We start from the raw sequence: 461373 nt of genomic DNA, 5'->3' as shown, positions 1-461373 counted from the left end.
AAATTACGATTGCGAAATTACACTTTTTATTTTATATAGCAAAATATTTTAGCAAAAAATTATCAAAATTCAATTTCTTCTTTCATATTGTCACTTTTGTTTGACATAATGCACATGAAAAGGCTATTTTATTTCACTTTTTCCACAACTGTCCGTATTCCTTTTATTTTTTCACCTTTAGTCTGATTAATAACTATATTAACTTTACTACGAAGTACTGCTGCATAGCAAAAACGATCCTCTATATCAATTCGACCAATTTCATTTCCTTTCAATCCAGCCTTTTTACATAGGAAGCCAAGAATATCACCTTTGCTAATTTTATCTTTTTTTCCCTTACCTATATAAATAGTAGCCATCAAAGCAGGAAAAACTTCAAATTTAGCATGTTCCTTTCTAAAAGCAACCGTTTCTTCCGGAATTTCATACTCCTCGACTTCTTCATCAACATAGTCTGGTACGACTTCACCAGGTCCCAAAAGGAAAAATGCTTTTCCTTTTGCTTCCCAACGAGCAGTTCTACCTACACGATGTATATATCCATCCTCTGATTCAGGAATATGATAATGTACAATATTATCAATATTAGGAATATCTAGACCTCGACTTGCTAAATCTGTAGCCACTAAAATATTAACAGAACCATTACTGAACTTATATAATGCAGCTTCACGTTGCTTCTGTTCAAGACCTCCATGAAAGAAACTCGTAGAAAATCCTTGTTCTTGAAGATATTTTACCGTTCTCTCAACAGAATCACGATAATTCAAGAAAACAATTGTACTTTTTCCTTTAAAACTACTAAGCAAATAAGCCAAAGTTTGTAATTTATCTTTTTCTGGGCTATCTACCTTATAAATACGAACACGAGCAGGTACTTGTTCTTCGTCCTGCAAATAATTCAAGGTTTTAAATCGAGTATTTATAATATGCTGTTCACGCATCTCTTCAGCTGGGGTAGCACTCAGCAAAATCTGTCTGGCCTTTTCTGGTAATTTACTAATGAGGTTCTGCATTTCTTCATGAAATCCCATTTCAAGACATTTATCAAACTCATCAATTATGATAAACTTGACAGTATCAGATAAGAAATTACCTTTATCCAAGTGGTCATTCAACCTACCAGGCGTTCCAAAAAGAATTTGTGGCTGCACTTTACGCATCATACGATGCTCATCCATCGTTGGACGTCCACCATATACTGCCATGCTACGAAGTCCACATTTCATATTATTCAACACCGTAGACGACTGGAGTGCCAATTCTCGTCCAGGCACAATAATAACAGCCTGCACTTCATTACAATCTTCAGAAACCAATTGAGTTAAAGGAAGAAGGTATGCAAGAGTTTTACCAGAACCCGTTGGTGATAAGATTGTGATATTATCACGATGATGGAGTACAGCATCTATAGATTCTTCCTGCATGGCATTAGGAGTAATACCTAATTTATTAATTATCTCTTGAATTTTCATTTTCTTAATATTTTATCAATTTCCTCAAATTCTTTACCCATATTCAAATTAAGATAAATCGTATAAAGTGGTACAGCCCAACGGTTTTCCATATCGGGAGCCAACTTTCGAAATGTTTGAAAATAAGGTAAAGCCTTACTATAATAACTCTTAATACTCTTGAGTTCTTTCCATTTACTTTTCCTGTTATTTTCCAATTTCAAGGCTTTATTATAATAAGCTAGTCCAGCATTTAGATATGCATCTTTTAAAGTATCATTAATTTCTATCAATTGATTACAAACTTGAACGCACTCATCATAGCGCCCGATATTCAACAAAATTGTACTTTTTGCAAAAAGGAACACTTGATTTTTCGAATCAACAACTAACGCAGAGTCCACTACTGCCAATGCCTTTGCACTATTTTTCTCTACATCACAATAATAATCAATCAATCGAGGAAAGAAAAAAGAAAAAGTAGGATACTTTTTAAATCCTTCGGTCAGAGTACTTACATACCTAGCTGTATCATTTTCTTCTTTATAGGTTTCAGCCAAATATTGAAGCATATATTCATAATGAGCAGTATCTTTTAAAGCCCAATAAGTATGTTTCAACGTTTCCTTTGACTTACCCTCCTTATAAGCACAATAGGTTGCCCAATAAGCTGCTTGTGGAAGCAGTTTATCATTTGTAGCATATTTATAATGACTAAACATCTGAAGGTCGGAGCATTTTAGATACTCATCAAAGAATTCATATGCCTGTGCATATTTTTGCTTATAAGTGAAATACGCACCACCATTATACAGATTTGGCCTAATATGATCTAAAAACTCTGCATGTCGTTCTCTATATTTCAATTTTACTCTTCCTTTTTTATCAGGTAAACTCTCGATAGAATCAAATTTTTCCAAAACAGAAAACAGTTTCAACGTCAAGTTAAAAAGTTGGACTGTATCATATTTTTCTTTCAGATAGAGCTTTTCATTACCTTGAATATATTGCAACTTTAAAGCATCATATAAAGTTAGCCATACTTTTTCATTCGATTTATTTGCACTATCCTTCAAAAGATTTTCCATAGAAGCAACAGCCTTATCTAGATCTTTTCCAGACTTAATTTGGTCTTGCGCTTCATTTATTACCTTTTTCTGTGCCATACCAGTTGATACACAGAAAACATTGATAAAAATAAGAAATATTACAATCTTTTTTATAACTATCATCTTTAATATACTCTATAATAAAGGGTTCTTTGCAAAATTATAAAAAATATCCCAAACTATTCGTATCTTTGCATACAAAAAAAATAAACAATGAAATATCTTTTTATATCAGACATTCATGGCAGTAAACCACAACTAGAAAAAGCATTGAATTTTGGCAAGAAACATCAATGCGATATGATATGTATAGCAGGTGATATTCTTAACTACGGTCCCAGAAATAGAATTCCGGAAGGTATTGATGCTCCTGGAATCGTGGAACTACTCAATAAAAATGCTGACCAAATAGTAGCCGTCAGGGGTAATTGTGACTCAGAGGTTGATCAAATGCTACTCGATTTTCCTATGATGTCAGATTATTTACTTATTGTAGACGAAGGAAAGAAGATTCTTATTACCCATGGACACATATATAATCAAGAAAAATTACCAAAAGGAAAATTTGATGCAATAGTATATGGTCATACTCATATTTGGGAACTTAAAAAAGTAAACAATATGGTCATATGCAACACTGGAAGTATTACTTTTCCAAAAAATGGTAATGTACCAACCTTATGTACTTATGAACATAACGAAATAAAGACATTCTCCTTAGAAACAGAAGAATGTCTTCAAACCATATCGATTTAACACATATAGACTTCGGTGGTTAGCCAAGGTATTTCATCAGTAACTTGGCATTTCCACTTTGTCTAATCTTCATAATACTTTTTTCTCTAATTTGACGTACACGTTCACGGGTTAGTCCCATTTCTTCTCCTATCTCCTCCAACCCTTTTTCAGGGCCACCAATACCAAAACAATCCTTAACGATTTTCAACTCTCTGTCTTTCAGAACAGACTTTAATACCCCTTCCATATCATTCTGCATTGACTCATAGTCTACCTGACGGTCAGTCCTAGAATCATCACCTGAAGAAAGCATATCAGACATAGAATTATCATCATCATCAGAAAAAGGTGCATCAATACTCATTTGGTGAGAATCCGCATTCAAACTCTTTTGAATTTTATCTGCATCGATTCCGGTCAATGTAGCAAGTTCATCAGCCGATGGCCTACGATTATGTTCTTGTACAAATTTTGCAGTAACCTGATTTATTTTGCTGACTGCACCTACTTGATTTAACGGAAGTCGAACTATTCGGCTCTGTTCTGCAATAGCTTGCATGATGCTCTGCCTTATCCACCAAACTGCGTAAGAAATAAACTTGAAACCACGAGTTTCATCGAACTTTTCAGCAGCTTTAACTAATCCAATATTACCTTCATCTATCAAGTCTGTCAATGTCAATCCCTGGTGTTGGTACTGTTTGGCAACTGATACTACGAAACGTAAATTAGCTTTGACAAGTTTTTCCTTTGCTCGATCTCCGGCTCGCCCACCTTTTCTAATCTGTTGTGCCAATTCAGTCTCTTCATCAATAGACACCATCGGTTCACGACTGATTTCAGCTAAGTATTTATCTAGAGCCTCACTAGATCGATTGGTAATACTCTTGCTAATTTTTAATTGTCTCATAAAAAATCCTCTTACCTAGTTTTTGCTAAATATTGTACAATTATAATTATAACACTAAACTACATGCAAAAATTGTGCTAAAACATAAAAATAATTACAAAATCTCGAATTATCTATAGAAAATTAAACTAAATTACGATATTGTTGTAACTTTGCACTTAATTTATGGAAGAAAGACTTTGGACTATAGACTACATCAAAGTAATGCTAACAAACTTTTTGCTTTACTTTGCCTTTTATTTGCTTACCCCCCTTCTCCCTATTTATTTAAGTGAAGAATATGGGGCTACAAAAGATACAATAGGAATTATATTGTCAGGATACACATTAGCAACACTTATCATTAGGCCGTTTAGTGGCTTTCTTATCGATAACTTTCCAAGAAAAAAGATTCTTCTAATATGCTTAGCTTTTTTCTTTATCTGCTTTGCTGGTTATATCGCAGCAAGTACTCTTTTGATGTTTGGTATTATTCGCACCTTACATGGTGCTCCTTTCGGAGCTTCTACTGTATCCAATAGTACCTGCGCTATCGATATATTACCATCCAGTAGGCGAAATGAAGGTATAGGTCTTTTCGGTTTAAGCAACAATTTAGCTATGGCTATTTCGCCTAGTATAGGTATTTATATCTATAAAATTGTTGGCAATTTCAATATTCTATTTTGGATAGCATTATTTATTGCTGGAACAGCTTTAATTACAGCCTCATCTATTAAGATTACAACAAAACCTATAGTCCATCAGAACATGAAATTATCACTAGACCGTTTTTTTCTTACAAGAGCGTGGATAATGGCTATTAATATTTCGTTGTTTGGATTCTGTTTTGGTATTTTATGTAATTACCTTGCTATTTTTAGCAAGGAAGAGCTCCATATAACCACAGGAACTGGAACATATTTTGCATTACTTTCCATTGGACTTTTTGTGAGTAGACTTCAAGGAACAAAATCACTGAAAAAAGGAAAGCTCACCCATAATGCTGGTATGGGCATGATACTCGCATCAGTGGGATATCTACTTTTTGTTAGCATACATAATCCGATAGCTTATTATATATCGGCCATACTTATTGGTTTAGGTAATGGACACATGTATCCAGCATTCCTTAATATGTTTATAAGTATAGCTCACCACAACGAAAGAGGAACTGCCAACTCTTCAATTCTTACAGGTTGGGACATTGGATTCGGACTTGGAGTTTTACTGGGGGGTATCATTGCTGAACATACTAGCTACGATGTTGCATTTTGGATTGTTGCAGCGTATAATATAATAGGTGTAGTTTTATTTTATACCTGCACGAGAAACAACTTTCTTCAAATCAACCTAAATTCCCAAAATCATTAATTTGCCTCAACTTACTTATAATCTCATTCTTTAAGCAAGAATTCTAGGAATAGATTGTATATAACAAGCGATCACCACGACAAAAATACAAATCAAAAGAAACTATTCTATTGTCACTTTATTTCAAAACAAAAGGCTTGACAATATAAACTCAGCAATAAAATAACCTCATTGAAAAAAATCCCAATGAGGTTATTTTTTATGTTACCATGACCTCGAATAAAAGTTGGTCATAATGTATAGAAAATTATCTTAAATTATCTTCAAAGAACTGACTAATCTGACGGAGCAAATGATTACGAGAGTTACCTCCTCGAATACTATGATTTCTGTTCGTATACAGAACTTCTTTAAAATCCTTATCTGCTTCAACCAAAGCTTCCTCATATTCGAAAGTATTCTGCGGATGTACATTATCATCTGCAGTACCATGACAAATCAACAAAGCCCCATGTAATTTATCAGCTTGTTGAATAGGATTTGTGTCGTAACCTGTTGGATTTTCCTTAGGTGTACGCATATAACGTTCAGTATAAACGGTATCGTAAAAGCGCCAATCAGTTGGAGGGGCAACAGCAACACCTGCTTTAAAGACTCCACGACCTTCACTCATGCTCATTAGAGTATTAAAACCTCCAAAACTCCATCCCCAAATACCAATGCGATTAGCATCTACATAAGGAAAAGTTTGCATATATAGAGCAGTTTCTACTTGATCCCTTGATTCCAACTCACCTAATTTCAAATAGGTACACTTTTCAAAATCTGCACCACGACCTCCAGTACCACGACCATCTACACAAACGATAATATAACCACGCTGAGCTAGATACATATCAAAAGCTCCGCCTTGCCCCATACTTCCCGAGTTCCACGAATTCATCACTTGCTGGCTTCCTGGCCCAGAATACTGGAAAAGAATTACAGGATATTTCTTTTTTGCATCGAAATTTGCAGGTTTGACCATCCAACCATCTAAGCGTACTCCCTCTGATGTCGTGAATGTAAAAGGTTCTTTCTTAACCCATCCATACTCAGATATCTTAGTTTTTAATGTAGAATTATCTTCTAAAATATCTATAACTTTACCCTGACGCGTACGAGAAGTAAATACGAATGGTGTATTATAATCGCTCCAAATATTGATGAAATATTTGAAATCACCAGAGAATATGGCAGAGTTTTCACCTTCCCTTTCAGATAAACGATCAATTTTTCCATTAGCATGGGCCACATAAATTTGTCGATCATGAGGATTCAACTTGGCTGCTTGATAAAAGACATCGCCACTCTTTGAATCATAACCATATACGGCAGTTACATCATAATTTCCCTTTTCGACCTGACGAATCAGTTTACCATTTATGTCATAAAGATACAAGTGCATATAGCCACTACGATCACTTGGCAATAAAATATGGTTACCATGAATTTCTATGCCTTCCATAGCCTCCTCTTTTACATACTTTGGCACTTGCTCCTGTATAAGCAACTTACTAATACCTGTAAAAGGATTAACAGCATAAAGACGTAAATCATCCTGATGACGATTGAAAGTATAAATTACAATTTTTTTCGCATCATTTGTGGCCTTTATACGTGGCATATAACCATCAGCATCCATAGGAACATTTAATGGAATAGAAGTCTTTGACTTTAAATCATAACTCCAAGCTGATACCTTAGAATTATCTTCACCAGCCTTAGGATATTTATAACTGTAAAGACCAGGATAAATACGAAACTCTTCTATTTCAGGCATTGAGCCCTTGTACATTTGCAGCGAATATTGCTTTACCTGTGATTCGTCAAATTTTAACCAACAGATTCTAGTCCCATCAGCATTAAAAACCAATGCTTTATTATATCCAAATTCCTCCTCATTAACCCAGTCTGGGAGTCCATTGATGATATCATTAAATTTACCATCATTTGTTACTTGAATTTTCGAAGCTGATGTCAAATCACTAACAAAAATATTATTTTGGTATACATAAGCAATATGTTTGCTATCTGGCGACCATACAGGAATTTGTTCTCTTCCTTCCGCGGACAATTTTATTAGCTTTTTTGTTGAAACCTCATAAATATAAAAATCTGCAGTATAAGAACGACGATAGATATAATTCGTATTTGTACGAATTAAAAGATACTTACCATCAGGACTAGGTATATACCCATCGAAATTATCAATCTTGTCACCTATAGCCTGAGAAACATCAAACAGAACCGCAATCTGTTTACCTGTTTTAAACGAATAACGTTGAATTTGTCTACCATCCTGACTAATTTTCGCATAATCTCCAGAACCCTTAATAGGAATAATACCAGATACATATTCCGCTGCAAAATCACCTGATGTAATAGACTTCAAATCAAGCTGCTTAACCGCAAAAAGATTTCCTGCAGTCATTACCATAAAACCTAATAAAATGAATATTTTTTTCATCAATGCAATACTTTTTCTACTGCAAAAGTACGAAAAAATTAATAAAATACGCAAAAATGAACAAATGTATTATTTAAAATCAGAATAATCTTCTGATTCCAATAATTTTCCAACCGTTACATTTTTATGCTTTTTCATATAGCGATCAACTATAACCGTATAAGGAGTAGTAAAGACCTGCCTACCTACGGCTTGATTAACAACCCACATAATTTTACCCATATGAAGGTCTCGCTTTAACTGAGGTAACGATTCAAAATTACTAATACGATAAGCACTTAATAAATAAAAACAAAACGCATCAGGAACGATAAACGAACGGTTCATAGATGCAGTCTGCACTGGAGTATAATATTTTTTATACAAAGGATAACTACCTCCCATATATTTATCCAATGAAATACCGATAGATTCCTCTCCCACAATCACACTCTGATCTAATGCACCTATCTGAGCATACACTAAAGGCTTCTTTAACGTAGGAAGCCACTCATGCAACTTTTCATACGTATCATTAAATTGCTGGTTAAGATCATCCATATTAGCATATTGAGTTTCTGCATCAGACAAAAGTGTCTGAAGCACAGAATCTTGATAAAACATCAAAAATTTATGGCTAATATTAGGATCATTAACTTCACCTAATTGTAAGACCTTTTCTAATAAGGTACGAGTTTCCATAGGATACTCTGTATTCATTTGCTGAAGGGCAGAAAAATCACCCGTGGTAAGATAACGACTTTCTAGACGATCATAACGCTTAATTTCTATTTGCGCATTCTGAACGTCCTCTATGTTAGGCTTAAGTTTAAACTCACATGCCACACAAAGAATTGTTACCAACAGCAATATGTAATATACCTTCTTCAAATAACAATTTTTAATTATATATCTGCAAAAGTACTAAAAAATCTTTTAAATGCAAAACAATAAGCTAAAAAAAATAAATTTTTCGCGTTTAATATCCCTATTACGTTTAAATATATAAAAAAAGCTTGTTAATTAATTCGTTAAACATTTTTCCCAACTTTACAACCTTGCGTAACTCCCGTTTTAATGAGATGATTGTGCAATAAGTTAGTAAACTGATAATTTTTTAATCCCCATTTGGGGGCTATAAGCAGTTCTGCAGGAGACTGACTTACGAATCTTTCCAATACTATATCATTACGCAGATACTGAATATACGAGGATATCAACTCAATATATTCGTCTACAGAATAGACATGAAAAGGGTGCTCTTGATATTCATGAGCAAGAATTGTGCCACGAATTATTTGCATTTGATGTATCTTCAAAATATCAATCGGCAAAGACGAAATGACAGATGCTTGACGGATACTCTCTTTCGCATCCTCACCTGGCAATCCTAAAATAATATGAGCTCCAACCGTGAGGCCAAGCTGATGACTCTTTATTATTGCTCGCTTACTACACTCAAAATCGTGTCCACGATTTATTCGCTTTAAAGTCTCATCATTTGTTGTTTCAACACCATATTCAACAAGTACAAATGTACGCTGATTTAATTCTGCTAAATATTGTAAAAGTTCATCAGAAACACAATCCGGCCTTGTACCAATAACTATACCTACAACATCAGGCACTTTAAGCGCCTCCTCATACATAGCTTTTAAATGTTCTAGAGTATCATAAGTATTAGTATATGCCTGAAAATAAGCTAGATATTTCATATCTGGATACTTTCGAGCAAAAAATTCTTTTCCGTCTTCCAACTGTTCTGTAATGGTTTTACTACGATGACAATATGACGGATTAAAGGTACGGTTGTCACAATACGTACAACCGCCCGTAGATATTCTACCATCGCGATTAGGACAAGAAAAACCTGCATCTATAGATATCTTTTGAACACGATACGGGAATACTGTCCTAATCCAATTTCCAAAGTCGTTATAATATTTCACTCTTTATTTTACTTCGATTACAACTGGAGCTTCATTATCTTCCTTCCAGTCTTTCAGCCATTTATACCATTCCTTTTCATTCTTAAAGCCAAAATTCTCATTAGCACTAGTATAAGCTAACTTATAACTTATCTTGTTGTCTGACGGTTTAATCACATAAGTCAAATCATTAACATTGGCTTGTTTTTCACTTTCGAGATACTTCATAGGTACATAAATACCTAGACCTACTGTTTCTAACTTATGAATACCATCATCCTTACCGGTTGGCCAATCCATACCATAGCAACCTCTAAGTCCCGCTTTATCTGAAAATTCTGTAGAATTCTTAACGTTAATAAGACCTGTAGAAAAGCGATAATTCGAAACATCCTTATCAAAGAATACATCACAGTCAAAATCTCGATGCCCTGCATATATGGTATAACGAATTATGGCTGTCACAGGTTTCAATCCTGGAGCAGGTGTCCATCCCTTATCCTCAACCTCTACAATAGCACGCAGAGGGCCTTCAGAGATAACACGTTGAGTACGATACTTTACATGATCCAGCATTAGACTCTTAGAGCCATCCCAACCACGAAGGGCACCCAATCCATAAGTATTACCAACCCAAAGTACATCGTCACCAGAACCAGCCTTTAACTGTTCTTCAGAAGGATAAAATTGTGTATCATAAACCACTAATCCTTTACGTGTCTTACCATATATATCCATAGTCTGACGATGATCAAAGTAAACCCGAAGTGCTATTAATTCACTCTCAAAACATAGGCCATGAGAATGTACATAGTGATAAGGATCTACTGTTCGCTGATCAAAAGTGATACTACGTAAATAAATATCTTGCTTATTTTTCGCTAATTTCTTGTTTCTACTTGGCAAACATAGCTCTGCAAATGTACGCTCAGGATATTGATTTTGTGTACCCTCCTGAAATAACTTTATCTGGTAAGTTTTGGCCTCTTTTTTATCTAAGTTCACGAGGAAGCAAAGTTCATCATTGGTCATATCAACGTTGATATCATCCAACTGAGATGGAATCTCCTTTCCATCGACAGTTACTACCGCTTTCTGAACATCACCATATTTAGCCAAACTTAAGACTACAGGAACATCTTTACGTTCTTTTTTAGTAGGATTTGATACCTTTACCGTTAATGATTGCTGCCCCATTACCTGCATTGAAAACGCAGACAAAAAAGCCAAACTTAAAATTTGATTTTTCATTGAATTATTAGTTTTTGTAGATTTCTGAATATTTTTTTCTGCCTAAAACATAGTACTGCCACAGTATAGAAAAATCAGATTGACCATCAATCTGTTTTACTACCCTTGATTTCTGAATAACGTCTCGATCCTTGTCAAAATCATGACGCCATTTACGAAATGCTAGACGAGCCTTAACGATAGCCTTGAAATCCTTAAAATTACCTTTTAGAATTAAAGTTTCAAACGCTGCAAGGTAATCCAAGAACAAACGCATAAACATAACTTTACGCAAATCGCTTTGAGGAACATTCTTATAAAGCATTGTAAGATTGTTTCGAAAATTTAAAAACGTCTTCATTGGATTACTCTTGGGCAAAGTTCCTCCACCTACATGATAAACATAACTCTCTGGCTCACAATAAATTTTTTTACCCAAAAGACGCAATCGCCAACATAAGTCAATTTCCTCATTATGCGCAAAAAAACGTCCATCAAATCCACCAACTTGCCAGTAATCAGATGAACGAACCATAAGGCAAGCACCTGTAGCCCAAAAAATTTCTTGTCGATAATCGTATTGTCCCTGATCTTTCTCAACAGTATCAAATATACGACCTCGACAATATGGGTAACCATATTTATCTATAAGTCCACCACTAGCCCCAGCATATTCGAATGCATCTTTATCATACTCCGCAAGCAGCTTAGGCTGACAAGCTGCAACTTCTGGATGAGCATCCATCAATTCTATCAATGGTTCCAACCAATGATGAGTGACTTCTACATCGCTATTTAGCAAAACATAATAATCTGCCTCAATCTCTTGAAGACAACGATTATATCCTTCTGCGAAGCCATAGTTCTTCTCCAATCGTAAAGTGTTTACCATCGGATAATGGGCTGTAATAAACTCTATTGATTCATCTGTCGAAGCATTATCAGCTACCCAAATATCCGCATCCATTCTAGAATAATCTATTACTGTTGGCAAATACTGTGCTAGCATTTTCAGCCCATTCCAATTTAAAATAACTATGGCTACTTTACTTTTCATATTATTATGCTAAAATTTCAGCTTTCAAAGCCGTTTTATCATGATTAAAATCACCTAATCGAACCTTAATCAATTGGTTATCAAAATCTTCTTTAGCTAAGGCTGGTGATAATTCAACTCGAATATAATTTTTGGTAAAACCATGCATAGCTTTTCCGACTGCAGATTTTTCAAATAATACCTCAGCCTCAGTACCTATATAATTAGAATAAAAATCTTGTGTTTTCTTATCACTTAAAGCAAGCAATTCCTTAACACGACGTTTCTTCTCCTTATCATCTACGACATAAGGAATAGAAAGCGCACTAGTACCAGGTCGCTCACTATATGGAAAAACATGTAATTGCGTTACAGGTAAACTTTCTAAAAAACGATAACATTCTTCAAAATATTCAGGTTTTTCCCCTCTACAACCTACCATTACATCCACACCTATAAATGCATCAGGCATAAACTTTTTAATAAGCTTTATTTTATGAGCAAACAAAGCACTATCATAACGACGATGCATAAGCTTCAAGACCTCATCACTACCACTCTGCAATGGAATATGAAAATGCGGCATAAAAGCCCTACTTGTAGAGCAATACTCTATTAATTCATCATCACAAAGGTCTGGTTCGAGACTACTAATACGAAAACGCTGAATTCCTTGTACTTGATCAAGTGCCTTAACCAAATCCAAAAAAGATTCATTCGTTGTTTCACCAAAATCTCCGATATTAACACCCGTCAACACTATTTCCTTTCCACCCTCTTCTGCAGCCTCCTCTGCTTGTTTTACCAATGAAGCTATTGAAGGATTCCGCGAGAAACCTCTTGCATAAGGAATAGTACAATAAGTACAGAAATAGTTACAACCATCTTGCACCTTTAAAAAATACCGAGTACGATTACCGCGAGAACAACTTGGTTGGAAAGTTTTAATATCTTTAGTTCTTACACTATGATAACTATGCAAGTGTTCAGTATCCGTCGATTCTGAACGGTTCACCGACATATCAGAAGTCAACTGACCTGTAAAAGCATCATTGAGATATTGGATAAGATTAGCTTTTTCATTGCTTCCCAAAACTAAATCTACACCATCTATTTTACTTACCTTTTCTGACTCTAACTGAGCATAACAACCCGTTACCACTACGAAAGAGCCTGGATTCTCTCGTACCATACGATGGATTTGTTGGCGACATTTATGGTCTGCCATTTCTGTCACAGAACATGTATTAATAATACAAATATCCGCTTTCTCTCCTTTTTTTGCAGCATGAACTCCCATATCTTGAAGCATCTTTCCAAAAGTAGATGTTTCTGAAAAATTGAGTTTACAACCTAATGTATAATACGCTGCAGATTTACCCTGAAATGCACTAGTATCTATCATAAATGCAAAAATACAACAAATGAAGAATATAACCAAAGAAAAAAACAAAAAAAGCCGCTGAAGACAATGTCTCCAGCGGTGTCTCAAATTTTCTGTTCGTGAGTAAAATTACTCAGCAGCAGCTGAATCAGTTGCAGCTGAATCAACAGCTACAGAATCAGCAGCTGAATCAACAGCTACAGTGTCAGAATCAGCACCTGCTGCAGGAGCCTGCTTACCATCGTTACAAGATGCAAAAGAGATAGCTGCGATAGCTACGAACATTAAAACTAATTTCTTCATTTTCTTTGCTTTTTTAAATCTGTAAAACAATCATTTGTTTATTAAAACGTTGCAAAGATAAGTATTTTTTAAATACCACGTACATTTTTTATAGACTTTTTTTAGGTGTTACCTGTAACTTTTTTATAACTTCTTAATTATCAACAACTTACCTACTCTAAACAAATGTTAAAACATATTTTCCATTTTGTGTACCTTCACAAAACGATTTATGGGAGGAACTTTAGAAATAAGTTCCTCCCATAATTTATCTAATGCTTGGGATTATTTTAATACTCACCCCATGCCTTAATATCTATATCATCAAGACTAATAGTACAGAATGCATTAATGAATGCACTTGCCAATCGGCTATTAGTAATCAAAGGCACATTCAAGTCGATAGCAGCACGACGAATCTTATATCCATTCGATAACTCACGAGAAGTTAAGTCTCTTGGTATATTTACGACCATATCTATTTCACGATTACGAAGCATATCAAGTGCTTGAGGTTTATTATCCTCATCTGATGGCCAATATACTAATGTATTCTCGATATTATTCTCGAAAAGATATTTGCTGGTACCTGGAGTAGCATACAATTTATAACCATGTTCTACTAAAACTTTAGCAGCATCAAGCATTTCAGCCTTCTGCTTAGCACCACCAGTAGACAACAAAATATTTTGCTTTGGTATACGCTGTCCTACACTCAACATACTCTTCAGAAGAGCAGTATTAGAATCATCGCCTAAACAACCTACTTCACCAGTTGAATTCATATCTACACCCAACACTGGGTCAGCTTTCTGCAAACGGTTGAAAGAGAATTGACTTGCCTTTATACCTACATAATCCAAATCAAAGAGATTCTTACTTGGCTTTTCTACAGGAAGACCTAACATAACTTTAGTAGCAAGTTCTATGAAGTTAATCTTCAGCACCTTACTTACAAATGGGAAAGATCGAGAAGCACGAAGATTACATTCAATAACCAAAATATCGTTATCACGAGCCATAAACTGGATATTGAAAGGACCACTAATATGCAATTCTTTGGCAATCTGTCTACTTACTCGTTTTATACGACGAACTGTTTCAACATAAATCTTCTGTGGAGGGAACTGGATTGTAGCATCACCTGAATGAACACCAGCAAACTCGATGTGCTCACTAATTGCATATGCCAAAATTTCACCATTCTTAGCTACAGCGTCCATCTCTATTTCCTTAGCATGCTCAATGAACTTACTAACCACAACAGGATGATCTTCACTAACATTAGCAGCCAATTGCAAGAAACGCTTCAACTCATCTTCATTAGAGCAAACGTTCATCGCTGCACCAGAAAGAACATAAGAAGGTCTTACCAATACAGGGAAACCTACTCGCTTAACAAATACGTCAATATCATCCATACTTGTCAATGCACTCCACTCTGGCTGATTAATATTATTCCTTGTCAACATAGCGGAGAACTTCGCACGGTCCTCTGCATTGTCTATATCTTTGGCAGCTGTACCCAAAATAGTAACATGCTGCTCATCAAGATACATAGCCAAATTATTAGGAATCTGACCACCAGTACTAACGATCACACCATGAGGAGCTTCAAAATCTATAACATCCATGACACGCTCAAAAGTCAATTCGTCGAAATAGAGACGGTCACACATATCATAATCTGTACTTACGGTCTCAGGATTATAGTTAATCATTACAGAACGATAACCTTCCTTGCGAATTGTATTCAAAGCCTGAACACCACACCAGTCAAATTCAACAGAACTACCAATACGATAAGCACCACTACCTAGAACGATAATAGACTTCTTATCATTTTCATAATTGATATCACTCTTTACACCGGCATAAGTAACATACAGATAATTAGTCTGAGCTGGATATTCCGCTGCTAGCGTATCTATCTGCTTTACTACAGGAAGAATACCATAGGTCTTACGAAGATTTCTAACAACCAACTGGGCCTTATGCATATTATGAATTTCCTGTTCCAAGCCAACAGCACGTGCTATCTGAAAATCTGTAAAACCATATACCTTAGCTTGACGAAGCAAATCCTTATCCAAGACATTGATAGAAGTACACTTTTTGAGTTGCTGATCAATATCGATGATATGCTTCAACTTTTCTAGGAACCACTTATCAATCTTGGTTAAATCGTGAATCTGATCGACAGTATATCCCTTTTGCATAGCCTTAGAAATAACAAAGACACGCTTATCTGTTGGATCTTGAAGAGCAGCATCAATATCTTCAATTTCAAGCTCTTTATTTTCTACGAAGCCATGCATACCCTGACCGATCATACGAAGTCCCTTCTGAATAGCCTCCTCAAATGAGCGACCTATGGCCATTACCTCACCCACAGACTTCATAGAAGAGCCCAACTCACGATCTACACCACGGAACTTAGAAAGGTCCCAACGAGGTATTTTACATACGACATAGTCTAAAGCTGGTTCAAAAAAAGCAGATGTAGTTTTGGTTACAGAGTTCTTTAGTTCAAACAATCCGTAGCCCATACCCAATTTAGCTGCAACAAAAGCCAAAGGATAACCTGTCGCTTTTGAAGCCAAAGCTGAAGAACGACTCAAACGAGCATTAACTTCTATTACACGATAATCTTCACTATTTGGATCGAATGCATACTGTACGTTACACTCACCAACTATACCTATATGGCGAACTATCTTGATTGAAAGTGCACGTAATTTATGATATTCACTATTAGTCAAAGTTTGGGATGGAGCAATAACAATACTTTCACCTGTATGAATACCAAGCGGGTCAAAGTTTTCCATATTACATACGGTAATACAGTTGTCATATCGGTCACGTACCACTTCATACTCTATTTCTTTCCAACCCTTCAAGCTCTTTTCTACAAGTACCTGTGGTGAAAAAGAGAAAGCCTTCTCTGCAAGGATATTTAATTCCTCTTCATTATCTGCAAAACCAGAACCTAAGCCACCCAAAGCATAAGCAGCACGGATAATAACAGGATAACCTACTTCCTTTGCAGCTTTTCTTGCTTGCTCAATATTTTCACAAGCCTCACTTTTAATGGTCTTAACATTGATTTCATCAAGTTGTTCTACAAAAAGTTCGCGGTCTTCCGTGTTCATAATAGCTTGTACAGGAGTACCAAGCACCTTAACATTATATTTTTTCAGAACACCACTCTGCTCTAATTCAACACCACAGTTCAAAGCTGTTTGCCCACCAAAAGAGAGCAAAATTCCATCTGGTTTTTCTTTCTGAATAACACGTTCTACAAAATATGGCTGAACAGGCAAGAAATAAATCTGATCAGCAACACCTTCAGAAGTTTGGACAGTAGCAATATTTGGGTTAATCAATACAGTTTCAACCCCTTCCTCACGTAAAGCTTTGAGTGCCTGAGAACCAGAGTAATCAAACTCTCCTGCCTCACCAATTTTGAGCGCACCAGAACCTAAGAGGAGAACCTTTTTAATATTTTCGTCTTTCATTTAATGATTTTCTTACGATAAACTTTTAAAAAATTCACTAACACATTACCAAGGGATTACTTTCCCAACTCGTCCACAAACTTGTCAAACATAAATTCTGTATCAATCGGACCAGCACAAGCTTCTGGATGGAACTGACTACTAAACCAAGGATTTGTCTTATGTCGAACACCCTCATTAGAGCCATCATTCATGTTAACAAATAATTCTTCCCAATCAGCACCAAGAGTCTTTGCATCTACAGCATAACCATGGTTTTGCGTCGTAATATAACAATTATTTGTACCAACAAGACGAACAGGCTGATTATGACTACGATGGCCATATTTCAACTTATAGATGGTTGCGCCACCAGCTTTTGCCAATAATTGATTACCCATACAAATACCACAGATAGGTTTACGACTAGCACTCATCTGCTTACGAATGATTTCGACCGCATCATTACACATATCAGGATCACCAGGTCCATTAGCCAAGAATAAGCCATCAAAATCCATATCAGTATAGTCATAATTCCAAGGAACACGAATTACTTCTACACCTCTATTAATAAGACAACGTATAATATTAGCCTTTACACCACAATCTACAAGAACTACCTTTTTACCGGCACCTTCATTGTATCTTATGATTTCTTTGCAACTCACCTGATCTACAAAATTTACACCTTCATACTGTGCGTCTGGGATATTATCAGGATCATCATCAAAAATAATCTTACCCATCATCACACCATGCTCACGAAGCACCTTTGTCAGCTCACGTGTATCAATACCAGTAATACCTGGAACATGCTCACGTTTCAACCATTCGCTAAGACTCTCTGCTGCATTCCAATGACTATAGTTCTGACTATAATCACTAACAATAAGAGCTGAAGCGTAAATTTTGTCACTCTCCATAAATGTAGGAAGACCATTTTTCTCAAAAGAGAACTCTGGTACTCCATAATTACCTACCAATGGGAATGTAAGTGTCATCAACTGGCCAGCATATGAAGGATCCGTCAAACTCTCAGGATAACCCATCATTGCGGTGTTAAATACAACCTCTCCGGCAACAGGAGCATCATAACCAAAGCTCTTGCCGTGGAATTTTGTACCGTCTGATAAGACTAAAGTTACGTTTTTCATTTATCTCGTTTAAATTCTAAATTTTATTCGTTTTGGTAGACTTTCTCAACGTAGTTGACAAAAGCTAAATTGCAATTTTTAGTACCTCCAGGAGTTGGGTATTTACCCGTAAAGTACCAATCTCCCTTATGATTTGGTATCGCAGAATGAAGTCCTTCTATACTCTGAAATACTAATTCTATAGGGGTTGTTACGCCATCAGGTCTAAGCATTTCAACAATCTTCTCATTAATCTGCTCTATTGTAAATGGTTTATAGATACCACGGACAGCATTTTGCATATCTTCCTTTGGCTTTTTAAGCTCATTTTGACAATCATGATAAACATTTTCAATTACATACTGCATATGATTATCTTTCAATAATTCAATAGCAGCACGGAATACACAAAATTCTTCCAAATGAGGCATATCTATACCATAATAGTCAGGATATCTTATTTGAGGTGCAGAACTTACCATTATCATTTTCTTTGGATGTAAACGATCCAAAATACGTAGAATACTTTCTTTTAAAGTCGTACCACGGACAATACTGTCATCAATAATAACTAAGTTATCAGTATATGGTTCTATTGAGCCATAAGATACATCATATACATGACTAGCCAAATCGTTTCTTGATTCACCTTCAGAAATGAAAGTACGTAACTTAATATCTTTCCATGCCACTTTCTCCGAACGAACAAATTCTCCAAGAATCTGCTCTAATTCTTGATGCGTTGGCTGATGATCAAGTGATTCTATAGCTTCTAGCTTCTTCCTGTTCAAATACTCTTTAAAACCGTCGAGCATACCATAGTAAGCAACTTCCGCCGTATTAGGTATATATGAGAATACAGTATGCTTAGTATCATAATTCACAGCTTTCAGAATTGGCTCAGTAAGTTGTTCTCCCAACTTCTTACGCTCTTTATAAATATCTGTATCAGAACCTCGACTAAAATATATTCGTTCAAAAGAACAAGCCTGCTTTTCTTTAGGCTCTAATATTTTCTGAATAGAGCATTCTCCCTTTTTATTGACCATCAAAGAAGTACCAGGCTCCAATTCCAAAATTTCATCACATTCCAAGTCAAAGGTTGTCTGCAGCACAGGACGCTCACTTGCCAAAACAATAATCTCATCATTCTTGTAATAGAAAGCCGGGCGAATACCCCATGGATCACGCATAGCAAACATCTCACCAGAACCAGTAAGACCACATACTACATATCCTCCATCAAAATCTTTCATCGTTGTTTTGAGGACATTGCTCATATCTACATGATCTTCGATATAACTAGTAATTGCTGTCTTTTCTAAGCCCTTACTTTTGGCATCAACAAAATTTCGCTCAACTTCTCGGTCTAGCCTATGCCCCATCAATTCTAACAATATATATGTATCACTATAAATACGAGGACACTGACCCTGTTCTGTAAGCTGATCGAAAATTTCATCAACATTGGTCATATTGAAATTTCCACAAAAACAAAGATTTTTTGCACGCCAATTATTTCTTCTCAAGAAAGGATGAGTATATTGAATACCGCTTTTTCCTGTAGTAGAATATCTAAGATGCCCCATAAAAACTTCTCCTGCAAAAGGAAGATTTTCCTTTGCAAAAGAAGCATCTGCCAACTGCTCTGGAGTTACATCTTTATAGTTATCCTTGAGATTACCAAAAATTTCAGTAATCGCATTACTACCCATAGCCCTTTCACGGAACATATATTCCTTACCTGGTTCTGAGTTTAATTTAACGCATGCCATACCAGCACCTTCTTGACCACGGTTATGCTGTTTCTCCATCATCAGATAGAGCTTATTCAGACCGTACATCCAAGTGCCATATTTTTGTTGATAATACTCAAGAGGCTTAAGTAGTCTTATCAAAGCTACGCCACAATCTTCATGTAATGGTTCCACTTCTAAAATTCCTATTTTATTAATATAATCTTGTTCTATTACGTATATATACAGACGGAGCCTGCTACTCTACGGTAACAGACTTCGCTAAATTTCTTGGTTGATCCACATTCTTACCTTTACAAACTGCTACGTGATAAGCCAACAACTGCAGAGGGATAGTAGCAATTAATGGCTCTAAGCATTCCAAAGTTTCTGGTAATTCTATAACCTCATCTGCAATTTTGGATATAGTATCATCGCCCTTTGTAACCAATGCTATAACTCTACCTTTTCTTGCCTTAACTTCTTGAATGTTAGAGAGTATTTTCTCATACATCTCATTATGAGTTGCAATAACAACACAGGGCATATCTGAATCTATCAAGGCAATAGGACCATGCTTCATCTCTGCGGCTGGATAGCCCTCAGCATGAATATAGCTGATTTCCTTTAACTTTAATGCCCCCTCAAGAGCAACAGGATAACTAAAACCACGTCCTAAATAGAGAAAGTTGCGAGCATAGGTGAATGTCTGACTCAATTCTGCAATTCTATCATTTTCCTGAAGAACTTCTCTGATCTTATCAGGTATTTCACATAAACCTTTTATTATACATTTATAATCTTCATCACAGATAGTATTCTTTTCACGAGCTATACAAAGTGCCAACAATGTCAACACCGTAACCTGTCCTGTGAATGCTTTTGTTGATGCTACTCCTATTTCTGGACCTACATGTATATAGGTACCTGTATCCGTAGCCCTAGGAATACTAGAACCTATGGCATTACATACACCATAAATAAAAGCTCCTTTTTCTTTTGCCAACTTTACAGCCGCAAGAGTATCAGCAGTTTCCCCACTTTGCGATATTGCAATAACAACATCGTCGGAAGTCACAACTGGATTACGATATCTAAATTCTGATGCATATTCTACTTCTACAGGTATACGACAATAGGTTTCTATCATCTGTTTACCTATCAAAGCAGCGTGCCAACTTGTACCACAAGCAACTATAATTATTCGTTTGGCACTAAGCAACTGTTTTTTATAATCGATTATAGCACTTAACGTAACTTGTTGCTTATCTAGGCTAATTCGTCCACGCAAACAGTTAGTAAGGCATTCTGGCTGTTCAAATATTTCTTTTAACATAAAGTGAGGGAAACCACCTTTTTCGATTTGCCCTAACGCTATATCTACTGTTTTTACCTCGGGATTTAAATCTACATTGTGAATATCAACAACCTTTAAAGGCTCTCCCAAACGTAAAACCGCAATATTACCATCCTCCAAATATACAACTTGATCCGTAAATTCTACTATAGGACTAGCATCAGAACCTAAAAAGAATTCTTGATTATCCTTTCCTATGCCTACAACAAGAGGAGACTGTTTACGTGCTGCTATAATTTGATGGGGATTATTCTTGTCTAGAATAGCAATTGCATAAGCACCAATAACTTGCTTCAAAGCAACTTGAACGGCAGAAAGAAGATCCAGATTCTTTTTTATCTCAATAAACTCTATCAATTGTATTAAGACTTCAGTATCAGTTTCTGAACGAAATTCAACCCCCTCAGCTATAAGATTTTTCTTAATCTCAGCATAATTCTCTATAATTCCATTATGAATTATAGCTAATTTTTTTGATTCTGAATAATGAGGATGTGCATTCGTTGAAGAAGGTTCTCCATGAGTAGCCCATCTTGTATGAGCTATACCAACTTTACCTGTTATATCCTTATCGCTGCAAAAATTTTCTAAATCATCAACTTTTCCTTTTGTCTTATAGACATTAAGATCGTCATTTGAATTAATCAATGCTACACCAGCCGAATCATAGCCTCGATATTCTAAGCGTTTCAGACCCTTTATAAGAACAGGATAGGCTTCACGATTTCCTAAATATCCAACGATTCCGCACATATACTCTATTTTATCTAAATATATTAACTAATAATGAAGATAACGAAGTCACAATTCCTACTACCGAAAACCAGATAGATGTTGTACTTCCTATACTAGAACTTCTTGCCTTCACCTTATTCGGTTCAACATATAAAATATCATTTTGCTGAAGATAAAAATAAGGAGAATTAATCAAATTTGCATCATTTAAATTCAAACGATGAATACTCTTCTCACCATTAACATCTTCTCGAATAAGCATTATATTATTTCGCTTACCATATATTGTAAGATCACCCGCAGAAGCGATAGCTTCAATAACACTCATCTTCTCTGTTGTAACAGGTATTACACCGGGCCGACTTACCTCACCGATTAGAGTTACACGATAGCTGGCCATTCTGACTGTAACAATCGGTTTTTCTGAAGATGCCAAATATGGAGCAACTTTTATTTTAATCAAATCCTCACATTGGGTCTTAGTAAGACCTGCTACATGAATTCTACCAACAACAGGAAAATTAATATTTCCATTATTATCCACCAGATAAGCTTGCAAAAAGCCACTACCACCCGATTCACCAAGTTGGCCACTTGTACCAACAGTATTAGAAACAGAAAGATTAAATGGAGCTGATGCAAGTGGATCTGAAGTTATTACCGTAATAGTCAACTGATCCTTAGGCATAATTTTTGCATCATAAAGCATCTTTGATGCGGCAAGACTAATTTCGTCGGCATTTTGAAAATAAGCTACTTGTCTACTCATTGAACAACTGTTCAAAAAAAGCAGCAAAGTGAACATAGCCACGAAGAAACTTACCTGTTTTTTCATACCTCAAAGATAAATCATTATAATCTCTGCAAAAGTACTGCTATTTTTTTAAAAAAACAAATCTTTTTATTGAAAATATTCTTCTATATACGATAAATGAAAGCAAATAAAACTTATCCTTTACAAGACGTCAAAAAAAGAGCAGGATAAATATTACCCTGCTCCTCTATTACTTTTACAGCTCTATATTAATAGAACTTAAAGTATCTACGTGCATTGTTGTAAGAGATGTCCTCTACCATACGAGCAAGAGACTCTTTATCATTAGGAAGTAGACCATTCTCTACATCATTACCAAGAATGTTACAAAGAAGACGACGGAAGTACTCATGACGAGGATAGCTCAAGAATGAGCGAGAGTCTGTCAACATACCTACGAAACGACTCAACAAACCAAGAACTGACAAAGAATTAATCTGACGGGTCATACCATCAAGTTGATCATTAAACCACCAACCAGAACCAAACTGAATCTTACCAGGCTCTGAACCATCCTGGAAGTTACCAAGCATAGTTGCAATAACTTCATTAGCACATGGATTCAAAGTATAAAGAATGGTACGTGTCAACTTACCTTCCATATTCAATTCATTGAGGAAATGACTCATAGCTGCAGCAGTAGTAAACTCACCAATAGAATCGAAACCGGTATCAGCACCAAGCTTGTTATACATTAATGTGTTATTATCACGAATAGCACCATAGTGATACTGCTGTGTCCAACCTGCATCATAATCCATCTCACCACAAACTTTCAAGAACGCATGTTTGTACTGACGTATTTCCAATACAGAAAGTTGCTGACCACGAAGAGCCTTTTCGAAAATTGTTTCTATCTGAGAATCTGTATAAGGCTCATCATAGAACTCCTCGATACCATGATCGCTCAGTTTACAACCATTTTCAGCAAAGAAGTCATGACGCTTCTGAAGAGCATCTACCATTGACTTAAAGCTATTAACATCAATACCACTAACTTCAGACAAGGTCTTCATGTATGCTGCAAATTCAGGCTTTTCAATATTCATAGCCTTATCTGGACGCCAAGCAGGAATCATCTTAATTTCGAAACCACTCTCACGTGTCATCTTATGCCAACGAAGGTCATCTACAGGATCATCAGTTGTACATACGCACTCTACATGATAGTGACGCATCAAGCCACGTGCACTAAACTCTGGTAATTTTAATTTTTCATTACACTCGTCAAAGATTTCACGAGCAGTAGCTGGGCTCAACAATTTATCAATACCAAAAGCAGTTTTCAACTCAAGGTGAGTCCAGTGATAAAGTGGGTTACGGAAAGTATATGGAACGGTTTCAGCCCATTTTTCAAATTTTTCCCAGTCTGAAGTATTTTTGCCTGTACAATAATCTTCAGAAACACCATTAGAACGCATAGCACGCCACTTATAGTGATCACCGCCAAGCCAAAGTTCTGTAATGCTATTAAATTTGTAATCCTCAGCTACCATCTGTGGTACAAGATGACAGTGATAGTCGATAATAGGCATCTTAGCCGCATGATTGTGGAAAAGATCCTGCGCTGTTTTAGTATCAAGCAGGAAATTTTCATCCATAAATTGTTTCATTTCTTATCTTTTTGTTTTAAGAGTTTAATAATTCTGTTAGCCTTTAAGTTATTATGGGCAAATATACTGATTTTTTTTGGTATATGTACGGATTTTAACTATCTTTGCAAAGATTTTCTACGAAAACGATAACGTAGATTATTCTTCTGGCAAATATGTCTGGTATTATTTATATATGTGATAAATTATGAATTTAACGAGAAACGACAAGGTACTACTTATTTATACAGGTGGCACAATAGGTATGGGAAAAAATCCTCTTACAGGCGCTTTAGAGCCACTAGATTTTAAACATTTAGTAAAAGCTATGCCTGAAATTTCTTCAGTAGATACCGAAATTGACGTTTATCAGTTTACATCTCCTATAGATTCTTCTGACATGAATCCACGTGTTTGGGCACAAATCGTAAGAATAATCTCCGAGAAATATAATGATTATGATGGATTTGTCATTTTGCATGGTACCGACACAATGGCCTATACCGCATCTGCACTTTCATTCATGCTTGAAAATCTTACAAAACCAGTCATATTAACAGGGAGCCAGTTGCCAATGGGACAACTTCGCACTGACGGACGAGAAAATGTACTAACAAGCATAGAAATAGCTTCTGCTCATCATGAGGATGGCACTCCTATTGTTCCTGAAGTTTGTATCTACTTTAACGGACGACTTCTTCGTGGCAACAGATCTACAAAATTCAATGCTGAAGGTTTTAGTGCATTTGAAACCTATAACTTTGGACATTTAGGTGAGGCGGGTGTGAACATACACTACAATGAAAATATTATGCTCAAGCCTGATTATAGCAAGAATATGATACCTCATATTTCCATGGATCCGAATGTCATCGTTTTCTCCCTATTCCCTGGTATACAAGAAAAAATTTTCCATCCCATTCTTGAAGCAGGCGATATCAGAGCTATTGTCATGAGAAGTTTCGGAAGCGGAAACGCACCTCAAAGTGAATGGCTGATAAAAATGCTTAAGAAAGCAACCTCGCGAGGTATCATTATTATGAATATTAGCCAATGCTCTGAGGGCGCGGTAGAGATGAATAGATATGAAACTGGATATCAGCTAAAAGAAGCTGGTGTAATTAGTGGGTATGATAGCACTGTCGAAGCAGCTGTAACCAAACTCATGCACCTCCAAGCTAGATTTAACGATCCACATATTATCCGCACATGTATGTCAAGAGCACTCGCTGGCGAAATAACTCTTTAAAACAAATTATCTAACAATATACTTATAATGCTTTTACAATGCTTGACAACTACATAATGTCATCAAGTATTGTAAAAGCATTTTAAATATTTGTCAATACATCAAAATTGCTAAATAATAACCCTTGTTTTATGATAGTTTTCCCTAAATTCACTAGGGCTACAATTTTTTTTCTTCTTAAAAATACGATTAAAATTACTCAAATTATTAAAACCACATTCTGTGCAAATTTCATTCACACTCTTATTCGTATCCAATAGTAGTCGAGAGCTCTTGCTTAACCGCATATCAATAATATAATCGCTTAGTGTAGTACCTGTATGTGCTTTAAAAAATCTAGAAAAAGCACTTGGTGCCATACCAGCCATATCTGCAAGCAATGCGAGGCGAAGATCTTCTGTATAATGATTAGCAATATAGTCCTTTATCGTCATAATGATACAACTATCTGTCTCCATTGCTACTTTAGCATCACTTGAAGAAGAAAGCATTCGCGCTGTATCACACTTAGAAAGTTCATACAATATTGTAAGGAACTGATTAACAGAATAAAAACCATCTTTTATTGAACTTATTTTATCTAACAAAGAATAAACGCCAACAATAGCAGACAACGGAAAGCACAATCCTCTTTTTGCTTTTTCCATCATTAGCCTTATACTCTTATATGGATTTCTATTCAATAACGAATCTGTTTCAAAATCTAGATCAAATTGTATAGTTATTTCACGAATATCCTCACTTTTACAGTGATACAACTCCCAAACATGTTCTAATTTTGGTGACGTAATCAAAACCAAGTCATAATCTCCTATAACTTCTTGAGAATCACCAACTATACGACGCATTCCTGAAGCATTAGCTACAAAATTGAGTTCAAAAACTTCATGATTATGTATAGGATAAGTAAACTCCATCTTGTGACGATCTGCGATATAAAGAATATCACTTCCCACAAGTGGAGTTACTTCATGTATTACGCGATGTTGTTTATCATCCATACGCGATAATTAAATATTTTTTAAAAAGGCAATGCCTTTAATATATCGTGCATTTTTTGTTTCGTTGTAATCGTTGTTGGAACAAGAGGCAATCTCAATTCATTCTTAATTAGCCCCATGTCATTAAGAAGGGCTTTAACACCTGCAGGATTACCCTCAACGAACAACAAACTATAGAGTTCGGTAAACATATGATGAATTCTTCGAGCAGGCTCATATTCACCTTTAAACTCAAGACGTATCATTTTAGAAAAAGGTTTCGGTACAGCATTTCCAATTACAGATATTACACCAACAGCACCACTTGCTACCATAGAGAATGTCAATGCATCGTCACCACTAATAACATCAAAAGTATCAGGTTTATTCTTGATTATCTCATCAACCTGCTCTAGACTTCCACTAGCTTCTTTAATAGCTATAATGTTAGAAAAGTCTTTTGCCAAACGAACCGTAGTTTCAGGCTTCATATTCACTCCTGTGCGACCTGGAACGTTATACATAACTATAGGAAGTGGACTAACTTCTGCAATAGCTTTAAAATGCTGATAAAGACCTTCTTGAGATGGTTTATTGTAATATGGACATATACTTAAAATACCATCAATGCCACTCCAGTCGCTGTTTTTTATTTCCTCAACCACAGCAGCAGTATTATTTCCACCACAATACTTAAGGATAGGGATTCTACCATTATCAACCTGTTTTATTACCTCTGTAATTTTATCTTTTTCCTCACTTGTTAAACAAGGAGCCTCACCTGTTGTAGCAAGGATACAAAGAAAATCTGCACCATTTTCGATTTGGTACTCTACTAGGCTTCTCAGAGATTGGTAATCTACCGACCCGTCTTCATTAAAGGGTGTAACAAGGGCTATTCCTAACCCTTTGAAAATGTTCTGTCCCATATTATAGTTCCTATTACAAAATCGCTTGCAAAAATACAACAATTATATCAATTCGCAAAAGAAATTAAATATTTTCTTTCAAAACAAACGTTTATAATCGTTTTTTGTTTAAATTATGAATAATTTCGCTTCTATCAACAATCTATTTGATTAATGGCTACCTATGTAAAGGAATAGCATTCCCAACAATACAAGAGCCAAGTCTATAATCTTAGATTTCAAGTTCTTTTCATGGAATAACCACGCTCCAAATAAGAAACTAACAACTACACTACCACGCCTAACCATCGATACAATCGAAATCATAGCACCATCAAGGCTTAACGCATAGAAATAGACAAAATCTGCAGCACTTAAAAATATTGAAATAAAGACAATACACCAATTCCAATGAAATTTAGTTTGAGGGAAAAGTGGTTTTCCACCTCTAAAACGAGCAAATGGACGAAAAACGGCTATTAGTAAAACTACTCCCATCATCAGCATTTGGTAAAAATTATACCAACTCTGAACCATCATCTTATCAAGACCGACTCCTCCATTTTCTGGGCTAGCCATAAGATATTTATCATATAAACCACTAATAGCACCTACTATAGCAGACAAGACAATACAAAAAATCCAAACATTATGTTTAAAGTCTATTCCTTCTTTCTTGCTACTTCTACTCAGCATGAAAAAAGAAGCTACTGCTAAAAAAACACCTATCCACTGCCATATATTCAGTTGTTCCTGAAAAATCAACAAAGCCCCCACCAAAACCATAACTGGACGAGTAGCATTGATTGGCCCATAAATCGTTAGTGGCACATGCTTCATGCCGAAATAGCCTAATATCCAACTTGTAAGCACGATAATACTCTTCAAAACTATATAGAAGTGATCTGACAGACTGCCTGTAGCCACATGAAAGATGCTACCATCAAGAAAGCTACTAAAATAAGACATACCTATAAAAGGCATAAAAATTAAAGTTGAGAACAACGTGTTAAGAAAAAGCACGGTGATCACAGCATTACCCTGCAAAGCCTTCTTTTTGAAGGCATCATAAAATCCCAGCAATGTGGCTGAGAGAAAAGCTAATAATAACCACATGATTAAAAATTATCTATTATGCAAACCTACTCTGAGGTTACCTATCAATATTCTACTTTCTCTAAAAACAAAGCATTTCCTGGCATAGACTCACCAGCTTTACTACGATTTCCTTCATGAAGAATAACCCGCAAATCATCTAGCGTGATCTTATGACGTCCAAGAAGAAATAATGTACCTACCACAGCACGAACCATATTACGTAAGAAGCGGTTTGCGGTAATCGTAAGATACCAGCTAGTAGGAGAAGTCTGAACCCACTTGCATTCTGTTACATCGCACAAAGTTGTTTTATTGTCTGCACCTGCTTTACAAAATGCTGCAAAATCTTGATGCTCCATAATTATTTTTCCTCCTTCATTCATCAAATCAAAGTCGAGAGGATAATGAGTCTCCAAAGAATAAAAGCGCAAAAAAGGATTTTTGTCTGTATGAATATAATAATGATACGTACGCCATTTTGCAGAAAATCGCGCATGCATATCAGACTCAACAGGATAAACATCACTCACAGAGATATCCCTAGGTAAAATGCGATTGATACGATAAACAATTTGTTTGCACTTACTTTCATCTAATAGAGGAAACTCTTCTTCTGAAAGTTCAAAATGGGCAGCCATCTGTCTCGCATGAACCCCAGCATCAGTTCTACCTGCTCCTACAACTTCTATTTCAAAATCATTTGACTTTAATAGTAGAAAACTTCGAAGAGACAAAGCTAATGCGTGTTGTAGCTCAGCCTGAACAGAATTACCATTTGGTTGTATTTGCCATCCATGATAATTGGTACCATCATAAGCAAATATTATAAAATATCTATGCATATGGTTGCAAAGGTAATATTATTTTTTGATTAATACAAATTTCTTAATAGCCATATAAAAAGACAAAATCGCAACATAGAGTAAAAAGACTTGAAATTTACTTATATACACATGGTTTATCATGGCTCCAGGAAGAGAAGCAACAAAAGATACTACTTTATTTAATATCTCTACCATTTCTTCAACTACAATATACAACTTTTGAGCAAAAACAGTAAATGGAAGCAACAGATATACCCCTAACATTCCATAAAGAATTATGGTTGATAATGGAATTACTAACAAACTTAAAAAAATCCCATAACACGACCACTGTCCAAAATAATACAAGGTTAATGGTAATGTCGCAATTTGTGCAGATAACGAAACAAGAAGTATACTTCCTACTTTATTATGAATATTTGGCGTCAAAAGTATAATACCCATTACTGCCATACACGACATTTGAAATCCAACATCAAAAAGTGACTGAGGATTACATAGGAGCATTAATATTGCAGCAAAAGACAAGCTATTAAGAGAAAAGCCTTTTCTATCGGCAATATGCATGAGCATACATAATGAAAGCATTATAGCTGACCGAACTACAGATGCTGACATACCTACTAATATTACAAATGCCCATATTGCCAAAAGTATAAACAGTTGACTTTGCCAACGATTTTTGGGAAACAAAAGCAAGAGTACACCTATTAAAATTGATAAATGTAACCCTGATAGTGCTAAAAGATGAGAACTACCTGCTGCAGAAAAATCATTTTTTTGCTCTTTACTCAAATATGATTTATCTCCCAAAGTCATTGCTGCGATAATAGCAAAACTTGGTGAATAATCATGATTGCTAATATGTAGCAATAATTTATGACGTAATTTTAAAGCATACACACGAAGTCGCATTAATCCACTTACGGCAGATAGCGATACGCTTGCTTTTATCCAGTTATCCTTATAAATAAAAGCGCCATCATATAATAATGCATGCACTATTACCCCATCACCCTCATGAATACGTCGCCATTTCTCCAGCAACCGATCTCGAAGGATACTAATATTAAAAGTCTGACCTACGTTTTGCCCATCCAACACTAGAAGCTTTGTTCTTACAACCTTACCATGTATAGAAGGTTCCTGAGCTACTATAGCTTGACAATAATCAAGCTGGTCATATTTTGTGCTAAATAGTTGATTCTGTTGTAGACACATTCTCCAACCTGCTACAGAAAAAGCCAAGAGAAATATCAAGAGACTTTGTGCTAATTGTAATTTTCGACAAAAGCTCAAGACAACAAAACCAACTGAACTCACCAAAACGATAAGCATCCATACTTCAGTGGAAACACCCCTTCCCAGATAATCTGCAAGATAAATACCAACTATTATAAATAATAGTACTCTGAGAAGGGGACATTTTTCTATTTCAGATTCTTCCATTATTTAATGATTATCCCCCTTGTAAGAAAATAACATTTTTAGTTATCTTCCTCTTCCCTATTATTTGTCGCCAACACTTTAAGATGATAATGACTTCCGTCAAAATTAACGCTCATTACCTTGGGTCTGCTATTGGAATCTTCAGGACTTAAAGCCAAAGCCACATGTCCCATGGTTCGTCTTAGATTTACTTCGACACATTCATTAATTCCATATTCTTCTGCAGATTCTGAAAGTGCATACACCATCATATCAACTCCAAATACACCAACATACACATTTTTAAGCTCTTTTTGCATAACTTGGATAATACGATTTTGAATATCAATCAACCTATCTTTACTAATATAAGGTTCCATCATCTTTATTTTTTGACTTTCAGAAGCCAAAACATTACCTACATATGCACCATTCACTGTATCAAACAAAGACAATCCACAATATTCGATATGACCATCAGCATGCGCTTCGAACTCCATACCAAAATCCTTTACCCTAGAATACATAGGTTCTACAGCAATTCCACCTTGTTTGCGTATAACATTATCTGCCCATCTTAACTGCAGTTCATCACCATCAATATGAAAACGAATACCACGACCACTAGAACTCCAAGGAGCTTTTAACACACTTTTCTTCATTTGGGAAGTCACTTCCTTAACACTCTCCAGAGAGAAACAATACTTTGAGTATTTTTGTAAATGCTCGACTGCCCACTCTCTACTACTTACCTTTCTAATTTTCTCCAAAGTAGTATCACTTGGAAGATAATGCGCAAGTTGCGGACATTTTGTCTGCAATTGGTACTTCAAAGATAAGTCCCATCCCCAGGCACAAACCTGCAAATTCTTTTCCCCTACAATTTCATCAAAATGTTCAGATAGTTGATCAATTGTAAGAAATTCAACGACTATGCTATATCCTAATCTCTTGACACGTTGAATAGCTAAGTCGATATCATCAACCAATACCAAATCACCTTCTTTCGCCCATAATGCAGGAATAAAAGCTAAATCAGAGCGTAGTTCCCTTGCAGCATGTGGAGCTGTAAAACCTTTCTTGTTAGCTGCCAAAGCTAGATCATGCTCCGGATTGAATATATGTAATGTCATAATCATCTTTATTTAGAATGCAAAGGTAACAATTTCTGCGCAGAAAAATACTATCTATAATAAAAAAGAAAACACCTGGAGAATTGATATATCCTTATCACTTTCAAAATTTAACTAGTAAAAATTATACAAAGTGAAAAGAAAACAATTATTTTCTTTTTTTAAAAAAGTAAATAAATTTGGTCGCTTATTTTTTTGATAGCTTTACAAACAACGAAGAATAAGATTAGTTAAAGTTTTACAAATATTTATTTATTCGACAAAAACTATCTTGGGAGTGATCTTAGCATGGTTAAAACTAAGAACAAATAGCACTAAAAATTAAGCTCAGATAACTGAGTACAACAAAAGGATGTTAGCCGAGAAGGCTGATATCCTTTTATTTTTATTTCAAATTCACTAGTGTCCCGTTAAAACGAGACGATTTAAATATAAGTTATTAAAATATAATGATTTAGACTCGATATTTCTTGTACACGATTTGAATTGACTAACTTTGCTGTCTTTATCAAAGAAGCGTGTTACATGAATGTCGGAAAGATCGTATTCGCACAGATTATGCAGTTCATACCTCGTAGGGAATTCAATGATATTGTTGCCAAGTACAGAGGCAATTACAGGGTGAGAAACCTCACCTGCCATGACCAGTTGCTGGTTATGTGCCTGGCTCAATATGCTGATAAGAATAGTCTGCGCGATATAGAGGCAAGCCTGAATGCGTTGGCTGTTACCCATAAGCTCTATCACTGCGGTATTAGCTATGCCGTTCCTCGCAATACTTTGGCTAAGGCGAATGAGCTCAGAGATTGGCATATCTATGCGGAATTGGGGCAAGTCCTTATCAAAAAGGTGCGCCCGCTCTATGCGAAGGATAGCTTCAGACTTGACATTGACAACATGGTCTATGCGTTCGACAGCAGTACCATCAGTCTCTGTCTCAAACTCTGTCCTTGGGCAAAATTCAGAAAGAAGAAGGGTGGCATAAAACTGCATACCCAGCTTGATTTGAGAGGCAATCTCCCAGTATTCGTGCTTTTGACCAAAGCATCGGTTCACGATGTTAACGCTTTGGATGAAATCTGTGTCGAGATGGGAGCTATCTATCTGATAGACAAAGGGTATGTGGACTTCAACAGGCTCTTCAATGTCATCCACAAGAATGGCGCATTCTTTGTAACAAGAGCTAAGGACAACATGCAATATGAGATTGTCAAGTCCATGCCTGTTGATAAGCAGACAGGTGTTATCAGTGATGAGATAGTCAGACTTACTAAGAAAAACTCCAAGCAGAAGTACCCAGAGGAATTTCGCATGGTAGTCTATGAAGACTTTGCCACGGGAAATCTCTACCGTTTCATCACCAACCATTTGGGATACGATGCTCTTACCATCGCAGAACTCTATAGAGAGCGATGGAACGTGGAACTTTTCTTCAAATGGATAAAGCAACATCTGCATATCAAGTCGTTTTACGGAACCTCAGAGAATGCTGTCTATACACAAATCTGGATAGCAGTCTGTGCATTCCTGCTACTGGCTATAGCCAAGAAGCACATGCATATCGAGGAACCATCTCTGTATATGATTTCCCAAACTATAGGTACTATGTTGTTTGAGAGGATACCAATACCAGAATTGTTTAACAAACCTATTATTAACGTCCCAAAGGATGATGGTCAACTCGATTTATTTCGAAATCTAAAATCTTAACGGGACAGTAGTGATTTCAAATTATAAAAAAATGCCAATTCTATTTGGAAAAAATCCTTTTAATTTGTATTTTTGTAGTAGTAACAATATTCTAAAATTACAATTTAATAATATGGCAACACCACATAACACAGCATCTATAGGCGAAATTGCGGAAACTGTCATCATGTCAGGAGATCCATTACGCGCAAAATTTATGGCTGAAAATTTTCTTGAAAACGCAACTCTGTTTAACACCACTCGAAATATGTTTGGTTACACTGGCACTTATAAAGGTAAAAAAGTCAGCATCATGGGACATGGTATGGGTATGCCATCTATTGGTATATACACACATGAACTATATCACTTTTATGGAGTAAAACAGATTATCCGAGTAGGAACAGCAGGCTGCATACAACCAGGTATAAATATTGGTGATATTGTTATAGCCCAAGCAGCTTGTACTGATTCTAACTATATTAATAATTTTTTAGACATACCTGGTACATTTGCACCTATAGGAAATTTCGACCTCTTAACTGCCGCTGCCAAATCAAGTAAGGATATGAATATCCCTTACCATGTTGGCAATATACTATCTTCAGATATTTTTTATGATTCAAAAGAAAATTGGAAAAAATGGCAAAAACTAGGCATTCTAGCTATAGAAATGGAATGTGCAGCCCTCTATACTAATGCCATCGAAGCAAAACGAAAAGCACTAACTATACTTACAATTAGTGACAACATTATTACAAAAGAAGAGACAAGCAGTGAAGAACGTCAAAAAGCTTTCACCAACATGATGAAAGTAGCATTTAGTATAATATAATTCACAAAAAAGGAAACTAAAAAAGTTTCCTTTTTTAATACAAAATGGAATTATCTTTACCACACAATTAACTTTAGTTAGTATATTTCTAAAAAAAACTAAAATACAAAGAATTTGCAATATTGAGTTTGCAAATTACAAAATAAATAGTACCTTTGCAGAACAAAACAAAAAAATATCAGTACTAACAAATGGAAGAAGCTTTCTTTCGCACACACACTTTTCTACTGGAACATACCAACGCTCCTGTAAGGCGTATTTTGATGGATCAGATCAACTGGAACGACAGATTGATTGGTATCAAAGGAACCCGAGGCGTTGGAAAAACTACGTTTTTACTTCAGTATGCTAAAGAGAACTTTGCGCCCAATGACCGTTCATGTCTATATGTAAATATGAATAACTTCTATTTTCAAGGACACGGCATTGCTGATTTTGCTAAAGATTTCGTTAGTCTTGGTGGTAAAGTACTTTTAATCGACCAGATTTTTAAAGAGCCGGATTGGAGTAATCAAATAAGAAGAGTATACGATGAAAACCCTACACTTAAAATAGTGTTTACAGGTTCAAGCGTAATGCGACTCAAACAAAATCCTATACTAAAAGATATTATTCATAGCTACAATTTGCGTGGATTCTCTTTTAGAGAATTTATTAATTTGCAGACTGGTAATAACTTTCATCCTTATACTTTAGAAGAGATACTAAATAATCATGAACATATTATTAAAGAAATACTCCCTAAGGTAAGTCCAATTAAGTATTTTCAGGATTATATCCATCATGGTTTTTTTCCTTTATTTTTGGAACAAAGTAATTTTTCTGAAAATTTACTAAAGACGATGAACATGATGACAGAAGTAGATATACTTCTCATCAAGCAAATAGAACTAAAATACCTTTCTAAAATAAAAAAGTTATTTTATCTTTTAGCAGTAGAGGGACTAAAAGCCCCAAATATTAGTAAACTTGCAGACGAAATACAAACCAGTCGTGCTACAGTTATGAATTACATCAAATATTTAGCAGATGCACGACTCATTAATATGGTATATCCACCTGGCCAAGATTTTCCCAAAAAGCCAGGAAAGATAATACTACACAATACCAACTTAATGTATGCTATTTATCCTATTAAAGTAGTGAAACAAGATCAGATGGAGACATTCTTTTCTAATGCTTTATGGAAAGATCATAAAGTTAATCTAGGTCCAAGAGACACCTACATAGTAGATGATAAATACAAATTCAAAATTTGTGATGCACAAAAATCAAGTAAAATCAGATATAACACAGATACAATTTATGCCCGATACAATACAGAGGTAGGGCAAGATAATAAAATTCCACTCTGGTTATTAGGTTTTCTGTATTAAGATTGTTAAAAACAAAAATATATACATTAACATTTTATATTATAATAAAAAATGGCTAAAGAAAAAAAGTTTATCACTTGTGATGGTAACACAGCTGCCGCACACGTAAGCTATATGTTTACAGAGGTTGCTGCCATCTACCCTATCACTCCGTCATCTCCAATGGCAGAGCACGTAGATGAATGGGCTGCCAAAGGTCGTAAGAACCTTCTTGGTCAGACTGTTACAGTTCAGGAAATGGAGTCTGAGGCAGGTGCTGCAGGTGCACTTCACGGTTCACTACAGTCAGGTGCATTGACATCTACTTATACAGCTTCTCAGGGTCTTCTTCTGATGATTCCTAATATGTATAAGATTGCTGGTGAGTTGCTTCCATGTGTATTCAACGTATCAGCTCGTACACTGGCTTCTCACTCACTTTGTATCTTCGGTGACCACCAGGATGTTATGGCTTGTCGTCAGACAGGTTTCGCTATGTTCTGTTCAGGTTCTGTTCAGGAAGTTATGGATCTTTCTGCAGTTCCTCACTTAGCTACCCTCGAGAGCAAAGTTCCATTCATTAACTTCTTCGACGGCTTCCGTACTTCTCATGAGTATCATAAGATTGAGGAAATGGATATGGAAGACATCCGTCCATTGGTTAAGAAGGAGTGGATTGAGGATTTCCGCAACCGTGCACTTACTCCTGAACGTCCTGTTACTCGTGGTACAGCTGAGAATCCAGAAACATTCTTCACACACCGTGAGGCTTCTAACAGCTATTACAACGCAATCCCAGAGATTGTAGAGAAGCACTTGGCTGAAATCAGCAAGATTACAGGTCGTGAATATCATTTGTTTAACTATTATGGTGCAGAAGATGCAGAAAACATTATCGTATTGATGGGTTCTGCAACAGAGCCAGCTCGCGAAGCTATCGATTACCTCGTAAAGCAGGGTAAGAAAGTTGGTATGGTAGCAGTTCACCTCTACCGTCCATTCTCTGTTGAGGCTATCAAGAAGGCTATTCCTGCTACAGTTAAGCGCATTGCTGTACTTGACCGTACTAAGGAACCAGGAGCTGAGGGCGAACCATTGTACCTCGATGTTAAGTCTGCTCTCTACGATGACGAGCGTAATCCATTGATTGTTGGTGGTCGTTATGGTTTGGGTTCTAGCGATACAACTCCATCTAAGATTGTTGCTGTATTCAAGAATCTCGAGTTGCCAGAGCCAAAGAATCACTTCACTGTAGGTATCGTAGACGATGTTACTTTCACTTCACTTCCAGAGGAAGAGGAAATTCCAATGGGTGGCGATAGTCTCTTCGAAGCTAAGTTCTTCGGTCTTGGTTCTGATGGTACTGTAGGTGCTAACAAGAACTCTGTACAGATTATCGGTAACAATACTGATAAATATTGCCAAGCTTACTTCTCATACGACTCTAAGAAGTCTGGTGGTTTCACATGTTCTCACCTCCGTTTCGGTGATGAGCCAATCCACTCTGCTTACTTGGTAAATACCCCTAACTTCGTTGCATGTCACGTTCAGGCTTACTTGCACATGTACGATGTTACTCGTGGTCTCCGTAAAAACGGTACATTCTTGTTGAATACTATCTTCGATGGCGAGGAGTTGATTAACTTCATCCCTAACCACGTTAAGGCTTATTTCGCAAAGAATAATATCAAGGTTTACTATATTAACGCTAGCAAGATTGGTCAAGAAATCGGTTTGGGTAACCGTACTAACACTATCCTCCAGTCTGCATTCTTCCGTATTACAGGTGTTATCCCTGTAGATCTCGCTGTTGAGCAGATGAAGAAGTTCATCGTTAAGTCTTACGGTAAGAAGGGTGAAGATATCGTTAATATGAACTACGCTGCTGTTGATCGTGGTGGTGAGTACAAAGAACTTACTGTTGATCCAGCATGGGCAAACCTTCCTGAAGATGAAAAGAAGGTTGACGATGCACCAGATTTCGTTAAAGAGCTCGTTCGTCCTATGAACGCACAGGCAGGTGACTTGTTGAAAGTTTCTGACTTCGTTAAGCACAATACTGTAGACGGTACTTGGCAGAACGGTACAGCTGCATACGAAAAGCGCGGTGTTGAAACATTCGTACCAGTTTGGAACGTAGAGAACTGTATCCAGTGTAACAAGTGTTCATTCGTTTGTCCTCACGCTGCTGTTCGTCCATTCGTTCTCGATGAAGCTGAAAAGGCTAACTTCCAGGGTGCAACTCAGGATATTTTGGCTCCTAAAGCTCTCAAGGGTATGAATTTCCGTATCCAGGTATCTGTACTAGACTGCCTTGGTTGTGGTAACTGTGCTGATGTCTGCCCAGGTAAGAAGGGTGAGAAGGCATTAAAGATGGTTCCATTCAATGTTGACGCTGAAGATATGATTCAGGAAGCAAAGAATTGGGATTATTGTGTTAAGAACGTAACTTCTAAGCAGGATCTTGTAGACATCAAGCAGAGCCCTAAGAACTCACAGTTTGCTCAGCCATTGTTCGAGTTCTCTGGTGCATGTTCAGGTTGTGGTGAGACTCCTTACGTTAAGTTGATTTCTCAGCTCTTCGGTGATCGTCAGATGGTTGCTAATGCTACAGGTTGCTCTTCTATCTATTCAGCATCTGTTCCTGCTACTCCATATACAACCAACGCTAAAGGTCAGGGTCCTGCTTTCGACAACTCATTGTTCGAGGACTTCTGCGAATTCGGTCTTGGTATGGCAATGGGTAACAAGAAGATGAAGGCTCGTATTGTAGAACTTTTGAACCAGGCTAAGGAAGACGCTAACGCTACAGAAGAATACAAGGCTGCTGCAGACAAGTGGATTGCAGCTAAGGACGATGCTGAGGGTTCTAAGGAAGCTGCTGCAGAGTTGAAGCCATTAATCGCTGCTGCTGCTGAAGCAGGTTGCCCTATCAACCAGGAGCTTAAGACATTGGATCATTACCTTGTTAAGCGTTCACAGTGGATTATCGGTGGTGACGGTGCTTCTTATGATATTGGTTACGGTGGTCTCGATCACGTACTTGCTTCTGGAGAAGATGTTAACATCTTGGTACTTGATACAGAGGTTTACTCTAACACTGGTGGCCAGTCTTCTAAGTCTACCCCAATCGGTGCTATCGCTCAGTTTGCTGCTTCAGGTAAGCGCGTTTCTAAGAAGGACCTTGGTTTGATGCAGGCAACCTATGGTTACGTTTATGTAGCTCAGATTGCAATGGGTGCTGATCAGAATCAGACATTGAAGGCTATCCGTGAAGCTGAGGCTTATCCTGGACCATCTTTGATTATCGCCTACGCTCCATGTATCAACCATGGTATCAAGGGTAAAGATCCAGATGGTAAGGGCAAGCGTTCTATGAACCGTTCACAGCACGAGGAAGAGCTCGCTGTTGAGTGTGGATACTGGCACTTGTGGCGTTTCGACCCACGTTTGGCAGAAGAAGGCAAGAATCCATTCCAGCTCGATTCTAAAGAGCCTAACTGGGATAACTTCCGTAACTACTTGATGGGTGAGGTTCGTTTTGCTTCTCTTGCTAAGGCATTCCCTAAAGAAGCAGAAGAGCTTTATGCTGCTACACAAGCTAGTGCTTTGAAGCGTTACAAGTCTTATGTTCGTAAGAGCAAAGAGGATTGGAGCGAATAATTCAAAGTTTCCAAACTAGAATAGTTTTATACTAATAAATAACGAGAGGAGTTCATCACACGATGAGCTCCTCTTTATTTATTAGAGCTGAATGCTAATAAAAAAAGTGATTAGAAAATTATCCAATCACTTTTTACTAAATAAAATATTTCTAAAATTACAAATTTTACCTTGATATTATACAGGGTCTTCAGTCCTGTCATTACTAAAGAGGTTATCTGCATCCTTCATCTCTTCCTCATCAAACCAAAGTCTCATTTTTTCTTTAGCCTTAACTTTAACATCATCAGAGACCTCACCCCATATCTTTTTAACTACGTATATCAACACAGCAATGTCATCAGTAAGACCAGCAATAGGAATGGCATCAGGTATAACATCTAATGGACTGATTAAATACCCTAAAGCACCTATAATAATAGCTTTGTCCTTCATGGATACTTTATCACTTTCTAATGTATAATACAGTATTAAAGCTGCATAAACCAATTTAGCACCAGAGCGCTTTGCTATACGAGCGATTTTCTCTATAAATGCTGTTTTATTAAACTTGTCCTTATAGGACATGAAATCTGGTAATTCAGGAGCTTGCATATATGTAACAATTAAGGATTTACAATTGATAATTCAATACATCATCGATATAACGATCTATTGACGGATTAGATATTTTATTTAACTTTGTACGAATCATAACCTTTACAATACACCATTTTATCAAACAAAGAAGCAAACCAACCAAGATAGCCATAATTATTGTCCACCTACCCAATGGTAAATTATCTTCAGGAATAGTAGACATCACTACAATAGGAATAACCATTAAGATTCCCACCCAGGTATATCGAGTTCTTTCTGAGCCCTCACTATCTATAATAGCCTGCTTGTCAAAAAGATAACTATCAAGTTCAGCACGTGTAATGCCATAATCCTCCATGACAGGAAAACCAGTTCTTCCTTCACAAGCACGGATACGATTAGTAACACTATGCTCAAAATCATCCAAAATTTTATTGGTTTCTTTTAAACGCATACACCATAAAAACAAAAAAAGGAAAAAAGAAAACAGTGCCCCTATAAGCCGGGTTCTGTACCTCAAAAAAGGTGCCTGTCATTTATCTAGTCTCAGAGTTACCCCTGAGCTCAAGCATTCTACCCTCCGCAGGAGTCCAAAGACAATCGAACGGGCCGCTCTCAATCTGCGGTATACATGAACTTGCGTCCTCCAGATGACACAGCCTGATGATCACCCATCAGCTGGTGGTCTCTTACACCACCTTCTCACCCTTACCCTAACACAACAAGATAAACCTCATTAGTATTTAAGGCGGTTATTTTCTTCTGCCGACACCTACTGTCACCAATAGCTTCTACTTTCGGAAGTGGAGTGCCCTATGCCGCCCGGACTTTCCTCTCGCACCATTAAGATGCCAGCGACAGAGCCGGGACACTGCTTTCATGATACAAAGATACTAAAAATATAATACATCAACAATATTTCCTTTACATAAATACAGTTTTTAAACTCTATTAGATTAACTCTTTCACTATTTTTTATCATAAAAGCCACTTTTAATTACATATATTTAATTATCTTTTCTTTCAATAAATATAATAGACCCCCAAAAATAGCACTACAAAACACTATATATAGATAAAACAAAGCTTTTTGTACATTAATTTGCGTTAAAGTGTTAAATCGAATTGTTAAAATGGGATAAAGAAATAACCTTTTTAGAACGAATAAAGAAAAATGCTCTTATATTTGCAAACGTAAAAGGGAAAACAGATCCCATATGGATTACAAAACCAATGGAAAACAATTCCATAATCGTACAATCCAATAGGAAATATTCCTTGAGAAACATAATAAGAACAATTTAAATAATTAAAAATATGAATAAACTAGGAAATTATGTAGTAACAGGTTTGTGCATAGCTTCACTTGCTATATCTTCAACTGCATTCATTAATGCAAAAGCTGCTAGCAAATCCATGGCTCTTCCTGCAGGTCAGCCTGTTGATTTAACTTATGCTGCAGACAAAGCTCTTCCTGCTGTAGTACATATTAAATATGTACAAAATGCAAAGACAAAGACTGTAGATGTTCAGAGCGACCCTTTCGATTTCTTCGATCCATTTGGATTCTTTGGCAATCCACAAGGTGGAAATGGCGGAACACAAAAAAGACAAGTACAAACACCAAAGAAGGAAGCTACAGGAAGTGGTGTTATTATAAGTTCTGATGGATATATCGTAACTAACAATCACGTAGTTAATGGTGCAGATGAATTAACTGTGACTTTAAATGATAACCGTGAATACAGTGCAACCATCATTGGCACAGACCCATCAACAGACCTTGCTCTCATCAAAATTAACGGAAAGAATCTTCCAACACTGCCTATAGGTAACAGTGATGAATTAAAAGTTGGCGAATGGGTAATTGCAGTAGGAAACCCGTATAACCTATCTTCTACAGTTACCGCTGGTATTGTTAGCGCTAAAGCCCGTGGTCTATCTGGACAAGGGGATGGCCCTAGTGTAGCTAGTTTTATTCAAACAGATGCAGCTATCAATCCTGGTAACTCAGGTGGAGCACTTGTTAATACTAAAGGTGAACTTGTAGGTATTAATGCTATGCTTTATTCACAAACAGGTAGTTATAGTGGTTATGGCTTTGCTATCCCTACTACTATCATGAATAAGGTAGTTGATGATCTTAAAAAATTTGGTAGCGTTCAGCGTGCTATGCTTGGCATTCAAGGCGGCGACGTTCTTAATTATATTAATAGCCAAAAAGAGGCTGGTAAAGAAGTCAATCTAGGAACCAACGAAGGCGTTTATGTGGCCAAAGTTGACGAAGAAGGCGCTGGTGCTGCTGCTGGATTAAAAGAAGGTGACGTTATTATTGCAGCAGATGGTAAAAAAGTTACAAAAATGTCTGAGCTTCAGGAAATTATAAGCAAGAAACGTCCTGGCGAAAGCCTCAGCTTAACTTATTTGCATAATAAGCAAAAGAAGAGTAAGACTGTAACTTTAAAGAACGCTCAAGGTACAACTTCTGTTATTAAAGCAGCCGATCTTGATATACTTGGAGGTAATTTTAGAGAAGTTACCAATGAGCAAAAAGAACAGCTTAAGATTAATTATGGTGTAGAGGTTACCAAGATAAATAAGGGTGCCCTTCAAAAAGCAGGTATCAGTCGTGGATTCATTATTCAGAAAGTCAATGATCAACCAATCAAGAGCATCGATGAACTTCAGAAAATTGTTAAAAATGCATCTACAAGCAAAGACCCTGTCCTCTATATCCAAGGTGTATGGCCTACAGGAAAGAAGGCTTACTTTGCTGTACCTCTTGAACAAGAATAAATCAGAGTTTCTATGGCTACTGTGTAGACATAAGACGTAGCAGATTGTTACAATAAAGATAAAAAATAGTAGGTATTTAGAAAAATATCTACTATTTTTTTTGTAAAATCAACAAAAAGCAGTACATTTGCGACTACTTAAATTATATGCCATGAGACAACTAAAGATCACAAAATCAATCACTAACCGTGAAAGCGCCGCATTAGACAGATATCTACAAGAAATCGGTCATGAAGACCTTATATCTGTTGATGAAGAAGTAGAACTTGCCCAACGTATAAAAAAAGGCGATAAAAGAGCATTAGAAAGACTCACAAAAGCAAACCTTAGATTCGTGGTCTCTGTTGCAAAACAATACCAGAATCAGGGACTAAGCCTTCCTGATCTTATTAACGAAGGAAATTTAGGGCTTATTAAAGCTGCAAAAAAATTTGATGAAACAAGGGGCTTTAAATTCATTTCATATGCTGTGTGGTGGATTCGCCAAAGTATTCTTCAAGCCATAGCAGAACAGAGTCGTATCGTTAGATTACCACTAAACCAAGTAGGCAGCGTAAATAAAATAAACCGACTTGTAAATAGTTTCGAACAAGAAAACGAACGACGCCCAAGTGTTGATGAAATTGCAGACAATATCGATTTGCCCGAAGATAAAATCGCAGATGCACTAAACGTGAATACACACCATGTAAGTGTTGATGCACCATTTCAAGAAGGTGAAGACAATAGCTTACTTGACGTACTTCCAAATACGGATATACCTTCAGCAGACAGTGAGTTGGTGCACGAATCGTTACGTGAAGAAATCGCACGAGTTCTTGAAACGCTAAACCAGCGAGAACGCAATGTCGTAGAGGCTTTTTTCGGAATAGGACAAGCCGAAATGACCCTGGAGGAAATTGGTGACAAATATGGACTCACTAGAGAAAGAGTTAGACAAATTAAGGAGAAAGCTATAAGGCGACTCCGTCACAATACGAAAAATAAGTACCTAAAAAGTTATTTAGGTCAATAAAAATTATCATAAATGAAATTTATAAAATACACTCTGTTAGTAGCACTTTATGTGATATCAGCATTCTGTGCAAATGCCAAGAATAAGCAAACAACTCTTTATATGTATGGAGTTGCAGCTTCGTTTAATGATTCAACCATCTATTTTACCGATGTACAACAGGTAGATTCTGCATGGATTGAAACAAGTAATAATTTTCTTATAAGCCGAGACAATTATTCATACCAACTTAGAGATTTTCTTGCAAACCATGGTGAACCTAACAGAACATGTATTGTTTCTTTTGCAACAACAGCTAAAAAAGCTCAAAAGAAATACCAAAAAACCTTGAACAAATATCTTAATGCCAAAAAAGAAAATTTTGATGTAAGATATCTGAAGCGTGAAGATTTTGCATTCAAATCTATTGCACCTTACGAAGCTGAAGAACAAAACGCCGAAACAAAAAAAGAAAAGAAAATTAAGAAGAAAAAAGAAAATACTAGAAAACGACCAACTTTAGGAGCAAAACCTCAAGAAGGAATGCCTAATCAGCCACCTATGGGCGGCGATATGATGTAATCATACATTTGATTTTCTGCTTTAAAAAACACAAATATGAGTAATGTTTATTACTACAACATTGCTGAATATGATATCCGAATTCATTTTTCAAATACGAGATATCATCCACAATATATATTATCTTCCTTTGAGCCTTTTCGACAAGAAAAGCCCAAAGGAAAACTTTTTTTTGACTTTACCATAGACAACCATCTATGTCCTTATCCAAAGGAAAAAGTAACTCCAATTCGTACATTCGATACAGGAAATGGAAATACAACAGTAGATTTGCTCGATAATGGAGGATACCAGTATATTATTAAAGATATTGAAGGAAACAAATGTGCTTTACTCATTTCAAATAAAGACTTTTCAGAATGTCATTGCGCTTTACGTGGCACTTTTGCCATGCAGCGCTTTGGTATAAACAATGCACTGATGTTAGTATTTGCATTTGCCGGAAGCTTCCACCAAACACTTTTACTTCATGCTTCACTTGTAAGAAAAGATGGCTATGGATATGCTTTTATTGCCAAGAGCGGCGTAGGAAAAAGTACACACGTAAGTTTATGGTTGAGAAACATTGAAGGTTGTGATTTAATGAACGATGATAATCCGATTTTACGCATTATCAATGGAAAGCCTTTCATTTACGGTAGTCCTTGGAGCGGTAAAACACCATGCTATCGCAATATAAAAGCAAAATTAGGTGCAATAACAAGAATAGATCGAGCGTTGCAAAACAGCATAGAACAAGTTAGACCAGCAGAAGCCTTTGCATCCCTATTGCCAGCATGTAGTACAATGAAGTGGGATCAAGTTATTTTTCATCATACCTGCAATACAATAGCTCATATTATAGAGACCACATCTATATATACCTTACATTGTTTACCTAACGAAGAAGCTGCAATAATATGTCAGAAGATCATATCCAAGAATTGAAATTCGCAAATTCTATTTTCATTCCTGAAATCATAAAATTTCTGGAACAAGGACATACTGTTACTATTAAACTTAAAGGATATTCTATGCGACCATTTTTGGAAAATAACCGAGATAAAGCTATTCTTCGCAAACCTGACAAACTGAAAAAAGGAGACGTAGTATTAGCAGAAATTAGTCCTCAAAATTATGCTTTACACCGAATTATTAAAATAATTGGTGAAAATATTGTACTACGTGGTGATGGCAATTTAACATGTGAATACTGTAAATCGGAAAACATCAAAGGATATGCAGTAGGATTCTATCGGAAAGGAAAGAAAAATATGGACTCAACTAACAGCATGAAATGGAAATTATATTCAAAAGTATGGTGTGCACTATTTCCCATTAGACGCTATCTCCTTGCGTTCTATCGAATATTATGGATACCTCTTTTCGAGACAAAATAAGAACGTTACTAATTATATTATTATAAGCAAAACAGAAAACTAATGAGAGCAAAAAGTGGATTCTTCCTCAAAAACATATGCGGAGAAAGCATTATCATCGCTGAGGGTGCTGAAAATATCGACTTCAGCAAGATTATTAGCATGAACGAAAGTTCAGTCTATCTGTGGGAAAAAATACAGAATATAAACTTTACAGAAGAAACTTTGGCAGAATTATTAATAGAAGAATATGAAGTAAGCAAAGAGAAAGCCTTAACTGACTGTCATGCACTTATCAAACAATGGATGCAAGCCGGCATCATAGAATGCGATAATAAAGTTGAAATTACAAAGGGGTGAGTCATAATAAGACACAACCCCTTACATATTTGAATAGTATTGATTCCATCTCTATAATAAGAAAAATAAAGAGACACCAAGCACAGAAATCACAGCACCTGCAACAACCTTAAGTGTCAATTTCTGATGAAAGAAATACCAACTAGGCAAAAGAATAATAATAGGAGTTGTAGCCATCAATGTTGAAGCTATACCTGCCGCAGTATACTGAACAGCCATCAGAGAAAAACCTACTCCTAAAAAAGGACCAAATAAAACCGCTAGCAATAACATGCCCATTCCCTTATGTTCACGATGACTTTTCTTAAGCTGTGAATACTCACCACGAACCAATAACCAAATAAAAAAACATATAAAACCTGCTATACATCGAATCATATTTGCCGAGAAAGGAAGATAGTTTTCTAACTGAGGCAATAGCTCATGAGGAACACCTGCCGTATATCGATCAAGCCCTATCTTAGACAAAACTAATCCTATGCCCTGTCCCAAACCTGCACCCAAGCCAAAGAGAACTCCTTGCCAAGGCAAATTTAATTTTACTTTCTTACCTTCTCCACGGCCCAATACAGTAATTGCAATTCCCAACAATGTTACCATCATAGCAACAAGAGATTGCCAAGAAAGCTGCTGCCCAAGTGTAAACCATGCAGCAAAAGCTGCAGCCATTGGAGCTATTGTCATAAAAAGTTGACCATATCGACTTCCTATCCATATATAACTATTAAATAGACACCAATCACCAAAAAAATATCCGACAACTCCAGAAAAAAGTAACCATAACCATGTTCCTCCATCTGCATAAACAGGAAACCAAGTTCCTGTAAAAAAATACATAAAAAAAGCAGAACACAAGAATGCCAATAACATTCGCCATACATTAGAGACAAAAACACCCATTCTCTTGGTTGCAACTTCTGATGCCATTGCAGTTATTGTCCAACTGAAAGCTACACCTATTGAAATAATTTCACCTATAAATTGCATATATTTTTACTTAATATATTCGTAAACGATGCAAAGATAACCATTTTTACACTTTTGACAAAATAAATATGTACCTTGTAACAAGTAATTCTATAAAATCTGGATATAATATGAAATCAACATACTGGAATAAATTATATACTCATAAACAAAACTATGTAAAAACTAAATAAAAATATTGTTCGCGACTTCATGTAATCAGTTCGCTTTTTCGGGTATTACTACACCACCTTACATATAAATAGTTTTTTAACGGTTATGACATTATATTATCATAAAAAAAAGGTAACTTTGCAATAATATTATAATAGATACTTGTTATACATGAGAAAAATATTTATAACAATAGCTTTATTAAGTTCTTTCGAGTATGTTGGAGCACAAAATACGTTATCACTCCAATATTGCCGCAAACTAGCTCTTGATAACAACAAGCAATTACAAATATCTAAAGTTGCAGTTGATATTGCAGAAAACGTTCATAAGTCGGCAAAAACAAAATATCTCCCCAAAGTAGACGCATTGGGCGGATATGAACTTTTCTCAAAGGAAATCTCACTACTCAACGCTGATCAAAAATCAGCACTATCAGGACTTGGTTCAAACATAGTTTCTCAAATGGGAAACGGATTAACTTCTAGAGTAAGTGAACTTTTAGGCGGATTAGTACAAAGTGGCATTTTACCGGCTCAAACAGCACAGCAATTAGGACAGCAACTTGGCCAAGACCTGAATGGAGCTGCAGAAAACGGCAACACTATTGGGAATAAAGTAAAAGATGCACTACGTACAGACACACGAAATATTTGGGCAGCAAGCATCATGCTGAGACAGCCAATTTACATGGGAGGTGCAATCATTGCAGCTAATAATATCGCTAAAATTGGCAAAGATATGGCTATTAACAATATGGACAACAAACAACAAAATGTTCTCTATGCTGTAGACAATGCCTATTGGTTAACCGTTTCTCTTAAAAACAAGGAAAAACTTGCATTGCAATATCGAGAACTCCTTGGCAAATTAAATAATGATGTCCATAAACTCATCAAGGAGGGACTAGCTACAAAATCAGACGGATTAAAAGTTGAAGTAGCTGTAAATGAAGCCGACATGAATATTACACGATTACAAGATGGTGTAGCCCTAGCTAAAATGTCTCTTTGTCAACTCTGCGGAATAGATCTTAATGAAGGTATCGTACTAGAAGACGAAAACAAAAATTTTTCAGAATCTACCGAAACTAATATAGCTACGACAACTGACACAAGTTTTCAAGCTCGACCTGAGGTTAGATTGTTGCAAAATATGGTTGATATTTCAGAGCAAAACATAAAATTAACACGCGCACTATATTTACCACATATCGCTCTCACGGGCGGATATATGGTAAGTAATCCGAATATATTTAACGGCTTTGAAAAAAAATTCTCTGGTGTTTGGAACGTTGGAATTCTCGTTCAAATACCAGTATGGAATTGGTTTGATAGTAGATATCGTATACGTACCAGCAAAGGTATGACTCAAATAGCCTTATTGGAATTGAATGACGTAAAAAGCAAGATAAGTCTACAAGTTGCTCAAAGCCGATTCAAAGTTAACGAGGCAACCAAAAAACTGAATATGGCACGAAAAAATATGGAGGCTGCTCAGGAAAACTTGCGTTGTGCTAATCTAGGTTTTAAAGAAGGAGTCATGAGCGTTACTGACGTCATGAAAGCACAAACAGCTTGGGTAAAAGCCCAAACCGAAATTCTCGACTCTGATATTGATGTTAAACTCTCACAAATAACCCTCAATAAAGCTTTAGGCTTATTCAAATAGAACACTAATTAACGTACAACAGAATATAGAAAAATAAAAAATATGTCAAAAACATCACAACATAGAAATATATTACTAGCCATTGGCGGTTTTATAAGTGTAATCGTTATTGTAGGTACAATTGGATACTTCACCGTGGATAGAGAACCGACTACAATACAGGGATCGCTAGAAGTCAGCGAATATAGAGTTTCTTGTAAACTTCCTGGTCGTATCAAGGAAATTCGTGTACAAGAAGGAGAAATAGTACACAAAGGCGATACTCTAGCCATACTTGAGATACCCGAGATAAATGCACAAGAAGACGTAGCAAAAGCAACTGCTGGAGCAACAGAGGCTTTAAGTGACTTAGTTGAAGCTCCTACACGTAAAGAAACTGTAGAAGCTGCATACCAACTATATCAACAAGCAGTTGCTGCCATGGGCATTGCTGAAAAAACATTTGGTAGAACAGACCGTTTATATGCTGAAGGTGTTGTAACAGGACAGAAACGCGATGAAGCTCAGGCTGCCTATACTGCTGCTAAAGCTGCTGTTGCTGCAGCTAAATCACAGTGGGAATTAGCTAAAAATGGTGCTAGAGCTCAACAAAAAGAGGCTGCTATAGAACAAGCTAAAGCTGCCAGAAGCGCTGTTAACGTCGTAAAATCTGTATTAAAAGAAACTATTCAAGTTGCCACACATGATGGTGAAGTAAGTACTATTTATCCAAAAGTTGGTGAACTTGTTGGACTTGGAAGCCCAATTATGAGTATATCTATAATGGATGATATGTGGGGAACCTTTAATGTACGTGAAGACGAACTTAAAGGTCTAAAGATTGGAGACACTTTTACAGCATTTGTTCCTGCTTTTAACAAAGATATTAAAATGAAAGTTTATGCTATGAAGGATGCTGGATCATATGCTACATGGAAGGCAACCAAGACTACGGGGCAATACGACTTGAAGACTTTTCAAGTTAAAGCACGTCCTATAAACAAATTTGAAGGACTTCGCCCAGGCATGTCTCTTATCGTAAAAAAATAAAAAGAATGAAATGACAGAAGACAGAGAACATACATGTTTAGATAGCTCAAAGCAAAAAAAAGCTAACATTCTGCAGTGTATAGGAAGATTAGCCTATCGAGAAGCAGGATTTATTACAAAAAATCCTGTTTATCTCTTTTGTGGTGTTATCTTCCCTATCATCGTAATCCTCTTCTTTACATCACTCATGAACGAAGGCGTACCTACCGATATGCCTTGCGGTGTTGTTGACCTAGATAACACTTCAACTACTCGTGAATTAATAAGGACTTTAGACAGTTTTGAATCAACTCAAATAACCGACCACTATTCTAACGTTGCAGAGGCTCGTAAAGCCATTCAAAGAGGCGACATATATGCTTTTATCTACTTTCCAGAAGGTACAACTAGAGATTTATTGGGCAAAAGACAGCCTAAAATTTCATTCTATTATAGCAGTGTTGTCATGGTAGCAGGAAATATGCTATTTAAAGATCTAAAAACCGTAAGCAGTCTAGGTTCAGCTGCAATAGGTAAAGCCAAGCTCAATATGATTGGAAAAAGTGAAAGCGAAATTATGGCTTTTTTACAACCTACAACTGTTGACTTACACATGATTGGAAATCCATGGGCAAACTATAATGTCTATCTCAGTAGTGTCATGATTCCTGGTGTTCTTATGCTTCTCATGTTTCTTATAACTACCTATTCCATCGGAACGGAATTAAAATTTGGACTTAACCATGAATGGTTAGCTATGGCTAATAACAATATTTGGATTGCATTAACTGGAAAACTACTTTTTCAGTTTGTAATCTTCTTCTCCATAATGATGGGATATATGTGGTATTTATATGGACATCTCTGTTTTCCACATCCAGGAGGCTTAAAAGTAATAATACTTCTAGCCTTTTTGACTGTAGTAGCAGCCCAAGGTTTTGGAGTATTTGCTTTTGGTATTGCACCATCATTACGCATGTCAATGAGTATTAGCTCTCTATGGGGAGTAGTAGGGTTCTCCGCTTGTGGTGCAACTTTTCCTGTATTTGCGATGGATTCTATCATAGAAGCCGTAGCACAGCTCTTCCCATTACGTCATTATTACATGATATACCAAATGAACCTGTTTAATGGTTATCCATTATCTGATGCATGGTGGGACATAACTGCACTCACAATCTTTGCATGCCTACCAATATTAGTTACCTGGCACATTAAAAAAGCCATGGTTGAATATGTTTATATGCCATAAAGCTATGAATAAGACCGATAATAATATAATAGAAAAGTGTACAAGTTTCATAACAGACATTATCTATGTATGGTGGGTAGAATTAAAAAACATCTTCAAGGATGAAGGTGCTCTTATCTTTATGGTAGTTGTGCCTCTTGCCTATCCCCTACTATACTCATGGATATATAATAATGAAGTTGTTAGAGATGTACCTGTTGCAATCGTAGATATGTCTCATTCCACAAAGAGTAGAGAGTTTATACAAAAATTAGATGCAACACCTGATGTTAAAACAACTTATTTTTGCAATAATATACAAGAAGCTAAAGATCTTGTTGGAAAACAAGTTGTACATGGAGTTATTTATTTTCCTGAAGATTTTGAGAGAGCTATTGGTCGAGGTGAGCAAAGCCATATAGGTTGCTATTGTGATATGAGTTTAATGCTGACATACAAAGCTATTTATCAAGCTACACAGTCTGTATCACTCGATATGAATACAGAAATACAGAAACCCAAATCATTTAGTTTCACTTCTCGCGATGAAGAAATCAACACAAAACCTCTTGAATTTGATGAAGTCAATATCTTCAATACAACAGGTGGATATGGCAATGCCTTACTACCAGGTGTTCTTGTATTAATATTGCAACAAACTTTGTTATTGGGCATTGGCTTATTAGCAGGAACTGCTCGTGAAAAAAATCCAGGAAACCATCTGGTTCCTAATAGTCCACATTATAGTAGTGCTATTCCCATCATTACTGGTAAGGGTTTAAGCTACCTCATGGTATATGCCGTTATGGCTGCATATATCTGCTTATGTGTACCAAGATTCTTTCACTTTACTACTTTAATAAACAAGTGGGATTTACTTATAATCATGGTCCCATACTTATTAGCTGCAATTTTCTTTGGTCTAATGCTTTCATGTACCATTAGATATCGAGAAAATGTAATGTTACTTGTTGTATTTACATCAGTACCATTCTTATTCTTAGCTGGCGTTAGTTGGCCTCTAAGCAATATACCAGGAATCTGGCAGGGAATTAGTTGGCTAATTCCATCAACATTTGGTATTAGAGCCTTCCTTAAATTAAGCAGTATGGGAGCAGACATGTCAGATATTCAAACTGAATATCTTGCTCTCTGGCTGCAAACTGGTATTTATTTTATCGCATCTTGCTTAGTTTATCATCACCATATTCAACGAACAAAACAACCATGTGAAGATGAACAATAAAATAAACATATAAAAGAAGGTAAGCAATTACTGCTTACCTTCTTTTATATAACCTTTTGATATTAAATCATAATAAAGAGCTTCTAATTCACCTCTTGTTAGATGTTCAACACTATGTTCGATAATTCTTATAAGTTCATCACGACGATACTCCCCAGATGAACCAAATTTATTAAAGTCCATAATAAAAGACAGTATTTATTTTTTTACTTCTGGAACAGCAAACTTATCACCAGTCTGCTTAATAACCTCTCTAAAATAACTCTTAGAGAAACCTGGACGTATAGTAGGAGCTGCAATACCCTCTTTAGTCATTTTAAAGGCTCCATTTTCTTCTGGTTTTACTACCATATCATTGTATTTAACAATCATATAATAAGCCATTTTTTTCCAATCTGATAGCATCGACTGAGCCTTATCATTACTATAACTATTCAGATACTTGACTGCTTCCTCTGAACTTTTCTTATAAAGTTGTAAAGCATTTGCTTCAACTTGCTTCTGATCTTTAAAATATGAATTTTCTAGGCTGTCTCTAACTTGTTTCAGAGTTGGAAATAGCATAGAATATCTAGGATACACCATATTACTAACCCAGTTACATACCCAGAAAGCATTTTTATCAGAAAAAGTTACATCATCAGCACCGGGAGTATTATAGCACTCAGGCTGAATCGTGTTACCACAATAAATAGGAGTATACGCAATCATGTTGGCATCATCATTGCCAAACCATAGAACACCACCAATTTGACGAGGCAACCAATTGCGCATCTGACTAACAAATGTAAAACCTGTCTGCTGTGTACTTATTGGTCGCTCATTAAAATATTGCTTACCATCAACCTCAAAAGTAAGTGGACTTGGGCGATAAGGCATTTCCCAAAGACCTCCACCAATATCTTCACCATCAGCTACAGACAATGGAGTACCTTCATAGTGGTCACGCATACACATTTCCACATCCTGAACGCTTAATTTACGATTAGGCAAAATCCAAAGAGGCATATCTTCAGCATTTGCATCCTTTCCAAGAGCCCAAGGAAGCCAGCGGCTCATATCATGAAAATGATTGAAGAAACTCCAAGCACGTGCATCGCAAAAGCGTCGACCTTCAAAATCTGGGAAAGCATAGGTATTCTTCCAAGAGAAGTCCTTATCCTTACCCACATACCATCCTTTATTACGAGCAAAACTAACAACATTTTTACTATGAAGTACTTCTGTTTTATAAGCAGAGAATACACCTATTCTACTTTGGTTAGCATGAGCACAAATAGCATTATCAGGGATACGAACTGCACACCATACAACTTTATTATGTTTATCACCACCGCAGCCTTGCATCTCAAGAATCCATGCTTCATTAGGATCACAAATAGTAAAAGTTTCACCTTCTGAATAGTAACCATACTTTTCGACTAAAGAAGTCATAACCTTAATTGCTTCACGTGCTGTCTTGCTTCGCTGCAAACCAATATAAATTAAACTTCCATAATCAATAATTCCTGTAGTGTCAACCATCTCATGTCTGCCTCCATAAGTGGTTTCCCCTATAGTTACTTGAAATTCATTGATATTACCTATCACATTATAAGTTTCTGCAGCTTCTGGTATTTCACCAAGGTATTTATGAGTATCCCAATCTACAATCTTACGCATTTCACCCTTAGCATGCTTAGCCGCAGGATAATGACATAAACCTATATACATACCATAAGAATCGGCATTGTAACTACAAATCACCGACCCATCAACAGATGCAGACTTACCTACTATAAAATTTGTACATGCCATTGAGGTATATAATCCCAAAATGGCACATACAAAACTGATCAAAATTCTTTTCATATTTTGAAATCAACTAGAAAATATGCAATGCATAATTAATCACAAGCCTTAAAGCTCATATCAAGCCCCTTAACAGAATGAGTTAAAGCACCTACAGAGATAAAATCTACTCCTTGTTCGGCATAACTACGAATTGTATCAAAAGTAATGCCACCAGAAGACTCTGTTTCGTAACGATGATCAATGATTTTAACAGCTTTAAGAGTATCTTCTGGAGTAAAGTTATCCAACATGATTCGATTAACGCCACCACAATCAAGAACCTGCTGAAGTTCATCAAAATCACGAACTTCTATTTCTATTTTTAGATCAAGATTATTTTCCTTAAGATACTCATGGCAACGATTAATTGCATTTGCAATACCTCCAGCAAAGTCGATATGATTATCTTTAAGCAGAATCATATCAAATAGTCCGATACGATGATTCATACCACCACCAATCTTAACAGCCTGCTTCTCTAAGATACGAAGGCCAGGAGTTGTTTTGCGAGTATCGAGGACACGAGTACCTGTGCCTTCAAGTAACTTTACATACTTACTTGTCATGGTAGCAATACCACTCATACGCTGCATGATGTTAAGCATCAAACGCTCTGTCTGAAGCAAACTTCTAGTTTTACCAGTTACAACCATTGCAATATCACCAACTTTAACAGGAGTTCCATCAGTAATTAATACATCAACCTGCAATGTTGGATCAAAACGAGCAAATACTTTTTTTGCAATTTCTACACCTGCAAGTATACCATCTTCTTTTATCAATAAATGGCTCTTACCCACAGCATTTTCCGGAATACAACAAAGAGTTGTATGGTCACCATCACCAATATCTTCTGCAAAAGCGAGGTCGATTAATCTCTCCTCCAATTCATCTACACTTAACATAAAATCCAAGTTTTAATATTTTTTATTCTAACATTCTACCATTCCAATAAGCTCTAAGCACATGAAACTCATCATAATGTATTTCAATTTTTCCACCTAACCATTCTGTCATTGGCATTTCATCAGAAAATTCTGAATAATCTACAACAATACCATCAACAAGCGTAACAAAAGCTTGATATAATGAATGATCAGCTAACTCTACAATATGTGCTGCAAAACGACGACTAGCCATTATTTTTTCTCTACTTTCATTTTCACTGCATCTTCTGCTTTTACAACTCGAGTTAAAACTCTAGCAGATCCAAGAGACTCATCAGGAACAGATGAACCAGGAGCCGGTATATGACTAGAGTCTAAACGAGATTGCTGTAAAGAATCAGATGAAAGGTTTGTAGAAGTAATAGATTCTCGTATATGCATACGAACCATTTTTATATTATCTATGATTAACAATCGCAAAGTTGTCTCACTACTTCCCACATCATTACCTTGTCCCAACAAAAAGTAGCCCTTAATGGCTTTGATACCGACTCGATCGCGATCTTCAAGCTGTATATTGAAATGCTGACTATTTTGGATATGAAGCAATTGAGAAGCTACACTATCATTGGCAAAAGTAACTGCTAAAACGACAATGCCATCACGCATTCCGTCTTGATATAAGAACTGTGCATCAAAGTCAAAAAGTATACGGTCACCCTTATGATACGCAGAATCTACAGGTAACGAAAATGTTTCTAAATTAAAAGGCTTGTTTGGAGAAAGAATTAAAGCATTATTGCCATTCCAAATATTTGTGGTATCACCAGATGCAACATCACCATAACGTTGTAAATCATTAGCATCCGCTCCTAATGCAACACTTTCGTTTTTCAATCTATCCACAAGATTTTTATAAACATCATGAAGCAACTCTGTATGACGCGAATAATATACCATTGAACTATCAAATTCAGCTTCTGTGACATTGTACTTTTTGAGTATGGCAACACGATATGTTATCATATCGGCACCACTTCCACCTCTCTGGTTATCAGCCATTGCCTGAGCTATATGATAATCATATAAAATATCCTCCATTTCATCACTAGACAAATATTCACTAGGAATACCTGGCTTACAAGACTGCAAAAATAAAAGCAGTACAAAGAAGGAACCAACAAGCTTTAAAAATACTTTCAATGTATATAACATATTACTTATCCTCCTCTGTCACAGGATTCTTTTTATTACGCTTAGTAGAAAAAGAAGTACTTAAATCATCTAGATCTTTTCGACAAAAAAGCAGCATACTAATCACACCAACACTGACACAAGCATCGGCATAATTAAACACAGGACTAAAAAAGACAAACTCTTCACCACCCCAAAAAGGAAACCAGTCAGGCCACGTTGCTACAATCAAAGGAAAATAGAACATATCTACTACTTTACCCAACAAGAAAGAAGAATAGCCCTGACCAAATGGAACAAAATAAGATACATAATAAGGTGAAGATGCATTGAAAATCAATCCATAAAACATTGAATCAACCATATTTCCAAATGCACCTGCTAAAATAAGAGCCAAACAAACAACATAACGCAAACGCGCATTCTTTTTTATTTGCCCATACAAATAATAACCTATCAAAGATATAGCAACTAAACGGAACAAACTGAGCACCATCTTATTAAAAAAAGTCATGCCCCAAGCCATACCATTATTTTCGATAAAGTTAATATAAAACCAGTCTGTAATACGAATAGACTCGCCCAAACTCATTGATGTCTTAACATTAATCTTTATAACTTGATCAATAATCAATGAAATGACTACAATGAGTATGGCGAGCCAACCTTTATGATTTTTCAAAAAATTATTCATATTCAAATATATACATGATTCTAAATCATGCAAAGTAACTTAATCAGTGTCTTCGTGCATTTTTTGACTCCACACTAAGTGTGGCATGTGGAACTGCACGTAATCGTTCTTTCGGAATGAGCTCCCCTGTAACTCGGTCAACTCCATAAGTTTTATTCTGGATTCGAATAAGTGCGGCTTCAAGACCTTTAATAAACTTTTGTTGACGCTGAGCCATTCTTAGGAGATCTTCCTTTGATTGCACTTCAGTTCCTTCCTCCACAGCGTGATAAGTCGGAGACGTATCAGCAACATCATTACTAACGGAATTGTCTAACTGTGACATCATATCCTTATAGTCACGTCGAGCTAAAGCTAATTTGTCATCAATAATAGCTTTAAACTCTGCAAGTTCCTCATCTGAATAACGTTTTTTGGCTGTAGTCATAATAATTATTTTTATAAGGTTAATAATAAATTGGGGAGAGATCGTTTTCTCTCTCCCCCAATTATCGCATTAATATTAATCTTTTACAACTTTGATATTGATAGAAAAGTCATCAAACTCAGTTGCAACTCCATCATTATCAGCAATAGTTATACTATTGGCCAACACCTGTCCTTTAATTAATTCAGCATATGCCTCAACGGCTTTCTCTACCTCTTCTTGAGGAGCAAGAGTAATTTGGACACGATCAGTAATCTCAAGCCCAGAATCCTTTCTAATATTTTGGATTCGGTTAATTAATTCACGAGCCATACCCTCCTTTTTCAACTCCTCAGTCAATTCCACTTCAAGAGCAACTGTAAGATTACCTTCATTAGAGACCAGCCAACCTGGAATATCCTCAGATATAATCTCGACATCAGCTACATCAACAGTAATTGACTGATCTTCAAGTTCGAAGCAATAAGAACCATTCTGCTCAAGCAAAGCTATCTGTTCCTGGCTCAAAGTACTCATATGAGCAGCAACTCCCTTCATAAGTTTACCATACTTCTTACCCATAACACGGAAATTGCATTTTACCTTCTTGACGAGAATACCTTGACCCTCAACAAACTTAAGTTCCTTGACATTCACCTCATTTTTCACAAGTTCAGCTACAGCTTCGATATGAGCCTTTTGCTCATCGTTAACTGCAGGTATCATAATCTGCTGAAGTGGCTGACGAACTTTGATATTTACCTTACGACGAAGAGCAAGAACCATAGAAGTAATCTTCTGAGCGATAGCCATACGTGCCTCTAAATCAACATTAATTGCTGTCTCATCTACAGCAGGATACTGTGATAAGTGGACACTAGCCAAATTACCACCCAAATCCTTATATAATTGATCTGCGAAGAACGGCGCAAATGGAGCAACAACCTTAGCCACAGTCATCAAACAAGCATAGAGAGTCTGATAAGCACTCAGTTTGTCTTCGCTCATCTCTTTACCCCAGAAACGCTTACGATTCAAACGAACATACCAGTTACTCAAGTCGTCATTAACAAAAGATTCGATCAAACGACCAGCACGTGTAGGATCATAACTATCCAACTCCTTCTTAACATTTTTAACTAATGTATTAAGACATGAGAGAATCCAACGATCTATCTCTGGACGCTTTTCGAAAGCTACCTGTGGAGCATCTACATCAAAATTATCAACATTTGCATAAAGTGCAAAGAAAGAATAGGTATTGTAAAGAGTTCCAAAAAACTTACGACGCGTTTCATCTACACCATTAGGATCAAACTTCAAATTATCCCATGGTTCACTATTTGTAAGCATGTAAAAGCGTACAGGATCAGCGCCATACTTATCAATCATCTCAAATGGGTTGGTAACATTACCTACATGCTTACTCATCTTGTTACCCTTTGCATCAAGTACTAAACCTGAAGAAATAACATTTTTGAAGGCAACCTGGTCAAATACCATGGTTGAAATCGCATGCAAAGTGAAGAACCAACCACGAGTTTGGTCAACACCCTCATTAATGAAGTCTGCTGGATAATAAGCTGGAGGTACAGGGATACCTGTATATGTGCTATGTACCAATTCTTCTCGATACTCGGCTTCACTCTTGCCTGTAGCAGCCAAAGCCTCAGCATTCATAGCTCCCTCAAATGGGTAATGCTGCTGTGCATAAGGCATTGAACCAGAATCAAACCAAACATCAATCAAGTCACTCTCACGATACATAGGCTTACCTTCCTCATCTACCAATATTATACGGTCAATATATGGACGATGTAAATCTATCTTATCATAGTTTTCCTGACTGTAATCACCAGGAATAAAACCTTTATCCTTCAAAGGGTTAGAAGTCATAACACCTGCAGCAACAGACTTTTCGATTTCTGCATATAACTCCTCTAAAGAACCAATACATTTAGCATTACGATTTTCATCACGCCAAATATTCAATGGAGTACCCCAAAAACGTGAACGAGAAAGATTCCAGTCATTCAAGTTCTCAAGCCAATTACCAAAACGACCACTACCAGTTGATTCTGGCTGCCAGTTGATTGTTTTGTTTAACTCTACCATACGCTCTTTTTTAGCTGTATCTTTAATAAACCAGCTATCGAGTGGATAATAGAGAATTGGCTTGTCTGTACGCCAACAATGAGGATAATTGTGTACATGCTTCTCTATCTTGAACGCAGTACCTTCCTGCTTCATCTCCATACAAATGACGACATTAAGATCTTCAGCCTTTTCACTAGCTTTCTTATCCCAAACGCCATCAGGATTATATTTCGGATCGTATGAATTCTTTACATAATCACCTGCATGGTGACTGTATACATCGTTTACACAAGCCTTTACAAAATTGACATCAAGATCGTCTACTAAGTAATACTTACCCTGGAGATCAACCATAGGACGAGTTTCTCCCTTCTTTGAAATAAGATAAAGAGCAGGGATATTAGCATCCTTAGCAACCTTAGCATCGTCAGCACCAAAAGTAGGCGCAATATGTACGATACCAGTACCATCATCAGTTGTCACGTAGTCACCCAATATAACTCTGAAGGCCTCATCAGCCATTTCCACAAACTTATCGCGCCCATCCTCACTGGCAAATACCTTTTCAGGATGCGCCGCAGCATATTCATTAACAAATGAAGGTGCAAAATCGCCAATTTTTTCACAAGGCTTAACCCATGGCATTAACTGCTGATAGTGTATACCTTCAAGGTCTGTTCCTTTAAAATGAGCAATAATCTTATAAGGTACGTATTTATCACCATGCTGATATTCTGGCAGTTCGCCATCATCCGTAACTTGACCTTCAGGCTTCAAATAAGCATTAACCAAATCATTAGCCATGATGAGGGTCATCTTTTTTGCATTATATGGATTATAAGTTTGAATAACCACATAATCAAACTTAGGACCTACACAAAGAGCTGTATTAGAAGCTAAAGTCCAAGGTGTTGTTGTCCAAGCTAAGAAATAAGGAGCACCCCACTCTTTTGCATGCTTCAAACTCTGACTTTTAGTTTTCAAAACTTCCCAATCAGCTGGTTGAATAGCAAATTGAGCAGTAACAGTTGTATCTTTAACATCACGATAGCAACCAGGCTGATTCAATTCATGAGAAGATAAGCCAGTACCTGCTCCAGGAGAATAAGGTTGAATAGTATAGCCCTTATAAAGTAAACCTTTATTATAGAGTTGTTTCAACAACCACCATAGTGTTTCAATATACTTATTGTCATAGGTAATATAAGGATGATCAAGATCCACGAAATAGCCCATTTCTTCTGTCAAAGTACGCCATTCCTGAGTAAACATCATGACATTTTCACGGCATTTCTTATTGTAATCTTCTACAGAAATATACTTTTCTGAAGCCTTATTATCAATATCCTTTTTCGTGATACCTAATTCTTTTTCCACACCAAGTTCTACAGGAAGTCCATGAGTATCCCATCCAGCCTTACGATGAACCTGGAATCCTTGCATAGTTTTGTATCTATTAAAAGTATCCTTGATAGAACGAGCAAGGACATGATGAATACCCGGATGACCATTAGCAGATGGAGGTCCCTCAAAGAAAATAAATTGAGGACATCCTTCACGCTCATCAATAGATTTGTGGAAAATATCATTCTTTTCCCACTCTGCTAAAACGTCTTTATTGGTCTTAACAAGATCAAGACCGTTATGTTCGGCAAATTTCTTAGCCATGATATGATCTTTATTTATTACGTAATATTTTTTAATGAGCGCAAAGTTACACAAAAATATTTTTTTCACCAAATAATTTATGAACTACATAACTTTGCACTCTATTTGTAACTATTCATTATAGATTCTCTAAATCCTTTAACCATATTGTAGAAACGGCATCAGAAGGCATACGCCAATCACCACGTGGACTCAAACTGACACTTCCTACCTTTGGGCCATCAGGCAGACAACTACGCTTAAATTGCTGATTAAAGAAACGACGAACAAAGACTTTTAACCACTTTTTTATAGTTTCATCATCGTATTTTCCTCCAAGATCAGCCCCTTTCGTTTCTTTAACTGTATCAGAAGTAGGTTGCTCAAAAGCATGACGTGCCAGCATATAGATTTTCTTTGGACGAAAACCAAAACGCAAGAAATAATACAAGAAGAAATCATGTAACTCATAAGGTCCTACAAGATCTTCTGTTTTCTGCTTGATATTACCATCTTCATCAGCAGGTACTAATTCTGGACTTATTGGTGTATCAATGATATCTAACAACGTTTCTTTCGAAGTTTCATCAACTGAAGTCATAGCAACATAGCGTACCAAATATTTTATCAATGTTTTGGGGATACTACAGTTTACGCCATACATACTCATATGATCACCATTATAAGTCGCCCAACCTAATGCTAATTCAGACAAATCACCTGTACCGATAACCATTCCACCAAGTTGATTACTCAAATCCATCAGAATTTGAGTTCGTTCACGAGCCTGTCCATTCTCATAAGTGATATCATGCACCGATATGTCATGACCGATATCTTCAAAATGCTGCGTTACCGATTTAGCTATACTTATTTCACGAATAGTGATTCCCAAACCATTCATCAAGGATATAGCATTGTTAAAAGTACGATCTGTTGTACCAAAACCAGGCATGGTTACGCCAACAATTCCCTTTCTGTCAAGTCCCAACCGATCAAACGTTCTGCAACATACGAGCAAAGCCAGCGTTGAATCTAATCCTCCACTAATTCCTATAACAACGGTCTTGCAATGAGTATGAACCAAACGTTTGGCCAAACCCATGGTCTGAATATTAAAAATTTCCTCGCAAGATGCATTCATATCTGAAGACGTAGGAATAAAAGGATGAGCATTAACCTTTCGCTCTAACTTAAAGTCATGAATTATATCACTCGATTTAGCATCAATCGTTCGAATAGCAAATTGCCCATTCAATTCTGAATATTTGATATTACGCTGAGCATTTACATACGTACTATTGGTACGTCGTTCACTACGAAGTTTTTCCACATCAATCTGGCTTACAACCATTTGTGATGAAACAGAAAAGCGATCACCTTCTTCTAGCAATTGTCCATTTTCATATATTAGCGCATTGCCCCCATAAACTACATCTTGTGTACTTTCACCAAAACCACAACTACTATAAATATATCCAGTCATAGTACGTGCACTTTGTTGCGCCAACAGACTCTTTAGATAAGCATGCTTTCCAATTAGTTCATCACTAGCAGAAAGATTAAAAATCAAATCTGCACCTGCCAAAGCTAATTTATTACTTGGCGGTGCCGGAGCCCAAACATCTTCACAAACTTCTATACCAAACTGAACACCATCTACTGTTCTGAAGAGTTGAACATCAGGAGTAAGTTGTAAAGTATGACCTGCATAACGGATACTCATGTTTTTTAAATCCTGTGCAGAAGCAAACCAACGCTTCTCATAGAATTCGCTATAATTTGGTAAATATGTTTTTGGAACAATACTTAGAATCTGCCCTTTCTGAATAACAACGCCACAATTTAGGAGTAAGCCATTAGCCGCAACAGGAGCACCTACAATAGCGATAATATCCAATTTTCGAGTAAAATCAAGCAACATCAATATCGCATTTTCAGATGCTTCCAAAAGAAGTTGCTGCCCAAACAAATCCTGACAACTATAGCCTGTTATCGAAAGTTCTGGAAAAACAACTATTTCAACACCCTTACCCTCTGCTTGAGCTATAATACTTTCTATTTCGTGTGTATTATATTCGATATCGCCAACTTTCACATTAGGAACTGCTGAAGCGACTTTAATAAAACCGTAGTTCATATTGACATTGCTTATCATATTAACAATTCTAAATTAGCGGATTGTTACCTGAGTTGCACCATAACCATATTCTTGGAAAGAAGCATCTTGATAGGTACAATTCTTATAACGATAATTCAATTCGTGCACTAAAGCTTGACGTAGCACACCCTCTCCTTTACCATGGATAAAAATAATTTTTTGTCCTTTTTTCTTTTTATTTTCATCCATTATTTTCTTAAAGTAGTCTATCTGATAATGAAGAATATCAGCAGAATTCATACCCTGAGTAGTTTCCAAGACTTCATCTGCATGTAAATCCACAATAATTGTTCCATCATCTTTCACAGTCTTCTTTTTCTCCGTCTGCGCCACAACAGCATCGTCCTTATACATTTGAGCTTTCAAACGTTTACTGTCAATTATCAATGGACGAGCGACTTCATCATTATCAACGATTGTATAGAGTAATGAAGGCTGTTCGAAGAAATCATTTTCTTCAAAAGCATGAAACTTATAGAACTTAATAGGATCAATACGGAATTGAACATCTATTGCAGGTTTCAATAAGAACGGCTTATCCTTTTTAAAAGCCATCATTTGCATAGCAACACGACCTAAATCATTCAGATTCTCACTATTTACATCTTCTATAAAAAGTTTCATATTTGGTTCAACAACACCCTGCGCTTTCAATGTCCACGCATTACCTTCAGAAATAAAATACACATACTGAAGATAATAATTGCTATCATTAACCAAGTAACATTCAAACTCTGTTTTTTCAAATTCCTTGATATTTTTAGGAACGAATGCTAAGAAAGCAGAAAGTTTATTACCTCCCTGACGTTCCTCAACTTGCTTTTGAAAAGTAATTTCACGATCAGCCGGATCATAATCATCAACCTCCATGGACACGGCTTCATCATGAGCACTCAACATAGACTTGATACTACGACTATCATGTGCAAGTTCTGTATTAGCATGAGCTTCGGCTGCCTCACGAGCATCCATCTTTTCATTGATCATTTTACCCATGCTATAATCATCCTGCTCTACTACAACAATATCAGTAATTGGTGTTGGAATCTGAAAGCCATCTTCATCTTCTACCAATACGATATTACCTTCTTGAAAACCGGCAACTTTTCCACCACCAGTTTCTGACAAAAATCTTACTTTATCACCGATTTTAACTTTCATAACTTACCTTGATATAATTAGTAATTAAGGAATCAGCAGAGAACTATCTCCATAGCTAAGGAAACGAAACTCATGACTTAAAGCATAATCATAAACCTTTCGCCAATCTCCTTTCAAAAATGCACTAACTAAAAGAAGTAAAGTACTTTGTGGCTGATGAAAATTAGTTATAAGCATCTTAACTATCTTATATTCATAACCTGGAGCTATAATAATTTGGGTGCTGCTATGTAACGCTTCCAAATTATTTCGATCCAAATAATCTAAGATATTTTGCATAGCTTTCACAGCCGTAATTCCATCTACAAGTTTTCCATCTCGCCCATCGTCATAAGGAGTCCATTGATGGACATGCAACTCGTCTTCTGAAGCATCAGGATGATGTTCCAAATAGACACCCATATAATAAAGACTTTCAAGAGTACGAACACTTGTTGTACCAACAGCAATAGCACTACAATCATGTTCCAAAAGTCTCTCAAAGGTATGACGATGCACTACAATATACTCTGTATGCATCTCATGACCATCTATTTCTACACTTTTTACAGGTTTAAATGTACCCGCTCCAACATGAAGGGTAACCTCATCACGTACAATTCCATGTTTATCTAAGTCCGACAAAACAGAATCTGTAAAATGAAGACCAGCAGTAGGTGCAGCAACACTTCCTTTTATTTTACTATAAACAGTTTGATAAGTTGTCTTATCGCTTTCTTGAGTTTCTCTGTTCAAATATGGTGGTATTGGCAGTTCCCCGACAGCTTCAAGAATTTCAGCAAAATTTACTTTTTCAGTATTCCACTCAAAATCTACCCAGTAATTAGTTCCACCAGAATGAGTAGTCAACTTTTCTTGTTCTGGAGTCAAAGCTTCGCCACGACGAAGGGATGCTACCAACGTAAACTCATGACCATTAATGGAAAAATCACGTTTAAGAGAACCTTCTTTCCACTTTTTCAGATTACCTATCATACATAGCCAAGCACAATGACCTGTCGTTTGAAACATTAATTCATAATCAGTAGGTGCAGCAGGTTCCATCAAGAACACTTCGATTAAAGCTCCAGTTGCTTTACGGAAATGCATACGAGCCTGAATAACTCGAGTATTATTACAAACCATTAGTGCACCTTTAGGAAGATGGTTAGGAATATTATAAAATACATCTTCACTAACTTCACCATGCTTGTACAACAAAAGTTTAGAATGATCACGCTGACTTAGAGGGAATTTTGCTATTCTTTCATCAGGCAAATCATAACTATAATCACTTATTTTTATATGTTTTGTTTCCATTTCTCGCACAATTTAAAAAGTAAATAAAATTCCTTTCATCACAACATATATTAAGATAAAAGATACTACTGTCAATACCATATTGATATCATCCAAATCATATCCTGTTTGTGTATACTGACAGGATATATAATTTGCATTTGTTGAAATCCTACGATAAACATTTTTAAAGACTACATAACCTATTGCACCAGCAACACATCCCCATAAGATTCCACAAATAATATCACTTGGATAATGCATCCCCAAATATAGTCTTGTCCAGCAATTAATTAAACTCCATGAAAAAAGCGTATAATTAAGGACTTTGCTTCTTACCAAAAGACAAAAAAATATGGCAATAGACATTGTATTAGCAGCATGAGCAGAGAAAAAACTAAATTTATCCCCACTTACATTAGCAACCAAATCCAAAGAACTCTTAAATGCTGGATCATTAAGAGGACGCAACCGTCCAACCCACGGTTTAATAATACCATCAGTCATTCCGTCAGCTAAGAATACACATAGGAAAGCACAACCTATTGCCAACATAATTTGAGCCATATTCTCATTATTTTTAATAACAAGAAACAATAATGCCATATAGAGTGGAATCCATGTCAAGCCATTTGTTAATGACACAACCACTCCATCTAAAAAGAGGCTTTCACTTCCATTAAAAAATAGTAAGATTGCTCTATCTATATCTAAAAGACCATTAAAGTCCATTTCACCTTATAATAATACTAATTTCCGTAAATAAACCAAAATAGAAATAATCATATTTCTTCTATTTGTTTCGTTTCAATCCATCCTTCACGACCATCTGCTAGTTTTATACCTCTCCAATCCTTCATTGTTTTATCTGTAATATCAACATGAGTTCCTTCATGAATTACAAAAGATTGTGTACTATTTGTCGAAGGTGTCTTCATAACATTTACTGTAGGAGCAATGACTATAGCTCCGGATCGATTCAGAAGCGTCTGCTTCTGCTGAAAAGCAAACAAATTGGCCATTAGGAATAATACGATAAAGAGAATACCACCAAAGAAACCAATTTTCCTCATCAGGATATTATATGAGAACAAATATATCAAAGTAAGAACCAAAGCTACAATGATAAAACCAATAGCCATGCAAGCCCAATTGTCCACACTCGTAAAATTAACCAAAGAATGATACCATGTAACAAAAAACATTTCATTAATCGGTGTAATTTTATCGATAGTCTTACTACTTGCAAATTGAAGATTAAATCGGATATCAGCATCACCTGGTGCAAGTAAATAAGCTCGCTCATAAGCCAAGATAGCCTGAGTAAGGTTGTCTGTACGGTAATAAGAATTACCTAAATTATAATATATATCGGCAGATACTCCTCGTTTCAATATTTCGTTATAATCTTTGATTGCCTGATGATAATTTCCACGAAGATATTCAGAATCAGCAATTTTTTTACTTGCAGCATCTGCACTGCTCTTTGGCGCAGCCTGTGCAGACAATGATACCATTACAAAAGCAAAAAGCAACAACAAAGTATGAAATCCTGATTTTCTCGCTTTTTTAGAAGCTTTAAGAGAATCCTCAATATGTTCAATTGCAGTCATAGCAGATTCAAATGTCTTATTCATATTACCAGTTGGATCACCAGGAGCATAACGTTCAAACTCACACTCGTCTAAAGCACTAACAAACTTTTTAATAGTTTCACTATCCACATGATTATTCGCCAAATTATCCTGAATATTATCACGAGAAAGGGTTACTACTGGCATATTTAATTTATCACCAACATATCCCCAAAGTGCTCTTAGAACTTCATCATAAAATTCTGCCTGTCTATTTTTAAACATCAATTGACTGGCCTTCTTAAGTCGTTTACTAGCAATTTTATTTGCTCTGTTTCTACGCTTCCCTACCATATCGGCATTTTCCAACGCACGCTGACGGAAAACAATAAGCAATGCTACAAAGATACAGATACAAATAGTCAGCCAAATCGTATAAGAAGTACTGCCAAAGAAGAAATCATGCTTTTTACTAAGTTCAACAGGTCCCTTCTTTATAGCATGAATATCCTTATCGATATCTTGAGTAAAATCTGCAGAAGAACTTAAGCCACCATCACCTCGCTCTACATGAATTGTAAATGGCTGAGTCTTAATTGTTTTGTACGCATTCTGTGTAACATCATAATAAGTAAAAGTAACAGATGGAATAGTATAAGTACCTTGATTTCTAGGAACAGCCATAAAATCATAAACCATATTACCTTCCAAACCATTCGCAGTCAACTTTGTCTTATCGGTAACTTTGGGATCATAAGTATCGAAATCCTTAGGAAAATTAACTATAGGCTGCTTTATCAACTTTAAGTTACCAATACCCCCTACGACAATACGAAGATTAATAGGATTACCTGATTTCAATTCCCTTTTATCCAACTGAGCAGAGATATTAAATTTACCAACTCCACCAGAGAAATCTGTAGGACGATTAGGTAACGGATCTACAGTTATATCAATACTAGGAGCTTTTATACTCTTTTTTACTTCAACATAACCAGAACCTCCATTAAAGAAAGCCTCAAACGGATCTACACTTCTATTTTCTTGAACAACAATACCATTAAAAGTAATGCTAGGTATTGTCAGTTTTCCTGTCATTTGAGGATACATAACATACTGACTCCAAGTAACACACTTATAGGTTTTGCCTCCAACTTTTTCTAGATGAAAAGACTTCTGTTGAGGTAACTGAACCTCTTGAGAATGAAAGCCTTTTAAATCAGGCATTTTACCCTCCAATTGAGTCAAATCCACCTGAGTATATACCTTATAGGTTAGAAGTACGGGCTCCTGCTCATGAACATGTTTTTTATTCGCACTAACACGAATAAACAAGTCATTTCCAGAGATAGGAGTACCAGCAGATTGCATACGGGAAGTATTAACATTATTCTGATGCATTGAAGGCTGCTGGTTATTCGAAGATGAAACATGGCCAGAGACATGTACTGTCACGGCATGAGAATGAATACGCTTTCCGTTAACAATAGCATAAGCTGGTGGAATTTTAAACGTGCCATCCTTTGAGGCATACAAAGTATAAGTAAAAGTAACCGAAGAGGAACTACTTGTATGCCCATTAATCATCTGAAAACTAGACTGCGAAGATGTATATGGACCTGCCAGTACCTCTAATGCTCCTGGTATATTCCCTGCACGAAACTCTTCTACATCTTGCGTATTCACAGTATAAGCCAGACGAAAATTCTCTCCAGCTGCGACATGAGATGGAGCAGATACAGTTATAGATTGTGCTTTAAGTGCAATAGCATTCAAAGCACAAAATACACATAATATGAAATATCGTAAAGTCAATCTCATCCTCTAAAAATTTATATCTATGTTTAATAACATAATTCTGTTTTGCAAAATTACCAATTTTTATCCAAATTACGGCTTTTTGGCTGCGACATATTTCGCTGCATCTTCTGTTTTGTAGCTTTTTCTTGCTGGATAGCAGCATTCAAAAGTTGATCGGCATTATCCCGACTCATTTTCTGCTCATGCCGCTGATTTTGATTTTTGTTTTTATCTTGATTTTGCCCCTTCTTATTTTGATTTTGATTTTGATCTTCCTTTTTATTATTTTGATTCTTTTTATCCTTATTCTTGTTCTTATCTTTATTTTTATCATTTTTTTTGTTCTGTTGATTAGGATTATTTTTCAACAGTTTTTTACAAAGAGCGAGATTATAACGCGTCTCGTTATCGCCTGGATTATCTCGTAAACTCATTTTATAAGCATCAATTGCTTGAGCATACTGACGCTGCTTTTGCATAATCACACCTATATTATGATAGCTTTTTGAACGTCTGAAAGGATTATTTTCTATTTTACTTGCTTTTTCAAATTGTTCAACCGCCATAGAGTCTTTATCTTGTTGCAGCAAGGCACAACCCAAGTTATAAAGAGCTTGAGAGTTTGAACTATTCTTTGCCAAAGCTTTACGGTAATTAATTTCAGCCTTAGTCCATTTCTGAGCATGAAAAGCACGATTACCCATACGAATAAGCCCTCTGTCACTTTGAGCTTGTAATGACAGGGTGCAAACCATCATAACTATTAATATAATATAGCGATAACAATCTCTCATTTTCTTATTACTTCCGTTTGAAAATTTTTATATTTTTCATGAGTGGATTCTTCCTGTAAAGAACACAGATTTCTAAGATTAGCAGAAACATAACCACAATTGCTACAGCCTGAAACTGTTCATTATAATCACTATAGATGACACTATCAGTTTCACCTTTTTGTAATCTACTTAAATCATCATTCAACTGATTTTCTGCATCTTTAGTATTATCCACGTGGATATACTTTCCACTACCTGCTTCAGCAATTTGCTTACACATTTGTTCATTTACAGCAGTCATTACAGTATTACCAGAACGGTCTTTCAGATAGTCACCATTACCCATTGGAATTGGTGCACCTTTAGAATCTCCTATACCAAGGATAAACACATTAATACCTCTATCATGAGCTGCTTTAGCAGCCTCAATTGCACCACCTTCATGATCTTCGCCATCCGTAATAACGATAATAGCCTTACCCACTTTATCATTTGGAGTAAAAGCGTGCATACAAGTATTGATAGCACCTGCTATATCTGTTCCTTGCGTCTGAATAAGACTTGGTTGAATGTCTTGCAAAAACATTTTTGCAGATACATAATCGCTGGTAATAGGTAACTGAACATAAGATTGGCCTGCAAAAACCACCAGTCCGATTTGATCATTATTAAAATGATCAACCAAATTTTCTACCAGCATCTTACTCTTAGTCAATCTTGATGGAGCAACATCCTCAGCCAACATAGAATTAGAAATATCTAAAGCTATCATTGTCTCTATTCCATTACGCTTATCATGAGATATACGAGTACCCATTTGGGGACGGGCTAGCATAATAATCGCCAAGGATAATGCACCTAGAGCTAACCAAAATTTAACTGAAGGTCGATATACAGATATATCAGGCATCAATTGTGCGACCAACTCAGGATCACCAAACTTTTTTATTTTCTTAATTCTTCTGCGCCAACCTACAAAACGTATCAGAACCATGACTGGTACGAGAAGCTGAAGCCATAAATATACAGGATCGTCAAATCTAAACATAATATTTAAGGTATTCTTCTAAACCAAGTTATGCGAAGCAATATTTCAAGCAATAATATAAACACTACAGCCATAGCAAATGGCTGGTAAGCTTCATAACGCTTAGCATAATGCTTAACACTCATCTTCGTTTTTTCCAGTTTATCAATATCTTTATAGATACTCTTCAACTGAGCCGTATTAGTAGCACGATAGAAATTTCCTTCTGTCGTTGCTGCTATTTCTTTAAGAGTTTGAATATCTATATCTACAGGCATATTTACATATTGTATTCCTCCTGCAACCATCATTGGATAAGGAGCAACTTTATTTGTTCCTACACCAATCGTATAAACACGAATGCCATAGCTCTTAGCCATCTCAGCAGCAGTCATAGGCGATATATCTCCACGATTATTACTACCATCAGTAAGGAGGATTATCACTTTACTCTTACCCTTAACATCTTTCAAACGAGATACTGCGTTTGCCAATCCCATACCTACAGCTGTACCATCTTCAATCATACCAGTAGCAGCCATATCTGTACGTGCGTCTTTTAAGAGTGTAAGCAGACTGGTATGATCTGTCGTCATCGGGCATTGGGTAAACGATTCTCCAGCAAAAATTGTTAGTCCGATATTATCATTAGGACGACCAGCAATAAATTCTGCAGCTACATTTTTAGCAGCCTCTATACGATTCGGCTTCAAATCTTCTGCTAACATACTGGTAGAAACATCCATTGCCAACATAATATTTATACCTTCCACCTGTCGGTTATTCCAAGAATTATGGGTCTGAGGGCGTGCCAGTATAAAAACCAACAATATGAACGTAATACACCTTAAGAACATTGGCAGATGTATCAAACGTACACGCCAACTTTTTGGCGCATAACGATACGGATTGGTGTCTGCCATCCTTAAAGCTGGCTCACTCTTCTTACTATATAAAAAATACCATAGTATATAAGGTATCAGTAGAAGCAGAAGCAGGAAATATCCTTTACTTGCAAATTCCATCTTTTATATGTGTTCTCTTATCTAGTCATTTACATCAGTAACATGACCACATTATATATAACATAACCTAAAATAGCCAATGATGCAATAATAAGACCAGCTATCAACGATTTTAGAACAATACGGTTCTTGCGTGTTTTCACATCATCATCACTCAATTGTGGCTTTACCTTTTCTTCTGTTGGTATTTCATCCGTTTTAGTCTGATCTATAAAGTTTATAGCATTGACCAAATTTGCATCATTCTCATTAATTAAGGTTTCGTATTTAGCAAACTTCACAAGATCAGCAGTTTGGAAAAGTTCATGAAGCTCTCTAATCATAGTTTTATCTCCTGTTGCCTGAAGATGTTCTATAATTTCAGAACTTGTCATCTCCATAGCATTGAACCCGAATCGCTGTTGAATATATTCTCGAAGCGTATCCGTCAATCTTGTATAATATTCCTTCTGACCTTCCTGAGTTTCTACACGATGCTGTTTCATCTCATTGATTTCATGAAGTGCTTTCTGATGAGCAGGTACCTTCTTTACTATCTTAATATGTGTAATAACAGGCTTATTTTTTCTTAATCTATCATACAGATAAAAGCCCACTCCACATAACAACAGGAAGAGGATACTTAACCAAAACAAAGGAGCCCATTCTGCCCAAGAAAAAGGATTATCCTGTACATCTTTAGGTGGATAAAACTGATTTGGATGAATTGTATCTACAGGTACCGTAAGAACTTTCAGTGCTAACTGATTGCCTTGGTAAGATTTACCAGCGACCTTTACTTTCAAAGCCGGAATAGCATATATTTTCTCATCAAAAGAGGTCAATGTATAAGAACGTGTTATACGGGTTGATTTATCATCGACCTCAGTTGTATCATCCTTCATTTTCAATACTTCTACACCAGGAGTAATATACTGAGATGGCTTTAATGAAGGGAAGTCTACACGTTTTCCCTTGGGTAAGGTAACCCTAACATGCAAATCGGTCTGCTGTCCTATCATTATTTGGATAGAATCAATTTGCTGTTCCACCTGTACCTGAGAACTACCAGCTATAGGAGTTGATAATACAACGAGTGTAAAGATTATATGTCTATACCAATTTTTCATTTTTTTACGAGTACAATCGTCTTTAACTTCTTTGTTTAAAAAGCAATATCAGTGCTTGAACAAAATCCTCATGAGTTGCCACACTAGTCCAGTCCACTTTACTTTTAGCAAATGTTTGTTTTAGAGAATCTTCTCTCATCTTCCAAGCCTGTTCATGTGCAATTCTCAATTTTTTAGAAGACGTATCAAGATACATCTCATGCCCTGTTTCAGCATCCATCACCTTAATAAGTCCAACATCTGGAAGAGATTTTGCTCTTTGGTCATATACCTGAATAGCTACCACATCATGTTTTTGGTTAGCAATCTGTAATGGTTTCTTAAAATCTCGTTGATCATAGAAATCGCTCAGTACGAATGCCGTACAGCGTCTACGCATAACACGAGTAAGGTACTCCATAGCCGCACCAATGTCAGTGCGCAGGCTTTGTGGATGAAAGTCGAGCATCTCACGTATAAGATATAATATATGCTTCTTACCTTTTTTGGGTGGAATATATTTTTCTATACGATCAGAGAAGAAAATGACACCTATCTTATCATTATTTTGGATAGCACTGAAAGCGAGTGTAGCTGCTATTTCTGTTACCATATCCTTTTTCATCTGCCGGGAAGTACCAAATTCAAGTGACCCACTGACATCTATCAACAGCATCACTGTTAATTCTCGTTCTTCCTCGAAGACCTTTACAAAAGGTTTATGATAACGAGCCGTAACATTCCAATCAATATCGCGTACATCATCGCCAAATTGATATCCTCGCACCTCTGCAAAGGCCATACCTCTACCTTTAAAGGCTGAATGATATTGACCTGCAAAGATATTTTGACTCAGTCCACGAGTTTTGATTTCGATTTTACGAACTTTTTTAAATATATCTTCTGTATCCATTATTCGAATTGAAAAGATCTAGACGCCTAACTATTAATCCAAGTGCCATAAACCTTAAGGCACTTCCACTTTATTAATAATTTTACTGATAATTTCTTCAGAGTTTACACTATCAGCTTCAGCCTCATACGACAGTCCGATACGATGACGCAATACATCATATGCTACAGCCCTAACATCCTCAGGAATAACATAACCTCTGTGCTTGATAAACGCATATGCACGAGCAGCTTTTGCTAAATTAATACTTGCACGAGGACTACCACCATAAGTGATGAAGTTTTTAAGTTCCTTCAAACCATATCGCTCTGGATAACGGGTAGCAAAAACAATATCCGCAATATACTGTTCTATTTTCTCATCAAGATATACCTGATTTACAACCTCGCGAGCTTTGATTATTTCATCTGCTGTTGTTACAGGAGTTACAGTTGGCATGTGCCCCTGAATGTTTTCACGAATAATAAGTTTTTCCTCTTCAATTGTAGGATAATCAATAATCACTTTCAACATAAAACGGTCCATCTGCGCCTCAGGCAACTGATATGTACCCTCTTGTTCTATAGGGTTCTGAGTCGCCATTACAAGGAATGGATTTGGCAACTTAAATGTATTATCACCAATTGTTACTTGATGTTCCTGCATAGCTTCTAGCAAAGCACTCTGAACTTTTGCAGGTGCACGGTTTATTTCATCGGCAAGCACAAAATTGGCAAACACAGGTCCCTGTTTTACTTGAAATTTTTCATCTTTCTGTGAATAGATTAGGGTTCCTACAACATCGGCTGGCAATAAATCTGGAGTAAATTGAATACGACTGTAATCTGAATCAATCAACTGTGAAAGTGTCTTAATAGCCAATGTTTTAGCCAAACCAGGAACACCCTCCAAAAGGATATGACCATCACTCAGAAGACCGATCAATAGCGAGTCTACTAAATGTCTCTGTCCTACAATAACTTTATTCATGCCAGTAGTCAGATTAGTAATAAACTGACTTTGCTGTTCTATCCGAATGTTTAATTCTCGAATATCTATTGATTCTGCCATAATATTTTAATCTATAGAAGTTTTTCCATCTTTTTTTTACACACGCAAAAGTAAGCAAAAATGATGGGCTAAGCGAATACAGCAGTCTAAATAATATTAAAAAACTTTTTAGAAGTATAGAAATTAAGAAAATTTCAATGATTATAAGCAAAAAAAATCCAGCTGTTTAAGAGACAGCTGGATTTTCTTCATTTTTTTCGCAAAAAATTATATCTTTCATAACTTTATTGCAATAAATTTACTGTATTTCTACAGTAGCTCGACGATTATTATCTACAGGTGACAAATCGTCTACTCCACCCTTAGCCTGAGTTGTTATCATCGATTTGTCTATACCAAATTTAACAAGAGCTTCAACCACTGCATCTGCACGACTCTGAGACAGTTTCTGATTATATTCTGCTGAACCAGTTTTGCTATCCGCATATCCAGTAACCAAAATCTTATTATTATTCTCTTTAGCTGATTTTGCAAAAGATTCGAGGTTTACCATATCCTTACTTGAAGCTATTTTAGTTTTACCTATATTAAAGAATACGGATACAGGTGCGCTCTTATATACTACTGATGAGGTTTGATTTGACTGTTTAGCTTCTAACTCTCCACGCAAACGCTCATTTTCTGCATTTGCATCTTCCAATTGGCTATTCAGTGCATCTAACTGACTTTGATTCAATGCATTCAAGGCCTCAACATCTGGAGTCTTACTCCAACCAGACTTGCCTAATCTGAAAGTAAAACCAACCTCTGCATATAAATTATTGTCTTTTCTTTCCCACACACCATCATAATTTGAACTACCTTTAACAGCTGTAACACCATCAAAAGCCTGTCCAAGACGATTCCATCCTGCTTCTACATAAACATCTACTTTTTTACCTAAACGCCAAGAAGATTGTAAACCGACATTAAGATCTACCACATTAATATTATCACTCATATTGCGACCAAGACCCGCACCAACAAAAGGAATTACGTTCCACACCCGATTAGGATTATAGCCACAAAACAAATTACTTAAATTAAACAAGACCTGCTCGTTAATAATAAGGTATTTGTTATGATTTCCTTTTGTTTGATCATTTACTACAGCCTTGCCCCAAATACCCTGGAACTTAGTGCGAAGACCTATACCTGGTGTAAACCATTTACCTAAGGCAATAGAAGCACCAGGATTGGCACGAAACTTTTTAAATGGACTATGAGATAGACCTAAACCATGCTCTTCATTCGAATAGAAAGCATTCCAATCTGCACCAACTTGCACGAACCAGTTGCTAAAGAAAGAGTTTGTTGCAACACTATACTTCTGTTCTGGTAAATCTTCCTGGGCAAAACCTGTCATCGCACAAGTTGCTAATGCCAATCCCATTATTAACTTTTTCATACCTATATTCTTGAAATTTTACTATATTATTTACTATATTACACTGCATTAATAAGATGCAAAGATAAACATATTATTTTAAAAAGGAAGAATTTCTTAAAAAATAGTTAATCAAATTATTTTATGCGAAGATACTCATCAAGATACTTGATAATGATGGCTTTATCTTTATGAAACACACGCCGTTTAACACTTATAGTTTCCAATCTTTTTTGGAACACAGGATACTGAGGAAAAAACTTTGCCATTGAAGACAATTTCATACTACCACCAAGAGACAAACCTGTAACATTAAAATTACCCAAATTGATAGTTCCTGGCACTAACGATTCTGAATAATACAATCGAATCTCTTTTTCTGTATTTAATCCATAATAGAACTGATCAACTTGTTGACTAAAATAATGTTTATTGGCATTACTCGTCATTTCTGCCACTCGGCTAGTATATACACTAGTTCTTTCACCTTTCCAAATTCTTTTTACCAACAATGGCCTATCCGTGTTTACAGGAGAACTTAGATTATAACTTTGATTTATCCATTTCGATTCCCATACTGTACGTTGTCCGTTATCTGTCATTACAATACTGTCTAACGATTCCGCTTTATATCGGACACGTTCACCGGTATCTTTTAGATATACATCTACATGAGCATCAAGTTTATTCAGTTCGTTTCTTAGTATGGCAACTTTAACTTCGCCTTTCTTCAAATATACTGTTACTTGCTTATTCATCTTGCTTGCATGAGCAATTTGCACAGGCGAAAAGGTTATTAATATACTAAAAGCCATCAAGGCCAAAGATCTTTTCATACCACTATTTTTTAATCTTCAGAATGTAGTTTTGGCAATGATATATGATATCTCACTGCAAGGAAACGTATCAAGCATACCACGACAAATACACTAGGTACTGTAATATATAAACTCACACCAGCCATCCACATCAACTGATATACGACACCTCCGATTACACAAGCGATGGCATATATTTCTTTTTGAAATATAACAGGTTCATTATTTAGAAGCACATCTCTTATAACACCTCCTGCAGCGCCTGTAATACAACCCATCATGATCGCCACCCAAAATGGATAACCCAAAGCTAAAGATTTTTGGATTCCAGCTATTGTGAACAACGCTAATCCTAAAGTATCAAAAACAAGCCACGCATTATCCAACTTTTTTAAGATATGATGGAAGATAATAAATACCACCTGTGCTAGCATTGTACATATCAAATAAATTGGTGATGTCATCCAAAAAGGAGTTTGCCCTAACATGACATCTCGAATTGTACCTCCGCCAATTGCGACTACAAGTCCACAGACAAATCCACCAAACCAGTCGTACTGCTTAGCCCCTGCCAATCGGATACCCGACATAGCAAAGGCAAAGGTACCAATAAACTCTATAACCTCCTGCAGATTTTTTACAAAAACAGGATCCTCGTACAGCATATTAATATTGTTTATATTATCGATTTACTACATTAATAGGTTGCCCCTCAACAAATGATTTTACATTTTCGACACAAGTATCTATAAGACGAGTACGTGCCTCTTCAGTTGCCCATGCTATATGTGGCGTAATAAAAGCATTCTTTTGCTTGAGTAATGGATTATCTTTAGATGGCGGTTCCTGACACATTACATCTGCACCATAATACAATAGTTTTCCTGTCTGAAGAGCCTCGGCTACATCTGCTTCGTTAACAAGAGGACCACGACCGGTATTGATCAATATTGTACCATCTTTCATCTTTGCAAGAGTATTCTTATTGATTAACTCATAGGTTTCTTCTGTCAACGGACAATGAAGAGTAAGAATATCACTTACAGAAAAAAGACCTTCTAAAGTTGTTTTTTGAATACCATCAGGAAGATCTGCTGCGTTCTTACTGGTATAGGCAAAAACATCCATTCCAAAGTCAAGCGCCAGATGAGCTACTTTCCATCCTATACTACCCAAGCCTACAATACCAAGAGTCTTCCCGGCCAGTTCGCGAAGTGGCGTATCCCAATAGCAGAAGTCATCATTATCACTCCATCTTCCTAATCGGTTTTTGTTGGCATAATGAGCCACTCGATTAGTCATATTCAGAATCAAAGCGAAGGTTGCCTGTGCCACACTATCTGTACTATAAGCAGGAATATTAGTTACTAGGATACCTAATTCTTTAGCTTTCTTGATGTCTACCACATTATAACCTGTAGCAAGCACACCTATATATTTCAACTTAGGCAACTGTATCAAAACCTCTGCATCAAGCACTACCTTATTCGTCAGGACGATTTCTGCATCTTTAGCACGTGATACAACATCTTCCTTCTTTGTTCGAGGATAAACGATAAGCTCTCCATATTCCTTAAGCCCATCCCAACTTAAATCACCAGGATTGGCTGTATATCCATCTAAAATTACGATCTTCATCTTTACGATTTTATTATAACTTCTATATAATTCTTATATCATTTTAGTATACACGATACCTTTTATATCATTATTTTTAGAATTCAATTAGGACCTTTTTACATTATTGGTCATATCGGTCACCCCAACAAGTTTTCATCCACTGATAAAGTCGTTCTTCCTGTGGAGAATGCTGTGCGTGCCAAATTCTAGTATTTTTGAGAGCATCAGGCAGATATTGCTGTTCCGTAAAATGCCCAGGATAATCATGCGGATACTTGTAACCATCATGATAGCCTAAATCTGCCATTAACTGGGTTGGTGCATTTCGTATTGGTAATGGTACTGGCAGATTTCCAGTCTGTTTAACCAACTGCAAAGCATCATTGATGCCCATATATGCAGAATTACTCTTGGCACTGGTAGCCAAATATATTGTAGCTTCTGCCAATGCTATTCTTGCCTCAGGCCAACCGATTTTCATAACAGTATCGAAAGCTGCATTAGCAAGTAGCAAAGCATTAGGATTAGCCAAGCCTATATCTTCACTGGCACTGATTACCAATCTTCTTGCTATAAACTGTGGATCTTCTCCCCCCTCTATCATTCGCGCCAACCAGTATAAGGCTGCATCAGGATCACTACCACGGATACTTTTGATAAAGGCCGATATAATATCATAGTGCATCTCCCCCTGTTTATCGTATGCTAAAGGATTTTGCTGCAATCTTTTCACCACCAAATCGTCGGTAATCTCGACATCTCCCATTTCTGACTCAACTACCAACTCCAGTATATTCAACAGTTTACGCGCATCTCCACCACTATATCGCAACAGGGCTCCATGCTCTTTCAAAATTATATTACGCTTCTTTAATTCCACATCCTCTGTCAACGCACGGTGTATTAAATCAAGCAAATCATCCTTATTCAAGCTCTTCAGTACATATAACTGACATCTTGAAAGTAATGGCCGAATTACTTCAAACGAAGGATTCTCTGTTGTAGCACCTATAAGTGTAACCGTACCTCGCTCTACTGCTCCAAGCAAAGAATCTTGCTGCGATTTAGAAAAACGATGTATTTCATCAATAAATAATATAGGTGAAATGGTATTAAAAAACTGCGATTTTGCAGCCTTATCGATAACTTCTCTTACATCTTTAACACCGCTCGTTACAGCACTCAGTGTATAAAAAGGGGTTTCGAGCTTATTAGCAATAATATGGGCTAAAGTTGTCTTTCCTACTCCAGGAGGCCCCCAAAGTATAAAGGAAGGAATGCGTCCCGCATCAATCATATTGCGCAACACAGCCCCCTCACCCACCAGATGCTTTTGCCCTACATACTCATCTAGTGTACGAGGTCTCATTCTTTCTGCCAAAGGTTCACTCATACAATTGCAAAGATACAAAAAAGTTAAGATTAGCGAAGAAGTAAACCTGTTTTTTTTAGAGCTACCATTTTTTTGAATGAAAAGTTTGGTTTTTAACAATTTAGTATTTAATTTTGCAGCAAATACAACTACAATTATGAAAGAACAGAAAGCTATTACTCTCAAGACGCTTACTAAGAGCAATGTTTGGGATCAGCAGGAAAATGATATTTTCCGTATGTGGGAAGCTGCTGAGAAGGAAGCTGACCTTCGTGATAATCAGCGAAGCTATATTAATACAATTCGCAGTGCTTTCGAAATTGAGGAGATCAAAGTCGATAAGCCTGAAATAATCGCAAAATATGAAAATCGAGGTTTTAAAGTTGGAAGCGTTCGTCTTGACGATTCTCAGAATCGTACAAAATGGGCCATTAAAAAGAAGCCTATTCTGCGCGTAACAGACCTTACTTATGAGAACATTCACCATATCAGTGCAACCAAACTTCTCGATGTTATCGACCGTAATTTCGGTGGTGGTTGGGATAGTCTATCTCAGAGTATTCAGGATATCATCATGTCTGGTTTTGACATAAGTAACACAACTCTTCCTACTGATCGCCTGCACAAACCAGGTGGCATGTATGAGAAAAAGAAAAACGATGGCTTTGAAGTTCTTGAAATTACAAAAGGTAACTGGACTGAAGCAATCTTCGCAAAAGAAAAACCTGAATCAGAAAAGCTTCACACAAAATTTGAAGACGACGAGGAGCTCGATCGTAAGAATCGTGATTTAGACATTGATGATGATGATGATGATGCACCAGAAATTGATGATCACTACAATGACATTGATGAGGATGACGATGCATTTGATGATGATAAGCTTACGGAGGAGAGTTATCACACTAACTTTGATGAGAATGCTGAAGACTTAAATCTTGAGGCTGAAGACGTGGTTGATGATGATGACAACTACTAAGATTTAAAAACATTTATTTTTAGATAGAATTTTCAAAAAAAAGACGTATAGAGCATAATGCTTTATACGTCTTTTTTATCATTTATCATATCCTGTTGGGCGAAACTGTTTCTGTTCTTCGCTATATACATAGCCGTTTTCTCCAAGATAGCTCTTAATCTCTTCAACTTCTTTATCATAGCAATTACAGAGTGACTCCAATGAATCAAATTCTTCATCACGCAGCAACATATTGATACTCGACACCAGAATGGCTGGCTCCTTTGGTAAATAATCCATAGTTTTTCTTTTTACTTCATTGATTTCGGAGTGCAAAGTTACAACAAAATTTCTAAATATCAAGACATATTTAGCACCCGCCTTTCATATCTTCTTTATGTGCCAACTATTTTTTTCTCAGCACTATCTTCTGATTTGAATATCTCGAATCTAGTGTTTCCCGATACTTACAATAATCAGCATAGAGCGATTTATCATAGCGTCCTTTCTTTTGCAGACGACGATTATAAAGCACTATCTTACGCCCTTCCAGTTTCAGTTCTGATGTAAAATCGGCAAAAGGATAAGTCTCCTTAATATTTTTGGGAATTGCCTCTACAACATATCCCTCAGGTATCAGCACTATAATGCTGTCTTCCTGCAAGAAACCATAATCCAATACCAATTGTTGCTGTCTCTCCTTTAGATTAGAAGGAGTCGAAACCTCCTGATGTAACGGACAAACTGGGATAAAAAGACGCAATCCTTTACCTTGACCATATTGCTTATCTTCCAACTTAGCTCTTATCTCATAGTGAGGAATACTATAAGCCTTTTTATCGTCAATCATTTCGAGCGAGTTGATAGTTACCAGCGGTTTGTTGAGCACGTGGTGTATATATTCACGTTGAACATCCTCCTTTGCTCCAATTAACCCCATCAAGGGTTCATATTCGCTCATATACGAATCTTGCAAGAAGTTCATTTTTGCCGAACCATTAGCCTGCAAATCGACCTCCATACAAGTTATTTCCCGATTATCAGCATCCTTATACGATGGCACCTTTAGAAATTTTCCTCCTTCAGCCGCCACCTCCAGACAGTCGTGACCAGCAATATCCATGTGGCAATAACCTAAAGGTATCTTAGCATCGGTACATTCAATCCATACCGTATCCTGCCGCATAGGAACCATCAGGATCTCGTGATTAAATTGATTAAAGTTAGGATAATCTTTGTAAATCTTATCGTACTTGGTACTGATAATAACCTCGCTTGATGGCACTCCCACTTCCTTAAGCATAGCATGCATAAAGTTACTCAAGCCTTTACAGTCACCAAATCCTGTACGGCATACTTCTGCAGCTGCTACCGGTTGATACCCACCTATACCGAGAGTTATATTTACATAGCGAGTATTCTGTTCCAGATACTTATACAGCACATCTATTTTACTTTTGACTGATTGACAGGTATCCGTCATTGAATGTAGTTTAGACTTCATATCTTCAGTAAGAGCCGTTTTTCCGTCTCGAATATTCCACAGCCACTTACCCATCTGTTTCCAGTCTTTCAGATTTACCGTTGTACCAAGATATTTAGCCGTTTCTGGCCCAAAAAAAATTCTTGGTGCCAATTCATGCAAAGGCTGCCCGAGAGGTTCTTTCTCAATGGAGGGCAAATTTTCTACCGATACAGTCCACACTTTATTACCTTTACCATCTGAAGTTTCCTTCACCTCTGCATTGGTATTCATTTTCTTATAACGACATGCTATAGAGTCGACTACGGTAAGCTGGTAAAACGCTTTCTTAACCGGCACATCATACGCATTCTGAGGATAAAACATCGGAAAAGCTAGCACATCATCCGTAAACGACTCCTCCCATTCATAAGTTACCATAATCGGATAAACTGGTGGCGTATAGTTGAACACCATCATATAGCTTACATGCCCTAGCATTTCCCGTGAATATTCAGAACGCACCATATCAGTCTTCTTAGCCTTCTTAATCACCTTACCGCTCTGATCTGTAAAGACTGCACTAAAGTTTATCAATTTATGGTTTTTATCAAATGGCAATACCAAATGAGCATAGTCAGCAGCTTTCTCGTCAAGTATTTTGTAGCAAAGCATATATTTCACGGTAGCATGACGCACATCAGTACAAATGACTTGCGTTACTTCATTTTCAACTATCACATGGGATTCTGCGTAAGCAATAAGTGTCATGACCACCAGTATTGCCACCATTAAAAATCTACGTATCTGCATCATTTATACCTTTTTAAGGACCACCATATCATCTAAACGTTTTACCACGGACTCGAAGATATGCTTAACATACTCATATTCATCTACACCAAATAATAGACGTTTTACATTAAATCTATACTGCATCTGCAGGACTCCTTCACTATTTTGGTTTACCATAAAGACAAACTCAAGTCCTTTATCAACCGTATAGGTCATCACCCCCTTAGGCAATTCTTCCACTACATATCCCTCAGGTAGCTTTATGCTTACCGTCTGCACTATAGTATTGAGATGTGCAAACTCAACAGGAAGCTCACGAGTTTCCTTTTTAAATGGATTTTCGTGTAAGAATCCCACAATCATCGGATTGACATATATACGGTCTTCTGTAGCATCATAAGCCTTAACAAAATCGAACTCATGTGTAGAGATACGCTCCACATTCATATCATTCATCTTATAATTGGTTATCCTTAGGCCATCCGCCTTAGCCATACTGTCAACGAAGGCAATACTATCTTTAACTTCGCGGAAATCATGACGGAAATCAGCAGCACTTTCATCTTTCATAACTGACTGAAAGTGTCCTCTCACAATACCTTTCTCGTCAATTTCTGATTCAATAAAAATTTGTTCTAATCCCTTCATAGCATGTTGCACATCCACCCAATCAAAAGTATCATCACGCACAAGTATACAACGATCTACAAGCAGATTGGAAGGCAGAGCGTACAACGATCCATCTTCTGATGATCCGTCAAGATAAAGATATTTATCATTACCTTTATCTACTGCCACAATAAATGTATTTAGTCCCCTTAGCGATGGAAAAAAAGCCATTCGACCATTATCACGAGAACTCATCAGCACTGGATAAGCTTTTAGTCCAGCTGCCTTTAGCATAGCGATGAGTATAAAATTGATGTCAGCATTACTGCCCGTACCACGTTTCAATATCTTGCTTGCATTATCACCACCAAGTCTATATTGCTTATCCCATTTCACTTTACTTTTAAGTAAATGAAATATAGTAGCGACCTTATCGTCTACGTTAACAATCTTGTCAATATTCAGTTTAGCCAACTCCTCTTTCAGCGGATTAGAAATTTTCAGTCGTTTACCAAAACTATCCGCCTCTTTCAAATTCTTAATTACCGCATCCCATGTAGAAGACAAATTTTCACACACATAACCAGGAACATAGATAGCAGAAAGTTCAAACTCAACTTTATCTAAAAAATCTGTTACATCATAAATGTAATTGTCAGCATCTACTCCAGGCAAATTTCTAGCTACCCACTCATAATCGGTACCAGATAAACTGGCTGTTTCGCTCGGCAGATCGATGTACACATTAGATACCATTTTAGAAGCTTCCAACTGGTGAGCACCAGACTGATTAAACTGAAATACAAATCGATCTGGTATAGATAGTTGCACTCTACTATACAGCACTGGAATTTTCTGCTGAGCTACCCACGTATCAATCAAGGAATAGAAATCGCTTTCCTTGCGGTAGCTATACTCGATAACGCTACCCGGCTTAACATTAGGCACGGAGAATTTCGTCGTCACATGATTATCATCAATACGCTCAGTAAAAATCTCGCTGCTTTTCATTTTCGTCTTCACAACTTTTCCATCCTCTATATTATAAGAAACAGCTTTCAAACCTACAACTTTCTCTTTTATCGAAGACTCATTTTTTGATTCATAATACCCAATACTTACATTAGCTTCATCCTTACCTTCTGAAGTAAGAATTTTGATTTTACAATCCACATCGGTATAAAGTTGCCAATACCCCTTCCGCAAACTATAAAAATGTTTCACATTGTGATAAAGTACCACAGCTGGCGCTTTCTTATCAGCCGGATACTCTTTCATAGCAATTTCTTCTTTAGTGGGACTTCCGAATTTTAAATTAGGTTGCATTTCTTGCGCCATCACAGTAGAAGATACAGATAGTACAAATAAGGAAAACAACAACCGCTTAAGGTTACATAATTTCATAATATATCAATATAATTTAGTTATAATTTTTTTACGTATTTAGCTTTTAGCGTTTATAGTACAAAACTATAAAAAAAATCAAAATAAACAAAAAAGATAAAGGAAAAAGTGACGATTAAAATTTAGGAAAATAATCCACTAGTATTTGAGAAAAGAGAAGACTATAAGTCTTCTCATTGTTGTTGTTAATTCTAGAAATTTAAAATCGTGATTGAAAGGTAGTCGGTAAGGGAATCGAACCCTTATGCCAAGATTGAGAATCTTGTATCCTAACCGTTAGATGAACCGACCAATTAAGGGTCAAAAAAAACCTCTTCTAAAAAGGAGAGGTTATATTACGTAGTCGGTAAGGGAATCGAACCCTTATGCCAAGATTGAGAATCTTGTATCCTAACCGTTAGATGAACCGACCGTTAGTGCAATTACATTTGCCTGACCCCCGAAGAGCGGAAGGTGGGGGATTCGAACCCCCGGTACGGTTACCCGCACGTCAGTTTAGCAAACTGGTGGTTTCAGCCACTCACCCAACCTTCCAGTCACGGGCTCGTTACCGAGTTGCCAAGCTTCATTTCTGAATTGCGAGTGCAAAGGTAGTATTTTTATTTTATCCCACCAAACTTTTTACTGTTTTTTTTCAAAAAAACTTTCATTTTTATTTTTCACCTTATTATATAGCATTTCAGATTTACCAGTACTCCATCCTACTTCACTTAAGCTCAAACTATAAATATTGTTTGAGAATGCCGATAAGCTGATACTTATCTACCTCAAGATATTTCGTTCGTACAGCATCAATTCTAAACCCCGAATGACGATGAGGAAAAAAAGCTGGTATACGATAATCATCAGCATTTTTATACAATGGATAGAAAAAGCTACATCCCTTAGCTCGTTCTGCCTGAAAATCGCTAATATCATTCCAGTCAATGTGGAGGTAATGACGAGCAAAAGGCGAATACACAAGAAGTTCATCTTTTTTAGCAACCACAGCAGGTTTGCGTTTTATACAAAGATCAAAGTAACGCATACAAAGATACCATATAAAAAAAAGACACTGTAAGAATCCAAACCAGCCTATTATATGGACCAATATCTCCAACCAGCCTACATAGCCAAAACTTCCTGTAGCCAAATATAAACATAAAGGTGCACATACAATTAATGTCATTATCGTTAATAGTGCTGAGAGCAGGTGCCTTCTCTCGAAAAATTTCCTTGTTTCCATTTAGTTGATTTCTAGAGTATTTGGAAGCAAAGATACCAAAAAGTATCCATATAAAAAAATTATGTGCACAAAATGATACCGTCACTTCATGCACATAATCTCATCAGAGTCCTATAGCATCTTTGCGAGACTGGGGAATAGCAAAATTAAAATTATCGCTAGCTTTAAGTTTTGCAAAATTAACACCTACCACCTCACCATATTTGTTGAGGACAGGAGATCCACTACTTCCCTGTACCGTAGGAATACTATACAAAATACGCGAAGAATCTGGATTTTGAGTAACTTTTCCACTCGTCATCTGCACACTGATTCCCTTCTGAGTATTAGCCAAAATTAAGCCTGCATTATAACCTATCATATATAGCTCCTGATCGATTTCGAGAGGATCATCCGTAAACGTAAAAATATGAGTATTGACAGGTGTCTGTTTGCTCTTCAACTGAATAAGAGAAAGATCTGCATCCTCTTCCTTAGAAGTTGCCAAAACTATAGCCGGATTGGTTCTAAGGAAGTCTGACTCACTTCTGACTTTATCACCATCATAGGCTATACCTAAAGTTTTAACTACCCGTATTTTCATTCCCTTCTGAAATTTAGAATTACCGAGCTGAGAAACCAAGCGACTCAATTGATTATATTCTTCTAATATTTTTTTCTCTGCAGCAGTTATCTGCTCCAAAGCTCGTTCATTATGTATCACGATATTACCAAACATATCATACCCTTGGAGTAAAACTTTTCTACTTTCCAAGACATCATATTCTGCCATCACTCGACGTATCAGTTGTCCAATATAAGACTGCAATATTTTAGCTACTTCGGCATAATTCTTACTAAGTACAGACTGAGTAAATTCTGTCTCTGTAACATGCCTGTTAGTAACTATACGACCTTCCTCATCTATAAAGAAACCTGTACCCGTAGCCACGCTCTGATGCCGAAGAATCGAATCGCGAATATCTGTAAGATTTTGTAAACCATCTTCACCAATATGCGAGAAAAAAAGTTGGTACCCACTAGGCAGCGTCAGTTCATAATAATACTTATTCATAATGAGTACTACACCCGATTTTTCCTCATCAAAAATTTGTTGAGCCGTCATTTCCCGTTTACCACAAGATACAAACAACAAGACCACTCCTAACAACACATATAAAGTTTTCTTCATGTCCAAAACATATTAGGGGCATCGCAAAAACATGCGACACCCCCCTATAAATCTAGTTGAAAAGTCTAAGAACTAATAACATGATAGCTATTAAGCCAAACCAAGGCTCTTTTTGATAGCTTCAACATGCTTCTCTGCTTTAGCCTCAAGAGCTTCGAACTGAGAAGGATCTGTCATATTATCCTTAATCTCGATATAGAACTTAATCTTAGGCTCTGTACCTGATGGACGAGCACTAACCTTAGTACCATCTTCACAGAACCACTGAAGAACATTGCTAGTTTCAGGCATAACAAGTTTGGTAACATTACCCTGTGCATCTTTAGCTTCGAGACTCTTGTAATCCTTCAGCAATACGACCTTACTTCCACCAAGTTCCTGAAGAGGATGCTCACGGAAGTTAATCATCATCTGCTGAATTTCATCAGCACCGCTCTTACCAGGGCGTTCTACATTGATGAGGGTTTCCTTAGAATAGCCATATTCCATATAGATATCCATCAATATATCATATAGAGTCTTACCATTATCCTTGGCATAAGCACAAATCTCAGCAAGAAGAGAACATGCAGATACAGAATCTTTATCACGAACGAAGTCTTCAGCAAGGAAACCATAACTTTCCTCACCACCACCAATATACTGCTGCTTTCCTTCAGAAATCGCAATTTCACGAGCAATCCACTTGAAACCAGTGTAACAATCACGCATTTCAATATTGTTCTTATCAGCAATCTTCTTGATATTCTCTGTAGTAACGATTGTCTTAACAATAAAATCAGTAGGTTTCATCTTACCAACAGCCTTACGGTTAGCAATGATGTACCACAAGAAAATCATACAAGTCTGGTTACCATTGATAAGTACCCATTCACCCTTATCATTCTTGCAAGCCATACCAATACGGTCTGCATCAGGATCACTAGCCATCAGGATATCTGCATCAAGAGCCTTAGCATCACGAAGACCGAGGGTAAGAGCCTCAGCAAACTCTGGGTTTGGACGATCTACTGTTGAGAAATTTCCATCTTTAACCATCTGCTCCTTTACACAATGTACATTTTCAAATCCCCACTGCTTAAGTGATGCAGGAATCATAACCCTACCTGTTCCATGAAGTGGTGTATAAACGATACAAAGATCCTTCTGACGCTTGATAACTTCTGGATCAATGCTCAAAGTCTGTACTTTATCAAGGTAAATCTTATCTACATCCTCACCAATCATCTGGATAAGGTCTTTATTGCCAGTAAACTTAACATCCTCAACTTTAACCTTATTTACTTCGTCAATAATACCCTTATCATGTGGAGCCAAAACCTGTGCACCATCCTCCCAGTAAGCTTTATAACCATTATACTCACGTGGGTTATGGCTAGCAGTAAGGTTTACACCACCCTGACAGCCAAAATGACGAATAGCAAAAGAACACTCAGGTGTAGGACGCATTTCATCGAAGAGATATACTTTAATACCGTTAGCAGAGAATATATCAGCAACCGCCTGAGCAAACTTGCTACTATTGTTACGACAGTCGTAACATACGACTACAGAAATCTCTTTCTTGTCCGCAAAATTTTTCTTCAAGTAGTTCGCAAAACCCTGAGTAGCCATACCTACAGTGTAGATATTCATACGGTTAGAACCTGCACCCATAATACCACGAAGACCACCGGTACCAAATTCAAGATCCTTATAGAAGCTCTCGATTAGTTCGGTTTTATCATCATTATCAAGTTTTGCCTGTACTTCCTTACGAGTCTCCTCATCAAAAGCTGGAGACAACCATGCTTTTGCTTTCGCCTCACATAGGGCGATTAATTCTGCGTTATTAGCCATATATTTAATATTTAATATTAGATTTTTTATTTTGAACATCACAAAGATAATCAATAAAACTGAAAAATCAAGGGTGTTTGAATATTTTTTTGTAAATTTGTAACCTAAACTTGATATAAAATTATGGAACTACATTACACAGGCATTATAATCGCAGTAAGCACTTTCCTGATTATCGGAATATTTCACCCTATTGTGATTTTAATGGAGTACTACACTGGTACCAAATACTGGTGGGTATATCTCATCATCGGATTCATAAGCGTTTGCAGTGCCTTTTGTATAGCTAATGTTATCATCTCTTCTATATTGGGTGTTCTTGGCGCCTCCATGCTTTGGAGTATTGGTGAACTTTTCCAACAAAAGCAACGAGTAGAAAAGGGATGGTTTCCAATGAATAAGAAGAGACAAAACGAATACACTCGAGCATACGACGAGTCGATAGACAAACGTAAATAAGCCGAAAGTATAACTACAGATACAATCAATAAAGCAACTAAAAAGATGAAAACGGTACTAATACTAGTAGGTAAAACAGTAAATAAGCATTTTGTAGCTGGCATTAATGATTATACTGAGCGTATAGGCCACTATATGCCATTCATCATAGAAACAATTCCTGAACTGAAAAATACAAAAAACTTATCAGAGGATCAGCAAAAGGAAATGGAGGGCGATTTGATCATGAAGCAGATACAACCTAGTGATACCGTGGTGCTTCTTGACGAACATGGTGCTGAATACCGAAGTATCGAATATGCAAAATGGCTACAAAAGAAACAAAATACTGCTAGAAGGCTGGTATTCGTTATTGGTGGCCCATATGGCTTTGCTCAAAAAATATATGATAGATGCAATGAAAAAATCAGTTTGTCTAAAATGACATTCTCGCATCAAATGGTCAGACTCATCTTTGTAGAACAACTCTATAGGGCATGTACTATTATTAAGGGCGAGCCTTATCATCACGAATAATAAACAATAGACCTATATTAAGTTAAAACTAATCGATATCATCTACTTTAATAATAATAGATATGAAGAAAACTAACCGAACATCTTTACTTTTAGGTCTTATGGCCTTATCACCAATAACAGCCTTGGCACAAAACTGGCCTGCAGCACAGCCCGAAGCTAAAGCCGGTGCGAGATGGTGGTGGCTTGGATCTGCCGTAGACACAACAAATTTAAAATGGAACATCGAACAGTATGCTAGTCATGGTATAGGGACACTAGAAATTACCCCTATTTATGGTGTACAAGGCAATGAAGCTAATGATATCCCCTATCTTAGCGATCGTTGGATGGACATGTTGAAGTTTACGCAAGCTATAGGTAAAGAGAATAAGGTTGAAATCGATATGACTACTGGTACTGGATGGCCTTTCGGTGGACCATGGGTTCCACTCGAAGAGAGTGCATCCAAATCAGTATTTATTGTTAAAGCCATCAGCGAAAAGAAAATCAAAAATATGGATTTGTCTCCTGCTGAAAAGGATGCTGACAGATGTAAACTACTCAAGGTGATGGCTTATGATACGAAAGGTAATGTTGTGGATTTATCTTACGGCATAACAGTAAATGGAAACAAATATCTACTTAATGCCAAACTGCCACAAAAAGACAATTGGAAAATATATGCTCTGTACAACAGGTATGGCATCATGAAGGTAAAGCGCCCTGCTCCTGGTGGAGAAGGGCTGGTAGTTGACCACTTCAACAAGAAGGCTGTTGAACACTATCTCACACACATTTCAGATGCTTTCAAACGTACCCAAACTCCTTACCCTCATACCTTCTTCAACGACAGTTATGAGGTAGCAGAAGGAGACTGGACACCAGAGCTGCTTACCGAATTCGAAAAGCGTAGAGGTTACAAATTAGAAAACTATCTACCACAACTACAAAACGACAAAACGGCGAACCAAAAAACTGATAAGACAGCCCAGCAAGTTATCATGGATTATCGTGAAACCATGAGTGAGATGCTGCTCCATAATTTTACACAAACATGGGCAAATTGGGCTCACCAACATGGTGCAATTGTAAGAAATCAAGCACACGGTTCACCAGCCAACCTTATAGACCAATATGCTACTGTTGATATACCTGAAATTGAAGGATTTGGTTTAAGCGATTTTGGAATTAAGGGGTTACGCAAAGACGAAGGAAAGACTCGTAAGAACGACAGCGACTTGAGTATGCTGAAATATGCTCCAAGTGCCGCACATATCACAGGCAAAAATCTAACTTCTAGCGAAACTTTCACTTGGCTTACAGAGCACTTCCGTACATCACTTTCACAAATGAAACCTGATTTGGATTTGATGTTTGTTAGTGGCGTGAATCGTATGTTTTTCCATGGTACTGCATATAGTCCTAAGGATGCAGAATGGCCAGGATGGAAATTCTATGCTTCTGTAGATATGAGCCCTACCAACACGATATGGCGAGATGCTCCTTTCTTAATGAAATATATTCAGAGAAGCCAGAGTTTCTTACAATGGGGTAAACCTGATAATGATTTTTTAGTATACTTACCAATCCGCGATATGTGGAGCAAGAATCTTGACAAAAAATTCATGCAGTTTGCTATTCATAATATGGGACAGCGAGCTCCTGAATTTATCAAGGATGTACTCGCCATCGATGCACAAGGTTTTGACTGCGATTATATTTCTGAGAAATATATTCTCTCGACCCAATTCGTGAATGGAATGCTCCAGACTGAAGGTGGTACACGCTATAAAGGTTTAATACTAACTTCTGCCAACACCCTAATGTCAGAAGAAGTAAAAAAACATATAGCCAACCTGAAGGCACAAGGAGCTAATATCATTATCGGAACTGAAGCATCTGACATGAGCAAAGCTGCAAAAGCTGAAGAAATAAAAAGCAAATTAAAGCTGAAAATGATCAGACGATCTAACGATAATGGATACCATTATTTTATTGCAAATCTCACACCAAACAATGTAAATGAGTATGCAGCGTTGGCAGTACCTTTTAAAAACGCTATGTGGTTTAATCCTATGAATGGTGAACGCTATGCTGCAGATATCAAAGACGGTAAGATAAAGGTTAATCTGAGTTCTGGAGAAAGCATGATACTCGAAACCTTCACAAAAACTACACCAAAATTGATTCAGGATATTAAGGCATTAGGACTCCGAAAGGATACTCCCTATGACAAAACCGGCAAATTGCTACGTGGAGGATGGACATTACATTTCCAGAATAGCATACCGGAACTTGATAATGCCTATTTCATCGACGACATTAAGACTTGGGAGAATATTAACGACTCTACCAAAAACCTAATGGGAACAGGTGTATACGAGACCAAATTAAAACTTACAGCAAAAGATTTGCAGGGTTCAGATACATGGGCCATAAATCTAGGCGACGTACGCGAAAGTGCTCGTGTATATATCAATGATGAATTTGTGGGTTGCGCATGGTCTGTTCCATACGTACTCACCTTTACCAATAAATTGAAAGTTGGCACCAACAAAATTCGTATTGAGGTTACCAATCTACCAGCCAATCATATCGCTCAAATGGATCGTGATGGCGTAAAATGGCGTAAGATGAAAGATATTAATATCGTAGACATTAATTATAAAAGAACAACATATGCTGACTGGAAACCTGTTCCGTCAGGTCTAAACAGCAATATTCTGCTGTATAAAGTAAAATGAAAGAAAAAAGTAAACCAGAAGAATTCCTCCGCTCTAATAAAGACGAGGGATTCATCGAAGTAAAAGGTGCGAGAGTAAATAATCTGAAGAATATCTCACTCACCATACCACGAAATAAACTTATCGTGATTACGGGTGTGTCGGGTTCAGGTAAATCATCTCTAGCTTTTGACACTCTCTATGCAGAAGGACAGCGTAGATATGTAGAAAGTTTATCTGCTTATGCCCGACAATTTCTTGGACGTATGAGTAAGCCTGAATGCGACTTTATCAAAGGCTTACCTCCAGCAATCGCTATCGAACAAAAGGTTACTTCGCGTAATCCACGAAGCACTGTAGGCACAAGTACAGAAATTTATGAATATATGCGCTTGCTTTATGCACGCATTGGCAAAACTTTTTCACCTGTAAGTGGCAAAGAGGTGAAACGACACACCACTGAAGATGTACTAGAGTGCACTTTACAGTTTGACAAAGGCACAAAATTTGTTATACTGGCTCCAATGCATATCATTGAGGGTAGAACCATCGTAAGGCAACTCGAGATGGAATCTCAGCAAGGCTACAGTCGTATCTATATCGATGACGACTTTATGCGTATCGAAGACTATTTAGAACAGCATCAGAACGATGAGACGACTCAGACGGATCAGCCTATCTATATAGTTATCGACCGAATGTCAGTTTCAAACGAAAAAGATACTGTAGCCCGATTAATTGACTCTGCAGAAACGGCCTTTTATGAAGGTAATGGTGAGCTCAGACTACTATTTATGCCTAGCCAACAAGTATTCGACTTCAGTACCAGATTTGAGGCTGACGGGGAAACATTCGAGGAACCCACAGAGAATATGTTTGCATTTAACTCTCCCCTTGGAGCATGTCCTACATGTGAAGGCTTTGGTAGTGTAGTGGGTATCGATGAGAAACTGGTTATCCCCAACACCTCTCTCTCCGTTTATGATGGATGTGTGCAGTGCTGGCATGGCGAAAAAATGGGCATATGGCAGAAAGAATTCATACGCAGAGCTGCTGATGACAATTTTCCTATCTTTAAGCCATATTATGAACTAACTCGTCAAGAGAAAGATATGCTTTGGCATGGTTTGCCGTCTGATAAGAAAAAAAATAAGGATATTCATAACCAGGTTAGCATCGATGCCTTTTTTGAAATGCTCAAGGAAAATCAGTATAAGATACAATACCGAGTGATGCTTAGCCGATTTAGAGGTAAAACTGTATGTCCAGACTGTCACGGCACACGCCTAAAGAAGGAAGCTACATATGTAAAGGTAGCCGACAAAAATATTACAGAACTGGTAGAAATGCCTATTCATAAACTCCGCACATGGTTTGACGAACTAAAATTATCTAAGCACGATGCAGAGGTGGCTAAAAGACTATTAACCGAAATTCGTAACCGTTTGCAATTCCTTGACGAGGTAGGCTTAGGGTATCTTACACTGAACAGAAAGAGTAATAGCCTTTCTGGTGGTGAAAGCCAACGTGTTAGTCTGTCCACCAATTTGGGAAGTAGCTTAGTAGGTAGTCTTTATATCTTAGATGAGCCTAGTATTGGTCTACACAGCCGAGACACCGATCGCCTTATCCATGTACTTCGAGAATTACAAGAATTAGGCAATACTGTCATCGTAGTAGAACACGATGAAGATATTATGCGAGCAGCAGACTACATTATAGATATAGGTCCTGAAGCAGGAAGACTAGGAGGCGAAGTTGTATACGAAGGTAATGTACCTGAGGATAAACAATTAACAGAAAACGGTAAACAGCTCTGTGAACAATATCCATCATCACATACCATTAAGTATCTTACAGGTACAGACATCATCACTGTACCAACAAGCAGAAGATCTTGGAATCAGTCAATCATACTTAAAGGTGCCCGAATGAATAATCTGAAAGGAGTAGATATTGAGATTCCATTGAATGCCTTTACCGTTGTAACAGGTGTTTCTGGTTCTGGAAAATCAAGCCTCATCAAGGGCACTCTATATCCTGCTTTGAAGCGCCATCTTGACGAAGTGTGCGATGCTCCTGGAGAATATTCCAAGTTAGAGGGTGACTGGAAAAAAGTGAAACATGTAGAATTTGTTGATCAAAACCCTATCGGCAAAAGTACACGAAGTAATCCAGTAACCTACGTAAAAGCCTACGATGCCATACGACAACTCTTTGCGGATCAACCTTTGAGCAAACAATTAGGCTTTACTCCACAATATTTCAGTTTTAATGCAGAAGGTGGACGGTGCGAAGAGTGCAAAGGCGCAGGTGTTATCACTGTAGAAATGCAGTTTATGGCAGATTTGGTCTTGGAATGTGATGCATGTCATGGTAAGCGATTCAAACAAGACATACTTGATGTACGTTTCCATGAGAAAAACATCAATGATGTGCTCAACATGACAGTAAATGAAGCTGTTGATTTTTTTGAGAAATATGAACAGAAAGCTATTTATGCTAGACTGAAGCCATTACAGGATGTAGGTCTAGGCTATATCAAATTAGGGCAAAGTTCAAGTACACTATCTGGAGGTGAAAACCAACGTGTGAAACTTGCCTACTTTATCGGACAAGAGAAACAGGAACCTACACTATTCATTTTTGATGAACCTACTACTGGTCTACATTTCCACGATATTCAAAGACTACTCAATGCCTTCAATGCATTAATAGAAAGAGGACATACCATTCTAGTTATCGAACACAATCTAGATGTAGTAAAATGTGCAGACTATCTTATAGACATGGGGCCAGATGGTGGAGACAGAGGTGGCCAAGTAATCTTTGCTGGTAAACCTGAAGATATTGTCAAAGAAGAAAAAAGTATAACTGGCAAATATCTAAAAGAAAAGCTATAAATAGTTGGCTATCATATAAAAATAACCGTATCCATTATTCTAACGGACACGGTTATTTTTATATGATAGCTCTTCAAACAAAGAAAGCGAAACTTATTAAATTATAACAATACCATCAACTGTTTTACATAAGGACGCTCCCAGTCTTTAAGATGCAAACGTTTATCTCCATACTTTAAAATATCAATGTCCATATGGACAGTACCTCTTTCTTTATCTTCTGGCTGGCGACCACACAACTGTTCAATCTTCTTCAATTCAAACTGAAGTTTGTCTAAATGCATAGCAGTCATAGCTTCAGCCATACAGTTAACATATTTGTCGGATACAATACCAATAGGCTCAGTCCAAATCATCTCCGTGAAATGAATATTATCTAAAAGACACTTTAAAAGAGATTTGGCATAAAGCACATTTTCCATCTGATTCACATTTGAACCTATAGACAATATAATCTTAACAGAATTTGACATTGATACTATTCATGAATTCAATATGCAAAGATACTAAAAAAATGTACATAATAATATGTATATTCATCATTTTTTGCTAATTTTGCAAACGTAGGAATATTCAACCTATCTCACTTTACCCGGATTAGACTCTTATATGAAATATAAAAAAAATACCCATCACAATATTTTTATCATTAGCTTGCTTATGCTGACGTTATTACCTATACAGAAGGCACAAGCACAAATGCGATGGAATCAAGCCTACCAAAATTATATAGATCAATATAAAGAGCTTGCCATCAGACAGATGCAGAAATATCATATTCCTGCTAGTATAACCTTGGCACAAGGATTGTTTGAAAGCGGTGCCGGTTTAGGTAAGTTAGCTAAAAACTTCAATAATCATTTTGGTATTAAATGCCATAACTGGACAGGCAACAAAACTTATCATGACGACGATGAACAAAACGAATGTTTTAGGGCATACGACGATCCAAAAGAAAGCTACGAAGACCATAGCATCTTTCTACGCAATAACCAAAGATACGCTTCTTTGTTTACACTTAACCAAAATGACTACAAAGCATGGGCATATGGGCTAAAACGATGTGGATATGCTACCAACCCTGCTTATCCGCAAAAGTTGATACAGATCATAGAACTATATCATCTTAATGAATTGGATAAGGGCAGCAAAGATAAATTTATTGAACAGCATAGCGGATTTGACGTAGCTCAAGATAGGCTTCACCCTATAAAGATGTTCAATAAGAACTATTATCTATTAGCTAGAGAAGGTGATACATTTAAGAGTATCGGCAAAGAAGTGGATATTAGCTGGCGCAAACTTGCTCGCTATAACGAACGAGACAAGAAAGACGTGCTTCATGAAGGAGACATCATATTCCTGAAGAAAAAACGTAGCAAAGCTCCAAAAACATTCAAGAATGTACCTCACGTGGTAAAACCTGGGGAAAGTATGTACTTGATATCTCAACGATACGGTATAAAATTGAAGAGCCTATACAAGATGAATAACTTGTCACCAACTTATCAGATTTATCCAGGAGCAAAACTTAAAGTTAGATAAAATCCTTGACATCATTGAGGAGATAACATAAAAATGAGAAAAGTAATATTATTCATACTTTTTGCCTTAACGGGCACCACCATTGAGGCACAAAATTTTAATGAATTTTTCACAGACAATACACTTCGTATTGACTATACATTCGCTGGCAACAAACAAGAGCAACATATCGCTGTTGATCAACTAAATGCTATACCTAAGTGGTATGGAAAACGCCAACACCTTTCAGAACTACCAGTAGAAGGCAACGGACAGATAACAGTGAGAACGCATAGCACAGGCAAAGTTATCTATCGCAACTCGTTCTCTACCCTCTTTCAAGAATGGCTTTCATACGATGAAAGTAAATCTATATCTAGAAGTTTTGAAAATGTATTTCTCGTACCTATGCCTAAAGATACTGTGGAGGTAACACTAGAACTAAGAGACAACCGCCGTCAGGTGATGGCTTCTTTAACCCACCAAGTGGTACCAACAGATATTCTAATTAGACATATTGGCGAAAAAGACGTCACTCCATACATCACCTTGCAGCAGGCTGCAGATACAAACCGATGCATTCACTTAGCCTTTATCGCAGAAGGATATACGAAAGATGAAATGGCAACCTTTATTAAAGATGCCGATACTGCCGTAGAAGCAATGTTCGAACATGAACCATTCAAGAGTATGCGTGACAGATTTAATATCATTGCAGTAGAAGCTCCTTCTGCAGAAAGCGGAACCAGTGAACCTGCAAAGGGAATCTGGAAAAACACAGCTCTACATTCACACTTTGACACTTTTTATAGCGATAGATATCTAACAACTTTGCATCTCAAAGACTTACATAATTGGTTGGCAGGTACTCCTTACGAACACATCATCGTTTTAGTTAATAGCAGTAAATATGGTGGTGGTGGCATTTTGAACAGTTATAACCTCACCTCCACCCATCATCTCTACTACAAACCAGTAGTAGTACATGAGTTCGGACATAGTTTCTGCGGACTAGCAGACGAATACGCTTATGAACAAGAAGATATTCCAATGTATCCTCATGATATAGAGCCATGGGAACCTAATATTACAACAAAAGTAGATTTCGCCAAGAAATGGCAAGATATGCTTCACAAAAAAGACAAGGCTATCGGACTCTACGAAGGAGCAGGATACAGTTTAAAAGGCGTATATAGGGCATATCCTGATTGTAGAATGAGAACCAATCAGAATCCTGAGTTTTGTAAAGTCTGTCAGCGTGCCCTGATTCGACTCATCAACTTTTATACCAAATAACGAATAAGAATATTAAGAATATAATCATTTGAAATTCAAGAAACAACATATATTTTTATTTCAAAAATTCACTATCTCGGCACTTATTATTCTTTTAGCTGTACCCGTAAAAGTTCACTGTCAAAAGAAAGATGATGCTCGTAAATTGGGTATGGCTCTTGAATATTTCACCTCTGCCAAATATAGTGAATCTCTAGCTCTCTTTCAGGATCTGGATAAAAAATATCAACTAAATCCACGATACATAGCATATATTGGAGTATGTTATTATTATATATGGGATTATGAGAATGCCATTAAATATTTAGATGAAGCCATACCACAACTCGATCATTTCGCACCTCATGAACGAAGTGTATACTATTACTGCAATGCAGAAAGTCATTTTAATCTGCAGAAATATCAAGAGTCAGTGCCCTTATACGAAAAAATGCTCGAGTTGTGTTATGACGAAGAAAAAGCCGATGTGCTATACCATTTAGGCTTCTGCTATATGTTTCAAGAAGACTGGCTATTGGCAAGAGATTATTATCGTATGGCACTAAAATACTACAAGAAGTACCTAAATATACCTGAGAAACAAGCTCGAATGGCTCAGATAAAAAATATGATAGCAGGATGCATAGAGCATCTTCCTCAAGAATTTAACTATTTACCCATCTGTAAATCCTTCGTGGAGGAAAAACTTAAAGCTGCTTTAAATACAGAAATCACGAAGCATTTATCCATTACAGATACGGATTCGATAAAAGTTTCTCAAATAGACTAATAAAAAGCTCATATTTTTTTGCAAATTCCTCAAAAGCTATTACTTTTGCAATAAATTCAATATTATGGAAGAAATCAAACTTGAAATAAAAATGGATTTCGCCCAAATGGACGAACTCAATGACATTGAACAGCAATTGATTAAGCGCGCTATAGAAGCCACTCATAATTCATATGCAAACTATAGTCACTTCTACGTGGGCGCAGCTCTACTTCTTGAAAATGGAGAAATCATGATTGGAGCCAACCAAGAGAATGCAGCTTTCCCATCTGGTCTTTGCGCTGAGCGCACTGCCATTTTTGCAGCCCAGGCAAACCATCCAGAACTGAAGATTACAACATTAGCAATCGCTGCTAGAAACGAAAATGGTCTCTTAAAATCTCCTATCACACCGTGTGGAGCATGTAGGCAAGTTATTCTGGAAATTGAAGACAGATACAAGAGTCCTGTTCGCATCTTATTATATGGTACAGAAGGTGTTTATATTATCAAGTCTGTAAAAGATTTACTTCCACTCTGCTTTGTAGATGAGAATATGCATAAAAAATAATTAAACAATAATATTATTAAAAAGGGAAATAACCAGAACGTTATTTCCCTTTTTCTGTTATTTTTCTGTCTCTTTTCTCACAAATTCATAAGCACCAATATCAGGTATACTATCTCTTAATGTACCATCATGATCATGAGAAGTTCCAGATGATTTATCTCCTGCATTAATAGCAGCTGACTTTTCAGACAAGTGAAAGTCATAAATCATATGACTCGTATCTAATAAGACAAAATGCTTACGACCATACATCGTGGTATCGCTTACATCCTCATATACAATATGCGTAAAACGTACACTATCATTTGTCGTTATCGCTGGGGTACGAATAATACAATAATCAAAAAAACAATTCTTTAGAGAATCACTTCCAGGAATACCTAACATTTCATCATCAGCATATCCTGTAATCAAACTATTACGAACATGCAACTTCACAAACGATTTCCAACTCTCATCAAACTTAAATGCATATTCACGATTAGCACTAAAAGGATAAAACTGAGCAAAAGTACAATGATTAAAACTAACGTCCCCCCCATTAATATCGACACAATTCCCCATTGTATTACTAAACTGCGAATTTACGATATCAAGTTTACAATTTACGGCATACAACCCTGCACCCTGACAGTTATGAATTATACTATTGCCCATAGTAACTGTAGAAGAATCTGCATAAACACCATTATAAGAACTATGAAGGTCAAGATGTTCTATACACCCCTGAGCACCAGGATTAAATATAACACCTTTCCATAATCCCGGAGTACGATCATATGGCAGGTAGTCAAAAAGGTTATCTAAACGATCACTTCGAAGGATAACAGGGTGACCTGCGGTTCCATCTACATGTAAAGCACCATCAACAGAGATACCAGCACCCTGATGAAAATAGACAGTTGTGCCTGCTCCCAATGTTAACGTAGCCATACTATCTATCTGAATATCATGCTTCAATACTATAGGTCGTGTACTACTTATCAAAGTATCTTGGGATATGTGGAGAGCATCGAGAAGATCAGCATCCCAACTATAACCACAAAGATTTACCACATGCTCCTTAGCACTTTCAAGAGTAAATATCAAATTATCCTCAACCAATTGCGGATCTTCCTTACCAGTTGTAGCAGATGTCAATTCTACAAACACACGAATACTGTCGCCCTTACGAATTTCTATATCATACAATCGATAATTGGAAGACGCACTCATATATGAGCCATTTACATTAACACGATATCCTGAACTTATACCATTTTCCAATCGCACAGAAGCCAAACGTAGACCAGCATTAGAATTATTGTATATCCAAAAGGAACGTGTAGTAGTTGGTACATTTGAAAAAGTCGTATCCATCCGAACAGTATCGGTTTCAAATGTAAGCACAGCAGATGGAGATGTAGTAAAGCTATCATCATCCATGCAGGAAGTAAAAAAAACTATCGCAACAAGAACAATTGCCAGAAATAAATTTCTATTTTTCATATTTACATAACGCAAAAATAAAATACTTATTTCATTAACTAGAGTCTTCCTTTGGAATTCCATGTACTCCCAATTAAAGCAAAAAGGCCGATAATAAACATCGATACTGATGGTATATATCGCCACCCATTACTTGCTGCTACATACCAAACTGACCCTCCCAAAAGGAGTAAAAGAATAAAGACTATAAGTACTTTTTTCATACTGTCGCAATTTGCGTGTAAAATTACGTTTTTTTGTGGAAAACGACTAATTTTAGAGCATAGAAATGAAAAGAAAAATAAGTTATAGGGGAATAATATCCAAAAATAGGGGTAAAATTATCGTTTTTGATCAAAATGTTATTTTTTATTTTGAATTCATAAAAAAATTAATACCTTTGCGGAATAAAAAATCGACTACAAAACTTAATAATCTGAAAATAAGTAGAAACCAGATTATAAAACCTAATATACGGAGAAAATTAAACTCTAAATAATTTTTAACTAAAACAAAACACATGAAGGACGCAAAAAAGCGAATGTGCAAATTGTGCCTTATTCCTGCTCTTGCCGCAACTCCCCTCTCGGGTATGGCACAAGGTGTAATTAAAGGTACAATTTATGACTCCAACAATGAACCGATTATTGGTGCATCGATTGTGGAAAAAGGTAATACCAAGAATGGTGCCGTAAGCGACCTAGATGGTAATTTCACCTTAACTTTGAAAAAAGGCAGTAAGGCTGTTATTTCTTACATCGGAATGATTTCTCAGGAAGTCGGACTTGGTGAGAAACAAATTATTGTTCTAAAGGACAATGCCAGCGATTTAGGTGAGGTTGTCGTTTTAGGCTATACCAGTAGAGCCCGTAAAGACCTTACTGGATCTGTTGGTTCTATCTCTGGAACTAAACTTGCAGCTGTACCCGTTACATCTGCTGCTGTCGCTCTCCAGGGTAAGATAGCCGGTGTACAGGTAACAACTGTCGATGGTCAACCTGGTGCTGATGTCAATATCCGTGTCCGAGGTACAGGTTCCGTAACTCAAAGTAATGACCCTCTTTACATCGTCGATGGATTTGAAGCACCCAACATTAACGATATACCTCCATCGGATATCGCTTCTATCGATGTTTTAAAAGATGCTTCGCTTACAGCTATTTATGGTGCCAAAGGTGGTAATGGTGTTATTGTCGTTACCACCAAAAGTGCGGCTGCTGGTAAAATTCAGGTTTCTTTCAATGGAAATCTTTCAATCAGTCACTTAGCTAAAAAACTCGATCTGATGAACAGTGCCCAGTTTGCAGACTACTGTTGGGATAGAGCCGCAGCTGGTAGTACACGTAGCAATGCAGCTAAGTATTTCCGGGCCAACTTTGGTAACCCTAATGATCTTGACATTTATCAGAGAGCAACCACTCACGACTGGCAAGACGAAGTAATGGGTGAAACACCTCTTAATTATTCAGCTAACCTCACTGTCGGAGGCGGTTCTGATAAGATTCACTTTAACACCTCACTTACCAATAGTCAGGATAATGGTATTATCCTTGGATCTGGTGTACGTCGTACTAATCTAAATATCAAACTAGAAGCTATACTCTCTCCTAAATTGACCTTGAAAATGAATCCAAAGTTCTCTTACCGCCGTGATATTGGTGCTGGTGGCGACAACATTGGTTCAGGAGGTGTAATTGACGTACTCCGCTATCGACCAACAAACGGTTTGCGCGAATTTGCATTTTGGGATCCAGCAACTGTAGACCCTGACGAAGAAGCTAATTTTGCTTATACCAATCCGAAAAACGATATTCAGACCAATACGCAAAAGAAGCACAGTTACAATATTACTAATCAGATTGCATTAAACTGGAAACCAATCAAGGGACTTACAATAGAGACAAACTTCTCTTATCGTATGTACTTCAACGATACAAATCGTTTCTATGGCCCTTTGACCAAGACTGGACAGTCTAATAATAAGCTTCCAGTAGCTCAGATTACGAATTCTCATCGTGAGGCTTATACATGGACAAATACAGCCAACTATAATTTTAAGATAAATAAAGAACATGAATTTGACTTTTTGTTAGGCTCAGAAATTCAGAACGATCAAACCAAAACAACTTATCAATTTAATCGCTATTTTCCTCGTGAAATAGATTCTGAAACGGCACTCAACAATATGACTTTGGGTGTACCTTACCAGTCTACATCTAGCTTGACTACCCCTATTCGACAGGCTTCTTTCTTTGGTCAGGCCAGTTGGAATTATAAACATCGTTATCTGGCAGCTGTAACTATGCGTGCGGATGGTTCCACTAAGTTTGCTCCAGAGAATCAATGGGGATATTTCCCTTCTGTATCAGGAGCTTGGGTTCTCTCAGAAGAACCATTCATGAAAAATATCAAGTGGATTAACAACCTCAAGATTCGCGCTTCATGGGGTCTTGCCGGTAATAACCGTATAGACAATGATATGTGGCGTTATCTCTACTCTGTAAGTACTACAGGTGGTCCAGGATTCGGCGAAGCTACCGAAAATGGAGAACAATACTACAGCTTTGGCAATGGTAATAAGTTCACCAACGAGAAAGTAAAGTGGGAAACCAGTGTAAAACGAAATCTCGCTGCCGACATATCACTCTTTGATAATCGTCTGCAGATTACACCTGAACTTTATTGGAATACGACCAAAGACCTACTCTATCTTTCGGATATACCTTCTGCAACAGGTTACACTACACAGATGCGCAATATCGGTCAGGTTTCCAACACTGGTGTTGAGTTGACTGTAAACTACGATATCCTTCGTGGCAAAGACTATGTACTGAGCGCCAATGCAACATTCGGTTACAACAAATTTAAAGTAGATAAATTAAATGAAACCGATAATGTAATTTGGGACAACAACAGCCGTTGGTATTCTTCAAGTGCAGTTACCAATAATGACTATGCTATTCGTGTAGGAGATGAAGTTGGCTTGCTATATGGTTATGTATACGATGGTCTTTACTCTGCCGACGAGTTTGATTTTGATCCTAACCAAAACTTCCTGGCTATACCAAAAAAAGGCACAGTAATCATGGACGGCATATTCAATGACAGCCAAAGTGGTACAGCCACTTTACCTGGTAAAATAAAATTCAAGGATCTCGACGGTGATGGTAAAATTACAGAGGCCGACCGTACTAACATTGGCCATACCGTTCCACGATACGAAGGAGGTTTTGGCTTAAGCGGTCAGTGGAAAGGTTTCGACTTTGCTGCCAATTTTAACTATATGCTTGACTTTGACATTGTTAATGCTACTGCATACCAATTGTCTTCGTCTACATCAACCAGCAGTACATTCTATAATGTATTGAGTAAATTTGCAGACAACCGTTGGCGCTACACACGCATTTCAGACGGCGAGAACCTATATAAAAACTATTATATAGATGGGGCTTTGGAAGAATATATCAGCATGAATGCCAACGCAACATTGTGGAACCCTGCAGACATTACTAACAATGTTCTCCACTCTTACTTCGTAGAGAATGCCTCTTTCCTCCGTTTGCAGGATGTTACAATTGGCTATACCCTACCTCGTAAACTAACAGCACGATGGGGTATAAGTAAAATACGTGTATATACCTCTGCTTCTAATCTCTTTGTTATCACAGGATATACGGGTTATGATCCAGAAGTCGACATCCAGACCAGTCTCTGCTCAGGTATGGACCTCAACCGTTATCCACGTAGCCGTAGTTTTGTATTCGGTGTGAATGTGACTTTCTAAATTACTAAAGAAAAAAATATGAAACTGAAATATATTTTTATGACAGGATTGGTTATGGCAAACCTCACATCCTGTAACGACTATCTAGACGTGGATACCCCTTCCAAATATGGTGATGATTACGTCTTTAGCACAAAAACAGAAATTGATCGTGCTCTTAATGGTGTATACGCACAACTGCTCAACAATAACCTTTACGGCGAAAAGTACCTTAAAGATTTGTGTTTGAACAGTGATGTAGATTTTGCTACATCTTCTGACGAAGCTGCAACCAGCAACGGTTTCCGTCGCTTTGAATGTACTGCCGATGCAAGTCAATTAAAAAATACATGGAACGCAGCATATCAAGGTATCGAATATGCCAACAACTTTATTTATCAGCTCGAAAAAAGCAATATCTATAAAGCCGGCGATGAAGACCTTTTCCAGAAAATGGGTGAAGCCAAAGTTATTCGCGCCATGTTTTACAATGATATCATAGATTTATGGGGTGATGTACCCTTCTCTTTCACACCTACTTCAGAAAAAGAAGATATGATTACTCCAATTGTTAATCGAGATACTATCCGAACTTTACTCATTCAGGATCTTCAAGCTATTGCACCTCGTATGAAGTATGCTCGCTCTTTGGAAAATACTATCGAGCATGTTTCTAAAGAGGCTTGCTGGGCAATGATATCACGTATGGCTCTTTCAGCAGGTGGCTATTCCCTTCGGCCAAACAAAAGTGATGTTACCAGTCATGGTACTATGGAGCGTCCTGCCAACTATCGTGAGTTTTACCAGATAGCCCGTAATTATGCAGATTCTGTCATTAAATCTAATACACATAGTCTAAACAAGAGCTATCGTAATGTCTTTATCGATGAATGTAACTTCATCGTAGACAATGGAGATGACCCAATTTTCGAAATTCCATTTGCCAAAAAAACAAGTGGTAACATCGGTTATATTCAAGGTCCAAAAGCCTCTCTTTCTTCAGGTGTCTCTATCCAGCCGAACGTATGGGGTGAAACTAGCGGTAGTGCTCAAATAAGTGCATTCTATGGTTATTCCTTCGATGAAAAGGATGCTAGACGCGACTATCTGAATGGCATGTGGAGCTATACTAATCAAGGCGACTCTATTTGTGTTCCTGCAATTCAAGCCAATTATACAATGTATAATAATAAATGGTCTAAATTATGGTCACAAGCTGGTAACTTTGAGAATAACTCATCTGGTTCTACTGGTATCAACTATCCGTACCTGCGTTATGCTGATGTCTTATTGATGTTTGCAGAAGCAGAAAATGAACTCAATAATGGTCCGACAGAAGCTGCCAAGAATGCATTGAAACAAGTTAGACGACGTGCTTTCTCAAGCGAAGATATTCCATTGAAAGTAGACCACTATGTCGACTCTGTTAGCGCTAATAAAGAGTCTTTTCTCATGGGAGTACTCAATGAGCGTAAATGGGAATTTGCAGGTGAAAATATGCGTTGGAAAGACTTGGTACGTAATAACCTCTATAGCGTAGAATGCTTCTATTCTTTCCTACGTTATTATGGTGTAGGTGAAAATGCTGGTGGTACATCTCAATACCTAGATTATGTTGCAGAGCATGATGGAGTAGAAACAAGCCGTTTCGACAAACTTCCATTCAGTGTATACTATCGTCGTATAGCCAATCCGAAAAATACAGATGTTTATCCAAATACAGCTTTGGAAATTTTAGAGATTGCTAACCCATACACTAATCTCAACAAGAAACCTACAGACGATGAATCTATAACGAACGAAGAATATACATGGAAAGAATATCAAGGCAACTTCGGTTGGTGGAACGATGGTAAAGGAACTCCTACCAACCAATGTATGTATTCATTCTATGGTTTCATTCGTGGAAGTGAAAATGGCATGATATATCTGGTAGGAAATGATGGAAACACACAAATGTTAGGCGAGGTTACTGGCCACATGACAGCAGCTCAGCTTCCTGTAGTACGCTACATTCTACCTTATCCAAGTTCAGCCATCCAGCGTAGTGCCGGTGCATATAAGAACTATTATGGTTACGCTAACTAATCGAGTTCAAACATTAAGAATCTATGAAAAAAATATTTCTATATATAACGACAGCCCTCGCAATTATATCATTTAATTCTTGCTCTGACAAGGATTCTATAACCGAAGAGGCCGATCGTGAATTCATGACCATGTTCCGCACCGATGATAATACGGGACGTGGTGATAATGACCCTTATCGCTGTCAAGTCATTACAGTCAATGGACATAATAACAGTGTACACCTTTACTGGTATGGTGTAGATGACTGTGCGGGATATGAGCTAAAATGGGCACTTCAGCCTGCAGTTTCTTCCGGTCTTGCAAGCGATTGGGAAAATCCAGATAATATTATTAAGGATACTATCGTTTCTCCAGACTGTCTAGATATGGTTATCAATAATATGGAGTATAGTACTGACTACCGCTTTGCCATTCGTACCCTTTCTAAAAAAGGTGAAGGCTACCACTCTAAGTGGTATGGATATGGTAGTGGACGTCAGTGGGCTGAATATTGCGGACTTACTACTGGTAATCGTTATCCTGTTCCTGAAATTATTACTCAGAGTGCTCCTACAAAAACGAGTGTTCGCATTTATATTAACCCTTCTTATGAAGATGCTGTAAACAACTACACGGAGTCTGTTCCTAACGAATTTGATAAAAATTTTGAAGTCAAAGATGGTAAATTCGTTATGCAAAAACTCACTGTTAAACCTTCATCGGAAAACCCAAATGCCCCTGTTCCTGATGAATTTGCTAATTACGAACTGAGTGAAGCAGACTTCGAACGAGGTTATATTGATATTGAAGGCTTACAAGAAAGTAGTGTATATATTATCAATGTAGAGAATACTAATATTCCAGTTGCCGTTGATGCTGTTTATAATACTCTTTCTGTACGCACAGATGGCGAAGTTGGAGATCCTATTCTTATCACTCATGAAGTTACACCTAATGATACTTTGAGCGATGGTACCACATTAGTAGATATTTCAAGCTATAATGCTATGAGACTTGATGAAGTCTTCACTGACTATATCCACAACAACAAATTAGCTGAGGGGACAATCTTCGAGCTCGAAGGTGGTAAAGCTTACTATTTCAAGAACAATATGAGTCTTTCAAAAGGCCTTACACTCCGCACCCGACCTGAAGACATCGCTGCAGGAAAAGGTCGAGCTAAAGTTTACTTAGGTGGTCTCTGGAAAGAAGGAACCACAGTGAAGTCTAACAACTTCATGTTTGGTCGACAGCCATTATCGGGTGAAAACTATACATTGTTCGTGAAGTCGCTCGAATTTGAAAATATTGATTTCGACTGTCCACTAGCAGAGCATTTCAATGGTACAAGCAATGGTACAGGAAATTACTTCATTAACATGTACTCTAACGGTATGGCCGTAACTTTACAGTCATTTACCATAAAAGACTGCTCTTTCCGTCGTATGATTCGTGGATTTATACGTGTTCAGGGATCGAAAGTCAAACAGTTTGAGCATGTATTGGTAGAAGGCTGTGACTTCTATGACTGTGGTTACTACGACAACAATGGTCGTGGATATGCATGGGTAGCTGGTGATGGTGCTCAACCAAAATCAAATATCTTCAAGGATATGGTTTTCAGGAATAACACTTTCTATGATAGTCCACGCACTTGCATGATTACTGATAATGGTAAGGATTTAGACTGGCCTACATCTATTACTTATAATATTACAATAGAAAATAACACATTCGTGAATTTCTCTACTTGTAGTTCGGGCCGACAAATCATTGACTTGCGCTATCTACCTGGTGGTTCTAAAATTAGTATCAAGAATAACCTTTTCATTCTGACAAAGCAATCTGACGATGATCGTTACTTGTATCAGGGTGGTGCTGACATTCGCACAATTAATGGTTCTGGTGAAGCATCTTGGGATATATCAAATAACTGGTCTACCAACACATTCTTAACTAGTGGACAGATATTCACTGGTAACGCATTCAATGCTACCAAAAATAGTTTCGGAAAGTGGGCTGAATGGAATGTAGCTGGTGCTAGTGAACTTGAAGTTCATGTAGACAATATCTCACCAGAAGACTTGATGACAAGTCCTAATCCACCTCATAAACAGAGTGGTACAACAGGTTCTATCGATACACATACTATTGACAACCTAAATGGCCTATATTTCAAAAACACTTCTACTGTGAAGAACTCAAAAATATACCAGCTAGGTATTGGAGCTTCAAAATGGAGAGAAAGTGTAAAATAGTACATACGATCAAAATATAACAAAGCCATTCAAATTGGCAGTCTATTAAAAAAGCCTCCTAATAAAAGGAGGCTTTTTTTTATATAATACCGCCAATAAAAGAGTATTCTACATTAATTATATCCTAAATTTGTCAAATAATATAGCAAAAAAACATAGCCACTAAAAATCATCATCTAGCTTAAAATATTCAACTTTTGATCAGCCTGTTTGTTCTTTTTTCTTCCCCTAGATTTTCTCTCCCGCCAAAACCACAGGTCCTAGGGGTCGAAACCTAAGACTTTGTTCGCTAAACTCTATGACCTTATCGCATCAACCCTAAGCTTTTACCCCCTAGGACCTATGGTTTTGTCGTCCATTTCTTAAACCGGCGAAGCGTTGAATGCATAACAAGTTGATATTCAAGAAGATACAAAAACGCTTCAAAATTCGCGTATTTGAGGAATACTTACGTTGCAATTCCAAATACGCAAAGCACAAGACAGTTTATGTCAAGTAAATTCAAAAAAATATTAGAACTGTGCGATAAAGTACAAATAGTATCTCATGACAGATAAACTAAAGCACATATATTATCATACATAGCATTAAATACAAAGCAAAAAGCAACTTCACCTCATGAAACTGCTTTTTGCTAATATAGTCTTAATTGATGTTTTACTACAACCTAAATACCAATATCATTAGTTAAACCAGATATCAGTTTTAAGTTCATCCCTAAATTCAATTGCTACATCTTCATCAGCTAAATCTTGGTCAATGTAGCTTTTTGCAGTAAAATCTTTATAAATTAACTGCTTTTTTAAATCTGTAACTGCCATAGTGTTGAAGTTTGAGTTGAATATATATATTTACAAAACAAAGCACAGATACATAATCTGCCTTATACGGTAACAAATATAACTTATAAATTGATATAAATCAAATAATTGGAGATTTTTCGTCTTTATTTAACTTTTATTGCACTATATATCTGTTTTATAACTAATTCAATTCAAAAAAGCAGAAAAGTATAAAATAAAAACAAGTTAAAATAGGATATAATAGGAACGACAAGAAATCAAATCGAAGAACACAAAGTTCCTGATTAAAATTACAAGTATTTCCTAAAAAGAAAAAGGATGCAAACATAAGTTAGTTGCATCCTATTTTATTTAGTTGTAAAATTAGAATTACTTTATAATTCCTAAATCTACAAATACCTTCTTCAAAATCTGTACACCACGCTCAACTTCTTCCTTAGAATGAGAAGCCATTAGCGAGAAGCGAATCAATGTATCCTGAGGTGCACAAGCTGGTGGAATAACAGGATTAATAAATACACCTGCTTCAAATGCAGCCTGAGTAACCAAGAATGTTTTGTGAATGTCACGAACATATAGAGGAATAATTGGACTTTCACTATCACCAATTTCAAAACCCTCTTCCTGGAAACGCTTCAAAGCATAATTAGTAATATCCCAAAGATGCTCTATACGTTCAGGCTCCTCCTGTATAATATGAAGAGCCTCTAATGCTGCAGCTGTAGCTGCCGGAGTATCAGAAGCACTAAAAATATATGTACGGCTAGTATGACGCAAGTAATTAATAGTTTCCTTACCAGCGGCAATAAAACCACCAATAGAAGCCAAACTCTTAGAGAATGTACCCATAATCAAATCAACCTCATCTGACAAGCCGAAATGATCACAAACACCTCTACCCTGCTTACCAAATACACCAAGACCATGAGCCTCATCTACCATGATACTGCAGTTGTACTTCTTCTTCAAAGCAACAATTTCTGGTAATTTAGCCAAATCACCTTCCATTGAGAAGACACCATCTACAATAATCAACTTAACAGCCTCATAAGGAAGAGTTTTGAGCACACGCTCCAAATCATCCATATCATTGTGCTTATAATGCAGTGTACGGGCAAAAGAAAGGCGACGACCATCAACTATAGAAGCATGATCACGATCATCACAAATAATATAATCACCTTTTCCTACTACTGTAGCAATAACACCAGAATTAACCGTAAAGCCAGTAGAGAAGCAGAGAGCTTCATCCTTATGTACAAACTCTGCTAATTCTTTCTCCAACTGAACGTGAATATCAAGAGTTCCGTTAAGGAAACGACTTCCTGCGCATCCTGAACCATATTTATCAAGTGCTTTCTTAGCAGCCTCAATAACACGTTCATCTCCAGTCAAACCAGTATAAGCATTAGAGCCAAACATCAACACTTTGTGACCAGCCATTTCTACTTCTGTAGCCTGCTTACTTGTAATCTCACGGAAATAAGGATACACACCTTGTTTCATGTACTCTTGTGGTACACGATAATTTTTGTATCTTTCTTCTAACTGTCCCATTATAATAGGTATAGTATTTTTATATTTTTCTATTTTTCAGACTGCAAAGATACAAAAAAGTACTAACATACCATCTTTTTTACTAAGAAAGTTATCTTTACTACAAATTTTATGCGATTAAAACATGTATTTAATTGGATTTTATTAACTTTGCATTGCATAAATCAGCGTTATGTTATTTTATGAAGAAAATTTTGTTTATCATGAACCCTATATCTGGTACCATTAGTAAAGCTGGTATTCCAGAAATAATAGAAAAAACTTTAGACAAAAAAAAGTTTGACTATCAAATACGCTTGACAGAATATGCAGGGCATGCTTCGGAAATAGCAATTGACGCTAAAAACAATGGCTATGACATTGTTGTTGCCATCGGAGGTGACGGTACTGTCAACGAAGTGGCTCGCGCACTAGTCCATTCTCAGACTGCTCTTGGAATTATACCATGCGGATCTGGTAACGGATTAGCAAGACACCTCATGATACCAATGAACATAAAAAAAAGTATAGAAATAATCAATAAAGCCGAAATTCATGATTTAGATTACGGTGTAATTAATGATTACGATTTTTTCTGTACTTGTGGTATGGGATTTGATGCGCTTATCAGTATGAAATTTGCAGAAAGCGGCAAACGTGGGCCTATAACCTACATGGAAAACATTTTGAGCGAATGGCTCAAATACGAACCAGAAACTTACGAAATAGAGGACGAGAGCGGAAAATATAAGTATCAGGCGTTTCTCATATCCATAGCTAACGCTTCACAATATGGTAATAATGCGTACATAGCTCCTCAGGCATCTATGTCTGACGGATTAATGGACGTCATCATTATGGAACCTTTTGACATACTTGAGGCTGGACAAATGAGTTTTGATTTATTCAACAAAACTATGGATAAAAACCCACATATCAAAACATTCAGATGCAAACAACTCCATATCCATAGAAGTCAGCCGGGCGTCATCCATTACGATGGTGATCCAGTGATGACAAATCAGGACATAGATGTAAAGATTGAGCCAAGTGGAATTAAAGTTGTTGTCAACCCAAATGCAAACAAGCGACAAAGAAGACCTAATATTTTACAAAATGCCTTTACTGACTTCTTTAACAACTTGCATTCTGTAAGAACAGACATTACCAAAACTGGGAAAAAAGTTGAAGTTATCAGTAAAGCCATCCAAAGAAAATTGAATTCTAATTTTTAATATAAATAAAAATCAGACGTCATATTAGCAAACCAATCTGTACGCTTTCCATCTGAGTTCATCAAACAAAATACTTGTTCGTCTATTGTCCCAGAAAACATTAATTTAAGCTCTAATAAATAGCGAGAAGGCTGTTTTCGAGACACCGTTTTTATCGCATGTTTCCGAGATAAATAATATCCTTTTGAACAAGCTATAGAAACAAACAAATCAACCGTTTCCGCTGGTAATATCACTGACAAAGAACCATCAACCTTTAGCAAATTCTTAGATACTTCTAACAATTCGCTATAAGGCAACGATTCCGCATGACGTGCCATCATACGTTGAGAATCTGGATTTTTTAAACTATTTACAAAATATGGAGGATTAGAAATAATACTATCATATTTTTTGACATCTCTCGAATTACCCTGCAAAAAAAGATAATATTTTTGTAAATCCATAAAATGCACACAAATTTGGTCATGAAAAATACTATTCCGAACATTCTCAACAGCCTGCCTACACGCCGCATCATCTATATCTATCGCATCAACAAATGCATTAGGATAACGTTGAGCCATCATTAGTGCCAACAATCCGGTACCTGTACCGATATCAAGAACGTGATCTCCGCCTAAAGCCCAAGCGCCAAGGAGAACCCCATCAGTACCAACTTTCATACCACAATGTTCTTGTTTAATTTCAAACTGTTGAAAAGTAAAGCTATTATTTTTCATACCACTTAAACGAATATTCTCACAGTTTATTATCTTTTCACAGGCAAATACACCTTATTTAAAGAAATTAAAAGAATAGCGCCCCCATATTCGAATTAAATTTCTTATCTTTGCACACTAAATGACAATTTAAGACAATGAAGAGAAAATCAAATACACAATTTCAGATGATTGCTGATTATGATGGGGATTTATCTGCACTTATGGGAACAATGGAGACAGGTGAATACCCTATTTTAGCAACAAGAAACCTGGTTCTCTTTCCTACAGTGATTAGTCCAATTCTTGTAGGTCGCGAAGCCAGTGTAAACTTAATAGAAAAGCTGAAAGACAAAGAAGGTACAGTCTTTGCCATTTTTTGCCAAAAAGACCAAAATGTAGACAATCCACAACAAGAGGATTTATATGAGACCGGAGTCTTTGCTAAAATTGTAAAAGTGATGGAAATGCCTGGCTCTGGTGCTAATACTACAGCTATCGTCCAGGGACTTGGACCATGTAAGCTAGTCAATCTGACTAAAACCCGTCCGTATTACAAAGGCATTGTTGAACCAATTGAAGAAGTCATTCCAAACAATGACAATAAAGAATTCAACACACTTATCGATACCCTTAAGAAAACCGCCATTCAGTATATTCGCCAGAATGACGAGATTCCTGATGAATCTGAATTTGCTTTAAAAAATATATCCAACAATGTCATGTTGGTAAATTTCATCTGCGAAAATTCTCCTTTCAGCATTCCTGACAAAATAAAAATGTTGGAACAGAAATCGTTTGTCAACAGGATCTACATGACATTAAAACTACTCAACAATGAACTCGAACTAAACGACATCAAACAACAAATTAGACGCCGTACTCATGAGGATATTGATGAGCAGCAAAGACAGTATTTCCTGCAGCAGCAAATCAAGAAAATTAAGGAAGAGCTCGGCACTGACTCTGGATCACCAGAACGTGCTGAATTAATGGAAAAGGCTAAGACCAAAAAATGGAATTCTGATATTCAGGAGGTATTCTACAAAGAAGTAGAAAAACTCGACATGCTCAATCCACAGAGCCCAGAATATTCGGTTCAATATAATTATTTGAGAACTCTGGTAAGTCTGCCTTGGAATGAATTCACAACAGACGATCTTAACTTAAACCATGCAAAACGAAAGTTGGAACATGACCACTACGGCATGGAAAAAGTTAAGGAACGTATTCTTGAATATATAGCAGTTCTAGCTCTCAAAGGTGACATGAAATCACCTATTATCTGTCTGTACGGTCCTCCAGGTGTTGGTAAAACCAGTCTTGGAAAAAGTATTGCTGCCAGCATGAAACGTAAATATGTACGCGTTTCTCTTGGTGGTGTACACGATGAGGCAGAAATCAGAGGACACAGAAGAACTTACATAGGCGCAATGCCTGGCCGAATCATCAAGAGTATCCAAAAAGCGAACTCAAGTAACCCTGTATTTATCCTTGATGAAATTGATAAAATCTCACAGAATAACATCAATGGAGATCCATATTCCGCGCTTCTTGAAGTTCTCGATCCAGAGCAAAACAAAGCTTTCCACGACAACTACATGGATGTAGATTATGACTTATCAAAAGTATTGTTTATCGCTACAGCAAACGATTTAGGTTCTATTCCTCGTCCACTACTCGACCGTATGGAAATTATCGAAGTTAGTGGCTATATCACAGAAGAAAAGATAGAAATTGCTAAACGCCACCTTGTACCAAGGGAAATGGAAAATACAGGCCTTGATCAATTAGAAGACAAACCTACATTCAGTAAAGCCGCATTAGAATATATCATCGAAAATTATACCCGAGAAAGTGGTGTACGCCAGTTGGAAAAGCAAATCAATAAAGCTCTCCGCAAGATGGTTTATACAAGAATGAGAGACGGCAAACTACCTTATACCAAAATTACACCTGCAGCAATAGAAGGTATATTAGGCAAACCTCCATATTATAGAGATATTTACCAAGGTAATGACTATGCTGGTGTTGTAACAGGATTAGCATGGACAAGTGTGGGCGGCGAAATTTTATTTATCGAGACTTCACTTAATAAGGGTAAAGGTGAGAAACTTACCATTACTGGTAACTTGGGAGATGTCATGAAAGAATCGGTAGTCATAGCAATGCAGTATGTAAAAGCTCATATTGAAAAACTTGGTATAGACTACAAGATCTTTGACTATTGGAATGTTCATGTACATGTTCCTGAAGGAGCAACACCTAAGGATGGTCCTTCTGCAGGTATCACAATAGCAACAAGTATTGCTTCAGCTATTACACAACGTAAAGTACGCAAAAATACAGCTATGACCGGTGAAATTACACTTCGCGGTAAGGTGCTCCCTGTAGGTGGTATCAAGGAAAAAATTTTAGCTGCAAAACGCGCCGGCATTACAGATATTCTCATGTGTAAAGACAACAAGAAGGACATCGATGAGATTCCTGATAAATACTTAGAAGGTGTATCTTTCCATTATGTAGAAAATGTACAAGATGTTTGGGATTTTGCTCTTACAGACGAAAAAGTAGATAACGCCATCAATTTCACCATTCCCGAAGAGAATAAAGAAGAAGAAAATAAATGAAATTCGAGTTACAACATACAGACAGCGCATCTGATGCAAGAACTGGTATCATAACAACAGACCACGGACAGATCAAGACTCCTATTTTCATGCCCGTGGGTACTGTAGGTACTGTAAAAGGTGTTCACTTTAATGAATTGAAAGAGCAGGTAAAAGCTCAGATTATATTGGGTAACACATATCATTTGTATCTCCGTCCAGGCTTGGACGTATTGAGAAAAGCTGGAGGGTTACACAAATTCAATGGTTGGGATCGTCCAATTCTTACTGACAGTGGTGGTTTCCAAGTATTTTCACTGACAGGCATTCGTAAATTGTCAGAAGAAGGTTGCGAATTCCGTTCACACATTGATGGAAGCAAGCACTTCTTCACACCAGAAAACGTAATGGACACAGAACGTATTATCGGTGCTGACATCATGATGGCATTTGATGAATGTCCTCCAGGAAAAAGTGATTACCAATATGCCAAGAAGAGTTTGCAGATGACACAAAGATGGCTCGATCGCTGTATCAAGCGCTTTAACGAAACAGAGCCTCTTTATGGATACAATCAGAGTCTCTTCCCTATTGTTCAAGGATGTACATATAAAGACCTTCGACAAGAAGCAGCCAAGTATATCGCAGACAAAGGTGCTGACGGAAATGCAATCGGCGGACTCGCTGTGGGTGAACCAACAGAAATCATGTACGAAATGATAGAGGTTGTCAATGAAATATTACCAAAAGACAAACCTCGTTACCTTATGGGAGTAGGTACACCTCAAAATCTTTTGGAAGGTATTGAGCGCGGTGTCGATATGTTCGATTGCGTAATGCCTACTCGAAATGGTAGAAATGCCATGTTGTTCACCTATAATGGAACCATGAACATGCGTAATAAGAAATGGGAAGATGATTTCAGCCCTGTAGATCCAGATGGATGCGAAATAGATCGCATTACAACAAAGGCATATCTTCATCATCTGTTTAAAGCGCAAGAGTTACTAGCTATGCAGATAGCAAGTATACACAATCTGTCTTTCTATCTAAGACTTGTAACAGATGCTCGTCATCATATAGAGCAAGGTGACTTTGTAACGTGGAAAAGATCTATTATAGATCAACTCGGTAGAAGAATTTAACAAAAGAAATGGACTACACGAAATTAAGAAAATTCCATAAACTTTTTAGACTAGGCAAAACTATGAAAGATAGGTTTGCCTGGCTTATCAAGTTTTGTAAATGGTTAGGTATAAAGCTTTCTTTTTTAGGTTTTCTAAATCTCCGTCGATACATCAAGCGTTTAGACTGGTATATCATCAAGAAATTCATCGGAACATATTTCTTTTCAATTATCTTGATTATTTCCATCTCTATCGTTGTCGATATCAATGAGAATCTGGCAAAATTTACAGAATATCACGCCCCTTTAAAGGCAATTGTTTTTGATTATTACGCCAACTTCATCCCATATTTTGCCAACCTTTTTAGCGCTTTATTTGTTTTTATCGCCGTTATTTTCTTCACTTCAAAATTAGCAGGGAATTCGGAAGTTATAGCAATTTTAGCCGCTGGAGTATCTTTCAAACGACTCATGAGGCCATATATGATTTCTTGTATCTTGATATCGATGCTCAACTATTATTTATCAGCCTATGTCATTCCCCACGGAAACGTTGTAAGACAAAATTTCGAGTCCTTATATAAAAACAAAAAGAAAATTACTTCTGCAGATAACGTAATGCTACAAATAGACAAAGGTGTCATTGTGTATATACAGCATTATGACGACAGACTAAAAAAAGGGTTTGGCTTTTCTCTAGATAAATTTGAAAATAAAAAACTTGTAGACCACATGACAGCTATGGAAATACAGTATGACACAATTTCTGATAGTAAATATCATTGGCGTATGAGCAACTGGAAAGAGAGACATTTAAGAGGATTACGAGAACATATTACAAACGGGAACCAAAAAGATACGACATTATATATGGAACCTACTGATCTCGTATATTCTAAAGGACAACAAGAAACTTTTACAAGCCCACAACTAAAAGAATATATCTCAAAACAAAAAAATAGAGGTTCTGGAAATGTAGTACAATACGAAGTAGAATATCATAAACGAATAGCCTCATCCTTTGCATCTTTCATTTTAACCATCATTGGCTTGTCTCTATCTTCACGCAAACGAAAAGGAGGAATGGGTATGTACCTAGGAGTAGGCTTGGCATTAAGTTTTGCTTATATCATGCTCCAGACCGTAAGTTCTACATTTGCTATTCAAGCTGATGCCCCACCTATGTTGGCAGCATGGATACCAAATATGATTTTCGCAATCATAGCCCTATTCTGCTATAAACGAGCACCAAGGTAAAAAGATTAAAGAGATAAATATTATAATTAGAAACAAATAAAATCAGATAATAGTGAGATTTGAAAATTTAGACTTAAATGATAATGTGCTTGATGCACTATACGATATGAGGTTTGATTCATGTACACCAATTCAGGAAAAAACCATCCCTGAAATATTAAATGGACATGATGTATTAGGTGTAGCTCAAACAGGAACAGGAAAAACTGCAGCATATTTGTTACCTGTATTAAGTAAATTAGATGATGGTGGCTATCCTGAAGGAGCAATAAACTGTGTTGTCATGAGCCCTACAAGAGAATTAGCTCAGCAGATAGACCAAGCAATGCAAGGATTTGGTTATTATCTGCAAGGCGTAAGCAGTATCGCTGTGTATGGAGGAAATGATGGCAACCGTTACGATCAAGAAGTAAAAAGTCTTAAACTCGGAGCAGATGTTGTTATAGCTACTCCAGGACGTTTGATATCACATATAAGTTTGGGAAATGTAGACTTGAGTAAAGTTAGCTTCTTTATTCTAGACGAAGCAGACCGAATGCTCGACATGGGTTTCGCAGATGATATTAAAGCTATTGCTAAAGAACTTCCTCAAACTTGCCAAACTATCATGTTCTCTGCAACTATGCCTGAAAAAATCGAAGACTTGGCAAAAACACTGCTAAAAAAACCTATTGAAATTAAATTGGCTGTAAGCAAACCAGCGGAAAAAATTAAGCAAAGCGCCTATATCTGCTACGAAACACAAAAATTAGGCATCATTAAAGATATATTCAAAGCTGGAGATCTAAAAAGAGTTATCGTTTTCTGTGGCAGTAAAACAAAAGTAAAACAAGTAAATAGTGCTTTACAACGTAAACATATTAATAGCGGAGAAATGCATTCGGACCTGACACAAGAAGAACGCAATGATATTATGTATAAATTCAAAGCAGGTCAGCTAGACGTACTTGTTGCTACAGATATTGTTTCAAGAGGTATTGATATTGATGACATAACCATGGTCATCAACTATGATGTACCACACGATACAGAAGACTATGTACACCGCATAGGTAGAACAGCACGTGCAGATAGAGACGGAGCTGCAATTACACTTGTAAGTGAAGAAGATCAATTCTATTTTCAACAAACCGAAAAATTTCTCGAAAAAGAAATCCAAAAGAATAAGTTACCAGAAAATTTAGGTGATGGACCTGAATACAGAAAACAGGGAAAACCTAATAAGAACAACAATTCTGCCAAAAACAGAAGACGCAAAGATCGAAACCAAACTTCACATAAAGATAAAAAACAGCATTGTCACCAGAAAAATAACGACATAACTGAGCGCACATCAAATCCACAAAACAAAAGGACCAACCCGATGTATCGCGACCATCAATATGAAGGAAAAAAGACAAACGAAAACAGAAGAAATAAAAAGTCATCTGAAGCTAATAAAAATAAGGTAAGAAAAGAGCAATACAATCCAAACCAAGAGAATACTCAGAATAGAAATACGAACGCCCAAAACAGAAGTAGCAATTATCCAAAGCCAAAACGAAAAGGGAACATAGAAGGCAACTTTAAAAAACGCCAAAATAGCATTAAGGATAATAAAAAGCAAAACTATAATGCAAAACAAAATAAAAAAGTAGCCCCAATACAAGAAACGACTGTTACTAAAAAAACAGAAAGAATCAAAGGTTTCATAAAGAAATTATTTGGCTTTAGAAAATAACATAATGTAAAGTTCTGGAAGTAAATGCTTTCAGAACTTTATTGTTTTTTACGTAAGAAAAAAGAATAAAATGGCTACTTTTACACCTAACAAGTTACTTTTTATAATCTTTTCTTAAAAAAAAGTGTCTTTTTTCTTGTTTTTTAAAAGAAATCCTTTAACTTTGCAACCGCAAGTCAAATATTAAGAATTACTTTCTTAAAAAGTAGCTTATTATAGAATTTATAAACCAATAAAGGATTAAGAAATATGAAAGCAACAGAAGTCATTGAAAAGCTCAAGGCTAAATTTCCAGGTCAGCCAGAATACATTCAGGCTGTAAGTCAGGTTCTTGGTACTATAGAAGAAGAGTACAATAAGCATCCTGAATTTGAAAAGGCAAACCTGATTGAACGTCTTTGCGTTCCAGATCGTATTCTTCAGTTCAGAGTTTCTTGGGTTGACGACAATGGAAATGTACAGACAAACTTGGGATATCGCGTACAGCACAATAATGCTATCGGCCCTTATAAAGGTGGTCTTCGTTTCCACAAATCTGTTAACGCTTCTATTTTGAAATTCTTGGCTTTCGAGCAGACTTTCAAAAATTCCCTCACAACTCTTCCTATGGGTGGTGCCAAAGGTGGTTCAGACTTCGATCCTCACGGAAAGAGTGATATGGAAGTTATGCGCTTTTGCCAAGCATTCATGAATGAGCTCTACCGTCTTATCGGTCCTGACGAGGATGTTCCTGCTGGTGATATCGGTGTTGGTGGTCGTGAAGTAGGCTACATGTTTGGTCAATATAAAAAGTTAACTCATCAGTTCCAGGGTATTTTAACTGGTAAAGGTCTTGAATTCGGTGGTTCTTTGATTCGTCCTGAAGCTACTGGTTATGGTAATGTTTACTTCCTTGAGGATATGTTGAAGACTCGTGGCGAAAGTCTCGAAGGTAAGACTGTTTTGGTTTCTGGTTCTGGTAACGTTGCACAGTACACCATCGAGAAACTTCTTCAGTTGGGTGCAAAACCTGTTACATGCTCAGACTCTAACGGTTATATATATGACCCTGATGGTATTGATGCAGAAAAACTTGCATTCATCATGGAATTGAAGAATGTTAAACGTGGACGTATCAAGGAATATGCTGAGAAATATGGCGTTAAATATGTAGAGAATGCAAGACCTTGGGGCGAGAAAGCCGACATTGCAACCCCTTGCGCTACTCAAGACGAAATTAACGAAGCTGAAGCTAAAACTCTTATAGCAAATGGCGTATTTGCAGTATCAGAGGGTGCTAACATGCCTACAGAACCTGCAGCTATCAAGGTATTCCAGGATGCTAAGATTCTCTACTGCCCAGGTAAGGCTTCTAATGCTGGTGGTGTTGCAACTTCTGGTCTTGAAATGTCTCAGAACTCTGAACGCTTGAGCTGGACTCGTGAAGAAGTTGATACCAAACTCCATAACATCATGGACGAAATTCACGCTAATTGTGTGAAGTATGGTACAGAACCAGATGGATATATCAACTATGTCAAGGGTGCTAACGTAGCAGGCTTCATGAAAGTTGCTAAAGCTATGATGGCTCAAGGCATTTACTAAGATTTTTTATATCTACATTAAAATACAAAGGGTTATCGTAGTTTTTACGGTAACCCTTTCTATTACCATAAAAGCCATATTTTTTACAAAGAAAAATACGAATAAAAATTTGGCAGAATCAAAATAAATTACTATCTTTGCACTCGCAATTCAGAAATGATGTACAATTGGTGCGTTAGTTCAGTTGGTTAGAATGCCTGCCTGTCACGCAGGAGGTCACGAGTTCGAGTCTCGTACGCACCGCAACTACATCAGCAAGAATTAACTGGTGCGTTAGTTCAGTTGGTTAGAATGCCTGCCTGTCACGCAGGAGGTCACGAGTTCGAGTCTCGTACGCACCGCAAAGTCTTCAGAATTATCTGAAGACTTTTTTTGTTTATCTCCTAACCCATAGATTAAGGATACCATTTTAGTGCAACCTTAATTTTATCAAAGATCATCGAAAATTACATCACTTGGTGTAATAACCATTTTTTTGTCCTTATATAAAAAAGCTATCGGACGTTTATGATCAGAGTTAGCAAGTTGCTTAAGAATCTCTCTGTATTCCATATTTTGTGTATCACACACTAGAAACTCTTCCAATGTATCAGAAGGAACCTTTTTCGAAGAAACAAAACCTAAACTTCGATTTAAATTTTGAGAAAGCATAGAGATTGTTGCCCAAAAAGCTTTCACATAAATAGCAAGCTTAATTGGAATACTAAACAACAAATTCATAGCACTAAAATGCTTTTTGAAGAAAATAAACATAGCCCCATAAAACACATGAACATAGCGGAATGAAGATTTCTCAGTACTTTCACCTTTATAATGAAGTATCTGTTCTGGGATATAATAATTATGATAACCACCCTTTAAGATTCGATAGCTCAAATCAATATCTTCACCATACATAAAAAAATCTTCATCAAGCAGTCCTACTTTATCCAAAGCTTCTTTACGCAAAAGACAAAAAGCACCACTAACAATCTCTATTTCACAGGGTTTATCCCAAGGTAAATAGCTCATATAATACTTTCCAAAACGTTTACTTCTTGGAAAACGATTACAAAGGCCAATCATCTTATAAAACGCAGTCATAGGAGAAGGGATACCTCTTCTTGACTCCATAGCTACAGTGCCATCAACATGAAGCATCCCTACTCCTACAGCACCTGCATCAGCATGTTTATCCATAAAGTCAACAGCATGAATCAGCGTATCTTCACCAACAACAGTGTCAGGATTAAGCAAAAGTACATACTTACCCTTACATTTTTTTATAGCAAGATTATTAGCACGAGCAAAACCTAAATTATGTCTACTTGCTATAAATTGTACATCACTAAACTTTTCTCTCAAGTATTCGCAACTACCATCCTTACTATGATTGTCAACAACAATTACCTCACTATCTATTGTAGATAAAGCACGTTGTAAAGAAAGCAAACACTGCTCCAAATAATATTTAACGTTATAACTAACGATAACTACCGACAATTTCATTTTTCTGAATTATTATTTATTTCAGCATTACATCTTTCTTTACTCGGATTCACAAAAAAGAGACAAAGAAATAATATGATAGCTAAATAAGCAAAAGCAGGAGAATAAGATTGATAGTAGCATACCAGATTAGCAAACATTGGAATCTGCAGAAGAGACAAGCGAACTAACCCCCACTTTAATAGAGCCTTTTCTTTACGATTTATCAGTTCTTGATGTATTCTATCAAAAGTGAATAGACGTAATGCAAGTGGAATACAAACTATTGAAAAAAGCTCCAATAATACTTGACTAATAAAGACTCCATTACTGCTCATCACAGGCAATACTATCATTTCTGTCTCAGCCAAAAGAACCAACAGACCACTTGCACCAAGAAGACCCCAAAAAAAGAATAATAATTTTTGTTGTATAGTATTCATATCAAAAATTCTACTTACCAAAAGGTGTACGATTAAGAATAGAACGGCCCAAAGTCACTTCATCAGTATACTCCAATTCATCACCTACCGAGATACCACGGGCAATAACACTCAATTTAACAGGAAAATCGGCCAATTTCCGTGATATAAAAAAATTTGTTGTATCCCCTTCCATCGTTGAGCTCAAAGCAAAAATAATTTCCTCTACATGTCCTTCAGCTACACGATTGATAAGAGAATCTATTTCAATATCAGCAGGTCCTACTCCATCCATAGGTGAAATAATACCACCCAAAACATGATATAAACCGTGATATTGCTGCGTATTTTCTATCGCCATAACATCTTGGATATTCTCTACCACACACACTGTAGAAGCATCTCGACGAGGATCAGAACAAATTGGACATACATCAGTATCGCTGATATTATGACATACCTTACAATATTTTACCTCCTTTTTCAAATGCGATATAGCAGATACAAAACCATCTACATCCTCATTTGTTTGGCGAAGCATATGCAAAACCAAACGCAAAGAAGTTTTACGTCCTATTCCCGGTAATCTTGAAAATTCAGAAACCGCCTTTTCTAAAAGGCGAGAAGGATATTGCTTTTCCATAACTGCAAAGATACAATATCTTTTGTAGAAAATTGACAATTCAACTTAAAAAGGTGAAACTTCTATTACGAAGTTTCACCTTTTCCCTTTCCTTTAAAACATTTACTAACAATTTATCTGGTTGTTACTTTGCGATACCAAGCAAAAAAGCCACTTAGAGATAATACTAAAATAACAGTAGCTATACCATATCCAATAGACGTATTAAATCCGAATGCTTGAGGGCTCATAACCAAGAACGAAGAGCATACAATCGTCATAAATAATGCTGGAATCAAAGTGATAATAAATGGCTTTTTTTTCTGCACCAAGTAGACTGTAAGCGTCCATAATGTAAACACACTCAAAGTTTGATTAGCCCATCCAAAATATTGCCAAATAACATTAAATCCATTAGGATTCTTCATTTGCCATACTAGAAGAGCTACGACTACAGCAAATAATGGTATACTAATATAAAAACGATTTTTCACGGATTGCTGATCCAATCCAACAAAATCAGCAATAATAAGTCGAGCACTTCTCAAAGCAGTATCCCCACTAGTTATAGGGGCAGCAACAACACCTAGTAGAGCTAAAATTCCTCCAAATACACCTAACCAACTTGAGCAAATCATTTTGACAACCATCGGAGCATCAAAGAATTGAACCAAGGTTTTACCTTTACCATGATCCCATTGGGCAAAGAAAGTCTGTATCTGATCTGCAGGCACAACCTCTCGCCATCCGTCATTATAAAAAAAGAAAATAGATACGGTAGCCCAAATCAAAGCCACTACACCTTCAGTAATCATTGATCCATAAAAAACAGGACGACCAAGTTTTTCACTTTCAACACACCTCGCCATTAAAGGGCTTTGAGTAGCATGAAAACCACTAATTGCACCACACGCTATTGTAATGAAGAGGCAAGGGAAAATAGGATTATTACTTGCAAACTCTTTTACGCCCAATAATTCAGATGACTCCTTGGTACCTAAGCTTGCTACATCAGACCAAAGTTCAGGAAGTGCTGGCATCTTGATGAAAAGCCCAACCATCAATGCTATTGCCATGAAGATAAGAGAGAAAGCAAATAAAGGATAAATCTTACCGATAATCTTATCTACTGGCAACATAGTTGCAACTACATAATAAACAAATATAACAACAATCCACATGATTTTTTCACCCCAAATTCCCTCTAAAATAATAGCAGGACTTAAAACAAATACAGCTCCTACCATCATTAATAGTAAAACGGAGAATATCAGCATGACCGTCTTTGTACGCTGTCCCAAATAGTTACCTACCAAATCTGGTAAATTAGCACCACCATGACGAATACTTAACATACCAGATAGATAATCATGTACAGCACCTGCAAAAATGCATCCAAACACGATCCAAAGATAAGCGACAGGACCAAACCACGCCCCCATAATAGCGCCAAAAATAGGACCTGTTCCGGCAATATTTAGGAATTGAATCATAAAAATCTTCCAACTAGGAAGAGTCATAAAATCTACACCGTCGCATTTAACGACAGCTGGAGTTGGTCGATCATCAGGGCCAAATACATGCTCTACAAAATGGCCATAAATAAAATAACCTATAATTAGAGCTAAGAGACTTAAAGTAAATGAAATCATAAAATGATTATTTATTGGTTTTATGTTTAAATTCAAATGCAAATATACAAATTTACTTTCAGAAAGAAAATAAAATTAGCCAAATAATAATAATTTACTATCCCGTAATCTTTCAAGAAGAAATAATCATTTTTACATATAATAATTATTTTGTACCTTTGCTTTCAAAATTTACAAATAAGAACATGAAACATCATTTGCTATTGCTAATTTTGGCATATATCTATATTCCATCTTGGGGACAAAATCAAAGTATCTACTATAATAGTTACAAAGAAAAAAACGAAGATACTAATTATTTTAACACAAATATCCCTAAACGAGAAGTTCGTGCCGTATGGCTCACCACTATCGGCGGATTAGACTGGCCTCACTCCTATTCTCAATCAGAACGATCTGCACAAAAACAAAAGACCGAACTCTGCCACTTACTTGATTTATATCAGCAAGCCGGTATAAACACCATTTTGATTCAGACCCGAGTAAGAGGTACCATGATCTATCCCTCAGCGTATGAACCTTGGGATGGATGTCTTTCCGGATTTCCTGGTAAATCTCCAGGATACGATGCCCTTGCCTTCGCTATTGACGAATGCCACAAAAGGGGAATGGAATTACACGCATGGATTGTAACTATACCTGTTGGTAAATGGAATAGTCTTGGGTGTATAACATTAAGGAAAAAATTTGGAAACCTCATCAAAAAGATTGGTATTGATGGCTACATGAACCCAGAAGATGCTAGAACTGGCGACTACCTGGCTAAGATTTGTGCGGAAATAACGCAAAATTATGATATCGATGGTATCCATCTTGACTATATACGATATCCTGAAGACTGGAAACTCAAAGTCAACAAAGAGCAAGGAAGAGCCTATATTACTTCTATTGTAAGCAAAATAAACAAAGCTGTAAAGCCTATTAAACCATGGATAAAAATTAGTTGCTCACCAATAGGAAAATACAACGACTTACCACGTAATTGGGCTCATGGATGGAATGCTTACGAGAGGGTATGTCAAGATGCACAAGGTTGGCTTCGTGATGGTTTAATGGACGAACTATTCCCGATGATGTATTTCAAGGGAAATAATTTCTATCCTTTTGCCATAGACTGGAAAGAAAATGATAATGGACGAATTATAGCACCTGGACTAGGTATATATTTTTTGTCTCCTAAAGAAAAGAACTGGCCTATAGAAGAAATTACAAGAGAAATGCAAGTTATTCGACAACTTGGCATGGGACATACGTTCTTTAGAGGAAAATTTTTCACAGACAACACAAAAGGCATCTACGAATATACTAAGAATTTCAATGCCTATCCAGCTTTAGTACCTGCCATGACTTGGGAAAAGAAAGTGCCTACTGATACCTTGTATAATATATACGCTTCTAACCAATATCCAGTGAATACCGCTGATGCTCGAAATCTAGTGATTGGAAGAATTCCTAAAAAAGAACTAAATCACTATCTTCAAAAAGTATCATCTTACCATTATGCTATTACTCGCATGGATAGGTTCGGTAATGAGACACCATGGATTGAAAAAAAGTCTTATGCAATAGAAGCTCAGCAAAAGCTAGACATCGTTAAAAGGAAGATATTCAATATCTTCTAATTTGGCGATACCGAATAGTATAAATCTTATGAAATAAGTGTTCCCACTCATTTTCATGTTTTTCATCTGAAGAGATTATTCGAAGTCCATAAAACTTGGTTCCTGTCTTTTTATACTCTTCCCATTTTTTAAAATATCGAGTTTGCTCTGGCATAGGAATTAAGAAGTCGGTAATCCAAAGCACATCTGCATTTATATAGGCCTTACCATCATTGTCCAAAAGTTCCATCATGGTATCAAGCATTAATTTGGCACTAGTACCCCCACCGATAAAAGGAAGTCCTTCTTTTCGATTTCGCTCTTGAACACTCATGCGCTTATTTCTATCAGATAATCCTATTTTTTGCAACCGCTGTTGATGCAATTGCTCTAATAAATCTACAGGATGAACACTTACGGAAAAATCGATAAGAAAACAGTCTCTCTGAAGCTTTTCTGCAGAATCTTCTAACAAAGATATAAGAGAAGACTCAATACGCTCAGGCATACCATACATACTTGCAGACGTATCAATACACACGATCATAGGTCCCTTACGAGTAGCATGCACAAAACCTAATTTTCTAGAAGGTTTTGTTATTTCCGACTTATAACGTAATGTCTGCAACCCTTTCGTGAGATACTTGTAAATAAAAGCATCGCCCAAAAGCTCATCACCATACTGTGCCAATTCTGCAGGTAAGAGGGCATTAAGATCATTACCAATAGTTACTCCCTCGATATCACTTCCAGAAGAATGTTCTATCTTCATGGAATATCCAGCTGCTACAGTTAATCTTTCTCGACCTGAAGCATCTTCTATCCGGCCCATACAACTTACAATCTCTCCGATTTCTGGATATCTGTCCTGAAGACGGATCTCACGCAATTTACGTTCAAATTCCGTTTCTGTCCATGTACCTTCCATCTGATCAAAAGCCTGAGAAGCTTCTGCCTCACTAATATTTTTCTCACGAATATGCTGAGTCATCTGATCCATCAATAATCGAAGATTAGTTTCAAAACCAGCCTTACGAGCTTTGATATGATTCTCGACTATACGACGATGCCCATGATTCAAGGATTCCCGCCAATCTCTTACTAATAATTCCCAATTTAAAAGATTAGCAGCACCCTCTAACTCATTATCTTTTTCTTGCGAAAAAAGTCGAATAAAAAAATCTTTATCAAAACCATCATCATGGTGGTTCCGATCTATTTCATGAAGTAATTCCATCCATGTTTCACGATCCCGACGCTTAGCTTCCCCCCATTCCAACACTTTTTTCATCTTATTTTGTTCTGTCCAAGAACGCATATTTTGGAACTTCAGGTAATGGATATTATCAACTATAAATTTACCTACTTCTGTATAAAACAACTTTCCCCTTATTCGGCTGTTTCTAACCTGAGCTTGATAATGTGAATCAGCCATGAGTTCATACAAATAATCCATCAAAGCATCATCCAAATGAATCCATGGTTGTTCCACTGCCTCAACTTTTTTACGATCAGGAATAACGCCTTGCTGACAATATGCCTGTAAAACATAGAGATAACGACTACTTTCAACTAAATCTTTATTCATAAAGCTTGGACGTATCCTGACGGGTAAAAGCTAATTCTTTATAAAAATCCTTCAAATACTCTTTAATCCTAATCTTATCAGAATTTCCAATAAAAATATTGTTTTGGATAGACTGATCACGATTTTGTAATTGATCAGCAATTGCTTCAATTTCACTTACATAATCACGATTACAATGGTGATAAAGAATATCTTTAGCCAAATCATCTTTAAGAGTAGCCAACTGCTGTGCTAAATTTAAGAATAATGTACGAATTACAATATTTCTAACTTCATCACGCTCTTCAGGTTCCTGCCATAAGCAATGATAAATAGGAAAAATATCTACTATCTGTACCTCGTCACGATCTTGCAACATCGCAGATGTCCTTAACAATTTAACGATTTGCTTCCATCTTCGATCGCTTACATAAATACGACGACGTTCATCAGCAGGGTCTATATTTACAGCGCGAAGCTGCTTACGTATCTGCAAAATAAGCGACATCGCTTCATGAGAGATGGAAATATCAGAAAGTTTACTTTGCCATTCTTGATATTGAGCATTAGTTATCTTCCATTTCTCGCTAACTTCGCACTCGCGATCTTCCCCTATAAGCATCTGCTCAAAATTACGCTCGTCGCGGATAGGAGTACTCTCTAAGCGGATAACAAAGCGATCCCATAATGCCTCTAGACCTTCGCCCTTTGCAGGTAATTCATTACTTGCAGCAATTAATAATTTAAGAGGAAGTTGATATTCCTGAGTACCATTACGAAATATTTTTTCATTAACAACTGTCAAGAGCGTATTCTGAATAGCAGGGCCAGCCTTCCATATTTCATCCAAAAATACAACATCAGACGTAGGAAGATAACCATCAACAGATCGCTCATAAACACCATCCTGCTTGAGACGAGATATACTCACAGGACCAAAGATTTCATCGGGGGTAGAGAAACGAGACATCAAGTATTCAAAACTCCTTGCTCCAAGAAATGCAAGTTTCAAACGACGTGCCACCATACTTTTTGCAACACCAGGAGGTCCTAGTAAAAGGATACTTTCTCCAGCGACGGCTGCCAACAATGAAAGAGATATCTCTTGCTGCTTTTCGTATATTCCTTGATTCATCTCCCGAAGAAGATTTTCTATTTGTTCCTTCATAATCTGCAAAGTTACATATTTTTTTATGTCTTAACCTACCTTTTTCTTTTAATAATTTGGATAAACCAATGCCTTTATATATTTTTGCAAATAAACTTAATGAAAAACAAACTATTAAACATGAAAAAAAACCTAAAATTGTATAGATTGCCATTGTTTGCTGCGTTAGTTTTTAGCATTGGAACATCCAACGCATGGGCAGCCAATGACACAAATCCGACAGTAACCATCAACGGAATTCAAGTAGAAGAAACATTAAGTAAAATAACATTTGATGGAGACCATGTTATTTTACATTTTAATGCTAACGACAGCCAGCAAAGCGAAGATATGGAAGATGTCACAATAACCTGGAACCAAACTGCTGGTATAAGCTCTATAAAGACTTATCAAAACCTCTCAAATATCACCGGAAACACTCTTAACTTGCAAGGTATAGTACCTGGTGAACGCATCGAACTTTTTGATACATCCGGAAAAAAATGCTTTCAAACCAGAGTTTCTTCAGAAAGTATAACTCTCCCTTTAGAGCATCTAACAAAAGGTATCTATATCATTAAAGCTGGTCACACATTTATAAAATTCCAAAAAAAATGAAATACTCTTATATACTATTCTCGACACTTCTTGTATCACAATCGGCTTTAAGCCAAAATGAAGTAAATATTACTCTTCAAAATGGTAAAATCGACAATTTTCAAACGGCTAACCTCAATAGTATTGAATTCAACCAAGATCAAATAACAGTTAATCCAATAAACGGCAATACAATAACCTATGACGGAAATGTAAGCCATATTAAATTCAAGAAGATTGCTGAAGGAAATATCACAATCAGTGAAGCAAAGGGATGGCTTGAATCTGCTTATGCAGAATGGGCCATTATGAAAGGAGCAGAAAGCTACAATGTATATATAAAAGGTGGAAACATCAACGAATATAAACAAATTGATAATGAACTTGTACGTCAATATACCGATTATGTTCGAGCTGATGTGGTTGGACTTCAAGCAGGAGATTATCAACTACGCATCGTACCTGTTATCAATGGTAAAGAAGTAGAAAACAAAGCTAGCGAAACAGACGTATTGACAGTAAAGGAATATACTCGTTCTGGATTTGCACACCTAAATTATTCAGGAGTAGGCGCCTACAAAGATGATGGTACGCTTAAAGAAAATGCCGTCGTTGTATATGTAAATGCTAACAATGCAAAAACTGTTACTGCTAATTTAAGTTCTGGTACTTTTACTGGACTGCAGTCTATCCTATCTGCCCTTGAAAAGGGTAATGTTACTAATCCGGTAGCTATTCGTATCATTGGTTGTATTAAGGATGGACAACTAGATTCATACGGAAGTAGCGAAGAAGGTGTTCAGATAAAAGGTAAAAAAGCTAACAGCGAGTTAAACCTAACTATCGAAGGTATAGGCGAAGATGCAACCATCAAAGGATTTGGTTTTTTAGTAAGAAATTCAAAAAGCGTAGAATTCCGAAACTTAGGAATTATGCGACAAATGGATGATGGTATTTCGCTTGATACAAATAACTCCAACATTTGGGTACACCATATTGATGTCTTCTATGGTAAAAGTGGTAGCGGAGACCATGCCAAGGGCGATGGATCCATTGATGTAAAGTCTGATTCAAAATATGTCACTATCGACAATTGTCACTTTTGGGATTCAGGAAAATCAAGTATGTGTGGTATGAAGAGTGAAACTGGGCCAAACTATATCACTTATCATCATAACTGGTTTGATCATAGCGATTCTCGACATGCTCGTATCAGAACCATGTCTGTACACATGTGGAATAATTATTTCGATGGTAACTCGAAATACGGTGTAGGTGTAACTACAGGAAGTGACGCTTTTGTGGAAGCAAACTATTTCCGCAATTGTAAATTCCCGATGCTGACATCTCTACAAGGCAATGATGTATATGATGGTTCTAGTTCCTATAAACTGGATAATGCTACTTTCTCTAATGAAACTGGCGGAAGTATCAAGAGTTATGGCAACAAGATTGTATGCACAAACAATACCGTGAGCTATTGGCCTTACGGAGCTTCAACATTACTCACTAAAGGAAAAGAGGTTACTGCAGAAAGTCTAAACATCGACACAAAAACTAACTTTGACGCTTATGAGGCAAGCAGTAGAGATGAGAAAGTTCCTGATATCGTTAAGGCACTAAGTGGCGAAGATACCTATAACAACTTTGATACAGATACATCACTTATGTACTCTTATACCCCTAACGCGGCTGAAGATGTACCATCTATCGTTACTGGATATTATGGAGCAGGACGCCTGAATCATGGTGATTTGCAATATACTTTTTCTGACTCCGAAGATACCAGCTCTGACGTAAACACAAGTTTGGCAAACCTGATTGACAATTATACGGGTCTTAGTGCTAACTCTGATCAACAACCATCAGCAAATACACAAGATGGTGATTCCACTTCAAATGATCAAACCGATCAAGATACAAATCAAGCAATAACAGAAAGTCTTATCTGTAGTTTTGATAAAACAGGTGTTCCTTCAAATCCATTATTTACGGTTATTGGCAATGGTTCAAATAGCAAAGGAACAGCTACCTATAACGGTACAACCTACTCTACTTGCTTAAAAATGGAAGGTAGCACGAGTATAAAGTTCACAACGACTAAAGAAATGGAACTGACGCTTGTTTTTGGAGACAACGAAACTGCATCATTCAAACTTAATGGAACCAGCTATACTGGCAACACAAGCATTTATAAAATAACAATAAGTCCAGATAGTTATGAAATCAAGAAAAAAGACTCTCGAAATCTTTTCTTGATTACATTAGAATAAGAGAGTTTTCCAAACACAATAAAATGTCTAAGTGCCAATTCCTTTTTCAAGAATTGGCACTTGCTGTTTTAGTCGATTAAGACTTTCTTACACAGAATAATAGAGAGGTTTCTCGGGGGCTTTATGCTTCCGGTCAAAACGACCGACACCTTAGGTTATCTCATGTGGTAACGGTTTTGCAGAAGCCTGGTAACGGTTTAGTAGCATATATATGAATTTTCGTACGCTCATATAGTTTTTTGCGAAACAACAAAAACTGCCGGAAAGCCCATATATACGAAAAAAGGCTGATGTATATAACCATCAGCCTTCTTCTATGTACACCCTTAGGGATTCGAACCCTAGACCCACTGATTAAGAGTCAGTTGCTCTACCAACTGAGCTAAGGGTGCATAAATTTCAGAAATTCCATACAATGTACACCCTTAGGGATTCGAACCCTAGACCCACTGATTAAGAGTCAGTTGCTCTACCAACTGAGCTAAGGGTGCATTGTTTCAACACTAGCAAGTAGTGTATTTCTGAATTGCGAGTGCAAAGGTACTACTTTTCTTCCATACTGCCAAACTTTTCAAAGACTTTTTTTGAATTATTTTTAGAGCGTTTTTCTATATCATACATAAATATCACTAAATCAACCACTTATAGCATTTATCAAAAATTAGAAAAAAAAAAAACGAGCTAAATATACATTTATCACTTACACCATCCATATATAATTCATAAAACTATTTTTGCAAAGCAGTACTGAAATTAAATCATTTCATGATGTTTAGACTATTTACTTGTTGTTTTACCCGTTCTTCGTTAATCAGAAAAACTTTACCAAGAACACCCACAGAAGTACTTACTTCAGAACCACCAATAGTCATGCGCCCTACAGTACAAAAATAATAATCATCCACATACAACGAATGATCAACTGTAAAATCTATCATAGCATTATTCAACTGCTTTGAAGCACCAGTCCTCTTCATCAACCGTGATGACATTAATTGATGTAATTCTTCCTTTACTCGGTCACGATGAGCATATCCATCAGGAGCTGATATAATAAAAACAGCTAAAACTAAGCCCACGCAAATTGCTACAAAATAAAATTTCCTATCTTTCATAAAGCAAAGATAGGAAATTTTATAATAAATAACAAATATCTTAACGATACTTATATTAATCTTCAGATTCCTCAGCAGCATCAGCTTCCACTATCTTGGCAGCTTGCAACAATTTAATAGCATCAACATACTGCATCATACTCGCAGCGACCTCTTTAGCAGCCTTCATAGCCAAGACTACAGTTTGCGGACGATGAACAACATCACCACCAGCAAAAAGTCCTCTACGAGTGGTCATACCAAATGGGTAATCTACCACCTTCACATAACCTTTTTCGTCAACTTCAATACCCTCTGTAGTACTAACAATACGATTAGCAGGACGGCTACCTATAGCAAGATAAATACGATCAAAATTTTCTTCGCACTCACCTTCTGGAGTAACCAACTTACATTTTCCAAGACGACCATTAGGACCTGCAATAAATTCCGAGACAGAAGTTTCCCATTTAAACTTCACCCCTTCATTTACAGCTTCTTCATATTCACTTTGAATAGCAGGCATTTCCTCTTGTGTTCGTCTATACAACACCGTTACATCAGCTCCCAATCGAATGGCTGTACGTGCAGCATCCATAGCCACATTACCACCACCAATAACACCTACCTTCTCACCTGTTCGCAAAGGCACCATTTCACGACCAATAACGCCCTCATTATATGCATTTACATTGTGAAGAAAATCAGTACTCTGAGTTACACCCCGTAAAGTAGCACCAGGGGTATTATTCATATTTTGAGGTATTGCTGTACCTGTTCCCATAAAAATAGCATCAAAGCCCTGTTGGAAAAGGCTATCAACAGTAATACCATTTTCACCAACCAAAGTGTTACAAATAATATTCACACCCAAAGCTTCAATTTTAGCAATTTCAGCACGCACTACTTTCTTAGGCAAACGATATTCAGGTATACCAAACATCAATACTCCACCAGGCTCTTCTTGACCTTCAAAAATAGTCACAGAAAAGCCTTGACGTGCCATGTCACCAGCAACGGTAAGACCAGCAGGACCAGAACCGATAACAGCAATTTTTCCTCTATTTTTTTGAGGAAGTTTATCACGAGTAAGGTTCATCTTTGTATCAAAGTCTGCAATAAACTGTTCGAGCTTTCCTATTTGAATAGGATTGCCCTTTTTGTTCATTACGCAATGACCTTGACACTGCTTCTCATGAGGACAAACTCGTCCACAAATAGCAGGCAAATTACTCTTATTATTAATAATGCTCATGGCTGAACCTATATTTCCCATGGATAACTCATGAACAAAATCAGGAATATCATTACCTATAGGACACCCCTTTTTACACTGAGGTACCTTACAATGCAAACAACGTTTTGCCTCATCTATTGCTTCTCTGGTTGTAAACCCTTCATGTACTACTTGAAAGGCCTTATACTCTTCATTACTCATGCCTAAATATTTACCCTTTACCTTTTATCAAAGTAATCTAAACTTTGCAAAAATACATTATTCTTAATAGATATTGTATTATTTTCTTCTCAATTTAGCAACCTTTAACAAATTTACCCTTCAAAACATGGTCTAATTAGTACCAAATTAGAAAAAATGTTATTTTTATTTTCTTATTTCACATTTTTTTATTATATTTGGAAAATCAAACATTAAAATAGAACAATGATGAACACATTAACTCGTATCAAATATTTCGTAATGTTTCTGCTGTTAACATGTTCTGCGCAAAAAATAATAGCAGCTAATTACGATTATATTAATGTGAAACATATCGGACTTGAAGAAGGCCTTTCTAATGAATTTGTCAATGACATCACATTCGACAAACAAGGATTCACATGGGTTGCAACTGATTATGGACTAAATCACATCGTTGGAAGTCACATCTATATGTATAGATATAAGACTTCTCCTATCGTAAGCAGCATTATCAATAAGCTTTTTTACGATCATTACAACAATTTATTATATTGTGTATCCAGCAAACGAGGGATAAGCATTATTAATTGTATTACTCAAAAATTTGATACTTTAACCACAAACAATGGACTCCGAACAAATGGAGCAACGAGCATAGCAGGTGCCGGAAAAGGACGAATTTGGATAGCCTGCGACAATGGAGATATTTGCATGTATGATGCAGCCACTAAAAAAACTTCACTCATGAAAATTAATTCCTTCAAAAAAGGACTTGCCAAACCAACATCTATTCTCGATGATGGTAATGGGCATCTTCTTGTCGGAACTTGGCGCTCAGGTCTCTATTCTGTAGATCAAAGAACAAAAAATACACGCCACTATTTAGCTAACCAGTCTGTTAGAGACGTTTTCATAGATCACTTACACAATGTTTGGGTTGCCACATCAAATGGCTTATTCCTTGTTAATTTGAATGATGGTAGTTACATACAATACACTTTCACTGGAAATGATTTTGGCTTGATGAGTAATAATGTACATCAAGTTAGAGAAACTAAAGAACACAAATTGGTCATTACGACTGACTATGGTGGTAATATTATCGACCTGAATGTATATACCAGCCCACAGCTACAACAGATTAAATTTGAAAATATTAGTAATATTGTCGGTAAATTATCTTCACCAAACTTACGAGTTGTACGAATAGACCAATATGGAAACATTTGGGCCGGACATAAAGGTGGAGGTATAGATTTTATATCTAAGCTAGCCTCTCCATTCCACATTCTCAACAGAAACTCTGAGGATAAAAATAATAATAAGCTGTACAATCCGGTATATGGCTTAAAAGGGTTCCCAGATGGCAGTATTTTTGTAGGAAGACAAAACGAATTTTCACTTTATAAGAATTTAAAAGAGGTAAAAACTTGGAATATTTTACCTTACATCAATGGAAATCTTACTCAAGTTATATGCTTTCAAAAGGATAATAATGGTAGAATTTGGATTGGACTTCGTGAAGAAGGTGCTCTTGTCATGGATGCGAAAACGGGAACTTTTTTACCTCGTATTCCTGAATTAAGCCATTGCGACGTTAAAGACTTCTTCACAGAAAAAGACGGTTCTATGCTTATAGCGACTAGTAATGGAATATACTCCGTTAAAGGCAATACCTGCAGACCGCTAAAAGCTATCAACAGCCAGCTTAACACAACTTCCACAAGTGCAATCATACGAGACCATCAAGGCAAGCTCTGGGTAGGAACCACTTCTGGAGGTTTTACCGTTTTTGATCAAAATAACAGAATAATCATATCTAGAAACACAGGAAATAATTTCGCTACCGGTGTAAACCAGTTCTTACTAAACAAAAAAGGGGGGATCTGGATTGCTTCAACCTATGGTCTATTAGAAATAAAAGATACTAAATATCCTCATCGTATCATCCGATATGGATTACCTGACGAAAACGGTGATAATAATTTCAGGAGTATCCAAGAAGATGCCAATGGCAATTTATGGGGCTGTACATACGATGACATTATTTGTCATAATAAACAAACTAGTACAATCACCTTTTATGGGTCACATAATGGATTACCTAAGGGAGACTTTATGGAAAAAGCTGTTGCTTTCACTCCCGATGGCACTCTATTCTTTGGCTTTACTAAAGGGGCTTGCTATTTTAAAATAAAAGAAACAAAGCGTAAAATGAATATATCGCCTATCGTTATCGATGGTATTATAGGATTTACCCCAAAAGAAGAAGGCAAATATATTTTAGGTCACGACCAAAATACTTTCTCTGTTCGTTTTAGCGTTAACAACTATGCACAAATTGAATTTGTAGAATATGAATATAGAATGCTTGGTCTAAGCAAAGACTGGATCGCTATTAATAATGCTGATGATGTTTCTTTTCTAGAACTCAAACCTGGCACGTACACTTTCCAGGTAAGAGCAAAACTCAAAAGTGACACTTGGGATAAAGCCAAGGTTAGCGAAATTGAAATCACGATTAATTCACCATGGTATTGGTGCTGGTGGTCTATATTATTATATGCTTTACTAGCAGGTACCGTTATCGGCTATGCCGTATGGAGTTATTATCATCACTTATATTTAAAAGCTGGCTTAAGTCTAGAAAAACAGAAAAATGAAAGTAGAGAGCAAGAAATAAAAGACAGAATGCGTTTCTTCACCTCTATTACTAATGAATTGAGAACTCCGCTAAGTCTCGTTATGAGCAGATTGGAAGACTTGAAAAATGATAAAGAACTTTCCAACAATTTAAAAGAAAAAATCGAATCAATTCATAATAGCAGCATGCGCTTGCTCAACTTGATCAACCAGTTACTCGAATTCCGAAAAACTGAAAATAAAATTCGAGAATTAATTGTGAAATATGGCAGTATAAACAAGCTTATTGCTGATCTTGGCGAAAAATACAAAAAAGCCAATAAGAATTCTAAAGTAGAATTCATTATTGACATAGATAGCAATTGTCCTGATATATGGTATGACAGAAATGCGATCACGACTATCGTAGAGAACTTACTTTCTAACGCTGTCAAATATACATCTAAGGGACATATCACTCTTTCTCTTAAAGTAGATAATGATAAATTAAAATTAAACATATCAGATACAGGTTTCGGCATTGATAAAGAATCTCTTCCACATATTTTCGAAAGATTCTACATGGTAAATGGCAAGCATCAATCAAAAGGTACAGGTGTGGGGCTTTCCTTGGTAAAGAATTTGGCTGATTTGCACCAAGTTACTATTGATGTAACAAGTGAGATCGGTAAGGGTACATCTTTCACTCTTTCGTTCAATATTAATGCAACTTATCCAAATGCCCTTCATGAGGAGCCTGAGGTAAAGACGTTTACACCGATCAAGGATGATACGACGAATGCTGAATTCGCAAATAATTCTGTAACAATTCAGGACTCACCACAAGATTATCCTAATAATAAGAATGAGAAATCACTATTGGTAGTTGAAGACAATGCCGATATTCGTCAATATGTTGCAGACATCTTCAGCGATAACTTTACCATTTACCAAGGTGTAAATGGTAAGGAAGGCTTGGAATTAGCTGTTACTAAAACTCCTAGCCTCATCATTAGCGATATCATGATGCCTGTCATGGATGGCATAGAAATGACTCGTCTCATAAAGAGCGATATTCGTACTAGCCACATTCCTGTAGTCTTATTAACGGCAAAAGACACGATAGAGGATCAAGCTAAAGGTTACGAAATTGGAGCTGATTCATATCTAACCAAACCGTTTAGTGGTAAACTACTAAAAACCCGTGTTCTCAATATTTTCAAGGCTCACGAGCGTATGGTAGAATTGCTAACTTCTGACACAAGAAGCAGACGCTTTAATCAAGTAGATAATACAAAAGCCATAGAAGTATCTGCAGAAAATAATTCTAATTCCGAAGAATACCATAACAACACTTATAATGACAGTACTACAAATGGCAATATCGAGAAAAATGAAGACCAGATAATAGAATTAAGACTATCTCCTATAGACCAAGAGTTTATGGATAAATTTAATCAGATGATCAATGACAATATTGACAACTTAGATTTAGACATGAATTTCATGACAGACAAGATGTACATGAGTGAATCTACTTTGTACAGAAAAGTTAAGGGTTTGACCGATCTAACACCAAAAGAGTATGTCAGAAAAAAAAGAATACAGTATAGTATGGAATTGCTAGCTACAAGGAAATATAGTGCTAAAGATGCTGCTCATATGGCAGGATTTAACAATATAGGAAGTTTCCGAGATGCTTTCAAGAAAGAATATGGAAAAAATCCTTCTGATTTCTTGAAAGAAATAAATGGATAATAAGAAAGAGTTGCGCTTTGCGTAACTCTTTTCTTTTTTATTATACCTGTGACTAATGTTTTTTGATTTTAATTGACATGAACCGTCTTGTAATTTGTCGTTTTGCAAAACTGATAAATGCATGGCAAAACTATAGTGTTTATGGGTTAAAAACATGATGTTTATACTGCGAAAGTATAGTGTTTACCAGCCTAAGTGTAAGCTTTCCCCTCTTTGGCTATAGAATTGCTGGATGTGAGGATAAAGCGTCATAATAGTATACAAGAAAATACCCTGTACTACCTATAGAAGTCAACAACAGATTTATAATTATCGTCGTAACCGAATTCTATGTATCGAATATCATTCTATACTCTATTTTAAAGTACTATTATTTGAGTCATTTATATAAAGGTCTAACCACGCGAACACCAATTTGTGATGGATGTTTTTGCATATATTTAAACAAAGTCATCGGTTCTTCTATCACTTTTTTATGAACACTTGAAGCATTCAGCATATGTAATCCATCTTTATGCCAACTGGCAATACCAATATGCGATGTATCAAGTCCCTTTTTATTCGTAATCATAACTAATATATCTCCATCATGAATCGTCCTTCTTAACAAAGAGGTATTAGAGATTTTCTCCTTTGGTATATATCGATAAACCTTGCCATTTATATCATTCTCCATCGTTTGAATACCATGAACCCAAGCAGGATGTGCTTTTAGCATTTTATACAAGCTAATATGAGTAGTCATATAATTTACATGAATCGTCTGTTTTGACGAAAATGGAGGAACAGGTCCTTGAACATCTTTTACCAAGCCTTGTATAACATTGTCATTTATCCAAGTAGTAAAATAATGCTGGCGCTTAACATAACTAATTTGACCATCAATATACCGGATATTCTTCATATATGACAGAAAATCATTCCAACTATATTTATGGTGAGAGGCACACTGACTTAAAGCAAGTACTTGCTCCACAAATGTAGTACAATCCAACTGTCTAAGATTAATTATAAGATTTTCCTGCTCACCATCATCAAGGACTCCACCTACATAGGGAACACCTTGCAGTTTTCTACCAAAATAGAGCATCCAGTTCACATTCTTCTCTTTATTCTTCTGAGCCTCTTTAAGAAGTCGAACGACTTGAATACTATCTGCTTGAGAATAAATAGTATGCTGAGCTTTCACAGGAGTACCCAAAAATCCAAGGCATAATCCGACCCAAATCAATAAACGCTTCATCTTACAACAAATGCCACATTAATCATCAAAAATCACTCACCACTCTTTTAATTTTTCCATAGGATACGATCAAGAACCCAATTAGCTGGAGTTGCAGAAACACTAGTACAACTACAATGACCTATTCCCTGCAAATCTTCAATAACACTACGAATTATTGGCAACTGAACATATGGTGGATTATCAACCGATATATTCTGTGTTCCATCACTTGTAATCAAACGAATAGGATCATAATGAAAAACAGAAAAAGAAAGGGTTCCTTTATCACCAATAACTTCGATACAATCCTCTTTCGCACTTTCATGACCAACAAAACACCAACTTCCACTTCCAGGGATTCCACTTTCAAAGAAGAAGCAAGCAGAGATTGTATCTTCAGGAGCATATAGGTGTGCGCGATTACTTGGATAACCATGAGCACGAGTTATAACACCAAATAAATCTTGTAACATATCGATCTGGTGTGGTGCTAAATCATAAAAATAGCCTCCTCCTGAAATATCAGGTTGTAGACGCCATGGTAACTCCTTCTCTGAAGAGTAGTCTAATTCTCTTGGCGGTACCGAAAAGCGTAGTTGAACGTTAAGAACATTACCAATACAACCATCATTTAGAAGTTGCTTTACCTTTTGAAAATAAGGAAGATACCTTCTATAATAAGCCACAAAACAAGGAACTCCTGTCTGTTCACTTACTCGATTAATACGAATACAATCTTCATAACTTGAAGCTAATGGTTTCTCAATATATACTGGTTTACCTGCATTCATAGACATAATAGCATACGTCGCATGAGACGATGGCGGTGTTGCTACATAAATAGCATTCACATCAGGATCGTCTATAAGTTCCTGTGCATCAGTATACCACTTTCGAATATGGTGTTTTTCTGCATAAGCACGAACCTTATTTTCATTACGTCCCATAACTGCCACAACTTGCGAACCTTCCACTTCATCAAAAGCTGGTCCTGATTTTTTTTCAGTTACTTCACCACAACCAATAAATCCCCATTTGATTTCTTTCATATTAAGCAATGTTTAGTGCAAAGATACTGTTTTTTTTTGTAACTTTGTAGCCTAAATTAGTAAAAACATGATTATCAAAAAATCAGAATTCACAATATCGGCTCCTACTGTCAGTAAGTGTCCGAAGGATAACAAGCCAGAGTATGCTTTTATAGGCAGATCTAATGTTGGAAAATCAAGTCTTATCAATATGCTCTGCAACCATAAAGGTTTGGCCAAGACATCAGCTACTCCTGGTAAGACTCTACTCATTAACCATTTTATTATCAATAATGAGTGGTATCTTGTAGACCTTCCGGGGTATGGATTTGCCAAGCGCTCGAAATCGGTTCAACAAAAGCTGGAGCAAATGATATCTTCCTATATATTACAACGACAGCAACTGTATAACGTATTTGTACTCATAGATGTACGTCACGAGCAACAGAAGATTGACCGAGAATTTGTAGACTGGTTAGGAAAAAGTCAAATACCATTTGCCATAGTTTTCACCAAAGCCGATAAACTAGGTCCTGTAAAAGCCAAAAAGAATGCGGAAGCATGGATGAAGCAATTACAAGACACTTGGGAAGATCTCCCCCCATATTTTATTACCAGTAGCGAAAAGAAACTTGGTAAAGAAGAAATTCTAGATTATATCGAACAATGGAATAAGACTCTTGCAAAGTAAATATGGCACAGAATATACCTTATCTTGACGTCCAAAATTTATCAAAGAGATTTGGAGCCGAAATTCTCTTTGAAAATATATCATTTTCCATCTCAGAGGGGCAAAAAGTTGGATTAATAGCCCAAAATGGAACAGGAAAGTCTACTCTTATCTCTGTTTTAACAGGCAAAGAAGGTTACGAAAGTGGAGATATAATATACCGCAGAGACCTGAGAATCGGTTGTCTGGAACAAGCCCCTGACTTTGATGAAAACGAAAGCGTCCTAGATGCATGCTTCAATCATCATGGCGATCCTGAAAAAGTTATTAAGGCTAAGCAAATTCTCACACAATTAAAGATTAAGAATTTAGACCAGCCTATGGGGCAACTAAGTGGTGGACAACAAAAACGAGTTGCCTTGGCTAATGTACTGATAACCGAACCAGATTTTCTAATCTTAGACGAACCTACTAACCATCTAGATTTAGATATGATAGAATGGTTGGAAGGATACCTTAACCGAGGAAATAAAACCCTCTTGATGGTTACTCATGACCGTTTCTTTCTGGATCGTGTTTGCGACATTATTCTAGAACTCGACAACAAACAGATTTATACATATAGAGGTAATTATAGTTATTATCTTGAAAAGCGACAGGCACGAATGGATAATCTCAGAGCTGAGATTCAACATTCCAAGAATTTATATCGCAGAGAACTTGAATGGATGAGACGGCAGCCTCAGGCCCGTGGTCATAAAGCACGATATCGCGAAGAAGCATTTTATGATTTAGAAGCAAAAGCCAAACAGCGAATTGAAGATCGACAAGTACGATTAAAAGCCAGCAACGTATATATAGGAAGTAAAATTTTTGAGTGTCAGTATGTTTCAAAAGCATGGGATAATACCGTCATTCTGAAAGACTTCTATTATAATTTTTCCCGATTCGAAAAAATGGGTATTGTCGGCAATAATGGTACAGGAAAGTCTACATTTATAAAAATGCTTCTTGGACTGGTACAGCCAGATAGCGGAAAATTTGATATTGGCGAAACTGTTCGTTTCGGATATTTTTCTCAGGAAGGATTAAAATTTGATGAAAATGATAAGGTTATCGATGTTATTACCAAGATAGCTGACTATATAGACCTTGGAGGTGGTCGACATATGACAGCTTCACAATTTCTACAATTTTTCCTTTTCACACCTGAAGAGCAATACAACTATGTATACAAACTAAGTGGAGGACAGAAAAGAAAACTTTACCTCTGCACGGTATTGATGAAAAATCCTAATTTCCTTGTACTTGACGAGCCTACCAACGATCTCGACATTCAGACTCTACAAGTTTTAGAGGAATATTTACAAGATTTCCCTGGTTGCGTAATTGTAGTAAGCCACGATCGATACTTTATGGATAAAGTAGTAGATCATCTCCTCGTTTTCAAAGGTGAAGGCGAAATCAAAGATTTTCCAGGCAACTATACTCAATATCGAGAATGGAGTGCCCTTAAATCAAAAGAAGAAAGCGAACAGGGAAAAAATACTGAGAAAAAGGAGAAAAAAGACTATCATCAACAGATAAAACGTAAACTTACCTACAAAGAAAAACAAGAGTTTGAGCAACTCAGTAAAGATATAGAATCGCTTGAAAAAGAACAGAAACAAATCGAGGAAGAACTCTGCTCTGGTAATTTAAGCATCGAGGAACTTACTGAAAAGAGTAAACGATTACCTCAAATCAAAGATATCTTAGATGAAAAAGGTATGAGGTGGCTTGAATTATCGGAATACAATGTATAATATACATTAATTTGTTAGGCAAAAAATTTGGATAAACCATTTTTTTTGCCTAACTTTGCGTCGTTAATTCAAAACAAGTATGCTTCCGTTCTGGAAGCATATAATTTCAAATTCAGAAATTCATCATACCATATTACATACTAAATATGTATAGTAAAGAAGAACTATTATCCAAAAGTAACGCTGAGTTACAGGGTATCGCTAGTGAACTTGGTGCACACTTTAAATCAAGAAGTACCAAGGAAGAATTAGCTTATGCTATCCTTGACCAACAAGCGGCAGAAGGTGCGAAAGCTCCTACCACTACTAAGCGAAAAAGAGTAAGAATCTCCGCTAAAAAAGAAGACAGAGTTTATTCGGTAACAGGAAAAGATGGAGAAAATTTTGATGTACTCAAAAACCAAGCTAAAGGACCTGTAGTACAAGAATCTTCTCTCTTCAAAGAAGATGACAAAAAACAAGAAGAAACTACAGCGTCAACCAAAAGACGTACACGAAAAACCGTAAAAGCCGTCCAAGAAGATCCTGTTTCTTCTGAACAGGAAACGGCTACCAATGAAAAAGTCGAAAATATAGAGACCTCCAAGGTATCAAGAGTAGCAGAAGCACTTAATGAAGCTTCTGATGTACTCCACTCAGAAGCACAAACTCAACCAGAAGAAATCTTACCAGACCTTGTACCTGAGGCAGCTTTTGAACCTAACGAACCAAAAGCTGGCGATGAAGACGATGAAAACAGCGCACTATTAGCAAAATTACAAGCAAAAATTCAAGCTCACAATGAAACAATGGAGCCTAAGAATATTGCAGAAAATAATGACGCAGCTGTACCTAATATGCCTCAAGCAAGTATGACTCAAGTTTGGGAAGGCGATCCTGGTGACGGTACTGACTTTATTACGGTTGTTGACATACCTATTGAAGATCAAGGGGCTGTTCCTAATTTCGACATGTTCGATCGCCCTACTACTCCAATGGCAACATCTGCATATCTACCAGTGAACAATCCTGTTGTAAACAAAGCTAAATATGATTTTGCAGACTTGATTACAGCAAATGGTGTACTCGAAGTAATGCCTGACGGATATGGTTTCTTACGCAGTAGCGATTACAATTACCTTTCATCTCCTGACGATGTATATGTAGCAGCAAACCAAATTAAACGTTATGGATTAAAAACTGGTGATGTAGTATTATGCCATGTACGACCACCTCATGATGGAGAGAAATATTTTCCTCTTACATCCATTGACAAAATCAATGGTAGAACACCTTCTGAAGTAAGAGACAGAATTCCATTTGAACATCTTACCCCTCTATTCCCTGATACTAAATTTGAACTGTGCGGAGATAGAGAAACAACAAACCTGAGCACACGAGTAGTTGATTTGTTCTCACCTATTGGTAAGGGACAACGTGCACTTATTGTAGCACAGCCAAAAACAGGTAAGACCATACTGATGAAGAGTATTGCTAATGCAATAGCTGCCAATCACCCAGAAGCCTATCTGATGATGCTTCTTATCGATGAACGTCCTGAGGAAGTTACTGACATGAAACGTACTGTGAACGCTGAAGTTGTAGCTTCAACTTTTGATGAACCAGCAGAACGACATGTCAAGATTGCCGGTATTGTTCTCGAGAAAGCAAAACGTATGGTAGAATGTGGACATGATGTTGTTATCTTCCTAGACTCTATTACTCGTCTCGCTAGAGCATACAACACAGTAAGTCCTGCTTCTGGTAAAGTACTTACTGGTGGTGTTGATGCAAATGCTCTCCAAAAACCAAAAAGATTCTTTGGAGCTGCCAGAAATATCGAAGGTGGAGGTTCTCTTACTATTATTGCAACGGCTCTCATCGATACAGGTAGTAAAATGGATGAGGTTATCTTTGAAGAATTCAAAGGTACCGGTAATATGGAGCTTCAACTTGACCGCTCACTTAGCAATAAACGTATCTTCCCTGCAGTTAATTTGGTTGCTTCAAGTACCCGTCGAGATGACTTGTTACAAGACAAGACTACACTTGACAGAATGTGGATATTACGCAAATACATATCAGATATGAACCCTATAGAAGCTATGAATTCCATTCATGATAGAATGGTTCACACACGTAATAATGAAGAGTTCTTATTGTCTATGAACGATTAAATCTAAAATAAATATCCTCAACAAAAAAGCCATTCTTTTTAGAATGGCTTTTTTGTTGAGGATATCATTTAAGCTAATAAATCACTCATTATATTCATATCTATATCTGTAACATGATTTAGATAAAGCAAGTTCTTATCTTTGTGAAAGATAGATAAGATTAACGATTTTCGCTTAGTTACCTTTTTCAATTCAAAATAAGACTTAAAAGACTGAATAGCCTCTGGCATTTTTCCCTGTATCCACAAACTATATCCCCTATTGATGAGGTCTTCCGCAGAAATTCCTGATTTATCAGCAACTAATGTATCATAATAAGATTGGGCTTGCTCTACCTTTTGTTGAAGCATCAGTCCCCAAGCCAACACACGCATTACTGTTGTATCTTCGGGATATTCAAAATTTAATTTAAATAATCGCTGTACACCCTCTTCTACATGCTCATTATAAAGAGAAGTTAAGCAGAAATAGATTTCATGACTCTTATTATTTGGATAATATTCAACTAACTTTTGAGAATAAGAATAAGCATCTTCATACTTTCCATTATTAAAACTATTACGAGCCAAACACTTTAATGTTTTTTCGGAATGCTCATCAATCTCCAAAGCTTTCTCAAATTTACTCGTTGCAAAAGGAAGATCTTGTATTTCATCTACCAATCCTGCAAGCATATAAAAATTGAACCTATCTGACTTCGAAAATTTTAAAGCATCAATATTATCCAACAATATTTCTGCATTTTTATATGATTTATTTTTATACAAAAATTTGGCTAAATCCAAATAACCCAGATATAGAGCATCTATCCCCCTAAAAACTCGGTGAATGATAAACAAATAATGTTTAAGACGACCATTATCTGAAAAAGGATTAACAAAGGAACTTGAAAAGCGATAGATTCGATAAAATCTAAAGAGGTCCTGTAAATAAGAACGACGTATAAAAGACGGAGCATTCTGATCTATATCCACAACACCTCCAGCCATAGAAGAAGAACTACCCAAAAGTTCTTTCATTTCAGCCGGTATCGTCCGTATAACACTAGATAGGGCTAACATAAAAGAATATTTATCGCTTGAGCAAAACGGATTTATTTCTAATATTCGAGAAAAGATCTGTTTATCTTTTGGATCCTTTATTAGACTAACAATCTCTGGATGTTCTGAATAAAAAGGCATAAACCAATTTGAAACCGTCTGGAAAAATGGAAAAGATTTCATCTTAGCAAAACCTCCAAAAAAGATATCACTTCCTTGCTTCTGCATATCCATCATTTTCCGAAAACTCGCTTCAGCCTTTTCTATTTTTTCTTCCTCTTCACCTGAATGCAATATATCATTCAATGTATCAGATTCCTTCTCAGAAATACCAAATCTTGTTATATTTAAATTACTATTTTGTGTAAGATTTGGCATAATATCAGTTTCTATTTTTTTGATATCGCTATCAACATTCATACAATAGAATATCTGCTTCTGCAAATCTATTATTTCTGAATAGGCATTATCATCAGTCAAATACAACTTTACCGTTTCGCTTATTTGATCATCATAGAACGTCTTTTCTACAGGTAAAGACAAAACCCATCCAACTAAAGATCTAGCATGAATATGTATATCCGAAGATAATGATGCTACCTTAATTAAGGTCTTGAACTTGAAGAAATCAAAAACATTTAGACAAGAGATTGTTATCGCACTAATAAGTAACTGAGCGTCTGCAGAATCAATAATCGGAGAAGTAAGAAGGTCTGAATAAAAAGAATATTCAGACTCACCCCACAAAGAGCTCACTAAGATTTGGTTAAATAACCCATCAAGGTCTTTTTGATGTTTCTGATAAACCAAACGGGACTTTTCCTCACGATTTCCTTCAGGTTCTAATCCTATCAAAGCTAAATCTGTTACAAAATTCTCCAAAGAATGCTTGATACTATCAAAATCAGAACTATAAAGCGAAGCGCGTGTAGCAGCATTTCTGTATACCTCAACCTCTGAGATGTTGATTTTAATTCGTATATTATCAATGAGACGGTCTAAACGATATAATAAAGAAGTATAAATATCCTCACGCTTCGGATCTTTAAAGCCTCGTCCTATAAAATCAAGCATTAAGTGGTAGTCGTGTTTGATATTATCAAATTCCTCCACAACTTCAGAAACCATATTAGCTTGAAGATAATTATCCAATTCTGCAAAACAACCACCGATGTCCTTACTCTTATAAAGCAACGACTTTATCAATTTTATTTTTTCAATATCAAACATGATTAATATCTATTTTCCGCAAACTTCAAATCCTTTCTTCGTGGCGAAGAAGCATAAGCAAAATGAAGCTTTGGCAAAGCATTTACTGTTTTATCATCTATGCCACAATATTTCTTTACCAAATATCCATAATGTTTTACACCATTCTTATTGATACTATCACAGGCCATATTATAAGCCTTAACAAATAGCTTCAACTGCTTTTGGCGTTTTACATCTTTCAGAGAATTTGAACGAAAAGCGAATACACCAAATTGCATATCTCGATCGCGTGTATCCATTAATACTGGATTTTGATAAAGACGAGCTTTTGTAGCTTGTGGCTCAGTCAAGAACATAGCATCCATTTCTTTGTTCAATAACATATCCAAACGGACGCCAACATCATTAACTTGAATACGATAAACTTCATATTTTGGTTTAACACTATCGATAGCCAAACTCGTAAGAAAATCTGTAACAGAATAGCGGGTCATAGCAACCATTTTATCCTCTAATTGCTTGATTTCAGTAATACGAGCCTTACGATTGCTTATCAATTGCCAATAAGCATTAGTAGCTATCGGATAATTTAGCAATACTCCTCGTTTACGAAGACGTTCTGCTCGAAACAAATCTGTAACAGAACCTTCTACTCGCTCATTAATTAAGGCTGTATCACAGTCCATCTGAGACTTAAAATACTTAAGATGAACACTGACACCTAAAGTATCAAACAATCGTTCTTCCTTGGCTATATATAAAGGAAGACAATCCAAAGTCGGCATAACACCAACCTTCAATGATGCTTTATCTATACTATCTAATCGAGCACGATCTTGCTTAGAGATTCTCTGCTTTTCTTGGTAAGACTGTCCACAAGAACTCACCAAGATAATTGCAATTAATAAAGGGAATATCTTTTTCATTAACTGCAAAAATACAAATAAATTTTGTTATCCAAAAATATATTAGTATTTTTGTTGAACTATGGCAAAGGATAAAATCGTATACGTTTGCAGTAACTGTGGACAAGAATCAGCAAAGTGGATTGGGAAATGCCCTAGTTGCAACCAATGGAACACTTTCAAACAAATAAGAATAACTGATAGTACTGGTAGTTCTGCGGCTAAAAGTGTTGCAATTCAAATGCGACATGGTGGAGCTGATATGCTTTTCGGAGCCAATACAGGTAGCGAAGAAAAGCCACGAAAGCTTACTGAAATCAAGGCTGAAGACGAGCCTAGACTAGATATGCACGATTCAGAATTCAATCGGGTTTTAGGTGGTGGAATGGTACCAGGTAGCATTACTCTTTTAGGGGGAGAGCCTGGAATAGGTAAGAGTACTTTAACTCTTCAAACTATTATCAACATGCCTGAACGAACGATCTTATATGTTAGTGGAGAGGAAAGTGCTCACCAAATAAAATTGCGTGCAGAAAGATTAAATAGAAACCACACAAATACCGAGCACATCAGTATTCTTTGTGAAACCAATCTTGAAAAAATTTTTCAACGCATTTCAGAATATAAACCCGACTTCATTATTATTGATTCTATTCAGACTATATCTACAGAAAACGTTGATAGCAGTCCTGGTAGTATCTCGCAAGTTAGAGAATGTGCTGCGGCCCTACTCAGGTTCGCTAAAACTAGCGGCATTCCTGTAATTTTAATTGGTCATATCAATAAAGAAGGAACTTTAGCTGGACCTAAAATATTAGAACATATTGTAGATACTGTTATACAATTTGAAGGCGATCAACATTATATGTATCGTATTCTTCGCAGTATTAAAAACAGATTTGGAAGCACATCAGAACTTGGTATATACGAAATGACACAGGGAGGATTACGTCAAGTAAATAATCCTTCTGAGCTTCTTCTAACTCAAGACCACCAAGGTCTTAGCGGCATAGCTATATCGTCGGCCATAGAGGGGGTACGCCCGTTTTTGGTTGAAACACAAGCCCTAGTTTCCAGTGCTGCATACGGTACTCCACAACGTATAGCTACCGGATTTGACCAAAGAAGACTTAACATGCTATTAGCTGTCCTCGAAAAAAGAGTCGGTTTCAAGCTCATGCAAAAAGATGTTTTTCTCAATATTGCAGGTGGACTTCGTGTTACAGACCTAGCTATGGATCTCAGCGTAATAGCAGCAGTTCTTAGTAGTAATGTAGACACCGCTATTGAATCTGGGTGGTGCATGTGTGGAGAAGTTGGTTTGAGTGGAGAAGTTCGTCCTGTAAACCGAATAGAACAAAGAATAGCTGAAGCTGAAAAATTAGGCTTCAGCCATATGATTATACCAAAATATAACCTAAAGGGTATAGATCCTCAAAAATTTGAAATAGAACTACACCCCGTACGAAAAGTCGAAGAGGCTCTTCGAGCTTTATTTGGCTAATTACTCTATGTATTCTGTAGGATCTTGTACACCTGCCAATTCGAAAGCCTCTTTTCGTTCTGTGCAGGTGCCACATTTCCCGCAATGTATATCACCACCCTTATAACAACTCCAAGTATCTTCATAATGAATACCTAAAGCAGAACCACGTTTTACAATATCAGCCTTGGTAATATTGGTATAAGGAGCTTCAATTCTAACATTTTCATATGTTCCAGCTTGAGCTGCATTGTCTATCGCTTGTATAAACTCTGGACGACAATCCGGATATATCGTATGGTCTCCACCATGATTAGCTATAAAAATTCTTTTTAAGCCGTGACTTTCCGCCAAACCAACAGCAATGCTTAACATGATTCCGTTTCTGAAAGGAACTACTGTTGATTTCATATTCTCTTCGTCATAATTTCCTTCAGGAATAGCATCACCACCTTCTAAAAGACTACTTTTAAAATATTGATGCATAAACTCCAAATTGATGGTAATATGCTTTATTCCTAAACGCTCGCAATGCATTTTGGCAAATGGAATCTCTTTGCTGTTATGATTAGACCCATAATCAAAACTAATACCTAAAGCAATCTCAGCTTGCTTTTCATATAATAATGTGATAGAATCCAATCCACCACTTACTACAATAACAGAATCTTTCATATCTAACTTTTTCCTTTTTCACTGCAAAGATACATCTTTTTGTAAACTCCACGTTACATATAGACAATTAAATTATTAAAATTTCATGAAATGTGACGATTTATTTTTTTTATTATATTAAAAGTGTTATTTTTGCGAAACAATTGATAACAGAAATATTAACTATTTAAATAATAGAAGAATGAAAATCAATGACTTTAACTTTGCCGGACACAAGGCAATTGTACGCGTGGACTTCAATGTACCATTGAATGAAAATGGAAATGTAACAGACGACACTCGTATCAAGGGTGCTCTGCCAACACTGAAGAAGATTCTTTCAGATGGAGGTTCTGTCATCATGATGAGCCACATGGGCAAGCCAAAAGGTAAGGTTAATCCAAAACTTTCTCTTAGCCAGATTGTAAAGAATGTTTCTGATGCTTTAGGCGTAGATGTAAAATTTGCAGAAGATTGTGGTAATGCATCTGACGCTGCTGCAGCTTTGAAACCAGGTGAAGCATTATTGCTCGAAAACCTTCGTTTCTATGCAGAAGAGGAAGGTAAGCCAGTAGGTATCGACAAAGCAGATCCTAAGTATGACGAGGCTAAGAAAGAAATGAAAGCAAAGCAGGAAGAATTTGCAAAAAAACTTGCTTCTTATGCTGACGTATACGTAAACGATGCTTTCGGTACTGCCCATCGTAAACATGCTTCTACAGCTGTTATCGCTGATTATTTCGATGCAGATCACAAAATGCTTGGTTTCTTGATGGAGAAAGAAGTAACTGCTATCGACAATGTATTGAAGAATGCTCAGCATCCTTTCACTGCTATCATCGGTGGTAGCAAAGTTTCTTCTAAACTCGGTGTAATCAAAAACTTGCTCGATAAGGTTGACAACTTGATTATCGGTGGTGGTATGGGTTATACATTCATTAAGGCTCAGGGCGGTCACATCGGTAAGTCTCTTCACGAAGATGATTTGATCCCAGAAGCACTTAACGTAATGAAGGTAGCTAAAGAAAAAGGTGTAAACTTGAGTCTTTCTACTCATACTGTATGTGCTAAAGAATTCAGCAATGATGCAGAGCGCGTCGTTTACCCTATCGGCGAAATTCCTGAGGATTACGAAGGTATGGATGCAGCTGAAGAATCTGTTAAGGTATGGCAGGATATCATTCTTAACTCAAAGACTATCCTTTGGAACGGTCCTGTTGGTGTATTCGAGCTTGACAACTTCGCTGTTGGTACAGGCGAAATCGCTAAGACTGTTGCAAAAGCAACTCAGGAAAATGGTGCTTACTCACTCGTAGGTGGTGGTGACTCTGTAGCAGCTGTTAACAAGTTCGGCTTGGCAGATAAAGTAAGCTATGTTTCTACCGGTGGTGGTGCTATGCTTGAAGCTATCGAAGGAAAAATTTTACCAGGTGTAGCAGCAATTGAAGGAAAATAATTTCATACTATAAAACAAAAAGATGCATAAATAAAATGTTTATGCATCTTTTTTTGTACCTTTGCAGCCAAGAATAAATTATTATCATGGATTGGTTATTAGATCTATTTAGAACACAAGACAGTGTAGCGCACATCGTCTTACTTTATTCCATTGTAATTGCGGCAGGTGTATACCTTGGCAAGATTAAAGTAAAAGGCATTTCTTTAGGCGTTACTTTCGTACTGTTTGCAGGTATTTTAGCAGGGCATATCGGTTTTACCGCTCCTACCCCAGTACTTAACTTTTTGCAGGATTTTGGTTTAATCCTCTTCGTTTTTATGATTGGTCTTCAAGTAGGCCCAGGCTTCTTTGAAAGTTTCGGAAGAGGTGGTATCAAACTCAACATGTTAGCAACTTCTTCTATCATTCTTAATGTTGCCGTAATGTTTGCTTGCTACTTTATTTTCTTTGATACAAGCAACGTTGACAACTTACCTATGATGGTTGGTACAATGTATGGTGCAGTTACCAATACTCCAGGCCTAGGTGCTGCAAGTGAAGCTTTACATTCAATAAGAACTGGCCAATTGCCTCTTATTGCGAATGGATACGCATGTGCATACCCACTAGGTGTTTTAGGTATTATTGGTGCTACTCTACTTGTCAAAGCTATTTGTAATGTAAATTTTGACGAGGAAAATGCTGAACTTAATCAAAAGGAAGCTGAAAATCCACACGCAAAACCTCACTCATTACACCTCAAAGTTACAAATGATTATATCGTAGGTAGAAATCTAAAACAAATTTCAGATTTCCTTAATCGCGATATTGTGGTTACTCGTATACTTCATGAAGGCAAGTTAGAAGTTCCTAGTCGTGACACTATCTTTGAAAAAGATGATGAAATCCTGCTCGTTTGTGCAGAATCAGACGCAGAAGCCATTCAAGCTTTTATCGGTCCGGAAATTGATACTGACTTCAAAGAGGATGACCAGCAGCAACCTATGATTTCTAAGAGAATCATTGTTACAAACAGTTCTATGAATGGTAAGAGCCTTGGAAAAATGCATTTTTCAAGCCTCTATGGAGTTAACGTAACACGTATTACTCGTCAGGGAATTGACTTGTTTGCAAGCCGAAACCATCACTTCCACGTTGGAGATAAAATCATGGTTGTTGGCCCTGAAGAAAATGTTAATCGTGTAGCAGAACTGATGGGAAATTCACAAAAGAAGCTGAATGCTCCTAATATTGCTACAATCTTCATAGGTATTATAGTTGGTATTCTCTTTGGAAGTTTACCAATTGCGATACCAGGCATGCCTGTTCCTCTAAAATTAGGTTTAGCAGGTGGACCTCTCATCATCGCCATACTCATCGGAAGATATGGATACCGCATGGGACTTGTCACTTACACGACGACATCAGCGAACATGATGCTAAGAGAGATCGGATTAGTGTTATTCCTTGCATCAGTTGGAGTAAAAGCCGGTGCAGGCTTCTGGGACACCGTAGTAAAAGGTGACGGTTTGTGGTATGTACTTACAGGATTCTTGATAACTATCATTCCGATCTTCATTATAGGAACAATTGCTAGAAAGAAATATAACTTTAATTACTATACTATCATGGGTATGATTGCTGGTACATATACTGACCCACCAGCATTAGCTTATGCAAGCTCTATTTGTCCAGGAGAAGCTCCTGCTATTGGATATTCTACAGTATATCCATTAAGTATGTTCCTAAGGATTTTCTTTGCGCAGATAATAGTTTTATTCTGCTGCTCTTAATGATATAAAAAAAAGCATGGTAGTTTCAACCATGCTTTTTTTATATCAAAAGAATAATACTATCGAGAACTTCTCATTGTTAACTTTCCATCAAAACCTATAATGAGTTGCACTTCATATACACTTGGACTATCAGGTATGCACAATTGTGCTGTATAATGCGCTCCATCTGAACTAATTTCCATAAACAGGATATCACTCAATATGCTTTGAGATAATACATCTTCTCTAACTCTACCCCTAAAATCCATCTTATGAAAATCGCGAGAAAAAACACAAGACGCACCATGAAAAAGACTGATATGAATAATATTGTCATAATAAATATTGTCAACCTCAACACCATCGTCATTTACATACGACTTATAGACCTTGTATGAAGTAGGATTCACCTGCACATAACTATGATATTGCTGCCCATGAATATGAACCACTGTATCCCGCTTAATAAGTTGACCCTGATTGAATTGATTTATTGCAACAGGCTGATCCACATTAAAAGCTTTAACATCATTAGGATCGGTACTTTTTACCAACTTAACTAAATCGCCCGTTTGATTTTTAAATTGAAATAAATGAGGAGCCTGCTTTACTATATAATACTTAACATCATGAGTACCATGCATAATCAAAGTATCACGTCGAATTACAAAATAGCAAGGTCGACTTGTAGAATCGGGATAATAAATGGTATCGCCCTTAACACGGAATGCAATTTCTTCATCATCTTCACTAATCCAAACACCTTGAAGCATTTTTTTAGCGTTAGTGTCTTCTTGGACCTCATTCTTTACAGGATTCTGCCTGCAACTATATAAGCCTAAGACAAGGCAAAATAACAGAATTAATTTTCTTTTCATTATCAGTTTTGATTACTGTACTTTCCGTATTAAAAATACGATCAAACGAAACTCACATGCAAATTACAAATGAAATTAAGCCATAAAGCCTATTTCGTTCGAAAGTTACACTTACACAAATATTTAAAAGCGAAAACAAAGATAGTTTTTTTTAAAAGAATAACAAAACAAATATACATAATTATTGAGTCATATGTTTTTTTACGTTAATTACTCGCTTTTTACAAGAAAAAATATTAATTTTGCAATCGTGATAAATTTGAATAGACATATAGAAATCCTTTTGCTCAACAACGATTGTGTTATAATCCCAGACTTTGGAGGTTTTATGGCTCATCATGTTGAAGCTAAATATGATGACAAGAATCAAATATTCTTGCCACCTCTTCGTACGATTGGTTTTAATCCGCAATTAAAAATGAATGATTCATTGCTTGCCCAATCATACGTTGAAGCTTATGACATTAGCTATCCTGAAGCATTAATTAGGATAGAAGATGAAGTAAACGAACTAAAACAAAGATTAGAAATAGAAGGTAACTTTACCCTTACCGATATAGGTACTCTTACCTTAACAGAAGATGGTAAATATAATTTCGAACCTTGTGAAGCTGGTACATTGACACCAAGCTTATATGGATTATCAAATTTTGATTTTCCAATGCTTCAAGAAGTAGAAACGACACAAGATATCACTAACTATAAAGAAGTAATGATATCTAAAGACGCTATACCTTCTAACAATACTACATCAAGAACATTAAATAGTATATTGAACGAAGAGCAAGAAGACAAAACAAAAGAAAGAACTATAAGCATTCGCGTAAGTGTATTAAGAAACTTAGCAGCTGCTTGTATTGTACTTATTGCATCTCTCTTCTTTGCTACACCTTTAGGAAACTATCAAAGTTCAAAAGTTAATCAAAGCAGTATTGATACAGGTATTCTATATCATATTTTACCTAAGGATATTTCTTCAAATATCCCATTAAAGCTAAATACAAACAAAACAGCAAATAGTAAGAAGGTTAATTTAGAACTTTCTTCTCTGAATAATAATTCAAAGACATCTGTTCCTACATCAGAATACAGCATTGTAGTAGCTAGTCACACTACAACACAAAATGCAGAAGCCTATGTAAACATTTTACGCAAACAAGGCTATGTTTCTGCAAGAGTATTAACAAACCAAGGAGCTACTAAAGTTGTATTAGGACATTATCGAAATGAGAAAGAAGCTCTTAAAGCTTTGAATACACTCAATAATGAAGAAGAATTTGCTGGTGGTTGGGTAATAAAAATTAATAAACAGATATAATGAAACGAGTTCGTTGTCCTAGATGCGACCAATATACCTTTTTTGATGAGACCAAATATGAATCTGGTCAATCATTAGTATTCCAATGTCCACAATGTGGAAAAGAATTTGGAATAAGATTAGGTGTATCCAAACTCAAAAATACTCGTAAAGAGGAAAATATTGAAGAGGAAGCTAAGGAAAATGAAACTGGATATGGCTCTATAGTCGTCATCGAAAATGTGTTTCATTACAAACAAATAATTCCACTACAATTTGGAATTAACAAAATAGGACGCTATATGAAAGGGAGTAAAATTAATTGTCCTATAGAAACCGTTGATCCAAGTGTAGACATGACACATTGTACTATCAATGTAACAAAAGATAAAAAAGGAAAACTTAAATATATTTTACAGGATGGTCCAAGCTATACTGGAACTTTTGTAGATAATGAAATCTTAGGAGACAAAGAAAAGAGAGTTATTTATGATAACACTCTCTTTACTATAGGTGCTACTTCTATCATTCTTCACTCTGCTGAACATTCTGATGAATAAATGAGCTCCCCCTCTTAAAGACTGTAAGCTAAACTAGCACAAATACTATAATTTTCACCTTTTCTACACCGAAAAGTAAGAAAATATATCTATATTGCTTTCATTTGAAAGAAAAGTTGTACCTTTGCAATATATGATGGTTTAAAATCACCAGAAATTAATTACAAAGTGAATTTTCGGATAATAATATAGCAATAAAGAATGAAACCAACGGCAATACTATTGCTCCACTGCCCAGACAAACAGGGCATCATCTCAGATGTTACAAAATTTATCACAGATAACAAGGGCAACATCGTTTATCTCGATCAATATGTAGATCGAGAAGACGCAATGTTCTTTATGCGTATCGAATGGGAACTGGAGAATTTTCTAATACCTCGAGAGAAAATTCAAGATTTTATTAATACTTTGTATGCTCAAAGATACAAAATGGAATTTCAATTATATTTTAATGATGAAAAACCTAGAATGGCTATCTTTGTCAGCAAACTAAGTCACTGCTTATATGATTTATTAGCTCGATACAAAGCTGGTGAATGGAATGTGGATATACCATGTATCATTAGTAATCATGAAGACCTCAGATATATTGCCGATCAGTTTAAAATACCATATTATGTTTGGTCAATAAAAAAAGATCATAGTAACAAAGCTGAAGTCGAGAAAGCAGAAATGGAACTTTTAAAAAAGGAAAAGATTTCTTTTATCGTTTTAGCTAGATACATGCAAATAATTAGTGATGACATGATAAAAACATATCCAAATCATATCATCAACATTCATCACTCATTCTTACCTGCTTTCATTGGTGCAAAACCTTATCACCGAGCTTGGGAGCGAGGCGTAAAAATTATAGGTGCCACAAGCCATTATGTAACAGCAGAACTAGATGCTGGTCCTATTATAGAACAAGATGTAACTAGAATTACACATAAAGATACTCCAGAAAGTTTAGTACTCAAAGGAAAGGATATTGAAAAAATAGTTCTTAGCCGTGCTGTAACAAAACAAATAGAACATAAAATACTCACCTATCATAATAAAACAATTATCTTCAGTTAATGAATTTAGCTATAGTAAAATATAATGCAGGTAATATTTACTCTGTTGTAAATGCAATAAAAAGACTTGGAATTGATCCAATTTTGACAGATGATGTAGAGGAATTATCAAAAGCAGATGGTGTTATTTTTCCAGGACAAGGTAATGCACATGAAGCTATGGAATATCTAAAAGCCCATAAACTTGATGAAGTTATACGTAACCTGAAACAACCCGTCTTGGGAATATGTGTGGGACAACAATTGCTTTGTAAATACTCTGAAGAGGGTAACGTTGATTGTATCGGAATATTTGACGTTCCTGTCAAGAAATTTATACCCCAAAAGCATGAAGACAAAGTACCAGCCATGGGATGGAATGAATTAATTTTATCTCAAAATGAAGATAATCGTTTATTAAAAAATTTAGGTAATCGCCCATACGTTTACTTCGTACATAGCTATTACGTACCTATATGTAAAGATACAATAGCTGAAGCAAATTATATCGAAAATTATAGTGCTTGCCTTCACAAAGACAATTTCTATACTTGTCAGTTCCACCCAGAAAAAAGTGGGAAAGTAGGTGAACAGATATTACGCAATTTTATAGATATCATTAATCAAAGATAAAACATGACAAATAAGATTGAACTTATTCCTGCCATTGATATTATCGGCGGACAATGTGTAAGGCTGACCAAAGGTGACTATACTCAAAAGAAAGTATATAATACAAATCCTATCGATGTCGCTTTAGAATTTGAATCACTCGGATTTAAGAGACTTCATGTTGTGGATCTTGATGGAGCAAAATCAAAACATATCGTCAACAAAGAAGTCTTAGAAGCTATATCAAAATCGACTAACTTAAAAATCGATTTTGGTGGTGGAATAAAAACTAAAGACGATATCGAACAAGCTTTTGAACATGGAGCATCCATGGTAACAATAGGCTCTATTGCTGTTACCCAACCAGACTTATTTATAGAATGGATAAATAAATATGGAGCAGATAAACTTATTCTTGGTGCAGATGTCAGAAATGGCAAAATATCGATAAACGGATGGAAAGAAGACTCTAGTGAAGACCTTCTACCCTTCTTAAAAAAATACATAGATAAAGGGGTTAAAAATGTATTATGCACAGAAATAAGTAAAGATGGAACTCTGCAAGGTCCTGCGATAGAATTATACAAACGCATCATGCAAGAATATCCAGACCTTCATTTAATAGCAAGTGGAGGAGTTTCTAGTAACCAAGATATCACCGAACTGGAAAAAGCTGGAATTCCTGCTGTTGTCTTTGGCAAAGCCTATTACGAAGGGAAAATAGATATTCAAAAATTAGGATTGAAAAAATAATACGACTCCATGATCAATAAAGGATTAGCAAAAAGAATAGTTCCATGCCTCGATGTTAAAAATGGAGAAACCGTCAAAGGTACTAATTTTATTAATCTTCGCAGCGCTGGCGACCCAGTAGAATTGGGAAAAGCATATAGCGATGCAGGAGCAGACGAGCTTGTCTTTCTGGATATTACTGCAAGTTTTGAAGAAAGAAAGACATTTACAGATATGGTAACTCGCGTTGCTGCTGAGATTAATATTCCATTTACAGTAGGTGGCGGTATCAATGAAATTACCGATGTAGATCGCTTACTTAATGCTGGTGCCGATAAAATAAGCATTAATAGCGCTGCTATCAGAAATCCTAACCTCATCGATGAGATTGCGCATCACTATGGATCACAGGTCTGTGTATGCGCCATTGATGCGAGACTAGATGAAGACGGCTGGTATTGCTACGTTAAAGGAGGTAGAGAACGTACAGAATTACCACTTTTTGAGTGGGCTAAAGAAGTTGCTGATAGAGGAGCCGGAGAAATCCTATTTACTAGCATGAATCATGATGGAGTAAAACAAGGATTTGCAAATGAAGCACTTGCACAATTAGCTGATGAAGTTAGTATACCTGTTATAGCAAGCGGTGGTGCAGGAAATATGGAGCATTTTAAAGATGTCTTCGAATTAGGAAAGGCAGACGCAGCATTAGCCGCTAGCGTATTTCACTTTGGCGAAATTACTATTCCTGATTTAAAAAGATACCTTAGAAAAGAAGGTATTAATGTAAGAATTTAAATATCTAACAGATATATGGAAATTGATTTTAAAAAAATGAATGGACTTGTTCCAGCAATAATACAAGACTATAAAACTAAGAATGTTCTCATGCTTGGTTTTATGAATGAGGAATCTTATAACAAAACAATAGAAACAAAAAAAGTTACATTTTGGAGTCGCTCTCGAAATTGTCTTTGGACTAAAGGTGAAACTTCAGGTAACTTCTTGAATTTAATTAGCATAAAAGTTGATTGCGATAATGACACTTTACTTGTAGAAGTTATACCAAATGGTCCAACTTGCCATAAAGGAACTGATACATGCTGGGGTGAAGAAAACAAATATAATCCTATCCTCTTCTTATCAGAACTTCAAGATTTTATCACGAAGCGTCATCAGGAAATGCCTGAAGGAAGCTATACTACAGCCCTTTTCAACAAAGGAGTAAAACGAATAGCACAAAAAGTTGGCGAAGAATCACTAGAAACTGTTATTGAGGCGGTATCAGGAACAGATGAAAAACTGGTCTATGAAGCTTCAGATATTCTTTATCATCTAATTGTCTTGTTAGAAGCTAAAGGACTAAGAATCGAAGATGTAGCAGCAGAATTACTTAAACGTCACCAACCAGATTGGGATAAAGACCGAAGATTGGCTAAGTTTCTAGGAACATACAAACGATAAAAAAAATTACGCATTATGTTAATAGATTACGAGAAGGTAAATATTTACCAAGAAGACAATTTAATTCTAAAAGACGTCAACTTCCATGTAGATGAGGGAGAATTCATATACATTATCGGTAAAGTGGGCTCTGGAAAAAGTTCGTTATTAAAGACATTTTATAGCGAGCTGGATCTAATAAAAGACGAAACAGAAAAAGCAGAAGTTCTAGGTCGTAACCTCATTGCGTTAAAAAGAAAAGAGATTCCTGCACTTCGCCGAGAAATTGGAATCATTTTCCAAGATTTCAAACTACTGCATAGATTAACTGTACGCGAGAATTTACAATTCGTACTAAAAGCTACAGGTTGGAAGGACAAAAAAGATATCGAAAAACGTATCCAAGACGTACTAGAAGAAGTCGGAATGACTGATAAAATTGACAGACTGCCACATGAATTATCTGGTGGCGAACAACAACGCATCGCAATTGCACGAGCTTTGCTTAACCATCCTAAAATGATAATTGCAGATGAGCCTACTGGTAATCTAGATTCAGAAACAGCATATAAAATTATCCAACTTCTTAAGGATATAACAAACATGGGAACAGCAGTGATTATAACAACCCACAACATACCACTGCTCGATAAATTTCCAGGAATTGTTTATCGCTGTAAAGACGGATTAATAAAAGATGTCACAAATGAATACAATCACCTTGACTTAACAGAAGATGCAGAGACAGGTGAGGAAAGTTAAAAGAATAAGAATTTAAACTTAAAAGATACGATTATGAAGGTAATGAAATTTGGAGGTACTTCTGTTGGCTCTCCTGAGCGCATGAAGGGAGTAGCCTCATTAGTCACAGAATCAGGTGAACCAACATTCGTTGTTCTCTCAGCTATGAGTGGAACAACTAACTCTTTGGTAGAAATTAGCGATTATCTATATAAAAAGAATCCTGAAGGTGCCAATGAAGTTATCAATAAACTTGAAGCAAAATACATGCAGCATGTAGAGGAACTGTATTCTAAAGAAGAGACTAAAAAGGCTACACGTGAGTTTCTTGCTGGCGAATTTGATTATCTTCGTTCCTTCACTAAAGATCTTTTTACTTCATTCGAAGAGAAAAGTATCGTAGCACAAGGAGAAATCATGAGCACCAATATGGTTGTAAACTATTTAAATGAAATTGGTGTTAAGGCTGTGCTCCTCAATGCACTTGACTTCATGCGTACTGACAAAAATGCAGAACCTGACACTCAGTACATCAAAGAGAAGCTTCATGACGTTATGGAAGCCAATACTGGTTACCAAATTTATATAACACAGGGATTTATCTGCAGAAATGCTTATGGCGAAGTTGACAATCTCCAGCGTGGAGGTTCAGACTATACCGCATCACTTATTGGAGCTGCTCTTCCTGCTGAAGAAATACAAATCTGGACAGATATCGATGGTATGCACAATAACGACCCTCGTATTGTAGAAAAAACAGAAGCTGTTAGACAACTTAATTTTGAAGAAGCAGCAGAGCTTGCTTATTTTGGAGCTAAAATTCTGCATCCTACATGCGTTCAACCTGCTAAATATGCAGGAATTCCAGTGCGCTTAAAGTATACCATGGACCCTAAAGCTGATGGTACTATCATTGACAACGTTATTGTTCGCGGAAAAATTAAAGCAGTTGCTGCCAAAGATAATATTACAGCAATTAAGATTAAAAGTAGTCGAATGCTTTTGGCAACAGGTTTCTTAAGAAAGGTATTCGAAATCTTTGAGAGTTATCAAACTCCTATTGATATGATTACAACTTCTGAGGTTGGAGTTAGTATGAGTATTGACAATGATTCACACCTTAACGAAATTGTTGACGAATTAAAAAAATATGGTACTGTTACAGTGGATAGTAACATGTGTATCGTATGCGTTGTAGGTGACCTAGACTGGAGTAACCTTGGTTTCGAAACAATAGCAACCGATGCCATGAAGAATATTCCAGTTAGAATGATTTCATATGGTGGTTCAAACTATAACATATCATTCTTAATTAGAGAAGCTGATAAGAAGCAAGCACTTCAGAACCTTAGTAAGGTGCTATTCAATAAGTGATAATATTTTTCAAAAGGAGAATAATGAAAGGAAAATTCCAGGTAGAAAAGTTCAAAAATATACGAACTCCCTTCTACTATTACGACACAAACATTCTCAGAGATACACTAAAAGCGATTAAATCTGAGACTGACAAACATGAACATTTTATGGTTCATTATGCCATAAAGGCAAATGCTAATCCAAAAGTACTAAATATCATCTGCCAAGCTGGTCTCGGTGTAGACTGTGTCAGCGGAGGTGAGATAGAAAGAGCGTTAGAAGTAGGATTTCCTGCAAATAAAATCGTTTTTGCCGGTGTCGGCAAAAGCGATTGGGAGATAGAACTCGCTATCGACAAAGATATTTTCTGCTTTAATGTGGAAAGTATTCCTGAACTAGAAGTAATCAACCAAATTGCGCAAGAAAAAGGAAAAATTGCTCATGTTGCATTTCGTATAAACCCAAATGTTGGCGCCCATACACATGCTAACATTACTACAGGATTAGCAGAAAACAAGTTCGGTATCGCTATGTGCGATATGCTAACTGTTATAGAGGAAGCCAAAAACATGAAAAATGTAAAGTTTGTTGGTCTTCACTTTCATATAGGCTCCCAAATACTTGATATGGGTGATTTTGAAGCGCTCTGCAACCGCATAAACGAACTTCAAGACACTCTTGAGCGAAACAATATCAAAGTTGAACATATAAATGTCGGTGGTGGCCTAGGTATCGACTACGAACATCCAAATCTGTCTCCTATTCCTGATTTTAAATCTTATTTTGAAACATACTCAAAATTTTTGAGACTAAGAAACGGCCAACAGGTACATTTCGAATTAGGAAGAGCCGTAGTTGGACAAATGGGAACATTAATTACAAAAACATTATATGTCAAACAAGGTAGTGCTAAAAAATTTGCTATTGTTGATGCTGGTATGACAGATCTTATTAGACCTGCTTTATATCAAGCATATCATAAAATAGAAAACATTTCCAGCAATGCACCAACTGAAGCATATGATGTAGTAGGCCCTATTTGTGAATCAAGCGACGTATTTGCGAAGTCAATAGACTTAAATAAATGTCAAAGAGGTGACCTCATCGCAATTCGTTCTGCAGGAGCATACGGAGAAATCATGGCCAGCCAATATAATTGCAGAAAAATGCCACAAGGATATATCACCGAAGAACTGTAAAATTTATCAGAAACATATTTGCAAAAACAAAATAATTATTACCTTTGCAAATATGTTAATAATTGATGAAATAACAATCGCACTCTGTATAATAGTGATTTTATTAGCGATCATGGCATCGCTAATAAATCCACTATTACATCGCATTTCTGTTGTAGATAATGAATATGTAGCAGATCAGCTACCACCAATATCGATTCTTATACCAGAACATGATAACGCTAAAGAACTTGATCAAAATTTAGCCTTATTTTTAAACCAAAAATACCCAATCGACTATCAAATAATAGTCATCACAGAAGAAGGACATGGCGATACAGAAGATGTTCTAAAGAAATACTCAAATAACAGCCATCTCTATACTACATATATTCCGCAATCCTCGCGCTATATGAGTAGGAAAAAACTACAAATTACCTTAGGAGTAAAAGCTGCTAAACATGAATGGATACTTTTAACTGACCCTAGCTGCAAACCATTAAATGAGAATTGGTTGGCAACTATGGCATCGAAATGCAACAATCAAACCAATATTGTTCTTGGATATACGACATTAGAAGAAGGTACTAATGAATATAGACGATTTGAGCATATTAATACTGCTCATTACATTCTAAATCAAGCAAATAGAGGACAAGCCTATATTACGAATATGCAAAATCTCATGTTCAGAAAAAGTGAGTTTTTACAAAAAGGAGGCTTTCTAGGTAACCTAGACCAAATAAGAGGTGAATACTATTTCCTCGTTAATAAATTTTCTGAAGATTCTAAGACTAAAATAATAACAGATAGAGATAGTTGGCTTGAAGAACAAGAACCAAGTGATAAGGAATGGAACAACAGACATCTATACTATCTAGCAGCCCGCAAAGATTTGAAACGAAGTAAAAAAATCCATTATAAAATGCTTGTTAACGAGATTATACCACACTTGAGTATATTAACAAGCTTAGGCATTATAGTCTATAGTGTAAATTCTCAAAAATGGCTACTTACAGCTTGTAGTATTTTATCTATAGTAATCCTTTTCTTTGCTAGAAGTATCATAGCCTCCAAAGCTATAAAACCATTTTACGGTGACCTCGCTATTTGGAAAATACCATTCTATGAATTATCACTAATTTGGCATAGAATATATTATCACATTTCATATATGAAAGCCGACAAACGAGATTTTACTACCCATAAACTCTAATTAATAAAAGCACCATATTGAAAGTCTATCTACATATATCAAAAAGTCTTTTGAAAAAAAGCATACACCGTGATTTAATATCCATATTGAGAGAAAATCTATCTCAAGACATGGATATAGTAGATAATCTTGCTGATACTGATATCGTTTATATCTTCGGTGCATGGAGAATGCAAGATGCAATATTTGCAAGAAAAGTAAGGCAAATGGGTATTCCTTATATCCTTATTCCTTTGGGCCATATTAGCAGATGGAATATAGAACATTATCTTATTAAAAGAATAATACAATCTGTACTCTATCAAAAATTATTAGCAAAAAAGGCAGGCTGTATTATAACAACATCAAAACTGGAGGACACATATTTAAAAAAACTCAAGTGGAACCAGAATATTATCTATGTTACTAACTGTCTGTATTCTCAAGTTACAACTAATTCTGAAACAGCAAACGAGATTTGGCAATGTGGTAATAAGATTCTCACAAGTTTTACACAAGAAAAAGAAGAAAAGATACATAAGATAACAGACGATGAAATCATTTATCAAATACTATTGATAAAGAATAGAATGCCACACCAAAATATACCTTTTCAAATGGTAGACCAACTACACTGTCTGCTAAAAAATACAGAATATAATGATGACGAACTGGAAGAAAAGATAGAGAAAATGAAACTAAAAAAATTTTCAGAATCTTTATTTGCTGTCACCATGGAAAAAACTGGATTAACAGAAGGTTTTATACCATTTCCACAAAAGGTAAACAAACTATCAAAAAAGATAAACAAATATATAAAATTTTAGATCTACTATGACTCAAAGCAAAGTTGAACAAGACATAAAATATTTGAAACTTTTAGCTAAAAGTTTTCCAACCATTGCTGAAGCAAGCTCTGAAATTATCAACCTTTCCGCTATATTGAACCTTCCCAAAGGAACAGAACACTTTCTTGCAGATATACATGGAGAAAATACAGCTTTTCAGCATGTTCTAAAAAATGCTTCGGGAAATATCAAGCGAAAGGTAAATGAACTTTATGGAAACACATTAAGAGAAGCTGAAAAGAAGGAACTTTGCACACTCATTTATTATCCTGAAGACAAACTCCAACTAATAAAGACTAAAGAGAAAGACATCAAAGATTGGTACAAGATTACCCTTCATCGCTTGGTTGCTGTATGCAGGGATGTTTCCTCTAAATATACAAGAAGCAAAGTAAGGAAAAGTCTACCTCCAGAATTTAGCTATATCATAGAAGAACTTCTACATGAACGTACTGATGATAGTAACAAAGCCGCTTATGTTGATACTATCATAGATACAATTATATCAACAGGTAGAGCTGATAATTTTATTATAGTTATATGCCAAGTTATCCAAAAACTTGCAATAGACCAACTCCACATTTTGGGTGACATATACGACCGTGGCCCAGGAGCTCATATTATATTAGATACACTTGATAAATATGGAAAATGGGATATTCAATGGGGAAACCATGATATTTCATGGATGGGTGCTGCTGCTGGCAACAAGGCTCTCATATGTAATGTAATTAGGTTGTCACTAAGATATTATAACTTAGCAACTCTCGAAGAAGGATATGGCATAAATCTTGTGCCATTGGCTACATTTGCTATGGAAACTTATGGCCAGGATCCATGTATTGAATTTCAACCAAGATTAAATGGAGGAGCAATCAAACAGGACAAGAAAACGACCCAGCTAACAGCGCTTATGCATAAAGCTATTACGATATTACAATTTAAAGAAGAAGCCCAAATCTTTGATCGTAATCCACAATGGCACATGGAGAATTGTGAAATGCTTAAGTGCATAGATTATGAAAAAGGAACTATTAAAATAGATAATCACGAATATCAATTAAGTTCTTGCAATTTCCCAACAATAGATCCAAAGAATCCATATAAACTAACCAAATCAGAAGAGATTCTTATGGCAAAACTTGTGAGATCCTTCAAAAAAAGTGAAAAATTACAGCGGCATATTCAGCTATTGCTTCAACATGGTTGTATGTATGCCATATATAATAGCAATTTATTATTTCATGCAAGTTGTCCACTTAATAAAGATGGAAGCTTGCGAGAAGTGGAAGTATATCCTGGGAAGAAATATAAAGGTAAAGAACTCATGCACCAAATTGGAATGCTTATCAGGACGGCATTCCAAGATGAAAGAGATGAAATCAATAAAAGATATGCTATTGATTATTTTCTTTATCTTTGGTGCGGTAAAGATAGTCCGCTATTTGACAAATCTAAAATGGCGACTTTCGAAAGGTATTTTATTAAGGACAAATCTACTTGGAAGGAAGAAAAAGGAAGTTACTATACTCTTAGAGAAAATCCAAATATTGTCGACTCTATATTAGATGCTTTTCAGGTACAAGGAGAGAATAGACATATTATCAATGGCCATGTGCCAGTACACGCAGCAAATGGAGAAAATCCCATTAAAGCTGAAGGTAAACTTATGGTTATTGATGGTGGATTTAGCCAAGCCTATCACCAAGAAACAGGTATAGCAGGATACACATTAGTATATCATAGTCGTGGTTTCCAACTCGTACAACACGAACCTTTTACAAGTGCAGAAGAAGCAATTATAAAAGGAACAGATATTAAAAGCACTACTCAAATTGTCGAAATGAGTAGTCACAGAATGCTTGTCGGAGATACAGATAAAGGCTACGCTATAAAGGAACAAATTAAAGATTTATCTGAATTATTATTTGCCTATAGGCATGGCTACTTAAAAGAAAGGTAAAATCTTTGGTATATTCCATTATGGGTTTGCTGATAACTTACTTTGTTATCGGCATCTAGCACGAGGACGAAAAGTTATATATCGATGAAATATACTCTTATAGCTAACAATATAAGCCATCAGAATGTTCGTATTACTGATGGCTTACACATGATATTATAACAATACCCCACTTAAAGTCGGACATAAACAAGAGAAAACTATACTGTCAGAAAGCTGCTAAATACACTATCATTACTTTTTATTAGATTCAGCTCTAAAACCAAATTCATGGCTTTCCAAATAAGCTCTTTGAAAATACTTACCTTTATTTTCAATTTCGCTTAAAAATCTTCCTTCTAACAGAGATGTTAACTCTTTCTGGTACGTCTTAATCATCACATCATAAAGTTCTTTGCTCTGACAAGCATAACGCAAAAGAAGTTTCACTGGAGTATCATTACTAAAATGATGCTTATTCATATCTGCCATTGCAGCTTCATAACTATCAAAATTGATTGATAGAAGAATCGGAAAACTAACATTACAGAAGAAAATCGAAAAATGCTCATAATAATCAGAAGCAATCTGTTTTATTAATACCGCATCATTTTCATTATTTCTCCATGCGGGCTTTCTTTTATCTAAAATACCTGATATGAAGCCACAATAAAAACCTGATATAATATCTTTTAATATTTCTTGTTTTTCTTCCATAAAAATAAAAATAAAAATAGGAAAGACTCATCCTTCCAATAGAGAGCTCTCCTATTTTATTATTCATATACAGATAAATCAGTTATTGGCTGATCCACCTACTATGTCAAGCAATTCATTAGTAATGGCTTGCTGACGACTCTTATTATACTGTAAGCTGAGTTGACGAAGCAACTCATCTGCATTATCACTTGCTGTTTGCATAGCTACCATTCGTGCAGCATGTTCACTTGCATTACTATCAAGAAGAGCTGTGTAAACCATCAAATTTAATTGCTTCGGAATTAAACTATCCAAAACCGACTCCAAATTTGGTTCTACAATAAAGTCATCATTAAGAGGTTTAACAGCTTCAACCTTTGCCACACGTTCTTCATCCTTTTGGCGAAGATATTCCTGAGCCTTTGCTGTAGCAACATTACTAGTTAAATCACGATCATTTTCTGTGCCAATACTTTCTGTTGAAAGGTCTATTGGTAGCATCGTTTTACACGTTAAGATTTGGGAACCAGCACTCTTAAAATGATGATAGATAAGATCAACTTTATCCAATTCACCCGCTAAAAATTTATTCATTAGCTCTTGAGCAATATCTCCACATTCACGTGCATTAGGTTTTTCGGCCAAATCCAAGAAACTACCACCAGACTTAATACTATGCTTCTTGATATAATCTTCAACTTTCCTACCAATAGGATAAACCATAATATCTTCAACACCAGAAGCCTGATAATTATCAACAACTGTCTGAAGTTCCTTAAGCACATTATTATTAAATCCTCCACAAAGAGAACTATTACTGGTAAATGCAATAATCGCTACACGCTTAATCTCTTTGTGTGAAGACGCCAATGGAGAATCAATATTTGGAGTAGAAACCAAAAATGATTTCAAAATATGCTCCAACAAATTTTCATAAGGAAGCATATTTTGAATCGCCATTTGAGCATGATGCAACTTACTAGAAGCAACCATTTTCATAGCACTTGTAATCTTACGAGTACTATTTACACTGGCTATACGATTTTTTATCTCTTTTAATGAAGGCATAGGCTTTATGCTTTATATTGTCCAGCAATATCAGCCATTGTTTCCTCAATAACTTTTGTTGCCTCTTCTGACAACTTTCCATCACTAAGGATCTGTAATGTATCTGAATGCTGTGTACGCATCTTATCCAAGAATGAATCCTGACAAGAACGAACTTGCTCTACTGGAACATCATGCATAAGACCATGAACTCCGCAATAAAGAATGGCAATTTGCTCTCCTACTGGCATTGGGGAATATTGAGGTTGTATAAGAATCTCATTATTCTTACGTCCTCTGTCCAATGTCATAGCTGTTACAGGGTCCATATCAGAAGAGAATTTAGAGAAGCTCTCTAATTCACGATACTGAGCCTGGTCAATTTTCAAAGTACCTGCAACCTTCTTCATACTCTTGATTTGAGCACTACCACCTACACGTGATACTGAAATACCCACATTGATAGCTGGACGGAATCCTTGATTAAATAAATCAGTCTCCAAATATATCTGACCGTCAGTAATAGAAATTACGTTAGTTGGAATATATGCAGAAACATCACCAGCCTGAGTCTCAATAATAGGAAGCGCTGTAAGTGAGCCTCCTCCTTTAACTTTACCCTTTAATGATGCAGGTAAATCATTCATTTGCTCAGCAATTTCTTGCTGATCGTTGATACGAGCTGCACGCTCCAACAAACGACTATGAAGATAGAACACATCACCTGGATAAGCTTCACGACCAGAAGGACGACGCAAAATCAATGATACTTCACGATAGGCAACAGCCTGCTTAGACAGATCATCATATACAACAAGAGCATGATAACCTCGATCACGGAAATACTCACCAATAGCAGCACCAGCAAAAGGAGCATAATACTGCATAGCTGCAGGATCGGCTGCTGTAGCACTTACAACAATTGTATAAGGCATTGCCCCATGATCTTCCAATGTCTGAACAAGAGATGCAACAGTAGATGCCTTCTGACCAATTGCTACATAGATACAATAAACAGGTTTGCCTGCTTCATAGTTACTTTTCTGATTGATAATCGTATCAACTGCAACTGCAGTTTTACCTGTCTGACGGTCACCAATAATAAGTTCTCGTTGTCCACGACCAATAGGAATCATAGAGTCTACAGCCTTCAAACCTGTCTGGAGAGGTTCTTTCACAGGCTGACGGAAAATCACACCTGGAGCCTTACGATCCAAAGGCATCTCTATAGCGTCAGTAAGATCTATAGCGCCCTTACCATCTATTGCCTGACCAATAGGATTAACAACGCGACCAAGAAATTTATCATTGACGCGAATAGAAGCAATACGATGAGTACGCTTAACCTTCTGTCCTTCTTTGATACCAGCAGTTGGCCCCATGAGCACACAACCTACGTTGTCTTCCTCAAGGTTCATGACAATAGCCATGGTGCCATTCTCGAATTCAAGCAGTTCAGAAGCCTCAACATTGCGCAAACCATAAACATGTGCTACACCATCAGCTACAGTAAGTACAGTACCTACTTCATCAAACTGATTAGCTTCGTTGATGCCTTTCAACTCTCTTTCGAGTACTTCAGACACTTCGCTTGGTTTTATTTTTTCTGACATTATTCATTATTTTTTTAATTCACTAAGGATGCGATTAAGTTTAGTTTTAACACTAGCATCCATTCGATAGGTATCATACTCGAGGACAAACCCACCAATAATAGAGGGATCCACCTCGGTAGTGAACTCTACTGTTCCCTGAGTTTTTGCCTCTACCATCTGTTTCATCTTCTGCTCTACAGCATCTGATACAGCAACGGCAGTAGTCAGTTTACCGCGGGTGATATTCTTCTGTTGTCTATAAAGAGTGATATACGAATTAGCCATGAATTGCAGGGCGCTTTCCCTATCCTCTTTTAAAACGAGTTCCAAAAAGCGTACGCTCAACTGCTGAGGGCTTTGACCGAGAGCAGTTGTGAGCAAATGTAATTTTTTAGAACGTTGGAGCATAGGGTTATCTATCGTAGAACGAAGACTAGGCACATTAATATAGCAATCTGAAAGAGATACCATATTTTGATATACCAAATCCGCATTCTTCAGCTCTGTAGCACTCTTAAGGAGAGCCCGGGCATATCTTACCGATATTACACCTAAATCCATAAGCCTACTTATATTTTCTTATTATCAGAAGAAACTTCATCCAGCAGTCTGTCGATTAATTCCATCTGCTTGGCATCAGTAGAGAGATTCTGCTTAAGAACCTTTTCTGCAACAAGAATACTAAGTTCTGCAACCTGTGAACGTATATCACGAATCGCATTTTGCTTCTCAGTTTCAATTTGTATTTTTGCTTCGTTTACGATGCGAGCACCTTCTTCACGAGCTTTATCCTGTGCATTCTCTACGATAGCATCACGAGTTTCAGCTGCTTCTTTAAGAATAGCAGCCTGTTTCTCACGAGCTTCTTGCAGTATGGATTCACCTTCTTTCTGAATGTTGGCAAGCTTCTCATTTGCTTCATGCGCCTTACGTAGTGAATCATCGATAAAAGCCTTACGGTCATTCACCATCTTGATTATAGAAGGAAAACCCCACTTAAGCAAGACTAGGAAGACGATGATGAAGACGATGGTCATCCAAAAAAGCAAGCCGCTTTCAGGCATTAATAAATCCATTCGCGCTGGTTTAAGTTATTTGATAATGTGAATACTCTTTATTTCATTACAACGGCCAAAAGGGCTACAATCACCGCCAAGAAGGCAACACCCTCTACAAGAGCAGCCGCAATGATCATAGATGAACGAAGATCACCCATTTTCTCTGGTTGACGAGCCATGGCATCCATAGCCTGACCACCAATTTTACCAATACCGATACCTGCACCGATTACTGCAAGACCTGCGCCAATTGCGCCACCCATTTTTGCAACTTCCGCTGCTAATAATAATGCTGTTAACATAACTATAACTTTTTAATTATTATTTATTACTTAATGATATTATTCATGTTCTTTTACATGTGCCAACGAGATAAACACCGCTGATAACATGGTAAATACAAGAGCTTGGATATAACTTACCAAAATTTCAAGTAACATCATGAATACACTTAATGCCACTGATATTATGGACATACCCGAACCTGCTAAATTATTGACTACATCGTCTGTCGTTAAATGAAACATGATGAAAATCATACCCGCAAAAGCTAATGCTATAGCATGACCTGCCATCATATTGGCGAATAATCGAATAACAAGAGCTAATGGCTTTGTAAATATACCAAAAAGCTCTATTACTGGCATCAAAGGTACAGGAACTTTTAACCAAGCAGGAACATCTGGCCAAAAAATTTCTTTCCAATATTCCTTCGTACCCGTGAGATTCGTAACCAAGAAAGTTGCTACACCCAAAAAACAAGTACAAGCAATATTTCCTGTCAAGTTACCACCTCCTGGGGGAAATGGTACTATACCCATTATATTAGCTATGAAGATAAAGAAAAAACATGTCAACAAATAAGGTGCATACTTATCAGCCTCCTTACCCATAACAGCCTTAATCACATCATCATACACCGACATAACAAACATATGCATCAATCCAACAAAACCTCTTGGAGCAGGATCATCTACTTTATGATTTCGGCACCAACGTGCTGGGATGAGTATACAAAGTAACAAAATAAATGCATCGATGAATAACACACAAGTGGTCTTCGTTATGGAAATATCCAATGGACGAACTTCTGTATTACCAACTTTTTCTACTATTTTATTCGGATATGTCTCGTCTTCACTACCCTTGATATAAAGCCCATAAGGTCCACGACGATTGCCCTCTGAATCAGGATTTTCTTCAAACTGACTACTACAAAAGACATGCCATCCTGTAGAACTTTTAACTATCACAGGCAAATGGATAACGACAGGTGTTTCACCCAAATTCGTTACATGCCACTCATACGAATCTTTGATATGTCCCCATAATATCTCTTTCATATCAATATCTTTTTGCACAGCAAAACTTGACATTGCTGCAAAAAAGAAGATAACTATGAAGAAATACCTCTTTAGATGTCTCATATCTTAATCTTTTCTTTTTTGTTTCTGCTTCTCCACAATAGAGAAGAACGTTGTTTCAAATATAAGCGAACATATATAGAATAAAGCGAAAGTAATCACAAAACCAAGCATCATATCCTGCCTCTCATAAAGGACAAACATACCTGCCAAAACTACCATTAATGCCAATAGCATTCTTATTGAACCACATGCCATGTAATAACGGTTCATCACATTAGGCGAATGAACCGCGACATATCGCCAAGCACATATAGAAACACTATTAATCACCAATTGGTATAAGCTACAGAAAGCGACACTATAAACATGATCTTTTAGATCACCTACCGATACAAAAAAGAAACCGGCTAGAGCCATTCCACACACCATCCATATAGACAACAGACGATAACGATGAACGATTCGCTTGATTCTTTCACTTCTTTCCATATTATACTTCTACACAGAGAGACACCTCGTTTCGTTTCACTTCAACAAAGCCTCCCAATACTTCTAAACATTGTTCTCCTTCTTGCGTTTTATACTTCACTCGGCCTTTTTCAAGACTTGAAATAATAGGGGCATGATTAACTAATATCTCGAATTCACCGAGAGTACCAGGAACCGTAACACTTTCTACATCTCCCGTGAATACAACTTTTTCGGTAGAAACAATTTTGAGTTTCAACATAGATACAATCATTTTAGGTAAAAAGAAATAAGTACTATACTCTTAACTTAAGCATTGGCTGCAGCCAAAAGTTTCTTACCTTTCTCCTTAGCATCCTCAATTGTACCAACATTCAAGAAAGCCTGTTCTGGAAGATCATCAACCTCACCATCCATAATAGCATTAAAGCCCTTAATAGTATCTTCAATACTAACCATAACACCAGGCGTACCTGTAAACTGTTCTGCTACAGCAAATGGCTGAGAAAGGAAACGCTGTACGCGACGAGCTCGTGCTACCGTAAGCTTATCCTCATCAGAAAGTTCATCCATACCCAAGATTGCAATGATATCTTGAAGCTCATTATAGTGCTGAAGTAACTCTTTAACGCGCTGAGCACACTCATAATGCTCCTTACCAACAATAAGTGGGTCCAAAATACGAGAAGTACTAGCCAATGGATCAACAGCAGGATAAATACCAAGCTCAGCAATCTTACGACTAAGCACTGTTGTTGCATCCAAGTGAGTAAAAGTAGTTGCTGGAGCAGGGTCTGTCAAGTCATCAGCTGGCACATAAACTGCTTGCACTGAAGTAATAGAACCATTTTTTGTTGAAGTAATACGTTCCTGCATTTGACCCATTTCTGAGGCCAAAGTAGGCTGATAACCTACCGCAGAAGGCATACGTCCCAAAAGAGCAGAAACCTCAGAACCGGCCTGAGTAAAGCGGAAAATATTATCGATAAAGAACATAATATCTGAAGCTTCACCATTTGCACCACCATGATCACGGAATTCTTCTGCTACGGTAAGTCCTGAAAGAGCTACAGCAGAACGTGCCCCAGGTGGTTCATTCATCTGACCATAAACTAGTGTTGCCTGTGACTTTTTAAGTTCTTCTGGATCAACAAGTGACAAATCCCACTTACCTTCATCCATAGCTTTGCGGAACTTTTCACCATACTTGATTACACCAGATTCAATCATATCACGAATAAGGTCGTTACCTTCACGGGTACGCTCTCCTACTCCGGCAAATACAGAATAACCATTATGTCCCTTAGCAATATTATTGATAAGCTCCATAATAAGAACGGTCTTTCCTACACCAGCACCACCAAAAAGTCCGATTTTACCACCTTTCATATAAGGTTCTAGAAGATCGATAACTTTTATACCAGTAGCGAGCATTTCCTTATGAGTAGAAAGATCTTCAAACTTAGGAGCCTCACGATGAATAGGATAAGAGCCCTCCATATTCAGGTTACTCATTCCATCAATAGGCTGTCCAATTACATTCAGCATACGACCCTTAATCTGCTCACCTGCAGGCATAACAATAGGTGCACCTGTCGAGATAACTTCCAATCCTCTCTGTAAGCCATCGGTGTTATCCATAGCAACACAGCGCACAGTATCTTCGCCAATATGCTGCTTTACCTCCATGACCAAATATTGCCCAGTAGGTCCTTTTACCTTTAGAGCCTCATTAATCTTAGGAAGCACCTTCTCTGGTTCTTCGCCTTTTGTATCGAAATAGACATCGATAACTGGACCAATAATCTGAGAGATGTGCCCATTAATTTGTGACATAAGCTTTACTATTAAAATATATTTTTTTTCAAATTAAATCAATATTCATTAGTCTTTTACAAGGGCTTTTTTATTATGTAGCCAAAGGCAAATTTACTGCAAAAAATTGTAAGTTACAAATTAATACAACAATTTATTCGTAAAAAAGCCACTTTTTAATACCTTTTTAATAAAAAAGCGACTCTTTTCAGAGCCGCTTTTTTTATATTCTTAGAAAAAAACTAAAACTTAAATACTTAACTCATCAAGTACTTGAATTAGTTTCTTATCAAATGGTTTATCACTACGAATAGCCTCAGAGAATGGTACATATACTATATCATTATTACGTATACCAACCATCACATTACGCTGTCCTTGCATAATAGCCTCAATTGCACCTACTCCTGTACGACTTGCCAAAATACGATCATGCGCTGAAGGACTACCGCCACGCTGTAAGTGACCCAAAATTGAAACACGAACATCGTAATCTGGAAATTCCTTATGTACACGATCGGCATAATACATAGCACCACACTTAGGACTTTCAGAAACGATAACAATACTACTTTTCTTTGACTTGCGGAAACCACGCTGCATGAACTGGGTTAGCTGGTCAACATCCGTGCTATCTTCAGGAATAATTGCAGCTTCTGCACCAGTAGCGATTGCACTGTTTTGTGCTAAGAAACCAGCATCACGTCCCATAACTTCTATAAAGAAAATACGCTCATGACTCTGAGCTGTATCTCGAATACGATCTACACAAGACTGAATTGTATTTAGCGTAGTATCATATCCAATAGTAGAATCAGTACCATAAAGGTCATTATCAATAGTACCAGGAAGACCGATACAACAAATATCATGTTCTGCTGCCAACTTCATTGCACCTGTCAAGGAACCATTACCGCCTATAACAACCAAGGCGTCAATTCCTTCCTTCTTAATATTTTCATAAGCCTTAGCACGACCTTCTGGAGTGGTAAACTGCTTTGAACGAGCTGTTTTAAGAATAGTTCCACCATGAGCGATAATACCACTTACACTTTCAGTCGTAAAAGGTTTAATTTCATCATTAATCAAGCCATCATAACCATGATAAACACCCTTTACCTTGAAACCGTTATAGATTCCAGCACGAGTGACTGCACGAATAGCTGCATTCATACCTGGAGCATCACCTCCAGACGTCAAAATGCCTATAGTTTTAATTTTTGCCATAACTGTTAATACCTTACAAGTATTTATTCAAAATGTTTATAATTATTCTTTAACCTATAAAATACATTGCACATAGACCTAAGATAAAACCAACTGCGGCCTTATAGCCAACATTTCTGAAAAACCATCCTACATGCATACGTTCCATCCTAGCAAGAGCTAAACCGCTCATCGATCCGATTGTCAGTACATTTCCACCGATTGCTGTTGAATAAGCTATTACCTTCCAATAAATATTACTTTGCGACTGTACGTCATATATTGAAAACATATTCATCGCCAAAGCAAAATTATCTAAGAATGTACTAATAAGTCCAGAAATCAAACCTATTATCCATACATTCCTTATATTAGTATTTAAAAGATTTGCCAACACATCAAATGCACCAGTTTCTTTTACGACTCCAAGTGCCAACATCATTCCCATAACAAATAGAATCATTTGAATGACTCCATATTGCAAAATTCCAGAGACACGACTTTGAAGCATCTGATCAGCATTAAATAACTTCCTATTAAAGATTTCATTTACAATCCACAGAATAGATACTACACATAATGCACCTAAAAATGGGCTTAACTTTGTAATATTATGAAAAGTCGGTATAAACCAAAGACCTCCGATCCCAACGAAAAGCATAAGCAATCGTTGCCACACATTCAGATTCGTATCATTGCCTCTAAAAGGTAAAACATTCCATTCTGTTTCTACATGATTTGGTAAGCTATAAGCCAACCAAAACGTTGGTAATAACCAGGCTATCAAGCAGGGCAAAAGTAATGATAAGGAATAATCAGTAGGTGTAACAGCCCCTATATTCCACATTACAAGCCCAGCAGGACTACCAATAACTGTCAAAATACCACCACTGTTAGCAGCTAAAACTATAGCCGAACCATAAACCATTCGCTGGCGACGATTAGGTATAATCTTATGCATGATCGTGAGCATCATAACTGTAGTAGTAAGGTTATCCAAATTAGCAGATAGCAAAAACGTAACTACGGATAATGTCCACAACATACGTTTACTACTTCTAGTCTTTAATAATTGAGAGATAAAATCAAAACAACCATTATTATTCAAAATCTCCACAATTGTCATTGTAGAAAGTAAAAATAATACTACTTCTGATGCTCTACCTACATACTTCAAAAAAATATTTGAAGCTATATACTTTTTAACAGCGATACTATTTGCCGACATACCATCCAAAAAATTTAGGTATTCAGACGGATGCTGACTCATCACAAAATCTGAACCATAACAAATGTAAAGCACCCATCCTACTGTTCCCGCAAAAATTGCGACAGCAGCTTTATTTACGTTAGTTACACTCTCTGTTGCTATAAGAATATAAGCTAACAACAATATGACGACAATTACAAGAGTCATAGACAAATTTTTCAAGTGGCAAATATAACAAATGATTATTAAATATACAAATTGAAATCTCAAAAAATACACGTTTCACCAAGGAAATTGACAAGTATCAAGAACGCATACAATAGAAATGTAACACAGACTTTACAAAACATAACCCCAAAACACTTTTATCCCAACTAAGCCTAGATTATGATTCTTTATTTCAAAAAAAATGTACGTTATCAGCATCTAACGAATTACACGACAATCTCTACACAACGCCCCCATAAATATTTAAAAACTCGCCACAAAAAAAAGAAATACAAGATTCTGATGATCAGCAGTTTACCTTATATCATAAGTATTTCAACATAATGACAACACTACATAAGATGAAGAATTTTCTTCAGAAAAAAATAAATTTCTTCTTGCACCCGAAAACAAAACCAACTCGAACGTATTGGTACATATCCAAATTTATAACGAGTAGAAATTTGATTAACTTCGATTTGTTTCCATGATGCCTTTATTATATCCAAACCATATTCGTTATCAACATCACTCATTCGCTTACGATTGCAGAAATAAAACATATAAAGATCAATGATATTAAGCCACATAACATTTTCATATATTCTCATAACTCGATTTGGCAAATTCAAACGTAGCAATTGCCTTTTCATACTCTGATTGGCCAAAAGGTAGTCGTATCGGCTTACACTTACTACATGGGTTATGGATTTAGGATTCTGATAATAATGATAAATACCACTACAACATCTCACCTCTCGAGAATTGAGATAATGAAGCCGAGTCGTATTATCATCACTATATGTTCTACAACTATCATCATAGGGATACAATGCATGCAAATTCGCTTTTACAGCATATATACCATGAATTTTCCATGTCAAACTATCAAGAAAAGCCTCTTGTCCACTTTTCACATCAAAAGGTTTCATAAGGTAATGATGATTCTGCTGAATATCGTTATACACGTATTCTACATCAAACAATACTGTATCTGTTTTTGGAAATTTTTCGAAAACCTCTACAGCTTTTTCTAAAGCATCTGAATCGAGCCAATCATCACTATCTAAAAATGCTACATATTTACCTTGCACATGTTTTAATGCTACATTTCGTGCATATGCAGGGCCATGATTATCAGGTAAACAATAAATTTCTATACGTGAATCGAAAGATTCATATTGCCTTAATATCTCAACAGAACGATCTACAGAAGCATCATCAACGCATATTATTTGTATTTCTTTTAAAGATTGTCCTATCAAAGACTTTAAACATCTATCTATATATTTTTCTGCATTATAAACAGCTACTAGAATCGAGAATTTAACCATGAAGCTTATTTTTGATTGAACTTATAATCTGACTGAATATTTCTGTATATTTTTGAAAAAAGAAGCAAGAAATTCCTACACTCAAAACAAAAAGAATTGAACCTGAAATCCAATACCAAAAGCTATCCAAATAAGATACTATCAAATAGGTCAATACTCCCAGCAAACTTTGCACAAAAAAGAATAAAAAACTTCTTTTATCAAGAGTATACCGATAACGTAATTTCATATAAACATTCAAAGTAAGATAATCCAAGAATGCAGCTATAACCATACCATACCCTGCTCCCTTTAATCCAAATAGAAAATACATCAATAGCACAAATACGATCATCATTATATCATCTATAGATTCCATTAGCATATATGACTTAGAGTTTCCTTTAGCCAAGGGTATATAAGCCAAGGGCAATTTTGCAGCTCTCAAATACATCGCCAAAATCATAATTTGGGATAATTCCAAAGCTGGTAAAAATTTCCGACTTAAAAATAATGGTAAAATAACAGGTAGACACACACTATATAACACAAGCAATGGCGAAAGCAAAAAAACAGAGGCATTTATCTGATGATTTACAAGCTTACTCATCTCGCTCCCTATAGATTTTATTGCAGACAATCTAGGAAAATAATCTGTCTCCATGGCTGCAAAAATCATACCTGCGTAAACCATAGTCATCATATAACCAGCATTAAATAGACCAACTTCCGACAGAGAACCCACGTTGTTAATATAAGAACGTATGATAAAATCGCATCCGCTTCCCATCAAACCTGCTACAAGAAAAGACATCCCTAATTTCATCATATTATAACCACGAATCATAAAATGCGCCCTAAGCCTAATGCGATATGGATAAACACGTGATGAATAGAAAATAGTAACAAGCATTTGTATCAATGCTACCAAAAACATAGTGGGTATTATGGCTTTATCACGCCAGATGTAGAAGATAGGAATAGAAATAATGAGATTAAGAATAACGTTATAAATCGAAATAATAGCTAAAATTTTCAAGCGACGTATCCCCTTTAATATAGCAAGTTCTCCTCCTGACAAGGAAACAAGAGCTATTATTGGAGAAAGTAAAATAAAATGCAATGTATGATCGCCCCAATTAAAAGTCCAGCTATTCAATAGTGGACTCACTAGAATGCAGACCAGCATACCAAAGATCGCAGTAAACAAACTCCAGGTTCGTACAAGTTGTATCTCACTGATAAGTCGATCTTCATTTCCACATTCAAATGCTGACGAGATATTTCTTACACTGCTCATAGATAGACCAAAGTTGGTAGAATCTGAAACCAATTTAATTGTAGAATTAAATAGAGAAACCAGTCCCATGCCCTCCGGCCCTAATAACAACGCAACCAATTTATTACGAATAATGCTGACCAAGATATTTACACCCTGGACTCCACCAAATATACTAGTATATTTTAAAATATGAGAATAACCATCTTCTTTTTTCATCAAAATTTAAACGTCAACAAAGTTTTTTTATTATCTTTGTACACATGAAATTATCAATAGTCATACCTGTTTACAATGTTGAAAACACACTAGAAAGATGCTTGCAAAGTGTGTGTCAACGACTTATTCCTAATTTCGAGATTATACTTATCAACGATGGTTCTACTGACAAAAGTCTTGCGATATGCAAGCGATATGCATCAAATTATGTAAACATCCGTATTTTTAATCAAGAGAATCATGGTCTGAGTTACGCAAGAAATAAAGGTATCGAGGAATGTTTTTCTGAATATATTACATTTATTGATAGCGATGATTATATCGATCCGGAAACTTTTCCTTCACTCATGACAATATTAGAGAAGCATCCGGAATATGATATTTTAGAGTACCCTATTTTAGAACGAAAAGGGAGTACACGAGAAAAAGAAATTCAGTTTTCCAATAATGAATACCACGATTTTAAAACATATTGGCTGAACTGTAAAGCTTACTTACATAGCTATGCATGGAATAAGATATATAAAAGGAAACTATTTAATGACATTAGATATCCTGTAGGAAGAAATTTTGAAGATATATACATCTTACCTGATTTAGGGAAAAAAGCAAAAGTTATAGCAACTACCAATCGTGGACTCTATTACTATTGCTGGAACAATAAAGGTATAACAGCAACAGCATCTGCCAAAGATATGGAAGATTTATTAAATTCCCATCTTAGAGTTCTTCCACTTTATCATGATGAAGACTATTATCTCCACGTGCTAAATATTCAGTTAGACGTCTACGAGATGACTAAACATACTCCTACACTACCTATTTATCCATATAAAAAACATCCAAAACTTAAAATAGCAAACCTCTTAGGAATTAATACAACATGCAAAATCAATTATCTACTTCACAAAATATACAGACGCCACTAGTTACGTTCATCATAACGATATATAATCTACCAACTGAACTGGTAAGGGAATGTATAGAAAGTATCTTAGCACTATCATTGGCACCAGCTGACCGCGAAATTATTGTCATAGATGACGGATCAGATACCCCTATTATAGAATGTCTTCATGACATCGAAAATGATTTTTTATATGTAAGACAACCTAATCAAGGTCTTTCGATAGCAAGAAATACGGGCATTCAAATCGCTTCTGGTAAATATATTCAATTCGTAGATGGAGACGATTATCTTATTCAAGCTCCATATGAACACTGTCTCGATATTGCAAGATATCATAATCCTGACATGGTATGTTTCGAATTTACACATAGTAAAAAACAAGAAACCTCTTTAACACTCAATAAAGCCATTAGTGGTATCGCATATCTACATAATTACAATCTACATGCAGCAGCTTGTGGATATCTGTTCAAAAAAGAGAAATTAGGCAAACTAAGATTCACACCTAAAATATTTCACGAAGATGAAGAATTTACACCACTTCTTTTACTAAGAGCAGAAACCGTGATTCGTACAGATACTAAGGCATATTTCTATAGGATGCGTAACCAATCTATTGTCAACGATTCCAATAAAAAACACATATTACAAAGATTAGAGGATACACAAAAAGTGATTTTTAGGCTTAAAGAAGTGTCTGAATCTATTCCTGAAACCGCACGAATAGCATTAGAAAGGAGAATAGCACAGCTCACTATGGATTACCTATACAATATTATCAAACTAACCAAAAATCAAAGATATTTGGAAAAAGCTATAAGTCAACTTCAAGAGAAAAAACTGTATCCGCTTCCAGATAAAAAGTATACGAAGAAATATTCGGCTTTTCGTCGCGTAATCAATAGTAACTTAGGTAAAAAAATTATGATCGCAACACTACCAAGACTATGAAAATATTATTTATAGGAGAATATAGCAACGTTCACTGGACTTTAGCACAAGGATTAAGAAAGCTGGGACACCAAGTTACTGTCTTATCTAATGGAGATTTTTGGAAAAATTATCCTCGAGATATAGACCTGACTAGATCATATAATAAATGGGGAAATATTCTTTACATATTAAAACTAGCTAAAATTCTTCCTCTTCTAAAAGGATTTGACATCGTACAACTTATCAACCCTATGTTTTTAGAACTAAAGGCCGAAAAAATATTGCCAATCTATAAGTTCCTGCGTAAACATAACAAAAAAATAATACTAGCTGGATTTGGTATGGACTACTATTGGGTCCATGAATGCATTACAACAAAACCCTTAAGATACAGCGACTTTAATGTGGGAGATGAGTTACGCACTGACAACAATGCTCTAAAAGAAAGACAAGACTGGCTGGGTACGACAAAAGAAAAACTCAACAAATACATTGCACAAAATTGTGATGGCATTGTAACAGGTCTTTATGAATATTGGACATGTTACTACCCTCATTTTCCATCCAAAACTACTTTTATCCCTTATCCCATCATAAGCGAAAACGGTATTCATGCAGAAGATACTGTACCTAAAAAAATAAAACTTTTCATCGGAATCAGCAAAAACCGAAGTACCTATAAAGGAACTGATGTCATGCTACAAGCAGCCGAAGATATACAAAAAAAATATCCCAACTTTGTTGAACTTCGAATTGCAAACGGTATTCCTTTTCAAAAATATACCCAAATGATGAATGGAAGTGATGCTATTCTTGATCAACTATACAGTTATACACCTTCCATGAACCCGTTGGAAGCTATGAGCAGAGGTATCATTTGCATAGGAGGAGGCGAACCTGAAAATTATGAGATTATCCACGAGACTAAACTCAAACCTATAATCAACGTATTACCTAATTATCAAAGCGTTTATAATGAACTTGAAAAATTAATATTAAAACCTGAAAGAATACCAGAACTAAAAAAACAAAGCATAGAATACATAAGAAAGCACCACGACTATATCAAAGTTGCAAAAGAATATATAAAATTTTATCAAAATGTCCTGGAAAATAAAATATAAATGTTCACAATGTGGATATACAACAGATATCTATCAAGGCAAAGGGTTTATGGGACAAGAGATTATCTCTATATCATGTCAAGACTGTAAATCGATACAACCTCTTATCAAAGGTGGAGCAATAGGACAAGTTGCACCCTCATATAACTCCCTTATAGACAGATTATGCCTACAATGTGGATCCAAAAATATAAAAACTTGGGATGGAAAGACATGTCCAAAATGCAACAGCTGCATGCACCCTACAGGTGAAAAAGAATTTTGGACATAAAAAAAGCCATAATGTAAAAAACATTATGGCCAAATTTCTTTTGAAGAATTCTTGAATTAAGCTTCAGCAGGTGCAGCTTCTTCAGCAGCAGGAGCTTCAGCAGCAGCTTCAGCCTCTGCTTTAGCAGCAGCCTCAGCAGCCTTCTTGTCAGCTACCTTCTTAGCGATTGCTTCATTCACCTTCTTTTCAGCTTCAAGATTCTTAGCAGCAGCTTCTTTCTTTGCTTTAGCACTTGCCTCTGCTACAGCAGTAGCCTGCTGTTCTTTGCTAGCTTTCCAAGCATCGAAACGCTTCTGTACTTCAGCTTCATCAAATGCGCCCTTCTTAACACCACCACGAAGATGCTTCATCAAATATACACCTTCTGACTTAAGGATGTTGCGAACAGTATCAGTTGGCTGAGCACCATTCTCTACCCAAAAAAGAGCACGATCGAAATTCAAATCTACTGTTGCAGGATTGGTGTTTGGATTAAAAGTACCAATCTTCTCTGTAAACTTACCATCACGTGGAGCTCTTACGTCAGCGATAACGATTCTGTAGAAAGCATAGCTTTTACGACCGCCACGCTGTAATCTAATTTTTGTTGCCATTTTTTTTATTTATTTAATTAGGTTTGAATTTTATACTGCCAACTCGTGACAGCGAGTGCAAAGATAACTAAAAAAATATTAGTAGAAGTAACAAATTTATTCTTTAACGCTCAAAATACAAAAATTTTCGATTCATTAACTATTTATTAAATCTAAATCCCACTTGCATGCCCTCATAACTGCTCACAAGAGAACCTAATGAATTCAATGTAGAATTACCTGTCAATGCACCAATAGACTTAGCATATTTCAACAATTTAGAAGCATCCATAACAAAAAGCAGATTATTTCCATCTACCTGTGTCGTACCAACTTGACTAACCAGTCCAGCATATTTTAGGCTTATATTTTGACCACTTAAAGAATAAGTTCCACGAATTTTCTTCTTACCTATAGTCTGAGTAAAATTACCAGACTTATCAAATACCATAGACATTTGTCCTTTCTTAATTCCCAATTTGGCAAACTGTGTCTGCAGTTTTTTCTCTATAGCTGCAGCTGCCAATTTTCCACCAGCATTTTTTAACAAATTGCTACTTTTAAATACAATGGCAGGCTCCGTATATTTCCAAGTACCAACCAAATCAGCCACTGTTGCAACCTTTGAAGCATTAAATATAGATGTTAATCCAGAAACAATACTTGATTCTGAATTTTTAGCAGTTGACGCAACCTCTCCTGCTGCACTTTTAAGAATACTTGAGAAACTTTGAGCTTGTACACTCAACCCACCCAAAAACAAAATAACCAAAAGGGTACATTTTCGAAAATTCATTTTCATCTCAATTTAAAATATAACAATTTTAATAATATCTTCGCCAAATTTCTCGCAAAGAAACAAAAAAATAATAAGACAACAAAATATTTTCAGCAAATCATTAGTTATTTTCTGTGAAGTTGCTTTTATCTCCCAAATGCACATTATGAAAAAAAAGTTATCTATCCTAATTCCAGAATACAACACTTGTTGTATCAAACTTGTAAAGTCTATACAAGAACAAGTCTCTTTGATTAATGATTTAATCTACGAAATCATTGTTGCAGATGATGGCTCTACAAATGAAAAAGAATGGGCTTCTAATCAAAACATTAGCAATTGGAGCAATTGTCTTTTTATTCGCAGAGATGTAAATGTGGGAAGAGCAAAAATCAGGAACTTTCTTGCTCAAAAAGCAAAATACCCATGGCTTTTATTTATAGATTGCGACATGAGTATTCAAAATTCAGATTATATATCTAAGTATCTTCAATCGGAAGGAGATGTAATTTATGGTGGTTATTTAACAGATAACAACCCAAATAAACATATAAACAACCTAAGATATATATATGAAAAAAAGGCAGAACGCACTCACACTTACCTAGAAAGACGCAAAAATCCATATCAGGATTTTCACACCTCGAACTTTCTTATCAAGAGAGAGATCATGATTCGTATACCTTTCGATGAAAGGTTTGAGCATTATGGATATGAAGATGTTGTATTTGGACGTCAGCTAAAAGAAAATGGTATTCGCATCAACCACATCAATAATCCTGTTATATTCGAGGATTTCGAAGATAATGAACATTTTATAATCAAAACCGAAGAAGGTCTACAAACACTCTCAGCATTTTCTAATGACTTAAAAGGATACTCTACCCTAATTAAAATAACAACATTTCTTCAAAAATATCATCTGATAAATATTATTCGAATGATATATAAAATAACACAAAAAAGAATAAGAAAAAGCCTAATAGGAAATCATCCCAAGACATTTTTCTTTTCCTTTTACAAACTAGGCTATTTCATTTCAATTCATAAATTTCACTAGGAGTTCGCCGCTTAAGCACCTCTAATTTAAAATCTTTCCCAACAATAATACCATAACTTCGCAAAACACTTTCTACTGTTTTGCGAGCTAATTCCGGATGATTATTCTCTTCGCTTAAATGGCAAAGCCACACTTGTTTTAATTTTTCTGTGGCATTTTCAGCAAGAGCTAATCCACAATTATTATTACTTAAGTGACCTGTATCACCTAGTATTCGAGTTTTTAGATACATAGGATAAGGCCCTTGGCGAACCATATCTTCGTCATGATTAGACTCAATTACAAGATAATTAGCACTGCCTATATAGCCTTTCATTTCATCTGTAATATGGCCCACATCAGTCATCAGACAAAATGTAACACCTCCTACAACAATACTATAGCCTACATTATCAGTACTATCATGTGGCACGCCAAAAGGAGTAATCTCAAAAGATCCCAAAGTGAAACTTTTACCTTTTTCTATTACTTTAATGCGCTCCGGAGCAATTTTACATCTCACACAACAGTTGTGATCTATACCAGTATGCACACGGTGCGTGGTATAAATATCTAAGCCATAATCTCGACTCAAACTTCCGACAGACTTCACATGATCAGCATGATCGTGAGTTATTAAGACATGTTGAATATCCTTAAGCTGCATACCATAATTATGGAAATGCTTCTTAAGCGTTCTTATTCCTACTCCTATATCTATCAATAAAGAATCCGTTTCGGTATATAGATAATAACAGTTACCACTGCTACCGCTACCGAAGGATATAAATCTTAGCATCTTTAATTTTTAAATTTTAAAACAAAGGTAATAAAAAAAATTGTAACTCAAAAATTTTATATATCTTTGTCTAAAATAATAAAGCGAAATATGAAAATTTTATTTTCTACAAAATATTGTCTTCTTATTATTATCATAGCATTATGCATGATATTTACTAACTCCTGCAGTGAAAAAGAATTGAGCAAAGAAGAACTGTTAATAGCGCAAGTTGATTCATTTGCTTATTATTATTATAATTGGAGATTTAAAGATGCCATGCCATATTGCACATCAACATCAGAAAAATGGCTGAAATATGCTTCTTCTAATGTTCACGATGTAGATATAGATACTTTAAGAAATCAAACAGAGGGTGCTTCATGCGAAATCGAAGATGTCGAAATCAATGATAACACCAATACTGCAACTGTAAAAATTACAGTAAAAAACTTCCTCCAAATGGACACGATAGGCACGTCATGCCATATGATTAATGAAGGTTCTTTTACACTTCAGGCTATCTATATTAACCGAAACTGGAAAATTAGAATGGAAGGCCTACCGCAAAATGAAAAGCAAAATCACGATTAAAGTTTGGATGAAATATTGCATAATGCTCTTTGCTGGTCTGGTAAGCCGGATTGATAGCTTTCATACCCATATCAAAACGAAGTATAAAGTAGCTGAAATTAAGACGTAAACCTAATCCATAGGCTACCGCAATTTGCTTATAAAATTCACTAAACTTAAATTGCCCTCCAGGCTGTTCCTCATAATTTCGTAAAGTCCAGATATTACCAGCATCCACAAAAAAAGCACCATCAAATTTCCAAAATAAATGCGAACGTAATTCTGCATTTAGGTCTAATTTCATATCACCTGTCTGATTTACAAAGTCTATTCGTCCATCAGTTCCTCTAAACCTACCTGGTCCTAATTCACGCACACTCCATCCTCTTACAGAATTCGCTCCACCTGAAAAATATCTCTTTTCAAATGGTAATATCGTACTGTTACCATAAGGATAAGCTATTCCAAAAGCAGCATGTAAAGCTAACGTATTTCTATTATCAAACTTAAATAAATGAGTATAATCAAAATCAAATTTTGCATACTGAGCATAAGCTATATTAAACAACGTATACTGTTGATCGTCATTCTTCTTAAAATTACCGATACTAGCCAATCCACTCAACAAATTACCTGCAGTTTCTACATTAATTCTAAATGCATCTATTCCATCATTATAATTAACTCCAAAACCTATCTTCATAATAAAAAGGTCCTCATAATTATAACGCAAAATAGCATTTCTGTTACTTACACTATCTAGATAATCATGCTTAAATGTTTCTGAAATCCAAGGCATATAAACATAATTCAAATCTAGAAGATCTAGACGATAACTGATAGAAAGACTAGGTTCATTCCACCGATATCTCCAAGCGCCAGAAAATACTCGACGGTGAAATTCAGGTCTATTTTGCAAATTCCATCCCACTGACAATTCAGATGTTGCGTTTTGTTTCTGAAAACTTTTTGATAAGAACGGAGCTACAAATCGTGGAAACTGGAGTTTAGATTCTATAGAATATTCTTGATAATCCTGATCTTGATATCCTTCCAAGCCGGTAATTGCCTCATAAGCACCTCTTAAAGTTACGCTAAACTGTTCACTTCCACGAAACAGATTTCTATTGGTATAAGTTAAAGATGCAGCAGCTCCCAAATCACCAGCAGTATTAGTCCCTTCCGGCAAAAAAGATATGGTAGAAGGCTTATTCGTACTTATCTGAATATTACAATCTAAAAGATTTGTATCAGGAACTTCTAAAAAACGGATATTCGTATACTTTACCGCTTGTAATCTACTAAACTTATTATAGGTCCGATGTAAATCGGATGAATTATAATAATCGCCAGGCGTAAGAAAAGTTGCATTCTCCAACACTCTCTTGCGTATATGAAATCCATCTGAGTCATTCGTTAAGAAATTAACATTTCTCAAACGGTAACGAGTATGAGGAACTTCAACTGAATTCGAGCTAGCACGATATTTATACAAATGAAGAGTAACTCCAACCTCTTTACTCCCTTGAATAGTATCAGCTGTATATTGTATGAAGTCCTTATGAAAACGATAATAGCCACTATCCTCAAGAATCGAAGTTATCCTTTTACGCTCATTATCTAAAACACTCACCACAAATTGCATTCCTGGCTTCAATTTTCTATTTGATAGAATATCCAGCCTCAACACTTTTGCTATATTTTCATCTTGGATATCATAGTTCACTTTACCTATATAATATGATTCTCCAGGATATAAAGTATAGATAGCCTTAATTTTTTTCCCACGGATTTTTGTTTTTAAATCCACAGAAGCATTCAAATAGCCAAGATTATGCAATGCAAGACGAAGATCTTCACATGATAACTTAGCCTGAGCTGTATCATATATAACAGGTTTTTCACCAATATTTTGTAATGTACGATTTATCCATTTAGATGTATCTCTACCTGAAAGAGAATACGCACCAAGAGGGACCTTGAATATTGAAAACCATTTAGAATTTGCTTTTTGCCTTACATAAGAACTAAGTGCCGAAAGATTTAAGTCCTTCTGATCAGACTTGAGTTCGACTGCGTCTAAAAGATACTCTTGTTCCGGAACAAATTTTGAAGCAGAACAAGCCGTCAAAAACAATAACAAAAAAAGTATATAATAATTGGATTTCTTCACTTGGAATGTTTATTTGCTGCAAAGGTATAAATAAAAAGTGAATACAGGGTTTAAGATTTGGGAAAAAATAAAATTTCTGATATTCAACAATCGTTGTATCTGTTCTTTTTATTATCTTTGCAATGAAATGATTAGTAAAGCAAAGATTAAATACATCCACTCGCTGGAACAAAAAAAACATCGCAAAGAAGAAGGTGTTTTTGTAGCAGAAGGACCAAAGATCGTAGGTGATCTTTTAAAACTTCTCAACCCTACCCTTATAGTAGCCACTCAGAAATGGCTACTGGAAAATAATGTTAGTCACAATTGTGAGGTTATCGAAGCAACTGCTGAAGAACTTCGAAAAGTAAGTTTCTTACAACATCCACAGCAGGTATTGGCTGTTTTCCCACAATTCAAAAACGAAACTGACAAGAATTTGGTTTCGTTACCCACACAAAAACTAACTTTAGCCCTCGATGATGTACAAGACCCCGGAAATCTTGGTACAATTATTCGTATTGCTGATTGGTTTGGTATAGAAAATATTGTTTGTAGTATGGATACTGCAGACATTTATAATCCAAAAGTCATACAAGCAACTATGGGTAGTATCGCAAGGGTTAAGATTACTTATACTGATCTAAAACAATACTTAAAGCAAATAGATAAGTCAACACCTATATATGGAACACTTCTTGATGGTAAAAACATTTATCAACAAGAATTAAGTAGCCACGGACTGATTATTATGGGAAATGAGGGGAAGGGTATTTCTCCAGACATTGCAGCTATGGTTACACACAAATTGCTCATTCCAAATTATCCTGAAGGAAAAGACACTGCAGATAGTTTGAATGTAGCAATCGCTACTGCGATTACTTGTTCAGAATTTAGAAGATATGGAAATAGACATTTTTAAAAATCGAAGTTTTTCTTCATGCATGCATGAAGCGTTTAAATTTATTACAACAAACTTTCAAGACCTCATTAAGAAGACTTGGTTTCCAATTTTATTATGTTCATTTCTAACCAGTTTTCTTATTTATAGCCAACTGCCTAACAAGCAATTAACAGAATGGAGTACAGCCCATATCATGCCAACTATCTATATCGGGCTTTTACTTATTATTTCTGTAATTACCAGTTCTATATACTATATTGCTTCTTTTTTGAAATTTTTCGATGGTTTTTCTCTAAAATCACATTTTAAGAAGGTTACCGCATTTACTATATTTGCAATTCTTGTAGCAATTGTTGCAATAGTTGCTTGCATGTATGGAGGTATAGCGATAGCTGCAAAAATGAATCTAAGACACTTACAATTTACCCTTATAATAAGTTTGGTTGCTCTTATAGTAATGATAATTTCTGCCCCTATTTCGTATTCCTTTTTCAAATATAATAATAATAAGTGTAATTTTATTCAGGCCATAAAATCTATTAAATTAGGTTTTAAACATTGGGGCATAACTACAGCGACATTATTTCTTAGTTCATTGATAACAGGAATCATCATATCAATTATAGCGATTCCTGTATGGATACTATTTATCACGCAGGCTGTTTCTCAACTAGGTGCTCTAGATGGCGATCCTCTTGGCACCCCTGTCTACTTTACAGTCTTATTAATAGGAACAAATACGATTATTAATGCTATCACATTTTTTGCTATATATTGGCTACTGGCAGCTCTCTATTTTACATTTGGTTCTATAGAAGCACAAGAACTAGAAAAATCAACACACCTAATAAAATGAAAAAGTTACTATTTATTGACAGAGACGGTACTCTTATAGAAGAACCTGAAGACGAACAAATTGACAGTTTTGCTAAACTAAAATTTACCAAAGGCGTTTTCAAAAATTTAGGATTTATACGAAGTAAACTTGACTATGAATTTGTAATGGTAAGCAACCAAGATGGTCTTGGAACAGAATCATTTCCCGAGGATACATTTTGGCCTGTCCATAATTTCATACTCCAAACGTTAGAGAGTGAAGGAATTACATTTGATAATATCCTAATAGATCGTCATTTTCCAGAAGACAAATCTCCCATGCGTAAACCAGGAACTGGAATGTTGACACAATACATAAATAATCCCGAATACGACCTTGCAGGAAGCTATGTTATCGGTGATCGCGAAACAGATGCAGAACTCGCCAATAATCTTGGATGCAAATCACTCATTCTGGGAAAAGATAACTTAACATGGGATAAAATCGCTGAAATTCTTTTCGCCGGCGAAAGAATAGCAGAAGTTAAAAGAACGACCAAGGAAACTGATATCTATATAAAAGTTGACTTAGATGGTTCTGGCAAATGTGACATTTCTACGGGATTGGGCTTTTTTGACCATATGCTTGAACAAATTGGAAAACATGGCAAAATGGACCTGACCATCCACACTAAGGGAGATTTGCACGTTGACGAGCATCACACTATAGAAGATACAGGCATAGCCTTGGGCGAATGCATACTCAAGGCTTTAGGCGATAAACGTGGTATCGAACGATATGGTTATTGTCTACCAATGGATGACTGTTTGTGTCAGGTTGTTCTTGACTTTGGCGGGCGCCCATGGCTGATATGGGATGCTGAATTTAAGCGAGAGAAAGTCGGAGAAATGCCAACCGAAATGTTTATCCACTTCTTCAAGAGTTTTAGTGATGCAGCAAAAATGAATTTAAATATTAAAGCAGAAGGATTTAATGAGCATCACAAAATTGAAGGTATATTTAAAGCTCTAGCCCGTGCCTTAAATATGGCAGTCAAAAGAGATATTTACCATTTTGAACTGCCAAGTTCTAAGGGTATGCTTTAATAGGAATATGCAAGAACATATTGACTATTGGTGTCAAAAAAGACATCAATAGTCTTTTTTATTTTCAAATCATCCACTAAAGCATGAGATGAAGATAAATCATGTAATCTCATTTCGGAATATTGCAAATCCTCCTCAGAGAAATACTTATAGACCGTTTCCTTAGCACACCAGTTTTTCAACTGAACTTCTATTGTACTGGAATCTTCATCAGAGCGAATAAACTTATCCACAATTTTACTTACTCTATCACTCACATATTCAATATCTACAGCCACATTTCTTGTTTTAGACATGATAACTGCAGCATAACCTTTTGTATGACTTATACTAATAAAATATCCCTTTAACAATGGTTTACCTGAAGGTTCATGTGAGATACGTTTAGATGATTCTTCATGAGTCATTTCATACAATAATGCTCTTACTGCAAGTATTTCTTTTTTTCGCCCTTCGTTCTTGTACTTCTCATCTAAATACACTTTAAGATCCTTCAGATGGGGATATTGTTCAAATAACTGTTCTACAGTTTCCTCTATTGCCCAAATACCTAAATTAACATCATCCCAAAGATGACGAATAGAAAGTAATGCCATATCCTATAATGAATAACGAATAAAGAACTACAAATTACGATGAATAACAACTTTTACCTTACTGATTCTGCGTTCATCAACTTCCATAACTTCGAAGGAATAATTTTTGAAATCTATACGTTCGTGCAAACTTAAAAAATCACCTTTCAACTCAAGTAAAAGTCCAGCTAAAGAATCAGCATCGCCCTCTACTTCTGCAAACTCATCATCATCTATTTGCAATATCTTGCAAAAATCGGTCAATAACGTTTTACCTTCAAAGACATAGGTATTATAATTAAGCTTTATGTAAAACTTTTCTTCCTCATCATACTCATCGTTGATTTCACCAACTATCTCCTCCAATATATCCTCTAATGTAACAAGCCCGCTTGTTCCACCAAATTCATCTACCACGATAGCAATGTGCACCTTATTTTCTTGAAAATCTCGAAGCAAATCATCAATTTTTTTGGTTTCCGGTACAAAATATGGTGGACGAATTAAACTCTGCCATCTAAAATTAGCAGGTTTATTAATGTGAGGCAACAAATCTTTTATATAGAGAACACCTCTTATTTGATCATCATTATCCTGATATATTGGAATACGACTATAATTATTCTCTACGATACTTTTCAATACTTCAGCGTAAGAACACTTGATATCCAAATCGACCATGTCTTGACGAGGAGTCATAATCTCCTTTGCAGTCTCATCACCAAACCGAATGATACCCTGTAACATACTTTGCTCATCTTTAATATCATTCTTATCAGTTAACTCCAAAGCCTGTTCAAGATCATCTACACTTAACTGTCTATTCTCTTTGGGAACAGCTTTTTCTGCGATTACACCGCTACGAAGCAATACTGTTTCGAGTGGCCAAAAAATTCGTTGAAGAATTAAAATACCTCCTGCAGCAAAACGACAAAACTTCAAGGAATTTTGACGACAATACACTTTAGGCATTATTTCTCCAAAAAGAAGCAATAGAAAAGTGAGTAAAATGGTAATACACAATATTTCTAGCCACTCTACTTTAAATATCACTATCGAATTGAATATATAATTACTCAACATCACAATAGTAACATTAATAAAGTTATTAGCTATCAATATCGTTGCCAACGTACGCTCAGAATTTTCTCTTAACTGACAAACTTTATTATCAGCAGGCAATTTACTTTCTTCAAGTTCTTCTATATCATTGGGAGAAAGACTAAAAAAAGCAATTTCTGAGCCACTGGCATAAGCAGAGCATAAAAGTAACATAGCAGCTAAGATAGCTGCTACTATAATTTCAAAAGTAATTGGTCGAAATTCTACGAAATTACTAAATTGTATAAATATATCTGTATCCAAGTTTTCTGAATAACATTAAAATGGTAATTTTTTAGCGGTATCATCTTTCATTTGATCCCCCTCAGATGCTTTTGTTTCGGATGTCGTTTGCTTCTGAGCAGCTGAAGATTCTGAATGACCAGAAAGCATTTCCATGTTAGAAACAATAATTTCTGTTACATTATGCCTTCTTCCCTGCTGGTCACTATAGTTGCGATATCGTATTCGGCCCTCAATATAAAGCTTTTCGCCCTTACGGACATATTTCTCTACTATTTTAGCCAAACCACTATAAAAAACAAGATTATGCCAGTCTGTATGATCAGGAACTACAGTACCATTTTGAAGAGTATATCCCCTTTCGGTTGTAGCCAAAGGCAATTGTGCAACTGCCTGATCTGCATCATAGTAATGTACATCAGGATCTTTACCGACATTACCTATAAGCATTACTTTATTCATCTCTTATCAGATTTGCAAAAACCTCATACAATTACTTCCACATTCCAAGATACTTGAAATGGAAATTTTTTCCTTTTGCAGAAGGAAACTGACTACGACTATCTACGTGATCACGAAGATACTCTACAATACGATTATAACAATCCTGCCCTGATACAGCCTTTACATCAGCAACGAAATGAGTATCTCTATATTCATGCTTACCTGTAGCCGGTATCATTACTACACGTTTAAAATCCAAAGCTCCTTCATACCACCCCGGAACTTCTTCTGTTAACTTTGTTACTACTGTATTGTTCATTTCTTTATGCTCATTTGATACTGCTGCAGGTCGTATAGCTTTTTTCTCTTTAAAATCCTGCATATTAGCAGCAGTTGTCTTTATTACTATAAAATATACACGAGGACGAACCTTATATCTTTTAGGGAAAAAGACATCACTAGCAGCATATTCCCGAATATCTGCTTCAGTTTCCTCATCAAGAGCTATTTCAGAAATAGAACGTAAGAAACCTATAGCATCATCAACGCTACTAACCAATATCTCTTTATCAAAGTATCTTAAATATAAATTCATTTTAAATCAGATAATGAGTAAAAAAATTTTCCTTAAAACAAGAAAAATGAAAAAGATATAAGGAAAACAGAGCGGAAAACGAGACTCGAACTCGCGACCCCAACCTTGGCAAGGTTGTGCTCTACCAACTGAGCTATTTCCGCAAGAAAAACGATAAAACATATTACTAGTGAAGAGGAGGAGACTCGAACTCCCACGTCACAATTAACACTACCCCCTCAAAGTAGCGCGTCTACCAATTCCGCCACCTCTCCATTGAAGTAATTAACAAAAAGTGCCCAGAACAGGACTCGAACCTGCACGTTGAAAAACACACGCACCTGAAACGTGCGCGTCTACCAATTCCGCCACCTGGGCCTTTTCGTGAAAGAAAAATCTTTCATGTCTTATCCAATAAATGAGCGGAAAACGAGACTCGAACTCGCGACCCCAACCTTGGCAAGGTTGTGCTCTACCAACTGAGCTATTTCCGCATAAATTCTATAAAAATAGAAGCACTTCTCTCAATGCGGTTGCAAAGATAACCATTATTTTTTAACCAGCAAACTTTTCAATCGTTTTTTTTCAAAAATAGATATTTTTTTTATACAGTAATTTCGTCTATTATCTTAAAATTATTTCCAAAATAAAGCTCCACTTGATATCAAGCAGAGCTTTATTTAGGTAATTAATCCATTCTATCACGATAATCTTCATAACCGAAATCCTTCAAGATTTCAAGTTCTCCATTAAGATGAACAATACCAATTGAAGGATGTGTAATACCATTAAACATATTTGTTTTCACTGTCGTATAATGAAGCATATCTTCAAAAATAATATTTTCACCGATTTGAAGTTCATGATCAAATTGCCAACTTTCCATAAAATCTCCACTCAAACAGGAATTGCCACCAAGTCTGTATAAATAAGGTATAGACTTATCATATCTTCCTTCTATAACTTTGGCATTTCTTACAGATGGCCAATAAGGCATCTCCAAACAATCTGGCATATGACAGGTAAAACTTACATTTAATATTGCTGTTTTTATCCCCTTATCTTCTACGACATCAACAACTTGAGAAACCAAAGAGCCTGTTTGCCAACCAAAAGCACTACCAGGTTCCAAAATCACATGAAGATTAGGATATTTTTTTTTGAAATCGGTTAAAATTTGAATAAGCAAAGGTATATCATAATCTTTACGAGTCATAAGATGTCCGCCACCAAAATTTATCCACTTAATTTGAGGAAACCATTTAGCAAACTTATCTTCGATATGAGTTAATGTTCTCTGAAAAACATCAGAACCATTTTCACAATGACAATGACAATGAAAGCCCTCAATATCCTCAGGCAATATTTCTGGTAATTTATCAGCCGACACACCAAAACGAGTACCCGGTGCACAAGGATTATATAAATCCGTTTCTATTTCAGAATATTCAGGGTTAATTCGTATACCCAAACTTATTTCACTATTGGCTTGTCTTACTCTCTGATGATATCTCTGATACTGACTCAAAGAATTAAAAGTTAAATGACTTGAGCAATGCGCTATTTCGTCAATTTCATAATCTGTATAAGCAGGAGAAAACGTATGAGCCTTACTGCCAAATTCCAAAAGAGCTAATTTTGCTTCACTTAAAGAACTCGCAGTTGTTGCACGAATATATTCACGAAAAATAGGAAAAGTTTTCCACAAAGCATAAGCTTTAAAAGCAAGAATAATATCAATTCCACCAGTTCGTGCTACCTCTGAAATCAAAGATAAATTGTTACGAAGTCTCTGTTCTTCTAATACATAAACCGGTTTATTTATCTGTTGAAACGTGTCCAAATTGACTTTCATAATTTGACCAAAATTAATTTTATCGTGCAAAGATAGCTTTTTATCATGGATAATATTGCTCATTTCTGAGATTTTTTATACTTTTGCACTCGAAAAGATTAACAGACGATGAAGCTAGTAATAATGACTAAATCCACATTCTTTGTGGAAGAAGACAAAATACTTGCCACGCTCTTTGAAGAGGGAATGGATAACTTACATTTGTACAAGCCAAATGCTGAACCAATGTATTCAGAGCGCCTGCTATCTTTACTATCTGAAGACTTCTATAAGAAGATTACCGTTCACAACCATTTTTATTTGAAACAGGAATATAATCTGGCAGGAATCCATTTGGATACAATGACAGAGAGTTTGCCTAGTGGATATAAAGGTACATTTAGCAGAACGTGTACAGATATTGAGCAACTCAAGGAGCTTAAGAAAAAAACTAATTATGTTTTTCTAAAAAATATTTTCGACGGAATTGAGGCTCCTCAACAAAAGGCTTCTTTTACGTTGAACCAACTAGAGTATGCTGCGAATAAAGGGCTTATAGACAAAAAAGTTTACGCCTGTGGCGGTATGACCCTTGAGAATATTCGCTTTGCTAAAGAGTTAGGATTTGGAGGAGTTGTTATTTGCGGTGATTTGTGGAATAAATTTAATATCCATAGCGAAACTGATTTTAAAGAACTTATTTCACATTTCAACAAAATAAGAAAAGCAATAGGCTAGAATATCACACTTTAATAAATATAAACGCTAAGGTAATGAGTGAACAAAACTCTAAATTTTTGGTATTCTCAGGTACAAACTCGAGATACCTTGCAGAAAAAATTTGTCAGAGCCTAAATTGCCCTTTAGGTAATTTGGTCGTAACCAAGTTTTCTGATGGTGAATTTGCCGTATCATACGAAGAATCTATTCGTGGACGCGACGTATTCTTGGTACAGAGTACATTCCCTAATTCAGACAATTTGATGGAACTACTCTTGATGATTGATGCCGCAAAACGAGCTTCTGCGCGTCATATCATTGCAGTAATTCCTTATTTCGGTTGGGCTCGTCAAGATCGTAAGGACAAACCAAGAGTTAGCATCGGCGCTAAACTTGTTGCCGATCTTCTGAGTGTTGCTGGTATTGACCGATTGATTACAATGGATCTCCATGCTGATCAAATCCAGGGATTCTTTGATGTACCAGTCGACCATTTGTATGCTTCTGGTGTATTGCTCCCTTATGTTCAATCCCTGAAATTGAAAGATTTGGTTATAGCATCTCCTGACGTTGGTGGTTCTAAGCGTGCCAATACCTATGCTAAGTATCTCGGATGCCCACTTGTACTCTGCAATAAGACACGTGCTCGTGCAAATGTAGTTGCCAGCATGCAGATTATTGGTGATGTCAAAGACAAGAATGTTGTCATTGTCGATGATATGGTAGACACTGCAGGTACAATTACTAAAGCTGCTGACATTATGAAGGAAGCAGGTGCTAAAACTGTTCGTGCTCTTGCATCTCACTGTGTAATGAGTGGCCCTGCTTCTGACCGAGTTCAGAACTCTGCTTTGGAAGAAATCATCTTCACAGACTCTATCCCTTATACTAACCGCTGCTCTAAGGTTAAGCAGATTTCTATTGCTGAAATGTTTGCTGAAACTATCCGTCGTGTAGAGGATAATCAGAGCATTTCTTCTCAATACTTAGTATAAATAAGTAATGATATAACTAAAAGACAGGTCGCTTCTTTTACGATTCGACCTGTCTTTTTTATTTATAATTTTACACAAAGATTAATCCAACCATTTTACATAGCAGAAATCCTGACGATGAGGTAATTCCTTATTTTTAGGGAACATTCTTACTCCCGTACGGAAAGTACCAGCTTCATTCGGTTCTACTTCAACCTCAAAGGTATAATTATTACCTTCATGGCCTACTACCTTAAATTCATCAACAGAATAAACCTGATGGTCAGAATGACTATGCTCATTATTTAACGTTACAAGTTCCAAACCAACAGCATCGTCAAGTCCCTGCTCATCGATAACATACTGTAATTTGTACTTCACACCTGTTTCTGCTCCATTAGTCAGCACCTCATCATTCTTAGAAACCACATGGATAGAATCCCAACGCTCTGCAACAGTTTCTTTCCACAAAGCAATTTGCTTAGCCAACTGATTATCATTAGCTGAAAGTTTCTTGAAGCGAGCTGCCTCTTTAATATAGAACTTATCATAGTAATCGTCTAACTGTCGCTTCATCGTATAATGAGGAGCAATTGTAGCAATACTATTCTTTACAACTTTAATCCAGTCTTCACTATACCCCTTTTCATTCTTACTATAATACATTGGGATAATATCATTTTCGAGTAAGCTATAAATAGTTGCAGCATCCAAACGATCCTGATATTCCTGATTCTCGTAAGTACGTTTCTGTGGTAAAGCCCAACCAGCACCTTCACGATATCCTTCTACCCACCATCCGTCAAGAACAGATAGATTTACAACACCATTCATCTCAGCTTTTTCACCAGATGTACCAGATGCTTCCAAAGGACGGGTTGGCGTATTCATCCAAATATCTACACCTGAAACTAAACGACGCGCTAAACGCATATCATAGTCTTCCAAGAAAATAATTTTACCCAAAAATTCAGGACGCTGACTAATTTCAAAAATTCTTTTAATCAAGCCTTGACCTGCACCATCAGCTGGATGAGCTTTACCTGAGAAGAAGAACAATACAGGGCGCTCAGGATCATTAACAATCTTAGAAAGACGATCAAGGTCAGTAAAGAGCAAGTGTGCACGCTTATAAGTTGCAAAACGGCGACAGAAGCCTATCATCAAGGCATTTGGATTGATACGCTCTAACAAAGAGACTACTCTAGAAGGATCACCCTGATTCTTCAACCAAGCCTGAGTAAACTTTTCTCGAATATATTTCACTAGTTTTTGCTTCAGAATCATACGAGTATTCCAGATTTCATCATCAGGAACATTATAAATAGCATGCCATATATCCTCGTTACTCTGATCACTCATGAAAGATTCATCAAAATACTTATCATAAAGCTTACGCCACTCTGTTGCACACCAAGTTGGGAAATGCACACCATTAGTTACATAACCCACGTGGTTTTCTTCTGGGAAATAACCTTTCCAATAAGAAGCAAACATCTTTTGGCTTACCCAACCATGCAACTTACTTACACCATTAACTTCCTGACAAGTATTACAAGCAAAAGTTGACATACAGAAACGTTCTCCATGATCATCAGGGTTTGAACGGCCCATACCAATGAATTCATCCCAAGAAATGCCTAACTTCTGAGGATATCCACCCATATATTTACCAAATAACTGCTCGTCAAAATAATCATGCCCTGCAGGAACTGGTGTATGTACTGTATATAATGAAGAAGCACGAACTAACTCCATCGCCTGATTAAAGGAAAGCCCACTCTCTACATAATCGCAAAGACGCTGTAAGTTACAAAGAGCTGCATGCCCCTCATTGCAATGATAAATCTGCTTGCTAATACCTAACTTTTTCAAAGTTAAAATACCACCAATACCAAGAAGTATCTCCTGCTTCAGACGATTTTCCCAATCACCACCATAAAGAGAGTGTGTAATAGGCTTATCATATTCTGAATTTAATTCATTATCAGTATCCAGTAAATACAATTTTATTCGGCCAACATTTACTGCCCAAACATAAACATGCACCTGATAGTTCATATAAGGTACATCTACTACGAGAGGATTGCCATCTTTATCAAGTACACGCTCAATAGGAAGAGAATTAAAATCCTGAGCATCATACTTTGCAATCTGCTGACCATCCATATTTAAGGTTTGTGTAAAATAGCCGTATCGATAGAGAAAACCTACTGCACATAAGTCCACATTACTATCAGAAGCCTCTTTCAAATAGTCACCAGCCAACATACCAAGGCCACCCGAATAAATTTTTAAGACCTGATTAAGACCATATTCCATACTAAAGTATGCAACAGAAGGACGCTTTGAATTCGGTTTGACATTCATATAATTACGGAACTTATCATAAACCTCCTTCACCTTTTTCATTAAGTTTTTATCCTTAACAATAGCTTCCTTACGTTCATAACTTAAACGGTCTAAAAGCAAAACGGGATTATGACTTACAGACTCATAAAGCGGTTCATCAAGACTTTTAAACAGGTTACGAGCTTCGTAATTCCAAGCCCACCACATATTGTGAGCTATCTCATCAAGGCATTTGAGCTCTTCTGGAAGACGAGACTTAATGGTCAATTGCTTCCATTGAGGCTCATTAGCATAATCTGCTTTAATTTTCATAATTTGTTCTATTAGTAATTTATATCTCTAAAATCAATTTTCATTTCTCTTATTAGCAGCTTTCAAAGCAAAATCATAAGCCGTTTCATAATAGGCTATAAATTTGCTCCAAAGTGCCTTCTTCGAAAGCTTATCAGCATGCTCCCTGCACTTTTTTACTTCTTGAGCTGACATGTGCGAATATTTTTCAATAGTACATTTTATCGTATCAACAACGTCTGAATAATTAGAATCAGTACGATGTATTACCTTTGCGCCATCTTCAATCTCACTATAAGTACCCTTGACTTTATTAGCCCACAAACCAAAACCTGCCAAATCTGTAGTAATACAAGGAACTTTAAAAGCGACAGATTCCAAAGGTGTATAGCCCCATGGTTCATAATAAGACGGATAAACACACAAATCATTACCCAATATTACATCATAATAAGGCATATTAACAATTGCATCATTACCAACAAGATAAGTTGGAATAAAAATAACCTTAACTTGATCGTCCTTACAATTATGCATATCTAGATAATCCATCATAGACAACACGCGATCTTCATTAAAATTATAAAGATTATGAGTAATACGAGGATTATCAAGTGCTGTATCAAATTCATGATCAGCTCTCAAACGCTCTACCAAGTCTTCTCGAGCATCTGCAACCCAACCTGGCACCATCAAAAACGCTACGACTTTATGATTTAACGATACAGAATGGCGTAATCGGTTCATAGACTCGATAAAGACATCTATACCCTTGTTTCTAAACTCATAACGTCCACTCGTAGATATAATCATCGTATCCTTATCAAAATGATCACCGGTCAAAGCATTTGCAATCTTCAATAGTCTTTTACGAGCTTTCAATCGAGCGGAAGTAAAAGCACTACCCTTAGGTACAAAATTATTTTCAAATCCATTAGGTAATACGACATCTACAGGCTTATCTAAAAGTTGCTTACATTCTGCAGCTGTAATATCACTTACTGTAGTAAAACAATCAACATACAGTGCTGTTTGCTTTTCAATAGATTGCTTACTTTCCATATTCAGTTCTCTTGCCATCTGGTCACCATTATAATTATAAAAATATTCATATAATGGTTTATTGTTTCCAGCTATACTACGACCAATACTTGTTGCATGAGTAGTAAATATTGTAGCAACCGTTGGCAAATATTTACGAATATAGAGTATACCTAATCCAGTCATCCACTCATTACCATGATAGATAACTTTACTCTTTTCTAAATGATAAAAATGAAAAAAACTCTCAGTGACCTTAGCTGTAGCGTAAGCAAACATCGAAGCTTCATCATAGTCACCATAAGCATGTAGACTGTCAACCTGAAAATTTTCCCACAATTTACCATATATTTGATCTTTCTCGGCAAAAAAAGAATCAAATTTAACTAATATTGCAATAGGCGAACCTGGAATATTCCATCTGCCTATTCGTACCAAAAGATTATTTGACGCTGCAAATTTTTTCCATTCAGAAAATAAAGACGAATCTTCTACAAAAAAGGGAGTTGATAAATCTTCACGACAGTCAGGTCCAATAAAAAAAACTTTATCTTTCATCATATCCTGAAGTGTCTTTGCACGTGTTGAAAGGACGGTATAAATACCACCTACCTTATTGCAAACCTCCCAACTAGATTCAAATATATAATCTGGAAAAGAACTGTCCTTCCTCATAAATCAACTTAATTTTTGACACAAAGATAACATAAAAAATATAAAAACCAAATTTAAAACTCCATATTTTCTTTTTACACTATCAATTCTTGATTTAAATATTTTATCTTTGCAACTATATTAAATAAAAAAAAAATGAAAACAACATTATTTTTTATCTTAACAAGTCTTTTCTCAATAAATAGTTCAGCGCAACAAGATAGCACAATTTTTAAAGGTAGAATTGAGAATAAAGAATTTCAAGTATACATTGTCATGGACTTTTATAAAAATAATATAATCGTTCCACGACAACAAATTTTTGGAGAAACAAGTGGTTACTTTGGCGATACAAAGGATGATCGCAAATGGCTAATTACAGCTGCAAGCATTAAAAAAAATACAGCCACTATAGATATGGTAAACGATTACGGAAGTGAAGATCTTCAAGCAACTTTAACTAAAAACAACGATGGAACTTATACTCTTAAACAAATTGAGGGAAGTACGATAAAGATTGCAAGAAATAGAAAATGGGTTAAGATGCCTAAAACACTGATTTTTACAAGAAAATAAAACAAAAAAATCCGATTCAATTAACTGAATCGGATTTTTATTTTAGATTAAAAGGAGGCGGCTACCTACTCTCCCGCATTGCATTGCAGTACCATCGGCGTAAGTGGGCTTAACTTCTCTGTTCGGAATGGGAAGAGGTGGGACCCCACCACAATAACCACCTGATTATTTCTTGAATAAGGTTATTGACAATTTGTACACAAGCAAAACATTATACAACTAAAAATATAAGTTGGTCAGTTACGTGACCGAAAAAAGTTTCGGGCAATTAGTAATGCTCGGCTTTGACGTCACCGTCTTTACACCTGCATCCTATCAACGTCGTCGTCTTCGACGGCCCTCAATGGAGTTCTAATCTTGCGGAGGGCTTCGCACTTAGATGCTTTCAGCGCTTATCCCGGCCAGACTCAGATACCCAGCAGTGCACCTGGCGGAACAACTGGTAAACCGGAGGTCTGTACGTCACGGTCCTCTCGTACTAGTGACGTGTCCACTCAAAACTCCCGCGCCCACGATAGATAGAGACCGAACTGTCTCACGACGTTCTGAACCCAGCTCGCGTGCCACTTTAATGGGCGAACAGCCCAACCCTTGGGACCTTCTCCAGCCCCAGGATGTGACGAGCCGACATCGAGGTGCCAAACCACCCCGTCGATATGAGCTCTTGGGGGGGATCAGCCTGTTATCCCCGGAGTACCTTTTATCCTTTGAGCGACGGAGTTTCCATACACATCCGCCGGATCACTATGCCCCAGTTTCCTGCCTGCTCGGGATGTCTCCCTCCCAGTCAAGCGCCCTTATGCCATTACACTCTATGAGACCGGTTACCAATCGGTCCGAGGGCACCTTTGGAAGCCTCCGTTACGCTTTTGGAGGCGACCACCCCAGTCAAACTACCCACCAAGCAATGTCCGCGCTGCGCGCGTTAGACTTCAGACAGCCAAAGGGCCGTATTTCAAGGATGGCTCCACAAACACTGGCGTGCCTGCTTCAAAGCCTCCGGCCTATCCTACACATCGGATGACCAAAGTCAATGCTAAGCTGTAGTAAAGGTTCACGGGGTCTTTTCGTCCCATCGCGGGTAATCGGCATCTTCACCGATACTACAATTTCACTGAGCTCTTGGTTGAGACAGCGTCCGGATCATTACACCATTCGTGCAGGTCGGAACTTACCCGACAAGGAATTTCGCTACCTTAGGACCGTTATAGTTACGGCCGCCGTTTACCGGGGCTTCAATTCAAAGCTTCATATTGCTACTGACTTCTCCTCTTAACCTTCCGGCACCGGGCAGGTGTCAGGCTGTATACCTCATCTTTCGAGTTTGCACAGCCCTGTGTTTTTGTTAAACAGTTGCCTGGACCTATTCTCTGCGCCTCACATTGCTGTGAGGACCCTTTATCCCGAAGTTACAGGGTCAATTTGCCTAGTTCCTTAACCAAGAATCTCTCAACGCCTTAGTATGTTCTACCCGACCACGTGTGTCCGTTTGCGGTACAGGTGCCGCATGGATTAAGTTTAGCGGATTTTCTAGGAAGTATGATTACCTACACTATTGGACTCTTCCGAAGAAGACTCCATACTATCAGGTTCGGCTCTCAAGGTGGATTTGCCTGCCTCGATCTGCGCCTACACCCTTCAACGGAGAATTCCGTATCTCCGCGGTAGTGTCACTGCTCCGTCTCCACATCACTCCATGCGGCAGTAACGGAATATTAACCGTTTCTGCCATCGCCATCGCCGTTCGGCTGAGACTTAGGACCTGACTAACCCCGGGCTGATTGGCATTGCCCGGGAAACCTTGGTCTTGCGGCGAAGGGGAATCTAACCCCTTTTATCGTTACTTATACCTACATTTGCTTTTCCATAAGCTCCAGCAAAGGTCATCCTTTGCATTCTGCGCCGATGGAATGCTCCCCTACCGATACTTTTATGATTACTATCCCGCAACTTCGGCATCTGCCTTATACCCGATTATTATCCATGCCCGGACCCTCGACTAGTGAGCTGTTACGCACTCTTTGAATGAATGGCTGCTTCCAAGCCAACATCCTAGCTGTCATAGGGACCAGACTTCGTTAGACTAACTCAGACAGAATTTCGGGGCCTTAGTTGGCGGTCTGGATTCTTCTCCTCTCGGGGACGGACCTTAGCACCCGCCCCCTTACTGCATATCTGCGGCGCATGAGCATTCGGAGTTCGTCAGGTCTCGATAGGCGGTGAAGCCCTCTTGACCTATCGGTCGCTCTACCTCTCATGCGGATCGATACACGCTGCACCTAAATGCATTTCGGGGAGTACGAGCTATCTCCAAGTTTGATTGGCCTTTCACTCCTACACTCGGCTCATCGGGAAGCTTTTCAACGCTTATCCGTTCGGTCCTCCATTCCGTGTTACCGGAACTTCAACCTGGCCAAGTGTAGATCACTTGGTTTCGCGTCTACCCCCTCTGACTATACGCCCATTTCAGGCTCGCTTTCACTGCGGATACGTATCTGAGATACTAAACCTTGCCAGAGACGGTAACTCGTAGGTTCATTATGCAAAAGGCACGCCGTCACTCATTGCTGAGCTCCGACCGCTTGTAGGCGTATGGTTTCAGGAACTATTTCACTCTCCTCATCGGAGTGCTTTTCACCTTTCCTTCACAGTACTCGTTCACTATCGGTCTCACAGGAGTATTTAGCCTTACCGGATGGTCCCGGCTGATTCACGCAGAATTCCTCGTGCTCCGCGCTACTCAGGATACCGCTATGCCATGTTTCGCTTCGTATACAGGACTTTCACCTCCTATGGTTGTTCTTTCCAGAACATTCTACTCACAAAACACATACAATATCGCGGTCCTACTACCCCGCCGATGCCGAAACAACGACGGTTTGGGCTCTTCCCCGGTCGCTCGCCACTACTGGGGGAATCATTATTTATTTTCTCTTCCTCGAGGTACTAAGATGTTTCAGTTCCCTCGGTTTGCCTCTCTACCTTAGGTAGAGATATACATTCTTCAAATGTATGGGTTGTCCCATTCGGAAATCCTCGGATCAAGGGTTATTTGCACCTACCCGAAGCTTATCGCAGCTTATCACGTCCTTCATCGCCTCTGTGAGCCTAGGCATCCGCCATACGCCCTTTCTTACTTTTTTCTTTACCGGTTCAGTCTTGCTTTTGAATTGCTTCTCAAGTAAGATGAACGGTAGCTCATACTTTCAGCTGTATTGTTTCTTGAACTATTGCTAGTTCTCGCTACAGTTTTGCTTGTGTCAATATGTCAAAGATCTTATTGGCTTATCTCACTCTATTAAAAGTGGATTACCTGAAGTGGAGAATAACGGATTCGAACCGTTGACCCCCTGCTTGCAAAGCAGGTGCTCTAGCCAGCTGAGCTAATCCCCCAAACTTTTTTGGTTTGAGAAGACTGGAAGTTTGTGTAGTCCCAGGCAGACTTGAACTGCCGACCTCCACATTATCAGTGTGGCGCTCTAACCAACTGAGCTATAGGACTATAGTTCCGGGTTGGCTGACTGTCCAAGATTTCTGGGCTTGCATCTTCGAGCCCGGCTTCCTTTTTCTCTTATATATTAAACAGGTTCTGTAGTACAAGGAAACTTTGGATGACATCATCAAACCTTTTCGTTTGTCATGTCTCTTGACTTTTACTTACTTCAAAATAAGCATCTCTTCCAGAAAGGAGGTGTTCCAGCCGCACCTTCCGGTACGGCTACCTTGTTACGACTTAGCCCCAATTACCAGTTTTGCCCTAGGCCGACCCTTGCGGTCACGGACTTCAGGCACCCCCGGCTTTCATGGCTTGACGGGCGGTGTGTACAAGGCCCGGGAACGTATTCACCGCGCCATGGCTGATGCGCGATTACTAGCGAATCCAGCTTCGTGAGGTCGGGTTGCAGACCTCAGTCCGAACTGGGACCGGCTTTCTTGATTAGAATGACCTTACGGGCATCCGACTTTCTGTACCGGCCATTGTAACACGTGTGTAGCCCCGGACGTAAGGGCCGTGCTGATTTGACGTCATCCCCACCTTCCTCACACCTTACGGTGGCAGTGTCTCCAGAGTGCCCAGCTTAACCTGATGGCAACTGAAGAGAAGGGTTGCGCTCGTTATGGCACTTAAGCCGACACCTCACGGCACGAGCTGACGACAACCATGCAGCACCTTCACAGATGTCCCGAAGGAAGTCACTATCTCTAGATCCGTCATCTGCAATTCAAGCCCGGGTAAGGTTCCTCGCGTATCATCGAATTAAACCACATGTTCCTCCGCTTGTGCGGGCCCCCGTCAATTCCTTTGAGTTTCACCGTTGCCGGCGTACTCCCCAGGTGGGATGCTTAACGCTTTCGCTTAGCCACTCACCCCGAAGGGCAAACAGCGGGCATCCATCGTTTACCGTGCGGACTACCAGGGTATCTAATCCTGTTCGATACCCGCACTTTCGAGCTTTAGCGTCAGTAACACTACAGCGAGCTGCCTTCGCAATTGGAGTTCTTCGTGATATCTAAGCATTTCACCGCTACACCACGAATTCCGCCCGCTTCCTGTGCACTCAAGTCTGACAGTTCGCGCTGCAGTGCCCAAGTTGAGCCCGGACATTTCACAACACGCTTACCAAACGGCCTGCGCTCCCTTTAAACCCAATAAATCCGGATAACGCCCGGACCTTCCGTATTACCGCGGCTGCTGGCACGGAATTAGCCGGTCCTTATTCGTAGGGTACATGCAAATAACCACACGTGGCTAACTTTATTCCCCTAAAAAAGCAGTTTACAACCCATAGGGCCGTCATCCTGCACGCTACTTGGCTGGTTCAGACTTTCGTCCATTGACCAATATTCCTCACTGCTGCCTCCCGTAGGAGTTTGGACCGTGTCTCAGTTCCAATGTGGGGGACCTTCCTCTCAGAACCCCTACTGATCGTCGGCTAGGTGGGCCGTTACCCCGCCTACTACCTAATCAGACGCATCCCCATCCATAAGCGATAAATCTTTATTCCATCTCAGATGTCTTTAACGGAAACCATAGGGCATTAATCTTACTTTCGCAAGGCTATTCCCTACTTATGGGCAGGTTGGATACGCGATACTCACCCGTGCGCCGGTCGTCATCAAAGAAAGCAAGCTTTCTTCATGTTACCCCTCGACTTGCATGTGTTAAGCCTGTAGCTAGCGTTCATCCTGAGCCAGGATCAAACTCTCCATTGTAAAATATCTTTAAATATCTATATAAATAGATGATTTGTCTCTGTTTCAAGGACGCTTATCCTTTTATTGAAGTCGGTTTAAAGCCTGGACAAAAACTAAACTTGACGGTTCGTTTTTGTTACCCATTCACACATATCTATAATATGTGAACGCTTCTTGTACTACTTCTCTGTCTATGTAATCTTTTCAAAGAACTCTTTCTCTTAAGCCTCATAACCAACGTTATTTGGCTGCTTCCGTTTGTTCGAAAGCGAGTGCAAAGGTATACAAAATATCCATAACCTCCAAATGTTTTCAAGAAAAAATTGCAAAAAACTAAGATTTTGCGCGTTCTTTGACAATAAAAGCTTGCTCCCGTGGACGTACACATTATAATATATAAGGATTAAAGAAATATGAGAATGGTGCACAGAATTCTGTAACAACGAAAAATTGACAAGTAGCCGCAAACTTTCGCTGTCTGTAGTGGGCAAAACGTAAAATAAAATATCAAAAAAACATAGCCACTAAAAATCATCATCTAGCTTAAAATATTCAACTTTTGATCAGCCTGTTTGGTCTTTTTTCTTCCCCTCGATTTTCTCTCCCGCCAAAACCCTAGCTCCTAGGGGTCGAAACCTAAGACTTTGTTCGCTAAACTCTATGACCTTATCGCATCAACCCTAAGCTTTCGACCCCTAGGAGCTGGGGTTTTGGCGCCCATTTAGTAAACCACCGAAACGTTAAAAATGTAACACATTGATACTCAACCAGATACAAACATGCTTCAAAATTCGCGTATTTGAGGCCATTCTACATCACAATTTCAAATACGCAAAGTACAAGACGGTTTATGTCAAGTAAATTCAAAATACATACATGCTAGACAAAACCAAAAAGGCTGTCGTCATTCTGAACAACAGCCTTTCAAATATATTAATACTTCTTATTTATAAACAAAGTTTATAGATTTCCATAGTAGCTTCCGCATCTAAAGGCATATATCCTTGCATAACATCGCCTTTCAAGCGATGTAGCCTAGTATTCAGTAATTCAAGGTCCGGATTATCCACCCCCAACTGTGCAAAAGAAACAGGCATACCCAAAACATCATGCAACCAAGCTTTGAGACGTTTAGCCCCTTCTAAAGCATCAGCAGCTATATCACCAGACTCAGTTACACCTAAAACACGATATGCCAACTGAGCAACTTTTGCAGGATTATGTTTAGAAGCATAAGTTAGGAAAGCTGGGAATATTACAGCCAATCCTGCACCATGAGTTACATTATATTCTGCAGAAATTTCGTGCTCCATAGCATGGCTATTCCAATCTTCCTGCCTACCTAAAGAACAAGTATCATTGTGAGCAATAGTACCACTCCACATAATATTAGCACGTGCCTCATAATCTTGAGGATTCCTCATTACCTTCTCTGCTTCCTCCATAATAGCCAATAACATTCCCTCAGCCAAACGATCACCAATCTGAACATCAGGAGTATTACTCAAATATCGTTCTAATATGTGTGCCATCATATCCGTAATACCGCTCGCAGTTTGCCAAGCAGGTAAGGTCATCGTCAACTCAGGATTCATAATAGCAAATTTAGGACGAAGGAGTTTAGGCATTCGCAAGCCATTTTTCACATGAGTCTTAGTATTAGTAATTACAGCATTTCCAGAGCCTTCACTTCCTGCTGCAGGTATTGTTAAGACTACTCCTATTGGTAATGCATTTACAGGTTTGGCTTTACCACAATAGAAATCCCAAAAATCACCCTCATAATAAAAACCAGCTGCAATAGTTTTGGCAGTATCTATAACACTTCCACCACCTACAGGCAACATAAAATCAGGTTTAAATTCACGAGCTAATTCCAATCCCTCGTACACCTTCGTATCAACAGGATTAGGTTGAACTCCAGACAATTCGCAATAAACCAACTTAGCTTCATCGAGAGACTTTTTAATGCGATCTAATAAACCTGAACGAACAACACTTCCGCCACCATATACAATCATTATACGAGAAGCACCATACTGTTGACACAACTCACCTACATTTTTCTCTGTATCCTTACCAAATACAAATTCTGTAGGACTATAAAATGTAAAGTTATTCATATTGTAAGATATAAAATATTAGCTATTCTGAAAATAGTCAAATCATTGCTTTATCAACATTATATATGCGAAGATACTGTTTTTTCTTCTAAAAAACAAATCAATTAGAATGATTTGATAACGAGCAACCGTAACTCTATCACTTTTTCAAAATAGTGCGTTACAAAACGCTAAAGCAAAAGACAAAAAAAATAGGATACCTTTTGAGAGATATCCTATTTTTCATATTAGGTTAAAACTTAATTATTCTTTGAGATAAATACACCCACAGCTTCTATAAGTCCTTTATAAGTTGACTTAGTAGCAATAATAGTTATATTATCACCATCCTCAAGTGTTACACCCTGCTCTTGAAGTTTACCTTTGGTACCGCCCCAACCAGCAAGCACACCATAAACATATACTGTACCTGATTCATCGGTCAAAGCGAAGTTTCCATATTTCTCAAGATCCCACTTTGTATTTGCTTCAGTAGATTGACTTATCTTACCTGATATCATGTAATAGGCATCATTAGAATCAGCTTTAGAACGGAATTCGTTAATAGAAACAGCCTCTACAGCTTGAAGTTTTTCTACTGTCACATCAGAAAACTCAATAGTAGTTTTATACTGAGCACGCTTACCAACTATAGTAACGATATCACCAACCTTTGCTGTTTCTGGAAGACCAGTTGGCTTATAGACCTGTACTTCACCCGTTAAATCAGAATAGTCTGTAACATAGAAATTACCCTTACCATCGAGTTTTGAAATAATACCAGTAAAACGATACTGAGTATCACCTACTTCGGCTGCACGGAATTCAGAAAGCGTTGCCACTACAATACCACCATTCTGATTAATAGTAGCCTCGCTAGTATATTCTTTTTCACCATCTGTAGTACGGAAAGTAACCGTAGCAGAACGAGCACCACCTTCATTAGGTGTAGCCTTGAAAGATACAGTTGCACCACCTTCATAAGAACGTGTAGATGAATAAGACAACCAGCTCTTTGCTTCTTCTGGTATTTCAGGTAATGAAACACCCTGACCCTTACAAGTAATATGAACAACAGCGACACCACCTTCCTTTGGAAGAGTCTGGTTATCTATAGAGTCAACTTTAATCAAAGACTTGGTAACACTGGCAATAGTAGCATTTTTCAACTCGGCATTGCCATTATAGAATGCCAATGGACCATCTACCACTACTTCATCACCCGGTTCGATATCAAAATCCTTGAAATTCGTTGTTCCATAAATCTGAGTACTACCTGTTTCATCCTGAATATACCAGTTACCATACTTAGTCCATTCTTGAACAGACTTAACAGTACCCTTGATACGATATATAGTACCCTCAACACCAGAATTAACCTCAGCACAAGTAGCAAGCTTACCTTCTGCAGAAGCAAGACCCTGCAAAATGTTAATATATTGAGTTTCGCCGTTGCAATAGAGTTTAACAGAAGAACTACGTCCATTATCTGTTGCAGAAGCTGAGAACTTTAAAGTAGTCTCACCAGCAGTACCAATAGAATCAGACATGGTAAACCACAAATCCTTACTATCAACACGCTCAATGTACCAGTCACCCTGAGCTTTTAAAGTAATCTCCGTTTCACCACCGCCCTTATTAATAGCAACATACGAAGAAGAGACCTGTACAGATTTCAGATTATCGACAGTATACTCCGAAGAACATCCAGTCAGCATCATCACAAATGCTAAGAGGGCAGGAAGAATATATCTTAATTTCATTATATTAATATGCTTAAAAGATTAATTAAAATAGTACTTAATACCAATAGATGCATACCAGCACTGACCAGTTGCATGATTGTAATGCCAAGCAGGAGTACTGCCATTAATAACGCTTGGAGTTGAGAACACAGCCTTACCTGCCTCATTTACACCTTCATAAGTAAGAAGACGGAAACCCTCTGTACTAATGTCTTGATTAATCTGCTTAGCAACACCCCAAGAAGAATTGAAGAGATTAAGTACATTTTTGATATCAAAACTCAATTGAAGCATATGCTTAGTATTGCCAGCCTTAACCTTAAAGTCATGCTTATAACCCAAATCTACACGATGTACCCATGGAGAGAAGATACCATAAGACTCAGCATATTCTCCTTGATGATCACTCAAGAAACTATTAGCATGAACGAAGTCCATGAAACGAGTCTTATCATCCTCCGTCTTAAAACAGAAATCACCATTAGCAACTTGCTGATCAGTTGGGATAAAGATAGCATCATAATTGAAACCATCACCATTCATATCATTTGTGGTCATAGCAGAATACTTGTAGCTACCACGCCATGCCTCGTAAGTAAGATTCAAGTGATTACCACTCTTGTCGTGCATTGTAGCAGAAGCGATAAAACGGTCAGGAGTAACATTAGCTGCATTGTGCAACTTCATTGCTGTAGGACCATCTACTGTTGCTACATAATTAAGTACAGAAGAGGCATTAGAACCTGGTAAGCTAGTAAGCTCCTTTGATACTGTGTGAGTATATGCTGCTGTCAAATCCAACCATTCGAAAGGCTGAGCATTGGCAGACAAGCTCCAAGAATAACCATAACCTTTACTAGTATTCTCAAGAATATAAGCATGTGTACCCTGCTGGAATCCAGAAGGATAAATATGACGACTATCAACCCCATTGAAACGAGCAAAGCCCTCTACATTAGGAGTACTCCAATCGTTCATGAAGGTACCATAAACTGTCTTATTGAAAATATACTCAGCTGATACTGAGAATGGGAAATTTACAGGAATAGCGTAATCAACTGCAAGAGATGTTTTCCATACCTGTGGCATATGGAAATCTGGATCTACACTTGAAATTGCAGAAGGAACAGTACCCTCCTCAGGACTGATTGTTGTAGGGTAACCTAAAGAAGTAAGTTTGTTCAACAAAGCTTCAGGCGTAGCCTTACCATTAGCATCTGTAACTAAGCCACCTTTGAATTCGTTCATATCAAAGCCTTTCTTTGCAGCATTAGATGCATTGATAATAGCCTGATACTGAATCATACCAGAGTTAGTAGGCATATTGGTAAAGAATACCAATGGCAAACGACCTGCAAAGAGACCTGTACCACCACGGAACTTCAAAGATTTGTCACCCAAAACATCATAAGTAAAACCTACACGAGGTGAGAAGATAACTTTAGAAGATGGCCACTTACCTGTATCGATATGACGACCATTATAATCAAGTTCCTTAATGGCATTATTTGTCATTAAATCACCATTATTAAAGAAGATATCATCCAAACGAATACCATAAGTCAACTTAAATTTATTAGTAGCTTGCCACTCATCCTGTACATACAATCCGAGTTTAGAATACTGAACACGCGCTGCAGGCTCTTTTTCACCATTATAACCATAAGTGAGATTGACAATTTCTGGAGCTTTTTCATTCAAGAAATCATCCAAAGACTTATAGCGATAATAACCTGTACCATTACGCATATACTGGTTATCTGCCATCTGATGCTCGTAATTGATACCTGCAAGCAATTTATGATTACCAAAATAGTAAGTTACATCATCTTTGATATTCCAAACATTATTATGAACAGCATTATTATAAGTAAAGAGCTCATAACCTAATGACATATAAGCATCTCCATCCTTCAATATATCGATGAATGGGAAAATGTCTGAGTTAGTATCACGAAGATCATCAAGTTTAGAGTATGTTACTAATAACTGGTTAGATAAATTCTCTGTGAAACGGCTATTTAAATCGAGAGAGAAAGAGTGTACCAAACCATCCTTAGCATACATGGTATTAGCAAAACCCATAGAATAAGCACCAAAACGATCGTTTGTTGCAGTGGTACCACCATCCATAGAAGTTCTTGTAACTACCGACCAACTGCGATTTTTGGTATAATTATAACGGAGAGCTAAGTGATGCTTACTATTAATATTCCAATCTAAACGAGCCAACAACTTGTAGTTATCTTCATCAGCAGGGAAATCCTTATAAGAACCTGTTTCATAACCATATTTATTCAAAACATAGTCATGAACTTTCTGCATATCAGATGCTGTTGTACGAGATATATACTCATCTGCACTTGCAGTTTCACCTTCTTCAGCTGCGCGCCATGAATTAGCCTGTGTAGGTTTCTTTACCATTTCACCATTTACGAAGAAGAAAAGTTTATCCTTAATAATAGGACCACCTAATGTAAAGCCATAAGTCGTAGTACGATCTTTATCACGAGAAGCAGTTACGATATCACCGTCAACAACATCACCACGCATATTTTCATTCTGATGGTAAATATAAGCAGTACCCTTGAATGTATTAGTACCACTCTTAGTAACAGCATTTACACCACCACCAATAAAATTAGTCTGGCGAACATCGAATGGAGATACTACAACCTGCATTTCCTCAATAGCATCGATAGAAATCGGGTTACCACCACCAGGGAGTGAACTACTTAATCCAAAGTTATTGTTGAAGTCTGCTCCATCTACTGTGAAATTAGCAGTACGACCATCAGCACCACCGAATGTCATGCCATTACCACCGTAAGGAGACAAACGAGTAAAGTCTGTGATAGAACGAGAAACAGTAGGCATGTTCTGCATCATCTTGTTATCGATGTTTGTTGAAGCACCAGTCTTAGCGGTTGTAAACTTAGTCGCCTTAGCAGTTACAACAACTTCACCAAGTTCTTTTGCATCCTCAGAGAGAGAAACATTAACATTAGATGTTTCTGCCAACTGAAGCTTTACATTTTTCACAACTTTTGTTTCATAACCAATATAACTAACTTTAATTTCGTAAGGCCCACCTGGACGCATACCATTAATAGTATACATACCTTTGGTGTTAGTTACCGCCTGGTACTTAGTACCTGAAGGGGTATGAATGGCTTCAATTGTAGCACCAATAACATCTTCGTTATCCGCAACTACCCTACCACTCAAACTAGAAGTCGTGATTTGAGCCATGACAGAAGTCGCAAAGACCATCATCATGACAATCAGAAAAACCAATTTTTTCTGCATAGGAAAAATAAAATTTAATTAACAATTTTGGGAAATATTATCCCTTTTTACCACATTACGGTGCAAAATTAACTAAATTTTCTAACATATGTGTTATAAAATGATGAAAAGTGTAGATTTATATAAAAAAAAGCCTTTGGTGATATATATTTAATTCACCAAAGGCTTTTTTATAAACATGCCATTAATCTCATGACCTACATTACTCAAAAACTTCGTCTATATCATTACCAATATTATTATCCTGTTTAAGACATGGATTATATTCATCAGGTATATCAAATTTAGATTGTGAATTATACCCAAGAGAAATATCAGCATAAACCTTTTTCATGAAGATAGCCCAAATAGGAAGCGCTGAAGAAGCACCTTGCCCCAACTGCATATTATCAAAATGAATATCACGGTCTTCACCTCCGACCCACACTCCACTAACCAATTCAGGAGTGAACCCCATGAACCAGCCATCACTATTACGATTAGTTGTACCTGTCTTTGCACCAATCTGTCCATCGAAATGATATTTATATCTCAGTCGACCAGCAGTACCACCATCTACTACCCCCTGCAGTAGAACTAGCATTTTGTTTGCACAGTCTGCACTAATGACCTCATTCATTCGAGGTTGAAAACTAGTAATAACATTACCTTCATTATCCTCGATTCGGGTTACAAACATAGGAGCTGTTCGTATACCATGATTAGCAAAGGCTGAATATGCACTGACCATTTCAGCCACAGATACTTCACAAGGTCCAAGACACAAAGACATAGAAGGATGAATATCTGGATTATTTATACCATAGTCATGGAGCAAACCTACAAACTGTTGAGGACTTAACTTGCTCATCAGATATGCAGAAATCCAGTTATTAGACTGTGCGAGGCCCCATTTTAAGGTAACCATTTGCCCATAACGACTATGGCTCGTATTACGAGGAGTCCAAGGCTGTCCCGCAACCATATATGTCTGTTGCCTGTTTGGAGCCAAATCACAAGGAGAAAAGCCATTTTCCATTGCCAACGAATACAAGAACGGCTTAATTGTAGAACCAACCTGTCTTCGACCCCCTGTTACCATATCATACATGAAATGGCTATAATCCAACCCTCCTACATATGCTTTAACAGCACCCGTTTTAGGATCCATACTCATAAAACCCGAACGCAAGAAAGACTTATAATACCTAATACTATCCAATGGTGTCATAGAAGTATCAATATCACCATGGTAAGTAAATATCGTCATATCTGTACGTGTACGGAACGCCTCACGTATATCCTCTTCAGATGCACCGTTAGCTTTCATATTACGATAGCGCTCACTTTGACGAACTGAACGAGCCAAAATATCACGAACCTGCTGAGAAGTTAGTTGATCTGTAAAAGGAGCATTAGCTTTCTTACGATTTTCCTTATTAAATGCTGGTTGCAGATTGAGAGCCACATGCTGATAAACAGCTTCTTCTGCATAACGTTGCATTCGAGAATTAATCGTAGTATAAACCTTCAAGCCATCAGAGTAAACGTTATATGGACTTCCATCCTTTTTAAAGTTTTTATTACACCATCCATATAATGGATCTGAAGCCCATGCTATCGAATCAATAACATACTGGCGCTTATTCCAAGAAGGATAATCTGCACGATCAGGCATTTTAGCCATCATATACTGTCGTAGAAATTCACGGAAATAAGTTGCAGCCCCATCCTTATGATCAGTACGATGAAAATTGAGTGTTAACGGCTCACTCACCAGTTGATCATATTCTAGAGAAGACAAATAATGGGATTTAACCATCTGTCCCAACACCACATTTCTTCGCTCACGACAACGATCAGGATATCTGACAGGGTTAAAGAAAGAAGGATTTTTACAGAGACCTACGAGAGTAGCAGCCTCTACAATAGAAAGATCTTTAGGCTCTTTATTAAAATAGGTATTAGCCGCCGTTTTAATACCCACAGCATTATGCAAGAAATCAAAATAATTAAGATAAAGAGCAATAATTTCCTCCTTCGTATAACACCTTTCAAGTTTTACTGCAATTACCCATTCTATCGGCTTCTGAAGAAGACGCTCCAAAGTACTCTGAGCAGTAGAAGAATACAATTGTTTTGCTAGTTGCTGAGTAATTGTAGAACCACCACCTGCACTTTTTTGACCAAGAATACCTCGCTTAACAACAGCTCGGCTTAAAGCAATAAAATCAATTCCAGAATGCTCATAAAAACGCTCATCCTCTGTAGCAACCAGAGCATGTACTAGATTAGGAGAAATCTTACTATAAGGAATAACTATACGATTTTCCTTATTTAAATTCCAAGTACCCATAACCTTACCATCAGAAGAATAAACCTGAGTAGCATAGCGGTTAATCGGATTCTGTAAATCTTCAATGTCAGGCATATAACCAATCCAGCCGTTCCATATAGCTGTAAAAGCACCTGCTGAAAATAATATCACGATGATAAGACCTCCCCAAAGAAAGTGTATAAAAGCTTTTCTCATCAGTAAATTTCATATTTATCGTTGCAAAAGTACAACTTTATTCGCAAAAATCTCTCATAAATCAAAAATTATAACTATCTTCGCAGTCGAATTCGAAACAATCAAATCAAAATATAAATGGAAAATCATCATTTTGTGACGATTGCCGACCTTTCTAAAGAGAAAATCATGTATCTTTTAGAGATGGCGCATGAGTTCGAAAATCACCCAGACAGGGAATTATTGAAGGGAAAAGTAGTAGCAACTCTTTTCTTTGAACCATCCACCCGTACTCAACTCTCTTTCCAAACTGCTGCCAATAGACTTGGTGCTAGAGTTATTGGCTTCTCTGATGCCAAAACATCAAGTACAACAAAAGGAGAGACTCTTAAAGACACGATTCTCATGGTCAGCAATTATGCCGATGTTATTGCAATGAGGCATCACATAGAAGGAGCGGCACAATATGCCAGCGAAATTGCCCCTATCCCTATTATCAATGCAGGAGACGGCGCTCACATGCACCCTTCACAATGTTTACTCGACCTCTACTCTATTCAAAAAACACAAGGCACACTAGAAAACCTAAATATCTATTTGGTAGGAGACTTGAAATACGGTCGCACAGTTCACTCTCTTATTACCGCAATGCGACACTTCAACCCAACTTTTCACTTTATCGCTCCAAAAGAATTAGCTATGCCTAATGAGTACAAACTGTACTGCAAAAAGCATGGTATCAAATATGTAGAGCATACTGCTTTCAATGAAAAGATTATTGCTGATGCTGATATTCTCTATATGACTCGTGTACAAAAAGAGCGTTTCAGCGACTTGATGGAATATGAAAGGGTTAAAAATACCTATAGACTCACTAACGAAACTCTGAAAAATGCAAAACCTAATCTTAAGGTAATGCACCCACTTCCACGAGTTAATGAAATTGCATACGAAGTAGACGAAAATCCACATGCATACTATATCCAACAAGCTAAGAATGGACTTTATGCACGTGAAGCCATTTTCTCTTATTGCCTTGGAATTACACTTGACGATGTGAAAAACGACAAGACTATTATTACTAGCAAATTCTAAACACGAAACAAATGGCAAAAAAAGAAATGCTTGTTGCCGCAATTGAAAACGGCACAGTTATCGACCATATTCCTGCAGAAAAGACTTATCAAGTAGCCAACCTGTTACACCTACAGGACTTGAGAACACCTGTTACCATCGGTTATAATTATCGTAGTAAGAAACTGGTTACCAAAGGTATTATCAAGGTGTCTAACAAATTTTTCAATGACGAAGAAATCAATCGACTCAGTGTTGTCGCTCCTAACATCATCCTGAGTATTATAAAAGACTACGAGGTGGTAGAGAAGAAAAAGGTAGAAACACCAGACGAATTGCGGGGCATTGTAAAATGTAATAATCCTAAATGCATTACCAACAATGAACCTATGCAAACAGTATTTAATGTCGTTGATAAGGAACATGGTATTTTGAAATGTAGATATTGTGACAAAGAACAACAAATAGAAAATGTAGAACTACTATAATCTACAAACATTAGCAATGCATTAGTTCCAAATTGTTAAAAATATCACAAGAAAAGTTTGGAAATGATATTAAATTTGCGTACTTTTGCAGAAAAATTTATCGTAAAAGGATTTTTAACATCAAAATAACACCTGAAAATGAGAAGAGATCAAGAAATTTTTGACCTTATTGAGAATGAACATCAGCGACAGCTGAAAGGTATGGAGCTAATTGCTTCTGAAAACTTCGTTAGTGATGAAGTCATGGCTGCAATGGGTTCTTATCTGACCAACAAATATGCAGAAGGCCTTCCTGGAAAAAGATATTATGGTGGCTGTCAAGTTGTTGACCAAGTAGAAGATTTAGCACGCGAACGTGTAAAAAAAGTATTTGGAGCAGAATTTGCAAATGTACAACCACACTCTGGCGCACAAGCAAATGCAGCAGTACTCTTGGCCGTATTAAATCCAGGTGACACTTTCATGGGTCTCGATCTCGACCAGGGTGGTCATCTTTCTCATGGTAGTAGCGTAAATACATCAGGTTTACTTTATAACCCTATCGGTTATACCCTTAACAAGGAAACTGGTCGTGTAGATTACGATGAAATGGAAAGACTTGCTTTAGAGAACAAGCCAAAATTAATAATCGGTGGTGGTTCTGCTTATAGTCGCGAATGGGACTATGAGCGTATGAGAAAAATCGCAGATGAAGTTGGCGCTTTATTAATGATTGATATGGCTCACCCTGCAGGTCTCATCGCTGCTGGTTTATTGAAAAATCCACTGAAATATGCCGATATCGTAACAACAACTACCCACAAGACACTTCGAGGTCCTCGTGGTGGTGTTATTCTTATGGGGAAAGATTTTGATAACCCTTGGGGTAAAACAACCAAAAAGGGTGAATTAAAGAAGATGAGCACACTGCTTAACTCTGCTGTATTCCCTGGCACACAAGGTGGTCCACTAGAACACGTCATTGCAGCAAAAGCTGTAGCATTCGGCGAGAATCTCGCTCCGTCTTGGAAAGAGTATGCAACACAAGTACAAAAGAATGCTGCCGTACTCGCACAAGACTTGATTGATAAGGGCTTTGCCATCGTAAGCGGTGGCACTGACAACCACTCCATGTTGCTAGACCTTCGTCCTAAATACCCAGAATTAACTGGTAAAGTAGCAGAAAATGCGCTTGTATCAGCAGATATCACTGTAAACAAGAACAAGGTTCCATACGATGAGCGTTCAGCTTTCCAGACATCAGGTATCCGTTTAGGAACAGCTGCTATGACTACCCGTGGTGCTAAAGAAGATATGATGCACCTTATAGCAGACCTTATAGACGAAGTATTGAAAGATCCAGAAAACGATCAGGTTATTGCCAAAGTTCGTGCAAAAGTTAACGAAACGATGAAAGATTATCCTTTATTTGCATATTAATTAACATTGCAAAGAATTAAAATAAAAGGTGCATATCATAGCGATATGCACCTTTTATTTTAAGCAAATTATTCCTAATTCACAGTGATATGAAAACAACCCTGATTTACTTCATATTTTATAAAACATCGCTTATTCTCTCTCATATCACGAAGCACCTCACTTAAGACCCATTTTAAGGTATCGTTCGTTACCCGGCGTCTTTTTTCACCTGGAGCCTCAACTGTAACATAACGGTTATAACACAAATCGAAAGTTGTACCATACATATGACAACTATTCTGGGTAGCATTACCATTATGTGTTCGTAACTTCGCGACATCAGCTTTACTGCGCAAAACACTCGTAACAATAATTTTATGCAAAGGTATGCCTTTTATCATAAGACTATCATAATAAGCTTTACCTATATCCTGCAAAAGCACTGAAGCTCTAGGCACAAGATAAGGAATAGAACTATGAAGTTTATCAATATAAAAATAAGGATTACTTCCTACATAAACTAGACCAGATTTCTTATTCATTGCATCCTGGCGATCTGCAATCGGTTTTACCCCCCATTTTTGTGCAGCAATTAACTGCACATCATTTTGATCAGGAAAGGTGTTACCAAAATGAGGAACACTAAATATACGATGCTGTGCTAAAGAACCATCAGAATTATAAAAGACAGAAGAATGTATACTATCTGCAAGAGACTCCTTATTCTTCACATCATCTGGAATATTACTTAAACTATCCGACAAAGCATAAGCCACAGAATCACTTGACAAAGAATCAATATTATCTTTCGTTTGCATGGGCGGTTTGGCCACATCAGGAGCAAAACATCGAACCAACGATAACAATAGTACCGATACCCCAAATCCAAGGATATATTGTCTTTTAGATATTTTTTTCATACATTTCGATTAGAGTTTACAAAAATACTAAAAACAAAAGAAAGACCACTCCCAAAAGCCATATTTTTATTAAAATTATTATTTTACTCATTAAGGATTTAATTTTGTTTGGTACATTCAAGCGTTTTTTGTAATTTTGCAAAGAATATAATAACAAGCAAAGTATTTAAATACATTGATAGAGAAGCATATCGTTTTAGAGGATATCGACCCTGTAATATTTTATGGGGTGAATAATTGTCACTTGCAGATGCTCAAGTCCCTATATCCAAAACTGAGAATCGTAGCAAGAGATAACATTGTGCGCGTTTTAGGCGATGAACTTGATATTGCAAAAGTAGAAGAAGACATTGAGAAATTACGCAAGCACGTACTAAAATACAATTCTATAAGTGACGAGGACATTCTGGATATTGTAAAAGGCAAGGAAACAAAGGCCGATGCAGTTAAGGATGTACTCGTTTATAGTATCTCTGGTCGTCCTATAAAAAGCAGGAGCGAAAATCAGCAGAAGCTTATTGACTCTTTTGAAAAGAATGACATGACATTTGCTGTAGGCCCAGCCGGTACGGGAAAAACATATTTAAGTATAGCTCTTGCTGTAAAAGCATTAAAGGAAAAAACCGCCAAAAAGATTATCTTATCACGCCCAGCTGTAGAAGCTGGAGAAAAACTTGGATTCTTGCCTGGCGACATGAAAGATAAGATAGACCCTTATCTTCAACCACTTTACGATGCACTAGAAGATATGCTACCAGCAACGAGACTACAAGACTTAATGGAGAAACATATCATTCAGATTGCTCCTCTAGCATTTATGCGTGGCCGAACTCTGAGTGATGCCGTTGTTATCTTGGACGAAGCTCAAAATACCACCCCTCAGCAAATCAGAATGTTTCTTACTCGCATGGGATGGAATAGTAAAATGATCATTACTGGTGACATGACCCAGATTGACCTTCCAAGAGAACAAAAAAGTGGCCTAAAAGAAGCACTTAAAATTCTAAATGGAGTGGATGGAATCTCAGTCATTCATTTAGGACAAAAAGACATAGTACGTCATAAGTTAGTAACTCGAATCGTCAACGCTTATGATGCGTATGACAAAAAAATAGAAGCAATCCAAAAAGCTAAAAAGGAGGCCAAATCCTCAAAAGAAGAATTAGGAACTCCTTATATCGATGAAGAAGTTAAGTCAATCAATTAATATTATTAAATTTTAGAATGAAAGCATTAACTAAAACCGATTTCCATTTCGATGGACAGAAAAGTGTTTACCACGGTAAAGTACGTGATGTATATGACATCAACGACGACCTCATAGTAATGGTCGCTACCGACAGAATTTCAGCTTTTGATGTTGTTCTGCCAAAAGGTATTCCTTTCAAGGGACAGGTTTTAAACCAAATTGCAGCTCAATTTCTTGATGCCACAAGCGACATCTGTCCAAACTGGAAATTAGCGACCCCAGACCCTATGGTAACAGTAGGTGTAAAGTGCGAAGGTTTCCGTGTCGAAATGATTATCCGTTCTATCCTGACAGGTAGTGCTTGGAGAGCCTATAAAGAAGGCTGCCGTGAAATTTGTGGTGTTAAATTGCCAGAAGGAATGAAAGAAAACCAACGCTTCCCTGAGCCAATCATAACTCCAACTACAAAGGCTGACGAGGGTCATGATATGAACATCTCTAAAGAAGAAATTATTGCACAAGGAATTGTTAGTGCTGAAGACTATGCAGTTATTGAAGACTGGACTAGAAAACTATTCCAGCGCGGTCAGGAAATTGCTGCAAAACGCGGATTGATTCTAGTCGACACAAAATATGAATTTGGTAAGAAAGGTGATCAGATATATCTTATTGATGAGATTCATACACCAGACTCAAGCCGTTACTTCTATGCAGATGGCTATGAAGAAAAATTCGAAAAAGGTCTACCACAAAAGCAGCTTTCAAAGGAATTTGTACGCCAATGGCTCATCGAACATAACTTTATGAATGAACCTGGTCAGCAAATGCCTGAAATTACAGATGAATACGCAGAAAGCGTAAGCGAAAGATATATTGAACTTTACGAGAACATCGTGGGTGAGAAATTTGATAAAGCTGTTGAAGAAGGTGATATCGCTAGTCGCATCGAAAAGAATGTAAAAGCATATCTAGCAACAAGAAAATAAGAAACATGTACAATCAGGAAAAGATAAAGCCCTATAATAGTGAAGGTGAAAAAGGTAAACAAGTAGAGCAAATGTTTGATCATATTGCTCCACATTATGATACTCTAAATCACCATCTTTCCTGGAATATCGATAAAGGATGGAGGAAGAAAGCTATTCAGCAGCTTTCTCCCTTCAAACCTCAAAAAATTTTGGATATAGCTACAGGTACAGGTGACTTTGCAATTTTGGCAGCTAAAATGCTACAACCCAAACAGCTGATTGGTGTAGATATTTCAGAAGGCATGATGGCTATCGGCCATAAAAAAGTAAGTCAACAACAATTAGAACATATTATTTCTTTTCAGAAAGAAGATTGCTTAAATTTATCATTTGAAGATAATACATTTGATGCAGTTACAGCAGCCTTTGGAATTCGAAATTTTCAAAATTTGGATCAAGGATTAAAAGAGATGTGTCGTGTTCTTAAAAAGGGAGGACACCTTAGCATTGTTGAATTAACAGAGCCTGTATCCTTCCCGATGCACCAACTTTTCAGAATATATTCACACACATTTTTGCCTCTATATGGAAAAATGCTATCTAAAGATGACAGTGCATACAGTTATTTAACAGCCACAATAGAAGCATTCCCAGAAGGAGAAGAAATGATGGGTATATTCAAAAAAGCAGGTTTTACCAAAGTGAGTTTTAAACGTCTTACTTTCGGAATCTGCACCATGTATTTTGCAACCAAATAAACTAAAAGTATGGACAAATATGGACTAATAGGATTTCCACTAGGACATTCCTTTTCGAAAAATTATTTCAATCAGAAATTTGCTGATGAAAATATTGACGCAGAGTATGCCAACTATGAGATTCCAAACATTGAGAATCTATCAGAAGTTCTAGATTTAAATCCAGAACTAAAAGGTCTTAATGTAACCATACCATATAAAGAAAAGGTTATCAGCTATCTAGACAATATAAGCCCAGAAGCAAGAGCAATAGGTGCTGTTAATGTGATTCGTATAACTCATAAAGGAAAAGATACAATATTAAAAGGGTTCAACAGTGATGTTATTGGATTCACAAGAAGTATAGAACCTCTTATTAAGCCCCATCACAAAAAGGCATTGATACTAGGAACAGGAGGAGCTTCAAAAGCCATTAATTATGGTCTGAAATCATTAGGCTTAGAAACCGTTTTTGTAAGTCGATACGAACGCCCTGGCACTATTCAATATCAAAATATAACTCCTGAGATTATTAAAGAATATAATGTCATTGTAAATTGTACTCCTTGTGGCATGTATCCAAACGTTGACGAATGTCCTGACATTCCATATGATGCGCTAAACGACAAATGTCTTTTATACGATCTACTTTACAATCCTGACGAAACACTCTTTATGAAAAAAGGAGCAGCCAAAGGAGCTGTAGTAAAGAATGGACTTGAGATGCTTCTTCTACAGGCATTTGCAAGTTGGGAATTTTGGAATGGCAAAGAACAAGAGTAAACGTTAAATCAAAAATTAAAGAAATTAACATGAGTAATTCAAATCGCTATATGATGCGTGGCGTTAGCGCGGCTAAAGAAGATGTTCATAACGCCATCAAAAACATAGATAAGGGTATTTTCCCACAAGCATTCTGCAAAATCATTCCAGATGTATTAGGTGGCGATCCCGAATATTGTAACATCATGCATGCAGATGGTGCAGGTACCAAATCTTCACTTGCATATATGTACTGGAAAGAAACAGGTGATCTGAGTGTGTGGAAAGGTATCGCACAAGATGCTATCGTAATGAATACGGATGACCTTTTATGTGTGGGAGCTGTTGATAATATCTTAGTATCGAGCACAATTGGTCGAAATAAAATGCTAGTACCTGGTGAAGTCATTTCTGCCATTATTAATGGTACAGACGAACTCTTAGCACAAATGCGAGAAATGGGAATTGGCATTTATCCTACAGGCGGTGAAACCGCTGACGTTGGTGATTTAGTAAGAACCATCATTGTCGACTCTACAGTTACTTGCCGAATGAAAAGAAGCGATGTTATCAATAATGCCAACATTCAACCTGGCGATGTTATTGTAGGTCTCAGTTCTACAGGACAAGCGACATATGAGACAAGATATAATGGCGGTATGGGAAGCAATGGTCTAACTAGCGCACGTCATGATGTATTTGCCAAATATTTAGCTGAAAAATTCCCTGAAAGTTTTGACCATGCTGTACCAAACGAATTAGTATACAGTGGAAAATACAAATTGACAGATCAAGTTGATGGTGTTTCTGTCGATGCAGGTCAATTAGTACTTTCACCAACTCGCACTTATGCACCAGTTATCAAGAAACTGTTAGACGAATTACGACCAGAAATTCATGGTATGGTACATTGCACAGGTGGTGCACAGACTAAAGTACTTCACTTCGTTGGAGAAAATTGCAAAGTTATCAAAGACAACATGTTCCCAGTTCCACCACTATTCCAAGTTATTCATGACTGTAGTGGAACAGACTGGAAAGAAATGTATCAGGTATTTAATATGGGACACCGTATGGAAATCTATGTAAAACCTGATGTAGCAGAAAAAGTTATTGCCATTAGCAAAAACTTTAACATTGACGCTCAGGTAGTAGGCCATATTGAAGAAGGTCCACGCAGCCTGACCATCAAATCTGAATTCGGAGAATTCAATTATTAAATATATAATATGCCAGAGAATAATAGCATACTAGAGAAATTGGAAGGTCTTGAGAGTCGATTTGAAGAAGTATCGACCCTCATAACCGACCCATCGGTCATTGCAGACCAGCCAAGATTTGTCAAGCTCACTAAAGAGTATAAGGATTTAAGTGATATCATGGATGCCCGCAAAAGATACATTGCGTGTTTGAATTCCATCAAAGAAGCTAAAGATATCCTTGCAAATGAGAGTGATCCTGACATGAAGGAGATGGCTCGTGAGGAGTTGTCTGAGAACGAGGCTCTACAGCCTAAGTTGGAAGAAGAAATCAAAATTGCCCTAGTTCCAAAAGATCCAGAAGATGCAAAAAATGTACAAATGGAGATTAGAGCTGGTGCCGGTGGAGATGAAGCAGCTCTCTTTGCTGGTGATCTATTCAACATGTACAAGAAATATTGCGATAAAAGGGGCTGGACACTAAGCATTACCTCTACATCAGAAGGCGCCGTGGGTGGATTTAAAGAAATCGACTGTGCTATTAGTGGAGACAATGTATATGGAGTATTGAAATATGAATCTGGCGTACACCGAGTTCAACGCGTACCTGCAACAGAAACGCAAGGACGTATGCATACCAGTGCTGCCACCGTTGCCGTTTTACCAGAAGCTGATAAATTTGAAGTCAACATTAATGAGGGTGACATCAAATGGGACACTTTCCGCAGTTCAGGAGCAGGTGGTCAGAATGTCAACAAAGTTGAATCTGGTGTGCGATTAAGATATCCTTGGAAAAATCCAAATACAGGTGAAATCGAAGAAATTCTGATAGAATGTACAGAAACTCGAGATCAACCTAAGAACAAAGAACGTGCCCTAAGTAGACTTTACACGTATATCTACGACCACGAACACCAAAAATATCTGGATGACATTTCTAGCCGTAGAAAGAGTCTTGTATCAACTGGTGACCGTTCTGCCAAAATTAGAACTTACAACTTCCCTCAAGGTCGTGTAACCGACCATCGAATTGGTTATACTACCCATGACTTGCAAGGTTTCCTTAATGGCGATATTCAAGACATGATCGACGCATTGACAGTAGCGGAAAATGCAGAAAAGATGAAGGAAAATGAACTATAAGAATTATGAATAGAGAGCAGCTCATTAAACAGATATTTACGAAAAAGAGTTTTTTGTGCGTGGGGTTAGATACCGACCTGAACAAGATGCCTGAATGCATAAAAAATTCTGAAGATCCTATTTTTGCCTTCAATAAGGCAATTATAGATGCGACAGCGCCATACTGTGTATCCTACAAACCCAACCTTGCTTTTTACGAATGCTATGGATTAAAGGGGTTAGCCTCTTTTGAAAAAACAATTTCATATCTCAAAAAATTCTATCCAGAGCATCTCATTATTGCTGATGCAAAAAGGGGAGATATAGGCAACACATCTGCGATGTATGCAAAAACCTTCTTTGACGAATACAATGTGGATGCCCTGACCGTAGCACCTTATATGGGTGAAGACAGCATTACCCCATTCCTTGAGTATGACAACAAATGGGTAATAGTGTTAGCTCTTACAAGCAACAAAGGAAGTCATGATTTTCAATTAACACAAGATCAGAATGGTGAAAGACTATTCGAAAAAGTACTTCGTAGAACACAAGATTGGGGAACAATCGAAAACATGATGTACGTAGTCGGAGCAACTCAAGGAGAAATGTTTAAGGACATTCGCAAATGCGCCCCACAGCATTTCCTTCTTGTACCAGGTGTAGGTGCTCAAGGAGGAAGCCTTCAAGACGTTTGTAAATATGGTATGAATAAAGACTGTGGTCTACTTGTAAATTCCTCACGTGGCATTATCTATGCAAGCAAAGATGAAAATTTTGCAGAAGCCGCAGCAGAAAAGGCTAAAGAACTTCAAAAAGAAATGGCAATAGAACTAGAGAAAATTATAAAATAACAATTTTTTCTTACATAAAACGCTAAAACAGCTACGTAAAAACTGTAATTATTCAGTATTTTAAGTAGCTGTTTTCTATTTATTTAAAAACATGTAGAAAACAAAAAAAAGTAAATAAATAGCTTGTTAACCATGTATCTGAATTAATTTTGCTATATTTGCAAAAATAATTCAATCAAAAACAAAATGGAATTTACTGCAAAACAAATAGCCCAGTTTATACAGGGCCGAGTTGAAGGTGACGAGAATGCCAGCATAAATACGTTTGCGAAAATAGAAGAAGGCGTTCCAGGAGCGATTTCTTTTCTTTCTAATCCGAAATATATTCAATACATATACGACACTAAATCAAGTGTTGTCTTAATAGATGAGTCTTTAAATCTGGAAAAGCCAGTAACAACTACATTAATTCGAGTTAAAGATTCACGTGATAGTGTTGCAAAACTTTTACAACTATATGCAGCAGCTGTCAACCCTCCTAAGCAAGGAATTGCTGATAACGCATATATTTCTCCAAAAGCAAAAATTGGAAAAGATGTTTACATCGGTCCATTTGCCGTAATTAGCGATGGAGTAGAAATTGGAGATGGATGCCAAATCTATCCACACGCAGTAATTGGAGAGAATACCAAATTAGGCAATAAATGTATTATATATCCAAACGTTACCATCTATCACAACTGTAAACTGGGTAATAACGTTATTCTTCATGCTGGTTGTGTAATCGGTGCTGACGGATTCGGATTTGCACCAAATCCTGAAGCAAACCGATATGATAAAATTCCACAGATTGGTATCGTTACAATTGAAGATGATGTAGAAATTGGAGCAAACACATGTGTAGACCGTTCTACAATGGGTAGCACATATATCCGTAAGGGTGTAAAGCTCGACAATCTTGTCCAAATCGCTCACAACGATGATATTGGAGAAAATACTGTTATGTCTGCTCAAGTAGGCATTGCCGGTTCAACTAAAGTTGGACAATGGTGTATGTTTGGTGGGCAAGTTGGTGTAGCCGGACATATTACTATCGGAAATAAGGTATTCCTTGGCGCACAAAGTGGTGCACCTGGTAGCATTAAGGATAATCAAAGTCTCATAGGAACTCCACCTATGGAGAAAATTCCATATTTCAAAGCTCACGCATTGCTGAATAAACTACCGGATATGTATAAAGAAATCCACAGTTTACAGAAAGAAATAGAAGAACTTAAAAAGAACCAAAAATAAAAGAATAATTTATGTCTAAACAGAGAACTCTGAAAGGAAGCTTTTCCTTGTATGGAAAAGGTTTACATACTGGTTTGAGCCTTACTGTTACATTCAACCCGGCTCCAGAGAACACAGGATATAAAATACAGCGAATAGACGTAGAAGGACAACCTGTAATCGATGCTATTGCAGACAACGTGGTAGATACCCAACGTGGTACCGTTGTAGCCAAAGGCGATATACGAGTTTCTACCATAGAACATGGAATGTCTGCTCTCTATGCATTAGGGATAGATAACTGTTTAATTCAGGTAAATGGTCCAGAATTTCCTATTTTAGATGGTTCTGCTGACATGTATGTCAAGAAAATCCAAGAAATAGGTATTGCAGAACAAAATGCAGAAAAAGACTATTATATCATCCGACACAAAATAGAAATAAAGGATGACAATACAGGATCTACTATCACCATTCTTCCTGATGATGATTTTAGCATAACAGCCATGTGCTCTTTCAATTCAAAGTTCATCAATAGCCAATTTGCGACTTTGGATAACATGGAAGATTACGCCAAGGAAATTTCCCCTGCAAGAACATTTGTCTTTGTAAGAGATATAGTTCCTCTTTTAGAAGCAAACCTAATTAAAGGTGGAGATTTGGATAATGCCATCGTTATTTATGAGCAAGAAGTTTCACAAGAGAAATTAGATCAACTAGCAGATGTGCTCAAGGTAGCTCGTATGGATGCAAAAAAAATCGGCTACATACAGCACAAACCACTCATGTGGGAAAATGAATGCACAAGACATAAGCTGCTCGACATCATCGGCGATATGGCTCTGATAGGTAAGCCTATCAAGGGAAGAATCATTGCAACACGTCCAGGTCACACAATAAATAATAAGTTTGCACGCCAAATGCGCAAGGAGATTCGTAAGCACGAAATTCAAGCGCCAATTTACGATCCAAACGAAAAGCCTATCATGGATAATATTCGTATTCGCGAATTACTTCCACACCGCTACCCTATGCAGTTAATCGATAAAGTAACAGCCATGGGACCAACAAGCATCGTAGGTGTTAAGAATGTAACAGCGAACGAACCATTTTTCCAAGGCCACTTTCCACAGGAACCAGTCATGCCAGGTGTACTTCAAATAGAAGCTATGGCACAATGTGGAGGTCTATTGGTACTGAACCAACTTGAAGAACCTGAAAAATGGTCAACCTATTTTATGAAAATAGATGATGTCAAATTCCGTCGCAAAGTAGTACCAGGTGATACTCTATTATTTAAAGTGGAATTACTAAATCCTGTTCGACATGGCATTAGTTCCATGAAAGGATATATGTTCGTAGGAGACCAAGTAGTTTCTGAAGCAACATTTACTGCACAAATAGTCAAAAACAAATAACGAGATGAATCAAATTAGTCCTTTAGCCTTCGTACACCCAGAAGCGAAATTGGGAGATAATAATATTATCGGTCCATTCTGCTATATCGATAAGAATACAGTTATAGGCGACAATAATATTCTACAAAATAGTGTTACCATAAATTATGGGGCTCGCATTGGTAATGGAAATGAAATCTTTCCTGGCGCCAGCATTTCAACCAAGCCACAAGACTTGAAATTCAAAGGTGAAGAAACGATTTGTATTGTAGGAGACAATAACAGTATCCGCGAGAATGTTACCATATCTAGAGGTACTGCATCAAAAGGCAAAACTGTTGTTGGTAATAATAACCTATTAATGGAAAATATGCACGTTGCCCACGACTGTGTATTAGGCAACAATTGCATTATTGGAAACTCTACCAAATTTGCTGGTGAAGTAGAGATTGATGATAACGCTATAGTCAGCGCTTCTGTACTTTGCCATCAGTTTTGTAAAATAGGAAGTTACGTCATGATACAAGGTGGCAGTCGCTTTAGTATGGATATTCCGCCTTTTGTTATAGCAGGTAAAGAGCCAACACGCTATTGTGGCATTAATCTGGTAGGACTTCGCCGTCACGGCTTTAGCAAAGAACAGATTGACAATATCCATGAAGCTTACAGACTTTTATACTCTAAAGGGCTTCTGAAAGAAGGTATTGAAGAAATAAAAAAGAATCTCGAGTTAACCCCAGAGATTAACTATATTATTAATTTTGTATCTACCTCAAAAAGAGGAATAATAAGATAATTGTGAAAACACTTGTTGTTGTTTTAGGACCTACAGCTGTAGGCAAAACCGAATTGTGTCTGCAAATAGCCGAACACTTAAAAATTCCTATTATTAATGCAGACTCTAGACAGATTTTTGCAGAACTGCCAATAGGAACTGCAGCCCCTACCCTAGAACAACAACAACGTGTTAAACACTTTTTTGTTGGAAGCCATCATATTCAAGACTATTATAGTGCAGCAATGTACGAAGAAGATGTCATAAATATGCTGCCAAAATTATTTCAAGTTCATAACCAAGCCTTACTTACGGGTGGTTCTATGATGTACATTGATGCCGTATGCAAAGGTATTGATGACATTCCTACAGTAGATGATCAAACGAGAAATTTACTAAAGACTAAATTAGAAGCTGAAGGTCTACCATCACTTGTAGAAGAACTAAAACGGCGTGATCCTGAGCATTGGGAAATTGTAGACAGGAATAATCCAAGACGAGTTGTACATGCATTAGAGATATGCTATATGACTGGAAAAACATATACTTCTTTCAGAAAAAATACAACTAAAAAGAGACCATTCAATATATTAAAAATTGGACTCAATCGAGCACGCGAAGAAATGTATACCAATATAAACCAACGCGTCTTGAACATGATGGAAAATGGCATGGAAGAAGAAGCACGTAAAGTATATCCATTTAAAGGCTTAAACTCACTTAATACAGTAGGATATAAAGAGCTATTTGATTATTTTGATGGCAAAATTTCCAAGGAAGAAGCTATTCTAAAAATACAAAGTAACACACGCAGGTATATGCGAAAGCAATTAACCTGGTTTAAAAGAGATGAAACTATCAAATGGTTTAATCCCGATAACAGTAAAGAAATCATAAATTATATCGATAGCAATATCTAAATATTAAATAATTAGGTAAATTTGCACGATATAGAAATATTCAAAATATGTTTGATAAAATAAAACGTTTTTTGCAATGGGCATGGGTAAAATTAAAAGCCTTTTGGCCATGGTATAAGGGTTTGTATGTTGGAAGAGCATGGTATACAAAATGCACTGTTGCATTTGCATCACTTATTGTATTCTTCTTTTTGTATCTAGGTGCCGTTGATATAAATTTTCTATGGCTATTCGGAAAGAGCCCTGGCTATTTTTCAGGCATTCTAAACCCACAAACCAATGAAGCCTCAGAAATATATAGTGCTGATGGTAAACTTATTGGTAAATACTTTAATGAGAATCGTTCTCCTGTAAAATATGAAGAAGTAAACCCTTATTTCTTCAAAGCACTTATTGATACCGAGGATGAAAGATTCTACAAGCACATGGGTATTGACCCTATTGGAATATTCGGTGCAGTAAAAGACGCCGTTCTTCATCACGATGGTCGTGGTGCATCAACGATTACACAGCAGCTTGCCAAAAATATGTTCCGGGTACGATCTCAATACTCTACAGGACTTTTGGGAAAAGTACCAGGATTGAAAATTCTAATTGTCAAGAGTAAAGAATGGATTATAGCAACCAAGCTAGAAACAGTATTCAGCAAAAAAGAAATCATTACGATGTATGCTAATACCGTTGACTTTGGTTCTAACTCTTATGGTATTAAGACTGCTGCTAAAACATATTTTAATACCACACCTAAGGAATTAAGCATAGATCAGGCTGCTATATTAGTTGGAATGCTAAAAGCAACCAGCTATTACAATCCAAAAACAAATCCAGAAAATAGTCTCAAAAGAAGAAACACGGTTCTTATGAACATGGTTAATCATGGTGATTTAGACCGTGCACAAATGGAAACATTGTCAAAGATGCCTATTGACATGAAAGACTTCAAAGTCGAGGAGAACTACGATGGACAGGCTTTATATTTCAGAGAAGCAATATCAGACTATCTTAAGGATTGGTGCAATGAGAATGGCTACGATTTATATTCCAGTGGACTAAAGATATACACAACGATAGACACAAGGATGCAGAAATATGCTGAGGATGCTGCCAACAAGCAAATGAAAATCATTCAGCAAAATTTCGATAATCACTGGTCTATCAACAGAAAACAGGAAACAAACTGGATGAGGCAAGAACCATGGGTAGACGAAAATGGTAAAGTAATACCTAATTTTATTCAGCAAGTAGCAGAAAGACAACCTTTCTACAAAGAATTACTTGCTAAATATCCGAACAACCCTGATTCAGTAAACTACTACTATAAGGAATGGAAACATCCTGTAGAAGTTTTCGATTACAACAAAGGTAAAGTTACCAAAATCATGACATCAGAGGATTCTATCAAATATATGACATCCTTTATGCATTGTGCTATGGTAGCGATGGAACCACAAACTGGTGAAGTAAAAGCATGGGTAGGTGATATCAACTTTAAAACATGGAAATACGATAAAGCAACTGCTCAACGCCAACCAGGTTCGACTTTTAAACTATTTGTATATACCGAGGCAATGAACCAAGGATTAACACCTTGTGACAAACGCCGTGATGAATACATCTCTATGGAGGTATATGACAAGAAGAAACATGAAATGACTACCTGGACACCAGGAAATGCAAATGGATCATTCTCGGGAGACTCTATGCCACTTAAGAGTGCATTTGCAAAGAGTATTAACTCCGTAGCTGTAAGACTAGGACAAGAGATGGGTATTAAGCGCATCATTGAAACCGCACAAAAAATGGGTGTCAAGAGTAAGCTTGATGAAGAACCATCATTAGCACTCGGTTCAAGCGACGTAAATCTTCTTGAAATGGTAAATGCCTATAGTGTTATAGCAGACAATGGCAAGCACCATGATCCTGTATTGGTAACCCGAATTGTAGATAAAGATGGAAATGAAGTTTATCAAGGTCCAACAACAGACGAACAAGTAATACCCTACAAGAGTGCTTTCCTTATGCAACAGTTGCTCCAAGGTGGTATGAAAGAGCCTGGAGGAACTTCTCAAAGTCTATGGGGCTATGTTGGCTCATTTAAAGATACAGATTTCGGAGGGAAAACCGGTACATCAAATAATCACTCTGATGCATGGTTTATGTGTGTTAGTCCTAAAATTGTAGTTGGAGCTTGGGTAGGTGGCGAATATCGGTCTATTCACTTTAGAACCGGAGCCCTAGGACAAGGCTCGAGGACAGCACTTCCAATCTGTGGGTATTTCATGCAGGCATTGCTCAAAGATCCTGAATTCCAAAAATATCATGGAAGATTTGACAAACCACACGATGAAGATATCACACGGGATATGTATGAATGCGCAAGCTATGTACCTACTGTAAAAAGAGATACTACCCGTATAGATACAACCATGACAACTGCTGAAGAAATTCTCTTGGATGAGAATGGAAATCCAATTATACAATCTACAGAAGAGAAATCTACGGGAGAAGAGGATAACTCAAGCAAAAGTTCATCAGTTCCCTCTATAAGCAAAACTAAAAAGAAAAAGGCAACTGAAGAACAAGTAAATTTTGATGATCTTTAAAATAATGGGCATCCTGCAATATACAGGATGCCTTATTTATAAGCATGAAAGAAGACAAGAAACAATTAGCTATACAAAATATAGATTTAGACAATCCTGAATTGCAAAAGGCACTTCAAATTATCAAATATACCCATCGCTCACTTTTCCTCACAGGAAAAGCAGGAACTGGTAAATCTACTTTTTTACGATATATCGCATCAACGACAAAGAAAAAACATATTATCCTTGCCCCAACGGGTATCGCAGCCATTAATGCAGGTGGGGTGACACTTCATAGCTTTTTTAAATTACCATTCCATCCTTTACTGCCTAATGACAGCAGATTTAGTAACCGAAACATAAAAGGCACGCTAAAATATAATAACGAGAAGAAAAAATTACTACAAGAAGTAGAACTTATCATTATTGACGAAATCAGTATGGTAAGAGCTGATATTATTGACTTTATTGATAAAGTACTGCGCATATACAGTAGGAATATGCGGGAGCCTTTTGGAGGGAAACAACTGTTATTAGTGGGAGACATATATCAACTGGAACCTGTAGTAAGAGAAGAAGATAGAAAATTACTAAATCCATTTTATACATCTGCCTTTTTCTTTGAAGCCAAAATATTTCAGCAAATGCAACTCGTAAGTATTGAGTTAACTAAAGTATACAGACAACAGGATCCCGTCTTCATTAATATTCTTGATCACATCAGAACGAGTGAAATATATTCTAAAGACTTAGATCTTTTAAACCAAAGGGTAAATGCTGAGCTGAATGAAGATGACAACAAACTATCAATTACACTGTCAACGAGAAGAGATACTGTTGACTATATCAACGAGAAAAAACTACAGGATCTTGAAGGTGAACCCATGCTCTTCAAAGGATATACAGAAGGAGAATTTCCACTAAATAGCCTACCAACACCTATAGAACTATATCTCAAACCTGGTGCTCAGATTATATTCATCAAAAATGATATAGATCACCAATATGTGAATGGAACACTGGGTACAATAGTAGGATTTGACGATTATGATGACCCAGATACAGCGAAACTATACATTGAAACAGAAGACGGAAATAGTGTAACTGTAGAAAGGACAACATGGAGCAATATGCGATACACTTTCAATCAAACTGAAAAGAAAATAGAAGAAGAAGAAATAGGAAGATACATTCAATACCCTATCCGATTAGCATGGGCTATAACAGTACACAAGAGCCAAGGACTTACCTTCAAACAAGTCAAGATCGATTTTACAGGTGGAGTCTTTGCTGGTGGACAAACATACGTTGCCCTATCGCGATGCACTAGCCTTGAAGGTATTAGCTTAAAAGAACCAATACGAAGAAATGAAGTATTTGTAAGACCTGAAGTAAAACAATTTGCCAAGAATTATAACAATAATAATATTATCAATACTGCCTTAATAGAAAGTAAGGCCGACTTAGAATATTTCAATGCTGTACAAGCTTTTAACCAAGGAGACATGCAAAAAGCGATGGATAATTTCTTTCTAGCCATTCACAGTAGGTATGATATTGAAAAACCTGTTGCAAAACGATATATTAGAAGAAAACTAAATATTATTAATGAGTTAAAAGAAGAAAATAAAAGACTTAAAGAGCAACAAAAGAAACAGGAAGACTATCTGAAAAAATTAGCTGTAGAATATACTCTTCTCGGAAAAGAATGTGAAAAAGAAGGAATGGAAGATGCAGCTATCAACAATTATAAAAAAGCCATTGAACTTTATCCGTCAGCACCTGAAGCAAAAAGAAGACTGAAGAAACTAGAGAAAAAAACGGGAAAATAAGATTTTATACCAAAATTAAAAGTTGATCGCACTACCATAAGGAATCCTGCAAAAAAAATAATTCTCTGCTTGAATATTATAAATCAAACAGAGAATTATATTTTGCCAGCTACTACTAGTGATGTTCTGGAACGATAGCAAGGTAAACTAAATCATGATCAGTATTATTCTCCATAAAATGAGAATGATTGAAAGGACAATAATGCACTTGACCTGTTCTAACCTCTTCCACTGTATCATCATAATGAAAAGTAGCTATACCACTTATAACATAGACAATCTCACAATTTCCCTCATGAGTATGAAGCCCCGTACTAGCACCCGGACGTAAAGTAGAATACATTATCTTTACTTTGTCATCAACAAAATTACGTGTATCCAATGAACCCTGTCCACCCTTAAAGCCTACGAGATGAGCTTCAGCAATTTTATCAAAATCAATAATCATAATTGTGTTTCTAAAAATATAGGCAAATATACGAAAAAAGGCGGACATTTATTTTAAATAATCCACCTTTTTACATTATTTTTTGTACCTATCTACATCAATCTTTGCGGAACCATATATGCATGACCTTACGACGAATAGCAAAAATATTCATTATCGAAACAAGGATAAATAAAATACATCCTACAGTTAAAGCAGGTAACATATTACCATCTTCTATCTGAGGAAACAATGTTTCTATAATATTCATATAATAATCACGAACGAAATATAGTATAAGCCAAGCTATTAAAAGCACTGTAACGTTCAACCCTATTGTTAGAACTTGATAAGGCCTAGCCACAAGACTTGGACTAAATCCAATCATTAACAGGTTTTCTAGTTTTGACGAATTTTTCTGAACTAACAAATAGATACTTAACATCAATATATAAAAACTCAAAATAGAGATGACAAGTCCAACAACCATAACCATTGTTACCATCAAACGGAGAAAGTAGGTAGTCTTTTCTTGATTCATCTTTTCATCCTCTATCTCATAGCCTTTCTTACTCAAATATTCACCTATATGCTCATCAGCAGGATTATTGACATCCATTATCAAACGTGAAGGCTCACTATGACTATCTGGTGCAAAATAGCTATTACTCCAATCCATGAATGATTCTGGAACCAAAATCGTATTCAAGCGACTTGAAAAACCTATAACCTTACCCTTAAAAGAGCGCTGATTGCCATTAGCATGAACAAACATTTCAAAATCGATCATACCTACTAACCCATCACTTAATTTTGGCAAGGAATGGCTTTGTGCAAATCCAAAATTATACATGGTAATATAAGCTCTTGGCAAAATGATAGGTACGACATCAGCACCTGCTGTATATTTCCATTCTTGAAGTGGAACATCAATAAACTCATCGGGAACAGCTTCAACAGGAATTTCCGAATTAAGAACGTTGGTGCCATTCACACCCATATTAGCTGTGACTTTATATTCTGCAGATGTAAATTTGCCTACTTTCTTAACAAATTTCTGAGAAGACACATCATCTATTTCACTATTATTAAAAGTATTAGAACGACCACTAATAGTACTAGCTGTTCCTATCTTCTTATTCATAATAAGATAATCAGCCCTCATAAAACTATCTTCTGCCGTAAAAACAGGCATAACATCCTGATAGAACTGAAAGCCCAATAACACGATAAACATACCAAAAAGATTGGCGAAGAAGAAACCAATAAATTGTGGTATACTAATATGCTGACGTAATAATTTCCAAACTAGATTCATAACTTAAACACCTTTTCATACTTCAAGTCCATATGTTTACCAATACTGGTAACAATAACTCCGGCTCCCTGCTCATGAGCTTCTTTCATCATTATGTCAGCCATTATTCTAGAATTATTATCATCAAGGTGGCTAATAGGCTCATCTGCAAGAATAAAATCAAATGGTTGTACCAATGCACGAATCATAGCAACCCTCTGCTGCTGTCCAAAAGACATTCTACCGACCTTAGCATTAAGCTTGTCAGCGATTCCCAACATGTCAAACCACTCCTTAATCTGAGATTCAGACTTAAAATTTGTAATTTTATTTTTAATCTGAACATTCTCTAAAGCAGTAAGCTCAGGGAACAGACGCAACTCTTGGAACAAATGGCTGATATGATTCTTTCTCATCTCTACCCACTGCTTCACAGAGTATTTTGCCGTATCATCATGATCAAAAAAAACAGTACCCGAATGATCATGACGATAACCTAAAATATAACTACAGAAAGTACTTTTACCACAGCCACTCTCTGCTTCTACCAGATAAAGATGTCCTTTCTCAAAAGTGGCATCCACATTCCATATATCAGATTCCCATTCAGTTCGCTGAGCAAACACTTGAGGAATGACAGAATGTAATTGAATCGTTTCCATGAATTATTTTAAACTATATACTAGCGTATTAATCTTACCAAAAAGTGGTTCTATGAGCGATGACACAACAGCTAAAGGATTGTTCTTATCGTCTACCCCTTTAAGATTAACTACCAGAACCATTTTCTTACCTTGAATAAAATGAACCAAGTCATTATTCATGGCCTTAGGTGATGGAAGAATAGACAGATCAGCTAATTCTGCACTACTTCCACTATAGTATTGCAAATCTGATGTGACACCAAAATAATATGAAGTTTTTGCATCTCTATAATAGAACGCATTCTTTCTCCAATCTGATATCGAACCACCTTTAGGACAAGACTGTTTCCAATAATCTACATCATCCAACCATTTTGCATGGGCAAGTTTTGCACTCATACTCAAAGATAAATGATCTGAAGAATAATTTGGAGAAACAATAGCCATATCACCATCTACGCTACGAATAATATTATCCATATCAACTGCAGAATTCAACCCTGCAAGTAAAGCTACCATAGCCTTGTCATTCTGCATCAAAGGGAGAAATTTAGTACCATCCACATTCAAAAACATTCCCAAAATGGCCGAAGAGGGCATTGTATGCACATACTGTCCTTTAATCGGACGATAAACTTGAATTGCTTTTTTTAGTGAATCATCTATTCTTTTATTAAATGAAAAGGTCTCACCTTGGAATATCAGACTATGATTTTTTGTAGAGATATCTGCAGCAAGCATGATTTGAGAAGCATCCGCATCTTTAGGAGCACCTAATGTAAAAGGTGCTATAAATTTTTCAGGGAGAGCAGCAGCTTGAGCAACTAAAGCAAATGGTGCCGCCATAGAATCTAACCTACTATACAATGGAGACTCTTTTATACCCTCTTCTTCTTCCTGACTGAGATATTTGGCTATTTCTTGCTGTACATCCATTTGAGCAGACATGACAACAGGTCCCATAACCAGTAAAGCATTTTCTGAATAACCAGCCACCCAAGAATCTTTAATAACAGTAAAGTGGAAACCTCTGCGTTTTACAATCTTTGAACAAAAACCCTTCTTTGCTAGATTCTCAAATGTATTAGTTAAGTCATCTTCGTCATTAACCTTAGCACATAAACCGAGATTCCCTTCGGAAGATTCAAACATATAGACTTTTTCTTCGACATCCAGTCCACTATGGCTAACATCATCTATATGAAATAGCGACTTTAAAATGTTATTCTGCTTACCAAGCATACCTTCAGAATTAGCCAATTGAGGAATATCCAAAGATAAAAGAGCCGTACTTTCCTTTGGTATCGAATTGATATAATCATCACTTGAGCAAGAACTCATGACAAGTGAAACCAATAGAAAAGAAAAAACAATGATATGAGAAAATTTAATCATGAACCACAACCTTAAAAATTATTTTCGCATAGCCAATTGAGCCATCATTACACCAGACAAGCCAGCAGTTTCTGTTCTAAGTCTTGCATTACCTAATGATACTGATTCAAAGCCCTGTGACAAAGCATAATTAACTTCATCTATCGAGAAATCACCTTCCGGTCCTACTAAAATCGTAACCTCAGGCACAGCCTCATCTTTAGCCAACAGCAAAAGCTCCGTATACAGATCTTTTTTCTCTATTTCATTATAACAATGACAGATATAACGGTGCCCTGTCGTGTGCGCATCAATAAAATCACGGAAAGCAGTCATTTCATGAACTACTGGCATCCAAGGCTTGCGACTTTGCTTCATAGCCGACACAACAATTTTCTCTATTCTCTCCTTTTTGAGAACCTTACGCTCAGAAAACTTACAATGAAGAAAAGAGAATTCATCTATACCTATTTCAGTAGACTTCTCTGCCATCCATTCTATTCGCTCCATCATCTTTGTTGGAGCTATGCCCAAATGTATTTTACCTTTCCATGCCTTTTCCTGAACAAGCGTATTAGTGATACGGTAATGACAATGCTTAGATGAAGCCAAAGTCACCTCAGCTTCATAAAAAGCACCATTACCATCCATCAAGAACATTTGATCTCCACTTTGTAAACGCAATACTCTCAAAGCATGATTAGCTTCATCTACAGGAAGTTCATCACGATGGCAAGCATCTGGAACATAGAAATATCTGACTTCTTTCATTTCCCAAACAATTATTTAGATAAATGCTTTCTTCGGTTAACTTCATCTCGAATATGTGAAGCCATTTCATAATCTTCTGCAGCAATTGCTTTATTTAAAGCTTGTTGCAACATACTGTCACTTATTCCGTTTATCGGCATTCTCATCGAACTAGAAGAAGGATCAAAATCAACCTGTTGCTGCTTCATTAGCTCTTCACCTATATATATCCTTAAATGAGAAGCTAAAGCCAAGATAATAGCATCAGCTGCCCTAATTGGCACCATATCCAATGTTTCAGAATTAACTAACACTACTTTATATTCACCATCAACAATACCATGAATCAAAACATAAAAATGAGCATCAGAAAATTGTGCTAAAACTTTTGCAAACACACTTGGTAAACGTCTTTCGGCTTCATTCCCCTCACTGTTAAGAAGTTGAATTTCCTTACAATCAGATTGATTACAAGTAATCGATAATTGCTTGGTTTCTTCTTGATTAACGAGGATAATAACACCGGTAGCGTCAACGCCTACGACTTCTGATATATACCAATATTTTAATTCTATTTTAGAAGGTAAATCCATATGCCTATTGCTTCTTAGGAGAACTGAACATAAATGCAAAAAGAACTGCTACAACAAGAGCATACCCTGCAAAAATGAACCAGCAAGACTGCCAATCACCCACGAGGAATCCATTATCTGTCCACTGACAATGAGAATTAACAATCATACCAGCGATAATTGTACCAATTGATGCTCCAAGACCATTAGTCATTAACATAAAAAGACCTTGTGCTGAAGCCCTAATATCTTCACTACATTCACGATCGACAAACAAGCCACCCGATACATTAAAGAAATCGAAAGCGACACCATAAACAATACAACTGAGAATGAAGAGAAGAACTCCTGGCATAGTAGGATTACCAATTCCAAAGAATCCGAATCGAAATACCCATGCAAACATAGAAATGAGCATAACTGTTTTGATTCCATATCGACGCAAAAAGAAAGGAATCATCAAGATGCAAAGAGCCTCACTAATCTGAGAAATTGAAGTTAACAATGTAGCATTATTAGCTGCAAATGAGGATGATATGATAGGATCAATACTAGCCTTAAAACTTGTTATAAAAGGTCCTGCAAAACTGTTTGTTACTTGCAGAGACATACCTAACAAAGCAGAGAAAACAAAAAACAATGCCATTCTACGAGACTTAAAAAGGCTAAAAGCATCTAAGCCTAAAACTTCCATAAGAGACTGTTTCTTTTCACGCTTAACGATAGGACAAACTGGAAGAGTATAACAATAAATAAACAATACAACACTCAATATACCAGAAACAAGAAATTGATTATAAGTATATTGAAATTTAAAGGCGTTTTCAGCAAAAGTAAAAGAAAGTCCATGACCATCCCAAACAGCACAATTAACAAACCACATGGTTACAATAAAACCAATAGTTCCTAATACACGAATAGGAGGGAAATCTGATACCGTATCTAAGCCATGACTCTTCAGGATAGAGAATGCTGCTGTATTAGATAACGCTAATGTAGGCATATAAAAAGCGACACTCAGCGTATAAATGGCAATAAAAAGGCTCTTATTTGCTATTTCTTGTCCTTCTAATGTTTGCCAACCAATAAACCATAAACACAACATAAAGAAACCCGCGAATAAATGACACAATCCCAAAAGTCGTTGTGGTTGTATCCATTTATCTGCAACAATACCCATGATAGTAGGCATAAAAATTGATACTAGACCCTGAATAGAATAGAACCAAGATATTTTATCTCCAAGACCTACAGTTCCAAGGTAATTACCCATACAAGTAAGATACGCACCCCAAACTGCAAATTCTAGGAAGTTCATTAGGGCAAGGCGAAATTTTAAATTCATTTTATTTTTTTATTTGCATATACCATGCAAAGATACTGCAAATTGAAGACAAAACAAAAAAAATGAAACTTTTTTTAGTGTTCAAAAATTGAAGTTGATTATACACAAAAAAAAATTGATTGTCTCACGACAACCAATCTTTATTAACCTTAATAATCTAATACCATGAAAAACACGATGCAAATTTACGATATTTTTCTTATCTTGCAAACATTTTCGATAAAAAAATGTATTGTTATAACATTAGTTAAACATTTTGCCAGTCCATTTAAATTTTCTTTGCAATATAATTGCTTCTAAGCCCTTTTTATCCTCCTGTTTCATCATAGGCAAAGAGAGACTAAAGGAAATTGTATAATCTGAAGGAGATAGTTTAGCATAACACATAAGTGGTTCTATCTTTTTCGTCAACTCAGAATAAGTACTTTGACTCATTGTATCTGGTTTACTAAAGAGCGACATTGGAATCTCTTGTAAATCATAACCACCAAATGGCTTTTCTAAAGAAATTCTATTCCACGAATAATCATAAAACTCTACCTTACTTTCTTGTGCTGGTCCAGAATAAGTAGTTACCATACACAAGATTGAATCGGACTGATAAGGAAGAACCTTCATTTCTACTGTCGTTGAAGTATCTACTTGAAGAAGTAAATAATCAGAAGTCAAACTGTCCATATGACTTTCGCCATGAAATAAATTATCTACACTCGCTTTTAATTTCATATCCTTAAAATCCAGAAATTCCTGACGTAGATTTTTATTAAAATGAGGCATCTGATTATCTGGCATATTCAGCCAAAAGCCACGAATACTCTGTGCAGAAACAAAAAGAGTGTTCATTAACACATATAATAATACAAACAGTTTCTTCATAAACATACTTTAATTGATTATTTAGATAGCAAATTTACAGAATTATCTATAAACTTACAAACTTTTCTTATAAATCAATGATATTTTATTGACATGAACCGTCTTGTATTTTGCGTATTTGTTATTGCAATGCTAGAATGCTTCAAATATGGATTTTTACAGCAAGCCGTATCTATCTGACTATCAATTAATTACCTATCATCCATTTATTAATCTAACAAAAGCATAGCATAAACATAATGTTTGTGGGGTAAAAACATTATGTTTATGGAGTAAAAACATAGTGTTTATGCTGTGAAAGCATAATATTAGTCAGTTCAAATGTAAGTTTTAACCTATCATTAGCTATGGGGTTGTTGGAAAGTAGCAACAAGATACCAAATAGTCAGTCCTAAATTCGTATCGTATCACTTTAAATTCTTGGTAAAAAAGGAGGCCAATTTATCCCAAGGAATAAGATTTTTTGGTTTACCCTTACCCTCCAAATCGGTATAGCCACCATCATAGAGGTCACAATGAGAGGCACCAGGAACAATAAGCAATTCTTTATTATTAGGGTTAGGATTAGGCTTACCTACCACCTTGTACCCCTCAGCCTTGCCATCCACCATGTAATGGTAAGCAGCCTCGCCCATATAACGAGAATGAGCTTTCTCACCATGCATCACGAGGACGGCAGAACGAATCTCATTAATATAATAGAGGAAACGAGCATTCGAGTAAGCTTGGATACCTATGGCACGCCAACCATCATTTGAGTTACCGCTACGCTTGTGATAGCCACGTGGCGTAATATAATAGTCGTAGTAATCTTTCACAAACTGGGGAGCATCCTTCGGTAGAGGATTTACCACACCCCCAGCCATTGCCATAGGGTCAAAAAGACGCTGTCGGCTCACCGTCTCGCGCATATTGTTACGTGTCTCTTCCTTGTCCTCGCTATCGAAATAGCCATTGCCCGCAGTACGAGACAAGTCATACATGGTGCTAACCACTGTAGCCTTAATACGTGTATCCGCTGCTGCAGCATTGAGGGCAATACCTCCCCAACCACAGATACCTATAACGCCTATACGATCAGCATCAACAAAATCCTGTTTTGAAAGGAAATCAACAGCCGCCATAAAGTCTTCTGTATTGATATCTGGGGATGCTGTACAACGAGGTTCTCCGCTACTCTCCCCTGTATAGGAAGGGTCAAAAGCTAAAGCCACGAAACCACGCTCTGCCATCTTCATGGCATAAAGTCCACTAGACTGCTCCTTTGTAGCTCCAAAGGGACCACTAACAGCGATAGCTGCCAATTTACCCTCAACACCTTTAGGCGTATAAAGGTCTGCTGCCAAGATTAATCCATACTGAGTCTCAAATATCACCTTTTTATGATTCACGTTCTCACTCAAGGGAAAAACCTTGTCCCACTTTTGTGTTAATGCCAATTTTTGTTTCATACAGTTAACTGTAGTTTGATTTTTGCCAATGCAAGCTGCCTGCATCCCGCTAAGCAGCATTAATACCATCATTATCTTTTTCATTTGATATATTTTTTTCCATTGTTGATATACATTCCCCTTGCAGGCACCAGTTTCACCTCTGCACCATTCAGCGCATATCGTTTCCCTTTTTGGTCTGCTACAGAGACGTTCTTAACGCCAGTAGTTTCAAGTACATATAGTTTTATACTGATGCGCCCCTGTCCGCCTTTCAGAAACGATTTTAGTTCGTCGATGGTGGAATATTCAATTCGTCCATTGACGCCATGGTCGAATAGCATACTTCCCTCGTTCATCAGCCCAAGATTATTTTTCTTGAGCCGTTCATTATCTATTCATTTAATTATAATGCAAATGTACAACGAAAAAAACGCAACCCTGTTATACGGATTGCGGATATATTTACCCAAATTAAGGTATCGTTATTTTTTTCGTTGCTCAGCATAAAACTGCGAAGGCGTCTGCCCTGTCATCTGTTTAAACAAACGGGTGAAATGGGTGGGATATTCAAAACCCAACTGCTCTGACACCTGTGTTACTTGCATACCACTGAGAAGAAGATTCTTAGCCTTCATCACTATGAAGCCGTGAATATAGTCCTTAGGACTCTCACCCAGAGCCTCACGTACGATGTCACCAAAATAGCCTGCAGAAAGGCACAGTTGACTGGCACAGTATCTCACACTTGGGAGTCCATCCTTCAATTGCCTACCCGTGTCGTAATAATTGATGAGCACCTGCTGAAATCGACTGAGGATATCACCTCCCTCTGTAGTCATCTCCTTGAACTGACGGATGTAAAAACGTCGGCAATAGTCGAGAATTAAGAGTATATAATCGCGAATAATGTCATCATGGACATCGTCGTTTCCATGCGCCTTTAATTCCTCTCTCACATTAGCCATCAAACCTGACAACACATTCTTTTCTTGTTCTGTTAGAAATAAGGCCTCGTTGGCATTATAAGAGAAGAAATGATAATCTGCTAATCTGCGCTCTATCTCTGAACCTTGAATGAAGTGGGTATCAAACAGTAGAACCCACCCATTGTACTGCCGCCTCGTTCCATCATCGTGCTTACCACCAATCTGCCCAGGCGAGAGTGCCAATAATGAGCCACCAGCATCATGATATCGACCAATACCATAGGTGAGGTTCTCTGGAAACTCACTCTGTAAGAATAGTCCATAGACATTATAACGATTCAATGTATGACGAATCGCACCCAGTTCATCATAATGGATGACCGAAACATGCGGATGCCATACAGGAGCCCCGATATCACGGGCATAATCGTTGGCCTCGTTGATATATAAATCCATTTTTGTAGGCATATACCCTTTTTTAATAACTTTAATTCAGCAACACTTATATCTATTTTTCATAATTAGCACATGAGCATAACAAAATGTTATTTTGGATTTATCCACATTGCAGAATCCACCTATTTTAATACTGCAAAAGCCAAATAAGCGAATCTACAACTCATCAAGAGTTTAGTTCGAAGTTCAGGTTAACTATCTTGAAGTATTATCTTTCAGTATATTTACAAAAGATTCTGGCAAACAGATGTTATCAACATCTATAGCATCTTGGAACAACGGAGCTATTTCGCTATCTTTAAAACCAGCAATACCACAACCAATACGTGTAACATAAAAGAACAATTCGGTATGTTCCTTGGCAAAGTCTATAAACAAGTCAACATACGGCTTAATAGTCTCTGCACCACCCTGCATGGTAGGTATCGCATAGCTTTGACCTTGCAATCCTACACCTTGCCCCCAAATAGCTCCGAATTTCTTCACGGCAGCTCTGGCAGCTCCACCTCCATGATAACCACGAAGGTTACTTCCAAAGACGAACACTTCATCTTCTTTCAACGAGGAAATTGCATCAGGAGTATAATCAGGACGAACAGTATCATTATATATACGTACCTCTGCTTCTTCAATTGGCTTGCATAAAGAATCTTTTTTTAGAGTATCAACTACTGCTTTTACACGTACATCATTACAATGTTCTTTCCAGAATACGTCGATGGCATCTGCGATTTCAAACAACTGATTATCTTCAGCCATTTCATAGCGACTGTATATATCATTCATCTCATTGAACAAGCCATCATCCTTAGCATTATCCGCAATTTCTTGGAATATGCTTCTCATATAGCTCAATATCCTGTGTTTAATGTTTGAAACTCTATATACAGAGAAGTCACTCTTATTCCACAAATGACGCGAAACAAGCATTCGTAATGTTTCACCTCGCCCGAACAAATCCAATAATGTACCTATACAGTTATTATACGTCAAATGTTCTGATCCATCAATGCCTTCTAAAAAGGCTCTTGGTACTTCTTTAATACCATTTCTTCTGAATGCATCTTCATCCTTATAATAAGATAACTCTGACGATACAATCTTCAGCGTTTTCTGGCAACGCTCTTTCTTGAAATAGTTTTCCAAGAATTCGGCGAAGATTTCATCTGGAGAAACGAGATCAAATAATGTCAGACAGGAACGGAGCTTCATTGCATCAATCTTTCCGAAAATCTCTTCCGCATCACCATGGATTGGCAATGTGTTCACAATTTCGCGCAAGCGTTTGCCTAACGTATCATGTTCCAAGTATGCCTCTGCTTCAAGAAGAGACTTGATACTATACTTCATAGAAGTGCTACTATGTCCCAATCCTTGGATTTGCGGAAACACATACCACATCCAGTGAGACTGCTTCCAACCATCCTTTACCTCCTGCAAAGCGGTATGGTACGAATCGTAAGAGTCTTGTGCTGTTACGAATCTTTCTAAGTCAAACAGATCAACATTCATATTTTGTCCTCCTCTTTTTACTGATTAACATATTGGTCAAATTCTTCATTTACTTGAAGCATCCATTCTGGAAGCTTTGCTTTTGCATTGGCAATCAGCTCTTCAGGCATACACTTGTAGAAAGCGTATGCCATAGGACCTGAAATGGCAGCAAGGGTATCAGCATCACCACCTAAAGCGATTGCTCGTTTCAAACAGTCTACATAATCACTGCTTTCAAGGAAGCATATCAGCGCAGCAGGGATAGTCTGCTGACATGTCTCATCAAAACCATAACCAGGCTTGATACCAGCATAAGTCAATCTAGACCAATTTGGGTAATATTCATCCAAGACATGATGTCTGATGTAGTCTTTATCTTTTCCTTGCATACCATAATAAATGGCAAGGGCTGTTGCAACAGCTCCCTTGATACCTTCTGGGTGGTCATGCGTTGGTAGTGCAATCTTTGTTGCCAAGTCAATGCACTCTTCTACACTTTTTGCCATAAAGCCGGCTGCAGAAACCCTCATACCACTTCCATTACCATAAGAATGATAGGATGGTTGAATTTCTTTTGCCATAAGCCACTTCGCAAAACGTCCTCCAAAACCTCTGAACCAATCAGCTCGCCCTCTTAATCTAAGATTTGTAGCCATATCTAAATGATGTAAAAGTGCTTCTGCACAAGCAAAAGTGCAGACGGTATCATCTGTGTAGGTATTATCAAAGCCAAGCAAATCTACTTCAGCATACACTTTTGTTCTATGATCAAATTCATAAGGTTGTCCACTAATATCGCCAATAGCTGCACTAAGCAATAGATTATTCATGATATAATTTCCTTTCTTAAATTCCAAACGAAATCCCTTTTGTTTTAATTCATTATAGCTTTGCTTGTTGTAAATATACAATACTTTTTGCAAACTTTGTACGCTAAGTTACAATTTTTCCCGCAAATACAGATAATTCGCCGTCTAAAATAACGGCTGATAATAGTATTTTCTATGTCATATTCATGTTTTTCTCTGATTTGGAATTACTTATTTGACAACCTGATATTTGCCTTGACGCAATTTTTCAATTCGTGGATTTGGGGTTCCCTCATAATATCGGCTCTTGTCGAAAGCAAATGATTTTTCAACAACAAAATCATAGCCACAAACAAATGAGGCAATATCAACATCAGACATCAACGAATCACGGTAATAGACATGGCTATCATCGTGCGAATAATCGGCATTCTTATTATTGTCTGATACACAATCCGCATTTACATAATGGGATGGAAATATCACAAATGTCTTTGGATTGGCTCCAGGCAGCAAACGATTTTCATAGTAAACATGCTTACTGTCGGCATACCAGTTACGACATAGTTCTACCTTATGGATGGTCAGAAAGTCTGTACCTACAGGCATGGCCATCAGTTCTGGATTATATACCGTCTTTCCATCCGTATGAAATGCATTATATATTCCATCTTCCATATTTTTGTGCCTCAATGCGTTGAAGTTTCGTATTTTCGAACCGTAAGCCTCGTAATATACACGATGTCTGTCTTGACCATAGCGATATTGCCCCTTCAAAACAGCAAAAGACGCTGGGTCTGCTCCTTTTACTATATTGTTTTTGTAATAGACACACTTGGCATCAACTGCATAGAAACCATTTAAAGCCTTAAACGTGCGGGAATCTCCTACAGACACCGCTTTTTTATCTGCAAGGACATCAACATCGAGATAATAGACATAAAGGCTATCTAAAGCCCAATTCTCATCTATCTGCCTGAAACTACCCATATCTGCTACATGGAGAGGCTGGTTCCCCATGTAGTAATCATGTGCGTCATGAGCAAGATTTGAAATGCCACCATATGGTATAACAAAAGTGGTAGGCTCTGCACCCTCTATAATATTGTCATTGAACCATACATGGTGCATATCGGTTGCATAATGTTCGTTCAGGACTTTGAATGTACTTGGGTCGGCCCCTTCTAATATTTCGTAATCACAATATACATGATTAATGTCTATTGCGTACGCTTCGTTTAGGCGTTTATAAGTTGAAAAATCACAACCTTTAGGTTTCCTTTCGACGTATGCACTTAAAGCAAGTGTTACAACAAATAGGAAGAAAACTGCCATGGGTATCAATGGGCACAAATAAAACAACCATGACTTTCCCACTTTTTTGGAAAGTTTAAACCACAACCTTATTAAGGGGAACAGATAGATAGGGTAAAGCCTGATAGTCAGTGTTGCACCCCAAAGGCAAATCTCGTCAATTGAAGATTGGCCTGATGTATCCCAGAAAAATATGGACACATAGAAACCTATTGGCCACAACAACAGCGTTAGAAGCATAAACCAGATAAAGATTTTCTGGAGTATCGTAGGCTGTTCTCCCAAAATACGAGCAGTCAGTCCTTTCGACTTATTTTCCTGTTCTATATACATTTCGTTTTATCATTTTGAGACTAAATTCCGATTTAGATGTTATTATCTTTTTCATTTATTTATCGTTCACAGATTAATAGGAAGTGCTATAATATCGTATGGATAGGAAATCCGCTTTACACTATATGGCTCCACAATTCCAGGACAAGTTTCCTTTATCTGTTGATTACTAAAAATCTTAATGCCGCTGATGACAAAATTGTAATCACTATTGTCAAGTGAAGGAGTTATTTCTTTGTAAAGGATCATTGAGAAAGATTTACAAGGCTCTAAGCATTTGATGAAACAATCTTTTGTTGCACTAGGACGCCACCATTCCCCTACCATATTAGGGTCGGTTCCGATATCAAAAATGGAGAAATCACCCTTTCGCTTCATTAGATAATACTTTATGGCCTTTCGATAATCTTTACCATAGTCTTTTGGGTCATACCATATCCACAAGGTTTCGCTATTACTATTGTAAATAGTGACTATAATTTGTTGCACTTGGCAAGTATCATAGTTGACCACTATGGTATCTATTTTCGTGTCGAAAGCTAATGCAAATCGTGATGTTATCATCAATAACATTAATAGTAATCCTAATCTTTGCATGATATTTTTATTTTATGATATCTCTTCAACTGTCGTTAAAACATATACCGTTAATTTGCTATCAAAAATAACAATTTATAATTACTTTACGCTCATTATATATATTTTTTTACAAAACAACTTTTTTCAAACTTAATAAAAAGCTATATTAAATGACTTTTTTAAAAAAAAGTACCTATGTGTAAAGTACTTGCACTTCAAATCCGACTCATTCTGCACACTTTTACACATTTTCATAGTCACGAAAAAACATGGGAGATTTTATTTGTCTAACAGATATGGGAAACTCCAACCATCAATTCCAACAGCACGGAATTCGCCATTGATAAATGAAACTTTCCAAGGATGATATGCCTTCAACAGACCTTCCATTTCAGTTCCAAGTTGCTGATTATCGCTGGGGTTAAGAACTTTTACTTCACATTCTACAAGATTCCCTTGACTATTTACGCGAGCCTTATTGATACAGAACACGATGCGCTTAGCATTTGCCAGTTCAGGGTATTGTTCAACGTGTATCGGAAATAACCTTCGTAATTCAGCATTGTCCTTAACTTTATCAAAAGAAAAACCATCTATGACGTAATTGTGATATACCTTCTTTCCGGTAACTACTCCTTTGTCAATGCTAATAATTTGTTCGTCTTCATAGTTCCGCTCAAAACCTATATGCTGATAGTTAATCACTTTACCTTTAGCCACGCGGATATTTTTCGTCAACCAACTGCCCACAATACAATCTCCTGCAACATGCTTCTTGAACACACGAAATAAGGTGGCAGCTGGAATGCAACTGCCCATGTAATCCTTGGTATCAGAGTCAGAGTGCACAGTTCGAATGCTGTCTAGATATAGCACATTTTGCTTGATACTCCAATAGCCAGTAAATCCATCCCAGTTGGATGTCAATATGGATCGTTCTGAGGGTAACACAGCTCTTAAATCGTGGTATAACAGAGAGTCTACACATATTGGTCTGCCTAACAACTCCCAACGGGTACCATCTATATATATTATGTCACCATCTTGGCCTGTTGCATTAACGGTAATTGCCAAAATCAAATATTGAATGAATAAAAGGACTCTCTTCATAATACAAATTACGATTAATTTAAAATTTCTGTTGCAATATACTAAAAAAAAACGAACCGTCAAATAAAACTACAAAAATTCGCTTATTACGCGACGTATTTGTCTCCAATATAGCAGCCTTGGCGTCGGCTAACGGATACTGAGAATCAGTTATTTACAGAGTTATGTAAAGTACTGACACCTCTTTTTTAGACTCATTCTGCCTATTCTGCACGTTCGAAACGTGATTTTACAGCAGAACTTTTCCATCCAATGTTATTGTTCAATATTTGTTTTATACAAAATTGCTCAACATAAAATCTTACAATCATTTATCACTAACAAATTGCGTTTCTTATTTTCTGTGGTGTTATAGCCCCAAATATAACTAAAGAAGCATCTCAATTTCATACCTTCAACAAAAAAAGAATAGTTGCATTCTCCCTTTGTTTGGAACAAAGCCACATCTTTCTATGCATCCCACATATCATTCTACTGACCATTATAACAAACTTGTATTTTGTACATGATTTTTTCACTATTATTCATGAACTAAAGGATACGATGAACCATTGAATCCATGGATTGAATCGTTTTTGATAAGCAACTCATTATATTTGTCGTTGTATGAGCTTGCATGAGAAACAGACAATTTATATTTGTTGCCACATAATCTGATATATGTTCCATGGACGACTCCTTCACTTCCTCCGTCAAAATTTCTATTTATATTGAATACGTTAGTATCTTTATGTATATAAATTTGATATTCTCCATTAGGAGTGTCAAAATCGTACATAACGTAGTGGTTATGGAGTTGGCAACTACTTGATATCTCAAAATTAACATATATAAGAAAAGGCAATATCATTGAATTAAGCAACATGGGGAATGCAAACCTTTTTAAGGGCTTCACAAGATTGAAAATACAAGATAATGCGACACCAGCAAAACAAACGAATACCGAGGTAAGAAGCATTGTCAGAGTATCCATAAAAGTTCCTGTCAGAAAATATAGCAGGACACATGCAATTACATCTGAAAAAAGTAGAATCAAAAAAAACGTTTCATTCGATATTTGTGATAAGATACAATATAATATTTATACCGGATCATTGCGGTACTATTTGTCCATTCACAACTTTGTATTTACCTGCTAGTAATGACTGTACATATTGTATAAAATTCGTTATAGAATGTCCACTACTCCATTCGAATGATTTAAGTATCCAATCCCAAGAATATGATAAAAAAATACCTAAAAATCCGTGATTCACTGGTTCAAATAAAAAATATGGAAACCTCGATCATCATATAAATGACAAATAGCTACATCCTTATCATTCTCGAAGATAAAAATCATATCAAGACTAAGACTATCAGCTTTGCCCAGTTCGTAACCGTAGTGTTTCTTTATCAAAGTACGGAAAAGGTTCACATCAAGACATTCATCAAAATAGATTTCTAGTAGACCTGGTTTTTTACATCCTCTCTTATAGTTTCTTATAAGCGAATAGTTGGAAGTTCGATTCTTTCTGAGTATTTTCTGAATCACTTCGTATTCTTCCCAAAATGATATTATTACCTTTAATCTAGAAAAAGAAAACTCTTTCAATCTATTAAGTGCGAAATCAATCTTTCTATTGAATGATATCCACTGCAGGTCATACTCAGCCCATGCAATATTTCTTCGTACTTTCCTATATATAACTTTTTGTACGAAACTATAGTCAAGTGTATTGTAGTTCATAACTATTTCTTGAAAATATTTAAATTCTTATCAGCTGTTCCTATTCTATGAAGCTTACCACCATTCTTGATGAATACCTTCCAAACACCACCATTGTGTGATGTATTGTCAAAGGAATAGTATTTCCCGTTATATTCATAAACTTTCTCATTATGACTCATAAATTCACGTGCTAACTTAAATCCTTTTGGGAGCATGGATTTTATGTATAAGGCTTTGCTTTTTCCACACTCTGCTTGTATTAATCTGTAACAAAACTAAAAGAATATACATACCACTTTTGTATTGATTCTTTCTTCCATCTGTTCTTTGTCTTTTGTAGTCCTGTAATATACTGTTTAACACGTTTCTTCTTGGATTCTGTATATTGATTAAATGGTAATACACAGCCTCTAACTTCTTTGATTTTTAATCTGGAGTCAAAAAGAATGAAGAAAAACACCCTATAAGGGTAATCATCATCACCAGGTCCAGGCTTATAATACTCTTTCTTTAAGTAGTCCACCAATACATTTTCCCCATCTGCAAATGTAATCTGTTTTAATTTTACATCATGCTTTTTTCCTTTCTTTGTACAATACGATATTGTAGAATCATTTACTTGAGTATAAACACACCCGAATTCATCAAAAACATCCTCGTTATTCTGGCAATATATTTCAAGTTGCCATAGTATAATAAATGCAAGAAAACACAATACTTTTTTCATGCCATTATTACCTAAAAACTGTACCTGTTGGTGATTCCAAATAATCATATCCCAATCGTCTCATTACGTTCCATTGTCTACCATATATATAGTCCGCGTTATTGGAATGGCTATGTGGCTGTCCTTTTAAAAATAGAATTACATGTCCGAATTCATGGGCAATTCCACAGGAGCGCTGATTTATATTTCCCATAGCATTAATGTTTATCCTAACGTTGTTATTGGTAGATCTTTTATATTCATATGCCCACTCTACGATAAACTCTGCTCTCTTCAGAGAATAAGGTATCTTGCTATTAAGCATCAACTGGAGTTCGTTAAGTCCATCAAGAAAGGCTTGGTCTTTTACCATATATGGAATAGTATCAAACGAGAGTTCCTCTCGGCACTCATAATATACGGTGTCGCTGCTCATTGCTGTTATCTTGCTTGTGACTAACAGAAAGAGTATGATTAGACTTATTATCTTATGTATATATAGTTTCACGAATTCTAGTGATGGATGATTCTGATTATTAATACAATACTTTTTGCAAACTTTGCACGTAAAATTACAATTTTCCTACAAATACAAGCAAGTCGCCGTCTTAAATAACGTCAAAAAGCCGATTTTTACCTCATTCTAACATCAAAACGTTACCTTACCCTCTTTTTCTCTACCTTTCCGAGCTAATCGACACTATACAACAATAGCAAAAAAGAAGCGAGGCAAGAACCTGTTCACCAAGTCCTTGCCTCGTATTTTACTAATTTTCAGCATCTTTCGATTACTCCTCTACAGCTGCCTGCGCGGCTACTAACGGATGCAGGTTATCAGATGAACCGATTTATTCTCTCCCCTTCTCATTCCACTTTCCTTTTAACTGAAATTATCTGTGTTGTCTGTTTTTCTTTTCATCATACTCGCAAAAATTCATTTTTCCCAAATTGTACGAATTGTGGTGCAAAATAAACAAAGACCTCCGTCAACTGGTGGCAGAGGTCTTTGGGATTTATTGAAAAAGTTGTCTTTTTTATAAAACAACCCTATCTTGCCACAATTTCATTTCATCATGCATTATTTTAACAACCTCTTTTAGAGGCTTTACATCACTTTTTTTATTCGTTATTTCTGCTAATTCATGAAGAAAGACAAACATAGAATTAAATTTATTAGAAACTTCCCATTGCCTAGAACAAGGATGGTCTATGCAAACAGTAGGAATATTGTTAATTCTGCCTACCTGTGCTTTGATGTTGGAAAATACCTTAGAATACTCTATATTTTGCCCTTCTTGCGATTTCTCTAATTGCTCAAATGCATTAATACCTAACAAGATGATCCGTTTAGGGCGAATTATACCTATTAGTTCGAGAGTGCTTTTTATACCTATTTCCATTAGCTCTTTCTTGAGATCGTTGTTGCCATTTTTTGACTCAAAAGGAGAAAGATTTGTCCAAACTGTTTTCTTATCATTATCTATGCTTTCGTCATGACGAAAATCATTGTATCCTAAAAAAAATCTTGCTCTTTGATTGAAATTCCAAACAATCTTATCTTCTTTATTAAATCGTTCTGACCAACAACGATTTCCTGCAAGATACTCTTCTGTCGTCTTCTTACTTGATCCATCTCCAAGATTCCCTTTTGGATTTATTCCTATAAGCATGAGGTCTACCTCACCATCTATACAATTTAATGGGGACTGTGTATAATATGATGTATTATACTTTTCTGACAATTTGTTGAATTCTGGGACATACTTTTCTGCCCATTTTACAATTTTTTCTTGAACGTTCATAACTTTGTCGGGATTATAATTAGAATACATCTATTTGGTAGATTTGTTTCACAGTTATCTCATCTTTATCTAACTGGTAGAGGCCAGAAGGCAAATCATCTTAGATTACCTCTCGCTCATAATAATCCATATCCTCATCCACTAAGACTTTTTTATAATAATTCTGCTCGTCTTGTTCAATTCTACCAGTAAAACATTGGGGAATCTCAAAAGTCTCACCATCATTTACCTCTATTTGATAAGCTTCTAGGCCTTGTTGTTCAAGAAGATCTCTCGTATTATTATCATCATAATAGTCAAGACCATAATCTTCGCAAATACTTTCAATGGTTGGCATCATTAATACAAACATAACAATAAAAATTAAGCATTTTACAATATTTGTCTTGCTATCCACGCAATAGCTTCTGCATCTGGGAGGTCGTTATTCATTCCTCTGATACATAATAATGTTCCGTATTCTGAACACCGTCAAAATCAAGAAAGATTATCTTCTTCATGAATCACACTCCTTTTGTAATATGCTGTCTATTATAGGATATATTTCAGATTCATCCTCATAGGGATGGATGTTGTAGAATGCATTACCGGCCAGCATTGCCGAGAGACTTGTTCTGTTCTTGTTGTAGAAGATATGGCAAGGTATCTGGAAACGTTCAGCATATGCCAGCTCATAACCAACACCCAAAGACGGACAAGTACATTCTGCTATCAATACGTCACTTTCACGCAGCCAATTAGTATCTTGGTTGTATATATCTGTTACAGTTTGCTCCTCTTCTGACAAATTGAGGTTGCCAACATGTTCTGTCAGCACAATGTCAGTCTTCTGAATGTATTTAATCAGGCGTTCATATAAGTTAGCATCAATGCGTCCGCCTCGAATTGAACCTGCAAAATATACTTTCATAATGATGATAATGGTTTTTAAGTCTTTCTTGTGAAAGTGTGTCAACATACTATCGGGTCAGGACAGAACTCTCTTCGCTTGCATTTCTTGCAATGCTTTCCTATCCATACTTCATCGAACTGGTTCATTGCCTTTTCTACGATTTCTTGATCATCAGTCAAGATGCCAGCCTCGAAGTTGCGAGTAGTTTCAGCCTTCATGCCAATTCCCGCACCAGTGAGATTAGCACTGCCTACATAAACCTCCTTCCCATCGAACACAAGCATCTTAAAATGAACACGCGGACAAAACACACGTTCCAAGCGGTCATAGAGTACAGGGTACTTGTCAAAATCTTCTCTGAAGTTTTGGCCAGGTTCTTTAGCATGAATGAGCCGCACCTCCACGCCACGCCTTATGAGCATAGCGATAAGAGCCAGGAACGGTTTCTTTTCCCTACCCACATTCACATACAAATCTTTTATGTCAGCAGTACCAATCCAAAGCATATGCTTCACGGACTGCACCCGTGATAACACATCTTTGTAGTGGGCGGAGTTGGAGATATATGTGAGCATTACGATATTTGCAATTTTTTAATCAATTCGTCCAATGCTTCTGTAAATTGTGATGTTTCAGAGGCCATTTCTTGCGTCGGCCCAAAACAATACCACTTTTCCTCTGGGGCATCTTTGCTCTCGTCTTTGACAATAGGCTCACAATTTTCTAAATCTTTTATCATGCGGACATAGCCTTCTCTATGCCACTGAAAAAACTTACTTCGATATATGAATTGAATATCCCAACCATATAAATAAGATGTTTGATTTACTTTGGTTTCTGGCCATATTTCAATTTTATCGTTATGAAGCAATCTGTTGCGTAAATAATTGAGTACAACAATTTCTTTGTGCGAAGTTGCATCAGACCTGCGTTGAGAATACCGAGTTAACACATCGTAATGATTCCAATTAGTTAAAATGTGCCAAGAATTGTAACAACATAAAAGATTATGAAGCAATAGATCCTGGGTTATCCAATCTTGTGAACATGTCTTGTCTATCTCTAATTGAGGCGTGGTTAGCAAGTAATGGATGGCGCTTTGATAGTCGTTCTTCAACAAAGAAGTGTGCCAAAACTCTTTGTAGTACCCAAACCAGTTTTCTCCAATATTGATTCGGCTTAGTAACGCTCTCAATAATATGGCGTTGGTTTTACATTCTTCGACTATTTCTCCATTTTTGTCAATATACTTCTTCGCTTTTTCCCATTTGGTATCAAAATCTTTCCAACTTTTATCATTCACATCCCCATTCTCATCTGTAAACAGGAACCTAATTGAACCATGGAAGAAGGCATATTTCTCTGCTTCAATGATGATTTCTTCCCAAGTTATATAGTTAGAACCATCTGTTTTCTTGCAAGAACCGACGTATTTTCGAAGGGTCCCATTTTCATCAAGGATTTGTTTTGCTTTTGCGATTTCTTCTTTAACTTGTTCCTGTGCAAAATTAGATTTGACTTGTAGTTGTGAATTTGATAAGAAGTTATAAATATCGTCCGTCCCCTCTGATAATTCATCAATTAAGCGCATTGCACCTATCATTGCTGGGATTGTCTCTATTCCAGAATTTTCTACAATGTTCCAAACCACACGCATCCATTGCCTAAAAGAAGTTTCGTCAAAATCACCTTTTTCAAAATACCTGCAAACAGCAAGGAAAACAACTCTTTCTCTTTGTCCTAGAGTTGTAATATTTCCTGCTTCGTCGTATTTGGGAATAAATTCAAATTTAGAATCAACCCATGCTGGAAAATAATTATTCAAGTTGCAGTTTTTCGCAGACTTATAAAAATTATTTAGCAAGTTTCTGAAAGATTTAAAAAATGAAAGTGGTATTGATTTTTCTTCAGTTTCTTTTGTGAATAGGTATTTATCTAATCCTGAATATTGCAATTGAGAATCGTTACTTTTATTACCATACAGATAATTGAACGTGCTATTATTTTCTTCAAGCTCATTTGCTGAATACAAGTCTGTATTATCTTCTTTCTTGGCGCAGATTAACTCCTGAAGGAAATACCTATTAATAAATGCAAAGTATATCTCGTCTATTTTACTATCTTGGGATTTGTTTTTCCAAAATATATCTGTCCAGTCTGTGTCTAGCTTTATAGGAATTCCATTTTCAGCGTTTAAAAGACCCTCCCATTCTGCTTCACCCTGTTTTGTGACATATCCAATTAGGTCTGCTTTGAAATTCTCAAAACTAGTCAGCTGTTTTCCACGGGCATTCATTTTAATATATAAGTCATCAGAAAGGCCGAAGTCTTTCAAAGGCAGATGGTAGAACACAATAGGTGCGTTGCCGGAAGTGAGTTCCTCCCAATAACTCTTAAAAACACAATATACTTTACCATCAATAAAGCACTCTGAAGAGCAATTAAATAACTCTTCTATCCCATCAACAATATCCTCATTCTTTTTATTTGTTACTTTTGTTCCACCCAACATCCTCAGCATTGATTGGATAGTTGGATCCTGTTTCCATGCAGAATAGAACCAAGTCTGCTTGGTAATAAAACCAACAATATCGTTGCCATTAAAATTCTCAAAGTTTTCTGGTTCACATAATTTCTCACAGAATTCGCGGGATGAAATACGTGTCTCGTATGTAAACTTTTTGAGGATAGCACAATTATCGTTGTTCAGCTCTCCTGCACGCAACGCGATATACCAATGCAATAGCCAAAGCGTGGTTAGACGTTGTTGACCGTCCAATGGATATAGTTTTCCTTCCTCCATTGAACCATAAACAAAATCCAGTTTCATTTTTTTGCCATCATTATCTAAGGCGTTTTTCAAATCTCTTAAAAAGTTTTTGCGCAAATTTTCTTTGCCTAATCTACCTTGCGCATAATCGCGTTGAATGATGGGAATTTCAACTATATATTTATTTAAGAAATTCCAAAAAGATATTGCTTTTGTATTGTTGCACATATTCTATTCCTCCAGTTTGTTTATACAATCATATATGTCTTTCAAATAGCCTTCAGCATCAATCTTTGTCCAATAGTTGGCGTCACTCATTGTTGCAGAGTAATACTTCATAAACACTTGTTTCGTACAAGGCGGAACGAAAGATGATTTAGCTTTCTTTTCTTCTCCTAATTGTAATTTCCCGTCTTTGCCGATTTTGGGTATGGCTATTGACAGTCCTTTGTCTTTGCCGATGATCACGCGGCGTTTTCCAGAAAAGATGGCATTTCCGTAACTGCGATTAGTTGAAGAGTCCAATAGAGTGTAATTCCATATCCTGTTTTTCTCTACAGGCGTCCATTCTTCGTTTTGCGAGATTTTTTTCTTGATTTCTTCAAACAATTTCTCCTTTTTATCATTTGAAGATTCAAAATATGACCGTATTTTTTGTTGTGTGTCATCATCTGCACTAAGATATACATTCAACAGCCATTCATTTTGTGTATCGGCATCTTCCTCGTCATTTGTGGTGTTGGAGTTGATGTGTTCCACATCCCAATTTTCAAGTTTGTATAAATGGAATGGAAATTTGTAAAATACTCCCAATTTATAGTCTTCGTTGCTTAGATTGTTTTTGTTTTGATTAATAACGGTTTGAATGTTTTGAAAAAGCAGTATGGGTTTGCATCTTCCTTTATCATTACCATCTTCTTTGTATTGAAAATCAAGCCTGGGACACTTATCAATTATCTTCGTTTTTATTTCAGTTTTCAAATGTTTTACAAACGAGTCTTTATCTAAAGAACTGAGCCATTGTGAAACAAGTCCTGATATCGAGTACGTATATTCAATCAGATATCCAATGTAATGATATAGTTCCAAGTCATCAAACCACTCTTTGAATGTCTGGAAATATTTTTTCACTTCCTTCCAACAGTCTTTTATTTTTGATGGTTCTGATTTGAAATACTCGTAAAAATAACGGAATGTCCTGTAGTCATCAGTTCCTATAGAATCGTATAATTTACCTTCCAATTTCAGACTGTTTTGCCCACAAATCAAATCAAATATGAAATCGATTCTTGTTGGGCGATCATAGCCTTTTTCGTGTAAAAATAGCCAAAACTCATCGTTTTGTAAAGTATATTCAATGTTGTCCCATTCGCTGGCAATTTCCTGCTGGCGCAGTTTTAAATGTTCAGAGTCTTTTTCGCCAAAGTTCGAACGGTTAAGAAACAAAGCCTTGATAAGTTCGGCGTTTGTTAATGAGATTTTTCCGATATTAAGACGGGTGAAAACTTTGATGGGGTCTTCATTAACGGATTCGTACCAAATGAATCTAACATTATTTGCTTTATCATGCGGTTTGCCTTGATTACTGTCTAATTCGTATTTCAATAATGCATTACAAAAATCACCTTTGTTAACATTGTTGTTTTTCATCCAGAACTCAATAGTTCTGAATGCTGAACTCATATAGAAAAAATCTATGTATGAATCATTTATTTCTCTACTTTCTGAAATATCATTCAAGAAGTTAGTAACATTAAACTCTTTGGATTCCCGTTGATATTTCATTTCATATAGACATGTAGGTAATCCTAATATACTAATGGCATCTTTCAATGACGATAGGATTAAGAAAATGGTGGTTAGACGTTGTTGTCCATCAATCACTTCATACCATTCATCATTGCTGATTAATTTGCATTTAGTTTTTTCTTCATTGCTCATCAGTTTTACTACAAGTGGCTGCAAGCAATAGAACTCATATTCCTGCTTTTTCTTTTTTGAAAACTCCCAGATGTCACTTAGCAAGTCTTTTACTTGCTGTTCCGTCCAACGATATCCACGCTGGTAGCTTGGTATAAAGAACTTCATTCCAAGAAGTTCGTTTACCGATTTTAGTTCAATCTTATTTTCTGCCATAATGATTTATCTTTTCTCTTTTTTACAATATTTCTCTTGCAATCCAGGCACATGCTTCTGCATCTGCCAAAGCATTGTGATGATTCTCCAAACAATATCCACATTCAGCAGCAACTGTATGCAGTTGGTGGTTTTCCAAATAGCGGAAAGCTCTGCGTGAAGCAGCAAGTGTATCATAGAACTCATAGTCAGGATAGTCCATCTGATACACACGGAAAACAGCCTTCAGACAACTTTCGTCGAAGGGTTTGTTGTGTGCGACGAGGGGCAGTCCCTCTATCAGTGGTTCTATATCTACCCATACTTCGGGGAAGATGCGGGCGTCCTCGGTGTCCTCACGGCTGAGACCATGAACCTGACTGCACCAATAATTATAATAGTTCGGTTCGGGTTGGATAAGAGAGTAGAACGAATCTACTATCTCACCATTACGAACAATGACAATTCCAACAGAACAAACCGAAGAACGCTCGTTGTTAGCTGTCTCAAAATCTATTGCTGCAAAATCTTTCATTTCGAGTCATCTTTGTATTTGTTCCACATTCTCTTAATCTTACCGGCAATCTCTTTGCGGAGCCAGTAGGGTTCAAGTACCTCCATGTCTTCACCATTCCAAAGCAGTTCCTGCTGGAAATTAAACTCTGGACGGAGATTGAAGGAGAAAATACTGTACTCTTCGTTACGCTCAATCTCTTCCTGCGACTCATGCATCTTCAAGTCACGGATATAGTTGGCTTGTCCCGCTGATACTTTTAACTTAATAGGTTGAATCTTGACAGACTGTTCGGCTATGATACCAAAGCAACCATCAAAGAAGTCATTGGCAGTCCAATCCTTCGGCATTTCAAATTTCTCTTCTGTTGCATGAAGATATTTAATACGATCCAGAGAATAGATACGTGGGCCTTTCTCATAATAATAAGAATAGGTACTACGTGCTACCATGTACCAACGCTGACGGAACAACTTCACGCAGTATGGCTGTATATCGAAATTGTTCTCCTCGTCCTTCCAATAACTGTGGTAGGTCATGTTCAGTACACGAACCAACAACAGAATCGACATAGTATGAAGGCGCAATATCTTTCACGTTCTCAATACCAACTTCCGGGCAATGGAAGAACGAACCTGATCAACGTTCAGCCGTATGCCTTCTATCTCCGAAGAATATAGTACATCGTATGTCAGGTTCTCTGCCATTGCACGGAGTTTGCTGTCAAATCCCAATGAACTTAACCTGCCGTATAGCAAGCCCTGCATACGGAATACTTTCTCCTGAAGGAGAGACACCTCAGAAGCGTCCCAACGGAAGTTTGTCCAATTTTCTCTTTCGTGTATATGCATAACGCATTTCTACTTTGTGCGACAAAATATTATATATAACGCCGCAAATTCTGCGGCAAAAAATACAAAATTATTGTCGAATAGCCTAACAAATCTGAAAATAATCGCATATTATGCGACGTTTTTGTCTCCAAAACGTCGAAAGCATTCTTGGAGATACAAAAAAGGACCTGCCCAAACGGACAGGTCCATTTCATTATATCAGAGAATTAATTTACTCCTCGACAGCAGCCTGTGCGGCGGCTAGACGTGCGATTGGCACACGGAATGGAGAACAACTTACATAGTTCAAGCCTGCACGATGACAGAACTTAACAGAAGATGGCTCACCACCATGCTCACCACAAATACCACACTTCAAGTTAGGATTTGCATTACGTCCCTTCTCTACTGCAGTTTCAATCAACTGACCAACACCTTCCTGATCGAGAACCTGGAATGGATCGTGCTCCAAAATCTTACCATCGATATAAGTATTCAAAATAGAAGCAACGTCATCACGGCTATAACCAAATGTCATCTGAGTCAAGTCGTTTGTACCGAAGCTAAAGTAATCAGCATACTTCGCAATCTTATCAGCAGTAAGAGCTGCACGTGGAATTTCAATCATAGTACCGAGTTTGAACTCGACTTCTACGCCTTCTTCTTCGAAAAGTGCTTTTGCTGTAGCCTTAATAACCTTCTGCTGAGATTCAAGCTCCTTGAATGTACCTACTAATGGAACCATAATCTCTGGCTTTGGATTAAAGCCTTCCTTCTTCAACTGAATAGCAGCACCGAGGATAGCCTTAGTCTGCATAGCAGTAATCTCTGGGTATGTAATACCAAGACGGCAACCACGGAGACCGAGCATAGGGTTAGACTCCTGAAGAGCCTTAACACGTGCCTGAATGAACTCCAAGCTCTTACCCATTTCATCAGCCATAGTCTGCTGACCTTTCAAATCATGAGGAACAAATTCGTGCAAAGGTGGGTCCAAAAGACGGATGTTAACATCCTTACCATCCATACACTTCAAAATGCCATAGAAGTCCTGCTTCTGAAGTGGAAGAAGTTTTGCAAGAGCTACTTCACGACCTTCTTTACTATCAGAAAGAATCATCTCACGCATAGCCTTGATCTTATCCTTCTCAAAGAACATATGCTCTGTACGACAAAGACCGATACCTACAGCACCGAAGTTAGCAGCAACCTCTGCGTCATGTGGAGTATCTGCGTTGGTACGAACAACCATCTTTGTATACTTGTCGCAAAGTGACATCAACTCAGCGAAATCACCTGTTACCTCAGCTGCTTTTGTCTTAACTTCACCCTCAAGAACCTGACCTGTAGAACCGTTCAAAGAGATGTAATCACCCTCTTTGAAAGTCTTACCATTAACAGATACTGTACGAGCCTTATAATCGATTACCAATTCACCTGCACCTGATACACAGCACTTACCCATACCACGAGCAACAACAGCTGCGTGAGATGTCATACCACCACGTGCAGTAAGAATACCTTCTGCAGCAGTCATACCTGCAAGGTCCTCAGGAGAAGTTTCAATACGAACCATAACTACATTCTTACCATCAGCATGCCACTTAGCAGCATCTTCTGCAAAGAATACAATCTGACCACAAGCTGCACCTGGAGATGCTGGTAGACCCTGTGTAAGAACTTTAGCATTCTTCAAAGCAGCCTTATCGAATACTGGGTGGAGAAGTTCATCCAACTTCTGAGCCTCACAACGCTCAATAGCTGTTTTTTCATCAATCTCACCTTCGTGGAGAAGATCCATAGCAATCTTAACCATTGCAGTACCTGTACGCTTACCGTTACGTGTCTGAAGGAACCAAAGTTTACCTTCTTGTACAGTGAACTCCATATCCTGCATGTCATGATAATGCTTCTCCAATTTATCCTGAATACCATTAAGTTCAGCATATACATCTGGCATAGCCTCCTCCAAAGAAGGATATTCAGAAGCACGAGTAGCTTCATCAATACCAGCAAGTTTAGCCCAACGACGTGAACCTTCAACTGTAATCTGTTGTGGTGTACGAATACCAGCTACAACATCCTCACCCTGGGCATTAATCAACCATTCACCATTAAAGATATTCTCACCAGTAGCAGCATCACGGCTGAAACATACACCAGTAGCAGATGTTTCGCCCATGTTACCGAATACCATAGCCATTACTGAAACAGCTGTACCCCATTCTTGAGGAATATCATTAAGTTTACGATAGAGAATAGCACGCTCATTCATCCAACTATCGAATACAGCACAAATAGCTCCCCACAACTGATCTTCAGGATTCTCTGGGAAGTCGTGACCTGTCTGATCCTTGATAGCCTTCTTGAAAAGAACAACAAGCTGCTTTAACTCATCAACATTCATCTCATTATCAAGAGAAATACCACGCTGAGCCTTAACCTGCTCGATGATAGCTTCGAATGGATCAATATCTTCCTTGTTAACTGGTTTCATACCAAGTACAACATCACCATACATCTGTACAAAACGACGATAGCTATCATAAGCGAAGCGCTCATTACCAGTCTTTCTTGCTACACCCTCAACAACAACATCATTCAAACCAAGGTTAAGAATTGTATCCATCATACCTGGCATAGAAGCGCGAGCACCAGAGCGAACAGAGAGGAGAAGAGCATTTTCAGGATCACCGAACTTCTTGCCCATGATATCCTCAATCTGCTTCATAGCCTTTGTGACATCATCCTTCAACAAAGCTACAACGTTTTCTTTTCCCTTTTCATAATACTCAGAACAAACTTCAGTAGTAATTGTGAAACCAGGAGGAACTGGAACACCGATAAGGTTCATTTCAGCCAAATTGGCACCCTTACCACCAAGCAGATTTCTCATATCTGCTCTACCTTCAGCCTTACCATTACCGAAGGTATAAACTCTTTTTTCACTCATAGTTGATATTAAATATATTCAAAAATTATTGATCATAACTACTTTTCTCTTGCAAATATAAAAAAAACCCATCGTTCAAACAAACTTTTACGTAAAAAATTACGGAACGTTTTCTTGATTTCAATTGTTATCGCACACAATGTAAAATACACATTACAGTTTATACAATATGAACATTTTTTCGTAACTTTGCAACACAAATTTGAAAATAAGAAAAATGAGTAGAAAAAGAAAGCCGTTACCTATTTTGGAGAATGTAACGATTACAGATATCGCTGCTGAAGGTAAGTCTTTAGCAAGAGTTAACGACATGGTTGTCTTTGTTCCATTTACGGTTCCTGGAGATGTTGTCGATTTGCAAGTTCGCAAAAAAAAGCATCATTATTGTGAAGCTGAAGTGATCAGATTTATTCAATATAGTGAAAAGCGAGAAAAGCCTTTTTGCGAACACTTTGGAATTTGCGGAGGATGTAAATGGCAAAATTTACCTTATGAGGAACAAATAAAAGCCAAACAAAAGCAGGTACAAGATCAACTCACTCGTATCGGCAAAATTGAACTCCCAGAATTCCATCCTATTATGGGGTCGCAAAAGATTAAAGAATATCGCAACAAACTAGAATTCGGATGTGCTAATAAACGTTGGTATACAAAAGAGGAAATTGCAGCTTTGCCACCAAAACAGGAAGGTGAAACTGGGAGTCTAACAGAAGGTGCCATTGGGTTTCATATTACAGGAGCTTTCGACAAAATTTATCCTATCAACAAATGTTGGTTGATGGATAATTTGAATAATGAAATAAGGAATGAAATTGGCCGATATGCTACAAGCCATGACATATCTTACTATAATATCCGTGAACAACATGGCTTATTACGCGACATCATGTTCCGTAATAGCAATACAGGCGAATGGATGGTACTCATCCAATTCCATTACGATGAAGAAGGTGATCATGAGAAGGCTCTGGGTCTCCTACAACATATTGCGGACAGTTTCCCTCAAATTACTTCTTTATTATATGTGAACAACCAAAAAGGAAACGACACTTTTGGAGATTTGGATATCGAGGTTTTCAAAGGCAAAGACTATATCTATGAAACCATGGAGGACTTGAAGTTCAAAGTTGGTCCAAAAAGTTTCTACCAAACAAATACCGATCAGGCTTACCACCTTTACGAAGTAGCTCGAAATTTTGCGGAATTAAATGGAGAGGAGTTAGTTTACGACCTTTATACAGGAACAGGAACCATCGCAAACTTCGTTGCTCACCATAGTAAAAAAGTAATTGGTATCGAATATGTACCAGAAGCTATTGAGGATGCTAAAGTAAATAGTGAAATCAACGGAATTGACAACACTTTATTCTATGCTGGAGACATGAAGGATATTTTAACCGATGACTTTATTAAGCAGCATGGAAGACCTGATGTCATTATTACAGACCCACCAAGAGCCGGCATGCACCCAGATGTAATTCAGGTTATCCTTAATGCAGCTCCAAAACGTATTGTCTATGTAAGTTGCAACCCTGCTACACAGGCAAGAGACTTAGCTCTTCTTGACTGTGATTATAAAGTCATGCAAGTTCAGCCTGTTGACATGTTTCCACATACGCCACATGTAGAAAACGTCGTACAACTTTATCGAAGATAACAATTCAATAAGACTTTATAATATCTTTATTTACCCATTTTCAACGCTTTTTTTTAAAAAACTCGAAAATGGGTAATAATGTTATAAAAAAAAGCTATATTTGCAAAAAAATGGTTAGTTTTTTAAAATAGATCTTGCATTTATGAGAAAAGGATTTATTACTCTTATATTAGCAATTGCCACATTAAACGCTAATGCACAAATTAAGCTCCCGGCATGGTTAAGTAACGTAAAACTATCTGGATATGCCCAGACTCAATACCAATATACCAGTCAAGAAGGTGCTAAAGCCAATAGTTTCAACCTTAGAATAATAAGGATGTCACTTGACGGTCGAATCGCTGATGATTTCTATTGGAAAATTCAATTACAAATGAACGGCAACACGTCTACCCTGACAAGTGCACCAAAAGTTGTAGATTTATTTACAGAATGGCAAAAATTCGATTTTTTCAAAGTAAAAATTGGACAATTTAAAAATCCATTTACATTTGAAAATCCAATGAATCCGATTGACCAAGGTTTTATGGGTTATGGTCAAAACGTACAGAAATTAGCAGGCTTTACAGACAGAGCTGGTGGTCACTCTAGTAATGGTAGAGATATTGGCTTGCAATTTCAGGGTGATTTCCTCAAAAATGCTAATGGAAGAAACCTATTACACTATCAAATAGGAATCTTTAATGGGCAAGGTATTAACGTAAAAGATATAGACCAGCAAAAAAATATTATTGGAGGTATATGGGCTATGCCTGTAAAAGGTATGCGAATTGGTGCCTTTGGATGGACTGGCTCATACGCAAGAAAAGGAACATGGACAGAAGATAATGTCACATTCAACGGAGTAAGAAAACTCGCTCAAAATCGTTATGCATTTTCTGCTGAGTATCTCGTAAACGATTGGACTTTCAGATCAGAATATATACATTCTACAGGCTATGCTTTTGCAAAAACTCTAACCAACACAAACGATGCTACAGCTAGTGATTGTAATTTGAGTTCAAATGGAAATAAAGCACAAGGTGTTTATGCCTTGGTAATAGCACCAATTGTCAAGCAAAAATGTCATATAAAAGCTCGTTATGACATGTACCAGCCGAATGGAGAAATCAACAAGATGAAATCACAATATGAGTTGGGAATGGATTATGAGTTTACTCGCAATTTAGAAATCAGTGGTGAATTTGCTCACATCAATGACCGTTCATTAGTAAAGCACAACTATAACATGATCGACATCGAAGTATCATTCAGATTTTAATTCCATATCACCATATAAAAAGGTGTATCAAAAATGATACACCTTTTTATACCCATCACCCTTCAAACAATAATAAATATTATTTTGTATAAGTAATAACAATTATTTTTAAGAAAAACATATGATAGAAGAAAATACCGATACCAAAGCAACCAGTCAAGAATCTACCTACCACGTTTACAATAGCAAAAACTACCAACGCAGCCACAAAGACAGCCGAGGACATCATCATCACCATCATTTAAGTGCAGCAACATTTAAAGATGAAGCTACACGCTATAAAAAGAAAAAGCGTGTTATTGCTAACACACTTTTCTTAATACTTGGTACTATTGCATTAGTTATTATCATTGCTGTGTACTGGCTATATACAAACGAATAAGACTCTGCTAAAACGAATACGAAAATCCTAAAGAGCAATATTCTTTAAATTCCCAATAGCCATAATCAGTATCACGAGTCCCGCCATCATCAAATCGTGGATACAAGAATATATTAGCAGATATATACCGATTAAACTGTAACGAAATCTGATTTTCCCATTCAAACTCCGTACGGTTATATGTAGTATAACCATACATTCTTGTTTTCCACTTCACCATATCAGATAAGGCCCACGTCAAATCAACAGTAAACTCAGAACCAAAGTCCGAAAGGCTGTGACGACCTTCATCAATACCGTTTCTTGTAGAAAGCTCCAATCGATCAACATATTTCCAGTTGTAAGCAAAAGGAGCTAAATGAACCGTACCAGTTAGTTTTTTATTCAACCAACTAACAGTATAATCCATACCGACAGACACATTTAAATTGAACGGAGACATAAAATCACTATATACAAAAGGATCATTACTCTTATAACCACGTGTGAACTGAGTATAAGCAATCAACTGCAACGTATAATACCATTTACTGGCAGCCTGTAGACCCAACTTTCCGGTATATCGTAATAAATCTTCTGAAGTTTTATATTTATGGAGAGTATCACCGCGCGAAGTCTGATAACCTAACTTCAACTCTAATTTATTATCCCACTTTACTTTTTGCTTATTATTATAATTAGCCTGCAAAGTTACACTTCCGAGCATAGAATAATTACTTTCTCCTCCTTTATACCAATTACCTGAGATATAATTTTGTAAGAATTGAAGATAATAATCGCCAGAAAAAGTCCAAAAATTTGGTTTAGTCACCCAAACATCCATAGAAATAACATCTGGCTCCATTGGAACAGGAGCGACTCTATCAATAATGTTGTGACTCGGATTTTGTACGGAATGATCATCTACCCCATTTATAGATGTCGAAATCAACTCATTCTCGGTAAAGCGTATCAAATCTGGTCGACGGAGATAAATATTCATCAACGAATTATTCAACAATCGATTAGCTATTCCACCTTGCTGCTTTTCAAGATTTAGAATATCTTTAGCAGGACCTTTATAAAATGTTAGTGGAGAAAACAAAATGAAATCATTTTCTACACTCAAAGGCTTTACCATTGACTGAAGAGTATCCAACCTACGCTCATAATTCTTCAACGAATCATCATATTGTCTTAAAAAAGAAAGAGACACATCATCTATATGTGTCTGTCTTGCACGCCTTTGGGCTTGACTACCCAAATTAAACATACATAGAACAATAAGGCTTATAAGTATTTTATTCATCATCATTCATAAAAAATCGGCTACAAAGGTAAGAAAAATAGTTTATAGAATACACAGATTAACACAGATTATTATTTTGATTACTTGTTTGTTTCATATTTTTGTTGTAACTTTGCAACTTGTTAATTATAAAGTAATTTAAAAATCACAATCGTGGCTGAAACAAAGTATATCTTCGTCACCGGTGGTGTAGTGTCTTCACTAGGTAAAGGTATTATCTCTGCATCCATTGGCAAATTGCTCCAGGCTAGGGGCTACAACATCACAATCCAAAAATTTGACCCATACATTAACATCGACCCAGGTACTCTGAATCCATATGAACATGGAGAGTGTTATGTTACTGTAGATGGAATGGAAACCGACTTAGACCTTGGTCATTATGAGCGATTTACAGGTATTAAAACAACAAAAGCTAATTCTTTGACAACAGGCCGTATATATAAAGCTGTCATTGACAAAGAAAGACGCGGAGATTATTTAGGAAAAACGATTCAAGTCGTACCTCACATCACTGATGAAATAAAGAGAAACGTAAAGTCTCTTGGACAAAAATATAATTATGATTTTGTTATCACTGAAATTGGTGGTACAATAGGTGACATCGAAAGTGCACCTTTCATGGAAGCCATACGACAGTTAAAATGGGAATTGGGCAAAAATGCAATTAACGTACATTTAACATACGTGCCTTACTTGAAGGCTGCAGGAGAGCTCAAGACCAAACCAACCCAACATTCTGTAAAAGAACTACAGAGCGTTGGTATTCAGCCTGACATACTTGTACTCCGCACGGAAAAACATCTACCTAATGGTATCCTTAAAAAAGTTGCAAGTTTCTGTAATGTAGATTATGATTGTGTATTCCAAAGCGAAGACCTTCCAAGCATTTACGAAGTACCTGTACATATGCAAGAGCAAGGACTCGATGCTGCTATATTAAGAAAAACAGGTATGAACGTAGGAGAAACTCCTGCATTAGGTCCGTGGAAAGCTTTTTTGGAACGCCGAAATAACTCGACTGAAACTGTTAATATAGGTCTCGTTGGCAAATACGATCTACAAGACGCATATAAAAGTATACGCGAGAGTCTATCACATGCAGGAACTTACAATGATAGAAAAGTTAATATCACTTTCATTAACTCAGAATACATTACTGAAGAAAATGTAGCTGACAAGCTAAAAGGCCAAGATGGAATTGTTGTATGTCCAGGTTTTGGGCAACGTGGTATTGAAGGCAAAATCATAGCAGCTCACTATACAAGAACTCACGACATACCTACATTCGGTATATGCCTAGGTATGCAAATGATGGTTATCGAATTTGCTCGAAACGTATTGGGTTATGCAGATGCAAATTCAAAAGAAATAGATGAAAAGACTCCACATAATGTAATTGACATTATGGAAGAACAAAAAAACATCTCAACCATGGGCGGTACAATGAGACTTGGAGCTTATGAATGTGTATTAAAACAAGGATCAAGAGTTTTTGATATTTACAAGAAAGAGCATATTCAAGAAAGACATCGCCATCGTTATGAATTTAACAATGACTATCAGAAAGAGTATGAAAAAAATGGAATGAAATGTGTAGGAAGAAATCCAGAAAGCGATTTGGTAGAAATTGTAGAAATACCAACATTGAAATGGTATATCGGAACACAATATCATCCTGAATATCAAAGCACTGTATTACATCCTCATCCTCTCTTCGTTGATTTTGTAAAGACAGCAATTGCTAACAAAAAATAAATAAATGAACAAGAATAACATTACAGGCATAGTTCTTATTGCCCTTCTTATTATCGGTTATGGCTGGTATACTCAGCCATCAGAAGAAGAAATTAAAGCTCAACAAGAACAACTTGCAAAGCAAGAAGAAGCTAAGAAAAAGACCGAGAAGGCCTTTAAGGATGCTGAAAAAGCCAAACAAGAAGCTGCCAAAGCTAAAATTCTTGAAGATACAACAGCTTTGTTTCATTCTGCATTGAATGGTAAAGCTCAAACGGTTACATTGCATAATGATAAAATTGAGCTAACATTAAATACAAAAGGTGCAACAGTAGAAAAAGCTGTTATTAAGAACTATGTAGGTCATAACATTCAAGTAAAAGATGGTTCAAAAGATCAGGACAAAGTAACTTTGTTTGATCAAAAAGATCAAGCCCTCAAATTTATGCTTTCAGCTAAAGAGGCTAACATCGTTACTTCTGAACTATATTTTACAGCTTCTGAAGTTACAGACTCTACAGTCGTATTTACTGCAGAGGCTGCTCCCGGCAAAAACATTAAGCTGAGCTATGTATTAGGTAAAGATTATATGCTCCACATGCAGTTAAGTGTAAACGGCATGTCTGGCATTTTTGCACCTAATACAAATACAATGGATGTTGACTGGGCTGAACGTTGTCGCCAGCAAGAAAGAGGATTCTCATTCGAAAATAGATATGCTACTCTCACCTATCACAATACAGAAGGTGGAACAGATTATCTGAATGAAACAAAAGAAGCTATTGACGAAAAAATAGAAGAGAAAGTAGATTGGGTCGCATTCAAAAATCAGTTCTTCTCATCAGTGATGATTGCCAAGAATGATTTTCAAGAGAATGCTTTAATGACAAGTATTCCACAGGACAAAGAATCAGGCTATCTAAAACAATATCAAGCTAAGTTGAAAACATTCTTTGATCCAACAGGAAAACAACCTTCAGAATTTGATTTCTACTATGGCCCAAACGATTTCCGACTTCTACAAAAGGTTGAGTCTGAAAGCAATTTTGGCAAAGACTTGGAATTACAGCGATTAGTATACTTAGGATGGCCATTATTCCGAATCATTAATCGATGGTTCACACTTTACGTATTTGATTGGCTTAGCAAGGTATTTCCAATGGGTATTGTCTTAATTCTTATCACTTTACTCTTAAAGGTTATCACCTATCCAATGGTAAAGAAAAGCTATATGAGCTCTGCTAAAATGAGAGTTCTTAAGCCTAAATTGGAAGAAGCTACCAAACAATACGATAAGCCAGAGGATCAAATGAAGAAACAGCAGGCTATGATGGCTGAATACGCAAAATACGGAGTAAGTCCATTATCAGGCTGTTTACCAATGCTCATTCAGATGCCAATTTGGATTGCTATGTTCAACTTCGTTCCTAACGCAATCCAACTCCGTGGTGAGAGTTTCTTGTGGATTAACGATTTGAGTACATACGATCCTATCTTCGAATGGGGAACCAATCTATGGATGCTAGGCGACCACATCAGCTTAACCTGTATCTTATTCTGTGGTGCAAACATTCTATATAGCTGGTTCACAATGCAGCAACAAAAAGATCAAATGGTAGGCCAACAGGCAGAACAAATGAAAATGATGAGATGGATGATGCTTTTAATGCCGCTCATGTTCTTCTTTATGTTCAATGATTATAGTGCCGGTTTGAACTTCTACTATTTTGTCAGCTTGTTTTTCAGCGCAGCCATCATGTGGACACTTCGAAAAACAACAAACGACGAAAAGCTACTTCAGATTCTAGAAGCTAGATACAAAGAGAATAAAACCAATCCCCAAAAGGTATCAGGCTTAGCTGCTCGTTTACAAGCTATACAACAAGAACAGATGGAAATGCAACGCAAACGAGAAGAATTAGAACGCAAAAAAAATAGTCTAAATAAATAAAAAAAGGGCGGACATTCTAATGCCCGCCCTTTTAATCTACTACTTCTAATTATGAACAATTTAATAACGTTGGCAGCTGCAGCAATTCTAACTTGCAGTACTGTACAAGCACAAACTATGATTGGAAAGAGTAACATAAAACTTGAGAGAGATTTAATGACCCCAGAAGCATTATGGGCTATGGGAAGAATCGGAGGAGTTACGACCTCACCAGACGGGAAAAAAATCGCCTATCAAGTAGGTTACTACAGTGTTAAAGAAAACAAAGGACACCAAATCCTTTATGTAAGCGACAGCAATGGTAAGAATAAAATACAACTTACCCAAGATGCTAAAAGTGAAAGTGATGTTGCCTGGATAGAAAATGGTAAAAGCCTAGCCTTTTTAAGAGACGGTCAAATTTGGAAAATGGACGCTGACGGCAAAAACCGTAAACAACTCTCCAATTCAAAAATTGCCATTGAAGGTTTCCGTTTCTCACCTGATGGCAAAAAAGTGTTACTTATAATGAGTATACCATATTATGGTAGCATCAAAAAAAATCCTTCAGACTTACCTCTAGCAAGTGGACGCGTTGTAACAGACCTTAATTACAGACATTGGGATCACTATGTTGAAACAATAGCACATCCCTTTGTAGCAGAATTAAAAAATGACAAAATTACAGAGGGTATAGACATTCTAAAAGGTGAACCATACGAAAGTCCATTAGCACCATTTGGCGGTATTGAACAATTTGCATGGAGTCCTGACTCAAAAAATGTAGCTTACACCTGCAGAAAGAAAGAAGGTGTAGACTATGCCATATCAACAGATGCCGATATCTATCTGTACAATATAGAAAGCGGAAAGACGATTAACCTTTGCAAACCTGCAGATTATAAGGCACCAAAAGTTGATCCTACAAAAAGTTTAAAAGACCAAGCTGTAAATCATCAAAACGGAGATTTCAATGTTGGCTACGACATCAATCCAAAGTTCTCTCCTGATGGAAACTACATCGCTTGGCAAAGTATGGAAAGAGACGGTTATGAAAGTGACCGAAATCGCCTTTGTATATATAACATTAAAAAAGGCACAAAAAAATATGTAACAGAGACATTTGATTCTAATGTCGATGATTATTGTTGGGCTAATAATTCTAAAACACTATATTTTATCGGTGTTTGGGAAGCAACCACAATGGTATACCAGACTAATTTGAATGGTGAGATAAAACAGCTCACAGATGGATGGTATGACTATGGAAGCATTCAGACTTTGGGCAACACGAATATGCTAATTGCTACACGCCACAGTATTTCTCATCCTGATGATATCTACCTTATCAAGCCTTCAGACAAAGCCAAGAAGAGCGCAGTAACTCAAATCACCAATGAGAACAAGCATATTCTTGATCAAATGCAAATGGGAAAGGTAAGCCAAAGATGGGTAGAAACAACAGATGGCAAAAAAGAGTTAGTTTGGATTATATTACCTCCTCACTTTGATGAAAACAAAAAATATCCTACTTTACTTTTCTGCGAAGGTGGTCCACAGAGCCCTGTTTCACAATTTTGGAGCTACCGTTGGAATTTCCAAATTATGGCGGCACAAGGATATATTGTCGTAGCTCCAAACCGTCGTGGATTACCTGGTTTTGGACAGGCATGGAACGAAGAAGTAAGTGGTGATTGGACAGGTCAATGTATGAACGATTACCTAAGTGCCATCGATGATGCGGCAAAATTACCATATGTAGACAAGGACAGATTGGGATGTGTAGGTGCCAGTTTCGGCGGTTTCTCTGTATATTATCTTGCAGGACACCACAACAAGCGTTTCAAAGCATTTATTGCTCACGATGGAGCTTTCAATCTTGAATCTATGTACACTGACACAGAAGAGGATTGGTTTTCTAACTGGGAATATGAAGACGCTTACTGGAAAAAGAACAGATCAAAGAATGCAGAAAAAACTTATACCCAAAGTCCACATCTTTATGTAGATAAATGGGATACTCCAATTTTGTGTATTCACGGTGAAAAAGATTTCCGAATCAATTATAATCAAGGAATGGGAGCATTTAAAGCTGCTCGAATGAAAGGCATTCCAGCAGAATTGCTACTTTATCCAGACGAGAATCATTGGGTACTAAAGCCACAAAATGGAATTTTATGGCAGAGAACATTCTTTGAATGGCTTGACAAATGGTTGAAAAAATAAATTATTTAATAGACAACAAAAAAATAAAATAAAATGAGTCATCAACAAGGACATCCAAAAGGCCTATACCTGTTGTTTGCTACAGAAATGGCCGAGAGATTTAGTTACTATGGCATGCGCGCCCTCTTTACTCTTTACATGGTCGCTGCCTTATTTTCAACAACTGATGCTTTCCAGATTTATGGATCATACACCGGTCTCGTATATCTGACTCCACTAATTGGTGGCTATATTGCAGACCGTTATTGGGGAAACAACAAAAGTATAATTACTGGTGGCATTATCATGGCCATTGGCCAATTTTTGTTATTTGCAAGTGCATGTTTCGTAAAACAAAGTATTACCATTGCTCCAGAACTTGGTGGAACAATTGATCCAAATGTAGATAATTTCATGGCCAAGATGCTGATGTTTGCTGGTTTGGCAGCTCTCATCTTTGGTAATGGCTTCTTTAAACCAAACATCTCTACAATGGTAGGCGACTTGTATGAGCCAACCGATCATCGCAAAGATGCAGCATTCACTATATTCTATATGGGTATCAATGTAGGTGCATTCATCGCTCCATTTATTTGCGGAGGTGTAGGTACGGGTAGTTGGGAAGATCCTTCTAACTTTAAATGGGCTTTCTTTACAGCTGGATGTGCTATGGTACTATCTATCGTAATCTTTGCTAGTCTTAAGAATAAATATCTAAGAACACCAGAAGGTGTGTTGATAGGTAACAAACCTAAATCACAATTAGTTAAAGAAGAGGCTCTATCAAGAGGTGAAGAGATTAAAGAGGACGAAACTCCTAAAGTTAAGAATTCTATATGGCGTCCTATCTTAAGTCTAGCCTTAGCCATAGTTTGCTATATTGCTTTTGGCGGTCTTAATGCTGGTAACTTCAACGATATAATATCTGCTGCTGTTTTTGCTATTGCAATAGCAATGCCTGTATTCATTATCACAGACAAGAGCCTTACCAAAGAAGAAATGAGTCGTATTGGCGTAATTTATATTATTGCCATTTTCGTAATTTTCTTCTGGTCAGCTTTCGAGCAGGCAGGTGCATCACTCACTTATTTTGCAGAACATAATGTAGATAGAAATCTATTTGGTATTGACTTCAAGACTGCTTGGTTCCAAAGCGTTAACCCTATTTGTGTTGTATGTTTTGCTCCTCTTTTCGCCATACTTTGGGAGAAATTAGGAAAAATAGGAAAAGAGCCTGCATCTCCAATGAAACAAGCACTCGGTTTAATGCTTTTAGCAATAGGATATGCAATTATCGCTTTTGGTACAGCTGGTGTAACAGGCAACTCTAAAGTTAGTATGTTCTGGCTTATCGCAATGTATGCAATCCACACTTGTGGTGAGCTTTCTCTGTCGCCTATCGGATTGAGTATGGTAAACAAGTTATCTCCTGCACGTTTGGCTTCTTTACTCATGGGTGTATGGTTTATGAGCAATGCTGCAAGTAACATTCTTGCCGGCAAATTCTCAACCTTATTCCCTGAACCTGGTAAACCTGCCCAAAGCATACTCGGATGGGAAGTTGCAACATTGACAGATTTCTTCCTTATCTTTGTTGTAATGGCTGGTGTTGCAAGTGTTGTTCTAATTTGCCTCTGCCCTCTTTTAAAGAAGATGATGAAGGGTATAGAATAAACAGCATATACTTTCATATAAAAGGCGAATGAAAAATTTATTCATTCGCCTTTTATTATGACTTTTACCGTACGTTTATCTTTTTGCAAAGATTAAACGTACTGTAAAAATTGAAAATCGATAAAATATGTGCCCGAAGTGCTAATATATAAGTATTGCAGACCTATTATAAAAAGTAAATTTTGGGATATCCATTTTGTTTTTATAGTTGTGTTCTAACGGAAAGCCGATAAAATTGGACACCAATACAAAAAATATGAATCTAAGACAATTAACACATACTTACTCTATATATCAAACTGAGAAAAACAGCATCATTATAAACATGTAATATGTAAACAAAAAACTCATATTGTGCCACAACTAAATAATAAGTTAGAAACACAATATGAGTATAAATATGATAGAGATTTCAGACTTTTTTAATCTTTGATATTAGCCTGTTCTAGTCCATAATTATTTCTTGCATCCAATACCTTAAGGAGAATACCAAATAAGACAGCAGCAACACCAAAACCAGCAAAAGTCATCATTGGAACAACAAAAGTAGGAACCCCATTATAGGTATTATTCTCAATAATGGTTCCCATAAGCATCGGAATAAGAGTCAAACCGATATTTTGAATATAAAATATGATTGCATAAGCACTACCTAATTGCTTCATCGGAATAATTTTTGGCACAGAAGGCCACATAGCACTAGGTACTAAACTAAAGGCCACTCCCAACAAAATAACGAGTGATACAGCAAACCATGTCTGCTCAACAATAGGTAAAGCAAAGCAAACATGTACACCCGTCAAAATCAAGGAACCAATAATCATCAATGTAGCTCCCTTACCAACTTTATCATATATACTACCAAAAATAGGCGTTAAAATAATAGTACCAAATGGCATTACAGAAGGAATCCATCCTGCATAATAAGGATCAACATGGTATTTATAAATCATCACCTTAGTTGCAAACTTCAAAAAAGGGAAAATACCACCATAAAAACATAGGCACATGAATGTTATAAGCCAGAATCCTGGATTTTTAAAAATAAGGCCCAAATCACTCAAGTGGAATTTTTCATCTTCGCCAGCTTCTACAAAACTATTCGCCTGAGGATCGCTCTTATCCAGTTTAACATCCATTACATCATAAACGAGCCATAACAAAAGACCAATAACCAGCAAAACTAATCCCAAAAGCAAAGGGGCTGATAAATGAAACTTCTCGGCTAGCGGTACACTCACCCAAAAAGTCATAGCTGTACCTAAACGAGCTAAAGCTACTTGAATACCCATAGCCAAAGCTAATTCATGACCAGTAAACCATTTCGTCATAACCTTAGATATCGTAATACCCGCAATTTCTGCACCTACACCAAAAATGGCAAAACCAAGAGAAGCTATCAAAACCTGATTTTTAATAGCATGGTCAAGTCCTGTATAGCCACCTATAAGAGGAATATTAATTAAAGTTGTACCCTCTGTCGACATATACTCTATCGCATAGAACTTAATAGCAGCTCCAACTACCATTAATATACAAGATAAATTTCCTGTAAAACGAATACCCATCTTATCCAGAATGATTCCACCAAAGAATAACATTCCTAAGAAGACATTAATAAATCCATAAGATCCTGAGAATACACCGTAATCCGAACTAGGCCATCCTAAACCTCCCTCTGAAGCAGGAGTTTCAAGCATTGTCTCCAAAGGAGCCATTACATCTGTAAGGAAATAACCCATCATCATGGTGATGGATACAATAATTAATGCAGCCCAGCGTGCTTTAAAGCTATCACTGAGCCTTTCTCTTATGATTTCAGTCATAGTTTATAAAAACTCTCTCTCTTTATTATTTTATATTATTATTTTTTGTTTTTACTATATCAAACAAGTATGTTAACTTAAACACAATCTGCCCATAACGGCTAGCACTAAAATAATCACGCTTGCTAGATCCATAAATATTTCCTAGACCATAATAATAACGTGCTTCTGCTAGAAAATGCCCCACTTTGGGATGACTATACTCTATACCACCACCTAATGCGATTCCATAATCAAACTTATTTTCAATAGCCATAGAATCCTGAGCAATCACCTGATTTGAACGTGTAGGAGTAGTATTAAGAGCATTTTCATAAGTAAAATTAGTCTTTGTTGATTCTGAAAGGTAAAAACCAAACTGTGGTCCTAGATTAACAAAGAAATTAACTCCATTCCTTTCTCGTCCCCATGCTAAATGTGCAAAAATAGGTATCTGAATATAATTAATTGTACGGCTATATTCTTCTGCCAAACCTGTAACATTATTAATAACAAGTTGATTATTTGCATCAAGAATATCTTCCTTCCATCCCACAGAAGCATAATTGACTTCAGCATAAATAGAACAGATACTCTTAAAATACTTTTCACAAATATAACGAAAAGAAAGTCCTCCACTTACACCACCATGAAAAGCCTGAGATACTTCCGGTTGGAAAGTAATATTACTCAGTACATATCCTCCATTGACACCTATCGCAAAATCATTACGATGATCACCAACCTGAGCACGAAGCAATGTGCAACAAGTACTCAAGAAAACAAGAATAATTAAAAACTTTTTCATCTTAATAAACTATCGTTTCGATTTTGCTATCTGTATAATGAATTAATTGAAAATTTTGATTTATCATCCCCCCTCCAGGGATTCTTCCAAAATGCAAAGGCGTCTGAATAGGCTGATAAGTACTCTGAGCAGGAGAGCCGATAAAATTCTGACCAAACTTACGATATCCCCTCAAGAAATATTCTGCATGATCAAATCCTGTTATTGCAAAACGTGGAATATATTGCTGCATCATATCTGTATGAAACCAACTTTTATAAGCTTTATTAAAAGTAATAAAACGTTCTGAAGTTGGATTATAATAGTAAGTAGACGGTATATACACATCATACTTTTTGAAATTCTTTATATCGTATTTCTCATACATCAACCACTCCGTATGACCAAACATAGAGATTTTAAGATTCGGATTAGTCGAAGTCAAAAAATCTAGTTTAGTGAAAACTTCATTCAATTTAGGTGAAGAAGAAGCATTCAAAATTACAATATTAGGGCGAACTCTATCAAAAGCCTTAGCAAAAGATTCTGAAGGAGAATTAATATTTGTAAGACTATATACAATATTGTTTTTATCTAACTGTTTGCGTAATTCCTTTGTAAATTCACCTTTTGCAGTAGAAGGATCATTACAGTCTATCAAGATTGGATGGAAATTTTTAAAGCGATTTACAAATATCTCTGCAGTGGTCTGCAGCACCCGTGCTGAAGGCTGATAGATTTGAAATATCAGAGAATTGGAATTAACTTCTGAAGATTCGATAGAAAAAGGTATAACAAGTTTGATATTATAAGTTTTACAAAAACCAGACAGAGCACTTACCTGTTTGGTATAAAGTGGTCCAAAAATAATATTGCATTCCTTAGCACCGTCTTGTAAAAGAATATTTCTAATATCAGCATCTTGAGGTACATTCCAAGACTTAACATCAACAGAAAGACCTTCCTGCTTAAGTTGATCAACAGCTAAAAGAAAACCGCGATAGTACTCTACCATACGAAGGCCATCCCCATCATTATTATGCAATGGTAACATTATCCCAACTTTAACAACAGAACTCTGAGTTTCTTGTTTTGTCTGTGAAGCCTTCGGCTTTTCTCCTACGTTAGGAATGTACAAAATATCTCCTTTTTTTAACGTATACCCTTCCTTAGCCATTTCAGGATTTGCTTTCACCAAATCTGGAATAGAAATACCAAACTGATTAGCAATACCATAGATGGTATCCTTCTTTTTAACTTTATACACTTCACGCCAATTGGTAGTCTGAGCCATTAAGCCAGAACTAAATATAAGGCAAAGTGCTGATACTATAAATGAAAATAAGTGTTTATTCATCATCTAAATTTTAATTCATATGCAAAAATACAAAAAATCTGTCATCTTCACCTCCACATCTCCTATCTTTTTATTAACTTTGCATAATTAAGAATTTATGAAAGTATATTTTAGACATATTATTATTCTTAGCTTTTTAATGCTAGGATCTGTTATAGCTATCCAAGCTGACACATATCCTACAGTATCACCACAAGCATCTTTTATTGGCGCAGAAGGTGACACTATTGCTAATGGGGGAAGTGGCTCTGGTCCTATTGAAGGCTTATTTTATGCAAATCCATCCAATATCGACGAGTATGATATGCACTATACATGGACTTTCTATATTGGGGATGAAACCATAGTAAGAAACGAAGAAAATACATCATTCACTTTCACTACTTCTGGTACACATACCATAGCATTACAGGCTTGGTATACTAAAGATAATGTAACAGACAGTATTTCTGTAGATCAAACTTTTACAATTACAGTTACAGAAAGCAAATTAGAAATGCCTAATGCCTTTTCGCCAAACGGAGATGGAATAAACGATATTTATCAGGCAAAACAGAATTATAAAAGCATTATAGAATTTCACGCCTACATTTTCAACCGTTGGGGCCAAAAATTATATGAGTGGGACAGTCCTGCCAAAGGACAAGGATGGGACGGTACTTACCGAGGCAAACCTGTGAAAGACGGTGTTTACTATGTTTTAGTCAAAGCAAAAGGCGCTGATGGAACAGTATTTAATATTCGCAAAGATGTAAATATATTGAGAGGTTGGTCCTCTTCGTCTACAGAGTAATACAAATTAGGATTAGTTTAGCATCATGCAAAGAGAAGATGAAAAGATAAATGTTTGGGGTGCAAGGGTTCACAATTTAAAGAACATCGATGTTGTCATTCCTCGCAATTCACTAACAGTAATAACAGGACTTTCCGGTTCAGGAAAATCCTCTCTCGCTTTTGATACCATTTTTGCCGAAGGCCAGAGAAGATACATAGAAACTTTTTCAGCTTATGCTAGAAATTTTCTAGGAAATATGGAACGACCGGACGTGGACAAAATTACAGGGTTAAGTCCGGTAATAAGTATCGAACAGAAAACAACTAACAAAAACCCAAGATCAACAGTCGGAACAACTACAGAAATATACGATTATCTTCGACTATTATATGCTCGTGCTGGTATCGCTTACAGCTACCAAAGTGGCGAAAAAATGGTAAAATACACCGAGGAAAAGGTAATCCAGATGATTCAGACAAATTACGCTAATAAACGTATCTATATTCTTGCTCCTCTAGTACGCCAAAGAAAAGGTCACTATCGTGAACTTTTTGAAAGCATGAGACGTAAAGGGTATTTATATATGCGTGTCGATGGAGAAATACTGGAAGTTACTCGGGGTATGAAGGTTGACCGATATAAGAACCACAATATAGAAGTTGTTATCGACAAACTCGCTGTTCAAGGTAGCGACGACATACGCTTAGCTAATAGTATAAAGACTGCTATGAAGCAAGGAGAAGGCGTGCTTATGATAATGGATAAAGATACTGGTTCTATCAAAAATTTCTCCAAGAGACTCATGGACCCTGCAACAGGATTAGCTTATAGTGACCCTGCCCCTAACATGTTTTCATTTAACTCTCTAGAAGGAGCATGTCACCATTGTAAGGGACTTGGAGTTATCAATGAAATTGATATAAGCAAAGTTATTCCTGATAATAAAAAAAATATTCATGACGGCGCGATTGCCCCTTTAGGCAAATATAAGAATCAGATGATCTTTTGGGAATTGGAAGCAATACTTGGTAACTATGACTGTACACTTAAAACACCTGTCAAGGATATACCTACTGAAGCTATCGATGAAATACTACATGGAAGCCTGAAGAAAATCAAAATATCAAAAGATAAAGTACATACCAATAGTGATTACTTTATAGAATTCAATGGCATCATCAAGTATTTACAGGATGTTATTGATAATGATGAAAGCTCCACTGGACAGAAATGGGCAGATCAATTTATGGCCGAAGTAGAATGCCCTGAATGCCATGGCATGCGACTCAAAAAGGAATCTTTATCATATAAAATTTGGGATAAAAATATCTCAGAAGTTGCCAATATGGACATTCTTGAGTTGAAAGACTGGCTAGAACATGTGGAAGAACACTTGGATGAACAACAAAAAAAGATTGCACACGAAATTCTCAAAGAAATTAAAACTAGAATAAATTTCTTATTGGATGTCGGTTTAGACTATCTGTCACTTAATCGACAGTCAGCAACTCTTTCCGGAGGAGAAAGTCAACGTATCAGATTGGCGACACAAATCGGATCACAGCTTGTCAACGTACTCTATATTCTTGATGAACCTAGTATTGGTCTTCATCAACGTGACAATGAGCGTCTAATAAAATCATTAAAAGAATTGAGAGATTTAGGCAATACTGTTATCGTGGTAGAGCACGATGAAGATATGATGAGAGCTGCTGATTGGATAATCGACATTGGTCCTAAAGCCGGACGTAAAGGGGGTGAAGTAGTTTTCCAGGGAACTCCAGAAGATATGCTCAATACTCATACCATTACTGCTGATTACCTTAACAAAAATAAAAAAATAGAAATTCCATCTATCCGACGTCAAGGCAATGGCAAGGAGATTACCATATATGGTGCACATGGTAACAACCTTAAAAATGTAAATATCAGTTTTCCACTTGGTAAACTTATTGTGGTTACTGGCGTATCAGGGTCTGGAAAATCTACCTTAATCAACGAGACCTTACAACCTATTTTATCTCAGCATTTTTATCGCTCGATAAAGAAGCCAATGGCTTATAAAAAAGTTGAAGGTATCGAAAATATAGACAAGGTTGTAAATGTTGATCAAAGTCCTATTGGCAGAACTCCTCGAAGTAATCCAGCCACATACACAGGTGTATTCAGTGACATCCGTGCTTTATTTGTAGGACTACCTGAGGCTAAAATAAGAGGCTATAAACCAGGTAGATTCTCTTTTAATGTAAAAGGAGGACGTTGCGAAGCTTGTAGTGGTAACGGCTACAAGACGATTGCGATGAATTTTCTACCAGACGTTATGGTTCCATGCGAAGTGTGTCATGGCAAAAGATACAACAGAGAAACTCTTGAAGTACGTTTCAAGGGGAAAAGTATTGCAGATGTACTCGATATGACCATCAACCAAGCTGTAGAGTTTTTTGAAAATGTACCTCAAATATTACCAAAGATTAAGACTCTTCAAGACGTTGGCCTTGGTTACATCAAATTAGGACAAAGTTCTACAACACTCTCTGGAGGAGAAAGCCAGCGTGTAAAATTAGCCACAGAATTGGCTAAAAAAGATACTGGCAAAACTTTATATATTCTTGATGAACCAACAACAGGCTTACATTTTGAAGATATACGCATTTTAATGGATGTGCTTCAAAAATTAGTTGATCGAGGTAATACTGTCATCATTATTGAGCACAACCTTGATGTAATTAAGTTAGCTGATTGGATTATTGATGTTGGTCCAGAAGGGGGCAGAAATGGAGGACATATTCTTGCTACTGGAACACCGGAAGAAATATCTAAAATCGACAATGGATTTACTTCAAAATTTTTAAAACCGATATTAGAAAAAGGATCATGAATTTTAGCAGAATTAAGGTATCTTTAGTTCTATTTTTGGTCTCAATTTCTATTCAAGGCCAAAATTTACCAACTGACGGACCTCTGACAATAAACTTAAAGGTACAGGAACTTGCAGAAAAGCTATTAAAAAATAAACAGGGAAGCATTGTTGCCATAGATCCTACTACAGGTGAAATACTCTGTATGGTGAGCAAAAACAAGGTTCAGGATAACATCAATAGAGCAATTTCTGTAGATTATTCTCCAGGTTCGACTTTTAAAGTTGCACAAGCTGCAACTTTGCTTTCACTTCGAGCGTTGGTGCCAGAACAGGAATACAATTGCAAAAAAGGATTTTGGCAGGAGAAAATACACATTGGATGTCATGACCATAAAGCTCCTCTAAAATTAGTTCAAGCAATAGGACAATCATGTAACTCATATTTCTGCAAAGCCTTTAAAGAGTTTATTGACAACAGAACATTATATCCGAGCAAAATTACTGCAATTAATACTTGGAACAAATATATGCTAAGTATGGGATTAGGCAATCCTCTAGGCATAGATATGGCTGGCGAAATAGGAGGACTTATACCAGATGCAACCTACTTAAATACGACACACAAAGGAAGTTGGAATGGTACTACTATTATGTGGGTAGGGATGGGACAAGGAGAAGTTAATACTACTCCTCTTCAGCTCTGCAACTTGGCTGCTGTCATTGCTAATCGTGGCTTCTTCTATACTCCACATATACATAAGCCAACACCCGAACATCCTCTAGATAGTTCTTATACTACCAAAAGAATTTCGTTACCTGAACCAAGCGCATTTGAAAAAGTTATAGAAGGTATGCGAGCTGCTGTAATCAATGGTACATGTGTTAGCATCAGAAACCCCAATTATAAAGTCTGTGGAAAGACCGGTACAGCTGAAAATAAAGGCCACGACCACTCAGTATTCATGGGATTTGCCCCAATGGATAATCCAAAAATTGCAGTAAGCGTGTATGTCGAAAACGGAGGATGGGGAGCTGATCTTGCTGCTCCACTTGGTGGATTAATTATGGAACAATACATTCTTGGTCAATTAAGTCCTACATCTCAGAAAGTTGCTAAAAAATGGGAAAACAAAGAAATCTACATTACCCCTGTAGAGATACCATTTAACTTTGATGATCTTTAAAAACAAAATAGATACATAAAAAAATCCCGCTAGTTGAATACTAACGGGATTTTTTGTATCAAAGTTTCCCTTTACAGGGAAACCATTTATAATTACAACAATGATGCTGCATTAATCCAATCGTATACACAAGAGCAAATACCAAATCCTATAATGCCGGCCGTACATAGAGCCAAAGCTAATTTTGTACTAGTTGCACTTTGGAAAGTCGGAAGTGGATTTTCGTTAGGTTTGATAAACATAGCCTTAACGATAAGCAGATAGTAATAAAGCGATATTACTGTATTAATCAAAGCAACAAACAGTACACCATATGCCCATGCACCCATAGTAGTATCAAGACTCATACCCTTAACAGCTGCCATAAAGATGAAGAACTTACTAAACATACCTGCAAATGGAGGAATTCCACCAAGTGAGAACAATGCCAAAGTCATCAACACGGCCAATTTTGGATTTGTCTTGTACAAACCATCATAACTATTCATCGTTACGACACCGTTATTATGCTCCTCTACAGAACTAATAACAGAGAATACACTCATATTAGCTACTACATAAATCAAGACATAATAGCTAAGAGCAGATGTACTCATAGCAGTATTACCAACAATAGCCAAAACAATGTAACCAGCCTGAGAAATAGAACTGAAAGCCATAAAGCGCTTCAAATCATTCTGACGGATAGCAAACAAATTAGCTACAGTGATAGAAAGAACAATAACGATAAAAAGCAATGTCTGCCAATATTCTACCATAGGAGCAAATACCTTGGTCAGGATAGCACACAATGTGAATGCTGCAGCACCCTTAGAGATAACAGACAAATAACCTGTTACCGTAGTAGGAGCACCCTGATAAGAATCAGCTGTCCAGAAGTGAAATGGTACCAAAGATATTTTGAAACCAAGACCACTAAAGAAAAACACTAATCCCATAATAGAAAGAGGAGATACTGTTATCTTTGAGGCAACATCCTCAAAATACAAAGTACCTGTCGCAGCATATAAGAATGAAATACCAAAAAGCATAACTCCACTAGAGAATGTGGCGGTAAGTACAAACTTAGCACCTGCCTCTGCTGAATTATGACGATATTTATCAAATGCTACTAAACAAGCCATTGGCACTGATGCCATTTCAAGACCAAGGAAGAACAATAGAAAATGATTTGCACTAACCATCATGTTCATACCCAAAAGAGTTGAAATAACAAGCATATAAAACTCGCCCTCCTTAAAAGAAGTATCAGGACGAGACATCCACTCTTTACTCTGAATCAGCACTATTAAAGTACCAAGAGCTAAAATAGTCTTGATTACACCTACAGATGCATTAGTATAATACATGCTACCGAAGCAAGTTGCTGCATCGACAGGTGCGATATTAATAGCAATATGAGCCAGCATTAAAACGCAAACCAAAGGATTGAACCATGAGCGAGTATTAACCACTCCCTCCTTTTTGGCTGAACAGAAGTCTGCAATGAAAGCGATTACCAAAATAGCCATCAATGTGACTTCTGGTAACATATTTAAAAATTGACTATAATCTAAATTCATTTTTTCAAATACTTAAAGTTTGTCATTACAAAGCTGCTGCAAATGCGGCTGTATTAATATGTTCGATAAGTGGAGCTACTGCATCACTAATAATCTCGTTAGCCCATAGTGGAGCCATACCAAGACCTGCAACACAGAAAATCAAACCAGCTATGGCAAGACGCTCATCCCACGTAGCATCGTGAAGTTTATAAAACTCTGGATTTGGTACCTTCTGGAATAGAATCTTACCGACAACACGGAGAATATAAACAGCTGTAACTACGATTGAAGTACATGCAATGATGGTACAAGCACGATGGAACATGTCTCCATTCTGGAATGCACCAACAAAAATTGTCATCTCTGCTACGAAACCTGAGAAACCTGGAAGACCAAGGTTAGCCAAACCTGCAATCACATAAGATACAGAGAGGAATGGAATAATCTTCATCAAACCACCAAGCTTACGAACATCACGAGTACCTGCACGATGATAAATCATACCAATACAAGCAAAGAACAATGCTGTCATCAAACCATGAGAAAGCATCTGAAGAACAGCACCTGTAATGGCAGTCTGAGTCATCATACACAAAGCAAACAATACCATACCACAGTGTGATACAGAAGAGTATGCATTAATATATTTCAAGTCAGTCTGTACACATGCAGAAAGAGCACCATAAACAACAGAGCATGTTGTAAGAATCAAGAAGATCCAGCCCAACTCATGAGCAGCTGCAGGCAGCAAGTACATAGCAATACGGAAGCAACCATAACCACCAAGCTTCATCAATACACCTGCGTGCAACATAGATACCGCTGTAGGAGCAGAAGCATGACCGTCAGGTGACCATGTATGGAATGGGAATAAAGCACCTAGTACACCAAAACCAATAAAGAGGAATGGGAAGAAAACTTTCTGAATGTGAACAGGAATGTTATTCATTGCTGCAATTTCGGTTACCTCCATTGTAGTAGCACCACTAAAGTAGTAAATACCAAGGATACCGAAAATCAATAAACCAGAACCTCCCATCAACATCAAAGTCAACTTCATTGCAGAATATTCCTTAGGACCTGTACCCCATACACCAATCAATAAGTACATAGGGATCAACGCAACCTCATAGAACATAAACATGGTGAACATATCGGTAGAAATAAAGAAACCGAACACACCAGAACTCAATAAGGTGAACCAAAGGAAATACTCTTTCTTCATTGGTTGTAACTGCCAAGAAGCAAAAGTTCCTGTAAACACGATAATAGCAGACAAAAGAATCATCACTACAGAGATTCCGTCCACACCAACACTGTATGCGATATTCAATGGCTTAAACCAAGGAATGCTATATGTAAAGAGCATTGCATCAGTATTACCAGCATTTCGCATCTGAATAAATGTGACAGTAAGCCAAATAGCAAATACTAGAAGTACGCTGGAACCAGCTACCATCACGCCACGTACCTGATTGTCGCTCTTAGCGAACCACATGCCCAACAGCATCAGGAGTGGGATTACTACGAATAATGTCAATATACTCATTTTTCTGACTATTCAAATATTAAAGAATACAAAGTAATACCAATGTAAGTGCTACAGTACCCGTTATAAACCAAGCAGCATATTGGCGAACATCACCGCTCTGCCATGGACGTATGGTCTCGCCAGCTTCCTGAGCACCCCAAGCCATGAAGTTGAATGTTCCATCAATAACATGGCGATCAAACCACGCAATTGGTTTAGAGAAACATCTGAAGACAACTTTATGGGTAAAGAACTGCCAAGCATTATCGATATAAAAACGATTGAGTGAAGCCTTATGGAGAGTAGGCATCTGACGCTTCAACATATCTGGCACTAGGTTCTCACCACTAGCATACATCCAAGTTGCAAGACCGATACCAATGCAAGCTACTACTATAGAAATCCAAGCTACAGATGGCCAAGTCCAAATAGCAAATGTCTGAATGGCAATATCCTCTGCATGGCCATCAGCTGAAACGAAATGACCAAAAGGTATCAGACCACAGGTACAACCAACAATACAAAGGAATACCAATGGCCCCCACATAGTAGCAGGTACTTCCTGTGGCTTACGACGATGTTCAGGATCCTGCTCATAATAGCTCTTACCCCAGAAGATAACATAGTACAAACGGAACATATAGAATGCTGTCATACCTGAAACCAATGTCATAAACCAACCCAAAGCTGGTGAAAAGTGGAAACAAGCTGCTACAATTTCATCTTTAGAGAAGAAACCTGAGAATGGTGGAATACCAGATATACACAGACATGCCAACAAGAAACACCAGTTTGTGATAGGCATATATTTACGAAGACCACCCATATAATCCTTAAAGTTGCTACCAATTATAACAATAATAGCACCAGAGCAAAGGAATAATAATGCCTTAAACATGGCATGTGTAAACAAGTGGAATAATGCTGCCATATAACCGACAGAACCCTCACCTTCTACAGCAGTACATACACCAAGCGCAACAAGCATATATGCTATCTGCGAAATGGTTGAAAAAGCAAGACCTCGTTTAATATCACGCTGGGTACAAGCAACAGCTGCAGCATAGAATGCTGTAAAAGCTGCAATGTAAGCAATCCAATGCAGCTGCTCAAGAGCACCAAACTCCACATAGATTGGGAAAAGAGAAGCTACCTGATATACACCTGCAACAACCATAGTTGCAGCATGAATCAAAGCTGATACTGGAGTTGGACCCTCCATTGCATCAGGCAACCAAATATGCAATGGGAACATTGCTGACTTACCTGCACCACCTATGAACATTAAGAATAAAGAGGTAGGAATAACCCAAGTTAAAGCTGGATTATTTGCAAGTTCTGCCAAACGACCGCTCAAGCCTGGGGTTACGTTCAAATCATAGTTGAATGTTCCAACATAGAAACTAAAGAACAAAATACCGATCAGGAAGAACAAGTCTGCAAAACGGGTCGTAATGAAGGCCTTCTTAGAAGCATGTACTGCAGCATGCTTTGGATAGTAGAAACCTATCAAAAGATAAGAGCAGACACCCACTAATTCCCAGAACATATACATCTGGAAAATATTAGTAGCAACTACGAGACCAAGCATACTCATGGTAAAGAGAGAGAGAAAAGCGTAAAAACGCTGAAAACCCTTCTCATAACCCTCAACCTCATAGTTCTCGTCACGCTCTGCCATATAGCCAAGTGAGTAAATATGAACCATGAAACTTACTGTAGTAATAACGACAAGCATCATTACACTGATCGGTGTAAGACGGAAACCGATATTAAAGGTAAGCAGTTCGGTAAACTTAAGCCACGTAAAATTGAAAACAGTAACCGTAGGATAGAGTCCATCAGCACCACGACCTATAGCAAAAAAGTATTCATAAGCAGTATATAAAGACATTGCAAACAAAACACCAAGCACGGAGGTACCAATGGTAAAGGCTACCTTTTCTTTCATCTTCATACCGCATAGACCAAGCACTAAGAAGCTCAGGAACGGTAAAAGAAGTATTAAAAATGAATAACTATATTCCATTGTTTTCTTTAGAATTTCATATTTTCAATACTGTTCACCTGATCACTGTGATAGTTGCGGTAAACATTAATAATTATAGCAAGAGCTACAGCTGTTTCAGCAGCACTGACTCCAATAGAGAACAACGTGAAGAAGAGACCTTCAAACTGTCCTGGGAAGAGAATACGATTGAATACTGCAAAGTTCATATCGGCAGAGTTCAACACTAACTCAATAGAGATGAGCATTGCAACAAGGTTACGACGGGTTACGAAACCATATACACCAATAAAGAACAATAATGTACTAAGTACTAAGAAACATTGATATGGAATCATTTCTTATCCTCCTTTCTTGCAATCATAATACCACCGATGATACAAGCCAACAGAAATACAGAGATAAACTCAAAAGGAAGTACGTACTGATACTTCTCACTTCCAAGAAGATGATTGCCGATAACATCCATGCTTACCTCTTTATCAGCCATCTGAGCTGCACAATCGATAAATTTATTTTTCAAAAGAACTACACCTACAGTAGCAATACCTAGAACAGCAACCAAAATGCCATTAATCATACGAGAACCTTTGATTTGCTCTACTAGCCCCTGAAGAGTGCGCTTAGATACCAACTGAATAGCAAAGATATACATCATTGTAATACCTCCAGCATAAATAGATAGCTGAGCTGCACCCAAGAAGGTGTAATCAAGCAGGAAATATATACCTGCGATACCAAAGAGAACGAAGAGCAGGAATGTAGCAGCTCGCATAATTCTCTTGGTCATAACACACATAATAGCTGAGCCGAGAATAACAACAGCCAAAATGCAAAATACAACTAAATTTGCCATTTCTGTTACTTCCTCCTACTTTGTTTTAGTATTAAACTTGCCGATTGTGAGTGGAGCGCCACCATCTATAATGTTTGGCAGACTTCCACCTGTATAAACCTCCTTGTCCAAATGAAGGGCAAGTTTAGAACGGTCGAATACAGAATTCTCAAAATCGTTAGTAAACTCGATTGCATCAAAATTACATGCATTAACACAAAGCTGACAAAACATACAGTCACCCAGGTCATACAGATAATCATCAAGAACCTTCTTCTTTTTACCAGTTTCAGGATCTTCCTGCATATGTGCAGTAATCTTGATAGTTTCATTAGGACATGCCTTTTCACACATAGTACAAGCGGTACATTTGTAGTCACCTACTTTCAAGCCACGCGCTTGAAGTTTTGGATCCTGCAAATCTGCGTCAGTCACACGCTTAAAAACGAGACGACCGCGATGACGCTTGCTCACGTGGAGTGTAGTCAGTCGATTCTCTGGATATTGCTCTGTACTCTTTGGTGTAAAGTACTCCTTAAGAGTAATCTTCAAACCTGTGGCAAGAGTCTTCATACCTGCAGCAATACCCTGAAAATATGATTTATCTTTATTTTCCATTTCTATACCTTATTATATTATTGTATGCACCAACCCAAAGCAACACATACAGTCATCAATACCAAATTAAGCAATGATAGTGGCATAAGATACTTCCACTCCAACTTCAAAATCTGGTCTACGCGCAAGCGTGGGAAAGTCCAACGAATCCACATCAGCAACCATACCACAGCAAAGGTCTTACCCAAGAACCAAACAATACCAGGAATCATATCCATGATACCATTGAAAGCATCAAGACCTGAAATATGGAAAGGCATCCAACCACCAAGGAATACAGTAGAAGCGATACCAGAGATTACAAAGAGATTCAAATACTCAGCCAAGTAATAGAAACCGAATCCCATACCAGAATATTCTGTATGATAACCAGCAGTCAACTCACTCTCAGCCTCAGCCATATCGAAAGGACCACGATTTGCTTCTGCGTTACCTGCTACTAGGAATATAAGAAAAGCAATGATTGCAGGAATAGCAGAAACATGACTTGGGAAAATCAACCAAGCATCATTTTGAGCCTCTACAATACCACTTACCTGCATGGTTCCTGTTAACACTACAGCTGAAATAAGGCTCAAACCTAATGACATTTCATATGAAATCATCTGAAGAGCACCACGCATAGCAGAGATGACAGAATATTTATTGTTACTTGCCCAACCTGCAACAAAGATTCCTAGTACTCCAATAGAAGAAATGGCTGTAATCAGGAATACTCCAACATTAAAGTCAAGTACATGTGCCCCCTTGTTCCAAGGCATAAAAGAGAATGTACCTACAGAAGCTATAATCACTAGGAAAGGAGCAATGCAATACAATAACTTATCTGCTTTATCAACAGCAAAGATCTCCTTAATCAACATCTTTACTACATCGGCAAATACCTGAAAAATACCCCATGGACCTACACGCATAGGACCAAGACGGCATTGGAAATATGCACAGACTTTACGCTCCATGAATATCAATACGATAGCCAATAAAGCATATGCAGTAAGGATGAATACACCTACAAGCACACATTCAATTAAAATCGACAAAAAATCTCCCAAGCCAAATGTCTGGCGAAGAAGTGTGTCGAACCATGTTGTTACTATACTAAAATCAAACATATTCTTTATCTTTTAGTTTTTTCTATTATTTTTTGAATTTAGTATTAACGATCCAAATCAGGAATTACGAAGTCGATAGATGCACCTGTTGCAATTAAGTCAGCAATCTTCTGACCCTTCAACATCTTATCAAATGCACCTGCCAATGAAAGACCCATTGGACGCATCTTGACACGATATGGACTCTTATCGCCACGACTGTCAAGATATACACCGAACTCACCTGCTCCACCCTCTACAGAGAAGAACCACTGCCCTTCAGGAACCTTAATGATAGGTTTCTGCTTGATATAGTATTCACCCTCTGGAATGTTATCTATGAGCTGTTCGATAATATCGAGACTCTGATAAATTTCATTGATGTGAATCATATAACGATCCATGGAGTCGCAGTTACTACCTACAACGTCATTCCATTGTACCTTATCATACATATCATAAGGATGATTCTTACGAACATCATTATGCCAACCTGATGCACGACCTGCAGGACCAGTAACACCATAGTTAATACAGTCTTCCTGATTCATATAACCTACACCTTCAAGACGCTGGTGTGTAATGACATTATCACCAAACACATCCAGATATTCCTTGACCATAGGACGCATATACTTACAGAAAGCTTTAGTATTTTCTACGAAATTAGGATCTATATCATCCTGAAGTCCACCTATTCTGTAATAGTTTTGGATCAGACGACCACCTGTTGTCTCTTCCATTACATTAAGCAGATGTTCACGATCACGCATACAGTACAAGAATGCTGTCAGAGCGCTCAAGTCCTGTGCACAAGTACCAAGGAACAACAAGTGGTTATCGATACGCTGAAGCTCATCCATTATTGTTCGAATGTACTTAATGCGATCATTGAGTTCGATACCCATAGCTTCCTCGATTACTCCTACAAGTGCATGACGATGATGCATCGCACATAGGTAGTTCAGACGATCTGTCAATGCCAAAGTCTGAGGATAAGTCATGTTCTCCATCATCTTCTCGATACCACGGTGAATATAACCTAAATGTGGATATACATTTTTGATAGTTTCACCATCAACGATAGTCTGTAGACGAAGCACACCATGAGTAGATGGGTGGTTAGGACCAAAGTTCATCACGAAATCATCATCATCAAAAAGACGATGCTTGGTCTCAACGAGATTACCATTCTTATCCAAATTCCATTCTGAGGTATAGTCACTCTCTGGCTCATCGGTCATAGGGAACGGATTAGCCTCAGGGCTCATATCGAAGTCTTTACGCAAAGGATAGCCCTGAAAATCGTTACGCATAAAAAGGCGTCGCATATCAGGGTGACCTAAAAACTTAATACCCAAGAAGTCAAAAACCTCACGTTCTAGAAGATCAGCACCATGCCAAAGCTTTAATACAGAAGGGATTACATATTCCTCACCAACCTGCTTTGCCAACTGCTTTACAGAAGTACGCTCATGAGTCTGTGTATTTTCGAGGATATAGATACATCCAAGACCTTCTTCAGCACCAAAATCTTCACCGATAATAGTAACCAGGTAATCGAAATGCTTTTCATTTTTCAATTTTGCCATTTCTGAGGCAAAATTGTCAAAGCCGAATTCTTTATTTTCTAGTTTCATGTTCGCTTACCTTAATTAATTATTTGTTTCAGTAGATTGTTCCTTATTCAACTGGTCGATTTCTTTTGCAAGATTTTCAACCTCTTCCTGACTTGGCTGACCAGTAACAATGATTGGTTCCTTGTTACCGATTTTAGCATTAGAGAAATTCTCGTTGCTCAAACCGTGAAGACCACCATTACTCAAAGAAGCTTCCTTCTCTTCGCTGGTCATCTTATGGTTAGCACCACCAAAGAATTTTTCGACCTTAATCTTGCGTTGCAATTGCATCATACCATAGATGATTGCCTCTGGACGAGGAGGGCATCCTGGAATATAAACATCAACCGGTACCAACTCGTTGATTCCACGAACTACATTATAGCTCTTCTTAAAAGGTCCACCACTAATGGTACAGCCACCTACAGCAACGACATACTTAGGCTCTGCCATTTCATCGTACAAACGTTTGAAAACAGGTGCCATCTTATTGGTAATAGTACCTGCACACATAATCAAGTCAGCCTGACGTGGAGAGTTACGGGTTACCTCCCAGCCAAAACGTGACATGTCATAGCGAGCACAACCAATAGCCATAAACTCGATACCACAACAAGAAGTACCAAAAGTTAAAGACCAAGGTGAGTTACTACGACCCCAGTTAATTGCAGCATCTAACGATCCCAATACTACATTTGCACCACCCTCATTGAGTTCTGCGGCAATTTTCTCTAACGAGTCATTGTCCTTGAAATCCTCATAAGGCACACTCTTAATAGAGGCTCTTTTTCTTACTTCCATTCCAATGCTCCTTTCCGCCAAGCATAAGCTAAGCCAAATACTAATACGAGCAGGAAGAAGCCAATGCTAACAAGAGCCATTGCTCCAAACTGCTTTACGACTACTGCCCAAGGATAAAGAAAAACGGTCTCGATGTCGAACATCAGGAAAAGGATAGCAAACAAGTAATAACCTACGTGCATTGGTAACCAAGAGCTACCACGCGTAGGAATACCACATTCAAAAGCTTCACCTTTTACCGGATTATAAGAACGAGGACCGATTAACTTAGCAATGACAAATGCTGCCAATACCAAGGTTACAGCCGTCAACAAAACGGTAATAAACAAAGTAAAATACATAAAATTTATAACGTTATTATATTGTATACTGCTTATAGCGAACAGAGGCCAATCTGTCCAAAGCGATGCAAAGGTAACAATATTTTTTTGATTGCTGCCCTATACACTAAAAAAGTTGTCTTCCTAAATAAAAAAAGAAAGAATTATAAGCTGCTTACAATAAGCCAATACCCTTATTTCGGCTATTATTAAGCACCGTGATAGCTTATCAAGCCATCAATTGGACTAGAAATTACTTCTCCCATTTCATAACCTTCTTCACGAGCTACTTTTGAAAGAATATCAACAAAACTTCCAGCAATCCCCCCTACAAACCCGATACGGATTTCATGAATTTGAAGATACGATTTATACTGTATAATATTACGTCTAAAGAAATTTCGAAAGTTTTCTTCTACTAATTCTCTTAGTTCCTGTCTATCAATATGTTTAGCGATAAACTTTGCAATAGAAGCTAAAAAACGATTAGCAAGAGGCTGAGCATAAACACGATTAATAATCTCGGCATAAGTAAGTTTAGAATCATTCAGAAACTCCTCTTTAATTTCTTCCGACAAAAAACCTTTAAAAATACCATTTAAGAATAGTTTACCTAAAACAGCTCCACTGCCCTCATCTCCAAGAATATAACCTAAAGGCGGGGTGTTCATGACAATTTTTTCTCCATCATAACAACAACTATTTGCTCCAGTACCCAAGATACAGGCTATACCCTTTTGATGTCCACAAACTGCACGAGCCGCTGCCAGTAAATCACCATTTACCTCTATATTCATGACATCAGAGAAAACAGTTTGAAGAGCCCTCTTCACTTTTTCTGATTTTTGAGGAGTACACCCACTACCATAAAAGAAGATCTTATCTATTTTCACAGTATGGAGCACAGGAAGTAATTCGTCCTGTAAAACTCGCATAATATTATCTTCATCCTGATGAAAAGGATTAATACCCTGAGTATTTACTTTCTTGAGAACATTGGTTCCATCTATAAGAGCCCAATCTGTCTTAGTACTACCACTATCAGCTATTAAAATCATACTTGATGTTTATTGGTTCGACAAAAGTACAAAGTTTTTTTCAAGTTACAAAAGTTTTTAATTACCTTTGCACACATAATTTAGAGAATTATGAAAAAAAGAATATTTGTAATTTTAATACTTTTAATAGCATTTATATTACCAAGCAATGCCGTCTTGAAAGAAGATAGCATTACGACGACCCTTTACATCTTGCGTTCAGAACTTACCAATGCTCATCTTGAAATGGAGAAACAGGCCAAACAGACCAAAGATTCTCAAAAACAACTCTTTGAGCAGATTACACAAATTTTGAATCAGGCAAATCAGAATGCCTTGATGCTGTATTCTCAGAAAGATGGCTATATTTTCGATCTAGCCTACGCATGTCATGAAGCAACTGAACAGTTTAACAAATTCAAGACACAGAGTAAGCCTTTTCAAAAAATACTTCGCAAAAACAATATCGAAGTTGCAAGATATGATTCTCTCATCAATTACCTTCAAAAAATGCCTAAACAATTTCTTGATGAAAGAAGTCAGATTAACCGAAATGTGTGTCTCACACTAGCTGTTAACATCCGCCGACAACTAAAAGAGACGGAAGAACAGCTTCAACAAGATCAACGCATTTATGATATGATAGAAAGTCGCTTACAAAGCTTAAATGACTATGCAGACATTCGCTATCAAGAAATACAGAATAATATTTTCAATAACCTTGCAGACAATTATTTCAGTATTCTTCGTAGCTTTAACCGAGAAATGTACCAAACTGAAAATACGGTAAAAGAAAAATATAAGCCAACACCAAATTCTATTTCACAATGGGATTCAAAGTATATTGGTTTTCTCTTTATTATACTTATCACCTGGTCATTCATTTCGATATTTATTAATATTATTTTCTTCAGATTTATATTTACCTGGCTAATCAAGAAGAGCAATTTTACCAAGATACGTGATCGTTTCTTAGCCAAGCGAACACCTATCATTATGGCCATGACCGTTGTGACATTCGGAATTTTCCTTGGTATTATCCGAACGTCTTTTGCTCAAAACTTCTTCACCATGGCTAGTGGTTTGCTCATGCAGTATACTTGGCTACTAGGTGTAATTTTGATATCACTTCTTCTCCGAGTCGAGTCTGACAAGATTAAGAGTGCATTCTTGATATATGCTCCTCTCATAGTTGTAGGCTTCATCGTCATTATTTTCCGTGTGATTTTGATTCCTAACACATTAGTAAACTTGATTTTCCCTCCTATTCTGCTGTTCAATTTAATATGGCAAGCTTACGTTATCTACAAAAAGCACTATAGAGTACCAAGAAGCGATATGTTTTTTTCATACATTTCGCTTACTATTTTTGTTGCATCTGTAATTCTTTCGTGGTCGGGTTATACTCTCGGCTCCGTACAATTACTTATATGGTGGGTGATGATGCTTACGTGTATCCTTACTCTCAACTGCTTGTCTCAATGGCTCAAAAGTTGGGGAGAAGCCAAAGAAATGGAAAAGAAACCCGTTCATAAGAATTGGTTCTTCCGCTTAATATATAAAGTTGTCTTACCTTGTTGTGGTGTTTTCTCATTCATCGTTTCTATCTACTGGGCAGCAGAAGTATTCAATTTAAGTGATACAGTATGGGAAATTTTCAAATATCATATTGTTGACTCCAAAGAGATTTCTTTCAGTCTTTATGGCATATGCATGGTTATCAATTTGTGGTTTATCTTTAACTATATCGTCAAGGTAGCCAACGAAATCATGGAAGCGAGATTTAAGGCAAAAGACCCAACGACTGCAGCCAGTCGTACTGTTATGACAAGAAACGTTACTCAGGCATTAGTATGGGCTATATGGCTGCTTGGCAGTTTACATATACTGCATGTCAGTTGGACATGGTTTGTTGTCGTGTCTGGTGGTTTATCAACTGGTATCGGTTTTGCCATGAAAGATATCCTCGAAAATATCTACTATGGTATATCGCTGATGGCTGGTCGTATCAAAATTGGCGACTACATTGTCTGCGATGGTATCCGTGGACGTGTAAGCAGTATTAATTATACCTCTACCATGCTCGAGGCTCTCGATGGTAGTATCATAGCTTTCCAGAACAGCCAACTGTTCACTAAGAACTATAAGAATCTTACTCGTAACCATGGTTATGAGTTGGATACACTTGAGGTTGGTGTAGCGTACGGTTCAAACATTTCAGAGGTTAAGAAACTTTTGAAAGAAAACGTCAGCAAACTTGACTGTGTATACAAGAAAAAGCCTGTTACAGTTCTACTCAAAAGCTTTGATGACAGCTGTATTACACTTAAGATACTCGTATGGGTAAACGTATTGACTAAAGCTCTCGATGATGGTGAAATTATGGAATGTATCTACAAGACACTCAATGACAACAACATAGAGATACCATTCCCACAACGCGAAATTACCATCAAAAGTATTACATCTGCTAACGTAAAAGAATTGGAAGAAAATACAACATCAGAAAACAAATAAAAAAAATGGAAAACGTCTTTATTTGTGGCCCATGTGTCATTGAGTCAATGGAATTACTTGACACCGTGGCTAAAGAATTAGTTAGACTCAACCAAAAATATGGTATAAATATCATATTCAAGGCCTCATTCGACAAAGCTAATCGCACTTCTATTCATTCTTTCAGAGGTCCGGGAATGGAAAAAGGTCTACAGATGCTTAACGAAATAAAGACAAAATATGGACTCCGACTGTTGACCGATATTCACGAAAGTTATCAAGCTGAGCCAGTGGGTAAAGTTGTCGACGTAATACAAATTCCAGCTTTCCTTTGCCGACAAACAGATCTACTGGTAGCAGCTGCCAAAACTGGTAAGATTGTAAATATCAAAAAAGCTCAATTTCTCAGCGGACAGGACATGAAATATCCAGTAGAAAAGGCTAAGGAAAGTGGTGCTCAAGAAGTATGGCTTACTGAACGAGGCAATACTTTTGGATACAACAATTTGGTTGTGGATTTCCGCAATATTCCTGATATGCTAGAAATAGTTCCAACCGTTATCATGGACTGTACACATAGTGTTCAACGCCCAGGAGCAGGTGACGGAAAAACTTCTGGAGACCGTCGCTTTGTACCATCTATGGCCTTAGCAGCTAAAGCATTTGGAGCAACAGGATATTTCTTTGAAGTGCATCCCAACCCAGATTTGGGTTTGAGCGATGGACCAAATATGCTGCCACTAGACCAACTGGACTCTCTTATCAACAAAATACTTAAAAAGTAGCTTTAAAACGAAGACCCTAAAAGGTAAAGTAAACTTCGTAAAATCAAAGGAAATGGAGAATAAACAAGATAATCAAGAAGTAGAAGAAAGAATTCGTAAATCACGTCAATATGGCGAACTCTGTTTACGCAATGAAGCCAAGGCCATACTCGATTTGATTCCTCAGATGGATGACGAGTTTGTTAAAGCCGTTGAAATGATGTATCATTGCAATGGCAAAATCATCGTGACAGGTGTAGGTAAGAGTGGTAATGTGGGCGCTAAGATTGCTGCTACATTAGCATCTACAGGAACTCCTGCATTTTTCATTAATCCACTTGATGTATATCACGGTGACCTAGGAGTCATGACTGCAGATGATGTCGTTTTGGCCTTAAGCAACTCTGGCCAAACTGACGAATTATTGCGATTTATTCCAATGGTTCTCCACATGAATATACCTATCATATCCATGACTGGCAATAAAAATTCGCTCTTGGCAAAATACAGCAATGCCCATATTATGGTACATGTAGAGCGAGAAGCCTGTCCGCTTAACTTGGCTCCAACAAGTAGCACAACAGCAGCTTTGGCTATGGGCGACGCACTTGCTATCGCCTTGATGGAAGTACGCAACTTCAAACCTAGAGATTTTGCGCAGTTCCACCCAGGTGGCGAATTAGGCAAACGTCTATTGACTACAGCAGGCGATGTCATGAAAACAGATAACCTGCCTATTATTCCACAAGACATGCATTTGGGTGAAGCTATCATTAAAGTCAGTAAAGGACAGTTAGGACTCGGTGTATCCTTAGTAAACGACAAGATCGCAGGAATTATAACCGATGGTGACATTCGTAGAGCAATGGAACGTTGGCAGGCCGAATTCTTTGATCATACTGTCAACGAGATTATGACCATCCATCCGAAACAAGTATATACCTCTACTAAGATATCAGAGGTACAACGAATCATGCAGGAGCATCGTATTCATACCGTTTTGGTTACAGATAAAGAAAAACATCTGCTGGGAATCGTAGATCATTATGCATGCATGATCTAAATACGAAAATGTTTTAGGCGAATAAATTTTCGGAACGAAAAAAACAAAAATGAAGCATATAAAACAAATTATAATTGCGCTCCTCATACTTTGGGTAAACCTCACAGCTCATGCACAATCGTCAGATTCACTGATTGTGGCACAATTAAGATCCAAGGGGATAACCTTTTCTCATGATAATTCAATTACCCTTCTGACTAATGGACAAAGGAAATTTGATGATATGTTTTCGGCTATTCGACAGGCCAAAAGTACAGTGCATCTAGAATATTTCAACTTCAGAAATGATTCGATTACACGTAAATTGATTTCTATTCTTGGCCAAAAGGTAAAAGAAGGAGTTAAAGTTCGTGCCCTCTTTGATGGATTTGGTAACTCTTCTAATAATATGCCACTCAAAGAAAAGCATATTAAAGCCATTCGAGAAATGGGCATCGAGATAAAAGAATTTAATCCTGTTAAATTCCCCTGGATAGACGACATTTTTAATCGTGACCACCGCAAAATAGTTATTATTGATGGCAAGATTGCCTATACAGGTGGAATGAATGTAGCTGATTATTATATAAAAGGAACAGAAGTAGTTGGTGGATGGTATGATATGCACTGCCGTATTGATGGCAGCGAGGTAAACACTCTTCAGAAAATATTCTTGAAGATGTGGAAAAAAGTAACCCATCAAAATATACACTCTACAGAATTCTGGAGAGCCAAAAAAGCTGATTACTTTCAGGGATTACGTCCAGATACAACAGCGACAGCCTACCATAAGATGGTGGGTATCATAAATCGTGAACCACATATCAGCAATGATATTATACGATACTTTTATGTTAATGCTATCAATGACGCTAAAGATAGTATCAAGCTGATTAATCCGTACTTCACTTTAAGTCATAAACTTATCAAGGCTATAAAGAATGCAGCTAAAAGAGGGGTAAAGGTTCAGATTATGCTTTCTACAAAGAGTGATGTACCACTGACTCCTGACTGTGGATTCTATAATGCACATAAATTCATGAAAGCAGGCTGTGAGGTATACATGTTTACCAAAGGTTTTCATCACACCAAGATTATTATGGTAGATGGAAAATTTTGTACCGTAGGCAGTGCTAATCTGAACTCTCGAAGTTTAAGATGGGACTACGAGGAAAATGCTGTTATTATAGACAAGAATACAACCAAAGAGTTAGACACCCTCTTCGAAAACTATAAGAAGGACAGTTTCTTACTTACACCGAAGAGCTGGAAAGAATGGCGCACACCAAGTCAAAGACATCTTGGATGGTGGGCTCACTTACTTGCACCATTCCTCTAATATGAGATTATAAAATAAAACTCTACAATATGGAGCATCAATTTACAGGAAGACCATCAATAGCAATTATTGATAATAATACTTTAGCTAGCATGGGTCTAAAGAAAATCCTTCAAGACGTAATGCCTATCATGACTATCGAAACATATATAAGTTTCGAAGAGATGATTCAAGCTGGCACTGACCGCTTTTTCCACTATTTCGTTTCCACAAACATTGTACTAGAAAATCGTGATTTCTTTACTCAGCATGCTCATAAAACTATCGTGCTTACATTACAAAGCGATGCCGAAATGAGTGGCTTTAAAACGCTTTGTGTAAACGTACCCGAAAAAGAACTTACTATGAATCTGCTCAGATTAGAGCAAAGAGGACACGCAGGAGGCAAAAATCTGCCAAAAATGCCCAAGGTGTTACGTAAACAGTTGCTATCCGACCGAGAAATAGAAGTTCTGTCTTTAGTGGCGCAAGGGCATATTAACAAAGAAATTGCCGAAAAACTTAATATCGGCCTTACCACAGTAATAACACACCGCAAAAATATTCAGGAGAAATTAGGTATGAAAAGCGTATCTGCACTCACCATATATGCTGTAATGCACGGTTACGTAGATATCAATAAGATATAACAACGCTGTAATCTCAAATCATATTTGTTTCTTATTGCGTAGTTCTAACACATTTTTGAATTTGTATGATATAAACCGTCTTGTGGTTTGCTTTTTGCTGCTGTAATAACAGAATGCTTCAAATATGCATTTACTGCATTCCATAATTGTCTAAATATCAACAATTTACCAATTTTCAGCTTTATTGATTTGAAAATGCTTGACCTAAGTATAGCTTTTACGCATCAAAAGTATAATGGTTATACTACAAAAGCATAATGGTTATACTGCAAAAGTATAATGGTTATACTGCAAAAGTATAATGGTTATACTGCAAAAGTATAATGGTTATACTACAAAAGCATAATGGTTATACTGCAAAACCATAGTGTTTGGCTGCTCAAATGTATGCTTTTGCCCAACATTAACTATGGTTTTACAGAAAATAAGGGTAAAATGTGGTAGCGAAATACCAAAGAGTCTGTCTAAAAGTTGAAAATTTCGAGCTAGATGATGATTTCTAAGCGAAGCTATCTACAACTTCACATTAGAAATATCTATCAGATTATTGACAATAGCATAAATCGTCAGACCAGCAGGAGAATGAATCTGAAGTTTTTTGGCGATATTGCGACGATGAGTAATAACAGTATTGATAGAGATACAAAGATGATCACCGATTTCTTTATTTGTCATACCCTGTACCAATGCCACAATAACATCCTTTTCTCGCTCACTAAGAGCTTCGTCTGAATGGGGAGACTTATTGAGCATATTAGAAATCTGATTGGTTACATTTTCTTGCTTGCTTTGCTTCTCCAATCTTCTAATAGCTGGAATAAAAATTTCATCCTCTACACTGGCATGCAAATTCAACCACTCTTCATTATTGTAAATGTCATAAAGAGTTGCAGCCAACTGGTTATTATGTAGACCGTCGGAAGGTAAATATTTAATAATAATATTTTTCAATTCTTTCAGCTGTGTATCCGTTTGTCCGTGATGCTTTGAGAATGTATCAATATCGTAATTATCATATGTTCTACCTTGCAACAATCCCTCTACATAAGGAAAGACATTCTTTTCCTCATAACGCATATGCTTGGTGATAGAATGAGCATATTCTTCGTACAACTTTAAAATCAAACGCGCAAGATTATCATGTTCATCCAAAGCACCTTCTAACTCTTTACGAATAAATGGTAACTGAAAATCAAGATAATAAGCATGGGAAGCCTTAAGATATTGCAATAAAGTAGGTATGGAAAGTTTATCATAATCATCAAAAAGCTGATAACCGTTGATAGTGAAATTAACAACAGCTAAAAAAGTGTATGTATCCACTTTTTGATTTTCACAAACCTCTCGAACCGTTTTATCTCCAAAGCCCAAGCTTATACCAAAACTACCCAGACTCTGTAATATATTGTAATTATCTCTGATGATAGAAATCATTTTATCATCAGCTTCATATACTTTTTGATTTTTCATATCTTTCAACACATGCCTAAAGGCTACAATTCATCATCACATTATCAAAACGCAAATATAATATTTATTTTCGACATAGACAATACCTAAAAATAATGATAATCGGAAGAAATTTGATAAAACAATTACCTACCCGTACCTATGCATAGCTATGCATACCTCCTAAAATATAGTTCACTCCAAAATAGGTCATTAGGATACTCAAAAAGGCTAAGACCATAAATATATGATACGACAGTGGCTTTTGCAAAGCTTTCACACTCTTAGAATGGAGTGCTATAGCATAAATCATCAGAGTTATCAGTGCCCATGTCTCTTTAGGATCCCAACTCCAATAGGTACCCCAACTCACATTCGCCCAAATAGCACCTATAAAGATACCAAGCCCTAAAGTCGTAATGGCTGGATATAAGAATATCTGTGACAAAACCTGCAGTACCTTCATTTGCCGTTCGATAGTATTCTTCGTTTCTCGCTTTACCGAAGCTATCACATGCAACAATATGGCAAGTAGCCCACATATACAAATAATAGCAAGAAAAGCATAACTCATCATAATAACACTGACATGAACACTCAATAGCGGAGAATTTAGTACAGGCATCATTTGACCTATAGCCGGATCCATCTGACTGATATGACTAACCAAAAGGAAGAATCCACTAAGCATAAATCCGAATGTCGTAATCAACATGCGAAGAGAATGAAGGCGAATAGCCATCAGCATCGTAATGAGCATCGAAAACCAAGCAATAGATAACATCGACTCATACCCATTGCTCAAAGGCACATTTCCACTAATAATCCATCGCAATACTAAAGAAAAGGTTAATACCATAAAAGATAACCCCAACACGATTATCATACCTGATTCTATCACGGAATAACGCAGACCCAACCAGTACATATTACGAGACAGTAACTGTCTGATTACACCAAACAATCCTAAAAATCCAATAGTAAGATTGAACATAAACAGTATCGTTGCAATAGGTATCTGATTGTATATTCGTTCAGCTTTTACCTGAGTAATAGTAGGAAGACTTGTACCTGCATGATGCTTTTGATAAGCCAAGATTTCATTCACTTGCTGTAAAACATTTGTATTATTACCGATAAGTGCAGAACCATACAAGTGACGAAAACTCTTTCGCATGTAACGATAATCTCGAGAAGATACATATTTAGGATAAGCTAATTCCTGATGCGAGAACCACTCCGTTTTACCATTATGTGTTATAGGATACAACTTCAGAATATTACCCATCTTCAATTCTACGATAAGTTGAACCTTTTCATCTAACTTAATAGCCTGATCATGCAAAGCATCATGATGATTATCTCGGTATGACTCTTCTACCAAACGACGAAGAACATAACCCGAAGAAGGAAATAAATCAGCAATAGAAACATAACTATCCAATCCTAACTCGCGTTTCAGTTCTCCACCTTTCACTTTGATAATTTTTTCTTTCTGCCACTGGTCACCCCAAAAAATAAAACCGGTAAATATCTGTTCAGGCGTACATCCCTTATAGGAGCGTTTACCGGATATTTTCTTAGTAAAATCGTAAGCAAACGTCTGCATTTGACACACACGATTATTATACAATACATACATCTCACCTACTCTACTTGCTACCTCTTTAGGAAAAACAGTTGTAGTTGAAGCAGAGCTAGGAAGAATAGAGGCATTTAAAAGGAGAAGCACGAGAAAGGCACCTCTCTGAATAAGTGGACTCCGGAGCAATTCACGAAATCGCCCTTTGGGATCTATTAACATCGCTATTAAAGAAAAAAACAGTAAAGCATAACCTACATAAGTTACAGGTATGCCAAAAGGATCACTATTAACCCGTAAAATACTACCTTTACCATCAGCATCATACGAACTTTGGTATAATCTAACCCCTTGATAGCTCATAATATGATTCATCGATACAGTTCCTGCCACTTTTTCATCTCCATCTATGAGCGTTATTTGAGATGAATAATCTGCTACAGCCGATGTACCATCATGATAAGATATACCAAAGTGATTCAACTGAATGGAAAACGGAAGTTGACGTGCTGATAAGTTATGCATATCATCACCCATCGGAAGATATTCATTTGTAGTTTGACCCAATCTAAGATGCACAGCTCCCTGATAAGAAGTAAGATGAGTGAGTAGTGCACCTAAGAGGATAACAACAAATGAAAGATGAAGCAAAACTATATTCCATTTTCGTAACTTACTTTGAATAATATAAACCAAACCTACTGCTACCAGCATAGCCCATAGCACACTAAACCACCACGAACCATAAATGGATGAAACCACAAAAGGTGTACCTTTATATTTCTCGATTACAGTAGCCATCGCCATGACAAGAATCAAAAGAACATATATACAAAAAAGGATTTTCTTCAATTTCATTTTCTCTCAACAAACTATAAACTATCCCTGATTTTCGATTACGAAAACCAGGGATAAAAAACTAGATGGATCTTAAAAATTTAACCACAGCATCTCTATCAGCTTTTGGTAAATTATAGAATTTTAAAGCAGAATTATATGCATGACTATTTTTACTGTAACCATGCCACATAATCGCTTCTATCTCATTACGCGCACGACAGTCGTGCAAACGGTCTTCTGCACCCGTATTAATGAGTGACAAACCTCTACCCCATAAAGGTGTGGTACGACACCAACTGCCATGAATATCATTCTTCATATATAGTTTATGTTGAATCATATCACTATATGGATGAATGGTCTGATGAGGATATCGAGGAAGATTGCGTTCACCTATCAAACCTGGTTTCCAATAGTTATCATCACCTGTTTTCCAAGTAGGACGATGACAATTAGCACAACCGATTTCGTTAAAGACTTCCTTACCACGCTGTACCTCAGCATCATTCAAATTTCGAGCACGAGGTATCGCAAGTCCACGATGCCAAACCATAAAGTTATAAAACTGCTCATCAGTCTGATCTGCTGTAAAATTGTGCCATTGATTATCAAACTGATTAGTCGACGGACTTAACAGATGAAGAACTGCATCTGCAATGCCTTCCTCTGTACCATCTGCATAATAAGGAGATGTTGGGTCTGCTTTAATTTTTGCAATAACCTCCTTATTCTTACTCATAGCACTAGCCCAAGCATCAGTAGTATACAGATAAGGACGATCAGAACGACTTACATTAGTGATGTTCCATATAGCATTAGCACCAGGACCATCTTGCAATGAACCACGAGTCAATGCATATGTAAAGCGCTTCACCAATTTAGCATCTGCAGCAGACGTATTATCCGCATATCTACCTGTAGCAGCTAACTTACCATTAGCCACACTATACCATGCACCAGCTGCAAAATCATCGGCATCAGAATCCCAGAATGAAGCATTCACATACTCAGAAACATCCTTGCCTGTTCGCTTATAATAACTTGCAGTTTTGGCATATTGAGCCTTAATGGAATCATTAGGAATGGCATCGAGCAATCCAGTACCAATTACACCTATAGTCGACTCCAGACGAACTGCATAATTCGTAGGAACGGGATCTGTGTTGAAAGCCGATGAAGCTATCGTCACTTCAGGATAGATCAGATCATACGTCTCACCATCAGGGAATTGCATCGGAATTCCACTTTCCATAGCAGTAACATGATTCCAAGTAATATTAATTCCATCTTCACTGATTGGAGGAAGAAATGGTGTTACGGCTTGTGTCTGAGGCATACCGGTTACCTCTGAGATATACGGTCCATCATTAGAACCTTCTGATGTAGGATGATAAACTACCAAAAGATAGCCATTACCATTGCCATAACCCGTAGTATACTGGGCCATTCGCTTGCCATGGCCATACTCTGGATGACAATCGAAACATGAACTACGAACAGAAGCAGGACCTAAACCTTTGAAAGGAGCAGTAGACTGTGAATAATTACGCTCGAACATCTGCTCTCCAGAAAAAAAGGCATTAAAAAGATCCTGGTCAGCATCAACCGCTGGTGTCTGGTCTGAATAGGCATTTGATCCCGTATTCTCTGTTGTTCCCAGCTGCCCACCTGGATACCACTCGTCAGCAGTAAAGTTGCCTACGGCCTGTCCTACATAACTAGCCTCTGGCTGTTCGTTAGTAGCTATTGTTGTATCATCATCACTACAAGATACAAAATTAGCCGCTAACAAGACACTGGCCAGAGATGGAATAAAATAATGTTTTTGCATATATTGTATAATTAATAAGAATTTAAATCTTCTTATTCAGTAGCCTGCTTCTGCACCCATGCTCCTGCACTATTCAATGCTTCATCCAAAGCCTGAATCTTGTCGATACAAGTTTTAACTTGAGCATCACCAGGAGCATCGATAAAGGCCTTTCCACTATTCTTTGCTGTTTCCAAAGAAGCAATAGCCTCATTAAGAGCTGTATTCAAAGTCTCGTAACCTGAATAATTCTTGTTCTTCATGAAAGCCATAAGAGAATTAGATTCAGGAGTAGATGAATTGTCATCACGATTACCATATAGAGAATGCTTGATACTGTAGATATTATCCTGATAATCCTGGAAAGAACGCTTGCTATAAGGAGATTCGATATAATCAGCAGCGTCCTCTGCTTCTCCCTGACCCGTTGCAACGCGATAAGCCTGACCTAACTTCTGAGTGTAAACTTCCTGACAAATTTTTGAACAACCACCAACATAGATATTAGAAAGTGTTTCCTGCCAGGTAGTAAACAAGCCAACTGAGGTAGTAGCACCAATAACAGCCTCGCCATAGCTTACACCCTTACTGGTTAAACCTGCAAAGCGAGTTCCTTCTACTACCCAACTTGCTGTATTGATAACATTAAGAATAGATGAACTAGCACTAGAACCTATCCAACCATATGCCAGTAAAGAAGTCATATTACGAAGGTCACCAGAAATTGCAGCAGCAAAAGCACACTCATCAAGCGTTTTTACTGTTGTCAAACCTGTCTCTGTTTCATAATCAGCTGTCAAAGCTGCCAAAGTACGGTTGGCACCATTACGAAAGAGGATAAATTCCAAACCATGGAAGCCTAACACAGAACCAAAATCTTTATTCTGTTCATATACATACTTATCTGGCTGAGAACCATTAATACCCGCAATTATTGAAGCATTATTCAAAGCTTCAACTAGCTGTGAGTGGTCAAGTGGCCATGAATCGATATGTGGATCGATATCATTATCAGTCGCTGCACCATAGAGGAATGATTCACTCTGCTCCCAATATTTACGGGCGTTCTTAAAAGCTTCACAAGCGGCATCAATATCACTTTGTGTTAATGTTCCGGCCTTACGCTTGGTATAAAGATTCTGACAAGCATCATACAATGTCTGCGTATTCTCTGCAAGATCACTATAAGTTGGTCGAACAATATTATCAACATAATTAGCTACAATAGAGCTCATTACAGTGCTTGTATTGCTACTACCATTCCCATTGGTATCGTCATCGCTACTACATGAAGTGACCCCCAAAGCCAACACACTTGCCATGGCAAAAGCCAAGACATTCTTAAAAGTTTTTTTCATTGTTATACTATTATTGAAGTGATTAAACAGTTACTATTTAAAGGAAAAAGCCCTCATAAGTTACACCAATATTGATACTAGGTTCATCATTATACCCTGATTTTAAATTGCGATAATGATACTCTCCTTTAATACAAATTTGTGGCAGAGGATAATAATTAACACCTGCAGCTATAATGTTACGATTAGTCCACTGTTTGCTGGTAGCATGAACATATGAATCATAATACTCGTAATGACCAAAAATATAAAGTTTTTGCTTATCTGCACGAAGTTTGGCTATCTGAGAAAATATATCATAACCAACTTCTATCATTGAAGCTACTGCATGACTACCAAAATATTTGCCATTACCCGATTCATACGGCTTTACATTCGATGTATTAGGATATACATAACTCGTTATCTTATCTGCATCGCTGACATAACCATAGTCTATGTTGCCTCGTGCTATCCAATTATATTTATTATAGGTAAAATCAAAAGCACCTAACCACACATTCCCTTTGATTTTTTTCGCCTCACCATATTCCATATCATGAGGCACAGAATTATGCATAGACTGACCATAATAACCACTAATTCCTAAGCGAAGACCTGGTACTGAATAATTGTCAAGTCTAACAGATACTGCATATTTATTAGCAACATCAAACTCGAATGGAGATTTCGCACCACCTTGAATCCAATTACTACGACTAAAATGATATGCATCTAAACCGGCTAGCAACTGTGTTTCATAACGAAATTTTCCGACTTTACCCCAAAGAGATACACCTGTCTGATGCCAAGTACAAGGTAATATTGTACTTTCACCTTCAGGCCTGTAAACAGTAAAGAAACTTAAAGGTTCATGATGAGCATTCGTTAATCCAAAAGGCACAACTATGTGTCCCATACGAAGATTAAAAGCACGCGAAAAAGTCTTCTGTAACCAGAACTGTTCCAATTCTACTTCTCCACCTCTCTCTGTTTCGTTTTCATATTCTATAGCTTCATCTGCTTCATATTCAATAGAACTGCCAGATCCACCATGCTCAAATTCAATTTCGCTACCAAACTTCCAACCTTTACCAAAGTCATAACTCAAATATATAACTGCATGCGGAATATCAAAACGACCATGACTTGGATCATTTTTATACTTCTCTGGCTGATTGTAACGATTACCATTATCACTATAGTAGTTACGAGAATAAGTTACCTCACCATATCCACCAATGCTGAGCTTGTTTCCACTAACATGATTCATTACAGAATCTGCTGCATTTACCTGAGCATTTGCATGTAAAGAAAAACCGACACACAGAATACTCGAAAAAAGTTTTAATTGATATTTATTCATGATTACTAGCAATAATACCTTTTCTCAAAAAAGTATGAAGTTGATGATTCACATTATCGAATGCAAAGGTACCTTTGCTTAATAAATCTTACAATACTCAAAAATTATGAAATATTTACATATAAAAAATCATCATTTCTAGGTACAGATAAGGAAAAAAATTAATAAATAATACTATCTTAGCCGTTTGTGATACGTTTACATCCCCTTTTATGAGTAATACAAAAAGATGTAACCATCATTAATAAGGATGACTAAAAATTAACAGAAAAATATTGATTTGCAGGTCAAATTCATTTTTACTAATTTTGCAATAACCAACAAATATGAATAAGCATAAGGTAATAATTCAATAAAAAAATGAATAAGAAAATACAGTTTGTAAATGGTGATGTTGACATCAAAATTTTTGCATTTACAAGTGAGAATGACTTCGATGAATATATGTGTATGTTTACGGTTACAAATACCAAGCTCACATTTAATCAACAAGTTACACAGCTACTAGAAAGTTATAAAAAATTGACGACACAAGGGTATAGTAAGGAATTACCAAACTTACATCAAGCTGAAATCTGTTTCAAAAGATATTACCTCAGTGATATATCCAATCAAATAGATGAATTGAAATCAATTACAGGTCAAGAAGATTTTCCCGTTTCTATCGTTCAACAAGCTCCATTAAAAGGATGCAAAATTTGCATGTGGACATACATGATGACTAATATTCAAAAGGAACAAATCTCTAAAAATACCTACATGATATCACATCATGGATATGATGAAATCTGGACTACTCAAAATACTGCAGAGGGAGCAAATTCCTACATACAAACTAAAAAAATATTTAAGGAATATGCTAAGACTTTGAGAAAACATAAATGCACATTAGCAAACGATTGTATACGTACCTGGCTTTATGTAAATGATATTGATAATCAATATGCAGGAGTAGTGAAAGCAAGAAACGAAGTTTTCGATGAAGAAGGATTAACTGAAAATACTCATTATATCGCTTCTACAGGAATCGGAGGAAGAGATACTTGTTCTGATATATATTGTAAATTAAACGCATTAAGCATTCGAGGGCTGAACCCAAATCAAAAACATCACCTTTATGCACTCGATTATCTTAACCGTACGAGCGAATATGGTGTACGGTTTGAAAGAGGTACGTATATAGATTATTGTCAACGAAGAAAAGTTTTTATCTCAGGAACTGCTAGCATAGACCATCAAGGAAACATACTGCACATTGGTGACATTAAAGGACAAGTGAATAGAATGCTTGAAAACATAAACGCACTATTACATGAAGCTCAATGTAATTTCAATGATATTGCTGAAATGACCGTCTATTTAAGGGATATCGCTGATTACACTGTTGTCAAAGAGATGCTAATCGAAAAACTACCTGACACACCACTTATCATCGTACATGCACCCGTTTGCAGACCTGGTTGGTTAATTGAATCTGAATGCTTAGCATTAAAAAACATATAAAATAAAAAGGAGCCGTTTTTCAATTAGCAAACGGCTCCTTTTCATTTTATATATGTTATAGCAACTTATTTTGCATAAGCAACACTGCGTGTTTCACGAATAACGGTAATTTTTACCTGACCAGGATATGTCATTTCATTCTGAATCTTTGTTGCTATTTCACCAGAAAGCTTTTCGCTCTCTGCGTCATCCATCTTATCAGCACCTACGATAACACGAAGTTCACGACCTGCCTGAATAGCATAAGTCTTCGTTACCCCAGGATAACTCATAGCGATAGCCTCCAGATCATTCAAACGCTTAATATAAGCTTCTACAATTTCACGACGAGCACCAGGACGAGCACCAGAAATAGCATCACAAACCTGAACTATCGGTGCCAATAATGTCTTCATTTCAACCTCGTCATGATGAGCTGCAATCGCATTACAGATATCTGCCTTTTCACCAAATTTCTCTGCAATCTTAGCACCATACAAAGCATGAGGCAATTCACTTTCCTCATCAGGTACCTTACCGATATCATGAAGCAGACCTGCACGCTTAGCTTTTTTAGGGTTGAGTCCAAGTTCAGATGCCATTACAGCACAAAGGTTAGCAGTTTCTCTAGCATGCTGCAACAAATTCTGACCGTAAGAACTACGATATTTCATTTTACCTACAATACGAATCAACTCCGGATGCAAGCCATGAATACCCAAATCTATTGCAGTACGCTTACCAGTTTCGATTATTTCATTCTCTAACTGCTTTCTAACTTTAGCAACCACCTCTTCAATACGAGCTGGATGAATACGTCCATCAGCGACCAACTGATGAAGAGCCAAACGACAAACTTCACGACGAATTGGATCAAACGCAGAAATAACAATAGCTTCAGGTGTATCATCAACAACAATTTCTACACCTGTTGCAGCCTCGAGAGCACGAATATTACGACCTTCACGACCAATAATACGACCCTTTACTTCATCATTATCAATATGGAAAACACTAACAGAATTCTCTATCGCAGTTTCTGTTGCTACACGTTGAATTGTCTGAATAACGATTTTTTTAGCCTGTGCGTTTGCATTTAATTTAGCCTCGTCCATCACTTCATTGACATAACTTGCTGCATCCAATTTAGCCTGATCTCTAAGACTATCTACCAAACGTTTCTTTGCCTCATCAGCACTAAGACCTGAAAGTTCTTCCAACTTTGCTCTCTCTTGCTCCTGCATTTTATCCAGTTCTTGCTGCTTGACAGAAAGCAACTTTTTCTCATTTTCAAGACGCTGCATACTCTGATCAAGCTCCATCTTACGATGTCCAAGAGTTTCCTGACGCTGGTTCAAAGAAATTTCACGTTGTTTAAGTTTGTTTTCTGTCTGTTGGATTCGAGAATTACGCTGTTGAACAGCTTTTTCTAATTCAGCCTTTTTATTCAAGAATTTCTCTTTTACTTCGAGCAACTTCTTCTCTTTAACAACTTCAGCCTCCTTATTTGCAGCAGCTACCATTTCGTTATACTTACCTGTGATAACATAACGAAAAATTGCGTAGCCACATGCCCCACCAACAATGAGTCCGACAATGACTCCTATAATTAATGCCATAATATTACTAATTTATATAATCTGTTTTTTAATATCTCATGTAGTATTATAGCCACTGTAAAAATCGATTTATGGATAGAAAAAAGACTAATTCAAGGCCTCCTCTATTTCAGAAGTGAGCTTACCAAGAATATCCTGGTATATCGAAGTATCATTGCGTCCTGCCTCTTTTTCATATCGCAATGCAATATCAATAAGAGCCATATACAACAATTCCTTATCACTTTTACGACCTTTGAAAATATCTGCGTATGTATTCACAGTATCAGTAATAAGTTTTGCAGCCTTACGATAATACTCTTCATCGTCGCGAACGACATTCACGGCGATTTCTGTATCATATACATGCAATCTTATCTTTAATTTTTCTTTACTTTCTTCAGCCATCGCTCCGATTATTTATCACTCAGCAGCGTAATACATTTATTAACGTCTCTTATCATCTTGGCAATTCTTTTCTGAGCGCCCTCCATATCACCATCAGTAATAGTGAGCATCTTTGCCATTTTGAGACTATTGTAATTCGCTTCACTCTGACGCAACCTTTCTTCCAATTCTAATATTTTGGAATCACGTTCATCTACCATCGCATATAACTCCAAATTCTCCTTTTTAATGTCTTTATATTGGAGAATCATCTGTCTGACACGAGTAGAAAACGTATTTATAGTTTTTTCATCAGCCTTCATAACGATTACAATTTGGCTACAAATATAATTTTTTTTATTGAAAAGACCAAACTTTTTCGATTATTTCATAGCCTTCTGAGCCTTTTCCAGATCTTCTTCAGATGGCTTTGGCTCTTTTTTTGCCAACATAATCAACTGAAATACGAATTCTGAAATCCACTTTTGGCTAAAACCTAAACGCTGATTATATTTTCTTACAGCACCTACGGCCTTAACCACACTTATATCGGTCCAGTTATTTTTTGTAAAGATATCGTTTACCTGTTGTTCGGTCATCGAATAAAGAGCCTTTTTAAAGAGAGAAGGTAAACGAAGCTTAAATTTCATCAGATTTCCCATCAACATCATCATGTCCTGAGTAAAATTCTGGAACTGAATCAAATATACGTTTACATCCTGTATATGCTTACAATTTTTACGAATACTTCCATCAACTTCCTTAAAAAAGCCATCGCTAGTACCATAAATTTCTTGCATCATTTTTTTACAACGATTCTTCTCACCAAGACCCAATTTGTTATTTTGAGTCGGAACACGAAGAGTCGTTTTGAAGGTTCTCAAATCAGGCAATGCTGCTAGATTAGTTATATTAAGATTTGCAGCAAGAGATGCTTGAAAATAGACTCTGACAAGAGTCATAAAATCTTCCATACCACCAACTTTTTGTTGGTTATCTTTCTTTCCAAATATCTTAGAAAAAATACTCATATCTGTCTTTTATTTTATATTATTTTACACTTTTTCGAACGCAAAGTTACTGTTTTTATATGAGAAAAACAAAATATAGGTAAACATTTTCTAAAAAGACGTTTCTATATCACGAAAAAATATTATCTTTGTAATCATTATATAAAAAGAAAAATATTCCTGTAATTTGAACGACGATATATATATGAAAGGAATTGTATTAGCAGGCGGATCAGGCACACGTCTCTATCCTATCACTAAAGGAATCTCTAAGCAACTGATTCCCATATTTGACAAACCAATGATTTACTACCCAATATCAGTTTTAATGTTGGCTGGTATACGCGAAATATTAATTATTTCTACTCCACATGACATCTCTGGTTTTGAAAGATTATTAGGAGATGGTCATGAAATCGGCGTTCATTTTGAATATGCTATACAGCCTTCTCCTGATGGTTTAGCACAAGCATTTATTATTGGAGAAAAATTTATTGGTAATGATAATGTTTGTTTAGTATTAGGTGACAACATTTTTTACGGTGCAGGCTTTTCTAGCCTATTACAAGAAAGTGTAAAAGCATGCAACGATGGTAAAGCTACTGTTTTTGGCTATTACGTCAATGACCCAGAAAGATATGGCGTCGCAGAATTCGACAAAGAAGGCAACTGCCTGAGCATTGAAGAAAAGCCCCAAAATCCTAAGAGTAATTATGCTGTTGTCGGTCTGTACTTTTATCCTAATTCCGTTATAAAAATAGCTAAAGATATCAAACCAAGTGCTAGAGGAGAATTAGAAATCACGAGTGTTAACCAGGCATACCTTACAGCAAAAAAACTAAAAGTACAAACTTTGCAACGTGGTTTTGCTTGGCTAGATACTGGTACTCATGACAGTCTTAGTGAAGCTAGTACATTTATCGAAGTAATAGAGAAAAGACAAGGGCTCAAAATTGCCTGTCTGGAAGAAATCGCATTTAAAAAAGGCTGGATTAATACTAGCCAACTCCTAGATGCAGCAAAACCAATGCTAAAGAATGAATACGGAAAGTATCTATTGAAATTGGTTGAAACCGAATCAAAATAACGAAGAAGAATAATAATGGCAGATAATTCAAGCAAAGCACAGTTAGAAGCACTGAAAGAAGAGGTGGAAAAGTCAACATTTGACTTTTCACAAATCTATGCTATGCTCATTCTAAACTGGCGATGGTTCTTGATTTCCTTTGTAATTTGTGTAGGAAGTGCACTCATCTATTTACGTTTTCTTACTCCTGTTTATCAATCTACAGCCAAATTATTGATTAAAGATGAGGGTAACCGAGGAGGAAGCTCATTACAGAACTCAACTAATCTGGGAACCATTTCAACAACGAATGGCTTTGATAATGAGATAGAAATTATTACCTCTCATACACTTGCTATGGAAGTTGTTACTGACCTAAAACTATACACTAACTATTATAGAAAAGGCAAAGTTAAGTCAAAACTCATATATAAGACTCAACCTTTTAATGTAGATATGGACATTGACAAAGTAAAGAAATTAAATGTCCCTATCAGTATTCGTGTAGAACGAATTATGAAAGGATACAGAGTAAATGTAAATTATAGAGTGCCGTTGGCTGAAAATGAGTCTTCACCATCCTATAGTATTGATAAAACTATAAGGGCTTTACCTACAACCATTCCAACTCGTGCAGGTAACATTTATATGACAAAAAATCCATTAAGCATGGAGCCAATGAAACTTGGTGAAGTCTATAATGTATCTATAACATCACCTAAAATGGCTGCATATGGTTACGTTGGATCTTTAAAGGCATCTCAGAACTCCAAGACTACATCTATTGCCCGTTTAACTATAAGCGATATTAATGTTCAACGCAGCCTTGATTATCTTAACCAGTTGGTTATCTGTTATAATCGACAGGCTAATGAGGACAAAAATGAAATAGCCTTACGCACCGAACAGTTTATCAATAGCCGTTTGGAAATCATTAATAATGAATTAGGGCAAACAGAAGGTTCTTTAGAAAAATTCAAAAAGAGCAACAAAATGGTAGAGTTGAACATGAATGCAAATCAAGCTCTGAGTAATGCAGGTGCATTCGAGCAGAAATTAGCAGAATCTGAGACTCAAATTTCTCTTTTAAAATCAATGATAAATTGGCTCAACTCACCTAAAAATAAATATCAAGCTCTCCCTACAAATGTAGGATTGCAGGACGCAACTGCCATTTCGCTTATTAACCGGTACAATGAAATCGTACTCAACCGTAATCGATTATTAAGAAGTGCAAGTGAAAGTTCTCCTACAGTAACTCCATTGACAGCTCAATTAAATGAATTTATTTATTCTATAAAACGAGCTTTGAATCAATCACTTAATAGTCTCACCATTCAAAAAAATGATATAAGTAGCCAGTTTAATAAATATCAGACAAAAGTAAGCGAGACCCCTACTCAAGAAAAGGCTTTAACACAGATCGGTAGGCAGCAAGAAGTAAAATCAAGCTTGTATATCATGCTACTCCAGAAACGTGAGGAGAATTCTATCTCACTTGCAGCAACTGCGGACAAGGGTAAATTAATTGATATGCCACAGTTTATTGGCAAGATTAGTCCAAACACCAATAACATAATAATGATGGCTATTCTTATTTCTATCGGTGTTCCTGCTGTAATTTTATTCCTAATTCAGTTCTTCCATTTCAAGATTGAAGGTCATCAGGATGTAGCTAAACTGACGAAACTTCCAATTCTGGCAGATGTACCTATCGCTAGTGAAAGTGCTAAGACACGTGCAGATATAGTTGTACATGAAAATCAAAACAACTTAATGGAAGAAATTTTCCGAAGCATGCGTACCAACCTTCAGTTCATGATGAAGAAAGAAGATAAAGTCATCATGTTTACATCAACCACATCTGGCGAAGGCAAAACTTTTACTGCAGCAAACCTTGCTATCAGCTTTGCTTTACTAGAAAAGAAAGTTATCATGCTCGGTTTGGATATTCGTAAACCTCGATTAGCTGAATTATTCGAGATTGATGATCACGAACATGGTATTACTAACATATTAGTCAGAGACGAAGCAGAATGGGATGCCATAGAAAAGCAGATTCTATCGTCACAGATCAACAATAATTTAGACTTACTGATGGCAGGACCTACTCCACCTAACCCTACTGAGTTATTGGCGAGAGAATCTTTAGATGCCATTATCAATACTCTAAAAGAGCATTACGACTATATTATTATTGACACAGCTCCAGTTGGTTTGGTTACAGATACGTTACAAATTAGCCGTGTCTGCAATACAACAGTATATATGTGCCGTGCAGAATATACACCAAAATCAAGTTTCAACATGATAAATTCTCTGGCAAGAACGGGGAAACTGCCTAATGTAAGCATTGTCATCAATGGTATCGACATGTCAAAGAAAACAAATAGTTATTATTATGGCTACGGTAATTATGGCCAATATAGCAACTACGGAAGGTATGGAAATTTTGGTAACTATGGCAATTACGGAGATTATACCAACAGTCAATATGGTAATCTAGATGATGACTCTTTTAAAAAATAACAAATAGTATATGACTATAGCTGTAGATTTTGACGGAACAATCGTCGAAAATAAGTACCCCAAAATCGGTGAAGAACGCCCATTCGCTATTGAAACATTAAAAATGCTTATTCAAGAGCAGCACAAACTTATCCTTTGGACCGTTAGAGAAGGAAAGTCGTTGGAAGAAGCCGTGGAATGGTGCAGACAAAGAGGGATAGAGTTTTATGCTGTCAATAAAGACTATCCTGAGGAAAAAGATGATTCATCCAATCGCTTTTATTCTCGAAAGATTAAGGCGGACATATTTATAGATGATAGAAATATAGGAGGCTTACCGGATTGGGGACAGATTTATAGTATAATCCATGATGGTATTTCATACCGAAAAATAATACAAAATACTTTAGGATACATCCAAGAAGAATATAGACCAAAGAAAAAACATTGGTGGCAAATTGGATAAAATAAAAAGAGCCTTGAAATTTTTACAACTTCAAGGCTCTTAATATCTTCGTGGGTATTTCACGCCAAATCAAAGCTCTTGTTTCCTTGGGCGCTAAAGAATAAAACAATCGATATAAGTGAATCTTAGAAGATAAGGATTCGCAGAAATAGGCAAATCCAGACCGCACAGCATGTTTTCTGAAATAAACGCCCATATTTCCACGCAAAAAAATTTCAGCCATAATGGGCTCTACAAACCGATAATCATTTGCATCAACAGGAATTGGAAATTCATTTTCTTGTAATCTCAAAGTCTGAATACATACCGCACCAAAAGCAGAGAAAGCTTTTGTAAAACCAAGCTTATCCAAATGGCTTTTAAGAAGATGTTTGTCTAATCCATTACTAAAATGGTAATGACATAACACTGCCATGTCACACAAATGACGAATTCCAATGCCAACTTCTAAAAAATGATGATAAAGATGAAGAAATGTATAGAGAATTTCAAATTCTGGAGCTAAAACCGGAACAGAAATTCCATTCATTTTTCTGCGCACTATCTTTGTACATTTAACAATAGTATCAAATTCTTTTTGTACCCTATTAGAAGCAAAATGTAAAAGCAGATAATGCATTTCAAAAATGACATGATTATGGATAAATTCAAGATGCTTATTAGCATCACCTTCTTCATATTTTACATTCCATTCTTGCTGTAATAATGTCTTGGCTCTTTCAAAATCTTCCGGCATCACATAAAAGTCAATATCTCCCCCTATTCGAAGATGTCGTATTGGATATAAACATTCTATGGTTTGACCTTTGACTACTACAAAACGAATCTGATGAAAATCTAATAAGTCAACTAAAGCTGAAAGTCCTGCATCAATTTTCGAATTCAACTGTTTATTCTCATGATCAAATCGCAAAGTCTCTAAAGCATTATCTCTTTCTAGTATAACAGCATTCGTTTCATCTAAAATCGAATTTGACACCAAACCTCTCACTGCCTGTTGATCAGCCATCTGCATTAATGCTCGATATCGTACATTATCTAGAGGACCAAAATGGGAATGCTGATTCCATAAAGAAACTTGAATAAGCCTCAAAAAAAGCTCACGCTGACTCATGCCTTCTTCTCAAGAATAGAATAAAAAGAGTTTATTGAAGAAAATTCAGGTACTATACTCTTCATTTTCTTAACACATGCCATATCATCAAACGTATGAGATATTTTAATAAGATCATCTATCTCTTTGGATACATCCTTATACTCATATTCACGTACCTTTGCGATCTTAATCTTATCATTAAACGAAGGTAATGTATTTTCTTTAGAAGACAATGTTTCCTCGTATAGTTTTTCACCTGGACGAAGTCCTGTAAAAATAATAGGTATATTTTCTGCTCCTGACAAACTAATCATCCTACGAGCCAAATCTACAATTTTAACAGGCTCACCCATATCAAAAACTAGAATTTGCCCACCCTTACCACGCGTACCTGCTTCAAGTACAAGTTGACAAGCTTCTTATATAAGCATAAAAAATCTGATAATATTAGGATCTGTAACCGTAACTGGCCCCCCTTGTTGAATTTGTTTTTTAAACAACGGAATAACAGATCCATTAGAACCTAACACATTGCCAAATCGAGTAGTTACAAATTCAGTAGAAGAAACTTTATTGTAAGATTGCGTATAAATTTCACAAATACGCTTACTACATCCCATCACATTTGTTGGATTAACGGCCTTATCTGTAGAAATCATCACAAACTTTTTTACTCCATATTTTACACTTAAATCAGCTATTATTTTTGTACCACCCACATTATTTTGTACACAAATACATGGATTATCTTCCATCATTGGAACATGCTTATACGCAGCAGCATGAAAAACATAATCTGGTCTGAAAGAGGCAAAAATAGACTCCATACGTTCTTGATTACATATAGAAGTTACTACCGTTTTAGCCTTAACATGAGGAAAACGATAATTCATCATTAGACGAATATCGTGCTGAGGTGTTTCCGCCTGATCTATCAGCATCAGTTCCGCAGGCTTGAATTTAGCGATTTGTCTAACTATCTCACTACCTATACTGCCAGCACTACCTGTTACCAGAATTTTTTTATCTTGCAACATCAGCCCTATGCTTTTTAAATCCACATGTATCTGAGCTCTCGGTAACAAATCTTCAATGCTAACCTCTTTCAAGTCTGATACATTTACTGAACCTTTTGTCCAAATATCTCCATCCTTAGGAGCCATATAAATTGTAACCCCCGCATTGATTAGAATATCCTGTACTTTTTGATCATCACGAAACTTATGATTTTGCAAAGGCGAAACTAATACGGTTTGAATATTTTCATCCTTTAGATATTTAATTAATCCATCACCTGGATGAAAAACAGGCTCCCCCATCAGCATTTCTGCCTCATTGTTAGGGTCTTGTGAGATGAATCCCTTCAAGAGATATTTCATTGGTTTTTCTGACCGTATCGATTTTGCAACACCAACACCACCACCTTGAATACCATAAATCATGGTACGAGTAGCGTTAGCATCTCTGAAAGACACATCATAGAGATTTTTAATCAAGACACGGGCCAAAACCATTCCCATCATAGCAACCACATACATAGCCGCTATTTGACGACCTTGTAGACGAATAAAATCTAAATTCCAACTATAAACAAAATAATGCATGACCTCAGCAATGGTTAGTGATACTAACATAGCATCCACTAAAAGTCTAAGTTCTGCAAAAGATGTGTATCGAATAATGCCGGAATAAGTATGGAATAATTTAAAACCTATCAAATTAAAGCACATATAGATGCCAATAGTTTTAGATAATAAGACTATATTACCTAAAGTAACGGCACCACTATTGTACATCCAAAAAACAAATAGACCGGATATATAGCAAATTGACAAATCCATAATCAGTATACACCAATATGGAAGTGCATTTTTGCTTAAATACCAAGAAGCTATTTTATCGAATAATTTCATAGACAATTTTTAATTTCTTCAATAACACGTTTAGCATCTTCATCTGTCACATAAGGTCCAGATGGTAGACATAACCCTTTAGGGAAAATACGTGAACTAACACCATTTCCATAAAATGGTGCATCTTTATAAATTGGCTGTGTATGCATTGGCTTCCAAAGAGGACGTGTTTCGATATTAACAGAAGCTAAATGATTTTGAATTTTCATCACCTCAGAAGAAGGTTCACCAGGACAGTCATCTACAACATTTTTAAAAAAAATGGTATTTAGCCAATAATTAGAATCCATATAACTCTCGGGAGAAACTTTAATGACTGCTTCATCAAGACTTTTAAAGCCTTCGACATAGACATCTTTCAAATGACGATGATGCGCTAAATGCTCATCAACTATCGTCATCTGACCTCGACCTATACCCGCACAGATATTACTCATACGATAATTATAGCCGATTTCGGTATGAAGATAATATGGCTTAGGTTGACGAGCTTGTGTAGCAAAATATAATACACGATCTGCTGTTTTCTGATCAGGACAAATCAAAGCACCACCTCCGGAGGTTGTAATCATCTTATTACCATTAAAACTCATAATACCGAAAGTGCCAAATGTACCGCATACTTGTCCCTTGTAAGTTGAGCCAAAAGCTTCTGCTGCATCCTCAATAACAGGAATTTCATAACGATTGGCGATATCCATAATCTCATCGATATAAGCAGGCATACCATATAAATAAACAGGGATAATAGCCTTTGGCTTCTTACCCGTTTTTTTTATTCTATCTTTTATAGCATCTTCTAGAAGATTGGGATCCATATTCCAAGTTTTTTCTTCAGAATCGATAAAGATAGGCGTTGCACCTTGATATACGACAGGATTGGCAGATGCATCAAATGTAAACGATTGACAGATTACTTCATCACCATGCCCTACTCCTAAAGCCACTAAAGCCAAATGTATAGCAGATGTTCCAGATGACAAAGCTACAACAGAATGCTTTCCACCGATGAACTTTTCCAAATCGTCTTCGAAACCATCTACGTTTGGTCCCAAAGGAACTACCCAATTGGTATCAAACGCTTCTTGAATATATTTCATTTCATTGCCAGACATGTGAGCCAGACATAATAAGACTTTTTTACTTTCCATATAGATGTCCTTTCTGCTATTTACTTCTTCGTTAATATTCCTCTATGCTATAATTAAACAAACGAGCAAGTTTATAAATAAACCAAGAATTAATAATTCTATTCATATTATTGATTTTCCGACGACATCGCTGAGTTCTTTCCCACCTAAAAACTGGATAAAAATCTTGTTTCTTACACTGATGTCTCAAACGCTTAAATTCACTATGCGAATAATTAGCTACTAGCATTTGATTTACCACCATAACCTTGTCCCTATTTATATGATCGATACAAAGATTATAAGCTACAGGATTATTTTTAATATTATACCGCAACATGTAACTAAACATATGCGAATTTGCTTTTAATCCGTCGCGTACTAGTTTACGTGCCACTTCGACCTTTTTATTCTTTCGATAATCAAATGGATCTTCACCTACCCAATAAGAATCGCGATTAACACATATAATTTGACTATTGGCCATGATAGCATGACTAACAAACAAAGAATCTTCAAAATAGATGTAGTCATGCATGAAAACATGGTGTTTATTCAAGAATTCTACTCTAAAAATAAATCCACGTGATGTTCTAGGCAATCCAAAATGATTCACATAATGTCGCCCCGTTCCAAGGAAGTCCTTATTGCAATCATAACGAATAATATCTATATATTGATGTTGACTTGCAACATGAAGCGCATAATGGAGTCCGTTGCTAATAAGCCTATCACAAGCATATACCACCATTACCCATTTACCTGTAGCAAGAGCTAAACCATAATTGATAGCTTCGGCTTTTCCTGCATGTTGCGGATGTACTGAAATATAATTTGAATTCTTAGCCGCAATCTCATCACATATTTTAGGCGAACCGTCTTGTGAGCCATCGTCAACTAAAATCACCTCATAGCTATCATCAGGCATTCCCTGATTTTCAATAGTTGCGACACACTCTCGCAGATTCAATTCCTCATTATATACAGGTATGACAATAGATAGATTGATACCTGTAGCCTCATCTGCCATAATGATATCGTTCACATGTATTTTCTGTTGTTTCATGTACCTATCAGATATTTTCGCCATTGTATATCATCCTCTTGCCCAATACTGTACAGATTATTATCTGCATATCAGTCCAAAAAGAATAATGGCGTAAATAATATAAATTCAACTTAACTTTATCTGGATAAATGACTTCATCGTTATATCGATGAGGATCATCTACTTGACTCAGCAATTCTTCCTCATTACGATATTTCAAACTTGCAGGTCCAGTTATCCCTGGTTTTAATTTTAATATATCTCTTTCCTCACCCTGTAGTGCATCTGCATATCCTGGCACATCAGGACGAGGACCGACAAAACTCATGTCACCGATTAGAACATTCCATAATTCTGGAAGTTCATCTATCTTATATCTACGAAGCTTCAACCCTAAAGGTGTTATTCTACTTTGCTCTTCAGAAGCTATCGGCGTTGCACCACCCTTACTTGCAGTAGCCGCCTCTTTCTTGATTGTCATAGAACGGAATTTATAAACCGTGAACAATTTTCCATACTGCCCTACACGCTTCTGCTTGAACAATACAGGTCCTGGCATTTTGATCTTAATCAAAATAGCAACAATCAACAACACAGGACATAATAAAACTAGCCCTATAAGTGACATTATTTTATCAAAAAACCACTTTATGACCATTTTTGGGCAAATATTGTACATAATAATCTCCACTAGGAAGGGTATCTAATATGATTACATCATTAACCGCTTGAGCAGATTTCAGCGATGCCAAATTATTAGGAGAAATAGTACCAAAAGTTCTCAATCCTAGATATTGAGCTATTTCTGTAGCTTTAGCATTCATTTTTTTACTTATTCCTTTACCTCTCCATCGATAGTCTACCATATATCCTCTAAAACATTTTCCCCACCAGAAACTTCGCATCATAAGATAACCAACGATTTCCTGTGTATCATACTTTCTAACTATAAAAGCGAGAAAAGAATGATCGCTAGCTAATACTTTTAAATCTTTAACCTCAAACCCATGAGGCTTGAAATAATCGAAGGATTCCGTAGGTTGGGAGTCAAACCATTGACTCATTTCTATGCAATTATCAGAGGTCATTTGCTCCATTTGGAACTCATCTTCATCATTTAGGAGGACTACCATATTCTTCAACTTCTTTCCATAACGAAGTAAGAAAAGAAGAGAATTGAATAACCCGATTATAAACCATAACCAAGGCAACTTATCACGTAATATATGAGCTAACTTATAAAGCAATTCTACTAGTTATTATTAAGACCTACCAATTCTAAATACAAATTCAATATCTCTTTCCAAACATCTTTCTGTTCATATCGCGAAGTAATCATTCCACGTGCATTTCGCCCCATACGCTTAACCTCTTCGGGATGTTCTATGAACCACTTCATCGTTTCGTACAAAGCATTTTCCATTAAACTGTCCATTTTTCCCTGTTGAGCATAAGGTGCTCTGATAATTTTACCATTCAAATTATCCTTAATTATCTCATTACATCCATTAATATTTGTAACAATACAAGGAATATCAAGAGCACCCGCCTGTATAGGAACATTGGGAAATCCTTCACGATAGCTTGGGAACACCAAAGCATCAGCAGCAGCGAGATAGGGTCTCACATCTTCCTGCCATCCCACAAATTTCACATGCTCAGAGTTCCGCAAAAAATCTTCATTATCGCCATATAGAGGATTACCTTTCTCAAAAGAACCGACTAATAACAGTTTAACCTGTTTGCTTCGTTTTTCGCTTATCAATTTTTTCATGGCCTCAGCCAACTCATTCATACCTTTATCTCTGACTATTCTACCAACAAAGATAAACACGAAATCATCGTCTGTAAATCCTAATGCACTTCTGAAGTTTTCTTCTAAACACTTTCTAGAAAAATAAGAAGTATCTATACCATTAATATTTCCGTAATGAAGCACACGTAATCGCTTATTCGTGATATGATCTGCATGCAACGTATGTAAAACTCCATGTCCTTCTGGTATTACCTGAGTTGCACAAAAGCAAGAGACTCGCTCCATGGTTTTCAAAATAAATCTGAAAAAACCAGTTGTGCCCTGATAACGAAGTCCAGTTACCAGATAAATACGATTAGGAACACCAGCAAACAATCCTGCTAATAAAGCCAACAGAGACCCCTTTGGGGTATTACAATGCAATATATCCGGTCTCTCTTTTCTGAAGAAGAAGAAAAGTGCAATAAGTGAACGCAAATCCTTTAAAAGCGAAACTTCACGTTCCATGGGGATGTTAACCATTCTAACACCTTCCCTTTTTCTCACCTTGTCCAACAATCCTGTATCCGATGCCACTCCTATAACATCAAAAACTGAGGACATATATTTTAACTGTCCAGGAATTAACTTATCTAAAGATAAATCTACTGTCGTGAGGCGAATTAACTTTTTCTTCATAATAGATGACGACTTCAAATTCAAACGTATTGCAAATATACGTAAAATTACTTGAAGATACTCTATAATTCGACAAGTTTCTGATAAACTTTTTGATATTGAACTATCATTTGATGCATATCAAACTGCCGTGCACGCTCATAACACCGTTTAGCTATCTGCTTATAGTAATCAGGGGCATTTGCTAAACGTTCTATTGCCTGTGCAAGCTGTTCATCATTACCCTCTTGAAACAATATTCCCCAATGTTCGGTAACTTCACGAAGTCCATTTACATCAGAAGCTACAAATGGCTTACTGGCACTCATACCTTCTATATTACTCAAAGACAAGCCTTCCCAATGTGAAGACATTACAATAATATCAGCAGCTTGAAGCAACTGAGGTATATCTGTACGTAAACCTAAAAATCTAACATACTGCGATACTTTCAAACTTGTAGCTAACGCTTCTACAATTCGTTTTCTTACTCCAACACCTGCAAACCAAACTTCATAATCACCTCGTTTTAATCGAGCCAAAGCCTTTACTAAAGTGTCCTGATCTTTCTGGTCTCTAAAACCGGCAACCATCAATAATGCTTTTCGATTCTGTTTTAATCGGACCATCTCCAAATCCGGCTGTGCTTCATGAATAGATTTTACATCTACACCATTCGGTATAGTAACTATTTTTTCATACAGAAAAGAAGACTTATTTTCCCAGGTACTTCCCAAATATTGTCGTAATAAATGCTCTGCTATAACGCTAATACAAACTATAGTGTCGTATCTATGATACATCCACCTATCTATGATGCGAAGCGCTGTGTAATTACGCTTACGATTGGTAGTATTATGTTCTGTTGTCACTAATTTCTGTCGACTAAACAGATTGGCTAAACAAGCAAAGAGTTGGGGTGAAGAATTATGCGTATGTACAATATCAAAATGCCTCATGAGCTGATGCAAGTGAAAAATATGCATTAGGCTATATGAGGAAAAACCCAATATATGAACTTTACAAGGAGCACTTTGTAATAATGGAGAATTTTCTCCATCAAGTACAGCAATTTCAACATCAAAACCTCTTTCGATTAAGCCTCTAGAGAGTTGTATGACTATCTGCTCTGCTCCTCCTACACGAAGTGAGGTTATTACCTGCAAAACTTTGATGCTTTTCGTCATATCACATTAATCGTATATCTTATTAAATTCAATAAGCCACGCATTTTATACTTCCAAGGTATATCAAGCTGTAACAATTCACGATAATAAATTCGAGAGGCTTTAGGACTTTCTCTGCGTATTTTTACTATTTTAGAAGTTAATCCTCCTTCAAGATAATCTCGTATATAGATTACTTCATTAAAAAATCTCAGCTTATATTTTCTCGCAATCCTATGCCAAACTAGTGCTTCAGGGCAGAACTTTTCACCAGGAATTTCTGGAAAAGGAAATTCTCGGAATACACTTGTTCGAAATACCTCGCACAAATCACCAGTAATGTGATACTTATAACGAGCGTCTACTTCATTACAATCCAAATATCCATCATTAGGCAACGAGGATATTAATTTTCCATTACGATGGGCCATAACACCGCATACACCACCAAAAGAGGAATCATCCTTAACGGTATCATAGACCTCTGCTATTTTTTGCAAAGCATCACTCATTAACTCATCATCCGAATCGAGCATGACTATAAGTTCACCTTTCGCATTTTTTACACCAACATTCAAGGCCGTATGCTTCCCTCCATTCTTTTTTTTATAATACCGAATTGGAAAAGAAGAATACTTCTGCATTTCTCCAGCAACAACTTCTGTATCATCTTGGCTACCATCATCTATAATCAGCCACTCAAAATCAATATAAGTTTGTTTACTGAGAGATTGGTATGCACCATTCAATAAAGAAGCACGATTATAAGTAGGAGTTAAGACCGTTATCAACATAAATTAGTTATATTATTGAAAATGAATAGGTGCCCTGTACATCTTTTCATCATCATATTTCCGATCATATTCATATTCCTCGTGAATTTTATCACCCTCACGAAAACCATTAGAAAAAAACGTTTTATACGGATAAAGCAATACTCCCCATGCAAAGACAATACGCTGAAACAAAAAGAATCCAACAACTATCAATACATAAGCATATTGTCTATTATTAGGTGTATGAGTACATACAAAGGTAACCGTGGATATCACACCGATCATGAAATACCAACTCATACGACCTCCATTTTCTGATTTAATAAAGAAGAGCAAGATCGCACAAAAGACCAATGCCATATTTAATAATACTATATACTTTTTCTCATTAGGAATTTCGATGTATCGAGACAATATGATATATAAAAAGAAGACAGCTTCTAACAAATATGGCAAACGGAATCCTGTTTCTGTAGCTGGATTATTTTTTCGTTCCGGATCGGCCTCTCCGTACGCATTAAAAATAGCAGTTCCTAATCCTGATATACCAAAAAGGAAGCACAACACCATAACTATAACTATTTGATTCACTGAATATTTCCTAATGGGAACAAAGTACATCGGAAGCAAGACTACTGCTGAGTTATGGCACCGAAAAGCGATATACCAACAAATCAAAAAGGGAATCGGTTGACGATTAATAATAAAGCGAACACACATCCATCCTATCGCAGCTCCCATTACTTGACGCAAATAGGTAAAAGTAAAAAAGAACCAAAGACTCAAAAAGAGCATAATCGCAAAGGGATAGTCTGAACAATATTTTCGAATAGAATCAAAAATAAAGACATATAAAATCATCGTATATATCATAATAAAGATATACCGATTTTCTGTAATATGTGCAATGGCTATATTAATCCATATATAAGCTGTTTCTTTCGGCCATTGCTGGAAAATATAGGCCATGTGAATATTCATATCTCTTGACAACGTATTAGCAACATCATCAAAAAGTTCAGCATATATATAACGATCATATCCTCCTAACATATCACCAAATCCAACAAAACATGCCAAAAAAAGCATAAAAATGATCAGAATTGGCATTTGAACAGAAGTTACTCCATTCTTACGATTCACATCATTAAATAAGTATAAGAATACTGACGCAAAAAAGATTATAAAATAAATAATCATTTATTAACTCCAAAAATTATGGCAAAAAATTAAGATACTGTGAAATATATGCGCTCAAAAGGACACTTGCCTATTTTAGCAGCATATTCTGGGAAAGCACTCGGCCACATGCCTGGTCCTACTATGTTATAAACCTTTCGAGCTCCTGCTATTAAATAATAATCTAGAAACATTTTCAGATTATCACTTTCTTTTGTTTGACTTGTTGTACCAATATGCTTAATATCTCCGGGTATTACATATGTATCGGGCAAATGATGCTTAACAAACTGGGTAAAATGATTGCTGTCCGTAGCTAACATCACGCGACAATCTGAATGTTGTTCCCGCACATGCCTAAATTGAATCAAAGCTTGTTCTTTTAATTTTCGTTGCTGTGTTTCTTCTAATGTTGGGTTAATAGCATATTCTACTTGGTCTCCCAATAAATTTAAAAAACGAAAATGGATAACAATATATTGCTGTCCTATATCTTCTTTATAAGCATCCAAATACTTTTGCAAATATGGTGTAGGCTTAAAGAGTTCATGATATAGCTGGCCCCAATCAAAATTCAAATGACACTTCTTATTGATATAATCTAATGAGTTGTATCCATAATAAAAATGGGCATCACAATTACGTCTCTTGAGTAATCGTCTAGGGTTAGCATATTCACCATATAAAAACAGCGGGCGAGAATCAGGATAATGATAGCATATATCTGTTGGCTCTATTCGCCAATCATAAAGATTTGGCTCTAGATACTTATCCAAACGAAAAGGAGAACAGAAGCATATTTTGAAAGGCTTATGTAAAACTTTGGACGCGGCATAAATAGAAATTGCACCTTTTAATCGATCAAACATTCCGCCATGAGGAAATCTGCCATCTGCCATAAATATCATCCGACCATTTTCTTCTCGCCCTTCTTTACTCTTTTCGCGATAATACTTAATTATGAGTTTAGGCTCTCGAATTAAAATGTCAAGTAAATATACTAATACTTCTAGTAACATAGTTGATTAAATCTATAACTTTTTCAACAAGACCAGCAGGTTGAACAAAAACTTATGATTTGCTATTTTCAAAAATAGATTATACTTCCATTTCCCTGTATCACCAATGGGATAGATTCCTGCACTTTGAAGTTGGGATATCACTTGATTCACATCTTCCTTGTTCCACTGTAACGGTAGTATACAGTATAACAAACCGGCTGCAGAAGTATTAAGAATACGGGAAAAAGGCTTAAATATCTTTTGCTCGCGATATTGCGCTATAAAGTTTTTAAATAACGTAAGCACCAATATCGAACTTTTAACATGTTGGAGATTGTTCTCTTTCGTATTTTCACGCATCACGCTATGTTCATTGTCTGTACAATACTGATAAGCCAAGATATTAGTTTCATGCAGCTCGTTTACATGAGGATAAATTTCAAGTAGAAAAAGCCAATCTTCTTGAGAAAACAATTTACTATTAAATCGAATATTATGGTCTTCGATAACTTGTCGCTTTATAATTTTAGCCCATAGATAGCCATTAGGCTCTCTTTGAAGTAAATAGTTTACACCATTTCCTTGAAACAAATGGTCTGAATATGGAAGAATAAGTTTGTCTCTACTAAAACGCAATGTAAGAAAATCTATTATCTTATGCTTTCTTAGATACTCCTTAATCAAAATAAGACTATCTGGACATATATAGTCATCGGCATCAACAAACCAAAGATATTCACCTTTAGCATATTGCAGCAAGACATTACGCGTCGCAGCAACTCCTTCGTTATTTTTACTGAAAACCCGCAATTCGGGATATTTTTCTTTATACTTTAAAGCTATTTCTAAAGAACGATCCTTTGATCCGTCATCAACAACAATAACTTCAACATCCGATATATCTTGTCCGAAAATAGAATCAAGACATCTTGGCAACCACTCTTCTGCCTGATAAACGGCAATCAATATTGAAAGTAACATGATTACAAAAATGAAGATTAATCAGGACAAATTTGATGAAACAATTTTATCCATTTTGCTTTTATCTTATCTAATCGATATCGATTTGAAGATTCCAAAGAATGGGCAGCTATTCGCTTTCTTAACTTTTCGTCTTCAATAAGTTCACAGATGAAGTCGGATAAACCACGGATATCTCCTACCTGGGATACTAAAAAACCATTATAACCGTTCTGGATAATCTCGGAAACTCCCTGATTACAAGCAAATGACACTAATGGCAATCCACACGCAGAAGCTTCTATTAGTGCTAAAGGAAAGCCTTCGGAACGGGAACTCATTATAAATACAGAATGAGATGCATATTCCTTTTCTATATGAGAAGAATTTCCGCATAGGTGTATGACATCCCGCAAACCAAGACTATCTATTCTATGTTGCAACACTTCACGCTCATCACCTTCGCCATATATATCCAATACCCAGTCTTTATACTTTTGATTGACTAATTTCCAGGCATCAATGAGATAATCGAAACCTTTTTCCCAAGTTAACCTACCTACAGCAATAGCACGTTTTATCTCACATGAAGAAATGAGACATGAATCAATCGTTATTGGGTTATTGATAGAAATGGTTTGTCTGCAATACTTCTTCCATATTATTTCATCAGATTTAGACAAAACAACAATTTTATCGAATTTGCGTGCATAATAAATTCGCTTCCACGTTTGAAGATAATAAATAATCCAAAATTTTATTCCGGAATAATGCTCACTCCAAATCATTTTAGACACATCAAAAGCAAAATGAAACCACATTATCTTTCTACTTCCATCTTGTATTTGAGGAAGAAAATACATGTCAAGACCAGCCAAAGATATGACGATATCCTGATGATGATCAACTAGATAAGCACTTAGTAATTTTTTATAGTTCTTTTTTCTATCTGTATCAGGTACCCCTAGTTCTACTATCTGAATAGTATCATGGAGTTTGAACACAAGAGGTTTCTGCTTTTGATTAGCTATAATAATTGTTATATCATAGGTATCACAAAGCATATTTGCACAAACCGAGAGAATACGTTCCATTCCTCCTCGATTATAAAAGCCCTCAATGCAATAAGCTAGTTTCATTTGTTTTCTTAAAATAATAAAGACAAAATATTAATCGAAATTTTGCCTAATCTTGCTTTCCCAGATTTACAACATCCATGTAAAGGTAATACCTTATAGCGTTTTGATTCCTTTACAAACTGTATAAAATCATTAAAAGAAATATCCTTATTACATGCAAGTTTATAAAACTCTGACAAATACATAGAATTAACTAATTTCTGAAAAAAAATGCTCAAAGCAACTGAAATGTGTCGGGACTGAGAAAAGGTATATAAATCAGAGCAGATGACCACATTTGAAAAAGCAGACTTCATCAGTTTTTCTCTATTTATCTTTCTATCAGTAGATTGAGAATTATAATAATATGTATAAGCCCAAACGTTTCTAAACATTATACGACCTGCCAATGCACACAATTTCCAACAAAAGTCAGAATCTTCGTGAATAATACCTTTTATAAATCTTATATTGGAGTGCTCTACAAAACTACGATTAAAAATTTTTGCACAAACAGATGAAGGATAATAACCATGCAACAATAAATATTCGCCAGAAAAGACTTCCTCCTCTGAAAAGTTCCATGTTCTAAGTTCTGTAGGCAAACTACCATCAGGGCGCATAACCTTCATTTGCATCATATAAATATCCAATTGCTCCTCTTGACATTTCTTTATAGCCTCTGCCATTTGCCCTGATTGTAGATAATCATCGGAGTCAACAAAGATCAAATAATCACCTTGCGCACGTGAAATGCCTATATTTCTTGCAACACTTTGTCCTTCATTTTCTTTATCTATTAAGATTATATTTGCATGTTCTTTTGATAAAATACATGCCTGTTGGTATGACTGGTCTATAGAACCATCATTTATAATGATAACTTCAAAATCCGAATCCATAATATTCTGCTGATACAAAGACTCGACACATCGCCGAATATAATTTTCAGCATTATACATCGGAATAATCACAGATAATAACATAAGCGATTATTGATTAGAATATTCGTCAATTGCCTTACGCAAGGCTTTTATATAGCCTCGTCCATATCTCAAATCGGGTTCCATATAATTACCCTCTCCCCATTCATTCCATGATTTCAAAATTAACATCTGATCAGACTCCGGCTTATCTTTTATAGCATCTAAAGCCTCTTTTACATGTTTATAGAAAAACTCTGGCTCTGAATTGTAATATATCGTACTCGCTCCTGTTTTCCCACTACGCGGACTATGATCCCAATTCGGAAAGATTTCTGGTATTACTCCTATTTCCTTGTCTTTTGGAAGAATAAATTTTTTATATTTTTTTCTATAATCTAATGCACCCTTTGGTATTCCGCGAAATTTTTGATTCCACAGTCTTCCCAGACGAATAAGACATTGTTTGATAAAAGGCATTTGGTTATATTCATCATATAAGACATTAAGTATACGATTTACCGTAATCGCATCATATCCTTTTTTTCTATACTGATCTAGAGTAGCCGATTCAGACCAGACATTTGCCACAATATATAGGTCTTGAAATCCTGCTTCTTTAGCCCAGCGTCTAAAATTTTTGAGATAATCTACTGGCACTTCGTCTGGTCTAAATATAAACAAAAATGGCTTGCCATCAACTTTATAATATCGATGATCACGAAAAGCTTTAAGCAGAAATTCAAAATGCATTCTTGCATCTTCTTCACCAGGATATTCTTGTTTCATAAGAAGTTTATCTGGCGAACTTTTATCCCATGTTTTAGCATACCAACTATGATTTGCCCACGCTAAAGCAAAAGGGAAATCTGGATGTCCAGAATCAAGAACTTCTTGAAAGACATCCGATAACAAACGTTTTCCATTCCCAAACCAATAATGCCAATATAAAAAAGCTGTCACACCTGCTTCTTTTGCTAGCTCGACTTGCTTTTCTCTAACCTCAGACAACCTTAGATCATAAAATCCAAGTTCAGAGGGAACTTTGGGCTGATAATGCCCTTTAAATAGCGGCTTGGCTGATGCAACATTTGTCCATTCTGTAAAACCTTTACCCCACCATTCATCATTTTCTATTGTCGGGTAAAACTGTGGTAAATACAATGCTAAAATTTTAGGATTCATAAATTACTTTTTATAGTTAAGTATCTTTTCTTTAGCGAAGTTCTGAATCCAAGATCGTTCATGATGGTTTAATGCGAATAGCCAAATAGAGACGAGCGAACATAAAACAGAAAAGATACATACAAAAATAAAATTATAAAATTCTTGCCCAATGAGACCATTTAGCAAGAGCGGAATAATAGGTGCAGTAACAGTTACCCCTATTATTGGTAAAATAACCTCACGAATATACCGCGAGTACTGATGGTGTATTAAAGGTAAAACTATCCAAACACGGATAAAAATTTCTAATATTTCTGATATCAGTAGAATAACAAACACCCAGTAAGAATCTGCTTGTAAATATTTAAAAACAAGATATGATATTGGTATTACAAGAAGCTGAATTACATTATCATAAATTTGATATTTTTTGAGCTGACCTGTTGCTAGTACTGATACCCATAAAGGATTAGATAAGGTTGTCAATATAGAATATATTAGGATAATTCTAAGGTATACTACGGTATGTTCTGGTACATGATTTAACCAAAATTTCAATATAACAGGTGCTTCTACCAAAACGGGTATGCTCATTACCAACATCAATAAATAAGAGAATTTACTACTCATATTCAAAAGCTCATGCATCCGCTGAAAATTGCTTTGCGCATAACTTTTTGTTATCTGTGGATTTATGGCCGTTTGGAAATTAGTAACAAATTGGGCCATTACTCCCTGCACTTGAAGGGCAATTCCACGAGCTGCATTAACGATAGGACCAAAAAAGACATTTAATATAAGATTAATTCCTTGAGTATTCAAAATCCACGCAAAATTTCCACTTAAAGTCCAACCGGAAATTGATAAAATATCCTTAATCTGCTCTTTATTTATACGTGGTTTGGCATGTACTTCAGGAAAACGTTTATTACAATAGACTACATATATTATTCTATCAATTATACACACACCTACCATTAACATACCATAAATAATCAATTTGTCATACGGTATTATGGATAACGAGAAACATATCAATAATTTCAAAATGACATCCATTAATGATATATAAGCAAATGCAGACATCCGCTCGTGAGCTATTATAGCTGAATTATATGGCACACATATAAAATTTAAGACTGTTGTGAATATCGTAAATTGAAGTACCCAAAACGCAGCATCCATTCTATCTGCAGGTATCGACATCTTATGATATAAGAACCATAGACCTATAGTTTCACCCAACAAAACAACGAAAAAACACATGATATAATAAACAACTTTCAAATTTCCAAAAGCTGCTTTAATCTGCCTTATATCCCCTTTACCAATGGCCACAGTTATCGTTCGAGAAGTAGCATTGCTTAATGAAGAAGAAATGATACCAAACATCGCAATAATTCCACCTACCGCATTATATATACCAAAATCAGATACACCCAGTGTATTCAAAATCACACGAGAAGTATAAAGACCGATCATCATCATTAAAATTGCTCGGCCATAAAGCATAAGTGTATTTCTTGCTATAGTCCTATTGTTTGTTTTCTCCATTATTTTCTATTTCCAATAGGCTTTAAAAGAATGATTCGCGACCTGTTGGTCTTTCGGTGGCAACTGCATATAATTACCATAGTGTTTTTTTAAATAACTATCATAATCAGCAATACACTGATACTGTCTGTTTTCAAATGGTAATTCTACATAATGCTTGAAGACATCAGCAAACATTAATTCTTTTTCACCATAACGTCCTACAATAGCTCCAGCAAATTTTGATGTATTAAAGTTATACTTTTGTTGAAAAGCATCATAGTCTTTTACTATTGATTTTCGAGAACGATATAAGCATTTCTTAATTATATTCTTTAACATATTCGAAATCCAATTACCTCTAGTTGTTCGAATACTTACTGATATTTCACACTTCAGTTTATTAAGCTTTTCAAGGTAAAGAGGTAATTCTTCTGGTGCGGGGAGACCATCAATAGGGAAAATATCTATAAACACGCTGTACGTTATGGTATATTCTTGAACGATTGTACGTGTATCTATTAACTTTGCAAAAGAGAAACCACATGTATCATCTGTTCTATAATCATATAGTTTATAGTATTCATGCTTGAAATAACGCATAAATTTTTCATAATCAGGTCGTGGCATCATAATGTCAATGTCGTCATCCCAAGGAATATATCCGTGATGACGAACTGCACCTAAAAGAGTTCCACCTCCCAAGGAATAACGAAGATGGTTCAAACGGCAGTAATTATCCACAGCATCAAGCATTGCCAATTGAACTTCGTGTAGCTCTTGTAATGTCATTTCTTTCATGATTCAAAACTATTAAGAGTGCGTATTAGTCCTTCTTTCAAATTAACCTGAGGTAAAAATCCAAGTTTTGCTATTTTACTATTGTCTAATGCTACTCGTGGATAATTACAATATCCCGCCTTCGGTTTATCTTTAGAAAAAATAACCTGGATATCATCCTTTGAAATTTCACAAATCATCTGGGCCACCTGGTATATAGGATAAGGTTCCGTTTCATTTGACAGGTTATACGCTTCACCAGCTTGACCATCAAAGGCTAATTTGAATAGAGCTATTGTTGCATCGCTTAGATACAAAAAAGCACGAACAGCCTCGCCACTACTATTTAAAACGATATTTTCATGGCGAACAGCATTGCCTATAAAATCTGCCATCACTCTTCCATCATTGACAATCTTCATACCAGGCCCATAGCTATGAGCTATACGTGCTATGGTCGTATCTACGCCATACTGTAAAAAATAACTTCGGATAATAGTTTCTGCTGCACGTTTACTTTCAGGATAGCACGAACGATTATCTAACGGATCAAGACTACCAAAAGAATTCTCAGACAGACTATCTTCATCTACCTTGCCATATACCTCACGAGTTGAGGTAAAAATGACTTTGCATCTTTCATTTTTACGGGCTAGTTCCATAATATTAAAAGTACCCTCCAAATTAGACCGAAGAATATCTACTGGTTGGTGATTAATATAATATGGACTTGCATTACCTGCAAAGTGAAATATATAATCTACTCTATCCATATACTTTATTGGGGCACATATATCTTGATGGACTATTTCAAAATAATCTTTATCTAAGAATTCTTCAAATAAGCAGTTAGTCTTATCTATACTTCTGGTTAATGCTAATACGCGGATATTTTGATGAAAATGTTCTATATGATATAATAAAGTATAAGTAATATAAGTAGCGAGCATACCATTAACCCCCGTTACTAATATTGTCTTATTCTCTAACTTTTTAAAATTCAGAATAGAAGATGATGCGATTTCCTCTAAGTCTTTCTGAACTATCGGATGTAGATAACTAAACATAAAACGAAATTAAAATCCAAAAATTTGTTGGTTTTCATGAACCTCTACCATGGCACGAAACACAAAAAAATCTGTTGGTGTCGTAATCTTGATATTTTCCATAGGACCAATAATGGTTGACATGCTATAACCATAATAGCTCATCATGGTACAGCTGTCAATAAAATCATGTTTGCCTTCTTTGCGAGCTTGAAGATGAGCATGATAAATATCTTTCAAAATAAAGCTTTGTGGAGCTCTAGCAATCAAAGAATCTTTACGACTAGGAATGAGCATAGAATCATCCGATTGTTTCACCACTAAAGTTTCTGTAGCAGGAATACACGTAATACAAGAACGTGTTTTTTGCACTTGTAGAATATTGTCTGTTATCGTCTTTTCTGTTATTAAAGGTCGTACACCATCATGAATCATCACAATACTATCTTCTGGGAAATGCTTATATGCTGATTGCAATCCATTAAAGATAGAATCCTGACCAGTTTCACCACCAGGGACAACTTCGATTACCTTGGTAATTTCAAATTTCTTCAGCATTTTCTTTAAGAAGGGTATCCAGCTTTCAATACATACGACAATTATGCCATCTACATCTGGATGCACATCAAATAATTCCAAGGTATAGATAATAATCGGTTTACCATGAAGCTCCAGAAATTGTTTTGGACGAGAAACCGTATTCATACGTTTTCCTGCTCCTCCCGCAAATATTACAGCTACATTTTTCATTAAGCGATTCCTCCGTATATTTCGTCCTTTCCTAAGATATTCCTAATTGTCTTAGACATTGCTATCTTACGATACAATAACAGTAACAAGTATTTAGGATGATAAGCTGACATACGATATGGTGTTATGTAATCATGTCCTATAAAATTAAATTTCTTGGCAACACGATGATATAAACCAGGTAACTGTTTTAATTTTTGATCTACAGCAAGGATATCTTTGCGATACTTAAAGCCATCAATCAACATATACATATAGAAATAGCGAAGGTACCGCTCTTCTACAACATTTTTTAGAATAGGAAACATTGGGAGTGTGTAATCTACTGTAAGATAGTCATCGACTAAATCATTTACAATGATTTTAAACGAGTCGAAATTTCTTCGTAAACCTACTGCACTTGTTGACTGTTCGTCTTTTCCGATATAATATACATAAAATGGCTCATCGACAAATCTTACAATCTGCACATGTTTCATTGGGAAATAACAAAACTCACTATCTGTGTAGAATATATTCTCATGCCAATGAAAATGAATATCTCTAAGCAACTGAGTACGATAAGTCATACTCATCACCACCATGTTATATGTTAAATTTGGTATCTGCCACAATCCCTTCGAACTATCAACATCAATATTTACAGGAACCTGAGGTGGCAAAGGATAATGTATCGACTTTGAATCACCCTCATAATATTTTATTTTTTCTGTAACAATCAGATCGGCCTTCGTTTCTTTAATCGCCAATAGTAATTGTACCAGTCCCCTCATCTTTACGGTATCATCAGAATCTAATGTTCTGAAATATTTTCCTTGAGCCATCGATAAGCCGATATTCATACAAGAACCATAATTACCATTTTCTTTATCTATCACACGGAATGTGCATGGGTATGCCCTCTCATAAGAATGAGCTATTTCAGACGTATGATCCGTTGATCCGTCGTTGACAACTAAAACTTCTAACTCATCCATGTATTTCTGCTCTAAAACCAAAGAATCTAGACAGCGTGCGATATCGTTCTCGGCATTATAAGCTGGCACTACAATTGTTAGGAGTTTTGAATAATCTGTATTCATATTGATGCTAATTGATAATGTTTTAATGACAAAGGTTCACTCCAGAAGGAGGCTGGACTACACCTTCTTTTTTTTGTAACTCTTCATTTATTTCTGTTCCATACCAATCAATTTCAGCGTCAGATGCAATATCGCATACAGCACTCGAATAGCAAGTAACCAATCGTCGTGGTTTCCATCCCTGCCATGTCAGGAGCTGGGTTGGTATTGGCTTGTTATATATCATAATATGCGGGAATAACGAACGATAATCAAACTGATCCCGATAATGCACTTTTAACATAATCTGATCAGCAGGATAATTGCTCACTATTTTTTGATAGATTTGGGTATGAATTTCCGTAGAAACCATATCTTTATACAAAGACTGAGTCAGTATTACGATTGGCTTACTATTCAACTTTTGTATATCTTCCTCCTTTAAATCAAAAATTTGATTGATTATCGCTTGTTTCTCAGCAGGAGAATTGCGCCAAATCTTTTGAATATTTATAATCTCTCGCTGTTTGTCTTGAATATAAGGAGCAGGATCATCAATCGTAAGTATTATCTTCTTGATAAAAGGAGAATTTCCCCATTTATAAAGATAGCCCTTTCCATAAAGATAATTTCTAAACTTGATATTTTTACTGGCTGGTTTCTCTTTTTTATCAGCGCCCTTAGAATATCTCACGGAAAAATTCATGGGACTATCCTCAAACAATGTAAATTCTCGCCCGCAAATATAAGGCGATAGATAAAGGTGGTCTTGAGCAAAAACAACTTCGTCTCCTTCAAATTTTGGGACATAATAATCATAGGTTCTTCTGCAATACCATGCTTCTATCCTACTTCGGAATTTTCCATGCGTATGATTCACTAGATACTGATAGATTTTTCCTTGATACTTTTGATTATTAACTATAATTGCCTGACCTATAAGTTTGTCGGAAATACTATCTGGCATACTACCTTGGTCTATGATAAATAGAGTTTGTCTGATTTCATCTTCTGAAGAGTACAGCAGATACAACATCAGTACATATATGGTAGCAACATAACATACCCGATTATAATCTTTCTTTTTATATTTCATAATACCAACTGCTTATGGTATGTCATAGAAATCTTTATAATTTAGATTTCTAACATGAGCTAATATCTTTTTTGTTGTTTTATAGTATAACTCTGCAGAGTTTGAACGATAATATGGAGTATCTATTTGTTTGTTTTTGTGCTGAATAACAAACATCAGAGCTTCCTTGATTAGAGATGTCTGACAGGCTACATCTATGATACTATTGCCTTTAACCCTTCCTGTTTGTCGATTACCTATGTTTATGGTATAGCTGCCCAAAGATGGAACCTCTATAATTCCTGAACTTGAATTTCCAACCAATGCTAACGACTTTTTGACAAGTTCATGATAAGCATCAGGATGAAGATTCTCTACATACATTGCTTTTTTATGCGCCTTGCAAAAAGTTTTTATCTCCTGACGAATCTGATCTGAACCAGTATCAGCATTAGAACCTATAAAATAAAAATCGTATCTATCGATATAGCTCTCTACTGCTGATAAGACTTGTTGTACCTGTTTCCATGGAGACTGCTCATTGAGCGTTTCTGGATGAAACAGTACTGTAAAACAAGTCTTAGGCTCAATTTTCTTAATGATATCAGGGATGTTAGCCTCATCTATAAACAAACAATTCTCCGCACCAAGAGCACCTAGATTAAAAACGGTAGAAGGAGATTCACCCAGCTGAATGACCCGTTTTCGATACTCCTCTGTAGAAGTAAAATGATAACGGCTCATCTTGGTAATACTATGACGAATGAATTCATCATAATTGGCCAAAGTAACTTCCCCTCCATGAATATGCAATATAGGCTGATGATGCATAGCTGCTGCTATTGCTACAGAGAATATTTCATATCGATCACCCAATATGATAACCAAATCATATTGGTGATTCTGGAAATAATCACCAAAGGCTTTAAGAACATCGGCCATCACATGTGTTGTATCACTCAGTTTTTCATTCCTAAGATGTACTTGATAGGCATAATCTATCTTAAATCCATCCTGAATGATAAGATCTTCTGCATGTCCATACTTTTCTGATAACAGAGCTCCAGTAGCAAGAATGGCAAAATCAATATTCTCATCTAAGTTTAAAAGAGCTATATAACGACGCACAATGCCGTAATCTGCTCTCGAACCTGCTACAAAACAAACTTTATATTTTTCCATGCAATCTCTTGTTCATAATGATTTTTGCCAACTCATAATCGAGCGCATGATCTATATCCACACTATCCACATCACTCATCATATAAGCAATACTTCGAGCTCCAAAAAAATGTTTCTGCTTCAGATAAGCTTCTGGTTTGGCCATAAAGAAGGCTCCATTCGGAGAGTAATCATGGTAAGCCTGTCGACGATAATTCGAAAAATCTTTATCAAAATATTTTAACGACATATCGTCATCTATCATATTCACTAAATCCTTTACATGTTCAGCTTGCTTCACCGAAACAAGAAAGTCAAAATCATCCCAATTAGATTCAAATAATGAAACAGCTTCATGAATATGCTTCACTGTACGCATTGGTGATGTCGGCTGAAGCAAAACAAGTTCATCTGGCATATTGCCCTGTCGGTGTAATACATCAGCGATCACCTCAAAAGAAGTGGCGGTATCCGATGCTAATTCTGCACTACGCATAATGACTGATGAACCATATCGTCTAGCGATATCTGCATAATGTTCTGAATCAGTAGACACAATCACTTGATCAAAAAGCCCACTTTCAATGGCTGGTTCTATCGAATAGGCCATCAACGGTTTCCCGCAAAGATCAATGATGTTTTTATCTTTGAGCCCCTTACTCCCAGAACGAGCTGGGATTAATGCCATTCTTTTCATTTCATCTTCCTTTCTATGAGACTTTTTAGCAGTTCGTATCCTTGAGTACTTAGATGCAAGCCATCTACGACATACTCAACCTTAATATCCCCACGCTGATCTTGGAAAGCCTCATTAGTAATCAGTTCTACACCCTTTGGCAAATGTTGACGGATCACACGGTTAACACGTTCTATTTTTGAATTATCACGATCAAGTCTTCCCCGAACGGGTAAAATCTCTACCAGTATGATATGAGCATCCGGTTGAGCATGCTGTATTGTGTTAATAATAGTGTTGATATCATCACAGATTTCATGGTCTGCCAATGGATATATGATATCATTAGTACCTAAAATGAGTACATATTCTTTCTGTGACAAATCCAGCAAACCTGGTTTCAGTATCATATTGATATATTGGCGAGTAGATATGCCATTGATACCTGCATTTTTCACAACTCTTGTTCCGAGATGTTCAATAGACCACTTATCAAATTGAGAATGTCCTATCAAACAGATTTTTTCAGGATCATCATCCTGTAGAATATATTTTTTTTCATCAATTCTCGCCTGTATAGTGTTAACAAGACCTGCTAGCTTTTTCTTTTTTTCCGAGATTAGTATATGCGGATCTATTTCGTTTGACATTACCTGTTCACTCATACTAATGAGTTCATCTTCTTCAAAATTACGGATTGCTTGTGTTCCAAGTACGTCAAACCAATGCATCGGACTGATGCCATTACCTGGTCGCTTGCAAGTTATATTATCTTCAGACAATACTTCACCCTTCTTGATTGCCTTTCTGGCTACAATAGACTTGCGTGCAATCGTTATATTTTTGCGTTCTGACTCCGTAACCTTCTTTCCACCCTCACCTTTGATAATCTCAATTCTACGAACATTATCTACCAATGCCTTCATTTCTTGTGGTGTAGCAGAAGCTTTATGATCAGGTCCTGCCATATTTTTATCAAGCGTAAAATGCTTCTCTATAAGCACGATATCTTTCATAACAGCTCCTATAGCAGCCACATATCCTACTGAATGATCAGAAAAACCGATACGAATGTCAGGAAACTCTTCATGAAGCGTATCTATAGCACTTAAATTTACATCCTCATCTGGTGTAGGATATTCTGTATTACAATGCAGAATTATCAGTTCTTCCCGACTTCCAAAACGAGTCAACAGATTCACAGCTGTCTTGACTTCTTCAATCGTAGCCATACCTGTCGAGAGTATCATCTGTTTATTTTTGCATTTGATTTGCGCAATTCTATCTAAATAGGGTAAATTGGTGATTTCACCAGAAGGAATTTTCCAGATATTCTGACCTTCCTTTTCTAGGAATTCTATCGATTCCAAGTCAAAAGGAGTAGAAAATGTTTCAAGATTCAAACTTTTGGCATAGTCTCGCAACTGAATAAAGTCATTGTGAGATAGTTCTAGCTTACGCGTCATTTCCAACTGATTACCTTCCGCACCTGTCGTTATCTTTTGATAGTCTGCCTTTGGTGCGAACTTGGAAATAAGCTCAGATGAATTAAATGTTTGAAACTTAACGGCGTCAACTCCACAAGCCTTAGCCTCTTTTACCATTTTCTTAGCAAGAGCAGGGTCTCCATTATGGTTGCAACCGATTTCAGCGATAATAAACGTATGATGTGCACTCATAGATGATGCTATAAGTCTTTGTTTTTATAATGCATTATATTTTTGTCGAGTAGAAGAGATTTCTTTTGCAGGCACACCCACCACGGTTGTTTTAGGATATATATCATGCAAAACCACAGCACCAGAACCGACCAATGACCAAGCTCCGATAGTCAACTGTCCATTAACCACAGATGAACTACCAACGAAACATCCTTCTTCAGCGACAACGTCACCGTTCAATGTAGCATTCGTTGAAATATTCACATGATTGTGTATGATGCATCCATGTTCCACAAGAGCACGGGTATTGATGACACAATTATTTTCCACCGAGCTGCCATGATTAAGTATTGCCAACTTTCCTATAAAACATCCCTCACCAATTGTTGCACTATGTGATACTAAAGCCGTTCGGTCTATAACATTAATCAGCGAGAGACCTGCTGTTTTCAGCTGGTCATACCATAGTTTCCGCTTGGCGTTATTGCCGATAGCAATGAAATATACATAATGAGAAGGTTGGTCTACATCACTGATATCATTTCCAAGCACCTTATATCCTTGATGCTCAGCACCTACCGGTTTGATATCATCCAAGAATCCAACCATGCGAAAATTAGTATAGTCATAGGAGTCAAGTACCGACTTGGCGTAGCCACCAGCTCCCACAATAATCAAATCTTTCATAGATTTTTACTTGATGAGTATTTAATTCAATCTAAGATGTAAATGCCTTTCTGTATAAAATAACAGAATGACACAGAACGTATTTTTCATCGTATCCAGCATTTTTAGCTACCTAATATGCAAATAAAAATATAACAGATAAATGCACAAAAAAAACCCTTCCCATCATAACGACATTTTAAGCGAATATAATAGGTGCAAGGACTGACTAAATCCCTAACTATCAAAGGGTTTCCACATAAAGTCTTTCGACCGCAGATACAAAAATCAATAGTTTCTTATATGATTGTAAAATTTTACAAGGCAAATATAAGAAAAAAACATCAATTTCCGAAGGGATTATGAGCAAATTATTTCGCAAATTTAGCCTTTAACTCATTGAATTTCAGATAAGCTAAAGCCAAATAATAACTATAGGCTACATAGCGATTGAATCGAGTATTAGGAACTATTTTAAAATGTTGCTTTTGAGGAATATCACGATAAACTTTTTTGGTATCTTGATAAAGTTTTAAATTACAAGACAAAACGGCATCGTATAACAACTGAAAGGCATAACGATCGAGATAATGCTCAGCTAAGTCTACATAACGATGTCCCTTGTCATATAAAAATTGATATAGTTGATAAAGAGATTGAAAATCTTGCAAATGTCTAATACGTTGTTTATCAACACCTTCCTCATTCATATATGATTGTTCGTTAGTACAATCATAATGATAAATACGCTGATGTAGGCAAATACTTGAATGCGCATAATATACAAGTTGAGGCACCACTTGCCAGTCCTCACCGATATTCGTTCCTTCCAAGGCTTTTATACCATGTTCCGTATATAAGGATCTACGTATTAGTCGCGACCATATGACATGTTGCAACGTAGGTTTGATATAAGCTAATATTTCGTCTTCTTTTGTATCAAATTCATTTACGTTTACTGTCTCTATATGATCGGGAAAATGACGCCAAGAATTACCTGTAACGATATCTGCATTAGTCATCACTTGCTTTTGTACAAGCCACTCAATAGCTTGTGGTTCCATCCAGTCATCCGAATCTACATGCACTACAAACTCACCTCTTGCGGCAGCTACCGCAGTATTACGTGCTGCAGCCAACCCGCGATTACGCTCATGGCGTAATATCTTAATTTGTCCGTTTCTTTCTGGATAATCTAATATGATTTTTTTTAATAATTCAATACTATTATCTGGCGAACAATCATCCACAAAAATATATTCTAAATTATGGTAAGTCTGATTAAAAAGACTTCTTCCGCAACGTTCGATATAGTTTTCTACTCGAAACACAGGTATCAAAATAGATACGAGATAAGGCTCTTGTAACATGGGGGTGTTATTATTTATTTTCGCTTAACATCTTGCCTCAATATCTTGGTTTTAAATTCATATTTAGGCAGCCAGTAGAAATAGTAAATCCAAGTATACCACTTGGGATATTTTAAACGCAGTCGTTCATCTTCGGGAAGCCAACTTCCTTCAAAATGGTGAATAGCCACCGTTTTATCTGAGAATTGAGAAGGCTTATTGTCCCAGCACAACGGACAGAATACTGTTTTAGGATACACTGTCATTTCATGTGTTATATCTTGGTGTGTATTATCTGCACGCAAACCATACGCCATAAAATACTTCGTTAAGCGCTTTACATTAGTCAGCAAATTCTTTCGACCATCCGGCAATATGAACTGACTATGTAGGTATACTTCTAAATTGTCTTTAACCCAGGTCGTCCCCTTTTCACTTGCCAAAATAGCTGTACCGAGCTCATTTCTGCTCTCATAGCCACAGAAGCCTACATGATACAAGAAAGAATCTAATGGCTTCTTGAGTTCCACATCAATATCCATATAAATTCCTCCTTCATAATAAAGAGCATAAAGCCTCACCACATCAGAAACAAAGGCATAAAACTTATGATCATAAGCCTCCCTTACATAAGGACAAAAATCCAAATCAAAGTTTGATTCGTTCCATTCCTTGATCACATAGTCCGGACACATTTTCTTCCATGTCCGAATACACTTTTTAACAGAACGAGGCAAAGCTTTTCCACCAAACCAGCAATAATGTATGACCTTAGGTATCATATGAATATATCTAATATGTTATTGCAAATATAATTAAAAAACTATAACTTCAATACTTTAATCACAAAAAGTTTACCTAAAAAGATACAACCACATATCATAAACCCCAAAAAGCTGATTGGAAAGAAACTCATACCCTAGAGAAACTAAAAAATTTGACAAGAATCGTGTTGAGGATGGGGTATTTGAATTTAAGTATGCCAGAATATCTCAAATACGCAATTCTTGCAGCATATTATTATTCGCTTGAATATGTATTTACCCATCACTGACGATGCCTTTGCGTGAAACTTTTTAACGCTAATATTTTATTTTACAAACCACTCCACATAGACTGTAAAAATCAGCAGACATTCGATAATTATTGCAGTGGCCAAATAATCATAATTAAGAAATATTAACCACAAATAATTATAATAAGGTGAATTTCTTTGTACTTTTGCAGCAAGATTAAACTTATTAATAAGTAGTATACATATTAAAGATTTACTTTTTATACATGAAGAAGAGTTATTTTGTGGATGGAGCTATGGCTTTAGCCTTGGCCTGCACATTAGTAGGATGCTCTAAAGACGACTTAAGTAGTGGTGAAGTTTCAACTAATTCAAGCATTGATGCAGCTTCAGATCAGAATTGGCAAATGCTCAATACTGGCAAAGTTAATATTGGTATTAACAAAGATGCTGGTGAAAGTTATAGTGTTAAATTATACGCAAACGATCCGTTCGTAAATAATGAAGGTACAGTTCTAGCAGAAGGTACTGTAACAAGTGGTAATACCTTTACTTCTACATTTACATATCCAACAGCCGATACCACTTTCTATGCGGCTTACAAGGATAGTAAAGGTTATACTTACGTTAAAGCCGTACGTGTAGACAATAATGCTATCACCACCTCATTTGGTACGGAAAGCAGCGCTAATGCTAAAAGTAATATTTCAAGAGCAACATCATCATCAGAAATGTTACCAGGTGTTGAAACTCCTAATTTTGCATCTTATAAGACAGGTACCGTTGAATTAACCAATAGCAACGCTACTGTAGACTGGAATGGCGACGCTAACTATACTACTAAAATTAAGATTTCTAGTGGTAAATCTTGGTCTGGTGCAATTGATATTCTTGGCAAAGAAGGTGATCACGCTCGAACATTATACATTGAAGGTACTTGGAACTTAGGTAGTGCATCTCAGCTATTAGGTAGCAACGGTGTTATCGTTGTTGCTAATGGTGGCGAAATTGTAATTCCTTCCGGAGCTACTCTTCAAGGTTATGGAGATGCAAGAATCTACGTTGCTCCAGGTGGCAAAATTTCTGGTAACGGTAATCTTACTTTTGCTAATGGAACTAATTATAGCTACAATGCAGGTGATATTTCTGTAACAACAATCAATAACAATGGTGGAAAGTTCTATAACTATGGCACAATGACTTCTGCCAACTTAGAAGGCAGTTCTACAGGTAGCATTTTCGAAAACCATGGTAAGATGTTTATAGAGAACTGTGGTAACAATGCATATAATTCAGAAATCAGAAATGCTTGCTGGTTGGAATGCACCAATATGAAAGCTGTGAACCTATATCTTGGTCCAAATTCATATACACATGGAGAGAACCTTGAAATGGGTGGTGGTACAGCAAATATCAGTAGCAATGCCATTCTTGATATGACAGGTAATATCAGCCTTAACAATACGACAATATCGGGCCCTACCTCAGAAGATTTTGCTTTGATACAATTTGGAACTATTTCCTATTGCAACGCAAGTTTAGTAAAAAATAATGTTCATATCAGTGTAGAAGAAGGTAAAACTGATACTCCAAATACACCATATTGGAATTTTACTAGTGGCTTTAATCACTATTCTTGGTCAACTGATGTTATTGGTACTGGTAATGCAGATATCATACAGAAGGGTCAGGCACAAGTTGTTATTCCTGGTGGTGAGTACTCTGATGGCAACTGTTCTGTAGGCTATAACTACAATTCCAAAAAGAATGAAGCAGACTATACCCCTGCTACAGAAATTGAGGAAAACAAGCAGACTTATACCTATGCATTCGAGGATACTCAAAACAACACGGATTACGACTTGAACGATGTTGTTATTACCATCAAGGATAACGAACAGAATTCAAACAAGCTGGATATTTCCCTTGTTGCCTTAGGCGGTACAAAGTTTGTTAAAATGTACTTAGGTGGCAATGTTCTTTTCAATGATAAAGAGTTACATTCGGTCTTCGGTGTAAGTCGGGATGTCATGGTCAACACGGGTGCAGAAGGCGGTGTAACGAAATCTGCTGTAACTACAACTATTGACAAGCCTAGTAATTTCGATTTTTCAAACCCAGGTTTAGTGCTATACGCATCAACTACAGGTAACATTACTTTGGCTACACAAGGACAAGACCCACATGCTATCGCAGTTCCTGGAATATGGGCATGGCCTTTGGAAAAAATTATCATCACTAAAGCTTATGCTAACTTTGAAACATTTGCAAAAGATGGAAGTCATCAGACAGCTAAAGACTGGTACAACTATCCAACGACTGGCAAAGTATATACAGAATAAGTTTAATTTCAAAATATACTAAAAAATCAGCACCTATTTATATGTGAAGTATAAATAGGTGCATTTTTTTTACTATCTTTGCCAACAAGTTAAAATCGACTTATGAAAAAGAAATATAACATAGCTGTAGCTGGTACAGGCTACGTGGGCTTAAGCATCGCAACCTTATTAAGCCAGCACCAACACGTGGTAGCTGTTGATGTCGTTCCACAAAAGGTGGAAATGCTGAAAAGACACATCTCACCTATTCAGGATGAATATATCGAGAAATACTTAGCAGAAAAAGATTTGGATATCGATTTCACAACTGATGGTTCTGTCGCCTATAAGGATGCAGATTTCGTTGTTATCGCAACTCCAACTAATTATGATTCTGAAAAAAACTATTTCGACACACAGCATGTAGAAGAGGTTATCGAATTGGTGATGGATGTTAATCCGAATGCTATTATGGTCATCAAATCAACAATACCTGTAGGATACACCGAGAACATCCGCAAAAAATACAATTCAGACAATATCATCTTTGCACCAGAATTTCTGCGTGAAAGTAAGGCGTTATACGACAATCTTTATCCTAGCCGCATTATCATAGGTCGACCTGAAGGTGACGAAAGGATAAATAATGTAGCTCATATCTTTGGCAAACTTTTGAAAGAGGGAGCCATCAAAGAGGATATTGAGACCTTATATATGGGGCTTACTGAAGCAGAAGCCGTAAAACTATTTGCAAATACATATTTGGCTCTTCGAGTTAGTTATTTCAATGAACTCGACACCTATGCTGAAGTAAAAGGCTTGGATACGACGAGTATTATTCAGGGGGTATGCCTTGATCCACGAATTGGAAGTTTTTATAATAACCCTTCATTTGGATATGGTGGTTACTGCTTGCCTAAAGATACCAAGCAACTATTAGCCAACTATAGTGACGTGCCAGAAAATCTGATTCAAGCTATCGTAGACAGTAACCGCACTCGTAAAGATTTTATCGCCGACCAAGTTCTTCATATGGCCGGATATTATGACTATTACCATCGAGGTGATTATGATATCAATGAAGAAAAACATTGTATCATCGGTGTGTATCGACTTACTATGAAAAGTAATAGCGACAACTTTAGACAGAGCAGTATCCAAGGGGTAATGAAACGTATCAAGGCCAAAGGTGCTGAGGTAATCGTCTATGAACCAACTCTGAAAAATGGAGAAACCTTCTTTGGGAGTAAAATTGTTAACGACCTGAAAGTATTCAAATCTCATTCACAAGCCATTATTGCTAATCGCTATGACAAAGTACTCGACGATGTCAAAGAAAAAGTTTATACTCGCGATATTTTCAGAAGAGATTAAAACAATATAAAAATAGCAGAATCTTTTGAAATTCTGCTATTTTTATATTGTTAATAAACAAAAGTAAGTATTTTTATCAAAAAAATTACGATTTATTTGTTTAGTTTGATAAAAATACCTAATTTTGCAACCAACACAGACAGACTAGCAAAGGGGTGCTCGGAGAATTCTCCAGCTGAGAACAGACCCTACCATAACCTGATACGGGTAATGCCGTCGAAGGGATTGCGTAGTTATACTTTCATATTTTTCGACATAGCATCCCCCCTCTTTTTCATAAAACTTCAAAGAAAATTTGATTATACAAGTAGTAATATATATAAGCTAATTCAAACCAAGATCACATACCTTACTGAACTTCTATATATATAAATCTATCCCATGAAAACACGAAAGCAGGGGGCTATTCGTGCATCGGATTGCCATATACTTTAAATGCATATTCTACAAAAGGCAACGAAGCACGCTCTCCCTGCTATTTTTATTATTCCACACGATACTTATCGAAGTCACGATTGCCATTCAAGAAATCCTTAATCAACATTCGCTTCTTTCCAGGCATTTGTAACTCTAATATTTCTAACCAGCTATCAGCAGTAGCAACATATAGGTGAGACTTATCCACCTTAATTGTTCCCACAGGATCATGAACAGGCTGATCAGTCTTTGCAGTTTTAAAAATTTTCAAGACCAAAACTTTAGCATCCTCATTAGACACCTCTTTCAGATTAGTCCAAGTACCAGGATATGGAGAAAGACCACGTATGAAATCATAAATACGCTTAGCAGGCTGATTCCAATTGATTTCACAAGTCTCCTTAAATATCTTAGGAGCATGCTTCAATTCAATTTCGCCTTCAGCAGGCTGTGGCATAGACTCAATTTCACCATTGCAAGCTATTATCTGATCAATCGTTTCAATAGCAATATCCGCACCTAAATGCATCAAACCATCATAAACATATTCCACATCAGCCTGATCAGGAATAGGAAAATGTTTTTGCATAATGATGCGCCCAGTATCTATGTCATGATCCAAGAAGAATGTTGTAACACCAGTCTCTGTCTCACCGTTAATTACAGCCCAATTAATTGGAGCTGCCCCACGATACTGAGGCAATAAAGCTGCATGCACATTAAAAGTACCCAATCGAGGCATACCCCACACTATCTCTGGTAACATACGGAAGGCGACGACAACTTGGAGATCAGCCTTATACGAACGAAGTTCTTCTACAAAAGCAGGATCTTTCATCTTCACAGGTTGCAATACGGGTAATCCTACACTAAGTGCATACTGTTTTACCTGAGAAGCCTGCAATACATCCTGATGGCGACCAACAGGCTTATCTGGCTGTGTTACTACAGCCACCACATTATACCCTCCCTCTACGAGAGCTCGAAGAGATTCCACCGCAAATTCCGGTGTTCCCATAAAAACGATACGTAAATCTTCTTTAGTCATAGAACGCAAAGTTATTAAAATTTTGACTTATATTACCGATTAAGGTATAAAAAACAAGAAAAATTTCTCATTTTTTGGAATTTTAGAAAAATTTAGCTACATTTGCTAATCTGATATAATAAAATAATATGACGCAAGAAGAAGATATTAAAAACGCCGTCGCTGTAATGCGTAAAGGCGGTGTTATTCTCTATCCAACAGATACTGTTTGGGGTATTGGCTGTGACGCAACAAATGCAGAAGCTGTTGCTAAGGTATATAAGATAAAAAAAAGGGATGATTCTAAAGCTCTCATTTGCTTAGTCGATAGCGACAATCGTCTCCAACGCTATTTCAGAGACATTCCTAACGTCGCATGGGATTTATTTGAATCGATTTCAGAAAACACGAAACCTACTACTGTTATTCTTGACAATGCGAATGGCGTTGCCAGTAACTTGGTAGCAGAAGACGGAAGTCTTGCTGTTCGTATCACGAAGGAAAAATTTAGTCACGAACTCTGCTACCGATTCCAAAAACCAATAGTAAGCACAAGTGCTAATATCAGCGGACAGCCTGCTGCGTCTAACTATCGTGACATTGATCCTGTTTTGCTCGAAGCTGTAGACTATGTTTGCGCATCTCGTCGCAATGAACATAAGCCACATACTCCTAGCAGTATTGTGAAGCTGTCACAAAACGGAGAAATCCAGATTATCAGAAAATAGTAATTTATTATATTTTGCCAACTAGTAAGAGAAAGAGATTACGTGGAAGAGATTAAAGATAATAGTTTAAGCGGAAAAATTATAACTTGGAGACAGGAGCATATTACCGACAGACAGATGACACTTATTTTGTCTTTCGTCATCGGTTTTTTAGCTTCCGTAGCTGCTTATATTCTTCATTCTATTACCCACGAGATTCGACATCTGCTGACGGCTAACTTTAGTGAAGATTCTTTCAACTGGCTTTACCTTTTATTTCCAGTTATAGGTATTTACCTTACATCACTTTTCATTAAATATGTTGTAAGGGATAATATATCACATGGTATCACACGAGTACTTTATGCAATGTCGACCAAGCGTGCCCGACTAAAAGCTCATAACTGCTGGTCGTCTGTTATAGCTTCTGGCATAACCATCGGATTTGGTGGTTCCGTAGGAGCCGAGGCTCCTATTGTTCTCACTGGATCTGCTATCGGTAGTACTCTTGGTCAATTGTGTAAGTTAGACAACAAGACTCTAATGCTTCTGGTTGGATGTGGTGCAAGCGCCGCTATTGCCGGTATCTTCAAAACACCAATAGCCGGATTAGTATTTACATTGGAAATTCTAATGGTAGACTTGAATATGGCCTCACTATTGCCTATTCTAATTAGCTGCGTAACAGCCACACTGTTTTCTTATGTGTTTGTTGGCACAGAGTCTCTCTTCGATTTTACCTTGAATAATCCTTGGGAAATGAATCGTACACCAGCATGTATTCTCTTGGGTATCTGCTGTGGATTTGTTGGCTTATATTTTATGCGTGCCATGTCTTCGTGTGAAGGCATGTTTGCAAAAATGAGCAATCGACCATATCTTAAACTAGCATGTGGCGGATTACTCCTAAGCAGCTTAATTTTCTTTTTCCCATCACTCTATGGTGAAGGATATAGTGACATCAATATATTTCTCTCTGGAAATACTGCAGCAGATTGGGGAACAATAATGAATGGGAGTTTATTCGCTGGCCATAGCAATCTGCTCTTATTATATGTAGGTATCGTATGCTTTACAAAAGTCTTCGCCACATCAGCAACAAATGGTAGTGGTGGCTGTGGTGGTACCTTTGCTCCTTCCCTTTTCATTGGAGGATTCTTTGGTTTCTTCTTTTCACACTTGTGGAACACAGAACAATTTGGTGTTTATATTCCAGAAAAGAACTTTACTCTAATGGGCATGGCAGGTGTTATGACTGCCGTAATGCACGCACCCCTTACTGGAATATTTCTGATTGCCGAATTAACAGGTGGCTATCAGCTTTTCATTCCACTAATGATTGTCTGCATTTCAGCCTATCTTACTACCAACATTTTTGAGACCCATAGTATTTATGCTCTCCGCCTTGCACGTGAAGGTAAATTATTGACTCATCATACAGACCAGGCTGCCCTTACTCTGATGAGTATGCACAGTGTTATCGAGAAAGACTATAGCTATGTTGGTCCAGACTTACCCATGGGCAAATTGGTCAATGCTATTAGTCGAAGTCATACCAACTTTTTGCCTGTACTTGATCAAGACAAGACCTTACTTGGTATCATCGATGTGGCTCAGTTGCGCCATATTATCTTCCGCACAGAACTCTATCAGAAATTTACTGTGCGACAATTAATGATGGAACCTGCAGCAACACTCCACGAACACGAAGCAATGACCGATGTCATGAAACAGTTTGATGCAACCGATGCCCAACAATTACCAGTAGTAGATAATGACGAGAAACTTATTGGCTATATCAGCCGTATGCGCATGTATTCAATGTATCGAAAAATTATCACAGACCTTTCGGCAGAATAAAGAAAATATATCATATTACTAAGGCTTGGTAACATCATTACCAAAAAAATTGGGCATACCATTACGGCATGCCCAATTTCTATAGTATATGATTTACGCATTATATATCCCAACCCACAGCAGAAGCGCCAAGAACAGCAGCACTGCTACCATCAAGGGTAGAAATAAGGAACTTCGCTTTACCCTTGAAAATCTTCATGACATGCTCATCATATGATCGCTTAACATGATTCATAAGGAGATCGCCAGCTTTGGTCAAACCACCAAAGAATACGAAAGCCTCAGGACTACAAAAAGCAGCAAAGTCAGCACAAGCCTCACCAAGCATGTTACCAGTGAACTCATATACACGCAATGCTAAAGCATCACCCTTAGCAGCTGCCAAACTAACCTCAAGACTGGTAATATTCTCTGGCTTTAAAGCACGAAGCAATGAATCTTCATCACTGTTGGCCAAAAATTCACGAGCAGTACGCGCTACACCAGTAGCAGAACAATAGGCCTCGAGACAACCGGTATGGCCACAGCCGCAAGTACGACCCTCTTTACCACGAACCATAGTAACATGGCCCAACTCGCCAGCAAAACCATCACAACCATACACCAACTGACCATTGATGACAATACCAGAACCAACACCTGTACCTAATGTTATATCAATAAAGTTTTTCATGCCACGAGCTACGCCATAAGTCATTTCACCTAAAGCAGCAGCATTTGCATCGTTAGTCAATGCTACAGGAAGACCACCTAAAGCCTTAGAGAAGAGATCTGCTAAAGGAACGATACCATCGTGTGCCCACTCCAAATTTGGAGCAAATTCAATTGTACCTTTATAATAATTACCGTTTGGAGCACCAATACCCATTGCCTTAATGGTGTCCATACCACCAACAGAATCAATAATCGGCATAAGAGCCTCTATACTTGCTTTTACATAATCATTTACATCTTTAAAGCCTTGTGTCTTAATTGCTGTAGTTGCCTTAATCTCGCCACGAGCGTCTACGATTCCAAAGACTGAGTTTGTACCACCCAGATCCAAGCCGATTACATACGGCTTCATAGATTGTTCATTCATCAATTACAAATTTATTAGTTAGAATTATATAAAGCAAAGATAAATAAAAAAAAGGAAAAGAAACAAGAAGATTTCGCTATTTTTTCAAATAACCACTGCGTTATTGTCGCATATCAATTAAATTTTGTAATTTTGCAAATTGAAAAAATATAAATATGCCATTTCAATTTCATATAGATATTCTGGAACTGATTATTAAAGGCATCATTATAGGTGTCGCCGCTTCAGCTCCAATGGGACCTGTTGGCATTCTTTGTGTTCAACGAACCCAGAAAAAAGGTCGTTGGTTCGGTTTCGTAACCGGCATCGGTGCCGCAGCAAGCGATCTTCTTTATGCCCTTTTAACAGGTGCAGGAATGAGTTTCGTGGTCGATCTTATTAATAACCCAGTTAATAAATTCTATCTTCAGTTAGTAGGTGGAATTATGCTCCTTGTGTTTGGACTGCTCAGTTTCTTCAGCAATCCTTTAAAAAAAGCACATCAAGGAGGTCAAAAAAAACTGGGTACACTGTGGCATAATGGTGTAACCGGATTTTTAATCACGCTATCCAATCCTCTGATTATGCTTCTATTTATGGCACTTTTTGCTCAGTTTAATTTTGTGCACCCTCATGAACCTTCACTCATGATCTTAGGGTATGCAGCCATGCTTTTCGGAGCTTTGCTATGGTGGTATGGATTAACATGGCTTATCGATAAGATTCGTACAAAGTTCGACCAGACAGGTGTGATTATCATCAACCGCATTATTGGTAGTTGTGTCATCATTTTCAGTATCGTATCTCTAGTAGGTACAATATTTAATATTTATCTGTTCCCAACTAGTATTTAACACGTTTTTAAAAGGAAATATATGTTTATTGCTCAAGAATTAAGAAAGAAATCTATTGCAGAGTATATGCTCTACATGTGGCAAATCGAAGATACCATACGTGCGATGGGATGCAGTCTGCCAGTGATAAAGAAAATGTATATTTCGAAATTCACAAACCTTACCGAAGAGCAGATGGATGAAGAAATCGACTGGTTCGGTAACCTCATCCGCATGATGAACGAGGAAGGTAAACGTGATTTCGGACACCTAAACGTGAATAATGTGATTATGCAGGATATTATCGACTTGCACAATCGTATGTTGCAGTCTACACGATTCCCTGTTTACAACGCTGAATACTATAAGGTGTTACCATACATCGTGGAATTAAGACACAAGGGCGAAGAGGATGTAAACGAAATCGAAACTTGCTTTAATGCTCTCTATGGTAAAATGATGTTGCAGCTCCAGAAAAAAAGTATTTCGCCAGAAACAGAACATGCCTTCCAAGAGATTACACTCTTCATCGGCATGCTAAGCGATTATTATATTAAGGACAACACTGAAGGTCTTGACTTTGGTGACAATGAATAAACACATAAAAGTAGTCAAAAAATGAATATATTAGTAACAGGCGCCAACGGACAGTTGGGTAACGAAATCAGATTAGTAAGCCAACAATCAACTCAAGATCATTATATATTTACAGATGTAATAGCATTGGAAGGTGTTGAAACAACTATTCTCGACATCACAAAGTTGGAAGATGTTCGAAAAATTGTAAAAGAACAGGAGGTAAAATGCATCATCAACTGTGCAGCCTGGACTAATGTAGACAAAGCTGAGACTGCTGGTGATATTGTTGAGACTCTCAATGCTACAGCTCCAGAAAATCTGGCCAAGGCAATGAAGGAAGTTGATGGGGAACTGGTACATATTAGTACCGACTATGTATTCGGTGGTGATCCTTATAATACGCCATGCAAGGAAGACCAGAAAGGTACCCCTACAGGTGTATACGGCATGACTAAACTACATGGAGAACAGAAAATTCAGGCCTCGGGAGTAAATTATCTTATCATCCGTACAGCATGGCTTTATAGTGAATTTGGTCACAACTTCGTAAAGACTATGCTTAACCTTACCGCAAGCAAACCACAACTGAAAGTGGTATTCGACCAGACAGGTACACCAACATACGCTGGTGATTTAGCTACAGCAATCTTTGATATTATCGAAAATAGAAAATATGAAGGTAATACTGGTGTATATCATTATAGCAATGAAGGCGTATGCAGCTGGTATGACTTTACTGTAAAGATTGCCGAACTAGCAGGTAATACAAACTGCGATATCCAACCTTGTCACAGCAACGAGTTTCCGAGTCCAGTGACACGTCCGGCCTACTCTGTACTTGATAAGACCAAAATAAAAGAAACATTTGGCATTCACGTGCCATACTGGGTAGATTCACTGAAAACCTGTATGCGTAACATGAATGTAATCAAAGCATAATATTAAAACCGTAAAAAGAGAGGCGCGAGCCCCCGTATTTAGTATGACTGAAATAGAAAGACGTCGCACCTTTGCGATTATATCACACCCGGATGCGGGTAAGACAACTTTAACCGAAAAGTTCTTGCTCTTCGGTGGACAAATTCAAGTAGCTGGTGCTGTAAAGAACAACAAGATTAAGAAAACGGCTACTTCAGACTGGATGGATATAGAGAAACAACGTGGTATCTCTGTATCTACCTCTGTCATGGAGTTCGATTATAACGGCTATAAGGTTAATATTTTGGATACTCCTGGTCACCAAGACTTCGCTGAAGATACTTATCGTACTCTTACTGCTGTAGATTCTGCTATCATCGTGGTAGACTCTGCTAAAGGTGTGGAGGCTCAAACGCGTAAATTGATGGAGGTTTGCCGTATGCGCAATACTCCTGTGATTATATTTATAAACAAGATGGACCGTGAAGGACGCGATCCTTTCGACTTGTTGGATGAACTAGAAGAAGAACTGAACATCCATGTTCGTCCGCTCAGCTGGCCTATCAACCAAGGTCAGCGTTTCAAAGGTGTGTACAATATCTACGAACAGAAACTAAACTTGTTTACACCTAACAAACAGCGAGTAACAGAAAAGGTAGAAATCGATATTAACAGCAATAACCTTGACGAGCAAGTAGGTGCAGAAAATGCCAGCCAACTTCGTGACGATCTTGAACTTGTAAATGGAGTATATCCGGAATTTGATATCGAAAGCTATCGTAATGCTGAAGTTGCACCTGTATTCTTTGGATCTGCACTCAATAACTTCGGTGTACAAGAGCTACTCGATTGTTTCGTACAGATAGCACCAAGTCCAAAGCCAACCAAGGCAGAAGAACGAATGGTAGAACCAACAGAACCTAAGTTCACTGGTTTCATCTTTAAGATTACTGCTAATATTGACCCTAATCACCGTAGCTGTATTGCCTTCTGCAAAGTTTGCTCGGGTAAGTTCGTTCGTAATGCCCCTTATCACCATATCCGTCTGGATAAGACGGTACGATTCAGCAGTCCTACTCAGTTTATGGCTCAACGCAAGAGTACCGTAGACGAAGCATACCCTGGTGATATTGTAGGTTTACCGGATAATGGCATTTTCAAAATTGGTGATACATTGACTGAAGGCGAGAATATTCACTTCCGTGGTCTTCCTTCTTTCTCTCCTCTTTTGTTTAAATACATCGAAAATGACGACCCTATGAAGAGCAAACAGTTCCAAAAGGGTATTGAACAGTTGATGAATGAGGGTGTAGCCCAAATGTTTGTTAATCAGTTTAATAATCGTCGAATCATTGGTACAGTAGGTCAGTTGCAGTTTGAGGTTATCCAGTATCGTCTGGAGCATGAATACAATGCTAAGTGTCGCTGGGAACCTGTTCACTTGCACAAAGCGTGCTGGATAGAAAGTGACGATGAACAGGAGCTAGAGAATTTCAAGAAGCGTAAGTACCAATATATGGCTAAGGATATCGAAGGCCGTGATGTATTCTTGGCTGACTCAGGCTACGTTCTGAGCATGGCAGAACAGGATTTCAAGCATATTAAATTCCACTTTACCTCTGAATTCTAATCGATGAAAATCGACTAAGCATAATCGAAAAACGCCATCATACTATTATAAGTAAGATGGCGTTTTTTATTGACGACTTTAAAAATCTGCAATTATGCCTCCAGCCAGTTATTAATCATACGCTTACCTTCTGGTGTAAGAACAGATTCTGGATGGAACTGAATACCATGAATATTATAGTGCTTATGCTTAAGTCCCATAATTTCTCCATCATCACTTACAGCAGTAATTTCTAGAGAATCAGGAAAATCCTCCTTGTCAACCACCCAACTATGATAACGGCCTATCTTAAAATGACGGTCAATTCCCTTAAAGATCACATCATTATCATAATGCACGCAATCTGTAGCTACACCATGATACACTTCCTTCAGATTAATAAGTTTTCCACCAAAAGCCTCCCCTATAGCTTGATGTCCAAGACAAACACCTAACATAGGTTTAAGACCTGCATAAGAATGAATTACATCAAGCAACAAGCCAGCCTCTGAAGGAATACCAGGACCAGGACTCAATATAATCTTATCAAACGGTTCCAACTGATTCAAGGTAAACTGATCATTACGGAATACCGTAACATCAACTCCCATCTCACGAACAAGATGAACCAAATTATATGTAAACGAATCGTAATTATCGATAATAACAACTTTCATATTTCTTTTACTTTATTGAGGAATCAGAGGTTTTCTGCCATATGAATAGCTTTAACCAAAGCGCCCAACTTATTATTACTTTCTTCCAACTCGTAATCGTCATTACTCTTCACGGTAATACCACTACCTGCCTGAAACCAAAGTTCATTGTTACGACTTATAAATGTGCGGATAACAATAGCCTGATTCAAATCACCATTGAGTCCGATAAAACCAATACATCCACCATATGCTCCACGATTATGAGGCTCCATCTCACTAATTAACTGCATGGCACGAACCTTAGGGGCACCACTCAGCGTACCAGCTGGGAATGTATCAATAAACTCCTTGATACGATCAGCGCCCTCATTCAGTTCACCACTGACACGGCTAACCAAGTGGATAACATGACTATAAAACTGCATGTCCTTATAGAAATCTACCTTAACATTATGACAGTTACGACTTAAGTCATTTCTAGCCAAATCTACCAACATAACGTGTTCAGCATTCTCTTTCGGGTCATTACGCAAGAATTCAGCATTCTTACGATCCTGTTCTGGATTACCAGTACGCTTGGTCGTTCCCGCTATCGGATCAATAAAAGCACGATTGCCTACAATTCGATTATGTGTTTCTGGTGAAGAACCGAATATACGGAAACCACCGAAATCAAAATAGAACAAATATGGACTTGGATTAATACTACGAAGCGCACGATAAAGTTTAAAATCATCACCTTCAAACTTTTGAACAAAACGACGACTGATAACAATCTGAAAGACATCACCACGTTGACAATGCTTGACACATCGTCGGATATTCGCCTTATGTTCTTCGTCTGTCAGTGTAGAAGTTGTATCACCAACAGGATGAAAATCATAAGGTTTAACCGACGCACGATTCATATTCTTCTCCAAAGCTATCAATGTCTCCTCGCCCACAGACTGATGCCCTTGCGGAACAAGCGTGATCAACTGCAAAGTATTATCATAATGATCAAAAACAATAAGGTCTTGATACAAAATATACATCAAGTCAGCAGCATCATTTTTACTCATCGTAGTATCCTTAACTGGAATATCCTCAAAGTAACGAATGGCATTAGAAGACGTATAACCATATAAGCCCATATAACTAGCACCTTCTCCTATTACTGCAAAATGACTGATAAAATCATTAACAGCAGCAGCAACCTTTTCCTTAGCATTACCTTTAATAATGGGATCTTGAGAATTCGGAGCATACCCCGCAATCTCTTCGGTTTCAACTGTACCATCAGGATAAGTCTTAGTAATAATACCATGACCCACTTGTATATTTGCAATCGGATGAATACCAATAAAAGAGCGCGAGTTATCATTACCATGATAATCAGAACTCTCCATCAGAGCAGATTGTGGATATAAGTCACGAAGACGCATATACACACCTACAGGAGTATAAAGATCACCAAGAATTTTCTTGGTAACTGTCGTATATTCAAATTGCTTCATACCTTTCATAATTAAAAATTACCATATTCCTTAGCCAATGGCTTATTATTGAGATAAGTCTCAACATCTTTGTCACCACGACCAGAAACAGTAAGTACAACAACATCCTCAGGCTTAAATTTCAACTTCTTTAAAGCGGCAATGGCATGGGCACTCTCAATAGCAGGAATAATACCCTCCATACGAGTTAACTCATAACCTGCATAAATAGCCTCATCGTCATTCACAGCCAACACTTGCTCACGACCCTTAGATGCCAAATCGGCATGCATAGGACCAATACCTGGATAATCCAAACCAGCTGATATCGTGAAGGCTTCCTGAATCTGACCATCTTCGGTCTGCATGACAAGTGTACGAGAACCATGAACGATACCTTCTGTACCTACCTGGATGGTTGCTGCTGTATGATCGGTATCAATACCTTGACCTCCAGCTTCAGCCAAAACAATCTTCACACGCTCATCATCTATATAATGATAGATAGTACCAGCGGCATTTGAGCCACCTCCTACACAAGCGATAAGATAGTCTGGATAATCACGTCCAATCTTTTCCTGTAATTGCTCTTTTAACTCCCTACTGATAACACTCTGCATCTTAGCAACGATATCAGGATAAGGGTGAGGTCCCATAGTACTACCTACGATATAGAAAGTATCCTCTGGATGACAGCACCAGTCACGAATAGCTTCAGAACAAGCATCGCTTAATGTCATGTTTCCAGTAGTTACCGGATGAACTGTAGCACCAAGCATCTTCATACGTTCCACATTCGTATGCTGACGCTCCACGTCTGTTTTGCCCATAAAGATTTCACACTGCATATTCATCAAGGCACAAACGGTAGCAGTAGCAACACCATGCTGACCAGCACCTGTCTCAGCTATGATACGAGTTTTACCCATCTTCTTGGCCATCAAAATCTGTCCTACGGTGTTATTGATTTTATGAGCACCTGTATGGTTCAAGTCTTCACGCTTCAAATAGAGCTGACAGTTATATTTCTCACTCATACGCTTTGCATAATAAAGAGGAGAAGGACGACCTACATAATCTCTTAACAAAGCATAATACTCATCTTGAAACTCCTTAGACTGAATAATAGGCAAATACTGAGCCTGCAAATCATGAACACATTTATACAAGATTTCTGGAACATAAGCACCACCAAACTGTCCAAAGAATCCTTTTTCGTCTACACTATATTTTTTAGTCATCTTATTTTCTCCTTATTTCTTTAAAGCTTCATACAACAAATCTATCGCCTTATCAGGATTCTTTGTTTCATTCAAAAGCGCAACAAACTTAGACCCGATAATAGCACCAGCAGCATTATCCTGAGCACTTTCAAGGGTCTGCTTATTACTGATACCAAAACCTATCATACGAGGATTTTTCAAATTCATGGCATTGATATGGTTAAAATAAGCTACTTTCGCTTCATTAAAGTTACTCTGTGCACCTGTAATGCTGGCAGAGCTTACCATATAGATAAAACCATCGGTATTATCATCGATAAAACGAATACGCTCATCGCTAGTTTCAGGAGTAATCATCATGATGACACGAATATCATACTTATCAGCAATCGGCTTAACTACCTTTTGATAGTCATCAAATGGTAGGTCTGGTATAATAGCACCTGAAGCCCCACATTCAACACAACTTTGGAAGAATTTCTCAAAACCATAGTGCATGATAACATTAAGATAACCCATCATAACCAGCGGAATATGAACTTCATTCTTAATCGCTTTCAACTGGTCGAATAATTTTTGAAGGGTCATGCCATTCTTTAAGGCTACTGTACCTGCAGCCTGTATAACAGGGCCATCTGCCAAGGGATCACTGAAAGGAATTCCTACTTCTATCATATCGATACCACGACGTTCTAAAGTCTTAATAATTTCGCCTGTACCCTCCAACGTAGGACATCCTGCACAGAAATAGAGCGATAGCAACTTGCGGTCTTGACGCTCACTGAAAAGTTGATTAATTTTGTTCATATCTAGTTTCTTATTTTTTCAATAAATTCTTGTAATTGCTTGATATTTTTCAAGGCTGGTTCAGTTTCAAAGCAACTGTTTACATCTATGCCTGCCCACTTGGGATGATGAAACGATTTGAGCTGCTGCACATCGTCCGGCCCAATACCACCACTCAAAAGGAATGGAGTATCACCTTGATAAGCCTGAAGTACACTCCAATCAAACTGATGTCCACTACCTCCCACTGTAATACATTTCGTATCAAAAAGAAAGAGATCAACATGTCCTTCATAAGCTTTACATTTCATAATATCTGCAACATTAGATATAGAAATGGCTTTTATAATCTTGAGCCCAGGATGAATATCAGGATCTACCGAACGGCGGAGATTATCTATCATGACAGGGGACTCATTTCCATGCAACTGTACATAATCAAGATCATAATTATAAATTTGTGTTATGATATTTTGCGGCATATCGTCTACAAAAACACCTACTTTCTTAATATGTTTCGGAAATATGAAATTAGGCTTTCCACCTTGATCAACAGCATAGACAAAACGCTCAGGACTATAATCGGGTATGATACCTGCACGACTACTGAGCATGCTGACGTAACGTTTACTCTTCGGATAGAAGATAAAGCCCATCAAATTGATATCCAACTGCGATGCCTCACGAATATTTTCGGCTTCACGCATACCACAAACCTTGATAATCATATCGAAATTATTTTGCTAGTTCAGAAATAAACTGTTGAAGAGCCATACCAGGATTATCTTCTTTCATAAAATGTTCACCCATCAAAAAGCCACGGAAGCCTACCTCGCGTAACTGCTTGACCGTTTCGACTTTTCCGATACCACTCTCGCTAACCTTACACACATCTGCAGGAAGTTTCTCTGCCAAACGGAAACTGTTTTCTACTTGGGTTACAAAACTACCTAAATTGCGATTATTAATACCATACATATCTGGACCGAGTTCAGCATATTCAAAATCACGGTCATTGTGCATTTCTAACAGTACCTCCAAACCTAATTCATGTGCCAACTTCAACAGATGTGCACATTCTTCCTTACATAAATCTGCAGCAATCAACAAAACAGCAGAAGCTCCACAATAACGAGCCTGAAAAAGCTGATACTCATCAATCACAAAATTCTTATATAATATAGGTATGGTGACTCCATTCGCACGAGCCTGTTGAATATACTCATCATAACCACCAAAATACTCGGTATCAGTAAGAATGCTGAGAGCAGATGCACCAGCCTCTTGATAAGCCTTGGTTACAACCTCAGCTTTGGCATCACGATGAATCCAACCTTTACTTGGACTTTTACGCTTAAACTCTGCAATAATTCCAGAATCAGACTTCATCAATGCTTGACGCATAGAGGGTACCGATGTGTCGAGCATATTCTCTACCATCGGATAAAGCTTACTAGGAGATATAAAAGCCTTGCGCTCTTCGATTTCTATACGCTTATGTGCAACAATTTCTTCTAAAATATCAGCCATGACAAACTAGGAATTGATTTCAACAAACTTCTTAAATGTAGCTAAAGCCCTACCACTATCAATACTTTCACGAGCTATTTCAATACACTCTTCGATAGATTTCTGTCCCTTCTCTAATACCTGAATAGCAAAAGCAGCATTAGCTAATACGATATTCTTTTGAGCAGGAAGAGCCTTATTTGCCAAAACATTATCAAAAATTTCTGCTGCTTCTTCTTCAGTGGCACCACCTTTCAATTCTTCTGGTTTGGCTATTTCGAAACCAAGATCAGATGGTTTGAATATCTTTTCATAGTTATTTGTTGTCACCTTGAAATCACCAGTCAAACTGATTTCATCATAACCATCAATACTATTGACAATACCAAAATCAATACCAATCTTTTGATAAACTTGTTTATACAGACGCATCCGATCTAAATTAGCAACTCCAAGAAGCTGACAAGAAGGCTGTGCTGGATTTACTAAAGGACCAAGCAGATTAAATACAGTAGGGAACTGAAGAGCTTTACGAATAGGCGCAACAAACTTCATAGCACTCGCAAAAAGCTGAGCATGAAGATAAACGATACCAGCCTCATTAATAGAACGATTTAAAGTATCCAAGTCTGCCGTAAAGTTTACACCATGATTTTTGATGACATTAGAAGCACCACTAACAGAAGTAGCAGCATAATTACCATGCTTAGCCACCTTATAGCCTGCACCAGCAATTACAAAACAAGAAGTAGTAGAAATATTGAAAGTATTCTTACGGTCACCACCTGTACCTACGACATCAATATAACGATCACAATCAAGTAACGCAGGAACACCAGTTGCCAAAATTCCATCACGAAAACCTAAAAGTTCATCAACTGAGACACCTCTCATTTGTAGACCAGTTAGCAGAGCGGTAATTTGTTCTTCTGGAATTTCACCTTGAGTAATAGCAACAATAATCTGCTTCGTTTCCTCACGAGTCAATTCCTCATGATTTAGCATTCTATTCAAAATTTCTTTCATTCCCATTGTATTAGTCTCCTATAATTTTATGTTGTTATAATCTTGAAAAGTGATAAAAAAGGAAAGAGGCCTGTCGTAAGAACGGCAGGCCTCTTTGTGTTATTTTCTAAGTTCAGATATCCACATGGCTTAGCGACTCACGACTTATTTAAATCTTGAGCAACGCCACCACCAAATGTTAAATACTGAATTCATCATTTCTTGCTATTTTGTTTAATTTTTACTTTTGCAAAGATACGGTCTTTTTTGAAATTACCAAAAGATTTAAAGAAAAAAAGAAAAAAAAGTTTTAACCTGCTTATATTTCTTGAGCAAATATATCGTTTTGACATCATTCACATTATTATAATAACGAAAAGAAATATTTCAAATTTATCTCCTTATACATCATCCACTTACCTCTATAAACATCTTAACTGACGAAGTACACGATTTAACCAATACAAAATCATCTAAAAATTAAAATACGATCACCAAAAAACGAATTCTAATACAAAAGGAAACAGTTTTTGCATTTTATTGTATTTTGAGTGTTAAAAAATTTGGAGAAAACAAACTTTTCTTTTACCTTTGCCATTATAAACCTCATTTATGAACAACAAAATTTAGAGCCTATTGATTTAATTCTACCTCAAAAACTCAAAACAATAAAGCAAATGAAAAATCTATCTGATATGACCGACGAAGAGTTGGCCCTATCCTACATCAATGGAAATAATAAGGCTTTTGATTTGTTGTTAACACGCAACCAAACCAAAATATTTTCATATATCATGTTCGTTGTTCACGACCATGACTTGGCTGATGACATCTTTCAAGAAACCTTTATGAAAGTCGTTACTCGATTACAGCAGGGAAAATATATTAACAATGGAAAATTCTCTGCTTGGTGCACACGTATCGCCCATAATATTATTATGGATTGGTATCGTGAACAAAAAAGCAACAAAGTAATAGAATCGGGACAAGAAAATGATCTGTCAAATATAGGTTCAGAGAATACCATCGTAACCAATATAGAAAACGAATACGTCAACAGCCAAGTACTAAGAGACGTTAAAAACATGATGAACCAACTTCCAGCAAGCCAGCGTGAAGTAGTCTACATGCGTTATTATCAGGAATTATCGTTTAAGGAAATTGCTGAAATAACAAATGTCAGCATCAATACCAGTCTGGGACGTATGCGTTATGCTATCCTTAACCTCCGCCGTATGGCAAAGGATAATGACATACAGTTACAACTCCTTTAAATGATGTATTACATCTTCTGGGGTTTGAGCCTTAAAGACATAACTACCACTGACAAGCACATCAGCTCCAGCTTTTACTAGACGAGGAGCCGTCTCGCCATTGACCCCACCGTCAATTTCAATTAGGGCCTTACTACCACTTTTATCTATAAGTTCACGAAGTCGTTTTAATTTACCTATGGTATTTTCGATAAATTTCTGTCCACCAAAACCAGGATTGACACTCATCAATAATACCAAATCCACATCAGTAATAATATCTTCTAAGACTGATACAGGAGTGGCAGGATTCAAAGTTACACCAGCTTTCATACCAGCATCATGAATCTGCTGAATAGTACGATGCAAATGTGTACAAGCTTCATAATGCACATTCATCAACATAGCACCGCTTTTAGCAACTTGATCAATATAATTTTCAGGATGTACGATCATCAAATGCACATCCAGCGGTTTTTGACAATACTTTCCTACAGCTTCAAGGACAGGGAATCCGAAACTGATATTAGGTACGAATACCCCATCCATAATGTCCATATGAAGCCAATCGGCCTCACTGCGATTGATCATTTCCACATCGCTTTTCAAATCAATAAAGTTAGCAGAAAGCAATGATGGAGAAACAATTGTTTTCATTTATTCTTCTTTTTCTTAATTATTTAATTCAAACATGATACTCTTTCGCCATTGTTCATACGCACAACGCGATAAGTATGAGCAAACTGCTTAATTATCCTAATTGTAAGATCAGAAGGTTTCATTTCATCAAGAGTAAACTTCTTCATAGGCAATTATTATTATCCAAGTAACATTCTTTTTATAGATAACGCAATACAGAAGCAAATATTACTTTTAAATCAAACTTTTTGGAGAATACAATCGAAAGAGGTTGGCGCAGGATGCACCAACCTCGGAAAAGGGGATTTCAAAAAATGTGAAATCACCTAAATATTTCGCAAATATAAACTATAATTTATAAAAAAGCAAGTCTTTATCCTAAAAAAACATTTTTTTAACATTGATAGCGCACACAATATCTCCAGCTTTACGTTACTATAATAGCCCCGAGAAAGACTTCATCAAAAACTGGTTTTCCGCCATTTGATAAAAATTCCTATAAAAGCGATGATTTGTACAAAACTATTTCGATAAATAATCGTATATTTGGGGACTATTTTGAAACTAATAACTCAAAACAATAAAGTAAGTAAAAAATGAAGAAATCTTTATGGACTCTTCTATTTGCCCTACTTCTTCCAGCCAGCATGTTTGCTTCAGGATGGAACGAACAGGAGTACAAGCAGATAGAACAAAGTGTGAAGTTACCACAAATCAAAGGTAAGGATTATGTAGTAACCAAGTATGGAGCCTCAGAAAAGGCATCGGCTGCCGCTAATCAAAAGGCCATCAATCGTGTTATCGCAATGGCTTCAAAAAAAGGTGGCGGTAATGTTATCATTCCTAAAGGAACTTACTCTACAGGCGCAATTACTATGTTGAGCCATGTAAACTTGGTTGTAGAAGAAGGTGCTACGCTGCACTTCGCTTTCGAACCAAAACTATATCCTCTTGTACGTACTTCATGGGAAGGTTTGGCATGCTGGAACTATTCTCCATGTATCTATGCCTACAAAGCTACTGACATTGCCATCACAGGTAAAGGTACTATCGATGGTGGTGGTTCTAACGATACTTGGTGGCCTATGAACGGTAATCCAAAATTCGGATACAAACCTGGTATTACTAAAGAATCTCAGAAATTAGGTTCCAGAGCAAAACTCATGAAGATGGCTGAGAATGATGTTCCTTTCGATGAACGTAAGTTTGGTATGGGTCAGGGACTTCGTCCTCAGCTTATCAACTTTGTACGTTCTGAGAATATTCTCATCAAGGATGTCACTCTACTCCGCTCTCCATTCTGGGTTATCCACCCTCTTTTGTGTAAAAATATCACAGTAGACGGTGTTCAGATTTGGAACGAAGGTCCTAATGGTGATGGTTGCGACCCTGAGGCTTGTGAGAATGTCATTATTCAGAATACCCTCTTCCATACAGGAGATGATTGCATCGCCATCAAGAGTGGACGTAATAACGATGGCCGTTTCTGGGGTAAACCAAGCAAGAATATCATTATCCGCAACTGTAAAATGGAAGACGGTCATGGCGGTGTCGTAATCGGCTCCGAAATTTCTGGCGGTTGCGAAAATGTATATGCCGAAAACTGCTACATGGACTCTCCTAATTTGGAACGTGTACTTCGTATCAAGACGAACAATTGTCGTGGTGGCTTAATACAAAATATCAACATGCGCAATGTGAAGGTGGGTCAGTGTAAAGAAGCTGTTTTAAAAATCAATCTTGATTACGAAAACAATGAAGATTGCTATCGTGGCTTCGAACCTACTGTTCGTAACGTAAACATGGAGAACGTTACTTGCGAAAAAAGCGAGTACGGTGTACTCATGATTGGATTGGATAATGTGGATAACATCTACGATATCAACCTCAAGAACTGTACATTCAATGGTGTTATCAAACAGCCTGTTAAGGTTACAGGAAGAACCAAAGATGTACATTACGATAATGTATTCATCAACAACAGTCTAGTACTGAACAAAGGAGAACAGCCTTACAAGAGTTACGCACAGTGGCTTACATACAGCGAAATGAAGCGTGTGCCTCACTCATATCTCCTTGATTTCTCTAAGAAGCCAAAATGGAGCTATGTAATGGGTATTGAAATGGAAGGTATGCTCGATACCTATCTGAAATATGGTGGTGAAGACATCATCAACTATCTCAAGGAATATCCTGAGACCATGATTGATGAAAAAGGAAATGTCATTGGCTATGCGTATGAAGATTTCAATCTAGACAATATCCGTACAGCCAAATATATTCTTCGTATGCAGAACCTTTTCCCTCGCAAGGGAAACGAGAAAGCACTAAAGACTTTCTTCAAACAATTGCAGAACCAACCTCGTACCAAAGAAGGGGTATACTGGCATAAAGCCATCTATGCGAACCAGGTATGGCTCGATGGTATCTTCATGGGATTACCTTTCTACTGTAATTATGCTGTACAGACCCTGAAACCTAAGAAAGCAAAAAAATATCTTGATGATGCTGTAGACCAGATGATTAAGACCGACAAGCGCACTTATGATGAGAAAACGGGGCTTTGGAAACACGCTTGGGACGAAACCCATTCTCAATTCTGGGCTGACAAAGAAAACGGAAAGAGCAAGCATACTTGGGCTCGTGCCTTAGGATGGTATGTAATGGCTATGGCTGAATGCCTCGATGCAATGCCAGAAAATTACGAGCGCCGTGGTGAGGTTATCAACCTTCTGAAAAAGGCTATGGATGCTGTTATCAAGAATCAGGATAAGACTACTGGTGTATGGTATGATGTCATGGATGTAAAGAGTGACAAGAATTACTTGGAATCTACAGCTTCTAGCATGTTCGCATACGTTCTCTTAAAAGGCTACAATAAGGGCTATCTTGGAGAAAAATACAAGAATGCTGGTATCAAAGCTTACAACGGCATCATCAATCAGTTTATTCAGGTTAATGCAGATAAGACCATCAGCCTTACTAAATGCTGTAGCGTAAGTGGCCTTGGCCCTGGTCCTGGTCCATATGTAAAGAAGCCAAACTACAAACGTGATGGTAGCTTCGAATATTACATCAGTGAACCTATTCGTGATAACGACGCTAAAGGTGTTGGTCCTTTCATTTGGGCAACCCTTGAATTGGAGAAGATCCAAACTAGCAAATAAAAAAAGATTTTCAAAATTTTAATGAACAAATGCAATTAAAATCAATATTGACTATGGCTGCCGTTGCTGCAAGTACGGCGGCCATGGCTCAAGCACCAGCTTTCCCAGGAGCAGAAGGACACGGAAGATACGTAACTGGTGGACGTGGTGGCAAAGTGATTCATGTAACTAACCTTAATGATAAAGGCGAAGGCTCTTTCCGTGCAGCTGTTACTACAAGTGGTAAAAAAATTATTGTCTTTGATGTAGCAGGTGTTATCCCCTTGGCATCTGACGTAAAAATATCTGCTAACACGACCATTCTTGGCCAGACTGCACCTTATCCTGGTATTACTCTAAGATATTATACCGTTACTTTAGGAGGCAACAACACAATAGTTCGTTTCCTTCGCTTTCGTCGTGGACAAGAGAAAAATGTCAATGATGGAGCCGACACTTTTTGGGGACGTAACCTGACAGGAGCTATTATTGATCACTGTTCTATGAGTTGGAGTATTGACGAAATCGGTTCTTTCTACGACAACAACAACTTCACCATGCAATGGTGTGTCTATGGAGAAAGTCTAAATAATGCCGGCCATGATAAAGGAGCACACGGCTATGGTGGTATCTGGGGTGGTAAACTAGCCAGCTTCCACCACAATATGATAGCTCACACCAGTAACCGAGCTCCACGCTTTAACGGAGCACGCTATAACTGGACTGGTTATACCAGCAATTCCTCATACAATGATTACAAATGGGAAAATGCTGTACAAGCTGAAAATGTAGATTTCCGCAACTGTCTTATCTTTGACTGGGGAAGTGGTGGATGCTATGGTGGGCCTGGTGGTGGTTATATCAACATGGTGAACAACTATTATAAATCTACTCCTGAAACAAATAACAAAAACCGTATTACCCAAGTTTCTATCGCTAACAGCACGACTTCTTCTGATGAAAATGCATTCATGGATATGACAAGTCGCTACTTCATCAGTGGTAACTATGTAAATGGATATGGAGCAAACTATGACTGGAGTGGTGTAAAATACGACAGTGGTATTCCAACCATCAATGGTGAGTATTATACCCTCGATTCTCTTTATGCTTACGGTAAAGCAGTAGAACATGTCAATAATTCCAAAGGAATTCCATGTGTAAAGATTAAACTCGACGAAGCCAAGGCACCAATCGGAGAGGTTACTACCCATTCTGCAGAAAATGCATATCAGAAAATTCTTACTTACGGTGGCGCATCACTTTTCCGTGATGATGTAGATGCTCGTTACATGACAGAAACACAAAACGGTTCTTCTACTTATACAGGATCGGTTACTAAAGTAAAAGGACGTATCGATGTCGTTGCTGATTGCGATGGTTACACTGAGAAGAATTTCCCTACAGGTGAACGTGAAAAAGGGTTTGACACTGATAACGACGGTATGCCGGATGTATGGGAAAATGCAAATGGCCTCAACCCAAATGATGCTTCTGATGCACTGACTTATACGCTAGATTCAAAAGGATATTACACCAATCTGGAAGTATATGCCAACGCTTTGGTTGAAGATATTATGAAGGGGGAAAATACCGATGCTGAGTCTTCTGTGGATGAATACTACCCTACTGTCAACAAGGTAGAAGGTATCGACTATTACACTGGACGCGAAGTTGAACGAGTAGATCCTGCTGACACTTCTGTCGTTATCGATGGTGCTAAGGGCAGTATTACATGGCCTTTAACTTCTGGCAATATCGAAACGGCAACAATAGCTGACAATATTACCGCCGGAATTCAAACAACGAGTATGTCACTCGGTAGTGGTATTACTTTGAATTCCACTAAAAATGTCAATGGTACAACAGAAACTTTGTTTCAAGCTGAAACAATAGAGACAAGTGCTACAGAAAATAATTATGCCGCATTCACGATAACACCTGAAGAAGGCTTCAGCTTCCAACCTACCAATATTGCTTTTAGAGCTTCTAAGATTGGTACAAACAAAGGAACATTGAAAATCGCATATCTCGAAGCTGATGGTACCGAAACAGATATCGCTACCATCGAGCCAAACAGAAACGAGGAGGCAAGTAGCTGGTATACTGATTTTGACCAGACAATTCTGTGTAATGCTAACGATAAAGCACACCAGTTCAAATTCTATTTCTACAATTTGGGAAATCTTAAAGATGACAATAGTATAAACTACAAACAAATCGGTCTAAGCAACCTTGTCATTACAGGTACGGTAGTGAATACAACCACGGGTATTTCTCAGCAAGTATCTGTCTCTACTAGTCCTATTCAGACCATATATTATAATATGAGCGGACAAAGAATCAGCGCTCCTGTAACTGGACAAATTACAATTGCCAAAACCCTATATGAGAATGGAACTGTAAAAACCAGAAAGATTATCCAGTAAGAAGTTTATACAAAAATAAGAGTATAACAAACTTAAACTTTTTTTATAGTAAAAGGCCTCGACATGTTTCGAGGCCTTTTTTATAATACATCACTCAATATCAAACCACACAAATACATCTCATCTTGCAAAACAGCAAGCAGCTACAATATGATTTTTTGCATAATATTATAGGATATTTTATCCAATAAAATGAATATAGGTAAAAAGCTGAAGCATATTTGAAATTTAATTTTACCTTTGCAAGGAACAAGAATAAATGTAAGTTAAGAAACAACAAACAAATCAAAAGGAATACCTAAAAGGAATACCTAATAAAATAATTTAATATTTTTTTAACTAACCTCTGTAATAATGAAAAAAAGTTTACTTAGAACAGGCATGTTATGTCTAATGATGCTTTTTGCCCTTATCGCAAAAGCCCAAGACATAACAGCATTATGGGATTTTAAAAATGGAAATCCTTCGACCCTGAAATCACTCAGCATTGAGAAAACTACAGGAACTGTAGCATCAACCATTCCTGGTATCGAACTCTATGTCGATGCTACCAATGGTAAATTAAAACAACGTGATTCAGATGCTCAGTTCAACAACGGAACAATTATCCGAGTTCCTGTAAAATCTACTAAAGACGTCGTCACGGTAACAAGTTACAGCACGAACTACACAATAGGTGGCGTAGCTGCTGACAACAAAACCAGTGACCACAAAGCAACTTCAGCCGAAGTTGTTGCAGGCTATGTAGATATTGTTGCTACAGGTAGTGAATACCTCTACTCTATCCAAGTAGTTCAAGCAGGAACCCTACAAGAGAAGCTTTTGTATTCTACAACCTTCACAGACTGGACTAGTGCTAAAGCTAATGCAACAGAAGCTATCAGCGTAACACAAAATACCAAGTACAGCCACGAAACTTTAAACTTCTCTGTTTTCAATACACAGATTAGCAATTATAATGCTAATAGTAGCAGCTTTCCTAACTGGACTGGTGGCTATCTGATGGCCAATAAATCAGCTGATCCATACATTCTAACATCTACTTTATCAAACATAAGCAAAGTTCACTTTATCCACGGAGCAACAGGTAGCAACCGTGGTTGGAAACTAGAAGCAAAAGGTGATGGCGACGAAGACTGGGTTGTACTCAGTTCGTCTGTAGCTAATCCAAGAACTGGCGCAGAAGTTACCGTAAATGTAAACAAGACAAACTGCCAGTTACGATTCACCAACTTGAATGCAAGTCAGAATGCATATCTCTTCCAGCTGGATATCTATGGCAACGTAGATATGAGTAAGACCCCTGCACTAGGATCTCTGGAAGTAAATGGTACTAAATACATGGCGGCAGATATCTTCAACGAAATATCTGATGATATACAGGCTGCAACTATCGAAATCTCTAAAACAGAGACTGCGATCTCCGAAAATAATCCTATTACAAATATAGTAGCTGATAATGGTGAAATCGGCACTGTTACATATAGCACAAAGAATGACACAACAGTAGTAACAATCCCTGTAACAGCTAACGGTCAGACCATAAATTATGTTGCTAACATCGTATTAAAACCAGACTTTATCCTGACTTATTACAATACCGATGGCTCTGTTATTGGTACACAGAATGTAGAAAAAGATGCTACTATCAGCACCTTCAAATACGAAGAAAAAGATGTTATAGTAGCCGACGGTTCTAAGTTCCGTGGCTGGTTTGTTCATGCAAATGGTTCTGGCAATCGCAAGTATACCACAGAAGAAACCATCACTGGTAACACTGCACTCTATGCAGTAGCAACAGAAGTTGAGACCTATAGCACCAACAAGCGCTATACCTTTACCCTTAACGATCAGTATTTCTATGCAGAAGATCACGAAGCATTCGATTCAAAAGGCAATGGCAAGTTCCACGATAGTACACATGGTTGGACTTTCTCAACTAACGATGAAGTAAAGATTCTCGTAGGCGGCAACGCATACATTATACCTTCTCTCTGTCAATATAGCAGTGGAACCATCACGATCAGTAATTCTAAGGGTGAAGTGATCAGCACTTTAGATGCTAAAGCTACAAAGGACGGTGCTACGGCATCTTACTACTATGAAGGTACTGCAGATGAACTTACCCTTACTTTCAGCGGTAGTATCTATTTACACAAGCTTACAGTAGCCAACGTTGCATCAGCACCAGTTGCAAAGAACGAAGCTGGTTATTATGTAGTAGCTAAAGGTGATGCTGGTAACTTACTGACAACCATCGAAGTAGCCAATGCTAACGCTAGCAGCGATGCACGCACATATATATTCGTACCAAAGGGTACATACGACCTTGGTGAAACCGTTCTTACTCCAATCTCTGGTAACAACATTTCTATCATCGGCGAAGATGCAAACTCAACCATCATCGTTAATGCTCCACAGGTAAAGAACGAGGGTATCGGTACTACTGCCACATTCCTGATTACAGGTAGCAACACATACATCCAAGACGTTACCCTTCAGAACGCTCTCGATTACTATTCAAGCGGTGCTGCTGGTCGTGCAGTTGTTATCCAGGATAAAGGTAATCGCACTATCTGCAAGAATGTGAAAATGCTTTCTTACCAGGATACTTATTATAGTAATGCGGATGGACAATACTACTTCGAAGGAGGTGAAATTCACGGTACAGTAGACTATCTCTGTGGTAGCGGTGATGTATTCTACAACAAGGTAAAACTTGTTAATGAATCTCGCGCTAAAGACAGCAAATATGGTGAAGACGTGATTGCAGCACCTTACCCAGGTGAAAGTTGCAAGTATGGATATGTATTTGATAGCTGTACCATTGTAAACAACGCAGCCTCTTTCAGCCTAGGCCGTTCTTGGGGTGGAAATTCTAAGTTGACATACTTGAACACAATCATCGAACAGCCTTCAGAAATAAAATCTACACGATTCACACCAGATGGTATGAACACTGTAGCTTACCAGTTTAAAGAGTACAACTCTATGGATACAGAAGGTAACATTGTTACCCCTGCAACAAACGTTGTATATTTCAAAAAGGATGCAAATACCAATACGCATAACACAACCATGTCTGCAGACTCTGCTGCTCTGTTCAGCATAGCAAACATATTCGGCACATGGGCACCAGACCAGCTCGCAGCTCAGGTTACAGTAAGCAATGCAAAAGTAATAGGCAATACCCTTACATGGGATGCTATCGAAAACTCTCCAGCTTATGCTGTATATGCGAACGGTGAATTTATTGGTATAACAAACACCAATTCTTACACTATCGACGATGATACTCAGAAGTATTCTGTAAAGGCCGCTAACACGATGGGTGGTTTCGGCAAAGCCGTTGAGTTGAACAGCACTTCAACAGGAATCACCAACATCAATGAAAGCGCTACAGAAGTTGCTTCAGAGGAATACTTCACAGCTGATGGAATACAAATCGCTACACCTAAAAGAGGTGTAAACATTATCGTAAAACATCTCGCTAATGGTGATACCCAAACCAGCAAATATATTGTAAAATAAGCATAACAATCTTTCAAAAATGGCAGATTTCAGATTTGAAATCTGCCATTTTTATTTTTTAACATACAACTTAAAACACTAAAAATCAGTCAGTTGATAATTTTTCATGTAAGATTGTCAATTCTTAACTACATCTATTATAATAAATATAGTATTTTTGCTCCACTAAATCAATAGGAATTATATATTTTTTACTAATCTAATAAAATAAAATGTATGTCTGGTAATTTGAATTACGTTCGAATTGCGCTCGTATCATCCATGCTCACAGTAGCAGGAAATGTATGCGCGCAGACAGTCAAAGGTAACGTTAAGGACAATACAGGTGAGCCTATCATTGGTGCTACTGTCATTGAAGACGGTGCCAGTGGTAACGGTGCAGTCACCGATATTGACGGAAACTTTACCATCAATCTGAAAGGGAAAAGCAACAAGGTGAAAATTTCATACGTCGGTATGAAAACTAAAACAATCAATGTTGCAGGTAAGAGTAACATCGATGTCAAACTCGAGGATGACGCACAGAACCTGAACGACGTTGTCGTTATCGGTTACGGTACAGTACGCAAGAAGGACTTGACCGGTTCTGTTTCTTCTATCAGTGCTGATGACATTGCAGGTGTTCCTGTATCAAATGTTGGTGAAGCTATGACTGGTAAATTGGCTGGTGTAAACATCACAACAACAGAAGGTTCTCCTGATGCAGATGTTAAGATTCGTGTCCGTGGTGGTGGTTCTTTGTCACAGGATAACTCTCCACTCTACATCGTTGACGGATTCCCAGTTTCTTCTATCAGCGATATCGCTCCTTCTGAAATCGAAAGCATCGACGTATTGAAAGATGCTTCTTCTACAGCCATCTATGGTGCCCGTGGTGCTAATGGTGTTATCATCATCACTACCAAGAGTGGTAAAGAAGGTAAAGTTCAGGTTAACTTCAATGCAAGTGTTGGCTTCAAGAAAATCACAAAAGAGATTAAGACTCTTGATCCATACAACTACGCACTTTATCAGTATGAACTTGGCTCCACTGACTATGGTGACTATGATGACTTGGAAATTTGGAAATCTCGTCAAGGTACAGATTACCAGAATGAAATCTTTGGTCGCACCGGTGTTCAGCAGCAGTACAATGCTAACGTAAGCGGTGGTAACAAAGATGTTAAGTTCAATGTTGGTTTCGCTCACAACGGAGAGAAATCTATCATGCTTGGTTCTGGTTACAACAAAAACAACATCAATGCGAAATTAAATGCCAACTTGAATAAATGGTTGACTCTCGACTTCAATGCTCGCGTTGCTTCAACCAAGATTGATGGCTTAAGTGGCGGTGCAGATACTAACGAGAGCAATGCTGCAAATGGTATCGTAGCAAATACCGTACGTTGGCGTCCAATAGAACCATTATCATCATCTGAAAATGAGGACGAAGCAAACTCAACGAGCACGCAACGAAGCCCACTTCAGCGTGTTAATGCTACTTATCGCAAGCAGGATCGTTTAAAGCAATCATACAATGCAGGTTTGAACTGGAAGCCTTGGAAAAATATTACTTTCCGTTCTGAGTTTGGTTATACTTGGAATCGTGAAAACGATGATCATGTTTGGGCTGCAGACGCTGTAACCAACTCAAAGTATGGTGCCAACGGTCAGCCACAGGCTCGTTATGGTACCGACAATTCTTCTACATGGAGAAACGCCAATACGGTAACTTACGATAACAAGAAACTCTTTGGCGGTCGTGACCACATCAACATTCTTCTTGGTCAGGAATGGAGCAGCACCGAAGAAACAGAGCGTTACAACACCTCTATAGCTTATCCAAGCTCAATGACCATCAATGAAGTTTTGGCTAATGCCGCAGCTGGTACAGCCTTAGCAAACGAAAGTGACATCCTTGCTAAAGATAATATGTTATCATTCTTCGGTCGTATCAATTACACCATGAATGAAAAATATTTGGCTACATTCACTCTGCGTGGCGATGGTTCTTCAAAGTTTGGTGATGGCCACCGTTGGGGTGTTTTCCCATCATTAGCTCTTGCTTGGCGTATGAGCGAAGAAGACTGGTTGAAACAATCTAAATGGTTATCTAACTTGAAACTTCGCTTGAGCTTCGGTACAGCTGGTAACAACCGAATCCCATCAGGACAGCTTCAGACAACTTACTCTTTGGCTGGCAACGATGGTAAGCACCCTGGTTTTGGCGAGACAAGTGCTACAATGCTTGAACATGGTACCTACTTGGCTAATCCAGATTTAACTTGGGAGACAACTATTACTCGTAACCTTGGTATCGATTATGGTTTCTTCAATGGTCGTATCAATGGTACATTAGACTTCTACTGGAATACTACCAAAGACTTGTTGATGCGTGCTGAAATTCCTTCAAATACAGGTTATAGCTATCAGTACCAAAACTTCGGTAGAACATCTAATAAGGGTGTAGAATTTGCATTGAATGCTGCTATTGTAGAAAAGAAGGACTTCAATTTAGATGCAAATTTCAATATTTCTTGGAACAAGAATAAAATTGAAGAACTTAACTCTAAAAACCCATGGCAGAGCAGTAACTTCGCTGGTTCAACATTCTCTGAATACAATGACTTCTACGTAGCTGAAGGAAGTTCACTTGGCGAAATTTGGGGCTATAAGACAACAGGATTCTATACTGTTTACAACGCAGAAACAGGTGAGGGTGACCTCATTCTGAACAGCAATGGTAAATGGGAATTTGCTGATGCTTCTAAAAGCAACAACACCTATACCATGACTGGTGGTACTCTCTATCCAGGTGGTATCAAGTATGAAGTAGATGAAAACGGTGATCCTATCAAGCAGAAACTCGGTAACACCATTCCTAAAGTCACTGGTGGATTCGGCTTGAGTGGTAATTGGAAAAACTTTGATTTCAATGTATTCTTCAACTACTCATTGGGTAACAAGATTGTTAATGGTACTAAGTTGGCTAACTCATTCTATGCAGGTAGCAGCAAAAACTACAATCTAGTAAACGACTTCAATATCAACAATCGTTATACTTGGATTGATCCAACTACAGGTGAAAATTTGGCAAGACTTAGCGCAACTAAAGTTGCTCAATTAGGCGGTGCAGATGCTATCATGGCTCGCTTAAACGAGATTAATGCAAATGCAAGTATCTGGAATCCAGCAGCTGTATCAAGTATGCAGATTATTGACTGGGCTGTAGAAGATGCATCATTCCTTCGCCTACAGAACCTAACTATAGGTTATACTCTTCCTAAGAAATGGGTAAAGAGTATCTATATGAGTAATGTACGTCTTTACTTCACAGCTTACAACTTGTTCTGTATAACCGGATACGATGGCTACGATCCAGAAGTAGACACCATGAGCAAGAAGAACCCTATGGCACCAGGTATTGATTATGCTGCTTATCCTAAAAGCCGCACATTCATGGGTGGTATTAACGTAACCTTCTAAACAAGTAATTAATAATGAAAAAGATATTATCAATTTGTGCTCTTACATTAAGTGCAGCTGCATTGACATCTTGTTCAGATTTTCTTGATCAGAAATCTGAATCAGAGGTGAACACTGGCACTGTATACAATTCTGAGTACTATACAAGTATCGCCATTAACAAGGTATATGGTGACCTCTGTAAGGACCGTACCTATTCTCAGGACTGGTCTATGATTTATAATCTTAACAGCGACATCGAGTTTGTTGATGGTTTTGGTGACAATGCTACAGCTGTCAACGAGCGTGGTTACATGAATTACAACGCATCTCCATCTGGCTGGACCAAGATGGCAGATATGTGGACCGCGATGTACGGTACTATCGAGGATTGTAACCTTATTATAAATGGTATTGAAAACAGTAGCATCAAGGATAACAGTGCCATGAAGCGCTACTTAGGCGAAGCAAGAACAATTCGTGCTATGGTATATTTTGACCTTCTTCGTGTATTCGGTGACATTCCTTTGAAGCTTGAACCAACCGCTAGTGACTTAAGCAACGCCTATCTTGCAAAGACCGACCGCGACGAGATTATGGATTCTCTGATGAATGATCTTGAAAAGGCTGTTGAAGAATTACCATGGGCTGGCCAAAACAGTTATACCACAGAGCATGCTACTAAAGGCTATGCTCATGCACTTCTTGCACAGATTGCTTTAACACGTGCTGGTTATGCTATCCGTGAAAGCGCTAAAGATGGATACGAAACAGCAGCATACAGTGATGCAACATATCCTACACAGAGACCAGATGCTACAAAACGTAAGGAGTTATATGAACTGGCTTTAACTCATCTTTCTGCAATTATTAAGGGTGGTTATCACCATTTGAATCCATCATTCGCTAACGAATGGAACAAAATTAATCAGCTTTCTTTAGACCAAACTTATCAAGAAAACATCTTTGAGATTCCTATGCTTCTCAATGTAAGTGGTGAGTTAGGTTATACTGCAGGTTATCGTTTGGCTGAACAGACTTCAGATTTCGGTTATACAAACTCATCTGGTAAGATTAAACTGCCTGCAACTCTCTTCTACTCTTATAATGATGGTGACTCACGTCGCGATTTAACGGTTGCAACAACACAAATTAAGGGTATTAGTGGAGCTGGAAGCCACTCTCAAGAACAGATGTTAGGTAATGCACCTTTCGAACTCTATGTTGGCAAATGGGATCCACGTCAGGAGAACGCAACATGGCTAGAGCAAAACCTTGCAGCTTCAGGTAAGCATATGACTGGTATTAATCCAGTTAAGGTTCGATACTCTCAAGTTCTTCTTTGGTATGCTGAGGTTATGAACGAACTTGCTGGTCCTGATGGTACCTATACAGGCGATGCTGGCATGACAGCACGCCAAGCTCTTGCAGAAGTTCATAACCGTGCATTCGATGATAATGAAAAAGCTAATGTCTTCTTAAATAAAATATCAAGTAATAAAGAAGATTTCTTCAATGCTATCGTAGAAGAGAATGCATGGGAACTTGCTGGTGAAGGTGCTCGTAAGTGGGATCTTATCCGCTGGAACTTATTGGCAGAAAAGACCAAAGAAACGCAGAAGCTCTATCTTGAAGATTTGAATAATGAAGTTTTCCAAAAGACTATCTATTTCAATTATAAAGATGATAATAAGTATACCATCGATATGAATAGTATCACTTGGAATGGCATACCAGAGGGAAAACTCGCATCTGATTATGCAGGTAACACATCATCTTTTGGTAATTCTAAGTTGAATGGTACTGACAAGCAGGTTTACACAAACTTGGCTAATATTTCTAGCGGTCTTATAGGTGTATTCGACCCTGAAGCTGGTACTTGGACAACTCCAAAGGTCATCAATCGTTATCTGATGCCTATACCTCAGACAATTATTGATGCCTCAAACAATACTCTTACCAATTCATATGGTTATTAATTCTTCGATTGAAGTAAAATGAAAAATATTAAGAATATTATAACAAAATCATCCATGATGTGTTTGGGCATGCTTGCCCTCACATCATGTACCGATGACCAGGATTGGAGCATCGACAGTGCTTATGATCGCCTTTTTGGAGCTACAGATATTTCAGTTGATGCAACCGCAACTGAAGCTATTGTTGACTTTAAGACCAAAAGCGGTGTAAAGCAATATATTATAGAAATAAGCACAGACTCTCTTTCTGATGATAACGAGGAAATCGGTGTAAATTCTATCGTAGACACTACATCCGTTTCTCCAGATACCATCAAGGGTCTTGCAGGTGAAACATCATACTTCCTACGTATCAAGTCTATTGCTGAAGGCCAAAATGATTCTAAGTGGAAGTATTATAAGAAAGATTCTGGTGCACGTCACTTTAAGACAGACGCAGAACAAATCTTCGCTGCTATCACTGACGAGGATCGTTCAGACACTCAAATTACTCTAAACTGGGAGAAAGGTGCTGCTGTAACGACCATCGAAGTTTTAGACACAGATGACAAAGTTCTCCAGACCATCAATCTTGATGCAGAAGCTGTAGCTAATGGTACATACACTGTTTCTGGTTTAACACCAACTACAACATACAAGTTTGTTATCTATAACAACAACACCAAACGTGGTACTATATCTGCCAGCACAGCAGCAGCAATGCCAGCAGCAAATTATAAGTATAACCTTGGTATTAATGAGGATATCGACCAGGTACTTATCAATCAATTGGCCGAAACTGCTAAAGAAAAAGCAGGTAGTACAACAAACTACAGTGTAACTATCGGTATCGCAGCTGGTGATTCAGTTAATTTCCATGGACTATCTGAAAGTGGTGAAAAGAGTAACATCAAATTGCCAGATGGAATGTCTATCACCTTCTTCGGCTTGGCAGGTAATGCTCCTACCATTAAGATGCAAAAGAACCTTGACATAGCTGGCAGCCACGCATATGTTAAATTCCAGCATGTAAATATCGTGGACAACGGTGCAGGTTATCTCATTAACCAGTCTTCAAGCGCTACAGTAGAAGATTTTACGATGGAAGACGTAGAAGTTAGCGGCTTCACTACATCGTTCTTCCGTTTACAGGGTAGCAATGGCATCACTATTAATCACTTGAACTTAATCAATGGTATCTTCCATGATATGGTTAGTGGTTACGGATTCATTCACGTTGATGCAAATAGCAAGGGTGTTGTCGAGAACATCAAGATCAATAACTCTACATTCTACAACATTGCTGTTAGCAAGAAGATGTTTATTTATAGCAACAAAACCAATATGAACAGCATTGAAATTGATCACATGACCATGTACAACTGTATTGGTGGCGGTAACTATTTTGTCGACTTTGGTGACAAGGCTTATGGTCCTGCAACCTTCACTATCAGCAACACTATATTTGCAAAGAGTGCTGATGATGTTACTAATAAGAATATTCGTTCTGCAGTAAGTCCAACCGTTAGCAACTCCTACAGTACTAATGATTTCTACAAGGTTATCAGTGGCGTTGAAGCTTGGGATGTTGCATCTACAGCTATATTTACAAACCCAGCAAAGGCAGACTTTACTTTAAAGGGAACCTATGCTGATAAAAATGCAGGTGACAGCAGATGGATTTCAGCTGAGTAAATCAGTTGAGATACATACTCTATAAAAAAAGGTTCGCTCGATATGAGCGAACCTTTTTTTATATGGAGTTAATAAGATTATCAATCTGCTAAATTCTCTTCTTGAGGAGTTGCTTTTTTAGAAGAAGCCTTTTTGGTAGCAGACTTCTTTTCTACTGTTTTCTTCGAACCAGTTAGACGCTCACGCAACTTTGCTGCTTCTGCTTCCAACTTATCTATTTTGGCCTGTAAACGCGTTATTTCAAGATCCTTAGTTTCTATCTCCTTATCTTGATTTGTAATCGTGGTAAGCAAGCTATTGAGTTCCTCGTTGTCAATATCCTCAGGATATAAACTGTTCACACGATTGATGAAGTCGCCAAGAATATTCATATAGTTCGTAAAGGCATCAAAAGGACCATTATAAATACCTCTGTCAAGACCAACATTACTTGGCTTAGTGGTCATAAAACGGAAGTTATTAGAAGCCTGCAAATAGTCCCAGTCCTGATTGATACGAGGATCATTACAAATATGAACACGCTCAGCCACACTGTATAATTTTTCAAATGCTTCTCGCTGCATGGCATTACCTAACCAGCAACTCACATCACGCTCCTCGTCTACCCAACTTAAAGTATCCGGTACACTCAGCACATCAACGACCTTCACCTTCTGACAAAGTTCACTTGGTGTTGAGAATGTTATACCTTTGGCCTTAGCACAAGCTGGCAAAGCTTTCAAAAATTCTAGAATATTACTCTCTAAAGGTTGAGCTATACCCAATGCTGTCAGCTCCATGAAAATATTAATAATTTCTTCTTCCTTAGGAAGAGAAGCGATCTTATTAATATAGGTATCTGCAAAAAGTGGATATTGATCCCAATTGGAATCATTAAAACGTAAAGAGATATCATCAGAGAGTTCTACATCACGAAGTAATAACTTTAATTTATGAGCCTGAGCGCAACTATATAGATAATGTGGAGACTTCCAACCCAACACGTGTTTAGCACCCTCTGTGAGCATACCTTTAAAGCCCATCTGTGATGCCTGGCTACCAATATCATCACTATATATCAATGATGAGTTGCGGAGCACTTTTGGCTCTTGTCCAAAATACTCTTTAATCTTTTCAGCCTGACGTCTTACCTCATTGGCAAAACCATCAGGAGTAATCAAAGATGCAAGACCATGAGAATATGGCTCTGCTAAGAACTCTACACATCCTGTTTTACTCAAATCCTGCAACTTGCGGAGTACTTCCGGAGCGTGCAATTCCAACTGCTCCATACCCACACCACTCAACGAGAAAGCTACCTTAAAATAATTACCATTTTCCTGAATCATCTGCTCGATAGCATTCAGAGCTGGCATATAACTATGGTCACGGATATAAGAGATAGAATTATCATTCTCATAATCGTCATAGTAATAATGATCGGTACCTATATCGAAAAAACGATACCGTTTTAGATGAGTTATCTGATGTATTTCGAAATAAAGACAAATCGTTTTCATGTGTTTTTAACTTTGATTTTGATTATTTGTAAACTTCAGTTTCAATTACTTCCAACCTAAAGTTCGCATATACAACTCACGAATCCATGTACCTACCTTTTCCCAGGTTATCTGATCCACTTCGTTCTTCCCTTCTTCAGAGAGATACTTAAAGAGACTCTCATTGTTACAGATACTGTACATGTAATCTGCCATCGCATTAATATCCCAGTAATCTACTTTAATACAATTACTCAGAATCTCAGCACAACCACTCTGTTTAGATATGATAGATGGCGTACCACACTGCATGGCCTCCAAAGGAGAAATACCAAATGGTTCACTTACTGACGGCATAACATATACATCAGAGGCCTTCAAACATTCATATACTTGTTTGCCTCGCATAAATCCAGGAAAATGGAAACGATCAGCAATACCTCGTTCGGCTACCATATTGATACACTGCTCCATCATATCACCAGAACCTGCCATACAGAAACGAATATTATGAGTACGATGAAGCACCAAATTAGCGGCTTCGATAAAATACTCAGGGCCCTTCTGCATCGTCAGACGACCTAAGAAAGTTACCACTTTTTCCTTATCTGTATGATTTGGACGTGGAATATCTTGCAGTTCCTGAGCCAATGGATATACGGCATTATGTACCGTAAAACACTTACGAGGATCTTGGTGATACTGATGGATAACCGTCTGTCGCGTTAACTCAGATACACACATAATACAGTCTGCATGGTCCATTCCATCTTTCTCGATACCATATACCACAGGATTTACGTGACCACGGCTACGGTCGAAATCTGTAGCATGCACATGAATACATAATGGCTTTCCTGTAACCTGCTTAGCATGAATGCCAGCAGGGAATGTCAACCAATCATGTGCATGAATGATATCAAAATCAAAGCTGCGCGCTACGACTCCAGCGATGACAGAATAGTTATTAATCTCCTCATTCAAATTAGAAGGATAACCTCCTGCAAACTCCATACACCCCAAATCATTGACATGCATGTAGTTAAAGTCACCATAAATATGATCACGCAATCTGTAATACAATTCCGGATCCATAATATTGCCTACTCTATCCTTGACATAATCATAATTTACATCACGATAGGCAATAGGCACACAATTCATCGCCACAATATTGGCATAAGTATGGTCTTCATCTCCAAAAGGGTGTGGCAAACATAAAATAGTCTCGATATCACCCTGCGCATGAAGACCTTCTGATATACCAAAATTAGCAGTTGCAAGTCCACCAAAAACATGAGGGGGATACTCCCAGCCAAACATTAAAACTTTCATATAGCCTCCTCCTGATTATAGTCGATATTTTTCTAATAATTGTGAAGCCTCTAATATCTCTGCTACATTTGCAGCAAAAGAGATGGCTCCTCTACTCTTGAATGGTGGGTTACCATCATACAATTCACTGATTGTACCCACACAGTGCTGAGTCATTTCGTCTTCGAAACCCACCATCTGGCGTTCTAAGAAACTCAGACGAGACTGCTTGTATAGTTTCAAACAAGCCTTGGCATAAAAACCAAACAACCATGGCCATGCAGTACCCTGATGATAGGCTAAGTCGCGCTGACTCTGAGGACCAGCATAGATTGGGCGATAACCATCACTCTTTGGTGACAAGCTACGCAACCCCTTTGGAGTAAGCAATTCTCGGGTCACCATATCTAAAATATTCTTCTGCTGTTCATTGGTCAAAGGAGAATAGTCAAAGGCAACAGGGAAAAGCATATTTGGGCGAACACTCCAATCTACTTTCTCACCATCCACATAATCAAAGAGATAACCACACTGATTCAGGAATGTACTACCAAAAGACACTTTACATCTCTCAGCAAGACCTGCCAATTTAGCACGGGCTTCTTCATCTTCATTATATTCGGCCAATTCTGCACAGAAGCAAAGGGCATTATACCATAAAGCATTCACTTCTACGATGTAGCCATTACGTGGAACAACAGGGCGACCTCCTGATACAGAGTTCATCCAAGTCATCGGTGTCTGATCACCACCTTCTACACACAACAGTCCATTCTCCATAAACTTCACATATGGATGTCTGTTCTCTAGATAGAAGTCAATGATAGCACGGGCCAGTTCCTTATATTTCTTTAAAAAGATATCTCTGCCTAAATCGTAAGCAAACTGTTGTAAGCTCCAAATAGCCCAAAGCAATACATCAGGTTTGTCCATTTCATAAATCTTAACCGATAAAGGGCGACCCTCGATAAAATCCATGATACCCTTAGCTGCAGTATCCATGACTTTCTCAAAGTAATCATGCTCTTCTATACCTAAAGTCAAACCAGGTAAAGCGATAAATGTATCACGAGCTCTTACTTTAAACCAAGGATAGCCCGCTAACAGATAAGTTTCACCACTAACTTTATCCTCTAAATGAAATTGGTGAGCGGCATTGATCAAACAATGGAAAAAATTATCACGAGGACTCCTTATTTTCTTCTCCTCATCAAACATTTTCTTGAGTTTGCTCGATTTTATCTCAGAAGTTGAAGCTGAGAATACGATAGATTCACCTTTACGGATATTCATTTCGAAATAGCCCGGCACATAGAGGTCTTCATTAAAATAATAACCTCTTTCTTGCTCCTTGGGATATTCCACTCCACGATACCAATCAGGTTGGAATACAAACTCATTCTTCTTGTTAAACTGCATGTAAAGTTCAGGATAACCTGGATACATACATGTCTTAATACCATTGTCCACTTCCGAATACTCACGATTTGCATAGCCATTTTCATGTGTAAATTCGCGTACACTTCTGAAAGCCAGGAAAGGACGGAAACGTAAAGTTGTTGAAGAATGAGCATCGAGTAAAGTATATTTCAACAGAATGCGATCTTCATAATGTTGAAAAAGAACTTCCTTTTTCAATAGGACACCACCCACTCTGTATATTGTAGTAGGCACGGTATCGCAATCAAATTCCTTGATATACTTATGCCCATTAGGACTAAAGTGATTGCCTTGATACTTATGCAGGCCAAGATTAAACTCAGCGCCATGCTGAATAACTGTAACATCTAATGAAGAAAGCAAGACATGATTATCTTCATCCAGTTCTGGTATCGGAACCACAAGAAGACCGTGATACTTTCTGATATTGCAGTCTACGATAGTCGTGCACGAGTATGCTCCCGAACGATTGGTACGAAGCACCTCCTTCGGCAACGATTCTTGCAAATTAGTCATCAAAGCTTTTTCAAAACGTAGATAACTCATAGACTTATATTAAGGTTTCTAATTTATGTTGATTTTTTTTAAATGTATGATGTGAGTAAAGTTGCATGAGCAGCTACATCAAATCTAATTGCACTCAAAGTTAATATATTTTTTACTCATAACAAAGTAAAAAAAAGATTATTTTCAAAATCGAATTCAGAAATTTACGAATAAAACATATTTTTAGCAAAAAATAGATGCATTTCATTTATTTTATGTACTTTTGCATACAGAAAGGTAAAAAAGATCTGTACATGGCGGCTAAAATAAACCAAGAAAAAGGCAAAGTAATTGAAGATATCGTGTCTCAATGGGGCACTTTATCAGCAGAACATTTGGCTCTTCTTAAAGATAATCTAACGATTACTCACTACAAGAAAAACGATATTATTTATAAAGATTTTGAAAATCCGAAGAATACTTTTTGCCTCATTAGTGGAAAAGTAAAAATTTTTAAAGACGGTATAGGTAGAAATCAAATTGTTAGGGCTATCAAACCTATTGAATTCTTTGGTTATCGTGCGCATTTCGCTCAAGAAGATTATCGAACTTCTGCCATGGCTATAGAGGCTTGTACGATTGCTTCCTTTCCGATTACAATACTGGAAAAATTGATGGAAGAAAATCATCAGATTTGCCTGTACCTTATACATAGTCTTGCACGAGAATTGGGCAATTCTGACGAACGAACTGTTAATCTTACTCAAAAACATATTCGAGGAAGACTGGCTGAAGCTCTTATCTTCTTGAAAGACAATTACGGATTGGAAGAAGATGGCTATACGCTCAGCATATACTTGAGTCGAGAAGATCTGGCTAGCATGTCAAATATGACTACCAGTAATGCTATTCGTACATTGTCGGCATTCGCTACCGAGCAACTCATCGCTATTGATGGTCGAAAAATAAAAATCATCAAAGAAGAGGAATTACGAAAGATATCAACTATGGGTTAACAACCAATAGTATGAGAATACATGATAAAAATCATCAATTTCCTTATTCAGGTATAAGGAAATTGATGATTTCTTGTTCTACGGTTATTTTATAAGAACCTATTGGTGTCTTCATAAGCCTACCATCAATACTGACAAGTGCTTGATTGGAATTAACCACCTCTACCTCTCTTGTACGATAAGGGTGTACACTCTTATGATTCAAAAATTTATTTTTTACTAAGAGATAAAAGCCCTCAAACAGTTGGGTCACTTTTGGCTGATATACTACTGACACATCAAGTAGACCATTATAAGGCACTGCATTAGGAGTTTGACCATAGCCTGAACTATTACCAATACAAACTGTCATTACACGCCTTTTGATCTCGTCCATATTAATCTTCAAATGCATTTTATAATCCAACCGCTGGAATGTCATCAGAAGAAAGGAGAAAAAGAATGACAATGTACGTGATCCCATAAATATATGGCGAGTACGGTTACGAAGGTCGGTCACTGTAGAAAGCAGACCGATATTGACACAATTTAAGAAATAACGGTGACAGTTATCATGATCACGATTTACATATCTGATACACCCTAGATCTACTTTTCGAATACGTCCGGCTTTCAACCACTTGATGGTCTGTTCATAATCTACTTCGTCAAATCCCCAAAAATGTGCAAAATCATTCATCGTACCATTAGGTATCACTCCTAAGGCAACAGAATCTCTTACCTGAGCATCGACAGACATCAGACAGTTTACCGCATCATTCAATGCAGAATCACCCCCCACGATGATAATCGTTTTATACGAATTATTAATCATCATCTTAACCAGACGATCTACACTGTCTGTATTTTCACTCTGAACATAGTCGAAGTCGATGGCGTTATCATGAAGGCAATCTTTTATTTTTTTCCATCGTTTATGATTACGATAACCTCCTTTTGGACAATATATTACGCCCCATTTATTTTCCGTTATTGCCATATTGCATGAGTCGTTTTATTTCATTGACTTTATCTTCTATTGGTAGTAAAGCATCTATCCAATGTATGGTAAATCCTCTGCGTTCCATTCCTCTAAACCAAGTCATCTGTCGCTTGGCAAATTGATGAATGGCAATTTCAAGTTGTCGGAACATCTCTTTGTAAGATAATTTCCCGATAATATATTCTGTAATATATTTATATTCAAGACCATAGTAGATTAAATCTTCTGCAGGTATTCCTCTCTCCAATAAACCTTTGATTTCATCTACCATTCCATGTTCCAAACGGTCTTTTAATCTTCTTGTAATTTTTTCTCTTCTTGCATCCCGGTCTATATTCACACCGATTACCAGTGAATCAATAGAAGGAAATTCTCTTTCCGGAGTAGGATGTTCCAGATTATAAGTTTCGATTTCAATAGCTCGAATAGCTCTCTGTACACTGTCTACATCTGTCTTATTGTGCATATTACTCCCTGTTTTAGTCTTCAGTGCACGTAGTTGTTCTGTCAGTTCCTCTAAAGACTTATCTGCAAGTGCATCTCGCAAAGCCTGATTCTGTGGCACAGGCGATAACATATACCCTTTCAATACAGACTCAATATACAGTCCTGTACCTCCGCAAAGTATCGGAGTAGCCTTTCTCGCCAAAATATCTTCATAGGCCTTCAGAAAATCTGCTTGATAGCGAAAAAGATTATATTTCGTACCAGGCTCACATATATCAATAAGATGATAAGGCACCAAATGCCCATCGATAGTATAATCTTCCAGATCCTTGCCTGTACCGATATCCATACCTCGATATACCTGCCGACTGTCTGCACTGATGATTTCACCACCAATGTCATGTGCCAAGGCTGCAGCCAAAGAAGTTTTTCCACTAGCCGTAGGACCAAGAATAGTAATCATTTTAGATGTTTCCAAATCGTCTTGCATAGAATAACTGCTTCATATTCTCATCTCTCATTCCGCAAATATAATCAATTTTTAGTACACCTGCAAAAAAGAGTATAAAAAAACCGCTCAGCCATAAAGCTGAGCGGCTATATGATGTATAATCAAGTGCTAAACTTGGATTAAGCCAACTCTGCGAAGTACTTGATTGTACGAACCATCTGAGAAGTATAAGAGTTCTCATTGTCGTACCAAGAAACTACCTGTACCTGGTATGTATCATCATCGATCTTAGATACCATAGTCTGAGTAGCGTCGAAGAGTGAACCGAAACGCATACCGATGATATCAGAAGAAACGATCAGATCCTCGTTGTAACCGAAAGACTCAGTAGCAGCAGCCTTCATTGCAGCGTTGATACCCTCAACAGTTACATCCTTACCCTTAACAACAGCGATCAAGATAGTAGTAGAACCTGTTGGAGTTGGAACACGCTGTGCTGAACCGATCAACTTACCGTTCAACTCAGGAATAACGAGACCGATAGCCTTAGCAGCACCAGTTGAGTTAGGAACGATGTTGCAAGCACCTGCACGTGAACGACGGAGGTCACCCTTACGCTGTGGACCGTCAAGAATCATCTGGTCACCTGTATAAGCGTGAATTGTAGACATAATACCGCTCTGGATTGGAGCATATGCGTTCAAAGCAGCAGCCATAGGAGCCAAGCAGTTAGTTGTACAAGAAGCAGCAGAAATAATGTTATCGTTAGCTGTCAAAGTCTTGTGGTTTACATTGTAAACGATTGTTGGAAGATCGTTACCAGCTGGAGCAGAGATAACTACCTTCTTAGCACCTGCTGCAAGGTGAGCAGAAGCCTTCTCCTTAGATGTATAGAAACCTGTACATTCGAGAACTACGTCTACCTTGTTAGCAGCCCATGGGCAGTTAGCAGCGTCCTTCTCAGCAGAGATCTTAATCTCCTTACCGTCAACGATGATAGAGTTTTCTGTTGCCTCTACAGTGTGCTTACCTTCACCGTATTTACCAGCGAAACCACCCTGAGCGGTATCATACTTCAAAAGGTGAGCAAGCATCTTAGGGCTTGTCAAGTCGTTGATTGCTACAACTTCATAACCTTCAGCCTCAAACATCTGACGGAATGCGAGACGGCCGATACGACCGAAACCATTAATAGCTACATTTACCATTTCTTTTTATTTTTATTAAAGGTTTAAAAATATATCAAATCTTTTTGCCTTATTACAGTGCACCTTATTATATACGAAATACGTCTTAAGATAACACTATATCAGCATTTTTTTATTTTAACGGTAGCAAAGATACAATTTTTTTTCTATATTTGCATGGAGAATTCTCATTAAATTATCCAAAAAGATGGGTTTCTAACTTCTTTTTATGGCATTTTTTAATAGAAAGGTAGCTGACTGTTAAGTCTATGTTGCAAAACACGATTTCAAGTTTTTAAAATAAAAAAGTTATGGGAAAATTAATTCAAGAGTTTAAAGACTTTGCCGTAAAAGGTAATGCCGTGGATATGGCTGTCGGTGTTATCATCGGTGGTGCTTTCGGCAAGATTGTTACGAGTATTGTAGATGATATCATTATGCCTCCTATCGGATGGCTTATCGGTGGTGTAAACTTTAGCGACCTGAAGGTTACATTGCCTCAAGTTGAAATTCCAGGATTGGAAAAGTTAGCTCCTGCTACTATCAACTATGGCAATTTTATCCAGACTCTTATTGACTTTGTTATTATTGCCTTATGTGTTTTCCTTCTCGTTAAGGGCATAACTAAACTAACTCGCAAGAAGAAGGAAGAAGAGGCTGCAACTCCTCCTACTCCGCCAGAGCCTACTAAGGAAGAGTTACTTCTCACTGAAATCAGAGATTTACTGAAGAATAAATAGGGAGACCCTCCCCGCCCTCCCTGCAAGGGAGGGTGAACAACTCTGCATATGTCGGGGGGATTTCAGGGGAGACCCTCCCCGCCCTCCCTGCAAGGGAGAGTGAACAACTCTGCGTATGTCGGGGGGATTTCAGGGGAGACCCTCCCCGCCCTCCCTGCAAGGGAGAGTGAACAACTCTGCGTATGTCGGGGGGATTTCAGGGGAGATAAATATAAACAGAACAGCCGATGCTAATGGCATCGGCTGTTCTGTTTATATTTACCCCCTCCTTTTCTGTATGAACTCCCTCCCTTACAGGGAGGGCTGGAGTGGGTCTCCAAGTTTCCTTATTCCCACTCAATAGTCGAAGGTGGTTTTGATGAGATATCATAACAAACGCGGTTTACGCCTTTTACCTTATTGATAATCTCATTGCTCACCTTAGCCATAAAATCGTATGGCAGATGTGCCCAGTCAGCAGTCATTGCATCTGTACTAGTAACAGCACGAAGTGCTACTGGATGCTCATAAGTACGCTCGTCACCCATCACTCCCACACTACGTATAGTAGAGAGTAACACGGTACCGGCCTGCCAAATATGATCATACAGACTAGTTCCATCAGGCATAGTATAATTATGCATATTCTCGATATAGATATCGTCTGCATCCTGAAGGATACGCACTTTCTCACGAGTAACATCACCTAAAATACGTACAGCAAGACCTGGACCAGGGAATGGATGACGCTTAATTAAGCGCTCTGGCATACCTAGCTCATAACCTACACGACGAACTTCATCTTTGAAGAGCCACTTCAAAGGTTCACAAAGCTGCAAGTGCATTTCCTTAGGAAGACCACCTACATTATGGTGACTCTTGATGACCATACCGGTTATACTCAAACTCTCAATACGGTCTGGATAGATCGTACCTTGAGCTAACCATTTAGCATCAGTAATCTTTTTAGCTTCTGCATTAAATACCTCAACGAAGTCACGACCAATAATCTTACGTTTTTGCTCTGGATCAGTTACACCTTCAAGATCCTTGAAGAACTTCTCACTAGCATCAACACCGATTACATTAAGGCCAAGACCATTGTAAGCTTCCATTACCTTCTTGAACTCATCTTTACGAAGCATACCATGATCTACAAAGATACAGGTAAGATTCTTGCCAATAGCCTTGTTCAACAAGGTAGCACAAACAGAAGAGTCTACACCACCTGAGAGTCCGAGAATTACACGGTCATTACCCACCTGTTCCTTCAGCTGTTGTACAGTAGTTTCCACGAAAGAAGCAGCACTCCATTCCTGACGACTACCACAGACATCAACAACAAAATTCTTCAGCAATTGTGTACCCTGAGTAGAATGGAAAACCTCAGGATGGAACTGTACACACCATACACGTTTATCTTCATTGGCATAGGCAGCATATTTTACATCATTAGTAGATGCCGTAACACGATACCCTTCAGGAATAGCAGTGATGGTATCACCATGGCTCATCCATACCTGAGAACCTTTTTCAAAGCCCTTGAAGATAGCAGTTTCAGTGTCAATAGTTTCCAGATTAGCACGGCCATACTCACGTGTACCCGTTTGCTCAACCTTTCCACCTTGTGCATAAGAAATAAACTGTGCACCATAGCAGATACCTAATACTGGATATTTACCGATAAACTGATTCAAGTCTACCTTGAATGCCTCCTTATCATGTACAGAATAAGGACTACCACTAAGGATGACGCCGATTACACCTTCGTCATCTTTTGGAAATTTGTTGTACGGTAAAATCTCGCAGAAGGTGTCAAGTTCACGGACACGACGACCAATAAGCTGTGTGGTCTGAGATCCGAAATCGAGGATAATAATCTTCTGTTGCATTTTATAAATATGTTATTTATTGGGATTATAACGTATTCAGAAAGTCTTCTGCCTGCTTCAAAGTATCCTGTTTGCCCACGTCCATCAATCGGAGGTCATTTTTTACATAACCTCTGATGACAGCCTTGTCACAGTTTTGCAGATAGAAGTCCATAATTGGGAATTTCTCCGGATAGCTTTCCATCAACGAGAAAAGGCGAGGAGAAAAAGTATGTATGCCACTGAAAGCATACAGTTGATAGTGAAGTGTAGAAAGCGGCGAGTTTGTTGGTGTAGAAGTATGTATCGCTGATAGCTGAGCTTTGAGGGATTCAACGTTTTCTGCTATCTCCGTTTTGACTTCTTCAAACGGACTCTTCACTTCTCCGGTTTCTATATTCACCCATCCGACGAGAAGCATGTCATTATTGAAGACCAAATAGCGTTTGGTTTTACGCCAACTCATTAATAATGTAGCATCTGCCTGAATATGAGGAACACCACACTCCTGACACATGATACGAGGATTTAAGTGATAGAACTTCTTCAAGTCGACATTACTCAATATGTCTACATTATGAATAAGGATAGGTGTTAAAGGACTAAACAGCTTGCGAGCATGAAGTATGCCACCTCCCGTCTCTAATAATTCGGCCGTCTCATCACTGATACGGATATCCATGCCGAAATTATCATTTTCTTTCAGATAATCAACAATCATATCTGAAAAATGATGAACATTAATAATAATACGGGTAACGCCAGCTGCTTTAAGTTTGAAAATGACACGACGCAAAAGCGGTTCTCCTCCTACCCTTACCAATGCCTTTGGCATATGATCCGTAAGAGGTTTCAATCGGGTACCTAACCCAGCCGCAAAAATCATTGCTTGCATCATCTTCTACTTTTTAATGCGTGCAAATTTAATCATTTTTCATGAGACTACCAAAAGATAACCCGCGATTATTGTTCGCGGGCTGGTAATATCTGGTGAATATGCTGTTCACGATGGGTAATCTCTACTTCGATACCAAACTTCTCGTGGATATGTTCGGCTAGATGTTGACAGCTATATACACTTCGATGTTGTCCTCCGGTACAACCAAAACAGAACATCAAACTGGTAAAGCCTCGTTGTATATAGCGCTCCACATGATGATCGGCCAATTGATATACGCTCTTCAGGAATGTCAGAATCTCACCATCATCTTCAAGGAATCGGATAACAGGTTCGTCTAGACCTGTAAGCTTTTTATAAGGTTCGTAACGACCTGGGTTATGCGTACTTCTACAGTCGAAGACATAGCCACCACCATTTCCTGATGGGTCTTCTGGTATACCTTTGTGGAATGAGAAGCTATAGACGTGCACGACCAATGGACCTTTACCTTCGTATTTTGAAAAAGTTGCTGGTCCATCTTGTGGATGAGCTTGATAAATATTGTTATCTGCCACCTTATAACCATCTGCACGAGTCAACGCAGGCTGTTCTATTCGTGCAAACTGAGGTAGTTCTGTTAATCGACGCAACATATCCATCATATATGGATAAGGGAACACTTTATCACCCAGTGCTATTAAATCACGAAGATTCTGAATAGCAGGCGGAATAGAATCGATAAAATGTTTTTTACGCTCAAAATAGCCTCTGAAACCATATGCTCCTAAAACTTGAAGGGTACGGAAGAGCACAAATAGAGAGAGTCGACGTACGAAGTGGCGCTCACTTGGCACTTCGATATAATTCTTCAGACTATTGTAATATTCCATAATCAGCTGGCGACGCATCTTAAAAGAATAATGTGCGGAAGCCTGCCATAAGAATGAAGCCAGATCATAATAAAATGGTCCTTTTCGCCCTCCTTGATAGTCAATAAAGTACGGATTTCCTTCTGAATCCAACATTATATTGCGTGCCTGGAAATCACGATACAAGAAACATTCCATCTTCTCAGATGTCAAGTCTTTGGCAAACAGACGAAAGTTTGCTTCAAGCTTTAATTCATGGAAATCTAAATCTGTAGGTTTCAAGAAACAATACTTGAAATAATTCAAGTCAAAAAGTACTCCAGCCTCATCAAATTCTGGTTGTGGATAACAATTACTCCAGTCTAATTCGCGTGCACCACGAATCTGAATATTGGGTAATTCACGGATAGTCTTCAATAGAAGTTCATATTCTTTCTGATTATATCTGCCTCCTGCTTCTCTACCACCACGAATGGCGTCGAAAAGGGATACTCCACCTAAATCTGTCTGGATATAACGAAGTTCATCCGCACTAACTGCTAGAATCTTTGGTACAGGCAGTTGGCGCTTGGTAAAATGACGGGTAAGATAAACAAATGCATGATCTTCATCACGACTCGTGCCCACAACACCGATAACCGAGTGGCCATCATCATCAAACATACGATAATACTGGCGATTACTACCCTGACCAGCTAGTTGTTCTACACGAGCAGGTTTCTTACCACTCCATTGCTCAAATAATTCAACAAGTTTTTCCATCTTTCCTTCTTATTCCTCCCTGTTTTTTTCTTCGTCTTTTTTTCTACGTTTTTCTGCCAATTTCTGATCAGCAACCTGTGCATAATGATCGCCAACCAACAATAATAACAGAATACCTACAGTTATCAACAAGGGGTGAACCAGATGAAGAACGAAACTCGTAATAAAGTAAATCAAACCAATGACAAAAGCAAAGCCGATAAACTTTTTCCAGTCGATATCAATTTTCTGTTTCATATGGTTGCAAAGATACAAAAAAAAATCGGATGTCGTCACGACAACCGATTTTCAAAAACAAACTACTTAAAAACTAATCTACTAAAACAAATCAAAAAAATATCTTTATTCGGAAAATTCCGATACTTTCTTTACTTATTACACTGCAAAGATAAATGTTTTAAAAATAACCACAAAACATTTTTGCAAAAAAATGTTCTACCTATTATAAAAATAATAAAAAAGGGACAGATCTTTAAGACCCATCCCTATTTTTGTTATCTATGGTTTACAATTATAGGCTTACATCATGCCTGGAGCAGCTGGACTCATTGGAGCAGGATCTGCTGCAGGTTTGTCTACCAATACACACTCTGTTGTCAAGAACAAGCCTGCGATAGATGCAGCATTCTCGAGAGCGACACGCTCTACCTTAGCAGGGTCAACGATACCAGCGGCACGAAGATCCTCGTAGATATCCTTACGAGCATTGTAACCGAAGTCACCTTCACCCTCTTTTACTTTGTTTACGACTACAGAAGGCTCACCACCTGCATTACGTACAATCTGGCGAAGTGGCTCCTCAATAGCACGCTCAACAATCTTGATACCAGTTGTCTCGTCAGCAGTTTCACCTTCAAGACCCTTCAAAGCTTCGAGTGCACGGATGTAAGTAGAACCACCACCTACAACAACACCCTCTTCGATAGCAGCACGAGTAGCGCACAAAGCATCGTCTACACGATCCTTCTTCTCTTTCATCTCTACCTCAGAGTTAGCACCTACATAAAGAACTGCTACACCACCAGCCAATTTAGCCAGACGCTCCTGCAGTTTCTCTTTATCGTATGAACTCTTAGTATTTGCGATTTCATTCTTAATCTGAGCTACACGATCAGCAATATTTTCTTTCTGACCTGCACCATTAACGATGGTAGTATTGTCCTTATTAACAACTACCTTCTCAGCAGAGCCCATCATCTCGAGAGTAGCCTGCTCAAGTTTCAAGCCCTTCTCTTCGCTGATAACAACACCACCAGTCAATACAGCGATATCCTCAAGCATTGCTTTACGACGATCACCGAAACCTGGAGCCTTAACAGCACAAATCTTCAAGCCACCACGAAGACGGTTTACTACCAATGTTGTCAATGCTTCAGAGTCAACATCCTCAGCGATAACCAACAAAGGACGACCGCTCTCTGCTGCAGGCTGAAGTACTGGCAAGAATTCTTTCAAGTTACTGATCTTCTTGTCATAGATAAGAATGTATGGATTATCCATTACACACTCCATCTTGTCAGCATCTGTCATGAAGTATGGAGAAAGGTAACCACGATCGAACTGCATACCTTCTACTACACCGATATTGGTATCACGGCTCTTACTCTCCTCGATAGTAATCACACCATCTTTAGAAACTTTACGCATAGCATCAGCGAGCAATTTACCAATTTCAGGATCATTGTTAGCAGAAACAGTAGCAACCTGCTCTATCTTATCATAGTTATCACCTACCTGCTCAGCATGATTCTTGATATAATCTACGACAGCCTTAACAGCTTTATCGATACCACGCTTCAAGTCCATTGGGTTTGCACCTGCAGTAACATTTTTCAGACCTTCTGTTACGATAGCCTGTGTCAAGATAGTAGCTGTTGTTGTACCATCACCTGCATCATCACCAGTCTTACTTGCAACGCTCTTAACCAACTGTGCACCAGTGTTTTCGAACTTATCTTCAAGTTCTATTTCTTTAGCTACAGTTACACCATCCTTTGTAATCTGAGGAGCACCGAATTTCTTTTCGATAACTACATTACGACCCTTAGGACCGAGAGTTACTTTTACAGCGTTAGCCAACTGATCTACGCCCTTTTTGAGAAGGTCGCGTGCATCCATATCAAACTTAATATCTTTTGCCATGATTTCTTTACTTTTTAATGATTATACAAATAATTAGTCTTCTACGATAGCTAAAACATCGCTCTGACGCATCATGAGGTATTTCTCACCATTTGCCTCAAGCTCTGTACCAGCATACTTACCATAAAGAACAACATCGCCTTCTTTCAGGATCATCTGTTCGTCCTTTGTACCCTGACCTACAGCGACAACTTTACCACGCTGTGGTTTTTCTTTAGCTGTATCAGGGATAATGATTCCACCTACTTTTTCTTCAGCTGGTGCAGGAAGTACCAGCACTCTGTCTGCTAATGGTTTAATGTTCATGATTTTATATTTTTATTTGTTATTTTAATACCTGGGTGCTAATCTATCATTTAGCGCTCGACCATTATTATACATAAAGTGTGCCAAAAAAAGCGTGTGACAAATTTGTCACACGCTATACTGACAATTTTGTCACACGACAGCTTAATAACCTGGATTCTGCCACATATTAGCAGAAGCCGTACTATACTGAATTACTCCATCTGCATCTTGACTATAGGTCTCACTGCTCAAATTAGTATCCGATTCTAATTCATAGCTTGGAATAGGACGATAATAGTGCTTCAAGGCTATATTACCAGATCCTTGCGCATTATATTTCTTCACGTGGTCGAGCAAAGTATGAGTACGTTTCAGATCAAACCATCTCTGATATTCGCCACAGAGTTCGAGGGCACGTTCTTTCAAAATGGTTTCTATCGTTACAGTACCTGATATCGTATTGTCCTTACCCGAAATAGCACGAACGGTACGAAGCGCATTAATGGTAGCAAGTGCAGAACTATTGTCACCGGTTTGCATCTCTGCTTCAGCCTCGATAAGATACATTTCTGCCAGACGGAGTACCATGATATCACGATAAGAACAGTCGTATGTAGGATAGTCCGTATCATATTGGTCATCCAGGAATTTTCGAATACCAGGATAAGAACACCAGCCGCCTATTTTATATGAATTGTAGCGACTGTCTCCATATACATCTGAGGTTTTCTTAGCCGACTCCGTAGGAAGAGCTGTTGCAGGATCGTTAGAAGTATAAACAGGAATATCACCACCACTGGCAAACTGGATACGATATTTATTCTTAGCCTCAGCTTGTGCAGCCTGTCCCTCTTGAGAGTCACCATCGAGCAGACTATATACGATAGCAGCTCCACCACCATTGAAATAATTTCCATCGGCATTGTAAACAGAATCATAATCTGCAAAGTCTTGATCTGCCATATTTGGATAATTAGTAGCATTACCAGCCAAATCCTTAGGAATACGATAACTGGTAAGCATAGTACCCTGATAACGCTGATCGGTTTCCTTTACCTCATCCAAGAGCTGCCACAAGTACAACGATGGCAGATAACGAGTAAAGCCACGGCCGTAAGGAGAATAATAAGGACCCACTGTAACTTTTTCGCCTGTTGTAGCACTCACGATATAGTCATTACGACTACTACTAGTTGCATCGGTTACACGTACAAATACCTGGTTTTTATTCTGGCCACTACCGCCCAAATCACTGGCACCATTATTCCACATGCTGACAAACATTAAGTTCATCGCACTACCACCATTCTTACTATAGCCACGGCGAGTTAACAACGAGTTATACTCTTCATGATCTCCATCTTCATCCGTACTAAAGCGATAAGGAACACAGTTATCATAACCAGAACTGAGCGTATTGCCATAATGTACGCGGAACAACGACTCTGAATTATTTTCCTCGTTGTTCAAATTCCACGTATCAGAATAGCGTGTGTATAAACTAGCACCCGAACTACTAATAACGTCCTTAGCAGCATTCAAGGCTTCAGTATACAGATTACCATAACCGTCTACACTATTAGCCCCTAACCACGATGCAGCATACAGAGCGACACGAGCATATAGAGCCTCGGCAGAATAGTAATAAGCACGACCGGTACCCGTTGCATTCGACTGAGACATGATACCCGCACTCTTATATTTTTCCATAGCCAATTTCAAATCATCTAAGATATGACCATAGACCACATTTTCTGGTTGACGTACAGGAGTTGTACTCACCGTCGTTATTGGTTCTGAATTATAAGGAATAGGGCCCCACAAAGCCACCATCTGTGAGTAATATAGCGCTCTCAAGAAATAAGCATCTGCTTCATAAGCGGCTTTCTGCGTATCATCAATAGCCGAACTTTCTTCCACATATTTCAAAGTATTGTTACAAACATCTATTCCTGCGTAAAACAACTCCCAGTACTGATCCAGACAAGGATTATTATTAACAGCATTGGTACCCGAAGTAGAAGAAAATCCATAACTTTCAGCAGAAAGGTCATAGCTGCAGAGCGATTTCTGTTTATTATCATAGCCATAATAAAACAAATCAGACCCCATCTCTGCCAAACCGAGAGAAGGTTCTTTGCCCCACCAACCACGAGCATACGCATATGCTGAAGATACCAGACCATCGATACCTGAAGCCGTATTATAGGCCAAATCTGCAGTTGTTCCCGTTTTATTATCCTCAGTCAAATAGTCAGAACAAGAGGTCGCCGTTACTCCGAGAACTGAGACAGCGAGAAATAAACCATATATTGTTTTCATGCTAAGATTGTTTAGAGTTAGAATGTTACATTAAGACCTACTACCACCTGTTTCTGCAGAGGGAATGTTACAGCACCGCCACGTTCTGGATCATAGTCACCAAAACGGCTGAATGTAAAGAAGTTTTTCAGAGAACAATATACACGGGCATTGCTAGCAAGGACCTTTTTCAACAAAGGTTTAGGCAGATTGTAAGACAGTGTAATGTCTTTAATTTTAAAATAATCAGCCTTTTGCATGGCGATAGCGTTCTTAAAGGCCGTTGATGATTGTCCTGATGCACCTGGAGATGGTATGGTGGTATCTGTGTTATCAGGTGTCCAATAATCCAAATCTCCCCAGTTAGAACCATCATAGGTATAGAGAGTATAGGCACTGTAATACATATAGCCTCCAAGACGGGCCATGGTAGAAATACTCAAATTAAAGTCCTTATAGGTCAAAGAGGTATTCAAGCCCAAGATGGCTTTTGGCGAACGATTATATACTATTTTATCATCATCATTGATTACGCCATCATTATTTTGGTCTACTACTTTTGGTGTACCAGGATCTCCATAATCATCGTATGGCTTTGTAAAGGTTAGTCCCTTGCTGGTATAGTTTTCTTCTACATACTGGTCAAACTCTCCTACTCCCCAACAATTTTCTACTTGATAGGTATAATAAGCCGAAACTGGCGAACCTACCTTCAGTATGTTATAATTGTCAGATACATATTGTGTAATACCATCAGACAGTTCATCTACATAATCACGTGAGAAAGTGGCAGAGGCACTGACATCCCATCTGAAATTTTTGTTCTGCACAGGTACTGCTCCCAGGGAAATTTCGAAACCATGGCCACTGGTTTCGCCCACATTATCCAACTGACTGGTATATACAGAAGAGGCCGGTGCCGTCTTATAATACAGCAAATCGTACGTATGCGTTTTATAATAATCAAAGCTACCATACAGTCTGCTACCTAATACCGACCAGTCCAAACCGAAATCAAGAGAAGCAGTCTTCTCCCATGTAAGATCTTCATTGGCCATAGTCATTGGCGCCTGGTCTGTAGAGTTCGGCAGAATAGACGATATCGTAGCTAAAGTCTGATAAGCACTGATGGCAGAGTTACCCGACAAACCCCACGAAGCACGAACCTTTAAGTTATCCAACCACGACTTGGTATTTCGCATAAAATTTTCTTCGCTTATACGCCAGCCCGCACTGAAAGAAGGGAAATAGCCCCACTTATGTCCATCTGCAAGAACAGAAGAACCATCAGCACGGATAGAAGCCTGGAAAAGATATTTAGAGTCATAAGAATAATTGACACGTCCAAAGAAAGATACCATATTGCTCTTGACATAAGAACTTGTCGCTGTAGGACTGGTAATCTTTGAAACATCATAAAACGAACTTGTATAGTAATGTTCTTGTCCTGCCTCTCCAGAGATACTACTGGTTTCTTTTACCGTCTGTGTCATTTCATGACCCAGTAAGAAGTTGAAATCATGTACCTTATTAAGGGTAAAATTATAATTAGCCGTATTCTGCCATACATATTTGGTAGAAATAGAAGATGCATTACTGATATACGTTGTCTTAGAACTCTGGTAACGGCCCTGACTCTCGTAATCCTGATACAACCCATCTCTCGAATTGTTACGATCTAATGTAAACTGAGACCTAAAATTGAAGCCCTTAAATGGAGTAAGTTCTGCATAAGCACTACCAAAGAAACGTGTAGTCTCTACATTACGCTGATAGTTGCCATTTTCGTCCATCAAAGGCGAACAATGCGCTATATACCATGGGTTAGGAGTTGCATTGATAGAACCATCACTGAGATAAGCATGGGTAATAGAAGTCATCTTCTGAGCCTGACCGAACACACCACTATTTCGCTTATCATTATCCTTATATACATACGACAAGCTTGCACCCACTTTAACCAGTTTGTTAATACGATGATCGATATTAGCTCTACCTGTATATCGGTTATATTGATCACCATCCATCAGACCCTGATCAATCATATCAGACAGCGAGACATTGAAATTCGTTTTCTCACTACCACCCTGTATAGATACTTCATAATTTTGAGATACACTATTCGTCAGGATCATATCCAGCCAATCGGTATACGATTTGTCATTATAGATAGAAAGAGTAGAAGTACCATCATCCAGATATTCACCCAACACATCCTCAGCAGTCGTTGTCTTTGACGCTGAACTCCAGTCACCAGAAGAAAGCATATTCTTATAATCTTTGGCATCTATCATGCGTTGTACTTCCTTGTCACCATACATGGACTTGGTAACACCCGTAGCACTATTAAAAGAAAGATAACCATTGAAACTAACCGATGTACGACCAGCCTTACCACGCTTGGTAGTAATAATGATGACACCATTAGCACCCTTAGTACCATAGATTGCTGTAGATGCTGCATCCTTCAAGATATCCATCGACTCAATATCGCTGGCAGGAATATCCAGAGTAGAACCATATTCTACTCCATCCACCAAGATCAAAGGATTATTAGAAGCCAATAGAGAACGATTACCACGAAGCGTCATACTGACACCCGAACCAGCCTGTCCGTCACTCTGCTGAAGATCTACACCCGGCACCTTTGCTTGCATGGCTTGAAGGGCATTTGCACTAGCCACCTGATTAATGTCTTTCGTGTTGACACTAGCTACAGAACCCGTCAGGTCTTTCTTTTTCATCGTACCATAACCGATAACGACCACCTCATCCAGATTTTGGTTATCCTCCTTCATGGTAAGGTTAATCGTGGTACGATTACCAATCGTTACGACCTGCTCTTGATAACCGACATAGCTTACTGTTAACTTAGAATTGGGGTTAACATTAGAAATCGTGTAATTACCATCAAGATCAGTTACAGCTGCAGACCGACCGTTAATCATAATTGTCACACCAATCATTGGTTCACCGTTAACATCTTTCACGGTACCCGTAACTTGTCTTTGCTGTGCTAAAGCCGGCATACAAGTCAGGCCTAAACATAAAGCCATAGAGGCTTCTTTCATTTTTAGGTACATATTAGCGTTGTATTAGTTATTAATAAATGTGGAACATGATACAAAAAGGGAAGTCTTGTAGAAGAAGGCAAGACTGATTTGCTTTAGGTATTTGTTCGCTTCAATTAGATTGTTTTGTCTAGTTTAGTTGATGCTTCAAAAGTAAAAAAAATAATTCGCGATGAAATAAGACCCTTTTTATTTTAAGGTTTTTATATATTAAGAAGGGCTTTTTTAAATAACTTTTCTTAAAATGTGACACTACGCACAAGGCACAAAAAAAACTGCTGATGCTTCATGCACCAGCAGTTATATCCGTGTGAAAGTACCACACTTCATCTCATATTATTTTAATTATTTTTTCTTTTTCTTTGAATTCTTAGCCGAAGACGCATCTTTGAGAAGAGTCTGACTAATAATCGTAGCCATCTGGGTAGCTCCTTGTATAGAAGGATGCACACCGTCTGCCTGGAATTGTTTACCATCTTCATTCTTGAAGAGATCACGCATTTCTATAACCTCCAGTTTATTTTTCTTGGCTATTTTACGAATCATCGGGATAATTTCCTGGAATGTTTCCTCCTTCATATCCCATTTCACATTGGTACCAATTGGTGTAACCAGGATAATACGAGGATTAGTTGGCAGAGCTTTCAGGCTATCAATCAATTGCTGATAATCTGCATGAAACTCATTCTTATGAGCCCAATTATACCCTTTTACGTCATTCGTTCCTAATTTCACTATAGCGATATTAGGCTCGAAAGCCAAGGCATCATGCCAAGCCTCTTCTTTCTGGTAAGGCAAATCACCTTTATTTAATAAAGTACGCCCACTAACGCCAAAGTTCTTGACGTTATAATTACTACCTAATTTTTTCTGCAACACAGCAGGATAGCCTAAGTTATCAGCCATATCAATACCAAAACCATCTGTTATTGAGTTACCAATGCAAGCTACACGTACCGCATCTGCCTTTGGTGAAGGGAGTGCATTCAGCCAGTTGGTTAACTCAGTCAACATTTGGTCATGGTAAGCATAGTTCGTACGAAATCCAAAACCGTGACCGCCACTAGGATAAATATAAAGTGAACAGTTATTACCAGCTCTGCGCATAGCACTATAATAAGCCACACCGTTGGTTACAGGAGGCACTACCCGGTCGTCATTGGCAAGAAGGATAATGGCTGGAGGAGTCAAGTGACGTTTAACAGAATTAAAATTACTGAATGATTTTACCAACTCTTTATCGGCTTTTTTTTCACCTAGGAATCCATTAACACTACCTTTATGTGTATCCCGCTCATTCATAGAGACAACAGGATAGAATAAGATCGTGAAGTTAGGGCGAACTTTCCAGTCTGCGTGAGTACTCACCGAAGAAGCCAAATGGCCACCTGCCGAGAATCCCATAATACCCACATCATACGGATTCACATGCCATACACTGGCACTATCTCTTACCGTTTGGATAGCGTGATAAGCATCACCCAACGGAATAGTACGGTCCCCATTTGGCATACGGTATTTCAGTACGAAATAAGCTATACCCTGACTATTAAAATATTCGGCCCATTGATGCCCTTCGTGGTCCATAGCCAAATGAGAATAGCCACCACCCGGACAGTCTACAATAGCTCTACCTGTAGCCTTGCTGGCATCTGGCAGATAAGCATAAACAACCGACTGTCCATCTGTAGAATTTTTCCATTCAAATTTTCGAACCGTAGACTGTGCCATCATCGTAGATGACAACCACAGCATAGCCACAGCTAAAAATAAATTCCTCTTCATGAGTGTAATATTTATAGATATCGTTTAGTTAATAATTATTTTCCCTGAAAGGTCTCGATATAGTCAGGCAGATAATAGCCTAAATGTGGAGGCTGATTATACGACACATTCTGCCAAGCCACCCCCATGCGATACACATGATCTTGCATCAAGCAAGGCACTCGATAAGGGGTTGGGGTTTGAGTAGAATAGATATAGAGCAAACTTGGATCTTCACGGTCTCGTAAGATGACTTCTTCACGCCAGTCGCCAAAGAGATCTGCTTGCAAGCATGGGGTACTCTTACTACCATTACAAGATTGTGGATCACCTAATTCGCGAAGAGCCTTATCCCCCACACCGAGTTCTTTCACCTCTTTACCTCCATTCCATTTTGTAATCGAGTTACCATTGAGCATCTCATCATAAGCATCGCCATCCCAATAAATACGGAAGTTCATACCCATCATACTGCGCCAGATATTAAAACCTCTGTTACGCTCGCCATTACCTCGTGGTCTTCTGACATGACTATTCTGATCATTTGGAAGCCACTTAACTGTTGAAATCACACTACCCTTAATATCAAAAGTTGAAGGTTGACCTATATAACTATATTCTGCACCACGATGAGTAGAGTCAATATCAGCCATAAGTCCACGCCCCGTATCGTCTTTAGCTGTATGATATAGCAAGACCTCACCAGTACGAGCATCACGATAGTTGAATCCATAGGGATCGTTCTCGAGGACCATAAAGTATTCCAAACCAGGACGGTCTGGATCAAAATCACTTAAATGTTGAGCATCGCCATGACCTAATCCTGTAGAATAAAGTAAGTTACCATCGTGATCGATAGCAGCCGAGCCATAGGTAATCTCGTCACAACCGTCACCATCTACATCAGCCACACTGAGGCTATGGGCTCCTTGTCCATAAGCCGTAAATGCCCCATGAATGTCATTGAATGTATTATGCTGATAAGTTTTAACCGTCTTATTCCAATGAGCATCATAGCGGTCAACCTCCGTATTCGACACAGAAGCATGAAGCCATTTCGTATTGAGCTTACCATTCTGATAATCTACTGCCCACAGATAACTTCGGGTATAATATCCTCTGCACATCACTGCACTTGGCAGAGCATTTGGACCATCTAAATAAGCCACAGCTGCCAAATAACGTTCAGAGCGGTTGGCATACTCATCACCCCAAAACGATTTATCCGGATACTGACCTACTTGATTGAAAGTTCCCTCACGATTCGGATTATAATATATCGTATGGACAGCCTTGCCTGTTTGTCCTTCAAACACCGTCAAATATTCGGGACCACTCATAATAAGGCCCTGATTATTGCGATAATCCACCTGATTGTTCTCTGATTTTATCTTAACATCTGTAGCCGCCTGATTTACATAGTGCCCTTTTCCATCCAAGGTACCAGGAGCTGTTTTACAAATCATTTCAGCCTTACCGTCGCCATCGAAATCATAAACCATAAACTGGGTGTAATGCGCACCCGAACGGATATTCTTACCTAAATCGACACGCCATAACTGAGTACCATCAAACTTATAACAGTCGATATAAGTATTACCCGTATAGCCTCGATGACTATTATCATGACTATTCGAAGGATCCCATTTCACAATCAGTTCATACTGTCCATCGCCATCCACATCACCCACCGAACAATCATTAGGGGTATAACGCCAACTTTCTCCATTCGGAGGACAGTTCAGTCGCAAAGTCATATACGGCAAAGCAGAAGGAGTAATTGCCTTAGAAATATCCTTCGCTACCCCATTAACCAAAGTTACCACCTGAAACTTACTATCTGGTTTTCCATCAATCTCCATACTAGTAGCCTGTGTAAGATGATCAGCAACCACTTTACCATCTCGCAAGACACGGAAAGAAGTATTTTTTTCATCGTTCGCTAAATAGCGCCAACTCAAGAAGTACTTTCCTGGTTGCAATAAAGTAGCAATAACACCCCTGTCCAGTTTCTCCATTTGAGACGCAGGAGTCCCCGGCTTTTGTGCGAAACTATTCACAGAAAAGCCACCTATTAGAACTAACGATGCAAATAATTTGTTCATCATGAGTGTATTTTAGATTTTAGCCTATTTATGAGATTGTTATGGTTATTTGCAAAGATACGCAAACAAATAAAAACAGACCCTTAAAATTTGATTTTTCACCTCATATCCGTGCTCCAAAAGAAGAAAGAGGTAAGCTCTGCTAAAATCTTAATAAAAAAATCAAAAAAAACATAGCCTCCAAAAGTCGTCATCTAGCTCAAAATATTCAACTTTTGGTCAGCCTGTTTGGTCTTTTTTTCACCCCTCGATTTTCTCTCCCGACAAAACCATAGGTCCTAGGGGTCGAAAGCTTAGGGTTAATGCGATAAGGTCATAGAGTTTAGCGAACAAAGTCTTAGGTTTCGACCCCTAGGAACTGGGGTTTTGGCGCCCATTTATTTAGCCCACAAAACAATAAACGCATAACATGCTGATATTCAGACAGATATAAAAACGCCTCAAAATTTGCATATTTGAGTCCTTCTAACATATCAGCTACAAATACGCAAACTACAAGACCGTTCTTGTAAAAAAAAATACACAAAACAAACTAAAGTAAAATTAAGCTTTCGTATACTTTTTGCTAAGCATATAGATTCAAGCACTAAAGCCTAGCAAACAGCAAAAAATGGTCCCTATTTCAAAGAATTCTGAAATAAGGACCATCATTATTTGAAATGATAATCGAAGAACTACAAAACAAATATTATTTCACGGCTACCTTGGTTACTTCATTAAAGCCATTGGCCTTTATATTAACAATATAAATACCATGCGGATAACCTTCTTGCTTCAAGACTTGTGATATTGCGGACTTCTCTGCACTAACTTTACCCAAATAACGGCCTTCTGCAGTATATACTGTAGCCACAACTTGATCACCCGCAGCAATCTGTGAAATACCTGTAACATCGTCAGCTGTACGAGCAACAACCTTAATGGTTCCCTTAACTGTAGCCAATTCTGATATATCCCACTTCAAACCATAAGGAGCAGCTTCTGAGATGAGATCAGATATATCAGGAAGTTCAACGGTTGGTGTACCACTGAAAGTATTACAAGTCCAAAGGATAATAGAACTACCCAATGTAGGCTTATATGCCGGACGCTTCTCTAAGACAACTTTACCGTTAATGGTTAAAGTACCTGTAACCGTTAAATAAGTACGAACAGCAGCAGTATTAGCATGGAAGAAAGCAATGCCCCCCTCTTTAACGATGATATTACCACCCTTCATTTCGCCATTAGGATTAGAACTAGTTGCGTCACCAGGTGCAAGTATACCACCTTTTTCTACATAGATATTAGCAATGTAAGCCTTACCTGCTAAACGACCACTATCAGAAACCGTTACACTCTGCGTACCAAAAAAGGTTGTCGTTGTTGATGCATCACTCAAGTTCAAGATACCACCCTTGACATAAATTCCTGCATTATAGGTCGATGCTTCGTTACGTTTCAGAGTCCAAAGACCTGAACCAACTTTAGTGAAACTAGTTTCAGAGAACGCACCACTAAAACTACCCGACTCATCACGATATCCTATAGTGTAACGACCAGAGCCCTTCAAAGTTCCGCTACCGCTCAACGAACCCAGGTTGAAGGCTTTGTTACTATTCGTCAGAGACAAACCTGCAGCTACATTAAGTTTAGCATAACGCATACCTGCATTGTTAAAAGTAAATTCAGGGTCATAGCTACCGGTCTTTTGGCCAAAGGCATTCAATGTACCCTTAAAACCATCCCAACTTCCAGTAATAGACATACGAGGACCTGTAGCATAGGCATTCAGTATACCCTCACCCGTCAATTTACCAGAATAAGTACAACGCTCATCCATATACCACGTACCTTCAGAACCCTCTGGTACTTCGATATTAGCTTTATTAGTAGAATAAGAATAAATATTGTTAGGATCCTTAATCGTACCACCATTTAGTACGACATTTGAAGGATAAGCATGAAGAGAACTCGCTGTTTCCTGCGCCTGAACAACACCCTCATTGACATAAAGTTTAAAAGAAGAAACTGTAGCAGGCAATACCATAGTACCATTTCCTTCCTTAAACATATTACCGGCACCCGACAAAGAGCCCTGCATACTTAACGTTGCCTTATCAGGAACTAATACAGAACCGCCATTAGTTCCCACATATATCGGATGACTAGTACTCATCGTCTGCGTAGGCTCTAAAGTACCACCATTTAGTATAATGGTGTTTTCCATTTTACCTAAGGCACCATTGTTTATACCATCCTTAAAACCTAAATTAGTTACCTTCAGTGTACCAGCATTGATTGTGGTCTGGCCTTCAAAGGTATTTACATTGGTTATATTAACAGTACCTTCGCCATTCTTGATGATTGTAGTTTCACCAACGATACTATCTCCAGTAATCGTATATTCTGCAGTGTTATTGAAAGTAACAGAACCAGGAGAAACCTGATCTTTTATCGTTACTGTAGTATGAGCAGCCCCATCTTCGAAGACAACATCATCGCCTGTAACAAAGACATCAGCTTTACCATCATCATTGCGTCTAAAGTTATTTTCCTCAGCCAATTGCCATGTTTCATTTTCAGAACCTGTCCATGTGGTAGTAGTAGCAGCACGAAGATCTGCAACCAACAATTTTATTTCTCCATCAGAATAGCTTAAAGAAACCTTATAACCTCGAAGACCTGAAATTTTTACATCAGAGAGATTACCTTCTATCTTATCAACTTTAGCAATCACATATTCACCAGGCTTGACGTCTGTACCATGATTGGTGATTGTAAAACGTGGTACTAAAAACTCAGGACCAACCTTCCAGTCTTTTTTCTCTAATTTCAATACTTTAGCTTTCAGAACATCAGAAGTACCATTGTTAAAGATATCAAATTCTACTACAGAACCAAAATTCAAATTGAGCGAATCTGTTGTTAAAGTACCAGGAGCATCAGAGGCACCAATACGAATAGTTGCACCATAGTCTGCTTCGATACCTTTAGCAAAATTACCACCATTAGAATTCAAAGTTGCAAAACGGTTTAGCCATACACGACTATTGGTCATCTTACCATCGAAATGAATAGTACCAGCCCAAACATCTGTATTACCACTATAAGTCTGTTCTACAGCAGGCAAGATAAGTTCACCATCACCTTGCTTTACCACACGGGTTCCACCTGTAAAAGCACCGCCTTTAAGAGTATGCTTATAAGTAATATACTCTATAGCATTATTATCATCATGACCCTTTACCCAAGAAGGTGCATTGTCAAAGAAAATTGCAGGAGAAACGCCTTCGTCTACCATATAGGTAGCATCGCCCGTTTCATCGAGAAGCACCTGTTTGCCGTTATAGCTGGAAGTAATGGTACCACCAGCAGCAATTTCCTCCTTACCCATCTTGGTAGCTGGAGGTGGAGCAACGGTTATCCCTTCTGTCTCACCTAGGAAGTAACTAACCATCGGGGGTTGATTGTAACCGTTCATTTGCCAAACCATGGCATTGCGATACTGTGGATCGTGAAGCAAAGTATAATTGCGCCATGCTGTAGGAATATTAGTTGTCTCTATGCGCAAGTTGTTATCCTTATCACGCATAGCTATTTCCTCACGCCAATCTCCAAATATATCACCCTGAAAACATGGGGTCGATTTAGTATCATTGTTGGTATAAGTATCATCAAACTCCTTTAATGGGGAAGATTGTCCATATTTATAAATAGCACCATTACTATTACGAAGCCCGATACCATTGAAACTTTCTTCCAAAAGGTCACCATCCCAATAAGTACGGAAGTTCAATGTTACACCTGTACTGGTAAGACCTTCCTCATGATTATTAGTCACACAGCTAATTGGAGTATCATGACCACTAAAGCCAATCGCACCAGGTATGTCATTCGTAAAATTACCAGCCATAGAACGGCCATCATCGCTACCACCTGCCAAACGATAGTAAATCTTACTGGTAGTTGCATCACGATAGTTATTGGCAGGATTATCTTCGTTACAAGCAAAGATTTCGAGACCATGAATATACGGATTATAATCACCGACGTGCTCTGCATCACCGTGGCCCAAACCTGTAGTACTCAATCCTTTACCAGTGTCATCGATTACCATAGAACCAAACACGATTTCATCGCGACCATCCTCATCAACATCGGCTACGGCGTAGTTGTGATAGCCCTGACCATACCAAGGCGAAGAGGAATCTTTACAGTTCCACGTCCAACGAGTTGTAAGTTCATGAGTTGTTGGATTAACATCCAAGGCAATCATCTTATGCTGAGTATAAATACCACGCGCTAGAAAAACACTCGGCCTTTTACCATCAAAATATGGTGCACCAAAAAAGTTCTTACTGGAACGATGTCCATAACCATCCCCCCAAGCAGCCTCAAGGCTAGTTTCATTAGCTTCTAGTCGCTTCAATGGGTAAGGGCTGACAGAGTAAGGCTTACCTGTCTGACCATTCATATAAACAAGAAACTCATCTCCTTTGTGAATAAAATAAGAAGAAGGATTGATGGTATTATCAGTACGATAATTTTTGGTCTTATCACCAATTTCATACGTTGTACCATCTGCCATATGAATAATAGTACCATCAGCAGCACGCATAATAGCCTCCGCCTTACCATCCATATCCCAATCATACACAGCAATATTCGTCTCGTTATGCTGGAAATCAGTCAAGTTAGGACCACATTCAATCCACCACAACAAAGTACCATCTAGTTTGTACACTTCAATACGATCAAAATCTTTTCCATCAGCAGGGAAACCTGCATTCTGGTCGACAGTATTGATTTGCTTAACAAACACTTCCATTTGTCCATCACCGTCTATATCAGCAAAAGTGGCATCATTCGGCTCAAAATTATTGGTAATATCGGTAGAACCATCGCTAGAAACACGATGCGCCTTAGGAATAACAAGATAGTCATTCTGCCAAACTGATACAGCAGAACACTGTTCTTGCTCTACTCCATTGATAACTGCAGAAACCGTATATTTACTTAATTCAGTTCCATCTGAATCAGTAAAGTTGGACACATACAAAGGAACAGTATTCAATTTTACTCCATCACGATAAATATTATAGGCAACCCCATAATACTCGGTTCCATAAATACGCCAGCTGATATAAACCCCAGAGTTTGATTTCATGGCAATCAATCCACGATCGAGTGTATCCATAAAGCGCTGGGCCTGAACACCTACACAAGTAGACAATGTTAAAAAAGCTACCAGAAAAGTTTTTTTTATCATATTAAATTAGGTTTTTACATTTCATGGTTCAATTCAGCAAAATTACAAATAAAAGAACAACATTACCCAAAATATTTGATTTTTTACCTTATTTTTTGGTCAAAACAAAAAATCCTCTTCTCGAAAAAGAAGAGGATTTCTTTATATTAAGTTTATAATGTAATTTACTTTACAAACTTCTTACCGTTCTGAATAACGATTCCCTTATAATCCTTACCTACCTTTTGACCTGCAAGGTTGTAAATTGGAGCATCTGCATTAGCCTTTGTATCATTCTTAACAGAAACGATACCTGTAGTACCTGGAACAAAGCCCTTATATGTCAATACTTTAACATCGTTAATAGCTGTATCATAACGATAGAGATTGAATGTTTTACCAGCTTCTACAACCTCAGTAGAATTGCAATCCCCCTTATCAGGACGATCATAACCACCACGTTTGTGAACAATGTAGAAATTTGGTTTAGCGGCATCGTCAGAAGTATACTTAGCATCCAACTGGAGTTCAGCATTATTAACCTGTGTATCGTAGTAAACAATACCCTCGAGTGGGAAAATATGCCAAGCAGCAGCATTATACTTGCTATTAGCTAAGAATGCATCTGTAGGATATAAAGGAGCAAAAGCTGTTGTAGGATCATCTGGAGTCAAAACAGGCCATTTAGCATTTTCTGTACCGATAGCGCCAAGGTCATAGAAACCGAAACCTTCCTTAACAAAAGTATAGTCAGTACCATCAACCCAATTTTCAGAGTTACCAGCTGCATCATAACCATACTTCTGAGTAGAATAAATACGATCCCAGTGTGATTTATTCGAACCATCAACTATTTCTTCTTTAGTAAAACCAACCTTTCCTGCTTCTACAGTTGCTTTATCCAAAGCATAGTCAACATTCTCAGCTACCTCATACTCAGCATTGTTATTAACTGTAACGGTCTCAGACTGACCATACCATGGACTAGGGTGTGTACCATCGTAAGCGTACAACTCTAAAGAACCAGGAGCTTCGAGCTTAACTTTCTCACCAGAAAGGGCTTCCTTAGTAGAAACAATGCTACCATTTGCGTCCTTAACAGTAACTTTTACGGTAACGGTAGGCTTTAACAAGGTCTCTGAATTATCAGCAATAATAGTATATTCCTTGCCATAACCAGCTTCTACATTAGTAATTTTTGCCTCTGGAGTAGGCATCACGACTTCTGTTGCATCAACATCTGTCAAAACCTCTTCAGACTTGTTTTCTTCATCTGTTTCCATGGTAGTCCAAGTCTTCAACTGACCAGATTTGGATGCAAAGATAATCTTAGAACCAAAATAATTTTCAGCATCTTGCTCGAAATCACGAGTATCGTTAGCTTCCCAATAGCCAATAGTATACTCCTGACCATCTTCATATTGGGTACCAAAAGCATCTTCTGCGTTACCAAGTTGAATCCAATGAAGAATTTCATTTTCATGGAAATTAACATAGTAATCACGCTCAGCACCACGAGCTGCCAAAAGGTCTACAGTAGGTTCATTTGCAAAAGGACCTTCTGCCAAATAAGAAAGGCCTAAATTAGAAATCTGGTGAATAGATCCACCATTCATACTAAACGCCATGATACCAGCACGATCTTCTGCACAGACATAATTATGAACACCTGTCTTCAAAGAGTTTCCTTCAGCATCAGAGATTGTATAAGTAGCAGTATTAGCATCGCCATTTATCTCTACAGCAAACTTATAGGTTACTTGACTCTTCAACACAAGTGAATCTTCTGTTGTTTTCGACCAATCGTTCTTTGCTGTTGGAACCTCATTTATATAAATAGTGAAATCGCCATTAGCAGCTTTAGGACCTACACCAACTCTCCAACGGAAAAAATAATCTTCACCCTCACCAGAAACCCATCGATAATTATGAGTACTTACACGTGAGTCTGTCGATGTACAAGCATTAATAGGAAGAAGAACAAATTCCATATCTGAACGTGCAGCCATGCTAGCCATGTTCAAATCCATAGTAAATTTGTAAGTGGCATTAGGAAGCTTAGCAACATCAACCTTCTGCCAAGCATCTTCATTCCAAAAATAGTTGAGCATACGACCACCATTCTTCTTGTTTTGCACTTGAAGATAATCCTTACCTGGTGTAGAAGCAAAGTTTCCAGCATCTTGAACCACCCAACCATCAGCAAACTTGTCTGTAGGAATCTTGAAGAAGTACTTGTCCATCAACTCAGCATTTGCTGTTGTACTCAAAGCAGCAAAAGCCATTGCAATTAAAGTAAACTTTTTCATAGTTTAAATATTTAGTTAATAATAAATTATATAACAATTATTCTTTATCATTACTCTTTCAAACACCCTATCTATTCGACAATAATTTAAGGTGTTTGAAAGAGAAACTTAAAATCGAATTACCAACCTGGATTTTGCACAATTGCATTACCAGACTTCATGATTTCTGTCTGAGAGAATGGAAATAAATTCCATCTACTCTGCCATTTACCATCACCGCGGGTAAATGCAACCTTATTATAAGTAAAGGATCCATTCTCATTTTTAGTGATTTCCATTCGATGGATGTTCATGAATTTATCACCATCTTCCATCCAACGACGAACATCATAGAAACGATGACCTTCAAAAGCTAACTCTACACGACGCTCATTTTTATATTTTGACCAGAATTCATCGTTGGTCATACCTGCTGCAAAAGCTGGCATACCAGAACGAGTACGAGTCATACTTGCCATCTTAGCAGCAGTCTGTGTACTTGGAATTGTAACCGTATGCTTATCACCTTGAGGATCTGTATATGTTACCATCGCTGTAGCATCAGCAGCATTAGCATTACCTGCAATCTTGAAGTACTGGAAGAGAGCCTCTGCATAATTTAAATACATACCACCCATACGGAAGGTCAACCAACCATGAGGAGAAGTAGTAACCGCTACACCAGAACGAGCACGGAGAATTTGGTCAGGGTTGCAGAATTTTTTCAGATAATAACCTGTTGTTGTTGCATATGACTTTCCAGCTGCATTACCTGTACGAGAATGAAAACCACCTACATAAGTCTCTATTGTTGGGTGTTCAGAATTATAGGCTGCCAAATCATTTGGCCATGCTTCACCATTGACAACAACTGTTTTAGCCAAACGACTGTCACGGTTTGCATAAGGATTATTAGGATCATAGAGACTACTCTCACTGATACTCTTTCCATCAGTACATTCGAACGCATCTACCAAGTCTTGAGTAGGACAGTTACCACCCTGACCAGATGAATAACCTACTGGGAAGTTATAACTTTCGAAAGTATTTGCAGAAGCTGTTCTACGCGCCCAAATAATTTCTTTGTAACTCTGAGCCTCAGAATAATACTCTTTGCCCCAAAGTGCATCAATAGAAGAAGCCAAACCATATCCCTTCTTTTCAGCCTCATCAATTAATTCTTTGTTTGCTATAACGGCCGCAGCCCAAAGATTTTTCTTTTCTTCATCTGTCTTTCCCTGAGTAAAGAGAGGAGAAGCTTGATAAAGTGCAGCCTGAGCTTTCAACGCTAAGACAGCATATTTGTTGGCACGACCTGTCTCAGCCTTTGCAAGAATGTGTTCTGCATCTGCTGAATAATCCTCAATAATCTTATCCTTAATATCATCACACTCACTGGCAATGAAATTAAAAATAGAGTCAGCTGTGACTCTTGGCAAAGCTGTTTCTTCGGTACCTGTAGTATTATGAATTTTGAAAGGTACACCACCGTACTGACGCACCAAAGTATAATAGAAATAAGCACGTGCCCAACGAGCTTCATACTTATAATTATTATAGAGGTACATCTGCTTTTCATAGTCGATGTTTAGCTTGTACTGGTCAAACGTCATATCAGACCAGTTATCAATCACCTCATTACAATAAGTGATGCCTTCATAAGCAGAACTCCAAATGGTCTGGTGCGGATTTGCCGCACTCCAGTTACCATTGTAAAAATCTTCTACAGAGTTGCCATCATGACTATACTCTGATTCATCCGTAGCCGATGAAAGCATAGCACCAGAAAGGTTCCCCCAGTCAGTATCGATATCATTATATATCTTGGTCATCAATCCACCCACATATGTGAATGAACGCGCAATATACTCTTTATCATATGCCGTATATTCATTGTAATCAGTGTTGCATGAAGACAACGCTAAAGAAGCCAATGCCAAGCATAATATGTTTTTATTCAGTTTCATAATTGTAATTCCTTTGAGTTTAGAATGTTACTGCAGCACCAAGTTGGAGACTTTTGGTAAGAGGCTGTGTTGTACCATAAGAAGCAGCATCAGCTTGGTCTAAATGATCAGTAGTAAAGAGATCTGTACCACGCACATAAAGCTTCACGTTTTTGATAAAATTAGTTTTATCCAAAACTGTCTTAGGCAAATAATAGTATGCCTCTACATAGCGAAGCTTCAAGTAACTACGATCAAACATATTTAATGTACTATTTACATCATTGTTTGCATTGCTAACAGTAGAAAGACGTGGGAATAATGCCTGATCCGTATTACCACGTTCTGCAGACCAAGAGTTCTCATAAAGATACTGCGACAAAGTATTAGTCGCAACTGCAGAACGATACAAGCCATTTGTTGTCTTGAAACCAGTCCACTTACCTACACCTTGGAACATAGCATCAACACCAAATCCCTTATACTCTACACCAAGATGGAAATTGTAATACAAGTCTGGTGCAGTTGTGCTGTATCCTATAGCTTGACGATCATTACTATCTATCTTATCATCACCGGTCAAATCTACATATTTCACATCACCAGGATAAATAGTATTAGCATTCTGAATAGGATAACCTAACTGCTTCATTTCTGCTTCTGATATGATACCATTACCATCGAGATCATCACTCTTCTGGAAGAAGCCATTAGCAATATATCCAAAAGCTTGTCCATAACGCTTACCAGTAGAAGATGTATTAGCAAAAAGTTGTGGAGACTCTGCTTGTCTGTTGACAATAGTCTTATTCACTGTTAAAGAACCACCTACACTAAATGTCAAGTTCTTATTCAGTTTTTTGCTATAATCAGCAGAAAATTCGAAACCTTTAGAGGTTATACGACCCACATTCTCATATGGTGCATCCAGACCAAATACACTTGAATAGCTACCTGCTGTAGAATACCAAATATCATAACGATTCTGATAGTATACATCTGCCGAGAGATTCAAACTGCCAAAAAGAGTAGCATCCAAACCTAAATTAAACTTACTTGATTGCTCGTGACCTTGACTTAGTGACATCGCTGTTCCCAAATAGGTGTTACCCCACTGTGTACCCGTATAGGTAGCATCAAATGGATAGCTAGCCGCATCCATTAGATAGAACTGATTATAATAAGTCCATACATTATCACCAGGAAGTACATCTAATTGCTTATTACCCCAAGAAACGCGCAATTTCAAGAAATCTATACATTTAACATTCTTCATGAATGCCTCATTAGAAATATTCCACGCAGCAGAGAATGTTGGAGAAAATGCCCACTTACTACCAGGAGCCAAGCGATTAGAAGCCGACTCGACAAACGCTACATCAAACAGGTAGCGATTATCATAACCATAATGGCCAAACAAAGAGATATTATGACGATAAATAGAAGTATTTGTACCAGTCTGGTCATTATACTCATAATCATATTTCAACTGACCATATACATTATGCTTCTCTGCAAATGTACGATCATAATTAAGTGCTAGATTCCATACACAGCGACGAATCCATGAATCATTATTGGATGCTGTTCCCATTCTAGAATCAGAACCTTCAACAGCAGCCAATGCACCTTCACCATCCGGAACAACATCACCATTATTATTTACTGCATAATAACTGTAACGATAAGTCTTAGAATGGTTCTCATATAAATTAGACCATGTATCATAACCTAACTGAGCACTTCCTTTCAAGCCTTCTGTGATAGAAGATAGATCTTGCTCTAATAGCAAATCAGCATACAAAGCTCTCTGATGGTTCTTATAGTAAGCAGCTGCTTGACTCTGTGCGACTGGGTTGTTTGTAGTATATTGAGTATTACCTCCCCATACTGCACTTGTAGCCTTAATTGGGAATGCATTAGCAGGTAACTGATAAATCATACTCCAAAGATCTGCCTGAGAACCTGGCTGTGATTGCTCGGTCAACAAACCATACAAATGAGTATGCAATTTAGTTTTAGGCCCCAAATCAATATCCATATTTGAACGCAAAGTACCACGTGTGTACTTATTCTGCGTAGAATATCCATCATTCTCAAAATTCTTAACAAATCCCTTATTCGTCAACAACTGTACATTGGTATAGTAACGGAAATTGTTAGAACCACCTTTAAACTCAAGATTGAAACGATTATTGTGAGAAACATCACGGAACGTTTCATCTGCCCAATTTACATTAGGGTAGTAAAGTGGATTAGTTCCATTCTTATAAGCATTGATAACTGCATCGCTATAAACACTAGCTTCCCCCTGATTGCGATAAGCTTCATTGACAGCAGAAGCATAAGTAGCCGCATCTGCCATCTTTGGTTTATTATTCAGATAAGAGAAAACATGATCATAACTAAACGTAATAGACTTTGAATTATAATCACCATGCTTAGTAGTCACAATAAGGACACCATTAGCTCCCTTATAGCCATAAAGTGCTGTTGCAGCAGCATCTTTCAAGATCTGTACACTTTCTACATCTTCTGCAACGACATTCTCTATAGCACGTTCAACACCATCAACAATAATTAATGGTGTACTGCCACTTGATGACTGAATTCCACGGATATAGAAAGTTGGATTCTGTGCATGAAAAAGTCCAGAACCATCCAAACTGACAAGACCAGAACCTGAGCCCAAAATATTATTTCCAATATTGCGTGCACCACGCTTATTGACATCTTTATTACTAATGACACTGACAGCACCAGTTGACTGTTCACGAGAGAACAAACGGTTAGCACCGATATCAACTTTCTGATCCTTATATGCCACAGAATCTACGATGTCATGCTGAGCCATTGCTGGCAGGGTTGTACCTGCAAGCAATGTCAACATAAATATATTCTTTGTTTTCATATAGAATTCGTTTTTTCTTAATTATTCTAACCGATTATTACTCCCAACCAGGGTTTTGTACCAAACCATAGTGCTTATTAATTTCTGCTTGTGGAAGTGGATCAAGCAACCATTTCTTCACCTCATTACTCTTCGGATCTTTATTCCAAAGATAACGACTGTTTCCTGTAATGGTTTTAATAGAGTTCAAGAAGAAAAGAGGCTGTGTTGAAGAAGGGTCATTATCATGGTCTGCACCAATCCAAGCGACATTACGACTTACAAACACAGAACCCTTCTGAATCAGACGGTACTGCATCAAACCATGAAGTTGTTTCGTCATCCAATCAGTTCTCTTATAACGAACCATATCAAACCAACGTGCATTAGTCAAACCTAACTCACGAACACGCTCATCAAGCAATTCTTCCATGAACTCGGTAGACGTTTCACCATTTTCAAGGGTTACTGGAGTTGTTGCTGCTGCTGCAAGTGTAGTAGCTTTATACCCCTTAGCAGAACGGAAGTTAGAACGAGTCCACATCGTTTCAACACCAGGAAGGCCCACACGTGAACGCACAACATTTATCATTTGAGCCGCTTTTGTTACATCAGGATTTGAACGCATCACTAATGCCTCAGCATACTGCAAATAAAATTCAGGCAACGAAAGAGCCACCCATTGAGTAGGATAACGATAAGAATCTGCTTTTTGGTCACCAGAATAAACACCTGTACCCAAGTAGTATTTATTAAAACCATAACCAGAACCGAACATGGTATTTTGCTGGGTCAAGACACCCGTTCCACCATCATTTCCATCATACCAAAGTTCCCAAGGATCACCGGTCATAGATGCAGTAGACCAGTCTAAGTTCATATTCAAACCATTAACAATACACTCTTCATAGAGACGTGGATCACGAGTCAAAGAAGTTGTAATTTGACGTCCACCAGCTGGTACATCACCACTAACAAACATAGTATGCAAAGACTTCGGGTTACGCGTAATCGCACCTGTTATAGTATTTGTCACAAAGTTTGAAACAGTATAGACTTCTGAACCATCATCAGCTTTAGTAACTGTAACATCAGGCTCCGTTGCTGAAGATTTATATGTTTTCTTAGCAGCATTAGTCCAATTAAATGGCTCACCATCGTTCCAAGAGAACTTTTCAACATACTCTTGTGTTGGACAATATGCATTACGTGGAACTGCCTTAGAATACCACTCATGCCAACCATAACGCGCAGTAGACATAGGGTCGTTACCATAAACACGAACCGAATGCAAAATCTCTGGAGACGCATTTAAGAAGTAACCTTGACGATAGGCTAAACGATAGTAAGGGGCTTTCTTTGCTGCAGTAGTAGCTGAACTTGGAATATTCGCCAAAACCATACTATACTGACCATTAGCCTGCAAAGCATTGTAAAAATCGTCACAAGCTTTTGCAAAACGATCCCAACGCTCCTGATATTTCGAAGCATCAGTATACATTATAAATGGTTTCTGTTCTTCTGAAGCACCAGAATAATAAGGTTGACCATCCTTAGGATTCAACAATGGAGAAGCTGCGAACTGGAGAATTTTACACTTTAATGCCATAGCTCCAGCCTTGGTCCAACGACCATTCATCGTAGCAGGATTAGAAGTAATCCAAGGGAAATCATTATCAGCAATAGCTTTATCCAACTCATTTACCATCCAATCTACACAAACCTCTACAGAGTCACGTGGTGTTTCATTAGCTACTTCATCCGTTGTTAACGCATGGTCCATAATTGGAATACCACCGAAGTGCTGAAAAGTTTCAAAAAAGGCACTCACCATCAAACAGCGAGCCTCAGCCTTCAAACGATTCTTTTCATCTGATTTCATATCAACTTCTGGTGCACGATCAACATTTTCAAGGAAAATATGAGAAGCACGAATCGTATACCACTGAAATTCCTTATCATAAGAATAAAGAGGTCCATCCAATCCATCTGAGCGGTTGGTTGTAGCTGTCATCGCTCCAGTATAATACTGCCCATAGACAGCAGCACCATTCCAAAACTGATGCCAGCAGTCAGTCAATCCATCAAATTTACCTGTATATGGGTTACCTGCATGTGGCATATAAGCACCACCATTAGCATATGGTAATCCATAGTACTGCTTCGAATAGATTCCAATAAGGAACTGACGAGTATACTCTGCATTTTGGAATACAGAATCGATCGTAGCAGTAGAACTTGTTGCCTTATCAAGAGATGCATCACCAACAGCGATATTGTCTGTACATGCGGTCATCGCTGCACCTGCAACAAGCATAGCTACTGCACTACGAAATAATATATTATGTTTCATTGTTTCTTTGTTTCTTAATTGCTTTTACCTATTTAATTAGAAGCCTACATTCAGACTGATTGTGTAGGTACGCTGAAGAGGGTAAGAAGGAGAACTTGAAGCTCTTGTCTCTGGGTCACCCCATTTATAAGGAGTAAAGGTCAGCAAGTTGTAACCTGATAAGGTAACCTCAAATTTATTCATACCAATCTTCTTGAAAGTAGGATTAATTAAATCGTAAGATATAGAAATCGTCTTCAAACGAAGATATTTAGCATCCTTCTCCCAAAGGTCTGATTCTACATAGTTCTGAACAGCATTGGCCCAAGTAGCACGTGGATACAATGCATCCTGTGATTCATATACGCCTGGTGTCCATGTATTTTCTACGTGATAAGAGAGTAATCCTCCTTGAGTCGTATTAGAAGAACAGAAGAATGGCTGACGGAACACATCGGTAATATAACGGGAAACATTCCATGCACCAGTCATCTGCGCATTAAATGTCAAGCGCTTCCATGCGAAACCAAAAGTTAAACCAGCCATATACTCAGGATCATCAGTATAACCGTTATCGCGGGTCTTATCGTTTTCATCAATCTTACCATCATGATCTAGATCCACATAAACACAGTCACCTGGCTGAAGATTACTAACTCTCTGAGTAGGGAAAGCCTCACCAAAAGTCTGCTGATACTCTGCTTTTGTCTGCTCGCCTTCATAATATTTCCAGAACTTATACATAGAACGAGCACCAATACGATGGCCACGAGAATACATGTATTCATTCTTCTGAGGAGTTTCCCTCATCTCGATGATTTCGTTCTGGTTATAAGAAAGATTCAGTTTTCCCCAATAACGGAAATCTTTTCCAATCTTATCATTGTAACCTACAGAAAGCTCCCAACCCCAAGACTTAGTTTCACCGGCATTAGTATATGGCATTGTAAAACCGATTGTTGATGGAACCGTAGCATCACGAACTAGAATATCTGTACGATGCTCACGATAATAGTCAAATGTTGTCTTCAAACGGTCATTGAAAAAATAAACATCAACACCATAATCCTGCTTAAAGGCTTTTTCCCAACCAATATCAGGATTATTCTTTGCAGATTCATAAGCACCAGCAAGACCTGATGTTCCAGAGGTTGTACCTGACTGGGCGTTACCAAAGAGATAACCATAAGTATCTGTATAAGGTGATGTCAATGCATTAGTTATCAATCCTCCAGACCCCGTTACAAATGGGTCAGCTAAATACATAAAACGAAAGGAATCTATTGTTTTATCATTACCAACAAGACCCCAAGATGCACGAAGCTTGAAGAATGACACAACCTTAGAAATAGGTTTCCAAAACTTTTCCTCACTTGCAATCCAACCAATAGAACCTGCAGGGAAAAGACCGAATCGCCTACCTGGAGCAAAGTTCTCAGAACCATTATAACCCATATTAAATTCGGCCATATATCTGTTAGCATAATCATATGTTGCACGACCTACCAAACCTACATATGAACGAGGTACATCTGGGTAAGAAGTTCCAGAATAATAATACTGCTTAGACTGGTTATACAATGCGAGGGCATTTACGGTATGCTTACCGAACACACGCGAGTAATTGAAACTAGCCTCCAAATACCAATCACGCGCTTTACCCTGAGAGTATTTATAAGAAGGATCTGTATCGTTACCATTCTGACGATATAAAATATAAGGAGTACCATCATCATTATAAATAACGTTACCATTAGCATCATACTGAACCAATGGATTAAAGGTAGCAACACCACAATTACCTTGTTTGTTTACAGTATAGCTTGAGTTGTAAGAACCTTTAGCCTTAAAACTCAATCCCTTAGTCACAAAATCAAGTTTCTGATCAAGAACCAAGTCCATTTGGATCTTATTGATATTGGTCTGCATGAAACCATTACCATAGTAAGCCATACCATTACTACCCAAGAATGGAAGATTTAAGCCATCAGTATAGTCTGTGGTTCCTGTAACCATCTTACCATCTATAATTCCTGGACTTGAGAAAGGTGTAGCATAATAGATATTTTTTATCATACCACCAGAACCCTGACCAGTGTAAGGTTTATCTGCATCGCTCACATTACCTGCCACATTAAATGACAATGTTGTAGTCTTTGTTGCCTTTAAGTCAAGGTTACCACGATAGTTAAAGCGTTGATACTGATATCCATAGTCATAACCACGATCAAACTCATTAAAGAGACCACCCTGTGCATAGTAACCAGCAGAAATAAAGTACTTCACGCGATCTGTACCACCAGATATATTCAAGTTGTGCTGCTGCTGGAGCGTCACATCCTTCATAATATAGTCTGCCCAACTAGTATTTGGGAAACGAATCGGATCAGAGTTAGTCTTAAACTTTTCTATAATAGCATTTGAAAAGCTTGGATTAAAAGCATTCTCTGCCATATAAGCAGAAACATCAGCATATTTACCATTTGCTACTGCGACATTAGCATTCTGCAAATAGTCATTATATGACATCTGGTTATAGAAGTTAGCATATTCGTAAGAACTAGCCTGCTCTACCATTTTCGTTGGGGAGAGTGCTGTCCATGCAGTAGAAACATTAATTTTAGCCTTACCTTGCGAACCACGTTTCGTTGTAATCAAGACAACACCATTTGCACCACGCACACCAAATACAGCTGTTGCAGAAGCGTCTTTCAAGACTGTCACACTCTCAATTTCGTTCGGATCTATATCACCCATAGAACGCTCAACACCATCTACTTGAATCAATGGAGAAGAATCCCCCCATGTAGCCTTACCACGAACAAAGATTTCAGCTGCATCGCTACCAGGCTCACCAGAATATTGAACAGTTGTCACACCTGATAGCTGACCACCAAGCACATTATTCACTGAACCAACAGAGGTACGAACCAAGTCTTCACTTTTCACACTTGATACAGCACCTGTCATAGTTACCTTCTTCTGAACACCATAAGCGACAACCTCTACACTGCCCAAATTAATAGCACCTGCAGATTTTAGTTTGATCTGCATACCATTTTTGGCAACGACATTAACATTATCATAACCAATGTAAGAGATTTGTAGTTTGGTACCTGGCTTTACATTCAATACGAAATTACCATCCAAGTCGGTTACTGTTCCTGTGCCTTTGGCACCAACTACCTTGATAGTAGCACCAATAACAGGCTCACCCATATCATCTACTACAGTACCCTTGATACTGTTAGCCTGCTGGGCAATCTGAACTGCAGCATTAGCTGTCTGCACTCCGTAAGGACTGAATGCTAAAGCCGAACATGCAACTACCGTTGGTAGAGCTGTTGTTTTTAATAGCTTTTTACTATTCATGTTATTAATTAGGTTGTTATATTATCTTTATTAGGTCCACATGTAACCAGCACAAGGTCTTTCGTGGCATATTTTGTTAAAATTAGGCCGTAGGTTGATGCGCAACCGATGGTATAATCTTATTAAGTATAGTTTATTACGATGGCAAAAGTACCTAAAATTGTATCTATACACCCGTAATTTTTGATTACAAGACTTTATTTTTTGATATTTAACATTTACAATGAGTACAAAAAAAATCCCCTTCCAAAACTCACGTTCAAGAAGGGGAAAATACCTTTTTTATTATATATATCTAATTACCATCTGGCTTTATCGTCTCATAAATCGGACAAAGTGCCCAATGAAATGTTTTCCAATCATCTGGTTGGGCTGGATTATAATCTTTCCAATCATTTCTTAAATTATTAACAATTGGCAACTGAAGCTTTTTCATGCCCATCACAACCATTTTTGACACTTCATAAGCGCCATATTGATTGAAGTGTGTATTATCTGCCAATGCTGTTGTCTGACCAGGAAATGTATTTGCTGGATAATGAACCAAAGCTTTCGTACTATTGTCATAACCTAAAGTTTCGAAGAATGTACGAGTCATGTCATGAAGTTCTATTACAGGAACCTTTTCTCGAATAGCAACAGCACGCATCGCCTCCGGATAATTACTGTGTGTTTCTAAAATTTTAGTCTTACTTGTATCCCATGCACGACGCTGCGTTGGAGTAACAAAAATTATGGTTGCCCCTGCTTTGCGAGTCATATCTATAAATTTCTTCAATGCAAAGGAGAAATTATAATATGCGCCAGCACCGGGACCTTTTTCTTTCTGATCATTATGACCAAATTCACAAAGCACATAATCACCCTTCTTAATCATACTCATAATTTTATCAAGACGTTTCTGGGCGATAAAAGATGATGCCGTAAGTCCACTTTCCGCAAAGTTAGCAAAACATACCTGATCATCAAACCAGCGAGGAATCATCTGTCCCCAACTAGCCCAAGGCTCTTTGGCTTGATCGACAACAGTAGAGTTACCACAAAGGAAAACTGTAGGTGCTATCGTATCACGCTCAACTCGTATCTCTCGAACAGCAGGAGCAGAACCATTAAACTCCAATGTCAGGCGATCATCCCAATGAAGATATTCTCTCTCCCTATTTTTTATAAGTACGCGTTCCTTATTATTAATATAAGGGCTGCGCTTATTGACCAAAAACGAGAATGTCTGATATTTACCTTTCTTTGTTACACATTCTTCAAGAAAGAGACGACGACATTCCGCACGAACAACTGTAGATGCTGCACGCTTACTACTACCTAAAGTTACAGTAACACGATAATTACCATCCGGAACTTTTACCGAAAAAAAGAATGCTTTTTTAATATCTTTCTTTTCTGGTGCAGCTACAACATCATAGCCATATCCTGCTTGATCTGTATAATTAGGCTGACTTTTTGTCATATCAAACTGATATGTCTGAGCAGACACCCCTAATGCACTCAAAAGCAAGCCTGCTAATAACAATTTTATTTTCATGGTCCTTCCTATAATCATTACTTCACTTTTTCGCCATTGATGACAACATTCTTTACCGTTGTATTGGTAATCATATTCTTATCGAATGAATTTTTCTCATCCTGAATATGGATATCCTTAAATGAAAAATCATTCAAGATGTATTTATCGCTAGTCCCTACATTAAAGAAATTACCACAATCCATTTTAATATTTTCTATCGAAATATTATTGCACTGACTTGTAGGCATATCCGGACGATTCTGCTTTTCATAGAACTGAGTCCAAGGACGAACAACTAAGAAGTTCTCACAATTACCAGTAATATTGCTTACTGTAACATACTCATAATGCTGAGGTGTATCAGGACGCATCTTTAACCAAAGCACACGATGTGCTTTATCAACCTTAATGTTACGAAGGATAACATTACGGTCGTGAACACTTTCACTTCCCAATGTCAGACAACCATGGACAATACCATAATGACAATTCTGAATCATGATACGATTGCAAGGACCATTCGTTGAATCAACATCAGCATAAGTACCCTTACCACCTTTTAATACTACGGCATCATCATTTACATTCATGAAACAGCCATTTATCAAAACATCATCGCATACATCGATATCAATAGCATCACTACTTGGAGCCTTTACACCCTCTGTCGGAGCATATATATAGCAATCTAAATAACGCACATGGTTGCTTCTATAGAGATGATTGGTCCAGAAAGGACTATTGATAAGATGCACATCCTGTACGGTTACATTCTTACAATTAGAAATATAAACAAGACGAGGACGCTGAGCATCTTTATTGGTGCACTGACGATTCCATTCGCGACGAATCCAAAATTCCTTCCAATAATGATAGCCATTACCATTAATTGTTCCCTTTCCGGCGATGGTAAATCCATCCAAACCATCGGCATTAACGATAGCCGTAAAATACTTACAGGTTTGCCCTTCGATACGAGTTTCTTGAATAGCAAAGTTCTCAATACGATCAGACCCCTTGAGCACACCACCTTCTTCTACATAAAGATGAGTACCCTTCTTAAAAAATAAACTACCCGTCTGAAAAGTTCCCTTAGGAACTACAACTACACCACCGCCCTGTTGAGAAGCCATATCTATAACTTTCTGTATAGCAGCAGTTTGCACTAGATTACTATCGCGAACAACACCATAGTCTGTAATCACATATTTCTTGCCCAACTGTGCTATATCAACCTTAGTGGTATCATTAAACCAAGAATCTATAGGAGTGCCATCAGGCCATAATTGTTTTTTTGCTTTGGCATTTACAGTCTGACAACCAGACCAGCCAGCTACAAATAATAAGGCTATTAATAAGATTTTTTTCATCGTTTAGAGTAAAAGTTATATGTCTGCAAAGATACAAAAAGATTTATCTGCCAATTTTTAGGATTTGGTAAAAAAACTCTGATTTTTGATAAAAACAATACATTTACTCCTATATGACAAAATATTTTTGCTATCTTTGCGGAACAAAACTTATCAAAAACGAAGTATGAAGGATTTCTTAAAAAATGTACTTGCCACTATCATAGGTATTTTTCTGTTTGGGTCTCTTATTGGATTTTTCGGCCTAATCAGCCTTATCGGTATGATTTCTTCGAAAAGCGCAGGAACTACTTTACAGGACAATTCCGTTTTGGTTCTTAAACTTCAGGGAATAATTAACGAACAGGCAAGCGATAACTTCATTGGACAGATTACAGGGCATCAAATCAACCAAATCGGTATGAACGAAATGATGTCAGCCATCAAAAAAGCCAAAAATGATAAGCATATTCAGGGTATCTATTTGGAGTCAGGCTTTTTGTCTACAGACTGGGCTACCGTGCAAGAGATAAGAGGTGCATTACAAGATTTCCGTAAATCAGGTAAATGGATTATCGCTTATGGTGAACGCTTTAATCAGCCTACATACTATATCAGTACTGCTGCCAATAAGGTATACCTCAATCCTGAAGGTATGATTGACTGGCATGGTATAGCAGCTCAACCTGAATATTACAAAGACTTATTCGCAAAATTTGGGGTTCGTTTTCAAATTTTCAAAGTAGGAAAATATAAAAGCTATACCGAAACATTTACCGAAGACAAGATGAGTGACGCTAACCGTGAACAGATGAGTCGTATTATCAACGGTTTATGGTCTGAAGTGTGCACACAGGTTTCTCAGTCTCGTCACATCAGTACCAGCCAGCTTAACCAGTATGCTGATGAAATCGTTTCACTCGACGGAGGTAAATCATTACTTAAAAAGAATTTCGTAGATGGTCTTTTATATGCCGACGAAATAAAATCTGTAGTCAAAAAGCGACTCGGACTTGAAGACGATGACATGATTCATCAGGTGAGCGTTGCCGAAATGAACAAAGCTATTATCAACGAGGATAAGGGAGATAAAATCGCTCTATACTATTGTGAGGGTAGCATTATTGATAAGGCGAATTCTTTGAATAACAATGAGCCACAGATTGTTGCGAGCAAAGTTTGCAAAGATTTGGAAGACATGGCCAATGATGACAGAATTAAAGCTGTAGTTCTCCGCATCAATTCTGGGGGTGGAGATGCTTATGCTTCTGAGCAAATCTGGCATTATGTCAAGAAGTTGAATGCCCAAAAGCCTGTAGTGGTATCCATGAGCGGCATGGCTGCTTCAGGAGCTTACTATATGAGCATGGGCGCACGATGGATTGTAGCTCAACCTACTACAGAAACTGGAAGTATTGGTATTTTTGCAGCCATTCCAGACTTTAGTGGACTGATGACACAAAAACTTGGCATCAAATTTGATGAGATAGGAACCAATAAGAATAGCACATTCTCAATGAATAACCCTATCCCTATGGCAAGACCATACAATGAAGATGAAGCCAAAGCGCTGCAGAGATATGTTGACAGAGGTTATGACTTATTCTGCCAACGCGTAGCGGATGGAAGAAAATTGTCTGTAAATCAAGTACATGAGGTAGCACAAGGGCATGTATTCTTAGGAACAGATGCCCTCAAACTCAAACTGGTAGACCAATTAGGTAGTATGGATGATGCTATCCAAAAAGCGGCTTCATTTGCCAAACTGAAAAACTATTATACAGTAGACTATTCACAACCTACGAATTGGATAGACCAACTATTTGGTATAACAGAAGACAGCAACTCTTTAGATGAACAACTTCGTTTGGCATTAGGCGAATACTATACACCATTTATGATGTTACGAAACATCAAGCAACACGAAGTATTACAGGCACGCATTCCATATATACTAAACTTGTATTAATGAGAACAGAAGGAGATTTCATAAAAATCAATGATTGGCTCTTACCTCTATCCTGGATTTACGGTGCAGGGGTAAGATTCCGAAACTGGCTTTTTGATGTAGGCATCAAGAAGTCGAGAGCATTTGATATACCTGTCATCTCTGTAGGTAATATCACCGTAGGAGGGGCTGGTAAAACACCGCATGTAGAATATCTGATAAGATTATTGCAAGATGTAGCACAAGTTGCTATATTGAGTCGTGGCTATAAACGTAAAAGTCATGGTTATGTTTTGGCTGGTCCAAACACTGCCATGCCTGAAATTGGCGACGAACCTTACCAGATGCACCAGAAATTTCCAAATACATTTGTTGCCGTTGACAAAAATAGATGCAGAGGTATCGATCATCTTTCCTTTGATGACGAAACACGCTCTACAGATGTCATCCTACTAGACGATGCCTTTCAACATCGTTATGTTAAACCTGGCATCAATATCCTACTGATAGATTATCACAGACTGATTATTTACGACAAGTTATTACCTGCCGGCAGACTTCGTGAACCTCTAAGTGGTAAAAACAGAGCAGACTTGGTTATTATCACCAAATGTCCAAAAGACCTGAAACCTATGGAATTCAGAGTACTAACCAAAGCTATAGATCTGTTTCCATATCAACAGTTGTATTTTACGACACTAGATTACGACCCTCTCAACCCGATCTTCGATCAAGCAGAGAAAAAAGAGGTTGCACTTCAGGAATTACGCAATAAAAACGTACTTCTTCTGACCGGTATAGCTTCGCCTAAACAGATGATCATGGATCTGAGAACCTATCAACCCATCATCAAACCACTAACCTTTGGCGACCATCATCAGTTTACCAATAGAGACATTGAAAAAATCAATGAAACATTTGCAGCAATGTCATCACCTAAACTGATTATTACAACAGAAAAAGATGCTACACGCATCCAATGCCTCGAAGGTTTGAGTGAAGAAGTTAAAAAGAGCATTTACAGTCTGCCTATCAAAGTAAGATTTATGCTCAATGAAGAAGAATTTAATGAAAAAATAATAAGCTATGTACGAAAAAATTCAAGAAACAGCATCCTGGTTAAAAGAAAGGATGACCACAAGTCCAAAAACAGCAATCATTCTAGGAACGGGGCTGGGACAATTAGCTTCAGAAATAACTGACAGTTACGAGTTTTCGTATGCTGATATTCCAAACTTCCCAGTATCAACAGTAGAAGGACATGCTGGAAAATTGATTTTCGGAAAGTTAGGCGGCAAAGATATTGTTGCTATGGAGGGTCGTTTCCATTTTTATGAAGGCTATTCCATGAAGGAAGTTACTTTCCCAGAGCGAATCATGTACGAATTGGGTATCAAGACGCTTTTTGTATCTAATGCTTCTGGTGGTATGAATCCTTCATTCAAGATTGGCGACTTAATGATTATCAACGACCACATTAATTTCTTCCCAGAGCACCCACTCCATGGTCCAAACTTCCCTACAGGTCCTCGCTTCCCTGATATGCATGAAGCCTATGACCATCAGTTGATTAAATTGGCTGATGAGATTGCACAAGAAAAAGGTATCGAAGTGAAACATGGCGTATATGTAGGTGTACAGGGACCTACCTTTGAGACCCCTGCCGAGTATCGCATGTACCGCATCCTTGGTGGTGATGCCGTTGGCATGAGTACTGTTCCAGAAGTCATTGTAGCTCGTCATTGTGGTATCAAAGTATTCGGAATTAGTGTAATCACAGACTTGGGAGGATTTGATGTTCCTGTAGAGGTTAGTCACGAAGAGGTTCAGAAGGCAGCCAACGAGGCTCAACCAAGAATGACTGAGATCTTCCGCGAAATCATTCGCCGGTCTGAATAATTATATGATTAAGAAATAAACTAGATGGAAATATCTAAATTAGGTGAGTTTGGTCTGATTAAGCGCCTCACAAAAGACATTGCTATCAAAAACGAGTCAACCGTATATGGTGTCGGCGATGATTGTGCCGTGATGCACTACCCAGACAAGGAAGTGCTGATGACTACAGATATGCTTATGGAGGGTATTCACTTCGACTTGACCTACATGGACTTGGAGCACTTAGGCTATAAGTCTGCCATGGTTAACTTAAGTGATATCTTTGCCATGAACGGAACGCCTCGCCAGCTCGTTGTAAGTCTTGCTGTAGATAAGCGCTTCAAAGTAGAAGATGTAGAAGCCTTCTATCGTGGTTTACGTGCAGCTTGCGATAAATGGAACGTTGATATCGTAGGTGGCGACACAACGTCATCTTATACAGGTCTTGCTATCAGCATTACTTGTATTGGCGATGCCCCAAAAGACGAAATCATATATCGAAACGGTGCTAAAGAAACCGATATCATCTGTGTCAGCGGAGACTTAGGAGCAAGCTACATGGGACTCCAACTTCTTGAACGCGAAAAGACCGTGTATTATGGTCAGATTAACGACTTTAACAAGAAACTGAAAGAGGCTAAGAACGCAGATGATAAAAATAAAGTAGCTGCTCTTGAAGCCAAAAGAAAAGAAGTATTTGATTTTCAACCAGATTTCTCAGGTAAAGAATATCTTTTGCAACGCCAGATTCAACCAGAAGCTCGTGGTGACATCAACCAAAAGCTGAAGGAAGCAGGCATTCGCCCTACTTCTATGATGGATATTTCTGATGGTTTGAGTAGCGAACTGCTACACATTTGCAGCCAAAGCCACTGTGGATGCCGCATCTACGAAAAGAATCTGCCTATCGATTACCAAACAGCTGTGATGGCAGAAGAACTGAACATGAATGTCACTACTTGTGCACTGAATGGTGGCGAAGACTACGAATTAGTGTTCACAGTACCTATTGGTGATCACGAAAAGCTAGAAGGCATAGAAGGTATTCGTCAAATCGGCTATATTACAAAAGAAAACCTTGGCGCGATGCTAATTACACGCGATGATAAGGAATTTGAATTGAAAGCACAGGGGTGGAATCCTCTGTTTGATCAAAAAGACTAATCCAAGCGTTCTAGATGTTAACAAATATTAATGCATAGAACTTTTATGGATATTTTTTTGCGGGTTCAAAGTTTTTTACTACCTTTGCACCCGCAATTAAGCACGGTACCTTAGCTCAGGTGGTAGAGCAATGGACTGAAAATCCATGTGTCCTTGGTTCAACTCCAAGAGGTACCACTCCTCCTTTCATTAGGGCGGTTCTCTTATTACAAGAAGGCCGCCTTTTTTATTTTTTTTATCATTACACTAAATTATCCCTAATATCCCTAAAATATCCAAAAGAATACTCGTTTGTTATTATTTTTACGTAAGTTTGTACACTGAATAAAGAAATATAAGCTATTATTTAACGTAGAAAACAAATGAGAAGAACTATTCTATTAGCACTTTCTTTGCTTTTTTCTCTTACAAGCGTATTTGCAGGAGATTACAGCAAGTATTACCAAAATTTACCTAAAGCAATGCCTGAAGTTACGGTTCCAACAATACCTGCAAATACCGTTTCAATACTTGATTGTGGTGGCAAAGGAGATGGTATTACCTCTAACACAGAAGCATTTCGCAAAGCAATAAGCAAATTAAGCAAACTAGGCGGTGGTCATTTGAATGTACCTGCTGGTATTTATCTTACAGGATTGATTTCTTTCAAGGATAATATCGACCTTCATTTGGAGAAAAATGCAATTATTGTTTTCTCTGAAGATAAGAAAGAATTTATTAAGGAAGAAAATGGTGTAAAAGATGACAAGGCTACACCTGGTATTAATGCCAGCAAGCGCAAGAATATTTCTATTACGGGTGAAGGTATCATCGACGGTAATGGAGAATGGTGGCGCCCTGTTAAACGAAGCAAGGTGAGCAACACCGAATGGAACGACTTCAAGGCTATGGGTGGAACTGAAAGTGCCAAAGGCGACTTATGGTATCCATTCAACCTGAAACATTTTGATAACATTGCTGCTACACCCGAAGCTCAGGAGAAAATGCGTACACACCTCATACGCCTGACTGATTGCGAAAATGTATTGATTCAAGGCGTTACAGTTGAAAATTCTCCAAAATTTCATATTGTACCACAACGCTGTAAGAATGTTATTATTGATGGCGTAACTGTACGTTGCCCATGGAATGCTCAGAATGGCGATGCTATCGATATCGGTAACTGTACCAATGTACTTATCGTGAATAACGTGATTGACGCGGGTGATGACGGTATCTGTATGAAAGGTGGTGCTGGTGCAAAAGCATTAGAATACGGTCCATGTCAGAACATCAACATACAAGATAATATCGTTTACCATGCTCACGGTGGTTTCGTTATCGGAAGTGAGTTCTCGGGTGGAATGAAGAATATCTACGTACACAATAATACTTTCTCTGGCACTGACACAGGACTTCGCTTCAAGAGTTCTGTTGGTCGTGGTGGTACTACAGAAGATATCTACATTAGCAATATCTACATGACTGACATCGATAATCAGGCCATTGTATTCGAAACAACCTATTTTGATAACCATGTTGGTGCTAAGAAAGGCGCTCAACCTACCAAAGTTGAGTTTGCACCTAACTTTACTGACATCCACATGAAAGATATCGTAGTAAGAGGTTGTAAAACAGGTATTGCTGCTCATGGCGAAAAAGGCATGATTCATGGTATTACCATCGAAAATGCAAACATTTTCTATCATGAAACCGCTCAGGATATTGATGCAAACAGTGATATCACATTGACAAATGTTAACTTTGTTACATTTGCCCAATAAACGAAACACACTTTATAGCACTTCGACGACATCATCGATGACGCGAAAGTGAATATCAAGACCCGCAAAAGGCATACCATAGACCTTCTGCGGGTCTTTTTGATATTGCGGGCGAGGGTCTTCAGCAAGAACCTCCTGTAATTGAGCTATCGTTTCATCTGTCCACCCCTTTTGCGTCAATAGACGTGCTTTAGTATTATCAGATAAAACAACCTTTAGCTTACACCATTTCCGCTCATCTACAAAACCACTTTGTGCCTCTGCATGACAATCAGCATAGGTCACATACGGCTTAATGTCATAAATCGGTGTACCGTCCATGAGATCAGCCCCAAGAACATGGATAACAGGACCACGATGACTTTCCCACTCCACATAATCGATTCTCACAGACGATAAACCTAAACCATTCGGACGAAAAGGACTTCTACTGGCAAAAACGCCTACTTTCTCATTACCCCCCAAACGAGGTGGGCGAACCATCAGGCTATTTGCAGCATGCTTATTCGCAGAAAACTGCCAAATAAGCCACAAATACTCAAACCCTTCTATTCCACGAATAGCATCAGGATTGCGATATTGCGGTTCGAAGACGATTTCGCCTTTCAGTTCTTCTATAATACCACTTTGCTTAGGTATACCAAATTTAGAAGCAAAGGGAGAATGAAAAATTGCTACTGGTTGTATTTCCATGATGCAAAGGTAACAATTTTTATTGCAATAACCCCTCTACCTTATTGCTCAACATAATCAAAGTAAGCAAAATCGGCATATCCACTACCCTGCGCATACATACCAAGGGTGACACCCGTAAATCCACCGACTACTTCTGTACTTAACAAGGTGGAAGAAAGTTGACCTACATTTTTATAATGCATCCCCTCCTCTGCATAATCGAAATAATACTGATTATCACCCGAACGCACACGTAGTTTCAAATTGTAGGGATTGTAGATATGAGCAAAAACAATCTCATTATGAGGTAGATTCTTCACGACATACCGAAGTCCGACAGCATACTTACCATTCTTTTCTGCCTGCACAAAAAGATCATAATGCCCGTCATTAATCTGATAAACGGTTAGTCCACTTTCAAAACCCGTCTTACCATGAGGAGTTACCTGTGTTTCCAAAACGATTCGCTCAGCTTCCTGTCGAAGGCCAAGGAAAGTTGGACGGTTATTTTCTGTCAAACTACTCCATCCACCTTTCAACCGCAATTTACCCGACACAAACTGATAATTATCCCAAACAGGATTCTGCAGATACACCCATTGAGGCCCTAATTGACCAGACGAGAAAACTATTTTCCCAGTAGACTTTGTCCATTCGACAGCCGGCAATAGAGATGCCTGCATCAAAGTATCGATAGGTTGAAGATTATATACTATCGGCCATTGGCCCTCATCCCATTTCACAGGAGCGATACACGTTTCCCGACCTAAATGATGATAACTCCCCCCCATATTGCGATAAGCCAGGAATGTTATCCACCAACTACCATCAGGCGCCTGAACGAAATCACCATGTCCCGTGCCTTGAATCTGCATCAATTGCCCCTTCATATTACAATTAGTAAGAATAGGGTTAGCCGGATTACTCTCATAAGGTCCCGCTATATTTTTACTGCGTGCAATCGTGAGATGGTGTGCCAATTCCGTTCCACCTTCCGAAATAAGCAAATAATAATAACCATCTTTCTTATAAATATGAGGTCCTTCTGGATATCGGCCACCATCACCATGCCATATGGCCCTACTAGGTGTCAACTGTTTACCCGTTTTAGCATCGATCTCACACAGCATAATCGTATTGTCAGGGTTACTGACCATATAGCATTTTCCATGTTCAAAATAAAGTGACGGATCTATCCCCTGTTGCTCCAACCAGACAGGTTCACTCCAAGGCCCTTGCGGATTTTTTGCCGTTACCAAGAAATTTCCGCCATGTCCTATATTCGTCGTAATCATATAATAAACACCCTCATAATAGCGAAGCGTAGGAGCATAAATGCCTGTCCACGAATTAGCACCTTGCAACGGGAGTTGAGATTCACGATCGAGAACATTACCGATTTGTTGCCAGTGTATCAAGTCTTTACTGTGAAAAATAGGAACTCCCGGAAAATAATTAAAAGAAGAATTCACGAGATAAAAATCGCTTCCTACTCTACATATACTTGGATCAGGATGAAAACCAGGAATGATGGGATTACGAAACTCCTTGCTCTGTGCAAAAAGTGCCAAAACACAACAAACGAAAACAAAAAAAGTTGACAAACGCTTCATAGTAAACATGATTATCGGTTCTATCTGCAAAGATAATAAAAAATATCAAAAGCATTGTGGTATCAAAAAATTATGGTAACTTTGCATAAAACGCAAAAAGAAGGACAATCAATGAAAATCATCAAACCTCAATATGAAATATGGGAGCAGGCTCAGGGTGAAAATGCGATATATACCCAGATTGAGCGTGCTGGTAGAGTATGTTACAAAAGCGAAGAGCATACGAATGCAACGAGTGCTAAACCCTTTGTTGGTCGCATGATAGAGCACGAGCACTATGCTATGCTTGAACATGGTACGGTGTATCTCTGCGCTGACCATGGCGTACTAACCAGTAAATATGCTACCAACCCTTTCAGCAGACTGAACACCGTAAACGGTAAAGATTACATCACCACCAATATGCGTGTACTCGCTGAAAACAAATGGTTGGACGACCTGCAGTATTTCGAGGATTATAATAGTAATTTTGAGCGTCGTATCACCGTTCATTTCACTACTCAAGTAGCGATTACCCGCGAATTCAATCGCCATCGGGCAGACTCTATGGCGGAACAAAGTACACGCTATTGCAATTACAGCAAAAATAAGTTTGGTAATGAAATTTCGGTAAATCTACCAGAATGGGTAAAAAATGAACCCGACTTTGATAGTAATACTAATTACGATCAACATGATTTTGTAAATTTACTCCGCGATATGAGCGAAGGCAAAAGTTCAGAATGGAGCAAGTTCCAATTATGGCTCTTTGCCAATGAAGCTGCAGAGTATGCATACATGCATCTGATAGAATTAGGATGCAAGCCGCAAGAGGCTCGTGTCATACTTCCTCTCGACACCAATACAGAATTGGTACATACTGCATTTGTTAGTGACTGGAAACATTTCTTCGACTTGAGAGCTCTCGGTACAACTGGTGCTCCCCATCCTGACGCCAAGGCTATCGCACAGCCTCTCTACGAGGAATTCAAGACAAGAGGATACATTTTATGAGAGAAATCAAAACAGGCAAACCGCTAAGCGAACAAGAAAATGATTCGCTTCAAACTTATCTCTCTGAGATAGGAAAAGAAAATTTACTCTCCGAACAGGAAGAGCAGGAACTGTCTGCTAAAATACAAAATGGCGACGAAAGTGCTATAGAGAAATTGACGACAGCCAACCTGCGTTTTGTGGTTAGTATCGCCAAACGCTATCAAGATCGAGGGCTTGGTATCAATGATCTGATTAGTGAGGGTAATTTTGGTTTAATAAAAGCAGCACGAAAGTTTGATGCTGCTAAGGGGCAACGCTTTGTACAATATGCGGTGCATTTCATCCGGCAGGCAATCGAGAATGCGATACAGGAACAAAGTGGTATCTATACTTTACCACATAGCATGGACGATCCTGTGGAATTAAAGCAAAGCAAGGCTTTCTCAGTTGATGCTCCTTTGGTACAAGGCAAGGCTGCAAGTTTGCTTCACGTATTAAGCGATCCTAATGCTGTCATTCCTGACAAACCCTATCTTGATGATGTCTTACGCCAAGGCTTAATTCGTTCACTTAGCGTACTGAACGACAGAGAAAGAAGAGTGGTCAGTATGTTTTATGGTCTCAATGACCAGAATGCTGGTCTTACCTATGAGGAAATAGGCACACAATTGGGCTTGAAACGCGAACGTGTACGCGATATTCGCAAGAAAGCTGAACGAAAGATGAAGAAATATACAAAGAATGATCAATTGAAATCATACCTTAAATAAGGTAATAGAAGTATGTTTTTCCAAAAGAGCCGTTAGCGTATTTATATGAATCTAACGGCTCTTTTGTTGTTTTATGGCATCGGAAGAAGTCCTTCCCATCTGACATCCCATTCTTTTGGAAATCCTGGATTCTTGCTTTGATTACCATCCCAACCGGCACACATCAAGGCAACTGTTGTCAAGAGCCCACCATTACCAGGAAGATACACACGTAACCGATCATCTTGATAATTATGCCCGCTCACTAAATAAGTATTGGTACGTTGAGGTAACAACAGCGCATTTACAGCAGCTTCCGGATCACCCAGGCGAGTAGCACACATCGCTGTCATTGGGAAATCCCACCCCCAGGTTTTATTCCAGTTCCAATTTTTAATCACCCAATCAAAAGTATGTCGCATGATATTTTTATCCACCAATTTGTTATCGGGCAAAATACCTAATGCCCCCAGCACGGCCATATGGTCTGAAGTACATCTGATATCCTGATAGGTCTCTACTGCAGATTCTGCAGCCAGATATAAGCTATCAGCATTCGCAGCCAAAGGAGATAACTTTTCTACGAGTACATCCCATTTCTCTTTTCGAGGCAATCCACGGCGTTCACGCCATTTTTGGGCAACCTGAATGGCATAATGCCAATAAGACAATTCAAAAGGAGGATTGTAGGTCACCTCTGCTTTCAAGGTTTCCTGAGCAGGTATACAACCTTTTAATATATAACGATCGTTGGTCTGATCATACGTCGCAAACGAATACATAAAATCTGCCGTCTGATCAATAAGTTCACCATACTTATCCAATAGCAACTGAGATGGATGAGCACGATACAACAACTCAGCCAAATAAATAAGATGAGGTTGCTGCCATATCAGATAAGAACCGACATTAGATGGAGCCTCTGCGCCAGAAGGATCGGTCATTTTCATCCATCGTATTCCATCAAAACCTTGTCGCTTAGCTATATCGCGCGCTACAGGCGCAACCTTCTGATACCAACTTAACGGGCGATCGAGTAACTCAGAATGTCCCCATAAGGCAAACTGAGCTAAATGCCACCAGGTCATCTCCAAATGAAATTTCCCAAACCACGAATTATAAGTAAGTCCGGTTTCTTGTGGTGGTGTAGTACCCGCATCATTGACAGCCAATAAATATTGCGAAAGAACCACACGTCGTTCTAATTCCTTCGCTCTATTATCTTTAACATGAGAGAAATCAACAATACCCCCACTCTTCCAATACCCCTGCCAATAATGAGCAGAAGCCTGACTGGTGGATTTAAAATCAGCAAGATGTATAGTGAACTTATCGGGAAGATTCTGACGATATTCCACAGAAAACTCTAATTCATTCGCACGTGACTGAAGAACAAAGACATGCTCTGCTTTTTTCTGTAAATCCGCCTTACCTTTCCAACTGACGATAACATAATATACCGTAGCATCCAACTGATGCTGAAGAACAACAGCATGGTCATACCGCGCAACGATAGTTGTCGTATGCTTATCATTAGCCTTCCAGTCACAAGCATCATCACTGTGTCCACCCGTAGGATAAGGAAACCGAAGACGAACAGAAGGCTTTACCGTAGACCTTACCACAGAAGCGATACGATCTGCATCTGGAGAGCATACCGTCTGAACTTCATATTTATTTCCGCCATAGTAAAAAGAGCTATGAATTACCCCGTTCCACATATCTAATGATTCACGAATCTGACGAACCTGTTGGATATCCGCTAAATTTAATCCAACCGTTCCCAAATGAAGTCGATGTGCATTTTTACGATACCACTCACTCGCATCATGCTGTCGCCCCTTCGTTTTAAATTGCGCTGCATAGTACTCAAGGTGTCCACGTCCGAAGTCTTTAGCCACAAGCGCCTCTTCAGCTCTCAGGTTATCCGGATTAGCGAAAGTATGCCATCCCCAGTCGCTCATCGTTCCCAGAGGCACCCCATGCGAATAGTACTCAGGAAAAGTTTGCAGTCCCGTACCATCTACCGTCATCGCAAAACCGCCATTGCCTACAGAAAGAGACTGAAGAGAATCCATAGAAGTTACCCAAGGATTATTCCGGGTAACCACAGCATGACGATCAATTTTCGCCCAAAGGGGCGAATGAAATAACAATGAGCAAAAAGCAAGACTCAGTATATGAACTTTGAAATGTTTAGACATGTGAATATTAGGTATTAAATATTTGCGTTAGCTTCGCAAAGATAACAAATCAAGCTGGAATAAGAAAACAAACACACACATATTTTAAGTGAACAAAAATAAAATCACATTTCATATAGAAACAAGGCTATAATTCATAAAATATAGCTACCTTTGCAGTCGATTACGAGAAAGTTAATTTCTATATTACAAACATAACTAACGAGGTATCAATAGCAATTCCTCAATTAAAAAAAATGATTATGAGTACACAATGGAGAGGTTTCAAAGGAAACAAGTGGAAGAATGAAGTAAATGTTCGCGATTTCATTCAGCACAACTACACCAGTTATGACGGTGACGAAAGTTTCCTCGCAGGACCTACTCAAGCAACAGAGACACTTTGGGGTAAACTTCAGGAGCTTCAGAAAGAAGAGCGTGCTAAAGGCGGCGTTCTTGATATGGAGACAGAAGTAGTATCAAGTTTAACAGCTTACGGACCAGCTTACATCGATGAAAAAACTAAGGATTTAGAAAAAGTTGTCGGTCTCCAGACAGACAAGCCACTCAAGCGCGCATTTATGCCTTACGGTGGTATTAAGATGGCAGCACAGGCTTGTACTACTTACGGTTACGAACCATCAGAAAAACTTACAGAAATCTTCACTAAATATTGCAAGACTCACAATGACGGTGTGTTCGACAGTTACACACCAGAAATGCGTTTGGTTCGCCATGCCCATATTCTTACTGGTCTTCCTGACACTTATGGCCGTGGTCGTATCGTAGGTGACTATCGTCGTGTAGCTCTTTACGGTATCGATTATCTGATAGAAGAGAAGAAGAAAGACCTCGCTAACATGGGCGACCGTGAAATGATTGACGATGTTATTCGTCTTCGCGAAGAGGTTTCTATGCAGATTCGTGCCCTCAAGGGTTTGAAGGAAATGGCTGCAACCTATGGTTTTGATATTTCTCAGCCTGCTACAAATGCTATTGAAGCTGTTCAGTGGTTGTATTTCGGCTACCTGGGTGCTGTTAAGACTCAGAATGGTGCAGCGATGTCTGTTGGTCGTGTTTCTACATTCCTTGATATCTATATCACTCGTGATCTCAACGAGGGTACACTGACAGAGGAAGAAGCACAGGAGCTCATCGACCACTTGGTTATGAAGTTCCGCATGGTGAAATTCGCTCGTATTCCTTCTTATAATGAGTTATTCTCTGGCGACCCAGTTTGGGCTACTCTCGAAGTTGGTGGTATTGGTCAGGATGGCCGTTCTATGGTTACCAAGAACGACTTCCGTTTCCTCCACACATTAGAGAATATGGGTCCTTCACCAGAACCTAACTTGACTGTACTTTATAGTTCTCGTCTTCCTAAGAATTTCAAGCACTATGCTGCAATGATTTCTGTAAAGACAAGTTCTATTCAGTATGAGAATGATGATGTAATGCGCCCAATATGGGGTGATGACTATAGCATCTGCTGCTGTGTATCTGCTACACAGACCGGTAAAGAGATGCAGTTCTTCGGTGCTCGCGCCAACCTGGCTAAATGTCTTACATACGCTATCAGCGGTGGTGTAGACTCTAAGACTCGTCAGCAGGTAGGTCCTGCTTATCGTCCTATCGAGGGTGATGTAGTAACTTATGAGGACTTCTTGCCTAAGTTCATGGATATGATGGAATGGTTGGCTGCTGTATATGTGAAGACATTGAACTTGATTCACTACATGCATGACAAATACTTCTATGAAGCAGCAGAGATGGCACTCATCGATACAGATGTTCGTCGTACTTTCGCTACAGGTATTGCCGGTTTCTCTCATGTAGTCGACTCTATCAGCGCTATCAAGTATGCTAAGGTTAACATCATTCGTGACGAGACTGGTTTCCCTCTCGAATTTAAGACAGAAGGCGACTTCCCTCGCTATGGTAACGATGATGAGCGTGCAGACGAGATCGCAGTTTGGTTGCTGAAGACCTTCATCACGATGATTAAGAAGCATCATACTTATCGTAACTCTGAGCCTACAACAAGTATTCTTACCATCACATCAAATGTTGTTTATGGTAAGTACACCAGTAACATGCCTGATGGTCGCAAGGCTGGTACTCCATTGGCTCCAGGTGCTAACCCAAGTTACGGTGCTGAGCAAAATGGCTTGCTCGCTTCTTTGAACTCTGTAGCGAAGTTGCCTTATGAGTATGCACTCGATGGTATCTCTAATACACAGACCATTAACCCTGATGCACTCGGTCATGATGATGAAGAGCGTGCTAATACTTTGGTAGGTGTTATGGACGGTTACTTTAATCAGGGTTCTCACCACTTGAATGTTAACGTATTCGGTGTTGATAAGTTGAAAGATGCTATGGAGCATCCAGAGAAACCTGAGTATGCTAACTTCACCATCCGTGTCAGTGGTTATGCAGTGAAGTTCATCGACCTGACTCGCGAGCAGCAGCTCGATGTTATCGCTCGTCAGGCTCACGAAAGACTCTAATATAATAGAACAACATAGAAGTCCGGAGTTACTGACAAGATTCAGTCTCCGGACTTTTTTCATTGATAAACTTGTAAGGAGGAAAGATTATGAATTTAGGATATGTACACTCTATCGAGAGTTTCGGCTCTGTAGATGGTCCTGGTATACGTTTCATCGCATTCTTAAAAGGCTGCCCTATGCGGTGTCAGTTTTGCCATAATCCAGACACCTGGAAATTAGACAAGACCAACGAGACTACAGCAGACGATTTGCTTGACAAGGCAGAACGCTATCGCACTTATTGGGGAGAAAAAGGAGGTATCACGGTGAGCGGTGGCGAGGCTTTGATGCAGATCGATTTTCTTCTCGAACTTTTTGAAAAAGCTCATCAGCGCGGTATCAATACTTGTCTGGATACTTCTGCACAACCGTTTACTCGCCATGGTGCATGGTTTGAAAAATTCGAAAAGTTAATGGCAGTTACCGACACCATCCTTTTGGATATCAAGCATATCAATAGCGAGGAGCATAAAAAGTTAACCCGATGGGGGAATGAAAATATCCTAGACTGTGCACGCTATCTTTCTGATATCAACAAACCCGTCTGGATTCGCCACGTGCTCATCCCAAGCATCACGGATAATGATAGGTATCTACAAGAACTCGCCGAATTTCTAAAGACACTGAAGAATATCGAGCGCATTGATGTACTGCCCTATCATACACTGGGTGTTTTCAAGTATGAAAAGTTAGGTATAGATTACCCATTAGAAGGCATACCGACACCTACACCAGAGCGAATAGAAAATGCTAAAAACATTTTGGCCCAAGTACCGCTCAAAGAAAGAGCATGATAGCAAAAATTCTAAAACCACATAGATGATGAAGATGAAAAAGACAATAAGATTAAAAGCCATCCGCATGACTCTCATCGCCATGGCACTTTTCACCACAAGCGAATTCGCATGTGCACAACAAAATCAATCTTTTACTATACGTATTAAAGGTATGCGTTGTGATGACTGTGCTCATAAAGTCATGGACAAACTGACCAAAATTAACGGAGTAGACGATATTCAATTCAATCTGGAGAGACGCACAGCTACCATCAGCTATAATCCAGAGGTGACTTGTGAAGATTCTATTAAGAAACCACTTATTGGTACTCGGTATAACCCAACTTCCTATAGCGCCAGCGATATCATTATGCGAGGTTATGGCCAACACATGGAAATCGTAACCGAAGCAGATGCACAAAAGGCTATTCATGCGCTCCAAGGATTAACGGGTATCGACTCGTTGGCACCACATCTTGACAAACATTATCTCTTTATCCGATACGATGCTAACCGAACAGAAAAGGCTACGATTCGTAGAGCTTTAATCGACAGTGGTTTTACACCTACGAACTATTACAGTAGTTCTAAAATCAAGTTTGCTCTCTATCAATTACCTGCAGAACAGGCTACTTCTGCTACAGAAGAAAATGTACTCACCATCAATGGAGTGGATGATGCAACCATCAATGTCAAAAAACAAACACTTGCTATCACATACTTCATAGATCAAATCGGAACCACCACAGAAAAATTAGAAAAAGATCTCCAAGTACTTGGGCTAACTTTTCAAAGGATACCATAAATTAAGTAAGCCATATCACAAGCACAAAAAAAAGGATAGGCCAGGGATTCTCCCTCACCTATCCTTTTTTTATTTAAAAACGATTATCTGCGATATCTACAAGTAGGTAAATTCAAACTATAACTGTTAAAAGAATAAAGAATTAACATATTAATGTTGTATTTTAAAGAAATTTATTGGTATATTTGTCACAAAGATTAAAATTAGTAAAAAAACAAATCATGATTTTCTACACAAGTAATTACAAGAGACTATCATTAGTTTTTTGTCTTCTATTGATTTCGCTCATTACATTTGCGCAGAAAAATGAAGGGAAATATCGGATAGGTGTGACGGTAACAGACAAGAACACCCATGAGTCTATTATTATGGCCACACTGAAGTTAGAACCGCTGCAAGCAACATCCGTCACAGATGCTGATGGTAAGGCCTCGCTTGACAAAGTACCCGACGGTATATATACTCTTCTCGTATCTTACGTAGGCTATGAAGAGTCTAAAACGATTGTTAAAGTGAACAAAGATATGAATCTTCATATTCGGCTTACACCAACTTCACTTGCACTTCAAGAGGTCGTTGTAACCGCTCAACAAAAGTCTTCAGGAGCCTCTACAACCTCTGTTGTAAACCGTCAGGCCATAGATCACTTGCAAGCTGCCTCACTTGCCGACATCATGCAACTTCTACCTGGACAAAAGATGGGAAACACCGATCTTACGTCTCAAACAAATTTGCAGTTGCGTACCTTAACCAATAACAATACGAGTGCCTTTGGTAGTCAGATTGTGATTGATGGTGTACCGATATCGAACAATGGTGCGCTCACCCAGGGACAGTTCTCCAGTTCTGCCTTTGTTGGTACAGACTTGCGCCAGGTTGCTGCTGACAATATCGATCAGGTGGAAATCATTCGAGGTATTCCTTCTGCAGAATATGGTGATTTGACCAGCGGACTTGTAGTGGTTCATTCTAAAGTCGGTGTTACTCCATGGCAGTTTAAGACTAAGATTAATCCAGAAATGACAAACGTATCGTTAGGCAAAGGATTTAACCTCAACAAAGCTGGCATTTTCAATTTTAATGCAGACTATGCCAAGGCTTGGGGTGATCCACGTCAGAAGACTCGTTCTTTCAGTCGATATAATATCCATTTAGGCTATGGCTACGATATCAATCGTGACTGGCATACTGATACCAAATTCCGATTCATGTATGCTAAAGATTGGACAGGTAATGATCCTGACGCCATAGATGACGGTACTTATTCTAAAAACAAGAATGTCAATATCGGGTTCACCCATAATGGCCGCATCAATGTAAACAAACTTCTGATGCGCTCTCTTTCATATACTTTTGGTGTAAGCATGGGTTGGAACGATAATATCAATGCGAGTTACGTTACCAATTCTACAGGCTTGCTCCCTATCATTACAGCGGCCACTTCTGGTTATTACAGTGTGCCCTGGGTTACCACTTCTTATCTAGCACAAGGCAATACAGAGAGTCGTCCTGGAAACATCTATGCCAAGATTAATGATTCGTTCTACTTAACCTGGGGCAAAACTCGTCAGACCTTTAAGGTCGGCATCGATTATCATTACGATTGGAACAATGGTAAGGGCTACTATAACAGCAATGACAGTTTGCCATATCGCCCGAATTCCAATGGCCGACCACGTGCCTTCTCTGATATACCAGGCCTCCACCAGTTCTCTGCTTACGCAGAAGACAACTTCAACTGGGATATCAACCGTGTCAACAAACTCAAGATAAACTTTGGTTTGCGCCTTACCAGTTTACAGCCATTCTCAGACCTTGCCACAACGGCCCTAAGTCCTCGTCTGAACATAGCTTTTTCTGCTACCAAATGGCTCGACATCCGTGCTGGTATCGGTATGAATAGCAAAACACCAGGTCTAAACTATCTCTATCCTGATAAGAAATACGATGACCGTGTATCACTCAACTATATGCCGCAGAATGATCCTTCAAGCCAACAGCTTATCTATCATACAGAGGTATACGATGTACAGCGAAGCAAAGATTTGAAGAATGCGACAACAACCAAAGTGGAAGCAGGTGTAGATGTAAAACTACCTTGGGGCGGACGCATCAGTGTACTGGCTTACCAAGACAGAACTCCTAACGGATTTGGTAACGCTACGGAGTATTATACATACAGCTACAATCTCTATACCTATGGTTCAGATGAACCAACTCGTACCTTCCTTGCCTATATGACAACCGGTAAGATTGGCAACACCAACAGTACTGTGAACAAAGGTATAGAATTTGATATGGACTTCGGTGAAATCAAACCTATTCACACCCGATTCGCTTTCAGCGGTGCTTGGTCACAAACGAAGACTTGGAGTACTGATGCGGTCATCGAGTCAGTGAAGAGTTCACTACTTACTGCAGAACAACAGACCTATAATCTGACTCCATTCAAGGTAGTATATCCATCAGGTCTTGATTTCAGCAAATACCGTCAGTTCGTCAATACCTTACGCATCATCACCAATATACCAACTCTCAAAATGGTGGCATCGTTTACCGGACAGGTATATTGGCACAACTGGAATCAAAGCTATATTGCCGATAAAGATCCTATCGGATGGATTGATTCTAATCTGCAGTATCACGAGATAACATCGGATATGACTCAGATTGAAGGTATCAATATTAGTGATCTGTCTAAGACCTATACCGACAGTAATCCTGTTTCTAATCCGATTACATGGAATTTATCAGCCCGCCTGACCAAGGAACTTGGCAAGATTGGCGGTTTCTCACTCTATGTGAATAATTGTCTCTACCATGAGCCTTATCTGAAGAGTAGCACCACCACAACGCTCACCCAGCGCAATACGGGTACTTTCAGTTTTGGAGCAGAACTTTATTTCAACTTGTAAGAACTTGACAATAATGATGATGAAAAATATATTCAAGATATTTGTAAGTTTGTTACTGTTCACTTCATGCGTGAACTATAATGATGCAACCCAAGAGACAACGGTGAACATTCAACTCTTACAACCTACCGATTACGAAACGACCGTAGACCTGACCGGTAAAACCGTTACGGCTACACGAGGAACTGTAACCCTAACCTCAAAGACGGATGCCAATGGCATCGCCACTTTCACAGGCATCGCACCAGACGAATACTCCTTCTCTACTTCATGGGCACTCTCCCAAAAAGAGACTCTCTCTGGCAGTATCAGCACGACCATGATTACAGGCGAGACTACACTTGATATGCCAACACAGGTAGCCATAAACCGAGACTTGGTTATCGGCAAGATATACTTTGCCGGTTCAAAAGATAACAACAATAAGAATTACGTGGCTGGTAAATTCATAGAACTCTTCAACCAAAGCGATGATAGCATAGACGTATCTGGCCTATATCTCGGTATTGTAGAATCAGAGTCTACCCCAGCCTATACACAAGAAAACTTAAAAACAGCATACAACGACAGTGTGGTTCTGCTTAAACAGATTTATCGTATTCCGGTAAATGCCAATAAGAAAGTAGCACCAGGAGGTACGATACTCATTGTAAATAGTGCTATAGATCACACGACTAATAACTCGATGGATCATAATCTGCTCGATGCCGATTTCGAAGTAAAAGATGTACAAGGTAAGTATCAGAATAACCCCGAGACACCAGCTATGGAGGTTATTTACAATATCTATACCGGTACATCGATTATGAATATGCTCCAAAATGGTCTGGGCAGCTATATTATTTTCCGCACCGACGAAGACCCTACCTCATGGCCAAAAACCTATAAGTATGGTAAGACCTCGGGTAATGAATGGATAGTAGCACCTACCCGCTATATTCTCGATGGCGTAGAAAGTATGCGTAACAGCACCAAGGGATTTGATCTCACGACCAAACGTCTATGGGATTATATCGATGCCGGATATACGTATATCCAGTCGACTACCGGATATTCGGGCGAAATCATTTATCGTAAAACTTCCAAGACACTGAATGGTCACAAAATCCTTGTGGATACCAATAACTCTTCTAACGATTTCCAAGTATCAAAAACAATCGGAACACGCAACTATGATGAATAAAAAGATATATACCCTGACTTTTGCGCTACTTGCAAGCGCAACAAGTATGGCTCAGAATAATCTGACAGACGAAGGCCAGTATAGATATTATGACGCTACACAACTGTGGCGAAATACAGACAATGCCGCTTCGCTAACCCTCGATTCTACAAGCAATCGTGGTAAGGCCGAATTCTATATGAGTCACGTATCAGGAACTTATCATCGAGTACAAGAAGGTAATCAGACTAATACCTTGCAATTTTACACGGAGCGATACCAGAAAATAGGCAACTATCTCTATGGTTATGGCAAGTTCGACTTTAATATGGGAAGAACAAAGCAAAGAGCCTGGAGCGATGTTATGCGTACTTACTTCAGCAACCCTTTCCTAGTGGGATCCGACAAAGCTGGTAAATACGACTTTCAGAACTTCAATTTATCGGCTCATGTAGGAACCATAGATTTCAACGGATGGCGATTCGGTATGTCTCTCGACTATAATTTGGGCGACTTGAGCCGACTTCGCGACCCTCGTTCACGTTCACGTAAACTTGAATACCAGCTTACGCCATCTGT

At 37.4% G+C, this 461373-nt stretch carries 355 protein-coding genes, 14 tRNA genes, 3 rRNA genes, 1 other RNA gene, 4 pseudogenes and 1 riboswitch (1 of these 378 only partly in view); of the genes and pseudogenes, 137 read left to right on the top strand and 240 right to left on the bottom strand.

What is annotated here, in order from left to right:
- Nucleotides 1-128 precede the first annotated feature (128 nt).
- Both L6471_RS07820 and L6471_RS07815 read right to left on the bottom strand, forming a co-directional pair.
- Complete coding sequence (locus L6471_RS07820; RefSeq protein WP_094449024.1) at nt 129-1475, bottom strand: DEAD/DEAH box helicase; 1347 nt, start codon at nt 1473-1475, stop codon at nt 129-131.
- Nucleotides 1472-2686 carry a hypothetical protein gene (locus tag L6471_RS07815; RefSeq protein ID WP_036858182.1) on the bottom strand — a complete coding sequence of 405 codons (1215 nt, stop codon included), beginning with the start codon at nt 2684-2686 and terminating at the stop codon, nt 1472-1474. The genes L6471_RS07820 and L6471_RS07815 overlap by 4 nt, the downstream gene beginning before the upstream one ends.
- A gap of 90 nt (nt 2687-2776) precedes the next feature.
- Between L6471_RS07815 and yfcE the strand changes: the two genes are divergently transcribed.
- Nucleotides 2777-3319, top strand: a complete 543-nt coding sequence (gene yfcE, locus L6471_RS07810; RefSeq protein ID WP_006282354.1) for a phosphodiesterase — start codon at nt 2777-2779, stop codon at nt 3317-3319.
- Nucleotides 3320-3338: 19 nt separating this feature from the next.
- Here the strand turns inward: yfcE and L6471_RS07805 are convergent, their stop codons facing one another.
- Nucleotides 3339-4211, bottom strand: a complete 873-nt coding sequence (locus L6471_RS07805) for a sigma-70 family RNA polymerase sigma factor (protein WP_006282355.1) — start codon at nt 4209-4211, stop codon at nt 3339-3341.
- A gap of 165 nt (nt 4212-4376) precedes the next feature.
- Here L6471_RS07805 and L6471_RS07800 point away from each other — a divergent pair, with 165 nt between their 5' ends.
- Complete coding sequence (locus L6471_RS07800) at nt 4377-5564, top strand: MFS transporter (protein WP_006282356.1); 1188 nt, start codon at nt 4377-4379, stop codon at nt 5562-5564.
- 247 nt (nt 5565-5811) lie between these two features.
- Here L6471_RS07800 and L6471_RS07795 read toward each other — a convergent pair whose 3' ends face one another.
- The 13 genes from L6471_RS07795 to uxaC form a co-directional block, all read right to left on the bottom strand.
- Nucleotides 5812-8013 carry a S9 family peptidase gene (locus L6471_RS07795; RefSeq protein ID WP_237797650.1) on the bottom strand — a complete coding sequence of 734 codons (2202 nt, stop codon included), beginning with the start codon at nt 8011-8013 and terminating at the stop codon, nt 5812-5814.
- A 69-nt stretch (nt 8014-8082) separates the two neighbouring features.
- Nucleotides 8083-8883: a gliding motility protein GldB-related protein gene (locus tag L6471_RS07790; protein WP_027453461.1), complete on the bottom strand. Its 801-nt coding sequence runs from the start codon at nt 8881-8883 to the stop codon at nt 8083-8085.
- A gap of 140 nt (nt 8884-9023) precedes the next feature.
- Nucleotides 9024-9941 (bottom strand): TIGR01212 family radical SAM protein, encoded by a 918-nt coding sequence (locus L6471_RS07785; RefSeq protein ID WP_006282359.1) that lies wholly within the window; start codon nt 9939-9941, stop codon nt 9024-9026.
- A 3-nt stretch (nt 9942-9944) separates the two neighbouring features.
- Complete coding sequence (locus L6471_RS07780; RefSeq protein ID WP_237797649.1) at nt 9945-11171, bottom strand: DUF4861 domain-containing protein; 1227 nt, start codon at nt 11169-11171, stop codon at nt 9945-9947.
- Nucleotides 11172-11178: 7 nt separating this feature from the next.
- Nucleotides 11179-12207, bottom strand: a complete 1029-nt coding sequence (locus L6471_RS07775) for a glycosyltransferase family 2 protein (protein ID WP_027453459.1) — start codon at nt 12205-12207, stop codon at nt 11179-11181.
- 4 nt (nt 12208-12211) lie between these two features.
- Nucleotides 12212-13591: a tRNA (N(6)-L-threonylcarbamoyladenosine(37)-C(2))-methylthiotransferase MtaB gene (gene mtaB / locus L6471_RS07770; protein WP_027453458.1), complete on the bottom strand. Its 1380-nt coding sequence runs from the start codon at nt 13589-13591 to the stop codon at nt 12212-12214.
- 108 nt (nt 13592-13699) lie between these two features.
- Nucleotides 13700-13873, bottom strand: a complete 174-nt coding sequence (locus L6471_RS07765; RefSeq protein WP_006282363.1) for a PG1828 family lipoprotein — start codon at nt 13871-13873, stop codon at nt 13700-13702.
- A gap of 269 nt (nt 13874-14142) precedes the next feature.
- A complete protein-coding gene (carB, locus tag L6471_RS07760; RefSeq protein WP_027453457.1) occupies nt 14143-17370 on the bottom strand; it encodes a carbamoyl-phosphate synthase (glutamine-hydrolyzing) large subunit in 3228 nt (1075 codons plus the stop codon).
- Between the two features lie 56 nt (nt 17371-17426).
- Entirely contained in the window at nt 17427-18506 is a 1080-nt protein-coding gene (gene carA, locus L6471_RS07755) for a glutamine-hydrolyzing carbamoyl-phosphate synthase small subunit (RefSeq protein ID WP_006282365.1), read from the bottom strand.
- 23 nt (nt 18507-18529) lie between these two features.
- Nucleotides 18530-20416: an amidophosphoribosyltransferase gene (locus L6471_RS07750; RefSeq protein WP_074548319.1), complete on the bottom strand. Its 1887-nt coding sequence runs from the start codon at nt 20414-20416 to the stop codon at nt 18530-18532.
- Between the two features lie 64 nt (nt 20417-20480).
- Complete coding sequence (glmS, locus tag L6471_RS07745; protein WP_027453456.1) at nt 20481-22331, bottom strand: glutamine--fructose-6-phosphate transaminase (isomerizing); 1851 nt, start codon at nt 22329-22331, stop codon at nt 20481-20483.
- Between the two features lie 10 nt (nt 22332-22341).
- The gene (locus L6471_RS07740) at nt 22342-23148 is read right to left on the bottom strand and encodes a polysaccharide biosynthesis/export family protein (protein ID WP_027453455.1); all 807 of its coding nucleotides are present in this window, start codon (nt 23146-23148) and stop codon (nt 22342-22344) included.
- A 188-nt stretch (nt 23149-23336) separates the two neighbouring features.
- Entirely contained in the window at nt 23337-24740 is a 1404-nt protein-coding gene (gene uxaC, locus L6471_RS07735) for a glucuronate isomerase (protein WP_006282369.1), read from the bottom strand.
- 187 nt (nt 24741-24927) lie between these two features.
- Here uxaC and L6471_RS07730 point away from each other — a divergent pair, with 187 nt between their 5' ends.
- Nucleotides 24928-25968, top strand: a complete 1041-nt coding sequence (locus tag L6471_RS07730) for an asparaginase (RefSeq protein ID WP_006282370.1) — start codon at nt 24928-24930, stop codon at nt 25966-25968.
- Nucleotides 25969-26078: 110 nt separating this feature from the next.
- Here L6471_RS07730 and L6471_RS07725 read toward each other — a convergent pair whose 3' ends face one another.
- The 6 genes from L6471_RS07725 to L6471_RS07700 all read right to left on the bottom strand — a co-directional run bounded on the left by L6471_RS07725 (nt 26079) and on the right by L6471_RS07700 (nt 32339).
- Nucleotides 26079-26969 (bottom strand): AraC family transcriptional regulator, encoded by an 891-nt coding sequence (locus tag L6471_RS07725; protein WP_006282371.1) that lies wholly within the window; start codon nt 26967-26969, stop codon nt 26079-26081.
- A 20-nt stretch (nt 26970-26989) separates the two neighbouring features.
- A complete protein-coding gene (gene dapA, locus L6471_RS07720) occupies nt 26990-27877 on the bottom strand; it encodes a 4-hydroxy-tetrahydrodipicolinate synthase (RefSeq protein WP_006282372.1) in 888 nt (295 codons plus the stop codon).
- A gap of 150 nt (nt 27878-28027) precedes the next feature.
- Entirely contained in the window at nt 28028-28972 is a 945-nt protein-coding gene (locus L6471_RS07715; RefSeq protein WP_006282373.1) for a DMT family transporter, read from the bottom strand.
- 44 nt (nt 28973-29016) lie between these two features.
- Complete coding sequence (gene truA / locus L6471_RS07710; protein ID WP_006282374.1) at nt 29017-29796, bottom strand: tRNA pseudouridine(38-40) synthase TruA; 780 nt, start codon at nt 29794-29796, stop codon at nt 29017-29019.
- Nucleotides 29797-29814: 18 nt separating this feature from the next.
- Nucleotides 29815-31227, bottom strand: a complete 1413-nt coding sequence (locus tag L6471_RS07705) for a ComEC/Rec2 family competence protein (RefSeq protein ID WP_074548324.1) — start codon at nt 31225-31227, stop codon at nt 29815-29817.
- A 38-nt stretch (nt 31228-31265) separates the two neighbouring features.
- Complete coding sequence (locus L6471_RS07700; RefSeq protein ID WP_027453453.1) at nt 31266-32339, bottom strand: hypothetical protein; 1074 nt, start codon at nt 32337-32339, stop codon at nt 31266-31268.
- A gap of 525 nt (nt 32340-32864) precedes the next feature.
- Here L6471_RS07700 and L6471_RS07695 point away from each other — a divergent pair.
- From L6471_RS07695 to nifJ, 4 genes are all read left to right on the top strand, one after another.
- Nucleotides 32865-34049 carry an IS4 family transposase gene (locus tag L6471_RS07695; RefSeq protein ID WP_237796948.1) on the top strand — a complete coding sequence of 395 codons (1185 nt, stop codon included), beginning with the start codon at nt 32865-32867 and terminating at the stop codon, nt 34047-34049.
- Nucleotides 34050-34080: 31 nt separating this feature from the next.
- Nucleotides 34081-34863, top strand: coding sequence for a purine-nucleoside phosphorylase (deoD, locus tag L6471_RS07690; protein ID WP_237797648.1), 783 nt, complete (start codon nt 34081-34083; stop codon nt 34861-34863).
- A 191-nt stretch (nt 34864-35054) separates the two neighbouring features.
- Nucleotides 35055-36239 carry an ATP-binding protein gene (locus L6471_RS07685; RefSeq protein ID WP_006282378.1) on the top strand — a complete coding sequence of 395 codons (1185 nt, stop codon included), beginning with the start codon at nt 35055-35057 and terminating at the stop codon, nt 36237-36239.
- A 51-nt stretch (nt 36240-36290) separates the two neighbouring features.
- The gene (nifJ, locus tag L6471_RS07680; RefSeq protein WP_006282379.1) at nt 36291-39881 is read left to right on the top strand and encodes a pyruvate:ferredoxin (flavodoxin) oxidoreductase; all 3591 of its coding nucleotides are present in this window, start codon (nt 36291-36293) and stop codon (nt 39879-39881) included.
- Between the two features lie 177 nt (nt 39882-40058).
- Here nifJ and L6471_RS07675 read toward each other — a convergent pair whose 3' ends face one another.
- The 3 genes from L6471_RS07675 to rnpB all read right to left on the bottom strand — a co-directional run bounded on the left by L6471_RS07675 (nt 40059) and on the right by rnpB (nt 41335).
- Complete coding sequence (locus L6471_RS07675; RefSeq protein WP_006282380.1) at nt 40059-40475, bottom strand: YkvA family protein; 417 nt, start codon at nt 40473-40475, stop codon at nt 40059-40061.
- Between the two features lie 19 nt (nt 40476-40494).
- Nucleotides 40495-40914 (bottom strand): hypothetical protein, encoded by a 420-nt coding sequence (locus L6471_RS07670; protein ID WP_006282381.1) that lies wholly within the window; start codon nt 40912-40914, stop codon nt 40495-40497.
- Between the two features lie 28 nt (nt 40915-40942).
- Nucleotides 40943-41335: RNase P RNA component class A (gene rnpB / locus L6471_RS07665), an RNA gene on the bottom strand.
- 442 nt (nt 41336-41777) lie between these two features.
- Between rnpB and L6471_RS07660 the strand changes: the two genes are divergently transcribed.
- The 6 genes from L6471_RS07660 to L6471_RS07635 all read left to right on the top strand — a co-directional run bounded on the left by L6471_RS07660 (nt 41778) and on the right by L6471_RS07635 (nt 46550).
- Nucleotides 41778-43256 (top strand): Do family serine endopeptidase, encoded by a 1479-nt coding sequence (locus tag L6471_RS07660; protein ID WP_006282382.1) that lies wholly within the window; start codon nt 41778-41780, stop codon nt 43254-43256.
- Nucleotides 43257-43407: 151 nt separating this feature from the next.
- On the top strand, nt 43408-44271 hold the full coding sequence (locus L6471_RS07655) for a sigma-70 family RNA polymerase sigma factor (RefSeq protein ID WP_027453451.1): 864 nt from the start codon (nt 43408-43410) through the stop codon (nt 44269-44271).
- A 12-nt stretch (nt 44272-44283) separates the two neighbouring features.
- Nucleotides 44284-44832, top strand: coding sequence for a hypothetical protein (locus L6471_RS07650; RefSeq protein WP_074548326.1), 549 nt, complete (start codon nt 44284-44286; stop codon nt 44830-44832).
- A 36-nt stretch (nt 44833-44868) separates the two neighbouring features.
- Entirely contained in the window at nt 44869-45759 is an 891-nt protein-coding gene (locus L6471_RS07645) for a hypothetical protein (protein ID WP_237797647.1), read from the top strand.
- Nucleotides 45732-46211, top strand: coding sequence for a S24/S26 family peptidase (locus L6471_RS07640; RefSeq protein WP_074614274.1), 480 nt, complete (start codon nt 45732-45734; stop codon nt 46209-46211). Before L6471_RS07645 ends, L6471_RS07640 begins: the two co-directional genes overlap by 28 nt.
- Before the next feature lie 42 nt (nt 46212-46253).
- Entirely contained in the window at nt 46254-46550 is a 297-nt protein-coding gene (locus L6471_RS07635; protein ID WP_006282388.1) for a PqqD family protein, read from the top strand.
- Nucleotides 46551-46601: 51 nt separating this feature from the next.
- On the opposite strand, the gene L6471_RS07630 is transcribed toward L6471_RS07635, so the two are convergent.
- Nucleotides 46602-47537 carry a DMT family transporter gene (locus tag L6471_RS07630; RefSeq protein ID WP_237797646.1) on the bottom strand — a complete coding sequence of 312 codons (936 nt, stop codon included), beginning with the start codon at nt 47535-47537 and terminating at the stop codon, nt 46602-46604.
- A gap of 324 nt (nt 47538-47861) precedes the next feature.
- Here L6471_RS07630 and L6471_RS07625 point away from each other — a divergent pair, with 324 nt between their 5' ends.
- From L6471_RS07625 to L6471_RS07610, 4 genes are read left to right on the top strand one after another with little or no spacing between them, the layout of a single operon-like run.
- Nucleotides 47862-49361, top strand: coding sequence for a TolC family protein (locus L6471_RS07625; RefSeq protein WP_237797645.1), 1500 nt, complete (start codon nt 47862-47864; stop codon nt 49359-49361).
- A gap of 42 nt (nt 49362-49403) precedes the next feature.
- Nucleotides 49404-50390: an HlyD family secretion protein gene (locus L6471_RS07620; RefSeq protein ID WP_006282392.1), complete on the top strand. Its 987-nt coding sequence runs from the start codon at nt 49404-49406 to the stop codon at nt 50388-50390.
- Between the two features lie 10 nt (nt 50391-50400).
- The gene (locus tag L6471_RS07615) at nt 50401-51621 is read left to right on the top strand and encodes an ABC transporter permease (RefSeq protein ID WP_006282393.1); all 1221 of its coding nucleotides are present in this window, start codon (nt 50401-50403) and stop codon (nt 51619-51621) included.
- A gap of 4 nt (nt 51622-51625) precedes the next feature.
- On the top strand, nt 51626-52846 hold the full coding sequence (locus L6471_RS07610; RefSeq protein WP_237797644.1) for an ABC transporter permease: 1221 nt from the start codon (nt 51626-51628) through the stop codon (nt 52844-52846).
- Nucleotides 52847-52873: 27 nt separating this feature from the next.
- Here L6471_RS07610 and L6471_RS07605 read toward each other — a convergent pair whose 3' ends face one another.
- The 24 genes from L6471_RS07605 to L6471_RS07490 form a co-directional block, all read right to left on the bottom strand.
- Nucleotides 52874-53029 carry a hypothetical protein gene (locus L6471_RS07605; RefSeq protein WP_006282395.1) on the bottom strand — a complete coding sequence of 52 codons (156 nt, stop codon included), beginning with the start codon at nt 53027-53029 and terminating at the stop codon, nt 52874-52876.
- Nucleotides 53030-53044: 15 nt separating this feature from the next.
- Entirely contained in the window at nt 53045-54697 is a 1653-nt protein-coding gene (locus L6471_RS07600) for a dipeptidase (RefSeq protein ID WP_027453448.1), read from the bottom strand.
- A 35-nt stretch (nt 54698-54732) separates the two neighbouring features.
- Nucleotides 54733-55584, bottom strand: coding sequence for a carboxylating nicotinate-nucleotide diphosphorylase (nadC, locus tag L6471_RS07595; RefSeq protein ID WP_027453447.1), 852 nt, complete (start codon nt 55582-55584; stop codon nt 54733-54735).
- 22 nt (nt 55585-55606) lie between these two features.
- The gene (locus L6471_RS07590; RefSeq protein ID WP_006282398.1) at nt 55607-55819 is read right to left on the bottom strand and encodes a hypothetical protein; all 213 of its coding nucleotides are present in this window, start codon (nt 55817-55819) and stop codon (nt 55607-55609) included.
- The gene (locus L6471_RS07585) at nt 55819-56769 is read right to left on the bottom strand and encodes a DUF4296 domain-containing protein (protein ID WP_173651726.1); all 951 of its coding nucleotides are present in this window, start codon (nt 56767-56769) and stop codon (nt 55819-55821) included. Before L6471_RS07585 ends, L6471_RS07590 begins: the two co-directional genes overlap by 1 nt.
- A 13-nt stretch (nt 56770-56782) precedes the next feature.
- Complete coding sequence (locus tag L6471_RS07580; protein ID WP_027453445.1) at nt 56783-57454, bottom strand: lipoprotein signal peptidase; 672 nt, start codon at nt 57452-57454, stop codon at nt 56783-56785.
- A gap of 43 nt (nt 57455-57497) precedes the next feature.
- A complete protein-coding gene (locus tag L6471_RS07575; RefSeq protein ID WP_006282401.1) occupies nt 57498-57881 on the bottom strand; it encodes a TraR/DksA family transcriptional regulator in 384 nt (127 codons plus the stop codon).
- A gap of 75 nt (nt 57882-57956) precedes the next feature.
- On the bottom strand, nt 57957-61625 hold the full coding sequence (ileS, locus tag L6471_RS07570; protein ID WP_237797643.1) for an isoleucine--tRNA ligase: 3669 nt from the start codon (nt 61623-61625) through the stop codon (nt 57957-57959).
- A 118-nt stretch (nt 61626-61743) separates the two neighbouring features.
- Nucleotides 61744-63744 carry an NAD(+) synthase gene (locus tag L6471_RS07565; protein ID WP_237797642.1) on the bottom strand — a complete coding sequence of 667 codons (2001 nt, stop codon included), beginning with the start codon at nt 63742-63744 and terminating at the stop codon, nt 61744-61746.
- Between the two features lie 33 nt (nt 63745-63777).
- Nucleotides 63778-64926, bottom strand: a complete 1149-nt coding sequence (locus L6471_RS07560) for a DUF2027 domain-containing protein (RefSeq protein WP_237797641.1) — start codon at nt 64924-64926, stop codon at nt 63778-63780.
- 24 nt (nt 64927-64950) lie between these two features.
- On the bottom strand, nt 64951-66225 hold the full coding sequence (locus tag L6471_RS07555; protein WP_006282406.1) for an S-adenosylmethionine:tRNA ribosyltransferase-isomerase: 1275 nt from the start codon (nt 66223-66225) through the stop codon (nt 64951-64953).
- A gap of 12 nt (nt 66226-66237) precedes the next feature.
- Nucleotides 66238-66936: a phosphatase PAP2 family protein gene (locus L6471_RS07550; protein ID WP_006282407.1), complete on the bottom strand. Its 699-nt coding sequence runs from the start codon at nt 66934-66936 to the stop codon at nt 66238-66240.
- A gap of 50 nt (nt 66937-66986) precedes the next feature.
- A complete protein-coding gene (locus tag L6471_RS07545) occupies nt 66987-69599 on the bottom strand; it encodes a BatD family protein (RefSeq protein WP_074614270.1) in 2613 nt (870 codons plus the stop codon).
- Nucleotides 69600-69649: 50 nt separating this feature from the next.
- Nucleotides 69650-70372 (bottom strand): tetratricopeptide repeat protein, encoded by a 723-nt coding sequence (locus tag L6471_RS07540; RefSeq protein WP_074548338.1) that lies wholly within the window; start codon nt 70370-70372, stop codon nt 69650-69652.
- Nucleotides 70373-70379: 7 nt separating this feature from the next.
- Nucleotides 70380-71402 (bottom strand): vWA domain-containing protein, encoded by a 1023-nt coding sequence (locus L6471_RS07535; RefSeq protein WP_027453439.1) that lies wholly within the window; start codon nt 71400-71402, stop codon nt 70380-70382.
- Between the two features lie 5 nt (nt 71403-71407).
- Nucleotides 71408-72406, bottom strand: a complete 999-nt coding sequence (locus L6471_RS07530; RefSeq protein WP_027453438.1) for a vWA domain-containing protein — start codon at nt 72404-72406, stop codon at nt 71408-71410.
- Nucleotides 72407-72435: 29 nt separating this feature from the next.
- Entirely contained in the window at nt 72436-73515 is a 1080-nt protein-coding gene (locus L6471_RS07525) for a hypothetical protein (RefSeq protein WP_006282413.1), read from the bottom strand.
- A 22-nt stretch (nt 73516-73537) separates the two neighbouring features.
- On the bottom strand, nt 73538-74407 hold the full coding sequence (locus tag L6471_RS07520; RefSeq protein WP_074548342.1) for a DUF58 domain-containing protein: 870 nt from the start codon (nt 74405-74407) through the stop codon (nt 73538-73540).
- Between the two features lie 54 nt (nt 74408-74461).
- Nucleotides 74462-75457 carry an AAA family ATPase gene (locus tag L6471_RS07515; protein ID WP_027453437.1) on the bottom strand — a complete coding sequence of 332 codons (996 nt, stop codon included), beginning with the start codon at nt 75455-75457 and terminating at the stop codon, nt 74462-74464.
- A gap of 238 nt (nt 75458-75695) precedes the next feature.
- The gene (locus L6471_RS07510; protein WP_094449030.1) at nt 75696-76844 is read right to left on the bottom strand and encodes an OmpA family protein; all 1149 of its coding nucleotides are present in this window, start codon (nt 76842-76844) and stop codon (nt 75696-75698) included.
- A 116-nt stretch (nt 76845-76960) separates the two neighbouring features.
- A complete protein-coding gene (locus L6471_RS07505) occupies nt 76961-77659 on the bottom strand; it encodes a hypothetical protein (protein ID WP_039870376.1) in 699 nt (232 codons plus the stop codon).
- A gap of 11 nt (nt 77660-77670) precedes the next feature.
- A complete protein-coding gene (locus L6471_RS07500) occupies nt 77671-78306 on the bottom strand; it encodes a trimeric intracellular cation channel family protein (protein WP_006282417.1) in 636 nt (211 codons plus the stop codon).
- Nucleotides 78307-78322: 16 nt separating this feature from the next.
- Nucleotides 78323-79279 (bottom strand): D-2-hydroxyacid dehydrogenase, encoded by a 957-nt coding sequence (locus L6471_RS07495; RefSeq protein ID WP_006282418.1) that lies wholly within the window; start codon nt 79277-79279, stop codon nt 78323-78325.
- 103 nt (nt 79280-79382) lie between these two features.
- Nucleotides 79383-80654, bottom strand: a complete 1272-nt coding sequence (locus tag L6471_RS07490) for a replication-associated recombination protein A (RefSeq protein WP_006282419.1) — start codon at nt 80652-80654, stop codon at nt 79383-79385.
- Between the two features lie 136 nt (nt 80655-80790).
- On the opposite strand from L6471_RS07490, the gene L6471_RS07485 reads away from it, so the two are divergent.
- Complete coding sequence (locus tag L6471_RS07485; protein WP_074548344.1) at nt 80791-81612, top strand: hypothetical protein; 822 nt, start codon at nt 80791-80793, stop codon at nt 81610-81612.
- 78 nt (nt 81613-81690) lie between these two features.
- Here L6471_RS07485 and L6471_RS07480 read toward each other — a convergent pair whose 3' ends face one another.
- The 9 genes from L6471_RS07480 to L6471_RS07440 form a co-directional block, all read right to left on the bottom strand.
- On the bottom strand, nt 81691-81891 hold the full coding sequence (locus tag L6471_RS07480) for a DUF4250 domain-containing protein (RefSeq protein ID WP_006282421.1): 201 nt from the start codon (nt 81889-81891) through the stop codon (nt 81691-81693).
- 106 nt (nt 81892-81997) lie between these two features.
- Nucleotides 81998-83869 (bottom strand): DUF3857 domain-containing protein, encoded by a 1872-nt coding sequence (locus L6471_RS07475; RefSeq protein ID WP_027453431.1) that lies wholly within the window; start codon nt 83867-83869, stop codon nt 81998-82000.
- Nucleotides 83870-85861 carry a DUF3857 domain-containing protein gene (locus L6471_RS07470; protein WP_081657086.1) on the bottom strand — a complete coding sequence of 664 codons (1992 nt, stop codon included), beginning with the start codon at nt 85859-85861 and terminating at the stop codon, nt 83870-83872.
- 219 nt (nt 85862-86080) lie between these two features.
- Nucleotides 86081-86152: transfer RNA gene (locus L6471_RS07465), tRNA-Glu, on the bottom strand.
- 49 nt (nt 86153-86201) lie between these two features.
- Nucleotides 86202-86273, bottom strand: a tRNA-Glu gene (locus L6471_RS07460).
- 35 nt (nt 86274-86308) lie between these two features.
- A tRNA-Ser gene (locus L6471_RS07455) sits at nt 86309-86395 on the bottom strand.
- Nucleotides 86396-86582: 187 nt separating this feature from the next.
- Nucleotides 86583-87029, bottom strand: a complete 447-nt coding sequence (locus L6471_RS07450; RefSeq protein ID WP_006282425.1) for a hypothetical protein — start codon at nt 87027-87029, stop codon at nt 86583-86585.
- Nucleotides 87030-87189: 160 nt separating this feature from the next.
- Complete coding sequence (locus tag L6471_RS07445) at nt 87190-88257, bottom strand: S1 family peptidase (RefSeq protein WP_027453428.1); 1068 nt, start codon at nt 88255-88257, stop codon at nt 87190-87192.
- A gap of 90 nt (nt 88258-88347) precedes the next feature.
- Nucleotides 88348-90096, bottom strand: coding sequence for a phospho-sugar mutase (locus L6471_RS07440; protein WP_027453427.1), 1749 nt, complete (start codon nt 90094-90096; stop codon nt 88348-88350).
- A 123-nt stretch (nt 90097-90219) separates the two neighbouring features.
- Here L6471_RS07440 and L6471_RS07435 point away from each other — a divergent pair, with 123 nt between their 5' ends.
- The 4 genes from L6471_RS07435 to uvrA (L6471_RS07420) all read left to right on the top strand — a co-directional run bounded on the left by L6471_RS07435 (nt 90220) and on the right by uvrA (L6471_RS07420) (nt 96679).
- A complete protein-coding gene (locus L6471_RS07435) occupies nt 90220-90555 on the top strand; it encodes a DUF4491 family protein (protein WP_237797640.1) in 336 nt (111 codons plus the stop codon).
- A 45-nt stretch (nt 90556-90600) separates the two neighbouring features.
- A complete protein-coding gene (rlmH, locus tag L6471_RS07430; RefSeq protein ID WP_006282933.1) occupies nt 90601-91071 on the top strand; it encodes a 23S rRNA (pseudouridine(1915)-N(3))-methyltransferase RlmH in 471 nt (156 codons plus the stop codon).
- A 62-nt stretch (nt 91072-91133) separates the two neighbouring features.
- Nucleotides 91134-93797: a glycosyl hydrolase gene (locus L6471_RS07425; RefSeq protein WP_006282934.1), complete on the top strand. Its 2664-nt coding sequence runs from the start codon at nt 91134-91136 to the stop codon at nt 93795-93797.
- On the top strand, nt 93794-96679 hold the full coding sequence (gene uvrA / locus L6471_RS07420) for an excinuclease ABC subunit UvrA (RefSeq protein ID WP_237797639.1): 2886 nt from the start codon (nt 93794-93796) through the stop codon (nt 96677-96679). The genes L6471_RS07425 and uvrA (L6471_RS07420) overlap by 4 nt, the downstream gene beginning before the upstream one ends.
- A 101-nt stretch (nt 96680-96780) precedes the next feature.
- Here the strand turns inward: uvrA (L6471_RS07420) and L6471_RS07415 are convergent, their stop codons facing one another.
- On the bottom strand, nt 96781-97152 hold the full coding sequence (locus L6471_RS07415) for a 2-amino-4-hydroxy-6-hydroxymethyldihydropteridine diphosphokinase (protein ID WP_006282936.1): 372 nt from the start codon (nt 97150-97152) through the stop codon (nt 96781-96783).
- Nucleotides 97153-97288: 136 nt separating this feature from the next.
- Between L6471_RS07415 and L6471_RS07410 the strand changes: the two genes are divergently transcribed.
- From L6471_RS07410 to cdd, 4 genes are all read left to right on the top strand, one after another.
- Complete coding sequence (locus tag L6471_RS07410) at nt 97289-98224, top strand: glucosaminidase domain-containing protein (RefSeq protein ID WP_006282937.1); 936 nt, start codon at nt 97289-97291, stop codon at nt 98222-98224.
- Between the two features lie 33 nt (nt 98225-98257).
- Nucleotides 98258-99499 (top strand): M64 family metallopeptidase, encoded by a 1242-nt coding sequence (locus tag L6471_RS07405; RefSeq protein ID WP_094449031.1) that lies wholly within the window; start codon nt 98258-98260, stop codon nt 99497-99499.
- A 28-nt stretch (nt 99500-99527) separates the two neighbouring features.
- Nucleotides 99528-100268 (top strand): tetratricopeptide repeat protein, encoded by a 741-nt coding sequence (locus L6471_RS07400; RefSeq protein ID WP_006282939.1) that lies wholly within the window; start codon nt 99528-99530, stop codon nt 100266-100268.
- 64 nt (nt 100269-100332) lie between these two features.
- Nucleotides 100333-100818: a cytidine deaminase gene (gene cdd / locus L6471_RS07395; RefSeq protein WP_006282940.1), complete on the top strand. Its 486-nt coding sequence runs from the start codon at nt 100333-100335 to the stop codon at nt 100816-100818.
- Nucleotides 100819-100875: 57 nt separating this feature from the next.
- Here cdd and L6471_RS07390 read toward each other — a convergent pair whose 3' ends face one another.
- Nucleotides 100876-102306, bottom strand: coding sequence for a choice-of-anchor Q domain-containing protein (locus L6471_RS07390; RefSeq protein ID WP_237797638.1), 1431 nt, complete (start codon nt 102304-102306; stop codon nt 100876-100878).
- A 499-nt stretch (nt 102307-102805) separates the two neighbouring features.
- Between L6471_RS07390 and L6471_RS07385 the strand changes: the two genes are divergently transcribed.
- The 3 genes from L6471_RS07385 to L6471_RS07375 are packed head-to-tail and all read left to right on the top strand — an operon-like array spanning nt 102806 to nt 110376.
- Entirely contained in the window at nt 102806-106069 is a 3264-nt protein-coding gene (locus L6471_RS07385) for a SusC/RagA family TonB-linked outer membrane protein (protein WP_237797637.1), read from the top strand.
- An 18-nt stretch (nt 106070-106087) separates the two neighbouring features.
- On the top strand, nt 106088-108136 hold the full coding sequence (locus tag L6471_RS07380) for a RagB/SusD family nutrient uptake outer membrane protein (protein WP_027453420.1): 2049 nt from the start codon (nt 106088-106090) through the stop codon (nt 108134-108136).
- A 23-nt stretch (nt 108137-108159) separates the two neighbouring features.
- Complete coding sequence (locus L6471_RS07375) at nt 108160-110376, top strand: hypothetical protein (RefSeq protein WP_006282944.1); 2217 nt, start codon at nt 108160-108162, stop codon at nt 110374-110376.
- Between the two features lie 683 nt (nt 110377-111059).
- On the opposite strand, the gene L6471_RS07370 is transcribed toward L6471_RS07375, so the two are convergent.
- Together L6471_RS07370 and spt are read right to left on the bottom strand one after the other, a co-directional pair.
- Entirely contained in the window at nt 111060-111197 is a 138-nt protein-coding gene (locus L6471_RS07370) for a hypothetical protein (protein ID WP_155815432.1), read from the bottom strand.
- Nucleotides 111198-111548: 351 nt separating this feature from the next.
- Entirely contained in the window at nt 111549-112736 is a 1188-nt protein-coding gene (gene spt / locus L6471_RS07365; protein WP_006282945.1) for a serine palmitoyltransferase, read from the bottom strand.
- A gap of 182 nt (nt 112737-112918) precedes the next feature.
- Here spt and L6471_RS07360 point away from each other — a divergent pair, with 182 nt between their 5' ends.
- On the top strand, nt 112919-113950 hold the full coding sequence (locus L6471_RS07360) for a diacylglycerol/lipid kinase family protein (protein ID WP_036858086.1): 1032 nt from the start codon (nt 112919-112921) through the stop codon (nt 113948-113950).
- On the opposite strand, the gene L6471_RS07355 is transcribed toward L6471_RS07360, so the two are convergent.
- Nucleotides 113947-114672, bottom strand: a complete 726-nt coding sequence (locus L6471_RS07355) for a tRNA1(Val) (adenine(37)-N6)-methyltransferase (RefSeq protein ID WP_237797636.1) — start codon at nt 114670-114672, stop codon at nt 113947-113949. The two genes, L6471_RS07360 and L6471_RS07355, sit on opposite strands and share 4 nt — an antisense overlap.
- A gap of 137 nt (nt 114673-114809) precedes the next feature.
- Here L6471_RS07355 and lon point away from each other — a divergent pair, with 137 nt between their 5' ends.
- The 7 genes from lon to L6471_RS07320 all read left to right on the top strand — a co-directional run bounded on the left by lon (nt 114810) and on the right by L6471_RS07320 (nt 123288).
- Nucleotides 114810-117281, top strand: coding sequence for an endopeptidase La (lon, locus tag L6471_RS07350; RefSeq protein ID WP_027453416.1), 2472 nt, complete (start codon nt 114810-114812; stop codon nt 117279-117281).
- On the top strand, nt 117278-118405 hold the full coding sequence (gene tgt / locus L6471_RS07345) for a tRNA guanosine(34) transglycosylase Tgt (protein WP_074548371.1): 1128 nt from the start codon (nt 117278-117280) through the stop codon (nt 118403-118405). The genes lon and tgt overlap by 4 nt, the downstream gene beginning before the upstream one ends.
- Before the next feature lie 62 nt (nt 118406-118467).
- Nucleotides 118468-119643: an LptF/LptG family permease gene (locus tag L6471_RS07340; protein WP_404830164.1), complete on the top strand. Its 1176-nt coding sequence runs from the start codon at nt 118468-118470 to the stop codon at nt 119641-119643.
- Between the two features lie 52 nt (nt 119644-119695).
- On the top strand, nt 119696-121363 hold the full coding sequence (locus L6471_RS07335) for a DEAD/DEAH box helicase (protein ID WP_237797634.1): 1668 nt from the start codon (nt 119696-119698) through the stop codon (nt 121361-121363).
- Nucleotides 121364-121612: 249 nt separating this feature from the next.
- Entirely contained in the window at nt 121613-122947 is a 1335-nt protein-coding gene (locus L6471_RS07330) for an NADP-specific glutamate dehydrogenase (protein WP_006282952.1), read from the top strand.
- Nucleotides 122948-123116: 169 nt separating this feature from the next.
- Nucleotides 123117-123190, top strand: a tRNA-Asp gene (locus tag L6471_RS07325).
- Nucleotides 123191-123214: 24 nt separating this feature from the next.
- Nucleotides 123215-123288 (top strand) — tRNA-Asp (locus L6471_RS07320).
- A gap of 88 nt (nt 123289-123376) precedes the next feature.
- On the opposite strand, the gene L6471_RS07315 is transcribed toward L6471_RS07320, so the two are convergent.
- The 4 genes from L6471_RS07315 to L6471_RS07300 all read right to left on the bottom strand — a co-directional run bounded on the left by L6471_RS07315 (nt 123377) and on the right by L6471_RS07300 (nt 127110).
- On the bottom strand, nt 123377-124435 hold the full coding sequence (locus tag L6471_RS07315; protein WP_237797633.1) for a glycosyltransferase family 2 protein: 1059 nt from the start codon (nt 124433-124435) through the stop codon (nt 123377-123379).
- Nucleotides 124432-124857, bottom strand: coding sequence for a hypothetical protein (locus L6471_RS07310; RefSeq protein ID WP_006282954.1), 426 nt, complete (start codon nt 124855-124857; stop codon nt 124432-124434). The genes L6471_RS07315 and L6471_RS07310 overlap by 4 nt, the downstream gene beginning before the upstream one ends.
- A 10-nt stretch (nt 124858-124867) precedes the next feature.
- The gene (gene recR, locus L6471_RS07305) at nt 124868-125479 is read right to left on the bottom strand and encodes a recombination mediator RecR (protein ID WP_006282955.1); all 612 of its coding nucleotides are present in this window, start codon (nt 125477-125479) and stop codon (nt 124868-124870) included.
- A gap of 113 nt (nt 125480-125592) precedes the next feature.
- A complete protein-coding gene (locus L6471_RS07300) occupies nt 125593-127110 on the bottom strand; it encodes a carbon starvation CstA family protein (protein ID WP_094449036.1) in 1518 nt (505 codons plus the stop codon).
- A 185-nt stretch (nt 127111-127295) separates the two neighbouring features.
- Between L6471_RS07300 and L6471_RS07295 the strand changes: the two genes are divergently transcribed.
- A complete protein-coding gene (locus L6471_RS07295) occupies nt 127296-128732 on the top strand; it encodes a glycoside hydrolase family 10 protein (protein ID WP_237797632.1) in 1437 nt (478 codons plus the stop codon).
- Here the strand turns inward: L6471_RS07295 and L6471_RS07290 are convergent.
- Entirely contained in the window at nt 128719-130299 is a 1581-nt protein-coding gene (locus tag L6471_RS07290; protein WP_237797631.1) for a vWA domain-containing protein, read from the bottom strand. The genes L6471_RS07295 and L6471_RS07290 overlap by 14 nt on opposite strands.
- Nucleotides 130300-130486: 187 nt before the next feature.
- Nucleotides 130487-131413, bottom strand: a pseudogene (locus tag L6471_RS07285) (AAA family ATPase); the annotation flags it as partial.
- A gap of 153 nt (nt 131414-131566) precedes the next feature.
- Between L6471_RS07285 and L6471_RS07280 the strand changes: the two are divergent.
- Together L6471_RS07280 and L6471_RS07275 are read left to right on the top strand one after the other, a co-directional pair.
- A complete protein-coding gene (locus L6471_RS07280) occupies nt 131567-132043 on the top strand; it encodes a T9SS type A sorting domain-containing protein (RefSeq protein WP_237797630.1) in 477 nt (158 codons plus the stop codon).
- Nucleotides 132040-134295, top strand: a complete 2256-nt coding sequence (locus L6471_RS07275; protein ID WP_237797629.1) for a pectate lyase family protein — start codon at nt 132040-132042, stop codon at nt 134293-134295. The genes L6471_RS07280 and L6471_RS07275 overlap by 4 nt, the downstream gene beginning before the upstream one ends.
- 319 nt (nt 134296-134614) lie before the next feature.
- On the opposite strand, the gene L6471_RS07270 is transcribed toward L6471_RS07275, so the two are convergent.
- From L6471_RS07270 to L6471_RS07255, 4 genes are all read right to left on the bottom strand, one after another.
- Nucleotides 134615-134687 (bottom strand) — tRNA-Lys (locus L6471_RS07270).
- A gap of 26 nt (nt 134688-134713) precedes the next feature.
- Nucleotides 134714-134786, bottom strand: a tRNA-Lys gene (locus L6471_RS07265).
- A gap of 267 nt (nt 134787-135053) precedes the next feature.
- Nucleotides 135054-135374 carry a hypothetical protein gene (locus L6471_RS07260; protein ID WP_143007197.1) on the bottom strand — a complete coding sequence of 107 codons (321 nt, stop codon included), beginning with the start codon at nt 135372-135374 and terminating at the stop codon, nt 135054-135056.
- Between the two features lie 91 nt (nt 135375-135465).
- Nucleotides 135466-136827 (bottom strand): NAD(P)-dependent oxidoreductase, encoded by a 1362-nt coding sequence (locus L6471_RS07255; RefSeq protein WP_006282962.1) that lies wholly within the window; start codon nt 136825-136827, stop codon nt 135466-135468.
- Between the two features lie 225 nt (nt 136828-137052).
- Here L6471_RS07255 and L6471_RS07250 point away from each other — a divergent pair, with 225 nt between their 5' ends.
- Nucleotides 137053-141189, top strand: a complete 4137-nt coding sequence (locus tag L6471_RS07250; protein ID WP_237797628.1) for a hybrid sensor histidine kinase/response regulator transcription factor — start codon at nt 137053-137055, stop codon at nt 141187-141189.
- Between the two features lie 379 nt (nt 141190-141568).
- On the opposite strand, the gene L6471_RS07245 is transcribed toward L6471_RS07250, so the two are convergent.
- Both L6471_RS07245 and L6471_RS07240 read right to left on the bottom strand, forming a co-directional pair.
- Nucleotides 141569-142432, bottom strand: coding sequence for an N-acetylmuramoyl-L-alanine amidase-like domain-containing protein (locus L6471_RS07245; RefSeq protein ID WP_237797627.1), 864 nt, complete (start codon nt 142430-142432; stop codon nt 141569-141571).
- Between the two features lie 47 nt (nt 142433-142479).
- Entirely contained in the window at nt 142480-143463 is a 984-nt protein-coding gene (locus L6471_RS07240) for a Gfo/Idh/MocA family protein (protein ID WP_074548389.1), read from the bottom strand.
- A gap of 67 nt (nt 143464-143530) precedes the next feature.
- Here L6471_RS07240 and yihA point away from each other — a divergent pair, with 67 nt between their 5' ends.
- The 3 genes from yihA to rho all read left to right on the top strand — a co-directional run bounded on the left by yihA (nt 143531) and on the right by rho (nt 148073).
- A complete protein-coding gene (yihA, locus tag L6471_RS07235) occupies nt 143531-144133 on the top strand; it encodes a ribosome biogenesis GTP-binding protein YihA/YsxC (protein WP_006282966.1) in 603 nt (200 codons plus the stop codon).
- A 2-nt stretch (nt 144134-144135) separates the two neighbouring features.
- On the top strand, nt 144136-145917 hold the full coding sequence (locus tag L6471_RS07230) for an ABC-F family ATP-binding cassette domain-containing protein (RefSeq protein ID WP_006282967.1): 1782 nt from the start codon (nt 144136-144138) through the stop codon (nt 145915-145917).
- 146 nt (nt 145918-146063) lie between these two features.
- Entirely contained in the window at nt 146064-148073 is a 2010-nt protein-coding gene (gene rho, locus L6471_RS07225; protein WP_237797626.1) for a transcription termination factor Rho, read from the top strand.
- A 68-nt stretch (nt 148074-148141) separates the two neighbouring features.
- Here the strand turns inward: rho and L6471_RS07220 are convergent, their stop codons facing one another.
- The gene (locus tag L6471_RS07220; protein ID WP_237797625.1) at nt 148142-150343 is read right to left on the bottom strand and encodes a tetratricopeptide repeat protein; all 2202 of its coding nucleotides are present in this window, start codon (nt 150341-150343) and stop codon (nt 148142-148144) included.
- Between the two features lie 2 nt (nt 150344-150345).
- A complete protein-coding gene (locus L6471_RS07215; RefSeq protein ID WP_006282970.1) occupies nt 150346-151251 on the bottom strand; it encodes an ABC transporter substrate-binding protein in 906 nt (301 codons plus the stop codon).
- A gap of 61 nt (nt 151252-151312) precedes the next feature.
- Between L6471_RS07215 and radA the strand changes: the two genes are divergently transcribed.
- The gene (gene radA / locus L6471_RS07210) at nt 151313-152734 is read left to right on the top strand and encodes a DNA repair protein RadA (RefSeq protein ID WP_006282971.1); all 1422 of its coding nucleotides are present in this window, start codon (nt 151313-151315) and stop codon (nt 152732-152734) included.
- On the opposite strand, the gene queC is transcribed toward radA, so the two are convergent.
- A complete protein-coding gene (gene queC / locus L6471_RS07205; RefSeq protein ID WP_006282972.1) occupies nt 152735-153388 on the bottom strand; it encodes a 7-cyano-7-deazaguanine synthase QueC in 654 nt (217 codons plus the stop codon).
- A gap of 181 nt (nt 153389-153569) precedes the next feature.
- Between queC and L6471_RS07200 the strand changes: the two genes are divergently transcribed.
- Both L6471_RS07200 and L6471_RS07195 read left to right on the top strand, forming a co-directional pair.
- Nucleotides 153570-154823: a phosphoglycerate kinase gene (locus tag L6471_RS07200; RefSeq protein ID WP_006282973.1), complete on the top strand. Its 1254-nt coding sequence runs from the start codon at nt 153570-153572 to the stop codon at nt 154821-154823.
- An 86-nt stretch (nt 154824-154909) separates the two neighbouring features.
- A complete protein-coding gene (locus L6471_RS07195) occupies nt 154910-156598 on the top strand; it encodes a putative transporter (protein ID WP_027453403.1) in 1689 nt (562 codons plus the stop codon).
- Between the two features lie 59 nt (nt 156599-156657).
- Here the strand turns inward: L6471_RS07195 and L6471_RS07190 are convergent, their stop codons facing one another.
- Nucleotides 156658-157458: a DUF4738 domain-containing protein gene (locus tag L6471_RS07190; protein ID WP_006282976.1), complete on the bottom strand. Its 801-nt coding sequence runs from the start codon at nt 157456-157458 to the stop codon at nt 156658-156660.
- Nucleotides 157459-157708: 250 nt separating this feature from the next.
- Here L6471_RS07190 and L6471_RS07185 point away from each other — a divergent pair, with 250 nt between their 5' ends.
- The 13 genes from L6471_RS07185 (at nt 157709) to L6471_RS07125 (ending at nt 170426) form a co-directional block, all read left to right on the top strand.
- The gene (locus tag L6471_RS07185) at nt 157709-158776 is read left to right on the top strand and encodes an HU domain-containing protein (protein ID WP_237797624.1); all 1068 of its coding nucleotides are present in this window, start codon (nt 157709-157711) and stop codon (nt 158774-158776) included.
- A complete protein-coding gene (locus L6471_RS07180) occupies nt 158776-159315 on the top strand; it encodes an FHA domain-containing protein (protein WP_006282978.1) in 540 nt (179 codons plus the stop codon). The genes L6471_RS07185 and L6471_RS07180 overlap by 1 nt, the downstream gene beginning before the upstream one ends.
- Nucleotides 159316-159516: 201 nt before the next feature.
- Nucleotides 159517-160380, top strand: coding sequence for a formyltetrahydrofolate deformylase (gene purU, locus L6471_RS07175; RefSeq protein WP_006282979.1), 864 nt, complete (start codon nt 159517-159519; stop codon nt 160378-160380).
- Nucleotides 160380-160991, top strand: a complete 612-nt coding sequence (gene hisH, locus L6471_RS07170) for an imidazole glycerol phosphate synthase subunit HisH (protein ID WP_006282980.1) — start codon at nt 160380-160382, stop codon at nt 160989-160991. Before purU ends, hisH begins: the two co-directional genes overlap by 1 nt.
- Nucleotides 160992-160994: 3 nt before the next feature.
- Nucleotides 160995-161723, top strand: a complete 729-nt coding sequence (gene hisA, locus L6471_RS07165) for a 1-(5-phosphoribosyl)-5-[(5-phosphoribosylamino)methylideneamino]imidazole-4-carboxamide isomerase (RefSeq protein ID WP_006282981.1) — start codon at nt 160995-160997, stop codon at nt 161721-161723.
- Between the two features lie 9 nt (nt 161724-161732).
- Nucleotides 161733-162500 (top strand): imidazole glycerol phosphate synthase subunit HisF, encoded by a 768-nt coding sequence (gene hisF / locus L6471_RS07160; protein WP_006282982.1) that lies wholly within the window; start codon nt 161733-161735, stop codon nt 162498-162500.
- A gap of 15 nt (nt 162501-162515) precedes the next feature.
- Nucleotides 162516-163166 carry a bifunctional phosphoribosyl-AMP cyclohydrolase/phosphoribosyl-ATP diphosphatase HisIE gene (gene hisIE / locus L6471_RS07155; protein WP_237797623.1) on the top strand — a complete coding sequence of 217 codons (651 nt, stop codon included), beginning with the start codon at nt 162516-162518 and terminating at the stop codon, nt 163164-163166.
- 15 nt (nt 163167-163181) lie between these two features.
- On the top strand, nt 163182-163907 hold the full coding sequence (locus tag L6471_RS07150; RefSeq protein ID WP_006282984.1) for a cell division ATP-binding protein FtsE: 726 nt from the start codon (nt 163182-163184) through the stop codon (nt 163905-163907).
- A gap of 33 nt (nt 163908-163940) precedes the next feature.
- Nucleotides 163941-165260 carry an aspartate kinase gene (locus L6471_RS07145; protein WP_006282985.1) on the top strand — a complete coding sequence of 440 codons (1320 nt, stop codon included), beginning with the start codon at nt 163941-163943 and terminating at the stop codon, nt 165258-165260.
- A gap of 23 nt (nt 165261-165283) precedes the next feature.
- A complete protein-coding gene (gene lysA, locus L6471_RS07140) occupies nt 165284-166441 on the top strand; it encodes a diaminopimelate decarboxylase (RefSeq protein WP_237797622.1) in 1158 nt (385 codons plus the stop codon).
- A gap of 52 nt (nt 166442-166493) precedes the next feature.
- Complete coding sequence (locus L6471_RS07135) at nt 166494-167636, top strand: glycosyltransferase (protein WP_074548401.1); 1143 nt, start codon at nt 166494-166496, stop codon at nt 167634-167636.
- 110 nt (nt 167637-167746) lie between these two features.
- Entirely contained in the window at nt 167747-168442 is a 696-nt protein-coding gene (locus L6471_RS07130) for a glycosyltransferase family protein (RefSeq protein ID WP_173651715.1), read from the top strand.
- Nucleotides 168443-168449: 7 nt separating this feature from the next.
- Complete coding sequence (locus L6471_RS07125; protein ID WP_006282989.1) at nt 168450-170426, top strand: fructose-bisphosphatase class III; 1977 nt, start codon at nt 168450-168452, stop codon at nt 170424-170426.
- 234 nt (nt 170427-170660) lie between these two features.
- Here L6471_RS07125 and L6471_RS07120 read toward each other — a convergent pair whose 3' ends face one another.
- The 14 genes from L6471_RS07120 to L6471_RS07055 form a co-directional block, all read right to left on the bottom strand.
- A complete protein-coding gene (locus L6471_RS07120) occupies nt 170661-171122 on the bottom strand; it encodes a hypothetical protein (RefSeq protein ID WP_006282990.1) in 462 nt (153 codons plus the stop codon).
- 78 nt (nt 171123-171200) lie between these two features.
- Nucleotides 171201-172172 (bottom strand): F0F1 ATP synthase subunit gamma, encoded by a 972-nt coding sequence (locus tag L6471_RS07115; protein WP_006282991.1) that lies wholly within the window; start codon nt 172170-172172, stop codon nt 171201-171203.
- A gap of 5 nt (nt 172173-172177) precedes the next feature.
- Complete coding sequence (gene atpA / locus L6471_RS07110; RefSeq protein ID WP_074548407.1) at nt 172178-173764, bottom strand: F0F1 ATP synthase subunit alpha; 1587 nt, start codon at nt 173762-173764, stop codon at nt 172178-172180.
- A gap of 6 nt (nt 173765-173770) precedes the next feature.
- Nucleotides 173771-174307, bottom strand: coding sequence for a F0F1 ATP synthase subunit delta (locus L6471_RS07105; protein ID WP_027453394.1), 537 nt, complete (start codon nt 174305-174307; stop codon nt 173771-173773).
- 8 nt (nt 174308-174315) lie between these two features.
- Complete coding sequence (atpF, locus tag L6471_RS07100) at nt 174316-174822, bottom strand: F0F1 ATP synthase subunit B (RefSeq protein WP_006282229.1); 507 nt, start codon at nt 174820-174822, stop codon at nt 174316-174318.
- A 38-nt stretch (nt 174823-174860) separates the two neighbouring features.
- Nucleotides 174861-175106 carry an ATP synthase F0 subunit C gene (gene atpE, locus L6471_RS07095; RefSeq protein ID WP_006282230.1) on the bottom strand — a complete coding sequence of 82 codons (246 nt, stop codon included), beginning with the start codon at nt 175104-175106 and terminating at the stop codon, nt 174861-174863.
- A 39-nt stretch (nt 175107-175145) separates the two neighbouring features.
- Nucleotides 175146-176231, bottom strand: coding sequence for a F0F1 ATP synthase subunit A (atpB, locus tag L6471_RS07090; protein WP_006282231.1), 1086 nt, complete (start codon nt 176229-176231; stop codon nt 175146-175148).
- A 3-nt stretch (nt 176232-176234) separates the two neighbouring features.
- Nucleotides 176235-176660, bottom strand: a complete 426-nt coding sequence (locus L6471_RS07085) for a hypothetical protein (protein ID WP_006282232.1) — start codon at nt 176658-176660, stop codon at nt 176235-176237.
- A gap of 1 nt (nt 176661) precedes the next feature.
- Entirely contained in the window at nt 176662-176901 is a 240-nt protein-coding gene (atpC, locus tag L6471_RS07080) for an ATP synthase F1 subunit epsilon (RefSeq protein WP_027453393.1), read from the bottom strand.
- 47 nt (nt 176902-176948) lie between these two features.
- Nucleotides 176949-178475, bottom strand: coding sequence for a F0F1 ATP synthase subunit beta (gene atpD, locus L6471_RS07075; protein ID WP_006282234.1), 1527 nt, complete (start codon nt 178473-178475; stop codon nt 176949-176951).
- A gap of 228 nt (nt 178476-178703) precedes the next feature.
- Nucleotides 178704-179681, bottom strand: coding sequence for a 6-phosphofructokinase (pfkA, locus tag L6471_RS07070; RefSeq protein WP_006282235.1), 978 nt, complete (start codon nt 179679-179681; stop codon nt 178704-178706).
- 49 nt (nt 179682-179730) lie between these two features.
- Entirely contained in the window at nt 179731-181077 is a 1347-nt protein-coding gene (locus L6471_RS07065; protein WP_006282236.1) for an SLC13 family permease, read from the bottom strand.
- Nucleotides 181078-181430: 353 nt separating this feature from the next.
- Nucleotides 181431-182411 (bottom strand): glycosyltransferase family 2 protein, encoded by a 981-nt coding sequence (locus L6471_RS07060; protein ID WP_027453392.1) that lies wholly within the window; start codon nt 182409-182411, stop codon nt 181431-181433.
- On the bottom strand, nt 182404-183888 hold the full coding sequence (locus tag L6471_RS07055; protein WP_006282238.1) for an oligosaccharide flippase family protein: 1485 nt from the start codon (nt 183886-183888) through the stop codon (nt 182404-182406). Before L6471_RS07055 ends, L6471_RS07060 begins: the two co-directional genes overlap by 8 nt.
- A gap of 44 nt (nt 183889-183932) precedes the next feature.
- On the opposite strand from L6471_RS07055, the gene L6471_RS07050 reads away from it, so the two are divergent.
- From L6471_RS07050 to L6471_RS07040, 3 genes are read left to right on the top strand one after another with little or no spacing between them, the layout of a single operon-like run.
- Nucleotides 183933-184817: a glycosyltransferase family 2 protein gene (locus tag L6471_RS07050; RefSeq protein WP_237797621.1), complete on the top strand. Its 885-nt coding sequence runs from the start codon at nt 183933-183935 to the stop codon at nt 184815-184817.
- Nucleotides 184772-185749: a glycosyltransferase family 2 protein gene (locus L6471_RS07045; protein ID WP_006282240.1), complete on the top strand. Its 978-nt coding sequence runs from the start codon at nt 184772-184774 to the stop codon at nt 185747-185749. Before L6471_RS07050 ends, L6471_RS07045 begins: the two co-directional genes overlap by 46 nt.
- Complete coding sequence (locus L6471_RS07040) at nt 185746-186855, top strand: glycosyltransferase family protein (protein ID WP_074548415.1); 1110 nt, start codon at nt 185746-185748, stop codon at nt 186853-186855. Before L6471_RS07045 ends, L6471_RS07040 begins: the two co-directional genes overlap by 4 nt.
- Nucleotides 186856-187182: 327 nt before the next feature.
- Here L6471_RS07040 and L6471_RS07030 read toward each other — a convergent pair whose 3' ends face one another.
- Both L6471_RS07030 and L6471_RS07025 read right to left on the bottom strand, forming a co-directional pair.
- Nucleotides 187183-187719, bottom strand: a complete 537-nt coding sequence (locus L6471_RS07030) for a 30S ribosomal protein S16 (RefSeq protein WP_006282242.1) — start codon at nt 187717-187719, stop codon at nt 187183-187185.
- 139 nt (nt 187720-187858) lie between these two features.
- A complete protein-coding gene (locus L6471_RS07025) occupies nt 187859-188494 on the bottom strand; it encodes a DUF4923 family protein (protein ID WP_036858078.1) in 636 nt (211 codons plus the stop codon).
- Nucleotides 188495-188642: 148 nt separating this feature from the next.
- Between L6471_RS07025 and L6471_RS07020 the strand changes: the two genes are divergently transcribed.
- Nucleotides 188643-189536, top strand: coding sequence for a glycosyltransferase family 2 protein (locus L6471_RS07020; protein ID WP_237797620.1), 894 nt, complete (start codon nt 188643-188645; stop codon nt 189534-189536).
- On the opposite strand, the gene L6471_RS07015 is transcribed toward L6471_RS07020, so the two are convergent.
- Nucleotides 189511-190314, bottom strand: coding sequence for an MBL fold metallo-hydrolase (locus L6471_RS07015; RefSeq protein WP_027453385.1), 804 nt, complete (start codon nt 190312-190314; stop codon nt 189511-189513). The two genes, L6471_RS07020 and L6471_RS07015, sit on opposite strands and share 26 nt — an antisense overlap.
- Before the next feature lie 90 nt (nt 190315-190404).
- Between L6471_RS07015 and L6471_RS07010 the strand changes: the two genes are divergently transcribed.
- A complete protein-coding gene (locus L6471_RS07010) occupies nt 190405-190887 on the top strand; it encodes a hypothetical protein (protein ID WP_027453384.1) in 483 nt (160 codons plus the stop codon).
- Here the strand turns inward: L6471_RS07010 and tamL are convergent.
- Nucleotides 190841-193039, bottom strand: a complete 2199-nt coding sequence (gene tamL, locus L6471_RS07005; protein ID WP_237797619.1) for a translocation and assembly module lipoprotein TamL — start codon at nt 193037-193039, stop codon at nt 190841-190843. The two genes, L6471_RS07010 and tamL, sit on opposite strands and share 47 nt — an antisense overlap.
- Nucleotides 193040-193166: 127 nt before the next feature.
- Here tamL and L6471_RS07000 point away from each other — a divergent pair, with 127 nt between their 5' ends.
- From L6471_RS07000 to hisB, 3 genes are read left to right on the top strand one after another with little or no spacing between them, the layout of a single operon-like run.
- Entirely contained in the window at nt 193167-193940 is a 774-nt protein-coding gene (locus L6471_RS07000; RefSeq protein ID WP_006282465.1) for an RNA methyltransferase, read from the top strand.
- Nucleotides 193921-194778 (top strand): hypothetical protein, encoded by an 858-nt coding sequence (locus L6471_RS06995; protein ID WP_237797618.1) that lies wholly within the window; start codon nt 193921-193923, stop codon nt 194776-194778. The genes L6471_RS07000 and L6471_RS06995 overlap by 20 nt, the downstream gene beginning before the upstream one ends.
- The gene (hisB, locus tag L6471_RS06990; RefSeq protein ID WP_074614243.1) at nt 194775-195845 is read left to right on the top strand and encodes a bifunctional histidinol-phosphatase/imidazoleglycerol-phosphate dehydratase HisB; all 1071 of its coding nucleotides are present in this window, start codon (nt 194775-194777) and stop codon (nt 195843-195845) included. Before L6471_RS06995 ends, hisB begins: the two co-directional genes overlap by 4 nt.
- Here hisB and L6471_RS06985 read toward each other — a convergent pair.
- The 9 genes from L6471_RS06985 to nspC all read right to left on the bottom strand — a co-directional run bounded on the left by L6471_RS06985 (nt 195842) and on the right by nspC (nt 200637).
- Nucleotides 195842-196441, bottom strand: coding sequence for a 4'-phosphopantetheinyl transferase family protein (locus tag L6471_RS06985; RefSeq protein ID WP_006282468.1), 600 nt, complete (start codon nt 196439-196441; stop codon nt 195842-195844). The genes hisB and L6471_RS06985 overlap by 4 nt on opposite strands.
- A 27-nt stretch (nt 196442-196468) precedes the next feature.
- Nucleotides 196469-197785 (bottom strand): gliding motility-associated protein GldE, encoded by a 1317-nt coding sequence (gldE, locus tag L6471_RS06980; RefSeq protein ID WP_006282469.1) that lies wholly within the window; start codon nt 197783-197785, stop codon nt 196469-196471.
- 15 nt (nt 197786-197800) lie between these two features.
- A complete protein-coding gene (locus L6471_RS06975; RefSeq protein WP_006282470.1) occupies nt 197801-198226 on the bottom strand; it encodes a single-stranded DNA-binding protein in 426 nt (141 codons plus the stop codon).
- 31 nt (nt 198227-198257) lie between these two features.
- On the bottom strand, nt 198258-198803 hold the full coding sequence (locus tag L6471_RS06970) for a hypothetical protein (protein ID WP_074548423.1): 546 nt from the start codon (nt 198801-198803) through the stop codon (nt 198258-198260).
- Between the two features lie 70 nt (nt 198804-198873).
- Nucleotides 198874-198946, bottom strand: a tRNA-Gly gene (locus tag L6471_RS06965).
- Between the two features lie 27 nt (nt 198947-198973).
- A tRNA-Leu gene (locus L6471_RS06960) sits at nt 198974-199057 on the bottom strand.
- Between the two features lie 21 nt (nt 199058-199078).
- A tRNA-Leu gene (locus L6471_RS06955) sits at nt 199079-199160 on the bottom strand.
- 43 nt (nt 199161-199203) lie between these two features.
- A tRNA-Gly gene (locus tag L6471_RS06950) sits at nt 199204-199276 on the bottom strand.
- A gap of 194 nt (nt 199277-199470) precedes the next feature.
- Nucleotides 199471-200637 carry a carboxynorspermidine decarboxylase gene (nspC, locus tag L6471_RS06945; RefSeq protein WP_027453382.1) on the bottom strand — a complete coding sequence of 389 codons (1167 nt, stop codon included), beginning with the start codon at nt 200635-200637 and terminating at the stop codon, nt 199471-199473.
- 108 nt (nt 200638-200745) lie between these two features.
- Here nspC and L6471_RS06940 point away from each other — a divergent pair, with 108 nt between their 5' ends.
- Nucleotides 200746-201354, top strand: a complete 609-nt coding sequence (locus tag L6471_RS06940) for a beta/alpha barrel domain-containing protein (protein WP_027453381.1) — start codon at nt 200746-200748, stop codon at nt 201352-201354.
- Between the two features lie 35 nt (nt 201355-201389).
- Entirely contained in the window at nt 201390-202331 is a 942-nt protein-coding gene (locus L6471_RS06935; RefSeq protein ID WP_027453380.1) for a ribose-phosphate pyrophosphokinase, read from the top strand.
- A gap of 81 nt (nt 202332-202412) precedes the next feature.
- On the opposite strand, the gene glgP is transcribed toward L6471_RS06935, so the two are convergent.
- Together glgP and L6471_RS06925 are read right to left on the bottom strand one after the other, a co-directional pair.
- A complete protein-coding gene (gene glgP, locus L6471_RS06930; RefSeq protein ID WP_094448997.1) occupies nt 202413-204974 on the bottom strand; it encodes an alpha-glucan family phosphorylase in 2562 nt (853 codons plus the stop codon).
- A gap of 33 nt (nt 204975-205007) precedes the next feature.
- Nucleotides 205008-206669 (bottom strand): glycogen/starch synthase, encoded by a 1662-nt coding sequence (locus tag L6471_RS06925; RefSeq protein ID WP_237797617.1) that lies wholly within the window; start codon nt 206667-206669, stop codon nt 205008-205010.
- 135 nt (nt 206670-206804) lie between these two features.
- Between L6471_RS06925 and L6471_RS06920 the strand changes: the two genes are divergently transcribed.
- Nucleotides 206805-207224, top strand: a complete 420-nt coding sequence (locus L6471_RS06920; RefSeq protein WP_027453377.1) for a hypothetical protein — start codon at nt 206805-206807, stop codon at nt 207222-207224.
- Nucleotides 207225-207276: 52 nt separating this feature from the next.
- On the opposite strand, the gene rrf is transcribed toward L6471_RS06920, so the two are convergent.
- From rrf to L6471_RS06875, 9 genes are all read right to left on the bottom strand, one after another.
- Nucleotides 207277-207389 (bottom strand): 5S ribosomal RNA (rrf, locus tag L6471_RS06915).
- Nucleotides 207390-207473: 84 nt separating this feature from the next.
- Nucleotides 207474-210367, bottom strand: a 23S ribosomal RNA gene (locus L6471_RS06910).
- Between the two features lie 176 nt (nt 210368-210543).
- Nucleotides 210544-210617 (bottom strand) — tRNA-Ala (locus L6471_RS06905).
- A 35-nt stretch (nt 210618-210652) separates the two neighbouring features.
- Nucleotides 210653-210726: transfer RNA gene (locus tag L6471_RS06900), tRNA-Ile, on the bottom strand.
- A 182-nt stretch (nt 210727-210908) separates the two neighbouring features.
- A 16S ribosomal RNA gene (locus L6471_RS06895) occupies nt 210909-212438 on the bottom strand.
- The 16S, 23S and 5S rRNA genes sit together here with 2 tRNA genes alongside, the layout of an rRNA operon.
- 929 nt (nt 212439-213367) lie before the next feature.
- Nucleotides 213368-214543 carry an iron-containing alcohol dehydrogenase gene (locus tag L6471_RS06890; protein ID WP_173652126.1) on the bottom strand — a complete coding sequence of 392 codons (1176 nt, stop codon included), beginning with the start codon at nt 214541-214543 and terminating at the stop codon, nt 213368-213370.
- A gap of 239 nt (nt 214544-214782) precedes the next feature.
- Nucleotides 214783-216285: a BACON domain-containing protein gene (locus L6471_RS06885; RefSeq protein WP_237797616.1), complete on the bottom strand. Its 1503-nt coding sequence runs from the start codon at nt 216283-216285 to the stop codon at nt 214783-214785.
- 21 nt (nt 216286-216306) lie between these two features.
- The gene (locus tag L6471_RS06880; RefSeq protein ID WP_237797615.1) at nt 216307-219576 is read right to left on the bottom strand and encodes a TonB-dependent receptor; all 3270 of its coding nucleotides are present in this window, start codon (nt 219574-219576) and stop codon (nt 216307-216309) included.
- Nucleotides 219577-219778: 202 nt separating this feature from the next.
- The gene (locus tag L6471_RS06875) at nt 219779-222088 is read right to left on the bottom strand and encodes a transglycosylase domain-containing protein (protein ID WP_006282481.1); all 2310 of its coding nucleotides are present in this window, start codon (nt 222086-222088) and stop codon (nt 219779-219781) included.
- Between the two features lie 117 nt (nt 222089-222205).
- Here L6471_RS06875 and pyrB point away from each other — a divergent pair, with 117 nt between their 5' ends.
- From pyrB to glyA, 3 genes are all read left to right on the top strand, one after another.
- Nucleotides 222206-223162: an aspartate carbamoyltransferase gene (pyrB, locus tag L6471_RS06870; RefSeq protein ID WP_006282482.1), complete on the top strand. Its 957-nt coding sequence runs from the start codon at nt 222206-222208 to the stop codon at nt 223160-223162.
- An 11-nt stretch (nt 223163-223173) separates the two neighbouring features.
- Nucleotides 223174-223629: an aspartate carbamoyltransferase regulatory subunit gene (locus L6471_RS06865; protein ID WP_006282483.1), complete on the top strand. Its 456-nt coding sequence runs from the start codon at nt 223174-223176 to the stop codon at nt 223627-223629.
- A gap of 138 nt (nt 223630-223767) precedes the next feature.
- A complete protein-coding gene (gene glyA, locus L6471_RS06860; RefSeq protein WP_006282484.1) occupies nt 223768-225048 on the top strand; it encodes a serine hydroxymethyltransferase in 1281 nt (426 codons plus the stop codon).
- 74 nt (nt 225049-225122) lie between these two features.
- Here the strand turns inward: glyA and L6471_RS06855 are convergent, their stop codons facing one another.
- The gene (locus L6471_RS06855; protein WP_237797614.1) at nt 225123-225950 is read right to left on the bottom strand and encodes a DUF5715 family protein; all 828 of its coding nucleotides are present in this window, start codon (nt 225948-225950) and stop codon (nt 225123-225125) included.
- 175 nt (nt 225951-226125) lie between these two features.
- Here L6471_RS06855 and L6471_RS06850 point away from each other — a divergent pair, with 175 nt between their 5' ends.
- The 13 genes from L6471_RS06850 to L6471_RS06790 all read left to right on the top strand — a co-directional run bounded on the left by L6471_RS06850 (nt 226126) and on the right by L6471_RS06790 (nt 241502).
- Nucleotides 226126-227157 (top strand): PhoH family protein, encoded by a 1032-nt coding sequence (locus L6471_RS06850; protein WP_027454073.1) that lies wholly within the window; start codon nt 226126-226128, stop codon nt 227155-227157.
- Between the two features lie 17 nt (nt 227158-227174).
- Nucleotides 227175-228125, top strand: coding sequence for a phosphoribosylaminoimidazolesuccinocarboxamide synthase (locus L6471_RS06845; protein ID WP_006282487.1), 951 nt, complete (start codon nt 227175-227177; stop codon nt 228123-228125).
- Nucleotides 228126-228130: 5 nt separating this feature from the next.
- Entirely contained in the window at nt 228131-228865 is a 735-nt protein-coding gene (ubiE, locus tag L6471_RS06840; protein ID WP_006282488.1) for a bifunctional demethylmenaquinone methyltransferase/2-methoxy-6-polyprenyl-1,4-benzoquinol methylase UbiE, read from the top strand.
- A 9-nt stretch (nt 228866-228874) separates the two neighbouring features.
- Nucleotides 228875-229627, top strand: a complete 753-nt coding sequence (locus L6471_RS06835) for a shikimate dehydrogenase family protein (RefSeq protein WP_006282489.1) — start codon at nt 228875-228877, stop codon at nt 229625-229627.
- Between the two features lie 50 nt (nt 229628-229677).
- Complete coding sequence (locus tag L6471_RS06830) at nt 229678-230826, top strand: AIR synthase-related protein (protein ID WP_039870462.1); 1149 nt, start codon at nt 229678-229680, stop codon at nt 230824-230826.
- Nucleotides 230827-230835: 9 nt separating this feature from the next.
- Nucleotides 230836-231948 carry a peptide chain release factor 1 gene (gene prfA / locus L6471_RS06825; protein ID WP_006282491.1) on the top strand — a complete coding sequence of 371 codons (1113 nt, stop codon included), beginning with the start codon at nt 230836-230838 and terminating at the stop codon, nt 231946-231948.
- A 5-nt stretch (nt 231949-231953) separates the two neighbouring features.
- Complete coding sequence (gene pyrF, locus L6471_RS06820; RefSeq protein ID WP_006282492.1) at nt 231954-232781, top strand: orotidine-5'-phosphate decarboxylase; 828 nt, start codon at nt 231954-231956, stop codon at nt 232779-232781.
- A gap of 186 nt (nt 232782-232967) precedes the next feature.
- Complete coding sequence (gene lpxD / locus L6471_RS06815; protein ID WP_027454075.1) at nt 232968-234014, top strand: UDP-3-O-(3-hydroxymyristoyl)glucosamine N-acyltransferase; 1047 nt, start codon at nt 232968-232970, stop codon at nt 234012-234014.
- 11 nt (nt 234015-234025) lie between these two features.
- Nucleotides 234026-235411 carry a bifunctional UDP-3-O-[3-hydroxymyristoyl] N-acetylglucosamine deacetylase/3-hydroxyacyl-ACP dehydratase gene (locus tag L6471_RS06810; RefSeq protein ID WP_006282494.1) on the top strand — a complete coding sequence of 462 codons (1386 nt, stop codon included), beginning with the start codon at nt 234026-234028 and terminating at the stop codon, nt 235409-235411.
- A 4-nt stretch (nt 235412-235415) separates the two neighbouring features.
- Nucleotides 235416-236186, top strand: a complete 771-nt coding sequence (gene lpxA / locus L6471_RS06805; RefSeq protein WP_006282495.1) for an acyl-ACP--UDP-N-acetylglucosamine O-acyltransferase — start codon at nt 235416-235418, stop codon at nt 236184-236186.
- A 2-nt stretch (nt 236187-236188) separates the two neighbouring features.
- Nucleotides 236189-237085, top strand: a complete 897-nt coding sequence (miaA, locus tag L6471_RS06800; RefSeq protein ID WP_027454076.1) for a tRNA (adenosine(37)-N6)-dimethylallyltransferase MiaA — start codon at nt 236189-236191, stop codon at nt 237083-237085.
- A 47-nt stretch (nt 237086-237132) separates the two neighbouring features.
- Complete coding sequence (locus L6471_RS06795; protein WP_237797613.1) at nt 237133-239688, top strand: transglycosylase domain-containing protein; 2556 nt, start codon at nt 237133-237135, stop codon at nt 239686-239688.
- A gap of 44 nt (nt 239689-239732) precedes the next feature.
- Nucleotides 239733-241502: an AAA family ATPase gene (locus L6471_RS06790; RefSeq protein WP_237797612.1), complete on the top strand. Its 1770-nt coding sequence runs from the start codon at nt 239733-239735 to the stop codon at nt 241500-241502.
- Nucleotides 241503-241617: 115 nt separating this feature from the next.
- Here L6471_RS06790 and L6471_RS06785 read toward each other — a convergent pair whose 3' ends face one another.
- The 32 genes and pseudogenes from L6471_RS06785 to ppdK all read right to left on the bottom strand — a co-directional run bounded on the left by L6471_RS06785 (nt 241618) and on the right by ppdK (nt 271537).
- Nucleotides 241618-241950, bottom strand: coding sequence for a cupin domain-containing protein (locus L6471_RS06785; protein ID WP_237797611.1), 333 nt, complete (start codon nt 241948-241950; stop codon nt 241618-241620).
- 97 nt (nt 241951-242047) lie between these two features.
- Nucleotides 242048-243247: a hypothetical protein gene (locus L6471_RS06780; protein ID WP_074614059.1), complete on the bottom strand. Its 1200-nt coding sequence runs from the start codon at nt 243245-243247 to the stop codon at nt 242048-242050.
- Nucleotides 243244-243888 (bottom strand): ATP-binding cassette domain-containing protein, encoded by a 645-nt coding sequence (locus tag L6471_RS06775; protein WP_006282503.1) that lies wholly within the window; start codon nt 243886-243888, stop codon nt 243244-243246. Before L6471_RS06775 ends, L6471_RS06780 begins: the two co-directional genes overlap by 4 nt.
- 3 nt (nt 243889-243891) lie before the next feature.
- Complete coding sequence (locus tag L6471_RS06770; RefSeq protein ID WP_237797610.1) at nt 243892-245265, bottom strand: DUF4836 family protein; 1374 nt, start codon at nt 245263-245265, stop codon at nt 243892-243894.
- An 18-nt stretch (nt 245266-245283) separates the two neighbouring features.
- Nucleotides 245284-246015 (bottom strand): 16S rRNA (uracil(1498)-N(3))-methyltransferase, encoded by a 732-nt coding sequence (locus L6471_RS06765; protein ID WP_006282505.1) that lies wholly within the window; start codon nt 246013-246015, stop codon nt 245284-245286.
- Between the two features lie 11 nt (nt 246016-246026).
- Nucleotides 246027-246587, bottom strand: a complete 561-nt coding sequence (locus L6471_RS06760) for a bifunctional nuclease domain-containing protein (protein WP_237797609.1) — start codon at nt 246585-246587, stop codon at nt 246027-246029.
- A 4-nt stretch (nt 246588-246591) separates the two neighbouring features.
- Complete coding sequence (locus L6471_RS06755) at nt 246592-247911, bottom strand: MFS transporter (protein ID WP_237797608.1); 1320 nt, start codon at nt 247909-247911, stop codon at nt 246592-246594.
- 243 nt (nt 247912-248154) lie between these two features.
- Nucleotides 248155-248787 carry a DUF3256 family protein gene (locus tag L6471_RS06750; RefSeq protein WP_237797607.1) on the bottom strand — a complete coding sequence of 211 codons (633 nt, stop codon included), beginning with the start codon at nt 248785-248787 and terminating at the stop codon, nt 248155-248157.
- 407 nt (nt 248788-249194) lie between these two features.
- Nucleotides 249195-250322 carry an alpha/beta hydrolase gene (locus tag L6471_RS06745; protein ID WP_237797606.1) on the bottom strand — a complete coding sequence of 376 codons (1128 nt, stop codon included), beginning with the start codon at nt 250320-250322 and terminating at the stop codon, nt 249195-249197.
- On the bottom strand, nt 250319-250576 hold the full coding sequence (locus L6471_RS06740; protein WP_237797605.1) for a hypothetical protein: 258 nt from the start codon (nt 250574-250576) through the stop codon (nt 250319-250321). The genes L6471_RS06745 and L6471_RS06740 overlap by 4 nt, the downstream gene beginning before the upstream one ends.
- A 126-nt stretch (nt 250577-250702) precedes the next feature.
- Nucleotides 250703-251602, bottom strand: coding sequence for an AraC family transcriptional regulator (locus L6471_RS06735; protein ID WP_027454089.1), 900 nt, complete (start codon nt 251600-251602; stop codon nt 250703-250705).
- Between the two features lie 195 nt (nt 251603-251797).
- Nucleotides 251798-252214 carry an A1S_2505 family phage non-structural protein gene (locus tag L6471_RS06730; protein ID WP_237797729.1) on the bottom strand — a complete coding sequence of 139 codons (417 nt, stop codon included), beginning with the start codon at nt 252212-252214 and terminating at the stop codon, nt 251798-251800.
- Nucleotides 252215-252712: 498 nt separating this feature from the next.
- Nucleotides 252713-253114, bottom strand: a pseudogene (locus L6471_RS06725) (DUF1810 domain-containing protein); the annotation flags it as partial.
- A gap of 17 nt (nt 253115-253131) precedes the next feature.
- Nucleotides 253132-253926, bottom strand: coding sequence for an ADP-ribosylglycohydrolase family protein (locus tag L6471_RS06720; protein WP_237797604.1), 795 nt, complete (start codon nt 253924-253926; stop codon nt 253132-253134).
- 210 nt (nt 253927-254136) lie between these two features.
- Entirely contained in the window at nt 254137-255552 is a 1416-nt protein-coding gene (locus L6471_RS06715; RefSeq protein WP_237797603.1) for a DKNYY domain-containing protein, read from the bottom strand.
- Nucleotides 255553-255618: 66 nt separating this feature from the next.
- Nucleotides 255619-256149, bottom strand: coding sequence for a hypothetical protein (locus L6471_RS06710; protein WP_237797602.1), 531 nt, complete (start codon nt 256147-256149; stop codon nt 255619-255621).
- Between the two features lie 261 nt (nt 256150-256410).
- The gene (locus L6471_RS06705; protein ID WP_006282514.1) at nt 256411-257241 is read right to left on the bottom strand and encodes a hypothetical protein; all 831 of its coding nucleotides are present in this window, start codon (nt 257239-257241) and stop codon (nt 256411-256413) included.
- A 520-nt stretch (nt 257242-257761) separates the two neighbouring features.
- Nucleotides 257762-258019, bottom strand: coding sequence for a hypothetical protein (locus tag L6471_RS06700; protein WP_144263794.1), 258 nt, complete (start codon nt 258017-258019; stop codon nt 257762-257764).
- A 474-nt stretch (nt 258020-258493) separates the two neighbouring features.
- Nucleotides 258494-258970 (bottom strand): hypothetical protein, encoded by a 477-nt coding sequence (locus L6471_RS06695; protein ID WP_237797601.1) that lies wholly within the window; start codon nt 258968-258970, stop codon nt 258494-258496.
- 2 nt (nt 258971-258972) lie between these two features.
- Entirely contained in the window at nt 258973-259167 is a 195-nt protein-coding gene (locus L6471_RS06690; RefSeq protein WP_237797600.1) for a toxin C-terminal domain-containing protein, read from the bottom strand.
- A gap of 44 nt (nt 259168-259211) precedes the next feature.
- Nucleotides 259212-259679 carry a hypothetical protein gene (locus tag L6471_RS06685; protein WP_237797599.1) on the bottom strand — a complete coding sequence of 156 codons (468 nt, stop codon included), beginning with the start codon at nt 259677-259679 and terminating at the stop codon, nt 259212-259214.
- A 7-nt stretch (nt 259680-259686) separates the two neighbouring features.
- Nucleotides 259687-260094, bottom strand: coding sequence for a hypothetical protein (locus tag L6471_RS06680; protein ID WP_237797598.1), 408 nt, complete (start codon nt 260092-260094; stop codon nt 259687-259689).
- Between the two features lie 598 nt (nt 260095-260692).
- Nucleotides 260693-261460, bottom strand: a complete 768-nt coding sequence (locus tag L6471_RS06675; protein WP_237797597.1) for a hypothetical protein — start codon at nt 261458-261460, stop codon at nt 260693-260695.
- Between the two features lie 100 nt (nt 261461-261560).
- Nucleotides 261561-261800: a hypothetical protein gene (locus L6471_RS06670; RefSeq protein WP_237797596.1), complete on the bottom strand. Its 240-nt coding sequence runs from the start codon at nt 261798-261800 to the stop codon at nt 261561-261563.
- A gap of 156 nt (nt 261801-261956) precedes the next feature.
- Nucleotides 261957-262370, bottom strand: a complete 414-nt coding sequence (locus tag L6471_RS06665) for a nucleoside 2-deoxyribosyltransferase (protein ID WP_237797595.1) — start codon at nt 262368-262370, stop codon at nt 261957-261959.
- A 41-nt stretch (nt 262371-262411) separates the two neighbouring features.
- Nucleotides 262412-262927 carry a phospholipase D family protein gene (locus L6471_RS06660; protein ID WP_237797594.1) on the bottom strand — a complete coding sequence of 172 codons (516 nt, stop codon included), beginning with the start codon at nt 262925-262927 and terminating at the stop codon, nt 262412-262414.
- Nucleotides 262927-265350 carry a DUF262 domain-containing protein gene (locus tag L6471_RS06655; protein ID WP_237797593.1) on the bottom strand — a complete coding sequence of 808 codons (2424 nt, stop codon included), beginning with the start codon at nt 265348-265350 and terminating at the stop codon, nt 262927-262929. The genes L6471_RS06660 and L6471_RS06655 overlap by 1 nt, the downstream gene beginning before the upstream one ends.
- 3 nt (nt 265351-265353) lie before the next feature.
- Complete coding sequence (locus L6471_RS06650; RefSeq protein WP_237797592.1) at nt 265354-267258, bottom strand: DUF262 domain-containing protein; 1905 nt, start codon at nt 267256-267258, stop codon at nt 265354-265356.
- A 22-nt stretch (nt 267259-267280) separates the two neighbouring features.
- Nucleotides 267281-267772 (bottom strand): 3'-5' exonuclease, encoded by a 492-nt coding sequence (locus tag L6471_RS06645; protein WP_237797591.1) that lies wholly within the window; start codon nt 267770-267772, stop codon nt 267281-267283.
- Nucleotides 267769-268290: a helix-turn-helix transcriptional regulator gene (locus L6471_RS06640; RefSeq protein WP_237797728.1), complete on the bottom strand. Its 522-nt coding sequence runs from the start codon at nt 268288-268290 to the stop codon at nt 267769-267771. The genes L6471_RS06645 and L6471_RS06640 overlap by 4 nt, the downstream gene beginning before the upstream one ends.
- Before the next feature lies 1 nt (nt 268291).
- Nucleotides 268292-268602 (bottom strand): annotated as a pseudogene (locus L6471_RS06635) (DUF4172 domain-containing protein); the annotation flags it as partial.
- Between the two features lie 214 nt (nt 268603-268816).
- The gene (gene ppdK / locus L6471_RS06630; protein ID WP_074614035.1) at nt 268817-271537 is read right to left on the bottom strand and encodes a pyruvate, phosphate dikinase; all 2721 of its coding nucleotides are present in this window, start codon (nt 271535-271537) and stop codon (nt 268817-268819) included.
- 217 nt (nt 271538-271754) lie between these two features.
- Between ppdK and rlmD the strand changes: the two genes are divergently transcribed.
- The 3 genes from rlmD to L6471_RS06615 all read left to right on the top strand — a co-directional run bounded on the left by rlmD (nt 271755) and on the right by L6471_RS06615 (nt 274837).
- A complete protein-coding gene (rlmD, locus tag L6471_RS06625) occupies nt 271755-273194 on the top strand; it encodes a 23S rRNA (uracil(1939)-C(5))-methyltransferase RlmD (protein WP_074614034.1) in 1440 nt (479 codons plus the stop codon).
- 142 nt (nt 273195-273336) lie between these two features.
- Entirely contained in the window at nt 273337-274455 is a 1119-nt protein-coding gene (locus tag L6471_RS06620; RefSeq protein WP_237797590.1) for a porin, read from the top strand.
- A gap of 121 nt (nt 274456-274576) precedes the next feature.
- Nucleotides 274577-274837, top strand: a complete 261-nt coding sequence (locus tag L6471_RS06615) for a hypothetical protein (protein WP_006282533.1) — start codon at nt 274577-274579, stop codon at nt 274835-274837.
- 7 nt (nt 274838-274844) lie between these two features.
- Here the strand turns inward: L6471_RS06615 and L6471_RS06610 are convergent, their stop codons facing one another.
- A complete protein-coding gene (locus L6471_RS06610; RefSeq protein ID WP_074614032.1) occupies nt 274845-276131 on the bottom strand; it encodes a DUF3078 domain-containing protein in 1287 nt (428 codons plus the stop codon).
- Nucleotides 276132-276278: 147 nt separating this feature from the next.
- On the opposite strand from L6471_RS06610, the gene L6471_RS06605 reads away from it, so the two are divergent.
- The 4 genes from L6471_RS06605 to L6471_RS06590 are packed head-to-tail and all read left to right on the top strand — an operon-like array spanning nt 276279 to nt 283671.
- Nucleotides 276279-277883 carry a CTP synthase gene (locus L6471_RS06605; protein WP_006282535.1) on the top strand — a complete coding sequence of 535 codons (1605 nt, stop codon included), beginning with the start codon at nt 276279-276281 and terminating at the stop codon, nt 277881-277883.
- Between the two features lie 4 nt (nt 277884-277887).
- Entirely contained in the window at nt 277888-279813 is a 1926-nt protein-coding gene (gene yidC / locus L6471_RS06600) for a membrane protein insertase YidC (protein WP_074548503.1), read from the top strand.
- 51 nt (nt 279814-279864) lie between these two features.
- Nucleotides 279865-282018: a S9 family peptidase gene (locus L6471_RS06595; RefSeq protein WP_074548505.1), complete on the top strand. Its 2154-nt coding sequence runs from the start codon at nt 279865-279867 to the stop codon at nt 282016-282018.
- Nucleotides 282019-282051: 33 nt separating this feature from the next.
- Complete coding sequence (locus L6471_RS06590) at nt 282052-283671, top strand: peptide MFS transporter (protein ID WP_006282538.1); 1620 nt, start codon at nt 282052-282054, stop codon at nt 283669-283671.
- Between the two features lie 422 nt (nt 283672-284093).
- Here L6471_RS06590 and L6471_RS06585 read toward each other — a convergent pair whose 3' ends face one another.
- From L6471_RS06585 to L6471_RS06575, 3 genes are read right to left on the bottom strand one after another with little or no spacing between them, the layout of a single operon-like run.
- Nucleotides 284094-285497, bottom strand: a complete 1404-nt coding sequence (locus tag L6471_RS06585) for an MFS transporter (protein WP_074614031.1) — start codon at nt 285495-285497, stop codon at nt 284094-284096.
- Between the two features lie 25 nt (nt 285498-285522).
- Nucleotides 285523-286284 (bottom strand): porin family protein, encoded by a 762-nt coding sequence (locus tag L6471_RS06580; RefSeq protein ID WP_027454108.1) that lies wholly within the window; start codon nt 286282-286284, stop codon nt 285523-285525.
- A 1-nt stretch (nt 286285) separates the two neighbouring features.
- Nucleotides 286286-287557, bottom strand: coding sequence for a LysM peptidoglycan-binding domain-containing protein (locus L6471_RS06575; protein WP_317221439.1), 1272 nt, complete (start codon nt 287555-287557; stop codon nt 286286-286288).
- A 160-nt stretch (nt 287558-287717) separates the two neighbouring features.
- Here L6471_RS06575 and L6471_RS06570 point away from each other — a divergent pair, with 160 nt between their 5' ends.
- The 3 genes from L6471_RS06570 to L6471_RS06560 are packed head-to-tail and all read left to right on the top strand — an operon-like array spanning nt 287718 to nt 292439.
- The gene (locus L6471_RS06570; RefSeq protein WP_074548509.1) at nt 287718-288413 is read left to right on the top strand and encodes a T9SS type B sorting domain-containing protein; all 696 of its coding nucleotides are present in this window, start codon (nt 287718-287720) and stop codon (nt 288411-288413) included.
- A gap of 25 nt (nt 288414-288438) precedes the next feature.
- A complete protein-coding gene (gene uvrA, locus L6471_RS06565) occupies nt 288439-291273 on the top strand; it encodes an excinuclease ABC subunit UvrA (RefSeq protein WP_237797589.1) in 2835 nt (944 codons plus the stop codon).
- The gene (locus L6471_RS06560; RefSeq protein WP_237797588.1) at nt 291270-292439 is read left to right on the top strand and encodes a penicillin-binding transpeptidase domain-containing protein; all 1170 of its coding nucleotides are present in this window, start codon (nt 291270-291272) and stop codon (nt 292437-292439) included. The genes uvrA (L6471_RS06565) and L6471_RS06560 overlap by 4 nt, the downstream gene beginning before the upstream one ends.
- Before the next feature lie 92 nt (nt 292440-292531).
- Here L6471_RS06560 and L6471_RS06555 read toward each other — a convergent pair whose 3' ends face one another.
- The 11 genes from L6471_RS06555 to L6471_RS06505 all read right to left on the bottom strand — a co-directional run bounded on the left by L6471_RS06555 (nt 292532) and on the right by L6471_RS06505 (nt 303864).
- Nucleotides 292532-294001, bottom strand: a complete 1470-nt coding sequence (locus tag L6471_RS06555; RefSeq protein ID WP_027454110.1) for an NADH-quinone oxidoreductase subunit N — start codon at nt 293999-294001, stop codon at nt 292532-292534.
- A 25-nt stretch (nt 294002-294026) separates the two neighbouring features.
- Nucleotides 294027-295532, bottom strand: a complete 1506-nt coding sequence (locus L6471_RS06550) for a complex I subunit 4 family protein (RefSeq protein ID WP_074614026.1) — start codon at nt 295530-295532, stop codon at nt 294027-294029.
- Between the two features lie 19 nt (nt 295533-295551).
- Nucleotides 295552-297543: an NADH-quinone oxidoreductase subunit 5 family protein gene (locus L6471_RS06545; RefSeq protein ID WP_237797587.1), complete on the bottom strand. Its 1992-nt coding sequence runs from the start codon at nt 297541-297543 to the stop codon at nt 295552-295554.
- An 8-nt stretch (nt 297544-297551) separates the two neighbouring features.
- Nucleotides 297552-297860 (bottom strand): NADH-quinone oxidoreductase subunit NuoK, encoded by a 309-nt coding sequence (gene nuoK, locus L6471_RS06540; RefSeq protein ID WP_006282427.1) that lies wholly within the window; start codon nt 297858-297860, stop codon nt 297552-297554.
- Complete coding sequence (locus L6471_RS06535; protein ID WP_006282428.1) at nt 297857-298378, bottom strand: NADH-quinone oxidoreductase subunit J family protein; 522 nt, start codon at nt 298376-298378, stop codon at nt 297857-297859. The genes nuoK and L6471_RS06535 overlap by 4 nt, the downstream gene beginning before the upstream one ends.
- A 15-nt stretch (nt 298379-298393) precedes the next feature.
- The gene (locus L6471_RS06530; RefSeq protein ID WP_006282429.1) at nt 298394-298975 is read right to left on the bottom strand and encodes a 4Fe-4S dicluster domain-containing protein; all 582 of its coding nucleotides are present in this window, start codon (nt 298973-298975) and stop codon (nt 298394-298396) included.
- Nucleotides 298976-298992: 17 nt separating this feature from the next.
- Nucleotides 298993-300087, bottom strand: coding sequence for an NADH-quinone oxidoreductase subunit NuoH (gene nuoH / locus L6471_RS06525; protein WP_006282430.1), 1095 nt, complete (start codon nt 300085-300087; stop codon nt 298993-298995).
- A 44-nt stretch (nt 300088-300131) separates the two neighbouring features.
- Nucleotides 300132-301706: an NADH-quinone oxidoreductase subunit D-related protein gene (locus L6471_RS06520; protein WP_006282431.1), complete on the bottom strand. Its 1575-nt coding sequence runs from the start codon at nt 301704-301706 to the stop codon at nt 300132-300134.
- Nucleotides 301707-301721: 15 nt separating this feature from the next.
- Nucleotides 301722-302486 (bottom strand): NADH-quinone oxidoreductase subunit B, encoded by a 765-nt coding sequence (locus L6471_RS06515; protein ID WP_006282432.1) that lies wholly within the window; start codon nt 302484-302486, stop codon nt 301722-301724.
- A complete protein-coding gene (locus L6471_RS06510; RefSeq protein ID WP_006282433.1) occupies nt 302477-302827 on the bottom strand; it encodes an NADH-quinone oxidoreductase subunit A in 351 nt (116 codons plus the stop codon). The genes L6471_RS06515 and L6471_RS06510 overlap by 10 nt, the downstream gene beginning before the upstream one ends.
- A 188-nt stretch (nt 302828-303015) precedes the next feature.
- Nucleotides 303016-303864: an ATPase gene (locus tag L6471_RS06505; RefSeq protein ID WP_237797586.1), complete on the bottom strand. Its 849-nt coding sequence runs from the start codon at nt 303862-303864 to the stop codon at nt 303016-303018.
- Between the two features lie 90 nt (nt 303865-303954).
- Between L6471_RS06505 and L6471_RS06500 the strand changes: the two genes are divergently transcribed.
- Genes L6471_RS06500 through L6471_RS06480 form a run of 5 tightly spaced genes read left to right on the top strand, consistent with a single transcriptional unit; the run spans nt 303955 to nt 310113 of the window.
- The gene (locus L6471_RS06500) at nt 303955-306360 is read left to right on the top strand and encodes a mechanosensitive ion channel domain-containing protein (RefSeq protein WP_237797585.1); all 2406 of its coding nucleotides are present in this window, start codon (nt 303955-303957) and stop codon (nt 306358-306360) included.
- 5 nt (nt 306361-306365) lie between these two features.
- Complete coding sequence (kdsA, locus tag L6471_RS06495; protein WP_006282436.1) at nt 306366-307124, top strand: 3-deoxy-8-phosphooctulonate synthase; 759 nt, start codon at nt 306366-306368, stop codon at nt 307122-307124.
- 52 nt (nt 307125-307176) lie between these two features.
- Nucleotides 307177-308166 carry a KpsF/GutQ family sugar-phosphate isomerase gene (locus tag L6471_RS06490; RefSeq protein ID WP_006282437.1) on the top strand — a complete coding sequence of 330 codons (990 nt, stop codon included), beginning with the start codon at nt 307177-307179 and terminating at the stop codon, nt 308164-308166.
- Nucleotides 308167-308215: 49 nt separating this feature from the next.
- Nucleotides 308216-309484, top strand: a complete 1269-nt coding sequence (gene cls, locus L6471_RS06485; RefSeq protein ID WP_006282438.1) for a cardiolipin synthase — start codon at nt 308216-308218, stop codon at nt 309482-309484.
- A 29-nt stretch (nt 309485-309513) separates the two neighbouring features.
- Complete coding sequence (locus L6471_RS06480; RefSeq protein ID WP_074548517.1) at nt 309514-310113, top strand: response regulator transcription factor; 600 nt, start codon at nt 309514-309516, stop codon at nt 310111-310113.
- 513 nt (nt 310114-310626) lie between these two features.
- Here the strand turns inward: L6471_RS06480 and L6471_RS06475 are convergent.
- The 5 genes from L6471_RS06475 to L6471_RS06455 form a co-directional block, all read right to left on the bottom strand.
- Nucleotides 310627-311583, bottom strand: coding sequence for a LuxR C-terminal-related transcriptional regulator (locus L6471_RS06475; RefSeq protein WP_027454115.1), 957 nt, complete (start codon nt 311581-311583; stop codon nt 310627-310629).
- A 139-nt stretch (nt 311584-311722) separates the two neighbouring features.
- Nucleotides 311723-314002, bottom strand: coding sequence for a cytochrome c biogenesis protein CcsA (gene ccsA, locus L6471_RS06470; RefSeq protein ID WP_237797584.1), 2280 nt, complete (start codon nt 314000-314002; stop codon nt 311723-311725).
- Between the two features lie 61 nt (nt 314003-314063).
- Nucleotides 314064-315815 (bottom strand): di-heme oxidoredictase family protein, encoded by a 1752-nt coding sequence (locus L6471_RS06465; protein ID WP_237797583.1) that lies wholly within the window; start codon nt 315813-315815, stop codon nt 314064-314066.
- 32 nt (nt 315816-315847) lie between these two features.
- Nucleotides 315848-317152 (bottom strand): imelysin family protein, encoded by a 1305-nt coding sequence (locus L6471_RS06460; protein WP_006283506.1) that lies wholly within the window; start codon nt 317150-317152, stop codon nt 315848-315850.
- Between the two features lie 37 nt (nt 317153-317189).
- Nucleotides 317190-318497 (bottom strand): hypothetical protein, encoded by a 1308-nt coding sequence (locus L6471_RS06455; protein ID WP_074548522.1) that lies wholly within the window; start codon nt 318495-318497, stop codon nt 317190-317192.
- A 360-nt stretch (nt 318498-318857) separates the two neighbouring features.
- On the opposite strand from L6471_RS06455, the gene L6471_RS06450 reads away from it, so the two are divergent.
- Nucleotides 318858-320000 (top strand): Rid family hydrolase, encoded by a 1143-nt coding sequence (locus L6471_RS06450; RefSeq protein ID WP_237797582.1) that lies wholly within the window; start codon nt 318858-318860, stop codon nt 319998-320000.
- 65 nt (nt 320001-320065) lie between these two features.
- Here L6471_RS06450 and rny read toward each other — a convergent pair whose 3' ends face one another.
- From rny to L6471_RS06430, 4 genes are all read right to left on the bottom strand, one after another.
- A complete protein-coding gene (gene rny, locus L6471_RS06445; protein WP_094448030.1) occupies nt 320066-321598 on the bottom strand; it encodes a ribonuclease Y in 1533 nt (510 codons plus the stop codon).
- An 87-nt stretch (nt 321599-321685) separates the two neighbouring features.
- Nucleotides 321686-321985, bottom strand: coding sequence for a cell division protein ZapA (locus L6471_RS06440; protein WP_006283501.1), 300 nt, complete (start codon nt 321983-321985; stop codon nt 321686-321688).
- An 8-nt stretch (nt 321986-321993) separates the two neighbouring features.
- Nucleotides 321994-322287, bottom strand: a complete 294-nt coding sequence (locus L6471_RS06435; RefSeq protein WP_006283500.1) for a hypothetical protein — start codon at nt 322285-322287, stop codon at nt 321994-321996.
- 60 nt (nt 322288-322347) lie between these two features.
- A complete protein-coding gene (locus L6471_RS06430; protein ID WP_006283499.1) occupies nt 322348-322995 on the bottom strand; it encodes a hypothetical protein in 648 nt (215 codons plus the stop codon).
- Nucleotides 322996-323179: 184 nt separating this feature from the next.
- On the opposite strand from L6471_RS06430, the gene rfbA reads away from it, so the two are divergent.
- From rfbA to L6471_RS06415, 3 genes are read left to right on the top strand one after another with little or no spacing between them, the layout of a single operon-like run.
- A complete protein-coding gene (gene rfbA, locus L6471_RS06425; protein ID WP_094448054.1) occupies nt 323180-324061 on the top strand; it encodes a glucose-1-phosphate thymidylyltransferase RfbA in 882 nt (293 codons plus the stop codon).
- A 15-nt stretch (nt 324062-324076) separates the two neighbouring features.
- Nucleotides 324077-326569, top strand: coding sequence for a GumC family protein (locus L6471_RS06420; RefSeq protein ID WP_074548526.1), 2493 nt, complete (start codon nt 324077-324079; stop codon nt 326567-326569).
- A 10-nt stretch (nt 326570-326579) separates the two neighbouring features.
- Nucleotides 326580-327014, top strand: coding sequence for a BT0820 family HAD-type phosphatase (locus L6471_RS06415; RefSeq protein WP_006283496.1), 435 nt, complete (start codon nt 326580-326582; stop codon nt 327012-327014).
- 22 nt (nt 327015-327036) lie between these two features.
- Here L6471_RS06415 and L6471_RS06410 read toward each other — a convergent pair whose 3' ends face one another.
- From L6471_RS06410 to L6471_RS06275, 27 genes and pseudogenes are all read right to left on the bottom strand, one after another.
- Nucleotides 327037-328128, bottom strand: coding sequence for a nucleotidyltransferase family protein (locus L6471_RS06410; RefSeq protein ID WP_237797581.1), 1092 nt, complete (start codon nt 328126-328128; stop codon nt 327037-327039).
- Nucleotides 328125-330023: pseudogene (locus tag L6471_RS06405) on the bottom strand (polysaccharide biosynthesis protein). Before L6471_RS06405 ends, L6471_RS06410 begins: the two are co-directional and overlap by 4 nt.
- Nucleotides 330020-331174, bottom strand: coding sequence for a DegT/DnrJ/EryC1/StrS family aminotransferase (locus L6471_RS06400; protein WP_237797580.1), 1155 nt, complete (start codon nt 331172-331174; stop codon nt 330020-330022). The pseudogene L6471_RS06405 and the gene L6471_RS06400 overlap by 4 nt, the downstream one beginning before the upstream one ends.
- Before the next feature lie 31 nt (nt 331175-331205).
- A complete protein-coding gene (locus tag L6471_RS06395) occupies nt 331206-332219 on the bottom strand; it encodes a glycosyltransferase family 2 protein (protein WP_179226435.1) in 1014 nt (337 codons plus the stop codon).
- Between the two features lie 7 nt (nt 332220-332226).
- Nucleotides 332227-332859, bottom strand: coding sequence for a sugar transferase (locus L6471_RS06390; protein WP_237797579.1), 633 nt, complete (start codon nt 332857-332859; stop codon nt 332227-332229).
- Entirely contained in the window at nt 332837-333334 is a 498-nt protein-coding gene (locus tag L6471_RS06385; RefSeq protein ID WP_306427359.1) for a GNAT family N-acetyltransferase, read from the bottom strand. The genes L6471_RS06390 and L6471_RS06385 overlap by 23 nt, the downstream gene beginning before the upstream one ends.
- A gap of 119 nt (nt 333335-333453) precedes the next feature.
- A complete protein-coding gene (locus tag L6471_RS06380; protein ID WP_237797578.1) occupies nt 333454-334635 on the bottom strand; it encodes a glycosyltransferase family 4 protein in 1182 nt (393 codons plus the stop codon).
- A gap of 62 nt (nt 334636-334697) precedes the next feature.
- Nucleotides 334698-335801, bottom strand: a complete 1104-nt coding sequence (locus L6471_RS06375; RefSeq protein WP_173651786.1) for a glycosyltransferase family 4 protein — start codon at nt 335799-335801, stop codon at nt 334698-334700.
- Nucleotides 335798-336574 carry a glycosyltransferase family 2 protein gene (locus L6471_RS06370; RefSeq protein WP_027454129.1) on the bottom strand — a complete coding sequence of 259 codons (777 nt, stop codon included), beginning with the start codon at nt 336572-336574 and terminating at the stop codon, nt 335798-335800. The genes L6471_RS06375 and L6471_RS06370 overlap by 4 nt, the downstream gene beginning before the upstream one ends.
- Nucleotides 336575-336586: 12 nt before the next feature.
- A complete protein-coding gene (locus L6471_RS06365) occupies nt 336587-337756 on the bottom strand; it encodes an EpsG family protein (RefSeq protein ID WP_006283486.1) in 1170 nt (389 codons plus the stop codon).
- A gap of 29 nt (nt 337757-337785) precedes the next feature.
- Nucleotides 337786-338754, bottom strand: a complete 969-nt coding sequence (locus L6471_RS06360) for an O-fucosyltransferase family protein (protein WP_006283485.1) — start codon at nt 338752-338754, stop codon at nt 337786-337788.
- Nucleotides 338755-338766: 12 nt separating this feature from the next.
- Nucleotides 338767-339717 (bottom strand): glycosyltransferase family 2 protein, encoded by a 951-nt coding sequence (locus L6471_RS06355; RefSeq protein ID WP_006283484.1) that lies wholly within the window; start codon nt 339715-339717, stop codon nt 338767-338769.
- A gap of 17 nt (nt 339718-339734) precedes the next feature.
- On the bottom strand, nt 339735-340835 hold the full coding sequence (locus tag L6471_RS06350; RefSeq protein ID WP_074548535.1) for a glycosyltransferase family 4 protein: 1101 nt from the start codon (nt 340833-340835) through the stop codon (nt 339735-339737).
- 8 nt (nt 340836-340843) lie between these two features.
- Nucleotides 340844-341800, bottom strand: a complete 957-nt coding sequence (locus tag L6471_RS06345; protein WP_006283482.1) for a glycosyltransferase family 2 protein — start codon at nt 341798-341800, stop codon at nt 340844-340846.
- Nucleotides 341801-341806: 6 nt separating this feature from the next.
- Entirely contained in the window at nt 341807-342922 is a 1116-nt protein-coding gene (locus tag L6471_RS06340) for a glycosyltransferase WbsX family protein (protein ID WP_006283481.1), read from the bottom strand.
- Nucleotides 342923-342925: 3 nt separating this feature from the next.
- A complete protein-coding gene (locus L6471_RS06335; protein ID WP_027454132.1) occupies nt 342926-344458 on the bottom strand; it encodes an MATE family efflux transporter in 1533 nt (510 codons plus the stop codon).
- Nucleotides 344459-344464: 6 nt separating this feature from the next.
- Nucleotides 344465-345229 carry a LicD family protein gene (locus tag L6471_RS06330; RefSeq protein WP_162091564.1) on the bottom strand — a complete coding sequence of 255 codons (765 nt, stop codon included), beginning with the start codon at nt 345227-345229 and terminating at the stop codon, nt 344465-344467.
- A gap of 5 nt (nt 345230-345234) precedes the next feature.
- Entirely contained in the window at nt 345235-346284 is a 1050-nt protein-coding gene (locus L6471_RS06325) for an NAD-dependent epimerase/dehydratase family protein (RefSeq protein WP_237797577.1), read from the bottom strand.
- A gap of 9 nt (nt 346285-346293) precedes the next feature.
- Nucleotides 346294-347013: an IspD/TarI family cytidylyltransferase gene (locus L6471_RS06320; protein WP_006283477.1), complete on the bottom strand. Its 720-nt coding sequence runs from the start codon at nt 347011-347013 to the stop codon at nt 346294-346296.
- Nucleotides 347013-348095 (bottom strand): glycosyltransferase family 2 protein, encoded by a 1083-nt coding sequence (locus tag L6471_RS06315; RefSeq protein WP_006283476.1) that lies wholly within the window; start codon nt 348093-348095, stop codon nt 347013-347015. Before L6471_RS06315 ends, L6471_RS06320 begins: the two co-directional genes overlap by 1 nt.
- 22 nt (nt 348096-348117) lie before the next feature.
- Nucleotides 348118-349170 carry a glycosyltransferase family 52 gene (locus L6471_RS06310; RefSeq protein WP_237797576.1) on the bottom strand — a complete coding sequence of 351 codons (1053 nt, stop codon included), beginning with the start codon at nt 349168-349170 and terminating at the stop codon, nt 348118-348120.
- A gap of 12 nt (nt 349171-349182) precedes the next feature.
- Nucleotides 349183-350331 (bottom strand): UDP-N-acetylglucosamine 2-epimerase, encoded by a 1149-nt coding sequence (gene neuC / locus L6471_RS06305; protein ID WP_237797575.1) that lies wholly within the window; start codon nt 350329-350331, stop codon nt 349183-349185.
- A complete protein-coding gene (locus L6471_RS06300; RefSeq protein ID WP_237797574.1) occupies nt 350318-350998 on the bottom strand; it encodes an acylneuraminate cytidylyltransferase family protein in 681 nt (226 codons plus the stop codon). The genes neuC and L6471_RS06300 overlap by 14 nt, the downstream gene beginning before the upstream one ends.
- A gap of 5 nt (nt 350999-351003) precedes the next feature.
- Nucleotides 351004-352665, bottom strand: coding sequence for an N-acetylneuraminate synthase (gene neuB / locus L6471_RS14175; RefSeq protein ID WP_006283472.1), 1662 nt, complete (start codon nt 352663-352665; stop codon nt 351004-351006).
- 24 nt (nt 352666-352689) lie between these two features.
- Nucleotides 352690-353334, bottom strand: coding sequence for an acetyltransferase (locus L6471_RS06285; RefSeq protein WP_006283471.1), 645 nt, complete (start codon nt 353332-353334; stop codon nt 352690-352692).
- A 350-nt stretch (nt 353335-353684) separates the two neighbouring features.
- A complete protein-coding gene (locus L6471_RS06280; RefSeq protein ID WP_051214736.1) occupies nt 353685-354683 on the bottom strand; it encodes a glycosyltransferase family 2 protein in 999 nt (332 codons plus the stop codon).
- Nucleotides 354684-354697: 14 nt separating this feature from the next.
- The gene (locus L6471_RS06275; RefSeq protein ID WP_027454134.1) at nt 354698-355444 is read right to left on the bottom strand and encodes a glycosyltransferase family 32 protein; all 747 of its coding nucleotides are present in this window, start codon (nt 355442-355444) and stop codon (nt 354698-354700) included.
- A gap of 499 nt (nt 355445-355943) precedes the next feature.
- Between L6471_RS06275 and L6471_RS06270 the strand changes: the two genes are divergently transcribed.
- Nucleotides 355944-358019 carry a DUF4842 domain-containing protein gene (locus L6471_RS06270; RefSeq protein ID WP_094448040.1) on the top strand — a complete coding sequence of 692 codons (2076 nt, stop codon included), beginning with the start codon at nt 355944-355946 and terminating at the stop codon, nt 358017-358019.
- A gap of 102 nt (nt 358020-358121) precedes the next feature.
- Nucleotides 358122-359372 carry a nucleotide sugar dehydrogenase gene (locus tag L6471_RS06265; RefSeq protein ID WP_094448041.1) on the top strand — a complete coding sequence of 417 codons (1251 nt, stop codon included), beginning with the start codon at nt 358122-358124 and terminating at the stop codon, nt 359370-359372.
- 141 nt (nt 359373-359513) lie between these two features.
- Nucleotides 359514-359614, top strand: a riboswitch (TPP riboswitch).
- Nucleotides 359615-359856: 242 nt separating this feature from the next.
- On the opposite strand, the gene fmt is transcribed toward L6471_RS06265, so the two are convergent.
- Nucleotides 359857-360837, bottom strand: a complete 981-nt coding sequence (gene fmt, locus L6471_RS06260) for a methionyl-tRNA formyltransferase (RefSeq protein ID WP_094448042.1) — start codon at nt 360835-360837, stop codon at nt 359857-359859.
- Between the two features lie 128 nt (nt 360838-360965).
- Between fmt and L6471_RS06255 the strand changes: the two genes are divergently transcribed.
- Complete coding sequence (locus L6471_RS06255; protein ID WP_006283465.1) at nt 360966-361544, top strand: L-threonylcarbamoyladenylate synthase; 579 nt, start codon at nt 360966-360968, stop codon at nt 361542-361544.
- A 117-nt stretch (nt 361545-361661) separates the two neighbouring features.
- Complete coding sequence (locus L6471_RS06250) at nt 361662-363383, top strand: chloride channel protein (RefSeq protein WP_050787964.1); 1722 nt, start codon at nt 361662-361664, stop codon at nt 363381-363383.
- Between the two features lie 100 nt (nt 363384-363483).
- Here the strand turns inward: L6471_RS06250 and L6471_RS06245 are convergent, their stop codons facing one another.
- A complete protein-coding gene (locus L6471_RS06245) occupies nt 363484-364464 on the bottom strand; it encodes an ROK family protein (protein WP_006283463.1) in 981 nt (326 codons plus the stop codon).
- 155 nt (nt 364465-364619) lie between these two features.
- Here L6471_RS06245 and L6471_RS06240 point away from each other — a divergent pair, with 155 nt between their 5' ends.
- Genes L6471_RS06240 through L6471_RS06225 form a run of 4 tightly spaced genes read left to right on the top strand, consistent with a single transcriptional unit; the run spans nt 364620 to nt 368403 of the window.
- On the top strand, nt 364620-365297 hold the full coding sequence (locus L6471_RS06240; protein WP_006283462.1) for a LysE family translocator: 678 nt from the start codon (nt 364620-364622) through the stop codon (nt 365295-365297).
- A 21-nt stretch (nt 365298-365318) separates the two neighbouring features.
- A complete protein-coding gene (locus L6471_RS06235) occupies nt 365319-365873 on the top strand; it encodes a DUF4924 family protein (protein WP_006283461.1) in 555 nt (184 codons plus the stop codon).
- A 21-nt stretch (nt 365874-365894) separates the two neighbouring features.
- Nucleotides 365895-366794 carry a dTDP-4-dehydrorhamnose reductase gene (gene rfbD, locus L6471_RS06230; protein WP_237797573.1) on the top strand — a complete coding sequence of 300 codons (900 nt, stop codon included), beginning with the start codon at nt 365895-365897 and terminating at the stop codon, nt 366792-366794.
- 43 nt (nt 366795-366837) lie between these two features.
- The gene (locus L6471_RS06225; RefSeq protein ID WP_006283459.1) at nt 366838-368403 is read left to right on the top strand and encodes a peptide chain release factor 3; all 1566 of its coding nucleotides are present in this window, start codon (nt 366838-366840) and stop codon (nt 368401-368403) included.
- 92 nt (nt 368404-368495) lie between these two features.
- On the opposite strand, the gene L6471_RS06220 is transcribed toward L6471_RS06225, so the two are convergent.
- The 7 genes from L6471_RS06220 to trpD are packed head-to-tail and all read right to left on the bottom strand — an operon-like array spanning nt 368496 to nt 375060.
- Entirely contained in the window at nt 368496-369059 is a 564-nt protein-coding gene (locus tag L6471_RS06220) for an anthranilate synthase component II (RefSeq protein WP_006283458.1), read from the bottom strand.
- Nucleotides 369060-369082: 23 nt separating this feature from the next.
- The gene (locus tag L6471_RS06215) at nt 369083-370537 is read right to left on the bottom strand and encodes an anthranilate synthase component I family protein (RefSeq protein ID WP_027454138.1); all 1455 of its coding nucleotides are present in this window, start codon (nt 370535-370537) and stop codon (nt 369083-369085) included.
- 11 nt (nt 370538-370548) lie between these two features.
- The gene (trpB, locus tag L6471_RS06210) at nt 370549-371757 is read right to left on the bottom strand and encodes a tryptophan synthase subunit beta (protein WP_006283456.1); all 1209 of its coding nucleotides are present in this window, start codon (nt 371755-371757) and stop codon (nt 370549-370551) included.
- Nucleotides 371758-371769: 12 nt separating this feature from the next.
- Nucleotides 371770-372546 (bottom strand): tryptophan synthase subunit alpha, encoded by a 777-nt coding sequence (trpA, locus tag L6471_RS06205; protein ID WP_006283455.1) that lies wholly within the window; start codon nt 372544-372546, stop codon nt 371770-371772.
- A gap of 2 nt (nt 372547-372548) precedes the next feature.
- Nucleotides 372549-373253: a phosphoribosylanthranilate isomerase gene (locus tag L6471_RS06200; protein WP_006283454.1), complete on the bottom strand. Its 705-nt coding sequence runs from the start codon at nt 373251-373253 to the stop codon at nt 372549-372551.
- A gap of 7 nt (nt 373254-373260) precedes the next feature.
- A complete protein-coding gene (gene trpC / locus L6471_RS06195) occupies nt 373261-374055 on the bottom strand; it encodes an indole-3-glycerol phosphate synthase TrpC (protein ID WP_173651796.1) in 795 nt (264 codons plus the stop codon).
- Between the two features lie 6 nt (nt 374056-374061).
- The gene (gene trpD / locus L6471_RS06190; RefSeq protein ID WP_036858300.1) at nt 374062-375060 is read right to left on the bottom strand and encodes an anthranilate phosphoribosyltransferase; all 999 of its coding nucleotides are present in this window, start codon (nt 375058-375060) and stop codon (nt 374062-374064) included.
- 656 nt (nt 375061-375716) lie between these two features.
- Between trpD and L6471_RS06185 the strand changes: the two genes are divergently transcribed.
- Nucleotides 375717-376313, top strand: a complete 597-nt coding sequence (locus tag L6471_RS06185) for an RNA polymerase sigma factor (protein ID WP_006283451.1) — start codon at nt 375717-375719, stop codon at nt 376311-376313.
- Here the strand turns inward: L6471_RS06185 and rpe are convergent.
- Together rpe and L6471_RS14135 are read right to left on the bottom strand one after the other, a co-directional pair.
- Nucleotides 376299-376949, bottom strand: coding sequence for a ribulose-phosphate 3-epimerase (gene rpe / locus L6471_RS06180; protein ID WP_006283450.1), 651 nt, complete (start codon nt 376947-376949; stop codon nt 376299-376301). The genes L6471_RS06185 and rpe overlap by 15 nt on opposite strands.
- A gap of 23 nt (nt 376950-376972) precedes the next feature.
- On the bottom strand, nt 376973-377098 hold the full coding sequence (locus L6471_RS14135) for a hypothetical protein (protein WP_006283449.1): 126 nt from the start codon (nt 377096-377098) through the stop codon (nt 376973-376975).
- 429 nt (nt 377099-377527) lie between these two features.
- Here L6471_RS14135 and L6471_RS06175 point away from each other — a divergent pair, with 429 nt between their 5' ends.
- The 6 genes from L6471_RS06175 to L6471_RS06150 all read left to right on the top strand — a co-directional run bounded on the left by L6471_RS06175 (nt 377528) and on the right by L6471_RS06150 (nt 393134).
- Nucleotides 377528-380098: a glycoside hydrolase family 88 protein gene (locus tag L6471_RS06175; RefSeq protein ID WP_006283448.1), complete on the top strand. Its 2571-nt coding sequence runs from the start codon at nt 377528-377530 to the stop codon at nt 380096-380098.
- A gap of 29 nt (nt 380099-380127) precedes the next feature.
- Nucleotides 380128-382506 carry a pectate lyase gene (locus tag L6471_RS06170; RefSeq protein WP_237797572.1) on the top strand — a complete coding sequence of 793 codons (2379 nt, stop codon included), beginning with the start codon at nt 380128-380130 and terminating at the stop codon, nt 382504-382506.
- A gap of 354 nt (nt 382507-382860) precedes the next feature.
- A complete protein-coding gene (locus L6471_RS06165) occupies nt 382861-386037 on the top strand; it encodes a PemB family protein (RefSeq protein ID WP_237797571.1) in 3177 nt (1058 codons plus the stop codon).
- 216 nt (nt 386038-386253) lie between these two features.
- Nucleotides 386254-389502: a SusC/RagA family TonB-linked outer membrane protein gene (locus L6471_RS06160; protein ID WP_237797570.1), complete on the top strand. Its 3249-nt coding sequence runs from the start codon at nt 386254-386256 to the stop codon at nt 389500-389502.
- A 14-nt stretch (nt 389503-389516) separates the two neighbouring features.
- Nucleotides 389517-391460, top strand: coding sequence for a RagB/SusD family nutrient uptake outer membrane protein (locus L6471_RS06155; protein WP_237797569.1), 1944 nt, complete (start codon nt 389517-389519; stop codon nt 391458-391460).
- An 18-nt stretch (nt 391461-391478) separates the two neighbouring features.
- Nucleotides 391479-393134, top strand: coding sequence for a DUF5123 domain-containing protein (locus tag L6471_RS06150; RefSeq protein WP_237797568.1), 1656 nt, complete (start codon nt 391479-391481; stop codon nt 393132-393134).
- 80 nt (nt 393135-393214) lie between these two features.
- Here L6471_RS06150 and L6471_RS06145 read toward each other — a convergent pair whose 3' ends face one another.
- The 3 genes from L6471_RS06145 to L6471_RS06135 are packed head-to-tail and all read right to left on the bottom strand — an operon-like array spanning nt 393215 to nt 397912.
- Complete coding sequence (locus L6471_RS06145; protein WP_006283442.1) at nt 393215-394633, bottom strand: alpha-amylase; 1419 nt, start codon at nt 394631-394633, stop codon at nt 393215-393217.
- A 45-nt stretch (nt 394634-394678) separates the two neighbouring features.
- On the bottom strand, nt 394679-395947 hold the full coding sequence (locus tag L6471_RS06140; protein WP_094448049.1) for a glycosyltransferase family 4 protein: 1269 nt from the start codon (nt 395945-395947) through the stop codon (nt 394679-394681).
- Nucleotides 395948-395962: 15 nt separating this feature from the next.
- On the bottom strand, nt 395963-397912 hold the full coding sequence (locus tag L6471_RS06135; RefSeq protein WP_237797567.1) for a glycogen debranching enzyme N-terminal domain-containing protein: 1950 nt from the start codon (nt 397910-397912) through the stop codon (nt 395963-395965).
- Nucleotides 397913-398166: 254 nt separating this feature from the next.
- On the opposite strand from L6471_RS06135, the gene L6471_RS06130 reads away from it, so the two are divergent.
- On the top strand, nt 398167-398868 hold the full coding sequence (locus L6471_RS06130) for a Crp/Fnr family transcriptional regulator (RefSeq protein WP_027454146.1): 702 nt from the start codon (nt 398167-398169) through the stop codon (nt 398866-398868).
- Between the two features lie 43 nt (nt 398869-398911).
- Here L6471_RS06130 and L6471_RS06125 read toward each other — a convergent pair whose 3' ends face one another.
- From L6471_RS06125 to gap, 3 genes are all read right to left on the bottom strand, one after another.
- Nucleotides 398912-399847 (bottom strand): diacylglycerol/lipid kinase family protein, encoded by a 936-nt coding sequence (locus tag L6471_RS06125; protein ID WP_074548577.1) that lies wholly within the window; start codon nt 399845-399847, stop codon nt 398912-398914.
- Complete coding sequence (miaA, locus tag L6471_RS06120; RefSeq protein WP_027454147.1) at nt 399828-400787, bottom strand: tRNA (adenosine(37)-N6)-dimethylallyltransferase MiaA; 960 nt, start codon at nt 400785-400787, stop codon at nt 399828-399830. Before miaA (L6471_RS06120) ends, L6471_RS06125 begins: the two co-directional genes overlap by 20 nt.
- A 140-nt stretch (nt 400788-400927) precedes the next feature.
- Entirely contained in the window at nt 400928-401956 is a 1029-nt protein-coding gene (gene gap, locus L6471_RS06115) for a type I glyceraldehyde-3-phosphate dehydrogenase (RefSeq protein ID WP_006283436.1), read from the bottom strand.
- 290 nt (nt 401957-402246) lie between these two features.
- On the opposite strand from gap, the gene mscL reads away from it, so the two are divergent.
- Nucleotides 402247-402675 carry a large-conductance mechanosensitive channel protein MscL gene (gene mscL, locus L6471_RS06110; protein ID WP_006283435.1) on the top strand — a complete coding sequence of 143 codons (429 nt, stop codon included), beginning with the start codon at nt 402247-402249 and terminating at the stop codon, nt 402673-402675.
- Between the two features lie 326 nt (nt 402676-403001).
- Here mscL and guaA read toward each other — a convergent pair whose 3' ends face one another.
- The 18 genes from guaA to L6471_RS06020 all read right to left on the bottom strand — a co-directional run bounded on the left by guaA (nt 403002) and on the right by L6471_RS06020 (nt 439657).
- The gene (gene guaA / locus L6471_RS06105) at nt 403002-404546 is read right to left on the bottom strand and encodes a glutamine-hydrolyzing GMP synthase (RefSeq protein ID WP_006283434.1); all 1545 of its coding nucleotides are present in this window, start codon (nt 404544-404546) and stop codon (nt 403002-403004) included.
- 25 nt (nt 404547-404571) lie between these two features.
- The gene (locus L6471_RS06100) at nt 404572-405423 is read right to left on the bottom strand and encodes a sugar phosphate nucleotidyltransferase (RefSeq protein WP_006283433.1); all 852 of its coding nucleotides are present in this window, start codon (nt 405421-405423) and stop codon (nt 404572-404574) included.
- A 65-nt stretch (nt 405424-405488) separates the two neighbouring features.
- Nucleotides 405489-407036 (bottom strand): RapZ C-terminal domain-containing protein, encoded by a 1548-nt coding sequence (locus L6471_RS06095; RefSeq protein WP_006283432.1) that lies wholly within the window; start codon nt 407034-407036, stop codon nt 405489-405491.
- A gap of 9 nt (nt 407037-407045) precedes the next feature.
- Nucleotides 407046-407273 carry a hypothetical protein gene (locus L6471_RS06090; protein WP_036858286.1) on the bottom strand — a complete coding sequence of 76 codons (228 nt, stop codon included), beginning with the start codon at nt 407271-407273 and terminating at the stop codon, nt 407046-407048.
- A 282-nt stretch (nt 407274-407555) separates the two neighbouring features.
- Entirely contained in the window at nt 407556-409178 is a 1623-nt protein-coding gene (gene groL / locus L6471_RS06085; protein WP_006283431.1) for a chaperonin GroEL, read from the bottom strand.
- A gap of 33 nt (nt 409179-409211) precedes the next feature.
- On the bottom strand, nt 409212-409484 hold the full coding sequence (locus tag L6471_RS06080; protein ID WP_006283430.1) for a co-chaperone GroES: 273 nt from the start codon (nt 409482-409484) through the stop codon (nt 409212-409214).
- A gap of 144 nt (nt 409485-409628) precedes the next feature.
- On the bottom strand, nt 409629-411788 hold the full coding sequence (locus tag L6471_RS06075) for a RagB/SusD family nutrient uptake outer membrane protein (RefSeq protein ID WP_094448182.1): 2160 nt from the start codon (nt 411786-411788) through the stop codon (nt 409629-409631).
- Nucleotides 411789-411805: 17 nt separating this feature from the next.
- Nucleotides 411806-414838 (bottom strand): SusC/RagA family TonB-linked outer membrane protein, encoded by a 3033-nt coding sequence (locus L6471_RS06070; protein ID WP_006283673.1) that lies wholly within the window; start codon nt 414836-414838, stop codon nt 411806-411808.
- Between the two features lie 345 nt (nt 414839-415183).
- Nucleotides 415184-416623: an acetylxylan esterase AxeA1 gene (axeA1, locus tag L6471_RS06065; protein WP_006283672.1), complete on the bottom strand. Its 1440-nt coding sequence runs from the start codon at nt 416621-416623 to the stop codon at nt 415184-415186.
- A 35-nt stretch (nt 416624-416658) separates the two neighbouring features.
- Entirely contained in the window at nt 416659-418707 is a 2049-nt protein-coding gene (locus L6471_RS06060) for a rhamnogalacturonan lyase (RefSeq protein WP_094448211.1), read from the bottom strand.
- A 688-nt stretch (nt 418708-419395) separates the two neighbouring features.
- Nucleotides 419396-423958, bottom strand: coding sequence for a rhamnogalacturonan lyase family protein (locus L6471_RS06055; RefSeq protein WP_094448184.1), 4563 nt, complete (start codon nt 423956-423958; stop codon nt 419396-419398).
- Between the two features lie 164 nt (nt 423959-424122).
- Nucleotides 424123-426246, bottom strand: a complete 2124-nt coding sequence (locus tag L6471_RS06050; RefSeq protein WP_237797565.1) for a hypothetical protein — start codon at nt 426244-426246, stop codon at nt 424123-424125.
- 119 nt (nt 426247-426365) lie between these two features.
- Nucleotides 426366-428192: a RagB/SusD family nutrient uptake outer membrane protein gene (locus L6471_RS06045; protein ID WP_094448186.1), complete on the bottom strand. Its 1827-nt coding sequence runs from the start codon at nt 428190-428192 to the stop codon at nt 426366-426368.
- Nucleotides 428193-428211: 19 nt separating this feature from the next.
- Nucleotides 428212-431082 (bottom strand): SusC/RagA family TonB-linked outer membrane protein, encoded by a 2871-nt coding sequence (locus L6471_RS06040; protein ID WP_094448187.1) that lies wholly within the window; start codon nt 431080-431082, stop codon nt 428212-428214.
- 37 nt (nt 431083-431119) lie between these two features.
- Nucleotides 431120-433414: a RagB/SusD family nutrient uptake outer membrane protein gene (locus tag L6471_RS06035; protein WP_094448188.1), complete on the bottom strand. Its 2295-nt coding sequence runs from the start codon at nt 433412-433414 to the stop codon at nt 431120-431122.
- 36 nt (nt 433415-433450) lie between these two features.
- Entirely contained in the window at nt 433451-436765 is a 3315-nt protein-coding gene (locus L6471_RS06030; protein ID WP_027454158.1) for a SusC/RagA family TonB-linked outer membrane protein, read from the bottom strand.
- A gap of 295 nt (nt 436766-437060) precedes the next feature.
- The gene (locus L6471_RS06025; RefSeq protein ID WP_237797564.1) at nt 437061-438305 is read right to left on the bottom strand and encodes a rhamnogalacturonan acetylesterase; all 1245 of its coding nucleotides are present in this window, start codon (nt 438303-438305) and stop codon (nt 437061-437063) included.
- A 17-nt stretch (nt 438306-438322) separates the two neighbouring features.
- Nucleotides 438323-439657, bottom strand: coding sequence for a rhamnogalacturonidase (locus L6471_RS06020; RefSeq protein WP_237797563.1), 1335 nt, complete (start codon nt 439655-439657; stop codon nt 438323-438325).
- 166 nt (nt 439658-439823) lie between these two features.
- Between L6471_RS06020 and sppA the strand changes: the two genes are divergently transcribed.
- The 6 genes from sppA (at nt 439824) to L6471_RS05990 (ending at nt 446389) form a co-directional block, all read left to right on the top strand.
- On the top strand, nt 439824-441605 hold the full coding sequence (gene sppA, locus L6471_RS06015; protein WP_237797562.1) for a signal peptide peptidase SppA: 1782 nt from the start codon (nt 439824-439826) through the stop codon (nt 441603-441605).
- Nucleotides 441605-442786, top strand: coding sequence for a tetraacyldisaccharide 4'-kinase (lpxK, locus tag L6471_RS06010; protein WP_237797561.1), 1182 nt, complete (start codon nt 441605-441607; stop codon nt 442784-442786). Before sppA ends, lpxK begins: the two co-directional genes overlap by 1 nt.
- Nucleotides 442671-443483, top strand: a complete 813-nt coding sequence (locus L6471_RS06005; RefSeq protein WP_006283693.1) for a purine-nucleoside phosphorylase — start codon at nt 442671-442673, stop codon at nt 443481-443483. The genes lpxK and L6471_RS06005 overlap by 116 nt, the downstream gene beginning before the upstream one ends.
- A 24-nt stretch (nt 443484-443507) precedes the next feature.
- Nucleotides 443508-444626 (top strand): thiamine-phosphate kinase, encoded by a 1119-nt coding sequence (thiL, locus tag L6471_RS06000; RefSeq protein ID WP_094448191.1) that lies wholly within the window; start codon nt 443508-443510, stop codon nt 444624-444626.
- Between the two features lie 104 nt (nt 444627-444730).
- A tRNA-Phe gene (locus L6471_RS05995) sits at nt 444731-444803 on the top strand.
- Between the two features lie 185 nt (nt 444804-444988).
- Nucleotides 444989-446389: a glycoside hydrolase family 28 protein gene (locus L6471_RS05990; protein ID WP_027454163.1), complete on the top strand. Its 1401-nt coding sequence runs from the start codon at nt 444989-444991 to the stop codon at nt 446387-446389.
- A gap of 12 nt (nt 446390-446401) precedes the next feature.
- On the opposite strand, the gene tsaA is transcribed toward L6471_RS05990, so the two are convergent.
- Complete coding sequence (gene tsaA / locus L6471_RS05985; protein WP_094448192.1) at nt 446402-447082, bottom strand: tRNA (N6-threonylcarbamoyladenosine(37)-N6)-methyltransferase TrmO; 681 nt, start codon at nt 447080-447082, stop codon at nt 446402-446404.
- A gap of 41 nt (nt 447083-447123) precedes the next feature.
- Nucleotides 447124-448677: a glycoside hydrolase family 43 protein gene (locus L6471_RS05980; protein ID WP_237797726.1), complete on the bottom strand. Its 1554-nt coding sequence runs from the start codon at nt 448675-448677 to the stop codon at nt 447124-447126.
- A 111-nt stretch (nt 448678-448788) separates the two neighbouring features.
- Between L6471_RS05980 and L6471_RS05975 the strand changes: the two genes are divergently transcribed.
- Both L6471_RS05975 and L6471_RS05970 read left to right on the top strand, forming a co-directional pair.
- Nucleotides 448789-449670, top strand: coding sequence for an FAD-dependent thymidylate synthase (locus tag L6471_RS05975; RefSeq protein ID WP_094448193.1), 882 nt, complete (start codon nt 448789-448791; stop codon nt 449668-449670).
- The gene (locus L6471_RS05970; protein ID WP_027454167.1) at nt 449667-450422 is read left to right on the top strand and encodes a sigma-70 family RNA polymerase sigma factor; all 756 of its coding nucleotides are present in this window, start codon (nt 449667-449669) and stop codon (nt 450420-450422) included. The genes L6471_RS05975 and L6471_RS05970 overlap by 4 nt, the downstream gene beginning before the upstream one ends.
- 71 nt (nt 450423-450493) lie before the next feature.
- Here the strand turns inward: L6471_RS05970 and L6471_RS05965 are convergent, their stop codons facing one another.
- Entirely contained in the window at nt 450494-452605 is a 2112-nt protein-coding gene (locus L6471_RS05965; protein ID WP_074613988.1) for a hypothetical protein, read from the bottom strand.
- Nucleotides 452606-452847: 242 nt separating this feature from the next.
- Between L6471_RS05965 and pflB the strand changes: the two genes are divergently transcribed.
- From pflB to L6471_RS05935, 6 genes are all read left to right on the top strand, one after another.
- On the top strand, nt 452848-455094 hold the full coding sequence (gene pflB / locus L6471_RS05960; protein WP_027454169.1) for a formate C-acetyltransferase: 2247 nt from the start codon (nt 452848-452850) through the stop codon (nt 455092-455094).
- Between the two features lie 89 nt (nt 455095-455183).
- Nucleotides 455184-455930: a pyruvate formate-lyase-activating protein gene (gene pflA / locus L6471_RS05955; RefSeq protein ID WP_006283681.1), complete on the top strand. Its 747-nt coding sequence runs from the start codon at nt 455184-455186 to the stop codon at nt 455928-455930.
- Nucleotides 455931-455964: 34 nt separating this feature from the next.
- Entirely contained in the window at nt 455965-456717 is a 753-nt protein-coding gene (locus L6471_RS05950) for a heavy-metal-associated domain-containing protein (protein ID WP_237797560.1), read from the top strand.
- Nucleotides 456718-456938: 221 nt separating this feature from the next.
- Nucleotides 456939-459632 carry a TonB-dependent receptor gene (locus L6471_RS05945; RefSeq protein WP_237797559.1) on the top strand — a complete coding sequence of 898 codons (2694 nt, stop codon included), beginning with the start codon at nt 456939-456941 and terminating at the stop codon, nt 459630-459632.
- Between the two features lie 13 nt (nt 459633-459645).
- Entirely contained in the window at nt 459646-460815 is a 1170-nt protein-coding gene (locus L6471_RS05940) for a DUF4876 domain-containing protein (RefSeq protein WP_051214739.1), read from the top strand.
- A gap of 46 nt (nt 460816-460861) precedes the next feature.
- Nucleotides 460862-461373, top strand: the 5' portion of a protein-coding gene (locus L6471_RS05935) for a DUF6850 family outer membrane beta-barrel protein (RefSeq protein WP_237797558.1). 979 nt of this gene lie beyond the right edge of the window; 512 of the gene's 1491 nt are visible here — the first part of the coding sequence; the start codon lies at nt 460862-460864; its stop codon lies off the right edge, out of view.

It is taken from the genome of Segatella bryantii, assembly GCF_022024215.1.
Lineage (GTDB): Bacteria > Bacteroidota > Bacteroidia > Bacteroidales > Bacteroidaceae > Prevotella > Prevotella bryantii.
The sequence above is the reverse complement of the archived record's forward strand: the minus strand, read 5'-3'. Positions and strand labels throughout refer to the sequence as shown.

What these genes read in the sequence shown, in the direction of transcription:
- L6471_RS06650 (WP_237797592.1), bottom strand. Translation starts at nt 267,258, where the DNA reads ATGGCAGAAAATAAGATTGAACTAAAATCGGTAAACGAACTTCTTGGA.
- L6471_RS06790 (WP_237797612.1), top strand. Translation starts at nt 239,733, where the DNA reads ATGAAAGAAGACAAGAAACAATTAGCTATACAAAATATAGATTTAGAC.
- L6471_RS07485 (WP_074548344.1), top strand. Translation starts at nt 80,791, where the DNA reads ATGAAAGAACAGAAAGCTATTACTCTCAAGACGCTTACTAAGAGCAAT.
- L6471_RS06745 (WP_237797606.1), bottom strand. Translation starts at nt 250,322, where the DNA reads ATGAAAAAGATAATGATGGTATTAATGCTGCTTAGCGGGATGCAGGCA.
- rlmH (WP_006282933.1), top strand. Translation starts at nt 90,601, where the DNA reads ATGAAAACGGTACTAATACTAGTAGGTAAAACAGTAAATAAGCATTTT.
- rny (WP_094448030.1), bottom strand. Translation starts at nt 321,598, where the DNA reads ATGGCATTAATTATAGGAGTCATTGTCGGACTCATTGTTGGTGGGGCA.
- L6471_RS07655 (WP_027453451.1), top strand. Translation starts at nt 43,408, where the DNA reads ATGAGACAACTAAAGATCACAAAATCAATCACTAACCGTGAAAGCGCC.
- L6471_RS06830 (WP_039870462.1), top strand. Translation starts at nt 229,678, where the DNA reads ATGATGCGTGGCGTTAGCGCGGCTAAAGAAGATGTTCATAACGCCATC.
- L6471_RS06855 (WP_237797614.1), bottom strand. Translation starts at nt 225,950, where the DNA reads ATGAAAAAAATATCTAAAAGACAATATATCCTTGGATTTGGGGTATCG.
- L6471_RS06200 (WP_006283454.1), bottom strand. Translation starts at nt 373,253, where the DNA reads ATGATTATCAAGGTTTGTGGTATGCGTGAAGCCGAAAATATTCGTGAG.
- rlmD (WP_074614034.1), top strand. Translation starts at nt 271,755, where the DNA reads ATGAGTAGAAAAAGAAAGCCGTTACCTATTTTGGAGAATGTAACGATT.
- L6471_RS06045 (WP_094448186.1), bottom strand. Translation starts at nt 428,192, where the DNA reads ATGAAACTGAATAAAAACATATTATGCTTGGCATTGGCTTCTTTAGCG.
- L6471_RS06410 (WP_237797581.1), bottom strand. Translation starts at nt 328,128, where the DNA reads ATGAGTCAGCGTGAGCTTTTTTTGAGGCTTATTCAAGTTTCTTTATGG.
- L6471_RS06075 (WP_094448182.1), bottom strand. Translation starts at nt 411,788, where the DNA reads ATGAAAACAATATATGGTTTATTTCTCGCTGTCTCAGTTCTCGGAGTA.
- L6471_RS07150 (WP_006282984.1), top strand. Translation starts at nt 163,182, where the DNA reads ATGTTAATAGATTACGAGAAGGTAAATATTTACCAAGAAGACAATTTA.
- L6471_RS06770 (WP_237797610.1), bottom strand. Translation starts at nt 245,265, where the DNA reads ATGATTAAATTTTCTCATATCATTGTTTTTTCTTTTCTATTGGTTTCA.
- L6471_RS06675 (WP_237797597.1), bottom strand. Translation starts at nt 261,460, where the DNA reads ATGAACGTTCAAGAAAAAATTGTAAAATGGGCAGAAAAGTATGTCCCA.
- atpE (WP_006282230.1), bottom strand. Translation starts at nt 175,106, where the DNA reads ATGTTAACAGCATTATTATTAGCAGCGGAAGTTGCAAAAATGGGTGGC.
- L6471_RS06380 (WP_237797578.1), bottom strand. Translation starts at nt 334,635, where the DNA reads ATGAAGAAAAAGTTAATTCGCCTCACGACAGTAGATTTATCTTTAGAT.
- L6471_RS07025 (WP_036858078.1), bottom strand. Translation starts at nt 188,494, where the DNA reads ATGAATTTTCGAAAATGTACCCTTTTGGTTATTTTGTTTTTGGGTGGG.
- L6471_RS07315 (WP_237797633.1), bottom strand. Translation starts at nt 124,435, where the DNA reads ATGAAATTGTCGGTAGTTATCGTTAGTTATAACGTTAAATATTATTTG.
- L6471_RS07605 (WP_006282395.1), bottom strand. Translation starts at nt 53,029, where the DNA reads ATGGACTTTAATAAATTTGGTTCATCTGGGGAGTATCGTCGTGATGAA.
- L6471_RS06935 (WP_027453380.1), top strand. Translation starts at nt 201,390, where the DNA reads ATGAGTGAACAAAACTCTAAATTTTTGGTATTCTCAGGTACAAACTCG.
- pflA (WP_006283681.1), top strand. Translation starts at nt 455,184, where the DNA reads ATGAATTTAGGATATGTACACTCTATCGAGAGTTTCGGCTCTGTAGAT.
- L6471_RS06135 (WP_237797567.1), bottom strand. Translation starts at nt 397,912, where the DNA reads ATGAGTTATCTACGTTTTGAAAAAGCTTTGATGACTAATTTGCAAGAA.
- L6471_RS06555 (WP_027454110.1), bottom strand. Translation starts at nt 294,001, where the DNA reads ATGAATTTAGATTATAGTCAATTTTTAAATATGTTACCAGAAGTCACA.
- ubiE (WP_006282488.1), top strand. Translation starts at nt 228,131, where the DNA reads ATGTACAATCAGGAAAAGATAAAGCCCTATAATAGTGAAGGTGAAAAA.
- ileS (WP_237797643.1), bottom strand. Translation starts at nt 61,625, where the DNA reads ATGGCTAAGAAATTTGCCGAACATAACGGTCTTGATCTTGTTAAGACC.
- L6471_RS06395 (WP_179226435.1), bottom strand. Translation starts at nt 332,219, where the DNA reads ATGAAACAACAGAAAATACATGTGAACGATATCATTATGGCAGATGAG.
- L6471_RS06060 (WP_094448211.1), bottom strand. Translation starts at nt 418,707, where the DNA reads ATGAACAAATTATTTGCATCGTTAGTTCTAATAGGTGGCTTTTCTGTG.
- L6471_RS07510 (WP_094449030.1), bottom strand. Translation starts at nt 76,844, where the DNA reads ATGAAAAAGTTAATAATGGGATTGGCATTAGCAACTTGTGCGATGACA.
- lysA (WP_237797622.1), top strand. Translation starts at nt 165,284, where the DNA reads ATGAAAGGAAAATTCCAGGTAGAAAAGTTCAAAAATATACGAACTCCC.
- L6471_RS06880 (WP_237797615.1), bottom strand. Translation starts at nt 219,576, where the DNA reads ATGCAGAAAAAATTGGTTTTTCTGATTGTCATGATGATGGTCTTTGCG.
- L6471_RS07190 (WP_006282976.1), bottom strand. Translation starts at nt 157,458, where the DNA reads ATGAAAAGAAAATTAATTCTGTTATTTTGCCTTGTCTTAGGCTTATAT.
- L6471_RS06580 (WP_027454108.1), bottom strand. Translation starts at nt 286,284, where the DNA reads ATGAAAAAGTTTTTAATTATTCTTGTTTTCTTGAGTACTTGTTGCACA.
- L6471_RS06690 (WP_237797600.1), bottom strand. Translation starts at nt 259,167, where the DNA reads ATGCTCCCAAAAGGATTTAAGTTAGCACGTGAATTTATGAGTCATAAT.
- glyA (WP_006282484.1), top strand. Translation starts at nt 223,768, where the DNA reads ATGAGAAGAGATCAAGAAATTTTTGACCTTATTGAGAATGAACATCAG.
- L6471_RS07705 (WP_074548324.1), bottom strand. Translation starts at nt 31,227, where the DNA reads ATGGAAGAATCTGAAATAGAAAAATGTCCCCTTCTCAGAGTACTATTA.
- L6471_RS06780 (WP_074614059.1), bottom strand. Translation starts at nt 243,247, where the DNA reads ATGAATCTAGTTTGGAAATTATTACGTCAGCATATTAGTATACCACAA.
- L6471_RS07495 (WP_006282418.1), bottom strand. Translation starts at nt 79,279, where the DNA reads ATGAAGATCGTAATTTTAGATGGATATACAGCCAATCCTGGTGATTTA.
- L6471_RS06280 (WP_051214736.1), bottom strand. Translation starts at nt 354,683, where the DNA reads ATGTTACAAGAGCCTTATCTCGTATCTATTTTGATACCTGTGTTTCGA.
- L6471_RS07490 (WP_006282419.1), bottom strand. Translation starts at nt 80,654, where the DNA reads ATGAGTGAACCTTTGGCAGAAAGAATGAGACCTCGTACACTAGATGAG.
- L6471_RS07505 (WP_039870376.1), bottom strand. Translation starts at nt 77,659, where the DNA reads ATGAAAAGATCTTTGGCCTTGATGGCTTTTAGTATATTAATAACCTTT.
- L6471_RS06160 (WP_237797570.1), top strand. Translation starts at nt 386,254, where the DNA reads ATGTCTGGTAATTTGAATTACGTTCGAATTGCGCTCGTATCATCCATG.
- L6471_RS06125 (WP_074548577.1), bottom strand. Translation starts at nt 399,847, where the DNA reads ATGGCAATAACGGAAAATAAATGGGGCGTAATATATTGTCCAAAAGGA.
- L6471_RS06645 (WP_237797591.1), bottom strand. Translation starts at nt 267,772, where the DNA reads ATGAAAGATTTTGCAGCAATAGATTTTGAGACAGCTAACAACGAGCGT.
- L6471_RS07645 (WP_237797647.1), top strand. Translation starts at nt 44,869, where the DNA reads ATGAGTAATGTTTATTACTACAACATTGCTGAATATGATATCCGAATT.
- L6471_RS07635 (WP_006282388.1), top strand. Translation starts at nt 46,254, where the DNA reads ATGAGAGCAAAAAGTGGATTCTTCCTCAAAAACATATGCGGAGAAAGC.
- L6471_RS06685 (WP_237797599.1), bottom strand. Translation starts at nt 259,679, where the DNA reads ATGAAAAAAGTATTGTGTTTTCTTGCATTTATTATACTATGGCAACTT.
- atpA (WP_074548407.1), bottom strand. Translation starts at nt 173,764, where the DNA reads ATGTCAGAAAAAATAAAACCAAGCGAAGTGTCTGAAGTACTCGAAAGA.
- L6471_RS06130 (WP_027454146.1), top strand. Translation starts at nt 398,167, where the DNA reads ATGGCGGCTAAAATAAACCAAGAAAAAGGCAAAGTAATTGAAGATATC.
- L6471_RS05945 (WP_237797559.1), top strand. Translation starts at nt 456,939, where the DNA reads ATGATTTTCTACACAAGTAATTACAAGAGACTATCATTAGTTTTTTGT.
- L6471_RS06020 (WP_237797563.1), bottom strand. Translation starts at nt 439,657, where the DNA reads ATGAAAAAAATCTTATTAATAGCCTTATTATTTGTAGCTGGCTGGTCT.
- L6471_RS06695 (WP_237797601.1), bottom strand. Translation starts at nt 258,970, where the DNA reads ATGAACTACAATACACTTGACTATAGTTTCGTACAAAAAGTTATATAT.
- L6471_RS06055 (WP_094448184.1), bottom strand. Translation starts at nt 423,958, where the DNA reads ATGATAAAAAAAACTTTTCTGGTAGCTTTTTTAACATTGTCTACTTGT.
- L6471_RS06285 (WP_006283471.1), bottom strand. Translation starts at nt 353,334, where the DNA reads ATGAAAGATTTGATTATTGTGGGAGCTGGTGGCTACGCCAAGTCGGTA.
- L6471_RS06150 (WP_237797568.1), top strand. Translation starts at nt 391,479, where the DNA reads ATGAAAAATATTAAGAATATTATAACAAAATCATCCATGATGTGTTTG.
- L6471_RS07115 (WP_006282991.1), bottom strand. Translation starts at nt 172,172, where the DNA reads ATGCCTTCATTAAAAGAGATAAAAAATCGTATAGCCAGTGTAAATAGT.
- L6471_RS06700 (WP_144263794.1), bottom strand. Translation starts at nt 258,019, where the DNA reads ATGTACGATTTTGACACTCCTAATGGAGAATATCAAATTTATATACAT.
- trpB (WP_006283456.1), bottom strand. Translation starts at nt 371,757, where the DNA reads ATGACTAAAAAATATAGTGTAGACGAAAAAGGATTCTTTGGACAGTTT.
- L6471_RS06705 (WP_006282514.1), bottom strand. Translation starts at nt 257,241, where the DNA reads ATGAAGAGAGTCCTTTTATTCATTCAATATTTGATTTTGGCAATTACC.
- L6471_RS06400 (WP_237797580.1), bottom strand. Translation starts at nt 331,174, where the DNA reads ATGGAAAGTAAAAAAGTCTTATTATGTCTGGCTCACATGTCTGGCAAT.
- L6471_RS07520 (WP_074548342.1), bottom strand. Translation starts at nt 74,407, where the DNA reads ATGGATACAGAAGATATATTTAAAAAAGTTCGTAAAATCGAAATCAAA.
- L6471_RS06385 (WP_306427359.1), bottom strand. Translation starts at nt 333,334, where the DNA reads ATGGTAGTCCTCCTAAATGATGAAGATGAGTTCCAAATGGAGCAAATG.
- L6471_RS06245 (WP_006283463.1), bottom strand. Translation starts at nt 364,464, where the DNA reads ATGAATGAACAATCTATGAAGCCGTATGTAATCGGCTTGGATCTGGGT.
- L6471_RS06535 (WP_006282428.1), bottom strand. Translation starts at nt 298,378, where the DNA reads ATGGCAAATTTAGTTGTATTTTGCATTTTGGCTGTTGTTATTCTCGGC.
- L6471_RS06810 (WP_006282494.1), top strand. Translation starts at nt 234,026, where the DNA reads ATGTCTAAACAGAGAACTCTGAAAGGAAGCTTTTCCTTGTATGGAAAA.
- L6471_RS06570 (WP_074548509.1), top strand. Translation starts at nt 287,718, where the DNA reads ATGAAAGTATATTTTAGACATATTATTATTCTTAGCTTTTTAATGCTA.
- L6471_RS06920 (WP_027453377.1), top strand. Translation starts at nt 206,805, where the DNA reads ATGAAAACAACATTATTTTTTATCTTAACAAGTCTTTTCTCAATAAAT.
- L6471_RS07545 (WP_074614270.1), bottom strand. Translation starts at nt 69,599, where the DNA reads ATGAGATTGACTTTACGATATTTCATATTATGTGTATTTTGTGCTTTG.
- L6471_RS06300 (WP_237797574.1), bottom strand. Translation starts at nt 350,998, where the DNA reads ATGGCATTAATCCCAGCTCGTTCTGGGAGTAAGGGGCTCAAAGATAAA.
- L6471_RS07640 (WP_074614274.1), top strand. Translation starts at nt 45,732, where the DNA reads ATGTCAGAAGATCATATCCAAGAATTGAAATTCGCAAATTCTATTTTC.
- L6471_RS07450 (WP_006282425.1), bottom strand. Translation starts at nt 87,029, where the DNA reads ATGACATTAATTGTATGTGCACCTTTATGTTTATATTTGGCTACAGGA.
- L6471_RS06845 (WP_006282487.1), top strand. Translation starts at nt 227,175, where the DNA reads ATGAAAGCATTAACTAAAACCGATTTCCATTTCGATGGACAGAAAAGT.
- dapA (WP_006282372.1), bottom strand. Translation starts at nt 27,877, where the DNA reads ATGGGACAGAACATTTTCAAAGGGTTAGGAATAGCCCTTGTTACACCC.
- L6471_RS06235 (WP_006283461.1), top strand. Translation starts at nt 365,319, where the DNA reads ATGTTTATTGCTCAAGAATTAAGAAAGAAATCTATTGCAGAGTATATG.
- L6471_RS07765 (WP_006282363.1), bottom strand. Translation starts at nt 13,873, where the DNA reads ATGAAGAAATTAGTTTTAATGTTCGTAGCTATCGCAGCTATCTCTTTT.
- uxaC (WP_006282369.1), bottom strand. Translation starts at nt 24,740, where the DNA reads ATGAAACAATTTATGGATGAAAATTTCCTGCTTGATACTAAAACAGCG.
- L6471_RS06995 (WP_237797618.1), top strand. Translation starts at nt 193,921, where the DNA reads ATGGAAATAGACATTTTTAAAAATCGAAGTTTTTCTTCATGCATGCAT.
- trpD (WP_036858300.1), bottom strand. Translation starts at nt 375,060, where the DNA reads ATGAAAGAAATTTTGAATAGAATGCTAAATCATGAGGAATTGACTCGT.
- glmS (WP_027453456.1), bottom strand. Translation starts at nt 22,331, where the DNA reads ATGTGCGGAATCGTTGGATATTTAGGAAATCGTGAAGCCTATCCTGTT.
- L6471_RS06865 (WP_006282483.1), top strand. Translation starts at nt 223,174, where the DNA reads ATGGCAAAAAAAGAAATGCTTGTTGCCGCAATTGAAAACGGCACAGTT.
- L6471_RS07700 (WP_027453453.1), bottom strand. Translation starts at nt 32,339, where the DNA reads ATGACATTACATATATTCAATCCGGAGCATGATCTAGCTTTGGCAGCT.
- lpxK (WP_237797561.1), top strand. Translation starts at nt 441,605, where the DNA reads ATGAGAACAGAAGGAGATTTCATAAAAATCAATGATTGGCTCTTACCT.
- L6471_RS07040 (WP_074548415.1), top strand. Translation starts at nt 185,746, where the DNA reads ATGAAAATATTATTTATAGGAGAATATAGCAACGTTCACTGGACTTTA.
- atpD (WP_006282234.1), bottom strand. Translation starts at nt 178,475, where the DNA reads ATGTCACAAATTAATGGGCACATCTCTCAGATTATTGGTCCAGTTATC.
- L6471_RS06145 (WP_006283442.1), bottom strand. Translation starts at nt 394,633, where the DNA reads ATGAAAACGATTTGTCTTTATTTCGAAATACATCAGATAACTCATCTA.
- L6471_RS06970 (WP_074548423.1), bottom strand. Translation starts at nt 198,803, where the DNA reads ATGAATTTATATTTAAGATACTTTGATAAAGAGATATTGGTTAGTAGC.
- lon (WP_027453416.1), top strand. Translation starts at nt 114,810, where the DNA reads ATGAAGAGAAAATCAAATACACAATTTCAGATGATTGCTGATTATGAT.
- pflB (WP_027454169.1), top strand. Translation starts at nt 452,848, where the DNA reads ATGAGTACACAATGGAGAGGTTTCAAAGGAAACAAGTGGAAGAATGAA.
- L6471_RS06680 (WP_237797598.1), bottom strand. Translation starts at nt 260,094, where the DNA reads ATGAGCAGCGACACCGTATATTATGAGTGCCGAGAGGAACTCTCGTTT.
- L6471_RS06505 (WP_237797586.1), bottom strand. Translation starts at nt 303,864, where the DNA reads ATGATTTTAATAGCTGATAGTGGTAGTACTAAGACAGATTGGGCTCTT.
- L6471_RS07050 (WP_237797621.1), top strand. Translation starts at nt 183,933, where the DNA reads ATGAAATTATCAATAGTCATACCTGTTTACAATGTTGAAAACACACTA.
- L6471_RS06270 (WP_094448040.1), top strand. Translation starts at nt 355,944, where the DNA reads ATGAAGAAGAGTTATTTTGTGGATGGAGCTATGGCTTTAGCCTTGGCC.
- L6471_RS07085 (WP_006282232.1), bottom strand. Translation starts at nt 176,660, where the DNA reads ATGGAAAGAAGTGAAAGAATCAAGCGAATCGTTCATCGTTATCGTCTG.
- L6471_RS06155 (WP_237797569.1), top strand. Translation starts at nt 389,517, where the DNA reads ATGAAAAAGATATTATCAATTTGTGCTCTTACATTAAGTGCAGCTGCA.
- L6471_RS05940 (WP_051214739.1), top strand. Translation starts at nt 459,646, where the DNA reads ATGATGATGAAAAATATATTCAAGATATTTGTAAGTTTGTTACTGTTC.
- L6471_RS07120 (WP_006282990.1), bottom strand. Translation starts at nt 171,122, where the DNA reads ATGGAAGAAAAACAAGAAATATTAAAAGATATTATATCAGGTTTTTAT.
- L6471_RS06480 (WP_074548517.1), top strand. Translation starts at nt 309,514, where the DNA reads ATGGAGCATCAATTTACAGGAAGACCATCAATAGCAATTATTGATAAT.
- L6471_RS07445 (WP_027453428.1), bottom strand. Translation starts at nt 88,257, where the DNA reads ATGAAGAAAACTTTATATGTGTTGTTAGGAGTGGTCTTGTTGTTTGTA.
- L6471_RS07795 (WP_237797650.1), bottom strand. Translation starts at nt 8,013, where the DNA reads ATGAAAAAAATATTCATTTTATTAGGTTTTATGGTAATGACTGCAGGA.
- L6471_RS06170 (WP_237797572.1), top strand. Translation starts at nt 380,128, where the DNA reads ATGCAATTAAAATCAATATTGACTATGGCTGCCGTTGCTGCAAGTACG.
- L6471_RS06435 (WP_006283500.1), bottom strand. Translation starts at nt 322,287, where the DNA reads ATGAAGGCTGATGAAAAAACTATAAATACGTTTTCTACTCGTGTCAGA.
- L6471_RS07180 (WP_006282978.1), top strand. Translation starts at nt 158,776, where the DNA reads ATGAAACGAGTTCGTTGTCCTAGATGCGACCAATATACCTTTTTTGAT.
- uvrA (WP_237797589.1), top strand. Translation starts at nt 288,439, where the DNA reads ATGCAAAGAGAAGATGAAAAGATAAATGTTTGGGGTGCAAGGGTTCAC.
- L6471_RS06450 (WP_237797582.1), top strand. Translation starts at nt 318,858, where the DNA reads ATGAATAAGAAAATACAGTTTGTAAATGGTGATGTTGACATCAAAATT.
- L6471_RS07685 (WP_006282378.1), top strand. Translation starts at nt 35,055, where the DNA reads ATGGAAGAAGCTTTCTTTCGCACACACACTTTTCTACTGGAACATACC.
- L6471_RS07000 (WP_006282465.1), top strand. Translation starts at nt 193,167, where the DNA reads ATGATTAGTAAAGCAAAGATTAAATACATCCACTCGCTGGAACAAAAA.
- rfbD (WP_237797573.1), top strand. Translation starts at nt 365,895, where the DNA reads ATGAATATATTAGTAACAGGCGCCAACGGACAGTTGGGTAACGAAATC.
- L6471_RS07555 (WP_006282406.1), bottom strand. Translation starts at nt 66,225, where the DNA reads ATGGAAACAAAACATATAAAAATAAGTGATTATAGTTATGATTTGCCT.
- L6471_RS05965 (WP_074613988.1), bottom strand. Translation starts at nt 452,605, where the DNA reads ATGTCTAAACATTTCAAAGTTCATATACTGAGTCTTGCTTTTTGCTCA.
- L6471_RS06140 (WP_094448049.1), bottom strand. Translation starts at nt 395,947, where the DNA reads ATGAAAGTTTTAATGTTTGGCTGGGAGTATCCCCCTCATGTTTTTGGT.
- glgP (WP_094448997.1), bottom strand. Translation starts at nt 204,974, where the DNA reads ATGAAAATTAAAGCAGATTATGCTAATGAGCCTCAATGGAAGCAATTG.
- L6471_RS07020 (WP_237797620.1), top strand. Translation starts at nt 188,643, where the DNA reads ATGAAAAAAAAGTTATCTATCCTAATTCCAGAATACAACACTTGTTGT.
- L6471_RS06765 (WP_006282505.1), bottom strand. Translation starts at nt 246,015, where the DNA reads ATGAAAGAAGTCAGATATTTCTATGTTCCAGATGCTTGCCATCGTGAT.
- L6471_RS06530 (WP_006282429.1), bottom strand. Translation starts at nt 298,975, where the DNA reads ATGGAAAATAAAGATAAATCATATTTTCAGGGTATTGCTGCAGGTATG.
- L6471_RS06490 (WP_006282437.1), top strand. Translation starts at nt 307,177, where the DNA reads ATGGAGAATAAACAAGATAATCAAGAAGTAGAAGAAAGAATTCGTAAA.
- L6471_RS06660 (WP_237797594.1), bottom strand. Translation starts at nt 262,927, where the DNA reads ATGCTCACATATATCTCCAACTCCGCCCACTACAAAGATGTGTTATCA.
- L6471_RS06550 (WP_074614026.1), bottom strand. Translation starts at nt 295,532, where the DNA reads ATGAGTATATTGACATTATTCGTAGTAATCCCACTCCTGATGCTGTTG.
- L6471_RS06035 (WP_094448188.1), bottom strand. Translation starts at nt 433,414, where the DNA reads ATGAAACATAATATATTATTTCGTAGTGCAGTAGCTATGCTTGTTGCA.
- L6471_RS06070 (WP_006283673.1), bottom strand. Translation starts at nt 414,838, where the DNA reads ATGAAAGAAGCCTCTATGGCTTTATGTTTAGGCCTGACTTGTATGCCG.
- L6471_RS07630 (WP_237797646.1), bottom strand. Translation starts at nt 47,537, where the DNA reads ATGCAATTTATAGGTGAAATTATTTCAATAGGTGTAGCTTTCAGTTGG.
- L6471_RS06515 (WP_006282432.1), bottom strand. Translation starts at nt 302,486, where the DNA reads ATGGAAGTAAGAAAAAGAGCCTCTATTAAGAGTGTGCCTTATGAGGAT.
- L6471_RS05980 (WP_237797726.1), bottom strand. Translation starts at nt 448,677, where the DNA reads ATGAAGCGTTTGTCAACTTTTTTTGTTTTCGTTTGTTGTGTTTTGGCA.
- L6471_RS07215 (WP_006282970.1), bottom strand. Translation starts at nt 151,251, where the DNA reads ATGAAAAAGATATTCCCTTTATTAATTGCAATTATCTTGGTGAGTTCT.
- L6471_RS07300 (WP_094449036.1), bottom strand. Translation starts at nt 127,110, where the DNA reads ATGATTTCATTTACTTTAAGTCTCTTAGCTCTAATTATAGGTTATTTT.
- nadC (WP_027453447.1), bottom strand. Translation starts at nt 55,584, where the DNA reads ATGTTAAGTGTAGATGAATTGGAGGAGAGATTAATCGACCTCGCTTTT.
- L6471_RS07355 (WP_237797636.1), bottom strand. Translation starts at nt 114,672, where the DNA reads ATGAAAAATAATAGCTTTACTTTTCAACAGTTTGAAATTAAACAAGAA.
- L6471_RS06510 (WP_006282433.1), bottom strand. Translation starts at nt 302,827, where the DNA reads ATGTATTTTACTTTGTTTATTACCGTTTTGTTGACGGCTGTAACCTTG.
- hisH (WP_006282980.1), top strand. Translation starts at nt 160,380, where the DNA reads ATGAATTTAGCTATAGTAAAATATAATGCAGGTAATATTTACTCTGTT.
- L6471_RS07475 (WP_027453431.1), bottom strand. Translation starts at nt 83,869, where the DNA reads ATGATGCAGATACGTAGATTTTTAATGGTGGCAATACTGGTGGTCATG.
- thiL (WP_094448191.1), top strand. Translation starts at nt 443,508, where the DNA reads ATGGAAATATCTAAATTAGGTGAGTTTGGTCTGATTAAGCGCCTCACA.
- L6471_RS06940 (WP_027453381.1), top strand. Translation starts at nt 200,746, where the DNA reads ATGAAGCTAGTAATAATGACTAAATCCACATTCTTTGTGGAAGAAGAC.
- L6471_RS06390 (WP_237797579.1), bottom strand. Translation starts at nt 332,859, where the DNA reads ATGGTCATAAAGTGGTTTTTTGATAAAATAATGTCACTTATAGGGCTA.
- cdd (WP_006282940.1), top strand. Translation starts at nt 100,333, where the DNA reads ATGGAAGAAATCAAACTTGAAATAAAAATGGATTTCGCCCAAATGGAC.
- L6471_RS06375 (WP_173651786.1), bottom strand. Translation starts at nt 335,801, where the DNA reads ATGACGAAAAGCATCAAAGTTTTGCAGGTAATAACCTCACTTCGTGTA.
- L6471_RS06315 (WP_006283476.1), bottom strand. Translation starts at nt 348,095, where the DNA reads ATGAATACAGATTATTCAAAACTCCTAACAATTGTAGTGCCAGCTTAT.
- L6471_RS06595 (WP_074548505.1), top strand. Translation starts at nt 279,865, where the DNA reads ATGAACAATTTAATAACGTTGGCAGCTGCAGCAATTCTAACTTGCAGT.
- L6471_RS07715 (WP_006282373.1), bottom strand. Translation starts at nt 28,972, where the DNA reads ATGTGGTTATTATTAGCTTTTCTCTCAGCCACATTGCTGGGATTTTAT.
- L6471_RS06740 (WP_237797605.1), bottom strand. Translation starts at nt 250,576, where the DNA reads ATGAACGAGGGAAGTATGCTATTCGACCATGGCGTCAATGGACGAATT.
- L6471_RS07375 (WP_006282944.1), top strand. Translation starts at nt 108,160, where the DNA reads ATGAAAAAAATATTTCTATATATAACGACAGCCCTCGCAATTATATCA.
- L6471_RS06440 (WP_006283501.1), bottom strand. Translation starts at nt 321,985, where the DNA reads ATGGCTGAAGAAAGTAAAGAAAAATTAAAGATAAGATTGCATGTATAT.
- rfbA (WP_094448054.1), top strand. Translation starts at nt 323,180, where the DNA reads ATGAAAGGAATTGTATTAGCAGGCGGATCAGGCACACGTCTCTATCCT.
- uvrA (WP_237797639.1), top strand. Translation starts at nt 93,794, where the DNA reads ATGAAAGAAAAAAGTAAACCAGAAGAATTCCTCCGCTCTAATAAAGAC.
- deoD (WP_237797648.1), top strand. Translation starts at nt 34,081, where the DNA reads ATGCCAATTCTATTTGGAAAAAATCCTTTTAATTTGTATTTTTGTAGT.
- L6471_RS07295 (WP_237797632.1), top strand. Translation starts at nt 127,296, where the DNA reads ATGAAACATCATTTGCTATTGCTAATTTTGGCATATATCTATATTCCA.
- L6471_RS06415 (WP_006283496.1), top strand. Translation starts at nt 326,580, where the DNA reads ATGACTATAGCTGTAGATTTTGACGGAACAATCGTCGAAAATAAGTAC.
- L6471_RS06225 (WP_006283459.1), top strand. Translation starts at nt 366,838, where the DNA reads ATGACTGAAATAGAAAGACGTCGCACCTTTGCGATTATATCACACCCG.
- L6471_RS06670 (WP_237797596.1), bottom strand. Translation starts at nt 261,800, where the DNA reads ATGATGCCAACCATTGAAAGTATTTGCGAAGATTATGGTCTTGACTAT.
- trpC (WP_173651796.1), bottom strand. Translation starts at nt 374,055, where the DNA reads ATGGCTGATATTTTAGAAGAAATTGTTGCACATAAGCGTATAGAAATC.
- axeA1 (WP_006283672.1), bottom strand. Translation starts at nt 416,623, where the DNA reads ATGAAGAGGAATTTATTTTTAGCTGTGGCTATGCTGTGGTTGTCATCT.
- L6471_RS06590 (WP_006282538.1), top strand. Translation starts at nt 282,052, where the DNA reads ATGAGTCATCAACAAGGACATCCAAAAGGCCTATACCTGTTGTTTGCT.
- atpC (WP_027453393.1), bottom strand. Translation starts at nt 176,901, where the DNA reads ATGTTGAAACTCAAAATTGTTTCTACCGAAAAAGTTGTATTCACGGGA.
- L6471_RS07030 (WP_006282242.1), bottom strand. Translation starts at nt 187,719, where the DNA reads ATGGCAACAAAAATTAGATTACAGCGTGGCGGTCGTAAAAGCTATGCT.
- hisF (WP_006282982.1), top strand. Translation starts at nt 161,733, where the DNA reads ATGATCAATAAAGGATTAGCAAAAAGAATAGTTCCATGCCTCGATGTT.
- L6471_RS07530 (WP_027453438.1), bottom strand. Translation starts at nt 72,406, where the DNA reads ATGGAATTTGCAAGTAAAGGATATTTCCTGCTTCTGCTTCTACTGATA.
- spt (WP_006282945.1), bottom strand. Translation starts at nt 112,736, where the DNA reads ATGGGACAGTTAGAAGAAAGATACAAAAATTATCGTGTACCACAAGAG.
- L6471_RS07340 (WP_404830164.1), top strand. Translation starts at nt 118,468, where the DNA reads ATGAAAGATAGGTTTGCCTGGCTTATCAAGTTTTGTAAATGGTTAGGT.
- L6471_RS06640 (WP_237797728.1), bottom strand. Translation starts at nt 268,290, where the DNA reads ATGACCTACCACAGTTATTGGAAGGACGAGGAGAACAATTTCGATATA.
- L6471_RS06455 (WP_074548522.1), bottom strand. Translation starts at nt 318,497, where the DNA reads ATGAATAAATATCAATTAAAACTTTTTTCGAGTATTCTGTGTGTCGGT.
- L6471_RS06365 (WP_006283486.1), bottom strand. Translation starts at nt 337,756, where the DNA reads ATGATTATTTATTTTATAATCTTTTTTGCGTCAGTATTCTTATACTTA.
- rho (WP_237797626.1), top strand. Translation starts at nt 146,064, where the DNA reads ATGTATAGTAAAGAAGAACTATTATCCAAAAGTAACGCTGAGTTACAG.
- L6471_RS06520 (WP_006282431.1), bottom strand. Translation starts at nt 301,706, where the DNA reads ATGAAACTAGAAAATAAAGAATTCGGCTTTGACAATTTTGCCTCAGAA.
- neuB (WP_006283472.1), bottom strand. Translation starts at nt 352,665, where the DNA reads ATGAGTGCACATCATACGTTTATTATCGCTGAAATCGGTTGCAACCAT.
- L6471_RS06025 (WP_237797564.1), bottom strand. Translation starts at nt 438,305, where the DNA reads ATGAAAATAAAATTGTTATTAGCAGGCTTGCTTTTGAGTGCATTAGGG.
- mtaB (WP_027453458.1), bottom strand. Translation starts at nt 13,591, where the DNA reads ATGATAGATACTAGTGCATTTCAGGGTAAATCTGCAGCGTATTATACA.
- L6471_RS06710 (WP_237797602.1), bottom strand. Translation starts at nt 256,149, where the DNA reads ATGCAAAGATTAGGATTACTATTAATGTTATTGATGATAACATCACGA.
- L6471_RS07060 (WP_027453392.1), bottom strand. Translation starts at nt 182,411, where the DNA reads ATGGTTAAATTCTCGATTCTAGTAGCTGTTTATAATGCAGAAAAATAT.
- L6471_RS07410 (WP_006282937.1), top strand. Translation starts at nt 97,289, where the DNA reads ATGAAATATAAAAAAAATACCCATCACAATATTTTTATCATTAGCTTG.
- L6471_RS14135 (WP_006283449.1), bottom strand. Translation starts at nt 377,098, where the DNA reads ATGAAGAAGTTTACTCTTGATGAAATGAAACCTTCTGATCTTACAATT.
- L6471_RS07055 (WP_006282238.1), bottom strand. Translation starts at nt 183,888, where the DNA reads ATGAAAAAAGAAGATGGTTATTCTCATATTTTAAAATATACTAGTATA.
- yidC (WP_074548503.1), top strand. Translation starts at nt 277,888, where the DNA reads ATGAACAAGAATAACATTACAGGCATAGTTCTTATTGCCCTTCTTATT.
- rpe (WP_006283450.1), bottom strand. Translation starts at nt 376,949, where the DNA reads ATGAAAACAATTGTTTCTCCATCATTGCTTTCTGCTAACTTTATTGAT.
- L6471_RS06330 (WP_162091564.1), bottom strand. Translation starts at nt 345,229, where the DNA reads ATGACATTACAAGAGCTACACGAAGTTCAATTGGCAATGCTTGATGCT.
- L6471_RS05950 (WP_237797560.1), top strand. Translation starts at nt 455,965, where the DNA reads ATGAAAAAGACAATAAGATTAAAAGCCATCCGCATGACTCTCATCGCC.
- L6471_RS06430 (WP_006283499.1), bottom strand. Translation starts at nt 322,995, where the DNA reads ATGAGTATTTTTTCTAAGATATTTGGAAAGAAAGATAACCAACAAAAA.
- L6471_RS07615 (WP_006282393.1), top strand. Translation starts at nt 50,401, where the DNA reads ATGACAGAAGACAGAGAACATACATGTTTAGATAGCTCAAAGCAAAAA.
- L6471_RS06715 (WP_237797603.1), bottom strand. Translation starts at nt 255,552, where the DNA reads ATGTATATAGAACAGGAAAATAAGTCGAAAGGACTGACTGCTCGTATT.
- recR (WP_006282955.1), bottom strand. Translation starts at nt 125,479, where the DNA reads ATGGAAAAGCAATATCCTTCTCGCCTTTTAGAAAAGGCGGTTTCTGAA.
- L6471_RS06720 (WP_237797604.1), bottom strand. Translation starts at nt 253,926, where the DNA reads ATGAATAATCTATTGCTTAGTGCAGCTATTGGCGATATTAGTGGACAA.
- hisIE (WP_237797623.1), top strand. Translation starts at nt 162,516, where the DNA reads ATGGAAATTGATTTTAAAAAAATGAATGGACTTGTTCCAGCAATAATA.
- L6471_RS07230 (WP_006282967.1), top strand. Translation starts at nt 144,136, where the DNA reads ATGGCACAGAATATACCTTATCTTGACGTCCAAAATTTATCAAAGAGA.
- L6471_RS07575 (WP_006282401.1), bottom strand. Translation starts at nt 57,881, where the DNA reads ATGACTACAGCCAAAAAACGTTATTCAGATGAGGAACTTGCAGAGTTT.
- guaA (WP_006283434.1), bottom strand. Translation starts at nt 404,546, where the DNA reads ATGCAACAGAAGATTATTATCCTCGATTTCGGATCTCAGACCACACAG.
- L6471_RS07125 (WP_006282989.1), top strand. Translation starts at nt 168,450, where the DNA reads ATGACTCAAAGCAAAGTTGAACAAGACATAAAATATTTGAAACTTTTA.
- L6471_RS06090 (WP_036858286.1), bottom strand. Translation starts at nt 407,273, where the DNA reads ATGAAACAGAAAATTGATATCGACTGGAAAAAGTTTATCGGCTTTGCT.
- L6471_RS07370 (WP_155815432.1), bottom strand. Translation starts at nt 111,197, where the DNA reads ATGGCAGTTACAGATTTAAAAAAGCAGTTAATTTATAAAGATTTTACT.
- L6471_RS07515 (WP_027453437.1), bottom strand. Translation starts at nt 75,457, where the DNA reads ATGGCAGAATCAATAGATATTCGAGAATTAAACATTCGGATAGAACAG.
- L6471_RS06795 (WP_237797613.1), top strand. Translation starts at nt 237,133, where the DNA reads ATGTTTGATAAAATAAAACGTTTTTTGCAATGGGCATGGGTAAAATTA.
- L6471_RS06585 (WP_074614031.1), bottom strand. Translation starts at nt 285,497, where the DNA reads ATGACTGAAATCATAAGAGAAAGGCTCAGTGATAGCTTTAAAGCACGC.
- fmt (WP_094448042.1), bottom strand. Translation starts at nt 360,837, where the DNA reads ATGACTAAAGAAGATTTACGTATCGTTTTTATGGGAACACCGGAATTT.
- L6471_RS07725 (WP_006282371.1), bottom strand. Translation starts at nt 26,969, where the DNA reads ATGGATGATAAACAACATCGCGTAATACATGAAGTAACTCCACTTGTG.
- L6471_RS06350 (WP_074548535.1), bottom strand. Translation starts at nt 340,835, where the DNA reads ATGAAACTAGCTTATTGCATTGAGGGCTTTTATAATCGAGGAGGAATG.
- L6471_RS07220 (WP_237797625.1), bottom strand. Translation starts at nt 150,343, where the DNA reads ATGTTTGATATTGAAAAAATAAAATTGATAAAGTCGTTGCTTTATAAG.
- nspC (WP_027453382.1), bottom strand. Translation starts at nt 200,637, where the DNA reads ATGAAAGTCAATTTGGACACGTTTCAACAGATAAATAAACCGGTTTAT.
- L6471_RS06975 (WP_006282470.1), bottom strand. Translation starts at nt 198,226, where the DNA reads ATGAATAAAGTAATGCTTATAGGTAATGTCGGTAAAGATCCTGATGTA.
- L6471_RS06835 (WP_006282489.1), top strand. Translation starts at nt 228,875, where the DNA reads ATGGACAAATATGGACTAATAGGATTTCCACTAGGACATTCCTTTTCG.
- L6471_RS07820 (WP_094449024.1), bottom strand. Translation starts at nt 1,475, where the DNA reads ATGAAAATTCAAGAGATAATTAATAAATTAGGTATTACTCCTAATGCC.
- L6471_RS07815 (WP_036858182.1), bottom strand. Translation starts at nt 2,686, where the DNA reads ATGATAGTTATAAAAAAGATTGTAATATTTCTTATTTTTATCAATGTT.
- L6471_RS07250 (WP_237797628.1), top strand. Translation starts at nt 137,053, where the DNA reads ATGATGAACACATTAACTCGTATCAAATATTTCGTAATGTTTCTGCTG.
- L6471_RS07440 (WP_027453427.1), bottom strand. Translation starts at nt 90,096, where the DNA reads ATGGCTAATAACGCAGAATTAATCGCCCTATGTGAGGCGAAAGCAAAA.
- L6471_RS07470 (WP_081657086.1), bottom strand. Translation starts at nt 85,861, where the DNA reads ATGAAATTATGTAACCTTAAGCGGTTGTTGTTTTCCTTATTTGTACTA.
- L6471_RS07290 (WP_237797631.1), bottom strand. Translation starts at nt 130,299, where the DNA reads ATGAATAAAGATTTAGTTGAAAGTAGTCGTTATCTCTATGTTTTACAG.
- L6471_RS06030 (WP_027454158.1), bottom strand. Translation starts at nt 436,765, where the DNA reads ATGAATAGTAAAAAGCTATTAAAAACAACAGCTCTACCAACGGTAGTT.
- lpxA (WP_006282495.1), top strand. Translation starts at nt 235,416, where the DNA reads ATGAATCAAATTAGTCCTTTAGCCTTCGTACACCCAGAAGCGAAATTG.
- L6471_RS07525 (WP_006282413.1), bottom strand. Translation starts at nt 73,515, where the DNA reads ATGAAAAATTGGTATAGACATATAATCTTTACACTCGTTGTATTATCA.
- pyrF (WP_006282492.1), top strand. Translation starts at nt 231,954, where the DNA reads ATGAATAGAGAGCAGCTCATTAAACAGATATTTACGAAAAAGAGTTTT.
- L6471_RS07695 (WP_237796948.1), top strand. Translation starts at nt 32,865, where the DNA reads ATGAATGTCGGAAAGATCGTATTCGCACAGATTATGCAGTTCATACCT.
- L6471_RS06890 (WP_173652126.1), bottom strand. Translation starts at nt 214,543, where the DNA reads ATGAATAACTTTACATTTTATAGTCCTACAGAATTTGTATTTGGTAAG.
- L6471_RS07240 (WP_074548389.1), bottom strand. Translation starts at nt 143,463, where the DNA reads ATGAAAGAAATCAAATGGGGATTTATTGGTTGTGGTGAAGTAACTGAA.
- L6471_RS06460 (WP_006283506.1), bottom strand. Translation starts at nt 317,152, where the DNA reads ATGAAAAAAACTTTTAAGAATGTCTTGGCTTTTGCCATGGCAAGTGTG.
- L6471_RS07660 (WP_006282382.1), top strand. Translation starts at nt 41,778, where the DNA reads ATGAATAAACTAGGAAATTATGTAGTAACAGGTTTGTGCATAGCTTCA.
- L6471_RS06255 (WP_006283465.1), top strand. Translation starts at nt 360,966, where the DNA reads ATGACGCAAGAAGAAGATATTAAAAACGCCGTCGCTGTAATGCGTAAA.
- queC (WP_006282972.1), bottom strand. Translation starts at nt 153,388, where the DNA reads ATGAAAGATTCTGTTATTGTAGTAAGTGGTGGATTGGATTCTATCACA.
- purU (WP_006282979.1), top strand. Translation starts at nt 159,517, where the DNA reads ATGAAACCAACGGCAATACTATTGCTCCACTGCCCAGACAAACAGGGC.
- L6471_RS07065 (WP_006282236.1), bottom strand. Translation starts at nt 181,077, where the DNA reads ATGACTCTTGTAATTGTCGTCATATTGTTGTTAGCTTATATTCTTATA.
- L6471_RS06560 (WP_237797588.1), top strand. Translation starts at nt 291,270, where the DNA reads ATGAATTTTAGCAGAATTAAGGTATCTTTAGTTCTATTTTTGGTCTCA.
- L6471_RS07010 (WP_027453384.1), top strand. Translation starts at nt 190,405, where the DNA reads ATGAAAATTTTATTTTCTACAAAATATTGTCTTCTTATTATTATCATA.
- groL (WP_006283431.1), bottom strand. Translation starts at nt 409,178, where the DNA reads ATGGCAAAAGATATTAAGTTTGATATGGATGCACGCGACCTTCTCAAA.
- nuoH (WP_006282430.1), bottom strand. Translation starts at nt 300,087, where the DNA reads ATGTTTGATTTTAGTATAGTAACAACATGGTTCGACACACTTCTTCGC.
- L6471_RS07590 (WP_006282398.1), bottom strand. Translation starts at nt 55,819, where the DNA reads ATGGCTAGTCGTCGTTTTGCAGCACATATTGTAGAGTTAGCTGATCAT.
- L6471_RS06345 (WP_006283482.1), bottom strand. Translation starts at nt 341,800, where the DNA reads ATGTTATTATCTGTGATTATTCCGATGTATAATGCTGAAAATTATATT.
- L6471_RS07310 (WP_006282954.1), bottom strand. Translation starts at nt 124,857, where the DNA reads ATGAATACTATACAACAAAAATTATTATTCTTTTTTTGGGGTCTTCTT.
- atpF (WP_006282229.1), bottom strand. Translation starts at nt 174,822, where the DNA reads ATGGATTTATTAATGCCTGAAAGCGGCTTGCTTTTTTGGATGACCATC.
- L6471_RS06420 (WP_074548526.1), top strand. Translation starts at nt 324,077, where the DNA reads ATGGCAGATAATTCAAGCAAAGCACAGTTAGAAGCACTGAAAGAAGAG.
- atpB (WP_006282231.1), bottom strand. Translation starts at nt 176,231, where the DNA reads ATGAGACATCTAAAGAGGTATTTCTTCATAGTTATCTTCTTTTTTGCA.
- L6471_RS06735 (WP_027454089.1), bottom strand. Translation starts at nt 251,602, where the DNA reads ATGGATTTATATATCAACGAGGCCAACGATTATGCCCGTGATATCGGG.
- L6471_RS06775 (WP_006282503.1), bottom strand. Translation starts at nt 243,888, where the DNA reads ATGGAAACGATTCAATTACATTCTGTCATTCCTCAAGTGTTTGCTCAG.
- yihA (WP_006282966.1), top strand. Translation starts at nt 143,531, where the DNA reads ATGATTATCAAAAAATCAGAATTCACAATATCGGCTCCTACTGTCAGT.
- L6471_RS07600 (WP_027453448.1), bottom strand. Translation starts at nt 54,697, where the DNA reads ATGAAAAGAATTTTGATCAGTTTTGTATGTGCCATTTTGGGATTATAT.
- L6471_RS06360 (WP_006283485.1), bottom strand. Translation starts at nt 338,754, where the DNA reads ATGTTACTAGAAGTATTAGTATATTTACTTGACATTTTAATTCGAGAG.
- L6471_RS07560 (WP_237797641.1), bottom strand. Translation starts at nt 64,926, where the DNA reads ATGAAAGTTAAAATCGGTGATAAAGTAAGATTTTTGTCAGAAACTGGT.
- L6471_RS07800 (WP_006282356.1), top strand. Translation starts at nt 4,377, where the DNA reads ATGGAAGAAAGACTTTGGACTATAGACTACATCAAAGTAATGCTAACA.
- L6471_RS06005 (WP_006283693.1), top strand. Translation starts at nt 442,671, where the DNA reads ATGTACGAAAAAATTCAAGAAACAGCATCCTGGTTAAAAGAAAGGATG.
- lpxD (WP_027454075.1), top strand. Translation starts at nt 232,968, where the DNA reads ATGGAATTTACTGCAAAACAAATAGCCCAGTTTATACAGGGCCGAGTT.
- L6471_RS06220 (WP_006283458.1), bottom strand. Translation starts at nt 369,059, where the DNA reads ATGAAAGTTGTTATTATCGATAATTACGATTCGTTTACATATAATTTG.
- L6471_RS07620 (WP_006282392.1), top strand. Translation starts at nt 49,404, where the DNA reads ATGTCAAAAACATCACAACATAGAAATATATTACTAGCCATTGGCGGT.
- L6471_RS06665 (WP_237797595.1), bottom strand. Translation starts at nt 262,370, where the DNA reads ATGAAAGTATATTTTGCAGGTTCAATTCGAGGCGGACGCATTGATGCT.
- L6471_RS06355 (WP_006283484.1), bottom strand. Translation starts at nt 339,717, where the DNA reads ATGTTACTTTCAATATTGATTGCCGTTTATCAGGCAGAAGAGTGGTTG.
- prfA (WP_006282491.1), top strand. Translation starts at nt 230,836, where the DNA reads ATGCCAGAGAATAATAGCATACTAGAGAAATTGGAAGGTCTTGAGAGT.
- L6471_RS07580 (WP_027453445.1), bottom strand. Translation starts at nt 57,454, where the DNA reads ATGAATAATTTTTTGAAAAATCATAAAGGTTGGCTCGCCATACTCATT.
- L6471_RS06310 (WP_237797576.1), bottom strand. Translation starts at nt 349,170, where the DNA reads ATGAAATATAAAAAGAAAGATTATAATCGGGTATGTTATGTTGCTACC.
- hisA (WP_006282981.1), top strand. Translation starts at nt 160,995, where the DNA reads ATGACAAATAAGATTGAACTTATTCCTGCCATTGATATTATCGGCGGA.
- L6471_RS07730 (WP_006282370.1), top strand. Translation starts at nt 24,928, where the DNA reads ATGAATTTAACGAGAAACGACAAGGTACTACTTATTTATACAGGTGGC.
- L6471_RS07275 (WP_237797629.1), top strand. Translation starts at nt 132,040, where the DNA reads ATGAAATACTCTTATATACTATTCTCGACACTTCTTGTATCACAATCG.
- L6471_RS07540 (WP_074548338.1), bottom strand. Translation starts at nt 70,372, where the DNA reads ATGAGAGATTGTTATCGCTATATTATATTAATAGTTATGATGGTTTGC.
- L6471_RS07330 (WP_006282952.1), top strand. Translation starts at nt 121,613, where the DNA reads ATGAAAGCAACAGAAGTCATTGAAAAGCTCAAGGCTAAATTTCCAGGT.
- L6471_RS07245 (WP_237797627.1), bottom strand. Translation starts at nt 142,432, where the DNA reads ATGAAGCGTTTATTGATTTGGGTCGGATTATGCCTTGGATTTTTGGGT.
- L6471_RS06080 (WP_006283430.1), bottom strand. Translation starts at nt 409,484, where the DNA reads ATGAACATTAAACCATTAGCAGACAGAGTGCTGGTACTTCCTGCACCA.
- L6471_RS06875 (WP_006282481.1), bottom strand. Translation starts at nt 222,088, where the DNA reads ATGAGAAAAGCTTTTATACACTTTCTTTGGGGAGGTCTTATCATCGTG.
- L6471_RS07610 (WP_237797644.1), top strand. Translation starts at nt 51,626, where the DNA reads ATGAATAAGACCGATAATAATATAATAGAAAAGTGTACAAGTTTCATA.
- L6471_RS06325 (WP_237797577.1), bottom strand. Translation starts at nt 346,284, where the DNA reads ATGTTTAGTTATCTACATCCGATAGTTCAGAAAGACTTAGAGGAAATC.
- mscL (WP_006283435.1), top strand. Translation starts at nt 402,247, where the DNA reads ATGGGAAAATTAATTCAAGAGTTTAAAGACTTTGCCGTAAAAGGTAAT.
- L6471_RS06885 (WP_237797616.1), bottom strand. Translation starts at nt 216,285, where the DNA reads ATGAAATTAAGATATATTCTTCCTGCCCTCTTAGCATTTGTGATGATG.
- pfkA (WP_006282235.1), bottom strand. Translation starts at nt 179,681, where the DNA reads ATGGCAAAAATTAAAACTATAGGCATTTTGACGTCTGGAGGTGATGCT.
- nifJ (WP_006282379.1), top strand. Translation starts at nt 36,291, where the DNA reads ATGGCTAAAGAAAAAAAGTTTATCACTTGTGATGGTAACACAGCTGCC.
- L6471_RS07565 (WP_237797642.1), bottom strand. Translation starts at nt 63,744, where the DNA reads ATGAACTACGGTTTTATTAAAGTCGCTTCAGCAGTTCCTAATGTGAAA.
- L6471_RS05990 (WP_027454163.1), top strand. Translation starts at nt 444,989, where the DNA reads ATGAGAAGAACTATTCTATTAGCACTTTCTTTGCTTTTTTCTCTTACA.
- L6471_RS06755 (WP_237797608.1), bottom strand. Translation starts at nt 247,911, where the DNA reads ATGAATTTAAAATTTCGCCTTGCCCTAATGAACTTCCTAGAATTTGCA.
- L6471_RS06785 (WP_237797611.1), bottom strand. Translation starts at nt 241,950, where the DNA reads ATGATTATTGATTTTGATAAAATTGCTGAAGCTCATCTCGTAGGCTTT.
- miaA (WP_027454147.1), bottom strand. Translation starts at nt 400,787, where the DNA reads ATGCAAGACGATTTGGAAACATCTAAAATGATTACTATTCTTGGTCCT.
- L6471_RS06165 (WP_237797571.1), top strand. Translation starts at nt 382,861, where the DNA reads ATGAAAAAAAGTTTACTTAGAACAGGCATGTTATGTCTAATGATGCTT.
- L6471_RS07405 (WP_094449031.1), top strand. Translation starts at nt 98,258, where the DNA reads ATGAGAAAAGTAATATTATTCATACTTTTTGCCTTAACGGGCACCACC.
- L6471_RS06095 (WP_006283432.1), bottom strand. Translation starts at nt 407,036, where the DNA reads ATGGAAAAACTTGTTGAATTATTTGAGCAATGGAGTGGTAAGAAACCT.
- sppA (WP_237797562.1), top strand. Translation starts at nt 439,824, where the DNA reads ATGAAGGATTTCTTAAAAAATGTACTTGCCACTATCATAGGTATTTTT.
- L6471_RS06175 (WP_006283448.1), top strand. Translation starts at nt 377,528, where the DNA reads ATGAAGAAATCTTTATGGACTCTTCTATTTGCCCTACTTCTTCCAGCC.
- L6471_RS07650 (WP_074548326.1), top strand. Translation starts at nt 44,284, where the DNA reads ATGAAATTTATAAAATACACTCTGTTAGTAGCACTTTATGTGATATCA.
- L6471_RS06465 (WP_237797583.1), bottom strand. Translation starts at nt 315,815, where the DNA reads ATGCAAAAACATTATTTTATTCCATCTCTGGCCAGTGTCTTGTTAGCG.
- L6471_RS05975 (WP_094448193.1), top strand. Translation starts at nt 448,789, where the DNA reads ATGAAAATCATCAAACCTCAATATGAAATATGGGAGCAGGCTCAGGGT.
- L6471_RS07780 (WP_237797649.1), bottom strand. Translation starts at nt 11,171, where the DNA reads ATGAAAAATCAAATTTTAAGTTTGGCTTTTTTGTCTGCGTTTTCAATG.
- hisB (WP_074614243.1), top strand. Translation starts at nt 194,775, where the DNA reads ATGAAAAAGTTACTATTTATTGACAGAGACGGTACTCTTATAGAAGAA.
- neuC (WP_237797575.1), bottom strand. Translation starts at nt 350,331, where the DNA reads ATGGAAAAATATAAAGTTTGTTTTGTAGCAGGTTCGAGAGCAGATTAC.
- L6471_RS06250 (WP_050787964.1), top strand. Translation starts at nt 361,662, where the DNA reads ATGACACTTATTTTGTCTTTCGTCATCGGTTTTTTAGCTTCCGTAGCT.
- L6471_RS06475 (WP_027454115.1), bottom strand. Translation starts at nt 311,583, where the DNA reads ATGAAAAATCAAAAAGTATATGAAGCTGATGATAAAATGATTTCTATC.
- nuoK (WP_006282427.1), bottom strand. Translation starts at nt 297,860, where the DNA reads ATGATTCCATATCAATGTTTCTTAGTACTTAGTACATTATTGTTCTTT.
- truA (WP_006282374.1), bottom strand. Translation starts at nt 29,796, where the DNA reads ATGCATAGATATTTTATAATATTTGCTTATGATGGTACCAATTATCAT.
- L6471_RS07015 (WP_027453385.1), bottom strand. Translation starts at nt 190,314, where the DNA reads ATGCTAAGATTTATATCCTTCGGTAGCGGTAGCAGTGGTAACTGTTAT.
- gap (WP_006283436.1), bottom strand. Translation starts at nt 401,956, where the DNA reads ATGGTAAATGTAGCTATTAATGGTTTCGGTCGTATCGGCCGTCTCGCA.
- L6471_RS07390 (WP_237797638.1), bottom strand. Translation starts at nt 102,306, where the DNA reads ATGAAAAATAGAAATTTATTTCTGGCAATTGTTCTTGTTGCGATAGTT.
- L6471_RS07775 (WP_027453459.1), bottom strand. Translation starts at nt 12,207, where the DNA reads ATGAAAAGTAAAGTAGCCATAGTTATTTTAAATTGGAATGGGCTGAAA.
- L6471_RS07280 (WP_237797630.1), top strand. Translation starts at nt 131,567, where the DNA reads ATGAAAAAAAACCTAAAATTGTATAGATTGCCATTGTTTGCTGCGTTA.
- L6471_RS07200 (WP_006282973.1), top strand. Translation starts at nt 153,570, where the DNA reads ATGAAAATCAATGACTTTAACTTTGCCGGACACAAGGCAATTGTACGC.
- carB (WP_027453457.1), bottom strand. Translation starts at nt 17,370, where the DNA reads ATGAAAGACGAAAATATTAAAAAGGTTCTCCTCTTAGGTTCTGGTGCG.
- L6471_RS07675 (WP_006282380.1), bottom strand. Translation starts at nt 40,475, where the DNA reads ATGCAAGCTCCTGAATTACCAGATTTCATGTCCTATAAGGACAAGTTT.
- yfcE (WP_006282354.1), top strand. Translation starts at nt 2,777, where the DNA reads ATGAAATATCTTTTTATATCAGACATTCATGGCAGTAAACCACAACTA.
- L6471_RS06925 (WP_237797617.1), bottom strand. Translation starts at nt 206,669, where the DNA reads ATGAGGAAGGACAGTTCTTTTCCAGATTATATATTTGAATCTAGTTGG.
- L6471_RS07380 (WP_027453420.1), top strand. Translation starts at nt 106,088, where the DNA reads ATGAAACTGAAATATATTTTTATGACAGGATTGGTTATGGCAAACCTC.
- L6471_RS07670 (WP_006282381.1), bottom strand. Translation starts at nt 40,914, where the DNA reads ATGCGTTTAAAAGAAACCAATAAAATTTTGGATGATTTTGAGCATAGT.
- L6471_RS07360 (WP_036858086.1), top strand. Translation starts at nt 112,919, where the DNA reads ATGAAGAAAATTTTGTTTATCATGAACCCTATATCTGGTACCATTAGT.
- L6471_RS07535 (WP_027453439.1), bottom strand. Translation starts at nt 71,402, where the DNA reads ATGTTTAGATTTGACGATCCTGTATATTTATGGCTTCAGCTTCTCGTA.
- L6471_RS05970 (WP_027454167.1), top strand. Translation starts at nt 449,667, where the DNA reads ATGAGAGAAATCAAAACAGGCAAACCGCTAAGCGAACAAGAAAATGAT.
- L6471_RS06215 (WP_027454138.1), bottom strand. Translation starts at nt 370,537, where the DNA reads ATGAAGCAATTTGAATATACGACAGTTACCAAGAAAATTCTTGGTGAT.
- L6471_RS07130 (WP_173651715.1), top strand. Translation starts at nt 167,747, where the DNA reads ATGGATATAGTAGATAATCTTGCTGATACTGATATCGTTTATATCTTC.
- L6471_RS06185 (WP_006283451.1), top strand. Translation starts at nt 375,717, where the DNA reads ATGAAAAATCTATCTGATATGACCGACGAAGAGTTGGCCCTATCCTAC.
- L6471_RS07550 (WP_006282407.1), bottom strand. Translation starts at nt 66,936, where the DNA reads ATGGACTTTAATGGTCTTTTAGATATAGATAGAGCAATCTTACTATTT.
- L6471_RS06240 (WP_006283462.1), top strand. Translation starts at nt 364,620, where the DNA reads ATGCCATTTCAATTTCATATAGATATTCTGGAACTGATTATTAAAGGC.
- tsaA (WP_094448192.1), bottom strand. Translation starts at nt 447,082, where the DNA reads ATGGAAATACAACCAGTAGCAATTTTTCATTCTCCCTTTGCTTCTAAA.
- L6471_RS07195 (WP_027453403.1), top strand. Translation starts at nt 154,910, where the DNA reads ATGGATTGGTTATTAGATCTATTTAGAACACAAGACAGTGTAGCGCAC.
- cls (WP_006282438.1), top strand. Translation starts at nt 308,216, where the DNA reads ATGAAGCATATAAAACAAATTATAATTGCGCTCCTCATACTTTGGGTA.
- L6471_RS07135 (WP_074548401.1), top strand. Translation starts at nt 166,494, where the DNA reads ATGTTAATAATTGATGAAATAACAATCGCACTCTGTATAATAGTGATT.
- L6471_RS07500 (WP_006282417.1), bottom strand. Translation starts at nt 78,306, where the DNA reads ATGCTGTACGAGGATCCTGTTTTTGTAAAAAATCTGCAGGAGGTTATA.
- L6471_RS06985 (WP_006282468.1), bottom strand. Translation starts at nt 196,441, where the DNA reads ATGGCATTACTTTCTATTCGTCATCTTTGGGATGATGTTAATTTAGGT.
- L6471_RS06275 (WP_027454134.1), bottom strand. Translation starts at nt 355,444, where the DNA reads ATGATACCTAAGGTCATACATTATTGCTGGTTTGGTGGAAAAGCTTTG.
- L6471_RS06655 (WP_237797593.1), bottom strand. Translation starts at nt 265,350, where the DNA reads ATGTGCAACAATACAAAAGCAATATCTTTTTGGAATTTCTTAAATAAA.
- L6471_RS07145 (WP_006282985.1), top strand. Translation starts at nt 163,941, where the DNA reads ATGAAGGTAATGAAATTTGGAGGTACTTCTGTTGGCTCTCCTGAGCGC.
- L6471_RS07105 (WP_027453394.1), bottom strand. Translation starts at nt 174,307, where the DNA reads ATGGATTTAGGTGTAATATCGGTAAGATATGCCCGGGCTCTCCTTAAG.
- L6471_RS07740 (WP_027453455.1), bottom strand. Translation starts at nt 23,148, where the DNA reads ATGAAAAAACAGGTAAGTTTCTTCGTGGCTATGTTCACTTTGCTGCTT.
- L6471_RS06615 (WP_006282533.1), top strand. Translation starts at nt 274,577, where the DNA reads ATGATAGAAGAAAATACCGATACCAAAGCAACCAGTCAAGAATCTACC.
- L6471_RS06265 (WP_094448041.1), top strand. Translation starts at nt 358,122, where the DNA reads ATGAAAAAGAAATATAACATAGCTGTAGCTGGTACAGGCTACGTGGGC.
- ccsA (WP_237797584.1), bottom strand. Translation starts at nt 314,002, where the DNA reads ATGAAATTGAAGAAAATCCTTTTTTGTATATATGTTCTTTTGATTCTT.
- L6471_RS06610 (WP_074614032.1), bottom strand. Translation starts at nt 276,131, where the DNA reads ATGATGATGAATAAAATACTTATAAGCCTTATTGTTCTATGTATGTTT.
- L6471_RS06620 (WP_237797590.1), top strand. Translation starts at nt 273,337, where the DNA reads ATGAGAAAAGGATTTATTACTCTTATATTAGCAATTGCCACATTAAAC.
- L6471_RS07415 (WP_006282936.1), bottom strand. Translation starts at nt 97,152, where the DNA reads ATGTCAAATTCTGTTAAGATTATATTGTCTATAGGTTCAAATGTGAAT.
- L6471_RS07385 (WP_237797637.1), top strand. Translation starts at nt 102,806, where the DNA reads ATGAAGGACGCAAAAAAGCGAATGTGCAAATTGTGCCTTATTCCTGCT.
- L6471_RS07435 (WP_237797640.1), top strand. Translation starts at nt 90,220, where the DNA reads ATGGAACTACATTACACAGGCATTATAATCGCAGTAAGCACTTTCCTG.
- L6471_RS07625 (WP_237797645.1), top strand. Translation starts at nt 47,862, where the DNA reads ATGAGAAAAATATTTATAACAATAGCTTTATTAAGTTCTTTCGAGTAT.
- L6471_RS06050 (WP_237797565.1), bottom strand. Translation starts at nt 426,246, where the DNA reads ATGAAAAAGTTTACTTTAATTGCAATGGCTTTTGCTGCTTTGAGTACA.
- L6471_RS06040 (WP_094448187.1), bottom strand. Translation starts at nt 431,082, where the DNA reads ATGAAAACAAAGAATATATTTATGTTGACATTGCTTGCAGGTACAACC.
- L6471_RS06335 (WP_027454132.1), bottom strand. Translation starts at nt 344,458, where the DNA reads ATGGAGAAAACAAACAATAGGACTATAGCAAGAAATACACTTATGCTT.
- kdsA (WP_006282436.1), top strand. Translation starts at nt 306,366, where the DNA reads ATGGAAAACGTCTTTATTTGTGGCCCATGTGTCATTGAGTCAATGGAA.
- carA (WP_006282365.1), bottom strand. Translation starts at nt 18,506, where the DNA reads ATGAAAAACGTAACTTTAGTCTTATCAGACGGTACAAAATTCCACGGC.
- L6471_RS06320 (WP_006283477.1), bottom strand. Translation starts at nt 347,013, where the DNA reads ATGAAAAATGTAGCTGTAATATTTGCGGGAGGAGCAGGAAAACGTATG.
- L6471_RS06760 (WP_237797609.1), bottom strand. Translation starts at nt 246,587, where the DNA reads ATGGATTTACCTTCTAAAATAGAATTAAAATATTGGTATATATCAGAA.
- radA (WP_006282971.1), top strand. Translation starts at nt 151,313, where the DNA reads ATGGCAAAGGATAAAATCGTATACGTTTGCAGTAACTGTGGACAAGAA.
- L6471_RS07045 (WP_006282240.1), top strand. Translation starts at nt 184,772, where the DNA reads ATGCAAAATCAATTATCTACTTCACAAAATATACAGACGCCACTAGTT.
- L6471_RS06575 (WP_317221439.1), bottom strand. Translation starts at nt 287,557, where the DNA reads ATGGCTCAGACTACCAATTGGCGTGAAGTGTATAAAGTTAAAAAGAAG.
- trpA (WP_006283455.1), bottom strand. Translation starts at nt 372,546, where the DNA reads ATGAACAAAATTAATCAACTTTTCAGTGAGCGTCAAGACCGCAAGTTG.
- L6471_RS07805 (WP_006282355.1), bottom strand. Translation starts at nt 4,211, where the DNA reads ATGAGACAATTAAAAATTAGCAAGAGTATTACCAATCGATCTAGTGAG.
- ppdK (WP_074614035.1), bottom strand. Translation starts at nt 271,537, where the DNA reads ATGAGTGAAAAAAGAGTTTATACCTTCGGTAATGGTAAGGCTGAAGGT.
- L6471_RS07425 (WP_006282934.1), top strand. Translation starts at nt 91,134, where the DNA reads ATGAAGAAAACTAACCGAACATCTTTACTTTTAGGTCTTATGGCCTTA.
- L6471_RS06100 (WP_006283433.1), bottom strand. Translation starts at nt 405,423, where the DNA reads ATGATGCAAGCAATGATTTTTGCGGCTGGGTTAGGTACCCGATTGAAA.
- L6471_RS06370 (WP_027454129.1), bottom strand. Translation starts at nt 336,574, where the DNA reads ATGTTGATAACGGTCTTAACTCCTACTTATAATCGTGCTTCTTTATTG.
- L6471_RS06545 (WP_237797587.1), bottom strand. Translation starts at nt 297,543, where the DNA reads ATGGAATATAGTTATTCATTTTTAATACTTCTTTTACCGTTCCTGAGC.
- L6471_RS06340 (WP_006283481.1), bottom strand. Translation starts at nt 342,922, where the DNA reads ATGAATCCTAAAATTTTAGCATTGTATTTACCACAGTTTTACCCGACA.
- L6471_RS06500 (WP_237797585.1), top strand. Translation starts at nt 303,955, where the DNA reads ATGAAAAAAAGAATATTTGTAATTTTAATACTTTTAATAGCATTTATA.
- L6471_RS07480 (WP_006282421.1), bottom strand. Translation starts at nt 81,891, where the DNA reads ATGGATTATTTACCAAAGGAGCCAGCCATTCTGGTGTCGAGTATCAAT.
- tgt (WP_074548371.1), top strand. Translation starts at nt 117,278, where the DNA reads ATGAAATTCGAGTTACAACATACAGACAGCGCATCTGATGCAAGAACT.
- L6471_RS06750 (WP_237797607.1), bottom strand. Translation starts at nt 248,787, where the DNA reads ATGAAGAAACTGTTTGTATTATTATATGTGTTAATGAACACTCTTTTT.
- pyrB (WP_006282482.1), top strand. Translation starts at nt 222,206, where the DNA reads ATGGAAAATCATCATTTTGTGACGATTGCCGACCTTTCTAAAGAGAAA.
- L6471_RS07255 (WP_006282962.1), bottom strand. Translation starts at nt 136,827, where the DNA reads ATGAGTAATGAAGAGTATAAGGCCTTTCAAGTAGTACATGAAGGGTTT.